The organism is Microbulbifer mixtoriginis (SeqCode) (genome assembly GCF_052466715.1).
Map to the genome: position 1 here is coordinate 2,767,928 of NZ_CP174288.1, position 359,573 is coordinate 3,127,500.

The 359,573-nt window shown below is 49.1% G+C and carries 295 protein-coding genes, 5 tRNA genes, 2 rRNA genes, 6 pseudogenes and 1 riboswitch (2 of these 309 running past the window's edge); of the genes and pseudogenes, 111 read left to right on the top strand and 197 right to left on the bottom strand.

What is annotated here, in order from left to right:
* Positions 1-824 carry the 3' portion of an EamA family transporter gene (locus ACJJH9_RS12285; RefSeq protein ID WP_444925223.1) on the top strand. It extends 16 nt beyond the left edge of the window, so the window shows 824 of its 840 coding nt (coding positions 17-840); the start codon falls outside the window, past its left edge; its stop codon occupies positions 822-824.
* Positions 825-867: 43 nt separating this feature from the next.
* Here the strand turns inward: ACJJH9_RS12285 and ACJJH9_RS12290 are convergent, their stop codons facing one another.
* The 3 genes from ACJJH9_RS12290 to ACJJH9_RS12300 all read right to left on the bottom strand — a co-directional run bounded on the left by ACJJH9_RS12290 (position 868) and on the right by ACJJH9_RS12300 (position 3,840).
* Entirely contained in the window at positions 868-2,904 is a 2,037-nt protein-coding gene (locus ACJJH9_RS12290) for an acyl-CoA synthetase (protein ID WP_444922948.1), read from the bottom strand.
* An 80-nt stretch (positions 2,905-2,984) separates the two neighbouring features.
* Positions 2,985-3,365: a hypothetical protein gene (locus tag ACJJH9_RS12295; protein ID WP_444922949.1), complete on the bottom strand. Its 381-nt coding sequence runs from the start codon at positions 3,363-3,365 to the stop codon at positions 2,985-2,987.
* Between the two features lie 10 nt (positions 3,366-3,375).
* Positions 3,376-3,840, bottom strand: a complete 465-nt coding sequence (locus tag ACJJH9_RS12300) for a hypothetical protein (protein WP_444922950.1) — start codon at positions 3,838-3,840, stop codon at positions 3,376-3,378.
* A gap of 193 nt (positions 3,841-4,033) precedes the next feature.
* On the opposite strand from ACJJH9_RS12300, the gene ACJJH9_RS12305 reads away from it, so the two are divergent.
* Positions 4,034-4,465: a winged helix-turn-helix transcriptional regulator gene (locus ACJJH9_RS12305; protein ID WP_444922951.1), complete on the top strand. Its 432-nt coding sequence runs from the start codon at positions 4,034-4,036 to the stop codon at positions 4,463-4,465.
* 477 nt (positions 4,466-4,942) lie between these two features.
* Here the strand turns inward: ACJJH9_RS12305 and ACJJH9_RS12310 are convergent, their stop codons facing one another.
* The gene (locus ACJJH9_RS12310) at positions 4,943-6,196 is read right to left on the bottom strand and encodes a Y-family DNA polymerase (protein ID WP_444922952.1); all 1,254 of its coding nucleotides are present in this window, start codon (positions 6,194-6,196) and stop codon (positions 4,943-4,945) included.
* Positions 6,197-6,586 carry a LexA family protein gene (locus ACJJH9_RS12315; protein ID WP_252082261.1) on the bottom strand — a complete coding sequence of 130 codons (390 nt, stop codon included), beginning with the start codon at positions 6,584-6,586 and terminating at the stop codon, positions 6,197-6,199. It abuts the gene before it with no gap.
* 390 nt (positions 6,587-6,976) lie between these two features.
* On the opposite strand from ACJJH9_RS12315, the gene ACJJH9_RS12320 reads away from it, so the two are divergent.
* The 5 genes from ACJJH9_RS12320 to ACJJH9_RS12340 all read left to right on the top strand — a co-directional run bounded on the left by ACJJH9_RS12320 (position 6,977) and on the right by ACJJH9_RS12340 (position 10,923).
* The gene (locus ACJJH9_RS12320; RefSeq protein ID WP_444886635.1) at positions 6,977-7,510 is read left to right on the top strand and encodes a mechanosensitive ion channel family protein; all 534 of its coding nucleotides are present in this window, start codon (positions 6,977-6,979) and stop codon (positions 7,508-7,510) included.
* A 273-nt stretch (positions 7,511-7,783) separates the two neighbouring features.
* Positions 7,784-8,059 (top strand): hypothetical protein, encoded by a 276-nt coding sequence (locus ACJJH9_RS12325; RefSeq protein ID WP_252082264.1) that lies wholly within the window; start codon positions 7,784-7,786, stop codon positions 8,057-8,059.
* Positions 8,059-8,601, top strand: coding sequence for a hypothetical protein (locus tag ACJJH9_RS12330; protein WP_444900346.1), 543 nt, complete (start codon positions 8,059-8,061; stop codon positions 8,599-8,601). The genes ACJJH9_RS12325 and ACJJH9_RS12330 overlap by 1 nt, the downstream gene beginning before the upstream one ends.
* A 156-nt stretch (positions 8,602-8,757) precedes the next feature.
* The gene (locus ACJJH9_RS12335; protein ID WP_444922953.1) at positions 8,758-9,621 is read left to right on the top strand and encodes an AraC family transcriptional regulator; all 864 of its coding nucleotides are present in this window, start codon (positions 8,758-8,760) and stop codon (positions 9,619-9,621) included.
* 135 nt (positions 9,622-9,756) lie between these two features.
* Positions 9,757-10,923 (top strand): patatin-like phospholipase family protein, encoded by a 1,167-nt coding sequence (locus ACJJH9_RS12340; RefSeq protein WP_444922954.1) that lies wholly within the window; start codon positions 9,757-9,759, stop codon positions 10,921-10,923.
* Positions 10,924-11,430: 507 nt separating this feature from the next.
* On the opposite strand, the gene ACJJH9_RS12345 is transcribed toward ACJJH9_RS12340, so the two are convergent.
* The 3 genes from ACJJH9_RS12345 to ACJJH9_RS12355 form a co-directional block, all read right to left on the bottom strand.
* Positions 11,431-12,015 carry a hypothetical protein gene (locus tag ACJJH9_RS12345; RefSeq protein ID WP_444922955.1) on the bottom strand — a complete coding sequence of 195 codons (585 nt, stop codon included), beginning with the start codon at positions 12,013-12,015 and terminating at the stop codon, positions 11,431-11,433.
* Between the two features lie 212 nt (positions 12,016-12,227).
* Entirely contained in the window at positions 12,228-12,818 is a 591-nt protein-coding gene (locus tag ACJJH9_RS12350; RefSeq protein WP_444900343.1) for a hypothetical protein, read from the bottom strand.
* Between the two features lie 649 nt (positions 12,819-13,467).
* A complete protein-coding gene (locus tag ACJJH9_RS12355) occupies positions 13,468-13,770 on the bottom strand; it encodes a DUF1330 domain-containing protein (protein WP_444922956.1) in 303 nt (100 codons plus the stop codon).
* A gap of 1,264 nt (positions 13,771-15,034) precedes the next feature.
* Here ACJJH9_RS12355 and ACJJH9_RS12360 point away from each other — a divergent pair.
* A complete protein-coding gene (locus ACJJH9_RS12360; protein WP_444900341.1) occupies positions 15,035-15,418 on the top strand; it encodes a helix-turn-helix transcriptional regulator in 384 nt (127 codons plus the stop codon).
* A complete protein-coding gene (locus tag ACJJH9_RS12365; protein ID WP_444922957.1) occupies positions 15,412-16,710 on the top strand; it encodes a type II toxin-antitoxin system HipA family toxin in 1,299 nt (432 codons plus the stop codon). Before ACJJH9_RS12360 ends, ACJJH9_RS12365 begins: the two co-directional genes overlap by 7 nt.
* Positions 16,711-16,918: 208 nt before the next feature.
* On the opposite strand, the gene ACJJH9_RS12370 is transcribed toward ACJJH9_RS12365, so the two are convergent.
* The 9 genes from ACJJH9_RS12370 to ACJJH9_RS12410 all read right to left on the bottom strand — a co-directional run bounded on the left by ACJJH9_RS12370 (position 16,919) and on the right by ACJJH9_RS12410 (position 28,166).
* Positions 16,919-20,443 carry an amino acid adenylation domain-containing protein gene (locus ACJJH9_RS12370; protein ID WP_444922958.1) on the bottom strand — a complete coding sequence of 1,175 codons (3,525 nt, stop codon included), beginning with the start codon at positions 20,441-20,443 and terminating at the stop codon, positions 16,919-16,921.
* Positions 20,444-21,225: 782 nt separating this feature from the next.
* The gene (ahr, locus tag ACJJH9_RS12375) at positions 21,226-22,242 is read right to left on the bottom strand and encodes an NADPH-dependent aldehyde reductase Ahr (protein ID WP_444902678.1); all 1,017 of its coding nucleotides are present in this window, start codon (positions 22,240-22,242) and stop codon (positions 21,226-21,228) included.
* Between the two features lie 174 nt (positions 22,243-22,416).
* Positions 22,417-22,812: a YMGG-like glycine zipper-containing protein gene (locus tag ACJJH9_RS12380; RefSeq protein ID WP_252082282.1), complete on the bottom strand. Its 396-nt coding sequence runs from the start codon at positions 22,810-22,812 to the stop codon at positions 22,417-22,419.
* Positions 22,813-23,116: 304 nt separating this feature from the next.
* Positions 23,117-23,623 carry a DUF2878 domain-containing protein gene (locus tag ACJJH9_RS12385; protein WP_444884339.1) on the bottom strand — a complete coding sequence of 169 codons (507 nt, stop codon included), beginning with the start codon at positions 23,621-23,623 and terminating at the stop codon, positions 23,117-23,119.
* Position 23,624: 1 nt separating this feature from the next.
* Positions 23,625-24,878 carry a class I SAM-dependent methyltransferase gene (locus tag ACJJH9_RS12390; RefSeq protein ID WP_444922959.1) on the bottom strand — a complete coding sequence of 418 codons (1,254 nt, stop codon included), beginning with the start codon at positions 24,876-24,878 and terminating at the stop codon, positions 23,625-23,627.
* Positions 24,875-25,705, bottom strand: coding sequence for a DUF1365 domain-containing protein (locus ACJJH9_RS12395; protein ID WP_444922960.1), 831 nt, complete (start codon positions 25,703-25,705; stop codon positions 24,875-24,877). The genes ACJJH9_RS12390 and ACJJH9_RS12395 overlap by 4 nt, the downstream gene beginning before the upstream one ends.
* Entirely contained in the window at positions 25,702-26,955 is a 1,254-nt protein-coding gene (locus ACJJH9_RS12400; RefSeq protein ID WP_444922961.1) for an NAD(P)/FAD-dependent oxidoreductase, read from the bottom strand. Before ACJJH9_RS12400 ends, ACJJH9_RS12395 begins: the two co-directional genes overlap by 4 nt.
* The gene (locus ACJJH9_RS12405) at positions 26,955-27,731 is read right to left on the bottom strand and encodes an SDR family NAD(P)-dependent oxidoreductase (protein ID WP_444922962.1); all 777 of its coding nucleotides are present in this window, start codon (positions 27,729-27,731) and stop codon (positions 26,955-26,957) included. The genes ACJJH9_RS12400 and ACJJH9_RS12405 overlap by 1 nt, the downstream gene beginning before the upstream one ends.
* Before the next feature lie 3 nt (positions 27,732-27,734).
* A complete protein-coding gene (locus tag ACJJH9_RS12410) occupies positions 27,735-28,166 on the bottom strand; it encodes a nuclear transport factor 2 family protein (RefSeq protein WP_252082292.1) in 432 nt (143 codons plus the stop codon).
* A gap of 147 nt (positions 28,167-28,313) precedes the next feature.
* Here ACJJH9_RS12410 and ACJJH9_RS12415 point away from each other — a divergent pair, with 147 nt between their 5' ends.
* Both ACJJH9_RS12415 and ACJJH9_RS12420 read left to right on the top strand, forming a co-directional pair.
* Complete coding sequence (locus tag ACJJH9_RS12415) at positions 28,314-28,931, top strand: sigma-70 family RNA polymerase sigma factor (protein WP_252082293.1); 618 nt, start codon at positions 28,314-28,316, stop codon at positions 28,929-28,931.
* 7 nt (positions 28,932-28,938) lie between these two features.
* Positions 28,939-29,622 carry a ChrR family anti-sigma-E factor gene (locus ACJJH9_RS12420; RefSeq protein WP_444922963.1) on the top strand — a complete coding sequence of 228 codons (684 nt, stop codon included), beginning with the start codon at positions 28,939-28,941 and terminating at the stop codon, positions 29,620-29,622.
* A gap of 112 nt (positions 29,623-29,734) precedes the next feature.
* On the opposite strand, the gene ACJJH9_RS12425 is transcribed toward ACJJH9_RS12420, so the two are convergent.
* On the bottom strand, positions 29,735-33,247 hold the full coding sequence (locus ACJJH9_RS12425; RefSeq protein WP_444922964.1) for an indolepyruvate ferredoxin oxidoreductase family protein: 3,513 nt from the start codon (positions 33,245-33,247) through the stop codon (positions 29,735-29,737).
* Positions 33,248-33,816: 569 nt separating this feature from the next.
* On the opposite strand from ACJJH9_RS12425, the gene ACJJH9_RS12430 reads away from it, so the two are divergent.
* From ACJJH9_RS12430 to ACJJH9_RS12440, 3 genes are all read left to right on the top strand, one after another.
* A complete protein-coding gene (locus ACJJH9_RS12430; RefSeq protein ID WP_152456185.1) occupies positions 33,817-34,299 on the top strand; it encodes an Lrp/AsnC family transcriptional regulator in 483 nt (160 codons plus the stop codon).
* 253 nt (positions 34,300-34,552) lie between these two features.
* Positions 34,553-34,993 (top strand): hypothetical protein, encoded by a 441-nt coding sequence (locus ACJJH9_RS12435; RefSeq protein ID WP_444886655.1) that lies wholly within the window; start codon positions 34,553-34,555, stop codon positions 34,991-34,993.
* 126 nt (positions 34,994-35,119) lie between these two features.
* A complete protein-coding gene (locus ACJJH9_RS12440) occupies positions 35,120-35,902 on the top strand; it encodes an alpha/beta fold hydrolase (RefSeq protein WP_444902686.1) in 783 nt (260 codons plus the stop codon).
* 65 nt (positions 35,903-35,967) lie between these two features.
* Here ACJJH9_RS12440 and ACJJH9_RS12445 read toward each other — a convergent pair whose 3' ends face one another.
* From ACJJH9_RS12445 to ACJJH9_RS12465, 5 genes are all read right to left on the bottom strand, one after another.
* Positions 35,968-37,629, bottom strand: coding sequence for a D-arabinono-1,4-lactone oxidase (locus ACJJH9_RS12445; protein WP_252082302.1), 1,662 nt, complete (start codon positions 37,627-37,629; stop codon positions 35,968-35,970).
* A 57-nt stretch (positions 37,630-37,686) separates the two neighbouring features.
* Entirely contained in the window at positions 37,687-39,555 is a 1,869-nt protein-coding gene (locus tag ACJJH9_RS12450) for a carotenoid oxygenase family protein (protein ID WP_444922965.1), read from the bottom strand.
* 780 nt (positions 39,556-40,335) lie between these two features.
* On the bottom strand, positions 40,336-40,800 hold the full coding sequence (locus ACJJH9_RS12455) for a GNAT family N-acetyltransferase (RefSeq protein ID WP_444900330.1): 465 nt from the start codon (positions 40,798-40,800) through the stop codon (positions 40,336-40,338).
* Positions 40,801-41,196: 396 nt separating this feature from the next.
* Positions 41,197-41,970 carry a hypothetical protein gene (locus ACJJH9_RS12460; RefSeq protein ID WP_444922966.1) on the bottom strand — a complete coding sequence of 258 codons (774 nt, stop codon included), beginning with the start codon at positions 41,968-41,970 and terminating at the stop codon, positions 41,197-41,199.
* Between the two features lie 197 nt (positions 41,971-42,167).
* Complete coding sequence (locus ACJJH9_RS12465) at positions 42,168-43,556, bottom strand: aminotransferase-like domain-containing protein (RefSeq protein ID WP_444922967.1); 1,389 nt, start codon at positions 43,554-43,556, stop codon at positions 42,168-42,170.
* Between the two features lie 88 nt (positions 43,557-43,644).
* Here ACJJH9_RS12465 and ACJJH9_RS12470 point away from each other — a divergent pair, with 88 nt between their 5' ends.
* Positions 43,645-44,616, top strand: a complete 972-nt coding sequence (locus ACJJH9_RS12470) for an EamA family transporter (RefSeq protein ID WP_444922968.1) — start codon at positions 43,645-43,647, stop codon at positions 44,614-44,616.
* A gap of 53 nt (positions 44,617-44,669) precedes the next feature.
* Here ACJJH9_RS12470 and ACJJH9_RS12475 read toward each other — a convergent pair whose 3' ends face one another.
* Positions 44,670-46,523: a jacalin-like lectin gene (locus ACJJH9_RS12475; protein ID WP_444922969.1), complete on the bottom strand. Its 1,854-nt coding sequence runs from the start codon at positions 46,521-46,523 to the stop codon at positions 44,670-44,672.
* A gap of 39 nt (positions 46,524-46,562) precedes the next feature.
* Positions 46,563-46,844: a hypothetical protein gene (locus ACJJH9_RS12480; protein WP_444922970.1), complete on the bottom strand. Its 282-nt coding sequence runs from the start codon at positions 46,842-46,844 to the stop codon at positions 46,563-46,565.
* A gap of 435 nt (positions 46,845-47,279) precedes the next feature.
* Here ACJJH9_RS12480 and ACJJH9_RS12485 point away from each other — a divergent pair, with 435 nt between their 5' ends.
* Positions 47,280-48,323: an alpha/beta hydrolase gene (locus ACJJH9_RS12485; RefSeq protein WP_444922971.1), complete on the top strand. Its 1,044-nt coding sequence runs from the start codon at positions 47,280-47,282 to the stop codon at positions 48,321-48,323.
* A gap of 33 nt (positions 48,324-48,356) precedes the next feature.
* Here ACJJH9_RS12485 and ACJJH9_RS12490 read toward each other — a convergent pair whose 3' ends face one another.
* Together ACJJH9_RS12490 and ACJJH9_RS12495 are read right to left on the bottom strand one after the other, a co-directional pair.
* Complete coding sequence (locus ACJJH9_RS12490; RefSeq protein ID WP_444922972.1) at positions 48,357-48,683, bottom strand: cupin domain-containing protein; 327 nt, start codon at positions 48,681-48,683, stop codon at positions 48,357-48,359.
* Positions 48,684-48,926: 243 nt separating this feature from the next.
* Complete coding sequence (locus ACJJH9_RS12495) at positions 48,927-49,409, bottom strand: hypothetical protein (RefSeq protein WP_444922973.1); 483 nt, start codon at positions 49,407-49,409, stop codon at positions 48,927-48,929.
* A gap of 462 nt (positions 49,410-49,871) precedes the next feature.
* Between ACJJH9_RS12495 and ACJJH9_RS12500 the strand changes: the two genes are divergently transcribed.
* A complete protein-coding gene (locus ACJJH9_RS12500) occupies positions 49,872-51,032 on the top strand; it encodes a patatin-like phospholipase family protein (protein WP_444922974.1) in 1,161 nt (386 codons plus the stop codon).
* Between the two features lie 88 nt (positions 51,033-51,120).
* On the opposite strand, the gene ACJJH9_RS12505 is transcribed toward ACJJH9_RS12500, so the two are convergent.
* The 3 genes from ACJJH9_RS12505 to ACJJH9_RS12515 form a co-directional block, all read right to left on the bottom strand.
* Complete coding sequence (locus tag ACJJH9_RS12505) at positions 51,121-51,345, bottom strand: GDCCVxC domain-containing (seleno)protein (protein WP_444922975.1); 225 nt, start codon at positions 51,343-51,345, stop codon at positions 51,121-51,123.
* 78 nt (positions 51,346-51,423) lie between these two features.
* Entirely contained in the window at positions 51,424-52,131 is a 708-nt protein-coding gene (locus ACJJH9_RS12510) for an alpha/beta fold hydrolase (RefSeq protein WP_444902699.1), read from the bottom strand.
* Positions 52,132-52,300: 169 nt separating this feature from the next.
* A complete protein-coding gene (locus ACJJH9_RS12515) occupies positions 52,301-53,710 on the bottom strand; it encodes a lytic polysaccharide monooxygenase (protein ID WP_444922976.1) in 1,410 nt (469 codons plus the stop codon).
* 923 nt (positions 53,711-54,633) lie between these two features.
* Here ACJJH9_RS12515 and ACJJH9_RS12520 point away from each other — a divergent pair.
* On the top strand, positions 54,634-55,233 hold the full coding sequence (locus ACJJH9_RS12520) for a hypothetical protein (protein ID WP_444902701.1): 600 nt from the start codon (positions 54,634-54,636) through the stop codon (positions 55,231-55,233).
* Between the two features lie 104 nt (positions 55,234-55,337).
* On the opposite strand, the gene ACJJH9_RS12525 is transcribed toward ACJJH9_RS12520, so the two are convergent.
* On the bottom strand, positions 55,338-56,825 hold the full coding sequence (locus ACJJH9_RS12525) for an APC family permease (RefSeq protein ID WP_444922977.1): 1,488 nt from the start codon (positions 56,823-56,825) through the stop codon (positions 55,338-55,340).
* Positions 56,826-58,892: 2,067 nt separating this feature from the next.
* Between ACJJH9_RS12525 and ACJJH9_RS12530 the strand changes: the two genes are divergently transcribed.
* Complete coding sequence (locus ACJJH9_RS12530; protein ID WP_444922978.1) at positions 58,893-60,047, top strand: hypothetical protein; 1,155 nt, start codon at positions 58,893-58,895, stop codon at positions 60,045-60,047.
* A gap of 133 nt (positions 60,048-60,180) precedes the next feature.
* Here the strand turns inward: ACJJH9_RS12530 and ACJJH9_RS12535 are convergent, their stop codons facing one another.
* The 4 genes and pseudogenes from ACJJH9_RS12535 to ACJJH9_RS12550 form a co-directional block, all read right to left on the bottom strand.
* Positions 60,181-61,047, bottom strand: coding sequence for a glycosyltransferase family 2 protein (locus ACJJH9_RS12535; RefSeq protein ID WP_444922979.1), 867 nt, complete (start codon positions 61,045-61,047; stop codon positions 60,181-60,183).
* 1,161 nt (positions 61,048-62,208) lie between these two features.
* Positions 62,209-62,640 (bottom strand): annotated as a pseudogene (locus ACJJH9_RS12540) (IS5 family transposase); the annotation flags it as partial.
* On the bottom strand, positions 62,538-63,005 hold the full coding sequence (locus tag ACJJH9_RS12545; RefSeq protein ID WP_353505443.1) for a transposase: 468 nt from the start codon (positions 63,003-63,005) through the stop codon (positions 62,538-62,540). The pseudogene ACJJH9_RS12540 and the gene ACJJH9_RS12545, both read right to left, overlap by 103 nt.
* A 694-nt stretch (positions 63,006-63,699) precedes the next feature.
* Complete coding sequence (locus ACJJH9_RS12550; protein ID WP_444922980.1) at positions 63,700-64,983, bottom strand: hypothetical protein; 1,284 nt, start codon at positions 64,981-64,983, stop codon at positions 63,700-63,702.
* A 664-nt stretch (positions 64,984-65,647) separates the two neighbouring features.
* On the opposite strand from ACJJH9_RS12550, the gene ACJJH9_RS12555 reads away from it, so the two are divergent.
* Positions 65,648-67,225, top strand: coding sequence for a phytoene desaturase family protein (locus tag ACJJH9_RS12555; protein WP_444922981.1), 1,578 nt, complete (start codon positions 65,648-65,650; stop codon positions 67,223-67,225).
* Positions 67,226-67,398: 173 nt separating this feature from the next.
* On the opposite strand, the gene ACJJH9_RS12560 is transcribed toward ACJJH9_RS12555, so the two are convergent.
* Complete coding sequence (locus tag ACJJH9_RS12560; RefSeq protein ID WP_444922982.1) at positions 67,399-69,216, bottom strand: DUF885 domain-containing protein; 1,818 nt, start codon at positions 69,214-69,216, stop codon at positions 67,399-67,401.
* Between the two features lie 825 nt (positions 69,217-70,041).
* Between ACJJH9_RS12560 and ACJJH9_RS12565 the strand changes: the two genes are divergently transcribed.
* Positions 70,042-70,437 carry a DUF1801 domain-containing protein gene (locus ACJJH9_RS12565; protein WP_444922983.1) on the top strand — a complete coding sequence of 132 codons (396 nt, stop codon included), beginning with the start codon at positions 70,042-70,044 and terminating at the stop codon, positions 70,435-70,437.
* A 644-nt stretch (positions 70,438-71,081) separates the two neighbouring features.
* Here the strand turns inward: ACJJH9_RS12565 and ACJJH9_RS12570 are convergent.
* On the bottom strand, positions 71,082-72,209 hold the full coding sequence (locus ACJJH9_RS12570) for a manganese-dependent inorganic pyrophosphatase (protein WP_444922984.1): 1,128 nt from the start codon (positions 72,207-72,209) through the stop codon (positions 71,082-71,084).
* Between the two features lie 1,270 nt (positions 72,210-73,479).
* Here ACJJH9_RS12570 and ACJJH9_RS12575 point away from each other — a divergent pair.
* From ACJJH9_RS12575 to ACJJH9_RS12585, 3 genes and pseudogenes are all read left to right on the top strand, one after another.
* Positions 73,480-74,067 carry a hypothetical protein gene (locus ACJJH9_RS12575; protein ID WP_252082349.1) on the top strand — a complete coding sequence of 196 codons (588 nt, stop codon included), beginning with the start codon at positions 73,480-73,482 and terminating at the stop codon, positions 74,065-74,067.
* 1,415 nt (positions 74,068-75,482) lie between these two features.
* On the top strand, positions 75,483-75,938 hold the full coding sequence (locus ACJJH9_RS12580) for a nuclear transport factor 2 family protein (RefSeq protein WP_444922985.1): 456 nt from the start codon (positions 75,483-75,485) through the stop codon (positions 75,936-75,938).
* Positions 75,939-76,430: 492 nt separating this feature from the next.
* Positions 76,431-76,598: pseudogene (locus tag ACJJH9_RS12585) on the top strand (hypothetical protein); the annotation flags it as partial.
* 21 nt (positions 76,599-76,619) lie between these two features.
* Here the strand turns inward: ACJJH9_RS12585 and tnpA are convergent.
* The 4 genes and pseudogenes from tnpA to ACJJH9_RS12605 form a co-directional block, all read right to left on the bottom strand.
* Positions 76,620-76,763: pseudogene (gene tnpA, locus ACJJH9_RS12590) on the bottom strand (IS66 family insertion sequence element accessory protein TnpA); the annotation flags it as partial.
* Between the two features lie 441 nt (positions 76,764-77,204).
* Positions 77,205-77,384: a carbon storage regulator CsrA gene (gene csrA, locus ACJJH9_RS12595; RefSeq protein ID WP_444922986.1), complete on the bottom strand. Its 180-nt coding sequence runs from the start codon at positions 77,382-77,384 to the stop codon at positions 77,205-77,207.
* A gap of 1,250 nt (positions 77,385-78,634) precedes the next feature.
* Entirely contained in the window at positions 78,635-79,273 is a 639-nt protein-coding gene (locus tag ACJJH9_RS12600) for an AbiU2 domain-containing protein (protein WP_444922987.1), read from the bottom strand.
* A 194-nt stretch (positions 79,274-79,467) separates the two neighbouring features.
* Positions 79,468-79,632 (bottom strand): hypothetical protein, encoded by a 165-nt coding sequence (locus ACJJH9_RS12605; protein ID WP_444922988.1) that lies wholly within the window; start codon positions 79,630-79,632, stop codon positions 79,468-79,470.
* Positions 79,633-80,284: 652 nt separating this feature from the next.
* Here ACJJH9_RS12605 and ACJJH9_RS12610 point away from each other — a divergent pair.
* Positions 80,285-80,557: a site-specific integrase gene (locus ACJJH9_RS12610; protein ID WP_444922989.1), complete on the top strand. Its 273-nt coding sequence runs from the start codon at positions 80,285-80,287 to the stop codon at positions 80,555-80,557.
* A 156-nt stretch (positions 80,558-80,713) separates the two neighbouring features.
* Here the strand turns inward: ACJJH9_RS12610 and ACJJH9_RS12615 are convergent.
* The 11 genes from ACJJH9_RS12615 to uvrB form a co-directional block, all read right to left on the bottom strand.
* Positions 80,714-80,790, bottom strand: a tRNA-Pro gene (locus ACJJH9_RS12615).
* A gap of 114 nt (positions 80,791-80,904) precedes the next feature.
* A complete protein-coding gene (locus tag ACJJH9_RS12620; protein ID WP_152452791.1) occupies positions 80,905-81,273 on the bottom strand; it encodes a MerR family transcriptional regulator in 369 nt (122 codons plus the stop codon).
* On the bottom strand, positions 81,254-81,559 hold the full coding sequence (ihfA, locus tag ACJJH9_RS12625) for an integration host factor subunit alpha (protein WP_108733837.1): 306 nt from the start codon (positions 81,557-81,559) through the stop codon (positions 81,254-81,256). Before ihfA ends, ACJJH9_RS12620 begins: the two co-directional genes overlap by 20 nt.
* Before the next feature lie 130 nt (positions 81,560-81,689).
* Complete coding sequence (gene pheT / locus ACJJH9_RS12630) at positions 81,690-84,065, bottom strand: phenylalanine--tRNA ligase subunit beta (RefSeq protein WP_444922990.1); 2,376 nt, start codon at positions 84,063-84,065, stop codon at positions 81,690-81,692.
* 131 nt (positions 84,066-84,196) lie between these two features.
* Positions 84,197-85,210 (bottom strand): phenylalanine--tRNA ligase subunit alpha, encoded by a 1,014-nt coding sequence (gene pheS, locus ACJJH9_RS12635; protein ID WP_444922991.1) that lies wholly within the window; start codon positions 85,208-85,210, stop codon positions 84,197-84,199.
* 204 nt (positions 85,211-85,414) lie between these two features.
* Positions 85,415-85,774 (bottom strand): 50S ribosomal protein L20, encoded by a 360-nt coding sequence (rplT, locus tag ACJJH9_RS12640; protein ID WP_252082363.1) that lies wholly within the window; start codon positions 85,772-85,774, stop codon positions 85,415-85,417.
* A 36-nt stretch (positions 85,775-85,810) separates the two neighbouring features.
* Positions 85,811-86,005: a 50S ribosomal protein L35 gene (gene rpmI, locus ACJJH9_RS12645; RefSeq protein ID WP_020413351.1), complete on the bottom strand. Its 195-nt coding sequence runs from the start codon at positions 86,003-86,005 to the stop codon at positions 85,811-85,813.
* 146 nt (positions 86,006-86,151) lie between these two features.
* Positions 86,152-86,697 (bottom strand): translation initiation factor IF-3, encoded by a 546-nt coding sequence (gene infC / locus ACJJH9_RS12650; RefSeq protein ID WP_435583647.1) that lies wholly within the window; start codon positions 86,695-86,697, stop codon positions 86,152-86,154.
* Between the two features lie 21 nt (positions 86,698-86,718).
* On the bottom strand, positions 86,719-88,647 hold the full coding sequence (gene thrS / locus ACJJH9_RS12655) for a threonine--tRNA ligase (protein WP_252082365.1): 1,929 nt from the start codon (positions 88,645-88,647) through the stop codon (positions 86,719-86,721).
* A 107-nt stretch (positions 88,648-88,754) separates the two neighbouring features.
* Positions 88,755-88,831 (bottom strand) — tRNA-Val (locus ACJJH9_RS12660).
* 150 nt (positions 88,832-88,981) lie between these two features.
* On the bottom strand, positions 88,982-90,988 hold the full coding sequence (gene uvrB / locus ACJJH9_RS12665) for an excinuclease ABC subunit UvrB (RefSeq protein WP_444922992.1): 2,007 nt from the start codon (positions 90,986-90,988) through the stop codon (positions 88,982-88,984).
* Positions 90,989-91,229: 241 nt separating this feature from the next.
* On the opposite strand from uvrB, the gene ACJJH9_RS12670 reads away from it, so the two are divergent.
* A tRNA-Asn gene (locus tag ACJJH9_RS12670) sits at positions 91,230-91,305 on the top strand.
* A gap of 46 nt (positions 91,306-91,351) precedes the next feature.
* Positions 91,352-91,427: transfer RNA gene (locus tag ACJJH9_RS12675), tRNA-Asn, on the top strand.
* 167 nt (positions 91,428-91,594) lie between these two features.
* Here ACJJH9_RS12675 and ACJJH9_RS12680 read toward each other — a convergent pair.
* The 13 genes from ACJJH9_RS12680 to gyrA all read right to left on the bottom strand — a co-directional run bounded on the left by ACJJH9_RS12680 (position 91,595) and on the right by gyrA (position 107,752).
* The gene (locus tag ACJJH9_RS12680; RefSeq protein ID WP_444922993.1) at positions 91,595-93,544 is read right to left on the bottom strand and encodes a polysaccharide biosynthesis protein; all 1,950 of its coding nucleotides are present in this window, start codon (positions 93,542-93,544) and stop codon (positions 91,595-91,597) included.
* A 65-nt stretch (positions 93,545-93,609) separates the two neighbouring features.
* Positions 93,610-94,488 (bottom strand): MraY family glycosyltransferase, encoded by an 879-nt coding sequence (locus ACJJH9_RS12685; RefSeq protein ID WP_444925224.1) that lies wholly within the window; start codon positions 94,486-94,488, stop codon positions 93,610-93,612.
* A 204-nt stretch (positions 94,489-94,692) separates the two neighbouring features.
* A complete protein-coding gene (locus ACJJH9_RS12690) occupies positions 94,693-94,995 on the bottom strand; it encodes a ComEA family DNA-binding protein (RefSeq protein ID WP_252082368.1) in 303 nt (100 codons plus the stop codon).
* A gap of 141 nt (positions 94,996-95,136) precedes the next feature.
* Positions 95,137-95,847: an orotidine-5'-phosphate decarboxylase gene (pyrF, locus tag ACJJH9_RS12695; RefSeq protein WP_444922994.1), complete on the bottom strand. Its 711-nt coding sequence runs from the start codon at positions 95,845-95,847 to the stop codon at positions 95,137-95,139.
* Positions 95,848-95,894: 47 nt separating this feature from the next.
* A complete protein-coding gene (gene lapB, locus ACJJH9_RS12700; RefSeq protein ID WP_444922995.1) occupies positions 95,895-97,085 on the bottom strand; it encodes a lipopolysaccharide assembly protein LapB in 1,191 nt (396 codons plus the stop codon).
* A gap of 1 nt (position 97,086) precedes the next feature.
* Complete coding sequence (locus tag ACJJH9_RS12705; protein WP_444922996.1) at positions 97,087-97,395, bottom strand: lipopolysaccharide assembly protein LapA domain-containing protein; 309 nt, start codon at positions 97,393-97,395, stop codon at positions 97,087-97,089.
* Positions 97,396-97,510: 115 nt separating this feature from the next.
* The gene (gene ihfB / locus ACJJH9_RS12710) at positions 97,511-97,819 is read right to left on the bottom strand and encodes an integration host factor subunit beta (protein ID WP_252082375.1); all 309 of its coding nucleotides are present in this window, start codon (positions 97,817-97,819) and stop codon (positions 97,511-97,513) included.
* Positions 97,820-97,959: 140 nt separating this feature from the next.
* On the bottom strand, positions 97,960-99,639 hold the full coding sequence (gene rpsA / locus ACJJH9_RS12715) for a 30S ribosomal protein S1 (RefSeq protein WP_252082377.1): 1,680 nt from the start codon (positions 99,637-99,639) through the stop codon (positions 97,960-97,962).
* A gap of 173 nt (positions 99,640-99,812) precedes the next feature.
* Positions 99,813-100,502 carry a (d)CMP kinase gene (cmk, locus tag ACJJH9_RS12720; protein WP_444922997.1) on the bottom strand — a complete coding sequence of 230 codons (690 nt, stop codon included), beginning with the start codon at positions 100,500-100,502 and terminating at the stop codon, positions 99,813-99,815.
* A gap of 66 nt (positions 100,503-100,568) precedes the next feature.
* Positions 100,569-102,800, bottom strand: a complete 2,232-nt coding sequence (locus ACJJH9_RS12725; protein ID WP_444922998.1) for a bifunctional prephenate dehydrogenase/3-phosphoshikimate 1-carboxyvinyltransferase — start codon at positions 102,798-102,800, stop codon at positions 100,569-100,571.
* Positions 102,800-103,903 (bottom strand): prephenate dehydratase, encoded by a 1,104-nt coding sequence (gene pheA, locus ACJJH9_RS12730; protein ID WP_252082383.1) that lies wholly within the window; start codon positions 103,901-103,903, stop codon positions 102,800-102,802. Before pheA ends, ACJJH9_RS12725 begins: the two co-directional genes overlap by 1 nt.
* 41 nt (positions 103,904-103,944) lie before the next feature.
* Complete coding sequence (gene serC / locus ACJJH9_RS12735; protein ID WP_444884293.1) at positions 103,945-105,024, bottom strand: 3-phosphoserine/phosphohydroxythreonine transaminase; 1,080 nt, start codon at positions 105,022-105,024, stop codon at positions 103,945-103,947.
* Between the two features lie 166 nt (positions 105,025-105,190).
* Complete coding sequence (gene gyrA / locus ACJJH9_RS12740) at positions 105,191-107,752, bottom strand: DNA gyrase subunit A (RefSeq protein ID WP_444922999.1); 2,562 nt, start codon at positions 107,750-107,752, stop codon at positions 105,191-105,193.
* 187 nt (positions 107,753-107,939) lie between these two features.
* On the opposite strand from gyrA, the gene ACJJH9_RS12745 reads away from it, so the two are divergent.
* From ACJJH9_RS12745 to ACJJH9_RS12760, 4 genes are all read left to right on the top strand, one after another.
* Positions 107,940-109,265, top strand: a complete 1,326-nt coding sequence (locus ACJJH9_RS12745) for a TRZ/ATZ family hydrolase (RefSeq protein WP_444925225.1) — start codon at positions 107,940-107,942, stop codon at positions 109,263-109,265.
* 240 nt (positions 109,266-109,505) lie between these two features.
* Positions 109,506-110,207 (top strand): bifunctional 2-polyprenyl-6-hydroxyphenol methylase/3-demethylubiquinol 3-O-methyltransferase UbiG, encoded by a 702-nt coding sequence (ubiG, locus tag ACJJH9_RS12750; RefSeq protein ID WP_444923000.1) that lies wholly within the window; start codon positions 109,506-109,508, stop codon positions 110,205-110,207.
* A gap of 12 nt (positions 110,208-110,219) precedes the next feature.
* A complete protein-coding gene (locus tag ACJJH9_RS12755; RefSeq protein ID WP_444923001.1) occupies positions 110,220-110,879 on the top strand; it encodes an HAD family hydrolase in 660 nt (219 codons plus the stop codon).
* Positions 110,880-110,930: 51 nt separating this feature from the next.
* Entirely contained in the window at positions 110,931-111,689 is a 759-nt protein-coding gene (locus tag ACJJH9_RS12760; RefSeq protein ID WP_444889836.1) for a YciK family oxidoreductase, read from the top strand.
* Positions 111,690-111,761: 72 nt separating this feature from the next.
* Here the strand turns inward: ACJJH9_RS12760 and ACJJH9_RS12765 are convergent, their stop codons facing one another.
* Positions 111,762-112,070: a hypothetical protein gene (locus ACJJH9_RS12765; protein ID WP_444923002.1), complete on the bottom strand. Its 309-nt coding sequence runs from the start codon at positions 112,068-112,070 to the stop codon at positions 111,762-111,764.
* A gap of 259 nt (positions 112,071-112,329) precedes the next feature.
* Between ACJJH9_RS12765 and ACJJH9_RS12770 the strand changes: the two genes are divergently transcribed.
* From ACJJH9_RS12770 to ACJJH9_RS12780, 3 genes are all read left to right on the top strand, one after another.
* The gene (locus ACJJH9_RS12770; protein WP_444923003.1) at positions 112,330-112,749 is read left to right on the top strand and encodes a hypothetical protein; all 420 of its coding nucleotides are present in this window, start codon (positions 112,330-112,332) and stop codon (positions 112,747-112,749) included.
* 171 nt (positions 112,750-112,920) lie between these two features.
* Entirely contained in the window at positions 112,921-114,069 is a 1,149-nt protein-coding gene (locus ACJJH9_RS12775) for a sigma-70 family RNA polymerase sigma factor (protein ID WP_252082396.1), read from the top strand.
* A 147-nt stretch (positions 114,070-114,216) separates the two neighbouring features.
* A complete protein-coding gene (locus tag ACJJH9_RS12780) occupies positions 114,217-114,801 on the top strand; it encodes an acyloxyacyl hydrolase (RefSeq protein ID WP_444923004.1) in 585 nt (194 codons plus the stop codon).
* 11 nt (positions 114,802-114,812) lie between these two features.
* On the opposite strand, the gene ACJJH9_RS12785 is transcribed toward ACJJH9_RS12780, so the two are convergent.
* Complete coding sequence (locus ACJJH9_RS12785) at positions 114,813-115,919, bottom strand: glycosyltransferase (RefSeq protein WP_444923005.1); 1,107 nt, start codon at positions 115,917-115,919, stop codon at positions 114,813-114,815.
* Positions 115,920-116,105: 186 nt separating this feature from the next.
* Here ACJJH9_RS12785 and ACJJH9_RS12790 point away from each other — a divergent pair, with 186 nt between their 5' ends.
* Together ACJJH9_RS12790 and ACJJH9_RS12795 are read left to right on the top strand one after the other, a co-directional pair.
* Positions 116,106-116,996, top strand: a complete 891-nt coding sequence (locus tag ACJJH9_RS12790) for a TraB/GumN family protein (protein ID WP_444923006.1) — start codon at positions 116,106-116,108, stop codon at positions 116,994-116,996.
* A 250-nt stretch (positions 116,997-117,246) separates the two neighbouring features.
* Complete coding sequence (locus ACJJH9_RS12795; protein ID WP_444923007.1) at positions 117,247-118,557, top strand: OprO/OprP family phosphate-selective porin; 1,311 nt, start codon at positions 117,247-117,249, stop codon at positions 118,555-118,557.
* Between the two features lie 50 nt (positions 118,558-118,607).
* Here ACJJH9_RS12795 and ACJJH9_RS12800 read toward each other — a convergent pair whose 3' ends face one another.
* Positions 118,608-122,165: an indolepyruvate ferredoxin oxidoreductase family protein gene (locus ACJJH9_RS12800; RefSeq protein WP_444923008.1), complete on the bottom strand. Its 3,558-nt coding sequence runs from the start codon at positions 122,163-122,165 to the stop codon at positions 118,608-118,610.
* A 277-nt stretch (positions 122,166-122,442) separates the two neighbouring features.
* Between ACJJH9_RS12800 and ACJJH9_RS12805 the strand changes: the two genes are divergently transcribed.
* On the top strand, positions 122,443-122,913 hold the full coding sequence (locus ACJJH9_RS12805; protein ID WP_152452743.1) for an Lrp/AsnC family transcriptional regulator: 471 nt from the start codon (positions 122,443-122,445) through the stop codon (positions 122,911-122,913).
* A gap of 72 nt (positions 122,914-122,985) precedes the next feature.
* Here ACJJH9_RS12805 and ACJJH9_RS12810 read toward each other — a convergent pair whose 3' ends face one another.
* Both ACJJH9_RS12810 and ACJJH9_RS12815 read right to left on the bottom strand, forming a co-directional pair.
* A complete protein-coding gene (locus tag ACJJH9_RS12810; protein WP_444923009.1) occupies positions 122,986-123,498 on the bottom strand; it encodes a shikimate kinase in 513 nt (170 codons plus the stop codon).
* A gap of 44 nt (positions 123,499-123,542) precedes the next feature.
* Entirely contained in the window at positions 123,543-124,265 is a 723-nt protein-coding gene (locus tag ACJJH9_RS12815) for an acyltransferase (protein WP_444884281.1), read from the bottom strand.
* 107 nt (positions 124,266-124,372) lie between these two features.
* Here ACJJH9_RS12815 and ACJJH9_RS12820 point away from each other — a divergent pair, with 107 nt between their 5' ends.
* A complete protein-coding gene (locus tag ACJJH9_RS12820) occupies positions 124,373-124,990 on the top strand; it encodes a class I SAM-dependent methyltransferase (RefSeq protein WP_252082408.1) in 618 nt (205 codons plus the stop codon).
* On the opposite strand, the gene ACJJH9_RS12825 is transcribed toward ACJJH9_RS12820, so the two are convergent.
* The 8 genes from ACJJH9_RS12825 to ACJJH9_RS12860 form a co-directional block, all read right to left on the bottom strand.
* Positions 124,925-126,034 (bottom strand): prenyltransferase/squalene oxidase repeat-containing protein, encoded by a 1,110-nt coding sequence (locus tag ACJJH9_RS12825; protein ID WP_444923010.1) that lies wholly within the window; start codon positions 126,032-126,034, stop codon positions 124,925-124,927. The two genes, ACJJH9_RS12820 and ACJJH9_RS12825, sit on opposite strands and share 66 nt — an antisense overlap.
* Positions 126,031-126,783, bottom strand: coding sequence for a class I SAM-dependent methyltransferase (locus ACJJH9_RS12830; RefSeq protein WP_444923011.1), 753 nt, complete (start codon positions 126,781-126,783; stop codon positions 126,031-126,033). Before ACJJH9_RS12830 ends, ACJJH9_RS12825 begins: the two co-directional genes overlap by 4 nt.
* Positions 126,783-128,126 (bottom strand): glycosyltransferase family 4 protein, encoded by a 1,344-nt coding sequence (locus ACJJH9_RS12835; RefSeq protein WP_444884277.1) that lies wholly within the window; start codon positions 128,124-128,126, stop codon positions 126,783-126,785. The genes ACJJH9_RS12830 and ACJJH9_RS12835 overlap by 1 nt, the downstream gene beginning before the upstream one ends.
* A 600-nt stretch (positions 128,127-128,726) precedes the next feature.
* Complete coding sequence (locus ACJJH9_RS12840) at positions 128,727-130,112, bottom strand: glutamine synthetase family protein (protein ID WP_252082416.1); 1,386 nt, start codon at positions 130,110-130,112, stop codon at positions 128,727-128,729.
* Between the two features lie 123 nt (positions 130,113-130,235).
* Positions 130,236-131,642, bottom strand: coding sequence for an aspartate aminotransferase family protein (locus ACJJH9_RS12845; protein WP_444923012.1), 1,407 nt, complete (start codon positions 131,640-131,642; stop codon positions 130,236-130,238).
* 340 nt (positions 131,643-131,982) lie between these two features.
* The gene (locus ACJJH9_RS12850; RefSeq protein ID WP_444900282.1) at positions 131,983-132,654 is read right to left on the bottom strand and encodes a GntR family transcriptional regulator; all 672 of its coding nucleotides are present in this window, start codon (positions 132,652-132,654) and stop codon (positions 131,983-131,985) included.
* Positions 132,651-133,757, bottom strand: coding sequence for a hypothetical protein (locus ACJJH9_RS12855; RefSeq protein WP_444889820.1), 1,107 nt, complete (start codon positions 133,755-133,757; stop codon positions 132,651-132,653). Before ACJJH9_RS12855 ends, ACJJH9_RS12850 begins: the two co-directional genes overlap by 4 nt.
* Before the next feature lie 60 nt (positions 133,758-133,817).
* Positions 133,818-134,258: a VOC family protein gene (locus ACJJH9_RS12860; protein WP_444923013.1), complete on the bottom strand. Its 441-nt coding sequence runs from the start codon at positions 134,256-134,258 to the stop codon at positions 133,818-133,820.
* A 75-nt stretch (positions 134,259-134,333) separates the two neighbouring features.
* Here ACJJH9_RS12860 and ACJJH9_RS12865 point away from each other — a divergent pair, with 75 nt between their 5' ends.
* The 3 genes from ACJJH9_RS12865 to ACJJH9_RS12875 all read left to right on the top strand — a co-directional run bounded on the left by ACJJH9_RS12865 (position 134,334) and on the right by ACJJH9_RS12875 (position 137,489).
* Positions 134,334-135,530: a hypothetical protein gene (locus ACJJH9_RS12865; protein ID WP_444923014.1), complete on the top strand. Its 1,197-nt coding sequence runs from the start codon at positions 134,334-134,336 to the stop codon at positions 135,528-135,530.
* A gap of 100 nt (positions 135,531-135,630) precedes the next feature.
* Positions 135,631-136,377, top strand: a complete 747-nt coding sequence (locus ACJJH9_RS12870) for an aspartate/glutamate racemase family protein (protein WP_444909144.1) — start codon at positions 135,631-135,633, stop codon at positions 136,375-136,377.
* Between the two features lie 401 nt (positions 136,378-136,778).
* The gene (locus tag ACJJH9_RS12875; protein WP_444884270.1) at positions 136,779-137,489 is read left to right on the top strand and encodes an SIMPL domain-containing protein; all 711 of its coding nucleotides are present in this window, start codon (positions 136,779-136,781) and stop codon (positions 137,487-137,489) included.
* A gap of 60 nt (positions 137,490-137,549) precedes the next feature.
* Here ACJJH9_RS12875 and ACJJH9_RS12880 read toward each other — a convergent pair whose 3' ends face one another.
* Positions 137,550-138,911, bottom strand: coding sequence for a metal-dependent hydrolase family protein (locus ACJJH9_RS12880; protein WP_444923015.1), 1,362 nt, complete (start codon positions 138,909-138,911; stop codon positions 137,550-137,552).
* Positions 138,912-139,001: 90 nt separating this feature from the next.
* Here ACJJH9_RS12880 and ACJJH9_RS12885 point away from each other — a divergent pair, with 90 nt between their 5' ends.
* On the top strand, positions 139,002-139,613 hold the full coding sequence (locus ACJJH9_RS12885; protein ID WP_252082433.1) for a glutathione S-transferase family protein: 612 nt from the start codon (positions 139,002-139,004) through the stop codon (positions 139,611-139,613).
* Positions 139,614-139,748: 135 nt separating this feature from the next.
* Here ACJJH9_RS12885 and ACJJH9_RS12890 read toward each other — a convergent pair whose 3' ends face one another.
* Complete coding sequence (locus ACJJH9_RS12890) at positions 139,749-142,568, bottom strand: M16 family metallopeptidase (protein WP_444923016.1); 2,820 nt, start codon at positions 142,566-142,568, stop codon at positions 139,749-139,751.
* 250 nt (positions 142,569-142,818) lie between these two features.
* Complete coding sequence (locus ACJJH9_RS12895; protein ID WP_444886761.1) at positions 142,819-143,907, bottom strand: Glu/Leu/Phe/Val dehydrogenase dimerization domain-containing protein; 1,089 nt, start codon at positions 143,905-143,907, stop codon at positions 142,819-142,821.
* Between the two features lie 350 nt (positions 143,908-144,257).
* On the opposite strand from ACJJH9_RS12895, the gene ACJJH9_RS12900 reads away from it, so the two are divergent.
* The 4 genes from ACJJH9_RS12900 (at position 144,258) to ACJJH9_RS12915 (ending at position 148,972) form a co-directional block, all read left to right on the top strand.
* Positions 144,258-146,225 (top strand): VacB/RNase II family 3'-5' exoribonuclease, encoded by a 1,968-nt coding sequence (locus ACJJH9_RS12900; RefSeq protein ID WP_444923017.1) that lies wholly within the window; start codon positions 144,258-144,260, stop codon positions 146,223-146,225.
* Positions 146,226-146,342: 117 nt separating this feature from the next.
* Positions 146,343-147,815, top strand: coding sequence for an aminoacyl-histidine dipeptidase (locus ACJJH9_RS12905; protein WP_444923018.1), 1,473 nt, complete (start codon positions 146,343-146,345; stop codon positions 147,813-147,815).
* A 286-nt stretch (positions 147,816-148,101) separates the two neighbouring features.
* Complete coding sequence (locus ACJJH9_RS12910) at positions 148,102-148,311, top strand: hypothetical protein (protein ID WP_444923019.1); 210 nt, start codon at positions 148,102-148,104, stop codon at positions 148,309-148,311.
* 334 nt (positions 148,312-148,645) lie between these two features.
* On the top strand, positions 148,646-148,972 hold the full coding sequence (locus tag ACJJH9_RS12915; RefSeq protein WP_444884263.1) for a YceK/YidQ family lipoprotein: 327 nt from the start codon (positions 148,646-148,648) through the stop codon (positions 148,970-148,972).
* 147 nt (positions 148,973-149,119) lie between these two features.
* Here ACJJH9_RS12915 and ACJJH9_RS12920 read toward each other — a convergent pair whose 3' ends face one another.
* The 3 genes from ACJJH9_RS12920 to ACJJH9_RS12930 all read right to left on the bottom strand — a co-directional run bounded on the left by ACJJH9_RS12920 (position 149,120) and on the right by ACJJH9_RS12930 (position 152,036).
* Positions 149,120-150,022 carry a polysaccharide deacetylase family protein gene (locus ACJJH9_RS12920; RefSeq protein WP_444923020.1) on the bottom strand — a complete coding sequence of 301 codons (903 nt, stop codon included), beginning with the start codon at positions 150,020-150,022 and terminating at the stop codon, positions 149,120-149,122.
* A 5-nt stretch (positions 150,023-150,027) separates the two neighbouring features.
* The gene (locus ACJJH9_RS12925; RefSeq protein ID WP_444923021.1) at positions 150,028-150,900 is read right to left on the bottom strand and encodes a GNAT family N-acetyltransferase; all 873 of its coding nucleotides are present in this window, start codon (positions 150,898-150,900) and stop codon (positions 150,028-150,030) included.
* A gap of 74 nt (positions 150,901-150,974) precedes the next feature.
* Complete coding sequence (locus ACJJH9_RS12930; protein ID WP_444923022.1) at positions 150,975-152,036, bottom strand: bile salt hydrolase; 1,062 nt, start codon at positions 152,034-152,036, stop codon at positions 150,975-150,977.
* A gap of 463 nt (positions 152,037-152,499) precedes the next feature.
* Here ACJJH9_RS12930 and ACJJH9_RS12935 point away from each other — a divergent pair, with 463 nt between their 5' ends.
* From ACJJH9_RS12935 to rdgC, 5 genes are all read left to right on the top strand, one after another.
* The gene (locus ACJJH9_RS12935; RefSeq protein WP_444900271.1) at positions 152,500-152,898 is read left to right on the top strand and encodes a VOC family protein; all 399 of its coding nucleotides are present in this window, start codon (positions 152,500-152,502) and stop codon (positions 152,896-152,898) included.
* A 423-nt stretch (positions 152,899-153,321) separates the two neighbouring features.
* The gene (locus ACJJH9_RS12940; RefSeq protein ID WP_444884259.1) at positions 153,322-154,422 is read left to right on the top strand and encodes an alpha/beta hydrolase family protein; all 1,101 of its coding nucleotides are present in this window, start codon (positions 153,322-153,324) and stop codon (positions 154,420-154,422) included.
* Between the two features lie 90 nt (positions 154,423-154,512).
* A complete protein-coding gene (locus ACJJH9_RS12945) occupies positions 154,513-155,016 on the top strand; it encodes a hypothetical protein (protein WP_444923023.1) in 504 nt (167 codons plus the stop codon).
* Positions 155,017-155,026: 10 nt separating this feature from the next.
* On the top strand, positions 155,027-155,365 hold the full coding sequence (locus ACJJH9_RS12950) for a hypothetical protein (protein ID WP_252082473.1): 339 nt from the start codon (positions 155,027-155,029) through the stop codon (positions 155,363-155,365).
* A 695-nt stretch (positions 155,366-156,060) separates the two neighbouring features.
* Positions 156,061-157,053: a recombination-associated protein RdgC gene (rdgC, locus tag ACJJH9_RS12955; RefSeq protein WP_444923024.1), complete on the top strand. Its 993-nt coding sequence runs from the start codon at positions 156,061-156,063 to the stop codon at positions 157,051-157,053.
* A 104-nt stretch (positions 157,054-157,157) separates the two neighbouring features.
* Here the strand turns inward: rdgC and gnd are convergent, their stop codons facing one another.
* Entirely contained in the window at positions 157,158-158,678 is a 1,521-nt protein-coding gene (gene gnd, locus ACJJH9_RS12960) for an NADP-dependent phosphogluconate dehydrogenase (protein WP_252082477.1), read from the bottom strand.
* 1,136 nt (positions 158,679-159,814) lie between these two features.
* Here gnd and ACJJH9_RS12965 point away from each other — a divergent pair.
* The gene (locus ACJJH9_RS12965; RefSeq protein WP_252082480.1) at positions 159,815-160,297 is read left to right on the top strand and encodes a PraA/PraB family alkane oxidation protein activator; all 483 of its coding nucleotides are present in this window, start codon (positions 159,815-159,817) and stop codon (positions 160,295-160,297) included.
* A gap of 317 nt (positions 160,298-160,614) precedes the next feature.
* Here ACJJH9_RS12965 and ACJJH9_RS12970 read toward each other — a convergent pair whose 3' ends face one another.
* Together ACJJH9_RS12970 and ACJJH9_RS12975 are read right to left on the bottom strand one after the other, a co-directional pair.
* A complete protein-coding gene (locus ACJJH9_RS12970) occupies positions 160,615-163,626 on the bottom strand; it encodes a TonB-dependent receptor (protein WP_444884254.1) in 3,012 nt (1,003 codons plus the stop codon).
* Positions 163,627-164,234: 608 nt separating this feature from the next.
* Positions 164,235-164,750, bottom strand: a complete 516-nt coding sequence (locus ACJJH9_RS12975; RefSeq protein WP_252082484.1) for an RNA polymerase sigma factor — start codon at positions 164,748-164,750, stop codon at positions 164,235-164,237.
* Between the two features lie 786 nt (positions 164,751-165,536).
* Here ACJJH9_RS12975 and ACJJH9_RS12980 point away from each other — a divergent pair.
* The 6 genes from ACJJH9_RS12980 to ACJJH9_RS13005 all read left to right on the top strand — a co-directional run bounded on the left by ACJJH9_RS12980 (position 165,537) and on the right by ACJJH9_RS13005 (position 170,837).
* A complete protein-coding gene (locus ACJJH9_RS12980; protein ID WP_444923025.1) occupies positions 165,537-167,009 on the top strand; it encodes an alpha/beta hydrolase in 1,473 nt (490 codons plus the stop codon).
* A gap of 119 nt (positions 167,010-167,128) precedes the next feature.
* Entirely contained in the window at positions 167,129-168,223 is a 1,095-nt protein-coding gene (locus tag ACJJH9_RS12985) for a PaaI family thioesterase (RefSeq protein WP_252082487.1), read from the top strand.
* 144 nt (positions 168,224-168,367) lie between these two features.
* The gene (locus ACJJH9_RS12990) at positions 168,368-168,901 is read left to right on the top strand and encodes a DUF2058 domain-containing protein (protein WP_252082489.1); all 534 of its coding nucleotides are present in this window, start codon (positions 168,368-168,370) and stop codon (positions 168,899-168,901) included.
* Positions 168,902-168,909: 8 nt separating this feature from the next.
* Positions 168,910-169,467, top strand: a complete 558-nt coding sequence (locus ACJJH9_RS12995) for a DUF1415 domain-containing protein (protein ID WP_444900264.1) — start codon at positions 168,910-168,912, stop codon at positions 169,465-169,467.
* A gap of 3 nt (positions 169,468-169,470) precedes the next feature.
* Positions 169,471-170,058 (top strand): endonuclease dU, encoded by a 588-nt coding sequence (locus tag ACJJH9_RS13000; protein WP_444884251.1) that lies wholly within the window; start codon positions 169,471-169,473, stop codon positions 170,056-170,058.
* A gap of 269 nt (positions 170,059-170,327) precedes the next feature.
* Positions 170,328-170,837 carry a 6-carboxytetrahydropterin synthase gene (locus tag ACJJH9_RS13005; RefSeq protein ID WP_444889798.1) on the top strand — a complete coding sequence of 170 codons (510 nt, stop codon included), beginning with the start codon at positions 170,328-170,330 and terminating at the stop codon, positions 170,835-170,837.
* Between the two features lie 123 nt (positions 170,838-170,960).
* Here the strand turns inward: ACJJH9_RS13005 and ACJJH9_RS13010 are convergent, their stop codons facing one another.
* Both ACJJH9_RS13010 and ACJJH9_RS13015 read right to left on the bottom strand, forming a co-directional pair.
* Positions 170,961-171,443: a hypothetical protein gene (locus tag ACJJH9_RS13010; RefSeq protein WP_444900262.1), complete on the bottom strand. Its 483-nt coding sequence runs from the start codon at positions 171,441-171,443 to the stop codon at positions 170,961-170,963.
* 257 nt (positions 171,444-171,700) lie between these two features.
* Positions 171,701-172,186, bottom strand: a complete 486-nt coding sequence (locus tag ACJJH9_RS13015) for a hotdog fold domain-containing protein (protein WP_444886779.1) — start codon at positions 172,184-172,186, stop codon at positions 171,701-171,703.
* A 493-nt stretch (positions 172,187-172,679) separates the two neighbouring features.
* On the opposite strand from ACJJH9_RS13015, the gene ACJJH9_RS13020 reads away from it, so the two are divergent.
* Positions 172,680-173,597, top strand: coding sequence for a haloalkane dehalogenase (locus tag ACJJH9_RS13020; RefSeq protein ID WP_444900261.1), 918 nt, complete (start codon positions 172,680-172,682; stop codon positions 173,595-173,597).
* Positions 173,598-173,686: 89 nt separating this feature from the next.
* On the opposite strand, the gene ACJJH9_RS13025 is transcribed toward ACJJH9_RS13020, so the two are convergent.
* The gene (locus tag ACJJH9_RS13025) at positions 173,687-175,771 is read right to left on the bottom strand and encodes a neutral/alkaline ceramidase (RefSeq protein ID WP_444900260.1); all 2,085 of its coding nucleotides are present in this window, start codon (positions 175,769-175,771) and stop codon (positions 173,687-173,689) included.
* A 767-nt stretch (positions 175,772-176,538) separates the two neighbouring features.
* Here ACJJH9_RS13025 and ACJJH9_RS13030 point away from each other — a divergent pair.
* The gene (locus ACJJH9_RS13030) at positions 176,539-179,655 is read left to right on the top strand and encodes a cellulose binding domain-containing protein (protein WP_444923026.1); all 3,117 of its coding nucleotides are present in this window, start codon (positions 176,539-176,541) and stop codon (positions 179,653-179,655) included.
* 56 nt (positions 179,656-179,711) lie between these two features.
* Here the strand turns inward: ACJJH9_RS13030 and ACJJH9_RS13035 are convergent, their stop codons facing one another.
* The 3 genes from ACJJH9_RS13035 to ACJJH9_RS13045 form a co-directional block, all read right to left on the bottom strand.
* Positions 179,712-180,128 carry a nuclear transport factor 2 family protein gene (locus tag ACJJH9_RS13035; RefSeq protein ID WP_444923027.1) on the bottom strand — a complete coding sequence of 139 codons (417 nt, stop codon included), beginning with the start codon at positions 180,126-180,128 and terminating at the stop codon, positions 179,712-179,714.
* Positions 180,125-181,474, bottom strand: a complete 1,350-nt coding sequence (gene pcaB / locus ACJJH9_RS13040; protein ID WP_444923028.1) for a 3-carboxy-cis,cis-muconate cycloisomerase — start codon at positions 181,472-181,474, stop codon at positions 180,125-180,127. The genes ACJJH9_RS13035 and pcaB overlap by 4 nt, the downstream gene beginning before the upstream one ends.
* A 235-nt stretch (positions 181,475-181,709) precedes the next feature.
* A complete protein-coding gene (locus ACJJH9_RS13045) occupies positions 181,710-181,952 on the bottom strand; it encodes a hypothetical protein (RefSeq protein ID WP_444923029.1) in 243 nt (80 codons plus the stop codon).
* A 988-nt stretch (positions 181,953-182,940) separates the two neighbouring features.
* Here ACJJH9_RS13045 and ACJJH9_RS13050 point away from each other — a divergent pair.
* From ACJJH9_RS13050 to ACJJH9_RS13060, 3 genes are read left to right on the top strand one after another with little or no spacing between them, the layout of a single operon-like run.
* Complete coding sequence (locus ACJJH9_RS13050) at positions 182,941-183,639, top strand: iron-containing redox enzyme family protein (RefSeq protein ID WP_444923030.1); 699 nt, start codon at positions 182,941-182,943, stop codon at positions 183,637-183,639.
* Entirely contained in the window at positions 183,617-184,387 is a 771-nt protein-coding gene (locus ACJJH9_RS13055) for a class I SAM-dependent methyltransferase (protein ID WP_444923031.1), read from the top strand. The genes ACJJH9_RS13050 and ACJJH9_RS13055 overlap by 23 nt, the downstream gene beginning before the upstream one ends.
* The gene (locus tag ACJJH9_RS13060) at positions 184,380-185,315 is read left to right on the top strand and encodes a TauD/TfdA family dioxygenase (RefSeq protein ID WP_252082514.1); all 936 of its coding nucleotides are present in this window, start codon (positions 184,380-184,382) and stop codon (positions 185,313-185,315) included. The genes ACJJH9_RS13055 and ACJJH9_RS13060 overlap by 8 nt, the downstream gene beginning before the upstream one ends.
* A 91-nt stretch (positions 185,316-185,406) precedes the next feature.
* On the opposite strand, the gene ACJJH9_RS13065 is transcribed toward ACJJH9_RS13060, so the two are convergent.
* Together ACJJH9_RS13065 and ACJJH9_RS13070 are read right to left on the bottom strand one after the other, a co-directional pair.
* The gene (locus tag ACJJH9_RS13065; protein ID WP_444923032.1) at positions 185,407-186,366 is read right to left on the bottom strand and encodes a DUF2279 domain-containing protein; all 960 of its coding nucleotides are present in this window, start codon (positions 186,364-186,366) and stop codon (positions 185,407-185,409) included.
* Positions 186,367-186,792: 426 nt separating this feature from the next.
* Positions 186,793-187,551 carry a thiaminase II/PqqC family protein gene (locus tag ACJJH9_RS13070; RefSeq protein WP_444923033.1) on the bottom strand — a complete coding sequence of 253 codons (759 nt, stop codon included), beginning with the start codon at positions 187,549-187,551 and terminating at the stop codon, positions 186,793-186,795.
* 883 nt (positions 187,552-188,434) lie between these two features.
* Here ACJJH9_RS13070 and ACJJH9_RS13075 point away from each other — a divergent pair.
* The 3 genes from ACJJH9_RS13075 (at position 188,435) to ACJJH9_RS13085 (ending at position 190,361) form a co-directional block, all read left to right on the top strand.
* Positions 188,435-188,791, top strand: coding sequence for a hypothetical protein (locus ACJJH9_RS13075; RefSeq protein ID WP_444889784.1), 357 nt, complete (start codon positions 188,435-188,437; stop codon positions 188,789-188,791).
* Between the two features lie 606 nt (positions 188,792-189,397).
* The gene (locus tag ACJJH9_RS13080) at positions 189,398-189,733 is read left to right on the top strand and encodes a hypothetical protein (protein WP_444923034.1); all 336 of its coding nucleotides are present in this window, start codon (positions 189,398-189,400) and stop codon (positions 189,731-189,733) included.
* A gap of 268 nt (positions 189,734-190,001) precedes the next feature.
* The gene (locus tag ACJJH9_RS13085; protein WP_444923035.1) at positions 190,002-190,361 is read left to right on the top strand and encodes a hypothetical protein; all 360 of its coding nucleotides are present in this window, start codon (positions 190,002-190,004) and stop codon (positions 190,359-190,361) included.
* A gap of 389 nt (positions 190,362-190,750) precedes the next feature.
* On the opposite strand, the gene ACJJH9_RS13090 is transcribed toward ACJJH9_RS13085, so the two are convergent.
* From ACJJH9_RS13090 to cysM, 14 genes are all read right to left on the bottom strand, one after another.
* Positions 190,751-191,095, bottom strand: a complete 345-nt coding sequence (locus ACJJH9_RS13090; RefSeq protein ID WP_444923036.1) for a hypothetical protein — start codon at positions 191,093-191,095, stop codon at positions 190,751-190,753.
* 196 nt (positions 191,096-191,291) lie between these two features.
* Positions 191,292-191,624, bottom strand: a complete 333-nt coding sequence (locus ACJJH9_RS13095) for a hypothetical protein (RefSeq protein ID WP_444923037.1) — start codon at positions 191,622-191,624, stop codon at positions 191,292-191,294.
* 749 nt (positions 191,625-192,373) lie between these two features.
* The gene (locus ACJJH9_RS13100; RefSeq protein ID WP_444923038.1) at positions 192,374-192,985 is read right to left on the bottom strand and encodes a DUF416 family protein; all 612 of its coding nucleotides are present in this window, start codon (positions 192,983-192,985) and stop codon (positions 192,374-192,376) included.
* A 21-nt stretch (positions 192,986-193,006) separates the two neighbouring features.
* Positions 193,007-200,551, bottom strand: coding sequence for an FG-GAP-like repeat-containing protein (locus tag ACJJH9_RS13105; protein WP_444923039.1), 7,545 nt, complete (start codon positions 200,549-200,551; stop codon positions 193,007-193,009).
* A gap of 911 nt (positions 200,552-201,462) precedes the next feature.
* Entirely contained in the window at positions 201,463-202,605 is a 1,143-nt protein-coding gene (locus ACJJH9_RS13110; RefSeq protein ID WP_444923040.1) for a tRNA-queuosine alpha-mannosyltransferase domain-containing protein, read from the bottom strand.
* Positions 202,606-202,689: 84 nt separating this feature from the next.
* Positions 202,690-203,571, bottom strand: a complete 882-nt coding sequence (locus ACJJH9_RS13115; protein WP_444923041.1) for an NAD(P)-dependent oxidoreductase — start codon at positions 203,569-203,571, stop codon at positions 202,690-202,692.
* Positions 203,572-203,576: 5 nt separating this feature from the next.
* On the bottom strand, positions 203,577-204,374 hold the full coding sequence (locus ACJJH9_RS13120) for an undecaprenyl-diphosphate phosphatase (RefSeq protein ID WP_444884234.1): 798 nt from the start codon (positions 204,372-204,374) through the stop codon (positions 203,577-203,579).
* A 6-nt stretch (positions 204,375-204,380) separates the two neighbouring features.
* Entirely contained in the window at positions 204,381-205,079 is a 699-nt protein-coding gene (gene tsaB, locus ACJJH9_RS13125) for a tRNA (adenosine(37)-N6)-threonylcarbamoyltransferase complex dimerization subunit type 1 TsaB (protein ID WP_444923042.1), read from the bottom strand.
* A 165-nt stretch (positions 205,080-205,244) separates the two neighbouring features.
* The gene (locus tag ACJJH9_RS13130) at positions 205,245-206,051 is read right to left on the bottom strand and encodes a hypothetical protein (protein WP_444923043.1); all 807 of its coding nucleotides are present in this window, start codon (positions 206,049-206,051) and stop codon (positions 205,245-205,247) included.
* Positions 206,052-206,313: 262 nt separating this feature from the next.
* A complete protein-coding gene (gene hemH / locus ACJJH9_RS13135) occupies positions 206,314-207,312 on the bottom strand; it encodes a ferrochelatase (protein ID WP_444884232.1) in 999 nt (332 codons plus the stop codon).
* 167 nt (positions 207,313-207,479) lie between these two features.
* Complete coding sequence (gene adk / locus ACJJH9_RS13140; RefSeq protein ID WP_444884231.1) at positions 207,480-208,133, bottom strand: adenylate kinase; 654 nt, start codon at positions 208,131-208,133, stop codon at positions 207,480-207,482.
* 143 nt (positions 208,134-208,276) lie between these two features.
* Positions 208,277-209,104, bottom strand: a complete 828-nt coding sequence (gene mazG / locus ACJJH9_RS13145; protein ID WP_444923044.1) for a nucleoside triphosphate pyrophosphohydrolase — start codon at positions 209,102-209,104, stop codon at positions 208,277-208,279.
* A gap of 9 nt (positions 209,105-209,113) precedes the next feature.
* Complete coding sequence (gene relA / locus ACJJH9_RS13150; RefSeq protein WP_444923045.1) at positions 209,114-211,360, bottom strand: GTP diphosphokinase; 2,247 nt, start codon at positions 211,358-211,360, stop codon at positions 209,114-209,116.
* 667 nt (positions 211,361-212,027) lie between these two features.
* Positions 212,028-212,918, bottom strand: a complete 891-nt coding sequence (cysM, locus tag ACJJH9_RS13155) for a cysteine synthase CysM (protein WP_444923046.1) — start codon at positions 212,916-212,918, stop codon at positions 212,028-212,030.
* A 288-nt stretch (positions 212,919-213,206) separates the two neighbouring features.
* On the opposite strand from cysM, the gene ACJJH9_RS13160 reads away from it, so the two are divergent.
* Positions 213,207-215,972: a response regulator gene (locus ACJJH9_RS13160; protein ID WP_444923047.1), complete on the top strand. Its 2,766-nt coding sequence runs from the start codon at positions 213,207-213,209 to the stop codon at positions 215,970-215,972.
* 35 nt (positions 215,973-216,007) lie between these two features.
* Here ACJJH9_RS13160 and acpS read toward each other — a convergent pair whose 3' ends face one another.
* The 8 genes from acpS to ACJJH9_RS13200 all read right to left on the bottom strand — a co-directional run bounded on the left by acpS (position 216,008) and on the right by ACJJH9_RS13200 (position 223,487).
* Positions 216,008-216,397, bottom strand: a complete 390-nt coding sequence (gene acpS, locus ACJJH9_RS13165; protein WP_444923048.1) for a holo-ACP synthase — start codon at positions 216,395-216,397, stop codon at positions 216,008-216,010.
* The gene (recO, locus tag ACJJH9_RS13170; protein WP_444923049.1) at positions 216,394-217,143 is read right to left on the bottom strand and encodes a DNA repair protein RecO; all 750 of its coding nucleotides are present in this window, start codon (positions 217,141-217,143) and stop codon (positions 216,394-216,396) included. The genes acpS and recO overlap by 4 nt, the downstream gene beginning before the upstream one ends.
* Positions 217,144-217,167: 24 nt before the next feature.
* Positions 217,168-218,067 carry a GTPase Era gene (era, locus tag ACJJH9_RS13175; RefSeq protein ID WP_444889771.1) on the bottom strand — a complete coding sequence of 300 codons (900 nt, stop codon included), beginning with the start codon at positions 218,065-218,067 and terminating at the stop codon, positions 217,168-217,170.
* Positions 218,068-218,180: 113 nt separating this feature from the next.
* Positions 218,181-218,861, bottom strand: a complete 681-nt coding sequence (gene rnc, locus ACJJH9_RS13180) for a ribonuclease III (protein WP_444923050.1) — start codon at positions 218,859-218,861, stop codon at positions 218,181-218,183.
* Positions 218,854-219,294, bottom strand: a complete 441-nt coding sequence (locus tag ACJJH9_RS13185) for a DUF4845 domain-containing protein (RefSeq protein ID WP_444923051.1) — start codon at positions 219,292-219,294, stop codon at positions 218,854-218,856. The genes rnc and ACJJH9_RS13185 overlap by 8 nt, the downstream gene beginning before the upstream one ends.
* Positions 219,295-219,342: 48 nt before the next feature.
* Positions 219,343-220,110 (bottom strand): signal peptidase I, encoded by a 768-nt coding sequence (gene lepB, locus ACJJH9_RS13190; protein WP_252082555.1) that lies wholly within the window; start codon positions 220,108-220,110, stop codon positions 219,343-219,345.
* 43 nt (positions 220,111-220,153) lie between these two features.
* Positions 220,154-221,959, bottom strand: a complete 1,806-nt coding sequence (gene lepA / locus ACJJH9_RS13195) for a translation elongation factor 4 (RefSeq protein WP_252082557.1) — start codon at positions 221,957-221,959, stop codon at positions 220,154-220,156.
* A gap of 133 nt (positions 221,960-222,092) precedes the next feature.
* A complete protein-coding gene (locus ACJJH9_RS13200; RefSeq protein ID WP_444923052.1) occupies positions 222,093-223,487 on the bottom strand; it encodes a Do family serine endopeptidase in 1,395 nt (464 codons plus the stop codon).
* A 175-nt stretch (positions 223,488-223,662) separates the two neighbouring features.
* Between ACJJH9_RS13200 and mpaA the strand changes: the two genes are divergently transcribed.
* On the top strand, positions 223,663-224,367 hold the full coding sequence (gene mpaA, locus ACJJH9_RS13205; protein ID WP_444923053.1) for a murein tripeptide amidase MpaA: 705 nt from the start codon (positions 223,663-223,665) through the stop codon (positions 224,365-224,367).
* On the opposite strand, the gene ycjG is transcribed toward mpaA, so the two are convergent.
* From ycjG to rpoE, 5 genes are all read right to left on the bottom strand, one after another.
* Complete coding sequence (gene ycjG / locus ACJJH9_RS13210) at positions 224,355-225,302, bottom strand: L-Ala-D/L-Glu epimerase (RefSeq protein WP_444923054.1); 948 nt, start codon at positions 225,300-225,302, stop codon at positions 224,355-224,357. The two genes, mpaA and ycjG, sit on opposite strands and share 13 nt — an antisense overlap.
* Before the next feature lie 44 nt (positions 225,303-225,346).
* Positions 225,347-225,799, bottom strand: a complete 453-nt coding sequence (locus tag ACJJH9_RS13215) for a SoxR reducing system RseC family protein (RefSeq protein WP_444923055.1) — start codon at positions 225,797-225,799, stop codon at positions 225,347-225,349.
* A 5-nt stretch (positions 225,800-225,804) separates the two neighbouring features.
* Positions 225,805-226,980 carry a MucB/RseB family sigma factor regulatory protein gene (locus ACJJH9_RS13220; protein ID WP_444923056.1) on the bottom strand — a complete coding sequence of 392 codons (1,176 nt, stop codon included), beginning with the start codon at positions 226,978-226,980 and terminating at the stop codon, positions 225,805-225,807.
* A gap of 1 nt (position 226,981) precedes the next feature.
* Positions 226,982-227,686 carry a sigma-E factor negative regulatory protein gene (locus ACJJH9_RS13225; RefSeq protein ID WP_252082571.1) on the bottom strand — a complete coding sequence of 235 codons (705 nt, stop codon included), beginning with the start codon at positions 227,684-227,686 and terminating at the stop codon, positions 226,982-226,984.
* Between the two features lie 117 nt (positions 227,687-227,803).
* On the bottom strand, positions 227,804-228,418 hold the full coding sequence (rpoE, locus tag ACJJH9_RS13230) for an RNA polymerase sigma factor RpoE (protein ID WP_226647383.1): 615 nt from the start codon (positions 228,416-228,418) through the stop codon (positions 227,804-227,806).
* 178 nt (positions 228,419-228,596) lie between these two features.
* On the opposite strand from rpoE, the gene nadB reads away from it, so the two are divergent.
* The gene (nadB, locus tag ACJJH9_RS13235; protein WP_444923057.1) at positions 228,597-230,204 is read left to right on the top strand and encodes an L-aspartate oxidase; all 1,608 of its coding nucleotides are present in this window, start codon (positions 228,597-228,599) and stop codon (positions 230,202-230,204) included.
* Positions 230,205-230,234: 30 nt separating this feature from the next.
* Here the strand turns inward: nadB and ACJJH9_RS13240 are convergent, their stop codons facing one another.
* Together ACJJH9_RS13240 and ACJJH9_RS13245 are read right to left on the bottom strand one after the other, a co-directional pair.
* A complete protein-coding gene (locus ACJJH9_RS13240) occupies positions 230,235-230,687 on the bottom strand; it encodes a protein YgfX (RefSeq protein ID WP_444902781.1) in 453 nt (150 codons plus the stop codon).
* A complete protein-coding gene (locus tag ACJJH9_RS13245; RefSeq protein ID WP_252082577.1) occupies positions 230,662-230,907 on the bottom strand; it encodes an FAD assembly factor SdhE in 246 nt (81 codons plus the stop codon). Before ACJJH9_RS13245 ends, ACJJH9_RS13240 begins: the two co-directional genes overlap by 26 nt.
* A gap of 114 nt (positions 230,908-231,021) precedes the next feature.
* On the opposite strand from ACJJH9_RS13245, the gene ygfZ reads away from it, so the two are divergent.
* The 3 genes from ygfZ to ACJJH9_RS13260 all read left to right on the top strand — a co-directional run bounded on the left by ygfZ (position 231,022) and on the right by ACJJH9_RS13260 (position 233,769).
* The gene (gene ygfZ, locus ACJJH9_RS13250) at positions 231,022-232,062 is read left to right on the top strand and encodes a CAF17-like 4Fe-4S cluster assembly/insertion protein YgfZ (protein ID WP_444923058.1); all 1,041 of its coding nucleotides are present in this window, start codon (positions 231,022-231,024) and stop codon (positions 232,060-232,062) included.
* Between the two features lie 347 nt (positions 232,063-232,409).
* Positions 232,410-232,958, top strand: a complete 549-nt coding sequence (locus ACJJH9_RS13255; protein WP_444902783.1) for a hypothetical protein — start codon at positions 232,410-232,412, stop codon at positions 232,956-232,958.
* A gap of 247 nt (positions 232,959-233,205) precedes the next feature.
* Positions 233,206-233,769, top strand: coding sequence for a hypothetical protein (locus ACJJH9_RS13260; protein WP_444902784.1), 564 nt, complete (start codon positions 233,206-233,208; stop codon positions 233,767-233,769).
* A 176-nt stretch (positions 233,770-233,945) separates the two neighbouring features.
* Here ACJJH9_RS13260 and ACJJH9_RS13265 read toward each other — a convergent pair whose 3' ends face one another.
* A complete protein-coding gene (locus ACJJH9_RS13265; RefSeq protein ID WP_444923059.1) occupies positions 233,946-234,683 on the bottom strand; it encodes an SDR family oxidoreductase in 738 nt (245 codons plus the stop codon).
* An 84-nt stretch (positions 234,684-234,767) separates the two neighbouring features.
* Between ACJJH9_RS13265 and ACJJH9_RS13270 the strand changes: the two genes are divergently transcribed.
* A complete protein-coding gene (locus ACJJH9_RS13270) occupies positions 234,768-235,688 on the top strand; it encodes a LysR family transcriptional regulator (RefSeq protein ID WP_444909096.1) in 921 nt (306 codons plus the stop codon).
* Between the two features lie 260 nt (positions 235,689-235,948).
* Here the strand turns inward: ACJJH9_RS13270 and ACJJH9_RS13275 are convergent, their stop codons facing one another.
* The 7 genes from ACJJH9_RS13275 to ACJJH9_RS13305 all read right to left on the bottom strand — a co-directional run bounded on the left by ACJJH9_RS13275 (position 235,949) and on the right by ACJJH9_RS13305 (position 241,655).
* Complete coding sequence (locus ACJJH9_RS13275; RefSeq protein ID WP_444902786.1) at positions 235,949-236,749, bottom strand: hypothetical protein; 801 nt, start codon at positions 236,747-236,749, stop codon at positions 235,949-235,951.
* A gap of 320 nt (positions 236,750-237,069) precedes the next feature.
* The gene (ung, locus tag ACJJH9_RS13280; protein WP_444902787.1) at positions 237,070-237,792 is read right to left on the bottom strand and encodes a uracil-DNA glycosylase; all 723 of its coding nucleotides are present in this window, start codon (positions 237,790-237,792) and stop codon (positions 237,070-237,072) included.
* 2 nt (positions 237,793-237,794) lie between these two features.
* Positions 237,795-238,385 carry a uracil-DNA glycosylase family protein gene (locus ACJJH9_RS13285; RefSeq protein ID WP_444923060.1) on the bottom strand — a complete coding sequence of 197 codons (591 nt, stop codon included), beginning with the start codon at positions 238,383-238,385 and terminating at the stop codon, positions 237,795-237,797.
* Positions 238,386-239,321: a hypothetical protein gene (locus ACJJH9_RS13290; protein WP_444923061.1), complete on the bottom strand. Its 936-nt coding sequence runs from the start codon at positions 239,319-239,321 to the stop codon at positions 238,386-238,388. It lies immediately after the preceding gene.
* Positions 239,322-239,674: 353 nt separating this feature from the next.
* Positions 239,675-240,610: an esterase-like activity of phytase family protein gene (locus ACJJH9_RS13295; protein ID WP_444884207.1), complete on the bottom strand. Its 936-nt coding sequence runs from the start codon at positions 240,608-240,610 to the stop codon at positions 239,675-239,677.
* A gap of 11 nt (positions 240,611-240,621) precedes the next feature.
* Positions 240,622-241,104 carry a YajQ family cyclic di-GMP-binding protein gene (locus tag ACJJH9_RS13300; protein WP_252082598.1) on the bottom strand — a complete coding sequence of 161 codons (483 nt, stop codon included), beginning with the start codon at positions 241,102-241,104 and terminating at the stop codon, positions 240,622-240,624.
* Between the two features lie 14 nt (positions 241,105-241,118).
* Positions 241,119-241,655: a YaeQ family protein gene (locus ACJJH9_RS13305; protein WP_252082600.1), complete on the bottom strand. Its 537-nt coding sequence runs from the start codon at positions 241,653-241,655 to the stop codon at positions 241,119-241,121.
* A gap of 86 nt (positions 241,656-241,741) precedes the next feature.
* On the opposite strand from ACJJH9_RS13305, the gene ACJJH9_RS13310 reads away from it, so the two are divergent.
* From ACJJH9_RS13310 to ACJJH9_RS13330, 5 genes are all read left to right on the top strand, one after another.
* Positions 241,742-242,353: a LemA family protein gene (locus ACJJH9_RS13310; protein ID WP_444923062.1), complete on the top strand. Its 612-nt coding sequence runs from the start codon at positions 241,742-241,744 to the stop codon at positions 242,351-242,353.
* A gap of 20 nt (positions 242,354-242,373) precedes the next feature.
* Complete coding sequence (locus ACJJH9_RS13315) at positions 242,374-243,135, top strand: TPM domain-containing protein (RefSeq protein WP_444923063.1); 762 nt, start codon at positions 242,374-242,376, stop codon at positions 243,133-243,135.
* A complete protein-coding gene (locus tag ACJJH9_RS13320; protein ID WP_252082606.1) occupies positions 243,135-243,746 on the top strand; it encodes a TPM domain-containing protein in 612 nt (203 codons plus the stop codon). Before ACJJH9_RS13315 ends, ACJJH9_RS13320 begins: the two co-directional genes overlap by 1 nt.
* A 364-nt stretch (positions 243,747-244,110) precedes the next feature.
* Positions 244,111-245,862 carry a hypothetical protein gene (locus ACJJH9_RS13325; RefSeq protein ID WP_444923064.1) on the top strand — a complete coding sequence of 584 codons (1,752 nt, stop codon included), beginning with the start codon at positions 244,111-244,113 and terminating at the stop codon, positions 245,860-245,862.
* Positions 245,863-245,892: 30 nt separating this feature from the next.
* Positions 245,893-247,245 carry a HupE/UreJ family protein gene (locus tag ACJJH9_RS13330; RefSeq protein ID WP_444923065.1) on the top strand — a complete coding sequence of 451 codons (1,353 nt, stop codon included), beginning with the start codon at positions 245,893-245,895 and terminating at the stop codon, positions 247,243-247,245.
* Between the two features lie 832 nt (positions 247,246-248,077).
* On the opposite strand, the pseudogene ACJJH9_RS13335 reads toward ACJJH9_RS13330, so the two are convergent.
* From ACJJH9_RS13335 to ACJJH9_RS13400, 14 genes and pseudogenes are all read right to left on the bottom strand, one after another.
* A pseudogene (locus tag ACJJH9_RS13335) lies at positions 248,078-248,509 on the bottom strand (IS5 family transposase); the annotation flags it as partial.
* Positions 248,407-248,874, bottom strand: coding sequence for a transposase (locus ACJJH9_RS13340; protein ID WP_353505443.1), 468 nt, complete (start codon positions 248,872-248,874; stop codon positions 248,407-248,409). The gene ACJJH9_RS13340 and the pseudogene ACJJH9_RS13335, both read right to left, overlap by 103 nt.
* A 265-nt stretch (positions 248,875-249,139) precedes the next feature.
* Positions 249,140-249,568, bottom strand: coding sequence for an MAPEG family protein (locus ACJJH9_RS13345; RefSeq protein WP_444923066.1), 429 nt, complete (start codon positions 249,566-249,568; stop codon positions 249,140-249,142).
* A gap of 686 nt (positions 249,569-250,254) precedes the next feature.
* Positions 250,255-250,461 (bottom strand): hypothetical protein, encoded by a 207-nt coding sequence (locus ACJJH9_RS13350; protein ID WP_444923067.1) that lies wholly within the window; start codon positions 250,459-250,461, stop codon positions 250,255-250,257.
* A gap of 290 nt (positions 250,462-250,751) precedes the next feature.
* Positions 250,752-251,618 (bottom strand): hypothetical protein, encoded by an 867-nt coding sequence (locus ACJJH9_RS13355; RefSeq protein ID WP_444923068.1) that lies wholly within the window; start codon positions 251,616-251,618, stop codon positions 250,752-250,754.
* Positions 251,619-251,787: 169 nt separating this feature from the next.
* A complete protein-coding gene (gene lysS / locus ACJJH9_RS13360) occupies positions 251,788-253,272 on the bottom strand; it encodes a lysine--tRNA ligase (RefSeq protein ID WP_444923069.1) in 1,485 nt (494 codons plus the stop codon).
* An 84-nt stretch (positions 253,273-253,356) separates the two neighbouring features.
* A protein-coding gene (gene prfB / locus ACJJH9_RS13365; RefSeq protein WP_157533496.1) for a peptide chain release factor 2 occupies positions 253,357-254,452 on the bottom strand; the annotation gives its coding sequence in 2 pieces (ribosomal slippage) (positions 253,357-254,379 and positions 254,381-254,452; 1,095 coding nt in all).
* 100 nt (positions 254,453-254,552) lie between these two features.
* On the bottom strand, positions 254,553-254,948 hold the full coding sequence (locus ACJJH9_RS13370; protein ID WP_444923070.1) for a MerR family transcriptional regulator: 396 nt from the start codon (positions 254,946-254,948) through the stop codon (positions 254,553-254,555).
* A gap of 37 nt (positions 254,949-254,985) precedes the next feature.
* On the bottom strand, positions 254,986-255,438 hold the full coding sequence (locus tag ACJJH9_RS13375; RefSeq protein ID WP_444923071.1) for a hypothetical protein: 453 nt from the start codon (positions 255,436-255,438) through the stop codon (positions 254,986-254,988).
* Between the two features lie 30 nt (positions 255,439-255,468).
* Positions 255,469-256,089: a LysE family translocator gene (locus ACJJH9_RS13380; RefSeq protein WP_444889752.1), complete on the bottom strand. Its 621-nt coding sequence runs from the start codon at positions 256,087-256,089 to the stop codon at positions 255,469-255,471.
* 9 nt (positions 256,090-256,098) lie between these two features.
* Positions 256,099-257,010 (bottom strand): DMT family transporter, encoded by a 912-nt coding sequence (locus tag ACJJH9_RS13385; RefSeq protein WP_444923072.1) that lies wholly within the window; start codon positions 257,008-257,010, stop codon positions 256,099-256,101.
* A 77-nt stretch (positions 257,011-257,087) separates the two neighbouring features.
* The gene (recJ, locus tag ACJJH9_RS13390) at positions 257,088-258,815 is read right to left on the bottom strand and encodes a single-stranded-DNA-specific exonuclease RecJ (RefSeq protein ID WP_444923073.1); all 1,728 of its coding nucleotides are present in this window, start codon (positions 258,813-258,815) and stop codon (positions 257,088-257,090) included.
* Between the two features lie 52 nt (positions 258,816-258,867).
* The gene (gene thrC / locus ACJJH9_RS13395; RefSeq protein WP_444923074.1) at positions 258,868-260,280 is read right to left on the bottom strand and encodes a threonine synthase; all 1,413 of its coding nucleotides are present in this window, start codon (positions 260,278-260,280) and stop codon (positions 258,868-258,870) included.
* Positions 260,281-260,371: 91 nt separating this feature from the next.
* Positions 260,372-261,694, bottom strand: coding sequence for a homoserine dehydrogenase (locus ACJJH9_RS13400; protein ID WP_444925226.1), 1,323 nt, complete (start codon positions 261,692-261,694; stop codon positions 260,372-260,374).
* 384 nt (positions 261,695-262,078) lie between these two features.
* Between ACJJH9_RS13400 and ACJJH9_RS13405 the strand changes: the two genes are divergently transcribed.
* The 4 genes from ACJJH9_RS13405 (at position 262,079) to aspA (ending at position 265,655) form a co-directional block, all read left to right on the top strand.
* Positions 262,079-263,086, top strand: a complete 1,008-nt coding sequence (locus ACJJH9_RS13405) for an asparaginase (RefSeq protein WP_252082632.1) — start codon at positions 262,079-262,081, stop codon at positions 263,084-263,086.
* 19 nt (positions 263,087-263,105) lie between these two features.
* A complete protein-coding gene (locus ACJJH9_RS13410) occupies positions 263,106-263,258 on the top strand; it encodes a hypothetical protein (RefSeq protein ID WP_444923075.1) in 153 nt (50 codons plus the stop codon).
* Positions 263,248-264,060 carry a helix-turn-helix domain-containing protein gene (locus ACJJH9_RS13415; protein ID WP_252082633.1) on the top strand — a complete coding sequence of 271 codons (813 nt, stop codon included), beginning with the start codon at positions 263,248-263,250 and terminating at the stop codon, positions 264,058-264,060. The genes ACJJH9_RS13410 and ACJJH9_RS13415 overlap by 11 nt, the downstream gene beginning before the upstream one ends.
* A gap of 128 nt (positions 264,061-264,188) precedes the next feature.
* Positions 264,189-265,655: an aspartate ammonia-lyase gene (gene aspA, locus ACJJH9_RS13420; RefSeq protein WP_252082635.1), complete on the top strand. Its 1,467-nt coding sequence runs from the start codon at positions 264,189-264,191 to the stop codon at positions 265,653-265,655.
* A 45-nt stretch (positions 265,656-265,700) separates the two neighbouring features.
* Here the strand turns inward: aspA and ACJJH9_RS13425 are convergent, their stop codons facing one another.
* From ACJJH9_RS13425 to ffh, 6 genes are all read right to left on the bottom strand, one after another.
* A complete protein-coding gene (locus tag ACJJH9_RS13425; RefSeq protein ID WP_252082637.1) occupies positions 265,701-266,453 on the bottom strand; it encodes a DsbC family protein in 753 nt (250 codons plus the stop codon).
* A gap of 350 nt (positions 266,454-266,803) precedes the next feature.
* A complete protein-coding gene (gene rplS / locus ACJJH9_RS13430) occupies positions 266,804-267,160 on the bottom strand; it encodes a 50S ribosomal protein L19 (RefSeq protein WP_286037023.1) in 357 nt (118 codons plus the stop codon).
* Positions 267,161-267,234: 74 nt separating this feature from the next.
* Positions 267,235-267,999 (bottom strand): tRNA (guanosine(37)-N1)-methyltransferase TrmD, encoded by a 765-nt coding sequence (gene trmD, locus ACJJH9_RS13435; RefSeq protein ID WP_252082639.1) that lies wholly within the window; start codon positions 267,997-267,999, stop codon positions 267,235-267,237.
* 11 nt (positions 268,000-268,010) lie between these two features.
* Positions 268,011-268,550, bottom strand: a complete 540-nt coding sequence (gene rimM, locus ACJJH9_RS13440; protein ID WP_444886821.1) for a ribosome maturation factor RimM — start codon at positions 268,548-268,550, stop codon at positions 268,011-268,013.
* A gap of 22 nt (positions 268,551-268,572) precedes the next feature.
* Positions 268,573-268,812, bottom strand: a complete 240-nt coding sequence (rpsP, locus tag ACJJH9_RS13445; protein WP_226648429.1) for a 30S ribosomal protein S16 — start codon at positions 268,810-268,812, stop codon at positions 268,573-268,575.
* A 155-nt stretch (positions 268,813-268,967) separates the two neighbouring features.
* Complete coding sequence (ffh, locus tag ACJJH9_RS13450) at positions 268,968-270,386, bottom strand: signal recognition particle protein (RefSeq protein WP_252082643.1); 1,419 nt, start codon at positions 270,384-270,386, stop codon at positions 268,968-268,970.
* A gap of 205 nt (positions 270,387-270,591) precedes the next feature.
* Between ffh and ACJJH9_RS13455 the strand changes: the two genes are divergently transcribed.
* The gene (locus ACJJH9_RS13455; protein WP_444884187.1) at positions 270,592-271,392 is read left to right on the top strand and encodes a cytochrome C assembly family protein; all 801 of its coding nucleotides are present in this window, start codon (positions 270,592-270,594) and stop codon (positions 271,390-271,392) included.
* A gap of 219 nt (positions 271,393-271,611) precedes the next feature.
* The gene (locus ACJJH9_RS13460) at positions 271,612-272,886 is read left to right on the top strand and encodes an HlyC/CorC family transporter (protein WP_444884186.1); all 1,275 of its coding nucleotides are present in this window, start codon (positions 271,612-271,614) and stop codon (positions 272,884-272,886) included.
* A gap of 23 nt (positions 272,887-272,909) precedes the next feature.
* Here the strand turns inward: ACJJH9_RS13460 and rnhB are convergent, their stop codons facing one another.
* The 16 genes and pseudogenes from rnhB to rpsB all read right to left on the bottom strand — a co-directional run bounded on the left by rnhB (position 272,910) and on the right by rpsB (position 289,497).
* Positions 272,910-273,527 (bottom strand): ribonuclease HII, encoded by a 618-nt coding sequence (gene rnhB / locus ACJJH9_RS13465; protein ID WP_444923076.1) that lies wholly within the window; start codon positions 273,525-273,527, stop codon positions 272,910-272,912.
* 16 nt (positions 273,528-273,543) lie between these two features.
* Positions 273,544-274,692 carry a lipid-A-disaccharide synthase gene (lpxB, locus tag ACJJH9_RS13470; protein ID WP_252082646.1) on the bottom strand — a complete coding sequence of 383 codons (1,149 nt, stop codon included), beginning with the start codon at positions 274,690-274,692 and terminating at the stop codon, positions 273,544-273,546.
* Positions 274,693-274,806: 114 nt separating this feature from the next.
* Positions 274,807-275,586, bottom strand: a complete 780-nt coding sequence (lpxA, locus tag ACJJH9_RS13475) for an acyl-ACP--UDP-N-acetylglucosamine O-acyltransferase (protein WP_444884183.1) — start codon at positions 275,584-275,586, stop codon at positions 274,807-274,809.
* A gap of 115 nt (positions 275,587-275,701) precedes the next feature.
* Positions 275,702-276,139 carry a 3-hydroxyacyl-ACP dehydratase FabZ gene (gene fabZ / locus ACJJH9_RS13480; RefSeq protein ID WP_444923077.1) on the bottom strand — a complete coding sequence of 146 codons (438 nt, stop codon included), beginning with the start codon at positions 276,137-276,139 and terminating at the stop codon, positions 275,702-275,704.
* Positions 276,140-276,224: 85 nt separating this feature from the next.
* Positions 276,225-277,280: a UDP-3-O-(3-hydroxymyristoyl)glucosamine N-acyltransferase gene (lpxD, locus tag ACJJH9_RS13485; protein ID WP_444923078.1), complete on the bottom strand. Its 1,056-nt coding sequence runs from the start codon at positions 277,278-277,280 to the stop codon at positions 276,225-276,227.
* A 12-nt stretch (positions 277,281-277,292) separates the two neighbouring features.
* Entirely contained in the window at positions 277,293-277,808 is a 516-nt protein-coding gene (locus ACJJH9_RS13490) for an OmpH/Skp family outer membrane protein (RefSeq protein ID WP_444889739.1), read from the bottom strand.
* Positions 277,809-277,878: 70 nt separating this feature from the next.
* Complete coding sequence (gene bamA / locus ACJJH9_RS13495) at positions 277,879-280,431, bottom strand: outer membrane protein assembly factor BamA (protein WP_444923079.1); 2,553 nt, start codon at positions 280,429-280,431, stop codon at positions 277,879-277,881.
* Positions 280,432-280,494: 63 nt separating this feature from the next.
* Positions 280,495-281,772 (bottom strand): annotated as a pseudogene (gene bamA, locus ACJJH9_RS13500) (outer membrane protein assembly factor BamA); the annotation flags it as partial.
* Between the two features lie 112 nt (positions 281,773-281,884).
* Positions 281,885-283,240: an RIP metalloprotease RseP gene (rseP, locus tag ACJJH9_RS13505; protein WP_444923080.1), complete on the bottom strand. Its 1,356-nt coding sequence runs from the start codon at positions 283,238-283,240 to the stop codon at positions 281,885-281,887.
* Positions 283,241-283,298: 58 nt separating this feature from the next.
* Positions 283,299-284,483, bottom strand: a complete 1,185-nt coding sequence (gene ispC / locus ACJJH9_RS13510) for a 1-deoxy-D-xylulose-5-phosphate reductoisomerase (protein WP_444923081.1) — start codon at positions 284,481-284,483, stop codon at positions 283,299-283,301.
* A 108-nt stretch (positions 284,484-284,591) separates the two neighbouring features.
* Positions 284,592-285,437 (bottom strand): phosphatidate cytidylyltransferase, encoded by an 846-nt coding sequence (locus tag ACJJH9_RS13515; protein ID WP_444923082.1) that lies wholly within the window; start codon positions 285,435-285,437, stop codon positions 284,592-284,594.
* A 127-nt stretch (positions 285,438-285,564) separates the two neighbouring features.
* Positions 285,565-286,320, bottom strand: a complete 756-nt coding sequence (gene uppS / locus ACJJH9_RS13520; protein ID WP_444923083.1) for a polyprenyl diphosphate synthase — start codon at positions 286,318-286,320, stop codon at positions 285,565-285,567.
* Positions 286,320-286,877, bottom strand: a complete 558-nt coding sequence (gene frr / locus ACJJH9_RS13525) for a ribosome recycling factor (protein WP_444886827.1) — start codon at positions 286,875-286,877, stop codon at positions 286,320-286,322. Before frr ends, uppS begins: the two co-directional genes overlap by 1 nt.
* Complete coding sequence (gene pyrH / locus ACJJH9_RS13530) at positions 286,874-287,611, bottom strand: UMP kinase (RefSeq protein ID WP_152452478.1); 738 nt, start codon at positions 287,609-287,611, stop codon at positions 286,874-286,876. Before pyrH ends, frr begins: the two co-directional genes overlap by 4 nt.
* Before the next feature lie 162 nt (positions 287,612-287,773).
* Positions 287,774-288,637, bottom strand: coding sequence for a translation elongation factor Ts (gene tsf / locus ACJJH9_RS13535; protein WP_444900197.1), 864 nt, complete (start codon positions 288,635-288,637; stop codon positions 287,774-287,776).
* 113 nt (positions 288,638-288,750) lie between these two features.
* Complete coding sequence (gene rpsB, locus ACJJH9_RS13540; RefSeq protein ID WP_252082670.1) at positions 288,751-289,497, bottom strand: 30S ribosomal protein S2; 747 nt, start codon at positions 289,495-289,497, stop codon at positions 288,751-288,753.
* Positions 289,498-289,784: 287 nt separating this feature from the next.
* Between rpsB and map the strand changes: the two genes are divergently transcribed.
* The 8 genes from map to ACJJH9_RS13580 all read left to right on the top strand — a co-directional run bounded on the left by map (position 289,785) and on the right by ACJJH9_RS13580 (position 300,097).
* Positions 289,785-290,555 (top strand): type I methionyl aminopeptidase, encoded by a 771-nt coding sequence (map, locus tag ACJJH9_RS13545; protein WP_444923084.1) that lies wholly within the window; start codon positions 289,785-289,787, stop codon positions 290,553-290,555.
* Between the two features lie 79 nt (positions 290,556-290,634).
* Entirely contained in the window at positions 290,635-293,340 is a 2,706-nt protein-coding gene (locus tag ACJJH9_RS13550) for a [protein-PII] uridylyltransferase (RefSeq protein WP_444923085.1), read from the top strand.
* Between the two features lie 30 nt (positions 293,341-293,370).
* Entirely contained in the window at positions 293,371-294,549 is a 1,179-nt protein-coding gene (gene dapC / locus ACJJH9_RS13555; protein WP_444923086.1) for a succinyldiaminopimelate transaminase, read from the top strand.
* A 59-nt stretch (positions 294,550-294,608) separates the two neighbouring features.
* The gene (gene nth, locus ACJJH9_RS13560) at positions 294,609-295,277 is read left to right on the top strand and encodes an endonuclease III (RefSeq protein ID WP_444923087.1); all 669 of its coding nucleotides are present in this window, start codon (positions 294,609-294,611) and stop codon (positions 295,275-295,277) included.
* A 2-nt stretch (positions 295,278-295,279) separates the two neighbouring features.
* Positions 295,280-295,633, top strand: coding sequence for an ArsC family reductase (locus tag ACJJH9_RS13565; RefSeq protein WP_444900193.1), 354 nt, complete (start codon positions 295,280-295,282; stop codon positions 295,631-295,633).
* Between the two features lie 9 nt (positions 295,634-295,642).
* Positions 295,643-296,674 (top strand): 2,3,4,5-tetrahydropyridine-2,6-dicarboxylate N-succinyltransferase, encoded by a 1,032-nt coding sequence (gene dapD, locus ACJJH9_RS13570; protein ID WP_444923088.1) that lies wholly within the window; start codon positions 295,643-295,645, stop codon positions 296,672-296,674.
* A 90-nt stretch (positions 296,675-296,764) separates the two neighbouring features.
* The gene (dapE, locus tag ACJJH9_RS13575; protein ID WP_444923089.1) at positions 296,765-297,898 is read left to right on the top strand and encodes a succinyl-diaminopimelate desuccinylase; all 1,134 of its coding nucleotides are present in this window, start codon (positions 296,765-296,767) and stop codon (positions 297,896-297,898) included.
* Between the two features lie 138 nt (positions 297,899-298,036).
* Positions 298,037-300,097, top strand: a complete 2,061-nt coding sequence (locus tag ACJJH9_RS13580; protein WP_444923090.1) for an alpha/beta hydrolase family protein — start codon at positions 298,037-298,039, stop codon at positions 300,095-300,097.
* 80 nt (positions 300,098-300,177) lie between these two features.
* Here ACJJH9_RS13580 and ACJJH9_RS13585 read toward each other — a convergent pair whose 3' ends face one another.
* From ACJJH9_RS13585 to ACJJH9_RS13600, 4 genes are all read right to left on the bottom strand, one after another.
* Positions 300,178-301,971: a hypothetical protein gene (locus ACJJH9_RS13585; protein WP_444923091.1), complete on the bottom strand. Its 1,794-nt coding sequence runs from the start codon at positions 301,969-301,971 to the stop codon at positions 300,178-300,180.
* A 388-nt stretch (positions 301,972-302,359) separates the two neighbouring features.
* Entirely contained in the window at positions 302,360-302,737 is a 378-nt protein-coding gene (locus ACJJH9_RS13590) for a hypothetical protein (RefSeq protein ID WP_444923092.1), read from the bottom strand.
* 6 nt (positions 302,738-302,743) lie between these two features.
* Positions 302,744-303,295: a flavodoxin gene (locus tag ACJJH9_RS13595; RefSeq protein ID WP_444905258.1), complete on the bottom strand. Its 552-nt coding sequence runs from the start codon at positions 303,293-303,295 to the stop codon at positions 302,744-302,746.
* Between the two features lie 215 nt (positions 303,296-303,510).
* Entirely contained in the window at positions 303,511-303,978 is a 468-nt protein-coding gene (locus ACJJH9_RS13600; RefSeq protein ID WP_444923093.1) for a Spy/CpxP family protein refolding chaperone, read from the bottom strand.
* A 168-nt stretch (positions 303,979-304,146) separates the two neighbouring features.
* Between ACJJH9_RS13600 and ACJJH9_RS13605 the strand changes: the two genes are divergently transcribed.
* From ACJJH9_RS13605 to ACJJH9_RS13615, 3 genes are all read left to right on the top strand, one after another.
* Positions 304,147-304,851: a response regulator gene (locus tag ACJJH9_RS13605; RefSeq protein WP_444923094.1), complete on the top strand. Its 705-nt coding sequence runs from the start codon at positions 304,147-304,149 to the stop codon at positions 304,849-304,851.
* Between the two features lie 11 nt (positions 304,852-304,862).
* Complete coding sequence (locus tag ACJJH9_RS13610) at positions 304,863-306,239, top strand: ATP-binding protein (RefSeq protein ID WP_444923095.1); 1,377 nt, start codon at positions 304,863-304,865, stop codon at positions 306,237-306,239.
* Positions 306,240-306,329: 90 nt separating this feature from the next.
* Entirely contained in the window at positions 306,330-307,037 is a 708-nt protein-coding gene (locus ACJJH9_RS13615; RefSeq protein ID WP_444923096.1) for an SRPBCC family protein, read from the top strand.
* A gap of 70 nt (positions 307,038-307,107) precedes the next feature.
* Here ACJJH9_RS13615 and rluB read toward each other — a convergent pair whose 3' ends face one another.
* From rluB to ACJJH9_RS13640, 5 genes and pseudogenes are all read right to left on the bottom strand, one after another.
* On the bottom strand, positions 307,108-307,965 hold the full coding sequence (rluB, locus tag ACJJH9_RS13620; RefSeq protein WP_252082694.1) for a 23S rRNA pseudouridine(2605) synthase RluB: 858 nt from the start codon (positions 307,963-307,965) through the stop codon (positions 307,108-307,110).
* The gene (gene scpB, locus ACJJH9_RS13625) at positions 307,962-309,140 is read right to left on the bottom strand and encodes an SMC-Scp complex subunit ScpB (protein WP_444923097.1); all 1,179 of its coding nucleotides are present in this window, start codon (positions 309,138-309,140) and stop codon (positions 307,962-307,964) included. The genes rluB and scpB overlap by 4 nt, the downstream gene beginning before the upstream one ends.
* Positions 309,141-309,318: 178 nt before the next feature.
* A pseudogene (locus ACJJH9_RS13630) lies at positions 309,319-310,200 on the bottom strand (segregation and condensation protein A); the annotation flags it as partial.
* 72 nt (positions 310,201-310,272) lie between these two features.
* Positions 310,273-310,896, bottom strand: coding sequence for an L-threonylcarbamoyladenylate synthase (locus ACJJH9_RS13635; protein ID WP_444923098.1), 624 nt, complete (start codon positions 310,894-310,896; stop codon positions 310,273-310,275).
* Between the two features lie 116 nt (positions 310,897-311,012).
* Positions 311,013-311,927 (bottom strand): PHP domain-containing protein, encoded by a 915-nt coding sequence (locus ACJJH9_RS13640; RefSeq protein ID WP_444923099.1) that lies wholly within the window; start codon positions 311,925-311,927, stop codon positions 311,013-311,015.
* Positions 311,928-312,177: 250 nt separating this feature from the next.
* Between ACJJH9_RS13640 and ACJJH9_RS13645 the strand changes: the two genes are divergently transcribed.
* The 7 genes from ACJJH9_RS13645 to rlmB all read left to right on the top strand — a co-directional run bounded on the left by ACJJH9_RS13645 (position 312,178) and on the right by rlmB (position 317,065).
* Entirely contained in the window at positions 312,178-312,903 is a 726-nt protein-coding gene (locus ACJJH9_RS13645) for a VC0807 family protein (protein WP_444923100.1), read from the top strand.
* A gap of 38 nt (positions 312,904-312,941) precedes the next feature.
* On the top strand, positions 312,942-313,241 hold the full coding sequence (locus ACJJH9_RS13650) for a YciI family protein (RefSeq protein ID WP_444923101.1): 300 nt from the start codon (positions 312,942-312,944) through the stop codon (positions 313,239-313,241).
* Positions 313,242-313,267: 26 nt separating this feature from the next.
* Positions 313,268-313,948, top strand: coding sequence for a TIGR04211 family SH3 domain-containing protein (locus ACJJH9_RS13655; protein ID WP_252082703.1), 681 nt, complete (start codon positions 313,268-313,270; stop codon positions 313,946-313,948).
* A 128-nt stretch (positions 313,949-314,076) separates the two neighbouring features.
* Positions 314,077-314,667 carry a peptidylprolyl isomerase gene (locus ACJJH9_RS13660; RefSeq protein ID WP_444884163.1) on the top strand — a complete coding sequence of 197 codons (591 nt, stop codon included), beginning with the start codon at positions 314,077-314,079 and terminating at the stop codon, positions 314,665-314,667.
* Between the two features lie 3 nt (positions 314,668-314,670).
* Complete coding sequence (locus tag ACJJH9_RS13665; protein ID WP_444900180.1) at positions 314,671-315,429, top strand: pyridoxine 5'-phosphate synthase; 759 nt, start codon at positions 314,671-314,673, stop codon at positions 315,427-315,429.
* The gene (locus tag ACJJH9_RS13670) at positions 315,429-316,298 is read left to right on the top strand and encodes a Rossmann-like and DUF2520 domain-containing protein (RefSeq protein WP_444900179.1); all 870 of its coding nucleotides are present in this window, start codon (positions 315,429-315,431) and stop codon (positions 316,296-316,298) included. The genes ACJJH9_RS13665 and ACJJH9_RS13670 overlap by 1 nt, the downstream gene beginning before the upstream one ends.
* The gene (gene rlmB / locus ACJJH9_RS13675; protein WP_444923102.1) at positions 316,295-317,065 is read left to right on the top strand and encodes a 23S rRNA (guanosine(2251)-2'-O)-methyltransferase RlmB; all 771 of its coding nucleotides are present in this window, start codon (positions 316,295-316,297) and stop codon (positions 317,063-317,065) included. Before ACJJH9_RS13670 ends, rlmB begins: the two co-directional genes overlap by 4 nt.
* Positions 317,066-317,435: 370 nt before the next feature.
* Here rlmB and guaA read toward each other — a convergent pair whose 3' ends face one another.
* Positions 317,436-319,013 (bottom strand): glutamine-hydrolyzing GMP synthase, encoded by a 1,578-nt coding sequence (gene guaA / locus ACJJH9_RS13680; RefSeq protein ID WP_444923103.1) that lies wholly within the window; start codon positions 319,011-319,013, stop codon positions 317,436-317,438.
* Between the two features lie 87 nt (positions 319,014-319,100).
* The gene (gene guaB, locus ACJJH9_RS13685; protein WP_444886843.1) at positions 319,101-320,588 is read right to left on the bottom strand and encodes an IMP dehydrogenase; all 1,488 of its coding nucleotides are present in this window, start codon (positions 320,586-320,588) and stop codon (positions 319,101-319,103) included.
* Between the two features lie 172 nt (positions 320,589-320,760).
* Here guaB and xseA point away from each other — a divergent pair, with 172 nt between their 5' ends.
* Positions 320,761-322,113: an exodeoxyribonuclease VII large subunit gene (gene xseA / locus ACJJH9_RS13690; RefSeq protein ID WP_444923104.1), complete on the top strand. Its 1,353-nt coding sequence runs from the start codon at positions 320,761-320,763 to the stop codon at positions 322,111-322,113.
* Between the two features lie 66 nt (positions 322,114-322,179).
* Positions 322,180-324,495, top strand: a complete 2,316-nt coding sequence (locus ACJJH9_RS13695) for a transporter substrate-binding domain-containing protein (RefSeq protein WP_444923105.1) — start codon at positions 322,180-322,182, stop codon at positions 324,493-324,495.
* A gap of 25 nt (positions 324,496-324,520) precedes the next feature.
* Here ACJJH9_RS13695 and ACJJH9_RS13700 read toward each other — a convergent pair whose 3' ends face one another.
* The 3 genes from ACJJH9_RS13700 to ftsH form a co-directional block, all read right to left on the bottom strand.
* Positions 324,521-325,498: an NAD(P)H-quinone oxidoreductase gene (locus ACJJH9_RS13700; protein ID WP_444923106.1), complete on the bottom strand. Its 978-nt coding sequence runs from the start codon at positions 325,496-325,498 to the stop codon at positions 324,521-324,523.
* A gap of 245 nt (positions 325,499-325,743) precedes the next feature.
* The gene (locus ACJJH9_RS13705) at positions 325,744-328,032 is read right to left on the bottom strand and encodes a TonB-dependent receptor (protein ID WP_444923107.1); all 2,289 of its coding nucleotides are present in this window, start codon (positions 328,030-328,032) and stop codon (positions 325,744-325,746) included.
* A 786-nt stretch (positions 328,033-328,818) separates the two neighbouring features.
* On the bottom strand, positions 328,819-330,777 hold the full coding sequence (gene ftsH, locus ACJJH9_RS13710) for an ATP-dependent zinc metalloprotease FtsH (RefSeq protein WP_252082722.1): 1,959 nt from the start codon (positions 330,775-330,777) through the stop codon (positions 328,819-328,821).
* A gap of 368 nt (positions 330,778-331,145) precedes the next feature.
* Between ftsH and ACJJH9_RS13715 the strand changes: the two genes are divergently transcribed.
* Positions 331,146-331,222: transfer RNA gene (locus tag ACJJH9_RS13715), tRNA-Arg, on the top strand.
* Positions 331,223-331,418: 196 nt separating this feature from the next.
* Here the strand turns inward: ACJJH9_RS13715 and ACJJH9_RS13720 are convergent.
* The gene (locus ACJJH9_RS13720; RefSeq protein WP_444923108.1) at positions 331,419-332,183 is read right to left on the bottom strand and encodes a substrate-binding periplasmic protein; all 765 of its coding nucleotides are present in this window, start codon (positions 332,181-332,183) and stop codon (positions 331,419-331,421) included.
* A gap of 747 nt (positions 332,184-332,930) precedes the next feature.
* Between ACJJH9_RS13720 and ACJJH9_RS13725 the strand changes: the two genes are divergently transcribed.
* The 3 genes from ACJJH9_RS13725 to ACJJH9_RS13735 all read left to right on the top strand — a co-directional run bounded on the left by ACJJH9_RS13725 (position 332,931) and on the right by ACJJH9_RS13735 (position 335,427).
* A complete protein-coding gene (locus ACJJH9_RS13725; protein WP_444923109.1) occupies positions 332,931-333,788 on the top strand; it encodes a M90 family metallopeptidase in 858 nt (285 codons plus the stop codon).
* Between the two features lie 106 nt (positions 333,789-333,894).
* Positions 333,895-334,473, top strand: coding sequence for an HD domain-containing protein (locus ACJJH9_RS13730; protein ID WP_444923110.1), 579 nt, complete (start codon positions 333,895-333,897; stop codon positions 334,471-334,473).
* 351 nt (positions 334,474-334,824) lie between these two features.
* Positions 334,825-335,427, top strand: coding sequence for a hypothetical protein (locus tag ACJJH9_RS13735; protein ID WP_444923111.1), 603 nt, complete (start codon positions 334,825-334,827; stop codon positions 335,425-335,427).
* A gap of 232 nt (positions 335,428-335,659) precedes the next feature.
* Here the strand turns inward: ACJJH9_RS13735 and ACJJH9_RS13740 are convergent, their stop codons facing one another.
* From ACJJH9_RS13740 to ACJJH9_RS13755, 4 genes are all read right to left on the bottom strand, one after another.
* Positions 335,660-339,688, bottom strand: coding sequence for a translocation/assembly module TamB domain-containing protein (locus ACJJH9_RS13740; RefSeq protein WP_444923112.1), 4,029 nt, complete (start codon positions 339,686-339,688; stop codon positions 335,660-335,662).
* On the bottom strand, positions 339,688-341,523 hold the full coding sequence (locus ACJJH9_RS13745; protein WP_444923113.1) for an autotransporter assembly complex protein TamA: 1,836 nt from the start codon (positions 341,521-341,523) through the stop codon (positions 339,688-339,690). The genes ACJJH9_RS13740 and ACJJH9_RS13745 overlap by 1 nt, the downstream gene beginning before the upstream one ends.
* Positions 341,524-341,653: 130 nt before the next feature.
* Positions 341,654-342,034 carry a hypothetical protein gene (locus tag ACJJH9_RS13750; RefSeq protein WP_252082736.1) on the bottom strand — a complete coding sequence of 127 codons (381 nt, stop codon included), beginning with the start codon at positions 342,032-342,034 and terminating at the stop codon, positions 341,654-341,656.
* 109 nt (positions 342,035-342,143) lie between these two features.
* Entirely contained in the window at positions 342,144-344,123 is a 1,980-nt protein-coding gene (locus tag ACJJH9_RS13755; protein WP_444902830.1) for an acetoacetate--CoA ligase, read from the bottom strand.
* 158 nt (positions 344,124-344,281) lie between these two features.
* Between ACJJH9_RS13755 and ACJJH9_RS13760 the strand changes: the two genes are divergently transcribed.
* Entirely contained in the window at positions 344,282-345,163 is an 882-nt protein-coding gene (locus ACJJH9_RS13760) for a LysR family transcriptional regulator (RefSeq protein WP_444884145.1), read from the top strand.
* A 37-nt stretch (positions 345,164-345,200) separates the two neighbouring features.
* Here ACJJH9_RS13760 and ACJJH9_RS13765 read toward each other — a convergent pair whose 3' ends face one another.
* From ACJJH9_RS13765 to thiC, 7 genes are all read right to left on the bottom strand, one after another.
* Positions 345,201-345,674, bottom strand: a complete 474-nt coding sequence (locus ACJJH9_RS13765; RefSeq protein WP_444902831.1) for a Dps family protein — start codon at positions 345,672-345,674, stop codon at positions 345,201-345,203.
* A gap of 342 nt (positions 345,675-346,016) precedes the next feature.
* Positions 346,017-346,766, bottom strand: coding sequence for a HesA/MoeB/ThiF family protein (locus ACJJH9_RS13770; protein ID WP_444923114.1), 750 nt, complete (start codon positions 346,764-346,766; stop codon positions 346,017-346,019).
* Positions 346,760-348,313 carry a thiamine phosphate synthase gene (gene thiE / locus ACJJH9_RS13775; protein ID WP_444923115.1) on the bottom strand — a complete coding sequence of 518 codons (1,554 nt, stop codon included), beginning with the start codon at positions 348,311-348,313 and terminating at the stop codon, positions 346,760-346,762. The genes ACJJH9_RS13770 and thiE overlap by 7 nt, the downstream gene beginning before the upstream one ends.
* Before the next feature lie 8 nt (positions 348,314-348,321).
* Positions 348,322-349,128 carry a thiazole synthase gene (locus ACJJH9_RS13780; protein WP_444923116.1) on the bottom strand — a complete coding sequence of 269 codons (807 nt, stop codon included), beginning with the start codon at positions 349,126-349,128 and terminating at the stop codon, positions 348,322-348,324.
* Positions 349,129-349,130: 2 nt separating this feature from the next.
* Positions 349,131-349,331, bottom strand: coding sequence for a sulfur carrier protein ThiS (thiS, locus tag ACJJH9_RS13785; RefSeq protein ID WP_444923117.1), 201 nt, complete (start codon positions 349,329-349,331; stop codon positions 349,131-349,133).
* Positions 349,331-350,407 carry a glycine oxidase ThiO gene (gene thiO / locus ACJJH9_RS13790; RefSeq protein WP_444923118.1) on the bottom strand — a complete coding sequence of 359 codons (1,077 nt, stop codon included), beginning with the start codon at positions 350,405-350,407 and terminating at the stop codon, positions 349,331-349,333. The genes thiS and thiO overlap by 1 nt, the downstream gene beginning before the upstream one ends.
* 106 nt (positions 350,408-350,513) lie before the next feature.
* Positions 350,514-352,424 (bottom strand): phosphomethylpyrimidine synthase ThiC, encoded by a 1,911-nt coding sequence (gene thiC / locus ACJJH9_RS13795; protein ID WP_444923119.1) that lies wholly within the window; start codon positions 352,422-352,424, stop codon positions 350,514-350,516.
* A gap of 85 nt (positions 352,425-352,509) precedes the next feature.
* Positions 352,510-352,608, bottom strand: a riboswitch (TPP riboswitch).
* A gap of 272 nt (positions 352,609-352,880) precedes the next feature.
* Between thiC and ACJJH9_RS13800 the strand changes: the two genes are divergently transcribed.
* Entirely contained in the window at positions 352,881-353,807 is a 927-nt protein-coding gene (locus ACJJH9_RS13800; RefSeq protein ID WP_152452378.1) for an SGNH/GDSL hydrolase family protein, read from the top strand.
* Positions 353,808-353,900: 93 nt separating this feature from the next.
* Here ACJJH9_RS13800 and ACJJH9_RS13805 read toward each other — a convergent pair whose 3' ends face one another.
* On the bottom strand, positions 353,901-355,451 hold the full coding sequence (locus tag ACJJH9_RS13805; protein WP_444923120.1) for a thioredoxin domain-containing protein: 1,551 nt from the start codon (positions 355,449-355,451) through the stop codon (positions 353,901-353,903).
* 245 nt (positions 355,452-355,696) lie between these two features.
* Between ACJJH9_RS13805 and ACJJH9_RS13810 the strand changes: the two genes are divergently transcribed.
* Complete coding sequence (locus ACJJH9_RS13810; RefSeq protein ID WP_444923121.1) at positions 355,697-357,355, top strand: acetolactate synthase large subunit; 1,659 nt, start codon at positions 355,697-355,699, stop codon at positions 357,353-357,355.
* A gap of 547 nt (positions 357,356-357,902) precedes the next feature.
* Here ACJJH9_RS13810 and rrf read toward each other — a convergent pair.
* Positions 357,903-358,018: ribosomal RNA gene (rrf, locus tag ACJJH9_RS13815) — 5S ribosomal RNA — on the bottom strand.
* Between the two features lie 204 nt (positions 358,019-358,222).
* Positions 358,223-359,573, bottom strand: a 23S ribosomal RNA gene (locus ACJJH9_RS13820) (it continues 1,530 nt past the right edge of the window).

Sequence of the window (359,573 nt, forward strand, 5' to 3'; positions counted from 1 at the left end):
AAGAGCTGCCACCTATCCTGCTCTCTGCGCTTCGATTCCTTCTGGTTACGATTCCAGCCGTATTTTTTATCCCTTTCCCCAAAACCTCCCCGTGGAACCTACTGGGCGTTGGTATTTTTCTAGGGGTATTCAGATTTGGGCTGCTCTTCTTCGCCATGAACGCCAATGCCTCTGCGGGTGTCTCTTCGTTGATCTTCCAGGTCCAGGCCTTCTTTACTATCTTACTCAGCGCACTCCTTTTTAAAGAGGCAATAGAGCGATTCCAGCTATTCGGTTTATGTATCGCACTGGCCGGATTTTCTCTGCTTCTTTTCAGCGATGAGGGCAGCGCGACTTCTTTCGGTTTAACTCTATTATTGCTAGCGGCATTCTTTTGGGCGCTGTCGAACTTGATTATGAAACGTATCCAGGGCGTCAATCTGCTGCACTTTATGATCTGGGTCTGCCTGGTACCTCCCATACCACTTTTTGTTCTCTCCTATTTCCTGGAGAGCCAAGACCCGTTAACTCTAATTATTAGTACCAATCAGAAAACCTGGCTATCCCTTGCCTTTGTCAGTTACATCTCCACCCTAATTGCTTTCGCAATTTGGGGCAGGCTCCTTAGATCACATCCCGCTGCAGTGGTTACCCCTTTTGCTCTATTGATTCCAGTAGTAGGTATTATCATTTCTAGTATTATCCTGGACGAAAAGTTACAGGCCATAGAAATTATAGGCTTTGCGCTGATTATGGCTGGGCTTATATGCAACTCCTTATATGGTAGATTATTAGGGCTGGAAAAGCCCCTGGGCAAACCGTTCAGGCTTCCAAAGATTGAGTAGACTTGATCTCGATGCTCTCAAAGAGAGCACCCTCAGAGAAAGATTAAACAATTTCATATTTAAAGGTGTAGGGCGAAAGCTGTTCCGCAAGGGCGCCCTCCAAGCTAGGGTTCCCTCCTGTGGTAACCCTGGCAATAGTGCCAAGTACCTTATCCTGCTCTACCTTTACCTGGTTGCTGGCAGTGGCCATGTCTGTTCCCCTCACCAACTGATCAATAATCCCCTGAACACACAAACGGATCTCTTCCATTTCTAAAGCGGGCTTGAAAATCTTGCCAACCGCTGTAGTAGGGAGTTCAGCACGGAGCACAATTCTTCTGGGAATGGCCGCTCGCTCAGTAATATTTTCTTTGGCATAGGTAGTAATTGCTTCAAGCAGGGCTTTGGCCAAATCATCCATTACAACCTCATGCCCTTTGATTATCAGGGGACTAATCGCTTCCTCTGATAACTTGACGTAGGCGACAGGAACCTCTCCCGCGTGGGCATCTGGTGTACCTACCGCTGCGGCCATAGCAACGGAAGGATGCTGGCAAAGCACCTCTTCTATCAATTTGGGCTCAATATTATGCCCTCCACGTACTATCAACTCTTTTTTTCGGCCAGTGAGCCAAAAATAGCCATCTTCATCCTGCCTGCCCAAATCCCCGGTGTTAAACCAGCGCCGTCCTTGAGCATCTTCTACCCATATCCCCTGGTTATGCTCAGGGTTAAGGTAACCATTAAATACATTATTCCCATGAATCAGCAGATTACCGATTTCATTGGCCTGGCTATACCGAATGAAGTTGCCTTGCTCATCCAGCTGGGCACTTCTCATCTCTTGCAGCGGTAAACGCAGTCCGATAGAACCCACCTTCTTCACGCCATGTGGTGGCGTGAGACTACTAGCGCAAGTGCCTTCCGTTAAACCATATCCCTCTACGATTTGCACACCGGTTATACGCTCAAAAGCATTAAAAACCTCAACCGGCATAGGCGCCGCGCCGCACAAAGCCATTTGTAGGGAGGAGATATCGCACTGATTTACTGGCTGCTGCAGCAAAGTGGAATACACTGTGGGCACAGCGCTGAAGCTGTTCACGCGGTAGAACTCAATAATTTTCCAGAAATTACTGAAAACACCCTCACCTCGGTAACCTTGAGGGGTCATTAATACCACTTCGCAACCATTAATAAAGGCTGCTAGCCCCGTCACAATTGCCGCATTCACATGAAAAAGTGGCAGGCCACACAAGATAACTTTTCCTGGCCCCATAATGTCGCCAGCTACCAGACCTATACTTTTTGCATTAGCCAGTTCATTCCCGTGTGTATGGGTAGCAATTTTTGGTAGGCCTGTTGTGCCCCCGGTACAAAATAGAGAGGCGGTATCATCACTGTGGATGCTGCGTTTGAAATTCAAGTGGCTAGATGGTTGCTGCTTAAGTGCCGACTGGTAGGCTATCCGCTTTTTACCTTGCAGCGGGGGTAGCCGTCTGCGATATTGATACTGTATCGCACTAGCCGCAATACCTTTAAAACCACCTGCATGATAAGCTGGGTCCACATGGAAGATATTTTTAACCTCAGGCAAATTTGGCAAGATGCTTTCAATTTTTTCACAGATATCGGTACCAGGGAAAGGGCTCAAGGTAACGATAGCCTTTGTTTGGCTATGCCGAATCAGCTCTTCTATCTGCCTGGCCTCCAGTAGCGGATTAATGGCCAATACTTTAGCGGCCGCCTCTGCACCCCACAGTATATAGTGCGTTTCTGGTAAATTTGGCAACACAAACGCAACCGTATCATGTTCTTGAATGCCAACACTATTCAATAAATTAGCAGTTTGAATAATACGTTCAGCCAGTGTTTGATAGCTGATCTTTACTGGTTTTCTATGATCTTTGCCCGAGAGAAAAAAAGAAATCGCTGTTTGCTGGGAGTAACACTTGCACGCAGCCATTATTGCTTCAAAAGTATTGCCGCTGAACTTTTCAGTAAGCGCTTTAAGGTTGGAGAAATCTTCCCCCTCTGGTTGCTTGCCCGTTAGCAAGTAATTTTCCAAAGCCTCAATATCTTTCAAAGTTGAAGTGGACATAATATTACTCCCTGATAGCCAATCAGAATGTGGCTGTATTAAATTATTTTTTATTTTGATATATAGAAAGCAAAGCGAACCTAGCTGGATTGCTGTACGAGCCACTCCTGCTCGTCTCCGGGCTCCGGCATAACTGCCCCGCCCTCAATCACCCAACTGGCAGGAACATCAATAAGATCCACCTCACAACGAGCTGATGAACAACCCAAAAGCTGAGAGGCCATTTTGATAAAGCTATTAGCTAGAGCTGACTTGATTTTATCGCTACGGCCTGAGCGAATGGAACCCAGAATATGAAGACTACTCTTTGAACGCAAATGAATGCCTCGACTAAATACAACCTGTACAAATTGCGCGGGCGCGCCAGTTATTGTGCAGTGAGCTTCAGTGACCCCGGAGACAAGAGCTTGCTGCTCGGAGCCGGATAGTGGGCGCTGGGTGGAAATCATGTAAAGCGGCATTTGCGGCCTCTTATAAATTGATATGAGTGTTGAAGTGCCCCGTGGTGCTTTTGGATCTCACTAAACGCACCAGTGTTTTGGCTATGTAGGCAATTTGCCGCAGCGGCGGCATACGCTTGCGATTTGCACTTAGAAATTTCCTGCTGAGAGACTGGTCAGGTGCAGTAATAACGACCTCGTTTTTATTGATCCCAGTGGTGACACACCACTGCTCCAGCAGTTCGTATAAAAACAGGTGCCGCAGTTTGTTTGATGTCCCATCAGGCACGGGAGCCATCAGAGTAGCCACCGAAGATTTCTCTCCCTTCATAAAGGCCTGATCTGGCGGAACCTCCATCCACACCACCCTGGGAGTGACTGGCTGGTCCAGGTGCCCCCGGTAAGCCCGCCGTATCACCTGCTCCAACGCAGCCTTGCAGAAACTTGCTTGCGAGTCCTCGACCAGGGCGCATAACACGATAGGTTTAAAATGCATTTCGCCTCCAAATAAGTTTCATTTCGGAACTAATTTAATGCCATTAAGTTCCAAAATACAACTAAAATTGACAGGCTATCGGCCGATCTCTCAATAACCTATGGCAATATGACGGCCCGAAGCGGCTTCCAGGAAGTTTTGTTTTGGAACTGGCTTGTGAGACCATGGCGCCTTGAGCAACCCTGGGACTGCTATGAGTGAGAGTAAACCCGCTGTTCAATGTGGGATCGAAGAGGCACTTTCTGTAATCGGCGACCGCTGGAGTCTGCTCGTTGTCCGCGATGTACTGAGAGGCGTTAATCGGTTCGACTCACTTCAGGACAGCTTGCAGATATCCCGAAATATCCTCACACAAAGACTCTCCAACCTGGAAGAAGCCGGCATTCTGGTTAAGGCGCCCATTAAGCCCGGAGCACGGCGTATGCTGTACAGCCCTACCCCAAAATGCCTCGCGCTCGTTCCCGTTTTGGTTTCTCTGATTGACTGGAGTGCACACTGGTCTGAGAAAGCCAATGTGCGCTGGTCCCGTGTGATTGATAAAAGAACCGGGGAGCCTGTTCAGATAGATTTGGTGAATAAAGATGGTAAGCCGGTATCCCTGCTGGATCTGGATTTGAAATACTAAAGGGCAGCGGGTTAAGGCCCACCGAGGGGCCTGCTCTCTCCACATTTACTTATCTCGTTACCCTCCCTCGCTCCCTTCCTCGCTCCCTCCCCTCGCTCACGGCTTATAGCTAGACTGGTTTTTATCGATCGGTAACTAATCCTAACCACCCAATGCAACTTTATTGTGATCATTGCGGCCAACTCTGGAATATCGAGGATTCAGCGCTTATTTCAATACAGGAAATCTTCCGCGCTTTTCCCGATAGCAGAATTAGCGCAAAGCTGATCAAAACTTTAAAACCTGCCATTGGCCTACCCATGATGGCGGTGAAGCAATTCGCAGGCCACAAGACCTTAAAGAGCGGCCACTGTTTCTTTTGCAATGCTCAGCTGGACAATATTCCAATTCTCTTCAAAAACTGCGGCAGCTGCGGAGCGCTAAATCTCGATATTCCGAAGCAGGGCCAGCGAGCCTCTTATTAAAAAACACACCTTCTTAAACATGTACTAATGGCAGGGCCTCCCAGCGTGTGGTGTAGGCGGGTGAGCGATAGGCTTGGCGCATCTTCCAGTGCTTATGCACCCCCTCAGCCCCTAGAAAAAGAGTGCCGCGGCCAAAGCGTTGGTTGACTCTATCGAGGGCCTGCATCATCTCCGCGGCACGGGCCGGCTGGCCGGCGGTAAACATATCCCCCTGCCCCAGGGAGCTGGGCACCAGCTCCACCAGGCCCACACCGGCTTTCATAAAACGATGACCAGGGCGGTAAAGCTCGGTTATGGCCCCCTTGGCCAGGCTCGCAATCAAGCGGGTGTCATTAGTGGCATAGGGGCACTGTACCAGCGTACTGCGACTGTAATAGTGGGGCTCGTGGGGCGAGGTGTGCAGAAAGACATGTATCGAAGCCACCAAGCACTCCTGGCCGCGCAGCTTTTCTGCCGCCCGGCTGGCATAGAGACTAACTGCCTGCAGAATGGGCTGTAGTTCGCTCAATTTCTCGCCAAAAGAGCGCGTGCAATAAATCTGTTTTTTTGCCGGCGGCTGCTCCTCCAGACTCAGGCATGACACCCCATTTAATTCCTCAATGGTTCGTTCAATATTGATATTGGTGTGTCGGCGCAAGATTTTAGGATTGGCCTGGGCCAGGTCATAGGCGGTCTCTATGCCCAAGCGCCCCAAGCGCTTGGCAAGACGCCTGCCGACTCCCCAGACTTTATCGGCCGCCATGCGTTTCTGCAGCCATTGCCATTTCTGCGGAGTATCCAGGGCACAAACCCCGTTGCACTTGGCAATTTTTTTCGCTGCCCGATTGGCGAGCTTGGCCAGGGTCTTACTCGGAGCAATCCCCACACTCACCGGCATACGCACATCGCGCCACAGAGTTGTGCGAATCCGTTGGCCATAATCCAACCACTCCTCTTGTAAACCATACAGATTCAGAAACATCTCATCGATACTGTACACCTCCACCTCTGGGCTAAAGCCCTTCAGGGTCTCCATAACCCGGTGGGAAATATCGCCGTACAGTGGATAGTTACTGGAGAAGATGGCCACATTGTGCCGCCGCAACAGATGTTCAATCTTGAAGAAGGGCTGCAAATCCCCAATCCCCAGCGCCTTGGCCTCATTTGAGCGCGCCACCACAAAACCATCATTATTAGAAAGCACCACCACCGGCCTCCCCCTTAAGTCGGGCCGGAATATCTGTTCACAGCTTGCGTAGCAGCTGTTGCAATCCACCAGTGCCAGCATTCAGAGAGGGCGGTGATAACGAATGGAGGCTTTAACCACCCCTTCAACAATCAATTCCTGCCCTTCCCAAACCGGTATCGGCGGGTAACGATCGTTGGCCGACAGCAACCGCCCATGATGTCGATCCAGTACTTTGCAGGTGAGTTGACCATCCAAAGCCACCACCACCACATCGCCGTGTACTGGCGTTAGTGAACGGTCAACAACCAAAAGGTCGCGGTCGAAGATCCCCAAGCCCTGCATGGAATCGCCATTGGCACGAGCCATAAACGTGGCAGCCGGATGAGTGATCAAATGCTGATCGAGGCTGAGGCTTTTCTCTTTGTGGTCATCCGCCGGGGATGGAAAGCCCGCGGCCACACCGTGACTGTAGAGAGTCGCTAGTTTCATAGGATTTCACTCGATACTGTATATATATACAGTTTAGGGGGAATTTGCCAATTCCGGCAAGAACGATGGCTGACCAGCGAGCCGCCAGCCGTGCTCGCTACAGGCCCATAGCAAGGCTGCAAAAGCACAGCACACACTAAAACGGGTACCCTGTAGCAGGGACCCGCAAGGTGTAAATACCTTCTACGAGCTATTCGAATATGTTGTGAACCCAGTGCACTCTTGGGTAAAGCCAGGCAATGGACCACAATCTCCCTCCAAGTGGCCGCTTGGCAGCATAGCTGCCTGGGATTATGATCCGCGCAACAGGCGGGTAATGATCGATGACAAGGCCTGCCCTAAAAAGGCAACAGCCCCCCGGGCAAACACAGTACGGAGACGAGACAAAAAATGAATTTGGCTATAGCGGCACTGATCGTGGCCTCCTATTTTATCTGCATGAGGCTTAGCTCCTCCGCTATCAACCGGTTCGGGCAGGCCAGGGCGGTGAAGCCCTATCGCCTCAAATATATCTCCAAGACCATCAGTATTGCCGTCTTGGTATTCCATCTGGTGCTGCTGATCAGTGCCCTGGGGTTTGAATACACCCAGGTTTCCATTTTTCTCTCCTCCGTGTTCGCAGTAATTGGCGTAGCACTTTTTGCTCAGTGGTCGATACTGAGTAATATTACCGCCAGCCTGATTATTTTCTTTGGCTTTCCCTACCGGGTTGGCGACCAGATTCGGGTGATAGATAAAGACGATGATATCTCCGGCACTATTGAGGAGATCACACTATTCCATGTTCTCATCAGGCGCGGCGAAGAATTAATTACTTACCCAAACACTTTAATTCTGCAAAAAGGCGTAATCAAAAACCCCAGCAAGCAGCCGACTGAAGCACCTGCAAAGCTGCCGGAAGCCGGCCAGACTGAAGCGCAATAGCTCTCTACCTTCCCGCCCTCAATTCAGGGCGGGAAACCTGAAAGCGACAAGTCCTCTCTGGAACTTTTGTACCAACGCGCCCTTCTCTTCCATACAGAAAACCATGCCATCTGGCTGGCTACACCTAAATAACAAAAAACAGGCCCACAAAATCTCTACAAAAGGCACAAAAAAAGTTCTTACCACTTCCCATCTCCAGCGAAGTAATTTGCTTCAACCGTCTCAATAGTTAAAAATGCGCAAGATTCAATGAAATTGGCTTTAAGGGACTGCATGACCGATACCCTCAAAGATATACTCCACTTCGTACAGGAAATGGGCCTGAAAAATGGCTTGTTTGTCATTTTTTTCATCTTTGCACACTATTTATTGTTCTGGATGTACAGTGGGCGATTGAAAGATCGTCAAGTTGAAATTGATCGACTAGCGGCAGATAATAAGGAGTATCGGGATAGGTTCCTCAAGCTGATGGATAATGCCTTTTCCTATTCTCCGCCCACCAGAAAAGTGGCCCCAAAAAAGCCAGTTAATGAAAAGGAGTTTGAGTAGTGCTCTCCATATTGCTCGCGATCGCTCTTCTCTTCATTGCAATTCAGTTATACCGGCTTCATGAGATAAGAAAGCACGACCAACACCTGTTCGAGTTTTGTCAGCTGCGGAGAGATACGATCGCGTATCTCTCTAATTCCTATGAGAATCTCTCCAGAACAGATTATATTGCCCTCAGGAAGATCAATGATGCGCTGAGCAGCATCATAGCCGGCTACAAAGAACACAGAACCGTTGTCTTTAACTACCGCCTGTTTATCGAGTACCTGGATGAACTCAAAGCCTTTGAGAAAAAAGCCGAGAAGATATCCACCGGCAACAAAGATATTCAAGACCTGCTCAAAAGAATCCACTGCTCCATTTTCAAAGCCTTCCTGGCATTTACTCCCCACCTGAAATCAGAACTTGCATTTTCCCTCATGATGAAACTGATTTCCCTTGGCGTTAAGGCGGGGGTTAAATCTCTAAAAGACTACTTATTACGCCTCAAAGAAGCAAAGGTTATGGTGAACACCTTCAAAGGGTCTTCTACCCCCTGTTAGCCCCTAGTAGCAAATTTGGGGGCCTATGCCCCCGCCATCGCGTCCACTCCCCGCACTCAAACCCAACAGTCCCTCCTGAGGCGATATCCAGCAATTTTGGTCAAGTGCCAGACACACACAAGTCCTAGAATACTTTCATAAGAAGAGGTGACAGCTATGGCAAAGTATAGGGATAGGTTTGTGCAGGTACTGCACTATATTGAGGAAAACCTCGACTCCGAACTCGATATCGACAAACTCTGCCAATACAGCAACTTGTCTAAATATCATTTTCACCGGCAATGCTCCGCCTTTTTTGGAATACCGGTAATAGCCGTAATCAGGCGATTGAGATTAAAAAGGGCGGCCTATCAACTCACCTATAGAGACAAAAAGGTAGTGGATATCGCCCTGGAGAGTGGCTACGACAGCCACGAGGCCTTTACACGAGCCTTTAAGAAACTCTTTGGCAAGAGCCCCTCAGAATTTCGCCGCGCCCCAGACTGGGAGGTTTGGCATAAGCGCTATGAACCAATTACAGCACTTAGGAGTCACTTAATGGGAAATACAGCGAAATACGAAGTAACCATTGTTGAGTTCCCCGAGACTCAACTCGCCGCCATGGAACATAGAGGCCCAGCCCACCACCTGGGTACTACCATCAAACAGTTTATCCAGTGGCGGAAGGCTCAAGGGCTTTCACCACGTAATAGCAGAACTTTCAACCTGGTTTATGATGACCCAGTAACCACGCCCCCTGATCAATACAGATTTGATGTCTGCTGTACCGTGCAATACCCCATTGATGCCAGTGAAAGGAATATAGTCAACAAAGTAATTCCGGCAGGGAAATGCGCAGTCATAAGGCACTTAGGCAGTGACGATACCATTGGAGCGGCTGTTCAGCATCTATACTTTCATTGGTTGGATCATTCAACTTTTGCAGTTCGTGATTTCCCGATCTTTTTTGAGCGGATAAATTTTTTTCCCGAAGTACCTGAGAGTAAAATCATTACAGATATATTTCTTCCCATAGAATAAAATATCTAACAGCAAGGGTTGAGAAAATACAATAAATATGCAACTAAGAAGCGTTCCATAAATCACTCAAAATAATAAAACTAATCCTACCACCTGCACTCTCTATGATATGGATTAAAGAGCACAGGTCGCCCCATGAAAACCAGCCACATATCGACCATCCTGGTCGTTGTTATCATTGCTTTTGTGGGGCTATTTTATTTCTACAATTATCGCCTAACCCAGAGCATTAAATTTAACGCTTACCCGGTTACAGACGAGTTTATTAATAGCAATGACTCTCTCAAAGACAAAGATACTATTAAAATTCTGATTATAGACGGAGGGGGTATACGTGGATTAATACCACTCTATGTTATCCAATTTATAGAACAACAGACTGGCAAGCCTATTGATGAACTATTTGATGTTTTTAGCGGAGTATCAACTGGCGCCATCATTGCCACAGGGCTCAATGTCACCCAGATACCAAATCAAGAAGGTATCCCAGAAAAAATAGACTCAAGAACTAAAACTGAGAAAGTAATCGATATTTATAAAAATGAAAGCAGATACCTATTTTCATCACCCTGGTATCACAAATTAATGAGCGGGAATGGTTTTTTCTCGCCTCGCTTTAGCGGAGAGCGCCTACGCAACACCATCGAGAAACACTATACCGATGAAATAAATTTCACTGATCTAAAAAATTACATCATTATACCTTCTTTCAATATACATACAGGCCAGTTACATCTGTTCAAAAACCGTGGCGAAACGGTTAACAAACTGCCAACGGACACACTGTATCAACTGGTCACCGCCGCAGCTAGTGCAGAGACCCTATACCCTCCTGTCGATTTTATAACTACTGGGCGGGATATTCGTCACCGCTATTACGCTGATGCCGCTATATACGCAAACAACCCCACCAGTATTATATTACGCGATATCATTAAAGAATTTCCGGGGAAAAACTACTATGTGTTGATTCTCGGATCCGGCACATCACCATTGGCCACAATGGAGACCAATTACAGGAACCTAAAAAGTTGGGGGAAAATTAACTGGCTTCAAGATCTTATATCCGGTGTGCAAAGGTCCATGGATGACCAACAACTATATACTCTGGAGATTGCAAGCTCTCTAAGTCCTAAAGGAAGAATCAGTTATAACTATTTAAACGTGGAAATTATCGACCCATATGTCGATCCATTTGACTACAAATCAATCGATAAACTAAAAATTCTTGCCGATAGACTGATCAGTGAAAACCAAGTAGAGATTGATCAGGTAATCAGTAACCTCAAGCAGAATGGGTAATTATTACTCTAAAACACCTTCCACACAGGTATAGTTTGCTTTTCATCACGGTAAACATTACTGTTTCCCGGTGAGACATTCACAGGTGCGGCAATCAGTATGGCAACTGGAAAATTGACGCTGGTAATATGCATACTCCTAGTGTTTTTAGGAGCCTCCTCACTCTCCTTGGCGAGGAGCCTCAATGAGCAGGAGGCCCGCAAAAGATGCCTGAGAACCTGCAAGCATGTTTACTATCGGTGCCTTAAAAATAACCGGGAGATTCCAGCCGACTGTGTTAGCGATAAGAGATTCTGTGATTTTATTTGCTATGACGATGATCTCTATTATCGCGAGCGGGACTACCTAAAGCGACTCCATAGGCGCAACCGCTGGTATTAATAGTTGATTCTGGGGCAGACCTCAAGACATAGAGATAAGAGGGATTAAATAGAGAAATTAAAGAACCAACATTCTCAAACCCCTGATGCCTTAAACTGCCCTTGCACACCCAGGCAATAAACCACTTTAAAATTGCAATATTCCAATCAGTTCTCCTGAAGCATTTTTAGAGTTCAACTTTTGGACAGAGCGCACAAAGTAACCAGAGTGACTTTCTAACACATTAAGCCTTATAGTATCTCCCGTCTCAACCGAGTCAAAAAAACGTTGATTTACACATGTAGAGTAAGGCTGACCATAATCAATACTATAGCAAGTATGTCCCAAGCGACCTGTCCTCACCCCTTTACGGGTAACAACCTGCTCAAAGCTAGCCTCTTCGCCAAACGTATTTGTATAGTATGCGGGGATAGCATAATACACCGTTCCCCAAGTCAGCCCATAAGAAATTAAATACCACAGAACCCAGTAAATACCCCGAATAACAATATTCGAGCGGATTATCTTGTTTGAGGGGTGCTTATCCAGGAGAGCAGGTAGAACCCAAATCGCAGCCAAAAGCCCAACAATTACACCACCATAGCCTGGATTCTCATAGAACTGGTATCTACCAACGCTGGCAGAACCCATCAATAAAAGCACTATCGTCATGGATACCAGGGTATAAACTTTTTCTTTGCCACTGGCCCCCTCACGAAAAAGAAAACTCACAAGCTAAACCTCATCAAGAAGCAATAAAAAATATAATCGGCAATCAAGACTACCTGCCCAACCCAACAAACTGGCCGCAAGGAAAGCAATTTTTACAGCGCTATTAGTGCAGATATAAGAGAAAGAATACAACTCTATTTTTAACAGCGGAACGGTAGAAAAATATAAAGCCGGGAAGCTAATAATTAAACATCAGCCTCCCTAAAAACGCTCTAAGCATCCAGAAAGCTATTAATGGCTGTAATACCTTTATAAGCCATAACCCCCGCCTGGCGTATAATCGTCTCTTTGTACTTGCTGAAGGTGGCACTTTCAGCCAAGCGATGATCTATACAGCTCATCATATTAATAACCTTAGCCGTGTGGCTCTTGTAGATCAGGGGACCCTGAACCACAGAATAACCGAAACTTTTCAGTCCGATTAGCTCTCTACCGGTCACCCTAAAAATACGATCCAGAGGGTCACCACTCTTAAAGTCTTTATTAGCGATAGTCGAGGAAGTCGGCCGGGAAACCAGCTCCACCTCAGCTTTGGCGTGTACGGCTCCCAATATCCATGCGTCATTCAAAATAATTGACCAGGTTTTTGTTCTCAACACTGAGCCGTTATCTCTTGAATTGGTTGGCCCAAAAACCTTTAATGCCTCATGCAAATCTTCAATACTACCAGCGACGATCTTTCCATCCTTAGTGGTGGCAGCATTATTGTAAACCTGCCAGCAAGCTTCGATATGTTGCGCGGTACGATCGGCCGGATTCAAAAGCCCCTCGATCTCTTTTTTGAAATCACTTTCGATATACATATATAGTCCTTTAAATCTATAAGGGAAAAATTCCAGATAGTGCGGCCACCTTATGTATTAAATGCCGAGGCCAATAGTTTCCCGCCCCACAAGAGCCCATTCCTTTCATATGGGTTCTGCCACAAGAACCTGAACACCAGTACCAAATAATATTGCCCTGACCAATCACCAAACCAGTAGCTTTTGTGAAGAGCTAGGTATAGCCACAACATGTCAGAATTGACAAATGTAACCTTTTTCGAGATTACTTGCTTACCTTTGAATGTCAACATCCTTAATGATTTTTATTAGGGCAACTAGAAGAGGCTCACACTTTTTTCTATTGAACCCCTTCTCCCCCTAAAGCCTGCCATGTGGATTTTGATAAAATTCATGATCAGGTAAATCTCAGAAGCACAAACCAAAATCCTCAAGTACCATTTGTCTATGCAACACAAATAGCACAAGGATACCAAGTGGAAAATTGCTAACGAATATAGCCCCGCATCACTAATGACATTGGATCATAAAGTGGGCCCAGACCCTAAAAATTTATCGGCTGACATACAGGGAATATAAACTGAAAATGTAAAAGAAGCCCAGAAAAGCTGGGGACCAAAAATCTGAACCCTGGCAGGAATTAACAATGCACCCCATACTTCACACTCCACTAAGTATGCTTTTCATAGCCAGCTATAATCGTTGTACTAAGAACCGACAACTCAAAATACTTTTTCTTTACAGCCGTATATTTAGGACTGGAGAAAAAGTCATTCATTATCTGCTCAGATGGACACCTGATTGTAAACACACGATTTATTTTAAAATTACTCTCAGATTTCAACACCTCTGACACCCTAAAATCATAGCCAAACGAACCACCATAAGACTCCAATATAGGCCTCATAGCGTCACGATATACTTGGTAGACATCATCATTACTGACATCCAAACCTACTAGCATCTCATACATTTCAGCACTCCAAATCCAACCTTCGATTACTCTCTGGGTGATACATTTCTGCCTAGGAACTTGGCTAATTGATAACTAGTCTCTCCCCTAAACCAAAATCATAAACGTTTCGCTTTACACCAAGCATAATAGGATTTCGCATTGCGTCCCAAATACATACTGCTGCACCAACAAGCCAGAAAGCCCCCAGGAATTAATAAGAGGGTGGTATTCCCTTCCTGAGAACCCAGATATAGTAAAAACACTATACTAGCCAGCACAGAGAGAAGTGATACAGCTCTATACAAAGGATTATCAAAAGCCAGTAATAAAGCGGCCGCTAAATAACTAGCAGGTATGCCAATGAGCACCCAATGCTCCCACGAGGCCGCATAAAAATACACCATAGCGCTCCCGAGTACGGCAAGTAAGAACTGCAAAAACTCCCAAGCTACTAAATATTTCGGCTTCCGTATCAGCTCACCGGGTATATTTTTAATCCAGGGATACTGATCCTCTCCACGATTAAAATTTCGAAATCGGATTTTCATCAGTGTTGTGTGTCAAAAATGCCAGTGGCTGGTTATACATAACATTCTTACAATAGTATCCAAATAGCGAGTTACAAATATGCCGCGCAATAAACTCAACTCAGAAACTCATCCTTTTACCTCCTATAGCCTCCTGCCAACCCTAAGCGCTACTTCTATTCTTCTGCAGATATAGAAGCTTCTATCCAATCCATAAAATAAGAAATACGAGCATTGTTTTACCCACCGTATAATCCCTCCATGATAGCTGAGCAAATCCCTTCCACTGGTATCCCAGCCACCAAACATCAATTCTTGTTTTTCATTGATATGAACCAAGCCCACACCCTCTCCATTGCCCGTCACCCCCACAAGTGGAGCCATGATTTTGTGGGATCAAAAGTGTAGGAGATACAACATCTGTCAACACTGGAAAGCTCTATGTAAAGAAATGCGATGTGAGCTATTAGGTTTCGCCTCTCTTTACCATTGTCGGTAACTCTCTTCCCGGCCAACTGGATATCCCTACCTACCCATCTCATCCCTGCCATGAGGGAGAGGTATCCGCTTCACAGTTTAATTAGCGACTCCCTGCACTACTCTAAAAGATGCTTTTACACCTAAAAAAAGGTTAGACTAAGCTTAAAAGGTATAAATGCACCTATTAATGACATGTTATCCAATCTTGCTATAATAGACAAAAAATCACCTATTAAAGTAGATTTTCACTCATAAAAGATTGAAAAACAGCTATTATGAACTTCCATGGACAATCCGATAAGCAGATACTTGCGACACTGGGCGACCGGCTTAGAGAGTATCGCTTGCGCATGAATCTCACCCAGGATGATATGGCTGAACGCGCCGGCTTATCCACCTCCACCATCAAAGGTTTAGAGGCTGGTCGCGGCAGGCTAGACAGCTTGGTCGCCGCACTGAGAGTCCTACGCCGGTTGGACGCACTGGAAGCTTTTCTCCCGGCTCCAACAGTCAGCCCTATGCAACTTGCTCTTCACGGCAAACAGCGAAAAAGAGCCAGAGCCTCTAACGCTGAGAAAGCACTTAAAGAGACCTCTGCAGAAAGCCCCCCCAAGACACGCACAAGCAAAAATAAAAAGAGAGGTAAACCAGAATGGTAAGCCAAACAAATACAGCAGTGGTGCAATTATGGGGAGAGATAGTTGGAGCCGTCCACTGGGATAGTACTGGGTATGGAGCCTTTGAGTACGCACCGGAATTTCTGCAGAGTGGATTGGATATTGCTCCAATTACCATGCCTATCGAAGCTTCAAAGGAGCCCTATACGTTCCGCACTCTCAGCCGGGACACCTTTAAGGGCTTACCGGGGCTCCTTGCAGACTGCCTGCCGGACAAATTCGGTAATGCCGTTATTGATGCCTGGCTCGCCCGGCAGGGGAGAACTCCGGAAAGCTTTAACCCTATTGAACGACTTTGCTATACCGGTACCCGTGGAATGGGCGCACTGGAATTTCAGCCTGCAGTAGATGGTAGTTTTAGGGATTCCGTCGATCTCAATATTGAAGAGCTGGTAAAACTAGCAGCAACAATCACTCATAAGCAGACGGACCTTAACGCCCAACTTGGCAACAGCGATGCGGAGAAATCCGGTGCACTGCTGGACATATTAAGAGTGGGCACTAGCGCTGGGGGCGCCAGAGCAAAAGCAGTTATTGCCATCAATAACAAAGGAGATATACGTTCAGGCCAAGTTCCCGCATCCCGTGATTACGATTATTGGCTACTAAAATTCGATGGTGCCGGAGACCTTGAGTTCGGTACAACCGATGGGTATGGACGCATTGAATATGCTTATCATCTGATGGCCATCGAAGCCGGTATTAACATGGCAGACTGCCAGCTCTTGCAAGAAAATGGCAGAGCGCACTTTATGACGCGGCGCTTCGATCGGGTGAATGGCAAGAAACTACATATGCAGTCTCTCTGCGGCATCGCGCACCTGGATTTCAACATGGCTGGTGCCCATTCATACGAACAAGCCTTTAGCGTTATGCGTGAACTTTACCTGCCCAAGAATGAGGCGATTCAGCAATATCGCCGAATGGTATTCAATGTTTTAGCCAGAAACCAGGATGATCATACAAAGAATATCGCGTTCCTGATGAACCCCGAAGGCGAATGGTCTCTATCGCCGGCATTCGATGTAACCTATGCCCACAATCCGGGCGGCGCCTGGACCAGCCAGCATCAGATGAGTATCAACGGCAAACGCGACCACTTCCAACTTGAGGATTTGCTTGCCGCGGGAAGAGCAATCAGTATTAAACGGCCCATGGATATTATTGAAGAGGTAGCAGCAGCTGTGAAGCAATGGCAGGGCTTTGCTGAACGCGCTGGGCTTTCTGAAAGCTGGACAGTCGAAATCAGTCAAAACCACCGACAACTCTACTGATAGATAATCAAAATAGTAAAGCCTGTAAGGAGCGCGGCTCCACTAAGTAGAAGCGCAACAGTAGGAACACTGTAACCCCTCTGCTTCTGTAGATACTCTTATCACAGCTTCCCAGCTGCCATCTTAATTTGGATAGAGGCCCCGCAGCATTTACCTAGGGGCCAAACATCTAGAGCCTTTTTGGCGCTAAGTTATTTCTTCACCTCAACTAGCAAACGGCTTGCTCGCGGCGCAACTCACTGCGCGTCGACTCTTTAGAGCCTCGCCGCAGATCAACCATGCGCGCGATAAACCAAATAAACACTTCCAATTGGCCATTTAACACACAGCATCCTTCGCAGATACTCTTAAGCAGACTTTGTACATCGGAGGAGTGCAAGGCGGAAACAGCACCGCTGCTTTTAAGAAGTATTGAACACCTGGGCAGACCGGTAATTTCATGATCGCTCAAAGTGATATTGCCGTCGTAATACAAAATTCTTACTGGCTCTGACTGGTCAGAAACACGAATGGATAAAGACAAGTTTGGCGTTGGACCAGAGCGCTTGGCCAGTGATCGTTTAAGATAGCTGGAAAAACTATGAGCCCAATCTTCTACTTCGGACTGTGCAGAGTTTGAATCCATCGATTGCTCTTTACTAGCCATCAATGAGCCATCAACTTCCCGCTCCGCCTCAATCAAAGCTTCAACAGTTTTATCGACATCCTCTTTCGTGTGGGCTGCCGAGCAAATAAGTCGGAGTCGGCCACGCCCACTCTCCACTATGGGATAGGTAACCGCTGATGTCTGAACACCGCGTTTATATAATTCCTGTACTATCGCAAACAGCTTGTCTTTGTTACTAAAGTGCGGCGTGACAATAGGCCCATCCCCTGTTCCCAAATCATAGCCAGCTTGTTCGAAGCGCTGCCGCATATAGCGTGTCGTATCCCAGAGCCGCTCCCGTAAACCATCATCAGTACTGAGCCTGCGCAAAGCAGTCAATGCCGCGGCAATATCTGCAGGACTGATCGAAGCCTGGAAAATGTAAGCTCTGGATGATGATCTCAAAAGATCTACATATTCTTCCTTCGCCGCAATAACGCCACCGAGGCTACCAAGTGCCTTACTGAGCGTTGTCATAATAAAGTCTACTTGATCGGTAACTCCCTGAGCGGCACAAATGCCCGCGCCACTTTCACCATAAAAACCGAAAGAATGTGCCTCATCTACCAAGACAAGCGCGTCATATTTCTTGGCCGCGCGGACAATTTTGTCTACCGGTGCGGCGCCCTCTCCCATGCTGTATACGCCCTCCAGAACAACCAGGGCCGTTCGGTATGGGGATACCTCCGACTCAAGCACAGACTCCAGGTCGGCAACATCATTATGTTTAAAGGTCCTTATCGTGGCACCACAAAGACGAGCACCATCCACAATAGATGCATGACAAAGCTGGTCGATAACCACTACATCGTCTTTACCAAGAAGCCCTGCAACCACTCCAACATTAGCGGTATAACCTGTTGGGAACAGGCAAGCGCTCGGCTTTCCGACCAGCTGTGCAAACTCGGTCTCGAACTCCAGGTGAAGATCTGTAAGGCCTGATGCTGCCGCAGAGGTCCCCATACCAGTACCAAATTTCGCTACTGCGGAAGCGGCCTCCTGCATAACTTTCTTATCTCGGTTCAGGCCAAGATATAGATTGGTGGTCCAGATTATTGCTTCCTGTTCTTCATCGTTGTAAACATCACTCACCGTGCCATGAGTGGCGCTACCTGTTCGCAAGACTTTACTGTAAGGATTTCTGCGCTGGTCGTTCACCATATACATGACTTCCTGCACCAGCTTACTCTTATCCAGTGCAGACCAGGACGGCGCTTTTGCAGCCTGGAATGTAGGATGGCTGGACTGGATATGCGATTGGAAGCTGGCAAGTGAATCCGATGCAGTGCGGTTCACTTTTTCATCCGAACCCTTGGCTTCGCCATCACTCAAAGTACCGAGGATGTAGTTCGCTAGGGCATTAGGAGTGGCGTAATTAATAATCGCCTGGGAAGCAACCGAGCGACCCAAGTTGTTGCTCAAACGTCTGGCCAATTCCAGAGTTGTGAGGGAATCGAGGCCGAGACCAGAGAAGGACTGTTCTGGAGATACTTCTTTCGGATCAGGAAAATTCAGGAGAACGGCCACCTCTCTTTGAATAATCGATAATAAGATGGTTTGCTGCTCTGAGCTGGAACCAATCAGGCGCTGCATCAAGTCACTGGAATTACTCACTGTATCAACACTTGATTCCAAACCAGCATAGCCCTCCTCTAGCTCCATAAGCTTTTTGCGATCGAGCTTATCGTTGGGGAGCATAGGTAATACCTCTAGGTGCCTCACAATTTGCGGGACCATATATTTTGGAAGTCGCTGTGCCAGGAACTCTTTAACGCCTGTATCTGTTACCGTTTTATCCTGGTTAACAATATAGACCGCGAGCATTTTCTGGCCAATACCACCATCTACAGCGGCCGCTGCAGCAGCATCAATACCCGGCATAGTCTCAAGCGTCGACTCTATCTCCCCAAGCTCAATGCGGAACCCCCTGACCTTAACCTGCTGGTCGATTCGGCCAAGAAATTCGATCTCTCCATTTTCCGCCCACTGACACAGGTCCCCAGTTTTATATAAGCGGCTATCTTGGATAAGGTCACTAGATTCTATTTCGATGAAACGTTCTATAGTGAGGGCTTCGTCATATAAATAACCTCTTGCCAGCTTACCTCCTGCAAGATACAACTCACCGGCTTCTCCTGAAGAAACGGGTTGCATGGACTCATTTAAAATATAGGCACTGGAGCCTGGTACTGATTTTCCAATTGTGATCGACTTAGTGCCAGGCTTAATTTCGGCAATGGTCGAGTACACGGTATCTTCGGTAGGACCATAGGCGTTAAACAACCGCAGCCCTGGCCTCAAGGTATAAACTTGATCAACCAGAGACCGCTTTAATGCCTCTCCACCAAATACAAGACACTGAAGTCCAGCTGGCAACTTCTCGGAAGCTAATAATGTCTGCATTGCGGAGGCGACAGATACGCAAGTTCTGACTTGATCTGCTGCCGGGTGGTTTGGTAATTCCAGAATATTCTTACCCAGTATTACTGTGCCCCCAAGTGACAAGGTACCGAAGATTTCCATTACAGAAGTATCGAAACAGATTGAGGCCCCAGCAAAGACCCCCCGGAGTTCTTCCTCACTGAACAATTCATCCATAGAGTGGCACATGGCCACAATACACCGATGCTCAACCGCAACACCTTTTGGCTTGCCGGTAGAACCAGAGGTATAGATCACATAGGCCAGGTCACTGGCTGATGGTCCCGCAGAATCAGCTGAAAATTCTTTGTCTTGATCACTCACTCTGTTGAGCCAGATTAATTCGCCCGCTTCGCGACATAGGTCCGCAGAGCTATCACTATCCACGATAGCTGCCACAGCACCTGAATGTTCCAGCATGTAACCCACACGATCTTGAGGGTAAGCTGGGTCCAAAGGTACATAGGCACACCCTGCTCGCATTACGCCAATTAAAGTTGCCACAAGCTCCCAGGAGCGCTTCATACATACCCCCACCAAGGCGCCGGGTTGAATATCCCGGCGCTCAAGCTCCGCCGCAATCGCGCCGGCCCGCTGCAGCAGGCACTCGTAGCTCACTCTGACCTCCCCATCAATAATCGCTATGCGATGAGGAGCTGCTTTCATTTGCTGTGCAATCAAGTGGCAGATTGAAATATTGAACTGGGATCTTATTTTGGAGTTTTTAACTGGACTACTCACAGAATCTTACCTTTTATCTTTATTAAAGATCTGGAAATTAACTTTCAATGCAAATTAATGTATTTCAAACTTGGTCAAGTTTCTTACTTTTTAGAGCTCCTCTAAATTTAAAACCAAACACACAAGTACAAATATTTATTTGACCCTTACAAAAAGTGTAACACTCAAACTGATACTAAACTCTCTATTTAGAGAAGTTTTTAGCTTACACCAAAGCTTCATCTTTTAAATAAGTACCTCCAAGAACTCTAAACCAACAAACAAACGCTACGCAGACAAAAGCTCTAGCAAGTAAATTGTTGAGTTATCTTTCAGGGAAAAACTTGATAAACAAGCACCTAAAACCCTTCCCTCGCAACCCTGCAGCTCAACCTTAATATAACCATCTTATATTTATTTTTTATTGCCAAAGAAATCTATACGACTGCACCCACAGTTAAAAATTCACAAAAAAATGATTCCCTCTCATTGAGCATCCAAATAAATGGTACATGCATGCCTACCTGCATTTCGAAAATGTTCACAGAGAGGGATAACAACCATAAAAAAGGCACCTTAAGTGCCATCAAGATTAAGCGGCTTATTTACAACTTACTAAGAACAGATAAAGAAAATAAAGTCAGACCCTGCATATCGAAAAGTTTGAGAAGATCGCCATTGACCGCAATACCCTGCTGTTGACCCTAATAGCACCCCAATCCCTCCTATTACTCCCTGGACAGCACGATACGATACTTCGGATTGCCCGATTTCAAATGCTTAAAAGCTTCTTCTATCTGGCTCATAGGATAAATTTCCACCTGCGGCCTGATCTGATGGTGTGCGACAAAGTCGAGCATCGTTTCAATGGCTGCAGGGCTACCCACTGGAGAAGCGGAGATATCACGCTGGCCAAATATCATGGGGAAGAGGGTAAACTGGATTGGATCCACAACAGCACCGACAAAATGCAGGCGCCCTTTTGGTTTTAAAGCCTGAATATATAAATCCCAATCCAGATTGACATTGACCGTGGAGATTATGAAATCGAAACTCATGGAGGCTGATTTAATTTCCTCCGGATCACGTGAATTCAATGTCTTGTGAGCACCGAGAGACAAAGCTTCGGTGCGCTTATGCTCACTGGAAGTAAATGCCGTTACCTCACAACCCCAGGCATTCAAAAACATCAAGGCCAAATGCCCCAGGCCTCCTATACCAATCACCCCCACTTTAGCCGTCGGTTGAATATCAAACTGTATCAGAGGGTTAAATACCGTAATGCCGCCACACAGGAGAGGCCCAGCCGAAACTAGGTCTACTCCCTCTGGAATAACCACCAAGCTACCCATATCTGCACGAACTTTATCGGCAAAGCCCCCGCCGGTAAGAGTGGTAAAGCGAGCTTCGGCACACAAATTTTGATCGCCCCGCCGGCAGTAGTGGCAGGTCTCACAATAGCCGGAATTCCAACCCAGGCCGACAACCGTACCGGGCTTAAAGTGCCCGGCCTGCTCTCCCGCAGCCAACACCCGTCCAATCACTTCATGACCCGCAACTATGGGGAACTTGGACACCCCCCACTCATCCTCAATCATGCTGAGATCACTGTGGCAAATACCACAGTAGAGCACCTCCAACTCCACCTCTGTTGCTCCCAGATCCCCCACTTCTATCTGATACGGTTTAAAGGGCCCGCCGGCTTGCATAACCCCATAGGCATTGATGGTAGTCCCACTGGTCATAACCTACTCCCGTGGTATTCACTGAAGATCAACCCTGTGCATTCGGCCTAAAAAGCCGCGGCTAAGAAGAGTGAAAAAAAAGAGCCGGGGGTTTCCCGGCCCAAGCCAAGTCCTGTGAGGTTGCCGAATATCAGAGGACCCACGAGAAAACCTGGCTAACTCCTGTGAGGGGAATTAATTGAGCACGCGATATCCGCGCCCGCGCAGACAGTTCTTGATAATCTGCTGGGCTTCTGCACCGGCACTGCCAGCACCAGAGAGGCCACCCACCAGAGCGCCCGCTCCAGCACCTGCCGCCGCTGCGCGACTGCTATCACCAACAATAGCGCCCAGCGCGCCGCCCACTACAGCTCCGCCCGCAGCACCGGTTAACCCCCGGCGCCCCTGGTCGCTGTAGGTGGAATAAGCAATCCCCTTACACTCAGAGAGGTCGATTTGATACTGGTTCATATTGACGCCCCAGGTATCAATCACAATGCCACCGGCACCAGGTACCTGTTCCGGTTGAGCAGCACAGCCAGCTAATAGAGCTATGCAAAATCCTGCAGTTGCGCTAATACCAGTTTTCATCGGTCACCTCTTACAGCCTGAGCCTAGAGATTGCGTATATGTCACGCTTTTCATCTTTAGGTTTAGCTGTTGGTTGAAGATGGCGCCAGTCGACAGTGAGAAAAAGCGAAGAAAAGAGTGACCAAATAGCCTAACAATCGGAATTTGATATGGCTTTCGAACCTGCCAAAGCCATTGTGATTGCCTGGAGGAAAAAGTTAAGAGGTCTTTAGGGAGTCTTCAAGGAAAGGGGCCTACCTGCCAAGCAAAAGCTTAAAAACAAGCTTTCACATAAAAATTCACCCGTGAACAGAGATAAAACTCTTTACCGATAAGCGGGATTAATAGCGCGAGCCAAGTAACTAAATCCCGGCAATATCAATGCCCAAATTAGAGACAGGATCATCAGTGATTGCCACAGGGGCTGACCCAGCTCTACGGTGCCATTCAGAAAAGCGCCGGTGTAATAGCTAAAAGGACCAAAAAAACCACCCAGCAACACTGCCAACCACAAATTACGCTGCAAAAACACCAAGCTGTAACGCAATGTCATCGCAAAGTTCAACCATAAACACACCAGCCAGATGGGTGGCCAAGAAATACCGCTGAGATTTTGCAAGACACCTAAATGGAATAGAATGGAATCCACCCCCACACCAAATAGAAAAACCCCCCCCAACCACAAAGGCTCCCTACGCAGGTTTGCCACAAAAGTTAAGTGGATGAACAAATTGATCAAGGTAAAGGGCACTACAATCCAGGGGCGTGCGACAATCACACAGAGAGGCCAGGCAATATCAAATAATAAAGCGTTGACTATCAACCGCCACATATCAGCCGATAAGAGCGCGCGGCTTGGCGAAGACGAACTGAGCAGTACTAATCACCCGCTGCATAAAGCCACCCTCGCAGTAACACAAATAGAATTCCCACATGCGGATAAAGCGATCGTCAAAGCCCAAATTGCGCACTTGCGGCAGCTGATTCAAAAATGCTTTGCGCCAATGTTGCAAGGTACGCGCATAGTCTGCAGTAATATCCTCTAACCCCACAATCTGCATATCGGTAGCAGTGGCAATCTGCTGAGCAATCACTTGATTGGATGGCAGACAGCCGCCGGGAAAAATATAGTGCTGGATAAAATCAATATCTTTGCGATATTGATGGTAGCGTTGATCCGAAATGGTAATGGCCTGCATCAACATCAGGCCATCCTCTTTAAGCAGGCGCCCACAAATTGAGAAAAATTTGTGGTGGTATTCGTGCCCTACTGCCTCAACCATTTCAATAGAGACCAGTTTATCAAAGCGTCCCTCTAAATCCCGGTAGTCCTGTAGCAGCACGTGTACTTTATCTTGCAGTCCTTCACGCTCCACCCATTGGCGAGCGTATTGATATTGTTTTTCAGAAATAGTCGCAGTGGTTACCTGGCAGCCGTAGTGTTTTGCCGCATAAATGGCCATGCCCCCCCAACCAGTGCCTATTTCCAGCAAGTGGTCGCCGGGCTTTAATTGCAGTTTTTGGCAAATATGCTCCATTTTATGGATGGAAGCCTGGTACAAGGTTGTCTGCTCTGAGGGAAATATCGCCGAGGAGTAGAGCATGGTTTTATCGAGGAATAACTGAAAAAAATCATTTCCCTGATCGTAATGTGCAGCAATGTTTTTGCGTGAGCCACTGCGGTTGTTACTGTTGAGACAATGCAGGACACGCAGCAGCACACGGGGCAATTTACTCCAGCGGCTATCCATACTTTCAATCAGGGACATATTGTCAACCATCAGGCGAATGACATCCAATAAGCACGGGGAGTCCCAAACCTTTTCCATATAGGCTTCACCGGAACCAATAGTGCCGTTTAACAATACCTGTACATAGGCAATGGGATCCCGCACACGAATATGCGCCCGAACTTTTGCCTGTTCAATTGGTTGACCAAAACGGTAATGGCTATCCCCTTCTTCAATCAATAGATGGCCGCGCTCTATCACTTGCATCTTGCCCAAAACCAGCTTGCGGGCGAGCCTGATCAACCAGGACTGGCTCTCTCCTTCGACAATAACCTGTGAAGATTCTTTTGCATTCATAAACGCTTCTCCCCTCCCTGGACTTCACCCCTGCCACCGGGATGGGCATAGACAGGTGTGCGCTTGAACCATAATTTCAGCGCCTGCCAATAAATTGTGGCAATCACTTTTACGGTCATAAATGGATACTGGATCAGGATACGATTTAGCAGGTCACCACTCAGCTCACTGCGGCGCAGACTGAGAATGGCATCAAATAAGGGGCGCTCTTCCTGCTCCTCATCGCTTAAATCAAAATTCTGTAAATAAGCGGTTAGGCGATCGCCGGGAGTAATACTTCTCCAGCGATATCCCTGGGAAATCGGCATAAATGGGGAGACGTGAAAAGTCTTTGCAAAAGCTACTTTCTGTACACGAGCCCCAGAGCGGCAATCGAGTACATAGCTATGACGCTCCTTCCAGGGAGTATTATGAACATCCAGTAATAGCCAATGCACTTCCCTGCCCTCGGCATCAAAACAGTAATAAATACTGATGGGATTCATGTTATAGCCAAAGTAGCGCCAATTAGCGAGCACGCGTATGGGCCCTTGCGGGCGCTCTCCTGCAACCCGCTCAACCCTGAGACATACAGCCTCTTCGACACTGAGTTCTGGATCGCCAAAAAAATCCTCGCGACGAAATCGAGCCGGTGCCCAGGGCTTTTTGGACCACCAGCGCGATAACGAGCAAAAATCATCCAGCTCCGCCAAGTCTAAATAAACCATAAACACTTTGTAGCGGAACTGATTTTGGCTTGGTGCAAAACGACGATGCTGAACCCAGCCAGTATAAATAGCGCTCTTCATGGCCGCGCCCGCAACGATAGCCTTTGGCTTTTCCTTCACCAATCAACCCCAAGCCCTTTGGCAACCCGCAGCGCGCTACATACCCCATCTTCATGAAAGCCGTTGGCCCAGTAAGCGCCACAAAACCAGGTACGATTCACTCCGTTTATCCTCTCCCACTGCTGTTGGGCACGATTACCCGCCACAGAAAACTGGGGATGCGCGTATTCAAAGCGAGCGAGAATTTTTTTGGGGTTGATACGCTCCTCAGCATTCAGGGTGACACAATAGGTTTTATCCGTTGCCAATCCCTGCAGGATATTCATGTTGTAAGTGAGTACCGGCAGCTCATCGCTTTCGGCACGCAAGCGGTAATTCCAGCTGGACCAACTGCGCCTGTGCTGTGGTAATAAAGTGGAATCGGTATGTAGAGCCACACTATTACACGCGTAAGGGATGGCACTGAGCAGTTGTCGCTCCAGATTAGAGGTATCTTTAAGGCATTCCAGCGCTTGATCCGAGTGGCAGGCAAGGATTACCTGATCAAACGTCAGCTGCTCCCCCTTACTGGTCACTAGCTCTACGCTTTGCTCCTTGCGCCAGAGGGATTTCACTTTAGTGGAGAGCCGAATCCTGTCGGCATAGGGCGCACTCAGCGCAGGAATATAAGAGCGAGAGCCCCCTTTAATCACGCGCCACTGTGGCCGCCGCAGCAGATTGAGCAGCCCGTGATTGAAAAAGAAGCGCACAAAAAAGCTCACCGAGAATTCCAGCATCTGCGACACACTGGCCGACCAAATTGCCGAACCCATGGGCACCAGATAACGGTTGGCAAATTCGGCCGAATAGCCATTTGCCGGTAAATACTCACCCAGGGTCAGGCCCTCGTGAAGACGCCCCTCGCGCCAATCTCGCATAGCAGTGCGATTAAACCGCACTATATCCCATAACATGCGCCAGTGGCCGGCACTGAGAAGATTGGAGCGCTGGGAAAATAATGTATTGAGATTGTTGCCGGCATACTCATAGCCCTCCCGATCACAGCGCACACTGAAACCCATAGAGGTTGGCTGGGATTCGACACCCAGCTCATTGAGTAAACGAATAAAGTTCGGGTAGGTCCAGTCGTTATACACGATAAAGCCGGTATCAATAGCCAGGGTTCGTTTGCCTTCTTCCTCTACATCAATAGTCGCAGTATGTCCCCCCAGGCGGTCCTGTGATTCAAACAAGGTAATCTCATGCTTGCGACTCAAAAGATAAGCCGCCGTCATGCCGGCAATTCCACTCCCGACGATGGCAATACGCATCAACTCTTCCTTAAGGTACGAATCCTACTTATTTTTGGTGTGCAAAAACGAAACCAAAGAGAACGGAAAAATCCGAGAAAACGCAGTGGCAGGCTCAAGCGCAAAGGAAAATCGATTATGGATTTTCTGCGAGCCAACCCCACCTCAATATACTCCGCTGCTTGCTCCGCGCTAATCAAAAAAGGCATGTCAAAGTCGTTCTGTGCGGTAAGCGGGGTGTCGACAAAACCAGGGCGGATCAACACGACCTTGAGGTTGGTATGACAGACATCCCCACGTACCGATGCCAGAAAATAATCCAGCGCGGCTTTGGAGCTGCCATAAGCCTCTGCCCTGGGAAATGGCACTAGCGAAGATAAGCTGCCCAATGCGGCAAAAACCGGAGAAGCACTGACAGCCAGCAGCGGTAAAGCACAATGCAATGTATTCACTACACCAAAGAAATTGGCATCAAAAACCCGCCGGTACATTGTGGTTTCAAGCTGTAAATCATCGTCGTACTCACAAGTGCCAGCACACGCAATTACCGTATCCAGATGATCGGTTAAATCCTTTAGGCGCTCGAAGGTAGAGGCCATACCGCTGTCGTCGGCCACATCGCAGTCGAGTATGCGAATATGTGTGGGAGCGAGCTGTTGCAGCTCTTCTAGCGCTTCACGCCGGCGCCCACTGGCAATTACAAAGTTATTATGCTCGGCAAGGCGCAAGACCAGGGCGCGGCCAATGCCGGAACTGGCTCCAGTAACCCATAGTGTCCTGTTGCGAATCTCCGTCACCAGTCAGCCCCGCTCCAGACGCAACTTAATCCTGCGCAACAGGGAGCCCAGCAGGGGCACCTGCTCGTACACCATTGCCCCCATGTCATAGAAATCTTCGTGATAAAACACTTTGTCGGAAAAGCGCACCAAACTACAACCGCGTAAACGCAGCGGCCGGCCGCCCTTCAAAGACTGGTGTGCATAGTGCATATACCAGGGCAGGCAGGCACTATCACGGGTAATGGAAGCCTCCTCAAAGCGAAAGCGACACTGGGTAAGGCCGTGGCTCATATCAGAGAAATAGGCCTTGAGGGCGGGGAGCCCCTCGATTCGGTGCAGAGGATCGCGAAACACAATTTTGTCACTGTACATATTTGACAGTTCCGCCGGATCTCTAACCAAAAAATCCCGATAATAAGACTGGACTTCTTTTACCAATGTGCGGCTGCTCATTTTCCCTTCCACTGTATTCCGCGGCGCTACCCCTCTGATTTACGTTAGCCTGCCAATGGCAGATCACAGCGCCAAAATAAAAATAACCCAATCCATTTAGTGCGCAGATGCGTAGTAAGGATCGACACAACATTAGAGAGCGCTAATATGGCGCATAGGCAAAGACAAAACGGCAATGGAATTGCGGTGAAAGCTTCCCAGGACTACAAGGATGACTGGAGCAGGCTGCTAACGCAGGTTGGCGCTCAGCGCGACCGCCAAGCGTTTGAGCGTGTTTTCCGACATTTTGCCCCGCTCATTAAGGGCTTCCACCACAGCCGCAGTACCCAGGCCCTCAACGCCGAAGCGGCCGATGAACTGGTGCAGGAAGTTATGCTCAAGGTATGGCACAAAGCCCCCCGCTTTGACCAGGGCAAGGCCTCGGCCAGCACTTGGATATTCACTATTATGCGCAATTGCCGTATTGACATGCTGCGCCGCAACCAGCGCCATCAAAATCGCGACAACGATGTTGATGTGGCCGATATTTGGGATGAGAACCTGGAAAGCCAGCCGCTGCTGTTCTTACAACACAAGCGCAACGAGCGCGATATTGCCGATGGCCTCAGCGCCCTACCCGCTGAGCAGTGCCACATTTTGGAAAAGGCTTATATGGAAGGAAAATCCCACAGCGAGATCTCCGAAGAATTACGCCTCCCCTTGGGCACGGTCAAATCCAGGGTGCGCCTGGCCATGAAGAAATTGCAAGCTCGGTTCGTCAGGTAAACGTCCAATGATTCGCCATCACCCGGATGAAAACCTTCTGTTGGAATACGCCTCAGGCAGCTTGGCCAGGGGCCCCAGCCTGGTTGTTGCAGCCCATGTGCAGATGTGTGCTGATTGCCGATCCCAGTTGCATACCCTGAACAATCTCGGTGGCTCCCTCCTAAATGGGAGCCCGGCGCAGCCATTGCAAGCCAACGCCTTCGAGCGCCTGATGGAACGCATCAGCCAGATTCCGGAGAAAATCCTCCACAAAAGTGAAGAAAGCTCCACCCCGGCCCCAGTCAGCAGGGAACCGGCTATGGACCACTTACCCAAAGTGTTAAATAAATTATTGGCCAGCAATCCAAACAGGCGCTGGAAGACCCTGACTCGCAACCTACAAATATGCCGGCTCAAGTCTGGACAGAGAAAGTATGAAGTGGCTTTTCACAGCCTGCGCAGCGGCAGCGGACTACCGAAACACGATCACCGCGGGCGGGAATTCGCCCTGGTACTGCACGGCAGCTTTTCCGATCACAACGGTATCTATGGGCGGGGGGATTTCGTCCTGCGCGAGCCGGGGCAGGTACACAGGCCCATCGCCACTCAGGACATGGACTGCCTGTGTTTTTCCGCAGTAGAAGCTCCGGTTTCACTCACTGGAGTCCGCGGTCTGTTTCTCAACCCGCTGATCCCCTTTCGGCCGGGTTAGACCCGATAGATTTTGCCTCCAGGTACACGGTAAGAAATATCACTGGCGTCCCTGCCATACATCCATTCCTTACTTATTTCCGATGCACTCTTTCCGTTGCTTACCCAGGGGCTCAGGAAACCGCCACCGGCGCCTGCTCCTTGTTCCCCGCGGTAAACTGGGTGAATAACTGCTGCCAGCGCTCCTGTACCTGGGCAAATTTCTGCTCACGCACATGCCCGTAACCGCGCACTTGCATAGGAGTTGCCAGCAATTCCTGGGCTTCGGCAAGATTGTCAGCGCTTAGCTGAGCCGCCACCGACTTCACCGCCTGTGCCACCTGGCGCGCCCAGTCCCGTTCGGCGCGGCGCTCTTCGGTGTAGCCAAACACATCCAGCACGGAACCACGCAACGCTTTACCACGCGCCAACAATGGCATTAAGCGGCCCATCCAAGGGCCAAACTGCATCTTGCGCACCCGGCCACTGGCATCGGGGCGTGCCAGCAATGGCGGGGCCATATGGAACTTGAGGGAATAATCACCGCTAAAAGTCTCGCGCAACTGACGCTGGAAATCCTCGCCGCTGTACAGGCGCGCTACCTCGTACTCATCCTTATAGGCCATGGCTTTGAACAAGCTGTTGGCTGCAGTGCGGGTCAATTCCCCCGTCGTGCCGGCAAGAGCCAGCTCCGCTCGGTATAAATGCTCGATACCCTGTGTGAACTGGTGAGCGTAAGCGGCATTTTGATATTCAACCAGCTCGCGGCTCAAACGCGCGATCAATTGCTCCACAGATTCCTGCGGCTCGATCATTTTTACGAGCTGCGCCGGTACCGCCAGCTTTTCTATCGCCCTCGGATCCGTCGCCAACAAGCGCCCTGCACGGAATGCGCGAAGGTTATTTTCCACCGCCACACCATTCAGTTCGATGGCCCGCTCCAGTGCCGCCTCACCAATTGGCAGCAGTCCCTTCTGACAGGCGAAGCCCATAATCATCAGGTTGCTGGCAACCGTATCGCCAAACAGTGCCTGTGCGTACTTATTCGCATCGAAGGCGAAATACTCGGCACAAAGGGACTCAATACTCTGTTGGGTGGCATCCGCCGGGAAAGCTAGTTCGTTGTCTCGCACAAAGGCCGCCACCGGCACCTCGGCCGTATTCACCAGCGCACGCATTTTGCCCGTGGCAAATTTCGGGCGCTGGCCCGCAGCGGTGACCATATCGCAACCGAGCAGCAGCTCAGCGGCGCCATCGCGGATACGCGCAGTAGTAATGGCTTCCGGGCGTGCACCCACTTTTACGTGGGCGACCACCGCACCATTTTTCTGTGATAGGCCGGTGAAATACAGCGTGGTACTGCCCTTGTCTTCCAGGTGCGCGGCCATACCCAAAAGTGCCGCCACAGTGAGTACACCGCTGCCGCCGATGCCGGCCACCAAGATGCTAATAGGTTGTTCCAGGGCTGCCACCGGCGCTGGCGGCAAATCGACAATGGCAGAATCCAGGGACTCGGCCAGAGACTGAACCGGCGGTTTTTTCAGCTCACCACCCTCGATGGTGACAAAACTGGGACAGAAGCCATCGGCACAGCGCATATCTTTGTTACAGCTGGACTGATTGATCTGACGCTTGCGGCCATAGGGGGTTTCCAGGGGCTCCACGGCGATACAGCTCGACTGCACACTACAATCACCACAACCCTCGCACACGCGCTGGTTAATCAGCAGGCGCTTGGGCGGATCCACCATCAGTTTTTTCTTGCGGCGCCGGCGTTTTTCTGCGGCGCACACCTGCTCGTAAATAATGGCGGTGACACCCGGCGTTTCACGCAGACGGCGCTGGACGGCATCCAGCTCTGAGCGGTCTAACACTTCCACTTTCGCCGGCAACTGGCCGCGGTGCTGATGCCAGTGATCGGGGTTTTCACTGAGCAGAACCACCACCCCAACGCCTTCTGCCAGCAGCTGCGCGGCCAGACTTGGAGCGTTTACCTCGCCATCGGCAGGCTGGCCACCGGTCATAGCCACCGCATCGTTGAGAAGGATTTTGTAAGTGATATTGACCTTACTGGCGACTGCCTGGCGAATCGCCAATAAACCGGAGTGGTTATAGGTACCATCTCCCATATTTTGGAAAATATGCTCGGCATTCGAGAAGCGGTGCAACCCCACCCAATGGGCGCCTTCACCGCCCATATGGGAGTAAGTATCGGTGCGCAGCCCCTTGCCCAGCGCCATGATATGACAGCCAATGCCGGCGCTGCCGAGGCTGCCCTCCGGCAGTTTGGTGGAAGTATTGTGGGGGCAGCCAGCGCAGAAAATTGGCTCCCGCGCCAACAGGCCTTGTGCTCGCTGAGGTACATTGCCTCCCAATTTTTCTGCCAGGGGGATCAAACGCTGTGCGAGGTCAGTATCTGCCAGCCAGCGGGTAATCGCCTTGGCCACCTGATCTGGTCCAAAACCCCAGATCGCCGGCAGCAGATCTTCACCATTGAGGTCCTTCTTACCGACCACTTTCGGGCGGCGGTTGTCCTCCCAGCCATACAGTAGGTTCTTCAACTGGTCTTCCACCAGCGGGCGTTTTTCCTCCACCACCAGCAGCCGTTCCATACCGTCGGCAAACTCACTGATACCGCGAGGCTCCAGGGGCCATGACATCGCCACCTTATAAATGGCAATGCCCGCCTGGCGCAGATCTTCCTCGCTCAGGTTGAGCAGTTGTAACGCTTCCAGCAGGTCCCCATGGGCCTTGCCCACAGTCACGATTCCAAAGCGCTTGCGCTCGCTTTCATGCGTTGTTTTATCCAGGCGATTGACATAGGCAAAGGCCTGCGCCGCCGGCAAGCGCTCCTCCAGCATACGGCGCTCGTACTCCAGGCGCTCAGCGGGCCAATTCAGGTGCGGGTCATAATTCAAGCCATGGGCAGGAATGGGGAAGTCCGCCGGAATAGTGAACTGTGGCAAGCTTGGAACCACCAGAGAGGCACCGGCCTCTACCGTTTCGGTAATGGCCTTGAACCCTACCCACAGACCGGAAAAGCGCGACAGTGCAATACCAGCGAGACCGAGAGTGAGATACTCGTCGATACTGGCGGGAAACAGCAACGGCATCATTACCGATTCAAAAATCTGATCGGTGTTGTGGGAAAACATGGAGGACTCAGCGGTGTGGTCATCGCCACACAATGCCAGCACACCGCCGAGTTTGGCGGTGCCCTGGATATTCGCCTGGCGAAATACATCTGCGGTGCGATCCACCCCATGGCCCTTGCCATACCAAATGGAAAAGACCCCATCGCGGGTGGCCTGCTCTCGGTAGTGATCGACTAGCTGGGTACCCCAAATGTTGGTGGCCCCAAGGTCTTCGTTAATACCCGGTTCAAAGTGGATATCGTGCCCAGCGAGTAGCTTCTTATGACGCCAGAGCGCTTGGTCGTAACCGCCGAGAGGGGAGCCCCGATAGCCGGAAATAAAGCCCGCAGTATTCAGGCCAGCCAGCTCATCCATACGTTTCTGCATGAGCGGCAGGCGCACCAGCGCATCAATACCAGTCAGAAAGACTCGGCCAGAATCACGGGTAAATGCGGCTTTGAGAGAATACTCGGTATCAAAGCCCAGTTCCTGATCGCCTTCGACCATTGCCATGGGTACCACCTATTAATTCATTATTGCTTTTCTTTTGCCCGGTTTGATGACGATAGCCACGGTGCCACATTTCTCTCGGCACCTACTGAAACAGCTCAAAGCCAAACCGAAGCATCTGCTTACTAGCCGCTAAAATTAACACCGCCCGGCCGGGCAGGTCATACCAAAATAAGCCTGGCTAGGGCATAATACGGACACAACTCGCTAAAGATCACAAACTACCAGCAACAATTCACTCAAAAAGTCAGTTTTTTAGGGATTCATCGAATAGGCCCTACACGGGGGCGCCACTGTAAGAGACGCAGAATCTACCCCTACACGTAGCCACCTTCCTAGTTTGCAAGTCGGTTACAGGAAAGCTGAGTGAACGAGTAGGTGGTGGCTGGTCACTCAGCACAGATCTAGTGAGCGGATATTGATAACAAAGAATAAACGGTTTCACGGCGCAGTCATAAAACAGGATAATTGCCCAGAAAGGACTCAACCGGGATGTTTTGTCATACCGGCATGGCAGTGAAGCAGCCGGATAATCCGGTGTTCGTTCAGAGAGAAGAGATACGGAAAAAACCATGGCCTATTTACTGGATGCCATCGATAAAAAAATCCTGGAGATCCTCCAGGAGGATGCCACTATTCCCAATATTGAGCTGGCAGAAAAAGTCTGCCTTTCCCCCTCGCCATGCTCGCGGCGGGTCAAAAATCTCAATGAACAGGGATTTATCAAGCGCGCCGTGACCCTTTTGGAGCCCGAAAAAGTAGGCCTTCCAGTTAGTGTCTTTATTCAGGTAACCCTAAACCACCAAGTGAAAAAAGAGCTACAGGATTTTGAATCTGTTATCGGCCAATGGCCGGAGGTTATGGAATGTTACTTAATGACCGGTGACTTCGACTACCTGCTCCGCGTGGTTGTTCCCAACCTACAGGCCTACCAGGAATTTCTCGATAAAAAACTGACGGAGTTACCGGGTATTGATCATATTAAGAGTAGCTTTTCCCTAAAACAGGTACGTTACCGCACTGAATTACCGTTGGATCAGTTGTTGGAAAAATAAATTAGACAGAAATACCCTCCTGCCACTGTCCTGATAAATTTTTAAGGCAATCCTCCAGTTTAAAGCGCCTGAGTTATACCCGGGCGCTCTCGCGATGCAGATCGTTTATTAATCTTGCTCTTGTTAATGGGGCCGATCAGGCTAACTCATTGAGAGACAGACTCTCATAGATCATTGAATTATCAATATACTTGGTCTGGGAAAAGCTATCCGCAAAAAAGAATATGAATAACTGGTGTTTTAAGGGAAGTCATTGAAAGCAATAATCAGAAAGATCTTACTGGCCACGTCAATTGCAGGCGGCTCAATTGGAAGCATTATGGTTGCAGCAGATACCATGATTTCACGAGAATTAACATTCAATAAAGCAATTGGTAGCAGCCTAGTATTTGCCTTTTTTGTATACTCAGTATACGCGGGCATAAAATTTTTGAGATTCCCTTCAAACATTAAGCACCTTGAGCGGGTTTTTATTGCACAGATCCCCTGGATCACATCTCCTATTCTGAGTTTTAAACTTGCCACCGGAGTAGGCGCATCCTTTTTATTGATATATCCACCCTTCAGTGATACATATCGCCTGAGTATCGGTGCTGAATACTCACTCTCCCCATTAAGTGAACAAACTTGGGGGATTGGAGTAAACTTGGCCGCTATCAGCTTCTTGGCCCTTATCAGACTTTACAAAGAGTAAAACCTTAAGGCATAGAAGCGCAAACCCAAGCTATTAGCGCTCTCTAATTCAGAGAGTGAAAAGTTAGAAATAGAAATAAAGTTAGAAATAAAGTTAGAAATAAATAATAAAGCTTATATACCAAAGATGAAGCACTCACTAGAAAAACCTAAAGAAACTGTCCTCTTTCTTCATGGTGCACTTGCCGATGAAAGAATGTGGGAACCACACCATCGTATACTCGCAAAAGAATACAGGGTTGTTTCTCTCACCCAAAGACATTTTGGTGTTGACAATAAAGGCTCGAGTGGAAGTTTTGGCATTGAAACTCATGCCGATGATTTAATTAGTTTCTCAGCCACGCTTGGCGATGGCCCCATTCACTTGATCGCCTGGTCTTATGGTGCTGATGTTGCCTTAAGCGCAGCAATAAAAGCCCCCAAATTGTTCAAAAGCTTATTTATCTATGAGCCTGGCTATCCAGGACATCTGGATGCCAAGAAAATGGAGGCGTTTATGCAGGATGCCGAAGCCATGTTTGGCAAGGTATTCGAAGCGGTTGACAATGGTAAGCTTGAGGAGGCTGTGGCGTTTCTTATTGATGGTTCCGGGAACAGAGCTGGCTATTTCTCTTCACAAGCACCAGTACTTCGGGCCCAGCAACTGGAGAATGCTCACACCCTGCCCTTACAACTCTCTCAAACTGAAAAGCCCTGCCTGGATAAAGAGCACCTGTCGAAAATCCAAATCCCCACTACGATTGGATACGGCAGTAATACCAGAAATCTCTTTCAGATAGTATCCAAATCTGCTGCCAGTCACACTCCTTCATCTAAATTATTGCAAGCGGCTTCAGAAAATCACATGTTGCCAATAGAAAATCCAGAAAAGTTTTGCCTGTATATTAAAGAGCACCTTTCAAAGAATTAACACTCAATCATCAATAAAATAAAAAGGAGTGGTGAAACCACCACTCCTTTTGTATCAATACAAGCCTAATCTTTCTTACATATCCGCGCCTCGGAATACCAATTACCTGCTTGGCAAGTTGCCCCTTGCTCACAATGTGCATCGGTTCTGCAATAGCACTGCCCGTCAGCATTACATTGGGGCGTTAGGTAATTCTCAAGAGGGTCTTGGCCACTAACCCGCTGCCAGAATGGATTGGTAAAGACATTCTCAGGATCCAATTCCGCCTTGGCATCAAGGAACTGAGACCATTTCGGGAAGCGCGAGGGCATATCCTCAAAAATAGCCACCGAATTCTTACCCCAGTGCGGTCTGGCGCCATATTTGCGTAGCGACATCTGCTCAATTTCCAGGTTTACAAAGTAGTTTTTAGGCACCGCCTCACCGCGCTGGCGCAGAGTATACTCAATACCTACAAAAGCGGTGTCGCGCCCAGCACTCATTCCCAGATAGCTATCGGAGGCCTTACCAAAGCGGAAGTAAATACCGTTCAAGGGGAAGCAGGTGCGCTCACTGTGGGCAATAATCTGGCGCACATCGGCAATCCAGTTGGGCAGCTCCTCAAAAGGTATGGCCACTTCCTGCAAGGCAATCGGCAACTTATCCCAGACACAATTGTTCGGCTCTTTACAGACAAAATGCTGCATCAGATCCGCGTGCCCCGTGGGCTTAATGAATTTCTTTAGACCGGTATTTACATCGCGGAAATAAGAACTGGAGCGGGCCGTATAGCGCAGAGATGCGGCAAAGCACTGCAGGGCAGCACTGTCGGCTTCATGCAAGCTATCAAAAATCAGGCCAAAGAGATATTCGGAAAAATCCGAGACATCAGCTTGAGCGTTATAAGCATTGCCCCGGGTGTCCAAAGGAACCTTATTATAAGTAGTAACCGTATAGCGGCCGAGACCTGGGAACCAGGCAATATTTGCGGAGTGGTTATCCCGAGCCAAGCCCAAAATGACATTCTCCAGATCGCTGTCATCCCGGTGTCCCTTCACTTTGGCTTGTACCTTGTAGCCGGGTTCGGCTTCAATAGTCACTTCAACCACAACCCCCAAAACACCAAGGTTAACCCGCGCAGCATTGAGTAGTTCACCAGTGATTACACGCAGATTCCCCTTGCCATCAACGAGCTTTATCTCGGTGACATAGTCAGAAATCATATTGCTTTTCTGAGTAAAGGTGGATCCATGAGTGCCGCTGCCGAGCATCCCGCCAATCGAGAAGATCGCCAGCTCAGTAACCATCGGTACACTGAGTTCATGCTCACGCAAATAGGCTGCTAGATCATTAAAACGCATACCAGCTTGAACAGTTACCAAGCGGTTTTCTTTATCCAGGCTAACCACCTGGTTCATATTTTCCAGAGTGATTTGCACTTCGCCGTTGCCCGCACAAGCCGCGTCTATCTGGCTGTTAAAGCGCCGGGTACCGGTCATGACCTTACGCCCCTGAGCGGCAGCATCGCGCACTATCGACTGTACCTCAGCGATTGTTGAAGGGTCATGAATAACACCGGGAAAACAATCCTGGGTGTCCTGATAGTTTTTCAAAACCTCAGGTACATCAATGGGGGGAGGTAACTGCTCCGCCGAAGCCCCCGCAGCAAAAAACAAACCTGCCGCACACAAGAAATTGGTAGCCCGGCGCAACAAATGACTTCGCCCGGAGAGAAGTGGATGGTACATGCCTTTGCTTCCTTGTTGTTGCATTATTGAGTTGTTGTATTTCAATTAATGGAAAAATTAACCAAATCTAGGTAATAGCTCCCGATCGATTATTTCCTGAACATTGCGACTGTGATCAGGCGCTTTACTGCGCAGGAAATCCCCGTATCCAGAACGGTAAGCCATAGCTGGACGGCGACCGATAGAGGGCACCCACAGGGCATGGTTGGTGGTAGCAAATTCCAAAGACTCACTGGCGAGGATACAGAGTGGCCCCCGGCTGAGTGCGGCAGCATCAAATATCCAGAACTCTTTACCGTTGGATTGCGCACTACTCGGATTTTTCCGAACAACCGCAGCAATTAGATAACCATCATTCTGCGCAGTGGATCCAGACCGCGCCATAAACTGCGGTGTCCGCATCACACAGTCATCGGGGAACTGATAAGCATCGGCAATTTGCATGCGGGTGCAATCCATATGCACCAAAGCAGATGGCTTACTTTGCTCGGGCATATCCCAATAACTATAAAAACGTTCTGGGTAATTGCGGTATGCCCAGGAAACGCGCATAGAAACCAAATCTGGGCGGTAGCCCACCGCAGCCCAATACAGATGCTCAAATGTCTCTGGAAACTGAAAGTGCCCCCGATAAGCTGGGTCATTCATATCCCAAAGGAGGTTTTCATCGCGGATAACCCGGTAATCGTCTTTGATCTCCCGTGCAAAGTCAGACGTTACCTGAATTCTAGCCCGCACCAGACCTCCAACATCCACAGGCGCCGCCGGATAGCCGGACAACCACTTGGGCACTAGCCCACCCTCTTGGAATATTTCATAGCGGAACAGCTGTTCAGACTTGTCCATGGCTCCCATATACTGGCCATAGAGAGTGATTTCACCGGCACTGTCGTCATAGTTGCAAACAATATCGGAGGTATCAAAGCCCAGCTCCAGGTAGTCAGCAATAATATCCTCACGCCCAGGTACCATATCCGACTTACGTATCACCCAACAGCGAGTTTTGTGTTCCTGTGGCAGCACAATATGGGTACCGAGAATACGAGTGGATTCGACCCTCGCTGCGGTCTCAAAAATAATGACATGGTTACGAGTAACCCCCAGGGAGTGGGAACTGGCCGCGATATAAGCGTTATTTCCCTGGCGATCACGAATATTCCAGCTTTTGAAAGCCCCCCGCTGATCCCAGGAAATCAAGCGAATAAAGCCCGAGCGACCGGAGTCACCCATATTGCCACCATAATTGATGGTAATGCACTCACCGGACGCCAAATCAAAGAAGGGGTGACCAGTAGTGCGAATTTGTGGGAACAACCACTTCTTTGGCGTTAGGTTATCCAACAGAGGAGGAAGACTGGATTCCCACTCTCCCACCTCACCAATAGGGGTTATCATTTCCAGAGTGGTAGCATCGAACTCATAGGGCACCCCACCCTCATAGCTCATCGCAAAGCGATTTTCCCCCATATAATTGGGGGCCGTATTGCAATAATTCATAAAGCCAAGATTTGGGCTGGAATAGATAGTTCCCCCCAGCAAATTAAACTTATCGAAACCACTCAAATCTTGCTCCTGCATAATTGCAGAGGCGGTTCTGATCATTTTTCGCGTATAAGCCACACTGCCATTACTGGCTCTACCACTGAAATCCAACCGGGTAAGCGCACCTTTTCCATTTGGAGTCAAATGGTTAGGAGCGAGAGGAATCCCCTCGGCCATCAACAAATGGCCGGTAACATCATCAGGCAAGTTACCTTGAACCACCTTAAGGAAACCGGAAGAATCCTGCAGGCTGCCATGCATAATTGACTTTGGGAAGGTGGAATCCTCTAGGCGATTACTTGCCTGAGCTGTAGAACTGGTCATACCAGCCAGTGGCAGTGTCGATAGAGCACCTGCGGCTTTCAGAAGATCGCGACGTTTCATTATTTTCCTTGTAATAAAAACGGCCGACTGCTTTAACTGACCTTATGTTTATAAATTTAGTGCAATGTATTCATATTTGATTTTTAACACCCTTTTCACCATGCGATATATATTTATTATTTCCCAGCTTGGCGAGCACACCAAAGGTGAAAATATTTAAACCCGAGCGGCAGTTAATTATATTAAACCGCAAAAATCAAGAACGAGATGATGACACTGTTAACCAGTTTTTCCGTAAAGCATAAGCGCCCTACAGAACTAAACAGTCAGGCAAAATAATATCAATAAAACATCCACTAAATCATATCTCCAAGCATTAACTCAGACGGAAATGAGAATCTTTTTCAGTACTTATTGTAATTCCGAACATCTAGGCTAGAAAATCTCAAAGAGCCAAACTCAATTTTTATTACAACCACCGCAACCCCCTAAATATTCACCACTAAAAAATCGTGCAACTTAATGACGCCACAACGATTCATTCAGCCTTAAAGGCTAAAACAGGGAGTTTTTCACCACCAAACAAATATTTACATTAATCGGCATAGCATATATTTCCCGTCCACTCTCAACGCTCAATGTTATAGAAGTATTATTTGGAGAAAGCTTGTTGAGGCACCCTTACAAAGTCCTAAATTTAAACGATGAGAGCGAATTAATATAAGCTTTCCCACCTTAATACACACTGATTTCTCAGCCTATATAGGGCCCGATACAATCAATAAAAACTGCAAGGAAAATAGACATACAGAAGGTACCGAACCTTATAGAAAAATAAGGCTATAATTCCAGCTTCAACCTCTCCCCATTAGAGTTATCTGAAAATCCTTCCCGACGATAAAAATCTGCTGTCCTGCTCCACTCGTCTTTCTCTGGTGTACTCACCTCCAAACGTGGCCACCCCTGCTCTCTTGCAAACTGAACCACTCGGTCCAGCATTTTTTTACCAATCGACTGACTTCGGCATTCAGGTTCTACGTAAAACTCTTCAATAACGCCATAATACCCTCCAGCATAAATAGCTGCAGACCTGGAAACGGTAATAACAGCAACAATCTCACCCTCAACTCTATAAAGAAAAGCATTATAAGCACTCTCCCTTACCAGCAGCTTGTTACTTGCCTCAATGAGTTGATCAGGTTTGATTTCACGCTTATGCCCCACCAAAGCCATTAATAGCTTGGCAACTAGATGCGCTACTATATCGGCATGCCTTGGCGTGGCAGTTATTATTTCACCCTGCATACTTCTACTCCCTGAATTTATGTACCAAAAAAATAAGAACCTTCAAAAGTCTAAAAATGTGATCACATTTTCAGGCTATCAGCCTAAAGCACTTATAGCAAGGGGAAACAAAATACTGTCCCTAAAATCAATATTCAGTAAAAGGAGTATTTTTCAGAACAAGGGGAGAGGCGGTAGCCAAAGCTTCTCAGGAATTACCTTCATACTGAGCAGCTGAAACCAGTTGTTTATTCCCTCAGCTTAAAAAGTTAGAGAATACTTTGAAATGGGACCAGGGACAGTCAAGTGTATTAGCGAAAAACAAGCCTATCTTATTGGGCCAAGGAAAACAGGGAAATATCACAAAGACACAAAAAAAGCTCCCTCTTGAGGAGCTTTCACAACCTTCAACACTTATCAGTCCCAGCGATTAAATACCACATGCATTCCGTGGTTGTCATCACTAACAAATACGAAATAACCTGCATTGGTGTGCCTGGAAGCACATATTTTAGTACCGCCAGAGGTCTCGGAACACTCCATTTTATTGGCTTCAATACCTATCGTTTCATAGGCACATTGATTAGATTGTCCAGCCAGATTTTGCACCAGATCACGTGTAGTTCTAGCCAACACAAATCGGAAATCACCAAAGTAACGGTAATTATAGGCATCCAGGTAATACGCCTGGGAATCCACACCAGACTTTAGAAGGTCGGAGTAACACTTCGCAGGATTGGCCATCCACAGCATGTCCATGTCATTAGAGGTGTGAACTGCAGGCCAGTTTTGCTGGTCATGCTTGGAAAGGACTACATTGGTGGAATCAACGTAGTCTTTTACAACAACATAGTCACCTTCATCACTTTCTATACGGCAAACTGGCGCACCGCCGATAAAATCATCACACTGTACATCATCTAATGTGATTTGAGTGGTGGAAGTGATACAGCTAGAGGCAAAGTTTTTTGCCCAGTTTTTCACCGCGGTAACGGCATACTCGCGCTTATCTTCAATTTCATAGTAGAAATCTGAAAAAATGCGATACACCTCACGGTCATTTGTATTGCTCTGAGTCGCAGCATCGGAGCATTGGCTAAAATTCGGCAAATCAAACGTTGTGTTGGCCTGTGCAGGAATAGCAGCAGCAACAGCCATAGCTACTACAGATAAGGATGCAATGGTTTTCATTCGAAATCCTCCATGAACTTACTCTCTCAAAATCGTCGCGGATTCTAGCAAAGGGAAGCCATCGAATGAAACATTTTTGTAATATGGTGACAGAGCAGCCATTGCTAACTAAAGTTGATCCCTCTGAAGTCAGTAGCTACTTGGTGCAGGCACATAACAATAAACTTACGGATGCCTTCCGGACTAAGCTGTATAGCTTATGCAGCAACACTTCGATTGATCAGTTCGACCAACTGCTCCAGCTGTTTTTTTGCCTGGGAATACTCACCATTATTATCCCTCAGTGGAAAACCACAATTAATCCTCAAGCAGTCTTTATAGTAATTCAAGGTACTAAAGCATACTCCGGTTCGGATATCCAAGAGTTGCCTCTTTAAAAGAATCGCGAATTCATCCTCATTTAACCCGGGAACTTGAAGCCATAAAACCAATCCTCCTGTTGGCATGCTAATCCGCACCTTTGGGATGAGATGGTCGGTCAGGAAATTACGATACTGATCAACTTGCTCCCGCAACAGGGGTCTCAATGTCGCCAGGTGCTTAGCATATTGCCCACTACTGATAAAATCAGCCAAGCTCAATTGGAGTGGTGAATTTACCCCCAAGCTCTCGAGTTGACGTTGCTGCCTGTAATCATTTAAATATCGTCCAGGCAAACACCAACCCAGTCGATAACCAGCACTCAGTGTTTTTGATATAGATCCACACCATAATAAGTATCCCCCGGTATCCCAATGGTATGCAGGGAGTGGAGGGGCTCCCCGGTGATCTAACTCATGGTAGACGTCGTCCTCGATAATCGGGATTCGGTATTTATTCGCTAACCCAGCCAGCTGCTGTTTCTGTTCGACACTGAGACTAATACCGGTTGGGTTCATATGGCTAGAGGTAAAAAGCCCAGCCCGAACACCGCCTTTTTGCATCTGTAACTCCATCTGTCGCAAATCTAAACCATCCATTGTGGATGGTATCTCTACGACAGTCCGCCCCATTCCCCCGAGGAGCTGAAGTAAACCGCTATAGCAAGGAGAGCTGACCGCTACTGCATCCCCAGGTTTTGTCGTTACTTCCAGTGCTGTACGTACAGCATCAAGACAGCCATTGGTTATCACCAGATCAAAAGCTTGGAAATGGAAACCCGAAGCGCCAAAGTGCTCACTGAGAGAACGACGCAAAGGCAATTCTCCTTGCACATTAGGATAAAGACACACCCGGCTCCCCTGACTACGTGAAGCGCGACGTAAGCTTCGCTCTAACTTAGAAACAGGCTGCAACTCTACAGATAGCTGAGTTATTCCCAGTGGGCCTGGCTCCTCCGAATGAAAGAAATGATCCGCAATCGGTGTCGTAGTCTGGCAAGAAAAAGCGGGCATCTCAGGAGGCCCAGAAACATCCAAAGGTTTTCTTACATAAAAACCTGACTGCGGTAAAGCCTGAATCCATCCCGTCTCCTCCAGATGACGATAACAATTCAATGCGGTAGTCAGGCTAACCTCATTCACCCTAGCAAGCTGACGTAGAGAAGGAAGCTTTTGTCCTGGCTGCACCTTTCCCTGGCGAATATCTTCCACTAAATGATCAGCCATTTTCTTGTACCGCATCATACTCCCTAAACTCAATTAACCTTCCAGCCCCTTATTGGGCAGAAAGTAACAAACTGTATACTTTTTTTAATTGAAATCTGTATCTGTCCCTAACCTCAGAATGCATAGAAACTATCCCGATATCAATGGGACAGTAGTTATGAGATACAAAGATTTGAGCCTTGGAATTTTCGTGATGGCTATTTGGGGAGTCAACTTTATTGCCATTAAAGTGAGTACGACAAATCTCAATCCACTACTAGTTACCGCGCTGCGCTTCACTCTTGCAGCAATACCGGCCATTTTCTTTATTCCCAAGCCGCCCGTTGCCTGGCGCTATATCCTCAGCTATAGCTTGGTCTTTGGCACAGGTATCTGGGGACTTGCTACTTGCTCGCTTACTGCTGGGCTCTCTCCAGGTATGGCATCACTGCTGCTCCAGCTCAATGCAGCAATTAGCGTATTACTTGGCTGGCTGATCCTTAAAGAGACGGTCAGTACACAAAAAATATTGGGAGCCAGCCTGGCAATCTTAGGATTATGGATTGCTTTCCTTATTGAAGATGGCAGTGTCAGCCCCCTCGGTGTGGTGCTAGTGATTCTGGCAGCAACTTGCTGGAGTATCAGTGGGCTGATTGTCAAAGCGGCCAATACCAAGGAGGTTTTCGCTTTTATTGTCTGGAGCCTTCTGTTTGCTCCCATCCCTTTACTGGTTCTTGCGTTGGCTCTGGAAGGTAAAGAGGTTTTAAACAACCTTATTGAAATTGATAAGCTTACCCTAGCCTCAATTCTATTTCAGGCTTGGCCCACCACCTTACTAGGCTATTGGATTTGGAATCGTTTGGTTGTCACTTACCCTTTATCAACTATCGCTCCTCTTACCTTACTGGTACCAATTTTTGGTCTCCTAGCTAGCTGGCTTGTTTATCAAGAGCCTCTGGGGATAGTGAAAATCTGTTCAAGCTTATTGATCATTTCTGGGCTCATTGCGGGAGTCATAAAGTGGGATAAAGTGAGATTGAGCAAAAAGAAGCAAGCAAATGTGCCCATAAATATTCAATAAGGTTTTAGAGTAAGTGCGGATTGGGCCTCCCAACCCGCCCTCACCTCCGCCACCTAGGGCAAACAAGAAGGCGTAGTAAAGAAGTATTTTACCTCGTAATCACTACAATTCTCTGTTGCACAGAAGAAACGATAATTAGAACCGAGATTCCCCACTAATATACTCTCTCCTGTAAACCTGTAATCCAGTTTGGAATCAGCCAAGCGACCAACAACATTTACGACATCTTTTACTTCACAGGTATTGGAGATATTACCTGCCGCTTTGTGTTCATTAAAACTTTCGTAGTCAATGCCACCAGAGGAGGGGTTGTCATTATTAAGCCATTCCGTTGCGTAATAGCCAGCATTGATCAAAGAACTGGAAAGCTTGTGCACACCCAAAGCAATAACTTCATCCCCTTGGCGCCCATGGAAAGCAAATATCTGCTGGGTAGAGGTAGAAGAATAGCTCTTACAGGAACCCTGCTGCATGCCACCTGAAACTGTCTCCCCTGTACTGGAAGTCAGTTTTAAATAATAAATACTACCGGAACTGTACTTTTCATCATCCCAGCAGATTTTAACATCATCGAGATATTCACCACTGGCGGAGTCAAAACTAAGGACAGAGCCCATTGAGCCACCATCTCCGTCACCATACTCAATGCAAAGTTCACGATCACTCGCATTTGCATGGCTAACAGCCTGCTGGAATTCATAACAAGCCTTTAACCCATCAATACGACCTCCAGTACGAATTTGTACCGATTTCAAATTCATAGTGCCGCTACCAAGCAGTTTACGCTTGATTAAATCGATGGAATCAAATGCAGCACCACCAGTGTCACCAATCGCATCCTTTTTGAGGTAACCATAATCAGAGTAAGCATCCTGGCTGGCAAGCCAAAAATCCTCAAATACCTTATAATAATTTACCCAAACCGAAGTTGTTATGCCCTTAGTATTTCTTTCAGCATAGAGTTCAGTACTTTCAAGGGCATTATAAGGCATACCGTATTGATAGCCCTCTGCAGCACAAGCGCTATAGCCATCAATCCAGGCACCGGTGGACTCACTGATGTGCCAATTTCTATTAGCATCTACACACGCAAATACACGGATCGTAGAGCAATCATAATCTCTAATCTCCCCATCATTAGTTAGCCAACTACAACTGTGCTCGGTACCCGGTGAGTCATCTCGCCAAGACCAAAGGAAATCTTCAATTTGTGGAGCTTTGGATGCTCCAATGGTTGTTGCATTGGCTTCAACTAAAGCCAACTCTATCAGCTGGTAACCTGCCTGTGCTTTTTCTTGGACGGTATCACCATAAATTTTGATATCGTTCTTACTGTACTCCGTAGTCGCATCCAGTACGACACTGAAATTTCCATTTTTATAGTGGGTGGTAGCGCTGCTATTACCATCAGAATCCGCTGTCAACTGGCTGGAATTTTGAGCCAAAGGTTCATTGGAGGTTAGATTGCCAGCAGCATCCATTTCATCTACGCCAATCCAGACATTCCTTAAATACTTGCTTGTTTTGGATTCATCATGATAATCGCAAAGATTATTATCCCCTGTGTGCGGATACTCTCTAGGTACCTGAGTAAAAAGAATAATGTTTCGCCCTGTATCCAGCACATCTTGCTTGCTTAAAGTTTGCACTGGCAATGAAGCGCAATCCCCTTCCGCGTAACCCCAGTCAGTTGGCTTGAAAACATAGTCCCCCAGGCGACTCTCAATCTTTTCACCAATTTTGTTCCTAAAATTCTGATGATAATCTGAATCATAAGCTTCTAATTTTATAAATAACACTTCATCCTGATTATCCTCAAGAAAATCTGTGATCTCATCAAAGCCATCCCCGAGAGTTGCCGCTGTGCCTACCATGTATATGCACATAGTGGCCTCTTCAAGTCCCATATGACACATGTGTGGAGTAGAACTAAACGTGGATGAAGGCTAGGTATCGTACTCCACTAAGCGGATACCACGATGGAACAGCTTCTCAGGGGCATACCATTGATTAACATCGGTATATACTCCTTGATCCCACTGGAAAGAAGCATAGGCATTATGTGCCCCTGCCCATAACGTTTTTGACAACGGTGCCCTAGTATCAATTTGTCCCTGCAAATCCAACCGATGCACCTTTGCATCCCCTGAATCAATTTCTCCAGCAGCCATCATCGATGCTGAAATTCCCAGTAAAAAAATAGATAATGAGTTAATTATTCTTAGCATTATTTATCCCTGACAGATCGTTTGTTAGTGAAAACACAAAATACAGAGTGTCTCTCCAGTTTTTCGGGGGTTTACTAGCGCTGGCGATTCAATAGGAAAATTACCCTAAAAGACCGCAGTAAAAGTGAATCCTTAACGTTACTTAACCATTCCATAATGCGTACACATTTTTGGATAGGAGGGTTGAGACGTAATTTGAAAATTATTACTCTGGATCTTTCTTATTTTTTAACTATTACTTCACACACCTAGTAGCTGCTCACAGTCAATCTATAAAGCTATTTTTCATAAAATTTCACAATAGGCACAAATGAATTAGCGCTGAACGCTGTCATTTAGGTATGATTGTATAGTTTCACTTTTACTTCTGAACATCCCACCTGGATGAATGTTACCCCCCGAGGCAACATTGGATTCAGGCAGCATTTCCAACACATGGATGAAAAAATAGACGAAGCTATAAGCGTCCAACTTTTTCCAATAGAAATACCCTACCATCAGTACCAAGCCATAAGATACGGAAAAATCATGGCCTATACCCTTGACAGCCAATTCAGCCAAGCAATCGAGCAATTTAGGGCTTTACTGGAATCCATAGAGCCAATAGCAGTAGGTGATGTGGCCACAAGACGTGAGGTTGGTGAGCATGTTCTCAGAGAGGTATTTCAAACCCATCCCATGCCAACCGATGTATCAATAGAAGATTTTCTGGTAAAGCTGCCCGATGAATCCAGCATCATATTGCGATGGTACTGTAAACAAAACTCAACGCCGGGGTCAGCGGTACTCTACTTACATGGTGGGGGCTTGATCTTCAATGATGTAGGAATATACGACCGATTAGTCGCAAACTATGTCTCAAAGAGTGGGGTGCCATTTCTCTCAGTGGATTACCGCAAAGCGCCAGAATATCCTTATCCAACCCCAATTGAGGATTGTTACTCGGCATTGTGCTGGCTCCATAAGAATGCCAAGTTGCTGCAAGTAGACCCCAACAGGTTAGCTGTTATGGGCGATAGCGCTGGCGGAGGGCTGTCTGCGGCACTGACCATCTTAGCAAGGGACAGGAATGGCCCTTCTTTAGCAAAACAAATTCTTATATATCCAATGCTTGATGACCGGAATACTGTTGAGGACCCAAAGCTGGCTCCCTATGTACTTTGGACCAATGATGACAACCTTACCGCTTGGCAGGCTTATCTCGGAGAAACAATGGGTACAAATAAAGTAACCGCTGTTGCCGCTCCAGCTCACTTAAAAAACGCGGAAGGATTGCCCTCCGCATATATTGAAATTGGGGAATTGGACATTTTTCGCAATGAAAATATTGAATATGCACGCTTACTCGCCAATGACGAGGTAAGTACAGAATTCCACTTGCGTCCAGGCGTTAATCACGCTTGGGAGGTATTTGCACCTACAATCCCAATCTCCATTAGAGCCATGGATGACCGTATTCGGGTTATTCAATCCTTTTGAATTTAATAGATTTTACTGAGGAATTTAAAGGCTTTACTCTTTATCTTTATCTTTAGCTTGAAACCAAAACTCGATTTCATCTGTATCCTCTTCAAATGAGGCAGCATGTTCAGTATTTGCCGGAACATGGTACCAATCGCCAATTCCAAAGCGCTGAACAGCACCATTTATACTTAGTATCAACTCGCCTTTCGTAATCACCCCATAATTATCAGTCGCATGCGTATGATCTAGAATAACTGTGCCCGCCGGATATGATGCAAAAAGGACATCACCTCCTTTTGCCTCCAACTTGTAGGCATCAAACCGACCATCATAAAGAGGTAGCTGCTTAATTCTATCTGGATAACTTCCTGACATTCTGGATACACTCCTTGTATTAAACTTTGAGCCCCGTTCCCGCAAATAAAATATTAGACCAGGAAGATAAAGAGCGCACTATCCGAAATAAAATAACACAAGACATTAGCGGCTGCATCTAACCCATAGAGAAAAAATAGTTAATCAAAGAGAGGCAAAACTCAAACAGACACTGAAGAACAAATTATATTGATATATTACAGCAACCACCTTAGATGCAGCGAATTTCCTTTCTATTTTATTCTATCGTGTTTTAATTTCTATTGAGAATTCCACCCCCTCCAACGACTGAAGGTAATCAGGATTTTCAGGATCGTTTATTAGCTTACCACTAAAAGAGACATTCTCAGCCTTTTGCTGCGTATCAAAAAGATTAGGCAATATGCTTTTTCTGGAGAAATCATACTTCTCAACTGAAGATACGCCCTTCTCGAAAGCTGCACTGATATCTATCGGCCTAGAGCTTTTTTCAGTGGCGAGAGCGCTTTGAGGGCCATGTTGGTTATCAGGAGTTTCAGTGTGATCTTCTACACTTGAAATATCATCTTTAGATAGCTCAGTGGAACTAACAAAGTCCTGCAATTGTTTTTCCTGCTCCAGCGTCCCCTCAACGACCTCTTCAGTACCAAGCCTAGCTTCCCCCCCAGATTCAACTGAAAGTGACTCGGGCCTACCACATGAAGCCAAAATCAACAACAAAAGGGCCACAAAAAAATATTTAAACATAATTATTAGCCTAGAGCTCACAGCTTAGAATTCTTTACAAAACCAGTGGGTCTATATCTAGGGTTCGGTACACATCTATAATGACTCTATCTTAGCATAAGTCATAATTCGATCAGCAGAATACAGTGAGTCTAGGAGGTTATCCTAAATATCATCTTTTTGAAAGGTAGTTGTTCTCAATACCTGTGCAAAACGTTAACAGACAGTCAGAATATTGACTATGTAGATATCACAAGACCAACCAGATTATATACTCTTCTGCAATATATGCATTTCGATAGAATTCCAGAGGGAATAGCCATCTCAGCCACTCCGATCAAAACACTAACAACCCTACCAACAATATAATTTATGAATAATAAAAATAAAAATTAAATCAAAAACTTCACTAAAAGCCACTTGGAAATAAATATTATTGCTTAAATTATGCCTGAATTGTCGGCAGGCTACTTGGGTGACACAATGAAGACCTGGCAACTTACACTCTTTACACTTCTATTGTTAGCCACAATTGGCATCACAATTTATATCTACAATCATCGCTTTACTGAAAAAACTAAGTTCCATAGGATACCGGTTACTGAAGAAGCCATTATCTATGAAGCCCCCCTCAAGGATAAAGAAACCATCAACATCCTAATTTTGGATGGTGGAGGGGTTCGAGGTCTTATCCCACTATATGTTCTTCAATATATTGAACGTCAAGTAGGCAAGCCTATAAATGAAATATTTGATGTTTTCAGTGGAGTATCCACCGGAGCTATTATTGCTACAGGAATCAACATTCCCATGAAACAACTACGTGAACAATATGGTGACTACGGCTCAAAAATAGACCTACTGATAAAACTTTACAAATCTGAAAGTAAATATTTATTCTCAACACCCTGGTATCATAAAATATTGACTGGAGCTGGAATGCTTTCACCGAGATTCATGGGAGATCGACTCCATCAAGTTTTAAAATTTCATTATTCAGAAAGCTTAAAATTTACTGATTTAGAAAAACCAGTCATAGTGCCTTCTCTTGACATCTACACTGGAAGGGTACATCTTTTTAAAAATTATGGTGAAGAAATTGCTGAGCTCCCTTCAAACAGTGTCTATCAGCTAGTGGTTGCTGCATCCAGCGCGGAAGGGGTATTCCCTCCTGTAGATTTTATAACATCAAGCAGGGACCTCAGTCATCGATATTTTGCAGATGCCGCGGTATCAGAAAATGATCCGACCAGCATGATATTACTGGACATTGTTGAAAAATACCCAAATAAAAATTATTACATACTTATAATGGGATCGGGCACCCCGCCTCTGCGTAGCGCAAAGGATAGTTATCAAGATATAAAAAACTGGGGACGACTGCAGTGGTTTCCTGATATTATCACAGATGTACAACGATCTATGGATACGCAGCAGCTCTACGCTCTAAGAATTGCAAAATTATTATCTCCAAAAGGGAGGATAGAATTTGACTACTTAAACGTAAAAGTAAACAATCCCAAAGTCGGAATTTTTGACTACGAATCAATCAATTCATTAAAAATTCATGCAGATAGATTAATAGAAGAAAATAAGCCGGAAATTGATCAAGCCATTGAACACCTAAAGGAGAGATCAGAATAGAATGGGCTAAACGCCTATACATTCGATCCCGCTTGAACCAACAGCCTACCTGTTTATACTTTCTTACCACTAAAATTATGGCTGCCCCTTACGAGGAGCAACAAGATTTTCCATCTTTTTGAACCGGTGGGCACGCAACCGTTCCATAAGAGCAAAATACACAGCAATCGCCTTTCTTGGGACTTAATAGCTCTCCACAATTCTTACATTGATAGAACCATTGGCAGGCATCAATCGGCATAGTTTCCGTATGATCATGACCACATAAAGGGCAGGTGATCCTGGAAGTTAAAACCTGCGCACTCTTTGTCATATCAATCCCTTTAACATTTGTGACTTAGGCTATAAAGACAAGTCCTGAGTTTCTCAAGCAGCAATCTGATAAGAATATTTAAATAGAGGCTATTAGTATCTGCGTTAATTCCTCAGGCTTATCAATCATTACATCATGTCCACATTGAATAGAGTTGGACTGCCATCCGCTATCCCGCTGTACCATTTCATAAAATGGCTTACCAATTCCCGGAGTCCACCCTGTTGCATAGATATAAATGCGATCAGGAATTAGTTTCCAAGCCCCCTCCAAAAAGATTGGTTGCTCAAAGGTCTTGAGGGGCTGGTCTACACAGCGCCTATTAACCCAGGCCTGATCATGAATATTTACTCCAAAGTTTTTAGCCTGATCTGGGGCTACCAGAAAGCCTTTATCTGTAGACCTAGCACTTTCAAGCAAGGTAGAGCCTATTTCCTTAGGTAAGAGTTCTAAAGTGCATAGCCCGCTCTCCGGCACCAAAGCATCAAGATAAACAAGGGTGCGGACATTACTGGGTACCTTATCAGCAACACCGGTAATGACCATTCCCCCATAGCTATGACCACATAAAATGATGTTAGAGAGCTCTTCCGATTCAATGACACCAAGAACATCCTGAATATGTGTGTCCAGGTCAATCTTATCATTTAAAAGATGAACTCTCTCTCCTAGACCTGTTAATGTGGGAGCAAATACTAAATGGCCAAAATTACGCAAGCGATCCGCAACCCGCCGCCAACACCAACCTCCCTGCCAAGCGCCATGTACCAAAACGAAGGTTGCCATCCGTTGCCACCTTTATGTACGTAATGAATTTATATGTAATAACCGACCAAAGAGGCTGGTAAGAAATGACTTGAAAAGTAGCATTTCACGCTGTCAATACTAAGGAAATGGGTCACCTATATTCAACCGCCTCCCTCTCATTATATGGAAGCGGTTGAGAATGTTTAAGTTACTCACATGAGCTCTGCTCCCAGTACTGGGGTGCAGCAGTGGGAGACCACCAGTTTGGCCCGTAGGTGGAAGTATATACCTGGCCCTCAAAAGTTACACGATCACCAGACTGATAGGCCTCATCGCCTGCGTAGGGCTGCTGAAATTCCGGGCAGGAAGCTGCCGAGTCGCCCTCTGTACTGGTATTGTCATCAGAATTGTTATTAGAGGTATTACCTGATCCCGTATCAGAATCGCTGTTTGATTCACCCCCTGCCGTTTCACAAGTGGTTTCAATCCAAAGTGATGGCGCCGAGCTTGGAGACCACCAATTGGGCTCGTGTTTGGATTCGTAAGCGATACCATCGAAAATAACGATATCCCCAATCGCGTAACCCGGATCACCAGCGTAGGGCTGCTCAAATACTGCACAAGAGGTAGTCCCACCACTACCCTCGGTGTTTCCAGTATCATCTGAATCATTGTCATTGGTATCTGAAGTACCATCCCCCTGATCAGCACTAAGTTCGTACCCAATCTCAACGTTTCTCAGGCCACTATTTTCTAGCAGATAAATACTATTAATACCGTACAACGGTTCAAAGCTGCTGCTACCATCATAATCACCAGCTCTAATACTGGTTTGCTCTCGGTTAATCAATTCAGCCAAGTCGTGAGACCAATTTTCTGCGATCCCTTGCTCACTTGACGCAATCTCCAGAAGTGTAGAATAAGAGCTATTTTCACCGGAGCTATCAAACACACGGGTATATACCTTGTCTCCAATATTTAAGTCTTGTGTTGGATTAATTGTGCCTACAGCACTCCACGCAGTATTGGTAACATTATCACCATCAAACTCAACATCGATAACGTTATAAAAAGCATTCACTGTATCACCAACATCCCAAACAGCGAGTATGACATGGTAACCCTCACGATCTGGAACCTGACACTCATGTGTCATATTTGTTGGAGGTTGCTCATAGTTTCCATCCACTTCACAGAAGGGATCAAGATCAAACTGATCACGGGTTAAGGACGCGTTAGGGTTCCAGTTTTCTTTGGTAATATAGTATTTCCAATCTCTGCTTACATGGTTCGCAGTGAAGTGCCATTTAAAGGTTTGCCAACCAGAACTGATATAATTCTTAACCCAGCGATCAGAAGACTGTTCATTTAGCTCTGACCAAGAGCCATTCCCCGCACTGGCAATCTGCCCATCAGCGGGTCCACTTTCCGGGAAGCCTTCATTACCCTCTACACTTTGTGGTTCCCACTGAACTGCACCGCAGTTTATATTCATCTCTCCAGAGTCGAGAGGATATTTACATAGTGTCCCACGTGCGGATGCAACCCCGCCATCAGCAGCTTCTACATAACCATGGCCAAGTACATTAGCGCTAATTCCAGTTAAAACTACAGCCATTAATGTATGACTAAAAAAAGGTTGTTTAAATACAGAAGCTAATTTGGTTTTTCGGTAAATCATATCTTTGCCTGTTATTCAATCTTGTCCGATGTCCTTCCCCAGTTAAGCTAGATCCTTCACTTACCGAAGCAGGTTTTACTTCAGAAGTAGCGTTAGCGACAAAGCTATGGACCGCCACTGATTAACACGGTTCCTAGAAACCAAGCAAAAAACCATTTAGATGGAAAATAGAACCCTGCTCTCACTAAAATTCAGTAAAAGCAATATAAAACCACTTAAAAAAGCCAAGAGAGCATAAAAAACTGAAATTATGATTCGAATTCACAATGCCTTGATAAAATTAATGAACACCAACGACAATTACGGCCAGATTTTTGGCGCAAAAAAACAAGCCAATAAAAAACAAGGAGCAGTAGCCATGTTTTCCATATTTCCTGCACAATTACGCTGTAAAATGTCCAATTGTGGAAGCCCATCTATAGTTACCTTCTACCCGCAAGCACAATAAATCCTAGTGACTGACAAGCAAACCGCGCACAAAAAGATATTGCACAATTCTACTTTGATCCAATTCTAACCGGGATATAAATAAAATCTGAGCGAGCGCATCTATGTATAGTTGAAAGTCTGCAAGTGTAAATAAATAGAGCTATATAACGTCAATTGCACTCTGAAAACTCTGCCTTCTAAGTGAAGGACCCAAAACCACTAACCGAAACCACACGCCTATACTTTCGAACAGGAAGGACATTATCTCCACCTTAAAAAACTGAAAGAACTCACCGATAAAATCCCAAGCTATATTTCTCTTTCAATTTGTAATTAACTGATATTGATCAAGGTCTCTGCGTGATGTACGGTTATATTGACAGTGACCAAATAGTCACATAATTGATAATTATCCGATAAGGAGGCAATGTATGGCAGTTCAGCTAGGTGGGAATTATGCTGCTTATCGATTCAGACCGGAATGTACCTGGGTGACAGGCACCAATGCAGGAGAGCTGCGTTCTGATGGTTATGGTTCCTGTGTGGGGCTAGTACTCTATAGCGGCGCCCCTAGAAAGATTGGTGTAGTCGCTCATTTTTCAGGATCAATGCAAGCTCCGCAGGTAAGAAATGATGCTCTTGAGATAATGGCAGCAGTCTGCCCTATTGCACCGGGAAGAAAGTGGCGGGGATGGGTTTTTGGTGGCGTATCACTCAATGGTAGCTCTTCACATCAGACCATGCTTGGAAATGGATCTAGCTTGACACACACACGAGCGTTAGTTGATACCGTACGTGGCGTGTTGGAATTTAATCGCATGTTTGATGTTAATTTTAACATTACGAATATGGAAAGATTTAATTTCACTACCCAGGGAGTTTTCACTGAGATGACTTTACGTCAAGGTGGAAATTATGTTGGACATCAGGGTGTTAAGTTAGATCTTGCCAGCGGAAGAGTAACCTGGGATGATCTCAATCATGGTTCAGGCAACTCGAAAGCCAACAAGATGATTAATTCTATGTTTTGACCTTCAAAACTTGACCTGGCAGATATCTCACCACTGCTGTCAGGTCAAACCTTTCAGACCTAATTTTTATGAAGATGCCCACTTTATGAGAGCATCTTTTACCCTTAATCTCTTGCCTTATAACTTTTGCAGAATTCAACGTAATAACGCGAAGATATCAACAGATAAAAAGCTGCAGATGCGCTTATTATCAACCAAATATTTGATATAAAGTACAAGCTCCATAAGTATGCCAAAAATGGAAAAGTAAATATAATTAGCTTATGAAATCCAGCTTTTGTTATATGAAGCCCTGCATATATAGAGACCAAAACTGATAAAGACACACATACTAAAAGCAGCGAAGAAGACTGTAATGTCTGCATTAATAAACCCAGTAGGATAAAAACTATCAGCCCAAACCAACGGGTGTTAGGCTCAAGCGCTCCCATACTGATAGGCGCAGCCATATAACTAACAATATGGTATCCTGTCACTATTACCATAAGTGCTGCCCAACTATCCGCATTAGCCAAAACAATAGCTGCCAATATCCAGTTAACTAGAATGGATCGTCTGGAAATATTGTGCACTGGATCTAGCACCGCTAGCCAGCGAGGCATTTGCCCTACCTTGGCCATCGCAAATAAAATCCTTGATGAAGCTCCAAGGTACGTATATCCAGAAGCTGAGGGGCTAGTGATACTATCTGCAAGTAATATTAACGCCAAAAAGTGCAGGCCAAGCAGAGTAGCTAGATCTAATAGTGGTGAAGCAAAGTTCAACCCCTGCCAACCACCATTCTCTATCAACACCTGATGTGGAACGGCCTCCATAAAAGCAAATTGCAATGACAAATAAACCAAAGTAATGATTACTATCGATAGTGTTATCGCCAAAGGGATATTGCGTTTAGGATTTTTGATTTCACTAGCAAAAGCAACACTTACTTGAAATCCATTGTAGGAATAGATCAAACCTGCACCAATGATGGCTGAAAAGGCACTATGGAACTCAAATTCCTGACTGGAAGGAAGAGAAAAATTTGAACCTATGTGATTTCGGGTAAAAACTACAATGAGTAATACTGTCAGAGCAAATAGTGGAGTAAAAATCTTGAGTACAGTTACAATATTATTGATTTTAGTTAGCCAACGAATACCATAAAAATTAATCAGTAGATATAGCGCTAAGATGCTAAGGGCAAGTAACTTTCCCCAAATGGTAAGACTATGACTTTCAATCAATAAAGAAGAGCCAATAGCAGAAGAAAGGTATTGTGTAGTAGCCTGAGCCTCCGTTGCAACTACCATTAGAATGCCAAACCAATTGGCAAAGGAAAAAGGCATACCAAAAATACTGTTATAAGAAAAAGCACAGGCTTGAGCTAGTGCACCTCGGACCGGATAAATCGACACGACACGCGTAAGACACAAACCTACCATCAAAACTAAAACTGCTGCGAGTATCCATGCTACAAATGCCCAGTTACCCGCATATCTAGCCGTTAATTGGGCGCTAAACAGCCAGCCCGAGCCTATCATGCAAGTTGCACTGAGCAATGTTGCGCTTAGCAGCGTCGCTTTTTTCTTACCACCCTTCTTATGATGCATGTTTGGTAGATTTTTATAATTTATATTTTGGGTAGATCACCATTTTACCAATCGAAGCATATCAATAATTCTAATTCACCTGCCTGACTAAAAAACACACATAAGCTTTTGCAACTACTTATCTACAGTTAGCAGCATCCAATAGTTTTTTTTCGAACTTATATAAAATTTCCAGATTCATAACCTCTAAGAAGTTTTGAAGCCTAATGTTTAACTATTGATCCTAGATATTCTGTGGTTAACAAATTCAATACCGATCAATTGAAGCACCTAGTATACTGTTTAACTATCAACCGACATCAAATAAGAATCATTCGTCGTGTAATGCCTCTAAAAGGCATAGAATTCGTCATTTTATCTACTGATATATCTATATTTTCTATCTGCCTTTAGCCCACCCAAAAAGAAAAATATATTTGATTAATCTATCTATACCAGTACGAACATATTGCAAGCGCATTAGAGTAACAATTGATAGCAAATAGCTTTTGGGGAACTCACCTGTATTGTCTAACGTTGGATTCAAGGCTTTAAGTAAGCATCAGAAAAATAAAGCCATCATCTTACTAGTTATAAAACTATAAAAACTGGCAGCTCATATAGCAATGTAATACTATTTCCTTAACTAACTGAAATTGTTTCAATAGATAGGCATGCAAGTTTAACTTTCGTTTTAAAAAACTGTGCGATCACTGCCTTGAATTGATTATGCATAACAGTAAAGTATTGTAAGGTTTCCCCAGAAAATTATTAAGTTATTTCTCAACCAATTAATATCAATCAAGGATTGATTCAACTTCCATTCAGACATCCTCCCTAGCTTAATACTTCAAGTAAATTAAATACCTATACATACAAGCTCAAAAACATAACCCCCTACTTTTGTTGAGTATTAGATTTCAAATACTGTTAAAAAAATCTAAAACTACAGCCATCGATAAATTCATTAAGATAAATGAGTGTGCCAACAAATAATTATGCAAAATCTTGAACAGAAGCAGTACATTTAATTGCTATATGGCATACCTCCAAAAAATATTGGAGAAGAAAAGAATCTCCTATCAAAAGCCTAAACACGATACAGCCAACCAACAGATAGACTTGGAAGCTATCTAATAACTTCTGAGCTTTTCAGCATCCTGTCTTGATCTGTTTCCTATTCCTCCTCTGCCGGTAGGTGAGATCCAATCCATGACTCACCAAATAATCTCGTCGAAAGTTATGGTCAGTCACTTTAAAATTGACAAAGCGACCAATTTCTGTACTTCAATGCATAATATGAATTATTGGATGCAATAAATTTACTTCAGCTAATGAGGTAACGGTAACCCGTAATAAAATGTCTTCGCAGCCGACTACTACCATCTACTTTGTACCCTAACTCTGAATAGTTTCCCAACTTCAGCCCTCATTTTCTTGCTGTAGAAAAACTGTAATCGGAAATGATGCCCCATTTCAAACAGAAACCTTTGATGAAGTTGTCCCAGAAACTTTCATCGACCCCCTTAACAAGTACCTTGCTCTTCCTATAGTTAGTACCTTTTCCAGCAAGTGCTCGATGGGGATAGTATAAAAGAAGACGTTTCCATTGGGCTCAGGAGGGAAAAATTCATAACATGCTTTCTAGCCGATCAGTGGGCTTTGTGCCTCTTTTAAGCGCAGAAAGGCAAGGTTTGATCATTGCCAATGATCACCTGTTAATCTTGACATGAATCGGCTCTCAATTGTCGGTCTTATTTTTTGTGACTACGTAAGACCAACCAATTTCAAATTATATAATAGCTCTCAATAATCAAAGATATCATTATAAATAACTAAAAAGAGATTTAAGAAGCGTGGAAATAGCTTTTTGGAATAAATGTTATCGACACCTATTTAAACACAACATCAGACACACAGCCTAAATAAAATACTCAATGAAATTTTTTCCACATTGAATGTTATAAATTTAATAATGATCTATAAGGAGAACTCCAATTCTTCTAATGACAAACTAAGCTTATTTAGAGCTTTAAAATATGGTTTTCTTATAACTGAGATATTAGCTCGCACTCGCAGAGAGATCTAATGCAAATTTTTACCAAAATATTGATCAATGTATTTACTCCAGTAAAAACTCCTAAAAGTTTTGTGCAGCAGTTTTTAAAAGAGAATGATACTGTAACAACATTAATGGTTTATCGCTTTAAAAAATATGGAAGGGAAGAAATTACGAGTTGCTTGAGCATACTTTATGATTTGGTAGAGCTAACTTCTGCTCCTCACTCTAAGCCTTATTATCTTTCTCAAATAAAAGGATTGCAAAATCAGGCAACCAAAAATTCAAGTAGAAATTTTGTTTATAGAAACCTAGAAAAGATGAGGATTCCAATTTACATTCATTTCAGCGAGGACAGTACCTACTTCATTATTAATCACGAATTCTTCTCAGGATATACGGGACTGCTGGTTGTTAAATGTGCAAAATATATATTGCAAGGAGAAAAAGCTAGATCCGAAAAATATTATTTAAAGTTAAAAAGGCTCTACCATGGGAGTAGAAATCGCTCACTTTTGAAGTACTCAATAGATTTTCTCAAGGCCTTATTTCTCATTGCTGGACTAATTTTGTACAACAGGAGGGATTCTAAAAAAAATCCTTTTCATTTGAAGGGGTATAGAAATACAAAAGGAGACGTTGACGATATTGTAATGATATCGGCTAAAGTGAGAGCTGAAGAACCTTCTCTTGAGGATATCACCGAAAAGTTACTCGTTTTTTTTACAAAATTTATGGGCAGAAAAAAAGCAAACATACTAATAACACAGGAATTTACACAAAATTTACCTAAACAACACATCATTCAGAAAAGAATCGGTAATACTGCTTGCGGATTTAACTTTTCCTTCAGCACACTAAGTAAATCTGCTCGCCTGCAGATTCGTCTATTGCAGAAGTATGATATAGCCTACTACGGAATGGTTTTACTTGATGCTCTAGGGGTGGAAAAAAAATCTGACCGGCTGATTAAAGAAGACTTTATGCTGAGTTACTTACCCATTGGGGATGATGAGTGCATCGCAGTCTATGCAATTGCAAGAGATACTTTGAATTTTACTATAAGTAAGCATCGCAAGGGCTATTGGATATACACCACTGCCAATAAAGCGGCTTTTGACATAAAAAAGATAACTTTTTTCTTAAGAAAATTTTCAGTTGAATGCAATGTAACGGGCATCTAATGGCTGAAGTCTCATTGCTTCACGAATATTGTAAATCATATCTTGTTAAAAAATACTAAATTACCATTTAGATATAGTGCCACGCTCCAATATAAATAAAAAATCTCAAGCGAATTTGAGCAGCTTCAGTCAATTAAAAACCTGTTAAACCAAAACGCCTGAACTCACGAGCACTAAATTCATAGTATCCGTTAATTTTCTTGCAAATGTACTGATAGTTTGGGTTATTTAGCTTTTCAGTCTTTGAGACTGACTTGTCAATTTTCTCAGCCGATGCAACCTCATCTTGATGATAAACAACGGCTTTATCTGCAAAAATTGGTTCAACCTTTAATTCACTGATAACCCTGTAAGCCATATCAATATCATCATACCCCCATGTACCATCATAAAATTCGTCAAACATTCCCACTTTGATAATATCTTCTTTTTTATAGATCATATTACAACCATAGAAATGACCCCAGGGTTGCTCCGTATCAGGTAAGTCTTCTATCTTACCGATCCTTCTATCTTTTGTTAACCCATAATTCGATGGGCTGTTAAATCTGGGACAGGAACTTAGATGTGTATCAGTGCCGTCGATCATATCAACCTCAACATCCTTGAAGTGAATGAACTCCCTCAACCCTGTCATACAGATGTTCTTCCCCTTGTTATTAATTATATTATTAATCAGCATTAGGTAATTGGAGGATGGAATGCAGTCGCTATCTGTAAAAACACACCAGTCATATTTAGAAATCTTTACTCCTAAATTTCGAGCAGAATTAAGGGCAAAAGGATTATCTAAGATCTGGCGATAAAGTAAGGTTAAATTCAACTTGTCTTTGTATTCCTTATAACAAGAATAAATACCTGAATCACTTGAATTGTTATCGACAACAATAACTTCGAAATCTTCTTTTGGATAATTTTGGACAGAAAACCCTTTCAGCATGTTGCGCAAGAGACCCGAATTATTATAACAAGGGGCGATTATGCTAAATCTAGACTTCATAATATCAATCGTTCCCTTGTTACCATTAAGTTCACTTTCACTACATAATGTTCAATAAAATATTTAAGCAAATTTAACTTCCTCCCTGTGGCTGTAATTCAGAGATTTACCTTATGGGTAAGCTCCCATTCTCGCCTATCATCCGTGTACGCATAATGATTATCAAGGTGCCAAATTCTTAAACAATATTATTCATTGGGATCTTACTTGTGCAGTAGTATAAACATAATATTTGCCTACTCAAGATGAAATTCATGCAGCTTGACAGCTAGCGATCTACAATAGAGTCGGGCTTGTACACAGATCAATTCAGATCACAACCTATAGATATTCACTAGTGTTATATCCATGAATACAGAAACCAACATTTCGCCTTTCAACTATAGATTGCATCTCAAGAATTTAGGGGTTCACATTCTTACCCCTTAAAGGACAATCCGGCATATACCAAGAGGATGTTGATTTTTTATATCACAATTATTATGAAATATTAAGTAATCATGATCAAACTTGCCCTAATACACAAAGGGAGTCTAAGGCCACAGTTATTATTAGTAATGAAACCCATATTTAACATTAGCATTCATACCAATGATTCGAGAATACCTATGAGTAGTCGCCCACTAAATAAGTGTTAAACTTCACGCAATAAAGAGCCTACATTTCATTAGCCGAAACCAGGCTTTAACATGTATTTCCCTCTTTTGTATTGTACAAAATCTACTTTTAGGGAAAGTGACTAACACCATGGACTGTAGACTTTCCACAATCAATAAGCTGACAAACAGAATATATACATGCGCTCAGTATTTTTTAATGACGAAATAAATTCTTACTATGGTGCCAACATTCCCCCCTTATCCTGCCCACCCTACACGACTTTACTTACGCTTAAAGCGCCCTGATTTCTTTACTGTGTTCCACTTCACTTCTGTAGATTCTAATTCATCATGTTTTTCTACACAGGTAGAATCAGAACATGCCTAGTCAGGGATTACCTGCTCATACTGAAATTTAAATCTCGTACTTATTGGCAGCTATTGTATCGGCGCTATGTGTTAGCCCGCCAGAATCCTATAAATCAACATCCAACTTTACTTCAATATACCTGATTTTTTTTGTATTACGTTATTCAGGATCACGCTTCTTCTAGAAACTGTTTCATAACTTCTTTAGCGTAATTAACATGCAGGCAATATAGAAAAAAGCTCTGTATGAAGATAAGTAGCGATCCCACCTGACGACTAAACGGCGGTAGTTCCCTAGCCATGCAAAAGTTCGCTCAACTTTCCAGCGTCGCACATATCTCCTAAGCTTTCTGCCATCTTGTTTCGAAGGTTTTCTTCTATTCCTGCGGTGAGGGCAAATTAGGTCAATTTCACGGCGGGCCAAACTATGGCGTAGTGGATCAGAATCTGCAGCCTTGTCGTACACCAGTCGTCGAATTTTTGTATTTTCATAGGTAACATCGAGTAGTGGATGTAATAAATTTACTTCTGCTGGTGAGGCCGAAGTAACGGTGCCTCCCAATGGAATACCTTCGCCATCGACCACCACCATCCACTTTGTACCCTTGCCTCGCTTAGTTTTTCCGACTTCTGCTCCCCTTTTTTTGCTGAAGCAAAGCTACCATCCGAAAAGACTTCTTCCCAATTGAGCAGGGATCTTTGATCGAGCTGTCCGAGAAATTTTCTCCAAGCCTCCAACCAAGCGCCTTGCTCTTCCCAAAACTGGAGCCTTCTCCAGCAAGTACTCGGCGAAGGGTAAGATGGGGGGAGATCCTTCCATCGTGCTCCTGATCGCAAAATCCACAAGATACCTTCAAAACATGCACGGTTATCAATGGGTTTGGGACCTCCTTTTCCACGTTTTAGCTGGGGAAGGCAAGGCTCAATCAATTTCCACTGAGCGTCGGTTAATTCTGACTTAAATCTACTCACACTTACTGGTCTTATCATTCCATGAGGTCGCAAGAATAACTGATTTCAAGTTATGAAACAGCTTCTACTTACTCTGTGGAAGAGGATACCAATAAGTCGAACCCCTAACATTTTAAAAAATGCATTCAATGCCAATACAACTCTCAGTGGATACACAAGTAGTGTCTCTCTGGCCCGGTCGTTAATAAGTAAACACTCAAATTTCAGCTCCTTCTATAAAGGGGGAACATTCAACTGAGAAAGAAAGTTCCCCCACGAGTTTTAACTTATACTATGATTCGCCAAATCTGACTTAATGTATAAGTCATACATACCCCAGCAGGAAGACAAACAATACCCCATCAGAATAAAATTATTCAAAAAACCCAAGTAGAGGTTCGAGCAGATTGAAAAATATTCTAGGGGTTGTAAGGGTACATAGGTTATAGGCAGCATTTCACGAATGGCCACAACCCTTCGAAAAATCTTTAATACCGGAATTATGCCGTTCGGAGTTTGTTACACCGATTTTTCAGGATGATTCGTATACACCATTATGAATTTAAAGACTTAGATAGCCCTGCAAAGCCATACCTTGGTTACAAATTATTATTAGAGACAGAAATCTAAATAAAGCAACCAGACTTCCTCAAAATTACTTTACATGTAAAATATAATGTGATCTATCCAATCAGAGCTCTTTCAGTTGAGTAGGTTGTAGAATATGATTTATTCAAGTGTTCTTGACAAGATCCCTAAGTGTATTGATAAATTTTTCCGCGAAGTTTAAAACATTATCTTTCTTAGTAAGGGGAGAACAGTAAGAGAAAATAAATACTGAGTTCCTAACCGTTGAATAGGTTAACAGTGATATTGGGTGAGCACCATGTGTCTGGAAAGGAATAGCTGTTACAATTTCAAAAGATTTCATGTGCGTGCCCAAAGCTTTCATGCTTCCAACATTTGAAATACATAACCCTTCAGAGAAAACTGGTTTATTATTTTCATATTCTTGAGCCCAACCGATAATATCCCCTAGGATATAATCTTTAGGAAAGGCGAACTTACATGATTCTCCCTCCGCGGCTTGGCGATCAAGCTCAACTTGCAAGTATCTTGCTAGCTGCCAAATATTACTAGTATCAATATTAGGTATTACTTCTAAAGTGGTTACTGCTGAAAATGCACCCACTGCGCTTAAACCGATTTCTGATCCACATAAATCTCGAACATCTAAAGGTAAGAGGATTTTAATCCAGTCCCTATGATTAGGTAAAATTTTTGAGGCCTTAATAGCAACAGCACAAAAAAGTGCACTAGGCCTAACTTTGTAGCTCTTCCCCTGCTTTACAATACTTGAAAGATCCTCCATAGGAAATTGTCTATAAATAGCGTGCCCCTCACGCTCTGCAGCAAAGGCTGACTCTTCAACTGGCCATTTAAATAAATCATCTTTAGCGTTACATGACTCCTGTCTTGCGAAGTATTTGGAGGAGCTAAAGTAGCTCTCAACCGCTTCATACAAGGGCTGCCTTCCTAATCTAAATGTCTCAGGCTCCCTAAAATATATATCTAGAACACAAAAAAGAGTCATTACTGACCGGCCATCCAGGGCTGCATGGCTGCTTACCAGGGATATCCAGTCAACTTTATTCTGGGAATTTATATAGAACGAGAGCGTATAAGTACATTTTTCAACATCAAGTCCAACCTCGCCTCTACGCGTAAACTCCTCTTCAAAATCAAGAGGACCATCTAATTTCACAGCTTCGAAAGGGATAGAATCAAATGACACATCACAACGCCAACGAAGTTGCTCTCCAGACTCCACACGTGCTTGTAATAGAGGATAAATTTTATGAATAGATGCAAACCCAGACTTTAATTGCTCAACGCTTAGTGGTGTAAGAACTTTAATGAAGGAAATAACTAAAGTACCTCCACAGGTCCTCCTGGCTAATTCTGTGAATATTGCTTCTTGAGCACCTAACACTCTGGAAAGGTTTTCACTGGACACAAAATATCATCTCCATAAGGCATATCTATGCTAACTAAAGTAATTCCTAGAGGAGGTAATAACAAAGAAAATTTAGTATTGAAGAGTGATTTTTTTCATACATTTCACACTTAATAGCTGCATTATTTTTTTACTTTTTAGCATCAACCAGGAAATTAATCTACGAAACTGAACTTATACTTCTCGTGTATTGAGTTAAACTCAACTTGGCTTCAGCCTACTAAAAGGACAGGGCAATTTAAAAACCCGATGTAAAACTTCGTTATAGATAGTTGCCAATACGCCTCCCAGAATATCTGCGTACATGACGGCAGTACACAAATTAATTTCAGAGAAAATCTAATAAGAAGTGATATAGATTAACGCTTCACCAATAATACTACGGATGCTCCCCATTAGGCTCCTTGAGCTCAGTATATTTAACTGGACAGTTTTTTTGAAGCCGCATAGTTTTAATCAAGGATGCAGTAAACACTAATTTTGCACTAAAGCGGAAATAATATAGAGTTTTGTACAAGCATTTCTCCCACCTTAATTTATCTTTAAAACTTTAGATCTAGCAATAGACAAAATGGTATCGATAATAATCTGATTTTGGACTCTTTATTTTTCTGCGGTTTTTGACGACAATTGATCCTAACCTTTTCCTACTCAGAGAATAATAATGAAGGATTTTTTGATTATAGGCGGTGGCCATAATGGCCTTGTCTGTGCCTGCTATTTGGCTAAAGCTGGAAAAAATGTAACGATTCTTGAGCGCCGGTCGATTGTTGGTGGTGCTGCGGTTACTGAAGAATTCTACCCAGGCTTCCAAAACTCTGTGGCAAGCTACACCGTGAGTCTGCTTAACCCCAAGATCATCGAAGACCTCCATCTACGAGAGCATGGCTTGGAAATCAAATTACGGCCGCAATCAAACTTCTTCCCACTTTCAGAAGCCAATAGTCTTTCCTTCCATAAGAATCTTGTAGATACACAGGCAGAGGTAGCACGTTTCTCTGAGAGAGACGCAGCTACCTTACCTGACTTTTATGCCATGCTGGAAACCGTTGCGGATATTTTACGCGAAGAGCTACTGCGCGCTCCTCCCAACGTGGGTGGTGGCCTTATAGACCTGGTTCGCGCTGGTGGATTTGGGCTTAGAGCGAAAAAGTTAAGCATGGCATCACGCCGAGACGCTCTGGACCTGTTCACCAAGAGTGCTACCAACGTGCTGGATGCCTGGTTCGAAAATGACCATGTAAAAGCTGCGTTCGCCTTTGACTCTATTGTCGGCAACTATGCCGCTCCAAGCACTCCCGGTTCCGCCTATGTGCTCTTGCACCATGTGTTTGGCGAGGTAAACGGTGAGAAAGGCGCTTGGGGCCATGCTATGGGTGGTATGGGTGCTATCACTCAGGCCATGCGTAGAGAGGCAGAGCAGCTCGGGGTCACTATTCGTACAGACGCTGAAGTTAAAGAGGTGCTTATCGATGGTGGTCGCGCTACCGGAGCACGGCTAAGTAGCGGGGAAACTATTGCAGCTAGTAAAGTAATCGCTAATGTCGGCCCTAAACTTCTCTATTCCCAGATGATTGACGAACAACATCTGGAGCCGGAATTTCACCGCAGGGTACGTGGTTTTAGAGTGGGGTCCGGCACCTTCCGTATGAATGTCGCACTGTCTGAACTGCCAGACTTTGCATGTAAACCCGGTACTCACGTACAACCGCACCACAAGTCGGGAATCGTCATTGGCCCTACCATCGATTACCTGGAGCAGGCCTATATAGATGCGGCTCAATACGGCTGGTCAAAGCAACCCATAGTAGAGATATTGATCCCCTCCACCATCGATCCCTCCCTAGCCCCCGAGGGCCAACATGTGGCCAGCCTATTCTGCCAACAATTTGCTCCAGAACTGCCGGAGGGTAAGAGCTGGGACAACTACCGTGAGCAGGCAGCTCAAACCATTATCAATACCGTCAACAACTATGCACCCAATTTCCGTGATTCCATCATCGCCCAACAAATCCACTCACCGCTGGATTTAGAGCGCAAGTTTGGCTTGATGGGTGGCGATATCTTCCATGGTGCCTTAGGCCTGGACCAACTGTGGAGCAACCGCCCTTTTATGGGCTTTGCGGATTACCGCACGCCGATTCAGGGCCTGTATCTCTGCGGTTCCGGTAGTCACCCGGGAGGTGGCGTTACTGGAGTGCCTGGGCATAATGCTGCGATGGAGATTTTAAGGGATAAATAAAAAATGACCCGCAGAAAGCAGGCCATTATCTGTTTGGATTCAGTAGTGGGGTATGAGTCGAACTCAACCCCCTTTCAGGCGCTACAATGAACTTGTTGATCGCTATTACAATTAACGCGAGCTCACTCTAAATAGCAAATGATACTGCTTGAAATGCCTTTTTATTAACTCTCTTAGACTTTCTTAGTAGCAATCCAGCGGTCAACAAGTTGCTCTAACACCATCAGCGGTACGGCACCATTAGTTAGCACTACATCATGGAATTCACGTATATCAAATTTACTCCCTAACTTTTGACGAGCACGTTCTCGCAACTCCAATATCTTTAACATACCAGTTTTATAAGCTACAGCCTGACCCGGCATCACAAAGTAGCGCTCAACCTCAGTGGTGACTTCAGTTCTCGGAAAACCGGTCGTTTTCACCATATATTCAATTGCCTCTTCTCGACTCCAGCGCTTGTGATGTATACCGGTATCTACCACTAAACGAACAGCACGAAGCATTTCATCTTGTAATCGCCCAAGATCATCATAGGGATCATCTTGAAAACCAATCTCCTTGGCTAGCTTCTCTGTATAAAGAGCCCAGCCGTCCGCATAAGCTGTATTTGATACGGCTTTAAGAAAAGTAGGCAATCCCTCTAAATCTTTTGCAATTGCCTCTTGAAAATGGTGCCCTGGAATTGCCTCATGATAAGCTAAAGTTCGCATGGTAAATTTCTTTGTTTCATGGACATCGCGCAGGTTTACATAAAACACCCCTCCGCGAGACCCATCAATTGCAGGGTGCATATAGTATGCTTTCGGTGCGCCTTGTTCTTTGAACCCTGCAATTCGCTTAACTTCAACGCCCGCAGTTGGTTTTATGTTGAAATAATCGTCAATACCTGCGTTAATCTCATCGATAATCAATTGATAGTCTTTGATAATTTGCTCACGGCCCTTATCTGAATTTTCATAAAGAAACCGAGGATCATTATTTATAGCGGAGAAACGGGAGTTAATGCTTCCCGTATCAAGACCTACAGAAGCAAAGATCTGTTTCATTTCGTCTTCTATACGTTCTACTTCCATCAAGCCCGTATTGTGCAGTTCATCGGGAGTCAGATTTGTAGTGGTATGAATACGTATTTGATATGCATAAAATTCATCACCTTCCGGGAGGGCCCAAACGCCATTATTCTCTGAAACCTTATACTGTAATTCTTGATAGTAAGCGATCAAGCTTGCGTACGCAGGATAGACATTTGTTTCAATTAATATTTTTCCTCTATCAAGGATACGTGTACGCTCTTGATCTGGTAAAATTTCAAGAGTATCCAAGCGATTTTCCAGAGAGGTATAAAGTATGTTTTCATGCGCCGGAACGTTAATAAACCCTTGCATTTCGCTTAACACACGATCAATTACAAAGCGTGGAGGCAGGATCTTTTTCTGTTCCCGAATTTTCAACCCATCCAATACTTGAGAAAATTTTCTATCTACTTCACTTAAGCGGGAGAGATAATAATCCGCTTCTTTGACATTGTTAATTTGATGCAACTCAACAAGAAACTCCGGAAGAGTATTTTGCACACCAAACATTTGATTGAGAGGGTAATTATGATGCCTCCAGCGCTCCCCTTCTACTAGACTTTCCAGGTAGTACTCCAGAATATCATAGGAAATTGCCTGCCGGTCATTGAGACTAGATCTGTCATAGCTCCTTAAAGTAGATAGTTCATCCTTAACTATCTGTATCTCATGTTGCTTCATCTTTTCAGAAACATCATCAAGATGAGCATTATGGCCATCAATCCCAAATCGTTCCAGTATGCGAAAAATTGAGAGTGTTTCCGGGCTGGTACTTTGAATTTTTATAAAGGCTCGCTCAAAATATACATTGATAGACCATGGTTTAAAATAAATTGCATTGACGGCAAAGACCGAGATTGCAACCATCCCAAGCAATAGTATCCCGCCAACCCACTTGGCTGTTGTTTTTATCATTATTAGATCCTCCTAATTTGTGCCACTATTTTCACTATGCCCTTAAACAAAGCACAACCATTAGCTCTAGATAATGCGTCAAACAAACCGAATAAAGCGATAAGATGCACATTGTAGATAGATCATGACAGAACAATGGCTTTCAGAGAGGCCTGAAGACCAAAGTAGCTCAAATATTACCAAGTAAGGATCTTCCACCATCCTTTCGATTCCAGCTGCGAAAACCACCATATCACCACGCTATTCTGCTAACAAATCACTCAAGAACTGCTGGAGGTCAAAAACTAGAGAACTATCGTGATTGGTCAGCGAAAACTATTACTGGTACCATCATTAACTACAATTCGAATATTCGTAATGCCATCATCGCCCAGAAAATTCACTCTCCCCGGATTTAGAACATAGGTTTTATTTGATCTATTGTGATATCTACCTTAATACTTTGGGGTTGTATCAAGCGTGGAGTAACCGGCTCTTTATTTACTTTGCGGATTGGCGCATCCTGTCCAAGACCTGTATATTTGTGGCTCCGGTAATCTCGATAAGTGTAGCGATCTGTTTTGGGACTTAAGACACCAAGAATCAGGTGATACAAGGGCCGAATAATTTTACCCTTGACAGATGATAGATAACGACTGTTCAACCTTGCTTCAGATTTAACCCTCTAAACCAAGTTCTAGATGCTAGAATTGACGCTTAAGGATGATGCCATCAAACATATTTTTTAATATGTATATACCACTTATAAAAAATAACTCAACACCGCCACTCTAGACATACCTGAAACTGGCGTTAAAGCTCGACGAGGCTGAAAGATTGATAACCATGAAATATGAAACGATCGATGATTTTAATTCAGCACAGGTCGGTAAAGAGCTGCTGATATGCGATACTTTACGACAGCTAATTGATAAAGGCCTGACAAAAGCTGAAAGTAAGATCTGGCATGGCCACCCTGTATGGTTTTTAGAGGGCAATCCAATTGTAGGGTACAGTAAACTAAAAGACTGCATTCGCCTGATGTTCTGGAGCGGTATAGACTTTGACGAGCCTAAGCTCGAACCAGGGACAGGAAAATTTAAAGATGCTTCTATTCGTTATACAGACGCAGTGCAGATAAAAACATCTGATATAAAACGCTGGCTAAAAAAATCAAAGGTAATTCAGTGGGATTACAAGAATATTGTCAAACGAAAAGGGAAGTTGTTGCGTATAATATGAGCAAGGGTACGCATGTTGCTAAATTTAGTATAGCTCGGGATTAATGCTCGGCTTTATGAATTTATTGCCATCTTGAAATTACAACGTGTAAAAACACCGGAGCTCAACCCCAGCCTTTTGGGCTTAAACTGAATAATTGCCTACTAAAGAAAACCAAAATTATTTAACAATTTTTATTTACTCTTGCAGCTTTTGAACAATGGAGATAACGCTCGGATAGTATCCACATAGAATCTCACCTTTACTTTTACGAATGATTTATAAAACAAGTTCTCAATGACGTAATGGGGATGATTATCCTGAGGTAAGTAAAAATTTATTAACACTTTAAACTTTTCATTAGTCTTACCCTCCACCCCTTTATTTAAAAGCGAAACGGTAAAAATTCATTGCAATATTAAATCAGCTGTAACATTTCAATCACGATCATCGTTGATGATCAAGTCATCGTTTCGTCAGTGAAATCAAAGGCGTTCCATTATTTGAATCGTAGTAAAGCCTCACATCTGGTATAGGACAGCTTTACTCCAACTTTCTTGGTATCTGTTTTTCTTGATAATGATTACACTTAATTTGTTCCTCGCCCAAAATGGGCATCGCAGGAATATAATCTTTTCAGAGAACTCAATAAATCAGTCAATCTTTCAATTCTCTAAAGCTCTTTGAATTGCTGGGCCAATTTGGCGTTTTCGCGAGATCACCCCTTTAGCAACAACCATGTCATCTACTACCTGGTCCCCAAAAGCGGAGATAATAAGATCTTTGTCTGAGGTGTCACTCCAAAGTAGATAAGATTTATTTTCACGAGTGTCGACAATTGCGAAGATCAAGTGATTGATACCTTTCTCTTTTTTTATCTCGCCCATGGCAGACTTAAGTTCATACCTTCTGTTGATTAACTGCTGAGCTGTCAGCGTTTCAGCAACACCAATGCCAACTTTTTTTCCTCCGAACTCAAAATCTTTAAAATCAAGTAAAACAATATCCTTGGCGGAAAACCCACCCAGATCTGATTTCTCTAGCAACATCCGCTCTGCAAACTTATCTACATCATCTATACCAGCTCTCTTTGCCAATTTTTTTACATAGACTTTGTCGTACTCGGTTGTGGTAGGTGATGTCAGGTTAACCGTATCCGAAAGAATTGCAGCCAACCCCATACACGCCAGATGAACTGGTAATTCAATAGCAAACTTCTGAGCATGATCAGTTAAAATTGTCGCGCTCGATCCCCATGGCCTAGTCTCTATACTGATTACATTTGGAATATTAATTGGCGATCCACCAATCGCATGATGGTCGATTATTGCTACGATTAAGTCTGGATCAACGCCAGTTGGCAATTGAGTGCCTTGATTAAAATCCACCAATCCAACAGTCTTTCCTGAGAAATTCTCAATTATTTCGGGCTCCTCAGCACCACATTGTTCAATGGCGAAGCGAGTCTCCGGATTGATTTTACTGGGAATTGCTGGCTTACCACCATAAATGAAGGCTGAGAGCAAGCTCCCACTAACGGAATCAGTATCGGGTATTTTATGCCCGGTCCAAACCAAATTCTGGGTGCCTTTTAACTCTTTCCTCAGATAGTCAGCAGCAACTTCTCGGGTAGACGTATCTTGTCCCAGGTCTGAGGAACTGATTTCCTGCGCACCTAATGAAGCGCCTACAACCAAACTGAGTGAAAAAAACAAGGCTCTCGAAAGCAGACCGGGGAAGTCTATTGGGCGGTGATCACCTAATATTGACAGGCATGAGATTAGAAATCTCACCAGCATCCTCCACAGTCATTTGCTAACAGATTAATAGAAACCTTAAAATAACCGATGGCATGACTAACATCCGTCCATCACATTCATTCACTCATTGTATCTTAAGCGGATCGATAAACTATCAAAGATCTCTGAGTAAAGAGGTAAGCAGCTCGTACTATAGACAAGGTATAGTCACTTAGCGGACAAACCAACTACAGCATAACTTTACTGGCTCTATTTGTCGCATGTGGATACAAATAAACGTATTCCCTCGAAATTCTTGCTACTTCACCCACTTTCAGTATTGACACCAAATAACCTAAGGACACTTCTCAACACTCACCAAATATAAAGCCTAAACCGCCAACCCTACTGACGAAATTTAATAAAACACCTGCTATTTATCCATACCAATATGAATAACCAAGGACTCGGCCCAGAATCATCCAAATATTTCTTGGTGTAACCCCCTCATATCAGTGCATTTACCCCTACGCCTAATACCAGTGAATTGAAACGCCTATGAATAGGTTGGCATCAGATTTTACACTTAGTAACGTAGCCTATACCGTAATGAGTAATCATTACGATATCGTACTTTATATCGGCAAAAAGGCTGATCTGACCAGATATCGAAGTGATTCTTCACTATCTGGAGCTATTTAAGGCCTCGAACTTGGCACAACGATAACCCAGGGCAGCGTACTCGATCAGTGTGAATCGCTAAAGCTACAAAGCGTTGTCCTTCTATGGCAGAAAATTTAATCAGTGTCAGCTGTTTTATACATCTCTTAAATGAATCCCAGCTAATCCAGAAGACAGCGTTACAGGCCACTTATTTAAATCCTGGGCTTTATTGGATAAAAGCGTTAACGCAGCCAGTATGGGCTATGTAGACCTAAACACAGTCAGGGCCAATACCACAAATACGCCTAAACACCCTGATTACACTTTGATTCAACTATGCATTCGTGCAGCAAGCTCAATAAACATAGGGTACATGGCTTGATCCACCATCGGAGTTTCCTCTTTGCTAATTTAACCCTGCTCCAATCTATCAACACTACGATTTCTGACTTATTACCACAAAGTGAAGTTTTCCAAAGCCTAAATACAAGTTCTTAACATTTCACCTATCCTTATTTCCAATTCAGATTTGAATAGCCACCAGAACCGATGCTTGTCGCAAAACTGAGACTTTTCTCCAATTTTTGGGTGCCCTGAATAATTCACCCTGCAAGGCTTGGTGTTATAATTTTGACATTGTAATAATAACAAGGTGTAAAAAATGGCAAAGTACATTTACCTCCCGGTAAACAGTGATGAAATGCTAGAGTTCGCGGAGAATATGGCGAGTGCGTGGGATATTCCGAAGAATCAAATTCTTGCCAACAAGGTAACATCTGGTATTGGTAAGTCTATGTACCGCTGGATAGACAAGTGTCTCAGTAGCCTCAAATCTGGTGACACTCTTTATATTGTTGCTCATGGTACCGGCGGTGGCGATGGCAAGCAAATTGGTGCACAACGCAATAGTGGCAAGAATAAACAAGCAAAAGTTTTCGATAGAGGGGTAGAGTCGTGGCAGGGCGGAGTATGGAAAACCTATACTCCCACGCAGCTAGCGGGCACGCTGGTTAAAGAGGGTTTGCCTGGCAATTTTGTCGATCTGCACCTCTGCGCTTGTGGGTCAGGTTATGATGGTGAGAAGTTAAGGCCCTGGGCCCAGCGTTTACGTGAGGCGATGGCCACTACCCATAAAAGCCTGGAGGTTACCGGGTACCTCGGCTGGTTTGATGCTACCGGTAGCTCTGTAAAGATTAAGGTTAATACTCAGTATTATGATTTAAATGAGCGTGCAGTCACCTTCTCTTAATCGTTATCGACTAAAAAGTGAAGTGGGCATCTGCAAGGATGTTCAAAACTCTGTGTGAGCTAGTCAGCTATAGGCAGATTATTTCTCTCGGCGATCTGGAGAACAGATCGCCAGCTGTAATAGTGCCGGATTCCGGCTTTGAATTGGGCACACCTAGCATTAGGCAGTTTTAGTTGTATTAATTCAGGACAAATCTGACTCATCTTATTTTAATTGAGAGCTGTAATGCGGACCACAATTACTAATTTCATGAATCAAATTCTCCCTAAAAGAATCATACTTTGAAGAATATTGCTTATCACAAGAATAAACCTCCAGCCCCATTTTCAATCAAGACTCGCAATTTAAAAAAACTACTCACCCAAATTTTATTTTTGAAATTAAGTTCATCACTATTACGTGCCTCTAGAATGGCCTACAATTTTTGATAAGATTCAGCTTCAATCAATTAATCAACCGGCAAAGATATTAGTTCTACGTTATGCTTCCCCAGGACTGGCCCTATGGAGCCCATCCAAATCCATTGTGGTCAGACGGCTTACAGAGGCAAACGAACCAAACATTCCCACTCAAGGAAAACCAAGAGCTATTACTTCTACGTATCAATTCACAATACGGCAGTGCTCTAGATTTAAACCGACAAACAGAGACCTACCTCCTTGTGAGTTCAAGTAGTGCCGGGCTATACGCTCCTTTAGTTTACAGTGCCCCAGCATATCAATACCAAGTTACCCGCTTTGTGAAGTGCACCTTGGAATGGAAGTGATGCCAATGCTCCGGAATAGGTTGCCAATTTACTTAATGAAATCCACAGCCTCCCTGAAATTGATGCCCACTTGGATATATCCTTTAAAGCTGAACATTATTGGAGCTCAATTAATGAGCAAGCAGATTTCTACCCCACACTAGTACAGCTTTATCAAACGATTTCTTCCCATGTTGTTGCCGCGGAACAGCTAGGTAGTAGCTTCTTTCTTTGCCATAATGATTTTAAGCACTGGAAATCTCATCACTGAAAAGGCCGGGCGGCTTTATGCCATTGATTGGGAGTACGCGGCTATGGGCGTCGCTTCTATGATCTCGCCGCAATCATTGAGGTACATCAGCTCAACAGAACTCAGCAACAATCCTTACTCTAGCTGTATCTTAGGTGTAATCCAGCCGGAGAACATTGGCGCAGAGTGTACAAATATCTAAACTTACTCTGGTATGCGTATAGTGGGGCTCTGAGATCCCAAAAACAAATTTTTTGCTTAAAAAATAGACAGCATCAGCGAAAACCTGCTCCGACCGGAGCTCGCCTAACATTTATAGCTTCCCTCACTTTAAGCAGCTTAGACACTTGATGAAGTAAATGTTGTAAAATCAACACTCCCGTTACTAATAATTAATCTCTAAAACCAGGAAAATAACTTATGCGAAATATTGTTTTTACATTGATGTTGTTTGTTTTGACAATCGGTAACGCACAGGCACAAGAGAAGCCTGAAGCATTCAAAACTATCGAGAATCTTCTAAATTACCTATCCGACGTAGACCATGAGCATATGAGAGGCACCGTAACTGAATCTTTTCTCTTGCTCGAACATGGTGAAGTATGGACGATTGAAGATCTAATTAAGGTAGCAAAGCCATCAGATACTGTTAGAACCAATTACTTTAGCATTATTGACTTTGATGAGAAGCCAGACCTAGTCACAATCAACTATTGGAATAAGGCCAATTTTGCTAAAAAGAATGAGAGCCAAGATGTTTATTGGCTCGAAAGCGCTATTCTAAAGAAAGTGAAAGGAAAGTGGCTCATCTCACAATTGCACTCTACAAGACTGCCATCTGGAAAAGTGCCAGAAAATGTGGTGTTTAAGCCATAAGGCCACCTTAATTACCAATAAGTAAGAGCCAAAAGGGATTTTGGTCTTATACTTCAGCGCTAATGACGCATTGATATATCCTAATTGACTCAATCAATAGCCCCCTCCTCTCAAGTCAAATTCCTACTGTAAGTCATTTCCTAAGTATCAAACTCTATTGTTTACCAATATTAAGTAACTTAACTAAAAACTGAAAGTATATCTCTCTGGAAAAATACACTCTGACTGTAGAGCCCAGATAATCGAAGGTTGCAATAAGTAGTGACTGGAAATCTCTTTCTTCTTTGCGGTGACCAATCACGATGCGAGTGATACAGCTGGCTATGGTCCTGGCATGGAAGCTAACTCCTTCTGTCGAGATCATAAGTCTGCCTAGGTCAACGGGATACAGATTAAACACCACATTGAAAATTGTGGCCTGGCTATTATTCTCTTTGGTGAAAATATAATAAATGGAATGCAGTATTCGATGCTGGATGCTGCGTAGCGCTTGGTAAATCCTATATCACTCTGCATGATCAATCCCTGGTACATGCGTTAAAAGAGGTTGATGGGCCGCTCAAACCTGGGCACAAACACCTGACCAGGTTGACTCACTACACGGGTATCAACTTCAGCTTTATGCCATTAGAGAATCCAATATACCCAGATTTCCCGTAATGACTATGGGGAACTTGATATTCACGGGAACAAAGTCAGGGTATTAGTCACCGAAGTTTGTTCAGATAGCTTGCGGTACCAATAGAGGAACTGGCTGTAGCTTAGATTGTGATTACGAACATTGGCGCACTTGGATTGAGAGCTTTTCTCGTAGACCCCGATATAGCTTTGCCACTGCTACTGATTCATGGCGCTTTTCTCCGAAGTTGATGGAGGGGGCATCGTGCCAGTCTGCCAGGGCAAATTAAATACTGTGGCTCATGTACCGCTTACATAGTGACAACTCCTTGCAAATCAAGCTCACCAAATTTGATGAGGAAATATAGACTGCCTGCGATGCGTTCAGGATCACCTATCACTAACTTAATCTTTCATTGTGGAAATCTAATATCTCAAACAAGCGTACGCAGTAGCACGTTGGATCGCTTTGACTTTTTCTACTGGGTTCATCGGCTATTGTTGTCTGGTAATCTGGGATCCAATTTGGCTACTAGTTCACTCCGCTAAATAACAAGAGACGATTGCCGGTATAACTCCTCTAGTCTTTTCAACACGGGCACACCGGAGAGGCAAGATTATCTCTCCCGGCTGCCGCTTTAAGCGCTTTCAGGCCTTCAATTTAAGCTGCTTTTGGATCCGCACATAGATTTCTTCACGGTGGATGGGCAGTGACCTGGGTGCACTTATGCCTACCTTCACTTGATTACCTTTAACCTCCAGCACTGTGACGGAGACATCTGCTCCAATCCTTAAGTTTTCACCGATCCGTCGCTTTAAGATCAACATACTTATTTCCTTCGATGGTCAAAGTCTGGGTACTTCTGGGGTTGGGAAGCTTGGGCTTAACGTTTGGAGGAAATGTGGGGTGGTGCGCGGGGGCGGTAGGCAGAGAAGAGGAAAAGGCGGGCGCTAGGCTTCCAGAGCTTGGGAATAGGCCCCAAGCCGCTGAATGTACTCCACTTTATTGAAGACGAGCGGGTTTCTAGCGTATTATCCATATAGCCATCTTGATACTTATCCTATCAATTTGGTCAGCTGGCCCCGGGTGTTCCTAGCACCTTGGGTCAGCGCCTTTTACTTACTCTTATGTCACGCTACCGTTCTCCTTTGAGGGGATGGGTCTTTTAAAAGCTCTTGGCTCTTTTGAAGCTTTCAAAAATTTTCAAGCCTCTAAGGCCTTTTTAATCGGCTCGCTCAATTGCGACTTAAACACCAAAAATATCTATCGATTTTACGTAGCTTTGACATTGAAACAAACTGAATAAATTTCAATAAGATTATTTTCGCGCCTATATTTTTTATATTTCCGCCCGGGGAAACTTTAGTCAATAATTGCAAGTTTCAATTTATATGGGAATTTCCTACGTACTTTTCCGAAAAGATTAAAGATCTAATTCTGTTTGTCGGCGGTGAGTGTTTGAATATGCCGAAAGGGCTACCCTTTCAGCTAGATCACCATTTGGAGCTGGCGGACTGGAGTGGCGGGCATTTTGATTCCAGAAAGCGAAGTTGTATTTCCGAAAACACGCTTCCTTTCCTAGAGCGGCTTGGTATCCCATCCATGCACTGGCTATATTCCAACCAGAAATTTAAGGGTCGCCTAAAGGCTTGGTGGGAGCAGTACAATAAGCTTGTAGCCAGCTCAATAAACGTTGGGTACGACATAGGCAACTGCCGGCGCTTCCTCTCAGGTGCCTCCTGCTAACCTAACTCCAAATACTCTACGCCACAATTGTCGATTTTCTATCCGAAATAAAATTTCCAAATCCTGAACACAAATTCTCAGAATTTCATGTCCCTTACCTATAAACCAGAGATATAGAGCCATCAGAGCTGATGCTTGTCGTGTAACTGACACGCCGCTCCAATCTTTGGGTGCCCAGAATCGGTGTCTTTACTTTCAAATAACTGCAAGTTAAAAAATCAGAGGGTTCTCAAAGTGACCTATAAGTTTTTTAACTGTGAGTTTTGCGTTCATGTTAGCGTCTGTATTTGAGGCTGATTTGGTGTGCAGCGGAAAACCAGTCCGGCAACTATTAAATGTTTCTCAGCTTCTTTAACAATTCCTTACCGCCAGCACTCATCGGCATCTCCATATTCCTGTGCAAAAACTGATCTTTGTCTGGCCCTTCATACAATTGCCCAGCAAGATATAAAATTGAAATCATCTTATTGAGTATATTAGCCAGTGATGAATCGTCGATTTCAATGTTCAGTTGCTTTTTTCCAGTGGAGTAGGTTACATCAAGATGAGCCCCTAGCTTGTTTCGATAGTTTTTGATGTTTGTACTTTTATACAGATAATGCAACTCGATGATCTGCTCCTCAAAGTCCCTAAAAATCTTATATTTTTTTGCTATCTCTTCATGAAGATTTCCATCTTCACACTCAAGCAAAAAATAGCTTTTAGATTCACTTCTCAATGTCTCGTCAAAACGAGCATGTAATCTATCAAATGTTAGGTTATCTGATCCCATCGTTTTTGCTGGATCAAGTAACGAAGCAATTCTCATAACTATCTCATACTGCAGAGAGCTTTTAATTAGCCCAAATGATTGAGGGGCAGTACGCTTAATCTCTCTAATTGAGTCTTCGCACCCGTATAGCTCTTCAAAAAGAACAACCAAACTTCTCAAACGATCAACTAGCGACCCGATTCTATGAATCTCTACCATAGCCTCTTACCGTATAACAGTTTATTAAATAGCCAGCAGCTCAAGTGTCTGCCCCCCCCATTCTTAAACTCATTTTACCCACAATTAAATCAATAAGTTAGAGGCAGCTGTCTTTGAATTTAAGCTATGACTCTATACTTCTAGTTTTTACGCCTGTGATAAGCCCACCACTCTCTGCAGGAAAAAGGTTAATATTATCCACTAGGAATCGTCATCTCTATAATTGAGATATGAACAGCCAGGCGATTGACCACCTCAACAATACAACTCGCCACTAAATCAATAGCGTGACTAGTGACGCTTACTGACTGTCCTGCATCAGCCTGCAGTGTTTTGGTGGTTACACAAACGCTAGACACTAGAACTCCTACTCCACAGGCCTGTACATTGTTCTGATTGTCGATTACGGCAATGGTGCAATTAAGTACTGCAGCAGCTTGAATATCGCTATTTGTTGGCTCTGTCGTTAGTGCCGGCTCTGTGATCATCTTCGATGATGTAGGCAAAGAGAAGTAGCTGTGGGACACTTTAAAGCTTTATCAACTATTTAATGCTGGAAAGCGATATACCCAACCCGACATTTAATCCATTCAATACCAGTGCCGAAGCTCCCAAATTAATTCTGCGCCATCCTAAAGTTCGACAGAGATTAACTATTAGTGAGTTTTAACTAACCTATATTACAGCCGGAGAATTGGGTTATAAGTACTTGCGACTAGTGATGTAGCTTTCTCCACTAGCCAATATGAGACGCGGATATGTGGCCCTTTACTTAATGAGCATATTACTGAAGTTGGTATTTGTAAGTGGACAGAAAAACCTATCAATCAGCGGAGTGAAGAGCGCAAGGTTTATTTACGGTTTACCTACTCAAAATATCCAGGGCTACGACAAATAATAAATCAAACTAGGGAGCTACCACTTAAAAATTACCGCTGTTCGCTTGCAGTTTCGTTTCAACCGAAGAAGAGACAGCCCAGAGCGAAGTAAGATGAGCATTGGTATCGACTGATGCCTGCAAGGCTATCAGACCAGTTTAAAGAAGCTCGCTATGCCGCTGGAGTTCGCCAGGACTTACCCAGCAGCGCCAGGCCGACATTTCACGAGGTGCGCGCACTAGCCTCTCACCTGCTCAAGAAATCCGGTCACAGCCCGGAAGAGATTGCAGAAATATGCGCCCATACGGATACGGAAATTACTGAGAAGTTTTATCTCGGAGGGCATGAGCGGGAATACAAAGAAGTGGGTATCAGCATCGACCCGAAATTACTGGTCCGGAAGTGATTGAGAGTTTTTGTACGGGGTTTTTGTACGGGGTTTTTGTACGCTTGGGAATTGGTTTTTGTACGCTTGGGAATTGGTTTTTGTACGCTTGGGAATTGGTTTTTGTACGCTCAACCTGGAAAATTGGCTGAAAGCCGCATGAGATATAAAGAAAGATGGTCGGAGCGGCCGGATTTGAACCGACGACCACCACACCCCCAGTGTGGTGCGCTACCAGGCTGCGCTACGCTCCGATTTTGAAAAATCGCTCACTTCTCTAAGTGATTGATTTTTAAAGACATCGTGTCTCGATGTGGCGTGAATCATACCTGAGTGCGGCTGGATTGCAAGCCCAGGTTTACAGTTTTTTAGAAATTCTTTCTCCCATCCAGCAGGGCCACTACATCTTTGAGTTCCGCGATCACTTCCGGCAGTACCTGCTGTAACTGCACCACTTCTGCCCTTTCGCTACCGGTCTCTATCTGCTGGCGGGCTCCTCCAATGGTATAGCCCTCTTCATAGAGTAGCGCACGAATCTGGCGCACCATAATAACGTCCTGGTGCTGGTAGTAACGGCGGTTGCCGCGGCGTTTAACGGGTTTCAGCTGTGGGAATTCCTGCTCCCAGTAGCGCAGTACATGGGGCTTCACGGCACACAGCTCGCTCACTTCACCAATGGTGAAATAGCGCTTACCGGGGATTGCAGGTAGCTGAGCATTATTGCTCGGTTCCAGCATGTTCCTCTACTCGTGTCTTGAGTTTTTGCCCTGGTTTGAAGGTGACTACCCTGCGGGCTGAGATGGGGATTTCCTCGCCGGTCTTGGGGTTGCGACCGGGACGCTGGCTTTTGTCGCGCAAGTCGAAATTGCCAAAGCCCGAGAGCTTGACCTGCTCGTTGCTTTCCAGCGCATTGCGGATTTCCTCGAAGAAATACTCGACGATCTCTTTTGCTTCGCGCTTATTAAAGCCCAGCTCCTCGTACAACTTCTCGGCGAGCCCGGCCTTGGTCAGTGCCTCTGTCATTGGATCCTACCAATTGATTCAGAGGCGTCGACTCCAGATCGGAAGCGGCCCAAACCGCGGCGGCTTTCAACCCGGAAGCAGACGCTCTCGGGGTGCAATTCAGTCTGCACACCGAGAGCATCATGCCCTGTTAGCGCAGACTAGCGTTATATTTTTCTTCTAATTTACCGACCACCGCATCTACAGCGGCATTGATTTCTTCGTCATTAAGGGTGCGCGACGAATGCTGAAACGTCAACCCCAAAGCGACACTTTTTCTATTTAAATCAATACCTTTGCCCTGGTAGACGTCAAATATCTTGAGGTCAGTCAAGGTTTCACCGGCGGCCTCGGTGGCGGCCTCTACCAGATTGGCGGCGGGAACATCCGCGTCGATCAGCAGGGCCAGGTCTCTGCGCACTTCCGGGAACTTGGACAGTGGGCGGAATGCGGGGGCTTTACCCTGGCCGATCGCTTCCAGGCTGAGTTCGAATACGAACGCCGGTTTGGCCAGATCCAGCTTCTTCTGCAGCTGCGGGTGCAGGGCACCGATAACCCCTACTTCGCGGTCGCCACGCAGTATTTTGGCGGTTTGACCGGGGTGCAGGGCGGAGTGTTGGCCGGCGACAAAGCGGAATTCATCGGCGACGCCGGTGCGGGCCAGCAGGGCTTCCACGTCGGCTTTCACATCGAAGAAATCCACGCTGTCTTTGCTACCAGTCCAGTTTTCCGCAAAGCGATTACCGTAGGCGAGACCAGCGATCATCTGTTCCTGGTGTAGCTCCGCACCGGGTACAAAGCGCAGACCGGTTTCAAACAGGCGCACGCGGTTTTGTTGGCGATTGAGGTTGTACTGTAAGGCTTTGCACAGGCCTGGCAATAAGGTGGTACGCATCACCGCCAGCTCTGCGCTGATCGGGTTTTGCAGAGCCACCGGGTCGGCTTCCGGGTCAAACAGCGCGGCGCTGTCGCTATCGATAAAGCTGAAAGTGATCGCTTCGTAGTAGCCTCGGCTCAGTAGGGTCTGCTCCAGATTGTCCTGGGCAATGGTGCTCTCCGGGCGCGGAGCAATTTCCAGCTCGGCGGTAAAGCTTTCGCTAGGGATACGGTTGTAACCGTAAACACGGGCCAGCTCTTCCAGCAGATCGGCTTCGATGGCGATATCGAAACGGAAGCTGGGGGCGAGGAAGGTCCAACCTTCGTCATTCTGGTCGATTTTTTCCAGACCCAGGCGGGTAAGAATATCGACGATTTCGTCATCGGCCAGCTTGATACCCAGGCCCAACTCTACCTTGGCACGGCGCAGGGTAATATGGCGCTCAGCGGGCATGGTTTCAGTCAGCTCGCGCACGTGTACCGGGCCTGGCTCACCGCCAACGATATCCAGCAGCAGTTGAGTAGCACGCTCAACCGCTTTCTCTTGCAGGTGGTAGTCTACGCCGCGCTCAAAGCGGTGAGAGGAATCGGTGTGAAGGCCGTAGGATCGGGCTTTACCGGCTATCGCCAGCGGGCTGAAGAAGGCGCTCTCCAGGAAGATATGTTGGGTGCCTTCGGTAACGGATGAATCCAAGCCACCCATAATACCGGCCATGGCCAGTGGCTTTTCTTCGTCGGCAATCACCAGGGTGCCTTCCTGTAGCTTCACTGCCTGGCCGTCCAGCAGGGTCAGCTCTTCACCGGCTTCGGCCATACGCACCTTGATACCGCCGGAGAGTTTCTCCAGGTCGAAGGCATGCATGGGCTGGCCCAGCTCCAATAGGACGTAGTTGGTCACGTCTACCACCGGATCGATACTGCGCAGGCCGCTGCGGCGCAGGCGCTCTTGCATCCACAGAGGTGTCACCGCTTTGATATCGATATTGCGAATGACACGACCTACGTAGCGCGGGCAGGCGGCTTCGGCTAGCAGGGATACGGGCAGGCTCTCGTCGATTTGCTGGGGCACCGGGGCAACTTCCGGGCCTTGTACGGCGCAGCGATTCAGTACGCCCACTTCGCGAGCGATACCGGCAACACCGAGGCAGTCGGAACGGTTCGGGGTGAGATCCACTTCGATGGTTTCATCATCGAGCTGCAGGTATTCGCGCAGATCGGTACCGGTGGGTGCGTCTTCTGGCAGTTCCCAGATACCGTCATTGTCTTCGCCCAGTTCCAATTCGGTCTGTGCGCAGAGCATACCGAAGCTCTCTACACCACGGAGCTTGGCTTTTTTGATTTTAAAATCGCCCGGCAATTTGGCGCCTACCAGGGCAAAAGGAATTTTGATTCCGATGCGCGCGTTGGGAGCACCGCACACCACTTGCATTTCACCGTCGGGGTGGCCGGCCACTTTACACACACGCAGTTTGTCGGCATCCGGGTGCTGTTCACAGGCGACAATCTCACCCACAACCACTCCGGAAAATTCACCCGCTACTTTTTCTATGCCATCCACTTCCAGACCGGCCATGGTGATTTGATCGGCCAGTTCCTGTGTGGTGAGTTTCGGGTTTACCCATTCCCGCAACCAGGAGTTGCTGATTTTCATAGTTGATCTCTTTCTGTATTCCGTCAGCGCAACTTGGTGCGCATTTCGCCCGGGGTATTTATTTCGCCACCCGGGCCTCCACAATTCGATTGCTAATGCGAACCGCCTCAGCCATTCGCGCTCTCACTGGGCTAGAACTGTTTCAAGAAGCGCAGATCGTTATCGAAGAACAAGCGCAGATCGTTAACGCCGTAACGCAGCATGGCGAGGCGCTCGATACCAATACCAAAGGCAAAGCCGGAGTATTTTTCACTATCGATATCACAGGCGGCAAACACGTTCGGGTGCACCATGCCGCAGCCGAGAATTTCCAGCCAGCCGGTGCCGGAACATACGCGGCAACCTTCACCACCACAGGCGGTGCACTGGATATCCGCTTCTGCAGACGGCTCGGTGAAAGGGAAATAAGACGGACGGAAACGCACCGGCACTTCCGCTTCGAAGAAAGCACGCAGGAATTGGTCGATGGTGCCTTTCAGGTGCGCAAAGCTGATGTTCTCGCCGATTACCAGGCCTTCTACCTGGTGGAACATGGGCGAGTGGGTCACATCGGAGTCGCAACGGTATACGCGGCCGGGGCAGATAATGCGCAGCGGCGGAGACTTTTTCTCCATGGTGCGGATCTGCACGGAAGAGGTGTGTGTTCTCAGTACTGTGGTGGGGTCCACGTAGAAAGTGTCGTGCATCGCGCGCGCTGGGTGGTGCGCGGGAATATTCAGGGCTTCGAAGTTGTAATAGTCCTGCTCGACTTCCGGGCCGTTCTCAACTGTAAATCCGATGCCCGTAAAGAAATCTTCTACACGCTTTAACGTGCGGGTGATGGGGTGAGCATTGCCTTGCTCTTCACCACGCCCTGGCAGGGTGACATCAATGGTCTCTTCAGCCAGCTTGGCATTGATGGCGGCCTGCTCCAGCATAGTGCGGCGCGCATTAATTTTTTCCTGCACCTGCTGCTTGGCTTCATTGATCTTGGCACCCGCAGCCGGGCGCTCCTCAGCAGACAGCTTGCCCAGGCCTTTCAGCAGTGCCGTCAGCTGGCCCTTTTTGCCCAGGTAATCAACACGCACCTGATCCAGTGCGGCGAGGCCATCGGCCTTCTCCACCAGCTCCATTGCCTGCTCGGTGAGGGACTGCAAATCTTGCATCGAACTGTTCCCGTTTGAATCCAACTTCGATTGAGGCCGATTGGCCCTAGTTTTGTGCTTGTTTTAACCGGTGCATTTGCACCGCGGGGGCTCCCCTGGCACCGCCACCGGTAAAAAATAGCGGAAACCCCATAAAAAAATAGGGAAGGGCCGCTACAGCCCTTCCCTATTTTAAGTATTCAGTTTTACAACTGAAGTGACAGCTTACGCTGCCAGGGCTGCCTTAGCTTTTTCAACTACGGCAGCAAAAGCGGCTTTATCGTAAACAGCCAGATCAGCCAGTACACGGCGATCCAGTGCGATTTCCGCTTTCTTAAGACCTGCGATCAGGCGGCTGTAGCTCAGGCCTTCTGCACGGGACTGGGCGTTAATACGGGTAATCCACAGAGCGCGGAAGTTACGCTTCTTAACGCGACGGTCACGGTATGCGTACTGACCAGCTTTAATAACTGCCTGCTTGGCAACGCGGAATACGCGTGAACGCGCACCGTAGTAACCTTTAGCCTGCTTCAGAATCTTCTTGTGACGACGACGCGCCTCTACACCACGTTTTACACGGGCCATAACTCTATCCTCTTAAACCTTTGCGATTTGGGCCAATTACTTGGCGCGCAGCATACGATCAACCAGACCGGCATCAGACTTGTTCATAGTCTGGGTGCCACGCAGCTGACGCTTACGCTTGGTGGTCATCTTGGTGAGGATGTGGCTCTTGTTAGCGTGCTTGTGCTTATAGCCCGCAGCCGTCTTCTTGAAGCGCTTGGCAGCGCCACTGTGAGTCTTTGCTTTCGGCATTTTGTACTCCAAAGTGAATATTCGCCTGCATAACAGGCACCTTTAGTATCTGCCGACAACCTGAGCCATCGGCACTGTGAGAGTGAGGAGGCAGCCGTCGCCCAATCACTTCTCAAAGGAGGTTCCGGGAATCGCTTCCCCAAACCTCACTTTTTCTTTTTGCTGGGAGCGAGAACCATCAGCATCTGGCGACCTTCCATCTTTGGTCGCTGCTCTACAATGGCCAGCTCTTCCAGGTCTTTTTCGATGCGCTGCATCATTTCCATACCCAGCTCCTGGTGAGCCATTTCACGACCACGGAAGCGCAGGGATACTTTGGCCTTGTCACCCGCCTCCAGGAAGCGGATGAGGTTGCGCAGCTTGATCTGGTAGTCACCGATATCGGTGCCCGGGCGGAATTTCATTTCCTTGATCTGCTGCTGCTTCTGCTTCTTCTTGGCGGCATTCTTAGCTTTCTTAGCTTCGAATACGTGCTTGCCGTAGTCCATGATCTTACAGACTATCGGCGTGGAGTCCGGGGCAATTTCAACGAGATCCAAGCTAGCCTGCTGTGCAGCTTCCAGCGCTTCATTCAGGGAGACAATGCCTACCTGTTCGCCATCAGCGCCAATCAGGCGGATTTCTGACGCTTCAATCTGATCGTTTATGCGGGCCTTTTTGGACCGTCCCTTAGTGTCTCGTTTAATAGCTATGGTCTCCCAGTTGCCAAGTTGTTATGCATTATCTTCGGACAAACGGCCGCGGCGACTGACGTCCTGCTCGAGAATCTCAAGGAAAGACTCATAAGTCATGCTTCCCAGATCCTCACCGCTGCGGGTGCGCACGGCAACCGTCTGGCTCTCCACTTCCTTATCGCCAATGACCAGCAGATAAGGGACACGCTGGAGCGTGTGCTCGCGGATTTTAAAGCCGATCTTCTCGTTTCTCAAGTCAGCACTGGCGCGGTATTGCAGCGAACCAAGGCGGGCCTCCAAGTCACGACAGTAATCGGCCTGACGATCGGTAATATTCATGATCGCCACCTGCTGTGGTGCCAGCCAGGTGGGGAACGCGCCTTCGTAATGCTCGATCAGAATTCCGATAAAGCGCTCGAAGGAACCCAGGGCTGCGCGGTGCAACATCACCGGGGACTGACGCGAACCATCTTCGGCGACATATTGCGCATCCAGACGGCCCGGCATAGAGAAGTCCACCTGAATGGTACCGCACTGCCATACCCGGCCGAGACAGTCTTTCAGGGAGAATTCGATCTTGGGTCCGTAGAAGGCGCCTTCACCTGGCAACTCTTCCCACGGCAGGCCCGCGGCATCCAGCGCATCGGCCAGGGCTTTCTCTGCCTTGTCCCAGCTCTCATCAGAACCTACACGCTTCTCCGGGCGAGTGGAGAGACGGTAAATAACATCATTAAAGCCGAAGTCTTTGTACACGGAGTGCAGCAGATCCATAAAGTCAGAAACCTCTGACTGGATCTGATCTTCACTACAGAAGATATGGCCATCATCCTGTACGAAGCCGCGCACGCGCATCAGACCGTGCAGGGAACCGGAAGGTTCACTACGGTGGCAGGAGCCAAACTCCGCCAAACGCAGCGGCAGGTCGCGATAACTGCGCAAACCTTGATTGAACACCTGCACGTGACAGGGGCAGTTCATAGGTTTGATGGCAAACTGGCGCTCTTCACTGGTGAGCGTAAACATGTCATCGGCAAACTTATCCGCATGACCAGACTTCTGCCACAGACTGAAATCCACCAGCTGTGGGGTTTTGATTTCTTTGTAACCAAACTCGCGCTGACGGCGGCGCATGTACTGCTCGACAGTACTGTAAATAGTCCAGCCATTTGGGTGCCAGAACACCATGCCGGGCGCCTCTTCCTGGATATGGAAGAGATCGTATTTCTTGGCCAGCTTGCGGTGGTCACGCTTCTCTGCCTCTTCAATACGACGCAGGTAAGCTTTTAATTCTTTCTTGTTGGCCCAGGCGGTGCCGTAAACACGGGTCAACATCTCGTTGCTGGAATCACCGCGCCAGTAAGCACCAGCCACCTTGGTCAGCTTGAACGCCTTCAGTCTGCCAGTGGAGGGCACGTGGGGGCCGCGACACAGATCTTCGAAATCGCCCTGGCGGTACAAAGAAATATCTTCGTCGCTGGGGATGCTATCGATAATCTCGGCCTTGTACTCTTCGCCCATATCGCGGAAGTACTGCACCGCTTCTTTACGGGGCATTAGCCGGCGGCTGACTGTAATATCTTCCTTGGCCAGCACTTCCATGCGCTCTTCGATCTTCTCGAGATCTTCCGGCGTAAACTGACGCTCGTAAGCAAAGTCGTAGTAGAAGCCATCTTCGATAACCGGGCCAATAGTGACCTGGGCCGTCGGGTACAGCTGCTTAACTGCTTGCGCCAGTAAGTGTGCAGCGGAGTGGCGAATGACTTCCAGGCCTTCGGGCTGACGGTCGGTGATGATGGCCAGATTGACATCGCGATCGATGACATAGCTGGTATCAACCTCTTTGCCGTCGACTACGCCTGCAAGTGCAGCCTTGGCCAAGCCAGGACCGATATCTGCGGCTACGTCATGCACGGAAACCGGAGCGGAAAATTCTCGACGAGAACCATCGGGGAGAGTAACAACGAGCATTGTTTGTCCTTTCTCTCAGTGGCGATCCCTACCAAAGACCGCATGAAACTATCCATGAAGTGATTCATGGAACTATTGATTCAGATGGGTAACCATCCTTTTGAAGATGGTAGACCCGAGCGGATTTGAACCGCTGACCTCTGCCATGTCAAGGCAGCGCTCTAACCAACTGAGCTACGGGTCTAGAACTCTGCAGCGGGGGAACCCAGTGCTGCGAAGAGCGCGAACTTTAGCACCGCTTTTCAGTGTTTTCAACAACTTACTGAACTTTTTACAGAGTTTCTTTAAGTTGCCGTGGCGGTGAGGGCAGCCGAAAAAGCCGCCCCCAACTAAACTATTCCACCTCCTTCAGGTGGGCAATCTCATCTCGCAGCTTCGCTGCAGATTCAAACTCCAGGTTTTTGGCGTGCTCATACATCTGGTTCTCCAGCTCAGCAACTCGCGCCCAGCGCTGCTTATCGGACATCGGTTTGTCATCAACCTTATAGGTACCCTTCCCTTCTGCCACCTTACGCTTACTTTTGGGCACACCGGGCGCCACAGCGCCCTCAAGAATATCCGCAACGCTTTTGCGAATCCCTTTCGGTGTAATGCCATGCTCTTTATTGAAAGCAATTTGTTTTTCCCGGCGTCGACGGGTCTCTTCAAGCGCGCGCTCCATGGAGCCGGTTACTTTGTCCGCATATAAAATAGCCCGCCCCTCAAGGTTGCGCGCCGCACGCCCAATAGTCTGGATCAGGGAGCGATCAGAGCGCAGGAAACCCTCCTTGTCAGCATCGAAGATCGCCACCAGAGACACCTCAGGCATATCCAGCCCTTCTCGCAGCAAGTTAATACCCACCAACACATCAAACTCACCAATACGAAGATCACGGATAATCTCCACCCGCTCAACGGTATCAATATCGGAATGCAGGTAGCGTACACGCACCCCATTCTCCGCCAGATACTCAGTCAGGTCCTCTGCCATCCGCTTTGTCAACACGGTAATCAGCACTCGCTGATCCGCTTCCGCGCAGCGGTGAATTTCAGAGAGCGCATCGTCAACCTGGGTCTGAGCCGGGCGGATTTCTACTTCCGGATCAACAAGTCCTGTGGGCCGCACCACCTGCTCCACCACCTGCCCCGCATGATCGGCTTCATAAGGCCCTGGCGTTGCCGAAACAAATACCGTTTGCGGGGCCAGGTGCTCCCACTCCTCAAACTTGAGGGGGCGATTATCCAGGGCAGAAGGCAGGCGAAAACCATACTCCACCAGAGTTTCTTTGCGCGATCTATCCCCGCGGTACATGCCGCCGATTTGTGGCACGGTTACGTGGCTTTCATCGATAAACAGCAGTGCATCGTTTGGCAGGTAGTCGAATAGCGTGGGCGGTGGCTGACCAGCATTGCGGCCGGAGAGATAGCGGGAATAGTTCTCCACACCATTGCAGTATCCTAACTCCTGCATCATTTCCAGGTCGTAGCGGGTGCGCTGCTCCAACCTTTGCGCCTCCAATAACTTGTTATTACCGCGCAACTGCTCCAGACGTACTCGCAGCTCATCTTTGATTTCATCAATAGCGCTGACAATGGTCTCACGTGGGGTAACGTAGTGGCTCTTGGGGAAGATGGTAACCCGGGGAACTTTCTTAAACTGCTCACCAGTAAGCGGGTCAAACAGGGTGATCTCTTCAATCTCTTCATCAAACAGAGACAGGCGTACCGCCTCCAAATCGGAGTCGGCCGGGTAGATATCAATAATATCGCCGCGCACACGATAAGTTGCGCGGCGGAAATCAGCATCATTGCGCGTGTATTGCAACTCCGCCAACCTGCGTAAAATTGTGCGCTGATCCACCAGGTCGCCGCGATCCAAGTGCAATACCATTTTTAGGTATTTATCAGGATCACCCAGACCGTAAATAGCCGATACCGTGGCAACGACCACAACATCACGCCGCTCTATCAGTGCCTTGGTGGCGGAAAGGCGCATCTGTTCAATGTGCTCATTTACCGATGCATCTTTCTCAATAAAAGTATCCGAGGAGGGAACATAGGCCTCGGGCTGATAGTAGTCATAATAAGAAACAAAGTATTCGACGGCATTCTTGGGGAAAAACTCTTTGAACTCTCCATAGAGCTGAGCTGCCAACGTTTTGTTGTGAGCCATCACTATCGCCGGGCGCTGCAAGCGCTCGATAATATTCGCCATCGTGAAGGTCTTACCTGAGCCGGTAACCCCTAGCAGTGTTTGATGACTCAAGCCGTCATCTATGCCCTCGGATAACTGCTCGATCGCCAGCGGCTGATCCCCGGCCGGCTGATACTTAGATTCCACCTTAAAAGGTCGCGACTCCATACACTTCCCTCAACCACTCAATCGTTCATGCAACAGCGGATTGTAGGCTGTCGTCATACCACCCTCAAATACAAGAGAATAGCGTCCTACCCCGCCCCACCCAGACCTGAGGCATTTTGCGCACAGGCCAAATAAATAATTTCCTGACAAATCAATTAGTTAAAGATCAAAAAAGGGGTTGACCTCGCCAGGAGTGCTCTATAATATACGCGCCATCTCAACGGCACAGCCGAAAAGATATTCCGCCTTAGCTCAGTTGGTAGAGCAAATGACTGTTAATCATTGGGTCGCTGGTTCGAGCCCAGCAGGCGGAGCCAAATTTCAAAGCGCAGCTTAATTTGCGCTCTATAAGTTAGATTAAATTCCGCCTTAGCTCAGTTGGTAGAGCAAATGACTGTTAATCATTGGGTCGCTGGTTCGAGCCCAGCAGGCGGAGCCAAACAAAAACCCCGCATAGCATGCTATGCGGGGTTTTTTCTTATTCACTTTCTTCATACTTCACCGCACTTCCCTCACCCCATGGGCAGAATGGCCTTTACCTATATTCCACCCTAGGACTTACAAGCCCCCAAAATCAGGAGCTCATCTAACAGCTTACCTGGCAAGCTAGTGCAAGCCGCCCTCACTGGTAACAGGAAGACGCTCCACCGTGGCCATTTTTATCTGGGGCTTCACAGTGCGAGACCGGGACCAAACAGCATCGACCAAACCTTGCTTTGAGGTGTAACCACTTACCGCCTCAGACAAAATCTGATGAACCCTTTCACAATGATGTTCTACGCAAGCCTGCCTCAACCCTGCAATCAATCGCTGCAAGACCCCAGGCTCCAAAAACTCTTCTTCCGCACGCATTATCATCGAGTGATCAGTGCCCAATACATTGTCACCGAGTAGCAGCTCTTCATAGAGCTTTTCCCCAGGACGCAAACCTGTCACTTGAATCTCAATATCCCCATCAGGATTTTTATCATCCTTCACAGAGTGTCCCATAACCCTAATTAGCCGCTCAGCAAGGTCATATATAAGGACTGGTTCCCCCATATCCAGAACGAATACATCGCCATTGCGCCCCATATTGCCTGCCTGCAATACAAGCTGAGCTGCTTCAGGAATGGTCATAAAGTAACGCGTCACTTTTGGATGGGTTACAGTGACAGGACCGCCCGCATTAATCTGATCCGTAAACAGGGGTATCACCGAACCCGAAGACCCCAACACATTACCAAAGCGCACCATGCAAACCCGCATTTGAGTAGAGCGACGCCCATAATCCTGGCACACCAACTCCGCGAAACGCTTGGTAGCCCCCATTACGTTCGTAGGGCGTACAGCCTTATCGGTGGAGATCAGCACAAACTGCTCCACCTTAGAGCCCTCCGTAGCCTCCAGAACCGACAACGTGCCCAGCACATTATTGTCCGCCCCCAGAACAACATTTTGCTCAACCAGGGGAACATGCTTATAAGCAGCGGCATGATAAATGGTATTAACCGAGAAACCCTTGATAATATCCGCCATCCGGACTCTATCCCGAACATCACCAAGCAGCGCGGTCACCCGAAGTTGATACCCCTCATCCTGCTGCTGCTGACGAAGCTCGCGCTCCATTTGATAAAGCGCATACTCTGAAGATTCCACCAGCACCAAATGAGCCGGGCCCCACTGGGCAATCTGTCGGCAAAGCTCCGATCCAATAGAGCCGCCAGCGCCCGTCACCAGCACTACTTTGCCGCTAATGGAACCAGCTATCAGAGCCTTCTCAGGCTCCACCGGAGCCCTGCCCAATACATTCTCATAGGTTTGGGACATATCTTCGGTACGGCCTGCCGCATCAACCAGCTCCTCCACACCAGGAATAGCTTTGACTACCAATCCCTGATCACGAAGCCCTCTCGCTATTTCTCGGCGCCGGCGCTTAGGAACACCTGGCATCGCCAGCAGCACCTCAGCAATATCAAGCTCAGCGACCACATCAAGTATGCTTGAAGGGGAGTAGACCATAACACCATCTATCAGGGTCTTTTGCTTTGAGGTGTTATCATCAAAAAAGGCAACCGGCTTGTAGACCTCACCGTGAAGTAGGGCCTTGTAAACTTGTAGGCCAGCAGTACCAGCCCCATAAATTGCCACTCGCGTTTTATGAATTTCCAACGCCATTTGATAGTAAATTCGGACGAGCCACCGAGACCCCCCTACTGCTATCAACGCGAAACACCAGTAAATTACGGGAACCGAGCGGGGGACACCTGCGGTCGTCAAATAAGAGGCAACCGCAAGCAGAATTGAGGATGCGGTAACTCCCTGGAGCACAGCAATAACCGCTTTCTGCCCCATATAGCGGATAACTGTGCGGTAAAGGCCAAGCTTTAGAAATATTAAACTGCTAGAGCAGATCGTAATAATCAAGCAACCCAGCATTGGGAGTGTTACGGCTTCAGCTAATCCATTCAATCGAATTGCCATCGCCATAAAAAAGGCAGCACTCAGCATTGCCAAGTCAAACAGCAACATCAAAACCGGCTTCCTAGCCCTCTCCAGCTTTCGCCAAATTCCCATCACAGGATTACCCCATACATAAAAATCAACCAATCCGTGGCGCCAATTAAAAGCGACCGTTGAAATCAAGTTGCCGCGAAAGCAGAAAAAGTGAACGCCAGGACAGAGGCTGCGATCATCAGAATCAGCTGCAGGTAGAGCGCTTTTGCCACCCCGATACGAATAGCCAAGCGTTGATAAAAATGTTCTCGATGCGCCTCCCACCAACGCTGCCCGCTAGCCATTCGCCACAACAATGTAATGCTGGCATCCACCCAAAAAGGGCTAAAAACAATGATTGGAAACCATAACTCAAAGGCCCCTCTCTGCCATCCAAATAAGCTTAAGGTAAACGCCGCCAAGCCAATGCACGTCGACCCTGCATCTCCCAAGAAAATTTGCGCAGGAGGCCAGTTAAAGCGCAAGAAAATTAATGCGCACACAACGAATAAGACACACACCCCTGCCAACTCCCAGTCTTCCACTAAGAGGAATGCCAGACAAAGAGATGAGAAGCCGATCACGGTCATACTGCCAGCAAATCCATCTATACCATCCATAAAGTTGTATAGATTGATCATCCAGGCCCCGCCCAACACAAAAAGGGGAAGCCACCACCACTCCAGCCCTACAGGTAGCGCAAGGACAACCATCAAAGCAGCAATCAGCTGAAAAGCCAAACGTACCTTCGCCGCCACATGCCTAATATCATCCATGGCAGATACGGCAAGGAGCAACACAAAAGACATATAAACAGGTAACGGGAGGGAAGCAGGCCCTACAGCTATGCCCAGTCCGCAGCCCGCCAACAGTGCCCATCCGCCTGTGCGCGGAATTGGAGCGCTGTGCATTGAACGGTGATTAGGAACATCTAAAGCCAAATTTCGCATGCGCAACAGCAAGACAAGCGTCACGCCATAACTCAGAGCCCCTCCAACTAGCAAGGGAAGCCACCAAGCTGACATCGGATCCACTAAACCTCTCTCCTCAATGCTCTACGATTGGCGTGAGATAGCGCCAACACTAAAAACTCAAATAAGTGCTGACGCCAAATTCACAGCAGAGGGGGTGATAGAACCCTCTCTCTAACCCGATTAAGCAAATAGGTAGACATAGACCCCTTACCCACTCAGCAAAGAAGACCTTAATCCACCGCTAGTCAGAAGCAGCTACAACCGAATGCGCTCACGATTCTTATCCAGGGTGGCCGCCCCAATCCCTTTGACATTTAGAAGCTGATCCAAGGATGTAAAGGGTCCATATTGTTCCCGATACTCGATAATCAACTGCGCCTTAGCCTCACCAACTCCAAGAAGCTTGCCAGCAAGCTCCTCAGCAGATGCACTGTTTACATTGACCTCAAAGGCAACTTGCTGCTCACTCTCAGCCCCATCGGCAAATACTACCGATGAGGAAAGAAATGAAAGTGCAATAGCTAACAGCAAAGAAAGTAATGAATGAGTTTTAATCATGTTCGACTCCCAGTGAAAGTGTTCTAGTTTCACATTGGGACAGCTCTACCTCCCCAAGCCGGGACATGATACCAATAGGCCAAACAACACTTTGCCCGAGGGCTATTACACTACATCACACCCGGTCTAGGCAAACAAACCTTAATTTCCTGCAATTTCAGTCAATATATCTTGAAGAGCGAGCATGGGATTCTTTGCTGCAGTAATAGGTCGACCTATCACCAAGAGGTCAGCACCTTGATCCAGCGCCTCAGAAGGGGTGAGAGTCCGTCGCTGATCGCCGGCATCACTGCCCGCAGGACGAATTCCTGGGGTCACCAGCTCAAAGTCGGGGCCGCAAGCCGCTTTTAACGCTTCAGCCTCACGGGCAGAGCAGACCACACCATCGAGACCACAAGACTGTGCTTGTGTTGCCAGATTTATCACCTGCTCCTGAAGCGGTTTAGCAACCCCAGTGGCAGCCAGCTCCTCCGGGGTGGTACTGGTCAATACAGTAACTCCAATCAACAATGGCTTTCGAGCACCAAATTCACTCAGAGCATCTACAGCCGCTCTCATCATCCGCTCTCCACCACTAGCATGCACATTCACCATCCAGACCCCCATGCGCGCAGCCGCCTTAACCGCCGCAGCGACAGTGTTGGGAATATCATGAAATTTCAGGTCTAGAAACACCTCAAACCCGCGGTCCACAAGGGCACGAACCAGATCGGGCCCAGCAATAGTGAAAAGCTCCTTGCCAACCTTTACCCGACAAAGCAACGGGTCTAACTGGTCAGCCATGGAGAGCGCGGCATCAGCGCTGTCATAGTCAAGAGCAACAATAACTGGGGAGGAGACTTGAGACTGCAAAGAAATACCTCTTAAGGATTAGGTTATACGGTGGCCGAGGGAGCTGATCACTCACCCTCGATCCCTTTGACTGACCGGACAGAATCCCAGTGCTTACAACTGGGGCACAACCAATGCAACTGGTTACCAGAAAAACCACAGTTGCTACACCGGTAGTGTGGGCGGCTAGCGATCAACTGATCGATAAGCGCTTTCAGCAGGGAGAGATTTTCCCTCGATCTACCCTGCGCAGTACCTATATATAAGTCCAGAAAGCGGCCAAGCCCTCGCAAAGAAGGACGCAGAGCAAGCTGCTTTCCCATAAAAGCTGCAGCGGCAGCTTCGCTATCCTGCTCCTGAATCCTGCTAGTCAGGGCAATCAGCACACTATTTGAAGGATGCTCCTTGAGAAGCGACTCAAGATAGCGGTCCAACCCCTTCCCATCATTAAGCTCCACGTAACAGGTGACTAACAGCTCTAGAATCTCTGGGATATAGTCTGGACTTTGCTTGGGGATCCGCTGCAATACTTTAATGGCATCTCGCTGCTTGCCGAGCAAATATTCGAGTCGCGCCCACAACAGGCAAGCCCTGACCGAACTTCGATCATACCCTAAAGCCGCGTCGAGATGCTTTCGCGCACTCAAGTAGTCTTTGCCGGTAATAGCCTCCTCAGCCAACTCACAGCAAAAGTGTGCCTGCACAGGAGCCCAGTCCGCTGACAGCCGCTTAAAGCGGCGGCCATGCAGTAAATTTACTGCATGAATAGCCTTAGCCCACTCTCTCTCATCCCTATAAACTTCTATCAAGTGCTCGAGGCTGGTTGCACGCAGCTCCTGTGAAGTCTCAACCAGCTCTTGTAATAGTCGCTCGGCTCTATCCAACCAACCAGCAGCAATATAGTCGCAAGCCAGCTCAAATTGGGCCTTGTGTTGGCTCTGCCTTGATAGACTAGGGCGCGCCAGCAGGTTCTGATGCACCCTAATAGCCTGGTCGTACTCCCCTCGCCTACGCAAGAGGTTCCCCAAGGCCAGGTGTGTATCGAAAGTGACCGGGCTTACCTCAAGAGAATCAATAAACTTCTCAATAGTGTCATCGGGATGCTCGCTGAGTAAATAGTTGAGCCCCTGAGCATAGGAGCGGGCGAGGGATTGCTCCTGCTCACTAAAGTCAGGTTTTTTCCTGGCACTGCCTCGACCCAGCACCCAACCGATTGCAACGGCAGCCAGTAAAAAGAAGAAATAGGCTAAGTCCAGCAAGTCAGTCTCCGGTAGCCTTATGATGAACAGCCTGGAGTTCGCGCTCCATCTTTTTCAGCTGCCTGTTAAGACCTCGCACGCGGCGACGCTGGGAAAAAATTGGCAAAAGGCTGGCGAGAAATCCGAGCAGGACACCCAGCAGCAACATGCAGATAAGCCAAACACCAACGCTGCCTGACTGCAATGAGTAGCCTGCAATAACCGGGGAGATTACCTGGGAGTTTTCCACCGCGAAATAGATTCCGAGAGCAACGCACACCAGGGCCAGAAGACCGAAAATAAAGTGCATCAGCCAGCGCAGAAATGACAAGGGAACCTCCACGTTCCACTAAAGGGTGACTCTAACAGCCAATAGAATTTTCTGGCGAACGGTACTGCCACTCGAGGAGCCCTGCCCCTCTGATCCCGCAAGCCCTAAGATGCAATCATACTTCGATCCCAACCACATCATGCATACTGCGATTGACTCTGTCGCGCAACTCTTTCCCCGGTTTGAAATGGGGTACATACTTACCCGCTAACGCCACAGCATCCCCCGTCTTGGGGTTACGCCCAGTGCGCGGCGCTCGGTAGTGTAGGGAAAAGCTACCAAAACCACGTATCTCAATACGCTCACCCTGCGACAGGGAGTCAGACATAGTATCCAACATCACCTTCACCGCCAGCTCTACATCCTTAACTGGCAGCTGATCCAACCTCAACGCAATCCTTTCGATCAGTTCGGACTTGGTCATGCGCTCCGCAACCTTTGTAAGTCATTGATTTTCTGGAGTAGAGCGCCAATCATCTAATAGAAAGCCGGACTGGGCAACCCCAGTCCGGCTTTCGGGTCACTCCAAGCACTAAACTTGGAGCAATGAACACTTAAAGACTATTAATCTTTGTTGCTCATCTGTGCCTTGATCAGGTCACCGATAGTAGCGGGCTGAACCTGCTCAGACTGCTTCTTGCTGTGATCCTTGATGGCTTGCTTCTCGTCGTCCTGATCTTTGGCTTTGATAGACAGGCTGATCACGCGGTTCTTGCGATCCACGCTGGTGATCTTAGCTTCTACTTCTTCGCCTTCTTTCAGAACGTTGCGAGCGTCTTCAACCTTGTCGCGGCTGATTTCAGAAGCACGCAGAATGCCTTCAACTTCATCCGCCAGGGTGATTACCGCTTGCTTAGCGTCTACTTCCTTCACGATACCATTGACGATGCTGCCGCGATCGCTAGTGGATACGTAGTCGGAGAACGGATCGGACTCCAGTTGCTTGATACCCAGAGAGATGCGCTCGCGCTCGGAATCGATGCCCAGGATAACAGTCTCGATTTCGTCGCCTTTCTTGAACTTGCGAACAGCTTCTTCGCCAGCTTCGTTCCAGGAAATATCGGACAGGTGAACCAGACCGTCGATGCTGCCGTCGAGACCGATGAAGATACCGAAGTCAGTGATGGACTTGATCTTACCGGAGATCTTGTCGCCCTTAGCGAATTTACGCGCGAAGGCATCCCACGGATTTTCCTGGCACTGCTTGATACCCAGGGAGATACGACGACGCTCTTCGTCGATATCCAGGATCATCACCTCTACCTCGTCGCCAACCTGGACAACTTTGGACGGGTGGATGTTCTTGTTGGTCCAATCCATTTCGGAAACGTGTACCAGACCCTCGACACCTTCTTCCAGCTCAGCGAAGCAGCCGTAGTCGGTCAGGTTGGTTACAACCGCCTTCACGCGGCTGTTCTCTGGGTAACGCTGCTTGATGGATACCCAAGGATCTTCGCCCAGTTGCTTCAGGCCCAGGGATACACGGCTGCGCTCGCGGTCGAACTTCAGTACTTTTACTTCGATCTCGTCGCCAACGTTCACGATCTCGCTTGGGTGCTTGATGCGCTTCCAAGCCATATCGGTGATGTGCAGCAGGCCGTCGATACCGCCCAGATCTACGAAAGCACCGTAGTCGGTCAGGTTCTTAACGATACCCTTAATGCTCATGCCTTCTTGCAGGCTTTCCAGCAGCGCTTCACGCTCTTCAGAGGTTGCAGCTTCCATCACAGCGCGACGGGAAACCACTACGTTATTACGCTTGGCATCCAGCTTGATAACCTTGAACTCGAGCTCTTTACCTTCCAGGTGCGCAGTGTCGCGAACCGGGCGAACATCGACCAGAGAGCCGGGCAGGAATGCGCGGATATTGGCAACGTCGACAGTAAAGCCACCCTTAACCTTGCCGCTGATAACACCTTTAACCACTTCGTCAGCTGCGTGAGCTGCGTCGAGGATTTTCCAGGCTTCAGCACGCTTGGCTTTTTCACGGGACAGACGGGTTTCACCGAAACCGTCTTCTACAGCTTCCAGGGCAACCTGTACTTCGTCGCCCACCTGCAGCTCAACTTCGCCTTTATCGTTGGCGAACTGAGCAGCAGGGATAACGCCTTCAGACTTCAGGCCCGCGTGAACGGTTACCCAGTCTTTGTCTACGTCAATTACAACACCAGTAACAATAGCGCCCGGTGCCATTTCAACGCTTTTCAGGCTCTCTTCAAATAGATCAGCAAAGCTCTCGCTCATTACATTACCTATAGTGCTGGGTCCAGCCGTTGGTAACTGTTGAGTTTAGTCAACCGCCAGCCAAGACCCCAACCGCGATGCCAGAACGCGGGTCGGATTACAACAACGGCCGGGCAATTCTGGCAAAACCCGGCCGTTATCGTTAAAAACTCTCTGCTACTGACTTCTGTGGTTCAGGGCGCGATTCGCTTCTGCACCAGTGCCAGTACTTCGTTGAGAACCTCTTCAATCGTCACCCCAGTACTATCGAGCTCTACCGCATCTTTCGCAGGAGCCAGGGGGGACGCTTTTCGGTTCATATCCTGTGCATCACGGGCACGGATGTCCTCCAGCAGGTCGCGGAGGCTAACAGAAACCCCCTTCTCCCGCAACTGAGCCTCGCGCCTTCTGGCGCGCTCTTCTGCACTGGCGGTCAAATAGACTTTGACTGGAGCATCGGGAAATACGGTCGTGCCCATATCGCGGCCATCAGCAACCAATCCAGGCTGTAGTCGAAAATCACGCTGGCGCTGCAACAATGCGGCGCGTACCCCAGGAATGGCAGCGACAGTAGAGGCCGTCATACTCACCCGCTCCATACGAATTTCATGGCTGACTTCGCGCCCCTCCAGCAGGACCTGCAAACAACCATCACTGATCAGAAAGCGAACATCCAGATCTCTGGCAACCTCGGTCAGCGAATCCTCATCGGCCAGATCCACCTCTTTTTCCAGGGCCGCCAAAGCTGCAGCCCGATAGAGAGCACCAGAATCCAAAAGAACAAAGCCCAGCCTATCCGCCAGCAACTTTGCGATAGTTCCCTTACCAGAACCACTGGGGCCATCGATTGTGACGACCGGTGGCAGCTTGTTCGTTTCATTCATATTTTTGTACAACTCAACTTCATTGTAAGCCGCGCAAACCGGCCCCTCCTTAACTCATGCCTTAGGTCATGCCAACTGCAGCTTTAGACCTGCACCGATGGCCAGCTCGGCAAAATTTGGAAAGGAGGTCGCCACATTAGCGCAGTGGAGGATGCGAATTGTATCCTTTGCGCGCAACGATGCCACCGCAAAAGCCATCGCAATACGATGATCCCCCAAGCTATCCACAGTGCCGCCTGAAAATACAGCATCTTCAGGAGAACCATCGATTACAATTCCATCCACGGTAGGCTCCGCGCTCACCCCTAAGGCAGAAAGGCCGTTAGCCATCGCCTGGATACGATCACTCTCCTTCACACGCAACTCTTCGGCGCCGGTCAATACCGTCTGTCCCTGGGCACAAGCGGCAGCAATAAAAAGCGCGGGAAATTCATCGATAGCCAGTGGCACCTGATCCTCTGGAATGGCAATCCCCTTTAAAGGTGCATAGCGAACCCGAATATCCGCAACCGGCTCCCCCCCTACAGTACGCTTATTTAAAAGCTCTATATCGCCACCCATGGCCCGCAAGATATTGATAATCCCGTCGCGGGTGGGATTGATGCCCACATGCTCCAGCATCACATTGGCTCCCGGGGAAATAGACGCAGCCACCATAAAGAAAGCCGCAGAGGAAATATCCGCCGGCACATCAATACGGCAAGCCTTAAGCCCCCCGCTACCACGCAAGGTCGCACAGGCGCCATTTCGCTCTACCGCATAACCAAAGCCCTGCAGCATACGCTCGGTATGATCTCGAGTGGGGGCCGGCTCTTCGGTACTGGTCTTACCTTCTGCATAAAGGCCTGCAAGTAGTACCGCAGACTTCACCTGGGCACTTGCCATTGGCAACCGGTAATTGATCCCTGACAGAGGCTTGCCGCCTTTGATTAATAACGGCGGACGACCCTCAGGACCAGTCTCAATAGCCGCGCCCATCTCTCGCAATGGGTTGGCAACTCGATTCATAGGGCGCTTAGAGAGGGACTCATCGCCGGTCAGGGTAACGTCGAAGCCCTGCCCCGCCAGCAAACCAGCAAGCAGGCGCATGGAGGTTCCGGAGTTGCCCAGATACAGGGGGCCAGGCGGTGCCTTTAAGCCATGAAGTCCCACCCCGTGTATTGTCACTCGCCCCTTGTCCGGCCCCTCAATCACCACCCCCATATCGCGGAAAGCCTGCAGAGTAGCGAGGGCATCTTCCCCCTCGAGGAATCCCTCCACCTCTGTCACACCTTCAGCCAGGGAGCCCAGCATAATTGAACGGTGAGACATGGATTTATCTCCAGGAACACGGAGTTTGCCACTCACTGTGCCACCCGGCTGGGCAATAAAAGTTACTTCCTTAGCTTGCATAGGTTCTGAATACGCTTGTTTTGCCAACATTTTTGTAAAGTGATCCCGCGCCGCTTTAGCGCGGGTAAAAACCCCCATCAGCGCCGAGCTATCACCGGAGGCAATGGCACTGCGCAGGGAGGAGAGGTTGAGACTGTAGAGGTCGATCGCCTGTAAAATGGCATCCCGGTTGGCCAACATAATGTCCCGCCACATCACCGGGTCGCTGGAGGCAATACGGGTAAAATCGCGAAAACCTCCAGCAGCATAGCGAAAGATATTTTCATTCTCGGCGTCGTGGGCCAAGGTATCCACTAGGCTGAAGGCGATTACATGAGGTAGATGACTGGTTGCAGCCAGCACCTCATCATGCTCTTCTACCGACATTGTCAGCACCTCAGATCCTGCAGCCTGCCAAGCCTGAGCCACCAAGCGCAGGCGATCGACATCGGTATCAGGAGCTGGAGTGAGGATGACACGGTGATCGCGATAAAGGTCATCTCGTGCGGCACTAACCCCGCTCTTCTCAGAGCCAGCAATCGGGTGCCCCAGCACCAGGAAGTTCGGCACCCTGCCCCAGACCTTTTCCGCCGAGCGTTGCACACTACCCTTAACACTGGCAGCATCGGTAACCGTTACACCTTCGGGCAGATTGTCCTTCAACTGCGCAAACACCGACTCCACCGCCAAGGTTGGCACAGCGATAAAAACCAGGTCTCCCTCCTCCAACAAGTCGAGCGCTTCCGGCAGACTGGTATAGGCACGATCGACCACGCCCAGCTTCTTTGCCTCTTCACAGACTTCCTCTTGGAGTGCGACACCGACCACCTCACGGCAGGCACCCGCCGCCTTTAGGGACAATGCGAAGCTACCACCAATAAGGCCGACACCAACCACCAATAAGCGACCTATATGAGACTTCTCCATCACAGAACACCGCGCGGGTAGGACCCGAGCACTTTCAGGTCCGAGGCACAGGCGCCAACCTCTTTGAGTGCCTCTGCAATATCATCTGTATTCCGGTGCCCTTTGAAATCTACGAAAAATACATAGGTCCAATTTCCAGACTGGGATGGGCGGGTTTCCACCCTGGTGAGATCGATTCCATAACGGCGAAATGGCTCTAGCAAATCGTGCAGCGCACCCGGCTCATTGCGCATAGAGACCATCAGGGAGGTTTTGTCATCACCGCTGGCGGGCACCCGCTGGGTACCAATGATTAAGAAGCGCGTAGAGTTATCCGGACGGTCCTCGATTTTCTCTGAGAGCACTTTGAGACCATATAATTCGGCAGCCATATCGCCAGCGATTGCTGCAGCGTTCCACTCCCCTTTAACACGCCTGGCCGCATCCGCATTACTGGAAACCGCCACCCTCTCCACGTTGGGGTAATGTGCATCCAGCCATTTTCGGCACTGGGCCAGACTCTGGGCATGGGAGTAAATCCGCGTGATCGATTCAGGGCGGGTCACGTCAGAAATCATTAGGTGATGGTGAATTCGCAGCTCCACCTCACCACAGATACTGAGGTTGGAGTTCATAAAGTTGTCCAGGGTATGATTAATCACACCCTCGGTGGAATTTTCCACGGGCACTACACCGTAATTTACAGCGCCGGCCTCCACCTCGCGAAAGACCTCATCAATCGCCGCCAGCGGACGACTCTGCGCAGAATTGCCAAAATGCTTCAGGGCCGCCTGCTGGGTAAAGGTACCTTCTGGCCCAAGATAAGCCACTTTAACCGGCTCCTCCAAAGCAAGGCAGGCAGACATAATCTCACGAAACAGCCTTGCCATTTCTTCATCCGTCAGGGGGCCGTCATTGCGCTCCATAGCGCGACGCAGTACCTGCGCCTCACGCTCAGGACGATAGTAGAGCGCATCCTCACCTGTCGCTTTCTTTACTTCAGCCACTTCCAGTGCACAACTGGCTCGCTCGCTGATCAATCGCGCGATCTCTGAATCAATACTATCAATACGATTGCGCAGCTCCAGCAGGCGCTGGTCGCCTCCCACGGTTTCCTCTGTCATCCGCTTTCTACTTTCTCCTGAAGTTAATAATTGTCTACTCTCTAGCCTTTGCGGGCTTCAAAGTCTGCCATAAAGGCCACTAACGCCTTCACCGCCTCAAAAGGCACCGCGTTGTAAAGGGATGCGCGCATGCCACCCACAGAGCGATGCCCCTTCAAACTCAACAGCCCAGCTGCTTCAGCCTCTTGTAAAAACGGTTTATCGAGGCGCTCATCGGCCAGCACAAATGGGACATTCATCCGCGAGCGACTGGACTTTTCTACCGGACTGGAAAAGAAATCGCTGCCATCGAGAAACTCATAGAGTAACGAGGATTTTTTAGCGGCCTGTTGGGCCATAGCTTCAACCCCGCCCTGCGCCTTAAGCCACTGGAAAACCAGGCCGGAAAGGTACCAGGCAAATGTGGGCGGGGTGTTATCCATTGAACCGGCATCGGCTGCCACTTTCCAGCTCAAACTGCGCGGAATATCTTTCATCGCCCGATCCAGGAGGTCATCGCGCACTAAGGCGACCGCAATTCCCGAGGGCCCGATATTTTTTTGCGCGCCGGCATAAATTACACCGAACTTCTCCACGTCGATCGGGCAGGAAAGGATATTTGATGACATATCCGCAACCAGAGGGCAGTCCACTTCTGGAACATAATCAAACTCGATACCGCCAATAGTCTCGTTGGGCGTGTAATGAAGATAGGCCGCTCCCTCGCTCTGCTGCCAGCTATTCTGCGCTGGCACATAACTGAAATTGCGGTCCTCGCTAGTGGCGACCACATTCACATCACCATAGCGCCGGGCCTCTTTAATCGCTTTTGCGGCCCATTGTCCCGAGTGGATAAAATCTGCCTGCTTAGAGCCGGCACCAAACAAGTTCCAGGGTATCGCGCTAAATTGCCCGGTAGCGCCCCCCTGCAGAAACAGCACCTTATAGTTATCCGGCACCTGGAGCAGATCGCGCAAGTCCTGCTCCGCGCGCTCAGCCACCTCAACAAATTCCGGCGAACGGTGGCTAACTTCCATTACTGAACAACCCAGACCCCGCCAGTCCATCAGCTCCAACTGTGCCTGCTGTAAGACCGGTTCCGGCAGAGCCGCTGGACCAGCGCAGAAATTGTATTTCCTCATGACCTGATTTCCACAAACTAAAAATGGTTTCAAATTCAACTAGATATGCCGACGCACAAAACACCATCTTGGGAGATGGATATCACGCTTTTAAGCATTTCTTAGGGTGCCAGAGGCAAGAAAGGCCGCGATAATCGCAGCCTTTCTGTTGGTAGTTTGGGGTGGGTCACTCGGCCCCACCGTTATCTTCACCCTCTTCTTCCGTCTCCTCGATGCGCCCGAGGCCCACGAGTTTTTCAGCGCTCTTGAGTCGAATGACACGCACACCCTGGGTATTGCGCCCCAGCACCGAAACCTCATCGACTCGGGTGCGCACCAGAGTACCCTGATCGGAAATTAACATCATTTCCTCACCCGGGTGGACCTGACAGGCTCCGACCAGAGCGCCGTTACGCTCGCTTTCGGCGATTGCGATAACCCCCTGGGTACCTCGACCTTTCGTGGGGAACTCGCTGATCGCGGTGCGCTTACCGTAGCCGTTTTCAGTCGCCATCATCACGGAGCCTCCCTCTTCAGGGATTACCATGGCGATCACTTCCTGCCCCTCCTGCATGCGGATACCACGCACACCGCGAGACACGCGCCCCATAGAGCGCACATTGGCTTCGGAGAAGCGGGCTGCTTTACCAGCACTAGTGAGCAGCAACACATCGCGCTCACCATCGGTTACCGCTGTAGCGACGAGACGATCGCCCTCCTCCAACTCAATTGCGCGCAAACCAACGCTGCGCGGACGGGCAAAGGCCGTCAGTGGAGTCTTCTTCACGGTGCCATTGGCGGTAGTGAAGAAAATAAAGTGATCCTCATCGTATTCAGACACTGGCATCAGACTACTAATGCGCTCACCCTCTTCGAGGGGCAGCATATTGACCACCGGGCGGCCACGGGAGGCGCGGCCAGCAGTCGGCACTTCATAGACCTTGAGCCAATACACCTTGCCCTTGTTAGAGAAGCACAAAATAGTGTCATGGGAGTTGGCGATCAGCAGGTGCTCGACGAAGTCTTCATCTTTCACCTGGGTGGCCGACTTACCCATACCACCACGACGCTGGGCTTGGTAATCGGTCAGAGGCTGGCTCTTGGCATAGCCACCGTGGGAAATGGTCACCACCTTGTCTTCCGGGGTGATCAGATCTTCTACGGTCAAATCCTGACGGGAGGCAACAATATCGGTGCGACGCTCATCACCAAAGTCTTTTGACAGCTGCTCCAGCTCCTCGCGAATCACTTCCATCAAGCGCTCAAAACTGCCGAGGATATGCAGATACTCGGCGATCTGCTCCAATCGGTCCTGGTATTCCGCCAGCAGTTTATCGTGCTCCATACCAGTGAGGCGGTGCAAGCGCAGTTCGAGAATGGCCTGAGCCTGAGCCGGGGACAGATAGTAGGCGTTATCGCGCAGGCCAAATTCTTTAGGCAGGTCATCTGGGCGGCAGGCATCGGCGCCAGCGCGCTCCAGGAACTGCTGCACATTGCCCACCGGCCAACCTTTGGCCAGCAGCGCCTCACGGGCTTCCGCCGGCGTTGCGGAGGATTTAATCAGTTCAATGACCGGATCAATATTGGCGATAGCAATTGCCAGGCCTTCCAGAATGTGGCCGCGCTCGCGTGCTTTACGCAGCAGGTAAACCGTACGGCGGGTAACCACTTCCTGGCGGTGACGTACAAAGTGCTCAAGCAACTCTTTCAGGTTCAGCACCTTGGGCTGGCCATCAACCAGAGCTACCATATTGATGCCGAACACGCTCTCCAGCTGGGTCTGGGAATAGAGGTTATTCAGGACCACATCACCCAGCTCACCGCGCTTAAGCTCAATCACTACACGCAAGCCGTCTTTATCGGATTCATCGCGCAGCTCAGAGATACCCTCAATCTTCTTCTCTTTCACCAGCTCGGCAATTCGCTCAATCAGGCGCGCTTTGTTCAGCTGGAAGGGAATCTCAGTAATGATGATCGTTTCGCGATTGCTCTTGTCATCGCGAACAACGTCCGCCTTGGCGCGCACATAGATGCGTCCGCGACCAGTGCGGTAGGCTAGCAAGATACCGGCACGGCCATTAATGGTTGCGCCAGTGGGGAAGTCCGGCCCGGGAATATGCTCCATCAAGTCATCGACAGACAGCTCGGGATTAGCGATCAGCGCCAGGCAGGCATTAACAACTTCCCCCAAATTGTGAGGAGGAATATTGGTGGCCATGCCCACGGCAATACCGGAGGAACCGTTTACCAGCAGGTTCGGTACTCGGGAAGGCAACACCTCCGGCATCTGCTCGGAGCCATCGTAGTTGTCGACAAAATTGACTGTTTCTTTATCGAGGTCGGATAGCAGCTCGTGGGCCAGCTTATCCATGCGAATTTCGGTATAACGCATGGCGGCCGGGCTATCACCGTCGATAGAACCGAAGTTACCCTGGCCATCCACCAGTGTGTAGCGCATAGAGAACGGCTGAGCCATACGCACAATGGTGTCGTAGACCGCAGTATCTCCGTGCGGGTGATATTTACCAATCACATCGCCAACGACACGCGCTGACTTTTTATAAGGTTTGTTCCAGTCGTTTTTAAGCTCGCTCATAGCGAAGAGCACACGACGGTGTACCGGCTTGAGGCCATCGCGTACATCCGGCAGTGCGCGCCCGACGATCACGCTCATGGCGTAGTCGAGATAAGACTGCTTTAGTTCTTCTTCGATATTAATCGGAGAGATTTCTTTGGCTAATTCGCCCATGGCTTACGGCGTTCCTTTTATAGCGCGGGCATGGATACTGAGCCCGGATAAGCGGGCGATTCTAGCACAGTTTGACGCCTTTGGATGGCAGTCCCCACGCACTTCCGAGCCTTGCCTACAGCTGTTGCCGCGGGCAGACTCTGCCGCTAAAGTAAATCCCTATCTTAACCGTCGCCACTTACCTCCCATGCCCCAAGCAATAGATACCCTGATTCATGCGCGCTGGATTATTCCGGTAGTCCCCGCACAAAAAGTGTACGAGAACTGCTCACTCGCTGTTGAAGGCGGAAAAATTACCGCTCTGCTGCCATCGGCAGAAGCCAAGATACGCTTTAAGGCAAAGCGGGAAGTAGAGTTAGGACATCACGCCCTGATTCCCGGACTGATCAATACTCACAATCACGCGCCCATGACACTATTGCGGGGTTATGCTGACGACCGCCCCCTCAAGGAGTGGCTGGAGAAACATATCTGGCCAGCGGAACAACGCTGGGTGGGGCCGGAGTTTGTCGCAGATGGCAGCCGCCACGCTATTGCTGAAATGTTGCGCTCGGGCACTACCACCTTCTCAGATCAGTACTTCTACCCAGAGGCCGTAGCAATCGCCGCTCGGGAAACCGGCATCCGCGCTCATATCGCCTTCCCGATATTAGACGCACCCACCCCCTGGAGCCGCCACGCCGAAGAGGCCTTGCACAAAGGCTTGGCACTGCGCGACGACTACCGCGCCCATGAACGCATTGAAGTGATGTTTGCACCACACGCCCCTTATACAGTTGGCGATCAGACCCTGGAAAAAATCGCCGTGTGTTCCGCCGAGGCGCAAATTCCCGTGCAGATCCATCTGCATGAGACTTACCAAGAAGTGGAAACTGCGTTGAAACAAAATGGTGAACGCCCCACCGAACGACTACAGCGGCTAGGCCTAATGAGCCCACAAACGCTCTGTGTGCACATGGTAGCAACCAATGAACGGGACATAGAGTTGTTAAAAACCAGTGGTGCGCATGTGGCCCATTGCCCATCCTCCAACCTCAAACTGGCCTCCGGCTTCTGCCCCACGGTCGAGATGCTCGACGCCGGTATCAATGTATCACTGGGCACCGATGGAGCCGCGAGTAACAATAGTCAGGACCTTTTTGCCGAGGCCAGTACCGCCGCCCTGCTCGCCAAAGCCGTAAGCGGCAAGGCCACTGCGCTTCCCGCTCACCAGGCACTGGCGATGGCCACCATCAATGGTGCCCGCGCCCTGGGAATTGAAGAGAAGACTGGCAGCCTGGAAATCGGCAAGAGCGCCGATATTGCCGCGATCGATCTATCCGGCCTCGAACAGCAACCAGTGCACGACCCTGTATCACAGTTAATTTATGCCAGCGGTGGACACAATGTCAGCGATGTCTGGGTTGCCGGCAAACAACTGCTGGAGGATCGTCAGCTGTTAACCTTGAATGAGGCAGAGGTAATCCAGCGGGCGCAATTATGGCGTGATAGAATCGCCGGCCATTCACGCTAGGCGTTATTGGTTACGGTAATTCAACTGCAATAAGCTGCCAGCAATTGACGATTAACCGGGCAATTAAATTGACTCTCTTCGTCATTTATTGCCGCCCGTGAAGTACGGAAGTAGTCTTTCGACCCTCCTCGTATTCGCGGACTAGGACCGGCTTATAGCCGGCGACAGCACCTCAGTGCTGAACTAACCCGGCACAAATTTATTTGCGGGTTGATAGCGACGGAGTATGCAGAGAATTTCATGAGTAATGTAGATCCCGCGGAAATCGCCAAATTCGAACAACTCGCCAGCCGCTGGTGGGACAAAGAAGGTGAATTTAAACCCCTTCACGAAATTAACCCATTGCGTGCTAATTATATCGATAGATACGCCTCGGTGGCTGGGAAAAAACTGTTGGATGTCGGTTGTGGCGGTGGCATTCTAGCCGAGGCAATGGCTCAGCGAGGCGCGACGGTAACCGGTATTGATATGGGCGAAGCCCCTCTCAATGTCGCCAAGCTACACGCCCTGGAAAGTGGCGTATCGGTAGATTATCGACGTATTACAGTGGAAGCACTTGCCGAGGAAGCCCCTGAAAGTTACGACGTTGTCACCTGCCTGGAAATGCTCGAGCATGTACCCGATCCTGCCTCGGTAATCCGCGCCTGTGCCAACTTAGTCAAACCCGGCGGGCACCTGTTTTTTTCGACGATCAACCGCACCCCTAAAGGCTGGCTTTTCGGGGTGGTGGGAGCGGAATATATCCTACGCTTACTACCCAAAGGCACCCACGAATACAGCAAATTTATCCGACCTTCGGAAATGGGTGCCTGGCTGCGCGAGGCGGATCTGGAGTTACGCGACATCACCGGCATGACCTATAACCCGGTAACCCGCACCTATAAACTGAACCCCCGCGACGTCGACGTCAATTACCTGATGTATGCCAGCAAACCCGAATAAGCGAACCATAGAATGAAAGCAGTTTTATTTGATCTGGATGGCACACTCCTCGACACCGCACCAGACTTTATTGTCGTGCTCAATCAGTTGCGCCACCAGGAGCAACTCCCTCCCCTGCCCGATCAGGTTATCCGTGGCACCGTCTCTAGCGGCTCGCGAGCACTGGTCACCCTGGGGTTTGGCAAGCAGGAAGGCGATCCTGAATTTTCCAGCCTTTTGCAGCGCCTACTGGATCTTTACCTGGCACACCTCGCAGAGCAGACCGTACCTTTTCCCGGCATAGAGCCATTACTTGATACGCTGGCACAAAATGAAATCCCCTGGGGTATCGTTACCAACAAGCCCGAAGCGTTTACTGCGCCCCTTATGCGAGCATTCGAACACCTGCCGCCAGCCTCCACTGTGATTTGCCCGGATCATGTGAGCAAGTCCAAGCCGGACCCTGAAGCCATACTGCTCGCCTGCAGCAAAATAGGCTGCACTCCAGCGGATGCCGTTTATATAGGGGATCATCAGCGAGATATCATTGCTGGCCAGCGTGCGGGCATGCCCACCATTGCTTGCGCATACGGATATATTGATGCCTCCGACGATCCCGCTAACTGGGGTGCCGATCACCTGGTCAGCTCAGTGGATGAAATCTGGCCCCTACTCCAGCAACATTATATTTAACCCTCGAAACCATGCCCGGCCCGATGCTGGGCGCCAGCATCAGGATGTTTCATGTCTGAATATGCCGGCGACTATGTCGCTCCATCAAACCTACTAAAAGATAAAATCATACTTGTTACCGGCGCTGGTGACGGTATTGGCAAAGTTGCAGCAAAGACTTTCGCCGCACACGGAGCCACTGTAATCTTACTGGGACGCACCACTCCAAAACTCGAAATGGTCTATGACGAGATTGAGGCCGCAGGAGGACCGCAGCCGGCCATTTTCCCAATGGACCTCAATGAAGCCAAAATAGAGCACTTTGAAAGTTTTGCCGAGGCCATTGAACAGGAGTTTGGCCGTCTCGATGGGCTACTTCACAATGCCAGCCTCCTCGGGCAGCGCACCCCTCTGGCAAATTACAATTTCTCCGCCTGGCAACAGGTTATGCAGGTCAATGTTAATGCCGTATTTGGACTCACTAAAACACTACTGCCATTACTAGAAAAATCCGAAGCCGGATCAGTGGTATTCACCAGTTCCAGCGTAGGCCTAAAGGGAAGGGCTTATTGGGGTGCCTACTCTGTATCAAAGTTCGCAACGGAAGGCCTTATGCAGGTGTTGGCCGATGAATTAGATGGTGTATCCAATGTACGGGTGAATAGCCTCAACCCAGGTGCAACTCGCACCCCAATGCGCGCAACAGCCTATCCGGCAGAAAACCCCAAGTCTGTGGCGGCACCAGAAGAAATTATGCCTACCTACCTCTACTTAATGGGCGATGACAGCCGCAGTCAAAGTGGCAAACACTTTAGCGCTCAAAAACGCTGAGCCTATGTAAGCAGTAAAAAACCGGGTAAAACCCGGTTTTTTAATAAGACAGCAACAAAGGATACCGTTGAGTCATTTACTTGGGGATTTCTCTCCCAATGAATCTCTCTGCCCGACACCCTTGTCGGTTGCCGCATTCTCGGGCACATCCGCAAAGATATCCCCTTCAAATTCCAACATCTCACTGCCATCAAGCATTTCGCTCTTCTGAGCACCATTTCCAGAAAAGTTTTGCTCTGTGTTTTTACCCTGCTGTTCCTGAGACAGAGTAACCACGCTCGTCGCGGCAAAGGCCTCCCCTGCAAAAGAGAGTCGCAACCCCTCCAAACTGAGACAGCCTAGTGTGGCCAATAAAACTGCGGGAGTGATAAGACTTTTCATTTTTCCGCCCCTTGATAGTTTTTGCCTATATTTTTAACCCAGCTAATAGCTAAGCACTCGAAAATCCCCTAAGACAAGGCTGCTATTACAGACGAGCCCACCTAAACACTGAAGAGCGTCAGGATGGCCCGTCTTAATCGAGGGTATTTTTCCATGTAGGTTCCACTAAAAGCGTGCTGAGACGCACAAATCCAATTGTCCATCGTCAACTGCTCCGGCAAAATAAAGCCAACAACCAGCAAAAACGTAATAAATAGTCATGACTCGAATTTTTATAATCTCCCTTCTAGCGATCCTTACCCCCAGTGTTTATGCAGATTCACTAGGAAAGCAGCTCAAGCACTGCTCTAAAGTGACGTCCAATACAGACCGATTGGCCTGCTACGATAAGCTCAGCAGCTCCCTGGAGAAGCTAGCCGAACAAGATTTTGGTCAGGAGTTGAAGCAAATCGCAGAAGCTCCTGAAACTATTGAGGCAATAATCGCAGACATCCAGGACAATGCCTACGGCAAGAAGATTGTAACGCTGGAGAATGGTCAGATCTGGAAGCAAAATGATACTGGGCGTATATCATGGCAAGCTGGAGAGCTCGTTATTTTGGAGCGTGCAATGTTTGGCTCCTTTTTTATGAAGCCCTCCCACGGTGGGAAAAAAATGCGGGTCAAGCGTATGAAATAACTTGCCTTTAAATAATCGGGCGCATACTCCGCCCTCTGCCCCAGATAAGACTTACTAGTCATCTTTTACGAGGCGCAAAATTCAACTTTCATCTATGGTTAAGGTGGAAAGGGCGCCAAGAGCGCCTGAACAAAGTATATCGTTCACGCAGTCAACAGAAGGTTTAAGCACTTGTCCCGAGAAAACTTTTACTCAAGGGATGAAGACTGGCTGAAGGATACAGACAACGCCCTCTCCGATTCCTGCTCCAATGCGGAAAATCGCGGTCAGGCAGAAGATGCCGAACCCGATATCGAAGAGATCCATTCAGTTGGGGAATCGCTCAGCGAAAGTGGCAGCACCCCAATGCAAAGCTACCTCAAGCACCTGTACAGACTTGAGCTGCTTACCCCCGAGGAGGAACACAGCACCACCTGCCTACTACGGGATCTCGAAGATACCCTGATTGAGAAATTACAGCAGTGCGGGACCGAGCTTGTGCAATTGCGTAGTGAAGGCGTGGAGCAGCGGGGCAGTACCGGTGCCTATGACCACGGCCTGATTATTGCCCGCACAGAGATGTTACTGTCACTCGAAGAACTCACCCGACGGGAAAGAAGCAAACTCGGTGGGCTTCTGAGACGCTTTCAGGAACAAAGAAAAAAGCTGATTCAGTGCAATTTACGCCTGGTAATCGCTATTGCCAAGCGCTTTCGCAATCCCTCGGTCCCTTTTATTGATCTGATTCAGGAGGGGAACGTCGGCTTAATGAAGGCCATAGAGCGCTTCAAGCCGCAAATGGGCTACCGATTTTCAACCTACGCCTACTGGTGGATTCAGCAGGAAATACAACTGGCTATGCGGCGCAATGAAGATTTGGTTCGCCAGCCAGCCAATGTGCAGGATGACTTACGCACAATTTACCGTGCCATCGGCGAGGTACGCGCATTAGGCCAGCCCGCATCCGATGAAAATCTGGCCAGGCACACGGGGCTTGACCTGGAGCGAATTCAAAGCTTGCTCAAGCTACCCGGCCCAACAGGCTCACTGGACGACCCTGTCGCAGACGACCAGAGCAGTACCCGCTTGGATTACGCTCCCGCCGACGAACTTTACAATACCGATGAATTGGTCACCAACCAAGAGCTGGCAGAGCGACTACGCGAAGCTGTCGACCGCCTGCCAGCTAGGCAAAGGACGGTATTGAACCTGCGCTATGGACTGATTTCAGACAAGGATTGCTCTTTCAGAGTTATCGGCGAACAGCTTGGGCTCAGTCAGGAGCGCGCCCGCCAACTGCACTCCGATGCCATTCGTCAACTGAAACGTCAGTGGCGATAACCGTCCAAAAACTCCGCGGCCTGGGGCTGATCTCAGCCCCAGCCAAACTTGAGGAAGCCGGTGGCGGTCGATAGGTAGCGTGCTTGCCTTCAATCACTTTCCCACTAGTCTTAGTTACAGCTCTTGCAACTATGATCCTCACAACTCATGCGTAAATATTCCAAAAATGGTGTAAGCGGCAACACAGCATTGGGCTGTACACTTTTGCTCGCCTGGATTCTCCCCGGAGCCCCTGCCACTATCGCCGAGCAGGAAATTATTATCAGCGCAGGAAAAGGGCTAGGAAATGTCCTAATGCAGAGAGGCTCGATTTCAGCCGCCAAAGTAGGCGGTATCAACTATTCCTACCTGTTCACCTCTTTCAACAATGCCAATAATTCCTGGCAGTGGTGGGGACAAGGCAGTTATTCCTATATCCGCCTGGAACACCTCAATAAAACCCAACAGCAAAATATTCTAGAAATCAAACCGGTGCTGCGTTGGTATCCGCGCAGTGAACCCCTCGGTAGCTTTGGTGAGGCGGGTGTCGGGGCTTCTTATTTAAGCCAGCAGGAATTTGGCGATATTCGACTCAGCACCAAGGTAAATTTTGCCTTACATTTTGCTCTGGGCTATCGCTTCAGTAGCGGCCATACACTATCGCTGCGCTATAGCCACTTTTCCAATGCCTATACGAATATCCCCAATCCCGGTTTCGATTTTGCCTCATTTAATGGGCACTTTAATTTTTAATCAGCCTCTGCCTAGCTGGAAGAGCCAACTAAATCCCGATAGATATTTATGGTTTTTTTAACGATTTCTTCATGAAAAAAATCATTTAACTCCACTTTATCCCGCCGCTCCATTAAAGCCAGCCCCACATCACATAAAGCTTGTGAATCTCCCCGCTCAACGACTCCCCTGGGGAAGCAGCCCTCCAACACCTCTCCAGCACAAGTATCTTTATAGGCAACCACAGAGCACCCCATCGCCAAAGCCTGCATAGCACTTTGGCCGCTAGGCTCACCAGGGCTGGCCAAACTGAAAGTCAATTGCGAGGAGGCATAGAGCTCCCGTAAATCCTTTCTCTCTCCCAGAAAAAGTACTTTCCCTTCCAGCCCCAACTCTTGAGCCAGTTGCTCCAACTTGCGGATATGGTGTAAATCACCACCCTTTGATGCCCCTACCACCAACCCCAATAAATCCTCCCGGCTAGTTACGGCCCGCGCCAGAGCGTGCAAAAACACCTTCAGCTCACCCTTTTCAGACAAGGGGCCCGAATACAGCCACCAATTTTTTCCCTCCAGTTGCGGATAGCTGTTCAGGAAACGCAGATGCCATTGGCCTGATACAGGTTTACTGCGATCGAACTCCCGAGAACTAATGCCCCAGTGCACGATATGGGTAGGATTAACCAATTTTTCCCCAAGATGCGCTTTCAGGTGGCTGGCAATTCCATCGGATGATGCGATCACACATGGCCCGGAAACCAACCCTACATCCCTTCGACTGGGCGAATAATAACCATCGACATGAGTGACCAAACTGGGGCGTGTATTGACATCCATACCATCCCAAGCTCTCCAGACCATCTGGGCGGTTAAACGCCCATGGACATGGATCACATCGGCATTTAAATTCTGTAGGACACTGCGTAAGCGGCGCACAAGAGCCATAGCCCAAAAAGGCTTCTTGTTCAAAGGCAATCGGATATGTTGGACATCATGCAGTTCGAGGCGCGCCACCAAGGCCCCCCCGGCTGAGATCACAATTGGTTTTGCGTCCTGCCGAGCCAACTCCTGAATGAAATCCAGCGCAGCCTTGCCTCTATCTCCAGGCTCCAATTCAGGCCAGATTTGTACAATTCTCAAAACATCTACCGCAAAAGTGGAACAAAGAGAGTATTTTGACCCTCACAGAAGTAATTTCCCAGTAGATTCCACACAGATTTGCAACAAACCCCTCTAGCACGGCCAATTTACCTGCGCAGTCACTTGGTATCAGACGGGCTTCTCGAGTGCTAACATAATTCGCCTCAACACATTCAGGGAAAAGTAATGTTCCAACGCTACTTCACACGGTCAATCGCTCTTGTTCTTATATTATTTGTTGGCACAGCCTCTGCAGCCGAAACAGATCAAGGTATTTTCTGGAAAGCCACCAAGGAGGATAAAACTGTCTACCTGCTGGGATCTATCCACCTGGCCACAGAAGACTATTACCCAATGCGCTCCCAGATAGAGCGTGCCTATGCCCAAAGTGATGCCGTTGCTGTTGAAGCTGATATCCTCGCCGCCGAAAGCGATATGTTGATACAGCAGAAAATTATGATGGAGTCTGTTTATCAGGGAGAACGCAGCCTGCGTGATGACCTCCCCGCAGATTTGTACAAGAAATTACAAGCCTGGATGCACAAACGCAACATGCCGGAGGCTATGTTTATTCGCCAGCGCCCAGCCATCGCCATGATTTCCATGAGTATGATCGAAATGCAGGCCCAGGGTCTCAACCCGGAACTGGGTATCGATCGCCACTTCCTAAGTAAGGCTAAAAAGGACGGCAAACCGGTATTGGAGCTGGAGGGGATCCTGCAGCAATTCCAGCTATTAAATGGCCTGGATAATCCCGCCCTTTTACTCCAGCAGACGCTTGAGCAGCTGGAAGATATCTCTACCTTTTTGCCAAAGCTCACCAGTGCATGGAAAGCCGGAGACGACAAAGCTCTCAATCACCTGATTATTCTCGATGGCCTTGAAGAAAGTCCCGAGTATCAGCCGCTTTATGAAAAATTGTTTTTTCAGCGCAACGAGAAAATGGCGAACAAAATAATCTTAAAAGCGCCGAAGTATCGCAAACTCTTTGTGGTTGTCGGCGCCGGCCATTTAGTCGGCCAAGGCAGCATTGCTGAGCTGATGAAGCAAAAAGGCTATAAGCTGGAGCGTATCTAAACTTTCACTTATCAGGAAAACAATTGAGCTACAACCAGCTTCATTTCCACCCAAGAAACACTTGTAGAAGTATACACAGCTGCAGGTGTTTCACGGGCTTACTTAATAACACCCATCCCTGACTCGGCCATACCCCAAGACCTTCTCTTTATAAGTAAACCCTACCCCAGAAAACCGAAAAATCATCAAACCTACTTGCTAAACTGCAACAATACGCAGCTAAAGATACAGCCGCCTCTAAGGACACTGCATGAAATACTACGCCCTGTATTTCGCCCTAACCTGTGTACTTTTATCTCCCTTCGCCACTGCTGATAAGGCCAAAACTGAAGGGGGACTAAAAATTACGTCCAAGGATGAAAATTTTTCTGCAGAACTCGGCGGCCGCATTCACTTTGACACATATTTTTTTGACAAAGATAAAAACTACTATGACACCATCTTGTTTGATACAGAACTTGAAGAACCCGTAAACACTACAGATTTTCGTCGAGTACGACTAAAAATGCGGGGAAAATTGTGGAAATGGGAATACGAACTGGAAAGAGACTTTGCCTCCTCTGGAACTGGAGGATTAAGGACTGTATACCTGGGCACTAAAGTCTTTGATGGAAGCCTCCGCATAGGAAATTTTAAACCCAGCCGCTCGATGAACCAACTCACTTCCTCCAATCAAATCACCATGATGGAGAGATCCTTTGCCTCATCCGCTGGTATTTACGACAACCGCGGCAGGCAACAGGGAATTGGCTGGCATACCCATTGGTGCTGTCATACCTATGGGGTCACCCTTTTTAATCTGCGCAACCCCGGTGATCCACGCAACGAGGGTATTGGTGCCGCCACCCGATTTACCTGGGCCCCAATCAGTAACTTCGACAGTACTGTACATCTGGGCGCTTCATTCAGCTATGAAGACGCCAATGAAGACACGCCACCGCGCGAGGCGCTAGTCGAATACGCAGGGCGTCGCGGCCCAGAGCAACTGGTTGCACTGAGCCCCGGTGGTGGTGAATTTTTCTTCGGCGATTTTGGCGATGATGAATTTTATCAGGGTGACCCCGGTGGAGATGTGTGGATTCTGGGATTAGAACTCGCTGGCGCCTATGGGCCTTTCTACGCCCAGTCTGAATACGCTTTTGGGAGTTTTTCCGGAGATTTCTATTTGTCCGAATTTACATTTTTCGAGTTCTTTGGTGCGCCGCCTCGTTTTTTTTGTGACCCATATACCGGTTGTTTTATCGGAGACCAAGATGTACGCACTTGGTATATCGTGGGAAGTTGGGCGATCACTGGTCAGCACAAACCCTATGATGAGAAAAGTGGAGTTTTCAGATCTATCAAACCTACTCCACCAGAGAGCGCCTTCGAGATTACCGCACGCTACGATACCATCGAAAACCGGGATATTCCCGGCATGAAGGTGAGCAATTTTGTTTTTGGGTTTAATTATTATTTTAATCCCAAAGTGCGCCTGATGCTAAACGTGACTCTCGGGGATGATAAATTTACCGGCGATCAAACCAAGCAGCTTGCTATTCGCATGCAGGGATTCTGGTAAGCAGAACAACCCCGGTGAAAACCCACCGGGGCTTTATTAGGAGCGGAGCGTTAACCCACTTGCTGAGCTTTAGTGGGGTCGAAAATTTCAACCTCTCTAGCTTGGCCGGTTTTACCAACAGGATTCTCAAAACGACTTAGCGCCTGCTCTCTCTGGCGTTGCGCCTCCAATACATTAGCCTCTTTGATGTGCCCGTAACCTTTAATAACCTCAGGATAACTGAGCAATTCAATAGCCGCCTGGTGGTTTTGTTCGTTCAACTGCCCCACCACTTTCTCAACCAATTGCTCATACTCAGTGATTAAAGACCGCTCCATACGTCGCTCAGCGGTATAGCCGAAAATATCCAGAGCAGTACCGCGCAAGAACTTTAATTTGGCCAAGGCTCCGAATGCTTTGTGCATCCAACCACCAAACTTCATTTTGCGAGGACGCCCCAACACTTTGTCGAAACGGGCCAGTAATGGCGGCGCCAAGTTGAATTCGAGGACAAAGTCTCCGTTAAAATTCTCCTGCAAGGATTGAGTAAAGCGCCCATCAGTGTAGAGGCGCGCAACCTCATACTCATCCTTGTAAGCAAGTAGCTTGGCATAATTTTGCGCCACCACCTCGGCGACCGCTTGGCGCCCGGGTACCTTAAGGGTTTCCGCCGCTTTAACTTTATCCACCAAAACTTGGTAGCGCTTAGCCAACTCTACATTTTGATAGCCAGTCAGATGCTCAACCCGGTGGGCAACAATTTCATCCAGACCTTTGGGTAGCTGTACAGGCGCTCGATCGTGAGCAAGCAACCGGTTTAGAGCTTTGCGGTCTGCGGCAGCAAGACGCCCGGCAGCAAAGCCCTGCAGATTGCCCTCCACTGCCACGCCATTCAGCTCAATTGCCTGCAACAACGACGCCTGGGAAAGTGGCAATAGGCCTTTTTGCCAAGCAAAGCCCAACATAAATATATTGGCCGCCAGAGTATCTCCAAGTGCAGATTTGGTCAGACGGTGGGCCTCAACAGAATCCAGCGCGTTAACCGCGTTACTTAGGGTATCGAGAACGGCTTGTGGAGAGTGAGCATCCTCACGCCCCAAAACGGTGGCAGCGGTGGGGCTCAGGTGGGTATTCACCACCGCACGACTATGGGTTTCATCCAGTTTGGCCAAACAGGCGGCGAGATTTCCCGCAGCGATCAAATCACAGGCCATCAATGCATCGGCGCGACCATCGGAGATTCTCACTGCTTGCAATGCTTCTGGGTAAGCTGCAAAACGAATATGGGAATACACCGCGCCGCCTTTTTGCGCGAGACCGGTCTGATCCAGGGTACTGCAGGCTTTGCCTTCTATATGGGCCGCCATTGCCAACAGAGCACCAATAGTCACCACCCCGGTACCACCCACTCCTGTCACCAGGAAGTTAAAGGGTTCATCCAGACCCGGCAGTTGTGGTGCAGGCAGCTTTTCTGCTTCTGTGCGCAAGATATCGCCAACGCCCGCACCTTTGGCCAAGCGCCCACCTTTTACCGTCACAAACGAGGGACAGAAGCCATTGATACAGGAGAGATCCTGATTACAACCGGTCTGGTTAACACGGCGCTTGTCCCCCAAAGCTGTAGAAACCTTTTCCACGGCAATACAGCTGGATTGCTGCACACAGTCGCCACAGCCTTCACACACCAACTCATTAATAAAGGGGCGCCCCTCAGCTTGAGGTAGTAAGCCGCGCTTGCGCTTACGGCGCAATTCAGTAGCACAGGTCTGGTCGTAAATAATGACCGTACACCCTTCCACCTCACGCAACTCCTCCATGACCGCCGGCATATAATCCCGATGGCGAATCTCTACCTCGGAAGGGAAACTCAGGGCGCCCTGATATTTGTCTGGGTTATCCATCACCAGAACAACCTTCTGCACACCCTCGGCCAGCACTTGGCGGCAAATCATATCCGGCGCCAACTCTCCATCATGGGGCTGGCCACCTGTCATGGCGACGGCATCGTTGAACAGGATTTTGTAGGTGATATTTACCTTAGCGGCGACAGAAGCGCGAATTGCGAGGACCCCCGAGTGGAAATAAGTACCATCCCCCAGGTTCACAAATACATGCTTTTCATCGGTGAAAGGCGCCTGTCCCACCCAGTTGACCCCTTCGGCGCCCATCTGGGTAAAGGTGAACGTCTCGCGGTCCAGCCACTGGGCCATATAGTGGCAGCCGATTCCGGCAAGGGCGCGACTGCCCTCAGGCACTTTGGTGGAACGATTGTGCGGGCAGCCGGCACAAAACATGGGTAGGCGAGAAACATTGGAACCCGCTTGTTGCGCGATGCGCTGGGCCAGGGCATTAAGGCGCATCAAGCGATGTCGCCCGCGCTCACCCAGCTTATCCTGATCCAAAATCAGACCAAGCACCTGGGAAATAATGGCCGGAGATAGCTCACCATAGGCGGGCATCAGCGGTTGATCGTGTTCATCTACTTTCCCGAGAATACGCGGGAAATTGGGGTCTTTGAGGTGGACGTTGTACAGCTCCTCTTTCAGCTGCACCTCCATCAGACTACGCTTCTCCTCCAGCACCAGTAGAGTATCTAAGCCGCGGGCAAACTCCTGAATTCCAGGTACATCGAGGGGGTAGGTCATCCCCACTTTGAGGATACGAATGCCCAATTGCCGGGCTTTTTCCTCATTAATCCCCATGTCCTCGAAGGCCTGCATCAAGTCCAGGTGAGCCTTACCGGTAGTGACGATACCAAGAGTGGCATTGGAGTTTTCCAGCACTACCTTATTCAGCTTGTTCGCCCGAGCAAATGCCAGAGCCGCCGGGCGCTTATAGCGCCACAGACGCTCTTCCTGTTCGAGGGGGTTATCCTGCTTGCGGATATTCAGGCCACCTGCGGGGCGCTCGATCTCAGGATAATTGAACTGCACCCGCTGGGGATCGACTTCCACGGTAGCAGAACTATCCATATTCTCTGCCAGAGTGATCATTGCCACCCAGCAGCCACTGAAACGGGACAACTCCAGGCCATAGTGGCCGTAATCCAAGACCTCCTGCACAGTTGCAGGATTCAAGACTGGAAGATGCATATCCACGAAAGCAAATTCCGACTGCCCCGGGTAGGAAGAGGACTTACAGCCGTGATCATCCCCAGCGACAATAAGAGCACCACCCTTTGGCGAGGAACCCGCAGCATTGGCGTGACGGAAGGCATCACATGAGCGATCCACGCCCGGAGTCTTGCCATACCAGATACCACAAACGCCATCGACTTGAGCGCCATCGAATAGGCCAACCTGCTGGGAGCCCCACACGGCAGTCGCGGCCAGCTCCTCATTCACGCCGGGCTGGAATCGAATATTGTGCTGATCCAGTAACTTTTTGGCCCTTGAGAGCTGCAAGTCATACCCACCGAGGGGAGAGCCGCGGTAACCGGAGATAAAAGTTGCGGTATTTAAACCGCGAGCTTGGTCCATCCGCATCTGGTCAATGGGCAGACGCACCAGCGCCTGGATCCCCGAAAGAAGCACACGGCCTTTGAGGGTGGTAAAGCGATCATCCAGTGAGATTTGTTTTTTCCCCTGGGAGTCCACCGCGCGCTGGGGACTGGCTACTTTTTCAGTCATACACCTAGTTTCCGGTCATTTATTCTTCTCGAAACCCAGTTCGAGCTATAAGTCATTATTCTTCCGAATTGCTCCGTCTCGGTAGTTAGCTGATCAATTTTTCGGCACCCTGCAAAACTCTCTGGCGGGTAATCACAAAAAGCGCTCAGGCTGAAACGGATTGGTCAGGTCATACTAGTGCGTTAAGCGCAACAGAGCATTGCTTTATTTACGTAAATGTGCGTAAATTTGTGATGAAAATCTCGATCGAGCAATTTTTTATAGGATAGGAGTCTTTATGAAGCGTTCGACAGACCTGGATGATTTCGACCGCAAGATTCTGCGAGCGCTGCAGGAGAACGCCGATTATTCCATGGCGGAGCTCGGAGACAAAGTCGGTCTTTCCCACACCCCCTGCTGGCGCCGTATCAAAAGGCTGGAGGCGGAGGGTATTATTCGCGGCCGAGTCACCCTGCTGGACCCGCGTAAATTGGACCTGGGAGTCACAGTATATTGTTACGTGACCATCCACAACCACGATGAAGAGTCCCTGAATAATTTCGAGACTGCGGTACAGGATGTTCAGGAAGTGGTCGAATGCTATTCAACCAGTGGCGACAAGGACTATGTTCTGCGTGTAGTAGTGGACAGTGTTGAACATTACGAGCAACTGTTAAAACGCTCACTGGTGCACCTGCCCAATGTAGCCTCGGTGAATTCCACCTTCGCCCTTAAACAAGTGAAATATACCACTCAGTTGCCGCTCTAGCAGAATAAGAGGCTGAGGCAATACCAGAGCCTCATGAATGAGCCCCAAAGTTTGTGGGGCTCAAAAAACCTATCAAGCCAACGCCCGCAGCTTTTGCATTAATTGATCCAAAGCCTGTTGCAGATTCAAACCATCACAGCGCAAAGTAATATCCGCATATTTGCGGTAGAGGATCTGGCGCTCCTCAAATAAACTTTCAAAACTTTGCTCCGGTGCTTTGGCTATCCCACGACTTTCATAATTGTGGATTCTCTGGCGAAGTTCATCTGCGGAACATTCCAAAAACACGACAGTGCCCTGCGCACGCAGATTAGCCATTCCTTCAGCACTGTAGACCGCGCTCCCCCCAGTGGAAACCACATGCTTGGGCAGCTGCGCTGCGGCTATGACCTCCCCCTCTATAGCCCGTAAATTGAGGTAGTCACTCTCCGCCATAATTTCCTGTAGTGTTTTCCCCTCCCGCGCCTGAATCAAAACATCTGTATCAACAAAATCCAGGGCCAGCTCTTTGGCCAGCAACACACCCAAAGTACTTTTACCTGCACCCGGCATGCCAATCAGAACAATACTTTTTCTTTTTTTCATCTTTTTACCTGTTCGCAAAAATCAGAGCGAAGCAGTGATCAACGTTAATCGCCGCGGCGAGGGAAAAATACAGCGCGCAGCCAGCCAAATAGGCTATTACCTTGCAGCATATATTTATCCAGCTCATCCATATTGTGAGCCTGGCGGAAAGCATCGGCAAAAAGCGCCTCGCGGGTAATCATTCTCCGTTTGGGGTTAATGGTTTTTATCGGCTTGGCTGGATTCCCTGCTACCACTGTATTGGCTGGCACATCCTTGGTGACCACACTACCCGCGCCGACAACGGAATTATCACCAATGCTTACGCCTTTACAAATAGTCGCACTATCGCCAATCCAAACATTATTCCCAAGACGCACCGGCGCAGTGCAACGAAAAGGCCTGGTACGATTATAGAGGCCATGCCAATCGGAATCAGAAATATAAACATTAGCGGCGATCATACAGGCATCGCCAATTTCTATGGACTGCGCAGCCGATATCCGCACTCCGGGAGAAATCAGCACATAGTTCCCAATGGTAATAAAAGCCTCGCGCCCCTTGTGCCCAAAGGTAGTAAAGCGAATGCACTTTTCCGCATTAGAAATTAAATGGGGATAATTACCCAGGCGAACATTCCCTCCAAAAACATGTACTGAAGAAGGGTCCATCACCTCAGGGTCAACACCTACCGCATCAAATTGAGGAAGTAAAAAATAGTGCGTGCGCCAATTGCGCCAACGCAACTGCAGGCGCTTTAACCAATAAGGCCTATGATCCTTGCGCATAATTAAATATCTACTTGATGGGGCAAACTGCCCACAAAAAATCGCAATTGCTTTTGTGCAAGCGCCGGTTTAGTGTTTGGGCCAAGTAAAATAGCAAGCAGTAAAATATGTCCATTCATTTGCCCATCGATATCCGAGCCATCAAGGGGTTCCTCGCTGCCCACGAGGGCGAAGCGCTCTATCATCTTGCCGCTGAGACCAGCAGCCTCGGCCCCTGCCTCGAAGTAGGCAGCTACTGCGGTAAGTCCACAATCTACTTAGCCTCAGCCTGCAAACTAACCGACAGTGTCGTGTTTGCCGTGGATCACCACCGCGGCTCCGAGGAGCATCAACCGGGTGAGGAATACCACGATCCCGATTTGTTTGACCAAAAAGCCAACCTAATGGACAGCTTCCGAACCTTTCGAGCCAATATGAGAGCGGCCGAACTGGAAGACTGGGTTGTGCCCGTGGTAGCTCCCTCCTCCGTGGCCGCGCGCCACTGGAATACCCCACTGGGCCTGGTATTTATCGACGGAGGCCACTCCCTTGAAGCGGCACTGACCGACTACCGCAGCTGGTCCAGGCATATTGTGCCAGGCGGCTACCTGGCCATTCACGATATATTCCCCGACCCCGCCGATGGCGGCCAAGCCCCCTATGACATTTACAAGCTCGCTCTAGCTTCCGCTCAATTCGAGCTGGTCGAAACTGTCGACACCCTGGGCATCCTGCGCCGTATCTGAAGGCAGGCATACCGAGGTAAACAAACCGCTTGCCGGCGTCAGGTCGGCGAGTGCATCTGCCGCAAGCAACATCGCACCCACGGTCCAGGTGGTTTTCTCCTCGGGCCAAACCGCCTGGTCTCGATAGACATACCCTGTCCAGTAGCCACCATCGCTGTCCTGCCAGCGGTGCAGGCCTCGATAAATGATCTCCGCACGTGCCCGCTGCCCCGAGGCCAATAGGGCCATAGTCAACTCGCAGGATTCCGCCACGGTCACCCAGGGCTCATCATTGACACAACGGCAACCCAAACCGGCCACCACAAACTCATCCCAGCGCTGCTGTAGCCGAGCACGCGCAGCTTCGCCTGTAAATGCGCCAGTGAGCACAGGGTAAAACCAATCCATGGAAAAACGCGCCTTGCTCTCCCAGGTACGGTCAAAACGCTCGGGTTTACTCTGTAGAGCCTCACCTAATGCCGTGCGTCCCCGCACCCATTCCGGTCGAGCCACCCCCAACACACTGGCAATATTGATCGCGCACTCAAGGCTTTTAAAAACTGAGGCACAGCCGGTAATCAGGGCATCCTCTTTGGGCTGTCCCCCGGCATCCACGGCCCAGTGAATTTCACCGTGTTCGGTCTGAAGACCCAGGACAAAATCGATAGCGCACTCAACCATCGACCAGTACTGCTGTAGAAAACCTTTGTCACCACTGATCAGGAAATAGTGCCAGACCCCAGTGGCTACGTAGGCGACAAAATTCGTCTCCCGACGCTCACCGTTATCGATCTCTCCATCTCTGTAAGCCGCCCACCAGCTGCCATCCGGCAATTGAATATCCGCCAACCAGCGATAGGCTTTCTCCGCGGCACCAAATTCTCCGGCGATAGCCAATCCCATGGCCGCCTCAACATGATCCCAAGGATCGGCATAGTGCCCTTTAAACCAGGGGATTGAGCCATCGGGTAATTGCTGGGAAAGGATATAGGCTGCGCTATCACGCACAAAACCTACGGGGAAAAGGCTTGTACTCTTTTTGGGGGGCAATACCGTTTCACTCATGGGTTCACCTCCCCTGCCAAACCCAGGGGCTCAGGCGCCCGCTGCTCCGCTTTCACAAAATAGAGCGCGACACTTTTCCCCAAAAGAGGATTCAACAGCTTTTCAGCCACACGTGTGAGTGCGGGGCGCTTCATCAAGTCCCACACTAACAAGCGATGGTAAGCTTTCACCAAGCGGTTATCTGGTTTATCCCAAAACAGACATTTCAACCACCAATAGGGCGCGTGCAGTGCGTGCGCCTTGTGCCGAGCGAAATGGCGATGTCCCAGGGCTTCAATACTCTGACGCAGCTCCCGCTCACGGAAAATACGGATATGTCCCCCCTCCACCTGATGATACGCATCGCTAAGCTGCCAGCAGACCCACTCGGGAAAATACGCCGGCACAGTAGCGGCAAAGATACCTGAGGGCTTCAATACACGGTCAATTTCTGCGAGAACCGCTTTGTACTCATGAATGTGCTCCAATACCTCGGAGCAGATCACCACATCGAATGTGGCGTCGGCAAACGGCAGCTGCAAACCATTGGCAACCCCAAGTAACAGGCGCCCTTTGGCGTGCTCAGAATTATTCAAAGGCTCTGCCCGCTTATTGGCGGTACACACATCATCTAGGCACAGATCGATGCCGTATACATCCACCTCATCAGTGATCATTAAATGAATGGAGTGACGCCCCTCGCCACAGCCCAGGTCCAAAACTTTTTGTCCCAGGCGAAGGTTCAAGTGTTGCGGATCTACAGTAATCATTAAGCAGCCTCCGCACCGCTAACATCTGTATCGACTAAGCCCGTTTCATTCTGCTGTTGCACGACAGACTCGCCAAGTATTTCCCGGTAGTAAGCCACCAGGTTCGATGCCGCCAAACTCCAACAGAACTTATTTTCAATACGCGCCCTGCCTTGAGCGCCCATATCCGCTTGCAAAGATTTATCCGCCAGAACACGACCAAGGGCCTCCGCCAGCGCATTACTGTCACCGGCCGGGACGACGATGCCGGCGTCGCCGACAACTTCTGGCAGCGCGCCTCCATCACTGGAAACCACCGGGGCCCCACAGGCCATCGCTTCACCCGCAGGCAAACCAAACCCTTCATACAGTGATGGGCAGGCCACTACTGTTGCACTGCGGTAGTGGTTCACCAATTCTTCATTGGAAATCCCAGACACAAACTGCACAGCATCTTGCAGGTTCAACTTCTGCAACAGCTTTTCGGTAGCGCCACCTTTGCGCAAACGGCCAACCACCAATAGCTCCAGCTCAGGAAAGCGCTCACGCAATCCGGCCATAGCCTGCAGTAAGACTCCAAGCCCTTTGAGCGGCTGGTCCGCCGAAGAGGTCGTCATAATGCGCAAGGGTTGGCGTTGCACCTTGTTATCGGGGCTGAAGATCTCTGTGTCGATACCGTTATAAATCAGGTGTATTTGCTCCGGCGCCACCCCAAATTGTTCGATGATGTCCCGCTCTGACTGGCGCGATACCGTGACAATATGGCGCAGCTTCCTCGAAACCTTGATTTGCATATTCAGGAAGTTGTGCCAGCGTCGCACCAACAAACGAAAGCGCCAGTCGGGCGCCGCATCCAGGGCTAGCTGGCGATCGCGGGTAATGGGATGGTGAATAGTGGCAACAACTGGGAGGCCGCTGCGCTCGATATCCAACAGCCCATAGCAAAGCGATTGGTTATCGTGAACTATGTCGTATTGGTGACCATGCTGACGTAAGTATTTACGCACGCGACGACCAAAAGTATATGGCTCGGCAAAACCGCCGGTCAGTTTACTCAGCCATTCAAAGAAGTCTGCCCAAGAGAGCAGATGTTTTGGTCTAAGGGCACGGCTGGGTTTTTCTACTTCATAGAGATTGAGTCCGGGCATCTTGATCAAGTTCACCCGCTCATCCAGCTCTGGGTAGGGCTGGCCGGATATCACATCGACCGAATGGCCGGCATCAACCAGAGCCTTACTCAAGTAACGGAGATAAATTCCCTGGCCACCACTGTGCGGATGACTGCGATATCCCAGTAGACATATTTTTAGTGGCCGTGTCTCACTAGCCATTGGACCGTCTGCACAATTTCCCAAGGCGGTCATAGATTCCCCATCTGCTTGTTCTGAGACCCACACTCATTAATCAAAAAGGCAGCGCCCTGCTGTGAAGCCTGGCTATAGCAATCGACCAATCCGGGGCTCTACGCTGATAAAGCGGAAGAATACACTGGCGGGGAAATGACTGCTAGGCAGAAATAATCCACTCTCTTGGCCAGTCTGCCCTTCCGCGTGGCTTCTGAAGCCAAATAAAGTACGCGGCGAACTTCTATCAAATACATTATCGGCCGATGAACTACACCAGATCTCTGCGCTGCACATACCCCATTTAAAAATATTTTTGCCTGCGCCAGGTTTACTCTCAGCCCGTCATCAGAGGCAGGATGAATAGAAAGAAAAGTGTGACAAGAGTTTTTTGGCAAAAGAGCTGAGAAAATAGCCTATGTATTTATTTTTGACCGGCAAAAAAATGCCCGCCAAAAGGCGGGCCAGGTTTCTCGAACACACTTTCAGGAGGAGAGTTTCAAGTACGTTACGCACTTAAATTTAGGTATAGCAGAGTATCGATCTCTCCTGTATTCCTGCCGGCATTCCTGTCGTAAAAGCCGTTCAGTATTTATGCCGCCGGTACACGAGAAACCGTGATTAAACCCGATGCAAATAACTTTGGTATTCCACATCGGTAACTCGAGCGCCAATCTCCGCCATCTCCTGACGCTTCAGCATAAGGAAAAGTTCGACAAACCGAGGATCGAGATATTCTCTCCACAACGCACTCTTATCAAAGCGCTTCAGTGCCCCACTCCAGGTATTAATCAGTTGCTCGCTTTGCACCTGATAGGCATCGCCTTCAACTGGATCGGGAGCCTGTAACTGGTTCTCAATTCCGTGGCAAACACCGGCCAAAATACCCGCCAAGACCAAGTAGGGATTCACATCGGCACCGGCAATGCGGTGTTCGATACGACGAGCCTCGGGATTACTGGCTGGTACTCGCAAAGTGGTGGTGCGGTTGTCGTAGCCCCAGCACAAATTCAGCGGCGCGTGAGAACTCTCTTGGAAGCGGCGGTAGGAATTGCTGTGTGGCGCAAAGAAAGCCATCGCATCATTGGCGGTTGCCAACATACCTGCCGCTGCCTGACGCAGCAGCTCGGAGCCCTCTTCACTGCCATCATCAAAAACATTTTTACCATGGCTATCAATCAAACTCATATGCACGTGCATACCGTTGCCAGCCTGATCCCCAAAGGGTTTAGCCATAGTGCTTACACGGAAGCCGTGGCTGCGCGCCACGCCTTTCAGAAGGCGCTTAAATAACAGAGTTTGATCCGCCACCTTGACAGGATCGGCACTGTGCAAAAGGTTAATTTCAAACTGACCGGGCGCACACTCTGAAAGCACTGAATCAGCTGGAATACCCTGCTCTTCACAAGCGGCACGCACATCGGCAAAAAAGTGACGCTGCGCGTTCAGCTCAGACAAATCATATACATCGGTAGAGGGCACCAGTTCGGCATCGTTGTCGCTGACTGGGCGCGGGCGCGCCAAGTGATCAACGTCATCGCGCAACAAATAGAATTCCAATTCGGTGGCACAGACTGCGGTATAACCGAGCTTCTGCAGGCGATCCACCACCCGCTGCAGCTGGGCACGTGGATCGGCATAGAGCGAAGAGCCATCCGCCTCGTGCAACTGCATATGCAGCTGTGCTGTTACCTCCCGGTGCCAGGGCGCCAGACTGATCGGCGATACCGGCAGACAAACGCCATCACTGTCACCACTGGCAAACACCAGAGGGCTATCTTCAATATCCCGCCCCCAGATATCCAGGCTGACAGCGCTACGAGGCATTTGCAGGCTTCCCTTCAGCAGCTTCTCCGCCGCTTCTGCTGGTAGCCATTTGCCACGGGGGACACCATTGATATCGAACATAAAGCCTTCAATCCACTTTAGGTCCGTGTGTTCTGCCAGGAATTTGCGCGACTGCTCCAACAGTTCTGGTTGGGCAGTAAATTCTTTTTCTTGTGACATAAGTTGCCTGAGGTAATCCTGTCAAACCGCAGAAGCGGCCCAGGGCGGTCACCTGCATTCTCCGTTGACGGATAGTGGGTGACAGCCTTGCGCCGCTTCCAAAAAAGGGGCTAGACCCCGAGTTTACGCTAGAGCTTTAGCGGTGTCGTCAAGCGCGCGATGCGCTTTTTCCACAAGCTCATCCACCTGCTCAGTGGTAATAATCAGTGGCGGCGCAATCACCATGGCATCACCCACGGCACGCATGACCAAACCGTGCTTGATACTCAGATCACGACATACGCCACCGGCAGTGCAGTCATCATCAAAGCGGGCGCGGCTGGCCTTGTCTTTCACCAGCTCCAAAGCGCCGACCATACCCAGGCTGCGCGCCTCACCAACGATGGGGTGCTCTGCCAACTCTGCCCAACGTTTGGCAAGGTAAGGGCCAGTCACATCGCGCACATTCTCGATAATCTTCTCATTGCGCAGGATATTAATAGTGGCCAGGCCTGCCATACAGGCCGCGGGGTGCGCAGAGTAGGTGTAGCCGTGAGTAAATTCCCCGCCCTTGCTCTTGATCACATCAGCAACGCGATCACCTACCATGGTACCGCCGAGAGGGAAATAACCATTGGTCACCGCTTTGGCGAAAGTCATCAGGTCCGGCTTGAGGCCGTAATAATCTGCACCAAACCATTCACCAGTGCGCCCAAAGCCGAATATCACCTCATCCATCACCAACAGAATGTCGTATTGATCCAATACTTTCTTCACTTCTGGCCAGTAGGATTCCGGCGGAATGACCACACCACCTGCACCCTGGATAGGTTCGGCAATAAAGGCGGCCACTTTCTCAGGGCCCAGCTCCTGGATTTTTTCGTCGAGGCTGCGCGCGGCTTGAATACCGAACTCCTCTGGGGACATTTCCCCGCCCTCAGCAAACCAGTAAGGCTGCTGTACGTGTTCAATGTAATCCAGCGGCTGGAACTGCTTGTGCATACCGCTCATACCACCCAGGCTGGCACCGGCGATGGTGGAGCCGTGATAACCATTTTTGCGGGAAATCACAATGCGCTTCTCGGGCTTGTCCTGCAGATCCCAGAAACGGCGAATCAGGCGCAAATTGGTGTCATTCGCCTCAGAACCGGAGCCGGTGAAGAACACATTGCTCATACTGGCGGGAGTTACTTCTGCCAGGGCATCTGCCAGCTCGATAGATGGCACGGTAGTGCACTGGAAGAAACTGTTATAGAACGGCAGGGTATTCAGCTGCTCATAGATTGCATCGCTAATTTCCTTACGGCTATAACCCAGGTTGCAGCACCACAAACCAGACATGCCATCCAGTAGACGATTACCATCGATATCGGTGATATAAGCGCCTTCAGCACTGGTGATCACCCGGGTGCCCTGTTGCCCCAAGTCATTGAAGTCAGTAAAGGGGTGCAGCAGGTGCTCGCGGTCGTGTTGTTGCAGCTCACTTTTGTTCATATTTCGCTCCTGGCTTTGCTCTGGGGGCTCTCCACAGCACCGGACGAGAGCCCGCATGCATCGAATGAGTCATCCCGCAATTGATCACCTACCCTCCGGAGCCCATTAACGTGCCTTGCCGGACAGGGTATTGCTTCCAAAATTTGTGATCACATTCTAGTGGCGAGACTGACGGAAGCGCAAGATCTATCTATGCCTCAGGGTAACAATAGGGTCCAGAACCGCAGTTACCCTTAGCTTGTAGAAAATCCTGACCTGAAATTGCGGCAACAAGAACCCTTACAACAGGGATACGTGAAGACTCTCACAGTGACCTATCAAGATGGCTAAAAAGGTCGGGCTTGTTGGGCTGGGCTGGGCTCCTATGAATATGATTGTAAAAGCGCTGGCCCAAGCCCTAGAGTAATTCTTCGGCGGGAATTGAGCCGAGCCCCTCCTCAATATCCTGACGAATAGCAAGGCGCACTCGCGCCACATCGCCATCGGCAATCGCACCAAGCAGGTCCTCGTGACGGTCCGGCAACTCTTGTACACCGAAGCGCTGGAACACCAGGTGCTGCAGGGGAGCTGTTTGCAGCCATAGGCTCTCTATCAGCGAGAGGATGATATGGGGATGCCCCAGGCGATAGAGGGTAAAGTGGAAATCGAGATTGGCCGTTACATACTCCTCGATATCCTTCTCTCTGAGCGCTTTAGTGACTCGAGCATCTAGCTGTCGTAACCGCTCAAGAGCCCCCTGCCCTACAAAGGGCAGCGCCTGCTCTGCGGCCTGACACTCCAGCGCAACCCGTGCCGCACAAATCTCTGCGAGCTTTTCTGGCGTCATAGTGGGCACAGTGACACGGCGGGTATCAGACAGCTCTAGTGCTCGCTCCGAGGTCAGGCGCCGCAAGGCCTCACGAACAGGCATCGGGCTGCAATTCAAGTCCGCCGCCAAACCCCGGATAGTGACCGGGTGCCCCGGCAAAAACTTGCCGCGTAAAATGGCATCTCGCACCTGAAAGTACACTCGTTCCTGGGTAGTGCGAAACTCCTCCTGCGGAGGGCTAAATTCCGGTGCCATCTTCATGCGGCCCCAACCTGTTGCAACTTGTGGGGCAAATCATCGGAACCCACTTCGATAAGATGATCTGCTACCCGGCCGGTCTGCCAGATTTCATAAAAGTCGTCTGCCACCTGCCGGCTCATTTCCACCACTTTTTTCCAATAGCGCACACGCTCATCCGAGGGCATCTTATAAAAGTCGTTGCGATCCGGGATCTTGCCAAATGGTAACCGCTCCACAAACCCCGGCGACGGTGCGATCAGTAGTGTCGACATCATGGCATCGCCACGCACACGTCGCCAGGACAACCCCTTGTCGAACCAACCGGGCACCATAAACGGGAAGAAATGCGGGTAGAGCACTAATCCACGTGGATGACTGAAGCGCAAATCAAAGTGGTAGTCTGTAATCCCGCCATCGCGATAATTTCCCAAGGGTGCGCCAGCCGGGTTGCGCACACCCGCCATTACCAGTGGTATAGAGCCACTGGCGAGCACCACCTCACGGACATTCTCCGGAGTGAGGGGGGCATTCGCCGTACTCAGATTGCCAAACTTCACAGTGGCCTGGGCCCGGGAGTGAAACACTACGCGCTCCCAGAAGGCTTTAAGGCTATGTCTGGAAACCGCATTGACCAACGCAGACGTAAAGAGCGCCGGGGCCAGAATGGCTCGCTTTTCACTTGCCAGGGGGCCACGCCCACGCGCTGTCACGAAGTGACTCTGCCACAAGGGATTCTCCACCACCTCGCGCGCACCACTTTCCCCTAACACTTCCTGTAGAATCGCGCCACCCGTCGCCGTAATCTCAGCCGGGGTAGGCTTGGTATCGCCGTAGCTCTGGTGAATATATCCATATTCCAGACGTTCCAGCGCCGCCAAAGGATTCTCCATGGCGTAGCACATATTGCGAAAACTGCCGATTGATGAACCCAGCGTCGCAATAGGCTCACTGCGACCTTTGAAAAAAGCCCCCATAAGAACCCGATCCAGCTGACTGATAACCAGCCACTTGGGGCCCCCAGAAGCTCCCACTAAGGTTGAGAACTGCCCTTGATGTAATCCCTCCTCGCGAACCCTACGCGCCGCTTTGGCGCCGGCCAGTAAAATGCAACTGCGGTTCTTCACATAAATTCCTTATCAATTTACCTAAAAGCCAAAGTCAAATGAGAGCCTTGCCAGGGCCAATTACCACTCGCCGCTGTTCTCCATCGACTTCCAGGGTTCCCTCGGTTCCAGGGGCTCGCCATTTTGTAACAGTTCAATTGAGATACCGTCCGGCGAACGGAAAAAGGCCATATGGCCATCGCGAGGGGGACGATTGATCGTAACCCCCGCATCCATCATTCTCTGGCAGACGGCGTAGATATCATTCACTCCATAAGCCAGGTGGCCGAAGTTTCGCCCGCCACTATAGGACTCCGAATCCCAGTTGTAAGTGAGTTCCAGCGTGGGCGCTTTATGCTGGCGAGCACTATCGACATCCTCAGGGGCCGCAAGATATACCAGGGTGAAACTCCCTTTGTCATAATCTTTGCGATGCACCAATTGCAAGCCCAACTTCTCACAGTAAAACTTTAAGGATTCTTCCAGGTTGGCCACGCGGACCATTGTGTGCAGGTATCTCACCCTCTACTCCTTCCTGTTGCCAGGATCTACAATCGCGGAATAATAAATAATTCAGCTTCGCCTGGCGAAAAGCAAATGTATAAAAAATTCTATCGTGCATTTTCTCAAGCACCCAGCGGCAGCCCATCCTCCATGCTGCACATGGCCTGTCACTCCCATCATTACTGGCCCGATGTGACATTGGAGGCAGTCCAACAATACTGGCAGGATGCGGCACTGCTCGCCGATGACAAGTGGGGACCTATTTTCCAGGAAAAAATACCCGCCTGGCAAAGTGCCGTCGCGCGAACACTAAACCTCCCCGACGCTTCTCAAATAGCTATTGCCCCCAATACCCACGAGCTTGTCTACCGGCTACTTAGTGCCTTTCCCATCACTGAACCCCTGCATATCCTCACTACAGATGGAGAATTTTACAGCTTCACCCGCCAGCTGCAGCGGCTGGAAGAATTGCCCAACATACAAGTAACCCGTATACCCAAACACCCCTTCTCCACCCTGGCTGAGCGCTTTGAGCAGGAACTGCATACGGGAGACTACCAACTGGCTTATGCCAGCCTGGTGTTTTTCGATTCTGGCGTGGTATTCCCCGACCTATTGCGAATCGTCGAGCAGAAGCCAATCCAAACCCAGTTTGTAGTCGACGGTTATCATGGATTTTTTGCCCGCCCAATCGACCTGAGTGATATTGCTGACAAAGCATTTTTTACTGCCGGCTCATATAAGTACCTGGGTGCCGGCGAAGGGCTGTGTTTTATGAGCATTCCTCGCGGCTGCTCCCTACGACCACTAAATACCGGCTGGTTTGCCGAAATTGCGGAGCCTGAAAATCGCCGTGGCCATGTCAGCTATGCGGACAACTGGCTGAGATTTGCCGGGGCAACTATGGATTATTCCTGCCTGTACAAGGGTCTTTCCATTTTCGATCTATTCCGACGCGAAGGTATCACCGTAGATAAAATCCACCGCTATGTCCTCAATGCCCAAAGCCGCTTCCTGAACACAATGGACAAAAACAGCCACCCGCTACTCAACCGGGAGCGCCTAATTCACCACGACCTGAAGGAGGGCCATGGCCACTTTTTCACGTTCGATTGCGGCACAACAGAAAACTCAGAAAAGCTACAAAAGGAGCTTAAAGCCCGAGCAGTCCTTTGCGACAGGCGCCAACAGCTGCTGCGCCTGGGCTTTGCTATCTACCATGATGAAAATGAAACTTATCAGCAGGTTTTTGGCTCTCCCCAAATAAATTCGGAGGCGCCGTTATGCTGATTAACAGGCTAAGCCAGCCGGCAGCCTCTATTGATCAATACTTTGATCCATACTTTTGCGGACGATGTAACCTTAAAAACTGGAGAGCCCGGACCTAATCATGAAGCTGCTTCTCCTCAACCCAAATACCACAGAATCTATGACGTCACTAATGGCGGGCGCCGCACAAAGGGTTGCATCTCCGCGCACCAAAATCGTAGCGACCACCGCCAAGATCGGCTTTCCTTATATTTCAAGCCGGGTCGAGGCCGAAATTATCGCTAGTGATATCCTCGAGACAATTGCTGAACACCACACACAGGTAGACGCAGTCATCATCTCTGCATTCGGGGACCCAGGCCTCATTGGTGCGCGTCAGTTATTCGACATTCCCGTGATCGGTGTTGCCGAGGCGGCAATGCTGACCGCTTGTGCACTTGGCCAGCGCTTCTCGATAGTCACATTTAGCGATAGTTTGGCGGACTGGTTTCGTGATGGTGTGCTGCGTGCCGGTCTCGAAAATCGCTTCACCGGCATTCGCCTACCTAGCGAGCGTTTCCAATCAATCGAAACTGTACAGGAAGAGCTTAGCGAGAGCTTGGTTCAGCTCGTAGAAGAAGCTGCATATACTGACCGGGCAGATGTCGCCATCCTCGCTGGAGGACCGCTCGCCGGTCTTGCCACAAAGATTTCTGGCAGACTGCCGATTCCTGTGGTCGATCCAGTCCCTGCCGCTGTCGTGCAGGCAGAGGGTCTTGTACGGCTCAACCCAGGTATTGCCCGCGCAGGTGGTTTCGCCCGTCCGCCCGCTAAAGACACATTGGGCCTCCCCGATAGCCTCTCCAGGCGAATAGAGCACACTGACTGAGCTTCTTCCAAGACTTCCTTATAATCTCTACTCTCCCGATAGCTCTGGCTCAAAGAATTACGGAGGTTGGATTTAGCCAGCCAGATACAGCCTGTGATTAAGCATCCTAAAAAACGAATGCAGCCACGTGTTTCTAACAGACGTCGATACCTTCTTCTCCTGAGTTTTGTTTTCTACCAAGAAAGATGAAACTTATCAGAAGAAATTTAGCTCTGATTAAGTTGGCAGCACTTTCTCGGCCAAGTGGCAAGCCAATATTGCCAAGCAGCTTGTCTACAGCTCCCCGATGATCCGTTATGCTGACCTTCTTGCTCAGCTACGGTTCAGAAAGGCACTGATAGTATTTGGCGCCTAATGCATCGGAGTGATGCCAAATCCATAGCGATTGATAAGGAAAAATCATGAAGTTAGTAAAATTCTCGACAATCACAGTACTTACTCTGCTTATCGCCGCTTGCGGAAATGGGCAGGCTCCCTCCGAACGGGGAACCCTGGTCTCTATTGCGGCCCAAGGTGAGGCACGCCAGGCTCCCGATGTTGCCAATTTGTCTGTAGGCGTGGTAACCGAGGCAGACGACAGTAAGCAAGCCATGCAAGATAATGCCGAACAAATGGCTACGCTAATGAAAGCGATTAAGAAAGCCGGTATTGCCAAGAAAGATATTCAAACCAGCGGCGTCAGTCTTTCTCCCCGCTACCATTACCAGAGAGATCAGAAGCCCAAAATCGTCGGCTATACTGCGCGAAATACCCTCAACATCAAAGTGCGCAAATTGGGTGAGCTGGGAGGTGTACTGGACGACCTCACCGCCGCCGGGGCCAACCAAATTAACGGTCCCAGCTTTGAGATTGGCGAGCCAGAACCAGTAAAAGCTGAGGCTCGCGAAAAAGCCCTACTGGATGCCCAGGAGCGCGCGACTATTTACGCTAAAGCACTGGGTATGAAGGTTCGTCGAATCGTGAGTATTTCTGAACAGGGTAGCGGCGGTATGCCCCGCCCTATGATGTTAAGGGGCCAGATGGAGTCAATGAAAGACAGTGCTTCAACCCCTATTGCCCCCGGTGAGACTACCGTAGCTGTCAATTTGGACCTGGTCTTCGAGCTGAAATAATCAATTATTTCTATACCGGCCCCGCAATTCTATGCGGTGCCGGTATTCTACTCACAGCTATCAACCATTCTCCTCATGCTCCAGAAATACCTCTACTGCCGGCTCGCTGGGGTATTTGAAAACCTTGCCTTCCTTCATGACAAACTGCACCCGTTGCAATTCGGAGATATCCTCCAGAGGGTTTCCTGCAACCGCAATGATGTCCGCGAGTTTGCCCTCGCTGATACTGCCAAGCTCGTCTTGAATCTGCAGTAATTGTGCGGCATTCCAGGTTGCAGAGCGGATGGCGTCGGCAGGAGTCATTCCCCCCTGTACCATCAAGACAAATTCCCGCGCATTCTCTCCATGCCGGGTCACACCGGTATCGGTCCCAAAGGCAATTTTAACTCCGCGTTTATATGCCTTGGAAAAAGTCTCTTGCATTAGAGGCCCCATAGTGGCGGCCTTAGGACGAACAATTTCGGGCAAAAAACCATCAATCGCAGATTTCTCAGTTACCCACTCTCCGGCCATCAAAGTCGGAACAAACCAAGTGTTGTTCCTACGCATGAGATCCATCACCTCTTCATCCATGTAAGTGCCGTGCTCAATGGAGTTCACACCGGCGCGAATAGCTCGAATCATGCCTTCCTTGCCATGGGCATGCACCGCCACGGTAAAGCCATAATCTTTGGCAGTGGCAACAATTGCCTCCAACTCATCCTGCATAAATTGTGGATTTTGCCCACTTTTGGCAACGCTCAGCACCCCGCCAGTAGCAGTGATTTTGATGAGGTCTGCACCATCCTTATAGCGCTGACGAATCGCCTTGCGCGCGGAAATAGGCCCATCCACAACACCATCGGCCGGACTGGGATTCCCTACTAAGTCATGGCGGCGACCATTCGTGGGATCAGCGTGACCACCGGTGGTTGCGATAGATTTTCCCGCAGTGTAAATCCTCGGTCCCTCAATAGTGCCTGCTTCAATCGCTCGCCGCAGACTGACGGTAACATTATCGTGATCACCCAGATTGCGGATGGTGGTAAAGCCCGCCTGCAAGGTACGGCTGGCCGCATCGACACCGCGCAGAGTGAAATCTGCCGGATTCCAGGTATAAGATTCCGTATAAGCACGAGGACCAAACTCATAAGTGAGGTGGCTGTGCATATCCATCAACCCTGGAAGCACAGTGTAATCGCGCAAGTCGACAAGAATTTCCCGCTCCCGCTTGGCAAACCCTTTTTGTACGGATTCAATACGGCCATCCACAATATGAATGGTGCGATTCTCTAACAGTTTTCCATTACTGCTATTGAAGAATTTCCCCGCATAAATAGCGAGTTCTTCAGCAGTAGCCTGCTGGCAAAACAGACCGGCAAAAACAGCCAGCGCCGTGACTGTGCGGCGAAAGAAGCAGCCTCTCTTGGAACTTGTGGTCATTGTCGTCACCAGTAAGTCTCTTTTAGATTTGTAATGTTTTTATGGACAGCTGCTCAATTTAACGCAATCGCCGAGGCGAGAGGAAGCCCTATGAAGATCTATGAGTTTGCAAGCGCCCCCAATTGTCGTCGAGTTCGCATGTATCTTGCGGAAAAAGGCATCGAAGTTGAATTTACCCATGTAGATATTACCAAGGGCGAAAACCTCAGCCCCGAATATCGCAGTAAAGATATCAACAAGAAAGTTCCCGTATTGGAACTGGATGATGGCGCTTATATCTCTGAGTCCGTAGCGATTCAACGATACTTCGAAGAACTACACCCGGAGCCGGCACTCTTTGGCCGCGATGCAAAAGAAAAAGCCCTAGTGGAAATGTGGAATCGCCGTGCCGACTTCAACTTAATGTTTCCAGTAGGAATGTGCTTCCAACACGTTTCTGGCTTTTTCAAGGACCGCATGAACGTCTATCCTGAATTCGGCGAGGATTCGGGCAAACGCGCGATAAAATTTATGGGGGCCCTAAACGACCACCTCTCTGATCATGAATTTCTGGTTGGAAATTATTTCTCAGTAGCCGATATCAGCATGGTGTGCAGTCTCGATTTTGGCAAAGTACAGAATCTGCGTCCGGATGCCGAAAAACACCCCCACCTGATCCGCTGGCGCGAGCAGCTCAAGCAGCGCCCAAGCTTCAAGGCCTGAGGTAAATTTCTGAAAAACTATTCGGAATAGCCTGCCCAGTGGAGGGCATCAGGTTTTGAAAAAAACCACTAAACGCCCATAAAAAACGCCCCGGTTTATAAGAAACCGGGGCGTTTTTAGTATGACATCAATTTTTTATTGATCTTTTGCGGGTAGTACCTCTACAGGACCAATATCCAGGGCTTCAACCTCTCCCTTAATCTTTTCCAGATCGCCAACAATGACCCAGGTAAATTGATCTGGTGCAAGAAACTCTTGCGCAGAGGACTCTACCTGCTCCTTATTCAAAGCGGCCACCCTTTGGGGATAATCGGCAATGTAATCTTCCGGCAAGCCTTTTTCCACCTGCCAGTTGATACTGGACAATAACTGCCCTTTGGTTTGGAAGCGTGCGCTCTGTTTTAGCACTTCATCGTTTCGATAGTCCTCCAACTCCTTCTCGGTAATGGGGCGGTCAGTCAAATACTCCTGATATTCTTTGATTAATTCCTTGATGGCCGGGGCTGTTTTATCGGTCTGCACTGGGGCAAACAGAATGTAGGGCCGCTGACCTTCCGTATCCATGGAAACCGCTCGGGCGCCGTAAGACCAATGCTTGTCTTCACGCAGGTTCATATTAACCCGCGAGGTAAACTTGCCAGCGATCGTATTGGCCATCGCATCAAAAGCTTCAGCACCCTGCGGCTGCCAAGGCGGCATCACCAATCCAGCCATGATGAAACTTTGCTGGGCACCTGGACGATCCAGGAGGTAAACCCTGGCCTTTTCCGGACGCGCCACCTTGGCCACATCAATTTGTGGCAACTCCTCTTTAGGCGCTTTCCAGTCACCCAGAGTTTCTTTCAGGAGCGGTTCGATCTCTTTTTCTGTTACATCACCAACAATGGTGAGAGTGGCGTTATCGGGACGCACCCAGGTATTCTGGAAGTTCACCAGATCTTCGCGAGTGATCGACTTAATGCCTTCAGGTGTGCCAGAGCCGGTCAAGGGGGCGCCATAGGGATGCTCGTTACCAAAGAGCAGTGGCGGTAACTCACGCAGTGCCAATCCCTGGGGTTGTGCCTTTTCCTGGGCGATGGCATCCAGGCGATTGGACTTTACCCGCTCGAGATCAGACTCGGGGAAACGGGGCTCGGTTACTACCTTGGAAAATAACTCCAGTGAGGGTTTCAACTGTGACTTAAGGGCACTCATACTGATGGAGTTGTAATCCAAACCACTGCCACCACCAATACTTACCCCTAGCTCCTCTGCTCTGGCACTAAACTCCAAGCTATCGAGATTGCCGGCGCCCTCATTCAACATTTGTGCCGCGACTGAAGCGAGCCCGGGTTTACTTTTGTCTGCTGAGGCGCCACTGCGAAATTGCAGATTCATCAACACAACCGGCGTATCGTGGCGCTCAGCCAAAACAACCCGAAGACCATTTTTCAGGGTAAAGTTCTGCTGCTTAGGTAATTCCAGCTCTACATTTTTATCCACCTCCGGCAGCTTACTGCGGTCTGCCCCCTCGGTGGCTGCGGTGAACTGCTGCTGAGGTTGGATAATCAAAGTGTAAGAGTCATCTTTCAGCCACTGCTCTGCAACATCCTGCACCTCACGAACGGAAACCTTGGCATACTCTTCAACACCTTTCAGAAGTGCGCCGGGATCGTCATAGTAAAATTCCGAGCGGGCGAGGATATCGCTCTTACCACCAAAGCCACCGGTTTTTTCCAATCCTTTTACCAGGCTGGCGAATTCACCCTGCTTAACCCGGCGCAACTCTTCTGCGCTGACGCCGTTTTTAGCAAACTGCTGCAACTCCTTATCTAAGAGTTTTTCCACTTTATCGACAGGCTGCCCCGGCTTTACATCCACCACAATAATCAGCTGACCTGCCAACTGGCGACCGTAATAAAAAGCACTCACACTGGTCGCTACTTTTTCATCCCGAACCAATCGACGATATAAAAGGGAGTTTTTACGATTTGCCAGCAGCGAAGTCATCAGCTCCAGGGCATGCTCTTCCTCACTACCAATGGCGGGGACATTCCAAACCTTGTAAATACGGGTTTGCGGTACTTGGTCGTGAACAACTTCGCGCTTTTTCACCTGGGTGGGTAACTCCCAGTTTTTGATTCGAGGTTGCACTTTAGTACTGGGAATATCAGCAAAATATTTGCGCGCCTTGGCCATCGCCTCATCAACACTGATATCACCGGCAATAACCAGGGTAGCGTTGGCGGGTTGATAGTGATCTGCAAACCACTTCTTTACATCTTCAAGGCTGGCATTATCCAGGTCTTCCATGGAACCTATAGGTGTCCATGAATAGGGGTGATCCGCAGGGAAGGTACTTTTGGCAATAATGTCAAAAGCCTTGCCGTAGGGCGCATTCTCTCCCTGGCGCTTCTCGTTTTTAACCACTCCGCGCTGCTCATCCAGCACCTCCTGGGTAATAGCGCCTTGGAAGTGGCCCATCCGGTCAGACTCCATCCACAGAGCCATATCCAGAGCCCCCTTGGGAACTGTGGCAAAGTAATTGGTGCGATCGTTACTCGTGGTGCCGTTCATATCGGTAGCACCGGAGCGCTGAAAGGGTTCAAAGTATTCGCCGGGAAAGTTCTCACTGCCATTGAACATAAGGTGTTCAAATAAGTGCGCAAAGCCGGTTTTACCCTTCGGCTCATCCTTGGAGCCCACCTTGTACCAGATGTTGGTAGAGACAACCGGGGCCTTGCGATCCTCGTGCACAATAACGGTCAGTCCGTTAGGCAAAACTTCCTTGTGAAAGGGAATATCCAGTTGAGGAGGCGGTACGAATGCTTTCTGATCCGTAGCCGCATCTTTACTGCTGGCTGCGGCTTCCTTGTCCACGGAAAGAGCGTGGGGGGTATCATCGGTAGACTGATTACAGCCGGCAAGACCGGCAGTAGCGATAACGACACTGAAGAACACTGGACGCAAGTCCATATTGTCACTCCCTAGTAATAACCGCGGATTCAGGATGGCAAGTTTAGGCCAGTATCCAATCCATTTACCGGCTCGCCCTCCGCAGTAACGAACCAAAAACCTGACACCAGAATGAGGCACCAGGTCACTACATCAATCTTGAGACAAAAAAATGGGCACTAAAGTGCCCAAATAAATACATCACAGAGAGAAGCGATGATGCCAATCGCCAGGGATCAGGTCATCGGCACATCTCCCGTGCCGAATTAGGTTATGCTGCCACGGTGCCGGATTTGTTCTCCGTATCACCGGTCACAGAGTGGTGTCCGAAGCGTTCTTCAGCAATACGGTCGGCCACATGCGCTGTGGTCTCGCCAGTCTCGTCTGCACGCACAAACACTTCTTTCATGGTGCTGCCGATTTCTTCGATATGGGCCTTCACCTCTGCGGCGTCGTAGTCACCTTTTTGCTGGTAGTAAACATCAATAATGCCGCCGGCGTTGATCACATAGTCTGGCGCATACAGAATGCCTTTCTCGCGCAGAGCCGCTGCATGGCGCTCCTCGGCCAGCTGGTTATTGGCTGCACCGGCCACAGCACCCACCTTCAGGCGGGAAATGGTGTCATCATTGAGGATGGCACCCATAGCGCAGGGAGCAAACAGATCCACATCCAGATCAAAGATCTCATCTGCGGTCACGGCAATAGCACCCAGCTCAGTTACCGCACGGTCGATATTGTCCTGGAAGATATCGGTCACAAACAGTTCTGCACCGGCGTCTTTCAGTAGTTTACCCAGGCGGAAGCCCACGTTGCCCACCCCCTGAACAGAGACCTTCAGACCCGTAAGGTCGGTTTTGCCCCAGCGGTGTTCGACAGCAGCCTTAAGGCCGACAAACACTCCATATGCAGTGGAGGGAGAGGGGTCACCGCCGAATTCAGAACCCGCGAACAGACCGGACACATACTCGGTGGTCTCGCCAATTACGCTCATGTCGGCAACACTGGTGCCGGAATCCTCTGCGGTAATATAGCGGCCGCCCAGGGTATTGATGAACTCACCCATGGCGCGCAGCAGCTCGGGAGTCTTTTCCTTACGCGGATCGCCAATAATGACGGATTTGCCGCCACCCAGCTTCAAGCCAGCCATAGCAGACTTGTAGGTCATGCCTCGTGAAAGACGCAGAACATCATTCAGAGCCTCGCCGTCATCGGCGTATGGCCACATGCGGCAGCCTCCCAGGGAGGGACCTAAATTCGTATTGTGTACCGCGATAATTGCTTTGAGACCACTCTTAGCATCTTGGTAAAACGCCACTTGTTCGTGCTTATCGTAGGCGGAATGGGAAAAAATACTCATTAACTGTTCCTCTCCGGAAGGCCGGTTCTACAGCTGGGGAACAACCACAGCCCTTATCTGTTTTTATTTAGGGGTAAGATTATATCTAGCTTCGGCAGATAAAGTTTGCATATTTTGCACAGAACAGCGCTGTAATAGCTAAATCCTCACACGAATTATTTTTTTTTAGGACAGCGGCCCCTACGGAAATATACTGGGCCATACAGTCATCGATCTTGACTGCCCCTTCAACCCGGCATCTTTGCGCTTAATCAAACGGATATGATTTCTCCTTCTTTAGCCCCCTGTTACCCGCTTCATTCTGGTCTGGTAGAATCCGCGCCTAAATCGACCCCCGAGAGATCAACTCGATGCTGAATGCCGACGCTCTGAAACAACTTTCACAACTGAAAACAGATATTCGCTCCAGTAAGGAGTTTGCCGAGGGCCGGGTTCGCGGCAGCAACGGCAAATTTGGCTTTGTGGAGCTAGAAGATGGACGCGAGGCTTTTTTACCTCCCAATGAGATGGAACGGGTTTTCCCTGGTGATCGTGTCCGAGTCAGCCTCACGGAAGAGAAAAAAGGCAAGCTCAGCGCTGAGCTGGATACCCTGATCGAAAGCCAACTCGACTATCTGGTTGGGCAATATGTGCAGCGGGGCCAGGGGCACTTTATCCAGCCCAGCCAGAACGGCTTGTCGCGCTGGATTTTCCTGCCTCCCAAGGCCCGCGGTAAAGCACAGCCCGGAGAGTTTATCGCCTGTAAAATCAATCGACACCCGTTCAAAGATGGCCGCGCCCAGGCAAAAGTGGAAACGGTCATTGGCAAGCCCGATATCCCCGGTATTGAGCATGCTTATGTAGTAGCGCAATTCAAATTGCCTGAGCAGTTTGGCCAGCCTGCGCAGGCCCAGGCGCAAGAAATCAGCGCTCAACTCGCCGAAGTGATCTCCGAGCGCCAGGATCTGTCTGAACTGGGCTTTGCCACAATCGATGCGGAAAGTACCCGCGATATGGACGACGCCCTCGCCGTCACCACCCGCAACGAAGGCTGGACCCTGCATATCGCCATAGCCGACCCCTCCAGTGTGATAGAAACCGGCAGCCCCCTGGACAAAGAGGCGTTCGAGCGCGCTCACAGCCAATACCTGCCTGGTGAAACCCTACCCATGCTGCCGCGAAACCTGTGTGAAAATCTGTTCTCCCTGGTACCCGGAGAACTGCGCCCGGCCCTGGTGGTTCATATTGATATCAACACTGATGGCAGCCTGGGCGAGAGCCGCTATGAATTTGCTGCGATTCGCTCCCAGCACAAGCTGAGCTACATCCAAGTGAGCCAGTTCATTGAGGGCGACGAATCCGCCGTACCAGAAGAGCAAAAACAGAGTCTGCGCAACCTGGCTGCCGTTTTTGAAGCTCGCTCTGCCTATCGCGCAAATCACTCCCTGGCGATGGAAGACCGCCCCGATTACGAGATTCACCTCGACGACAAGCGCAAGATCGCTCGTATCGAAAAGCAGGAGCGCAATATTGCTCAGCGCATGGTGGAAGAAGCCATGCTCGCCACAAATATTAGCATTGGCGGCAAACTGGCTGAGCTGCAACAGGGCTGCTTCTCGGTACACCTGGGTTTTCGCGAGGAGCGCATGGGTGAGGTACGCAGCCTACTCAAAGAGTTACTACCGGAGCATGCAGAGCAAGACCTCGGCGAATTGCCACATTACCTAGCCCTGGTTAAGTATCTGGAAAGCCATGGCGATGCACAGATGCAAAACCTGTTGTCGGTTCTGAAGCGCATGCTGCGCCCCGGCCAACTCGACAACAAAGCGGGAGCGCACCTAGGTCTGGGCCTTGAAGCCTACGCCACTGCGACCTCCCCCATTCGTAAATACAACGACCTGCATAACCATCGGGTACTGCGTGCCGCCCAACAAGACGGCCCTGCTGCGGCGCTTAGTGACGAGCAGATCGAAGCCCTTCAGGACAGCCTGACCCGCGGCCGCCAGGCCAATCGTGCACTCGAGCAATGGCTTTATGCCCAATTTATGCAGGACAAGGTTGGACAGGCGTTCAGCGGCAAGATCACCCTGGTCAATGGCGCCGGTCTCGGTGTGCGCCTGGACGAATTTGGCATCGATGGATTTGTTCGCCTAAATGGGGATAAAAAGAACCTGCCGAATTTTGACGGCAAGCACCTTACCCTTACCTACAACGAACAGAGCTACCAGCTGGAACAAACTATCAGCGTTAAAGTTTCCTCTGTAGATGTCGATAAACGCCGCATCTCCCTGGAGCTCTTACCTGAAACTTCAGCAAACGAAATAGCTATAGAGAAATAAGCCAAGCAGAACCCCAAAGAGCCCGGCACCCGCCGGGCTCTTTACTGTTATGCCCTAGCTGCACCAATTTAAATGCAGAGCATAAAACCAACCCATAACAATGACCCGAGGCCACCAATGAGCAATATTGCTGAGCTGAACCCTAAACCGCTATGGCAACACTTCGCCAAACTCTGTGAAATTCCCCGCCCATCCAAGCATGAAGACCGCGTTGTCGAACACATTGTGGAATTTGCCAAGAATCGCGGCTTAGAAGTTCAGCTCGACGAAATTGGCAATGTCATTCTCAAGAAGCCGGCTACTCCCGGCATGGAAAACCGCCAGACACTGGCACTGCAAAGCCATGTGGATATGGTGCCGCAGAAAAACGCCAATACCGATCACGATTTTCTGACGGACTCCATCAAACCCTATATCGATGGTGAGTGGGTAACCGCAGAAGGCACCACCCTGGGGGCTGATAACGGCATCGGTGTAGCTGCCATCCTCGCTCTAATGGAATCTACAGATATCCCGCATCCAGCCCTGGAAGCACTGCTGACTATTGATGAAGAAGCGGGTATGACCGGAGCGAAAAACCTTAAGCCAGGTTATTTCGAAGCAGACCTGCTGTTAAATCTCGATACCGAAGATGAGGGTGAACTCTACATCGGCTGTGCCGGTGGAGTGGACGTTAATGCCGCCCTACCCTACACCGCCGAGCCTCTGATGGCTGACGCTCAGGCTTTCAAACTCACCGTACGCGGTCTACGCGGTGGGCACTCCGGCCTGGACATTGACAAAGGTCGCGGTAACGCCAATAAAATTGCCAATCGTGTTATTGATACCGCTCAGCGAAGCATTCCCCAATTGCGCATTGCCAGTCTCGATGGTGGCAGCTTGCGCAATGCCATCCCTCGGGAATCTTTCAGCACTCTGGTTGTACCGAATAACGCACAGAAACAGTTACAGGAAATTGTTGAGCAAGAGAGCGCGCAAATTGCACGCGAATTCGACAATGAAGCAGCGCTGGAGATTTGCTTGGAAGCAGCCGAAGCACCGAGCAGCGTTATGGATGAAGCGAGCCAGTTAAAATTAATCCGTGCTATTCGCGCCTGCCCCAACGGTGTAGAACGCATGAGCACCGCACTGGATGGCATTGCCGATACATCCAACAACTTGGCTCGTGTGGTAACTGTTGAAGAAAACGGCCAGCATCAAGTAAAGATGCAATGCCTGGTACGCAGCCTCTCCGACAGTGCCCGAGACCACCATGGACTCGACGTAGCCGCCATATTCGAGCTGACCGGTGCAAAAACCAAGCTGGGCAATGCCTATCCCGGCTGGACGCCAAACCCTACATCACCACTTCTTGCCATGATGCGGGAAGTGTACAAGGAAATGACTGGAGAACATGCAGAAGTAAAAGTCATCCACGCCGGCCTGGAATGCGGTCTTTTAGCCAAGCCATACCCCAACTGGGACATGGTCTCATTCGGCCCCACTATCCGACGCGCCCACTCACCCGAAGAGCGAGTGCATATTCAGAGTGTGGCTAACTTCTGGGATTATTTTATTAAAGTTGTGCAGGCCATTCCTGCCCGTAGCTAGCTTAACGATCAACCTATAGAGCTATCTTTAGCAGTATCATCCTTTTTATTGCCTGCCCACTACAAATCATCTGAGTGGGCAGGCGCCCCCCAACAAGTAAAAATCAAATCAGCAGTCTTCTTTCTCAATCTGATTTACTTTTTTGTCTCATCAGTTAATAAAATATTTTTTATTTTCCAAAGAGTGCTCAGCGCCTTTATAAAAATTCTTACTCTAGAAACCACTACGGAACTTCCCTTGAATGCATTAGGTCAATAGAATCGCTTTAACACAACATGGAAGAACTATGAAAAGTGTGATTTTTACCTGTATTCTTTTTCCTTCCTTCGCATTCGCCTCTGCAAATCTGAATAACCACCTTAGCTTTGGTGTAGGTACACAATATGGAGGCCTTTTAGGTATCAAGTACTCAAACACCTATGGGGCTGACGCTTTTTATATCGGAGGAGGGCTGGCCGACAATCTTGATGAAGAGTATGGAATAACCCTTGGGTGAGAAAGAAGCTTGAACCCGAAACACTCCCTCGGCTTACTCATAAGAACAAAAGAGCTAGATTGGGAACATTATATTTATGAAAATTCAAACCTTCTCAGTGCATCGCCGAACAATAAGTCATTATCTGAATTCAAATATAAAGGACGTTATGAAAGCTTTATCGCAGGATCTTACACTTACTTCTCCAATAGATATGACGAGGCCAGCCTCTTAGGTGGTATCAGTTTGGGAAAATCCTACCTAAAAACTAATAAAGATGGCTCATTCAGAGATGGGACCGAGCTAAAACTACATTTCGGCTATCAATTCTAAACATTCACAGGGAACGATATTAATGAAAACTATCAGCCTAGCAATTTGCTCTCTTATGTTAACGGGCTGTGGGACTTTCACCACCCTCTCCAGCACAGACCGTGAAATTTCTGCAAATTTAAAACGGCAAAAATCCAACTGTGAATCCATCCCGAGAGTCTACAGCGGTCTTTCCTACAATATATGTAAAATGCATTCAGACAGTGAATCAATAAATGTCGACTTACTTCTCGGCGTGTATCTCGTAGACAGCCTCTTTTCCACCGCAACTGACACAATAGTGCTTCCATTTACCATGATTGAGCAGAGGAAGAACGGAAATATTTCAGTCTCCAGCAGTCAGTATTAGCAATGGTATTTAAGTAAAAACAGAGAATAAAAGCCGCTGGCAGTCCCATGAAGTATCAATAGCTGCCAGCCTCTTATAAATCAACAACATTTCCTATGACAGTTGAAAAATCCTATTGACCTCGACAACACAATGAGCTTAATAAGGTTAACTACTTCCCCCCGCTGAGGGATGCTGAGAAATCCAATGTTTGGCAATATCTGACCTTCTACAAATCCAAACTTTTTCATGATTTTGGATATAGTCAATAAATTGGAGTAAAGCCATTGCACGAGCGGGGTGGCCACTGATTCGGCCATGTAAACCAACCGTTAACATTTTCGCCTGACTCTCCCCTTCTAGCCAGAGAAGATCAAAAGCATCTTTTAAAATTTGAAAAAAATCTTCTGCCGAAGCGCAGCCATTTGGGAAAAGATATCGAACATCATTATTCACAAGGCTATAGGGAATGATTAGCCTAGGCTTTGGGGTGTAACTCCAGTATGGCAAGTCATCGCTGTAGGAGTCAGAACTATAGAGGACCTGGGAAACTTCCCCTAGAAGTTTGCGGGTATTAGCACTAGTGCGACCAATATACCAACCAACTTCTCTCTCTCCAGTTAGTCTTTCAATGCATTTATGGGTTGTTCGTATATGCTCTCGCTCAACGGCTTCATCAATATGGCGATAATCTAACCAGCGATATCCATGCCCTGCTATTTCATGACCTGCGGCTACCAATGCCTGTGCCACACTTGGGTTCAATTCCAGTGCCAACCCACAGGCGAAGGCCGTTAGTGGGAGTTTGTTCGAGTTGAAGATATTGAGGATACGCCACACGCCAGCCCGGCTACCATACTCATACATACTCTCAACACTGAGGTCTCTTTCCCCTAAACGCGGCTCCCTACCAAAGAGTTCATGTAAGTAAGCTTCCGATTGATCATCCCCGTTTAAAACACAAGATTCAGCGCCTTCCTCTATATTCAGTACAAATTGAACGGCTATCCTGGCCCCATTCGGCCATTTTGGATCCGGAGGCTGCCCTGCATAGCCTTCTAAGTCACGCACAATCATCAACCCAGCTCAAAGGTTGTTACACCGAAAATACGCTCATGAGCAATATTGGGCTTAGAGCCTAGGTACATACGCGCACAACCAAATACCTCTTTCATATTATATTTTTTAACTAAAGCCATGGCTTCTTGATTATTTTCCGGCACATCCAAAAATACAGCCCCTCCTGAAGAAAACTTTGTCAATTCAATCAATAGCCCTTCAGCCAACTGACCGTTATTGGCAAATAAAGGGCCCACTTTACAACCTTCACCACAGCGGCGAATTACCCCATAACCTTTCAACGTTCCCGATTGCAATACCCCCAAAGCCTGAGCCCCTTCTTGATCCAGCCAAGTACGCAAGAATTTTTCCCTTCCTGCAGGGAAGCAGGTCATGTCATATTGAAGAAGCTGATCGAAAGGAATCTCTGCAAGAGGTAATATTTCAAAATTTCCATTACCATTTGATGCCACTTTTAAAGGCACGGCCATACTAAAACGCAAGTTGCGATGAGAGAATTTAAAGCCGCCTTCCCCATAGAAATCCTGCATCTGGAATGCAGCATCCAGCCCTACTGAAGCTCCTGGGCTTAACCTTTCAAGCATTCGTTGACGACGGAAATACCAAAGTTTACGACCAAGCCCCAATCCTCGGTACTCTGGCTTCACAATAAAGAAGCCCATAAAGCCATATATTCCCTCATACGAGGTAATAGCACCACCACCTATCATTTTGTCCTGAACCAGTGCAGCGATAAATGCTTTAGAGTCCGTTTGCCAAAAAGTTTCAGCATCATGCAATCCTGGATTCCAGCCCTCTTGAGCTGCCCAATGTACCAAGACATCGACTTCAGGGCGCTGCATATTACGTATAGTCATTGTATCTTTCATATCCCCCCCTATTTATAAAGAGACTGAGATCAACTCCATTTATAATCTAGTTAAATGTGACTTTTTAACTCCGGTTAACTCTTTGGTGCAAGAAATTTAAAGGGAGTTGCCGGCTTAAGCTGCGAAGATATTTCACCACCAATATCACTCGGGGTATCCAGCTTCATAGATAAAACCTTCGCCCCACTTTTAAAATCTAAATTACTAAAATCCAACCAAACCACCGAAGGATTTATCACGGAGTCAAAGTAATATCGCATTCTCTTTTGATCTATCACTGAACGCCACAGGGTCGAGGCAATATTAGGTTTCCCTGGATCACTCATCCCCAGTGGCACACTCACAGCGCGTATTTGTGAGAAGACTGAGGCAATTGCCTTTCGATGATCTTTAAAATTTGGTGATGACTCAAGGGCAAAACTAGCACGGACAAAACGATCTGCTGCAGTTATGGTACCTGGCAGAAAATTCTCACCACCAATCTGGCTCCAATAAGCATTAATCGCCAGTTGTTGGCTATATATCGGAGAATTGGTCATGACCTTATATTGTTTGCCATGATGGACCTGTAGTGCTCCATTGATATACTCGAATATCGCCGAATCCCCGCTGGGATCGGAGATCGAAATATGCGCAGTAGCGGGCTTACCATCAGGCAAATCAGCTCCTATCACAGTAAATGGATCTGCCTCCATCGCAGTAACCACTTCATCAACACTTGCATAATTGTCCAGCATATATTGAAGCCAGGCTCCCACTGAAATGGTCGGTTTTCCGCGCTTTTGAGGGTTCCCATACTCAGCCTCGGCCAGATAAAGTAGATTCCCAGCCAAGCCCGCCTCATTAAGGCCATCAGAAGTTGCCGCCTCATAAATACTTATTACTACCGAACCGTACTTCGAAGTCCAAGTTATCGACTGTTGACCGACACCTCCATTTCTCTGCATCCCTTTTGGGAACAACCAAAAGTCCATTGCAGCGGTGGTATCACTCCAGTCCATACTTCTCCCTGTAATATAAGAACCATCACCAGCCTCATAAAAAATTCTAGTGCAGGCACTGGCATTGCTTTGGCTCAACCCAACAAACAAGATCAGAGCTGTACCAAGTAAACCGCGAACAAATTTATTGTCCATCATCTTTTCCCTGATATACATGCCATTAATTTCCTTTTAAATTTTTAAAGCCACACCGATCAACCACTAATCAACCCTATTTCAATAACGATCAATTCATCTTTAATGGCCAAGTCTAGCTTTAGCTGCCAGCAATAAACGACAACATGTGGAAAGAGACGAAAGCGATTTAACTGAATATTTCCACTTAACCCTGATCTCATAAAAAGACGCTTAAAAATTCATTATGAAGATCGTCCATAAGCCTTAAAGCGATCCTGAATCTCACTATCTGATAACGTGAACAACAACCGTTTGATACATCTAATTAGAATCCCTTGTATTTAGGCACGATAGGAGTATTTCTGTCATATAATTCTACGCTGTGATTTAATCAAATTCTGACTGCAGTATTATTCAGTACAATAAAGCTAGTTAATATCAAGCCCTTCTATCAACATTCAATCAGCAAAGACGGGATTTTATGAACACTATAGGAAGATTGGTTATTCTTGTTCGTGACTACGAAGAAGCTATTAATTTTTACCGCGACAAACTTGGTTTCGAAGTTTTTATTGATTCAGAGGCTCCGCCATTAAGATTCGTTCACCTTCGCCTACCCGAACAGAAAGACATGGGCATTTGGCTCTTACAAGCCTCCTCCAATAGTCAATTGGATCAGGTTGGCAGGCAGACGGCGGGTCAACCCTGTGCAGTTATTTATACAGAGGATTTTGATAATGAATATAAGCGCCTAATAAATAATGGAGTAAAATTTACTAAGCCTAGGACCTCAGATTCCAACGCCGAGTTTGCCCATTTTGAAGACCTGTATGGCAATGAGTTTATACTTGTCCAGCTGCAAACAGAAGTGGTTGATTAAACTGCTTTTTCTACCAAACTTGCCACTGCTAGCACCCAACTACGGTGGCAGGGGTTCAATTTAAATCTCTCCGAACTCACTATCTGCGCCTCATTCATTCGTTAGTATAGAAGCCATACTATTACAAAACTTACTGTTTACTTCTCTTTCTCTATCACATATAAATCGGGCAAGACTCGCTCTACATGTACCAAGTCCCATACTTTTATACCTCTTGATCTAACCCGAGCTAATTACAGGTCAAATTTTCAGCATCGGAGTGTGCATAACCAGTCCAAAACTGGTGCGCCAAAGAATAAAAGGAAGTTTGTTTCTTAACATAATAACACTCAAAACATATTGGCCCCTTCAGGCCACTGAACTACGGGCACTAACTCAAAGAATGAAGCAGCCCAAGGCTCAACGCTATCATTTGGAAGTACCATGAAAAGAAACTTGATAATGCTGGTACCAGGACTTACCCGTGTCACCAGTACTGCACAATTGTCCGAGTTTACAGAGGGGCTTATTGCCGCGAGTGAACGTATACCACTCACCCCCATAGCGGCGCCCACTATTCCCCCGGGCGTTCAGCGTTTACGAGCTACCTCCGCAGGGCAGGAGATGGAACTAGACCTGGTTGAAGCTTATTGGAACGATCTGGTACCCAGTATTACCCAACAGACATTAAAAACTCGCCTCGCCAGGGGCTTTTCACTTATCTGGTTCTGGCTCGCTAATTTACATATTTGGAAAGGAGTACTGCGGCGCAAATACCTCACCTTTGGGCTAACCCTGTCAGCACTAGCCTTTATAGTTTGGTACCTAGGTACCATTATACTATTTGTTGAAGCTATTGAACCTGCCGCTGATAACCCATTCTTCCCTCTGGTAGAGGAATTGAAAAGATCTGTTGAATATATTGGTGGCTGGCGTATTTGGGCAGTGGCAACAGCGATTGTCGCTCTCATGCCCGTATCACTACTGGTTGATATCTCAGATTTTTGTAAGCGCTATCTAACTAATGAGCCCGCGGCCAGAGGTAAACCCGCTGTGCGCTTTGAGATTATCAGACGTGTGCGCGAGCAACTGCAAAGCAGCCTAGCCTTAGAAAACTATGAATCAGTTACAATAGTCGGGCATAGCTTTGGTAGCGTAGTTACTGTGGATCTCTTTGCAGACCTTCCCTCCTTTGGCACGCCAGTGCGAATTCTAACCATGGGCTCATTAATCGAAGTTCTGGGTAAACAGGCCCCATGGCTACAAAACGAAGTTCTAGAGTTATCCCAGCGCGATGATCTGATTGAATGGATTGATATCAAATCCCACTCCGACTGGTTTGCCAGCGGCTCAGCCGTACCTGAAGCTCATAATTGCTATGAGAGGGTAATCGGTTCTTATGGCACTTTTCCAGATAAAATCGCGGCTAAAGTACATTCCCGCTATTTCGACAATCAGGAAGCAGTCAGATTTCTATTGTCATATTTTGAACGGCAGGACTCCGCTAAAGTTTGTAAAAATGAAGTAGCCTTAGAACCAGCTTAACGAAAGTTGAGCGATAGTAGCCATCCAACTATCGCTTACTTGAAGTAACAATCAGAATATCCATAAACGTCAACAGCAAGGAGAGTACAGATGTTGTCCACCCCACCCAAGGTAGCATTCGCTCTGTTATACATAGTTCTGGCACTAGCCATCAGCAGTTGCTCCCAGCTAGCTCCAAGATATGATGCGGAACTCTATTCAGATCTCACTGAGGTAAATGCAGAACTCATGCAGTTCTTTTCCTCAGTTTCTCATGGTACAGATAAAGACTCCTATGCTAAAAGAGACCAAAACTACCATGCATTAATTGGCAGGATTGACGCCTTGGCGATGCAATCCAACACCCGGCCAATGCCCAATAAAGATACACTCAAGAAAATCAACAACTATTTTAGTTCTACAGGAGCAGATATCGTTTTCAATGAGCAGCCACCCAGTGTCAATTCACTAAAAAAAATCTCTAGCAGCCTTAATCGAATGCGCAAAGAAGACGAAGACAAGGGGCTTCGCTCTACCATTGTGGCGCTTTTCAAGAATGAAGTTGTAATCTCTATGGACCAGGCTTTAACTTACGAATCCTTCTTAAACCGCTGAGGACTTTGCCATGTCACTGGACGTAACCCAATTGATCTCAGATATTAAAGATGCAGCCTCTACCGTTATTGAGCATGACATCACAGAAATCCGTGGTTTCTCAGAGCGCCAGTTATCCGCTCTAGCCCTTCAGGCAAAATTGATTGCCAAAGCCATCGCGGAAAACGAAATTGGTGAGGACTTGAGAGATTACTTTCTTGATTCTATCGAGGATATGGCTTTGAATTTTGCCAGAACCCTCCGCGGCCTTCTTGCTGTAACCATAGAAAAAATCTGGAATGCCGTCGTGGGAGTAATTTGGACCGCATTGGAAGCCTGCACAGGCATTTCATTAAAAATCGCTTCCTGAGCATTCAGTAATAATATAGCCCCACAAATGTCACGGACTGACTGTGGGGAATGCCATGGTGTAATTGTTTTTATATTTCAGGCGGTTTTACGGAAATAGCATTCTTCATTACCGCCACACTGCCCCTCTAAATCAGCTTCAGATTCCGCGAACAATTCAAGTAGCCATCCGGGAAATATCGAAGTAATCCTTTGCTAAAGATAAGTCAATCCGCTTACTTCTTCCTCTTCAAGGTTAATATCGATAAGCGCCCAGCGGCTTAAAGACACATTACCAAACAGAGAATAATAATTGGCCTTGCTGAAATATGGGGTTAAGGTTGGACTACTGGCGTGGTGTGGCCGGCTCAGATAAATCTGGCCAGCAGCCCTGCCCCCTACTTTTAAACGGTTAGGGGAGTTCTCCGATGGCCCTACCCTTTAACAGAACCAGGTGTCTGCGACTGCACTCAAACTATTGCAGCTCAGCCACAAAGGCTTTCACAGAGAAAACGGCCCCGTTACAACCATCCTGCTGAAAGAACAATAACCTACAATCTCTGCAGGCATTGATGATGCACATTCTATCCTGCCCCGCCAAATTTTCGGACAAAAAACAACCAATTCGTCATTTGGAAACAGCTCACTAGCTGCCGCGCCCCAGTTTCCGCATAATTAACGTCCGCACACGCAACTGAACACCAAATGGCCTGATGTATGTGGTTTAAGAACCTTCGTATTTACCGCTTAACCAAAGAATTCTCTCTGGGTGCCGAAAAACTAAACGAGCTACTGGAAGCCCAGGCATTTGTGCCTTGCGGTAGCCAGGACAGTGTCCGCTACGGTTGGGTCTCCCCCCTAGGCAGACACGGCAGTCAATTGGTACATGCCACCAATGGCTACCTGATGGTCTGCGCCAAGAAGCAAGAAAAAGTTCTACCAGCAGCCGTTATCAATGAGAAAGTAGAAGAACTGGCCCAGGCCATTTCAGAAAAAGAGGCCCGACAGGTGGGCCGCAAGGAACGTCAAAACCTCAAAGATGAGGTACTGCTGGAAATGCGCCCCAAGGCTTTTGCCAAGTCCCGCTTGCACTTTGCTTATATCGCCCCGCAGGAGGGCTGGGTAGTGGTTGATGCTTCCTCTGCCTCCGCCGCTGAAGAGTTATTGGAAAATCTGCGTGAAGCCATTAGCAGCCTCGCGGTAGTCCCTCTATCAGCCAAAAACCTGCCACAACAAACAATGACCCACTGGCTCACCGCTCCCGAGGCCCCCGCTCAATTTGATTTCGGACACGAATGCGAACTGCGCGACCCAAAGGACAGCGGCAGTGTGATCCGCTGCAAAAACCAAGACCTATGCGCCGAGGAAATTCACAACCACTTGGTTGCTGGCCTGCAGGTACACAAGTTGGGGCTGGTTTGGCGCGGCGGGGTCGATTTCCTGGTGGACGACCAACTCTCCGTGAAACGGGTAAAGTTCAGCGATGAGTTGCTGGAAAAGGCAGATAACACCGATGCCGAAAGTGCGGCGCAGCGCTTCGATGCAGATTTCGCAGTAATGGCACTGGAAATTTCAGCCCTAATCAAGGATCTACTCAATGCCTTTGGTGGCGTTAATATCGAATCTGCCAGCGTAGAGGAGATGGTCGCTAAAGCCTCCCGCTCTGAAGCTGAAGAGCTGGCGCGAGAAGTAGAAGAAGTGGTCTTCTGATAGCCCTGTTTTACTGCAAAAGAAATGAATGGAGCAGTGAACAATAACCTGACCCTGAGCGGGACGAAAGCCCCACCCAAGGTCAAAGTGTCGCTTTCTGAAGCTCAGATCTCCACGACTGGTCGGCCCGGCTCACCCCACAACACATGGTATTTGCGCTGCTCGGGCTGATCTACCCGTGAAAAGGTGTGCGCACCGAAGAAGTCCCGCTGCCCTTGCAGCAAGTTGGCTGGTAGGGACTCTGAACGGAAAGCGTCGTAATAGCTCAGAGCTGAAGACAGCGCCGGTACCGGAATGCCATTGAGAGTTGCACTCGCCACTGCCTGGCGCCAGTTTGCCTGGTGATCGGCGATCTGCTGTGTAAAGAAGTCATCTAATAACAAATTAGAGAGTTTGGAGTCTCGATCGTAGGCGTCACTAATCGATTGCAGGAATACCGCACGGATTATGCAGCCGGCACGCCAGATTCTCGCAATTTCCGAGAAGTTCAGCTGCCAGCCCTGCTCCCGCGCAGCCAGTTTCATCAGGTCAAAACCTTGGGCATAAACACAGATCTTGGCGCAGTAAAGGGCATCGTGCAGCTGCTGGATCACTTCCTCACGCTGCTCTGCCGCTACCTGGGTGAGAACTGGGCCCTTGAGTTTCTGCGCGGCGCGGGTGCGCAAAATTTTGCGGGTAGATAGGGAGCGGGCGTAAACCGCTTCGGCAATGCTCGGCGCAGGGCAGCCTACTTCAAGACTGCTGATAGCCGTCCAAAGGCCGGTCCCCTTCTGACCTGCACGATCCAAAATCACATCCACCAGCGGTTGTTCGGTAACAGAATCCAGGGTGGACAGCACTTCAGCACTGATATTAATCAGGTAGCTGTTTAACGGACCTCGATTCCACTCACGGAACACTTCGGCAATCTCCGCCGGTGACATCGCCAAGGCACTGCGCATCACATGGTAAGCCTCGCAGATCATTTGCATATCCGCGTACTCGATGCCGTTATGCACCATTTTTACATAGTGCCCAGAACCAATAGGGCCGATATAAGCCGCGCAGGGCTCACCCTCTTTCACCGGATTACCCGGCTCAAAGCGCTCTATAGGCTGGCCACTGGCCTTGTCCACTTTGGCCGAGATCGCGTGCCAAACGGGCTCGATACGGCTCCAGGCGTAGCGATCGCCACTGGGCATCAGAGACGGCCCAAATCGCGCACCAACCTCACCACCGGATACTGCCGTTGTAAAGAAGATCAGCTTACCTTCATAGCGCTTGGCACGCTCTACGGAGTCAGTCCAAAGGCTGTTACCCGTGTCCACAACAATATCATCAGCCTTGAGGCCAGCATCCAACAGTTTGCAACAAACATCATCTACTGGCGCCCCTGCAGGTACAGAAAGAATGATCAAGTGTGGCGCTTTGACCTTAGCCAATAACTCAGTGTATGAATTACAGGTTTCCACGCGCGCAGGCCGATCACCACGCTCCTTTTTATCCTGTTCTAGCAGTGCATTGAGCCGGTTGTGATCCAAATCGAAGGCACAGACCCGATAGCCATTATCAGCCAAGTTCAAGATCAGGTTCTTACCCATCACACCAGCGCCAATAAAGCCAATGTCGCACTGTGAATCAGACATCAAATTCTCCGTCATAAGATAGGGGGGCTTTCAAGGGCGCGGAGTATAACAATATGAGTCCAGGGCAGGGAGAGCAAAAACCAAACAAAACCGTCCCCAGTCACAGTAAAAACGGCTTGTGAAGTAGAAACTGGTACAGATTATCCCTTCGCCAAGGACTTTCTCAAATTAGCCAGTAACGTGATAGCTTTTATCCTTTAATGCCAAATACACGCTCAATAAGCCCCACAAAAGCCTGCCCGAGTTAATTTAGATATTTAAAGCTTTACAAAAGACTTATACAAAATTACACGCTGTCGGTTTATGCTAATTCAATCCACAACAAAACATTTACTGGAAGCCTCACGCTATTCATCGGACTTCTAACTATTTAGATATGTTTAAATATATTTCCTTTAATTCCCAGCTCAAGTGAAAATTAGACTAACGATAGTCTATAAATAGTCGATATTGCCTAAACTGCTCAGGATTGGAAATACACCGGTAGCTTAAATCGACCCAATGGAAAAATTACAATCAATAAAACCTTCCCAGAACTAGGGACCCAGCCACCGATGGTGATTTGTTATTAGCAGTCATAACACTCCCGAGGAACCATCTCATAAAAAACCATGAAATAAGAATTGAAATAAAGTTAAGAAGACTGACAAACCAAAAGCTATATAAGCACTTTTAACTCGTTGAATTTAATGAGAGAACAAATCCTAAATTCCTATATCTTTGCACAACTCAAAACACATCAGAAATCTTAATAAAGATCCCCAGAACAAAAATAATATAAATCTGCGAATGTCAGCATCAACAATATAAAAATTTTTTATATGTAACGCTGAGCTACCCCCGTGCCCATCATAAATAAAACCAACCTATTAATAGACTGGATTTGAGGATAGAAAATACGCCCCACAAATAAATCTGCGTCTATTTGGGCTAGACATCCCCCCAACGGTCGTCCCAACTCGTCTTTATAAATGGGAGGGGATGGAACTGGGTCGGCTCCTATTATTGAGGTCAACTAAGTTTCATCACTTTCCAGCGATGATGAACGCTTCAAAAGGTAGCGCATATAAATTGACCAAGCATCAAGTAATGTGCCTGCATTAATAATTAACAGAAATATTAGGAACACCATTATTATGAAAAAGATTCTTACCGCTGCTTCTATCTGTTTAGCCTCTTTTGGGATAGCCGGGCTGGCGAATGCAGAAACCTGGTCTCCCCCAGGTGCAATCGCCCTAGCGAGTGATGGTAACCTCGAAGTAGAGAAAGGTATCCTGCTTCAATGTAAACTTTCTGGAAGTGTCGACTCTACAGGAGCAGATGCCTCAGTTGGAAGCCTGGCCCTCTCGGGAGGTTTCCTTAACATTTGCGGCACTATTTCTTTTAGCGGGCTACCATATGCCCTTGTAGGACATGCAAACAATACTGTAACCCTAAAAAATGTAAACGTAGCAGCTGTATCAGGTAATTGCGCGGGAGACTTGAATGGTAGTTTCGACCAGTCAACAGGCAAAATTACCTTTAATGATGCCCAAATACCTAGTACTGGATCAGGATCTCCTTGCGTTATAAATGGCGTTGTATCTACCAATCCACAATCATCATTCACTGTACCCTAGATAGCCCCCTATAATTTAGACGCACGGGGTACTATCAGCAATCATGATGGTGCCCCTTATACAATTAATTGACTTATAGCAAAACACCCACCTAACCTAACTACCCTCAACTCACCCATCACCAACCAAAGAACCTAAGCTTTAGCAATCGGCTAAAAATTCATAAAGAAATATTCAAAAAACTGGCAAATTATCAAATAGCAAGTTTACATTTAAAAACGCACCTCAATTTGTCAGAAGAACCTATCCAACAGATCAAGGTGCTCTTAAAGAGGCAATTAACATTTAAACCTGTCAATCAGCCATAATCTCAGAGTTTAAAACCCTTTACTTATACTGAACCCAACAATACGAGGTTCTAAAGTAAATACATTTGTGGTGAGACCTGAGTCATCACTATTAGTAAACATGTCTGTGATCGGTGCATCATCAAATATATTCTTCACATAGAGCTGCATATACAATTCTGAGTTAGGATGACTCAAACTGACTGAAGCATTGAGGTTACTCCAGGCCTTTAAACGGTCATACTCTGTATTGTAAACCCTTGCGTAACTCTCTGATTGACGATAATAGTCAGTTCGCAAAGTTAGGTCCCAATCTTCGATAGGAATTGTATGCTCCACTCCCAAATTTACTGTGAACCGTGGGGCATTTGGCAGTTCATTGCCACTTAAATCGGCGGCAAAGCCTCTCGCTCCATTCGGTGCATCAGTGAGCGGGTTATAGGGGTCGATATTTAGCCACTCATGGAAATACTGGCTAGACTCTATTTCCGGTGTGAAAGAACCCCATCTACCCGTAGTATCACATAAAGCCCAAAGCATTAATGGGTATGGTATTGCAAATGTCGCCTCCACTACATCTTTCGGCGCAACACAGTTAGAAGGAACTTGAAGACTTGGACGAACCACTAACCAATCCTCATGTCCTTGAGTACGGTTCATTACATCAATAGACTCTTCACCATCTGCAATACGGGTCTTTAGGTAACCCATATTCATATCTAGCCGAGTGTTATCTGTAAGCTGCCATGCTAGTTCCAGCTCAATCCCCATACTCTCTGCATCAAAGTTTTCGTTTAACGAAATACGGTCAACAATTTGGGAAACTTGATAGTCGCTATAGTCATAGTAAAAAGCATTAGCGTTGAGAGTTAAGCTGCCATCAAGTAAAACATTCTTTGTTCCAATTTCAATTGCATTAACAAATTCAGGCTTAAAAGTTTCATCTAAAGGTTGGTATTGCACAACGTTGGGATCAATATCTGCGCGAGGGGGATTGGTGCCGCCCCCTTTGTAACCATGGGCAAAGGAGAGATAAAGCATAGTTTCATCGGTAAAGGGCGTATCTGTACGCCAGTCTAGTACAGCGCGCCCAGTGTACTCCTTCCAGCTTTGAGTAACGGCATCACCCTCCGGATACCCTTTATAAACCAGCCCTCCAGAGGCAGGGCCAGGAACGATCTCACCGGTATCATTATCAGTTTCAGTTCCCAGTAATAACTGACTGGGCACCGGTGTGGAACGCTTGCGATCATTCGTGTAGCGTAGACCAGTGGTAAGCTTTACATCATTATTAATTTGCCAGTAGGTTTCACCAAAAATAGCCCAGGATCGTGTTTCCACTAGATTTCGACTGAGGAAATAATTATGACCTTCCTCATCAATATTCTCTAATGAGTTGTAATCCACATACATACAATCTTGAAAACCCTCAATGTTCTGAGGATCCGTGCAATTCTCTGTACCCAAACCAGCCTCAGGATCATCAACGCCATTGTATACATGCTCGGCAATCAGGGAGAACATATTATTAAATACAAAATAATCATCCTGAGTCTTAAAATCTAGGTAATTAGCTCCCACAACAAAATTCCAAGGGCCATCAAAGGATGTTTGCAATCTGAATTCTTGACTCCACTGTTTGTTATCAGATCGGCTGATATCCACTGCCAAGACGCCATCCGAAGGACCTAACTGTGGATCGGTATAGATCCCACCGGGCGTAGGGCCTGGATCCAATCCATATTCAGTAGAATCACTAAAAATCGAGTCTGACACATACCGGTTGTAATCTTGGGAAGAGTAATAGTCGTCCTTGGCATAAGTCGACTGGGAATAAAATGTAAGAGTATCACTCATTTCCCATGCAAAATTTAACTGTACCAAGTCATTCTCAGCGCGAAACACAGGATCAAAACTGGTAGCAATTTCACGCAAATCCCTGGACTGCTCAGCATTGGCATAAGGATTTGGAAGAAATTCCTTCATTACCGGATAATAGCCTTGAAGAAGTGCTTGTGGAGCAACAACAAATGCAAGCCCCTTAGCATTGGTTGTACCATATGCTTCATCACTATAGATTGAGCCGGGTAAACAACCTTGACTAAAAAAACCTGTGAAATTTTCTGGTACTTCAACATCTCCAATCATTGAAACGCCTGGATCTGTCGTGCAGAGCTGCTTCCCTGTACGTGAACGCTTATCATCCTCCTCAAAATGCTGCCAAATTAGATTGGCGCTAAATGTTTCTGAAGGCTCCCACTCAAAAATTGCCCGAGTGGAATAAAGATCACGATCATTAACGTCATTGTCTGTATAGGTATTAGTATCAAATCCATCGCGCTTGGTCATAGCACCGGAGAGGCGTAACCCCATGGTCTCCCCAATGGGTAAATTAAACATACCGCTAGTACGCTTCGAATTATAACTACCTATCTCCGCTTTAATTTCAGAGGAAAATTCATCCTCTGGCATAACCGGCAACATATTAACCACACCAGCTGTGGCATTACGACCATACAATGTGCCTTGTGGTCCGCGTAGCACTTCCACCCGCTCAACATCAAAAAACTCCTGCTCAAACAACCTGTTACGAATCAATGGAGCATTATTAAAACTCACTGCCACTGCAGGATCTGTGGCGGCAGAAACGGCCTTGGTGCCAACGCCGCGAATGGAAAAGTTATAGGTACTAAAATTTGATTTGGAGAAATTTACATTCGGTATCGCCCGTAGTAGTTCCTCACCACGTTCGATCTTCAAGGCATCCATACTATCCCCAGAGAGTGCCGAAACTGCAATAGGAACATCTTGGATACTCTCCTCAATTTTCTGGGCCGTTACCGTCACTTCCTCGATCGGCTGTTTGGAGCGGCTACTTCTTTCCGTATCCTGTTCCTCCTGGGCTAGGGCCGCAGTGGAAACGGTAGACATCACCAGGCAGGCTATTGCAGCGCTGTACCAGGGCGTTGTTTGATTGAGCGGATTGGTGGCACGAATCGCTTGTGCAATCAAATTTTTTTGCTTACGCAGGCTCATCATCATTCTGATTCTCTCTATTATATTTTCTCTGTTTTTCTGTCAGCCAAACACCACCTTATCTCAGGCCTAACTAGGTTTAAGACGCATTTACAGCACAGTCGGGGGGATCTAACCCCAGATTTTCAGATCCACATTTACTAAATATTCGCCCCCAGAAATCAAGGAGATTAAATAAAACAACAATTAACACAACCAAACAATAGCGGTGACCAAAAGTTACAAAATCCGTCTTCTCAGAGTTACACTCACTAAAAAGGGTAACTTATTTCAAGCAGGAAGCTCTCACCTTTCACAAATAAAAAAGACTAGCCTCCAAAAGGTCTTTTCGAGTGTAGTTCAAGTAAGTGCAAGCGGATTTACAATTGGGGATAAATATAGCTTTTTAGAAAATCTTTAAATCTGCAAAAACCATCTGAAGATGAAGGAGACTATAAAAGTAGAGAAGTTTTCTATTTGAGAGGCAAACATCAATATGCTTAGGTGAATAGGCGTAAATTCAAGTACTAGATTCTAAAATTTGCACAGATAGACTTAACCTGCAATTTAAAATACTTGTACTTAACCAATCTTTAATTGGATGATAGCCTGATTAAATATCCAAGAAAAACAGGTTATGAAACCTCCTCCACTGCCCGCCTAACCCTAATTAATGCGCGCTGGATAAGTTCCTTTACAGATTCCTTGGAGATCCCCATGCGTTCGGCAATATCCTGGTAAGTCAACCCCTCAAAACGGTGAAATTTAAATGCCGCCCCTGCACGTGGTGGCAGCCCCAGAATTGCTTTTAAGACGCACCGACAATCCTGCATACCTATTACTGTACGCTCCGGTGTAATAACATCGGGAATTTCATAATCAAGGGAAAGTGACTCATGGAAGGCTCGACATCGAGACTTGTGGTACCGACTGTGACTAACCAACAGATTTTTAGCTACCGTATAGATATAGTTTCTTGGATTTTCTATCTCTATATCGGACTGATTAAGGTGCCAGTGTAATTGAGCAAAAACCTCTTGCACTAAGTCATCAACATCAGCTGAAGCTACTCGAGAAGAAAAGTATCGTTTTAATCCTGGGCGATACTTATCCACCCAAGCTGAAATATCTTTTTGATAAAAATTATCCATAGTGAAACACACATGTGATTCAAATGATATTTAGTGCTCCCCAGACACAGAAAAGATTAGACAAACAACCAATGCAAAATCCACGAAATCCAGAAATTTATTCTTGTTATTTATCTGTAACAACTCCCCCCTAAAAATCAGGCCAAGCAAAACATAAAAACTACTTGGTCACAGCGAAAGAAGATTATAAACAACCACGTTAAGGAGAGTTAACAGAATAACCTCACAAAATTTTTTGATAAATGCTTGAAAGGACTATTTGAGCAAAATGAAACGCCTTTTTATAACTGAGAGCAAAAAATCAAACAATCTCCAAAACTATTTTCCCACTTCTCACCCTCAAGCTGAGTATCAACGAAATTAATCGAATTTAATCTACCAATCGAGGACCTTTCAAGCAAACTGTGCCGCCCCCACCTTGTTCCAACGATAGATTCCCAATGCTCATCAACTCAGAATTGCCAATCATTCTATGCAAAGCCGTCCTCACATATAGATAGTGCCAACCAAACAAATCACAAGATGGTACAAATGCATACCCTTCGGAGAGTAAAGAGTTATGAAATCAAGCCATAGGACCATCGATTGAAGTAAGAGGTTGAATTGAATGACAATTCATAATCTCAATAACATTCAAGACTGAAAGCTCCAAGCTTACGAATATGAAAGGGTTTCAATTATTTCAGCAAAGGTAAGAGACTCACCTCTTTTACCATCAGCTGGCTCAATCAAGATTTTTCAAGTATAAAAATACAAAAAATTCACTCTAGGGAAGGATTGTAGTCAATGAGTTTTATTTTCAATTTCCATTTTTTAAAGGTCTTTCTACTTTTAAGTCTCCTTGTTGGTACAACAACCACCCATGCCAAATCTCCTGTTAATGAAGAGGCGTTTACTTTCACGACTTGGAATAAGCAGACTGCAGACGGCTATAAGGGCTTCTTTGAGGCAATAGAGAATCGTAATAATCCAGAAAGCCGCTCGCTGAAACTTCACTATGTACGCTTTCCGGCAACCGGAAAAAAGTCGGGCCCGCCGATTATTTATCTTGCCGGTGGCCCTGGTGGATCGGGCATCATGGCCGTCAACTATCGTTTTGATATGTTTATGGCTTTGCGGGAGTACGGCGATGTGATCGCCCTGGACCAGCGTGGCACCGGCCGCTCCAACGATCTGCCTCACTGTGAATCTCGGCAGGTTGTTCCCGCCCTGAAAAAAACAACTGATAGCCAATACATCGAATATCATCGCGAAGCTCTGCGTGAATGCCTAGCATTCTGGCATCAAAAGGGGGTCGATCTAGCCGGTTACAACACCCTGGAAAACGCTCGCGACCTGGAGGCGCTGAAACAACATCTGGGGGTAGAGAAGATTGTGTTATGGGGCACTTCTTACGGCAGCCACCTTGCTCTAGCGGCAATAAGTGAGATAGAAGACTCCATAGACAGAGTGATCCTTTCCAGTGCTGAAGGCCTGGATCAAACTGTTAAATTACCCGCGCGAACGGGTTCTTATTTAGATCGACTGCAACTCGCCCTGGACCAGCAACCCGCAGCCAAAGTGGCCTACCCTGACATCAAGGTTCTTATCGATAGAGTGCACACAAAGCTGGAGCGAGCCCCAGTCAAAATCCAGATCCCTCAGCGGGAAGGCCACACTCTGGAGTACCTGCTTCAGCGTAGAGACATGCAACAAATTGCCTCCGCTTTTATTGCCGACCCCAAAAGTGTCGCCCACTTGTTAGGCTTCTATCGAGCTCTTGATTTGGGGCATGTTCCGGCTTTCGATCGAGTTCCCAGACGCTACTTTCCCGATGGATTCTTGAGTCCAGGCTCTCCAATTTCCCTGAGTGCCATGCCAACGGCAATAGATATAGCCTCAGGTATAAGCACACAGCGAAAGTCTGAAGTGAAGGAGCAAGCAAAAACCGCCCTGTTAAGTGACTATCTCAACTTTTCCTATCACTACGATGGCTTGGCTGAGCAGCTGGACCTGGGTGATGCTTTTCGCAGCAACCCCCATAGCAATATTCCCATTTTGCTATTCAGTGGCACTCTTGATGGCAGAACGTACATAGAGAGCCAGCATGAGGCAATGGCAGGACTTAGTAATGCCACACTGGTAACAGTAGAAAATGCCGGTCACAATTTATTTATGGCATCCCCAGCGATACAAGACACCATCAACTCGTTCATGGAGGGGCGCCCAATCGAAAAAACCACTCTTACGGTGGATTTACCAGATTTTTCACCACAATAAGGCTTGCCCACCCAGATAGCGGCAGGTCAATAGTGCCTGCTGCCATATCCAGCCCACATTCCCTCGTTTACCCAGCCCTTGCACATTAATCTTTCAATAGATGAAATTGGAGGCGGGGGATGACCAATATCACCGACGAAGTTCATCGTGGTGCCATCTGCGACCTGCGAGCGTTGCAACAACCCGGTCTACAGACTTTCAAACGATATATTCGTGGAAGCTTGCCGGGACCGCCCTTTTGGCGGCTCACAGGTATGCAGCCAACGGAAGCAGGGTTGGGCAAAGCCACTTACTCAATGCCCATCACTCCCTGGCTGGCAGACGGCACCGGGGTCTACTGGGGTGGTATTTACGCGATGTTCGCCGACGCGCCCCTCGCCTCTGCAATTTGGACGACTCTCCCGGCCGGTAAAGTACTTAGCACTTCTGAGTTGAATATGTGTTTTATCCGGCCAATTACCAGTAATACTCAGAATATTGTTGGCCGGGCCACGACTGTGCATTCCGGTAGCCAGGTGGGGCTCTCCAGCATTCAGATCAACGATCAAGATGGCAGAACCCTCGCCTATGGAAGTACCCGCTGCCTAATTGCAGACTTCCCAGTCAATCCCGATCAGGAGCTACCTCTGCCAGACCTGGGACCAACCGATCCCCCAGACCCCTATCTCAGACCGCCACCTAAGCCCTATTTCTGTGATATGGGGCATCTGCCGGAACAGGTACCTATTGAGCTTCAGCGAACTACCATCAATGAGGGCCGCATTCACCCCGTATGGTTGCTCACCGGTTACCGCGCCATCGAAATCGAGAACGGCCGCTGTATTTCTACCATGCCCTCATCCCCCTGGTTCTCTAACGGCACCCTGTCTATCTACGGAGGACTGCTGGCCTGGGCGGCGGACTTCACTATGGGGGCGGCCGTATATTCCACCTTACCGGCGGGCAGTATATTTGCCACCTTAGATATGCATATCCGCTTTGCCAGACCGGCCAAGCTCAACAGTGGGGACCTGATCCTCGAGGCGCAAGTTCTTCACCGCGGCCGCCAGCTACGGGTTTCCTCTTGTAATATCGATACCCCCAGCGGCAAACGCGTGGCAATTGCCACGGGCTCAGCACTAATGATTCCAGGGGGTGCACAAATGTTGAGCGATGGTAAAGAGCCCGATGAGATCATTGCTACCGCTACCTCTGGTAAGCCCTGGACCCCTTAAATCAAATTCCCTGCCAGCACCGCGGCTATCTTCAGGTAAAATGCCCCACATCTATGAAAGGGGTAAGCCCCCAATTACACTTTGACCAAGTAGCCACCAAACTTACTGGTGGCACAATCCAATTACTATTGCAGGAAACATACTATGGCCTCACTGCAAGACCAGCTGTTACAAGCAGGACTCGTCGACAAGAAAAAAGCCAAACAGATCGGTAAGGAAAAGCGCAAGCAACAGAAAGTTGCAAAGAAATCTTCACAACCACAGGTAGATGAAACAAAGTTAGCCGCGCAGCAAGCGCGTGCGGATAAGGCTGCACGGGATCGCGCCCTGAATGCCGAACGTGACGCTGCGGCTCAACAGAAGGCCATCGCAGCACAAATCAAGCAACTGGTGAACAACAACCGCCAGCCCTACTCAGGTGAAACCGCCTATAACTTTACCTTTGATAAAAAAATCAAAACTATCTATGTCAGTGAAATCCTGCGGGATCATCTCATTGCCGGCCGGTTGGTGATTGTCGCCCAGGGTGAACAGTTTGAACTGGTACCCAGAGTGATCGCCGACAAAATTGCCGAGCGCAATACCGAAATCATTGTCAAACCTACCGAAACTTCGACCTCGGTGGACGAAGACGACCCCTACGCCGACTTCCAGATCCCCGACGACCTGATGTGGTAAGCCGGTACATGGAGCAACAAGTTACACAGACAGTGGAACAATGGCTCACCGATGTTGTGGTGGGCCTAAACCTCTGCCCTTTTGCGCGCAAACCACTACGCGCAGGCCAGATTCGTTATAAGGTCTGTAAGGCAAACAACGAGGATGCTTTACTGGCAGACCTCCTTGCTGAGCTTCAACGACTCGACAGTACGCCGGAAAACGAACTCCTGACTACCCTGCTGATTATTCCAAATTACCTAAAGGATTTTGCTGACTACAATCAATTCCTCGATCAGGCCGAATGGCTACTGAAGCGCAACCATTACGAAGGTATCTATCAGATGGCCAGCTTCCACCCGGAGTATCAATTCGCAGGTACTGCCCCAGAGGATGCCGAGAACCTCACCAATCGGGCACCCTACCCGATTTTGCACCTGCTGCGGGAAGAAAACCTAGCCAAAATGATTGATCTTTACCCAAACCCGGAAGCTATTCCGGAAAATAATATCCAACGGGTAGAGTCTCTTACTCAGGAGGAGAAGCTAAAACTCTTTCCTTACCTTTTCCAGCAGCTGAAAAAATAAACGATGAAGCCCATCGCAGAACTTCTTCGCCTAAAGAAGAAACTCCGCATTATTGGCTTTGACGATGCCCCTTTCCAAAAAGAGCGGGGCTCACCTGTAAACATCAGCGGGATAATATGTACCGATACCCGCTTTGAAGGCATGCTCTGGGGTGAGGTACAAAAAGACGGCATGGATGCTACTGAAGTTATCACGCAAATATTGCAAAGCAGCAAGTTTTACCCCCAGATTAACGTGGTACTGATTGATGGCGTCGCCGTTGGAGGCTTTAATATCATAGATCTCCCCAAACTGGCTGAATCCTTGAAGCGCCCCTGTATCGCGGTAATGCGTAAACCACCGGATATGTCAGCCATTAATAAAGCCCTGAAAAACTTCCCTGATTATTCACTACGCAGGGAGATTCTACTTAAAGCAGGCAAGGTTTATTCTCACCGTAATTTTTACTTTCAGGTACAGGGCTGTGTCCCGAACATTGCCGCCCAGATACTTGAGCAAGCTACTGATAACGGCAATGTGCCTGAAGCCCTGCGTTTAGCGCATATGATAGGCGCAGCAGTAATGACTGGACAAAGTGGGAACAGAGCCTGAAACATCTCTTTAATGTATTTTCTTATCCTTGGCACCTTTGAATTTATTCTTTCCACAATCCAATTAAGGCTAAGAGTGAGGACATCTTTCATTGGATACCAAACTATTATCGGCGACCTGTATCTCAAAATAGGCTGTTAGGAATTCTTTTATCGATCTTTCTGCTCAGCTCTTCTCCCCCATATCAATCAACCCTCCCAAGATATCTCAAAATATCTATTATACTCAGCAGCAAGCAATAGTAATCTGAGTAAATCAGGATCACTCCAATGCCTCAATACTTCAATATCACCTACTGCCTTGACCTCAATATCACCAAGAAAGTAAATTACGCCTATATAGAGGATAATAAGCTGGAAGAAGGCTTTGTTGGTTACAGGTATCGAGTGGAATGTACATGCAGAGCAAAATACCAAGATCCTCCCACCGACATGTCATTCCTGAAAAAAATATTTAAAGCTGAGATTCAGGATCTCTGCGATCATGCTACGATTATTGATTATCAAGACCCCTTTTTAAAGGAAATTATTAACTCCATAGAATACATGGGCATAATCTATCAACAACAAAAAAAGGCACAATTTATTCAAGCGAACTCCAAAATTGGGAAATTGTGTATAACACCCTTTAAACCAAGCTCCGAAAACCTCGCTAAAGCTTGGCATGGTGCCATTCATCAAAGAGTTGCCGCCAATAGCTCAGACCTAGATATTAATTTCGAAAAGATCAAAGTCTGGGAAACCAACAATTGGTATACAGAGTTCTCTGTAGATCTGTAATTAAAATAGTGGATAGTAATAGCAAAACAAGTTTCACTTAGAGTGGACCACTCGGGTACATTTCAAGGCTATTTTCACTGGTTTTTAATGAAAGTAGCCCTGAATATTAAAAGGTACTGCAATCTACAGAATAACAGCGCTATCCCTCGAGCCAGAGGTGAAAAGAGCGACTAAAGAAAACTGGCTAAACCCTTGATCCGTTGAAAGAAACTCCTTGCACCAAAAGTGTAAATCTTCAGAAAATGCAGCTATAGCGGATTGTTTGTCGTCATCAGTTTTAAACTGAGATTCTTGAAATTGCTTTTCCAGCGCAGTGAAGTGACAGCGAACAACAGCCTGGGCATCATTCTTTCTTTGGTCATCCGTGACGGTCAGGGTTAATTGCGAGCTGATGGGTTCCCACTGAATAAGGAAGTAACGAGAACTATCATTTACATTTTTACTTAGCTTGGAAATAGCCAGCTCAAGGCTTTCGGCAAGATCCTGATAAATACCCTCACTGCTTAATGCCTGACTTTCCGCATTATATATTTCATACTCAGTATTATCCCCCTCTACCGCTTCAAAGGCGGATATCGAATGACTCATATCCCAAATTAAACCCATAACTCCTCCAGCCAGTCGATCGATTACTCTTACAAGTGAACTATTTTACGACGTTCACGGCCTCCGTACATCCACTTACGAGGTTCAATTGACTGTATAAATTATAAGCAGTAATCTAGGCCAAGACTGTTATATTTCAGATACTCAGAAAAGGACTATGAGGACTACCTGCCCTCAATTTCGGTCAATTTCCGCGACTTGTGACAGTCTAAAAACCTAACCCCATTTGCCAACCGCAGCCGGAACCTAACCCGCCTTTACTTGTTTGTGGGGCGCTGAGATACACGCATGGTGATGTCCGCGTGAAACACTTCCTCACCGTTAGCATCGAAGACACCCACGGGCATAACCACATCACCAACCTGAATAGATGCAAAATCTGGATACTCACAAACCGCACGCAGGTTGGTTTTTGCCATTTTCAGGTACTTAACTTCCATCCCCACGGGTATCCAACGAAAGCGGCGATCCAGAGAAACATCCAAGCAGACCCCGCCGGCTAGTTCGGCAGCATTACACATCGCAATCGCATGCACTGTGCCTATATGGTTTGTCACTCCCCAACGTTTCTTCAGCAATACTTCTACACGCCCCGGTGATACCTCAGCAAAGCAGGGCTTAATAGACCTAAAGTAAGGTGCTTTGAAAGCGACCACCTTCGAAACTGTCCAACGCCCAAACGCCGAACCACCAAACTTCTTCCAAAGCTGCAAAACTGCACTCTTCGAGGACTGATACTCCATCTTGTCTCACTACCTTAACCGTTTACTGATAAGCCCTTTGCTAAGGGGCTTGTTAACGAGGGCACTATACAACATCTCTTCTCTAAATCAGGTAATCAGAACTATCAGGGTAATTGACCCTCAAGTGCGCCTAGGGGTTGCCCAAAGACAAAGGAAGCGGAAGATGACCTGTACTCAAGCCTGTGTAGGCTCTCATCCACAGTTTAACCATGCATGCCAACCCTGCACTGAAATTAGCATTTAAATAGAAAGTAAAAGTCGAAAATCTAAAAACACATTTACCGGAGCTTAAATATCTATCTATGGCTTGTGAATTGTGAGAACCATTCCTTATCGACAATATGTAATACTTGAAGAAATTTTACCTATAAATCTACAGCAAAATCAAAAAAACCTAAAAACCACCTTTAACTTGTATACTGGTTATTGTTTAATTTCGTAAGTTAAAATCATAAAAGTCTAAATACTAACATTTAATAAAAGAGGCTTACCAATGCCTATTGAGCGATTAAGAACTCCCGAAGAGCGCTTTTCCCTTCTGCCAGGCTTTCCCTATCAACCAAAATACATCGATACTCTGGATGGATACGATTCAATGCGTATGGCCTACATTGATGAAGGCACCTCTGATGCAGAAACAACATTTCTTTGCCTACATGGGGAACCAACCTGGAGCTATCTGTACCGAAAAATGATTCCAGTATTCATAGAAGCTGGGCACCGGGTTATTGCTCCTGATCTCTTTGGTTTTGGTCGTTCCGATAAACCAACAGATGACAATACTTACACCTTTAATTTTCATCGCAACAGCCTGATACAACTTATTGAACACCTAGACCTAAAAAATATCACTTTGGTATGCCAGGACTGGGGTGGACTTCTAGGCCTCACTCTGCCAATGGATATGCCGGAAAGATTTACACGATTACTGGTAATGAATACTGCGATTGCAGCGGGGGATGGCGCTTCGGAAGGTTTTTATCAATGGAGAAATTTTTCTGTCAGTGTTCCAGAGATACCGGTAGGCGGCTTAATTGCCACTGATGCCAGATCGGAAATCAATCTATTTGATATAGTGGCTTATGATGCTCCCTTTCCCGATAACCGCTATAAGGCCGGTGTTCGTCGCTTCCCCTCAATTGTTCCCGTTGATCCCGACATGGAGGGTGTAGAACTGGGGCTAGAGGCCAGAAATTTCTGGTCCAAGACCTGGGAAGGCGATAGCTTTATGGCAATTGGAATGAGGGATGCCGTACTCGGTGAAAAAGTAATGGAAATGCTTAGGGGGACTATCAAAAATTGTCCTCCGCCTCTCAAGCTTGAAGAGGCTGGTCACTTCGTACAGGAATATGGCAAGGAAATTGCTGAAAAAGCCCTATCTCATTTTCAGCTACAAAAACCTGCCCAATAGATAAGAGTTAAAAAATTAGTGTTCATTGCATCTAAATCAGGCCGAATTAACGGCCTGATTTACTAGTCGAATAATTTGATCAACACAACTCAGTTATTGACAGTAAAACTGCTCGACTTGCCTGAGTAGCTGCTAACCTTCCCTGTCCAGCCACTTTTCCAGTTTCCCTTGTGTTTTATGCGATAAGTACCCGCAGGAGTATCCTCACCAATTACCCACTGCCCTTCAGCAAAGGAGCAGGCCAGGCAGTCTACCGCAGTATCCCTTGTCCAGATAAAGCGAGTATCCAAGTCATTGTCAGTAAGATAGGTTTCCCAGTTGCCATTTACCTTACGTTGAATCTCTATAAAGGTATCTCCCGTTCTGAAATCGTTACGGGGATGACCGGAGCGAAAACTCGCGGAGACAGTATCACCAACAGAATAGTTGCTACGTACATCATTCCAAACCTGGCCGAAGGATTCCCATAGGCGCTTATCATCGTAGACGACACCAATGACATGAATAATTTGGTCATTCGATAAATCTGTTGGTGTCGGCCCTGCATCCACCGCCAGATTATTATTCATGGCGTTGGCCATATCTGTATAAATCTGTTGATAAGCCGCCAAGGTATTGGGCCCATAGATCGTGTGCCCCCCCTCATAGTGTTGTCTGTCAAATTCTTCATGAGTGGTCACATAACCGGTATAAGCATTGGCCAAACCGGCAATAACTACCCTGGTAACACCGTGCCCCTGCATTGAGGCCAATACCTTTTCTTCCAGGCGGCGACCAGCCATAGTGGTCATTTCACTCGGCGCGGCCACTAGGACCAGGGACCCAATGCGAAACATCTGAAATGGCAGATAAGGGGTATACAGCTGCTGCCCTACTACTTTACGCTCAACAAAAGTGGGTTTGGGATATTGGCAAGGATCATCCTGTGTATCCTTATAAACGGCAGCCGCAGAGAAAGCGTTCATTAACCCAAAGAGCGGGAAACCTCTGATCACTGATTCGAATAGGCTTTCGCTGCGATCCCACTCAATGCCTTCGTTTTCAACTGACATCCCCTCGAAAATACCATCAATCCCACTGGGACCATCCCAGGAAGAGCCAGCTGTGAATGACCAGCCCACGGCACCTTCGCAAATATTTTGCTGCCCTTCGCCAGTATATTCCCCGGCTACGGTATAACCGGGGAAATATATGTATTGATGGCGATAATCAAGATTGTTCAATAATTTATTGTTCGAGGTACTGTAAAGAGACTTCGCTTTGTTTGCCTGTTTTTCTGCAGCCAACTCAAGACTCTCATATTCACTGGAGCCACAACCATTCCCTGGGCCACAAATATTGGGAGAAGCGTCACCTAGATTGCTATTGGCAAAGGCCGCAACAAGATTTCCTGTCGAATCTGTCTGATTTGAAGCCCATTGCTCAAATAAATAACTGGCAGCCCCCTTGTGATCACTACTCAACTGACGTTGACCGGTACCGAGTGAAACATTGTGTAGCGCAAACCAGTTAATAATACCCAATGCTTTATTATTCGCATTAACCAGCTTGAGCTGCGTCATAGTTTTGTTGGTATCGTATTGGTAATTGCCCGTATCCGGATTTTGCGCGTAGGGCTCCGGGTTGCGGTTGACACTCGTGTTGAGCAAGGTACCTTGCTCCAGGTAAATGTCGCCCTCTGCCAAACTGCTATTTGCCATAACAATAGATTGGTAGATACCTTCTACGATCGCGTTATAGTTATCTTCCGCATAACCCAGTGCACTCATATTGAGCATCACATAGTGATCATAACCTCCAGGGCCTACGTGGGTGTGGGTGGCCGTGAGCATCACATTTTCATCTGTAAAGCGGTCGTTGCCATACCTACTCTTGAGCTTGGCAACCACACCCTGTTTAACACCTTGGGTAATACTCTGTAAATCGGCGGAAACAAATACCAGACGCTGACTATCATGAGGATTGGCAATTACAAAAGCACGGGACCACAAGCGGCTATGAATTCCTTTGGTTGTCTGACTGGTTTCTCCATAACCAACCATACCAACATCGGCGGCTGGCCCAGTGATATCGTATTTACCCGTACCTAACAGCCACTCTGCACTGAGAGCCAGGGGGGAGAATCCAAGCAGTATAAAAAATGTGGTATACCATCGAATTATTTTTGTCTTCATTTTTTCTCCATAATTTTTATACGAAAAGTCCTTTCAAAGGCCCTCTATCCTTGATTTCAAGGCGCCAAGAAACCAGTCCCTTCCGAAAAAATCAGCTTGATATTGTGTGATAAAAACTGGCCGAACCAGTGGATGCCTGTGAGTAATTACCAACTACTCACAACGGTTTTCTATTCCTGATACCGCTGCCTTAGCACTCTAGAAACTGCGAAGAATGATCGGCAGGGTCGATGTCCTTGATCGCACCAGGCGTTTATTATTCTGTAAAGGCACGCGGGTGCCAGCATACTCTAATTATCCCAGTCAGTGTGGTTAACAGAACTCAACGGCCGCCAAAATAAATCTGACATGATAAATTTCAAAGTAATACCAACCCAATAAAAAACAGAAATAACAATTAATTATTTCTGTTTGCGCCAACTGACAGCACTATTCATCTTATAAAGCACAACAATAAAAAGATGACTCGCGCGTTCTAACAAACACCTGATCAGCCGCTCATCTACCATGGCGATAAAGGACGTAATGAAAAAAAAGACCGATAAAACTCATAGGCTTCCAGTAAACAATCACTGAGGAATGCTGGGAAGGGGATCAAAGTATGGCCAGGTCTTTTCCGGATAAAATGACCTACAAATGGGATAAAATAGAGAAAAATATACCTTGGCTATTTAGTCATGAAAATCCCGATATTCCAGAAAGAAACTTTATTGCTCAGAAAGGGCCCTAAGATGAGTTGCAAATAATGAATAAGCAGTGGTTAGCAAATGCGTATTAAATTACTCAAAGCGGGTTTCACCTCCCTATTCTTACTCGGCATCACACCTCTCTCCATGGCCGCAACCAACTGTAAGGTCAATATGGTTGTCCAAAGTCAATGGGATAAGGGCTATATGGCCTCTGTAGTGGTCCGTAATACTGGCACAGAGCCTATTAATGGCTGGAACCTTGATTGGCAATGGCCCGGAGACCAGGTAATTGACGGCTCCTGGAATGCCAAAATTTCCCAAAATGGCAATACTGCAACAGCGGAAGGTACAGGTGACTTTGCCAATATTCCTGTGGGTGAGGCTCGCTCTTTTGGCTTTAATATCGCCTACTCTGGAGGAACACAAGTCCCCTCCAAAATCAATGCCAGTTGTCAGAATCAGCAAACCCCTCCACCGACAACATCAGAGCCACCGAAAACCAGCCCGCCCTTATCAGCAATAGAGAGCTACAACTATATTTTGGGCACCCAGACTATCAGCCCTAAGTACAGTTTCACAGGCGAAGGCTCTCTAGTGGAATCCGCTAAAGCCATCCGCGCAATGGGGTCCAACCTACTTAAGATCGCCCTGTCTACCGGCTTGTACGATGAGCTTAACGGCTTGGGCCTTGACTACCAGTTCAAACGGATGCTGGAAGAAGTACCCGCTTACCGAGAGGTGCTTGATATGGACTTCTCCCACTATATGTTCTGGGTGGAGGACTCCGGATCTTGGATGGACAATAAAGGCATGTCTCAGGAAGAGCTCACCTGGCAGTACGATAAGATTTATGCGATGGCCGAGTATCTGTTAACGAAATACAGCGGCTCAGGTAAAACGTTTATGATCGGTCATTGGGAGGGCGACTGGAACCTCGTGCAAAAAGCCGATGGAACACGGGACGACAACCAAGTGAAGATTGATCCGCTGCGTATTCAGGGATTGATCGACTGGCTCAATATTCGCCAAAAAGCCATTGAAGATGCCAAGGCCAATATTCCCCACTCCAACGTCAACTTGTATCACTATGTAGAGGTGAATCGGGTTGAATCCGCAATGCAGGGTAAAGAGCGCATCACCAACGCCGTGTTACCACACACCAATGTCGACCTCGTTTCCTACTCAGCCTATGATCTGACTACCAAAGAGAAACATTCTGATTTTGCCACCCTACACGCCGAGCTAACCAAAGCACTGGACTTTATTGAGTCAAAACTGCCGCAAAAAACTGGCCTGCCCTTCGAAAAGCGGGTGTTTATCGGTGAATACGGTTACGGTGAATCTTGGTTTAAAGACTGGGGCACCCGCTCTGGTGAAGCGCAAGATATGTTGTCTCGCAATGTAATTAAAACCTCTCTTGAGTGGGGCTCTCCCTTTATTCTTTACTGGCAGATGTACGGGAACGAATACGATAGCTGGATTAAAGAATTTGTCGGTTACTGGTTGATTGATAACAATGGCAATAAAAAGGAGATTTATCAAACCCACAAGAATTTTTACACTGATGCCAAGAGCTATCTAAATAACTATCACACCAAGCAGGGGGCTTTACCCTCAGAGTCTGAATTCCGCGCTTTTGCCCTAAAATGGTTTGAATCCTCTACTGCTACTAAACCTGACAACACCACTGAGCCCACATCAGGTACGAACACTGGGAACGGCACTAATACTGGAACTGAGCCAACACCCGCAACACCCACAGAGCAACCCCAAGCCTCAGGTCAATGTACGGTGGAATACGCCATTCAAAATGACTGGGGTAATGGATTTATGGCCAATGTTGTTATACGCAATACCGGGGATCAGCCACTGGATGCTTGGCAAATAAAATGGCAATGGCCGGGCAACCAAAAAGTAACCCATTTTTGGAATGCTGAGGTGGTTGACCACTCTGGCTCAGTAACCGCTAGCGGCCAGGATGTTATTCCACCAGGAGAGGCACGTGCCTTTGGATTTAATGGCGAGTATAGCGGAACCAATAGTCAGCCAACTCTTACTGCCACCTGCCAAGCCAGCGGTTCATCCCAGGTTGGCACCGGCAATCAAGCAACTCCCCCCGTAGCCGGAAACCAACCCGACGATCGCGGAAGCTCCTCTCAGGATGGTGCCGGTAAAATCAAACTTTGGTTTATCGGGGATTCAATCACCTATGGTATGACCACCCTGCCCTACAACTCAATGGGGTTCCGCTCACAAATCTGGCAGCAAATCGTCGAGGCCTCTGATGGGAAATCCAGCTTTCCCCTAAGCAGTAGCGATAATAACGGCAGCCTGACCATTAGCTATAATGGTCAGCCCGTAGAAACTATTGGTACTGTGAGTGGCCCAACCGGACCCGATGGAGTAGAGAAGAAGACTGGAAATTACTGGCATACCGGAATTCCTGGAGCAAGTACGAGCGATATGCAGTGCTTTCTTAATCCTACAGGCCATCAAATCCCAGCAGGTTATAGCTCTGCCAGCTGCGCAGATGCTATTGCCTACTTTAATTCTGTCGTTACTGAAATGTGTCGTGAAAGTGGTAACAGCGCAGGGTGGTTAGACAACCAAACCTGCCCATTAAACCTAAATCTGGCGGCATCAGATGCTATTATTGTGCCTATCCAGCTGGGCACAAACGATATCACCCATCTCAACCGGAATGGTGCTACCCAATGTAGTGCGGCTCCGAAGGCTGGGAGTCTAACGGCCAAGCGCCTAGACGAAGTAGTGGAAAGCATTATCTCTAGCAATAATACTCGAGATAAAACAACGTTGGTGGGCAAAATATACAGCCACCTAAGTGCAATGGGTATACCGGATAATAAAATTGCCTTTGTAATTTCCACCATTCCCCGTAGAACGAACTTGGATGGTCAGGATCCTTCCAACCATTGTACGGACTATTACAACATGAAAATCAAGAGTACTATTGCTAGTATCACTCCTCCGGTAAAGATTCTTCTTGTTGATCAGGGCAATATTGTACCGACAGGTGATTCTGTACACCCAACAACAGCCGGACATAAAGTTATGGCCTGCAACTTGCTGTATGGCTATAACTATGGGCACTCAGAAAAATTTAACTGTCCTACCCCCAATAGCACACCAAAAACTGGTTTACTGCAAGCTTTTGCTACTGTATCAGTAAAATAGCCTCTATTAGAAAGGAGTTCTAAAAATTCCAGCATCTATTAAAAAATAGAAGTGATTTATTGCGGAGCATTTTTGCAAGATGTAAAGTCCCCATGAATTGGTGCGGTATCATAAATAATTGTTACAGCCATAAAAGTACTGAAATCTTCCGTTAAATCGAAGAGGTCTACCACATCAATTGTGGCCGGACCTCTTCCTTCTACTGACCGGGTATAGCTAAGATGTAATGCAACTTGGTTAGTCTTTAACACACCCGAAAATATATTGTTCAGTTTCATAGCACGATCACTAATTGACTGAAAAATATAGGAATAAAAACTCTCTACTGAGCATTTCCCAAAAATTGGCGAATAGACCAAAGCATGTTCTGTAAACAGTGAAAGAAGTGTATCCAAGTCCCCCCGCTCCAAGGCAGATAGATATTGGTAACAGAGCTGCTCGGTCTCTTTAGTATCTACAGATTTCTTCATCATTTATCTTGCCTAGCCAAAGTTCGATCCACCATCTCACCACAAAGCCCAAGGTAATTATTGGGATCAAGCAGCTTATCCACTTCATTATCGGTTAAGGCCTTAGAAACCTCATTATTCTCCTTTAATAGATCCGCAAATGGTCGATCAGTTTCCATTGCTTGACAGCAAATTTTGTAAACAAGATCGTGAGCTTTCTCACGGCCAATCTTTGGGCCTAGCCCCATCATCACCGCTTCAGAAGAAACCAAACCTCCAGTCATCTGTAAATTTCGCATCATATTATCTGGGTGTACATTGAGACCCCGCAACGCGAACTTCGCCTGTGCCAATGCCGCAGCGGATAAACAAAAGATTTCAGGAAGAACCACCCACTCAATCTCCCAGGTTCCCGTCGCACGCTCGTGGTCTTCCTCCATAGCATTGAGTAACGCCGCCACCTGTTGTCGCACAATGGGCACTATTCCACTCATATATACTGAGGAAACTGGATTGTGCTTTTGCGGCATAGTGCTAGAAGCACCGCGCCCCGCAGTGAAGGGCTCCGTTACCTCCCCGACTTCTGTCTGTGCCATCAGTTTGATATCTAGGGCTATCTTACTCAGAGTGCCGGTGATTAGCCCCAATAGGCAGGCGACTTCAGCTATCCGATCACGCATGGTATGCCAGGCGATAACAGGCATAGCGAGATTAAGCTCCTTCATAAGTCCAGCCTGCACCTCTAGGCCTTGATCTCCCAAGGAGGCTAGGTTTCCCGCAGCACCACCAAATTCCCCGACTAGGACTCGTTTCTTAATTTCTGCAAGCCGTTGCTGGTGCCGATGAAAACCCGCTAACCACACAGCTGCTTTATAGCCAAAGGTTATTGGTACAGCTTGTTGAAGGTTACTTCTCGCAACCATTGGCGTATCCCGGTAATCTTCGGCTAGAGAGGCCAGCGCACCGGCGATTTCATCTACTTCCGTCTCCACAAGCTTTAATGCTGCACGAATCTGCAATACAGTAGCGGTGTCGGTAATGTCCTGAGTTGTTGTGCCCCAGTGGCACCACTGCCCTAGATCACCTTTACAACGCTCAACTAACTGCTGTACAACTCCAAATACCGGGTAGCCAATTAACTCTGTCTGGGATCTCAACTGCTCAAGGTCAATATCTTCAGCACGACAATGTTGGCAAATCTCATCTGCTGCCTCTTTGGGAATGATATCAAGTCTCGCCTGTACCCTGGCCAAGGCAGCCTCTACATCCAAGTAGTACTGAACTCTTTGCCGATCAGAAAAGATCTCACTCATGGCAGGAGTGCTAAAGAGACCAGAAAAGACCTGCGAGTCTATAAGAGTTGCAGCCATTGTTAACCTCCCAAATAACAGGTAACAGCAGCGCTTTAAAGCAAAGTGTAATAATCAAGAAGAGCATAAAATGAGGCAAATACAAGCATCAGTGTGCATATGCCACATTTTCTTTAAAGAGTAGACAATAGTCCCAACTTTCAGAGACATTGGTATGATCCATAGCTGGTAAACTTAACCGGGTCAAATTAAGAAACTATGTAATCAAATTGAAGCAAAGTTGAGATATTCGGCGCTAACCAGCACCTAGGCCAAATGCTAAGTATCCGGTAATAGCCAACAGGAGCAGAAGCCCAATTAATCCCGCCCGACCAGGTAATTCTGTAGGTGATGACTGTATGTTTTTTTCACGTACATAGGTGTTAACAATTATTCTTGCTTCTTTAAGATTAATATTCTTGTATTCACGCAGAAGCTTCATAGCTTGAATCATTTGGCCACTTTCAATTGCATCAACTACATCTTCTTCCAATTTCATCATTGGTCCAATTACCGCTCAAGGAACTATAATTTTGGCATATAAAATATGAAAATTCATGGAATCTACTATAGTTATGTCGAACCATTCCTATTAGTGTAATTGGTTCTATAAGAACATCTCCTCAAGAACCTGACTACAAACACCCACAAATTCTTAAATAATCTTTAATGTTACTGACTGAAAAAATAAACTATGTACTCTATAACCACCTAGGGCAAGCCGCCACTAAATCCTTTTTTGGAAACCCTAAAGACAACAACGTTAAAGCACCTAGATCACACAAAAATATTACCAGTGAGACTTACAAGTGCGACAACTATACCCTTTTCATACATCGACCAACACAAGAGCAACCCCCTTTAACCCAATAAGATATTGAAATCATTGATTTAGATCAATAACCCGCATCTCAATACAGGAAACCAAAAAATATAAAACATCAAAAAATGAAGCCATTAACAACCAGAAAGCCTACAACTGCATCAATCAAAAACGATAAAATACAAAATAAAAAGGATACTCTTGAAATATTTTTGAGCACAAAAAAATCATTCACCATTCAAAAGAAAACAAAACAAACACTAAACCTGCATCAACTCTCTCTTAAAAAAAGCAAATACCCCGAAATAGGTATAGAGATCTAACCACCAAGAATCACAGCTAACAAAAAACCATAAAATAAGAAGCGTCCATGGGAAATCAATTACAATTTAACAATTGCCAATAAAAATCCAACTTCGTATACTGAAATTCTATCAAAAAACAATAAATTTAAAGCTAGTGGGCACAGGATGTGCATTGACAACCTGAAAAGCAAACAAGCTATACCGTCAACATCTAGAAAAGGAATTTTAACATTAAAACGAGCAACACAAGCCGAGTTTGGCTGGAAGATCTATCCGAGGAAGTACTTAACCATAGGGCTGTAAATCATACCTATTTAATACAGTTTAGTGAGGCATCCCTGCCAAACTTTCCTTATGTTGTGGCTGATTTTGCACAACAATACAACCTATACACATCCCGATTTATTAACTTATTAAGTGCAGCCATCTCCAAGCTGACCATTCCGGAGCACCGAAATATACTCTTGGAAAACCTGAACGAAGAATCTGGTAATTATGAGGAGGATGAACTCCGAATACTAAATCACCATGGAATAGATCCAAGGTGGATAAAAAATATCCCCCATGCTGATCTTTTTACTCGCTTTAAAGAAAAGGTCACATGGGGTAAACAAGAAACACCTCTTTCGGATGATGCAATTATCTGGTATGACATGCTTTCAATGGTATTACTTTATGGCTCTACCGAGGAAGCAATAGGAGCTTTAGGGATAGGAACAGAGCATGTAGTAAGTACAATTTATCCATATATAGAAAAGGGGTTGAAGCATTTACCTGAAATTCAGCCCAAGGACTACTGCTTCTTTTCCGTTCACACTCTAATCGACGATGATCATGCTGAGAGTCTCAACCAGATCGCATTAACTTTTGCCGAGACAGAGGAAGGAAGGAGGCGTCTTCGCCAGGGTGCAACTAAGGCTCTGAATTTAAGAGCTGCTTTTTGGGATGGCATGCTTGCACGAGCATACAACATTACAAAAATCATCAACAACAATTATAACTCGACAACCACACAAGTATCAGGAGTGGCTCAGGATGAACCAACCTATATCAACTGAATCAATTTATAATGCACAAGCCACAAATTGGCTTAGATCAGAAAAAATACTGTTGAGCGACTTCACGGCAAGACCTCGTGTTTTAGAGGCTCTGGGCAAAATCAAAGAGCAAGATATCCTAGACTTTGGCTGTGGAGAGGGCTATGTATCACGCATGCTGATAGAGGCTGGTGTCAAGTCAATTTTTGGAGTTGACTCTTCTGCTGAAATGATAGCTCAAGCACAATCGATGGCTAAGGAACTCAAGCTATCTAATGCAACTTATACCGTAGGCAATGCAGTTTCATTTAATCAATTTCCACAAACCAGATTCGACAAGGCCATTGCCGTATTCCTTTTCAATTACCTGACTATCGAAGAAATGACTCAGGTAATGAGTAAAGTACGCTCTTTGCTGGTAGCAGGTGGTACTTTTGTCTTTACCGTACCCCATCCATGCCTCCCCTTTATGAGGGAAGAAAGCCCACCGTTTTACTTTGAACATGGTGAAAAATCTTATCTCGACGGTATAAATAAGACCTTTGAGGGGAAAATCTGGCGTAGAGATGGTGTCCCGGTCTCTGTTCGCTGTGTACATAAAACCTTTGCACACTACTTCGAAGCCCTTGCTAAAGCCGGCTTTAACAGCCTACCCGAAGTCAAAGAATTAGCTGTAACAGATGAACATCTAGCATTTGACCCTGAATTTTTTGGTCCACTAAAAGGCTATCCACTGCATGTGTTATTTAAGGTGAAAGTAAATGATTGATATAGCACCTGACGAGACTATCCGTGCGCAGGCATGGACAGCCGCAGAGTTGGAAGCTAAACCCAACTGGAAATTTAATTGGCCTAATGACTGGCCAAATGAAATCAAAGCCCTGCAAGAATGGTCTAAAGAGCAGGACAACCCTATTCGGGCTTTGCAAGCAGATTCTGTTGCCACTCCTCAGTTTGATCAGCTCGCCCAAAAAATCAAAAGTGAAATCCATGAAGGCAATGGTGTTACTTGGATTCGAGGAGTAAAAGGCTTTGATCAAACAACACTAAATCTTCTGTTTCTCAAAATCAGCCTGGCAATGGGGCAGACTATTGATACCTACGGTAGACTCTACGGCATTTTAGATACGGGCAAAAGCTATAAAGACGAAGCCATTCCTGTTTCACAAACTAACGCAGCAACTGGTGTACATACAGATAGCTCACAACGAGCCATACAACCAAATATTTTAGGGCTCTGCTGTATTACCCCCGCGATTCAAGGTGGTAAATCTAAAGTAGTTTCTGCAGCCCAGGTACATCAAAATCTCAAGAAACAGGCACCTAAAAAGCTAGAGCTGCTCTACAAGAATTACATTCGAGATCTTGTCACACCAGGGAGCGATAAAGATATCCAGAATATTCTGAACAATCATTTCCCGATTTTCAGCTATGCCAATGGCAAAATTTCTATCCGCTATATGCGCTACTGGATAGAGAAAGGCCATCAACGAGTCAATAATCCCTTAACCGCAGAGGTACTTCAAGCACTGGATCTTCTTGATGGAGAACTAAATAACAAAGAAAATGTTGTTAGCTTTTATATGAATTCTGGCGATATGATTTTTATTGACAATACTAGAGTCTTGCACGATCGCGATGAATTTATAGACACACCCGAGCAAAAACGAATATATACAAGGGTGTGGATAGATTAAGTGCTTACAGGCTCCAGGAGAATCTTCTCCGGGGGCCTGACAATTAGGTGCATTAGTCTACTGGGTAAGTAATTATAATGTCGGATCCGATTTAATCATTCTCACTAGCAACATAAGTATGAGGAAGCTGAATATATTCAAAAAACTTTCGCCCAAATCGGCCTCCAGTACTCTCTCTAACTCCAGGCCTGCCAAAAAGCAGCTCCCCTATATTCACCCCAACCCCAACATAGAGCTCTCTACGCAAAGGGTCGTCTCGTTCTTTTTCTTTCAAAGTGAAACCCCGAGCAAAGTAACCCCCATGTAACTCCAGATAATTAAGAGGATTTCTCCGTGATAAGCCAAAGCCACTTAACTTTAAGGCCAGTAGATATTTTTGCCCCGAGTAATCTGAGTGTGGCTTAAAGCCAGAGCGATTACCCGATGGAAGATATTCTAGACGAAAATCCAGCTTTTCCCTAAGCCCGGGGATATTCCGTCTCAGGTAAGAGATTCCTACCCCCGCAGTATTGGCAACAACATCCTCCCAGGCAAAGCCATGCTCCTTAGAGTAACCATCGCCCAACTCCACAAATAACATACTCAGCCAAGCTAGAGTAACTGCACTAGCCTCCGCCCCTACAGCATTATCAGCCTTGCAGTGAATGGCATCTGTAAAGAATTCACTGAGAAGATAGCTCCCATAGACATGACCGAGCTTATCCATACCACCATTGGCAGTATCATCCTCAAAGAAACCCTCACTAGTTGTACCAAAACTACTAGATCCCCAGTCCCAATCCACTAAACCAATCGCTAAAGTGGAAACAGCTACCCCTGCAGCCTCAAATGGAATGGTAGAAAGATGCTGCTTGAATTTAGGCAGTTTAAAGCCATGCCATCTAGAATCAGCCACCGGATACTGCTGTACACAACCAAATCTTTGTGATTCTTCTAAAGACACTGAATAAAGGTCTACAGGGCTGGTCACCTCTTTAGCTAACCCCTCAAAGCTCCACATAGCAAAAAGCATGACCAAAGAAATTCTCTGAGCTATTACACGATTCATCATTTCCATTTATTCCTTTAATAGGAAAATCCGACTTAAACTTTTATCACACTCAAGGGTAAGTGTTGTATGACAAAGCAAGCTACCTTAGCAATAAAGCCAAACTTGATAGCTCAACCTTCCTTATTATCTCTACATATACCAATCATTAAGCATAGAAATAAATATAGACAAGGTCCAGAAACAGACCTAAAGGTGATTATTGCGCCAAAAAAGTGGGGCGGAGCATATTGAATCAACTGATTTTATTACTGGAACAACTCATTTCAAGACAATGCATCAGCATATAAACACCGCCCCATGAGGGTAAGGCATCTATAAAGGTAATGTAATTTATTTAATATGAATAATCGACTAACCGTCAAGTATTGGCGCTTTAAATTAAAGATTAGCAAAAATCAACGTCAAACAACATTACATAATAAAAATTTACTGTCTATCAATACTTGAAAGTGCACTCCAAAAATTACTCTCATAGGCTTGAATAAGCCTTACGCGAGTTTCAATATCCGACTCACTTACTCCGGAAGCCAAGCCTTGTGCCACTATAGCTATAGCCTGCTCTCTAAAATCAGAAGGTAAAGTGCTAAAATTGATTAAGAACTCCAACTGACTATCAGACAATCCCTTATGTTGTTTAAGTGCTTTTGCCATACGGCCGACATTTTTACCAAAACTTTGAAAGTTGATTAAAAGAGCTGCCGCAATCTCTGCAGGTTGCGCATAATTTGCCAGCCATGTTGTATAAGCTGGATACGCCTGTGCTCCAGCTAGTGGACGATACCTGGCAATTTGACTTTCCGAGATATTAAGCGCCTGAATGAGAGCCGGTAATTGCTCACTGGCTGACATTTCATTAACCACTAAACGATAAAAGAATTTGTTAGTCACTTTACTTGAAGAATCACCGAATCGATGCAATGAGAGTGCGTTACTGCGAAGGTCAGATTGAATAATCAAACGCTGTTCCAATGCAAAAGCGTTTATAACTGACATTGACAACTCATTCTTCTCTAGCTTCTGGAGAATGACAGGAACTTCATTACTAAGATATTTCTTTTCAAGCCGCTGAATTAACTCCTCGGCCTTATTTCGCTCTTCCTTAACAGCCTCAGCTACAGAATCCGCCATAGCCATTACAAAGAAAGTCACAATAACCACCATCCTGGCAAAAAATTCTAAAGTCACCTTATGGCATCCCCGCAATTAAAACATTAAGTGTAGCACCCTTTAGGAGGTTTAATTAAGCCGCCTCAAGAAACCTCAAAAGATAATGTAGATAAATTACCATCAGAGGAGATATCATTCATTTAAAATTAACAAGAGACATAAATCGCTACCAGCAAGACGAAACTGCTTTCATTAAAAATGAATAAATTTTCCTTACACAAAAACGTTCAAAACTGATATTTAGCCGGCCCCACATATTCACCTCAATAAACAACACAGTTTATATTAAGTACGCAGGAAAACCCTCTACTAAACCTTGAATTTAACTTTAATTTACCGATCACAGGATAAAGAGATCGGTGATCTCAACCTCAACTAGGTCAAGCCGCGAAAATTACCATTGGAGTTTAATTGGAAACTAGCTTTACCAGAATAAAAACTTGTACGGAAGGGTCAGAACCCACAGATGATTTCCAACATTCATAAAGTAAAGTTAACACTGCCTCACTTTCTCTAACTGTTGTCATAATCATTAAGTAAATTTTATCACCACCCCTAACGGCATCTGAGCCTTTCTATTAGGACACAGTTTAATAACCACACTCTATCACTGGACTATCAGTTAAAAACTACTTAATCCTCCCTAACCTTCAAAATATTTATCTCAAGCCTCGTCACTCATACAATAAAAATTTGTGAAATAAAAAAGAAAGTCATTTGAAATGGCATATAAAAATATATTTCACTATGATAATATAACAAAAGCTATTGATGATAACTTTATAGCTCAGTTATCTTCAGTGGATTCAAAGGGTCTAAGAAGCTTTCTTTCTGACTTCTTGGGCGAACCACAAATATTGAGTGAATTTTATACCCTTATATAGGTACGGTAAATTAACTAATGAGAATTAAGATTTTATTTTTGGCCCTCTCAATCTTTTCTTTATTACCATTGAAATCCCTCGCAGGGCATTCCGGTGAGGCTGGGGGAAGCGTTCAAAACATTATGGTTCACCGTACTATGGATGTTCCAGTTCTGATGTTTTCTACGAACCCTTACTTTGATGCACCGATTTGTCCCGAATCAAATAAACCTGCAATACAATGGACAGTTAAACTGGATGAGTTTGGAAAATCTGTTTACTCTCTTGTGCTATCGGCACAAGCACAAGGGAAGAAGGTCAAAGTAACTGGTTCTCATCAATGTTCAGACTGGCCAGATAGAGAGTCTATTTTCTATATTGAATTAGTAGACTAATCTAAAGCAGCAGCCATTTACAATTGAGCTCCATGTCTTCGAGTTAAATGATATGGGGCTACTGCCTATTGTATATGCACAATTTCACTGACCGCTTTAAACATCAAATTTAATAACTCTCGTTAAGATGATCATTACCATATCTACCCCACCTAAATCAATACCAGTCTGTTTGCCTTTTAATCAAAGTTAACAACCAAGGGATAAACCTTAAACTATTACTCTTGCTATACCTTCAAGATCCAATGGCAACTCTAAACAATTACAAAGTGGCTATAACAACACTAATATTTAGCACCCTAGAAATTATTGTTAGAAGGGAAAATGAGCAATAAAACTTTTAATTTAAATTACTTGTATTACCTACCATACTCACCTACAGCAGATATTAATAAAAAGTACATCTAAAAGTTCAACAACTTTTTATCAGCAGGCGCTAGAAGTAAGCTTCTTTTGCAGAAAAGTACTAGTATTTATTAGCATCTAAAGGTTTTCACAGGGATTCAAATACGTAATAATAGAAAGCTAACAGTGGCATCAAAAGACAAATTTCCTGGGCGATCCGCCGTGAATCATACGAAAATAGTTTCTATGGAGAATTAGGATATGAAATTAAAATCCGCCATATTTGCTTTAGCTTCCTTTTTGTTTACCTATGATGCCTTTGCTGGCAGCATCACTAGTACAGTTCGGAAAGTCGGCTGTCACATTGACCACAATCACTGCTTTGTCTACTTGAATGAAACAATTGAAGATAAAGCAAATTGCGGGAATAATTCCTCCCTAAGGTGGGATGGTTCAGGAAACACCTCACAGAATGTCCAAGCAGCTTTATCAATTTTACTTACAGCCAAAACTACGGGACAAGCTGTTGAATTTGGATCTGCCGGTGAAACCTGTTTTGGAGGATACACCAGCTTTACTTCGCTAGAATTACACTGAACAGCATAGAAACATTAGACTAATCCTTTATCTTCTTGCCCCACAGTACTCGGTATATTTGGCGATAGTGTAGGGGCTTGTTGACTGGAGGATTTCCGCATTAATAGGCCTAAAATCTTATTGCCCCCACACATAAATACCTATAGGTCAAAGCAAATCCTAACCATAAATAAAAATTGATACACCCCCCCTTCAACTGTACAATTATTGAATAGTTATTACACTTTTACATTATAAGATTTGCATAAAACCTTTTATAGAAAACAACATGAGAAATATTGTTAAAGCTGGATCCGCAATTTCATTGCTTTTTAGTTCAAGTATCACTGGGGCAGCCACCTCAACTGCAGCTGGTTGCACAGGCACGGTTTCTAAAGTATGGGTAGAAGCCAATGATTACCTGTACTATGAGATAGAGCCATCGAGTTCAAGCTCATGCACCTGTAACTTTAATATAGGTAACGCGAAAGGTTTTATAGTTCCCTCAAGCCAGCCGAATAAAGATGAACAGTATACAGCCCTATTAGCCGCATTTATGGCTGACAAGAAAGTTATGGTCTGGTATGACTGGGACGGCGCAGATGGCAATAATAGATGTAAGGGCTACAATATATCGCTTTCCAAATAAGCTCTAGATTTCCACATCACCTTATTCGATGCCGATAAAGCAAAGAGGCAGCCATCCAATCTAAAATTGGCTAGCTGCCTAACTAATAAGCTAGGCATACTATAAGGATTGATATATAACCGTCATCCTTGAAAAATACCAAACCACGCCTTTAGCAGAAATTTATCAATAGAAACTCTAACTATTACCCTAGGCATCAACCAGTTCTTTGCGTTCAAACCTGCTCACCTCAAAAGCAAAGAAATCCTGAATACATCCCCCCGATTAGTTAGCAATTACTGACTCAAGATGAGACTTTTACAATAAACTCAACTAGACGCTAATATATAATTTAACCAATCATTAAATTTCGCTACGTTCATATTATATTTAGCGACCAGTAAAATTAATTAGCGCATACGTAGTCTGGTGAATTCAGCCGCACTACCAATACATGAGGCTTCGCTAATCTGAAAATCAATTGTTCGGTTAGATGCCTGGGCAGCCAGGGCAATAGAGAGCGCATGCGAGCAAAAAGAGTTGTTCGCTGTTGAACAAGCAATAATCGTCTCATATTTTGAACAACTTGACTTTTTACTAGTAGGCTCTTTTAGGTGTACATAAATCATGTCGCCACTAAGGGCTTCCACCAAGCGAATTTCCTTACCCTCATCATCCAGCGCAAGAGCAGCGCTGGAAGTGAGAGAGAGCAGTAACAAGCAGGATATTTTTTTAAACAACACTCTAAAAGACATTTTCTCTTCTTTCTTTATAAATACTCGACATTAACCAACGTGAAAAAGATGCATACTTATTGGCGAGCTCAGCACGATATCAAAAGAAAGATCCTAAGAATTTAGGACTTGTACTTTCATTTCACGCTTAAGATCAACCTAAGAAATCAGTTTCTTCAATTACAGAACATATTCACCCTAAATAAGCAAAGGCAGTTTACTTTTTCAGCGTAACACGATTCGCCTTGCAGCTGCCATTAAGCGCCATGGAAGGCTTAAACTGTACCGCCACTTTTTTATCAGCACTCAAGGCCGTTAACACGGCGCTGTAGGTTACATCTTTGTTTTTTGCCTCCAGTGGAATATAAAAACCATCCGGGCAAACGCTATGCGCCTGGGTAGTTGGAGAAAACTTTATCCCCCAGTCATCAGTGGCACTACTCGGCCAAATATCAATTGAAACTACTGTATCGGTGTGAGTGATCCACTCTTCCGCCAACCCCATTACTGGAACAAAATAAGCCAATGATGCCACCAATATTTTTTTCATATACACCTCTTAAAATAATTCGAAAAATCACCAATTTACTAAGAATACAGCGACAATTTAAGACAAAAGATGCCGCTGAATTTTAAATATTTGTTAACGAACCTTATATTATTTAACAATATTAACCCCAAATTCCCCCCTTGCCTACAAGGTTCTTTTCCTCCTCACCATAATAATTAGCAGGGGTAGATTTTCCGTATTCTCAATACTGCACGACTGTATCTCAGATCTATAATATCTACTTAACGATACGAATCATTGAGGTAGCGTCATACAACCCTAAACAAGTCTCACCATCTACACGTATCTGCACATCTTTTACCAAACTAAAAGCTGTCAATGCCGTGCATACATGGCTTCGCCTTTACCTTCCTGCAAAGGCCATGCAATCCATCCTCCATTTTCACATTTATTATATGAGACATAGTTACTGCAGCTTTTAATAAACGCCTCACTATTGGTTGCCTAAATTTGGCAAATTTCAAAAGTGAAATCTGCGCTGAGTGCGGGTGCTGACAAAAACAGCGTTGATATCAAAGTCTTTAAACGCATAAACAACTCTTTTCTTTTCATATACGATACGTCCACCAACAGGCAATCAGCATTTATGCACAATAAGTTAACTTGATATATAGCCAAGCCATAAATTCTCCCTTAAATTTATGACCGCTAAAAATAAGAGCTAGTCTCTGTATAAATTTAATTGGCCTCATCATTCTACATTGACCTCGACCTTCTTATTTTCTACATTATTGAGTTAACTTTGCAATCGACCACTTATTGTCTAATGCAGCCGCTCTGAGTAACCTCAACGCACCCACACTTAATTTTGATGGGGAGCTTATGAAGGCGATAACTTCTTCTTGAAAGTGTATTTCTTTCTTCATCAGCTCTGTATTAATCAAATATTCCTCGAACTCGCTCTCACCGTCAGAACCCACATCAAGGTATCCTGTTTTTTTATAGCATATTGCCATTTTAATAGGTTCAAACACATATTCAACGAGACTAGGCACTGGCTTTCCGGAGAAAGCCCTCAAGGATGCATCAACACTAATACATAAGCTCTGAGCAAATGTCGCCTCAAGGTTATCATACTTATCAGTATCAGGTAGTTGGGCGTTCACTTTCTCAGCGAGATCACGGTAGCTTAACAAACCTTCCGAATCCCATTGAGTCCACAAAGAGTTAATAATATCGCGGAGTAAATTTGCATCTCCCCAGCTGTTTTTTAGAGAAAACTCCTCAAACAGAGGGAATAATCGCTCTGCACAACTTAAAAAGAAAATCCCCACCATCGGACTTGGAAGCTTGTCCAATTGATTATTTATACCCTCAATAACTCGCTCTAAAGGATACATAATTCTAGTTACCTCATATAGTTAGAGATTGTCAACTTCTATTCCACGTTTTAATAACTGTGCTGCGCAATTATGCTCACTAGCACCACACGGGGATCTTTTAGAGGTACCAACTTTTTTAAGCCCATTTACATAATGCATTAAATCTTCTTCAGCGTGGGTACCTCTTCGCGAAGGAACTCTTTTAATTCCCAATGCGTCTGCAGCAGCACGCTGTCCAGCATCAAAGCCATTGCTCGACCCGGCAAATAAATTCCCATTTACGTCCTCACCAACAGCAATAGTTCGATTATTGCGAGGCGCAGCATGATTTCCTGAACTCCGAATTTCTTCAGCTAGCCCTTGAAGTCTTCCATTTGTAGCATCAAGAAGTTTATCCCCAATCTTTAATGGCTTAACCAAAACCATCCCTGCACCAACAGCTGCAGCACCATACTGTCCACTGGATAAATCACCAACAGCCGTAACAGCATCCTCAGCACCGATTACTGAAGTAAAAAAGGCCCCGGCAGGGTTATGCTGATAGGCCCCTTTAACAGCATCACTAACAATCGAATACCAGTTATCTACAAAGACCCTCGCCATCACTGACACAGCCTCGGCAGAGCTTAATCGACTATTGCTATTATTTCCTACCGCAGACGCGCCCCCACTTAAATGTTCGGTTGTATCGTGAGCAATCTCACTATCATAACCACCTCCATTCAACGGAGTACCTTGAATAGTAATTCGATCCAGGAAGCTCTCTTCTTCTTTTTCAGAGGAGCCACCAAATGCGCCAGGCACTGATCCTTCAGGAGTAGAAGCGCCCCCCATTCCGGGCTGAGCCCAAAAGTTTGCAGCACTGACGCTTGTGGTAGTCCCACCCGGCCCATAAGTGACGCCGATTTCGAAGGAGCCTCCCAAGCCACCCAACACATCATCCAAAATCTCATTGGCATCATCAAAAAAGTCATTGATGCCATAGTAGCCAGTGGGATCTGTCAGGGTGAGCGGATTACCTTTTACATAGCTATAGCGGTTATAGCCCTGGGTGTCCTCCACACCGTCGATCATGGGGTCGGCCTGTAGGAAGCGGCCCAGGTTCGGATCGTAGATACGGCCGTTCATATGGATAATGCCTAAAGCATCCACCATCTCATGGCCGGTAAAGCCACGGGTAGTAACGTCGTTCAAGCTATCCAACAGCAGGTAATCGCTACCGACCAGATCACTGATTTCCAGGGATTTCCAGTTTGTATCGCGGCGCTTACCCCAGGGGTCAAAAGCCATACTCTGGCTTTGCAGAATATTACCGTTCGCATCCAGCACCACATCGGTTGAGCCGATATGGTCAGTAAGCAGATAGCGCTCCGTCAGGGACTCTTGCTTATAAGCGGCATCCGTCACATAAGTAAACACAGCACCACCGGGCAAATAGCGCTTCCAGCGGTACTTGCCATCAGATTTATGATGGATACGCTCAACGCCGCCCAGGTACACGGTGGTTAGCACTTCACCATCGGATCGATTATCCACACGCTTATAGCGTGCTCTCTCTGGACCATAAGTGAAGGCAGTGCTATCACCTGATTGCTTGTTATTGATCAGGGATGGTTTATCAAAAGTCGTGTAGTTAAATACCCGGCCGGTACCATCTGAAGTCAGGTTCCCGTTTTTGTCGTTATAAGCGTAATCAACCGCACCAGCACTGGTTACCGCATGGGGCTTGGTACTCTCATACAGGTAGGCCACACCATCTTTACTGAGGATGTTACCGATGCTGTCGTACTGATATTGGGTAACAGTGGCATTGGGATTACAGCTTGCGGTACTGGTAGTTCCGGAGTTGACTCGCAACAGGCGGTTTAGGTGGTCGTAACAGAAAGACTCCTTCTTGCCGCTGCGCTGGTTATTGCGGCTAACCAGGTTGCCTACGGAATCCCAGGTATAAGCCATTTGCTGCACTGTGGAAGCTTGTGCAGAGTTATCCGCTTTCTGAGACAGCAGGCGTCCAGTGGCTGCATCGTAGCCGTTCTTTACACGCACCTTACCGCTATTGATATCGAAGTCCGTTACCTGGCTGCGGCTGTTGCTGCCGATCACTCGGTACACTTCGCGCCCGGTATTGAGGTCTGATACAAATTCCAGGGCACCGGTATTGGTGTAGTGTTCTCGGATTCCGCTGGTTATCTTATTTGAATCATTCAGTACTTCACCGTTTAAGGCATCGTATTGGTATTCGGGACGGCCGAATCGATCGTATCCGGTGGAACTGAAGAATGACTCTTCACTACCCACAGCACCTACGGCAACACCAACAGAGGTTTGCAAACCCGCAACATGCTTATACTCATAAACGGCACAGTAATGTGTTGAACCCGCGTAGCATTGCTCATCATTCGCGCTGGCTGACATAACAACCGCAGTCGCCTTACCCAAGGCATTAGCTACAGTTTGACCGGCGGAGTCCTTATCATCGTAATACCAGCGGGTGTGACCTTCCTCCTTGCCGGAAGAGAGGTAATCGGTGCGGCGTAAGGGGCGTGCATAGCGGTCATACTGCGTAACCACTCTTTGACCTTTGCCATCTTCCTGCACAAGCAGGTCACCAAAGGCGTTATAAGAATAAATCCAGTCGCCTTTGTCTGGGTCAGACATAAAAATCTTACGGCCACGCGCATCGTATTTGGCGGAGATAGTAATACCCAGGTTCTCCCCTGAGCGGCCATGGCTTACGACGTCCTTAACATTACCCACCGCATCGTAGCGATACTCCACCGTGCCTTGGTAGTGATCCTGCACATAGACAGTTTCCCCGAGCACATTAGTTTTCTCTGTACGTTTCTGGCCGCCAGGATTGGTTCCGGTACTCACCACTAAATTGCTTGCCAGTACTGGCTCGCTGTGCACAACCTTTTTGTCATCAGGCAGCTTTACGGAAGTCACCCTGGAGTTAATATCGTACTGATTTACCGTCCAGTATTGCGCTGTGGAGCCCTTAATATAGGGTTCACTCTGGCGCTCTACACGGCCCATATCATCGTACTCTGTATCAGTTACGATGATTTGATTTTGGGTCAAACCTGTAGACTCTTGACGCAGTTGGCGGCCCTGCATATCGAAATACACAGTGCTGTGAGCGCCGGTTTCACTGGTAGTCACTACATAAGTTTTAGCTGCTCCGAGGCTGCAACTACTTGAGGTACAGGTTTTATACTCAGTGCGCACCCAGGGGGCGCTATCTGAAACCCGGTAAATCTCGCGGCCAAGGGCATCGTACTCAATACGGGTGGTTACATAGCTTGCCCCGTAAGCATCCAAATAGGCGCGGGTTTCCGTCGGCAAGCCCATATTATTACGGCTGATCACCTCACTGAGCAGACGATTATCCGCATCCCTTACCTTATTGATATAGCGCTTTTGAGCGTCGTACTCAGAGCGCGTAATACGCGTGGGCTCACCGGCAGCGGTCTTGGTAGTGGTCAAACGATTGGCATAATCGTCATAAGTATGGACGGTAGTTAACTTGATTGCATCGGCATCCGAGCCACTATAATTGGGTTCGATATGTTCCGCTTTCAACAGGCCGTATTTACTGCCTGAGTCGTAGTATTCAAAAGAGACTTCCCTCGTTTCCACATCATTACCACGCGTTGTGGTAATTTTGGTATTGGTGACCCGGCCCTTCTCCCGATACCAACTCTGCCCATCAAAACCATTCTCCTGTTTGACGGTTTGCACCACTTGGCCCGATGCATTTTTAGTGGTTACCGTAGATTCCTTCAGGTTTCCATAATCATCATAATCACTTTCGGTAACGACGGTTTTATAACGGGCACCAGCGGAGGCGCCATTGTCTTTTAACAGGTAAAAGTTTGTGGTGGAGGTCTCTACGTAGGGCCAGTATGGAGCACTGGTACCGCCGCGTTTATTCAGCTTGTTATCCTGGCTATAAAGAAGCTTACCTTGGGGGCTGTACTTCCTTACGTTTAGCGGCATGCCCGTATAGGGGAATTCCTGTGCAAATGTGGTAACGGAGTAACCCGTTCGGCTATCGGTAGTGGTTATCTTCTCAAAGCCCAGGTTACCACGGCCACCACCTTGGACACGCAAGCCTTCGTATTTATAAGTAGTGCGTTCTGTATTATTGGCATTGGCTGAGGTAGGCAGAGAGAATTTATGCTCAGAAACCACATAGGCCGAACCTGTGATATCAAATACCGGAAGCCCCCAATTGAACTTGCCACCATTCTGGCGCTTGATATAGACACTCGTATCGGTTAAGGGCTTATAGGTAAATTCACTTTCTTCCCCATAACCATGGGTAATTTTTTTGATGACGTTATTGCCTGATACGCTAGCCAAGGGCGAATAATATCTCATATTATGATTATTATCCCCATCATGTATAGCAATATACTCAAGATATCCATCACCATCTAAGTCAGCAAATTCTCTAAAGTCCTTACTACTACTGTATCCAGGTAAAGTTGTTTTAATAGGAGCATCGAACCCGGTGCCGTTCCACAACATTACCGTCAAGTTCCCATCTGCCCATACTAAATCCAAGTACCCATCAAAGTTGAAATCAACAAGGTCGACGGTGTCATTATTAATTTCAGGTAAAGGAATACTATCCAGTTCAGAACCAACCCCCCGAATAAAATAAAACCAATTATCTTCATGATTTTGAAAAACCATATCCGAAAGGCCATCCTGGTTAAAATCGGCAGGCAAATAATTATATTTCAGATAATCATTTACATTGTCCCCTCCCAAACCGAATGGATGAGCAAAAAGTTTATTTGTGGTGACCTGTCTAGAAGTTCGAAACCATGCTAAATAAGAAGTTCTATTTGTTTCCCTACCTGCAAAAATAATCTCGGCTACACCATCCCCTGTAGTATCCTGAAGCCTATAAGACTTTAAACTCTCAATCTCATACTTTGATTCCCATAAAGAAAAATCAAAAACTAAAGCAACCTCATCAGGGTTAGAGGAATATGTAACGCCGCCCGTGGGCTTAGGTTTCGCATAATAAATATGCAACTCTTTCTTATTGCTCGAACGGGCAACAAAATCCGCCAAACCATCACCTGTGATATCCAAGTGAAGTGATTGCTCAGGATTATCTACAGCAGTTTCGAGATTGATTGTACCGCCGGAAAAGCCCACCCCATCAAAGAGCTGAACGCGCCACCCATTCTCAGTAGCGTGAATCAAGTCCAACTGACTATCGCCATCATAGTCCATTAAACTCCACATATTGCGCGCAGTAGAGTGCGCATGCAGTGCAAAATTTTGAGTGACCCATCGAGTTCCATCAGAAAGAGACACCTTAAAGAACTTATCATCATCTCCATTCTTATAGATCCAAACATAGTCGGCTTTACCGTCAGCATTTACATCTGCTACACGTCCACGACGAAACTTGTTTGCATTTTCAACAAAATCCTTAACATACAAGTAGTTCGCTGAATAACCTAGTCCACTTTCAATATTCCACTCGAATTCTGTAGGCTCGAGACAATATGAACTGACACACTCTTGAATATTAGCTACACGACTAAAAGCAGCTTCATAAGAATATTTGGAACGTTTATTATAATTAACATAGTATGATCGATATTCTTCGTTATCATTAAAAACCTGAATACGAGATATACGACGCTTAAGCTCTTTTTCCCCTAAAGAGAGTCTTGAAGGAGTAACATCAGGGCGACCGGCATAGTGAAACTGAATATACGCACCGGCTTTAGAGTTAGAGCCAAAAGCGTACTGAATTTTATCTATACGATATCCATAACTATCATTCTCAATATAGGAATAAACTATCTTATTATTCCCTGAACTATCCACTACTTCTGTCAGAAAATAAGATTCGTCTGTCTTCTTAATATAAGTAGAAATTTTGCCATCTTTCGATTCCACACGAAAAGAGCTGGGATTCGCCCCATCGCCACCCACTGCAACAACTCTCCGGAAGGAATCTATCTCTGTGTGATAGGCGGCTCCAGCCTCCCCGTAAGTATAACCATCAACCACCATAAGTCGCTGGCCATCCAGGCAAAATTTATTCTTATTTTTATTCGCTACTTTAATATTGTCACGGGCTATAGAACTCATACATTTTTGAATTGATGATAAGCCAGACAAGGTCCACCCCTTGCCCAAGAGCCCATTACCGCCCTGACTAGAATAACTAAGTGCTAACTGAGGTGTATGCCCACCCGAGCCCTGCGGGACTTCAATTGGTATAGTGTAAGAGGCCGCACCAGAGGGTGTTACACCAGACTTTCCATTCATGCGCCCAGCCAGATTTACAGGCTTGGTTTCTGGCTCAATTAACTCCCGCTCGGTTTTTGGCATTCCAGCCACAGAGAGATAAGCAGAATCGGCAATAAAAGAGTTCCCTGATTTAACAACTAAGTCATCTGAACCATTATTATCGATACGATCTATATAGATGGTATTACTTCGATCATTGATAAGTTTAGTAAGCTCTGCATCTACTGGAAAACTATCAACTTCGGCTGGATAACTAAATTGGTTAACTCCATGAACAATAAATGGCCTTTCACCCGCCATTTGCCCCCGAAAAAGAAAGTCGACTTTTCCATCTCCATCAAAATCACCAACGAAATAATCAACACCTTCTATTAGTTGGGCAGCATCACTCAATGCTATATTAGAAACACTCTCATGGCGTAAAAGATGGAACGGAGAAAAAACTCCGTTATCCCAATGATATATACTAAAGGCAGGATTCGGAGAAAGGGTGATTGGGGTAGCAATATCACCATGCAGAATTAACAATCTTTCCCGACTGTAAAAATGATAATCTTGCAAACCATCATTATTAAAATCGCCACTAAAAACAGCGTATCCGTACCGATCTATAGGGAAATCTACGGAATGACTGCCACTACCACTGCCCTCCGATACAACTACCTCATCCGTTACCTGTCCACCACTACATGCATATTTACCGGTGCCATATGGACTAAATCTACAAGCCTTAACCTGATATTCTACCCTACCTATATATTGCAACTCATTCTCAAGTTCATTCGGCTCACCAATATCAACTTCGGCCAGATCTTGCCAAGGACCAGCATTAACGCGAAACTCTACATCATAATAATCGGCATTTGATACACCAGCCCAAATCAACTTAATCTTGTTGCCCAAGTTACCATTTGTTTGACTGATGGTAACGCTAGTCGGAGAGGAGGGAGGCCGAAGTACCTCAACTACATCATGATCGGTAACAGGCCAATCTAAATTAGATTCGTTACTAAGATATACTGATGTCTCATATGTATAAATACCGTCGCTGTACCTTTTGGCCTCCACATGATTACCGTGAGTTAACTCTAATTTCCTAAGCAGGCCAACACCTTTCTTATATTCCTTTATTTGAGCTTTATCAATATGGGTCCAATCTACTTTAAGAGTGTAGGTTCCACTTGCAGACTGATCTGGCCCATTCAGATATTCGTTTGCATGAGCCACGACCACATTTAACAGGAAAAGTAATGCAATCAAATATTTTACAATTCCGTAAACCTTAAAATTACCCAAAAAAATAACTCCCAAATTAAAAGGATAGGTGAAAATCAAACGCCCCAGCCTCTTCATATGCAGAAAAAACGAAATTCTAAGAAACTTGCTAGTTATTTTATCAGTTTTCAGAAAAATATTGAATTAGAATATTTAACCTATGGAGCAAAAAAATCCAGCCAAGAAAAGTCCACAGGCATCTTTGTCGCCAAAAGGAAAATGCAAAAACACTGACACCCAAATTAACCTTATGGCCACCCGCACCTTTAGAATTAACAATTGCAGGGTGCGCGCACCATCCCACATTTTCTTTGAAAAAGCAGAATGCCATATCTTTTCATGCCGGCAAAATGTTTACTGTCGCCGCACTGAGAACTCTATGAATGTAACTAAGTGAGGCTAAATTATGACATTCGAATTTAAGCTCCAACGGCGAAAACATTATCAAGCAACCGTATCTAATCCTGCTTCAGCTAATGTCAAGCATTAACAATAAGAGGAAAAATGATTCTTAGGATTTCAACGGCAAGATAGTCAGAATTTCCTTATTCTTATCTATAGCCATCAGGAACTTTGCAATAGCTTAATAAACTAAGAGCACCCCTAAAAGTCACATTTTTTCTTTCCCTATAGCCCTTGTGAACCGGTGATTAAGGGCACAATAAATGTAATTTATAGCGGTGCTTATAAATCACTTCAGCTGATATAAACCATAAATGGCAATATGGTTTATATACGTAATCTATGAATAAATCCCTGGTTTCTCAGCGGGACCTAAAGAAAAAGATATTAATTACAACCTTTCACTCGCTTATAATTAAATCTATTTTGCTTCAGAATGGGTTAACTGATCTCATCAGCAGCGGTAGTGCTTGCAAAACCCACAAAGTACCAGAAAGCGCAGCGACTCTTAATCGCTCAGTTATCAGGTGTTAATGGCTGATAATATCGGTAGCGGGACAATTTAAAGCACAATAATATTTACTCCTATTGCTTCTCCATGAAATAGTTTGAAAATCTACCTTTACTAATCTTGCTCCACAATGAATCTTGTTAGCCATAGTTTCGAGCCTTGCAACCGCATTACTCACCTCCAGATAACGCAACCCTTCAGGATAAAATTCCGGATAACACTGCTCATCCGGCACTAATGGCGTACAACCTGCTACGGCGGCCTCCATTACCGCCAATCCCTGAAATTCGTGGTATGCAGTAGATAGAAATACATGGCTGTTATGCAAGGTTTGTCGGTATAGAGATTCACTCTCCACGTACCCCACCACCAGCAAATTCTCACTAAACTCCCGTTGTATCTGCTCAAACTCTTTTGGGCTATTACGAAAGGATTGCCCCATCAGGTTGAGTAAGAATTTTACCTTTTTCTCTTTTAGGCCCCGAAGGATTTGCAGCAGACGGTCAGCGCCTTTGTCATATTCCCAGCGGGCGGCCCAACTGATGATTAGCGTATCCTCGCTTACTTCACCCTGATAACCCTGCCCCCAGCGGTGATCCCAGCAAAAATCAGCTTGTGTGCACTCTTGAGTAAAGAGTGCATCCTCTAGTGGTACTGGCAGCACCTTCGACTTACTTGTAATTTCTTCACAAATTCCCACCGGCACACAGTCCGGGAAGCGCTTTAAAAGCTTGGCTGCGCCTTCAATCAGGGTGCGGCGGTTATATTCCGAATTAAACAGCAACAGGTCACCGGCTAGCGCGGTATAGATATTGAGTAGCTGTGGCTCTATAGAGTGAAACGCACCTGAACTTACTGGATAGGCAAACTGATTCTCGTGAAAGTAGACCACTGTGGGCACCCCCACTATCTCGGGCACTAAGCCGCGCAACGCACTGAGATCGGTCATAGACGTGGCAACAATTAGGTCCCACTGTTGCTTTAGTATTTGTGCCGTCTCCCCCCTGGCCCAAGAAAGGCTGTTGCCACGTATACGCCAGCTGAAATAGCGCGGGGGCAGTGTCAAGACTGTCCACTGCCACTCGGGAAAGGCAGCAACCAGGCCTTTACGCCAACGCTTGTGACTGTCGGCATCATAGGCCGAGAGCAATAAAACTTTCATGGGAATCTAAAACAACAAGGAACGGAAATACAGAGCTGGAAACAGAAGTATCCAGCTCCGTTATAGGCTTGAGAGGAGGTAAAGTCAGTCGAAAGAGCGCACATTCATCAGGCGAGCAAACAGACTAGAGGTATCCCAGCGAGAACCGCCGATCGCCTGCACCTCACTATAAAATTGATCCACCAGTGCCGTCACCGGTAACAGGGCGCCATTATGCTGGGCTTCCTGTAAAACGATGGCCAAATCCTTCCGCATCCAGTCCACGGCAAAGCCGTGATCATATTCACCGGCCAGCATTGTTTTTGAGCGGTTTTCCATCTGCCAGCTTTGTGCCGCGCCCTTGGAAATTACATCCACGACCTGTTCGCCATCCAGCCCTGCCGCTTTAGCAAAATGCAGCCCCTCTGCCAGCCCTTGCACCACACCGGCAATGCAGATTTGGTTGACCATTTTACAAAGCTGGCCACTGCCCACCGGGCCCAATAAGGTAACAGCACGGGCAAAAGTGTCTATCAACGGCTTTACACGTTCAAAATCTGTCTCTTCACCACCAACCATTACGGTGAGAACCCCATTTTCCGCACCGGCCTGGCCACCAGATACTGGAGCATCGAGAAAGCCGATACCTTTCTTTTTGCCAATTCCTGCCAGTTCACGGGCAACATCCGCCGAGGCGGTGGTGTGATCCACAAACAGTGAGCCCTCTTCCATAGTGGCGAAGGCGCCCTGCTCTCCAGCAACCACCTGGCGCAAATCGTTATCATTACCCACACAGGCAAACACCACCTCTGCACCTTTTGCGGCCTCAGCAGGTGTTTCGAAGCTCTCCCCCTCATACTCGCCCAGCCATTTTTCTGCACGGCTGGCGGTGCGGTTATATACCCGCACTGAGTGACCCGCTTTTGCCAGGTAACCCGCCATTGGATAACCCATTACACCCAAGCCAATAAACGCTACCGTTGCCATATTGATTACCCCCATATCATCCAAATAAGAGCCGCCCCTAAAATCAGGCGGTAAATCGCAAATGGCGCCATGCCGATGCGACTAATAAATTGCAGGAAAAAATGAATACATAGATAGGCACTAATAAAAGAAAGCAAAGTACCCAATAAAATATCCCCCCAGGGTACCGACTCTAGGGCGAGTAAATCATAGGTCAGTAACATGGCCGGCAGGGCTATGGCCGGTATGGATAACAAGAAAGAAAAGCGCGCAGCAGCTTCGCGCTTCATTCCGAGCATCAGCCCTGCGGTCATGGTGATACCCGAGCGGGAAGTACCTGGAATAAGCGCCAATACTTGCGCACCACCAATAACTAGGGCTTTTTTCCAGTTAAGTTGCGCTAGGGTTTGCACCCTGGCACCACGCACATCAGCCCACCAAAGCAACAGACCAAAACCGATTGTAGTGGCCGCTATAACTGCTGCTGAGCGTAAATGCGTTTCTATATAGCCTTTAAAAATTAATCCTACCAAACCGACAGGAATCGTAGCCAGCACAATCAGCCAAGCCAAACGCCCTTCGTCGCTAAATTGCCTCGATTTAAGTCCCCCTAAACCATCGCGCAGGAGTAGCCAAATATCTTTTCGAAAATAGGTGACTACCGCGATCAGTGATCCAAAATGTACAGCCACATCGAAAGCAAGCCCTTGATCCTGCCACCCTAAAACTTCTGCAGGCAAGATCAGGTGTGCCGAGCTTGAAATAGGGAGAAATTCAGTCAAGCCCTGGATCAGGGCCAGTACAACAATCTGAAATATTTCCATGAATTATCAGGGTCGAATTTTTTGACGTTTTTGCCAGGTAACTTCATTGCGAAGATAAACGGGCTCCAAAGCTTCAGCAGATACCATTGCACCAGCTCGATAGAGAGGAACCGCTAGCTCAGCAATATCCCGTGCATGGATTAAGGCATTCAGATCCAGCTCTGCCGCTCGAGCCTTGCCTAATGCCTCATAGTGCCAACCGGGACCGGCACCGTAATATGTGTTTGTCAGCTTGGCCTCACTCAATGACAGTAGAACCTGCTCTGGATTCTGTACTGCCTCAGGTATCAAGCTGTCATTAGGCATCTCGGTGCCGTAAATACCCCAGTACACCTGCTGCATACGAGCGTCGAGCAGAGCGACAATAGGATCTCCTCCCCACTGCGGGTGCGCCCTTCTGGCCCCCAAGGCCAAAGCGGCAAGGCTGGAAACCGGCACTACTGGCTTATCGGCGGAAAAGGCCAGCCCCTGTACACAACTGATAGCGATACGCAGACCCGTAAATGAGCCGGGCCCCCTGCTTACAGCAAGGGCATCCAGGTCGGGAAGGCTCAACTGGGCCTCAGCCAATACCTCATCCACCATTGGTAGCAGGCGCCGTGTATGGTCTCGCTCTGCTTGCACAAAGCGTTCGGTAATCTGGCCATTACTATAAAGTGCCACTGAGCAGGCACCAGACGTGGTATCCAGGGCAAGAATCTTCACAACTATTTCAAACCGGGTTATCGAAGGGAGTGAATTGTGGCACGGTCACAAGGTCTAGTCATGTAGATTAGCGATATTGAGGAAAGAGAAAACCCCGGTATTAACCGGGGTTGATGAAGAGTGAGCCATGCCACTAAGGCATGCTGTGAACTAGAGGAGGTTTAATTAAGCCGCACTCTTGGGTGGTCGACCACGGCGAGCGGTACCGGCCTTAGGTGGGCGCCCTCGACGAGTTGGCGTTTTCTTGGCCGCCTCCGCTTTGCTAGCAGACTTCTTCGGACGCCCTACTCTTTTCGCTGGCTTTGCTGCGGAGGTGGCCTTCTTGGGGCGCCCTACACGCTTGGTGGCTTTAGTTTCAGAAGCAGCCTTTTTGGGGCGGCCTACTTTCTTGGCCGTAATAGTCTTTTTAGTCGCCGCCTTTTTAGCTTTTTGAGCATCAGCTTTTAGCTTCGCAGCTGCTTTCTTCTCTAGCTCCTTGGCTTTTGTCGCAGCCTTCTTTGCTGCAGCTTTTATCTTAGCCTCAGCTTTTTTCTCGGCGGCTTTGATCTTCTTGGCATGAGCCTTAACACGAGACTTCATCCAGCGCGCTTCGAACGCCTTCAATGCCGCTGCCAGGTCTTTATCTGCCTTGGCAGAAAGGCTTTCAGAAAGGGTGGCCACCTTCTCCTTAGCCGCTTCTTCTGCATGACGCACGGCATCCATGGTCTTGGCCTTGGCAAGCTCCATTTTTGCCATCGCCAGCTTGGCGCGTAAATCTTTTGCTTTACCATTGGCGCTGGTCAAGGAAGCCTTGGCCGCTGCCGTACTACTTTTTTGTGCCCGCGCTTTTGCTTTTGCCACACGATCCATTTGTGCATCCAGCGACTTACTTGCTGCATCCACGGCTTTCTGTGCTTTTACGACTACCGGCGACGCTTTGGTCGATGTAGTTGCCTTTTTAGCACGTGTACTCTTTTTTACTACTCTTGCCATCCCTTGTCTCCTCATTAAAAAGAAGAAGTACTTCCAAAAGTGTGCTGGCAACGCGGCCTGTTAGCTATCGAATAAAACCCGGGGGTTATTTTATTGCTTATACAGAGCGGTGCGCTGCCTATTTCAATACAACTTTATCAAAGTTAATAAAAATACACGGCATTGCAAGTAAAAAAGCGAAAAATGAGAAATTTTTCAGCAAATAAGTCTCTTTTCCTTAACAAATTGCCTTTTGAAGAGGCAAAACACCTAAAAGTAAAAATTATTTTGGGCCTGGCAACTTATCTTCAACAACCGCAGCAAGAGCTTCGATATGATCCGCACGTAAATTTAGCGCGGGAATATAATGGTATTCACTTCCACCCGCTTCGATAAAATTAGCGCGATTCTCTACCGAAATTTCTTCCAATGTCTCTAAACAATCGGCCGAAAATGCTGGGCAAATCACATCAACACTCTTGATACCGCCTTTGCCCCATTCAATCAGAGTTTTATCGGTATAAGGTTGCAACCACTCAGCCTTACCAAAGCGTGACTGAAAAGTAACTTGCCAACGCTCCGGGGAAATTTGTAATTCTTCCGCAAGCAGCCTCGCGGTTTCCTGACAATGGCGTAAATAGGGGTCCCCTTTATCAACATTTGCTTTGGGGATGCCATGAAAAGAAAGCATTAATTTTTCAGCCTGACCGTGTTTCTGCCAGTGCTCCCTGACAGAGTTGGCGAGAGATTTAATATATAAAGGGTTGTGGTAATAATCACGAACCAGGGAAATATCCGGAATATCACGACTCTTTCGGAAAATTTGCGCCACTTGATCATATATTGCAGCAGTAGTGGTAGCCGAATACTGCGGATATAAAGGGAAAACAACAAAGGACTCATAGCCTTTTGATCGCAAGCTTTCAATAACTTTATCGAGGCGCGGTTCACCGTAAGTCATGGCATACTCTACCGCGATATCCCGCCCTTTATCCTTTAAATGCTTTTGCAGTAGCTGCGCTTGATGGCGGGTATAGTAGAGAAGTGGTGAACCTTCAACTTGCGCATCGTCCGCGCTGCAATTCCAGATTTCCGCATAAGCCGGAGCAATTCTCTTGGGGCGAAAAGGTAATATCAAACCGTTTAGTATTGTAAGCCACAGTGGTCGGGGTATTTCCACTACCCTGGGGTCGGAGAGAAAGTCTCGCAAGAAATCTCTTACGGCGGACGGCGTGGGCTGCGCAGGGGTACCCAGATTCATCAAAACTATCGCTGTGGACATACAAAGACCCGTCTGAAATACAATTTTGCCAGGAATAACCTGCCGGCCATCTTAATGATTGGTCAGTCAACTACAAGGTAAGCGCTTGCGAAACTAAAAAGGAAACCATCGGAGAAGATACAAAAAAGCCCCCAAACGGGGGCTTTTTTTAACAATGTTCAGTGCGATCAGCTCAATGCTTCGATGACCTTATCGCGGATCTCATCCATGCTGCCAACTCCCATCACTTTACTGTATTTCGGAGCTGCCTCAGGGGAGCGCACTTCCAGCTCTCGGTAGAAGCCAACCAGCGGCGCTGTCTGCTCGTGATAAACCGCCAAACGCTTGCGCACGGTCTCTTCAGTATCATCACTGCGCTGTACCAGTGCCTCACCAGTCACATCATCCACACCTTCGCTCTTGGGCGGGTTGTACACAACGTGATAGACGCGGCCTGAACCCTCGTGCACGCGACGCCCAGACAAGCGCTTGACGATTTCTTCATCGTCCACAGCAATTTCCAGCACATGATCGATATGCACATCGGCATCCAGCAGTGCTTGCGCTTGGGGAATAGTGCGGGGGAAACCATCGAAAAGGAATCCATTTGCACAATCTGCCTCAGCGATGCGCTCTTTCACCAGGGCAATAATCAGGTCGTCGGAAACCAGCTTGCCGGCCTCCATGATGTCTTTTGCCTGCAAGCCGAGAGGTGTGCCCGCTTTCACCGCAGCGCGAAGCATATCGCCGGTGGAGATCTGCGGAATGCCGAACTTCTCTGTTATGAATTGTGCCTGAGTGCCTTTACCGGCCCCCGGTGCCCCCAAGAGAATAATTCGCATGTTCAGTAAGCCTCCAAAACTATCGACGCACTAAGAGCCGCCGCGCCAAAAGAGCGCTACCTTACACGTCCACCCCAAATTGGGCAAGATTATGACTGTGGTACCGCCATTACCGCAGAATAAACTGCGGCCAATACGGCTACTTATCTGTCTGAATCCTGTCTTTCTATGTCTTTCGCGCGTTCCCAGAGTCGATCAAGCTCTTGCAGGCTGGCATCTTCTGGCCCACGTCCATCTGTCCTGAGCGCTGCCTCAACAGCGCCAAAACGACGCTCGAACTTACGATTACACTGTCGCAGTGCAGACTCAGGATCAACTTTCAAATGCCTGGCCGCGTTTACACAGGAGAACAACAGGTCGCCGAGCTCCTCCCCAGCATGCTCACGATCACCGGTTGCAATAGCCTCGCGCAATTCGGCTACCTCTTCCTCTATTTTGTCCAGCACACCGGTAATATCTGGCCAATCAAAACCCACCTGTGAGGCACGCTTTTGCAATTTGGCCGCACGCGTCAACGCGGGTAAGCCCGCGGTAACACCAGCCAGGACTCCACTCTCACCCTTTGCGTTGCGCTCTTCAGCTTTAATGGCTTCCCAGTTTTGCTTTACTTGCGCTTCATCCATTGCAGAGGAGCCATTCTCGCCATAGAGCTCTCCGCTGGGGAATACATGAGGATGGCGTCGCACCAACTTGCGTACCAGGGTGTCCACAATACGGGAAAAATCGAAATGCCCCTGCTCACGGCCGAGCTGGGAATAGAAGATCACCTGGAACAATAAGTCCCCAAGCTCTTCATGTAGATGTTCGAAATCTTCAAGCTCAATTGCCTCGGCCACTTCATAGGCCTCTTCAATCGTTGAAGGAACAATACTGGAAAATGTCTGTTTCAGATCCCAGGGGCAACCACCGTTTGGGTTGCGCAACTGGGACATTAGGTGGAGTAAGTCCTCCACCGAGTATTGGTCTTGCAAGGATCCCCCTCAGCGCAGCATACGCCGCTTCGCCGATGCGACATTGGGCAGGCGATTAATGCGGTGCAACACGTAACTCAACTCTTCAAAATTATGAATCTCGGCGGTAAGTACCATCTCTACAGTATGCTTATGCTTATTACTGTGCGTCTGCATCGCCGTAATATTGATTTTCTGACTATCGAGCATAGCGGTGACATCGCGCAACAGCCCCAGGCGATCATAGGCTTCGATAACGATTTCCACCGCATAGAGTTCCCTCGGTTTTGCCGCCCAATTAACTTCTAGTACTCGCTCAGACTCCTCTGCCTGCATACGCAGCATATTCGTGCAGTCTTTACGATGTATCGATACCCCGCGACCAAGAGTGATGTAACCCATAATTTCATCACCGGGAACAGGGTTACAACAACCCGCAATATGCGTCAGTAAATTGCCAACCCCTTCGATATAAACATCGGCTTTGCCCGCCCCTGTGGCCACCGGGGCAGTAAGTGAAGGCACACGCTCCGCGTTGTCGACCTTTACCATACGCTGGGCGGTGTTCAGCACCTGCCCCACACCGATATCCCCAGCTCCCACTGCCGCATAGAGATCATCCAACGAGTGCATATTCAGCTTGGCAGCAAGCTGTTCAAAATTAAAATCACTCAGAGCAAGCTGTTTGAACTCACCATCTAAAATACTGCGACCATCGGCAATATTTTGATCTCGGGCCTGCTGCTTAAACCAGTGGATAATCTTGGCCCGCGCCCGCGAGGTTGTTATATAGCCCATACCGGACGAAAGCCAATCGCGACTGGGGGCTTCACGTTTACCAGTGAGAATCTCCACCTGATTGGCGGTTTCCAGTTCGTGGTTTAATGGCACTATGCGGCCATCCACCTTAGCGCCGCGACAGCGATGACCAATCTCGGTGTGGATTTTATAGGCGAAATCCAGCGGTGTGGCTCCGCGGGGCAAATCGACTACATGGCCATCGGGAGTAAAAACATAGATACGGGAGTCCCCTTCCCCGGTCTGAAGATCTTCTTGTAAGGGATTACCACCCACTTCTTCATGCCAGTCGAGCACTTGCCGCAGCCAGGAGATCTTTTGCTCATAGCTATCTTGGCTCTCTGTTTTCAGGTCAGTGCCCTTATACCGCCAGTGTGCACAGACCCCATATTCAGCCTCCTCGTGCATGGCAAAAGTACGGATTTGCACTTCCAGCACCTTGCGTTCGGGGCCGATCACCGCAGTGTGCAGGGAGCGGTAGCCATTCTCCTTCGGAGAGGCAATATAGTCATCAAACTCGTTGGGAATATTGCGCCAGAGGTTATGTACAATCCCCAACACCGCGTAACAATCCCGCACGGTAGGCACCAGAATGCGTACAGCACGAATGTCATAAACCTGAGAGAAGCCGATATTCTTGCGGCGCATCTTGCGCCAGATACTGTAGATATGCTTTGCGCGGCCATAGACATCACCCTCTATATCCGCCCGCGCCAGTTCTGTGCGAAGAAGCTCCAGCACCTCATCGATATATTCTTGTCGCGCCATCCGCTTTTCATCTAAAAGGCGCGCTATCTGTTTGTAGTCTTCAGGCTCGAGGTAACGGAAGGACAAGTCCTCCAACTCCCACTTGATATGCCCTATACCGAGGCGATGCGCCAGTGGTGCATAGACATCGGCCACCTCGCGAGCGACCCGCTGGCGCTTTGTGGGCTCAGCATTCTTGGCCGCACGAATTGCACAGGTCCGCTCGGCAAGTTTGATCAGCGCAACGCGAACATCATCAACGAGCGCCACCAACATACGGCGAATATTTTCCGAGTGTTCCTCTACCGCACCGCTTTTGCTTTCCTCACCAGTATCGGCACTGCGACTGCGAATCGCCGCCATCCGCAGCACCCCGCGAATAAGCTTGGCTACAACCGCCCCAAACTCCTCTTCAACGCTTTTTAGCGCGAGGCGCTTCTCTCGTACTGCTCGGTAGAGCACTGCAGCCACTAGTGCTTCAGAATCAATTTGCAAGTCCGCCAGGATTTCCGCCATTTCAAGGCCGGTGGCAAAACTGCTGGCACCCTCTGCCCAAATATTTTCCGCAGCAATAGCCTGTTGTTCAGCTTCAGCACTTACTTCTGCTGCACGGCGCAAGGTCACTATGGCAGCCCCATCCAGCCCAGCCAGTTTTTGCACATGGCGCAACCAGGCTTCCAGGTCGTGCTCTCTCTCACCTCCAAAGGAATGATGTTTTCTGACTTGAACCATGTTTTAACCGGGCCGAAACAGGAATTTGTAAGCTTACTAGCATTGCTCAGTGGCTTGCATGATGGCAAAACCAAGCAAAAAGAATAACTTCCCAAATTAGGGACGCTTCTATCATAGGTTTGGTCAGACTAAAGTCCACGATTTTCTTTATGTTTTCAACAAGCTGCGTGAAATTTAGCGATAACTCACCCCAGTGGATATGGCTTGATACTGGAAACTGCAAACGACAATACCAATTGGTCAATTACATTGAGTAGCGAGAATTTTTACCGAGGAGAATGCGACTAAAGGAAGGCTTGCCGGGTTGAAAGGCTTTTACAAAGAGACCCGCTCATTTTCGACATCTCTGCGGTGACACTGGAAAACTGAGAAAATCAGCTTCTATTACAGCCTTTTTAGTGAAAGCCTATTCATTAGCCACATAAAGAGAGTTTTAAGCCCTCACCTGCCGCCCACAGCTAAGTAATGGTCTTTGTTTTAATAAAACAATCTACGCACTGACAATCTTAAACTGAGGACACGCTTAAAATCAGAGCATCAAAAAAATAAAAGTCGGAGAGAGAAAATATCAAATATACGCAGATAGATTGGCAGGCATATAAAAATTCACACTAAAGTCGGGGGCAACAAAAAATCTGCACACCCGACTGTGCCTTTTTTCCCAGCCTTACTGATTGAACAATCCCGAGGATAAATAGCGATCACCGCGGTCACAGATGATTGCCACAATTATCGCATTCTCCACTTGACTGGAAAGGCGCAGTGCTCCGGCAACCGCTCCGCCGGAAGAAACACCACAGAAGATGCCCTCTTCACGCGCCAGCCTACGTGTCATTTCCTCCGCTTCCCGCTGATCCATATCGATAACGAGATCCACTTCCTCTGGGACAAAAATTTTTGGTAGGTAAGCCTGTGGCCATCGGCGAATTCCGGGAATACTGGAACCATCGGTTGGCTGCAGACCCACAATCTGAATCTCCGGCTTCTGCTCTTTCAGAAAGCGGCCGCAGCCCATTATGGTACCTGTGGTCCCCATAGAAGAGACAAAATGAGTAATTTCCCCAGCGGTCTGCTGCCAAATTTCGGGCCCGGTACCCTCGTAATGGGCCAGAGGATTATCCGTATTGGCAAATTGATTGAGCACAAGGCCACGACCTTCGGTCTGCATTTGAAGAGCCAGATCCCGAGCACCTTCCATTCCCTCCTCCGCGCTGACCAAAATCAGCTCGGCACCGTATGCTGTCATAGAGGCCTTACGTTCTGCGGTAGCACTGTCCGGCATAATCAGGATCATACGATAACCTTTAATGGCAGCTGCCATTGCCAGTGCGATACCCGTATTGCCGCTGGTAGCTTCTATCAAGGTATCCCCTGGTTTAATCTGCCCTCTTGCCTCGGCGCGGTTGATCATTGATAGCGCCGGGCGATCTTTTACAGAACCGGCCGGATTATTACCTTCCAGCTTGAGCAAAATCGTATTGCTGGTATCACCGGGGAGGCGTTGCAGCTTGATCAGTGGCGTATTACCTACGCAGTCAGCAATCGTTGGGTAATCCATAGTACCTTGAGTCCAGACATATTGCGGCCGCACAGTGTACCCGATGCACCCTCTCGGGCTAAATACCGACTATTTTGGTGGACTATATAGTCGAGTTATTACAAATATCAAAAAAATCGCAAAGCAGAAACTTTTACCCAGAGCAGCCCGTATAGGAGTGCGCCTCCTCTCGCATAGGGGTAAAATGGGGAAAAAATAATCGCACAAGACCCTTGATTTCTCATGGCCCCAAATAATACAGACCCTTCCATGCCGGCTCCTTCAGAGCTCCGCTCGTTGCGTTCAACTATGTTTCGCTTCACGGTTGCGCCAGCGCTGATTTTGGCCATGACTCTAGCCCTAGTGTTCACACTGCAACAAATGCATGATCGCCGTCAGCTCTTACTCAGCCACGGACGGGCAAGTGCCGAGCAACTGGCCGAGTTAATTGAAATGAGTGGCGGCCACCCTTTCGATCTGCGTATGGAATGGTTACGCAAGAGCCTTCTGGCACTGATGTTGGAAAAGGACATGGTGCGCTCGGTGCATATTTATTCCACTGAGGAAAGTAAAAAAATCTCACTGGATAGATCCACTGGGCTGGGGCTTCTGGCCAGTGTGGGCCCACGACCACGCACTCCGCTTACAAACCACCAACTCAATCAGCGCGAAGCTTTTATTTTTGAAGATGATGAAACCCTACAGGTATTACAGCCATTAAAGGGGGACATCACCACCTGCTGGATTAGTATCGAGCTACACCGACCCTATTTTCTTGTGGGCACCTATCAAGTATTACTCGTGGGCTTGGTGGGCTTAATTATTTGCACCTTGGCCGCCCTAGCTTGGTCGGTGATTTTATCTGAGCGTTTTGCTCACAGCCTGGTACGCATGGGACAGGTGTTACAAGCCATGGGGCGCGGTGAGTTTGACCGCCGCATTCACGAGATAGAGAACCGCGAACTCGCACAACTGGCCAATCAGATTAACGAGATGGGTGAGAGTCTTGCCAATTACCAGCGGGACTATAAATCGAACATGCTGCAGAGCATGGACGATCTACGCCAGTCTCTCGACAGTATGGAAGAGCAAAATATCGAATTGGACCTGGCACGCAAAAGGGCCCAGGAGGCGAGCCGTATCAAGTCGACCTTCCTTGCCAATACCAGCCATGAAATCCGCACACCATTAAACGGCATTATCGGGTTTACTAATTTATTGCTTAAAACCGAGATCGATGAGCTACAACAGGACTACCTGCAAACCATTCTGCGCTCCTCAGAAAACCTGCTCACCACAATTAACGATATCCTGGATTTTTCTCGAATCGAGTCCGGCAATTTGGTGCTCGACCATATCCCTATGGACCTGGGGCAGCTGCTTGAGGAGACCCTGCAAATCCTTGCCCCTTATGCCTATGAGCATCACCTGGAACTGGTGCCACTGATTGACCCACAATTGCCTGCCACCCTGGTGGGCGATCCTCTACGTACAAAGCAAATATTTACCAACTTGCTCGGTAACGCCGTGCGCAGTTCCGAGAATGGTAATATCCCGGTACGCCTCATTGTACAGAGTAATAAGGACTCTGAACTGGTATTGCGAATCAGTGTTACCGACCTGGGAAATCGCATTGATGAGCCCGGCCGCCGCGAGCTGGAACAAATTCTCAACGCTAAAACACCACAACATTCGCAGCAGATCAGCGCCAACGGACTCGGTATCTCTATCGCTCGCAGCCTCGTCGAGCGCATGCGCGGTTGCACGGGTATGGAAGTAGCTGCGAATGGTGCCAGCACCTGCTGGGTGGAGCTGACCCTGGTGCCGGAACGCAACCGCGGCATTCCGCCACGGGTGCTTTTCCCAGACTGCCGCATACTGATTGCTGACCCCAATGAATTGACCCGCTCCCAGGTTGCTCAACTGCTCAAACAGTGGCAGGTTGAACCCATTGAACTTGCCGATACCGATACTCTGCATCCAGCAATTGAACAAATGTGGCGGCACGATGCGCTGCCAGATGCGGTGATTATCGATACCGCCATCGCCAAGGGAGACTTCGATAGCTTCAGCATGAAGGTACAGTCCCTGGTCGATGCCTATCAATGCCGGGTAATCGTACTCGGTGCCCCAGCAGAGCTGCGCCGCTGCTATGAGCAGCTGCGCACCCGCACCTTAACTTTCCTTGGCAAGCCGGTAACCCGCGAGAACCTGCTTCGCGCACTGAAAAGAGCCGTCCCCCAACAGAGCCAGCCTCGCCCCAGTAATGGTGCCGTACCCGCCCTCCCCTGGCCCGCGCCACCGCGTGTCCTGGCCGTGGATGATCACGCCGCTAACCGGCGCCTGGTCGGCGAGTTACTGCGCGCCCAGGGTGTAGAAGTGGTGATCGCCGCCAGTGGAGAGGAAGCCTTACTACATTGGCAGCAAAGCACGTTCGACTTGGTCTTCATGGATATCCAGATGCCCGGTATGGACGGTATTGAAGTCACCCGCTGTATCCGCGAACGAGAGACCGGCCGCCGCACGCCCATTATTGCACTCACTGCCCATGTGGGAGCCGAGGAGAAGGCGAGGCTACTGTCCGCAGGGCTAGACGACTACCTGAGCAAACCAGTGAGCGAAGCCCAGTTGTCCCATATGATCAAGCGCTGGCTCAAAATTATCACTCCACAAGTGGTAGAAAAATTGAGCCCAAACCAGATGCGCCTGGTGGATATCGGCGAGAGTCTAAACCTGGCAAATGGCGATGCAAAACTGGCCAGGGATATGCTGCAAATGCTCGTGGATGGGTTGATAACCGATGAACGGGAACTGGAGCGACTACAGGGTCTAGGTGACATAAAAGGTATGTTTGAGTTGACCCACCGCATGCACGGCGGCTGCTGTTATTGTGGCGTATCACGCCTACGAGAGGCCACTTGTGTGTTACAGGAGGAGTTACGCATTCAGCAAAATCAGGAAAATCCCCAGCTCGATCGCCGCAAATTGGATAGGGCACTCAGGGAAATTCGCGCCCTGCGAGAATGGGCCTCGGAGCAGGATCTCGACACACTGTTTGGGTTGGAGGTTGCCTGACTCACAGTGAATTAAGGCCGGGGAGATGCTCCGGCCTAACTGCAGGCTTCAAAAATCACGAACGCCAGGGCTGCATCCTTTTCATCGGAAAGGGAGAGGTGTATCACCTCCACTCCCATCGCCTGAGCCCGCCTCTGCGCTCCACCCCGCAGCAGCACCTGCGGAGCTGCACCCTGGCGCCGGCGCACTTCAATATCCTGCCAGGAAACACCTTCTCCAATACCAGTACCTAGAGCTTTACCCACCGCTTCTTTAGCAGCAAAGCGCTTGCACAAATAGGCCGCTCTATTGGGCTCGGCAAGATCGGCAAAATCACAGCGTTCGCCACCACTCAATATACGCTCAACGAAACGATCACCATGGCGGCGCCAAACTGACTCGATACGGCTGTAATTGCAAATGTCGGTACCGATGCTAACAATCATTTCCCGTAAACCTGTTTAAATAACTCGCGGCTCTGCAAGGGCTTCTCCCCCAGTAATGTGCGCAACAAAATACGGGTTAAACGCTTTGCCGGGCCCAATACTTCTGCCGGCCACTTGCCAGACTCTTTAGCCCGCAGTATCCCCAGCAGCTCTGAACCAAAAAACTCCCACTCACGCAGAGCAGTGGCACCCTGCCTGTGCACCGGCACAAAGCCCACCTCCAATTCCAACCTGTAGCTGCCGGCCTCACTCACAACGCCCTGACTCTGCACACAATAATCCAACGGTGGGCAACTACCCAACTCCGCGAGCAGCTGTAATTCGAAACTGCGCAGTGGTCCTTCCAACTCTGCACTGTCCGTACCGCCCAGATCTGATAGCTCCTGCAGTAGACGCTGATAGGTGGCAAACAGACCTATGTGCGCCTCACCCTCCGGTAACAAGCGCACCATCAACTCATTGGCGTAGAGCCCGCCATAGACAGCACGCCCCTTAAGCCAGAGTGGAACTCCAACATTCTCCACGGGCCCGAGGGTTTTCAGGGATCCAGCACCGAGCAGAGTAACTAATAGAGGCGTAAAAGGTTGCAGCGCCTGCTGGCGCCGCTGCTTGTCCCTCCGCGCACCGCGGGCAACACAACCAATACGGCCATGGTTTGGAGTAAATAACTCAAGAATCAGGCTGGAGTCGCGATAGGGCCGGGCGTGGAGAATGTACGCCGGCTGCGCCGGCGGTGGTGTATTCATGGCGGACGAGTCAGGGGAAGAGGGTTACTCGTCCCGATAGCCGAGACTGCGTAGGGCACGCTCGTCATCAGACCAGCCGGACTTCACCTTAACCCACAAATTCAGCATTATCTTGCTATCGAACAGGCGCTCCATATCTTCACGAGCCTGGCTGCCAATCTGCTTGATACGTTCACCCTTGTTGCCGATGATAATGCGCTTCTGCCCCGATCTCTCCACCAGGATCGCCGCGCTGATATGCAGAATCTTCCCTTCCTGTTTGAACTCCTCAACCTCAACAGTGACCTGGTAGGGCACTTCCGCACCCAGCTGACGCATAATTTTTTCACGCACAATCTCTGCGGCGAGGAAGCGTGAACTGCGATCAGTAACTTGATCCTCTGGGAAGAAGTGTTGCCCCTCTGGCAAATGCTTGAGGATTACCTCTTCTAAGGAATCGAGGTTGACGTTGCGCAGTGCCGAGATCGGCACAATTTCAGCCTTAGGGTGCTGTTCCGCCAAAGCCTGCAGCTGAGGCAGCAGATCACTCTTATCCTCCAGCTGATCGACTTTATTGACGGCGATAATCAACGGACACTTGAGACCGCGCAACTTATCGGCCACCAGCTGGTCTCCCTCACTCCAGCGGGTGCGCTCCACGACAAACACCACCACATCTACATCCCGCGCCGCACTGGAAGCCGCACGGTTCATATAGCGGTTGATGGCCTTTTCCTGATCCGAATGCAGGCCGGGTGTGTCCACAAAAATAACCTGATTGGGGCCATCGGTTTTAATACCGAGCATGTTGTGGCGGGTTGTCTGGGGCTTGCGTGAAGTAATCGCCAGCTTCTGGCCCAGCAAATGGTTAAGCAGCGTGGACTTTCCCACATTGGGGCGGCCGACGATCGCTACATAGCCGCAGCGAGAGGGTTGTTCACTCAAGAAGTTTCTCCGAAAGGGTTGAAGTGCCCAGCGAAACCGGGCTCTGCTCGCCCCCGCACACAGGGGCTATCTGTCCGAGCCGGGCGATAAACCGCTGCGCTCTAATTGTAAGGTTAGTCCTGCCCAGTGAGGCGCTTATAAGCCTCTATCGCAGCAGTTTTCTCTGCGGCGCGGCGACTATTGGCCTCGCCGCGAACCGGCTGGGCCAAACCACTAACCCGGCATTCTACGATAAAGTGCTGGGCGTGCTCAGCACCGGACACATCCACGACTGAATACTCAGGCAGTGGCTTTTTACGGGCCTGCAGCCATTCCTGCAAGCGGGTTTTGGGGTCTTTCACCGTCTCCAGTGACAGTTCCTGCAGCCGTGGTGCAAACCATGCCAGCACTCTAGCGCGCGCTGCCTCCAGACCGGCATCAAGATAGATAGCACCGATCAGGGCCTCCACCGCATCAGCCAGGATAGAGGCACGGCGAAAGCCGCCGCTTTTCATCTCACCCTCGCCCAGGCGTAAGCAGTCGCCAATATCCAGCTCTCGCGCCAGCTTGGCTAGGGTTTCACCACTGACCAGTTGCGCGCGCAAACGGCTCAGCTGGCCCTCGCGACCCTGGGGAAATTGCTCATAGAGTGCGGCACCAATAGTAAAGCCGAGAATGGAATCGCCGAGAAATTCCAAACGCTCGTTGTTACGGCTGCCGTGGGATCGGTGTGTAAGCGCCAACTCCAAAAGAGTGCCTTGTTCAAATTTGTGGCCAAGGCGCTGGCAGAGGCGCTCCAGTAAAAGGTCAGTCACGTTTGCGGAATTGCTCCAGATCTATAAAAGGATCACAACAAAGCTCAGGCTTGGCCGTATTGAGCTGTTTGTTAAATTTCATCACGACATCCACGTTATAAATCAGCGGCTGACGCAACTCGTAATTAATACTGACCACAGTACTTTTCGCGCCACGCACCACCTGCAATGCTTTAGTGGGCTCTCCGCGCACATTATTGATCAGAAAGAAACGGCCCAGCTCTTTCTTGATCTGGCCGGTCGACATATTTTCCAGCTCCGGGTTCTCACCCAGAGTTCTCAGTGCCTCACTCACATAACGCGCATCCACGTAGGCTGGGGCCATTTTAGAAACACAGGTAAGGGCAAAGCCCAACACCGCAATAACCAACAACCAACCCCAGTAACTCATGCCGCGCTGACGCTTTAGTGAAACCCGGATAACACTACTCATTACCTTTGCCCTCAATCCATATCGCCGGCACAACGCCGGCCATTTTCGTTATTGGATAGAGCCTACACGTTTAAAGCTGGGCAAACTGAGCCAGTTGTCCCAGTGCATCCAAATAGCAAAGGCTTTACCCACTACGTCACGCTCAGGGACAAAGCCCCATGCACGGCTGTCGAGGCTGTTATCGCGGTTGTCACCCATCATAAAGTAATGGCCTTCCGGAACTACACCACTAAAGTTACCGTACTGACTGGCAGGGATATTTTTTTGCATTAAATGGCGCTTGCCATAGAGATTTTCCCACAATATTTCCTGTCTCGGATTTACCGGGGGCATCGCCTGAATCAGCTCCTGAGGCGCCAGCTCACCGTTGACATAGAGCACATTGTTTTTCAGCTCAATTTTGTCACCGGGAAGGCCAATAACCCGCTTGATAAAGTAGGTATCATTCATGTGCGGTGGGAAAAACACCATCACGTCGCCGCGCTGAGGTTCGCCGATATCTACTACTTTTTTACGGGAGACCGGCAAGCGCAAGCCGTACTCATACTTATTGACCAGAATAAAATCACCAACCTGAAGGGTTGGGATCATGGAGCCAGAGGGAATCTGGAAAGGCTCGACAATAAAAGAACGCAACACAAAAACGATTGCCAGGATTGGGAAGAACGACTTTGCGTACTCCACAACCACTGGATCCTCTTGCTTGCCCCCACCTTCTTTTTTGCGGCGACGGGCAAAAAACAGGCTGTCTACCAGCCAGATACCGCCACTGATAACGACTAACCAGAGCAGAATCAGAGGTAAATTAATATCCATTATGTATCTCTATTTTCCTTGAAGCCAATAGCGGACCTAGCCGCTATTGATCCACCTTCAGCACGGCCAGGAAGGCCTCTTGTGGCACTTCCACTCGACCGAGCTGTTTCATACGGCGCTTACCCGCTTTCTGCTTTTCAAGCAGTTTTTTCTTACGAGTGACATCGCCACCATAACATTTTGCAGTCACATTCTTGCGCAGAGCCTTTACGGTGGTACGGGCCACCACTTGGCCACCAATAGCCGCCTGAATTGCCACATCGAACATCTGCCGGGGAATCAATTCTTTCATTTTTTCCGCCATGGCACGCCCCTTCTGCTGGGCATTCTCACGGTGCACGATCAGCGCCAGGGCATCGACTCGATCCCCGTTAATGAGGATATCCAGACGCACCAGTTTTGCCGCTTCGAAGCGCACAAAGCTGTAATCCAGGGAAGCAAAGCCACGGCTCACCGACTTGAGGCGGTCGAAGAAATCCATCACCACTTCACTCATGGGTAGCTCATAGCGCAGGGATACTTGGGAACCCACGTACTGCATATCTTTCTGAATACCGCGCTTCTCCACGCAGAGAGTAATCACGTTGCCCAGATATTCCTGCGGTACCAGGATATTCACCTCGGCAATAGGCTCACGCATCTCCTCAATGTTACCCACATCCGGCAGGCGCGATGGGTTATCCACCATCACCACTTCGCCGTCGGTCTGCTCAACCTCATACACCACAGTTGGCGCGGTGGTGATCAAGTCGAGATCATACTCGCGCTCCAAACGCTCCTGGATAATCTCCATGTGCAGCATACCGAGGAAGCCGCAGCGGAAACCAAAGCCGAGCGCATCAGAGGTCTCAGGCTCATAGAACAAAGAGGCATCGTTAAGAGAAAGCTTCTCCAGCGCATCGCGGAAGCCTTCGTAGTCGTCGGAGCTAACCGGGAACAAACCCGCGTAAACCTGTGGTTTGACCTTCTGGAAGCCCGGCAGCATTTCGATTTCATCGGCGCCTTTGGCGTGGGTCAGGGTATCGCCCACTGGCGCGCCATGGATATCCTTGATGCCAGCCACAACAAAACCCACTTCACCGGCACGCAGCACACCAGTTTCTTTGCGCTTGGGGGTAAAGATACCGACGTTGTCCACCACATGGGGGCGACCAATCGACTTGGTGACAATCTTGTCTTTGGTTTTTAGGGTGCCCTGCACCACTCGTACCAGGGACACAACGCCCAAATAGCTATCGAACCAAGAGTCGATGATTAGGGCCTGTAGCGGAGCATCCACATCACCCTCGGGTGGTGGAACCTGACGCACCAGATCCTCAAGGACATCCTCTACACCCAGACCGGACTTGGCGCTGCAACGGGTCGCATCAGCTGCATCGATGCCGATGATTTCCTCAATTTCCTCAGCGACTTTATCCGGGTCCGCTTGGGGCAAGTCCATCTTGTTTAGTACCGGGATAACCTCCAGGCCCTGCTCAATCGCCGTATAACAGTTGGCCACTGACTGGGCCTCGACACCTTGTGCGGCATCCACTACCAACAGCGCCCCTTCACAGGCTGCCAGGGAGCGGGATACCTCGTAGGAGAAGTCCACGTGTCCCGGGGTATCGATAAAGTTCAACTGATAGGTCTTACCATCCCGCGCTTTGTAGTCGAGCGTTACACTCTGCGCCTTGATGGTAATACCGCGCTCGCGCTCCAACTCCATGCTGTCGAGCACCTGGGCTTCCATTTCGCGGTCTGAGAGCCCACCGCAATCCTGAATAAAGCGGTCCGCCAGGGTAGATTTCCCGTGGTCGATATGGGCAATAATGGAGAAATTGCGGATATGTGAGAGATCTGTGGCCACTGCGGAATAAAAACCCTTGAAAAATCAAATGATTAGCTGACGGAGCTGCCAGCTGTGTGGCGCAAGTCTAACAGAACTCCCGAGCAGAGGTGAGAGGCAGGTGACCCAATGGGCCACCATTTGCCTCTTGTACTTAGCTTTCGATCTTAATTGTGCGGAAAGTTGACTGGCCAGCTCGGAAAAAGCGGATCGGCAATAGCTCATCTTTGGGGAGGTCATCGACCACCGTTTCGTAATCGCTGATATCAGTCACTTCCTCAAAGCCCAGCTGGGCGATGATATCACCGCTACGCAGACCCGCCTTTGCACCTGGCTTGCCGGGAATAACCTGGCGTACAAGCACTCCAGTATCTACATTCCAACGCTGCTTCATACCCTCCGGGATTTCCTCGACAACCACACCGAGGGGGCCACCCATTCTGGATGCCGGCTGATTGGACGCCTGGCTGGGCTCTTCATCAGAACCCGGAAGAGAACCGACAACCACCTGTAGCTTTTCGGTTCTGCCCTTGCGCATCAGCTCCACGGGAACCTCGGTGCCGGGGCGAACCTGACCTACTACATGTGGCAGGTCTCCATGTACACCAATCTTGCGACCATCAAAACGGATAATTACATCTCCAGGTTTAATACCGGCCTCAGCCGCAGGAGTACCTGGACTCACCTGCTCCACTAGCGCACCAGAAGGTTTACCGAGCCCCATGGCTTCAGCCATATCACGGTCCACGTTACGGATACCAACGCCGAGCCAGCCGCGATCCACACGGCCCTTCTCTTTCAACTGGGCAACCACATCCTGGGCCAGGCTCGCCGGGATAGCGAAAGACAAGCCTATGGATCCGCCGCTACGGGTATAAATCTGGGAGTTGATCCCCACTACCCGCCCATCGAGATTAAACAACGGCCCACCGGAGTTGCCAGGGTTGATGGCTACATCGGTCTGAATGAATGGCACATAGTTTTCGCGGCTTTCATTGGGGATACTGCGCCCCATAGCACTCACGATACCGGCACTGGCGGAGTAATCGAGGCCGAATGGAGAGCCGATCGCGACCACCCATTCACCTACCTGCAACTCCTCTGAGTCCCCCCAGCGCACTGCCGAAAGGTCATCGGCTTCGATCTTGAGCAGGGCAAGATCCGAGCGCTCATCGGTGCCTATCACCTTCGCCTCGTATTCGCGGCGATCGGTTAGCGTAACTCTCACCTCATCTGCACCATCGACCACATGGTTGTTGGTCACGATATAACCATCTTCAGAAATGATGAAACCTGAGCCCATGCTGGCCACTGGGCGCTGACGACGGCGTGGCTCGATCAGGTGACGGAAAATATCGGGGATTTCCTGCTGATACTGCGGCGAGTTGTTGCCGCGAGCCACCCGGCTGCGATCCACCGTGTTGATCTTAACCACCGCAGGAGAGTTTTCCTCTATCAATTCGGTAAGTTCTGGCAGTCCGCGCGCACTAGCAGCGCCGGAAACCAAGAGACAGAGTACCAAGAGATATTGTGTACAGCGTTTAACCATAGGTTTGTTACCCCTAGTGTTCCCTTCTAATATGAAACCATTGGAATTTGAATCCCTTCCAGGGCATGCCTCGACGGAATGGCTCCGGCCCCTTTAGGGACATTCAGTAACGATTTAGTGGCTGTATAGCCACGAAAGTTCTGCCGCCTAATGTAAATCTGTGTAAAGGCCAGCGATGTCCAAACTGCGCCCACGCCCACAGCGAGGCCAATTCCACCTCCCCAAAGAACTGTACGGATACAGTGCCCTGGGCGCACCACTTTTTTATTTTCCCGCTCAATCCGGCCACAAACCGGGCCTGGTGATGGCCGGCACCCACGGCGATGAAGTCGCAGCAGTGGTAGCACTCTCTTGTGCATTGCGCTCACTGGCGACGAACCAGCTCAAACACCATGTGATACTGGCGGTAAATCCCGATGGTTGCCAGTTGGGTACCCGCTGCAATGCAAACGGCGTGGATCTGAACCGCAACTTTGCCACAGAGAACTGGGACGGCGGCGGCAATGTTTACCGCTGGAATAGCGCAGCAGATGCCCGTGATGTCCAACTCGGTACCGGCAACAGGCCCGCCTCCGAGAGCGAAACCTCCGCGTTATCCCAGTTGATTACCAAACTGGCGCCCCCTTGGACGGTATCCATCCACGAGCCCCTGGGCTGCGTGGAAGACCCCGACAAAACTGCACTGGGAGCCTGGTTGGCCGAAGGTATGCAGCTGCCACTGGTCGAACAACTAGGCTACCAAACACCGGGTTCTTTCGGTACCTGGTGCGCCGAGCGCGCCCTGCCCTGTATCACCGTGGAGTTTCCACCAATCTCCGCCGATGCAGCCAGTGAAGAATATCTGGATATACTGATCGGCCTGATTACTTACGACCAATAAACCCTGCCAGCAGTAAAGCGCAGTGGGGGCTCGGCATCTCTCGCCAGCCAGGTGGGGCCATCCAAATCCAGGTAGCGCGCCTTTGACCCCAGAGGCCAAGCTGCACGTATTGCCCGCGAGGTACACAACATACAACCGAGCATCAGCTCAAAACCCTGCGCGGATGCCTCCTTCGCCAGAGCCTCAGCCTCACGAATCCCCCCGGTCTTATCGAGCTTAATATTGACCATCTCATAGCGCCCCTTCAGGCGCGGCAGGTCAGCTCGGGTATGGCAGCTCTCATCGGCACAGATAGGAAGTGGATGGGGAAATGTGGAGAGAAATTCATCGTCGTCCGCAGGCAAGGGTTGCTCCAGCATGGCAACCCCCAACTCCGCCAACTGCTGACAGCGTTCGATCAGAGTGATGCTCTGCCAGGCTTCATTGGCATCAATCACCATCTGGGCACTGGGCGCAGCGGCACGTACGGCCGCCACCCGCTCACAGACCAGATGATCATCCAGCTTGAGCTTTAACACTTGTACTCCATGGGATACCGCATTGTCCGCGGCCATAGCCATGGCCTCCGGGCTGTCGATCACCAAAGTCTGTACGGTGGGCAGGGAATCGGGGCCGGCAAAGGGCACATTATTGTACTTCGCCTCCCAGTCAGCCAGCGCGCAGTCGAGGGCATTGCGCGCGGCGCCAGCGGGCAATCGCGATGCCAAAGCACTTCGCTTCAAACCGGCAGCCAGCTCGGAAAGCAAGGGTTCCAGCTGCTGCACAACCGATTCAGGGCTTTCGCCATAGCGGGCATAAGGGGTGCACTCTCCAATACCCACGCGGCCTTCCAGCTTTACCTCTACAACGACGACTTCTGCTTCAGTGCGAGCTCCGCGGGAGATAACAAAGGCCGTGCGCAGGGGCCAGCGCTCTATATAGCAGCGGGCCAACATGGAAAGACTCCGATTAAACCTTGGAGTTATCAGTTTAGGTTCTGTTATGAATGCCCGCTGCTGGGCTCTATGCGCAATAGCACCGGGGTATAAGTGGGATTGGCAGCTTGGCGGCGACTGTACCAACGCACGCCGAGAGCACCGCCCAGCAGGCCCAGTAGCGCGCCTATAACGGCGCCAGCCTCAGCGAAAAGATAGTCCCCCAATAGTGCGACAAGCACCAGGGAAACCAGGGGTAGCAAATAAACCAGCAGGGTACTGCTGGTAAGGGCACTCTCAGTAATGACGATTACGGCGGTATCATTCAGGGAAATTTTATCGGCCGGGTAGCCGTTAAGAACTGCTCTCACTCGCGTAGAAGAAGAAAAAAAGTCACCAAGTAGACCAGTACCGCAGCCAGACTTGGCCTCACAATTATTGCAGGCGCTGCGCTGGATTGTTTCAACCCAGACAGCGTCGGATTCTATGGCGACAATACGGCCGCGCTCTTCAAGCACGGCTCTCAGCCTTTTTCAGCAATAGAACTGGCTACTCTGCGCGCCGTGGCATCGGGGATTTCCCCAACGACAGTAACGGTATAAGCGACGCCATTGACTTCCATTCGGTCCATATAGGCCACTGTCGCACCGCGTATGGCTCTGCCTTTAAAATCCTTTAGCTCAGGTCCAAGGCGTTGCACAAACACGGTAAATACGCCTAACCCATCACTAAAGACCATCATATCGCCATCGGAAAGGGGTTTCACCGATACCACCTTGAAACCTTCCGGCAGCCAGCGCACTTGCCAGCGACTCTGGGAGGATTCGCAGCTAGTTCGATTATCAACCCGTCGCGCATTATTGGAGACCGCCTCCAGGGCACCATCCTCTACCGGCGACAAGTCTAGCTGAACAAACTGGTAGCGCTCCAACACTCGGCCCTGTGTGCTCACCAACATAGTTTTAAGGGGCAGGCCGGTTTCCCGGTCTAAGCTGACCACCAGCCCGAGCCGGTAGCGATCCCGCGGCCTGGCCTCGATCACTACTGCATCGCGGTCGGCAATACGCTCCTCGCCACGCAAAATAAACTGGTAGGCGCGCTGAACTTGTTGCTGTCCCACCGCATTCCATAGGGTAGCCCGAGCACTGGGCGAAACACCGTAGTCACAATTGCTGCTGCTACCGTGGCTGATCAATTCTCGCGGCTCGCCACTGAGGTAGCGCACACGCTCTACCTGTTCTCCGTCGCGGACCGCGTGTACCACCTGCAGGGTTTCAAGCATGCCGGCGTGCTCAAAGGTGACCAGCCCGCTGTATTCCAGCTCGGCAACCGCCTTGGCAAGCTTGGCCAGCCACTGTTCTACCTCATTACCGGCAACCGCTACAGACACAGCACCAGGACTGGTCAGAGCTTCCGCAGAGAGCACTGTGGGGTCGACAGCCGGAGGTTCCGGGTTGGCGGTAGTCTGGGCATCCTGTTCACTGCTCGGGTTTGTCACCTCAACAGCAGAAGCTGCCGCCTGGGTGCTGGCCATATCGAGGTTTACGATACTGGGCGCACTGGGTTGGATAGCATTATCGGTGCTGGCTGTCTCCTGGGCGATCACCAGTGGCGCCAGCAGTGAGGTGGCCAGTAAGAGGTTACTGGCCCTGCGAATTCCAATACGGATAAGACTCCCCCTGAAAACGGCTTTCGTCACGCTACATACCAACTTGTTCGCCGTAGGTCGCGCGGGCAAAAGGCACCATGCCCTGGCTGCCGACATGCGCGGCCTGTTCTGAGTGTTGCATCATTACGCGGTTCAGATGGCGCATCAGCTCCGGTGTTGGCACCTGCTGAATCACCTGCTGGCCAACCACACCGCGCTGCTCGGGTACAAAGCTCGGAGTGGCTGTGCTCACTGAACGGGTAGATGGTGCCGGCACATAAAAACCGGACGGCTGCGGGGCAGATTGCACTACCGGCTGTGCCGGGCGCTCAACCTCTGCCATCAATTCCACACCCTGACCCTGCACAGGACTCTGCTGTGTATCGGTAATCTGTTGAACCCCAAGAATTGCAGCAAATGCTACAGTGGCCGCTACCGCACCGCGTGAAAGCGGACGCCACCAACGGTTATTAATCAACCCATTGGCCGCCACGGCACCACCACTCCCCGTTTGCGACAAGGGTTCTTCGAGATCAATTGCCGCAGAGATGTTTGCAGCGAGACTGCTGTTCACAGGGGCAACCTGTTCGCGGCGCATTACACTCGCCGCAAGTTGGTAGCGTGACCAGCGCTCACCCAACTCTTCAGAAGCCGAAGAGGCTTTTAACAGCCGCTGCAACTCCAACTCGCTGACTTCGCCATCCATAAGCGCCGAGAGCGACTCGTTGAGACGTTCCTGATGATTCCCGTGGGACATAGGGGTTAACCCTCTTGTGCAATCATTTATTCGGTGCCCACACGCACCATAGTTGGTATGAGATAAGACCGGGCTCTCGGCGGTTGGTTTCCCCAGTTGGGAAAATTTTCCGCAATTTTAACCCCGGTCACCCAGTGTTTCCGGCTCACCGGCCATCACGGCCTGGACTGTCCGGTCAATAGCTTCCCGTGCACGAAAAATTCTCGAACGCACTGTGCCTACCGGGCATCCCATTACCTCGGCGATCTCCTCATAGCTCAGTCCCTCAAGCTCTCTCAGCGTAACCGCTGAACGCAGATCCTCTGGCAGTGCGCGAATGGCGCGATGCACCGCAGATTCAAGCTGGTCACGAAACATCTGGTTCTCAGGTGTTTCGTTATCCCGCAACAGATCGGCGCCGGAGTAGAACTCGGCATCCTCAAGATCCACATCGGAAGACGGGGGCCTGCGGCTACGGGAAACCAAATGATTTTTAGCGGTATTAATCGCAATCCGGTACATCCATGTGTAAAAAGCGCTGTCGCCACGGAAATTGGCGAGCGCCCTGTAGGCCTTAATAAAAGCCTCCTGAGTGACATCCTGTACCTCACTGTGGTCCTTGATGAATCTGCTGACCACAGCAACAATTTTGTGTTGATACTTGAGTACTAACAGGTCAAAAGCGCGTTTATCTCCCTTTTGAACCCGCTCCACCAGCTCACGGTCACTCGTTGACGCCTGATGCGCTGTCATCCCCAACTCCCATATCCAGCCACACTGCGGGCACCACAACGATTTACTGAGGGGCTGCCGGCGCAGGCGTTTCTTTTACTGTGTTGAAGACACTGACAATAGGACATAAGTTCCACGTCAAATCGACGAATAATCAGGAGGCGCTATACTACGCGACCCTTAAAGATAAATGAAATCTATGAATGCCCCGGTAAACTACGACGTTCTCGTCATCGGCAGCGGCGCCGCTGGCCTCACCCTGGCCCTGCATCTCTCCGCCAAATACCGCGTAGCCTTGCTTTCCAAGCAGCGTCTGCAGGACGGTTCCACCTGGTTCGCCCAGGGGGGCATCGCGGCAGTGTTAGACGATATGGATTCGGTGGAGTCACATATTGCAGACACATTAGACGCGGGTGCCGGACTCTGCCACCCATCGTCTGTCCACTTCACGGTAGAAGAGAGCACCGCAGCCATTCGCTGGCTGATTGACCAGGGCGTGAGTTTCACCCGCGAGGGCGAGGACTACCACCTGACAAAAGAAGGTGGGCACAGCCATCGCCGTATCATTCACAGCGCCGACTCCACGGGCAAAGCCGTACATAGCACCTTGCTGGTGAAAGTGCTCAACAGCCCCAATATTGACTGCTTTGAACATCACGTCGCCATTGATTTAATACGCCAACCGGACCCCGAGAAAGGGCGTTTTCGCTGTGCTGGCGCCTATGTGCTGAATAAAAATACTGAAGAAGTCGAGCTATTGCAGGCCAAGGCGGTGATCCTCGCCACCGGTGGTGCCAGCAAGGCCTATCTGTATACCAGTAATCCAGATGGTGCCAGCGGCGACGGCATTGCCATGGCTTGGCGCGCCGGCTGCCGGGTGGCTAATATGGAATTCAACCAATTCCACCCCACCTGCCTCTACCACCCCAAGGCTAAAGCCCTGCTGGTTACAGAAGCCCTGCGCGGCGAGGGAGCACAGTTGAAACTGCCCGATGGCGGCCGCTTTATGGAACGCTTTGATAAACGCGGTGAACTAGCCCCCAGGGACATCGTCGCCCGTGCCATTGACCATGAAATGAAACGCCTTGGTGCCGACTGCCTCTATTTGGATATCTCCCACAAAGATTCCACCTTTGTACGTGAGCACTTCCCCACCGTGTATAGCAACTGCCTGAAATACGGCATAGATATCACCAAAGAGCCCATCCCGGTGGTGCCTGCCGCCCACTATACCTGCGGTGGAATTATGGTAGATCAACACGGTTGCACCGACCTGGACCAACTCTATGCCATCGGGGAAACCACTTTTACCGGCCTTCATGGCGCCAATCGCCTAGCTAGTAACTCCCTATTGGAATGCCTGGTATACGCCCGTTCTGCGGCCTTACACATCGACGAACATCTTGACTCGGTGCAAGCACCGCGCAAGGCGCCGGAGTGGGACGCCTCGCGAGTTACGGACTCTGATGAAGACGTTGTGATATCCCACAACTGGGATGAGCTGCGGCGCTTTATGTGGGACTACGTGGGAATCGTGCGCACCCGCAAGCGCCTGTTGCGCGCTCAGCACAGAGTAAAACTCCTGCAGCGGGAAATTCGCGAGTTTTATGCCAATTACCGCATCACGAATGATCTAGTGGAACTACGCAATCTGGCCTTGGTTTCCGATTTGATCATCCGCTCGGCTCTGGACCGCCGCGAGAGTCGGGGCCTGCACTACTCTCTCGATTATCCAGATCTCAGAGAGCTGGCCATGGATACGGTGCTGGTACCGGAAAACTACGCCAATCAGAGGCAATTTATCTGAACACAGGGGTATGGGTGGGCAGAGCCCACCCTAGCGCGAATAGCGCAAAGCCACCTGCAATCTGCGCCAGTCGTCCCGATTGAGCGCGTCCCGCGCCAAAACCAAGCAAAGAGAGGCGCCCATCTGATCACGCCCACGGATTACCAGCAACCACTGCCACACTACCAGCTCACCACAAAACTCAAATTCTCGTTCCACTCCACTTTCAGTACGCCAAAACCAGCGGCGGTCTCGGGTTGATAAGATCCCGCTCATCCGCTCCAGACGACGTTTTTCAACAAAGGCATAGAGGCACACAAGCAGCAGTGCCGACCAGAAAAGCCAGGAAGGGAGGTCACTCAACCACAGCAGCAATACCGTCTGCCCTGTGGCAAGCAATAAAAAGAGAAGAAGGAGAGGCGATCGCGCAACCACGCAGCTCAAGCGTGCGCTGCGCTCAAAAATTTGAGACGGCGGTCTACTGCTGTAAACCGGTGTTGTCACGGATGATCTGTACTATGCGCAATAGCTCCGGGTCGGCCGGATCTTCACGGCGCATGAACCAGGCAAATAGATCCTGGTCCTGCTCGTCCATCAGTCGCACATAACGCTGTTGATCTTCGGGCTCCAGGGTCTCGTAGATATTGTCCAGAAACGGCAGCAGCACCAGATCTAACTCCAACATGCCGCGGCGGCTGGCCCAAAACAGGCGGTTGCGATCCATACTTCATTTCCAACCAGATTAAAGTGCGCAGTATACCTGCTAGCTGAGCAAACTTGAAAAGGGGCGCTGTAATCCCCAATTAATGCCACCAAGACAACCGGAGGTGGCAACACTATGGACCAGCAACAGTGGCAGGATTTTCTCAGTAGCGAAGGCGCCATTTGGGAAGGCGGCAGAGCCCACTTCCCCCTTACCAGCAATGATGACCGCCAGGGCTTACATCTTATCGACCTCGGCCCCGTGGGCGCCGTTTCAATAGTAGGCCCCGATAGTCAGAAGTTTCTGCAAGGCCAGCTCACTTGCGACCTTGTAAATCTTCCCGACGGGCACAGCACACTGGGTGCTCACTGCAACCCCAAGGGACGCATGATCAGTGCCTTTAGTGCCCTTAAACTCTCCCAGAGCGAATTTATACTCCGCCTACCCCGCAATCTCGCCCCAATCGCCCAGCAGGCGCTGGCGAAGTATGCCGTATTTTTCAAGGCGGAACTTAGCGACACTAGCGATAACTCCCATTGGCTAGGCCTACAGGGAGAGGGTGTTGCGGAGCAGGCGGCACAACTACTGGGCTTCGAGGCCCCTTCTCCAGGCCAGGTAGTGACTTTCGATTTCAGTGGCGAGCGCTGTATCGCCCAATCGGTCAATGAGTTCCAATTGGCTCTGCTTAGCCCCAGCGATAAAACACAACAACTCTGGCAAAAACTCTCTCCCCATAGTGAAGCCACAGGTTACGACCAGTGGCAAAAGGGGCAGATCGAAGCCGGCATCCCCCAGGTTGATGCCACCACTTCTGAGATGTTTATCCCACAGATGACTAACCTGCACCTACTTGGCGGTGTGAGTTTTAAAAAGGGATGTTATACCGGCCAGGAAGTTGTTGCCCGCATGCAGTTCCGTGGTGCCGCCAAGCGTCGCCTGTACCGTGCAAAATGTGAGGGTGGTGATCTTCCAGCCAGTGGACTGGAAATTTTTGCCGACGGACAACAAAGCATCGGCAATCTGGTTGAAGCCTGCCACAGCGAAGAAGGCATAGAATTGCTCGCCGTACTAACAATCGCCAAAATTGCCGCTGGCGAAACCTTAAAGTTGAAAGATGGCCGCACCCTGGAACTTCAGGATTTACCCTACGATGCTGATGCCGACCCCTTAGCATAAGGGTAATTAACCGGCTGATTCACTTTTGGCAGATAGACCGGTATACAGTTCATACCGGTCTCAGGCGGAAAACACCTTTCCACACGGCCTTTAGTCAATGTTTATAACCATTGCCTCCATAGACCTGATAATCCACTCAGATATTAGGCAAAATACTCACAAAGTGACATTCCCCGTCGCCACTTTCACATTCAGACCATTAATAAACCAGCACCTACCTAATGCGACCAAAAGCTTTTCACTTAAAATAAGGTAATTACTGCTAATCCCATTAAAACACTTTATCTTCTTTCCACTAGTCTTACCCTGCTATATCCCATGTAAATACAGGGAAAGGGGTGACTCCATTGAAAGAGATGAATCAAATTATTGTTGCGCTAGAGTCCTGCATCGTATTAGCTGGCTTTGCCGCCATCGTAGGCACCCTCCAACCCAAGAAAAACAGGAAGATCACTAAAGGAAGAATTGTTTCCCTTGCAATGATAATTTATATCGGCTTGGTCAACGCACTCCTCGCCGCATTCACCTTAACACTTGCAAATTTTGGAATTAGTGATCAAACCCTATGGTCCACAAGTAGCTTTGCCATGTTCTTGGCCACAACCTTCTCAATAAGTTACTTATGGATAAAAAAGCGTCTAAAAACGGTTTCCAAAGCGGCAAAAATTATCTACTTTTCACTCTTTGGAGGCGCTGGGACCATGGCTTTTATCAATCTTTTGAACGCCTTTGGAATTGGCTTTAACAGAGAATATGGGCCTTACTTCCTATCCTTCGTTTTTAACCTATTTGTTGTTGGCTTTGCCTTCTCACGGCTACTTATGCGCCCCCTATGGGAAGTGGTGAGAGAAAACGAACTGCAACGCGCACGAAAACAACAAATTAATACGCAATGAAAAGCCTAAATTTCACACCACAACATATAAACCGTCGAAACATGTAAAAACACAACCAAAATAAAAAGTGCCATCAAAGAATAAAACGCCCACGCCTCAATAAAGATTTTGCACTAAAAATTTCGACGTTTTCAAAAGAAAACTGAAACCCCAAAAAGACAGCAAGTCACTAAAAAACATAAACTATCCTTTACACACCGATAAACCTCTCACAACATAACATCTCTGCCCAGGGCGCCAGCGGAAGATGGATACACTGCCGGGACAAATTGAACAACTGCTACATATTATCGAAGTATCCATTATTCTGGCGGGCTTTGCCGCTATGGTTGCGACATTTCAGTCAAGAAAGATGGAAAGTATCTCCAGAGGGCATGTCGTCTCTCTCGCCATGATTGTCTATATCAGCTTGTGTAGCGCCCTACTTTCTGCATTCTCTCTTGCACTGTTAAATTTTCATGTCGAGGCACGATATGTCTGGTCTATCAGTAGCAGCATAATGGGAATTGCTACTATGGGTTTTATTGTCTACCTATGGAAAAAAAGACATTTTAAATTTGTTTCTCCCGTAATGAAATTCACCTATTACGGTCTCTTTGCTATAGCTTCCTCCATTGTTATCATAAGCACCCTAAACGCAACCGGGATAATTTTCAAAAGAGGGTTTGGGCCGTATTTTCTTGCTTACATATGTAATTTGTTTTTTGTCGGCTTCGCCTTTGCCAGGCTCTTAATGCGACCTTTATGGAAGTCCGTTGAAAAGAAAGAATCCAGCCAGCTTCATAGCGCGCGCCTAAGAAAGCGCCGTTAACCACACAGAGAAGCCTCTGGATAATTCATGAAAAGTTATTTTCTAGTAGATCCAAGACCTAAAAAATCTGCTGCACAGTAAAATCAACAGTTATTCAAAAACCAAAGACCCCATACCTATTTTTCAAATAATAGATACGGGGTCTCTGAAAACTACCCAGCTGTAACTTCAACTATTTACCAGGGCTGTTCTTCACCAAGGTGAATAAATTGACCGTTAGGACCGTCACTATCAATCAAGGCAAGTTCCACAACAGTTCTCGCCCCTTCGGTCACATCCATTGGCGCCGCGCTGGTACCCAAATCGGTTTTAACCCAACCTGGGTGTGCGCTGTTTACCTTAATACCAGTATCTGCAAGACTTTGGCTCAAAGAAACTGTAAACATATTAAGCGCAGCCTTTGACGCATTGTAAGCGAAGGGCTTCACTGCACTCCAACCAGAGTTCTGGTCAGCATTCACAGCTAAAGAACCCAGAATACTACTCACGTTCACGATACGGCCAGCTTTACTCTTCTTTAGCAGTGGCAGAAGATCTTGCGTTAGACCAATTTGAGCGAATACGTTAATACTAAAAGTGGTGTTCAGATCCTCCTGCGAAACTGTTTCACTATTGTTCTGGCCCCACTCCCCCTCAACGATAACACCGGCATTATTCACCAGAATATCCAGCCGGCCATATTGCTCCGCAATCTTTTGAGCAGCTCGTGCCCTATCTTCAGCTTTGGTAATATCCAGCTCAATAATATCAATTGGTGCCACCTCACCATTCCAAGTAGCTTGAACGGCCTCCAATTTCGCTTTATCTCGACCAGACAGGATTACTTTGACTCCTTGGTCAGAAAGCTGCTTGGCAGCCTCCAGACCAATTCCTCGATTTGAACCGGTGATCAATGCAATTCGATCGTTAGACATGGTAAATCTCCTGTGAGTTAGGTTGCTTCAAACACAGGAGCATTCTATTATTCGAGAAAATAGAAACAATTATATAAAAAGAAAATGAATGTTCGCGAACTGGAAACAATCAGCCTTAGAACTTTATCTGTTTTTGTCCATGTCTGTAGGACATTAAACCTATCGCTGGCTGCAGATCAGCTAGAACTTCCTAAGTCAACAGTTAGTAAGGAGGTTTCAAGACTGGAATCCCACCTGAAAGCCAAACTATTGGATCGTACCACCCGGCGTGTTGCACTGACAGAAGTGGGGGCTATTGCCTATGACCGGGCTCTGCATTTGATAGAAGACTTTAAAACCATGCAAAATGATGTGCTGGTAATGGATCAGCAGGTCCAAGGCTTATTGCGAATCTCAGCCCCGCCAGCCCTGGGTGAATTTCTCTCCAAGAGAGTTTTACCCACTTTTTTGAAGCGCTGGCCAAAAATTACCGTCTCCCTAAACCTCACTTACGACTTTGAAGACCTCTTCTCCCAAGGCATTGACCTCGCGTTTCGTGTTGGCGACATACATGATGAGCGCCTGATTTCCAGAAAGCTTGGCAGTTCAACGCGAATTCTCGTAGCCAGCCCTGAATATCTCACCACACAGGGAAAACCACAGCAGCCCAGCGACCTAATAAGCCATAACTGCCTGAGATTTCAATTTAACCCTGGAGATACCGAGTGGGCGCTAACCTCTAAACAATCGACAGTGACTTTACCCGTTAATGGGAATTTCTTTTGTGCTAATATTTCAGCCCTGAAAAATGCGGCAGTCAATGGGCTGGGAATTGCGCAATTACCAATCAACAATATTATGGAAGAGTTAGGCAAAGGCTCACTCGTTAATATTCTTCCAGACTGGCATGTTCCACCAATGGACATTCATGCCGTTTACCGCCAGGGGCTCAATAAGCCCAAGAAACTCGCTGCATTATTAGACTTTCTTAAAGAGGAAAAAAATTTATTTAATTGGAGTATCTAGCAGGATGAATAGAAACCTATACAGTCAACCGCCAATCGCCCCTCACCTTTATCGCCACCAGAGTATTCCTTAAGAGTATTTGGGGCTGAATTTTTAACCTTATCTTAAGTAACATTACAACAACAAAAGCTCTCAAAGGGCTCCGCTCAAAATCATAATCCCAATAGGCAAAATTCTTTGCATTTAGAACCTCTCAGGAAAACACCCAGAAAGCCTACTCTTCTAACAACAAGCATCGAAATCAACTAAATACCAAGCTCTTAGATTTGACAGGAAGACTCTATTCTTCTCACTTTTTCCACAGAAGGAAACCCTGTTACCATCCCCCTTACAGTAGACTTTGTGACAGCAAACAGAGACTTGTTTAACTTGAGGCTTTCAGCCAACTCTGGCAGATGCGTCCCTTTGCCGCACAAAGCTTGAATTGCCGAATAAGTCCCATGTGACCATATCCCAAAAACCAAGCATATAAAACTGTCTTTATGGTAGGGGTTTTCCGAAAAAAATATAAACCCATAATCTTCTGTAATTGAATCTCCTAAAACACTCGACTTATAAACACTATCATCAACCTCATCAATCGCATAGCGGCCTAAAAAATCCATTTTGAACTTTTCATCTATTCTTCTAGTTAGCAATAAATCACGGCTCACAACATTTATAGCGGGCCCACCGACACAGATAAAGGTCTTGTGATCATCTACAAAATTATGAGAATCATGAAAAATTACTTTTCTTTTCGGATACACCCTCTCAATCCGATCCTTTAACAACTGTATTCCAAGAGACTCATCGTAGGGCATAAACAGCACATTATCAGGAATTCGACTTTGTGTTCTAGTAATCTCGGAAAACAGTGTTCTTTGCTTTATCAAAGGAAGCACCACGTGAATATCAGAGTCAGAATCACCAAAGAATTTATCCCACAGAGCCTTATAATCTTTTGCATCAAATTTTTTCTTTAAAATTGCTGCAGAACCAATAAAGCTAGCAGTAAGAAAAGCCTCCACAAATGGGGCCGAAAGGAAATCCAAAAGAAAATCTGCAAATGTTAGCACCATTTCCACCCCTAGTCAGGCCACCAGACACCCTAAAAATTTTATACAATGAAAATCTGTCAAATAAGGGGCAAACCTAGAAAACCCTTATTAAAGGTTGCAGAAATTTAAACTACAACCATTGTAGACAAATTGTAAATTCCATCAGTACGTGAATTTTTTTCTGGCGCTGAAATACATAAATGGAGAAGTGTTATTAAAAAGATTTCAAACAACTAAAAATCTTCCGACTTAGCAGATAAAAGATGCCCAGCATACTCACAAAAGCCGGAAGCTGGGCAAAGATATTATTAAGTAGACATCTACCGCACTGATAAGTGCTATTACACTTCCACAGCAACTCTTTCCAACAGATGCGCTTCCGGCAACGCCCACTCAATGGGCTTTTCACCTCGCTGCTGCAACCAGTGGTTAGCTTGAGAGAACGGCTTGGTGCCAAAAAAACCGCGGTGCGCTGAAAGGGGGGATGGGTGAGGGGCGCGTAGTACCAAGTGTTTATTGCGATCAATAAAACCGCCTTTCTTCTGTGCGTAACTACCCCAGAGTATAAACACTAGACCTTCACGCTGCTCGGCCAGCTTATGGATAGCGGCATCGGTAAACTGCTCCCAACCGCGTCCCTGATGGGCACCAGCTTTACTGTCCTCTACAGTGAGGGTGGCATTGAGTAGCAGCACTCCTTGTTCTGCCCAGGGTTGTAGGCAGCCGTGGTGCGCTGGAAGTATCCCCATATCAGAGTGCAATTCTTTGTAAATATTTTGTAACGATGGCGGGATTCGTACGCCGGGCATCACAGAAAAGCATAAACCGTGCGCCTGGCCTATCCCGTGATAAGGGTCCTGCCCCAAAATCACCACTTTCACCTGATCAAATGGGGTGGAGTTGAAAGCATTAAAGATCTGCCCACCAGGTGGATAGATGCGCTTACCAGCCTCTTTTTCTCCCCGCAGAAACTGACGTAGTTCCGCCATATAAGGCTTTTTGAATTCCTCGCTCAGCACATCGTACCAGGAGGGGTGAATCTTAACTTTTTCCGGAACCGGCATTATCAAACCTTCAGAATCTTTTTTACGTACTTTTGCAACTCGGGCACCACAGCCTCTTCAAACCAAGGTCTTCGCCGCAGCCAAAGTGTGTTGCGCGGACTCGGGTGGGGCAAAGGGAAATACCCTGCGGGCAGGGCATCACGGTAGTGGCGCACATTCTCTGTAATATTGCCATACCAATGCGGCAGGTAGTGTCGCTGGGCGTATTGTCCCACCAACAGCGTGAGTTGCAAGTGAGGTAGCTGTTGCAGCAAGCGCTTATGCCAGGTGACAGCACACTCCGGGCGCGGTGGCAAATCACCTCCTTTACCTCGCCCCGGATAACAGAAGCCCATGGGAATAATGGCAATCTGGGATTCATCGTAAAAGATATCCCTATCGATCGACAGCCACTCGCGCAGACGATCACCAGAGGGGTCATTCCATGGGATACTGGTGGCATGAACCTTAGTTCCCGGCGCCTGACCAATGATCAACAAACGAGCAGATTCTGCCGCTCGCAGCACCGGATTGGCTCCCAATGGCAGGTGGTCCTCACATAGACGACAAGCGCGTATCTCCACCAATAAGGTTGGTAACTTCTCGACGACCACCTATTGCGCCCCTTCGGGATAAGCTAGGTGTAACAGAAGCGCCCTGCGATCTTGAGGGTCATGTATACGGCTGATATTGTCGTTGTCAAACACTATAAAAATGCCCGTATCGCCCACTGCCAGCCCATCGCCTTTGCCCCCAGTGCGGGATACTTCATAGCCCAATTCAGAGGAGTTCTCTTGCTCCCAATAATCCAAGCACCACTGCGCCTTCAAGCTAGGTAATTCTCTCCGACATACCGCAGACGCATTGGGCTCCAAAGTAAACAGCGCGCCATCATAATAGGACAAACCCGCCAGGTTCTCTGATTGTCCGCGAAAATTTAGCCCCTCTACAGCCGGCGGTGTAAAAATTTGCACTCCCCCCTTGGGACCCAACTTAACTAAAGCACGGGGATCGCGCTCTAGCACCATCCAAAAATCATCGCCAACTTTCTGTAAGCCTACGCCTGAGAGGTTGTACCCCTGCATATAGCCCTGAGCTTTGGCTGTGGTCGACCACATATTTTCCAGCCAACGGCCCTGCCCCTGCATATCAACTTCGGCAATGCGGTTATAGCGCTCGCTCAACAAATACAAATTATTACCTACACAGCTGATTGCTTCAAAATCCATTGCCGCTGCCGGTCGGGTAAGATCCAATAAAAAGTACCATACGTTTGTCGGCCGATCTTTCTTTGGAACATTCAAACCAGAGAGTGTGACAAAGGGCTCCAGCTTGGCGTGAACACCCTTTAAAACGATCTGATAAACTTTCTCTGACTTTTTATCTGAAATAGTAAGAAGTCTGCCATCACAAAAAGTTAAACCAGAGAGGCTCAACCCTGCGCTGGCATTTACCCAATAATGCTGTACTTTTTTAGCGGGAATAATGTCAGCAGCCATCGCTGAAGGCACCAACAAACTGATAAAGAAAAATAAAATTCGCTTGATCACGATTTTTCCAATCCATCGAGAAATGAATGAACTAAAAGGATAATTAGTGATTTGGCGCATTCTTAGATCTTCTAATTCACCGTTTACCTTTCAGAGAAATGGAAAAGTCTCTCTCCATAAAGCCGCTGCCAACATACTCTAGATCGCTAATCACTAGGAAATAGCATAGCCACCATAATACCCATCGACAATTTTTGCGCTACAAGGAGGATAATACGATACCCGATTTAGGAGGCAGACTAAACCCAAGCCAAAAGTTGGCAAATAAAAGGAGAGGAAATGAAAAGAGTTCGACGCCGAGCGCAATAAACGTGACGCCGAAATTTATCGGCATAGTGCCAATAGAGCTGCAATTAATTTGCCATTTCCGGCATTGCAAGGTGTAGCAGTAACGCGCGCTTATCTTCAGGCTCTTGCGCACGGCCAACATTGTTATTGTCCAGCACCACAAAAATGCCCTTCTCGCCCACAGCCAATCCCTCACCTTTTCCATAGCGGGTTTCCTCATAAACACGCTCTGGAGACTCTTCAAGCGAGCGATAATCCAGACACCACTCCGCCCGTAGACTGGGCAATACTCTGCGACAAACTGCGTGCGCATTGCGCTCCAAGGTATAGAGGGCGCCGTTAAAGAAGTCCAGGCCGGCTAAATCCTCAGAGCGATCAGCAAAATTTAAACCCTCTACCTGTGGCAAAGTGAATGCGCTGGCTTCTCCATCTGAGTCCAGCTTCAACAGGCCCCTTGGCTCACGCTCCATCGCCACCCAGAAAGTATCGCCAGCTTTTACCAGGCCCTCACTGGAAGCGTTGCTCTTTTGTAAGAAACCTTGAGATTTGGCTTCACCCGACCAGATATGCTCTTGCCAGCGCGCATTCCCCTCTGGGTCCACCACGGCAATGCGATTGTAATGCTCACTAACCAGAAAGATCTGATTCTCACCACAACTAACGCCCTCAAAGTCCAGATCTTCTGCGGGGCGGAAAAACGCTTTAAAGCTCTCCCAGACATTAACAGGCTCGTCACGTTCCGGCACTCCTAGACCACTCAAACGCAAAAAGGACACCAGATCGGCGGAACCTTCGCTGAGCTCTAATGAGTAAACCTCTCTAGAATTCTTATCGGAAACTGCCAGCAACTTGCCAGCACAAAAGCTTAGGCCAGAAATATCCAGACCTTCGCTATTATCCACCCAATAGCTGGCTTGCAGCTTGGCGGGGGAAATCTCCACTGCCGCCAGCAAGGGGGAGAACAGCACGATAGCAATGCCAGAGAGATAATTTTTGATCACTGTGTAACCATTTAATCGCGGAAGTTATTAAATTGCAGTGGCTGTTCCAGTTCCTTACCACGAAGTAAGGCAATTACCTGTTGCAGATCATCGCGCTTTTTCCCGGTAACCCGCACCTGCTCACCCTGAATAGCCGCTTGCACCTTGAGCTTTTCATCTTTGATCAGCTTAACGATTTTTTTTGACAATTCTTTGTCCAGGCCATTCTTTAGGGTCACTCCCACTTTAACCAGCTTACCAGACTGCTCTTTTTCACCTACATCCATCGCCAGCGGATCGATATCACACTTAATCAGGGCACCGCGCAGCATATCCACCATTTGGTCTACTTGCATATCCACCTCGGCACGCACTACCAGAGAGAAATCGCTCATCTCCACTTCCGCATCCACGCCTTTAAAGTCAAAGCGATTGGTAACAGTGCGGTTTACCTGATCCACTGCGTTAGTCAGCTGGTGCTTGTCTACTTCAGATACAATGTCAAAAGAAGGCATTAAATTCTCGGCTCCTATTTCCAGATTTGCGGAGTAATCTCCGTATTGTGATCGTTATCGGCCAACCAAATATGGCCGTCTTGAATGGTGATACTGAAATCCATATTGCGCTCAACCATCTGTGCCAATTGCTCAGTCGTGTCCGCAGCGAGATTGTAAATTCTAAGGTTGTCAAAACGTTCGAGCTGATTCTCCAGCTTTTGCCACCAGATCGGTGCGGCACGACGCCCGTAACTGTATACCAAAACCCGCCCGGCACGGTTACAGGCCTTGCGCAAGCGCTCCTCAGCTGGAAGACCCACTTCTATCCATAGGTCGATTTCTCCACTGAGGCTCTTTTGCCATAAATCCGCCTCCTCATCAGATGAGAGGCCTCGGGTAAACTCCAATAAATCGGATGCATTGTGTGCAAACGCCAATAAGCGCACCATCATACGCTCATCTGTTTCTGAAGGGTGGCGCGCCAAGGTCAGCTGGTGTTCCGCGTAGTAGTCACGGTCCATATCGGCTATTTGCACCTTGGCTTTGAAAATTGTTGCTTTTAGTGCCATTTCGGCTCCATCTCTACGCCACCTTCAGCACTACAACTGAGGCGGACTATTCTTGGTTGGTTTACGGAAGAATAAGGATATTCCGCATGACCTCTGCTACCGGCAACAGCCTGCCAATTTGGCGCTGCACCATGCTGTGTCTGATGGCAAGTCTCATCAGTGGCTGCGGCGTAAACAATATCCCCACCTATGACGAACAGGTAAAAGCCACCTGGGCTCAGGTGGAAAACCAGTACCAGCGTCGCGCAGACCTAGTGCCTAACCTGGTGAAAACCGTTCAAGCCTATGCCGGGCATGAGCGGGAAACCCTTCAGGCCGTCACCGAGGCGCGCGCCAAGGTGAACTCACTTCAGCTGGACAGCAACCTACTCAACGATCCGGCCAAATTACAACAGTTCGAAGCCGCACAGGCACAACTCTCCAGCGCCTTGTCACGGCTGCTGCTTGTGGTCGAGCGCTACCCCAACCTCAAAGCCAATCAAAACTTTCTCAGCTTGCAATCCCAGTTAGAAGGCACCGAAAACCGCATCAGCGTCTCGCGCCGGGATTATATCCAGGCAGTGCAACGCTACAACCGTGAGATTCGCACTTTTCCCGGTCGTATTTGGCACGCCCTCCTATATCGAGATATGTCTTTGAGGGAGACCTTCCAGGCGACCAGCGAAGAGGCCGAGAAGGCTCCGGAAGTCAATTTCTAGTAGGCCGCCGGGAAACCCTTATGACACGCTCCCTTCTGACCTTGTTGACGCTCATTACAGCATTACTGGCTTTGGCTCTATGGGCCGAGGTACAGCTCCCTCCTCTATCCGGGAGGGTGGTGGATAAAGCTGAGCTACTAACCGCCGAAGAGAGATACAAACTTACAGAATTGATTCAGCAATACGAATCTGAGAGCAGTAACCAACTGGTGGTGGCCACCCTCCCAGAGCTCCAGGGTATCACCATAGAGGAATACGCCAATCAACTGGCAAGAGAGTGGAAGCTGGGCCACAAGAAGAAAAACAATGGGATTCTCTTCTTGATAGCTCCCAAAGAGCGCAAGCTCCGAATTGAGGTTGGCTACGGCCTCGAAGGTGCCCTCACCGATGCGCTATCTGCCAATATTATTCAAACCAAGGTTCTGCCGGAATTCCAGAAAGGAAGTTATGCCGGTGGAATTAATGCCGGCGTGAACTCAATTATTGCCGCCACCAAGAACGAATATGTGGCCGAACCGATCGAGACCAAGGAGGGCCGACGCCTGGCCTTTGTAGTTGGGCTATTTCTCTTACTGGTAATGCTGCATCTGTTTGGTAGCTCGGTCCTCAGCTCACCAATTCATGGGCGTAATTATAAACGCGGTCGCTTTGGCGGCTACTATGGTAGCGGAGGCTTTGGCGCGGGGCACCCTAGAGGAGGCTTATCCGGGACTGGTACAGGCGGTGGATTAAGTGGAGGAGGTGGCGGATTTGGCGGAGGAGGTGCTTCGGGAGGATGGTAATGCTTAGTAATAGCTATCAACGCCAGGTGGCGGAGGCCATCAAAGAAGTGGAGACCCAAACCGACGCGGAGTTGGTAGCTATTGTCGCGCGGGAAGCCGATAACTATTTGTATATCTCCACCCTTTGGGCTGCCTTCTTGACCCTGCTGTTATCGCCACTATTCCAATTCCTACCCTGGTGGCTCAGCTTTCAGCAAGCCTTTCTGCTACAGTGGGTTCTCTTTATCGCGCTGGCAGTACTGTTTCGCTGGCGGCCGATAACCATGCGCCTTGTACCCAAAAAGATCAAATACTGGCGCGCCTCTAACCTAGCCCGCCGTCAATTTCTTGAACAAGAGCTGCATAGCACCAAAGATCGACTGGGTCTGTTGATTTTTATTTGTGAAGCGGAGCACTATGTAGAAATTCTGGCAGATCGCGGCTTGGCTCAGCATGTATCCAACGACAACTGGCAGGTTATTATCGAGCAATTTGTACGGGAAATTAAGCGCGGTAAGGCTGGGGAAGCACTGTTACTCTGTATTTCCCAATGTGGAGACTTATTAAAAGATGCAGCCCCCTGTAGTGCTGTGAAAGATGAGTTGCCCAACCACCTGATTCTAATTAACTAACCTAATTTACTGCCCTACTTACCCTTCAGGCGTGATTTTAACGCCACAATACTTCTATACCTACGCTTTAACAACTCCTTCTACTAAGCTGCTGTAAAGGAGCAATAATCCCCATGAAAAATTAAAGCTTATGGTAATTATGCACTTATAAAAACCATTAAAAGTAAAAACTAAATCAGATAAAAGCAAAGTCAGCCACGCCAATTTAACAGTGCTTGGCAATTAATATTAAGATTAAAAAAATGTCAAATAAAAGCCTCAATATCCGTATGAAAGAATCCAGCTCACAAAAAAGTCCAGCGCCAAATACCAGTTACGCCTGCAACTACGGTGATCGCTCGCAACCAAAAAATTAGAAAATCCAATGAGAAAGATCTTAATTACAATTTGGCTATTTATATCGGCTTCACTGTCCTCCACTATCTGCGCCGATTATATCAATCTCACCGGTGCGGAGACTGCACCAAATATTGCAGAAATAGAGATACTCAATAACAATCTTTATATCAGCCTAGAGGTTTCTGCAGCTGATGCGAACGCGTTCTGGCCGGGAATACCACCCACAAAGAGTATTTATGAAATAGCTAGACTTGCTCTTGCACAAAAAGAGATCGCCATTGAGGTGCACTCCCCAGAGGGTAAAATTGAGCCGACTATAACCTCTGTCAGAATTGCCGAGAGAAAACCGAGAAACTCACCTTTTGCGGGAAGAATAGATCCAAGGACAGGCCTGCTAAGGCCGAATTTTCCAGCCGACAAAACCATACTGTTGGCAGATATCGAGTTTCCAATAAAAGGCTTGAGCAATCTGGAAATACGTCCACCACTGGATTCCGATGGGGCTGTCTTAGCCACAATAGGATTTACTAGTCAACACGGCCACACATCAGTAAGCAGTTTTCAATATTTGTCTCAAATAGAAAAGCTGAAAATTGATTGGGGAGATCCTTGGAATACTCGCTTTGAAAACCAAGCTATAAATCGGCACAATCGCTATCCCCTTAGATCTTTCCTCTACGTGGAACCTCGTCAGGTTCGCCACGAAATTTTATTGCGTCCAAGAGATTTATTACAATGGACCGACCAACCCTTTGATGCCTGGAAGCCCCTTACAGCCAAGCGAAGAAAAGAGTTAAGAGTAACTACAGAGAAATTCCTACAGAAAAAAAATCCCACTAGCATCAACCAAACTCTGGTTGAACCTATCAGCACGGAAACAATTTTTCTCAAGGCAAACGATACAGGCTTTACCACAATAGGAGAGCATGAGCGGATCGAGATAGGTTCATTACTGATCGGTTACCGGGAAAAATATCATGTTAAGGAGCTACCACAAAGTGTTACTATCGACTGGAACCTCTTTACAGAATCTATCAAATCAGTTCCCACACTCATACAAGATCCGGCTGGTCCTTTCCCAACACATGTTATGCCGGACTTTCCCGACATTCAATGGCGCAATTATTTATATGATTACCGTGCTCCCAATAGTGATCCAATCCCTATTGAGAATACCATAGCGGCCATACCCATGGCGGTGCTTTTCTCCTTCTGCTTTGCAGTATTTTTCATTCTCACCCTGCGTAGCAAAAAGGTTGAGACAAAAAACAAACATCCGATACTCTTTTACGGCATTGTGATTATTTGTGCCGTACCCATTTATTACACCCTTCCAAGTGAACTGCGCATCCCCCTGCCCGGCACCATAAACAAGCAAGAAATAAAAGAAATTACCGAGACAATACTTGATCGCCTTTCCGCTGCCTATGAAGAACCTCAAAGTGAAAAATTAAACGACCAGCTTGCCAACCTAGTAAGCAGCGAAAAATTTGATTTTACCGTCGCAAACTTGTCACAAGTTTACCAACCTCTAACCAACAGCGGCAATAAGGGTTCTATTAGATCTATCCGTGACCTGGAAATTGAGCACGCAGATCAAATGATCCTGAACGGAAATAAAACTTTCAGAATTATTGGAAAGTGGCATTCAATGATTGAAGATTACAGCTGGGGACATATGGAGCAATTACCGCGAGAAACTCGTGCAAGTATAGAAATAACCCAATCAGACAAGTATTGGAAGATATCCGCCTTTACACCACTATCTATACGATAAGCTTGCCACTAGAGTTGGTAACCAAGTGCCATGAAAAAAAATATCTCAAATTTAATTAACCTCCTTTCTTTTGCTCTGGCTCTCCACCTATCTGTAATATCTCAAATCACTGAAGCCCACTTTTCACTAAACCTAAATATAAGAATTCTACATATTGAGCACACCGTCAATGGAGCCAGCCTCTATATGAGACTGCCTCTTTCCTATTTACTGGCGGATAAGGCGCAACATGGTATTGATCCCTACTCGGGGAAAATTCCATATCAAGTACCATATACTCGCAACAGTTTGGAGAATGATCGGCTGGTTCACTATGTGGATGTCGAACAATTCACGATCGACCCTGAGGGGGTGGGCAATATTGTCGCAGCAGCAACACATATCCTCTCTGCCAATCAGGAGCTTAAAGGGTATGTAAAATCAGTACGTCTTTATCCTATTGGCAACGAGCCAGCTTTTGCCACGCTTGCAGAGGCAAAACGAGCCCTTTCTAATAACTTTGCACAGATGGCACTTAACAACTCACTCCATGTCAGTGACACACTGGTTGATATCCACATCCATTACCCTACTCAGCAACAGCTGGAAGAATATCAACTCTTTAGTTCCCTGAATCCAGGGCTTCCCGATCAAGAAAATACTGCAAATTTAATCCTCAGTTATAACCCTGGGAAAATCCAGGTTTTCCGCTCTAGGGGGCTAATGCGAGAGCCTGTTCAAATCCGTTATTCCAGTATAGATGCCATCAATACCTTTCTAAAGGAGGGCATGGTACATATTATTCAGGGGCTAGATCATGTGCTTTTTGTACTTTGTCTTAGTCTTGGTGCCCTCGCTCTCCCCTTATTATTCTGGCGTGTCACGGCCTTCACTATCGGCCACAGTATTGCCCTATCCGTAGGTTTCTTTGGTTTTATTCCTAGCACTGTCTGGTTTGTCCCACTGATTGAAACCGGAATCGCCATTTCCATAATCTATATTACTTGGCTTTCAATGAGACAAAAATCGATCGCCTCTATATCCACCGAGCGTACAATTCTTTTAACTTGCTTGATGTTGGGCTTACTGCATGGACTAGGATTTTCCTTTGTATTACACGAAATACTCAACATCAACTCACCTAATATTTGGCAGAGCTTGTTAGCATTTAATCTCGGCGTAGAGGCTGGTCAAATTTTAATAATTTTAGCAATCTGGCCTCTGCTTTATTTGGCCAGACGTCAACAGAAAAACTGGGAATCTAACCTACGCTACACAATTGCCACTACATGCTGCGCCATTGCCTTACTCTGGACTTTTGAGAGGGGTTATGAATTGGTGAACGTAATACAGCAAGAAAACCAACCCAGAACCAATATTACAATCAGCAACAGTAAAATCTAATTCATGATTTTACCAGAGAGGAAGTTATAAGCCTCATTATATCGAACAATAAATCTAACGATTTAAAGTTGAAGACAGCCACAAATCAAGTAGCACTCTATTTACTGGATTTGTAACCAAGAACCGAAAAGGTAATCTCCCCTATAGACTCAATGGAACAGGCCAACAACAAGGTATTATTTTTTATAACCATCGCTATTCGCCCCCAAGGGATCTTATTAAACTCACCAGCAGAGTGCATTCTGCACGCCATTACCCACTTCCCCCCTGCCTCATAACCAAAAACAAATTCGACCACACCCTACTTAGAGCTGAATGAAAATAGCATCCATATAACATATGGACATCTCAGAACGAATGGTATCTTTTAGCCTAAAGGAGAAAGTCACCGATATCATCATAAATTAAAAACCTACCATTAATAACTTAGTGTGTTTTCGAGACAGATTGCATTTACTTAATTGAATCAGGGGTTCTACATGGACGTCTAAATGCCCTCCAACACTGGAAACACTTACAGACTTTTATGTATTTTGCACTGAATAAGCCGGGATAAATAAATCCACTTCGCTACAGCCCCACTGGAGGCCTCTCAGTATGCATGACTACCAAATCTACACCCTAGAAGAGCCGTTCCTTGTATTATTTGCCCACCCTTTAATCGGCAATACTATTTCCATTAAATGGGCTAAAATCGAACAACAGGAAACTTACACAGAAAAAATGGGGATGCTACCCCCTAGTTACCAAGAATTAAAACCACCTACCCCACAAACAAGAGGGCCTGCTCTTAGGCTAGGTCAATCTAGAACAAATACTAATAGAAACTGTTTCATAACTTCTTTAGCGTAATTAACATGCAGGCAATATAGAAAAAAGCTCTGTATGAAGATAAGTAGCGATCCCACCTGACGACTAAACGGCGGTAGTTCCCTAGCCATGCAAAAGTTCGCTCAACTTTCCAGCGTCGCACATATCTCCTAAGCTTTCTGCCATCTTGTTTCGAAGGTTTTCTTCTATTCCTGCGGTGAGGGCAAATTAGGTCAATTTCACGGCGGGCCAAACTATGGCGTAGTGGATCAGAATCTGCAGCCTTGTCGTACACCAGTCGTCGAATTTTTGTATTTTCATAGGTAACATCGAGTAGTGGATGTAATAAATTTACTTCTGCTGGTGAGGCCGAAGTAACGGTGCCTCCCAATGGAATACCTTCGCCATCGACCACCACCATCCACTTTGTACCCTTGCCTCGCTTAGTTTTTCCGACTTCTGCTCCCCTTTTTTTGCTGAAGCAAAGCTACCATCCGAAAAGACTTCTTCCCAATTGAGCAGGGATCTTTGATCGAGCTGTCCGAGAAATTTTCTCCAAGCCTCCAACCAAGCGCCTTGCTCTTCCCAAAACTGGAGCCTTCTCCAGCAAGTACTCGGCGAAGGGTAAGATGGGGGGAGATCCTTCCATCGTGCTCCTGATCGCAAAATCCACAAGATACCTTCAAAACATGCACGGTTATCAATGGGTTTGGGACCTCCTTTTCCACGTTTTAGCTGGGGAAGGCAAGGCTCAATCAATTTCCACTGAGCGTCGGTTAATTCTGACTTAAATCTACTCACACTTACTGGTCTTATCATTCCATGAGGTCGCAAGAATAACTGATTTCAAGTTATGAAACAGCTTCTAGCCAAAAAGATGCTTCCCTCCATTTAAAACTTACAAACATTCAATCTCGGGGGACATGATGATCCTTAGCAGATAGGTTGGTAAAGTACTCTTTCTACGACAGCAAAACTGGGCCAGTGGCCACACACCAAATCAGATTATCCTCGCCAGGGCAATACCACCTCAATCAATAACAAGCACCAAAACATAACGAATAGCCTTGCTTTTACTTAACCACTATTTAAAGGCTTGAATCGCTGCTTTACATATTAGTATTACCAAGGGAATATTGGATAAAGCGAAGACAACAAAGCGAAATTCTATTTTATTCACCAAAGCTTGAACAAGGCTATGAATCACTCTTAAACCCACATATGCCCAAGCAGTATAAACGATAAACTCCGTGGCTGCGCCTAGAAAAGCCAATGAGAAAACTGCTGCGTAAAATAGAGTAGGCTGCTCCATTAAATGATTATAATTATCCGCCTTCCATCTAACCCTTGCCGGAAGCTGTGACATCTGGACTCCGGATGGCACTTTAGAATCCAACTTCATTTTCATAGATGCAATCGCCGGCAATCTTGTTGCATACATCCAAAACCACATAACCATTGACCAAACCAGCAAAGCCACCACCGGTTGAATTAATTGAACCGTTGAATTCATCTTATTTCCAATAGTTAAATTTTTATTTCCAATAATGCACTGGACCATTAGGGAAGCAAAATTACGAAGCTTAAGTTACATCACCTCACCCACCAACTCATAGCTATAAAACTTAATCTAACTCAACATGCAAAAGCAGGTACGGATTCCCTCAACCATCCAACTGCAATTCAACAACAGTAACGTCTAACTTTCTTAAAAACCCAGGAATTGACCTCTAAATTCATCGATATTTTTCTGTTACGCCTAACTTTTATCAAATATCTAGCACAGCAAGGGTACCGGCCTCAGACCCTATCAACTCAAGCGCAACAAGCAACATTTCAACAATCCTATCATTCACCCTACAGAAACCAAACCCCCAACTCCATTTATCACGTACAGCAAATCAACTTTATAAAAATATTTCTGCATAATAAAAACTTACATTTAAAAAACACCTATATTTATTTGATATTTGTTACCATACACTCATAAAATTCTGGAGCTTCAGAGGACTCAAGCTTACTGGCTTTTGCTACATTAATTTTGAAAAAACACCCCAAAAACTAAAGTGCAAAAGTATCCCCCAAATAGATTGCGTCACATACCACTAACCATTTTACTTACCACCCCTTGATTGCGATATTTTGGAAGAATAAAGATATCAGGCATTTACATACCAACAATTTCGGCTTGCTCTATAGTTACAAAACCAGCAATCTTATCTTCACCAGAATAATATATCCATCACATTCTTCATTGCCAGATATCACATCACTTAAATGCTCTTCATCTATATTGTACCGACCTCTACTATCAACAACTTCCAAATTAAAGGATCTCTGATAATATTGATAGAACTGCCACAACATAAAAAACGCGTCTGCATCACCTCTAATAGCCTTACGCACTATAATTCCATATATCTTTGCAGACTCATAAAGTGATAACTTCAACCATCATTATCATAACTGCCATTTAAAATGGAAATTTGCTCCTAACTTAAACTTTCCAGCAAGTCAATCAACCACAAGAATAGAAAATTAGAACCAAATAGAATCATTTGTTATATTTTCACCCCTTATCAGCGCCCACTTTAAAAAATTGATCACAGAAAAATTTTTTAACAGATTTTAATTACTAATAAGATGTATTTATAAAGGGAAACCAAGCTCAGCGCAGAAACAAAAAACTATTCCATTTACCAGCGCCAAGTCACCGCTAGATAAGGTCCATGCTGGGTAATATCATAGGCAAAGCGACCATCAGAAAGTCGATCAGAATAATTAATACTGTAATATTGGTAGCCCAGGCGCAATGAGGTGGTTTTCCAGGCGCGCCAGTCTAATCCTGCCAATAGATTCCACTGCAAATCATCACCGCCAGCTCCAAAACCGCCGATTTCGGTACGCGCCCCCAGGGTCAGGCAGTCATTCACGGCAAAGCCCACACGGGTACCAATAGTCGGCTCCCACCAACTTTTGCGGCCGCCCAAACGATTTTGGATTTCTGGCATTCTGCCGATATCAATACCCACGCGGGCTTTCACTTCCTGCCTCAGGCGATTCCAACGTACACCCACGCCTATATCCCAAAAATAGCGCTGCTCGCTTTCACCAAAATAGCCTTGCAGTACCCGGTAAGCGCCAAATGCAGCCACCCACGCCTGATGAACATCCACATTCACATCGATATCAACATCTATATCCAACTGGGGATTTCGGGGTGGCGCAATCGTTGTGCCCTCATTTAAATTGAGGTGTACATAATAGAGGTCAGAAACTAGGCCAAAGCGTCCTCTCCAAGCTTCCAGACGTACAGAAAAAGCCGCATTAAGGAGCTCTAGGGTTTTTCTTAAGTTCAGATCCACATCCACAGTGGTATCCGCCACTGTGGCCTTTCCTTTGGTGCGAAGTGGCAGAAAAATGTAGGGGGTGGCCGCAAAGCGCCAGTCATCTACGGTTGTCGCAGGGGGGCGGCTCTGAGGCGCATATTGGGCTGAAATTGCACACGAAAAAAAAAGCGCTATTAACCCAGAAATAATTACCACCGCCCTTATTACTGACAAGAGCATCTCCATTTAATGGTTTTACCGAGGTTCAATCTCAATAAGCATCCATTAAGAATAGATAGCGATAGCCAGGCGGGGAATTAACCAAAGGGAAAGCACCGCGCCGGAAATGGCGCGGTGGTTGTAGGCACTTGGGATAGTGCGCAGGGTTTACGTTTTTGCTCGCTTAGTCGTTCACTTCAGGGCGCATATGCGGGAACAGAAGTACGTCGCGGATCGATGGAGAGTTGGTAAACAGCATTACCAGACGGTCGATGCCAATGCCCTCACCAGCGGTGGGCGGCAGGCCGTATTCCAGCGCGCGGATATAGTCGGCGTCGTAGTGCATGGCTTCGTCGTCACCGGCATCTTTCTCCGCAACCTGGGCTTTAAAGCGTTCGGCCTGATCCTCCGCGTCGTTCAACTCGGAGAAACCATTGGCAATCTCGCGGCCGCCAACGAAGAATTCAAAACGGTCGGTGACAAACGGGTTGTCATCGTTGCGGCGAGCCAGCGGAGACACCTCGGTTGGGTACTCAGTGATAAAGGTCGGCTGGTCGAGGCGGTGCTCTACAGTCTTCTCGAAAATCTCGATCTGTACCTTACCCAGGCCCCAGCTGCCTTTCAGCGGGATTTCCAGCTTCTCGGCAACGGCGCGGGCGGATTCGATATTGTCGATATCGGCCGCAGTCAGTTCCGGGTTGTAGTGCAGGATGGAGTCGAATACAGACAAACGCGCGAACGGCTTGGAGAAGTCGTAGCTGCTGTCCTGGTATTCCACAGTGGTGGAGCCCAGTACATCTTCACAGATTCCGCGCAGCATCTTCTCGGTGAGGTCCATCAGGTCGTTGTAGTCCGCATACGCCTGGTAGAACTCAAGCATGGTGAATTCGGGGTTGTGGCGCGTGGACAGGCCCTCGTTGCGGAAGTTGCGGTTGATCTCGTAAACCCGCTCAAAACCACCCACGACAAGACGCTTCAGGTACAGCTCCGGGGCAATACGCAGGTACATATCGATATCCAGCGCATTGTGGTGGGTAACGAACGGACGCGCGCTGGCACCACCGGGAATAACTTGCAGCATGGGTGTTTCCACTTCCATAAACTGCTGGGCGTTGAGGAAGTCGCGGATGTACTCGATCACTTTAGAGCGCACTCGGAACACTTCGCGGGCTTCCGGCGTGGCGATCAGGTCCACGTAGCGCTGGCGATAACGCATTTCCTGGTCGGCGATGCCGTGGAATTTTTCCGGCAGCGGGCGCAGCGCTTTGGTCAGCAGGCTGTACTCTTCACAATTGACGTAGAGGTCGCCCTTGCCGGATTTGTGCAGAGTGCCTTTTACGCCGACGATATCGCCGATATCCCAGGCACCAAAGCGCTCTTTAATATCTTTCTGTGCCGCTTTATCGGCATAGAGCTGGATGCGGTCAGACACATCCTGGATCACCATAAAGGGTCCGCGTTTAGCCAGGATTCGCCCCGCTACGCACGCCCGTTTACCCAGTTCTTCCAGCTCCTCTTTCTGTTTATCGCCGAACTCAGCTTGCAGGTCGGCAGCGAGGTTCTCGCGGCGAAAACTGTTGGGGAAAGCATTGCCCTTCTCGCGCAGAGCGGAAAGCTTGGTGCGGCGCTCGGCGATCAGTTTGTTTTCGTCTTGCTGGATATCAGTCATGGTGATCTATCAGTTTTGTGAGTGATATTACCCCTCGTCCCATTAGTGAGAGACGAGGGGCGCGGTGAGAGTGGAGTCTTTAAATCAGAGGCCGGCTTTGAGGCTGGCTTCGATAAACTGGTCCAGGTCTCCATCCAGTACTGCCTGGCAGTTGCTGGTCTGGACACTGGTGCGCAGGTCCTTGATACGCTGGTCGTCCAACACGTAGGAGCGGATCTGGCTGCCCCAACCGATGTCGGCCTTGCTGTCTTCCATGGCCTGCTTCTCTGCGTTGCGCTTGAGCATTTCCTGCTCGTACATTTTTGCGCGCAGCATTTTCCAGGCTTTATCGCGGTTCTGGTGCTGGGAGCGCTCGCTCTGGCACTGCACGACGATACCGGATTCTGTGTGGGTCAAACGCACCGCAGAATCGGTTTTGTTCACGTGCTGACCACCGGCGCCGGACGCGCGGTAGGTGTCTTCACGCACCTGGGACTTGTCGATTTCAATCTCGATATTGTCATCGATTTCCGGTGACACAAATACCGAGCTGAAAGAAGTGTGACGACGGTTGCCGGAATCAAACGGCGATTTGCGCACCAGGCGGTGTACACCGGTTTCTGTGCGCAGCCATCCGAAGGCATGGTCGCCGGCGAAATGCACAGTGGCACTCTTGATACCGGCCACTTCCCCCGCGGAGACCTCTTCCAGGGTGGTCTTGAAGCCGTGGGCTTCACCCCAGCGCAGGTACATACGCAGGATCATTTCCGCCCAGTCCTGGGCCTCGGTACCGCCGGAGCCAGCCTGAATATCCAGGTAGGCATTGTTCTCATCATTCTCGCCGGAGAACATACGGCGGAATTCCAGAATCCCCAGCTGCTGCTGGAGACCTTCGATCTCAGTGGAGACCTCCCCTACGGAGTCCTCATCATTTTCCTCGACTGCCATTTCCAACAGTTCGCGGCAATCGGCGATGCCGGAGTCGAGGTTTTCGATGGTATTAACCACCGTTTCCAGGGAAGAGCGCTCGCGCCCCAGTTCCTGTGCGCGGTTGGGGTCGTCCCAAACGCTCGGCTCAGCCAGCTCCAGCTCTACTTCGGTGAGACGTTCTTTCTTGCTGGCGTAGTCAAAGATACCCCCTAAGAACGTCAGTGCGCTCTTCGAGGTCTTTTAATTGATTGAGGAGGGGATTGATTTCCATGAACTTTAGGTGTCCGGACAAAATAAAAAGCGGCGCGCATTCTACCGCAGCGCGCGGGGGTCCTTCCAGTCAGCCAGCCGCTGTAAATTGCGCAAAATCCCTATTTGCCAAACTGGCCGGATAACTGCTGCAAAATCGCGCAGTCCGGTGAGTCATCACCGGCACAACTATCGATAAACGAATGTAGGGTTTCACGCATTGCCAACATATCGCGCAACTGGGTTTCCAGCATGGAGAGTTTTTCGTGCACCAACTGCTTGGTTTCGCGGCTGTGTCGCTCGGGATTACCCTTAAGCCCCAACAGAGTGCGTACCTCCTCTATGGAGAAGCCGCAGGCGCGAGCGCGCTGGATAAAGCGCAAGGTCTCCAGATTGTCCTCGGTGTAATGGCGGTAGCCATTGGCCTTGCGCGCGGGAGACACCAAACCGATCGATTCATAGTGGCGCAGGGCCTTACTACTGAGCCCCGAATGCTGTGCCGCCTGAGAAATATTCACTGCCAACTCCCAACCTATTGACCACTAGAGTTTCCCCTTAAGCGCTGTTATCCCGGCACTGGGAAAATTGATACTGCATCTTTTCGGCAGGGTCGTAACCCAGCTCCAGGGCGGCATCCAGAGCGTCCATACTGATCAAGTGCAACAATATATCCCCTGTGGGCGCACCACAGACAGCCGGAAACATTCGATCTGTGCGCACACCGCAGCGGGATTCCTGCACCATCAAACCATTTTCCCGTAACTTGGCCTGACTCTGCTGTAAAGTCATGCCACCGCCCTCACACTGCTTGCGGCCACTCTTGCGATAGACCCAAACCAGTTCACCCGACCTAGTTGCGGGAAGGTTGGACGTCACCTCTGGCTGACTGGAGCCCGGGGTATTCTCTACCTGATTTTCCATAACCTTTTCCTCCTTGGCTCCACCGCAGGCCGCCATAGCCAGTAAAGTCAGCACCAACAGAGCAGACAATTTTATTTTCACCATCACACTTCCTCCATAAAGCAATGGCCACCCAGCTTAAGACAGCGCCAGCCAGGCTCCCACCAATAACAACAAAGTACCGGAAATACGGTTAATTAAACGTACATTTTCAGCGCGTTCCAGCAGGCGACTGAGGGCCTGACCACCCCCAGCGTAAATCAGCAAACACAAGGTTTCCAGCAACAGTATGGTGGCGATCAACACAGAGAGCTGCGGTGCCAAGGGCTTGCTTTGGTTGATAAAGGGCGGTAACAGAGCAATAAAGAAGGCCCACCCCTTAGGATTTGCAACCGCAGTAATAAACCCCTGAACAATCAGCGCTTTTGCGGAGGGCCGGGCGCGCCCCTGTGCCGCATCAAGAGAAGCCAGCTGCCCCCGGGAACGCCACATCTGTATGCCCATCCAGGCGAGGTAGGCACCGCCGCAGTATTTAAATAGCTGAAATACAGTGGGATACTGCACCATTACCACCGCCGCACCGAGCACCGTAGCCAAGGCTACTAGCGCTACTCCTACCAGCTCGCCAACCATCATCCACAGGGTGTGGCGCACCCCCACCGTAATACCAAGGCTTAGGGCCAGCATCATGCACAGTCCCGGGGTTACCGAGGCAAAAAAGCTGGCAGGGACAAAAAGCGCGAGTACAGACAATTCCATTGCATTTTCCTAGTGATGGGTACCACTGTGGTTCCCATAATGGCTTACCAGCATCCCAGCCAGCATCAGGCCACAGCCAATCAATTCAGTGGTGTTAAGCATTTCATTAAGGAATAACCAGCCTGCCGCTAGAGCAAACACCGCCTCCAGGCTCATAATCACCGTGGCGTGGGATGGTGCCGCATGGCGCTGAGCCAATAACTGGAAAGTAAATGCCAGCGCAGTGGAGAAAATCATCATGTAGGCGATCGGCCAGGCCGCATCCATAGCGGACTGTATCGTTGCCTGCTCGGTGAAGAGGGATGCCAGGGCCGACAACAGACCACAGACCAGAAACTGAATACAGGCCAGACGCAGTGCATCGTAGCGTTTCACCAAGCGATCCGCAGAGAGCACCTGAATGGCGAAGACAAAAGCACTGGCAAACACCATCAAGTCGCCAACTAACTGAGATTCTTCACTGAAGTCCGCCAGCCAGTAGAGGCCAAATAAAGCCAGACCAATACCGCCCCAAGTCCAGCGATTGGTTTTATGCCCTAGGGACAAACCGATAACCGGCACCAACAAGAGGTAAAACCCGGTGATAAAACCAGCGCGGCCAGCAGTGGTGTAGAGCAGACTGATCTGTTGCAGCGCCGCACCTAGGAACAACCAAAAACCGAGTAGAGCACCGCCGGGTAAACAGGCTCTCCAGCGGTGGCTAACAGTATGTCCATTCGTCTCGCCAGGTTGGGCATCCCTGCGCGAAGATAGCCAATAAACGATGGGCACCAAAATCAGGCCGCCGAGGATAAAGCGCCAGGCATTGAACGCCAACGGCTCAATATCTGCCATGGCGATCTTTTGTGGCACAAAGGCGACGCCCCAGAAAAGAGCGGCTAATAACAGCAGGACTTCGGCCTGGACTTGTTTACGTTTCACTACTTTTTACTTCCAACCACGTTTTATTACTGCTGTGAACAAGCTCCAAGCAATTCACAACTTTCCGAAAGGTGCTCCTATATAGCCTCCAGCAGGCTCACCATTAATTGTAGGGATTCGCGCCCACGAAATTCATTGACGTCTAACTTGTAAGCCAGGCGCACTCGCTCGGTGGGCTGCGGCCACTGATCTGTATCTATATTAAAAGCAATGGCATCAAGGGCCAGCTGTGGCGCCTGCGGCGGAGCGACCACCATTTTCAGGTGCCGCTCGCCGACAATGCGTTGCTGAAGCAATAGAAACTCGCCATCGAAGACCGGCTCGGGAAACGCCTGTCCCCAGGGGGCACAGGCACGCAACAGGGCCGCGGTTTGCAGGGTGTAGTCTGCAATATCCAATTCACCATCGGAATCGATCACGGCCTGCAATTGATTCTCATCCAGGCGCTTGCGCACCACTCGTTCAAACTCCGCCCGGAAAGCATCGAGGTTTTGTGCAGGCAGACTCAACCCTGCGGCCATGGCATGACCGCCGAATTTACTGATCAGCTCAGGATTGGCTGCGGCCACATCGCTCAGGGCATCGCGGATATGCAAGCCGGGTATGGAACGCGCCGAGCCTTTTACCAGGTCGTTATCCCCTTCGGCAAAGGCAATTACCGGGCGGTGGAATTTCTCCTTGATACGACTGGCAAGAATACCCACCACCCCTTGGTGCCAATTGGCATCGTAGAGACACAGGCTCCAGGGAATTTCCCCCTCCAGCTGCAGTTCTTCCAACGCCGCTAGAGCTTCCCGCTGCATACCCTGCTCTATGGCCTTGCGGTCCCGGTTGAGCATATCCAGCTCCCCCGCCAACTCACGGGCTTCACTGGGATCGCGGGTCAGGAGGCAGCGGATGCCTGTGCCAATATCATCCAGGCGCCCGGCCGCATTGATACGCGGTCCTAGGATAAAACCAATATCGGTGGTGGAAAGCCTGCGTTGGTCTCGCCCGGCCACCTCTAATAAAGCGGAAATACCGGGTCGGCAGCGCCCGGAACGAATACGGGCGATACCCTGGTGCACCAGAATGCGGTTGTTGTGATCCAGCGGCACCAGGTCAGCGACAGTGCCGAGCGCCACCAAATCGAGATATTCAGCCATATTCGGCGGAGCGATACCGCTCTGCGCAAACCAACCGCATTCCTGCAGGGCACTGCGTAGACGACTCAACAGGTAAAAGATAACTCCCACACCAGCGAGATTCTTACTGGGGAAATCACAGTTCGGCTGGTTCGGGTTCACAATGGCATCGGCATCCGGCAGCTCACTGCCGGGCAGGTGGTGATCGGTTACGATCACTGTCATGCCTGCGGCCTTGGCCGCCGCCACCCCATCAATGCTGCTGATGCCGTTATCCACGGTGATCAGCATATCCGGGGCGTAATCCTTGGCCACCTCTACGATTTCCGGGGTGAGGCCGTAACCAAAATCAAAGCGGTTCGGCACCAGGAAGTCCACGCCCGGCGCACCCATGGCCCCCAGTGCCAGCACGGCGAGCGTGCTGCTGGTGGCACCATCGGCATCGAAGTCACCGACGATCAAGATCTTCTGTTGCGCCCGCACGGCTTCCACCAGCAGTGTCACCGCTGTATCCAGCCCCCGCATCGACTGTGGTTGTTGCAGCTTGGCGAGGCTGTGGTCCAGGGCTTCCTCGCTGACGATACCGCGACCAAGCAGTACCCTCTGCAAAATTTTGGGGGTTTCAGAAGCAAAACGGCCAGTGGAAAAATCCACTGGCCGCCGCTGAATTGTTGTATTCATTCTCTCTCAGCTATTTTTTTTGATCCGGCCGCCAAGTCCCTCGCTGCGCCAGCTAGTGCCCTTCGGACAGCATGGTCGCCATATAGTCGTGCACCTGGGACAAGTCGTTGGGCAGCACCTTGAATCGCTCTTCGCGTTGCCAGAGGTCCTGCATATGGGCCGGCAGGGGAATTTCGGTTTGTGGCAGTGCCTGCGCCACAGCATCGGGGAATTTTGCCGGGTGTGCGGTGGATAAGCAAACCATTGGCTGCTCGGCGGAGCGGCGCACCCTTCTTGCGGCCTCGACACCAATAGCGGTATGGGGATCGAGCAGATAGCCGGTCGCCAGGTACTGCTCACGAATCACCTCAATAGTACGCGCATCGTCGACCCTATAGCTGGAAAATGTCTTTTGGGCCTGCGCCAGGGCCGATTCGCTCAAGTGCATAGGTACACTGCGATCTGCCAGCAACTCCGCCACTGCGGCACCATCGCGGCCGTAGAGATCAAACAGCAGGCGCTCAAAATTGCTCGACACCATGATATCCATGCTGGGCGACAGGCTGTGTATCAGCGGTTTGGGCGTGTGATCGTTATCGCTGATGCAGCGGTGCAGGATGTCGTTGGCATTGGTAGCGATCACCAACTGGTCGATTGGCAAACCCATCTGCTTCGCCAGGTAACCGGCAAAAATATCGCCGAAGTTGCCGGTGGGCACGGAGAAATTTACTGTCTTATCTGGTGCGCCCAGGCGCAAGGCCGCGTAAAAGTAGTAGACAATCTGCGCCATAATGCGCGCCCAATTAATGGAGTTCACCGCCACTAAACGGCGCCCATCGGGTAAAAAAGACTGGTTGGCGAAGCTGGCCTTCACCATATTCTGGCAATCGTCGAAATTACCTTCCATGGCAATATTGAACACATTGTCCGACAACACTGTGGTCATCTGCCGGCGCTGTACTTCTGAGACCCGATTGTGGGGATGCAAAATAAAAATATCGATATTGTCGCAGTGGCGGCAGCCTTCAATCGCCGCCGAACCGGTATCCCCGGAAGTCGCCCCCATCACCACCACGCGCTCACCACGCTTTTTCAGCAGGTGGTCAAACAACTGACCGAGAAACTGCAGGGCAAAATCTTTAAAGGCCAGAGTCGGGCCGTGGAAAAGCTCCAGAATCCACTCGTTGGTATCGGTCTGCACCAAAGGCGCTACCGCCCTGTGACGAAACTGCCCCTGCCCCAAACCATAAGAGCGCTCGATAATATTGCGCAGCTCCCGCTCACTGAGATCCTCTCCCACAAACGGCCGGATAATTTCAAAAGCCAACCGCTGGTAATCCATACCCGCCATAGCCGCAATATCCACTCGGGAAAATTGCGGCAGTGACTCGGGCACATAGAGACCGCCATCGCTGGCGAGCCCGGTGAGGACAGTATCGGCAAAAGAGAGAGACGGCGCGCGGCCGCGGGTGCTGACAAATTTCACGGTGTTGTTTCGCTCTTGGATCTCGTAGGCAATAAAGAAAACTGGCGCCTATTCATAGAGAAAGGCGCCATCTAGCAATAGGGGAGAGGGCTTAACCGAGGCTCTCCACGCGAATACGCACCACTTTCCCTTCAACCGTATCCAGGGCCTCAATTTGTGTAACCGCTTCGCGCAGGCAAGCCTCCCTAGCACGGCTGGTGAGAATCACCACTGGGACCAACTCTTCCCCATCGACCGGCTCGTGCTGGATCAGGGCCTCAATGCTGATACCCTGATCGCTACAAATAGTTGCCACTTTGGACATAACTCCGGGCTTATCATGAGCGGAAATACGCAGGTAATAGCTGGTGACCACCTCTTCCTCCGGCAACACCAGGGTATCGCCCTGCTCTGCCAAGGCCACCCCGGCAGCCGGTACCCGCTGATCCGGCTTGGCATCCAGGGTGCGCGCTACATCGACAATATCGGCAATCACTGCCGAGGCTGTAGCTTCGGCACCGGCGCCTGCGCCGTAATACAGCGTTGGGCCCACCGCGTCGCCGTTGACCAGCACCGCATTCATCACACCATTTACATTAGCGATCAGGCGGCGCTGTGGAATCAGGGTTGGATGTACCCGCAGTTCCACCCCCTGCTCTGTGCGGCGCGCGATGCCCAGATGTTTAATGCGATAGCCGAGTTCATCGGCATAGCGGATATCCTCCGGACAAATGCGGCTGATACCCTCGGTATATACCTTGTCGAAGGCAAGCGGGATAGTGAAAGCCAAGGAAGCCATAATTACCAGCTTGTGCGCAGCATCGATGCCTTCTACATCGAAGGTCGGGTCTGCTTCTGCATATCCCAAAGCCTGCGCCTGAACCAGAGCCTCATCAAATCTACGCCCCTTCTCGCGCATTTCAGTGAGGATATAATTTCCTGTGCCATTAATAATACCGGCGAGCCATTCGATACGGTTGCCCACCAGGCCTTCGCGCAGGGATTTAATAATAGGAATGCCACCGGCCACGGCCGCTTCATAGGCAATGGTGACCCCCTTTTGTGCGGCTAGTTCAAACAGCTCATTACCGTGCTCGGCGATCAGTGCCTTGTTGGCGGTCACCACATGCTTGCCGTTTTCAATTGCCACCAAGACCAGCTCGCGCGCTACCGTGGTGCCGCCAATCAGCTCCACCAAAATGTCGACATTGGGGTTGTTGGCGACATCGAAGATATCGCGGGTAACATCCAGCTCACTGGTATCGCAATCGGGGTTGTCGCGGCGGGCCCCGACCTGCTCAATCACTACCGAACGGCCACAACGCGCGGCCACTTCGTTTCCATTGCGCGCCAGGACATTGATTGTTCCACTGCCCACCGTGCCCAAACCGCAAACACCGATACGCACTGCACGCTGCGGCTCTACCGCAGGCATCTGATCCGCCGCCTCTGCGACGTCTTCAATTGTTGCGCTCACAAATTCCCTCCGCGCGTAGGCCCCCGGCAATGCACCCCAACCTAAAATGCCACACCAGGAGAAGACGCAATAAAAACAAATAAAATTAACAAAATATCGACAACCTTACCGAGCTGAAAGCAAAAAAGTCAATAAAGTTGCGCCAGCCAGACTCCACCCTCAACGATGGGGTAAACGAAACTTTTGTCACCCAAAAGAACTCCTTGAAATAGGAGCCATCCTCAGTAGATGCTATAAGTGCATCTACTAGCATCAGGTACCAGCAACCTGCGAAATTGCATCCACCGCGCCTTTTCCAAAAAATGGGCGCACTGAAAAACGGACTCAGATAGCGGTCGAGTGATGAAAAAAACCCTTATCCTTTATACTGGCGGAACCCTGGGAATGCGCCGCAGTGAATCCGGCTATGTGCCGGACGCCGATCTTGAAGGTGCCCTGCAGCGCCTGCTACAGGATGTGATCGGCCAACTACCGAGCTATGACTTCCAGGCCCTCGACCCGCTCCTCGACAGCGCCAATATGCAACCCCAGGACTGGTACCGCATCGCCGCCCTGATACGCGACAACTATAGCCACTACACAGGCTTTGTTGTGCTGCACGGCACCGATACTATGGCTTATACCGCCTCTGCGCTGTCCTTCGCCCTGCAGGGACTGGCCAAACCGGTAGTGGTAACCGGCTCTCAGATCCCCTTGCGGGAAATGCGCAGCGACGCCTATAACAATTTAATCGCCGCCTTGCTGTTGAGCGGTTCAGATAGTATCGGTGAGGTCTGCCTCTACTTTAACGGCAAGCTGTTGCGCGGCAACCGTGCGGTAAAAGTTAGCTCCGGCTCACTGGATGCCTTCTCCAGCCCCAATTATCCGAGCCTCGGCGAAGTGGGCATCCAGGTGCATATCGATCCTAATGCTTTATTGATGCACGGAGACACACCGCAGTTTGAAATCCCCGATAACGCCGATGGCAGCGTTGTATTGGTGAAACTATTCCCCGGAATTACTCCGCTGTTTCTCAGTAAAGTTATTGAAGCACGCCCACGCGGTATAGTGATTGAAACCTACGGTACCGGCAATGCCCCCACCGACAATCAGGCATTTACCGAGCAGCTTACCAGAGCTACAGAGCTGGGAATTATTTGTGTGGCGGTATCACAATGCCTGGAAAACCATGTGGATCTCGGCAAGTACGCTGCCGGCTCCGCACTACTGCGCGCCGGTGTGATCGGTGGCCTGGATATGACCAGCGAAGCCTGCTATGCCAAATTGAATCACCTTTTAGCCATGAACTACACAAACAGTGAAGTTAAAGACTTAATGGAAACCCCGCTATGCGGGGAATGCACCCCCTAACAAAATCAAACGGGATTTATTGAGCAATGCGCAGAAAAAATTCTGCCAGCTTATCGTTGCAGATATAAATCCCGACGGCTTTTTATCGGGCGACCAAATGTGGCCAGGTATTGGTTTAGAGGAAAATACTGGGCATTTAGACCAGAAGCAGATACTCCTTGATGAGCAATAATTTTTCACAAAACTTACGCCTGCTGTGCAGTTTCTATCGCTCCATCGCCGAAGTGTGTCGGCGCATGGGTGTGAACCGAGCACAATTTAACAAATACCTCAGCGGCAATACTCAGCCCTCACAGTACACTCTCAGTAAAATCTGCCACTTCTTTGGTGTTGAACCCCATGAAATTTTGATGCCCGCCGAACAGTTTGAGCAAATTGTTCGGGTACGCCGCACCGCTACGACTGTCGAATCCTCCCGCCCCTACTCTATGGATATTGACTTGCTAATGCGGGAGTCACAGGGGCGCGCAGATAAATACCTGGGCTTTTACTTTGAATATCACTACTCGATGACTTTTCCCGATCATATTATTCGCAGCCTGCTGCATATCGAGTCCGATGGGGAAGGATATTACTTCCAGCGCTTCGAGCGCATGCGCTATCCAGATAGGGAGGAGTGGTACAAGTCCCGCTACAAAGGCATGCTGCTTTTTCTCTCGGAGCGTATATTTTTGATTGGCTACGAAGCGCTGACACGCAACGAAATCGCCCAGACAATCCTCTATCCCACCTATAAAAGCCGAGTGAGTTATTTATCCGGCCTCAAGCTGGGCGCCTCTGCCAGTGACCGGCGCGAACCCGTATGTACAAAAGTATTGCTGGAATCTCTTGGACGTAATATCAGCATCAAAAACGCATTAAAACTGTGCGGGGTATTTGGCCCGGATTCCGATGAGATCAATCGCAGTATTCGCGAAAATATCCGAGCCTCAAACACTGAAGGTCCACAGAGTTTTTTTGCCACTCCACTTTAAGCATGAATTTCTATTAAGGCCCAACCAAGAGGCCCAAATGATAACAACCACGGGCACCCCGTAACCCAGGTTAATCCTGGTTATTGGTGCACTTGCCCCTATGCAGATGAAGAGAAAGCAGAAGTACCATGACAAACGATTTCCACACCCTAAAACCCATGCCGGTATTCACTACCAGTAGTGAATACCGCATCGAAAAAGATTTGCTCGGAGAGCGCGAAGTACCGGCCGATGTCTATTTTGGCATTCAAACCCTGCGCGCCCTGGAAAACTTCCAAATTACTGGTATCACCCTCAACCACTTCCCTAACTTGGTCAAAGCGCTGGCCATGGTGAAGAAGGCTGCGGCTCATGCCAACTGCGAACTCGGCTACTTAGAAAAGAACCTGGAAGCGGCAATTGCCAAAGCCTGCGATGAAATTATTGAAGGCAAGCTGCACGATCAATTCCTGGTGGACATGATTCAAGGCGGTGCCGGCACCTCCACCAATATGAACGCCAATGAAGTAATTGCCAATCGCGCGCTGGAATTGCTCGGCCACAATAAGGGTGAATACAAAAACGCTCACCCCAACAACCATGTAAACCTATCGCAATCCACCAACGATGTTTACCCCTCCTCCATCAACCTAGCAGTCCTGCTCAGCTACAACGACCTGGTGCAGTCTATGGAGGAGCTGTGTATCGAATTTGATGGCAAAGCCAAGGAATTTGCACAGGTAATTAAAATGGGCCGCACCCAGCTACAGGATGCAGTACCCATGACCCTGGGGCAGGAGTTTGCCGCTTTTGCTGCAACCATTCGTGAAGATGTCGCTCGGGTTAAAGAGCTAGTAGCCCTGTTTAAAGAAATCAATATGGGCGGCACCGCAATCGGTACAGGTATTAATACCGACCCGCAATATCGTCAACTGGTTGTATCGGCACTGTCTGAAATTTCCAGCATCGACTTTGTCTGCGCGGAAAATCTAGTAGAGGCCACTTCTGATATGGGTGCCTTCGTCATGTTTTCCGGGGTAATGAAACGTATCGCAGTAAAAATTTCAAAGATCTGCAGCGACCTACGCCTTCTCTCCAGCGGCCCTCGCGCAGGTCTCAATGAAATCAATCTGCCACCGATGCAGCCAGGCTCCTCCATTATGCCCGGTAAGGTAAATCCAGTAATTCCCGAGGTGGTCAACCAGGTGGCCTACCAAGTAATCGGTAACGACCTGACAATCACCTTGGCAGCGGAATCGGGCCAGCTGCAGTTAAATGTCATGGAACCAGTTATCGCCTTCAACTTGCTACAGTCTATGCGCTTAATGACCCAAGCCATGCATACCTTGGCTCAACGCTGTGTCAATGGCATCAGCGCGAATGAAGAGCATTGCCGGCAGTTGGTAGAAAACAGTATCGGCCTGATCACCGCGGTAAATCCGTTTATCGGCTACGAAAATGCCACTCGTATTGCCCAGCAAGCATTGATGACGGGCGCGAGCGTCAAGCAGTTGATTTTGGATGAGGGGTTACTAAGTGAGGAGGAGTTAAATGATATTCTCGCTCCAGAGAATATGACTCAGCCACGTAAAGTAGCATTGAAGAGCCCGACTTAGATAAAAAAGCGGCCGCTTTAGAGAGGCCGCTTTCTTCCGCTGATCTTAAATACCCAGCTCTTTAATTAGAGTGGCTGGAGGCAGATAACCGGGCACAACCCTGCCATCCTCCATCACAATAGTGGGCGTGCCGCGCACATCGATCACCTCGTTACCCAATTTATATTGGGCGGCAACCGGGTTGTTATTGCAAACCTGCAAAGGCACGTTTTCGCGGTTCTTCAATGCGGTGAGCGTTTTATTGGTGTCATCGGCACACCAAGCAGTAGCGAGCTTGCGATAACCCAGAGATTGCAGGCCGCCGCGCGGGAATGCCAAATATCTTACTTCGATTCCGCGCTTATTCAGCTCAGGAACATCCTGGTGCAACTTGCGGCAATAGCCACAGTCGACATCGGTGAAAACATAGATACGCGCTTTGGTCTCGCCTTTGGGCGAGAAGACGATCATATCGTCGATGCTTTGGGTTTCCATCACCTTGGCCCGGCGAGTTGCTCGGCGCCCTTCAGAGAGGTTCGCAAAGCCTCCGCCAGTCTTAGCCTGGAACAGGTCCCCCAGAATAAAATGGTTGCCATCGGCTGAGACGAACAGAGTACTGCTGCCACCGTCAAGCTCTACTTCGTAGAGCCCTTCAATCGGGGTCTCACGCACTTCACCATAGGTAGGCTTGGGGTTACTTGCCTCAAGGCGGGCTTTGATTGTCTTCGCAACGTTTGCGTCGACCTCTGCAAGGGCCGCTGGGCCAAGCAGACCGAGCAGCACTCCAGCGAGCGCCAGCGGCTTCTTGATAAGCATCATTACCGATTGCTCCTTAAATTCTCAATGAGGTTCGACTCAAACGTCGGCCTTCAGTTCCAGCCAGTATGGCAGCTATATGCCATTTCAGATCCACATGGCGCGTTTTAACATATTCAGGCACTGGACACTACGTACAAACTCCCAAGTTGTGCGCTGATCTAAAGGATACAGGGGTAGATAGCGTAACTGTCGGGGACAAGGGGAGAAGCGTGAGGCCAGAAGTTCAAATACACTTCCATGAGCGATTCAGCCTTTCGGGCTTGGCACATGACTGGCCATAAAGGGAAGACTACGGATACAAAAAAGCCGGAGAATAACCCCGGCTTTTCTGCGAGCTGTATGAGAGGTGCTTAGTTAAGCTTCTCTTTAATACGTGCGGCTTTACCAGTCAGGCTGCGCAGGTAGTAGAGTTTAGCCTGGCGTACGTCACCACGACGCTTAACCTTGATGCTGTCAACCAGCGGGCTGTGAGTCTGGAAAGTACGCTCAACACCAACACCGTGGGAGATTTTACGCACGGTAAAGGAGGAGTTCAGGCCGCGGTTGCGCTTGCCGATTACCACACCTTCGAACGCCTGCAGACGCTCGCGGTTACCTTCTTTTACTTTCACTTGAACGATTACAGTGTCGCCCGGCGCGAAGGGAGGTACTTCGCTCTTCAGCTGTTCCTGCTCCAGCTGCTGGATAATTTTGTTAGTCATTTGGATTTGCTCCCAAATAGAGTTTATGTAGCTTCTCAGCTAGTTCACCGAACTACTCCCGCCTCCCGGCGAATCCGGCATCAAGTTTTATCGGATTTCCGCTCCTGTTGAATTTCTTCCAACAGTTGCTTCTGCTCCTTGTTCAGCTCCAGCCCATCCAAAAGGTCGGGTCGACGCTGCTGTGTGCGCGCCAGTGCCTGCTTCAGGCGCCAGCGGCGTATTCTTTCATGGTTGCCCGAGAGCAACACTTCCGGTACCGCCACACCCCGGTACTGTTCGGGCCGGGTATAGTGGGGACAGTCGAGCAAACCCGAGGAGAATGAATCCTCAACCGCCGACTGGTCGTGCCCTAGCGCGCCGGGAATCAGCCGTGTAATGGTATCCACCAACACCATAGCAGCCAGTTCACCACCACTTAGGACATAGTCACCAATGGACCACTCCTCGTCGATCATTGATTCGACGATACGCTCATCTACCCCTTCGTAGCGCCCGGCCAGCAAAACCAGATTGCCAGCGCCAGAGAGGTTTTCGACCCCGCGCTGATCCAGTTGCTGTCCCTGCGGAGACAGGTAGATAGTGCGTACAGCTTCGCCCTCTTCCCCAGCCCAGGCGCGCGCGGCCTGCAGGGACTGATAAAGGGGTTCAGCCATCATCACCATTCCGGGACCACCGCCATAAGGGCGATCATCCACAGTGCGATGCTTGTCACTGGTGAAATCCCGAGGGTTCCAGCAGCGTACTTCCAACAGGCCATCTTTGACGGCCCGACCGCTGACACCATACTCGGTCAATGCAGCAAACATCTCCGGAAAAATGCTTACCAGAGCGATTTTTTTAGTCATCGCTCAGCGCCTTAAAAAGCTGGGTCCCAGTCGACGGTTATTACACCGGCTTCCAGGTCAATATTGGTTATAAACTGATCCGGCAGATAGGGAATCAAGCGCTCGCGCTTATCCGCTCCACCGCGCACCACCATTACATCGTTGGCGCCAGTTTCCATCATGCGAGCGACGATACCAAAGTCGTGATCTTCGCCATCGAAATGGCTGACAACCTTTAATCCCTCGAGCTGGTGCCAGTAATACTCACCCCGCTCAAGCTCAGGCATCAGTTCACGAGCTACAGCTATATCGCGCTGGCAAAGTCGAGCCGCCAAATCGCGGTCATCAATGCCTTTCACATGTACTATTAAGCCCTTACCGTGACGCTTACCAGCGTCAATTTCGAGAGCTTCCCAACCTTTCGGCCCCTGCAAGCGCCAATTAGGGAACTGCAGGATGTTGTCCATCGGCTCGGTATAGGAGTGAACCTTGACCCAGCCGCGCACACCATAAACGGTAGTAACGCGCCCAACCGTGACCAACTCTTCGGAAGGTTTTCCGTTATCTGTCACAGGAGCACCACTTACGCGCAAATTAAGCAGATTCTTTCAGCAGCTTGCTGACGCGATCAGAAACCTGAGCACCGTGACCCAGCCAGTAGTCAACACGCTCACGATCAATGCGCAGACGCTCTTCCTGGCCACGGGCAACCGGGTTGAAGAAGCCAACACGCTCAATGAATCGACCGTCGCGAGACTTGCGGCTGTCGGTTACGGTCAGGTGATAGAACGGGCGTTTTTTAGCACCGCCACGAGCCAAACGAATGGTTACCATGTAACTTTCCTGTATTTTTTAACACTTGGCGACAGCAATAAGCTGTCACCCAAACATCTCTGCCGGCAGCTCACCCGGCTGAAAGGCGGCGTATTCTAATGTACCGCCAGAGATTTGTATAGCGATTCCTAGGACCCTCAGAGCCCCGAAAACCCTCACTTTTTCTTGAATCCGGGGGGCAGGCCACCGGGCATACCGCCCATTCCACCGAGACCTCCGGGCAGACCACCACCCCCGGTCATTCCACCGAGGCCGCGCATCATCTTGCCCATGCCGCCGCCCTTGAGCTTCTTCATCATCTTGCCCATCTGCTTGTGCTGCTTGAGCAGGCGATTCAAGTCTTGCAGCTGGGTGCCGGAGCCGGCGACGATACGGCGCTTGCGCGAACCGTTAAGAAGGTCAGGATTGCGGCGTTCGGCCGGCGTCATGGAGGAAATCAGGGCGTCCATACGCTTAAATTCTTTACCCATGTCGGCCTGTTGTGCGGCCTGCGCCACACCACCCATGCCGGGCATTTTCTCCAACAGGGAGCCAAAGCCACCCATGTTTTGCATTTGCTGCAACTGATCGCGCAAATCTTCCAGGTCAAAGCCTTTACCCTTCTGGACCTTTTTAACCAGCTTTTCGGCTTTCTCTTTATCGATCTTCTGCTCTGCTTCTTCAATCAGAGACAGAATGTCGCCCATACCCAGGATACGGGAGGCGATACGATCCGGGTGGAAGGTTTCCAGGGCATCGGTCTTTTCACCAACACCGATAAACTTGATCGGCTTGCCAGTAACATGGCGTACAGAGAGTGCCGCACCACCGCGTGCATCACCATCTGCCTTAGTCAGAATAACCCCAGTCAGTGGCAGGGCCTCATTGAAGGCGCTGGCGGTATTTACCGCATCCTGGCCAATCATTGCGTCGATAACAAACAGGGTTTCTGCAGGATCCAACTCACTGTGCAGCTCGCGGATTTCATCCATCAGCTGGCTGTCGATATGCAGACGACCCGCGGTATCGACAATCAGTACATCGGCAAATTGCTTGCGCGCCGCATCCACTGCACCCTTGGCAATATCCAGGGGCTTCTGATCAGGAGTTGAAGCATGGAACAGCGCGCCCACTTCACCTGCCAGAGTTTCCAGCTGCTTGATGGCTGCGGGGCGATACACGTCCGCACTCACCACCATAACTTTCTTCTTTTCCCGCTCCTGCAAGTATTTGGCTAGCTTGGCAACACTGGTGGTTTTACCGGCCCCCTGAAGGCCCGCCATCAAAATCACAGCGGGGGGCTGAACTGCAAGGTTGAGCGGCTCTGCAGCAGCACCCATCACCTTAACCAGCTCATCCTGAACAATCTTGACGAACTGCTGCCCTGGGTTCAGGGCCTTGCTAACCTTCTGCCCAACAGCGGCTGTGCGCACTTGCTGCACAAAGGCCTTCACGACAGGCAGAGCGACATCCGCCTCAAGCAGCGCTTTGCGCACTTCACGCAGGGTATCGCGGATATTGTCATCGGTCAGGCGGGCCTTGCCGGTGACTTTTTTTAGGGCCGCCGATAAGCGGTCACTCAGGTTATCGAACATAAATTCGTCTCGATTTCTCCGATTGCGGACAGGACCCCGGTGCGGAGGGCCGCGAAATTTTTTTGGGGAGTATCTCCAACTCCCACTCTGAGGCGCGGCAGTATAGCTCAGGTCCCGTCACAGCCGAAATATCACCAGATCTTCCCTGTTAAAGCGTGCTGTGACACACTCCTCCTCCACTGCTTAGAAGATACGGATCTAACCAATGGCGGCATTCGCCCACTGGACGGCCATCGCGCTATATATAGCTACCACCATTGTCGCGGCCAGGGCCCTTGCCCGCGCCCAACAGCCCGATCGTAAACTGCTCCTGGGCCTGCTCGCCGGAGCCCTGGCCACCCACGCAATATCCCTTGCGCAGACACTGTTTTCCTCAGCAGGCTATCGCTTTGATCTGTTAGCAATGCTGTCATTAATCACCTGGGTGGTGAACTTATTGCTGCTTATCCTAGCGGTGAATCGACCACTAACCTTGTTGATACTGATTTTTGCCCCGTTAGGAGCACTCACCGAACTGACCGCGTCCCACACCTGGGGAGGCGTTGCACCACACCAACAGTTATCTTCTGGGATTGCCATACACGCGCTGCTATCAATCTCCGCCTACTCCCTACTTACTCTTGCAACCCTACAGGCCATCTACCTTTATTACCTGAACCAGCAGCTACACAACCATCGGCCAGTGGGTGCCATGCGCCTGCTCCCCCCCCTGCAAAGCATGGAGTCATTACTCTTTGGGTTAATTGCTTTCGGCCAATTACTGTTAACTGCCTCCCTGATTACCGGATTTATCTTTGTGGGTAACCTTTTTGAGCAGGGCCCCCTACACAAGACAGTGCTCTCCCTGCTCGCCTGGGTGCTTTACAGTATTCTTCTTTGGGGGCATTGGCAGTGGGGTTGGCGCGGTAACACTGCCGTGCGTTGGACTCTGTGTGCCTTTGCTGCACTAATGCTGGCCTACTTTGGTAGTAAGTTGGTTATTGAGGTTATCCTTCAGCGCGGCTAAGAATACTAAAGAGGAGCCGTTTAAAGTCGAGTATAAGCAAACGGCACTGACATTCGCTCTCAGGTGCCATTTTCAGGAAGGAGACCAAACACCCCTTGATCTCCTCAACCGCCCCTATAGCCTTTACCGGGTTTATTTAGGTTTATAAGTGACCGGAAAACTTGCGGAGGTAGCCGTTCTGTTTCAATATCTCCGCTCAGAAATAAAAAGAGTTCTCCCTTGAACGAGATGCCCCCGGGCCTGCTGTTTAGCCTGCTTGCCCTGCTGATTGTGATATCGGCTTTCTTTTCCAGCTCCGAAACCAGCATGATGGCGCTGAACCGCTACCGCCTGCGCCACCAGGCCAAGAGCGGTCACCGCGGCGCCAAGCGGGCCATGGAACTGCTTGCCCGGCCGGACAAGCTGATCGGCGTTATCCTGATTGGCAATAATCTGGTCAATATCCTGGCCTCAGTAATTGCCGGTGCTGTCTTTACTCAACTGTACGGCGATGCCGGCCTCTTCTACGCTACCGGCGCTCTCACAATCGTTATTCTTATTTTTGCGGAAGTCACCCCAAAAACCATTGCCGCTCTTCACCCGGAGAGAGTGGCATTTCCTGCATCGCTAATTTTACGCCCACTGCAATGGCTTCTGACACCGTTTGTATTACTCGTCGGCAGCATATCCAATGGACTTGCGCGCCTGGTAGGCGTTGAAGCAACTGCTGGCAACGAGGCAGAACACCTAGCGCCCGAGGAACTTAGAACAGTGGTGTTCGAATCTGGCGCCCTGCTTCCCAGCAAGCACAAAGGCATGCTTCTCAATGTGCTGGACCTGGACCAGGCCACAGTGGAAGACATTATGATCCCGCGCAACGAGGTCATGGGAATCGACCTGGAAAACAGCGCCGATCAGATTCTCCAACAACTGGCAGAGAGTACTTACACCCGCCTGCCGGTATACCGGGGAGATATCAATCAGGTAGTGGGTATTTTACACCTGCGTCGCGCCGCACAGATACTGCGAGACGGCCCAGACAAACTCACAGCTGAACGTCTCAAGTCCTTTACCGGTGAACCTTACTTTGTACCCGAGGCCACCCCACTGCCCACCCTGCTAATGAACTTCCAGAAAACCAAGCGCCGCATGGGCTTGGTTGTGGATGAATATGGGGAGGTGATGGGGATAGTAACTCTAGAAGATCTACTGGAGGAAATTGTCGGCGACTTCACCGCGAGCCCAGTTCCCAGCGACGATGAGGAAATTGTCGCCATGGAAAGCGGCTGGTATATGATCGAGGGTGGAACCTCTATCCGGGATATCAACCGCACGCTAAATTGGGACCTGACCACCGACGGCCCAAAGACCTTCAACGGTCTCCTTATGGAGCACCTTGAAAGCATCCCAGATGGTAATATCAGTTTATTTATCCTCAATAACTACCAAGTGGAAATTGAAGAAGTTTCCGACAAAATGATTATCAGAGCCAGGATCAAAAAAATTGAGCGCTAGTCAAGCGCTCTACAACCTTGAGCTTAAGCAATATCCTCTAAGAGTTTCCTTACCGGGGCAAAACTCACCCGGTGCAGTGGGCTGGGGCCCAATTCTTCCAGGGCCTGCATATGAGCTTTAGTGGGATAACCTTTGTGGCCGGCCAGTCCATAACCTGGATAGCGTGCATCCAACTCCACCATCTCTCGATCACGGGTCACTTTGGCCAAAATTGAGGCCGCAGCAATGGCGGCAACGCGACCATCCCCCTTAATCACAGTATCGCAGGGATAAGACCAGTCCGGTCTTTTATTACCATCTACTAACACAAACTCAGGCTGTAGTGGCAACTGCTCCACTGCACGGCGCATTGCCAATAAACTCGCCTGCAGAATATTGATCTGATCAATTTCTTCGACGGTTGCACGGGCAATAGAAAAACTCAGCGCACACTCACAAATTTCCTCAAAGAGCGACTCTCGTTTTTTCTCACTAAGTTTTTTGGAGTCGGCCAGCCCCAAAATGGGCTCTGCTGGATCGAGAATTACTGCAGCCGCCACTACATCTCCAGCCAGTGGGCCACGGCCAACTTCATCGACTCCAGCGAAAAGATCACCTTTATAAGGACAGATGTACGGAGGTAATTCTTTTTTAACACTCATGGTTTATAAAACCCGATTACTTCAAAAGAGCACAGATAGCATCGGCTGCCCGCTCAGAGGCATTCCGACGCAATTGCTGGTGAAGATCATCAAATTCGCGCTGCAGCTGATCACCCAGTAGTGGATCTTCAAAATAGCGCATCAACGCCGCTCCGAGATTCTCCGGGGTCGCATCACTCTGCAGGATTTCCGGCACCAACTCCCTTTGTGCCAGCAAGTTGGGCAGAGAAACCCAGGGAGTGTGCAGCATACGAGAGACGATAGCGTAAGTAATTTTGCCCAGTTTATAGGCAACCACCATAGGCTTTTTCAGTAGCATGGTTTCTAACGTTGCCGTTCCTGAAGCTATTAACACAGCATCCGACACACTGAGCGCCTTGTGTGAATCTCCCTCCAATATCGTGACAGGCAGTTCCGGAAAATCCTTTAGCTGCTCCCGCAATTCGGCTAAACGCTGCTCATTTGCTGCCGGCAATACAAATTTGAGATCGGGATGGCGCTGGTAACACCAGCGAGCCGTCTGCAAAAATAGTGGCCCAAGCAAACGCACCTCCCCACCTCGGCTACCCGGTAACAGCGCAATAACACGGTCATCAACTGTGAGACCCAGCTCTTTGCGCTCTGCAACATTGCTAACCTGCAGAGGAATATCATCCGCTAACGGATGCCCAACAAAAGTCACCGGCACATGGTTTTCACGATAAAAAGCAGCCTCAAAAGGCAGCAAGGTGAGCATATGGTCAATAGCACGAGCAATCTTTTTTATTCGCCCCTGCCGCCACGCCCACACTGAAGGGCTGACATAATGCACAGTGCGAACCCCTTCGGCCTTGAGGGACTCCTCCAAAGACAAGTTAAAATCTGGTGAGTCGATACCGATAAAAAGGTCCGGCGGATTTTCAGTGAAGTGCTCGCGCAGAGTGCGGCGAATTTTTAATAATTCTGGCAGTCGTTTTAGCGGCTCAACCAATCCCATCACCGAGAGGCGCTCCATTGGAAAAAGGGATTTCGCCCCCAAAGCCTGCATACGCGGACCAGCAATCCCTTCAAACTGAATTCCCGGGAGGCGCTTTTGCAGGGAGTCAATAAGACCTGCACCGAGGATATCTCCAGAGGCCTCACCGACAACAATACCAATACGAACCGGCTTATTATTTTCTGACACGCCTAACAATTCCCCCAGAGTGGAAATGGCTCAATTTTCATAGATACCGATTAAGATATGAAAAGACTAAATCAGGAAGTGCACAATAACAGCACTTCCCGCAAATGGTTGTGCTTAGCGGACAATTCCGCGAGAGGAGGTCTGCAGGGAATCAATCCAAGGCTGAATTACAGGGGACTGCTCACGCAGTTCCGTAAGGGCCTGGACAGCCTCTTGCAGAGTGAGGCCACGCCGATAGACCGTTTTGTATGCCTTGTTGATTAAAGAGATATCCTCGCGGGAAAAACCTCTACGACGCAACCCCTCCGCATTAATAGTCTTGGCCTCTGCCGGATTCCCAGCCACCATGACATAAGCCGGCACATCTTTGCCGATCGCTGCGCCCATCCCTAGGAAAGCGTGCTCACCAATGGTGCAATGCTGATGTACAAGACTGTACCCGCTGAGGATTGCCCAATCTTTTACTATTACGTGGCCGGCGAGCCCCACATTATTAACGAGAATGGTGTGATTACCGACAACACTGTCATGACCAATGTGGGCATAGGCCATAATCAGGTTATCACTGCCGATAGTGGTTTCCCCACGATCCTGCACAGTGCCCCGGTGGATGGTAACGCCCTCACGAATAACATTGTTATCGCCGATTACCAGGGTGGTCTGCTCGCCTTGATATTTTTTGTCCGGCGTATCTTGACCTATCGAGGCAAACTGGTAAATACGGTTATTTTTTCCGAGCTTAGTGGGCCCACTCAATACAACATGTGAAGCAATTTCACAGCCATCACCGAGTTCCACATCGGCGCCAACTATGGAATAGGCTCCGATACTCACCCCGGAACCGATAACCGCCGTCGGATCGATAATAGCTGTGGGGTGGATATTTGTCTGCATTCTGGAATCTACTCCTCAGGTAGCGACACTTCGGACACTACAACTTCAAATAAACAACAACTGGAAGAGTTATCAAAAGCACCTTAGCAGCCACGTCAAGTGACGAATAAGCGCTTTAAACCTGCTTCACCGCACACAGAAGATCTGCAGAGGCCGCAAGCTCACCATCGACACTGGCTTTACAGGAAAACTTCCAGATATTACGGCGCACTGAAACTGCTTCGGACATCAGGTCCAGCCTGTCCCCAGGGACCACCTGACGCTTAAAGCGCGCCTTGTCGACACCGCCAAACAGGTACAGGTAGCCATCCTCAGGCTTCTTGCCAAATGTTTTGAAGCCAAGAATTCCTGAAACCTGGGCCAGAGCCTCAACGATCATAACACCGGGGAAAATCGGCATCTGTGGAAAGTGACCGTTAAACAGCTCCTCATTAATAGAGATATTTTTATACCCCTTAATAAACTTCCCTTCCTCGAGTTCAACGACACGATCGATCAATAAAAACGGATAGCGATGTGGCAGGTACTCGCGAATCTCAGTTACATCCATCATTCCAAATGCCCCCAGAAACCACTTCGGGGCGTTAAACGCCCCGAAAACATCAAATCAAAATTGTTTTTCTTAAAGCAGCTGTGAGCTATTTATCCCGATCGAGGGACAGGGCTTTAAGTTGCTTCTCCAAATCTTTCACCCTTCGTGCCACCTTATCCAACTGCCCGAAGCGCACCGCGTTGCGACGCCAGGACTGACTATCGGCAAAGGGTAAAGCGCCGGAGTAAATTCCCGGCTTGTCGATGGATTTGGTCACAAAAGTATTAGCGGTAACTTGGCAGCCATCGGCAATGGTTACATGCCCGGCAATACGGGAGCTGCCACCCAAAGCACAGTGCTTACCGATTACTGCGCTACCCGCAATTCCTGTGCATGCAGCAATGGCTGAGTAGTCACCAATCTGCACATTGTGCGCGATTTGGACCAAATTGTCGATCTTGACACCACGACCAATCACAGTGTCACCAAGTGCCCCACGATCCACACAAGTATTGGCGCCTATTTCAACCTCATCGCCAACCAGCACGCCACCCAGCTGGTAAATCTTAATCCATTCACGCTGATGCAGCGCAAAACCAAAGCCGTCTGCACCAATAACCGCATGACTGTGGATGATAACATCGCGCCCGACCTGACAACCGTGATGCAGTATTGCACCCGCATAAAGGCAGCTCCCTTCACCCAGGGTACTGCCCTCTCCCACAAAGCAGTTGGCGCCAACCGATGCCCGAGGTCCAATTTTCGCAAACGCCTCTATCACCGCACCAGCTGCAATAGAGGCACTAGAGGCCACTTCTGCGTCCGGATGAACTACAGCGCTCGGGTGAATACCCGCCTCAATCGTTGGAGCCGTATTGAACAAAGCACTCGCCCTGGCAAAAGCCAAGTAAGGGTTATCCACACAAAGTGCGCTAACAGGTGTCTCCTCAACAAACTCGGCAGTCACCAATACAGCGCCCGCTGACGTGGTCTTGAGGAAGCGGCGATAATTAGGGTTTGCCAGGAAGGTCAACTGCTCGGGCCCAGCATCTTGCAAAGTGCTAAGACCAGAAATTACATATTCTGCGTCTACCCCGGGGGCCAGACGCAGCTCAGCACCCAGAGCATTTGCAAGCTGGGTTAACGACAAATTGTCACTCATACAGGCTATCGATTACTTATCAGCATTCATACGCTTTACGACAGCCTCAGTCAGATTGACCGAAGGATTTGCAAAGTAAGCGGTAGAGGCATCCAACACTAAGTCCAGGTTTTGCTCTTTAATGATTGCTTCCAGTGCTGTTTTAGCCTTGGGCCCCAGAGAAGTTTGAATTTCCTGGCCTACCTGGGCCTCCATTGCACGCAGTTTTTTAACGGTAGTTTCAAAGTCTGAACGCTTGAAGTTCATCTTACGCTGATATTCTGTTTTCTGCTCATCGGACCAGGTAACGCTATTTTTCTGCGCATCTTCTGCCATTTTTTGTAGTTCTGAACGAATAGACTCGGCACTACTTTGCAGCTTGGAGTACTCGGAACTGGTCTTCAATGAATTGACCTTGGTCTTGGCCACATCGGTGCTCATAATCGCAGCCTGCAGGTTAAATACTGCAACCTTGGTCTGCGCCAGGGCGGCACCAGACAGGGTTATACCAGCCAGCAGGATTGCGAAAATCTTTACATTCTTAAGCACTTTAGTCTCTCCAATTGGTTTTATTTTTTATGCGCAGCAGCTGCACTCAATCCATTTATGTTCGATAAAGTTAAAAGCTATTACCCAGGGTAAACTGGAACACTTCCGTCTCATCATCCTCGTTTTCCTTCAGGGCTTTAGCCAAACTGAAAGTCAATGGTCCAAAACCGGTAACCCATGTCAAGCCAATGCCCGCGGAAACATTCATTTTACCGAAGTCCACATCGTAACAGTTGATCTGGGTTTCATCACAACTAGTATCAAAGACGTTACCCGCATCAACAAAGAAGGCAGACTGCAGGGAGCGCTGATCCTTGATAAACGGCAGCGGGAAAATAACTTCGGCACTACCTTCTACTAAAATATTGCCTCCAAAGGGGTCAGCCTCACCAGGTAAAGTTGTAACTAAATCGCCATTATTATCCACTTGATAACATTCTTGTGTAATAACCCCATCTACTGTTGCGCAATCTCGAGGAATATAATTTATCGCCGGGGTAGAACGAGGACCCAGAGTATTACGCTTGAAGCCACGCACAGAACCAAAACCGCCCGCATAAAAATTCTCGAAGAAGGGCAACTGGTCGAGGTCTCCGTATCCATCCCCATAACCCAACCGCGTACGCAGACGTAGCGTTAGGCTCTTGGTTAAAGGACGAAAATACTGGCCTGTATAAATAAATTTATAATATTCAAGATCACTACCAGGAACAGTAAATTCCGCAGAAAAATTCTGGGATGCCCCGCGAGTAGCCAGGATACCGCGGTTCAAAGTTGAACGAGCGTAAGAAGCAGTCAAGGCCAAATTGTTAAACGCATCACCATAGCGGTCAATAAAGCCATCAGCACTGGTATTAAATTGGCTAGTATCTATAGCTTCCGCTAGGTTAAGAGTTTCATCATTAAATTCAGCTACAACAATTTTTTGGTAATTATCAAGAGTTATCCCATCCAAAGACACCCCATCCAATAGGCTTGGGCTGGATTTGATTTCCTGTACAGAACCACTAGAGGCCGAAAGCTCCAAATGATTGAAATTAACATTCAGTCCCACACGGGAAATTTCTGAAACCGGGTAGCCGAAGCTAACACCACCACCATAACTAGTCGTGTTGTAGTCCGACAGGTTGACCTCAGAGTAGTCATTTTCCCTATAAAAAACGTTAAACCCGCGGCTCACACCGTCAGGCGTAAAGTAAGGGTCAAGATAGGAAAAGTTCAGTGCAGTCTGGTAGGTAGACACGTTTAAACCTATACCTACCTGCTTGCCGGTACCCAGCCAGTTATTTTCCTGGATATTACCGCCGAGCACCAAGCCGCTACTCTGTGCCCAGCCGATAGTGCCACCAATAGAGCCTGAAGGTTGCTCCTCTACGGTATACTCCACATCGATCTGGTCGGAAGTACCAGGCACCTCTGCAGTTTCTACTTCCACCTCTTTAAAGTAACCGAGGCGTTCCAGGCGCACCTTGGATTGCTCAATCCTTGCGGAGGAGGCCGAGGCAGATTCCATCTGACGCATTTCACGGCGCAACACCTCATCGGCAGTACGAGTGTTACCACGGAAATTGATTCGGCGCACATAGGCGCGCTTACCCGGGTTGATAAAGAAGGTAATTTTTACCGTATTCTCTTCTTTATTGGGTTCGGGAATGCCATTCACCTCGGCAAAGGTATAACCTTCATTGCCCAGACGCTTGGTAATATAGTCAGACGTGGTGGTCATCCGAATCTGGGAGAAAGTCTGCCCTTCACGCACCAACAGTAAGCGCTTGATTTCCTCTTCCGAAACCACCGGGTCGCCGGCGAGATCCACCTCACTGACGGTGTAAACATTCCCCTCTCTCACATTGACTGTGATAAAAACACTCTGTTTGTCTGGGCTCAGGGAAACCTGAGTGGATTCTATTTGAAAATCCAGATAGCCGCGGTCGAGATAGTAAGACTCTAGGCGCTCCAGGTCACCAGTGAGTTTCTCACGGGAATATTTGTCATCGCTGCGCAGCCAGGACAACCAACCTGTGGTCTGCAGCTCGAAAATTTCTGCCAATTCTTCGTCGGAAAATGCCTCGTTACCCACAACATTGATGTGCTTGATTGCCGCAACCGAGCCCTCGTCGACGATAACCCGCAGCTCGACCTGGTTGCGTGGCAATTCTTTCACTTCGGTCTTAACACTTGCACCATAGCGCCCCTGTGCCACATATTGGCGCTCAAGCTCCTGGGCGAGCCCCTCCAGAGTTGCACGTTTAAAGATCTGCCCCTCGGATAAACCGTTATCCTTCATGCCCTTGAGCAAATCTTCAGTGGCGATGGCCTTATTACCGCTGATCTCAATCTTGGAAATTGCTGGACGCTCGCGAACAGTGACCACCAGAACACCATTTTCACGGCCGATTTGGATATCCTCAAAGTAGCCGGTGCGGAACAGTGCCCGGGTAGCGCTCTGGATTTCCACGGATTCAATTTCATCACCCACTCGCACGGGAAGGGCAGAGAAGACTGTACCGGCAGAGACGCGTTGCAATCCTTCCACGCGGATATCATTGACCACGAACGACTGCGCTATTGCACTTAAAGGCAACATCAGGCCGAGGGAGGCCGCTTTGAGGAAATCTTTCATCTACTAATTCCGAGTGTTTTTATTCGCAATCCAGGAGTTACAGCGCTTTATTCAGCGCCCAGCTCCCCCGGAACCTGAGGGTTGCCCCTCTACCTTGTAATCGACATCAACCCGTTCTGAGTTCCCGGGTACCTTGACCGTTTCAACTTTCACCACCTTCAAGTAACCAAGTCGCTCAAGGCGAACTTTAGATTGCTCAATAAGAGCCGAAGAAGCTAAAGCGGACTCCATTTGGCGCAACTCTCGCCGCAAGACTTCATCTGCCGTGCGAGTGTTTCCACGAAAAGTAATACGCCTAACGTAAGTGCGCTTGCCAGGGTCAATAAAGAAAGTGATTTTTACCGTGTTCTCTTCTTTATTGGCTTCTGGAATACCTTTTACTTCGGCAAAAGCGTAACCCTTGTTGCCCAAACGCTTGGAAATATAGTCTGAAGTCGTTGTCATCCTGACCTGGGAAAACGTCTGCCCTTCACGCACTAGCAGCAAGCGCTTAATTTCTTCCTCTGTAACGACTGGGTCTCCAGCAAGTTCCACTTGACTAACAGTGTAAACATCACCCTCAATCACGTTAACAGTGATGAAAACACTCTTCTTGTCCGGCCCAAGAGATACTTGGGTAGAGTCGATCTGGAAGTCGAGATATCCGCGATCAAGATAATAAGATTCCAGGCGCTCCAGATCACCAGTGAGCTTCTCACGGGAGTACTTATCATCACTGCGCAACCAAGAGAGCCAACCAGTGGTTTTAAGCTCAAAAATTTCTCCGAGTTCTTGATCTGAAAAGACGCGATTCCCTACGATATTGATATGTTTAATCGCAGCAACGGTCCCTTCCTCGACAATAACTTTCAATTCAACCTGATTGCGCGGTAACTCTTTAACTTCTGCTTGGACGCTAGCGCCATAGCGCCCCTGTGCCACATACTGGCGCTCAAACTCCCGGGTCAACCCTTTGAGGGTCGAGCGCTTTAAAATCTGTCCCTCGGCCAGACCGTAATCCTTCAGCGCCTTCAGCAGGTCTTCCGAGGCAATCGCCTTGTTTCCTGATATATCTATCTTAGATATGGCTGGCCGCTCTCTCACGTTAACAACTAAAACGCTACTTTCACGACCGATCTGAATATCCTCAAAATAACCGGTTCGAAACAGCTCTCGGGTCGCCCCCTGAATATCCGCAAGCTCAATTTCATCGCCAACCCGCACCGGAAGAGCTGAAAAAACGGTGCCTGCAGAAACACGCTGCAAACCTTCTACACGAATATCGCTGAGAACGAATGACTGAGCTAAAGCGCTGAGAGGCAGCACCAAGCCCAGGGATATCGCTAACAGCCAATATTTCATACTAATTCCGAACCGCTTCTGATAAGAGCAGAGGTTCCCAAGGTAACCGGCACCGCGCTCACTCTAAAAATCTATTCACTCCCAGTGCCATAGGAAAATGCACTCCAGGAGGCTACAAACGTAAGATATCGTTATAAAGCGCCAACCCCATAATACAAAGCACTAAGGCCATACCTACTTGCAAACCGATCACCTGCACTCTCTCAGACACAGGAGAACCCTTGACCGCCTCAATACCGTAGTAGAGAAGGTGACCACCATCGAGTACCGGAATGGGTAACAGATTGAGTACACCGAGACTGATACTTAGCAGAGCTAAAAGCGACAGGAAAGACTGCCACCCCCTCTCTGCGGAAGTACCCGCCACTTTAGCAATGGTGATGGGGCCACTCAAGTTTTTGGTCGAAAGTTGACCAAAAATCAATTTCTTCAAGCTGTTCAGAGTGAACAGGGTTTTATCCCAAGTCTCTTGCACCCCCTGAGAAAGAGCGCCAGCTACACCGTAGTGGAAAACTCGTACGCGATCCTCGGGCCAGCGCTCGGTCACAGGCTGTACGCCGATCTGGCCGACACGCTCACCACTGTCGAGCGTCACCTGCGCCGGCGTAACCGGCAGGGTCAACCGTTGCCCCTGCCGTTCAACTTCCACCTGAAGGGGCTCACCTGCACGAGCGCGCACATACTGGCTCCACTCTTCCCAACCGGAAAAAACTCGCCCGTCGGTAGCCACAATCTTATCGCCCGCACGCAGCCCCGCTGCACTGGCAGGGCTACCCTCCACAACCTTATGCAACGTCATACTAATGGGCGGCGTCCAGAGACCGAGACCAATCTCCCCCAATGGATCAGGGACTTCCTGCCCTGCGAGCCAACGGTCGATATCAGCCGCCATATGATATTCGAGGTTAGAGTCCGGGTAGCGCACTGAGAATTCTATAGAGCCACTGTCCCCCAAACGGTTAGCCAAGCGCCAGTTGAGAGCTTGCCAAGTGGGTGTGGCTTCGCCATCCACCGCGATAATTTCCTGCCCGGACTCCAATCCCGCAGCTTCAGCAACACTTCCAGGCTTGACGGAATCTACGACAGGCACCGGACCCGCCGTGCCCCCCATAAAGACAATCCAAAACAGTACAATTGCCAACAGGAAGTTAGCTGCGGGACCCGCTGCAGCAATCGCCATACGCGCCCAAACACTCTTTCGGTTAAATGCCTGATTCAGCTCATGAGCGGCGACAGGTCCCTCCCGCTCATCTAGCATTTTGACATAGCCACCAAGGGGAATTGCTGAAATAGCAAACTCAGTGCCGTGCCGGTCATAGCGAGAGAAAAGGCGGCGGCCAAAGCCGACAGAAAAGCGCAGCACCTTGACCCCACAGAGCCGTGCTACGAGAAAGTGTCCAAACTCGTGGAAGGAAACCAGTATACCGAGGGCTACCAAGGCCCAGATTACCGTCTGAATCAGATCCATACTCAGTTACAGTCTCTTTTCATGCGCAAACACCGGCATTATATGCCCAGCAGCAAAATTAAAGGGCTCCAACAGCTTGTTGGGCCAGCTCCCGCGCATTGAGATCAATGGCTTCGACTACGTCCAGCCCTGTCAGTTCAACGGTGGGAGTGCTATTCATTACTTTTTCTATAGCCGCAGCAATACTAGTAAATGCCAACCGTCCTTGTAAAAACGCCTCTACAGCCACCTCATTGGCCGCATTCAATACCGTGGGAGCACTGCCGCCGGCATTCATAGCTTCGCGTGCCAGACGCAGGCAGGGGAATCGCTGATAATTTGGCGCTTCAAAATCCAGGCGGCCCTGCGCTATCAGGTCGAGTGCAGGAACCCCAGCATCTATGCGGGTGGGAAAGGCCAGTGCGTGAGCGATGGGGGTGCGCATATCTGGATTACCCATCTGCGCCAACAGGGAGCCATCCCGATATTGCACCATGGAATGCACAATACTCTGTGGGTGCACGACCACTTCAATTTGCTCTGGGCTGGCGCTGAACAAATAACAGGCCTCAATAAACTCCAACCCCTTATTCATCATGGTGGCCGAATCTACTGAAATTTTCCGTCCCATCGACCAATTGGGGTGTGCGCAAGCTTCCTCGGGGGTCACTCGATGTAAATCACCGGCTAGGCGTGTGCGGAAAGGGCCGCCGGAACCGGTTAGCAAGATTTTTTCCACTCCCGCCCCCTCCAAGCTGCCAAACGGCTGGGGCAGACACTGGAAAATGGCATTGTGCTCGCTGTCAATTGGCAATAATTGTGCACCTCCTGCACGCAAAGCTTGCAGGAAAACTGGGCCGGCCATCACCAGAGCCTCTTTATTCGCGAGCAACACTTTCTTCCCAGTTTCAACTGCTGCTAAAGTTGGACGCAGCCCAGCTGCACCGACAATTGCCGCCATAACCACATCCACTTCATTCGCAGAGGCAACTTGGCATAGCCCTTCCAAACCCCAAAGGACTTCAGTAGAAACTTCCTCCCCCAGCATACTGCGCAATTGATCGGCCCCCTCTTCACCAGCCACCACCGCAAAGCGAGGGTTATATTGACGACACTGCTGGGCCAGCTCAGCGATACGCTCGCGGGCTGTCAGGGCGTAGATCGTATAGTGCTGGGGGTGGCGGGCAAGCACATCGAGAGTGCTTACACCAATAGAGCCCGTAGAACCTAGGACAGTGACGACTTGTGGAGATTGCCTTTGCATAAGTGCTCGACTTACCTACGAAACTTCTTGTACCTCGACCAAAGCACCGACAGACAATGGCGGCGCTGGTCACAAGCACTGGATATAAATTGAAGTGTGGCGTACCCGTTATAAGTACTTAGGCAGCTCACTAGCGAGGGCCGCCATGGTGAAAACTGGCAAAGCCGCAGTGAGACTATCCAGCCGATCCATAACACCGCCATGCCCTGGCAGAATATGACTACTGTCTTTGATACCCCGGTGTCGCTTGAACATACTCTCCAGCAGGTCGCCAATGACTGAGGCAAGCGCAGTTACCAGTACACCAAAAGAGAACAGCACAGTATTTTTCAGAGGAAGATCAAACAGGTAGGAAGTAACCAATGCGAGTATCAAGCAGGCTCCCAAACCGCCAAAAAAACCCTCCCAGGATTTGCCGGGACTCACTTCGCGGGCCAACTTGTGCTTCCCGAACTTACGTCCGACAAAATAAGCGCCCACATCGGCAGCGACAACAATAGCGACGACATACAATACCAGCCAGGCCCCGTGGTCGAGCCCACGCAAAACCACCAACGACAACCAGCTGGGCACCAGAACCACTAGCCCAATCAGGCCACGTACCCAACGATTGCCCCACAGCGAGGCACTGGCGGGGTAGCTCTGGACCCAGTGAAAAGCGAGCGCCCACCAACCGCAGGCTACTGCTAGGATTTGACGAGCCCGATCAATATCCGGGGATCCGAAATTCATGGAAAAAACATATTCCGCGGTGAATACCAGGGTTCCGCCCAGTGCGGCGAGAAAGACAAAACGCAGTGCGCGATTGAGGTTGGAAAGATTGGCCCACTCCCAACCACCGAGCAAAATCACCGCTACGAAAATCAGTGTGTACCATTGAATGGGTAGCAGGAACAAAACTCCAGCGAAAAGTACCAGCAATACCAGCGCAGTAATTATTCTTTGTTTAAGCACCGAAAACCCCTTTCATCTGGACCTACACTCAGCCTACTATCGCACAGCAAGCCTGAACGCCCCGGTGTAATATTCCTAAAAATTATTCGCGGACAAAAAAATGGCCGCGCATTTGGCCCGATCCCTGTCAGGCCTGCACAGCCGTGCCATCACCTTCAGCGCGCCCACCGAATCGCCGGTCGCGCTTTTGAAATGCTTTTATCGCCTCATCAAGGGCGCTTTCATCAAAATCCGGCCAGAGCGTATCGGTAAAAAATAACTCGCTATAGGCGGCCTGCCAGAGAATAAAGTTACTAATACGCTGCTCGCCACTGGATCTTATCAATAGATCCACCGATGGCAAATCCGCGAGCTGTATATGGCTTTCAACCGCATCCTCATCAATGGAGTCGAGGGACCGCTGGCCATTGACCACCTCTTCGGCAAGCTGCTTTGCCGCCTGGGCAATATCCCAGCGACCTCCATAGTCCGCAGCAATAACCAGGTCGCCCTGAGTACAGCCCCGGGTAATCTCTTCCGCTTCCGCAATGGCGCGCTGCAAGCGAGGCGAAAAACGATCCCTGCGCCCTACCACTCTCAGGCGCACGCCTTCATCACGCATACGCCTAGCTTCTTTGCGCAGATAGGAGTGAAACAGCGTCATTAGCAGCTCCACTTCCTTAGGAGGGCGTTGCCAATTTTCGCTGGAAAAAGCGAACAATGTCAGCACCTCTACACCGCGACTCCTACACGCAGACAGGAGATCGCGTATGCGCTCAACTCCAGCCTTGTGCCCAGCCGAGGGCGAGAGCCCTCTGCGGGCGGCCCAGCGCCCATTACCATCCATAATAATGGCGATATGTCGGGGGACTGGGGAGCTCAAGCTGGTACCACTATTACCCATTAAATTTCCATCAGATCTTTTTCTTTAGCTGTGAGCGCCTTATCGACATCCGCTACAAACTGATCTGTAATTTTCTGAACATCATCACCTGCACGACGCTCATCGTCCTCGGAGATCTCCTTGTCCTTGACCAAAGATTTCACCTCAGCCAGCGCATCGCGACGAATATTTCGGATAGACACACGCGCAGTCTCAGCCTCACCGCGAGCCTGACGAATAAAGTTCTTGCGAGTCTCTTCGGTCAGCATAGGCATCGGTATACGAATAACCGCACCCGCTGTGCTTGGGTTGAGGCCCAGATCCGATTTCATAATCGCCTTTTCGATGTCTGGAACCAGGTTTTTCTCCCAGGGAGTCACCGATAAGGTGCGCGCATCCTCAACTGTGACATTGGCAACCTGAGATAGTGGAGTATCTGAACCGTAATAGGAAACATGAATACCGTCGAGAATACTCGGATGCGCACGGCCGGTGCGAATTTTATTGAAATTATTGGCCAGTGCGTCGAGCGCCTTGCTCATGCGAGTCTTAGCGTCTTTTTTGATATCTTCAATCACGATTTCACTTCCTCTTCGATTAGCGTGCCTTCCTCGCCGCCCACGACAATATTGAGCAGCGCACCGGTTTTATCCATACGGAACACCCGAACGGGCATATTGTGCTCGCGGCAGAGGCAGATCGCAGTCAAATCCATCACGCCAAGTTTTTTATCGAGCACTTCGTCATAAGTCAGCTGGTCATAGCGGGTTGCGGTAGGGTCCAGTACCGGATCAGCCGAGTAAACACCGTCTACCTTGGTGGCTTTTAGCACCAACTCAGCCTCAATTTCAATACCGCGCAGGCAGGCTGCAGAATCTGTGGTAAAAAATGGGTTGCCGGTACCCGCGGCAAAAATCAGTACCTCACCGCGCTCCAAGTAGCGAATGGCCGCGCGGCGGTCATAGTGGTCCACAATTCCGCTCATCTGAATAGAGGACATGACCCGCGAGGAGATATTGGACCTTTCCAGCGCATCTCGCAGGGCCAGGGCATTCATTACCGTAGCCAGCATTCCCATATGATCGCCGGTCACGCGATCGAGTCCAGCTGCACTCAGGGCCGCGCCGCGAAACAAATTGCCGCCGCCCACAACTAATCCAACCTGAACGCCGATACCTACCAGCTGGCCAATCTCCAGGGCCATTTTGTCCAGCACTTTAGGGCTGATACCAAAACCCTGATCACCCATCAGCTCTTCGCCGCTGAGTTTCAACAGAATTCTTTTATATTTGCGGTCTTTAATACCGGGCATTCTTCGGTCCTCTCAAATGTACCTGTTTAGTGGCCAAGTATTGCCGCCGAACATTACAACACTTTCAGTCATTTACACAGAGGGGTGCCCCGCTGTAAGCACATAGGCTCCAGCGAAGGCACCCCACCGCGAGTGAGCGCACAGGGCACCCACTATTATCAATTAAGAAGAGGACTTAACCTGTGCAGCTACTTCTGCAGCGAAGTCCACCTCTTCTTTCTCGATACCTTCGCCCACTTCAAAACGAACGAAAGAAGTTACGTCAGCGCCGGCATCTTTAACCAGCTTGCCAATACTCACGTCAGGATTCTTAACGAAAGGCTGCTCTACCAAGCTGTTCTCTTTCAGGAACTTCTTGATACGGCCACCCATCATTTTCTCAACGATCTCAGCGGGTTTGCCTTCCATATCCGGCTGCGCCTTGATGATGTCCTTCTCTTTTTCCAGAACATCAGCAGGCATATCTTCAGGCTTATTCACCTGGGGGTTTACCGCGGTTACGTGCATAGCAACGTCTTTCGCCAACTCAACCTCACCAGCGCTCAGAGCTACCAGGGCGGCGATACGATTATTGGAGTGTACGTAGGCACCTACAACCGGAGCCTCAACCAGCTGGATTCGACGCACACCGATGTTCTCACCGATTTTCTGAACCAGTGCTTCGCGAGCAGTTTCCAGATCACCTTCCATCAGGGCGGCTACGTCCTGCTGACGCTCAGCAAATGCCTTATCGACCACCTTGGCAACAAAAGCCTGGAAGTTTTCATCGCGGGCAACGAAGTCAGTCTCAGAGTTCACTTCAACCAACACACCGTAGCTGCCGTCCTCGGCTACTTTTGCAGCGACAACGCCGTCTGCAGCGGTGCGGCCAGCTTTTTTAGCAGCCTTCAGGCCGGAGGCTTTGCGCAGGTCTTCGATCGCTTTCTCGATATCGCCATCCGCTGCGGTAAGTGCTTTCTTACACTCCATCATCGGCAGGCCAGTACGCTCGCGCAGTTCTTTTACCATTGACGCGGTAATCGCCATGATTTTTTCCTCGGGGTTCTGTCACTAAAAATTAGAAAAAAGGGGCCGTAATTCGGGCCCCTTTTTAAGTTCGCAATGTAACGCTACTCCGTTACACCACTTAGCCCTGCAAATTACTCTGCAGCAGCTTCGTCATCGCTAGCTTCGACGTACTCGTCTTTGTTCACCGCACTGCCAGCTTCCGCTGCACCGGCGAGCACCGCGTCAGCAGCAACAGTGGTGTACAGCTTGATTGCACGGATAGCGTCGTCGTTACCGGGAATTACATAGTCAACACCAGCGGGATCGCTATTGGTATCGACAACACCGATTACCGGAATACCAAGCTTGTTAGCTTCCTGGATGGCGATGCGCTCGTGCTCAACGTCGATTACGAAAATCGCGTCGGGCAGGCCGCCCATGTCTTTGATACCACCGATGGAGCGGTCAAGCTTTTCCATCATGCGGGTGCGCATCAGAGCTTCTTTTTTGGTCAGCTTTTCGAAAGTGCCATCTTGAGACTGGGCTTCCAGCTCACGGAAACGCTTGATGGACGCGCGGATGGTTTTGTAGTTGGTGAGCATACCGCCCAGCCAGCGGTTGCTGACGAAGGGCTGGCCACAGCGCTCAGCCTGCTCTTTGATAGATTTCTGTGCAGCACGCTTGGTGCCAACGAACAGAATCTTTTTCTTTTGAGCAGCCATCCCCTTGATCACCTGCAGGGCTTCGTTGAAGGCCGGTACAGTGTGCTCCAGGTTGATGATGTGAATCTTGTTGCGGGCACCAAAGATGAATTGACCCATCTTCGGGTTCCAGTAGCGGGTCTGGTGGCCAAAGTGAACACCAGCCTGCAGCATATCGCGCATGCTTACTTGCGGCATAATAAACCTCTATATATACGGGTTAGTCCTCCACACATCCCATGCGTCAACCCCTATCGAGGCACCCAGACACATGTGTCGATGCGTGTGCGGCATTTTTACCCCGGAAGCATTCCGGAGCGGCGCGCTTTATACCACAATCGCACAGCTGAGTGAAGGACGCGGACAAATATGGTGCGAATGAGTGCGCCGATTCGCTCGCTGAATAGTGTCAAGCCCTGACGCTATGCCCCACCACCGGCAATCCGCTACAATGCCCGCCTTCACAGATAGACTTAAGGACACGCATGACCTCAGCCATAAAGACGCCGGAACAAATTGCCAAAATGCGCACCGCGGGCCGCCTCGCCGCAGAGGTCCTGGAAATGATTGGCGAATATGTGGTCCCTGGTGTCACAACGGAAGAACTGGACCGCCGCTGCCACGACCATATTGTCAATGTGCAGAAAGCCATTCCCGCCTGCCTCGGCTATCGAGGCTTCCCAAAGTCCATTTGCACCTCGGTCAATGAAGTGGTCTGCCACGGAATACCCTCTGAAAGCAAAGTACTCAAAAAAGGCGACATCATTAATATTGACGTCACCGTGATCAAGGATGGATGGTACGGCGACACCAGCAAGATGTTCTTCGTCGGCAAGCCCGCTGCACACGCCGAGCGACTGGTGCGCATAACCCAAGAATGCATGTACAAGGCTATTGAGATAGTGCGCCCGGGTACCAGCCTCGGTGATATTGGCCATGTGATCCAGCAGCATGCCGAAAAGAATTACTACTCCGTCGTACGCGACTTCTGCGGTCACGGTATCGGCGATGTCTTCCACGAAGAACCTCAGATATTGCACTACGGCCAGCCCGGAACTGGCGAAGTTTTGCAGGAGGGCATGACCTTCACTATTGAGCCGATGATCAATGCCGGCAAAGCCGCAACCCGCGTTCTCGGCGACGGCTGGACGGCAGTCACCAAGGACCGCCGCCTATCGGCGCAGTGGGAGCACACCATGGTGGTCACCAGCAACGGGGTTGAGGTACTGACCGCACGCGGTGAGGAAAAGTTTTAATCGCAAACTCTCCCCGCTCCAATTAAAGATGCACAGTCCCGCTGCCGCGCGGCGGGACACTGCCAAACGGACTTCAGTCATGCAGCCGGCCAATATCCCTTACTTCGAGCGCCCCCTGTTCTTCTTCGATCAAACCCGCTTTCGCCGGGACTTGGCTTCCCGTGAAAAACCGCCCTTGCAAGTATTTAAAGATGCGATTGGCGCTGCCGAGCACCAGATGGCTGAACGTTTTCGCGAGGGTGAAGATGTGGCCACCCTCGTTCATGAGCGCGCCTTATTCATCGACTGCCTGTTGCACTACGCCTGGCATCAGTACAGCTGGAGACCAGGCGCCAGCTTGCTGGCCGTCGGAGGCTATGGGCGCGGGGAGCTACACCCCCATTCCGATATCGACCTGCTGATCCTCACCGAAGAACGGGCCAATGATGAAACAGTCGACAACATAGAGCGCCTCATTACTTTCCTCTGGGATTTGGGCTTGGAGATCGGTCACTCAGTGCGCAACGTAAAAGAGTGCCTGGCGCTGGCCGCCGAGGACATCACCGTCATCACCAATCTCACCGAGTCCCGTACTGTGGTGGGTGATAGCAAACCCGGCGAACGGCTTGCGGCCGGGATGGAGGGGGGCAAGCTCTGGTCCACCGAGGACTTCTTCAAAGCCAAGCTGGCGGAACAGGATGAGCGCCACAACCGCCAGCAGGCGGCAGAGTACATTCTCGAACCCAATATCAAAAACGCACCCGGCGGGCTGCGCGATATCCAGACTATCTCTTGGGTAGCGAAGTACTTCTTCCGGGTGCGCACACTCAGACAGTTGCAGGGCAAAGCCTTTTTCACTGAGGAAGAATTCGCCATCCTGCAGTCCGGCGAAAGCTTCCTTTGGCGTGTGCGCTACGGCCTTCACCTGCTTGCCGGACGCGCCGAGGAGCGACTGCTGTTCGACTACCAGAGGGAGCTAGCCAAACAATTTGGCTATGAAGACAGCGACACCCAACTGGCAGTTGAGCAATTTATGCACAACTACTATCGCATCGTAATGGCCCTACGCGAGCTTAACGATGTACTGCTGCAGTATTTGGGCGAGGTGATCCAACAAGGGGGTGAACAGGCTGTCACCCCCATCAATGAGCGCTTCCAACTGCGCGGCGGTGCGATTGAAGCCGCCTATCCGCAGGTGTTTAATCAGCACCCCTCTGCACTATTGGAAATCTTTGTGCTGATGGCCAGGCACCCGCAGATTACCCGGGTGCGCGCCTCAACTATCCGCCTTATTCGGGAGCACCGCCACTTGATCGACGAGCGCTTTCGCGCGGACTCCGCCAACAGCGAGCTGTTTATGGAACTGCTGCGTTCTGCGCGCGGACTCTCCACACAGCTGTCGCGCATGACCCGCTACGGTATTCTCGGGCGCTACCTGCCAGAATTCGGCCGCGTTACCGGGCAAATGCAGCACGATCTCTTCCATATCTACACTGTGGACGCCCACACCCTGCAGGTGGTACGCAATATGCGCAGTTTTCGCGGCCCCGAAGCACGGGAGAAATTCCCGATCGCCGCGGAGATCCTCGAGCGGTTGCGCCAGCCGGAGCTGCTGTATATTGCCGGTCTCTACCACGATATCGCAAAAGGTCGCGGCGGCGACCACTCGAAGCTGGGCGTGGTGGACGCCGCCGAATTCTGCCAGCGCCACCAACTGCCGGCACGCGACCGCCGCCTGGTGTGCTGGCTGGTGGAAAAGCATCTATTGATGAGCCAGGTATCTCAAAAACAGGACATCAGCGACCCGGAGGTGGTGCATGCCTTCGCCCGCGAGGTGGGCGACCGCGAACACCTGGATTACCTCTACGCCCTCACAGTAGCCGATATCAACGCCACCAACCCAGAGCTTTGGAACAGCTGGCGCGCCAGCCTGATGCGCCAACTCTACCAGGCCACCCAACACGCCCTGCGCCGCGGTTTGGAGAATCCCGTCGATCGGGAGGAAATCATCGAGGAGACCCGCAGCCTGGCACTGGAAAAGCTGAACACCCTCGGTCTACCAGAGGCCTCCATAGAAAATATCTGGGCGCAAATGGGCGAGGACTACTTTGTACGCGAGAGCGCCGACAACATCGTTTGGCACACCGCGGCCATCCATGAGCTGCACAGCAACAGCCCGCTGCTGCCGAGCGACACCCTGGTACTAACGCGCAACTCGGGCCCCGGTGAGCACGATGGCGCCACCCAGGTTTTCGTCTATACCCCCGACCGCGCCAATGTGTTCGCCGCCGCAGTCACCGGACTCGATATGCTCAACCTGAACGTGCACGACGCGCGCCTTTACAGTTCGGCTTCAGGTTACACCCTGGATACTTTTTATGTACTGGATGAATCTGGACAGCCCCTGCTCGACGAACCCCAGCGCCTGCAGCAAATTCGCGAAACCCTACAAGAGGAGCTGGAACTGGTGGAGGATTACTCCAAGGTGATCCAACGTCGCACCCCGAGGCGCCTAAAGATGTTTTCGCTGGAGAGCCGCGCGCACCTATCCACAGAACCGGGAGATCAGTACAGCACGCTGGAAATCACCAGTGCTGATAGACCGGGCCTGCTGGCCCTGATTGCACGTACCTTTGTCACACACGATCTGCGCCTGCACAATGCCAAGATCTCCACTCTCGGGGAGCGCGTGGAGGATATTTTCCATATCACCGACGCCGAGGGGCGCGCGCTCTGCAATGCCGAGACCAACCACGCTCTGGAGCAGGCCATTTGCCGGGAGCTGGATGACCACACAGCGCCGTAATATCACCAATGACGAGCAGATAAGAACGCCATGAATCCAAACCTGGACAAGCTGCAGCCCTACCCTTTTTCCAAGTTACAGGCACTGAAAGCGGGCCTGCAGCCGGCGAACAAACCCCATATCGCCCTCTCCATCGGCGAACCGAAACACGAGCCGCCCAAATTCGTACAGAGAGCGCTGGTCGCGCACCTGGATAAGATCTCCGCCTACCCGCTCACCATAGGCCTCGAACCCCTGCGCCAGGCGATTGCCGACTGGCTGTGCGCCCGCTTCCAACTCAAACAGGTGAGTGCCGATTCCCAGGTGCTGCCAGTAAACGGCACCCGCGAAGCGTTATTCGCCTTCGCTCAGGCCACGGTCACGCCGGGCAGTAAAGTACTGATGCCCAACCCCTTCTACCAGATTTACGAGGGGGCGGCCCTGCTCGCCGGCGCCGAGCCGCACTTTATCAACTGCCTCGCCGACAATAGTTTTAAACCAGACTTCGGCTCGGTGCCCGAATCGGTGTGGCAGCAGTGTGAACTGCTCTACCTGTGCTCACCGGGCAATCCCACAGGCGCCCTGCTAGGGATCGACGATTTGCAATCACTCATCGAGCTTGCAGACCGCTTCAACTTCTCCATCGCCTCAGATGAGTGCTACTCGGAACTCTATTTCGACGAGAGCGAACCACCGGCCGGGCTGCTGCAAGCCTGCAAGCAAATGGGCCGCAGCAACTATCACCGCTGCGTGGTTTTTCACAGCCTGTCGAAGCGCTCCAATTTGGCGGGACTGCGCTCCGGGTTTGTCGCCGGCGACGCTCAGCTGCTGGAGCAATTCCTCCTCTATCGCACCTACCACGGCTGCGCAATGCCACAGCCCAACCAATACGCCTCTATTGCCGCCTGGCAGGATGAAGAGCACGTACGCAAAAATCGCGCACTCTACCGACAAAAGTTCGACGCGGTGCTCGATATTCTCGATGGCTGCTTAGAAGTACAAAAACCGCAGGCCAGCTTTTACCTGTGGCCGCGAGTCGGCAACGGGGAGGAGTTCGCCAGAGAGCTATACCGACAGCAAAATATCACGGTTTTGCCGGGCTCTTTCCTCGCCCGCAATAGCGAGGGAGTAAATCCAGGCAGCGAGTATGTACGCATGGCCCTGGTGGCCACATTGGAAGAATGCATAGAGGCCGCAGAGCGCATCAAGGAATTTTGCCGGCAAACCTGACAGGCGAACCAATCCAACAGACACCGTAACCCAGGAGCCCCACCCAGGCACAGACGAGAATGGCAGTAAAAAATTTACTCAAGCAAGAGCGCGTGGATTTTATTCTACAGCGCCTGGAAGAACTCTATCCGCAGACCCCGATTCCGCTCGATCACAAAGACTCCTACACCTTGTTAGTCGCCGTACTACTCTCGGCGCAGTGTACCGATGAGCGCGTAAACCAGATCACCCCCGCCCTCTGGCATTTGGCCGACAACCCGGAGGATATGGCTCTAGTACCCGTGGAGGAAATTCAAGCGGTTATCCGCCCCTGCGGTTTATCACCGCAAAAATCCAAAGCCATCAGCAAGCTGTCACAAATTCTCGTCAACGAATACCACAGTAAAGTGCCGGAAAATATGGCCGCCCTGGAAACCCTGCCCGGCGTCGGCCACAAGACCGCAAGTGTGGTAATGTCCCAGGCATTTGGTCACCCGGCCTTCCCTGTGGACACCCATATTCACCGCCTGGCGCAGCGCTGGGGACTCACCAGCGGTAAAAATGTCACCCAGACCGAGAAAGATCTAAAAAGGCTATTCCCCAGAGAAAAGTGGAATAAATTGCACCTGCAGATTATTTTTTATGGCCGCGAGTACTGCTCGGCACGCGGCTGCGACGGCACAGTCTGCGAAATCTGCACCACCTGCTATCCCAACCGCAAAAACCCCAAGAAAACCAAAAAGGCGTAACTGTGATTACTCTGTACGGCATTAAAAACTGCGACACCGTAAAAAAAGCCCGCAAATGGCTGGAAAAGAATGGGGTCGACTATCAGTTTCACGATTTCCGTGAAGACGGCATGGACAATGTGCCCCTAAAAGCCTGGCTGAATAAATTTGGCTGGCAGGAAGTGCTGAATCGCCGCTCCACCAGTTGGCGCGCCCTGAGCGAGGCACAGAAAAACACAATGGACAACGCCAGCGCTTTGACCCTGGCCATCGAGACCCCCACCCTGATCAAGCGCCCAGTGACCACCTCAGGCGGTACTACCCACTTCGGTTTTAAAGAGCAAGAGTTCGCCGCACTTACCGGCCAAGCCAACTAGGAGAAAAATATGAGCGATATCTACAGCATTGGATTCGGCGTTGGTACCTGTAATAGCAAGGGCGACTGGCTGGAAGTCTTCTATCCAAAACCGCTGTTGAAACCCAGTACAGAAATAGCCAAAGCGGTAACCGAGACCCTACATATCGAAAGCGGCAACCACAGCCTGCCTCTCGACGCGACCCTGCTCCACAGCCTCACTGAAAAACTGCACAGCGCCGGGGCGGGCGAACAGGCGGAGATCCTACAGCAGTTCGCAAACAGCCACCGACCTCTGGTAGTGGCCGTACTTTCCAGCGACGAGGCGCCACAGACAGTACCTGAAGCGTATTTAAAATTACATTTGCTTTCCCACCGGCTGGTGAAACCCCACGAAACGAATCTCGAAGGTATCTTCGGCAAACTGGTCAATGTGGCCTGGACCAATCAGGGCGCAATCGACTTGGAAGAACTGCCACAGCGCCAACTGGAAGCGCGCCTGAATGGAGAGCACCTGGAAGTTGCCTGTGTCGACAAATTTCCCAAGATGACCAACTACGTGGTGCCCACGGGCGTTCGTATCGCCCACACCGCGCGTGTGCGTCTCGGCGCCTATCTCGGTGAGGGCACCACGATCATGCACGAGGGCTTCGTCAACTTTAACGCGGGCACCGAGGGACCAGGCATGATCGAAGGCCGCATCTCGGCCGGCGTTTTTGTCGGTGCTGGCTCCGATCTGGGTGGCAGCAGCTCTACCATGGGTACCCTCTCCGGCGGCGGAAACATAGTGATTTCCGTGGGCGACAACTGCCTGCTGGGTGCCAACGCCGGTATCGGCATCCCCCTGGGGGATCGCTGCACCGTGGAAGCGGGTTTATATATCACTGCTGGGACCAAAGTGGCCCTACTGGACGACAGCGGCAAACTGGTCGAATACATCAAAGCACGCGAATTGGCCGGAAAATCTGACCTCCTGTTCCGCAGAAATTCCACCAATGGCGCCGTTGAATGTTTAACGAATAAGAGTGCCATTGAGTTGAATGCAGCTCTGCACAGTAATTAAAACTTGACCCTGCGGGGCCCCGGCCCCGCCCACTCTCCATCTGCATAAATTCCGATAACAACGCACCTGATCAACTAAAAGGATTATTCCGTGACCCCCACACTGCAACTGGCCTTTGACCTTATCCGCCGTCGCTCCGTAACCCCCGAGGACGCAGGCTGTATGGATCAGATGATTGAGCGGCTGGAAAAAATTGGGTTCAAGGTGACAAAGTTGCGCCGTGGCGATACCGATAATTTTTGGGCGGTGCGCAACGGGCAAAGCAAAGGCCCTCTGCTTGCCTTTGCCGGTCACACCGATGTCGTGCCGAGCGGGCCGGAGGAAAACTGGAGCAGCCCACCCTTTGAACCCGAAATCCGCGATGGCTTTCTGTATGGTCGCGGCGCGGCCGATATGAAGGGTTCACTGGCAGCAATGGTGGTGGCCTGCGAGGAATTTATCCAGCAACACTCTGATCACAGCGGTCGCATCGCCTTTTTGATCACCAGCGACGAAGAGGGGCCGGCAATCAACGGCACAGTCAAAGTCGTTGAGTGGCTTGAGAAGCAGGGAGAAAAAATAGACTGCTGTATTGTCGGTGAGCCCTCCAGCAGCGAGCGCGTCGGCGATATTATCAAGAATGGAAGACGCGGCTCCCTGGGCCTTGAATTAAAAATCTTCGGTGTACAGGGACATGTGGCCTATCCACATCTGGCGGAAAACCCAATTCATAATTTGGCCCCAGCTCTCGCTGAACTGGCCGTAGAAGAGTGGGATCAGGGCAACCAATTTTTCCCAGCCACCAGCTTCCAAGTTTCCAACATCAACGGAGGTACAGGAGCAACCAATGTGATTCCCGGTGAGGTGGATCTGCTCTGTAACTGGCGCTTTTCTACAGAATCCACCGCCGAAGAACTGGAGGCCCGTGCCCGAGCAATCCTGGATAAGTACAACTTAAAATATGAAGCGAACTTTAATTTGTCCGGGCACCCCTTCCTCACTGCCGAGGGTCCACTGGTCCACGCTGTAGAGCAAGCGATTCAAAAAATCACAGGAAAGGAAACAGAATTATCGACGGCCGGGGGCACTTCCGATGGCCGCTTTATCGCTCCAACAGGAGCGCAAGTAGTGGAACTAGGGCCGGTCAATGCCACTATTCACAAAGTTGATGAGAGAGTCAAAGCCGACGATTTGGATATACTTAAGGAAATCTATCGGGAAGTACTTAGGGAGCTTCTAACCTGAGCTTACTGCCCCAGACGATAATTATTTATTAATTGCACGGACTATCCCACTAAATACACGGATCGGCTTATTCGCCTCCTAACCAACTGCCTCTGCGGTATGCTCCTTCCGATAACAAAATGGAGGAGCCCGCAGATCATGAACAGACTATTGAAAATAGCCGCGGCGATATTAATCGCCAGTCCTGCCCTCGCTGAAGAGCAACCCACTAACTTCAGCTATGAGGATGTATTCAATCTCGAGTATGCCAGCGACCCTCAGTTCAGTAACGACGGAAAGAGTATTTACTACGTCCGCAACTCCATGAACAAAATGGCGGACAACAAGCGGGCAAACCTGTGGCGCATCAGTGCCGACGGCAAGGACCACCGCCCACTGACCTCAGGAGATTACTCTGATTATTCGCCGCGCCTATCCCCGGACGGTAAAACAATTGCCTTTATCAGTTCCCGCAGCGGCAGCCCCCAGATACACCTATTGTGGCTCGACAACGGCCAAAATCTGCAGATCTCCCACCTGCCAAAATCCCCTTCAAATATTCAGTGGTCACGAGACAGCAAACAAATTGCCTTCACCATGTTTGTGCCCGAGAGCAAACCGCTCCCGGTTGAACTACCCGGTGCCCCCGAGGGCGCCGAGTGGGCAAAACCACCCCAGTTTATCGACCGCAGTATTTATCGAGCGGACGGCATGGGTTATCTCAAGCAGGGGCACACCCAGGTATTTGTCATCCCCCGTGAGGGCGGCACGCCGCGTCAGCTTACCAGCGGTGAGTTCGATCACGGCAGTAGTCTCGCCTGGAGTAAAAACAACGACGCTATTTACTTTTCTGCAAACCGCCACCCCGATCACGAAATCGAATTGATGAACTCTGAAATTTATAGAGTCAATCTCAAGGATCGCGACATCGAGCAGATCACCGAAAGATTCGGGCCCGATCACCATCCACAGATTTCCCCCGATGGTAAAAAGCTTGCCTACCTGGGGTTCGAGGATCAACGGCTCGGGTACCAACAACACAGCCTGCGCATCATCGATCTCGACAGCGGCAAGTCCCGCAAAGTCCAAACCGCTAAAGACCGCAGCATCTCAAGCTTCGACTGGCTCGGCGACAGCAAACGTATCGCTTACAGCTACGACGATCAGGGCTCCACAAAAATTGCCATTAAAAAAATTGGTGGCAGTGACACCGTAGTCGCCAGTGATGCTGGCGGTCTATCGCTGGGGCGGCCCTACTCGGGCACTCACTTTGCCACATCCAAACGCGGAGCTATTGCTTACACGAAAACTAATCCGCAACATCCGGCAGAGCTGGCTTTGGCCCACAACGGCAAAGTAAAAGCGCTGACCAGCCTCAATAACGATGTGATGCCGTTGCGCAATATGGCCCGCGTGGAGGAGATCAATTACAAGTCCAGTTTTGATGGCCGCGATATACAAGGCTGGGTCGCCTACCCGCCCAATTTCGACCCGAAGAAAAAATATCCCCTGCTGTTGGAAATTCACGGCGGGCCCTTCTCTAACTATGGCCCCCGGTTTGCCGCCGAGGTGCAACTTTTTGCCGCCGCCGGCTATGTAGTTCTCTACACAAACCCACGGGGCTCCACCAGCTACGGGCATGAATTTGCCAACCTGATTCATCACAATTACCCGAGCCAGGATTACGACGATTTAATGGCCGGCGTCGATGCAGTAATCGACCAAGGTTATATCGATGAGGGGCAATTATTCGTTACCGGCGGCAGCGGCGGCGGCACCCTAACGGCCTGGATTATAGGAAAAACTGACCGATTCCGCGCAGCAGTAGTTGCCAAACCGGTAATCAACTGGGAGAGCTTCGTTTTAACTGCAGATTACTCCAGGTTCTTTACCAAATACTGGTTCTCAGGCATGCCCTGGGAAAAGCCGGAGGAATATCGTCGCCGCTCACCGCTGACTTATGTGGGCAATGTCACTACGCCAACCATGCTGCTTACCGGAGAGGAGGACTACCGCACACCGATGTCCGAAACAGAGCAGTTTTACCAGGCACTGAAGTTGAACGATGTGGAAGCTGCAATGGTACGAATTCCAGGCGCCTCTCACAGTATTGCCACAAGACCCAGCCAGATGATTGCGAAAGTGGCTTCTATTTTGTACTGGTTTGATCAGCATAAGTCGGATAGAGAAAGAGTAAATGAGAACTTAGCTAGTAAATAGCCAATAATCTTAAAATAAAAGTGTGGGCAAAAAGCCCACACTTTTCCTACCAATGCATCTAATACAAAATTAAGGGTGAATCAAAGTTGCCTATTAGCCACCCCTGAGTCTACAATTTTATTCCCCTCTGCATAAAGGCGGCATTTTCCATAAACCTTATAACGCTGCCGAGATTTCTCGCAGAGATTAAGGGCATCATCATTTGCAGATTCCTGATTAACATTCTTCTCAGAAAAGCCCACAACAAAAGCCCCCCTAAAATCTAAAGCCAACGCGAAGGCTTTTTCCCCTGACATACCCTGGTATTTAGTAATGCCTTCTCCCAGACCTTCTTTCACAGGTTTAGCGGATAAACGAGGGCTGCTAACATTTTCAATTTCCCTGCGCATTGAACTTAGGCGAGCCTCCCTTTCCAAATTGGATAGCTGTACCATTAGGGGGCTGACAACCTGAGAGAAATATTCTTTCTCACGGCTAATATAAAGCTCATGGGCATACCACCATGCTATACCTGTGTGCCTTGGCGCACGTAAATAAGCCTGCTCCAGCATTTCTAGATAACTTTCTCTTGGATACCCTAGTACCTGCATTGCAATTGCAAGTTCATACCAATAAACAGGCACATCATCATGGGAATTAACAAGCTTAATATACTCATCTCGAATATCGGCTACTACGCTTAAATTGAGACTCTCTGCTTTCGGGAGTTCTTCAGCTAGCCTTATGCGTGTCTGAACTTCCAGGAACCATTTTTCATCGTGAAATTCAGCGGGAATAGAACTTAACCACTCTCTTGCCCGAAGATAATCTCCACTCTGAAACTCTGCAGAAGCCATCGCTGAATTTAACTGATAACTATGAACACCCTGCTCTTTGGCAAAATCAATGAATTCTTTTAATTTGTTAGACTTCTGCCCTGAAACCGCCATAAATTGCGCAATCTCTAAAATTGCATCTTCTTGGGAAAGCTGCCTTACGCTCTTAGCAAAATTAGCCATATTCATTTTAGGCATGCGCATTGTATAGTATCCAAAATCAGACTTTGATAACCGCAGATATTGGGATTCTAACTCTTCAAAACTCATACCCAACTCATCCCAAAGTGGTCGCGCTTCATCTGAGCTCTTACTATATCCTTCTAAATACCTCTGCAAAGCTTTAACACGATGCGGATCAAAAAGCAGCCAATGCGCCAACATCCAACCGTTAGCATATAAGGCTTCTCTCTCATTATTATTTAAAGAGCCATTCTTTGCTGTAAGGAGTTCCTTTAAAGATAACTCATCCAAATGTCTTAAAGTAATTGCTCGACTTACTGGTATCATCCCCAGCTCATATTCTTCCCCATGAAAACTAACAGTTGAAAAGACTTCCGCCACACCCTCACTAAACCAATAAGGAAGATTGGATGAGTTACGCCCATAAGTAAGAAAATGTATATATTCGTGAAATAAAATCTGGCGTGCCGGGTTACCAGGGTAATATTGGTTTCCAGATAGGTTCACTAAAGCAAAGCTACCATGAGAGGTATTTTGAAATAAACCTACAACTCTCCGGGTATCATCCCTACCAGTAACTCCTTTAAAACTCAATCTATCTGAAAGAGCATATACAGTTAACTTTTGCTGATCTGGAATAAAATTAATATGCTTTGTAGCTGCTACTCTAAGTCTTTCAAGATCATCAGCCAACTTCTCTACCTTGTCCGGCTTCCCATTGGTGACAATGCGAAAATGCTCGGTCTCCACCTCATACCAATTCGAACTTATTAATTTTTGAGAAGCGGAACACCCTCCAAAAAAGAAAACAAGAAAGAAAAGAAATGCAGGAAAAGGTTTAAAAAATAAGAACTTGTGAAATATTTTGGCGCTCATTTAGATCCCTTAAAGGCCTTATTAAAGTTAAATAAAATTTAAAATTACCCATTAGACGACCCACCAAGAAGCAACCTCAAGAGGTCGGGGGCCTCGAATAAACTTGAAGACTCACTCTCCGATTTAAACTTGGTACCACTTGAGAGAAAAGAAAAGCTAGAAAAACCTTATTTCCGCTTATAATAACAAGGCCATAGCTTTTACATTGAGGAGAAGAATATGAAACCTTATACAGATCTTTTAGCCTTTATTTATTAGCATATTGGTGTTGGGTCAGTAGAAAAACACCCAACTGTAAACCTGTAATAAGTTAATACCACTCCGGTCTCCTTAGTACCAGTTGATTTATCAACTGGTACTTCAAATCCAAGATCAGATAAACGATCTTTTAATGGAGCTGCCCTGAAGTTTCTGAGAGTTCCTCGACTGAACTCACAGGCTCATCTAAACCATGTGACAATACAAAATAATAAATGACCTGCATCTGGCCATGGATTTCTGTCACCAGGTCGAAATTATACTCACCTCTTTCCCCTGGACCCACTTGTACAGAAGCAATATGTGAGGGCTCGATAAAAAATTCCGCTACCGGGCGTTTGCCGCGCATCACTTGTACAAGCAGTGTGCGGGTATCCTCCTCTGCAAAGCGCCAGTAGTAGTCATCATCATCGTAAACGACGCTTTCTGGAGTACCGGCCCGGAGAATGCAGTTGGGATGCTCGGCCAACCAGGGCCAGAAATCTTTAAAGGGGATCGTCTGTGGCATGAAGAGTTAGTCATCCAGCTCGACGACACTGGCTGCACCGCCAGCGAGAGTGAACTCATCAGCGATTTGTTTGCACCAGAGGTTGAGACGCTCAGCAGTCATTTCTTCCTGCTGGTCTTCATCGATTGCGAGCCCCATAAATTTGCCCTCGCCCTCGATCTCCGCTTTAGAGGCCTCAAACTCATAGCCTTCGGTCGACCACAAACCAACAATGGCCGCCCCTCGACCGACAATCACATCATGCAGCATGCCCATCGCATCCAGGAAGTAATCGCCGTAACCGAACTGGTCGCCCAGGCCAAACAGGGCCACCGTCTTGCCGCTGAAGTCGATTTCCTGAACATCCTCCCAGAACTCCTCCCAGTCGGATTGTATCTGGCCGAAATCCCAGGTGGGAATACCAAAAATCAGCTGCTCGTAGTTGGCAATGTCCAACTGTGTGACATCGGCTATATCAAACAGGTCCACCCGCTCCTCACCCAGGCGGGCGCGGATGCGCAGGGCTACAGATTCGGTATTGCCTTCGTCACTGCCATAAAACAAGCCGATTTTGCTCACAGTCATTCCTCTTCGCCCAATCCGGGCCACACTAGATACCTATTTGCGGGGCGGCGTATTCTCCCAGCAAAGGCGGGGCACGGCAAGCTGGCCAAGGCTGTACCTCGACACAAAAAAGCCCCCATAATTGTGGGGGCAAAGGGTTATGAACCGACCGGGCCTCTGGGGAAGGGTGCGCCCGGTGGATCGCACAAGGAGTCTGCGATTTGGGGATATCAGCTCTCTGTAGCGCGGCGCTCAAGGCGCTCTTCACGCCACTTCATGCGGCGCTCTTTGCGTTGCTCTTTCATCTCTTCAAATTTTGCTTTCTGCTCATCCGTGAGGATCGCTTCGAACTGCTGGCGCAGTTGGAAGTGGTTCTGCATTTTTTGCACCTGCAACTTGCCCAATTCGGTCCCGAGCTGGTCTAGGGTGGCTTGGTCTGCACCAGCCTCCAGGGCGGTATGGATTTGCTTGCGCAGCTCTTGTAACTGCTGGCGCTGGGCATTCCTGCTTTCGCTATTGCTATCTCTGTTAGCCTTCAACTGCGCTTTCTGGCCCTCAGTCAGTTCCAACTTGCGCGCCATATGTTCAAATCCGCGCTTGTGATGGCCGTCCTCAGCGCCAAACGCCATAGTAGCTACAGGGGCAGCCATTACTCCGGCCAGGGCCAGGCTACTCAGCACCAGTTTCCAGTTTTTCATCACTCCGTCCTCACGTTTGTATTCAGTGATTTCATAGTAAGTCGGGCCTGTGTAAACAGGGGCAAACCGCAGTAAACATTTGTTAAGAACGGTAAAAAGCCTGCAGAGCTGTGATAACTAGCGCCAACGCTTTGCATATAATGGCCCCACAGCAATTGAGAGAGCATCATGAGCCGCATCCTTCTAATCGACGACGACACAGAATTAACTGATCTGCTGAAGGAGTACCTCACCGGAGAGGGCTTTGAAGTAACTGCCGCCAACGACGGTGGCCGCGGATTGGAATTGGCCCAGAGCCAGCCCTTTGATGCCCTGGTGTTAGATGTGATGCTACCGGTGCACAATGGCTTTGATGTACTGCGCAAGCTGCGCGAGGAGGCCTCTCCCACCAGCCGCTCCCTGCCGGTTATTATGCTGACCGCCAAAGGGGACACCGTAGACCGAATCGTGGGCCTGGAAATGGGTGCCGACGACTACTTACCCAAACCCTGTAATCCCCGCGAGTTGGCGGCGCGCCTGCGCGCAATCTTGCGTCGCGGTCGGGTTGAGGTAGAAAATAACGACGACAGCCTTAGCAGCGGCCCGTTACGCCTGCTACCAACCGAGCATCAGGCCTATTGGAGTGACCAGGCCCTATCCCTGACAGGGGCCGAATTTTCTGTGCTCAAGGTGTTAGTACAAAGCGCTGGGGATGTAGTGGGCAAAGAGGTACTCACCGAGAATGCCCTGGGGCGCAAACTGATGCCCTACGACCGCTCCATCGATGTACATGTCAGCAACATTCGCAAGAAACTCGCGGACAAAGGCGCCAGCCGCGACCTGATTATCAATATCCGCGGCGCCGGTTATATGCTCACCCAGGCCAAGCAGTAGGTAGTATCAAAATGCGCAGCCTCTTCTGGAAAATGTTTTTTGGCGCATGGATCACCGCCATGGTGATGGTGGTTGCCGCCATTTACATTACCCATTTTGGCGAATTTGGTGACCCCCGCCAGGAGGAGCGCTGGGAGGGGCCCGCACTGTTTCGAGAAGTCATGCGCAATATGCGTATCGCCCGCCGCCATGGGCCCGAGCAGTTTCAGCACTGGCTGGAGCGCGCACCCAAAAAGGTCAAGCGGCGGGTGTACGCAATAGATAGCGAAGGCAACGACCTGCTGGGGAGACCACTGCCACAGAACATGGCACCGCTGATCAATAGCCTCGACTACCGCAATCGCGAGGCCCATATGCTAGTGGATAACAAACCTACCGTTGGCTTCTTCCTGCCACTGCGCACAGGAGACCCTCTGCGTATTGCCCTGGTTGCCGGAGATAGTAAAGAGGGGCTGCTACTGCGATTCCTTTGGCGCAACTTCTGGCCCATGCTGCTGCTCTCTATGATTGCCTCGGGCGTCGCCTGTTACTGGCTGGCCAGCTACCTGAGCCGACCTTTAGAACAACTGCGCGCCGCCACCAAGCGTGTCGCCGCCGGAGGATTGGATTACCGGGTCGCCCCCAGCCTGCGCACCCGCAACGATGAATTGACCGACTTGGCACTGGACTTCGACTCCATGACCGCCCAGCTTCAGGAGTCCATGTCCGAACAGCGTCGCCTGATTAAAGATGTGTCCCACGAATTGCGCTCGCCCCTGGCGCGACTGCAGGTAGCCCTCGCGATCGCCCGCCAGAAGCAAGTTGTAGGGCTCGATACTGAACTGGATAAAATCGGCAAAGCGGCGGACTATCTCGAAGATATTATCGCCGACGTTCTCTCCTTGCCGGTCAGCAACCAGGAGCAACGCCCACTGGATGACGTAGTAGAGCTCAAAAGTTTACTCTCAGCGCTGATCGACGACCTGCAGATCGAAGCGACGGATAAACATCTCAGCTTTGATATGAGCGTCAGTGGTGAAGAGCTGCTTGTCGCTACTCGCGGCAGCTCCCTGACCGCAGCGCTGGAGAATATCTTGCGCAATGCGATCAAATACAGCCCCAGCCACGGACTGGTGCGGGTACTGGTGCAGGAGTCCACAGACAATTGCAGCATCTCTGTAATCGACTCTGGCTCCGGCGTGGAAGAATCCGACCTGGAAGCCATTTTCCGCCCCTTCTACCGCACAGATAGTGCCCGCACTCGCGAGAGTGGTGGTTTTGGCCTGGGGCTGGCTATCGCCCAGCGCACGATATTGCACCACGGTGGCAGCATTACCGCGCGCAATCACCCCGATGCCGGCCTCTGTGTCGAGATCAAGCTGCCACTTATCCATCTCAGCGACGATTAAACCGCAGAGGAACTGCTATAACCTTGACTAGTGCCGGCTATTCGCCGGCAACCGGGGTCAACGATCCCGAAAATAGCAAAGGGCCCCGCTATGCGCTGGATACTCTATATCTTCGTATTTCTGATACTACTACTCCTAGCCGGTTATCTGTTTCCCCGAGAAGTCTCCTTGGAGCGCAGTATCTACATCGACAAACCACCCCAAACCATATTCCCCTACGTCAACGACTATCGAAAATTCAACAGCTGGTCCCCCTGGCGGCATATAGATCCCGCCATGGAATATAAATACAGCGGCCCAGAAACGGGGGTGGGGGCAACCATGAGTTGGCATGGCGAAAACTCCAATGAGGGCAGCGGAACCCAGACCATCATCGCCAGCACGCCGGACTCAACAGTACTCAACAAGCTTAATTTTGGTGACGGCAGTGAAGCCTCCGCGGAGTTCAGGTTAATGCCCCAAAACGGCGGTACCCAGGTTGTCTGGAGCTTTAATACCGATACCGGTGGCGGCCCAAGGGAGCGCTGGATGGGGCTGGCCATCAAGAAAATGGTGGGGGAGTCCTACGAACAAGGACTGGCAAAGCTCAAGCAACTGATGGAGTCCAGTACCAAAACCGAGGGAGCCAATAAGGAGGAGACTAATGACACCAGTAATTCGGTGTCCGATATTCCCTCCGATGTCGACGACGCCATGGGTGGTGGCCCGCAGGGCGTACAGTCTGAGATACAGAATCAACAGCAGGAAGAGGCTGGAGAAACTCCTGAAAATGAAGAGCAAAAAGAGAACCAGCCGTAGGCTAAAGCTAGCACCCAAGCACGAAAAAGCCCGCAGAATGCGGGCTTTTTCGTAAAAAAACGTAACCGTATCAGGACTTATTACGACGCTGCGCCGGTACCGGTGACTTACGCAGTTTGCGCCTCTGGCGTTCCAGGTTCTGTTTTTCCCCCTGGGTTAGCGGTCGCTGGCCCAGCTTGGGCAGACCGGCGGTGATACACAGGTCGTCAATTTCCCTGGGCTCCATCTCAATCCACTGGCCCACACGCACATGGGATGGAATAAATACACTACCATAGCGCACCCGCTTGAGGCGGCTCACGCGCACCCCCTGGGACTCCCACAAACGGCGCACCTCACGATTGCGCCCCTCCATCACCACGCAGTAAAACCAGCGGTTTCTACCCTCGCCGCCGCTTTCGACAATATCGGTAAAGCGCGCGGAGCCGTCATCCAATAGCACCCCTTTAAGCAGGCGTCGCTTCATCTCCTCATCCACATCTCCCTGGATGCGCACAAGGTATTCGCGATCGATCACCGATGAGGGGTGCATCAACTTGTTGGCCAGCTCGCCACTATTGGTAAACAGCAGCAGACCACTGGTATTGAAATCCAGGCGGCCAACGGATATCCAGCGGCCGGTTTTCAGCCGGGGCAGGCGGTCGTAAACCGTGGGGCGCCCTTCCGGATCGTGGCGCGAGCAGATTTCGCCGACAGGTTTGTTGTATAGGATTACCCGGCAGCGGTTTTCCCCGCTGGAGGGCAAGCCCTGGCCATCAAATTCAATATGATCCGCACCGGTCACCCGTTCGCCGAGTTCCGCTACTTTTCCGTTAACGGTCACGCGACCCGCATCGATCGCGCGCTCCATCTCACGCCGCGACCCCAGGCCGCTGCGCGCTAATACTTTTTGCAATTTTTCGCCTGCTGGCGAGGTGCCATCACTCATGGGGTGGTGTTTTCCGCTTGCACTACTTCTTGGGAATCTTCATCGACATCGCTACTTCCCGGCTCCTCTTGATCGATTGCAGCCTCATTGTCGATATCACCAAACAGGCTGCTTTTCGGCAGTGTTGCCGCGATAGGGGCTTGTGGCTCCCTAACGTCGTCGTCCTGTTCAATTTCGCTTTCATGTTCTTTTTCCGGAGTTGACTCCTCCTCGGCGTCAACACTCAAAGGCTCACAAGCCTCTGGGCTTTCAGACTGCGTCTGCGCCAACTCCCATTCATCTTCCGGCGCCGCATCCCTGATCTCTTCTTGCGCCTCTGTGGATAACTCAGCTACTGCCACATCATCACTTTCGGCAGCTTCGGTCTCTATCTCGGGCTGCTCGCCATCGGTCTCTAGCTGTATATTGGCCTCCGCAGCGATTTCCTCAAGCGCTACAGCGACCCGAGCGTCCTCCTCAGCATCGGTATCCGTTTCCGCATCTTCAGATTCCTCCTGCTCCTCACTTTCCAGTGCGCCGGCCTCCTCTTCCGTTTCCACACTCGCCTGCTCGCCCTCTGAAAGCTCCTCTCCCTCAGCGGCGAGTGCAGCCGCGATTTCCTCGGGGGGGAGCCCCTCTGATTCGAGAATCTTATTCAAGCTCTCGATATCACGGATTTCAGCCAAAGTGGGCAAGTCATCCAGGGAGGACAGATTGAAATAATCTAGGAAATCCCTGGTAGTCGCGTAGAGGGAGGGCTTGCCGGGCACATCGCGGTGACCAACCACCTTGATCCAACCTCTATCCAACAGGGTTCTCACTATCTGAGAGCTGACCGCAACCCCGCGGATCTCCTCAATATCCCCACGGGTGACCGGCTGACGGTAGGCAATAATCGCCAATGTTTCCAGAGTTGCGCGGGAATACCTTTGCGCTTTTTCCTCCCATAGGCGGTTCACCCAGGGGGCCAGATCTTCCGGCACCTGGAAGCGCCAACCACTGGCAACTTTTTTCAGCTCAAAACCGCGCCCAGCACAACTCTCGGCAATCTCACCGAGCACATCCCGTAGGGTTGTGGCGGAGGGGCGCTCCTCCTCGTCCAACAAGGACAACAATTTTTCCTCACTGAGGGGCTGAGCCGAAGCTAACAAGGCACCCTCCAGGATTCTGCGCAGTAATTCCGGAGCGATTGTCATCTTATTGTTCCAACTCTTCTTCTCTGGGCTCCACCTGCCCTTCAGAATGTGACTCCTGATCACTCAAGTCTTGACTCAAGGTACTCTCGGCATCGGAAAACTGGGGTGTTTCCCCCGGCTCTTCTGCGTAGGAGTCATCTGTACTTTCGTCAAGTTCATCATCACCGGCTTCATTGCCCTGGCTAGCTGCGCGCACATGAATGGGCCCAAAAGCTTCATTTTGTACCAGCTCGACCAGAGACTCTTTGACCAACTCCATCACCGCCAGGAAAGTCACCACCACGCCAAGGCGCCCCTCTTCTGCGGTGAACAGACTCACGAATGGCACAAACTGGCCGTGGCGGATCTGATCCAGCACCTGAGTCATACGCTCGCGGGTAGAGAGCTTTTCGCGTTCCACTTGGTGGCTCTCAAACATATCGGCGCGGCGCAACACATCCGCCAGCGCAACCAATACCTCCTTGAGATCCACCTCTGGGTCGGGCCGGGTAATATTACGGTCCGGTCCTTCGGCACTGGCCTGATGGATATCGCGGCCCATGCGCGGTATTTCATCGAGATCCTCGGCGGCAGTTTTGAAGCGCTCGTATTCCTGCAGGCGGCGAATCAGTGCAGCGCGAGGGTCCTCACCCTCTTCTTCTTCCGCTGCTGGCGGGCGCGGCAACAGCATGCGCGACTTGATCTCGGCGAGCATTGCCGCCATCACCAAGTATTCCGCCGCCAACTCAAAGCGCATCGACGTCATCATCTCCACATAAGCCATATACTGGCGAGTGATGTCCGAGACGTTAATTTCCAAAATATCCAGGTTCTGGCGGCGGATTAAGTAAAGCAGCAGATCCAGTGGGCCTTCGAAGGCTTCCAGGATAACTTCCAGAGCATCTGGTGGAATAAAGAGATCTGGGGGCAGGTCGGTAAATGCCTCCCCCAACACGAGTGCGAGAGGGCCTTCGCCCTCTTCGCTCTCCTCGGTGAGCGGGTTTTCCGTGGGCGAATCAGCAGGGGCGGCAGATTCGGTAGCTGCAACATCGGCGAGTACCTGTTCCTCCACCTCGGCTATTAGTTCTTCACTGGACACCCTGCCCCACCCTCAAAATCGCAAACGGCCGATTATACACCAGTGAGGCGCTAATCAGCCCAGTATTTCATCTGTGGCGCCACAGCCCTGGCGAATTAGCTCGGGCTCATCGCCTGTCAGGTCAATTACCGTAGTCGCTTCCATTCCACAAAAGCCACCATCGATCACCAGCTCCACCTGGTGCTCGAGGGTGTCGCGAATATCATAGGGGTCGGTCAGCGGCTGCGTATCGCCAGGCATAATCAGGCTGCAGCTCATCAACGGCTCACCCACCGCCTCAATCAACTCCAAAGCAATGGGGTTGTCGGGCACGCGAATACCAATGGTTTTGCGCTTGGGGTGGATTAGACGGCGAGGCACCTCTGCGGTGGCCGGCATAATAAAGGTATAGGAGCCCGGGGTGTGGTTCTTTAGCAGGCGGAACATCTGGTTATCCACCTTGGCGTAAGTGGCTAACTCGGAAAGATCGCGACACATCAGAGTAAAGTTGTGATTTTTATCCAGCTGACGCAGGGCGCGAATCCGCTCAACCGCTAGCTTCTCCCCTAATCGGCAGCCTATCGCGTAGGCAGAATCAGTGGGATAAATAATCACCCCCCCACTAGTCACTATATCTGCGGCCTGACTGATCAGCCGCCCTTGAGGATTGTCCGGATGAATTTGAAAGAACTGCGCCACAAAGCCCCCAAGCTTTAATCAATTGAAACCTCTTGCGGCGGGCTCTGATACCCGCCGGGGATTAGGGTTCGACCAATGCCGACTCCCCCTCTGGTGTGATGTGAAAATTCACACCGTCAGGCAGATACTGCTTCCCCGGGTCGATCCCGGTGCAGAGTGTGCCACAGATTCCACACCGGCTCGACGTCTTCGGGTAAACGCACACAGCCCAGTTCCCTCCAGGGCTGCTCCGGCTGGTGGAAATCACTCCCCAAAGAGCTCAACAATGGAGCTTTGCAGGAATCGCCTACGGCCAACGCCATGAGGGTGCGCAGTTCTCTGGTCTGCGTGGGGTTCTGCCGGCCGCAGAGCAGCTCTACAGCATTCCCGCCACTGCGGTAGAACTCTGTCAGCAAACGCAGTAATTGGATTCGAGTGAGACTGTACTTGAGAGGGTGTGCCAACACTGCCGCACCACCAGCAGACTGAATGGTTTCTACAGTCTCTTGCAATTGTGGCCACTCCACGCGCACATCGCCGATCTTGCCGGCGCCCAGATAACGTTTGAATGCCCGCGCTGTGTCCTCAACGTGCCCGGCTTGCACCAGCCAACGGGCGAAGTGCGGCCGCCCCAGTACGGAATCACCGGCAATCGCACGTCCCCCCTGCAAAGCGCCTTGAAAACCGCGCTTCTCTAAACGTTCGGCAATCCGCTCGGCGCGCTCTTGGCGCAATCGCTCGCGCAGGGCAATTGCCTGCCGCAAGCACTCGGCTGCCGGGTCAACATTCAATCCAACTACATGGACGGAGCGCCGCCCCCAAAGGCTGGAGAATTCGATCCCCGTCATCACGGTGATGCCTAATTGGTCACCAACCGCCTGTGCCTCAGCTGCACCATCCACCGTATCGTGGTCAGTGAGTGCCATCAGTGTCACACCTTGAGATTTCGCCCTCGACACCAGCTCAGCAGGACTTAAAATACCGTCGGAAGCGGTACTGTGGCAGTGAAGGTCTACAAGGTCTGTATTCAGATCTTCTGGCAGGAAACTCAACAGCAGGCTCTCACTCTCTCTAGGGGTTAAAAGTCGCAGTATCTATTATTTGGAACAATCATCCGGTGGCGCTGTCCTACTCGCAACCGGTGTTTTCAAGGATAGGGCCCGGACCATAGGTCTCCCTTGGTGGCCACGAGGAACCGGAGTCTGACAGCAGTATTGTCAGTGGGGAAGCGATTTTCCTTGAGGGCCATTGCAATATGACCTCTCAACCAGCTTCCCGCGGGCATTATCACCGGAATTGAGTATGACCGAAACGAATTCGACCACCCCAGTAGCCCAACAGAAGCCCAAGAAGAAAGAGGGCCTTCTCGGCAACCTGCTTCTCAACATCGTTATCCCCACCCTGGTCCTGACCAAACTCTCCGGGGACGACTGGCTCGGCACCAAATGGGCCCTAGTGGTCGCACTGGCGTTCCCTCTCGGCTACGGACTGCGCGACCTCATTCGCTCTGGCAAGGTCAACTTCTTCTCCGCCCTGGGAACTATCAGCATCCTGCTCACCGGTGGCATCAGCCTGCTGGAGTTGGATCCGCAGTATATCGCCATTAAAGAAGCCGCCATCCCAGGCCTGCTGGGTATCGCCACCGTTGCCTCCCTCTACACCCGCTGGCCGCTGGTAAAGACGCTTTTGTACAACGACCAGATACTGGATACCGCCAAGATCACCCAGAGTCTCGCCAACAAAGGCAACCAGGGTGCCTTTGACCGCACCTTGCAACAGGCGTCCTGGATGATCGCCGCCTCTTTTTTCCTCTCCTCAGTACTCAACTACGTACTGGCGAAAGTTATTTTACAGAGCCCTCCGGGTACGGAAGCCTTCAATGAGGAACTGGGTAAAATGACCGCACTCAGCTATCCGGTAATCGCCCTGCCGGCCACCATTATTTTAATGCTGGTTCTCTTTTTCCTCTTTTCCCGTATCGGCAAGCTTACCGGGCTGAAGCTGGAAGAAGTCATGGTTGCCCAATAACAAAATTTCCTGATCAACTAACAAGAGCAAAATTCACAATGTGGTACGCAATCATCAGTGAAGATGTTAGCGATAGTCTCCCTTTGCGCAAAAAAGCGCGTCCAGACCATTTAGCCCGACTCAACCGACTTAAAGACGAGGGGCGCCTGCTGGTTGCAGGCCCGCACCCTGCCGTTGATAGCGAAGAACCCGGTGAGGCTGGCTTTAGCGGCAGCCTAGTGGTTGCCGAATTTCCCTCGTTTGAGGAGGCTCAGGCCTGGGCCGACAGCGATCCCTATATGGCAGCTGGCGTCTACGCTTCAACTTCTGTCAAGCCATTCAAATTAGTACTGCCCTAATAACAACAAGCACAAGCTGTATCGCAATGAAGAAATTATTGTGCGGCCTGATCGCCGCCACACTGCTCAACGCAGTCCCGGCAACTGCCGCCGCCGAAACTCGCTATATCACCGACCAGCTACATGTGCCCATGCGCGCCGGTAAAGGCAATGGATTTCGTATCCTGCACCGCGGCTTGCCCAGCGGCACCCAGCTCAGTGTTCTCGAAGATGCCCCGCAAGAGGGGTGGACCCGTGTGCGCACCCAGGGTGGCACAGAGGGGTGGGTGAGGCGCCAATACCTGGTCTCCGACCCAGTGGCCAAACTCAAGCTGGAACAAGCGGAAGCGAACCTGGCACGCTTTGAGAAAATGGAAGGCAACCTCGGTGGGGAAGTCCGCCGCCTGGAGGAAGAAAATAGCAAGCTGAGTAGCTCCCTGGAGTCCGCCCAGCAACAGAGCCAGACGCTCGCAGCCGAGCTGAAAACCCTAAAGGCGTTATCGGCAGATGCCCTGGCACTCAATGAGCGCCACCAGAAGCTCCTGCACCAGCACGAACTACTCAAGCAGGAGAAGACCATGGCAGAAGCGGAAATTCAGCGCTTATCCGGCAGTGAAAGCCACAAGTGGTATATGTATGGCGCTCTGTCTGTACTACTGGGCGCCCTCCTTGCAATGATTGCCCCGCACCTACGCCCGCGCAAGCGCCACTCAGAGTGGGCGAACTGATTTCGCCCACTCTCGTCGAAATCGCATACTATTGAGCCCCGGGGGAAGTGATATCCCCCCAGGCCCTACATCCAACTCAAAAGCGGCTGTGTCGAAACACTGCCGTAAAACCTAAAGGACTTAGGATGATGCGTAAACTATTTGCAATGCTACTCTGTGCAACCCTTGCCCTTCCCGCATTGGCCAAAAACCCGCGCGTGGAACTTAAAACCGACTTGGGCATTATTCAGATCGAACTCTTCGCCAAAGAAGCTCCGGTCACCGTACAGAACTTCCTTACTTATACCGATAACGGCTTTTACAATGGGATCATCTTCCACCGGATAGTGCCGGGCTTCGTTGTTCAGGGTGGTGGATTTACTTTCGATTTCCAGAGAAAGGAAACCCAAGACCCCATCGTCAACGAATCTGCCAACGGCCTGCAAAACCTGCGCGGCACTCTCTCCATGGCAAGAACCAACGACCCAGATAGTGCTACCTCTCAGTTTTTTATCAATTTGGTCGATAACACCAGGCTCGACGCCCAAGAAGACAAGCCCGGCTACGCTGTTTTTGGCCGGGTGATTGCCGGCATGGATATTGTGGAAAAGATGGTAGAACAGCCAAGGGGCCTTTATCGACAGCACCCAAGTGCCCCCAACACGCCCATCCGCATCCTTGAGGCCAAACGTATAGACACCGGTGACAACGCCGTCGCCACCAACAGCAAGGGAGAATAAGCTGTGATCGCTCTCAGTGTTAATCTCAACAAGATCGCCCTGATCCGCAATTCCCGCGAGGGTAACTTCCCCGATGTCACTGCCCACGGTCGGATATGCCTAGATGCTGGTGCGCAGGGTATCACCGTACACCCACGCCCAGATCAACGCCATATCCGCCCCAATGACGTGCGCGAATTGGCTGCACTGTGCCGCGATCGCCAGGGTATTGAGTTCAATATTGAGGGCAATCCCTTTGCCCTGCACCAGGGGGACTATCCCGGCCTGATGCCGTTAGTACTGGAAACCCAACCAGACCAGTGCACCCTGGTCCCCGACAGCAACGACCAGCTAACCTCCGATCACGGCTTCAACCTCAAGCTCGATGGCCCGCGCCTGGTCCCCCTGATCGCTAGACTCAAGGGCGCCGGTGTCCGAGTTAGCTTGTTTATGGATCCGGATCTAGAGCAGATCAGCCTGGCCAAAGATGTGGGTGCTGATCGCATTGAGCTGTATACAGGCCCCTATGCAGATGCAGCCGCAAAACAGAGCGCGGAGCTGGAAGAAATCTTCAGCGCTCACTGCGCCGCCGCCGAGCATGCACGCCAATTGGGACTGGGGGTCAATGCGGGCCACGACCTGAACCTGGTCAACCTGCCCCGCTACCGCACCCTGCCAGGATTACAGGAAGTCTCAATCGGCCACGCCCTCACCGTAGACGCCATCGGTATGGGGCTGGAGAATGCTGTTAAAGCTTACCTGGACTGCCTCGCCGGCAACTAATGAAGACACTCAACATTATTGGTGCCGGGCGCCTGGGGAAAACTCTCGGGCGCTTGTGGCAACAGACCGGTTTTTTTCAAGTTCAAGCGATTTTTAACCGCGGTCTAGATAGCGCACAGGCTGCCGCCGAGTTTATCGGCGCCGGGCACGCAGTAGCCGCGCTGGAGTTAATGAAGCCCGCAGACTTCTGGCTAATCGCCTGCAGCGATAGCGAGATTGCCGCAACAGCTGAACGCCTCGCCAACCACCTAGGCGAACGCGAAAACATAGCTGCCTTCCACTGCAGTGGCGCCCTGAGCTCACAAGTGCTCGAAGTGCTACGCCCTGCCGCTATCGCCAGCGCCCACCCGGTGCACAGCTTTGCCGATCCGCTGCGCTCCCTCAACAGTTTCGCCGGCAGTAGCGTCGCCCTAGAGGGCGAAAGCTCTGCAACAAAGGCTTTAGCAGAAGCTTTCACTGCCATAGGCTGTGAAATACTCAACATCGAAGCCCAGCACAAGTCTCTATACCATGCCGGTTCGGTGATCGCGTGCAACTATCTCACCGTACTCATAGATCTCAGCCTGAGCAGTTTCGCTGCGGCGGGTATCGACCGCGATAGTGCCCTCAAGTTACTGGAGCCGATTGTTCTGCAGACTGCACATAACAATATAGCTCTGGGGCCGGAGAATTCTCTCACCGGCCCGATCGCCCGGGGCGACCTGGAAACGGTAGCCAACCAGCTGAAAGACTTAACCTCCACAGCCCCGGAACTCGCGCACCACTATCGCCAACTGGGCCTCGCCTGTGTAGAGTTGGCGCGGCGGGGCCAGCTATCCGATGAGAGCGCGGCCAAATTGATCGAACTACTGAGCGAGCCAATGCGGTGAAAGACTCCTCTGAATACCTAAAAAAAAGGGCCTTTTTCGACAGCCTACTAACTATTTATGGGCGCAAGCCGGTGCTCGAGGCGCTGGAAGACCCAGAACTTCCGGTACACAAGCTGCACCTGGCTAGCAGCAACCGACGCGACCAGCTGATCAGTCGAATGGAGTCTCTGGCCGAGGAGCGCCAGATAGAAATCTCCTACTTGGACCGGAAAGAACTCTCCCGCATCTCGAAAAATTCTCGCCAGGATCAGGGTGTAGCGCTGGATCTGGCCCTACCCAACTACGGCAACTACAAAGCCTTCCTGCTCAAGAATGAGGCTAAGACCTACGAACTTTTAGCGCTGGACGGTATTACTAATCCACAAAATCTCGGCATGATTATCCGATCAGCCTGTGCCGGCGGTGTGGATGGTATTCTCCTGCCGAGAAAGGGCTGCGCACAGATTGACCCGCTGGTGATCAAAGCCAGCACCGGCACTCTGTTTAAAACCCAGATACTACGGTGCAACACCCTGGCCGATGCACTAAGCGATTTTCGCGATTCCGGCGCACGTATCTGTGGCCTGTCCTCCCATGCCTCAATGACCCTTGCAGAGGTTCCCGGTAACAAACCAACTATTTTTGTTCTGGGCAATGAAACCCGCGGGGTTAGCGATGCGGTCACCAAGCAGTGTAACGAGCTAGTGCGTATCCCCATGCAAAATGGTGTGGAGAGCCTCAACGTAGCGGTTACTGCGGCACTGATCAGCTTCCGGCGCCAACTTTAATCCGCCCAGGGCATCTCTGTGCAAAAGGTGCCCCTTCTTTCTCTTTCAACCCCCTAATTACCAACTACCCCCCCTCTCGAAGAGTGGCTACCCACAGATTCTGTGGATATCTCTGAGGATAACTATTCTTTCCCTGTCGCAAAGGCCCATGGTTGCGCCAATGTGACAATCTGAAGAAAAAATGACCAGCTTTTGAAACGCCCAAAAAATCAACGAGTTACAGTGAATTACAAGATAAAAGCGAGAGACGTGCGCACCAGTTAAGCGCCATTTGAAGTAAAGAGCTCAGCTGTGGAAAGTGGCACGCTTGGCGGGGGAAATAGAGAAATGGGGCGCCAAGCGCCCCATTTAAAGAAGTGAGATTAAGCGCTTACTCCCACTCGATGGTAGCCGGTGGCTTGCTCGATACGTCGTAAGCCACACGGGAGATATGCTCTATCTCATTAATAATGCGATTGGAGACCTTCTCAATCAGCTCATAGGGCAAATGCGCCCAACGTGCCGTCATAAAGTCCACGGTTTCCACGGCTCGAAGCGCCACTACATATTCATAGCGGCGGCCATCGCCCACCACACCAACCGATTTCACCGGCAGGAATACCACAAATGCCTGACTGGTTTTGTGGTACCAATCAGCCTTGTGCAACTCCTCGATAAAGATGGCGTCTGCCTCGCGTAAGATATCGGCGTACTCTCTCTTTACCTCGCCGAGAATGCGAACGCCCAGGCCCGGTCCCGGGAAGGGGTGGCGGTAAACCATATCGTAAGGCAGGCCCAACTCCAGGCCGATTTTGCGCACTTCATCTTTAAACAGCTCACGCAGTGGTTCCACCAGTTCAAACTGCATATCTTCCGGCAAGCCGCCCACGTTGTGGTGAGACTTGATTACATGGGCTTTGCCCGTTTTGGCGGCGGCAGATTCGATCACATCTGGATAAATAGTACCCTGAGCCAGGAACCTCACATCCTGCAATTTGGACGCTTCTCGATCGAAAATCTCGATAAAGGTATTGCCGATAATTTTGCGCTTGGCTTCAGGCTCATCCACACCTGCCAGACGTGAGAGGAAATCCTCTTCCGCATCGGCGCGAACAACCCGCACGCCCATATTGTCGGCAAACATTTGCATCACCTGATCGCCCTCATTTTTGCGCAACAAGCCGTTGTCCACAAAAACACAGGTCAGCTGATCGCCAATAGCCTTGTGCAGCAGTGCCGCCACCACAGAGCTGTCGACACCCCCGGAGAGACCCAGCAATACCTTGCCATCACCCACCTGTTCGCGCACTTTAGCAATGGAGTCCTCGATAATATTGGCCGGGGTCCAGAGCTTTTCACAACCGCAGATGTCGATGACAAAGTGTTCATAGATGCGCATACCCTGCAGGGTATGTGTCACTTCCGGATGGAACTGTACCCCAAAGAAGTTCTTGTCGGCGGAGTACATACCAGCAATGGGGCAGGAATCGGTGGAGGCCATCAGCTCAAAGCCTTCTGGCATTTGCACGACTTTGTCGCCGTGGCTCATCCATACATCCAGCAGCGCCTCACCTTCATCGTTGAGGTGATCTTTGATATCGCGCAGCAGATTGGAAGTGCCCTCTACTTTTACCTGGGCGTAGCCAAACTCGCGGACGTTACTTCCCTGTACGGCACCACTTAGCTGGTGTGCCATGGTCTGCATACCATAGCAAATCCCCAGAACAGGCACGCCTAAGCTGTAAACCACTTCTGGCGCGCGGGGAGAGCCCTCTTCCGGTACAGATTCGGGCCCACCGGCCAGGATAATACCTTTCGGGTTATATTCGCGGATCTCTTCTTCGCTCATGTCGAAGGCGCGAATTTCGGAAAAAACACCCAGCTCGCGCACACGGCGGGCGATCAATTGGGTGTACTGGGACCCAAAGTCGAGGATCAGAATTCGGCTGGAGTGGATATCTTGGCTCATGATTGACTCATTAACAGAATAAATAACGGCAAACGGACCTGAAAGGTCCGTTTGCGGCTTGGTACTGAAAGTTGTTCACCGAGAGGCTTAGCGTCCGCCCACCGGGTAGTTGGGCGCCTCTTTGGTAATCTGCACATCGTGTACATGGGACTCACCCATGCCGGCGGCAGTTACCCGCACAAATTCTGGACGGGTGCGCATGGTTTCAATATCCACACTACCGGTATACCCCATAGCAGAGCGCAGGCCACCGAGCATCTGGTGCACAATGGCAGACAGAGGGCCTTTATAAGGGACGCGCCCTTCAATACCTTCCGGGACCAGTTTTTCAGCGCCCTTGCTGGCATCCTGGAAGTAGCGATCGGAGGAGCCCTGAGTGCGCGCCATGGCACCGAGGGAGCCCATACCGCGATAGGACTTGTAAGTACGCCCCTGGTATAGCTCCACCTCACCCGGCGCCTCTTCGGTACCGGCAAACATAGAGCCCATCATTACGGAAGATGCACCCGCAACAATTGCCTTGGAAATATCACCGGAGTAGCGGATACCACCATCGGCGATCATAGGTACCCCTGTTCCTTTAAGCGCAGTGGAAACCTCAGCAATTGCCGTTACCTGGGGCACACCGATACCCGTCACGATTCGGGTGGTGCAAATAGAGCCGGGGCCAATACCTACCTTCACCGCATCCGCACCAGCTTCAACCAATGCGCGCGCGGCGTCGCCAGTGGCAATATTGCCGCCAATTACATCCACTTGAGGATGCATTTCCTTAATGCGACGCACGCGATCAATTACGTTGCGGGAATGGCCGTGGGCAGTATCCACAACCAACACATCCACACCGGCCTCTACCAGAGCCGCTACGCGGTCATCGGTGTCAGGACTGGTGCCCACTGATGCGCCAACACGCAGGCGGCCATCGGAATCTTTACAGGAGTTCGGGTACTGCTCTGCCTTATTAAAGTCTTTAACGGTAATCAGGCCGCGCAACTCAAAATCATCGTTCACAACGAGTACTTTCTCGATGCGGTGCTTGTGCAGCAATTCGCGCACATGATCAGAAGAAGCATCTTCGTGTGCAGTTACCAGGCGCTCCTTTGGCGTCATGACACTGGCAACACTCACATCCAGGTCGGTAAGGAAGCGAACATCGCGGCTGGTAACAATACCCACCAGATCTCCTTTATCCATTACCGGAACACCGGAAATATTGTGATGGGTTGTCAGGGCAATCAATTCACGCACGGTGGCATCCGACTCGATCGTAATCGGGTCTTTTACCACACCGGCTTCAAATTTCTTCACCGCACGCACCGCAAGAGCCTGCTCTTCAATGGACATGCTCTTGTGGATAATGCCGATACCACCTTCCTGCGCCAGGGCAATTGCCAGGCGCGCTTCCGTTACTGTATCCATAGCAGCGGAGACAATGGGAATATTCAGGGTGATATTGCGGGACAGCTGGGTTTTAAGGCTGACATCCTTGGCGGTCACCTCGGAATAACCGGGCACAAGTAGGACGTCGTCGAAAGTGAGGGCTTCGCGCGCGATGCGCAGATTGGATTCAGACATTGTTGACACTCAAACCTCGAATAGGCGGGATTGGGTATCGGCGCGATTATACCTCTCAGGAATAAAAGCGCAAATGGCATTTCATAGAAAATCGGATTTAACGAGTAAAGCACTTTACCTATAAAGGGGATACTGCAATATTGCTCCGCCAGTTTTCACTTGAGAGGCACAGATGCAATCCAGCCCAGCAACTCCCAACAGCAAACGCAGTGTCCTGTCGGTAAGCGATTTGAACCGGGAGGTGAAACAGCTGCTGGAGGGCAGCATTCCACTACTGTGGATCAGCGGGGAAATCTCCAATTTTACTGTGCCCAGCTCCGGCCACTGGTATTTTAGCTTGAAAGATGCCCGCGCCCAGGTGCGCTGTGCCATGTTTCGCGGGCGCAACCGCAGTGTGGCTTTTCGCCCACAAAACGGCCGCGAAGTGCTGATCCGCGCACGGGTTAGCCTCTATGAGGGCCGCGGTGAATTCCAGTTAATCGTGGAACATATGGAGGAAGCCGGCTTCGGCGCCCTGATGCGCCAACTGGAACAACTCAAAGCCAAATTACAGGCCGAAGGGCTATTCGACAGCGCCCGAAAACGCGCCCTGCCCTATTTGCCCACCAATATTGGCATTATCACTTCCCCGACTGGTGCCGCGATTCGCGATATGATCCATGTATTGGGTCGACGCCACCCTGGAGCGCAAATTGAACTCTGGCCAGTGGCTGTACAAGGCCAGGGAGCGGCGCAACAAATCGCCAACGCTATTGAAAAAGCTGGGCGTAGCGGTCGCCACGACCTTCTTATCGTGGGGCGTGGCGGCGGCTCTTTGGAGGATCTCTGGCCTTTCAATGAGGAGGTTGTTGCGCGAGCCCTGGCCACCTGCCCCATTCCCACAATTTCTGCGGTAGGCCACGAAACAGACACGACCGTTTCCGATCTGGCTGCCGATCTACGCGCACCCACCCCCTCAGCAGCAGCGGAAATTGCCAGTGCAAATGCCGCTGAGTTATATCAACGGCTGGAAAATAGCAGGCTTCGATTATATAGGGCCATACAGCAGCAGGTTCGCCACTTACAGCAGAAAATTATGTTGAGCCGTAATCGTTTACGCCACCCGCGCGAACAACTGCAAAACCGCTCGCAACGCCTGGACCACCTGGAGATGCGCCTATTGGCCGCAGGCCAGCAGCAAATTCAGCAGCGCCGCAACCAATTGGCAGCAGCTCAGCGGGCCTTTACCCACTACCAACCCCAGAGGCAATTACAGAAAAAAGGAGAACAGCTGAAATTTGTGCAAAGCACTTTGCAACGCGCGGCTGAGCGCCTTTTGCAGCAAAAAGCGGACAGGCTCAACCACCAAGCGCAGTTACTTCACAATGTGAGCCCACTGGCTGTTTTACAGCGCGGCTATGCTATTGCCAAGGATTCCCAAGGTAAACCTCTAAAAGACAGCCGCACGCTCGAAATAAACCAGGAAATTGAAGTTCAATTGGCCCAGGGTCACTTTTCCGCCAAGGTAGAGAACATCAGTCACTAAAACCAGAAAATGGGCTGAAGAGGCACGACACTATAATCCACACATAGAGAGCTTTTGGAGCTATCTATGAGGTGCCGTTATAAAGCTATCAGCCCCTATTGCTGTGTTTTTTTATACTTTTTTATACTAATTCTCGCACTTGCCGGATGCTCCCCAAAAGCACCCGAAGATTCAGAGAAGTCAGGTACTTTACAACCTACGACCTCTTCAGAAAGTAGCCCTCAGGCAAATACCCCAACCGAGGAGAAAAAAAGTCCTACTGTTATTCCTGCAAAAGAACAACAGGTCAATTACATTGAAACCGGGGACCTCAAGGAAATAAAAAAACACGGCACCATCCGCTTCGTGAACTTGACCGGAGCAGCGGAAAACCTATTACCTAGAGACGGAGTAGTCAGCCTACGTCACTTTGAGCTGGGAAATAAACTCGCCGACCAATTAAAGCTGGAGGCCAAGTGGATTAAGGCCCCAACCCCCGACAAAGCAGTAGAAATGCTAATTGCCGGTGAAGCTGATGTCATTGCCTATAACCTAACAGTGACCGATGCGCGCAAGAAAATCATTGACTTCAGCGTACCCATGCGCCAATCCCGCCTGCAGCTAGTTACTGGCCCTTCCGGTCCAGATATTAGCGACCCGAGCAAACTTAACGATGTTGAATTAATTGTTCCGCAGGGCTCTGCCAATATAGAAGCTGCGCAACAATTAATTGCCAAATATCCTGATGCGAAACTTTCTGTGCGTGAATTTGTTATTCACGGTAATCGCGATGGTTTGATTGATATGCTCAATATGAAAAATAATCGGGTCGCGATTCTCGAAAACTTTTCTGCGGAGGATTTACGCAACTACAGAGACGACTTACGCCTAGGGGCTTATGTTAGCGAGATGCAGAATATCGCCTGGGGAATGCGTAAAGACACCAAACGACTCAATTCCACCGTGGATAACTTTATTACTCGCAATCTGGTGAAGGCCCAGGAAGAGCGCATCACCGACTGGAAGGGCATTAAAAAATCTGGCGTTATTCGCTTGCTTACTTATAACGGCCCCACGACCTACTTTATTTGGAAAGGTCTGCTAATGGGCTTTGACTATGAATTGGCAAAAGCCTTCGCAGACAAACACAAACTGCAGCTACAAATTATTGTGGTGCCGTATGAAGAGAGCTTAGCGGACTGGCTCAGGGCTGGACGCGGGGATTTTGCCGGATCAGAACTCAATATCACCCCATCCTATGAGCCACAAGGGATGGTATTCACCAAACCTTATGTAGAGTCGGCAGAGCAAATCATAAGTAGCAAAAATAAACCCCCAATCGAAAAAATTCAGGACTTGAGCGGCCGAAAACTCACTCTACGTGCCTACTCTTCTTTTATTGACACAGCTAAAACTCTGCGCGACGCAGGTATTGACGTAGAAGTTCAGGTTGCACCGCCGGATATGTCCCAATCACAAATTTTCTCTTTGATCTCGGACGGTCTAATCGATGCCACCATTTCAAATTCTGGGCGCGCAAAAATTGAGGCTTCAGTACAGCCCAATTTGGTACTAGGTACATTACTCGGAGACCCCCAGCCCCAAGGCTGGCTGGTTCTACGCCAGAACTGGCATCTACTGAAGAACCTCAATAAATTTATCGAGGGCTATAGAAAAACTACGAAGTATAAAAAACAGTATGCAGCCTACTTTGAGCCCAACAAACGCTTTATGCAGAGGGTTAGCACCCGAATAATCCCTGGAGAAAATCTCTCCCCCTATGATGACCTGGTGAAAGAGTCGGCTTATAAATATGATTTTGACTGGCGCATGATCGTTGCACAGATGTGGCAGGAAAGTAATTTCAATCCGAAAGCGGTTTCACCGGTCGGCGCACAAGGTTTGATGCAGGTAATGCCGGCAACCGCAGAGGAAATGGGCTTTCCACCCCCGCTGTTTGAACCTGAGCGCGCCATTAAAGCCGGTGTAAAATATATGGACTGGGTCAGAGACCGGTTTAACCCCTCCCTGCCCACGGTAAACAAACTCTGGTTCACTCTAGCCTCATACAATGCTGGTTATGGCCACCTTCTCGATGCACAGCGCCTCGCCAAACAGTTGGGCCTAGACCCCAACGTCTGGTTCGACAATGTAGAAGTAGCGATGTTAAAGCTGGCCCAGCCCCAGTATTTCAAGCGTGCGCGTTATGGCTATGTAAGGGGATCGGAGCCCGTGCAATATGTGCGCAATATCAGCAATCTCTACAAGGCCTATGTAGAAATGATGAGCGACGATGCCAGTGTGGCTGTGCCCCTACAGAAAGCGCCGGGTATCAGCTATTGCTCACCACTCCACACCCCAGAGGGGGTTATCCAGCAGATACCCAATTACTCCGCTCCATAAGCTGATAACGTAGATTCTCCAAAGATCACAAGGTGAGCACAATTTTCCCAACGATCTTGCCAGACTCAAGAAGCCGATGTGCTTCGGCAACCTCCTCCAAAGGGAAGCGCGCAGCAATCTGAGGGTGAATTTTACCAGTTTCTATTAATGGCCAAACTTGTGATTCCAAAGAGTGTGCAATACTGGCCTTAACCTGTGTGGATCTTGGCCTTAAGGTCGAGCCGGTAAGGGAAAGCCGCTTTAACATCACCGGTAACATATTCACTTCAACTCTGGCTCCCTGCAGATAGGCGATATTCACGATACGGCCATCATTCGCAGCCGCTTGAATATTACGATCAATATAGCTACCACCCACCATATCCAGAATCACATCCGCTCCATGTCCTGAAGTAGCTTCTTTTACTGCCTGTACAAAATCTTCTTCCCGGTAATTTATTGCTTGCTCGGCGCCGAGTTGCACACAAGCCACACATTTTTCTGCGGAACCGGCTGTGGCGAAAACCCTAGCACCCAGCTGATGTGCCAACTGAATAGCGGTAGTGCCAATACCCGAGCTACCGCCATGTACCAAGAAGATCTCTCCACTTTTCAAACGAGCCCGATCAAATACATTGGCCCAAACCGTGAAGAAAGTCTCCGGTAATGTCGCAGCCTCCACCATAGACAAAGAACCGGGTATTGGTAGGCACTGCCCTTCTGGAACCGTCACAAAATCCGCATATCCGCCGCCATTAGTTAGGGCACAGATCTTATCGCCAACTTGCCAGCGTTCAACGCCTTCACCCACAGCGGCCACCCGACCGGAAACTTCAAGCCCAAGAATAGGTGAGGCACCTGGAGGCGGTGGGTAATGACCATTGCGCTGAACAATATCGGGACGATTGACACCAGCGGCAGCTACCTCAACCAACACTTCACCTGGGGCGACCTCCGGTCTGGGCAGGTCCGCCAACTGCATGACCTCGGGGCCTCCATACTCCGGTAAATCAATAGCACGCATTATTCGCTCCTTTATCCTTTAAATTCTTCACGACCCGATTCAGTGATGGCGACAAACCCTGAAACCATCAGAGAGATATTGAGCACTACTGTACCGCTAATAGGAGGGAATTACAGGAGGGTAAAAGCAATGTGGCCGGGAACACTTGCACAAATCACCGAAAGATCCTGTATGCAAGTGGCCCGGCCAAGAAATGCATTAACTGAGAGCCAATATCTCAATTAATTCCAAAAGTGAGTTGCGATTTAAAGCTCGTATAAGAACTCCACTCCCATCACACGGCCTTTATTCAGTGGTGTGAAACTGGCGCCAATTCCTCCCATAACAGGAGGTAACTGGGTATTGTTACCCTCCGCCATTTCATCCAGCATATTCTTGCCGAACAACGAAACCGTATAGCTTCCATTATCCGGTGTATAGCCGATGCTGAAATCCAGCATATCCACTTCTGACAACATGCCGCGATTGTCATCGGTGTAAGGAGCTTCATCTCTATGATTAAAATTCACACGAGAAGTCAGGGTGCCGAAGGCGCCTAACTGCAAGTCGTGGATAAAGCCCATGCCGTAGGTCCAGGGGGCCAGACGCGGAATCTCAAGACCGAGATCGGTACTATCTACAAGTCCATCGCCATTTAGATCACCCAGCACCTTATCGTAGTCACCGTCAACATAGCCAACATTAAAGGTAAACAGCAGATTTTCACTAAGGGCCGCCATAGCCTCCAACTCGGCCCCGCGGATGGTGGCATCGGCAGTATTGCGGATGATTTGTGCAACCCCTGTTACCGCATCAGGAAGGTTTTCCTCACGCTGCATATCATCGATAGTATTGTGGAATACCGCCATATTGGTGCGTAGACGCCCATCCAGCCAATCCACTTTGGCGCCAATCTCGAAGCTGCTCTGCTCCTCTTGATCGGTAACCTGTGGAGAATAGGGCCTTTCAGTTAAAGGATTAATTCCTGCATTGCGGAAATTGTAACCGCCGCTGCGGAAGCCCTTGGTCCAGAAGGTATACAACTGAGTATCATCGGAGACGGACCACTGCAGGCCCACCTTGGGCGTAAAGGCATTCCAACTCTCGCTATCTTTATAGTCGTAGCCTGCACAGCCGTCTAAAGAGCAGAGGTTCAGGGGAATAGAGGCTATCTTGGCATCTTTTTTCTCACTGGAGTAGCGCCCCCCCAGGGTCAAAACCCAAGCTTCACTTAAGTCAATATCCGCCTGGGCAAATACGCCATAAGTGCTGTGATCCTGTTCGCCGCCTCCCGTCCAGTCAATTGTCCCGAAACTTAAAAGACGATTTTCCAAGTAGGTGACATCCTGGCTAAACCAGTAAACACCAGTAGTCAGAGCTGTGCGACCAAAACGGCCAGAGTAGCGCAGCTCATTACTAAGCTGGCTCTGATCCACACTGGAATCAGCATGGAACAGCGTAACCGGTAGAGAGTCGATATCACCCAGCCCGTGAGCCTCATATTCCCTCCAGGCGAGAATATTGGTGATGGTGCCATCACCAAAGGCAACATCTTTATTGAACTCGGTAATAATCTGGCTCCACTCATCTTTCTGGTAGCCTTCCTCATTTTGTGCCACCTCAAAAGAATCTCTGCCGTTATCCCAATCATCAATGCCAATTGACGCAGCGATCAGTGGGGCACTTGGAGCAAATTGCAAACCTTCCCTAGTCTGAACATAAGTCGATTCATAACCGCGGTTCTGCGCCACCACACCATCAGAATCCATGCGGCCGTGCTCCATACGCACCAATAGCTCCGCTGTATCGCTCAGCTGGATACTAAAGCTTGGCCGAATAAACCAGCTGTCGGAAGCGCCGGCATTGTCGTTGTTAGTGGCAACGTTTTCGAACCATCCGCGGTCATCGTTGTAATAAACCGTTAAACGGCCGTTGACCGTATCGGAAATGGCGCCGTTAATGGAGCCGGCTGCGACAGTATCGAGATTGTCGGTGGTGGATATTTTAAAGCGTGTAGAAAATTCATCCGTGGGGCGGGCAGTCTTTATGACCACTGCACCACCAGTTACATTGCGGCCAAATAGCAGGCCCTGTGGACCCCGCAAGACTTCAACACCTTCCAGGTCGAACAGGTCGGTCACCACACCGGCGTTCACACCCAGATACATACCGTCCACAAACACACCGACGGTAGGATCAATAGAGGGAATAGAACTATTGATACCCAGGCCGCGTACTGTGAAGTTTGCGGTATTTTTTACCGTGCCCACATCTTCCAATTGAACATTGGGCATTTTGAAGGAAAGGCTTTGCAGATCCTTGGTGTGCAGAGCCTCTAACTGATCGCCAGAATAGGCGGTGGCCGCTACGGGAACCTCCTGCAGGATTTCTGCATCGGCGCGTTTGCGGGCGGTGACTTGCACCTCCTCCATTAGAGTACCTACCGAACCCTCAGCGGCAAAGCTGGGGGTCGCACCACTGGCCAACCAAAGAGTCGCTACAGAACAGGCGGAAAGCAGAGCGGAGTGCTGCTTAAGTTTTGACGGACTTCCCATGTTTTCTCTCCATTGTTTTATTGTTTTTATCTACAACAACGGACTTATCGCAATCGGTACTGCCTTATCCCGCCGCTCTACTCTCTCTGTGGAGATTCCGACTTTGCGGGATTCCGATCCAAGACCGCGCTGATAAAGAGGCACAGAATTCGCATGTTTTCTGTGACTCAAACAGATTACAGGCTAGCCACGCCCGGTGGAAGTCTATTTATCGTGGATAACGATAAAAATAACTCAATTAGTCTGGAAAGTTCGTTGGAAGAGGGAAAACTAAATCCTGACTAAAAAAATAGAACTGAACATGCACTATTTAAGTGCGAACTTTTTCCTCGCCCACACCCCAAATTCCTCTTAAAAAGTAAGGAATCAAAATTTATTTTTGTTAAGAGCAGCCAAGGCGTGAGTTAAATCTAGCTTGATGAATTTAAAAAATGCAGTAACGGCGAAATACAGGCTCAAACTTCGTTATCTTCAACATAAAAGACCTAGCAGTCAGCAAAATTACTCGGTTAATAGACTAGATTTTTCTGGGTGTGGATACTGAGAAATGGTACTTTTGAATATTCTGTTAAAAAAGTGTGACACTAATTACAAATTTCTCCACTTTATAAAAAAGTGAATTTGACCATTAAGTCCGGCCACTTTATTGCCAGAAGTAACAAATTATTTTCACCTTATTAGTAGATCGCAAACGACCCACTGGTAAGCTAGCCGAGCAATGCCCTATCAATTCGTCAACTGCAAATGCAGCGCTAGGATGCACCCAGTCCCTTAACCGCTTGCAGATCAAGAGTCTGCTTTGCCCCCAAGTGTGATTACTTGATGCATCTCAGAAGCATCGAGGGTTTCTTTTTCTAGTAGCGCTTGTGCCAGGGCATCAAGCTCCTTGCGATGGCCCTGTAGAAGATTCTGGACTTCCGCCTCTATTGCGCTGACCAGGGCAATGACTTCGTCATCTATAATCTCAGAAGTATGCTCACTGAAATCTTTTTGCTGCGCCATTTCCTTACCAAGAAAGATATGCTCCTCCCCGCGCCGAAAGGCCACGGGTCCAAGTTTCTGACTCATACCCCAGTGCGTCACCATATGCTGGGCCAAGCGGGTGGCCTGCTTCAAATCGGACTCTGCCCCACTGCTGACTTCATTAAACACGACCTGCTCAGCCACCCTACCCCCCAACATCACACCGATGCGATCACGCAGGTAGCTCACTTTCATGTTGTGGTGATTTTCTAGTGGAATCTGTTCTGTTGCCCCGAGGCTGTGTCCCCTGGGAATAATAGTGGCTTTCTCCAACGGATCGGCATGGGGTAGTAGCATCGCAGTGAGGGCGTGGCCAGCCTCGTGATAGGCAACCGTCTTTCGATCTTCCTCCCCCATTATCACTTCCCGCTCGCCACCAAGTACTACTTTGTCCCTGGCCTGTAGCAGACAATCCATATCCACGGCTGTCCTGTTTTGCCTGCCCGCCAACAACGCGGCTTCATTAATCAGGTTTTCCAAGTCCGCCCCGGCGAAACCCGCCGTTAAGGCAGCCAGGCGCTCCAGGTCGACCTCCCCATGTAGTGGGACATTCTTAGTGTGAATACTTAGGATGTCCCTTCGAGCAGGCCTATCCGGTAAATCCAGGGTGATCTTGCGATCAAAGCGTCCAGGGCGAAGCAGTGCCGCATCCAACACATCGGGACGGTTGGTTGCCGCTATCACAACCACCGCCTCCTGGGGATCAAAGCCGTCCATCTCGCCGAGAATCTGATTCAGGGTTTGCTCACGCTCATCGTGTCCCCCTCCCAGACCCGTGCCCCGCGCCCGCCCTACTGAATCAATTTCATCGATAAAAATGATCGCTGGAGCCTCTTTCTTGGCTTCAGCAAACATATCCCGCACCCGCGATGCCCCGACACCGACAAACATCTCTATAAACTCCGAACCACTGATACTGAAGAAGGGAGCATCACTCTCTCCTGCCAAAGCCTTGGCCATCAATGTTTTGCCTGTGCCTGGGGGGCCCATCAGCAAAATACCGCGAGGAATCTTTGCCCCGAGTTTGCGGTAGTGTTCAGGGTCTTTTAGGTAGCCGGCTATTTCTTGCAAGTCCCTCTTGGCATTGGCAAGGCCAGCCACATCAGCAAAAGTCACTTCGGATTCACTGCGTTCATAGCGTTTGGCCGGTGACCGGGCAAAACTGAATGGGTTGCCTGGGGTCATGGCACCCATTCGGGCCTGCATCCGACGCCCCAACCAAACCAGCAAGGCAATTATCAAAACCCACGGCAACAGCAAGATCGCCATCCTTTGCCAAAATCCGCCCTGGGATGATTCCGCTTCAATTATTACCTGCTGCTTTTCCAGTAAGGGCATTAACTCTGGGTCCTGCACCGGGGGTATGGTCGTCTCAAAGCGTTTTTCTTCTGGCTTCTGGGCTTTATCTTTAGTCTCACTCTTTCCCTCGGGCTGCTTACTGGCTACTTGTTTGAAGACTCCGGTGATACGTTGTCCTTCAAAAAGTACACTGGCAATTTCCCCCTTGCTTAGCGCACTCTTAAAGTCACTGTAAGATAAAACCTCTCTTTCTGAACCAAACTGCCCATTCGAACAGTATTGAAGAGTGAGGATCACCAGGAAAAGGAGTACGACATACTGCAGCCAACCAAGTGGACTCTGCTGAGACTGGCCAGAGAGAGGGGAACCTGGCTCCTCGGCAGGTAACTTCTTCCCTTTCTCATCTTCATCCGCCATTGCCATAAGATCTCACTGATATTGGGGTAGCCTACTATCCAAAAATTGAAGCGCAGTCCCTTTATGCTGGAACAATCAGTATAGTTCTCCGCCAACTATGCTGAGCCGGCATATGTATAGGCCCATAAAGCCTCGGGCTAACGAATGAGGGCGGCGCTCAGCGGTCCCAATCAACCCCACCTAAAGGCCTGTAACAACTATTGTTAAAAAGAACTTGCAAACTCTCGTTCCACGCGGCAAAATTCGCGCCCTGTCGAACTCTCTGGCCTTGCGCCAAGAGGCGAAAAAGTTCGATAAGTTGCGGATTTTTAAAGGATTTTCCTTAAAAGCAGTTGACTTAAGCAAATCAACTGACTATAGTTCGCACCCATAACGCGCTCGTAGCTCAGCTGGATAGAGTACCTGGCTACGAACCAGGCGGTCGGAGGTTCGAATCCTCCCGAGCGCGCCATACAAAAAGGGCCTGTAACGCAAGTTACAGGCCCTTTTTATTTTTCTGACTTTTTACCTACCTTATAGCTAACAACCTTCAGCTAAGTTAGCTGGCAAGATAGCCGAGCTTGGCTAGTCCCTGAAAAATTGAAAGGGCCTTGATAACAACCGAGGCCCCTTCACTCGCCGTACAATACGGAGATTCTCACACCTGCTTACTTGCAGGTGTTCTCCTTCTGTACAACATCATATTTCTTCAACAACTCCTGATAGCGGCCACTGCTGCACAGCTTGGCAAGCCCACTATTGAAATCATCGCGCACCTTCTGATCACGGAACCCTACACGGAAATCGGTCATTGGAACGAAGATCGGGAAAAGATTAACCTGATCCATTTTATGTCCCATTTTATCACTCAAATGCTTAAACAGCTCCATATCTACAACCGCCACCACGTCTTTCATTTTCCAAAATTGAGCGACAAGATCGGGGGCTGTTGGAGCCTGAATAATATTCTGGCGCTGCGTACCATTGGGTCCATACATCTTTTCAAATTCCGACCCTAAATCCATAGGCCCTCCCTGCCAAGTAATCACCTTCTTACCGGCCAAATCAGCAATGCTATCAATTTTCATTTTATCGGTAGCTTTGGTAATCGCGTAATTGGCAAAACTGATCATGTTATTAGAGTAAAAAAGACCATCATCTTTCTTCATCACATTAACAGCTGCCTGTACTTTACCCTGCTCAAGGGCTGGGGCTGTCTCTGCAAAACCCATCTGTTCAAACTGCACCGAATACCCAGGCAGCGCTTCCCGTACAATATCGACCTCCAGGCCACTGGTAGCATTGTTGATCACATAGGGGGGAGCATCGCCAGCTATTGCCACCTTTAAGGGTGTGCCGCCCGATTGGGCAGCCGCCTGAACAAGAACACCGAACATCAACCCGAGAAAAACAACAACGGAGCGCATACGCATAACCATCTCCAAAGCGACAGAAAAATCACCCAGACGCCCTAAGTGTTGACACCGAATAGCTATTTATCAAGTCGCATCTTTCTACCATAGAAACAGACTTATACTCAGCCACCCCCTATGCCAGACATATTTTCTAGCCAAAGAACTTGAAAACGGCACGTAATCCCCCCAACTCAGAAAATAGTAAAGCGGTATGGCTATAGACCCCTATTGGAAAACTCTCAACATCAATCTTTTTCCTGAGAACTGCGAAGTCAAACTTGTATTTTGCTCAACCAGGTTTATACCCCCCGCTAGAATCCCAAAGAGACTGAAGCAAAGGCCAGCCAGTATGGTATCGATTCAGAAACAACTCACTAAACATAAAAGAACTCTACACAATACAGATGATCGCAATAATCTGACAATCCTAGACTCACTATTGAACACTGAGTTTCGAGAAGTAAGAAAGCCTGGTCGCAGCTTTAATGTTAAATCGATAGCCTCAATGGTACAGATGGAGAAAAACTGCAAGTGGATAGCTCACAGTCAAGATCATAAATACATAACACTCTCTGAACCATTTCGGTTACGTCTTTATCGGACCGCACACAACGATCGGCAGGAAAATTTCTATGAGTTCTGCAAGCCACCCTCTATTTGGGTATTCAATAAACGGCAGAAACAAATAAAGTACCACCAAGGTACGACCTGTGAAACTTTTTCAATAGACGAGAATAATTCAGCCAAACAGCAGACACATAATCTATGAGCGCTTTTATTGCAATTATCCTGCTCGCCTTGGCAATTTGGTTAATACCGATTCTTTATCGCCGCTGGCGCATCAACTATCGACGTGCACAAGTACTGACTCAGGAGCAGTTACAGCTCCTCAAGGAAGCGCTTCCTCTATATCACGATCTAAATAGTGGCCAGCAGAAAGAACTACGTGGGAATATCGCACTTTTTCTTCACGACAAAGAATTTGTCGGCTGTGAAGGCTTACAAGTGAATGAAAAAATGAAAGTCACGATCGCCGCCCATGCATGCCTTCTACTGCTGGGTCGTAAAAACGAGTGTTACCCCAACCTCTACACCTTACTACTCTATCCTGACACTTACGTTGCCCAGGAAACTCACAGAGAGGGTTATATAGAGACCCATAAGCACAGCGCACGGGAAGGCGAGGCACACTATCGCGGCCCCGTAGTGCTCTCCTGGGGTGATTTGGAGGAAGATTTAGAGTTCCCTCAGCGAGGACACAATGTCGCTTTACATGAATTTGCCCATAAAGTGGATGAGGAAGATGGCTACTTTGATGGCCGCCCACTCTTTGAGAAGTCCAACGATGGCGACAACTGGGCTGCAGTGATGAGCCAGGAATTCCATCGTTTGCGCCAAAAAGCTGAATTTGGCCAGCTCCCCGGTGACAGTCCTTCCGTGCTGGATTTATATGGAGCCCAATCGCCCGCTGAATTTTTTGCTGTAGCCACTGAGAGCTTTTACACCATCCCCATTGCTATGCGCTCCCTACACCCAGAGCTCTACAGGGAATTGAGCCGCTTCTATCGACTGGACCCAGCAACACTGGTCGGAGGAAAAGCAGATAGTTCTCCAGGGCTATAACTCTTTCTCGTTAAATTTAACATAGAAATACAATAAGCTAGTGGCAGCTTATAAAAGAAAAATGATATCGAGCATAATTCCAGAAAACTAATGCCAGGAAGTATCAATGGAAGCAATTGAGAAAGCGCTTAGCTTTATTATCGAAATAGAGAAGCTCAAAGACGTTCAACGGAAAACAAAACCAGTGGGATTGAATCGCTTCGAAAATTCCGCAGAGCACAGCTGGCATGTCTGTCTATGCGCACTAATTTTGAAAGACTATTCAAATGACCCAATTGATATAAGCCGGGTTTTAAAAATGCTACTAATACATGATCTTGGGGAAATTGATGCAGGGGATACCATAATCTACTCAAGTGAAACAAACGAGGCAAAGACTAAAGAAAAGAAAGGGTTAGAACGACTATTATCATTATTACCTGGAAATATGAATATAGAATTGATGAAATTATGGGAGGAATTCGAGTCTGGAGAAACGGCTGACGCCCGATTTGCCAAGGCCATTGACCGAATCCCTCCCCTACTACATAACATTTATGGTGAGGGACACAGTTGGAAACAATACGGCATCACCAAGGATCAAATATTTTCTTTAAACGCACGTATTGGAAAGGGTAGTGAAAAACTTTGGTCTGAGATTAGTAGCATGCTAGAGGGGGCAATCAAAGATGGCATCCTCAAGTAAGGGCCTACCTGAATAGGATCAAGCATATAAATTTGAGCCATGGGCTTCCCACAGGGTAATGCTCAACTACCTTAGCCTGTTCTACAATCAATACCATTCTTGTATAGCTTCCCCTGATTGCTACCAATATCTGAATAGTTTCCAACTCCTTCTGGAATAAAAATCGTGCCAAAAGTAGCCCTGCCAATCCTCGGAGCCTTTATTCTTTTTTTGCTCCACACCGCATCAGCCAATTCGCCTATTAAGTGCCAACCCTTATTTAACCATCAGGATGATAAGGTTGCTCAATACAATAGGTGCACCCAAATTGACTTCCAACCCAGTAGTATCGACGGATCGGCAAAGATCATAATGCGGCGCAATAGCAAGGGGGCTTGTGCCTATACCACAGCTGTCCAATGTGGCAATAAAAACATACAGATGGAGGAAATTGCTGCGATAGATTTCAAGATCTCTATTCCTGCGGGCAAATGTAACCCAACCGAGTGGATTGCTGTATACATGTTCCCCTGGTGTGGAGAATCAGGGGGATGTTGGAGCGGCGGGGAACGAGAAGTGGACTTTGTAGAAACAATGGGCCCCAATGGCCCCGGTGACCTAGCCTCCAATTGGGGAGGTCGCCCCAAGCAGGCAGAGTGGATCAACCAACATGGCGCCATCAGAGTCGATAGTGGCACTAACCAGCATATCACTTTTACTTCCAGCCAAGTTCTCTCAGGACCCAAAAGCGGCACTTATCAATGGGACATTCGAGTGTGTGCCCCTTCGGCGACAAAGTGTGAAAACACTAATCAACTCTGGCATGCTTACCGTGAGAAAGGCCCGACTATTTTTGATGAGTCGATGATGATCGTTATTGACAACTGGGGAATTAATCACCCACCAAGAGAGGGCTGCACTTTAGAGGTTACAAATATGCTAATCACTAAACACTTGAGGTCATCTAAAGAGTAGGCAAAATTCTGAACATCCTTACCATTTTCCAAAAAAAGGGAGTAATTCAGCCATTTACCTATATATAGTCTTTGAGAATATCAAAAACTCAAAAAACTGATTAAATAATTGAATCATTCTATGATCCAGCCAAAAGTTCTTTTTACGAAAAGACTTAAATAAAGCGAGTTATCAGCCGCTAAGTCGAAAGCAAGCCCTTTCATTCTTATTGATAACTTTTAACCGTCGCAAATTAATAATCCTTCTTCCACTGCAATTCCACACTACCAGAACCACTATCGCCCTCGTCCGCTGTTTTAAACTCCAGATTAAGGTCTTCGCCTATCTCTATCTGCATTTCTGCTTGCCAGGGGCTTAGGGGATCGGTACTACGTTGCAACTCTACATAGATACGGTTGGTAATATATTTTCCCAGGCTCAGAGCATACTCATCCCCCTCATCACCTTCCTCTTGCTCAATATTCAGAGTATCCAGCCGCAACAATTCCCGGGTTTTGGCTACCGGGTCTAACACAGCGCGTCCGGTTTGCAAGCTGCGAACCACACTCACTAAACGCACCGCCTGCAGCGGAGAAATATCTGACAAGGACTTACCAAACAACAGCTGAGCTAAGATTTCATCCTGGGAAGCTGAGGGATCAGAGCTGAAAGTAATATCCATATCTGTTGCAGAACCAGAAATATTTGCAGTGATTTCACCGTCGCTATATTTGTAAACACCCTCGACAAATACAGCCACTTCGTTATTTTCAAAGCGTACCTCCCCTTCCTGCAAATTAAATTTCTTACCTAGTAGATCAAAGCTACCTCTCACAATGGTCAGTTTTCCTGAAGCCTCGGGTTTGGCCGCAGTTCCACGAATATCCACCTGACCACGTAGTTGGGAGTTAAGCCCCAGACCACGCACATAAGATTGCTGGTCTAAAACCACTTCCACTCCCAGGTTAATCTTACTAAGTAGCGGTGGAGCGCGCTCCACTTGCGGGCCATCCACCTGGACTTCTACCACCTGGATTTCCGGAACACTGCTACCGATCCACTGTTCAATCTGTACCGCTAATGGACGTAAAGTAAAGCGCCCGGTAATTTCCGCATCCTGGCTGGAGCCGGACAGAATTGCCTCTCCCGAGATGGCACCGCGCACCCCCGGAGTATTTAACAAGTGTGCTCTATTCAGGTTTAAACTGAGGCTCATCTGTGGCGGTGACTGCTCAGGAAAGAACACCGCTCCTCCCAGGTTAATCGTACCGCCATCCACAACAGTGGCACTGCCACGCTCAATACGCCATTCCTCTGGTGTAAGGCGCATATAAAAATCGATATCGGCAATGCGCGTGTGACTGGGCCGGTGCTCATAGCTGGCCCCGCTGAGTTCTATCGCACCATTGAGCCGGGGCTCGCCAAGTGTGCCTGCACCATCAGCAGAGAAACTCAACAGGCCCCGCATAACATTCACCCTCGGGTCCATAAACTCCGCAACCACAGACAAGTCTGCAGTACCATCACTGACCAACTGCAGGGGAACATCACTTATTGGTCCAGATGGGTTATCTGCGAACAATCGCTCCATTATGGGTGTAATAAGCAGACTTGCGCTGCTATCTACTGCGCGTCGATTGCCATGATCAGCTACCAGAGACACTTGCAACTCACCGCCCTCGGTATACCACTCCAGGGCCATAGAGAGCGGCTGTACCTGAACCCGCCCTTTTTCCCTGCCTGGCATATAGCCGCTGAGACGCAGATCGCCCTCAAGCTGTGGTTGACGTGGGCTACCGGTGATACTCGCATGCAGGGAGATATCCCCTTGATCGGGGATATTAAATGCTACCTCACGGGAGAGATCTTCCAGAGAAGCCCTACCTAAAACTTGCAGGTCCAGACATTGTTCATTTAGGCTGCCATGGACCGACAATTGGTTACGTCCCGCCCACAAAAACTCCAGCCCCTCAACAATCAAACTCTTATCGGCATAATCCAGAGCGCCCTGCAGCACCCAGGGCTCATAGCGGTAACCGCCCTGCGCCAGCACACTGGCCCTTACCTCCGGGTTAGTAAGCAACCCACTAATTTCTCCATCCAGGCTCAGCTCACCCTCCATAGTACTGGGCAATACTGCTCCAAACACTTCCACCAAGCTCAAGGGTAAGTTACGCACATTCACTCCCACCTGGAGCTGGTCCCGTTTAGGCTCAATTACTCCCTGCGCCTCCACCAATACGACGCCCTGCTTCCCCAGACGCTGTGCTTCCTCGGCCAGGGCTGTCAGACGACTCGCGCTCTGCTCAGGCTGTACCGCGCCCTTGGCGATACCTGGGATAATCACTGGCGATTGCGGGCCCTGAAACTGTCGTGAACCAAAGTAGTTCATGGTGCCGTTGGCAAAGAGTTCCAGTCGCAAGCCTTGCAGGTCAATTTTTTCCAGGTTTCCGCTGGCATCACCTTTCAGGTTATAGCGGTATTCTTGAACCAGACCATCGGATTCCAGGCTGGCATTCAAGTAGGGATTAGACCAAGGGCCCTCGACACCCAGCAGCCCCTTTAAACCCAGGCTAACCCCCTGTGCAGAGACAAATCCGAGATCTTCATAAGGGCTGAGGTTGCGAATATCCAAATGCAGCTGCAAATTCAGTGTTTTTGCCTCGATATCCACCGAGCCGCCACCGAATACATTCAGCTTTTCCCCCACCAAGCTCAGATCAGTAATTGTCAGCCCCTGTAAATTACCCTTCACCTTGCCCGTCAACTCATTTTGTAGGCCTCGGTAAGCGGTAACAGCACTCACATCCCCATCAAAAACCGGCTTGTCCCATGGCCCTTTTATCTGTAGCTGAAGTTGATGCAGGGTCCCAGAGAAGTCATCGGGGATTTTTAGTGCTTCTGTTTGCGGTAAAGCAGATAGCAATCGACGAATCTCTTCAACCCCCAGCTCTTGCGCCGCTACATTGATGTCCAGGGACTTGTTGTCGGTATCAATAGCGCCCGCCGTACGAATTTGCGCACCGGCAAACGCCAGTCGAAGTGACTCCAACAGAATAACCCCCTGATCAGTATTCACCTCACCCAGCAGACTCAGTGGCTGCTCCCGATAGTGACTATTCAGCTCAATCTGACCAGAGATACTGGGTAGTGGCAGTGTACCGGATAGGGTTAAATCAGCACTAAACCAGCCGCTGTGTAATACATCTTGCCAAGGGCGAGAGAGGGTAATTGGCAGGCGGTTGAGGTGAAGCTCAGCACTGATCTCATTTGCACCAATACTGCCTGAAACAGTGCTGCGCCGCCCATCCACCTGCAACCAAATACCTTCGGAGTGAATACGCCAGGGAAAAAGGTCAATTAGCAGGCTACCGGTCAATGCCAATTGATGCTGGGAAAGTGGAATGGAAATAGACTCTATATCGATCTGTACCTGCTCATCGCGACGGCGCAGAGCAATTTTGCCACGTGCATCCAACGCCTGCCCTTTCGGCAGGTGTAGCTGGCGACCCACAAAGCCCTGAGCTGTTTCACTGGCCGAAAAGTCCAGAACAAACCGCCCCGGCTGCTGCTCCCGCCCCTCGGCAATAAACTGCAGATCACCACCTTTTAACTCGCGAACTTCCAGCTGCAACTGAGTGGGCTGCCCCTCCCAGCGATACAAGCTATTAGCGGATACAGAGAGCGCTGGAATATCGCTGACTTTGCTGCTAATTAACTGCAATCGCTCAAGCTTTAACTCTCCTAAGCGAAAACTCGGCAACAGGGCTTCCCAGCTGGAAGTTTTTACTGTGTCCGTCTCATCCTCTACTACTTGTGCAGTTTCTTGCTCTGCTTCAGTCAAGGATTTAAGTAATTCATCCAGCACATCTAGATTCAGCAGAAAATCTTTGGCAGCGATACGCTCAATATTGACTGGATTACTGGAAAAACTCTGTAGCTGAAACTCCAGCTGGCTTCCCTCTGCCAGGGTATTGCTCTCAAAATCGACCCGAAGACGTTCGAAAAACCAGGCCCCGAGGCGCTCGCTGCCAATCCCTTCAGCTTCAATCGTAAGGCCGTCGATTACCTGTTCTGCACCGTAAAAAGCCGTGCGGGTCAAATTAACCCGCCCCTGCTCTGTGCCTAGAAAGTAAATTAATGAAAGCAGAGTAAATAGCAACAGACCCGTGATCAGGTAGCCCCCGGCTCCGAGGGAACGCCACAACCCCCGCAGAAAGCCTCGCAAAAAACCTAGCAGTGCGCCAGCAAAGCCCAGAGCCAATACACTCCATCTGGACATCAAAATGCCTGCCCCAGGCTGACATAGACTTGGTAGTGATCATCTACTCCGTCGCGCCTATCCAGAGGAAAGGCTAAGTCAAAGCGGATAGGAGCGAAGGAGGTATTGTAGCGAACACCAAATCCCGCCCCCCAGAAGAGGTTAGAGAAGTTAGGGCGTGGATTCTCATAGGCATTTCCTCCATCGAGAAACAGGACTCCGCCCCAAGTTTTACTAAAGCGGAAACGCCCTTCGATTGATATTTCGCTGAGGCCGCGCCCACCGATCGCATCGGACAGGGATTCCTGACCGTCCTCATTAATTTCAACAATACGTGGACCCAACTCCTGGTACCCATAGCCTCGCACTGAACCACCCCCACCTGCATAAAAGCGTTCATCCGCCGGCAGTTCCAAATTGGGTGCGCCAGTAATGGCGCCGGCCTTGATACGCAATGCTAAAGTTGGTTCGTAGCGCGCCGATTGCGCCGTTTTATAAGCGGTCAACTGCAGGATATTTTTGACAAATGAAGTACTGTTATTTTTGAGATCCACATAGGGCTTAATCTCCAGTGCTGTGGTGGCGCCGCGGCGGGCATCCAGAGGCTTATCTGTAGTGTTTAACTTAAATCCCAACGGGAACGCCAATAAATGATAATTCTCATCCGGGTCCCCATCCTCCACAGCACCATCTACTTTTTCATCCACACGGCTGAACTTCAGTTCAGCCCCGCCACTGATGGTACGGTGCTTACTCAGCTTGCGCGATACCAGCCCCTTAAGGGTCAAGGCCTTGGAACTGTAGGAGTCTACATCCTCACCGGTTAAGGCCACACTCGCAGTAAAGCGCTGTTTATCTCTAAAAAAACGCGGTATGGTCAACTTACTCTCTAGAGTTTGCTTGACCTTATTCACTTTACTCTCCACTTCCAGCTTTTCGCCACGGTGAAAAATATTGCGATGTTCCCAACTGGCAGATACACCGGGGCCCTCATCAGAGGTGTACCCCACCCCCAAAGTAATAGTCCGGTGGTTGCGCTCCTGCACAATAAAGATGACATCAACCAGACCGTTATAGGGCTCTGATATCTGGTGAGTTACATTGGAAATTAAATTAGTGCGCAATAAGCGCAATTGAGCCGCATCCAGCTTACTGCGACTGAAACAATCCCCAGGGTTAATATTCAACTTACTGCGCAAATAGTCATCTTCAACAGAAGTGGCACCAAGGATTTCCACCTCACCCACCAACACCTCTGGACTGGGTGCCACACGGTACACCAATCGTGCAGCTGCCTCCTGGTGAATCACTGTAGCTTGATAGGTAACATCGACATTGAGCAGACAGACATTTTCATTAAGGTATCTGGTGATGGTCTGCACACCTTCGAGTACCTCATCTGCCTGTAATGGATCGCCGATAGAAATAGGCAAGCCGGGAAAGCCCGCCCGCAGATTCGCGGGCATTTCAATATCCAGGCTCTTTATCAAATACTGAGGACCGGGAATTACTTGGTAAATAATTTCACTACCCTGCACCGATTCCCGTACAGTAGCATCGTAATACCCCTCAGCGCGCAGTAATTTTTCCAGATTTCCACGCTCATAATGAGCGATATCCCGCAGGTTTTCATAACTCTCAAGGGCGCTACTATTCTTACGCAACTCATTGAGCTCTTTAGTCAATTTTTCCTGCAATTGCGGGTCGCCCTGCACATACAGTGAAAAAGCGGGAAGTTTGGAAAAAAAAGGAATGGCTACTGCCTGCTGGAAGGGCAGTAATACAAAACCGATAAGCAGGAAGGCAAAGAGAACTCGCAAAATATTAATCCGTTGACTACGGCGGCTAGTCCGCATACTCCCGGGTATCCATCCCTTCACACCTGATAATGACCCGGTACAGATATTGCCCGGGTAGAGTTTGCCGACGAGAGACGAAATAGCTAATAGTCCCGTTTTAATCGCCGGCGGAGAGAAAGCAAATGGTTTATGGCTGGCTGCTAGTGCTCGGGCTGCCAAGTAACGGATTACAGTCTTTGATAATCACCCGCCCCTCGAGAATATTGCCCTTGGAGTATTCAGTAAAAATACATTGATTGGTTTTGGGGTCGTAGTTCTCGATCCAGAGGTTATCCTCTTTCCAGGTGGCGCCAATATGCCGGTAACCGTCAGGTACAGAAATACGCATCACACCACCGAAGCGTTTTACAAAGACCTGTTCATAGTGGAAGTAATAAGCCAGCCAGCCTGCAAAGAAGAAAACTGCAGCCACAATGGCGCCAATTTTCAAGCTGCCCATGCGGCTGCCAGCAAAGAGGGAGAGAATAACCAGAGCGATAACCGCTGCCCAGTAGAGATAGGTAACCATACTTGCTCTTCTGCCTTGAATTTATTGGTATTACTACAGGGCAAGGGTAGCGCAGAACCGAGTCAAACAAAATGACGCCCGTCTACGCGCCCTCCCCCCCTTAATCTCTTTAGTCTTCCGCCAAGGCTGGCAAATTTTCATAGAGTGCCAGAGCCTCTGGGTTGGCGAGGGCTTCTTTATTCTTAACCGCCTTACCATGCACGACATTGCGAACCGCCAACTCAACAATTTTTCCACTAATAGTACGCGGAACATCGGCCACCTGAATCACCTTGGCGGGTACGTGGCGCGGGGTCGTATTAGCGCGAATGGTGGAGCGGATTCTCTGCACCAGATCATCATTCAGCTCTACGCCCTCGCGCAACACCACAAACAGTACAACCCGTACATCGTCTTGCCACTGCTGACCGATACAGATGCTATCAAGCACCTCCTCAACTTTCTCTACCTGGCGATAGATCTCGGCAGTACCAATACGCACGCCACCGGGATTCAGTACCGCATCGGAACGACCGTAAATAATCACTCCTCCATGGGTAGTAATTTCTGCATAGTCGCCGTGTGCCCAAACTCCCGGCCAATTTTCGAAGTAGGCGCTGTTATATTTCGCCCCATCGGGATCATTCCAGAAACCGATCGGCATACAAGGGAAAGATTTGGCACACACGAGCTCCCCCTTCTCTGAAGTTACCGGCTTGCCATCGTCATTCCAGACTTCCACAGCCATGCCCAATCCTCGACACTGAAGTTCTCCCGCATAAACTGGCAACGCAGGGTTACCCAAGGCAAAGCAGGAAATAATATCCGTGCCTCCAGAAATAGAAGACAGGCACAGATCCTCCTTTATATCTCGGTAGACATATAGAAAGCCTTCATGAGCCAGTGGCGAGCCTGTAGACAGTACCGCGCGCAGCTTCTCCAATTTGTGGCTTTCGCGGGGCTTACAGCCGCTCTTTTCCAAGGCGGCGATATACTTGGCACTGGTGCCAAATACGCTGATGCCCTCCTCATCCGCCATATCCCACAAGCCCCTAGCCTCTGGATAGAAGGGAGAGCCATCGAACAGCACCAGGGTTGCACCACAAGCCAAGCCACTTACCAGCCAGTTCCACATCATCCAGCCACAGGTGGTGAAGTAGAATAGGGAATCCTCACGACGCAAGTCGCAATGCAGGCGATGCTCCTTCAGGTGTTGAAGCAAGGTGCCACCCACCCCGTGCACAATGCACTTCGGCACCCCAGTAGTTCCTGAGGAATACATGATGTATAGGGGGTGATCGAAAGCGGTCTGAACAAAGGTAAGCTCGCGCTCAGGTGCTGTGGCTTCGAACTCCTGTAGCAACACCGCTTTATCCAGCGGCTCTGCTGCTAGTACCTGAGCCGCTTTTTCCTGCGAGCGGGCAACAGGCACCACTACCAGCTTCTCAATGGAGTCGATACGGGCCACTATCTCGCGCAATCGCGGCAGGGAATCGATCACTTTGCCGTTGTAGAAGTAACCTTCGCAGGCGATCAGCACCTTCGGTTCTACCTGGCCGAAACGATCAAACACGCCATTGATACCAAAATCCGGCGAACAGGAAGTCCATATAGCGCCAAGACTGGTGGTTGCCAGCATCGCCACTACGGTATCCATCACATTCGGCATAAAGCCAGCTACACGATCCCCTTCGGATATGCCCTGATTCGCCAGGGCCGAAGCCAAGCGTTCTACCCGACCGTATAGCTGCGCGTAGCTGAGCTGGCGGCGGCTGCCATTCTCCAGGCGCTCAACCAAAGCCGTCTTATCGTCGCGGTAGCGCAGCAGGTTTTCGGCAAAATTGAGTCGTGCATCGGGGAACCACTCAGCACCCGGCATGTTATCGCGGCCCAAGATCTCTTCTCCACGCGCACTGGCCTGCACTTCACAGAAATCCCATAAGTCGCTCCAGAAGACCTCACGCTCTTCTACAGACCACTGGTAAAGCGCACTGTAGTCTTCAAGCTGCAGCTGGTGTTTCACATTAACCAGGCGACGAAACTCATCCATTTGGGTGGCGGCTACGGCCTTGGGGCTCGGTTGCCAAAGGGCTTGTGCGTTGTCCTTCATCTCAGCAGACCTTGTAGATTCATTATTCTTGGTGATTGTTTGACCTTCGCCAGGGCGAAAGCGGCAATCATGCCTTGCCCGACAACTTTAAACTATTTTAATCTTTCGATGGTTTATTAAATAAAACTTAACATTCATAGAATGTATCCGGAGCCATAGTGAGCGCCACCATTAAACAGCTTCGCGCCTTCGTTGTTGTAGCCCGCAGCCACAGTCTGGCGCAGGCCAGTGCCCAGTTACACACTTCCCAGCCGGCGCTCTCCGTGGCTATCCGCAATCTGGAAGAGGCCGCTGGAGGGCCTCTATTTAGTCGCGATAGCCGCCAACTGGTCTTGACCCCAGAAGGGCGTGAGTTCCTGGTTCGTGCGGAGCAACTACTTAACAGCTGGGATCAATCACTGGATGCTATACAGCAGCGCTTCCGCCTGGAACGTGGACAACTGCAACTGGCAGTTATCCCCGCTTTCGCCTTAAACCGAGTACCCGCTCTATTAGCTAACTTTCACCTGACATATCCACAAATCAATATTGTGCTGGAAGATGTGGTTATGGAGCGGGTTGTAGAATCTGTACAGGAGGGACGCGCGGAGCTGGGCATTAGCTTTCGCCCGGACGAACTAGGTGGCATGGAGTTCGCACCCATTGAACACGACCGTTTTATCGCAATAATGCCAGAAGACCACATATTGGCGGAAAAGAAGGCCGTACGCTGGCGCGACTTGGCCGCTCATCCTTTTATATCGATGAACCGTGGATCGGCAGTGCGACGCTGGACGGATACTGCCTTTGACCAGTGTGGACAAGCTGCTCAATATATTTGTGAAGCTAACCAGCTTAGTACTATCGGGCAGCTGGTCAGAGCGGGCTTGGGAATCAGTGCTGTACCAAGCCTTTGTGAGGCACAAATGCGAGAGTACGGTTTAATCTGCTTGCCTCTTACCGCGCCGGCGGTAATGCAAGAAGTTGGCGCACTATTTAAAAGCCGCGGTAACCTCTCTGCACCCGCCAGCGCTTTCCTGGAATTACTCACCGGGCAATAGCCACTACAGAATAGTAATTTACCCAGAGTGCCAGTAACTATTTACTACTGGTAGCGCGCAGCATCCAGGCAGTTTTTTCATGCACACGCATACGGTCAGATACCAGGGCAATAGTCGATTCATCCTCGCCCTTTTGCGCGGCCTTTAATACATCGCGACAAGTTTTTATTACCTGCTCATGGCCCTTGGTGAGAATTTTCACCATATCTTCTGCTGCGGGAACTTCTACAATTTCTTCAATAGAACTCAGCTGTCCAAAAGCCTGATAGGTGCCCGGTGCAGAAACACCCAAAGTGCGAATTCGCTCTGCAATGTCATCTACCGCCGTAGCCAGTTCGTTGTACTGCTCCTCAAACATCAGGTGTAGTTCACGAAAAAATGGCCCGGTAACATTCCAATGGAAGTTGTGCGTTTGCAGGTATAGAGTGTAGCTATCCGCCAGCAAGTGCTTGAGGCCGCCAGCAATCTTTTCCCTATCCTTTTCACTAATACCAATATCAATTTTTTTCATTAAACAAATCCCTCTTCCAAGACTTTGCCACCGAAATGGTTACACTGCCATTCTGATAGTTTTATGGTTTTACCACAAGCTATCGGGTTGATAGCTTATCTATATAGCCGAGCCAAGTTTATAAGACACTAAAAAGACAAACATATTTATCCTGGCAACTAACTCGGAACATGCCTTGAATCTAGCGGTATCCTGCCCTGGAACAACTGTGTGTCCAAACTGAAAAGTTAATTAATCCGCCAAAAAGAAAAAATAAATAAAACATGTTGGTTATGCATACACTTATAGTGCTAGCACTATATCAATCTACAGAAAGAAAAATTTAAGAGAAAACAAAGTTAGCTAGGTATTACAAACCGGGCAATTACTATGACTCGGCAGCTGCAAAGTTTGCAGAGCTAAGGTTTCCGTCTCGATTAAGTGCAATTTATTCAAGCTCGATACCGGCAAATCCATCAGGTACTTCATGGCCTCCAGAGCCTGCATACTGCCAACGACCCCCAATGCAGGACCGATCACCCCTGCTGTAGCGCAGTTCTGGACTTCAGCCTGCTCCTGGGGCGGAAACAGGCAGGCATAACAGGGGCCGCTTCCTTCAGAAAAATCAAAACTAATCAGCTGGCCGGAAAACCCCTGCACTGATGCCATTACCACCGGACACCCGGCCTGATAACAAACCCGGTTGATCGTATGGCGGATTTCCAGGTTATCAGTGCAGTCCAACACCAGATCCACCTGTTTAACCTGCTCACGCAACCAGGATTCATTCGCCATTTGGCTGTGGGGATGAATGCGAATAGTTGGATTGGCAGCGGCCAATTGTTGTGCAGCCACCATGGCTTTGGATTTTCCCTGATGATTGGTTTTGTACAAAACCTGGCGCTGTAAATTGGAGAGATCGATATGATCACCATCCACCAGGTGCAGCTCTCCAATACCGGCTGCGGCCAGATACATCGCTGCCGGGCTTCCGAGCCCACCTAAGCCAACAATCATAATTCGAGCAGAAGACAGCTTTTTCTGTCCCTCCTCACCCACTTGGGGCAACATTATCTGGCGACTGTAACGCTGTAATTCCTTACTACTTAACATGGCTCTACTTCCGCATGCTTTCCTTTCAACAGGACATTAAAATCGGCAACCGCCTGCTTGTAATCTTCCGCTTTAGAAATAGCGCTGACCACGGCGATACTGCCAACACCGCTAGCGATAACCTCACTGGCCCGTTGCATATTAATACCACCAATTGCCACGAGTGGATAATCGGGCAATAGTGCTGCCATTCGCGCGAGTTTCTGCACGCCCTGCAACTGATCCGACATATCCTTGGTGTTGGTCGCATAAATTGCACCAATCGCCAAGTAGCTGGGGCGATAACGGTAGGCCAACAGTAATTCATAGAAGCCGTGGGTACTGATACCCAGTTTTAATCCTGCCGCTTGAATTGCCCTCAGATCAGCAGACTGCAAATCCTCCTGCCCCAAATGCACACCGTAGGCGCCGCACTCAATCGCCAACTGCCAGTAATCATTGATAAACAGGCGCAGGTTATACGTCCTGCCAATAGCCACTGCACGCTCAATCTGTGCGCGCAGATCCCCACCAGGATTCTTTATTCGCAACTGTAAAGTACGCACCCCCAGCTCAGCCAGGCGCTGCAACCACTCCACTGTATCCACTACCGGATATAAACCCAATGCTTGAGAGTCTGTTTGGGCAAACCCTTGAACAAGAGGTCGGACAGTATCAAAGCCATAATCCGACGCACGCTCTTCTCCGGGCAGTAGAATCTCCGGGAAGTCGATTAAATCCAGGGGCCAGCCACAGTGGCCTACAGGTCCAGCACCAGCGCCGATATGTGCATTATTTCCCCGGCGCAAGCCCCGCTGTACATAGGCTTTACCCACAACGCAGGCATCTCGCAACGGGTAGCCCAAAGCGCGGCAAGCGGCAATAGCGGAGGAGAGGGTGCAGCCAGTGCCATGTGTGCCTGTACTGGACACTTCCCGGCCAATAAACCAATCGGCTTTTTCACCATCCCACAGTAAGTCGGCAACTTCTCCCGCACGCAATTGCGTATGGCCGCCGGTAACTAAAATTGCGGTACCGCCGTGAGCGTGCAACTGACGCGCAGCCTGCACTATAGATTCCGCACCCGTGACACTGGCTCCGGTAAGCCATTCCAATTCATGTAAATTGGGAGTGACCAGATCACACTGTGGCATCAACTGAGCCAACACTGTTGCGGTAATATTCCCTTCAGTGAGCCCGGCTCCGTTGGTAGCAACAGCAACCGGGTCGTAAATAACCGGAACCGGCTGCACCGCTTGCAGCTGGCGCAAGAAATCTTCCACCGCAACAACTTGTTCAGCATTCGCTAGCAGACCAATTTTAATTGCGGCAGGAAATAGATCCCGCTGTAAGGCCCGCAATTGTGAAACTAAGACCTCTAGGGAAACTGCATTAATTGCAGTTACTTCTACCGTACTCTGTGCGGTATTGGCCGTGATAGCACTGCAACCATGGCAGCCGAGATCTGCAAAAGTCAGCAGGTCCGCCTGAATGCCGGCGCCACCGCCGGAGTCACTGCCGGCAATGGTCCAGACAATTGGCTTTTTCAATTGGAGTTGATCGCGCATAAAAAATACTAATCCTGCAATATGCTCTCTGCCTGCTGCCAGAAAGGCATATCCAGGGTGGGGGTGCTGGGGCTGGCAGTTTGACGCCTGAGCATCAAGCCGGCATTAAAGGCGGCGCGCCCGGATTCCACAGCCAGTTTAAAAGCATTAGCCATCAGTACCGGATCCTGGGCTTTTGCAATCGCGGTATTCAATAACACCGCATCAAAGCCCATCTCCAGTGCTTCTGCCGCCTGTGATGGCGCACCGATTCCGGCGTCAATAATAAGCGGTACATCACTCAGGCGCTCACGCAGTGTTTGTAGGTTATATTTATTGAGCAGCCCCTGCCCGGTACCGATGGGAGCCCCCCAGGGCATTAATACCTCGCAACCCACATCCAAAAGTTTTCGACACAACACCAGGTCATCCGTGCAATAAGGCAAAACCTTGAAGCCTAACTGAATTAATTCCCGCGCAGCTTCTACCAAACCAAAGGGGTCTGGCTGCAAATTGTAATCATCGCCAATCACTTCCAGCTTGAGCCAATCGGTCTGGAAAATTTCCTGGGACATTTTTGCCAGCTCCACCGCTTCACGAGGCGATTTACAACCGGCAGTATTGGGCAACAGCTGACAGCCGGACTCGCGAATATAATCCCAAAATCGATTGTCCTGCTGCTGTGCCGGATTTTGCCGGCGCAAAGACAAAGTAATAATTTCTGAAGCTGAGGCTTGCACGGATTCGCGCATAATCGCTGGGGAGGGATACAGGGCGGTGCCCACCAAAAGCCGACTGTTAAATGTTTTTCCGCAAAGTGTTAATAGATCGCTCACCTTTACCCCCCCACTACCGGAGCAACAATATCCAGGCTATCGCCGTTATTTATCTGTGTATTGCTATATTCCGTACGGGGAATAAATCCACCGTTGATCGCAACGGCAAATGTTTCTCCGCGATAGCCGAGCTGCTGTAAAAGCCCAGAGAGCTTAAGCGGGGATTCAAGGCTCTGTGTTTCCCCATTAATTAGTACCTGCATCAAGCCACCTGTAACAGTTGTTGTGCCACTTGATTCTCCACTTGCTCCACTACTGCCGGCGCTAAAAGATAACCGTGACGGTAAAGGCCATTCACCCTAATCAGCCCATCCTCGCTGTGGATATAAGGCATATTGTCCATAGTAGCGGGGCGACAATTTACGCGGGTCTCAACAATACGAGCCTCGGCAAAAGCCGGGTTGAGGGAGTAAAGCGCGGAAGACAATTCCATACTGGAGCGCACGGAAATGGGCGACTGGTCTTCGCTCTCAATTTCCGTAGCACCAATTACAGTGCGTCCATCGCTACGGGGTACAGCGTAGAGCTTATAGCGTGGGTGGAGCAGGCGCACTGGACGCTGCAAAACCACTTCCCGGGATTCCACCACCATCACCTCACCACGGACGCCGCGCAAGCCTTCAATCTGTCCCTTGGCACCGAGACCACGGCAGTCAATCACGCAATCAAATTGTTCGCGCTCCGAGTTCACAGAGATATACCCGGCTTCGCAATTTACCTTGCTGTGCTCTCGCAGAGTGACTGCACCTCGGCGCAATACGCTGAGTAACGCAGTCAATAAGCGGTGATTATTGATATCCGCCTCACCCCGCAGGTAAAGCCCCTGTTCAAAGCCGTGTAAGGAGGGCTCTAATTTCGCTAAAGTATTGCAATCGAGGGGCTGCACCTGCTCCCTGGCAGACTCGCCAAGCTTACCCTGTAGTTCCCGCAGGTATTGCAGCAGCTCACTTTTATCCTTGCCATGAGCAACCAGCACTGAGCCCGCTCGGCGGTATTCCACGTCCTGCCCGCTCTGCTCCTTCAGCTGCCGGGCCCACTCAGACCAAAGCTCAAGGCTTTTCAGTCCCAGGTTATAAACCTGTTTATTGCTGTGTACCAGCTCCGATAAAGGCGAGATCATTCCCGCAGCTGTCCAACAGGCTCCACCTTTTGATTCCGATAAATTACCGGCCTCAAACAGAGTAATATCTACATCAAGCTGACAGAGCCTCCAGGCGAGTAATCGCCCCAACAGGCCGCCACCGGCAATAGCCACTTTGGCTTTGGTTTCGTTTGACACAGCTTACCTATCTTCACAATTCCAATTGGATACCAGCGACAGCAAGCTCCTTTTACATCACTGTATTTCTAATATGTTGGGGGAGTTACCCTCCCCCAACACCCGATCAGCCCTTGTGATAAATCTCGCTGCCCATATCCTTAAATTTAACTGCCATCTCTTCCATCCCGCGTTCCGCCTCCTGTTTGGCTGCGTAATCACGCACGTCCTGAGTAATCTTCATAGAACAGAATTTAGGCCCACACATGGAGCAGAAATGCGCTACCTTGCCGGATTCCTTCGGCAGGGTTTCATCGTGATAAGAGCGCGCGCGCTCCGGGTCCAGACCAAGATTGAATTGGTCTTCCCAACGAAATTCAAAGCGGGCTTTTGACAGAGCGTCATCGCGCTTCTGTGCCCATGGATGCCCCTTAGCCAGGTCTGCGGCATGGGCCGCAATCTTATAGGCCATCAGACCTTCTTTAACATCCTCTTTATTGGGTAGGCCCAGGTGCTCTTTCGGTGTCACATAGCAGAGCATGGCACAACCATAAGTGCCGATAAGTGCTGCACCGATGCCGGAAGTGATGTGGTCGTAACCGGGAGCAATATCTGTCGTTAATGGGCCAAGAGTATAGAAGGGGGCACCGTGGCAGTGCTTCAACTGCTCATCCATATTTTCTTTGATCTTATGGATAGCCACATGGCCAGGGCCTTCAATCATGGTCTGTATATCGTGCTTCCAGGCAACTTCGGTTAATTCACCCAGCGTATGCAGCTCACCGAACTGAGCTTCATCATTGGCATCGGCGATGGAGCCCGGACGCAGGCCATCACCAAGACTAAAGCTCACATCATAAGCTTTCATAATCTCGCAGATTTCCTCAAAGTGGGTATAGAGGAAATTCTCCTTGTGATGAGCGAGACACCATTTCGCCATGATGGAACCACCACGAGACACTATCCCGGTCATTCTCTTGGCTGTGAGTGGTACATAGCGCAAGAGCACGCCGGCATGAATAGTGAAATAATCCACTCCCTGTTCCGCTTGCTCAATCAAGGTATCTCGGAAAACATCCCAGTTGAGGTCTTCAGCAATTCCATTTACTTTTTCCAATGCTTGGTAAATGGGTACGGTACCAATGGGGACTGGTGAGTTGCGCAGAATCCACTCGCGAGTTTCGTGGATATTGGCTCCGGTAGACAGATCCATTACCGTATCTGCCCCCCACTTGGTAGACCAAACCAGTTTTTCCACTTCCTCTTCAATGGAAGAGGTCACAGCGGAATTGCCGATATTTGCATTCACCTTACACAGAAAGTTGCGCCCGATAATCATCGGCTCCACTTCCGGGTGATTGATATTCGCTGGGATAATTGCGCGTCCTTCTGCAACTTCCCTACGAACAAATTCCGGCGTGATTTGTTCCGGGATGTAAATACCATCACGTGCTTTTTGGTATTCACTCTCACTCATCTCCGCCGCTAACTTTACGCGTCCCATATTTTCGCGGACTGCGACAAACTCCATCTCCGGCGTGATAACGCCACGGCGGGCATAGTGCATTTGCGATACATTACTTCCCTGCTTGGCTCGGAGCGGACTGGGAAGCTTTTCGAAGCGAATGTGATCCAGTCCCTGGGCCGCCATACGCTGCTGACTGTAGGCCGCCTGGCGGGAGTCCAGCTGTTCAGTATCTCCTCGTGTCTCTATCCAGCCTTTGCGTAGCTTGGGCAGACCTTGGCGTACATCGACTTTAAAATTGGGCTCTGAATATGGCCCGGAGGTATCGTATACGGTGAGAGCCGCGTTGGGTTCTAGAATAGGATTATCGGCATCCCCACCTACCACACTATCCCCAAGACAAATCTGGCGAGCGCCAACCTGGATACCAGGGGTTTCACCAGGCAAAAACACCTTGCGCGAATTGGGAAAAGACTGAACCGTGAGATTCTCAAGAAATTCTTTAGCGGAATCGCGACTGGCAGCGCGGGAGGACTTTCCGGCTTTACCGGATTGTTCAATGATCTCAGACATGCGTAACCTTAAAACTTGGGAATTTAAAGGTCGCAGCATCCAGGGCACATACAAAGAGAAAAGACGCCAAAATGTAAAAAAACAGGCGACTTCAGATCTTGTTCCCTACGCGGGGGTTACCCCGATCAGGTTCAACGGATCTCGCAACAGCGATCTCAGCCCACAGGCACTCCGACAAGTAGAGCGCAGTATAGTGGAAGCTCTCGAATATGAACAGGTGGTCGATCTCAACTTTCAACAGACTCTAAATAACCCTCTCCATGGTGCTACAACCAAAAAATCTCGATGCTCTAGGCGACAAAAATTCAACACGCTTCAACTTATTTGAAACTGACCCAGCGGTCGATATCATTCCCACCGGCACTCATTCCACCTCAACCTAAACTGCACAGGTTCACCGATCCAGTTTTAAAACAATAATGAACTACGACGAAAGTCGGTGTGGGAGAAAATACAATGTGGAATAGATATGGAGTTATAACAGCACTCGTTTTAAGTGTTATGTCGATACCGACAGCTTTAGCTGCCCCTTCTAAATCCGTTGCTGCTGGTGACAGTATTACCATGGCATTCGGAGCAGACTGTACCCGTAACAAGTATTTCTGGGATTTGTTTTGTCTCCTTGGTGGAGACCAACCGGAACACTCCTGGTTTGATGGTGATAAAAACTCCGTTGAGAGTATTTACGATAAGTACAAGATCATTTCACCCAACATGGCTGCGAATAAAAAAGCTGCTGAATCAGGGGCAGAAATGCGTGGAGGAAAGAAGAACTTTGCTGTTCAGGCTGATCGAATTTTATCCCAATCAAATATCGCCGACCACGTCGAAGTTGTTCTTGGAGGAAACGATATTTGTAACCGGGATTGTACCGATCCCAATAACTGTGATGATCCTCTATACACAGAAAGTGAGTGGCGCTCAGCAATTCAAGCAGGCTTAGATAAACTCGTCGATGGTCTTCCCAATGGATCTACCATTCTTTTAGGCTCAGTACCAAGGGTGCAGGATCTGCGAGCAGCCGGCTTAGCCAAGCAGTCAAGCAACTCCCGGGTAAATTGTGAACATGTTTGGTCAACCTTTGGGATTTGCAAAATAGCCACTAATGGCGGCAGTTTAAATGGAGAAGACTTTGCCACTCGCTACAACGCAATTACTGCAGCTCAACGTCGCTACAATGAAATTCTCGTTGAGGAAGCGGAGAGCTATAACGGCACCAACGGTGTTGAAGTGATAGCCGAGTATACTGGGGAAGGTGAGGTAAATGCTGGTACCTTCCAGTTTGGCAAAGATGACATTGGTGGTGGAGACTGCTTCCACCCCAGTATTCAGGGCCAAAACATCGTTGCCGATCTACTTTGGCAGGGCAATCCAGATAAATAACTAGCTGTCCATTCGGTGAACATTGGGCCCTCCTGAAAACTTCCTCAGTGGGCCCATAACTATTTACCTTTCTTTACCTCTCTTAAGCTATCTTCAATCTTTCTCAAAATAGCCCTGCTCTTCAACAACATATTGTATTCGCTGGGGCAACCCCTTTCGCATAAAAGCTACATCGATAATCTGACCGCTGGTAAGAGCATCCCATAGGTTATTTTGACCACTATGTACCCAGCTATCATTAACTCTCATTAGGACATCATTCTCTTGAAAACCCAGGGCGGTGAAGAACTCATTATTTGTGATACCTTCGAGTCGCATCAGGTGATGTCCCTCAACCTCCAATTCGGCCTCGATAAATTTGGCTTTCAGAACTTCCCGTTGCTCCAACTGCTTACTCAGCCAAGACTGCCCTAAGGTAAGAACTCCTGAAGAAGCTATCAGCTGGCGGCTCCCGGGCCCCAAAGGCTGCTCAATGCGCCGCTTTAATTCAGCATTCTGTTCATAGGAATGCGTCTGTAAAACATCAGTGCCCCCCTTCCCTTTCAAAGGTAACTTCTCCAGACCTGCTTTGCTTTCAATAACTGCATAACTAGAGTGAAGACGGAGCAAGGAGGCACCAGCTATCAATTCTTGCCCTACATTAAAATATTTAGCCGCAGCTTCCTTTACTTGGATCAACGCCTTTGATTTGCTCTTTACACTGGATTCACTAACCCCCAGTAAAGTAAGTGACAAACCGGTGATTGGTAAATCTCGATCATCAATAGTCTCATCATCTTTCCAAACATAGGTTTCTTTTGGATTTATGCCCATAGACCGTAGCTCTTTTTCTATCCAATAGGCATATTGCTCAAATTTACGCGGCCCTTTTAGATATAAGCCATTAATAAAGACAACAGGTACATTTTTAAGCCCTAGACCTAGTGCCCAGTCCCTATTTTCAAGTACAGATGCTTTGGGGGTATCACTGGATAAACACATTTCAAACTTCTGAGCATCTAATTGTAACTGCCCGATTAGTTGGGAATAGGTATCCCCATTAATTTCTGGTGTTAATACATATAATGCATCGTGGTACTCCCAAAATCTGCCTTGATCAGCTGCACAGCGTGCTGCCGTGCCAGCCCGGAGACCTTCTCTGTGAAACTTAAGTGGAAAATCAAAGTATACCTGGCTTACCCACCCCTTATAGGTCGACATAAGGCGACGTATAACCGGTTGTATAGCTTTACAGTGTGGGGACTGAAAGGAGCAGAAAACGGCTAAAGTAACAGGGGCTTCCCTACTACCACGAAGATTCTGATTAGCAGTGGGTAAAGTAATTCTCGGTGGCTCAGGGGCAGTCAGAAGAATCTCAATTTTTTTACCGGATGCATTGTTGCCGTCTTTTTTATCTATCCAAGCATTGAGTTTATTCAAGCGTAATTCATATTCCTGCTCTGCTATATCATACAAAGCCAACTCTAAAGTGCTATCTAGCTCCTGAAGAGTAATTACCCGGCCATCAATGCGTGCAGCCGCCTCATAAGAAGAGCTTTGCATTTGCTTAGATGTTATTTCCTCTCCCTTTTCCATACACCCAACGGCGACACAACCAAGAGAAAACAAAATTATTAGTCTCAATAGAAGCTTTAACTGCCACATGAATTAAACTCTCTTTTTCTTTTTATAGCGATCCTAACAAGCGATTAGCAGGCAACCTAACAAATAAAGAATAAGCGCCAAAATCCCTCTAAAATTGTGATCCTATTTTGGTATTCTGACAGTAATTTCATTAAAAAGGAGCGGCTTAACAAAACAAATGAATTACCACCTATTCTTGGTAACGCCTTCGACTAAAGTCTCCGCTTATTTGATAGATAGTCGAATTTCATGCCAAGGAAATATCTATGAATAACACTCTAACAAATGTTTCAGAACTGGTGGTTTCCTGCCTTGAGAATGAAGGGGTTGAATTTATATTTGGAATTCCCGGAGAAGAAAATATTCTCTTTATCGATGCCATAAATGGCTCCCGCTTACGATTTATCCTTGCCCGCTCGGAACAGGCTGCCGCTTTTATGGCAGATATGTATGGCCGGGTTACAGGCAAAGCTGGCGTGTGTTGTGCAACCCTTGGTCCGGGAGCCATCAATCTCCTACTGGGAGTGGCCGATGCCAATGCCGATAGCACTCCCCTCGTAGCAATTAGTGCCCAGGCAGGTATCGATAGGCTTTATAAAGAAACCCATCAGTATATTGATCTAGTAAAGATGTTTGAGCCTGTCACTAAGTCATCAAAGATGATCATAAATCCAGAGTCCACCTCCGAACTGGTACGTGCAGCATTCAAGATCTCTCAAGAGGAGCGACCCGGAGCCTGTTACTTATGTGTTCCAGAAGACATAGCGGCTATAGAAGTTTCCACTAATAAACATCCACTGCCGGTTAACACCATGCAGAACCCCGCTCCATCTATGGAGAAAATCAAGAGTGCGGCAAAAATATTAAACCAATCGCAAAGACCTATTGTTCTTGTTGGTCATGGGGCGGCCCGAGCTAATGCTCAGGAGGCTTTGGTTCAATTCTCTGAGGCTTTAAATGTAGCAGTAGCCAGCACATTTCATGGAAAGGGTACCATGCCAGAGAATCACCCAAACTCGCTGGGTGTGATGGGTTTTATGGTCCACGACTATGCCAATTTTGGCTTTGATACCGCCGACGTTGTTGTCTGTATAGGCTATGAACTCCAGGAGATGCCACCAGCACGTATAAATCCAAGGGCGGACAAAAAAATCATCTACATTCATAATTTTCCAGCGGAAGTCGATGCCAATTTCAATATCGCACAAGGTATAGAAGGAGATATAACCCTTTCCCTAAAAGAATTAACCAAACATGTAAAAGCCAAGCCAAATCTGACTAGCGAAGATTTCAAAATACAAAAACTACTCAGCAAAGAGATTGACAACGGTAAGGCGTCTAATGCCTGCCCAATGAAACCCCAAAGGGTTGTTGCAGATATTCGGGAAGCTATGGAGACAGATGATATCGTGCTCACCGATACCGGTGCAGTGAAGATGTGGATGGCACGTCTGTATCCAGCATACAAGCCCAATACCTGTCTGATATCCAACGGGCTCGCCACCATGGCCTTTGCTCTACCCGGCGCCATTGGTGTCAAGCTCGCCAATCCAGAGCGCAAGGTGCTCGCGGTGATGGGTGACGGCAGCTTTATGATGAACTCTCAAGAAATTGAAACCGCAATCCGTGAGAGTATTCCCATTGTTATTTTAATTTTTGTTGATAGCAGCTATGGGCTCATCAAATGGAAAATGGATCTAGAGCTCAAGCATCACAGCCATGTCGACTTCCAGAACCCAGATTTTGTTAAATATGCCGAAAGTTTTGGCGCAACAGCTTATTTAATCGAAGAGAGCGATCAACTCTTGCCAACACTAAAGCAAGCCCTAGCAGCCCATACAGTCTCCGTGATTGCCTGCCCTGTAGATTATTCTGAGAATGACAAGCTAACGGATCACCTGGGAGAACTTGTGGAGTATTTTTGAGTACAAGCCCTCTATCCACTTTCCACAGGCTGACTTTACTAACAGAAAGTCTGGATAGACTTGTGCATAACTGCGGTATATCCGCGTCAGGGCCCGTGGTTGTTCAGGCTCACCAAAACGTGCAAAAAATCACCGGATTTTTTATTGGTATTTCTGTGTCAGTTTTTCAGCGCAATGACTTTTTTGTACTGGAAATTAATTTTTAATTTCGGATTATTTTTTTGAGGTATATGAGATACAGATTAAATAACGCGGCGTGTTTTTCTGCATTTTCTATTTTTACCTAACGGAAATGCTGAGAAAAATACCTTGTTTAAAGGGTCGGAAGCCGTTCCAATTTTTACGGTGGCTCTCTATTTCTCCGGCCTTTTTAGCGAGCTGGATTTTTCGGCGGAAGTATTGCGAGTAAAAATTCGGCTGGGGTTTGGCCGGAATTTTATTTTTCTCTAGAGCGGATTTTTCTTCCGACTCTTTTATTATTTTTATTAACTATTTTTTCACACATAAAAAAAGGGCCACCCTATTGGGTGGCCCTTTCGGATTAGAAGCCTGACGATGACCTACTCTCACATGGGGAAGCCCCACACTACCATCGGCGATGTTGCGTTTCACTTCTGAGTTCGGCAAGGGATCAGGTGGTTCCACAACTCTATTGTCGTCAGGCAAACTGGCTTGGGTTGGCGTTGGTCTTATAAGCAATTTTGCTTGGCCTGCCGTGTTATCGCTGTTTGCCTCGGTCTGTTGACCGGCGATAACCCCAAATAAGTCGGTAAAACAATCTGTAGTAATACACCGCAAGCGATCATTGTGTGTCTTTCATTCCACAATCCGCTAGCTTAGCTAGTCGTTAGTAACCATCTCTGTTGTATGGTCAAGCCGCACGGGCAATTAGTACTGGTTAGCTCAACGCCTCACAACGCTTCCACACCCAGCCTATCAACGTGGTAGTCTTCCACGGCCCTTTAGGACTCTCAAGGAGTCAGGGAAATCTAATCTTGAAGGAGGCTTCCCGCTTAGATGCTTTCAGCGGTTATCCCGTCCGAACATAGCTACCGGGCAATGCCACTGGCGTGACAACCCGAACACCAGAGGTTCGTTCACTCCGGTCCTCTCGTACTAGGAGCAACTCTTCTCAAATTTCCAACGCCCACGGCAGATAGGGACCGAACTGTCTCACGACGTTCTAAACCCAGCTCGCGTACCACTTTAAATGGCGAACAGCCATACCCTTGGGACCGGCTTCAGCCCCAGGATGTGATGAGCCGACATCGAGGTGCCAAACACCGCCGTCGATGTGAACTCTTGGGCGGTATCAGCCTGTTATCCCCGGAGTACCTTTTATCCGTTGAGCGATGGCCCTTCCATACAGAACCACCGGATCACTATGACCTACTTTCGTACCTGCTCGACATGTCTGTCTCGCAGTCAAGCGCACTTATACCATTATGCTCATTGCATGATTTCCGACCATGCTGAGTGCACCTTCGTACTCCTCCGTTACTCTTTGGGAGGAGACCGCCCCAGTCAAACTACCCACCATACACTGTCCTCGATCCGGATAACGGACCAGAGTTAGAACCTCAAACATACCAGGGTGGTATTTCAAGGACGGCTCCACAGTAACTAGCGTTACTGCTTCAAAGCCTCCCACCTATCCTACACAAGTAGGCTCAAAGTTCAGTGCAAAGCTGTAGTAAAGGTTCACGGGGTCTTTCCGTCTAGCCGCGGGTACACTGCATCTTAACAGCGATTTCAATTTCACTGAGTCTCTGGTGGAGACAGCGTGGCCATCGTTACGCCATTCGTGCAGGTCGGAACTTACCCGACAAGGAATTTCGCTACCTTAGGACCGTTATAGTTACGGCCGCCGTTTACCGGGGCTTCGATCAAGAGCTTCGCCGAAGCTAACCCCATCAATTAACCTTCCGGCACCGGGCAGGCGTCACACCCTATACGTCCTCTTACGAGTTTGCAGAGTGCTATGTTTTTAATAAACAGTCGCAGCCACCTGGTCACTTCGACCGGCCTCAGCTTAGGGAGCAAGTCCCATCACCAAAACCGGCGTACCTTCTCCCGAAGTTACGGTACCATTTTGCCTAGTTCCTTCACCAGAGTTCTCTCAAGCGCCTTGGTATTCTCTACCTGACCACCTGTGTCGGTTTAGAGTACGATTCACTATTGCCTGAAGCTTAGAAGTTTTTCCTGGAAGCAGGGCATC

Excerpts from the sequence above, each read along its gene's own strand:
- ACJJH9_RS12770 (WP_444923003.1), top strand. The coding sequence starts at position 112,330 with ATGACTCGAATTTTTATAATCTCCCTTCTAGCGATCCTTACCCCCAGT.
- ACJJH9_RS12370 (WP_444922958.1), bottom strand. The coding sequence starts at position 20,443 with ATGAAAGCAGCTCCTCATCGCATAGCGATTATTGATGGGGAGGTCAGA.
- ACJJH9_RS12680 (WP_444922993.1), bottom strand. The coding sequence starts at position 93,544 with ATGGGAATTTGGCGAAAGCTGGAGAGGGCTAGGAAGCCGGTTTTGATG.
- scpB (WP_444923097.1), bottom strand. The coding sequence starts at position 309,140 with ATGACAATCGCTCCGGAATTACTGCGCAGAATCCTGGAGGGTGCCTTG.
- ACJJH9_RS12310 (WP_444922952.1), bottom strand. The coding sequence starts at position 6,196 with ATGCTGGCACTGGTGGATTGCAACAGCTGCTACGCAAGCTGTGAACAG.
- ACJJH9_RS12745 (WP_444925225.1), top strand. The coding sequence starts at position 107,940 with ATGCCCCAAGCAATAGATACCCTGATTCATGCGCGCTGGATTATTCCG.
- ACJJH9_RS13645 (WP_444923100.1), top strand. The coding sequence starts at position 312,178 with ATGACCGAAACGAATTCGACCACCCCAGTAGCCCAACAGAAGCCCAAG.
- mpaA (WP_444923053.1), top strand. The coding sequence starts at position 223,663 with ATGTCCAAACTGCGCCCACGCCCACAGCGAGGCCAATTCCACCTCCCC.
- ACJJH9_RS12325 (WP_252082264.1), top strand. The coding sequence starts at position 7,784 with ATGACCGATACCCTCAAAGATATACTCCACTTCGTACAGGAAATGGGC.
- ACJJH9_RS12530 (WP_444922978.1), top strand. The coding sequence starts at position 58,893 with ATGCAAATTTTTACCAAAATATTGATCAATGTATTTACTCCAGTAAAA.
- ACJJH9_RS13075 (WP_444889784.1), top strand. The coding sequence starts at position 188,435 with ATGAGAATTAAGATTTTATTTTTGGCCCTCTCAATCTTTTCTTTATTA.
- ACJJH9_RS12390 (WP_444922959.1), bottom strand. The coding sequence starts at position 24,878 with ATGAATGCAAAAGAATCTTCACAGGTTATTGTCGAAGGAGAGAGCCAG.
- ACJJH9_RS13115 (WP_444923041.1), bottom strand. The coding sequence starts at position 203,571 with ATGGCAACGGTAGCGTTTATTGGCTTGGGTGTAATGGGTTATCCAATG.
- ACJJH9_RS12995 (WP_444900264.1), top strand. The coding sequence starts at position 168,910 with ATGGAGCAACAAGTTACACAGACAGTGGAACAATGGCTCACCGATGTT.
- ACJJH9_RS12610 (WP_444922989.1), top strand. The coding sequence starts at position 80,285 with ATGCCTGCAAGGCTATCAGACCAGTTTAAAGAAGCTCGCTATGCCGCT.
- ACJJH9_RS12935 (WP_444900271.1), top strand. The coding sequence starts at position 152,500 with ATGAACACTATAGGAAGATTGGTTATTCTTGTTCGTGACTACGAAGAA.
- ACJJH9_RS12925 (WP_444923021.1), bottom strand. The coding sequence starts at position 150,900 with ATGAAAGATACAATGACTATACGTAATATGCAGCGCCCTGAAGTCGAT.
- hemH (WP_444884232.1), bottom strand. The coding sequence starts at position 207,312 with ATGTCCACAGCGATAGTTTTGATGAATCTGGGTACCCCTGCGCAGCCC.
- cysM (WP_444923046.1), bottom strand. The coding sequence starts at position 212,918 with ATGGATTACCCAACGATTGCTGACTGCGTAGGTAATACGCCACTGATC.
- ACJJH9_RS13055 (WP_444923031.1), top strand. The coding sequence starts at position 183,617 with ATGAACCAACCTATATCAACTGAATCAATTTATAATGCACAAGCCACA.
- fabZ (WP_444923077.1), bottom strand. The coding sequence starts at position 276,139 with ATGATGGATGTAACTGAGATTCGCGAGTACCTGCCACATCGCTATCCG.
- ACJJH9_RS13185 (WP_444923051.1), bottom strand. The coding sequence starts at position 219,294 with ATGAGTAGTGTTATCCGGGTTTCACTAAAGCGTCAGCGCGGCATGAGT.
- ACJJH9_RS13010 (WP_444900262.1), bottom strand. The coding sequence starts at position 171,443 with ATGGGTTTAATTTGGGATATGAGTCATTCGATATCCGCCTTTGAAGCG.
- thiS (WP_444923117.1), bottom strand. The coding sequence starts at position 349,331 with ATGCAGGTACTAATTAATGGGGAAACACAGAGCCTTGAATCCCCGCTT.
- ACJJH9_RS13405 (WP_252082632.1), top strand. The coding sequence starts at position 262,079 with ATGAAAAAAACCCTTATCCTTTATACTGGCGGAACCCTGGGAATGCGC.
- ACJJH9_RS12455 (WP_444900330.1), bottom strand. The coding sequence starts at position 40,800 with ATGCAGGGTGAAATAATAACTGCCACGCCAAGGCATGCCGATATAGTA.
- ACJJH9_RS12450 (WP_444922965.1), bottom strand. The coding sequence starts at position 39,555 with ATGAAACGTCGCGATCTTCTGAAAGCCGCAGGTGCTCTATCGACACTG.
- adk (WP_444884231.1), bottom strand. The coding sequence starts at position 208,133 with ATGCGAATTATTCTCTTGGGGGCACCGGGGGCCGGTAAAGGCACTCAG.
- ACJJH9_RS12835 (WP_444884277.1), bottom strand. The coding sequence starts at position 128,126 with ATGACCGCCTTGGGAAATTGTGCAGACGGTCCAATGGCTAGTGAGACA.
- ACJJH9_RS12535 (WP_444922979.1), bottom strand. The coding sequence starts at position 61,047 with ATGAAGTCTAGATTTAGCATAATCGCCCCTTGTTATAATAATTCGGGT.
- ispC (WP_444923081.1), bottom strand. The coding sequence starts at position 284,483 with ATGCAAAGGCAATCTCCACAAGTCGTCACTGTCCTAGGTTCTACGGGC.
- ACJJH9_RS12295 (WP_444922949.1), bottom strand. The coding sequence starts at position 3,365 with ATGCCGCTTTACATGATTTCCACCCAGCGCCCACTATCCGGCTCCGAG.
- ACJJH9_RS12805 (WP_152452743.1), top strand. The coding sequence starts at position 122,443 with ATGAAGCGTTCGACAGACCTGGATGATTTCGACCGCAAGATTCTGCGA.
- ACJJH9_RS12400 (WP_444922961.1), bottom strand. The coding sequence starts at position 26,955 with ATGCGTATTGCCATCGTCGGGAGTGGAATTGCCGGCATGACGGCGGCT.
- ACJJH9_RS12360 (WP_444900341.1), top strand. The coding sequence starts at position 15,035 with ATGAACTTCCATGGACAATCCGATAAGCAGATACTTGCGACACTGGGC.
- recJ (WP_444923073.1), bottom strand. The coding sequence starts at position 258,815 with ATGAATACAACAATTCAGCGGCGGCCAGTGGATTTTTCCACTGGCCGT.
- ACJJH9_RS12780 (WP_444923004.1), top strand. The coding sequence starts at position 114,217 with ATGCGTAAATATTCCAAAAATGGTGTAAGCGGCAACACAGCATTGGGC.
- ACJJH9_RS12985 (WP_252082487.1), top strand. The coding sequence starts at position 167,129 with ATGACCAATATCACCGACGAAGTTCATCGTGGTGCCATCTGCGACCTG.
- ACJJH9_RS13200 (WP_444923052.1), bottom strand. The coding sequence starts at position 223,487 with ATGGTTAAACGCTGTACACAATATCTCTTGGTACTCTGTCTCTTGGTT.
- ACJJH9_RS13100 (WP_444923038.1), bottom strand. The coding sequence starts at position 192,985 with ATGTATCCTTTAGAGCGAGTTATTGAGGGTATAAATAATCAATTGGAC.
- ACJJH9_RS12475 (WP_444922969.1), bottom strand. The coding sequence starts at position 46,523 with ATGGGACTTGAAGAGGCCACTATGTGCATATACATGGTAGGCACAGCG.
- ACJJH9_RS13590 (WP_444923092.1), bottom strand. The coding sequence starts at position 302,737 with ATGCCACAGACGATCCCCTTTAAAGATTTCTGGCCCTGGTTGGCCGAG.
- dapD (WP_444923088.1), top strand. The coding sequence starts at position 295,643 with ATGAGCGATATCTACAGCATTGGATTCGGCGTTGGTACCTGTAATAGC.
- rpsA (WP_252082377.1), bottom strand. The coding sequence starts at position 99,639 with ATGAGCGAGAGCTTTGCTGATCTATTTGAAGAGAGCCTGAAAAGCGTT.
- rplT (WP_252082363.1), bottom strand. The coding sequence starts at position 85,774 with ATGGCCCGTGTAAAACGTGGTGTAGAGGCGCGTCGTCGTCACAAGAAG.
- ACJJH9_RS12315 (WP_252082261.1), bottom strand. The coding sequence starts at position 6,586 with ATGAAACTAGCGACTCTCTACAGTCACGGTGTGGCCGCGGGCTTTCCA.
- ACJJH9_RS12870 (WP_444909144.1), top strand. The coding sequence starts at position 135,631 with ATGAAGCTGCTTCTCCTCAACCCAAATACCACAGAATCTATGACGTCA.
- ACJJH9_RS13065 (WP_444923032.1), bottom strand. The coding sequence starts at position 186,366 with ATGATGAATCGTGTAATAGCTCAGAGAATTTCTTTGGTCATGCTTTTT.
- ACJJH9_RS12850 (WP_444900282.1), bottom strand. The coding sequence starts at position 132,654 with ATGAAGATGGCACCGGAATTTAGCCCTCCGCAGGAGGAGTTTCGCACT.
- ACJJH9_RS12930 (WP_444923022.1), bottom strand. The coding sequence starts at position 152,036 with ATGGACAATAAATTTGTTCGCGGTTTACTTGGTACAGCTCTGATCTTG.
- ung (WP_444902787.1), bottom strand. The coding sequence starts at position 237,792 with ATGCCGGTTCCGGAAAAAGTTAAGATTCACCCCTCCTGGTACGATGTG.
- lpxA (WP_444884183.1), bottom strand. The coding sequence starts at position 275,586 with ATGCAGACAAATATCCACCCCACAGCTATTATCGATCCGACGGCGGTT.
- ACJJH9_RS13025 (WP_444900260.1), bottom strand. The coding sequence starts at position 175,771 with ATGAAGACAAAAATAATTCGATGGTATACCACATTTTTTATACTGCTT.
- guaB (WP_444886843.1), bottom strand. The coding sequence starts at position 320,588 with ATGTCTGAATCCAATCTGCGCATCGCGCGCGAAGCCCTCACTTTCGAC.
- ACJJH9_RS12480 (WP_444922970.1), bottom strand. The coding sequence starts at position 46,844 with ATGCTAAGAATAATTAACTCATTATCTATTTTTTTACTGGGAATTTCA.
- ACJJH9_RS13330 (WP_444923065.1), top strand. The coding sequence starts at position 245,893 with ATGAAAAAAAATATCTCAAATTTAATTAACCTCCTTTCTTTTGCTCTG.
- rpmI (WP_020413351.1), bottom strand. The coding sequence starts at position 86,005 with ATGCCGAAAGCAAAGACTCACAGTGGCGCTGCCAAGCGCTTCAAGAAG.
- ACJJH9_RS12845 (WP_444923012.1), bottom strand. The coding sequence starts at position 131,642 with ATGCGGGCTCTCGTCCGGTGCTGTGGAGAGCCCCCAGAGCAAAGCCAG.
- ACJJH9_RS12940 (WP_444884259.1), top strand. The coding sequence starts at position 153,322 with ATGAAAAGAAACTTGATAATGCTGGTACCAGGACTTACCCGTGTCACC.
- ACJJH9_RS12415 (WP_252082293.1), top strand. The coding sequence starts at position 28,314 with ATGGCGCATAGGCAAAGACAAAACGGCAATGGAATTGCGGTGAAAGCT.
- ACJJH9_RS12945 (WP_444923023.1), top strand. The coding sequence starts at position 154,513 with ATGTTGTCCACCCCACCCAAGGTAGCATTCGCTCTGTTATACATAGTT.
- ACJJH9_RS13080 (WP_444923034.1), top strand. The coding sequence starts at position 189,398 with ATGAAATTAAAATCCGCCATATTTGCTTTAGCTTCCTTTTTGTTTACC.
- nadB (WP_444923057.1), top strand. The coding sequence starts at position 228,597 with ATGAATGCCCCGGTAAACTACGACGTTCTCGTCATCGGCAGCGGCGCC.
- trmD (WP_252082639.1), bottom strand. The coding sequence starts at position 267,999 with ATGACTAAAAAAATCGCTCTGGTAAGCATTTTTCCGGAGATGTTTGCT.
- ACJJH9_RS12340 (WP_444922954.1), top strand. The coding sequence starts at position 9,757 with ATGAAAACCAGCCACATATCGACCATCCTGGTCGTTGTTATCATTGCT.
- ACJJH9_RS13130 (WP_444923043.1), bottom strand. The coding sequence starts at position 206,051 with ATGGCAAGAGTAGTAAAAAAGAGTACACGTGCTAAAAAGGCAACTACA.
- ACJJH9_RS12825 (WP_444923010.1), bottom strand. The coding sequence starts at position 126,034 with ATGAGTGAAACGGTATTGCCCCCCAAAAAGAGTACAAGCCTTTTCCCC.
- uppS (WP_444923083.1), bottom strand. The coding sequence starts at position 286,320 with ATGGGTAATAGTGGTACCAGCTTGAGCTCCCCAGTCCCCCGACATATC.
- ACJJH9_RS13745 (WP_444923113.1), bottom strand. The coding sequence starts at position 341,523 with ATGCGGACTAGCCGCCGTAGTCAACGGATTAATATTTTGCGAGTTCTC.
- rdgC (WP_444923024.1), top strand. The coding sequence starts at position 156,061 with ATGTGGTTTAAGAACCTTCGTATTTACCGCTTAACCAAAGAATTCTCT.
- ACJJH9_RS12485 (WP_444922971.1), top strand. The coding sequence starts at position 47,280 with ATGGATGAAAAAATAGACGAAGCTATAAGCGTCCAACTTTTTCCAATA.
- ACJJH9_RS12830 (WP_444923011.1), bottom strand. The coding sequence starts at position 126,783 with ATGATTACTGTAGATCCGCAACACTTGAACCTTCGCCTGGGACAAAAA.
- ACJJH9_RS13095 (WP_444923037.1), bottom strand. The coding sequence starts at position 191,624 with ATGAAAAAAATATTGGTGGCATCATTGGCTTATTTTGTTCCAGTAATG.
- ACJJH9_RS13245 (WP_252082577.1), bottom strand. The coding sequence starts at position 230,907 with ATGGATCGCAACCGCCTGTTTTGGGCCAGCCGCCGCGGCATGTTGGAG.
- ihfB (WP_252082375.1), bottom strand. The coding sequence starts at position 97,819 with ATGACCAAGTCCGAACTGATCGAAAGGATTGCGTTGAGGTTGGATCAG.
- ACJJH9_RS13705 (WP_444923107.1), bottom strand. The coding sequence starts at position 328,032 with ATGGGAAGTCCGTCAAAACTTAAGCAGCACTCCGCTCTGCTTTCCGCC.
- ACJJH9_RS12600 (WP_444922987.1), bottom strand. The coding sequence starts at position 79,273 with ATGGTAGAGATTCATAGAATCGGGTCGCTAGTTGATCGTTTGAGAAGT.
- ACJJH9_RS12290 (WP_444922948.1), bottom strand. The coding sequence starts at position 2,904 with ATGTCCACTTCAACTTTGAAAGATATTGAGGCTTTGGAAAATTACTTG.
- ACJJH9_RS12320 (WP_444886635.1), top strand. The coding sequence starts at position 6,977 with ATGAATTTGGCTATAGCGGCACTGATCGTGGCCTCCTATTTTATCTGC.
- ACJJH9_RS13415 (WP_252082633.1), top strand. The coding sequence starts at position 263,248 with ATGAGCAATAATTTTTCACAAAACTTACGCCTGCTGTGCAGTTTCTAT.
- ACJJH9_RS12560 (WP_444922982.1), bottom strand. The coding sequence starts at position 69,216 with ATGATAAAAACAACAGCCAAGTGGGTTGGCGGGATACTATTGCTTGGG.
- ACJJH9_RS13275 (WP_444902786.1), bottom strand. The coding sequence starts at position 236,749 with ATGGTGCTAACATTTGCAGATTTTCTTTTGGATTTCCTTTCGGCCCCA.
- ACJJH9_RS13660 (WP_444884163.1), top strand. The coding sequence starts at position 314,077 with ATGCGTAAACTATTTGCAATGCTACTCTGTGCAACCCTTGCCCTTCCC.
- tsf (WP_444900197.1), bottom strand. The coding sequence starts at position 288,637 with ATGGCGATTACCGCGTCAATGGTAAAAGAACTGCGCGAGCGTACTGGC.
- ACJJH9_RS12430 (WP_152456185.1), top strand. The coding sequence starts at position 33,817 with ATGGCCTATTTACTGGATGCCATCGATAAAAAAATCCTGGAGATCCTC.
- ACJJH9_RS13015 (WP_444886779.1), bottom strand. The coding sequence starts at position 172,186 with ATGGAGTATCAGTCCTCGAAGAGTGCAGTTTTGCAGCTTTGGAAGAAG.
- ACJJH9_RS12690 (WP_252082368.1), bottom strand. The coding sequence starts at position 94,995 with ATGATTAAAACTCATTCATTACTTTCTTTGCTGTTAGCTATTGCACTT.
- ACJJH9_RS13400 (WP_444925226.1), bottom strand. The coding sequence starts at position 261,694 with ATGCCTGCGGTAGAGCCGCAGCGTGCAGTGCGTATCGGTGTTTGCGGT.
- ACJJH9_RS13810 (WP_444923121.1), top strand. The coding sequence starts at position 355,697 with ATGAATAACACTCTAACAAATGTTTCAGAACTGGTGGTTTCCTGCCTT.
- lepB (WP_252082555.1), bottom strand. The coding sequence starts at position 220,110 with ATGGATATTAATTTACCTCTGATTCTGCTCTGGTTAGTCGTTATCAGT.
- ACJJH9_RS13550 (WP_444923085.1), top strand. The coding sequence starts at position 290,635 with ATGCAGCCGGCCAATATCCCTTACTTCGAGCGCCCCCTGTTCTTCTTC.
- ACJJH9_RS13605 (WP_444923094.1), top strand. The coding sequence starts at position 304,147 with ATGAGCCGCATCCTTCTAATCGACGACGACACAGAATTAACTGATCTG.
- ygfZ (WP_444923058.1), top strand. The coding sequence starts at position 231,022 with ATGGACCAGCAACAGTGGCAGGATTTTCTCAGTAGCGAAGGCGCCATT.
- ACJJH9_RS13750 (WP_252082736.1), bottom strand. The coding sequence starts at position 342,034 with ATGGTTACCTATCTCTACTGGGCAGCGGTTATCGCTCTGGTTATTCTC.
- ACJJH9_RS13695 (WP_444923105.1), top strand. The coding sequence starts at position 322,180 with ATGAGGTGCCGTTATAAAGCTATCAGCCCCTATTGCTGTGTTTTTTTA.
- ACJJH9_RS12800 (WP_444923008.1), bottom strand. The coding sequence starts at position 122,165 with ATGACTGAAAAAGTAGCCAGTCCCCAGCGCGCGGTGGACTCCCAGGGG.
- pcaB (WP_444923028.1), bottom strand. The coding sequence starts at position 181,474 with ATGGCTGCAACTCTTATAGACTCGCAGGTCTTTTCTGGTCTCTTTAGC.
- ACJJH9_RS12815 (WP_444884281.1), bottom strand. The coding sequence starts at position 124,265 with ATGCGCAAGGATCATAGGCCTTATTGGTTAAAGCGCCTGCAGTTGCGT.
- ACJJH9_RS13740 (WP_444923112.1), bottom strand. The coding sequence starts at position 339,688 with ATGTCCAGATGGAGTGTATTGGCTCTGGGCTTTGCTGGCGCACTGCTA.
- ACJJH9_RS12685 (WP_444925224.1), bottom strand. The coding sequence starts at position 94,488 with ATGTCAGCTTGGTGGCTTCCCTTGCTAGTTGGAGGGGCTCTGAGTTAT.
- ACJJH9_RS13315 (WP_444923063.1), top strand. The coding sequence starts at position 242,374 with ATGACACGCTCCCTTCTGACCTTGTTGACGCTCATTACAGCATTACTG.
- rpoE (WP_226647383.1), bottom strand. The coding sequence starts at position 228,418 with ATGACAGCGCATCAGGCGTCAACGAGTGACCGTGAGCTGGTGGAGCGG.
- ACJJH9_RS12965 (WP_252082480.1), top strand. The coding sequence starts at position 159,815 with ATGAAAAAGATTCTTACCGCTGCTTCTATCTGTTTAGCCTCTTTTGGG.
- thrS (WP_252082365.1), bottom strand. The coding sequence starts at position 88,647 with ATGCTCGTTGTTACTCTCCCCGATGGTTCTCGTCGAGAATTTTCCGCT.
- ACJJH9_RS13060 (WP_252082514.1), top strand. The coding sequence starts at position 184,380 with ATGATTGATATAGCACCTGACGAGACTATCCGTGCGCAGGCATGGACA.
- ACJJH9_RS12380 (WP_252082282.1), bottom strand. The coding sequence starts at position 22,812 with ATGAAAACTGGTATTAGCGCAACTGCAGGATTTTGCATAGCTCTATTA.
- ACJJH9_RS12900 (WP_444923017.1), top strand. The coding sequence starts at position 144,258 with ATGCTGAATGCCGACGCTCTGAAACAACTTTCACAACTGAAAACAGAT.
- ACJJH9_RS13735 (WP_444923111.1), top strand. The coding sequence starts at position 334,825 with ATGCGGCGCAATAGCAAGGGGGCTTGTGCCTATACCACAGCTGTCCAA.
- ACJJH9_RS13700 (WP_444923106.1), bottom strand. The coding sequence starts at position 325,498 with ATGCGTGCTATTGATTTACCGGAGTATGGAGGCCCCGAGGTCATGCAG.
- gnd (WP_252082477.1), bottom strand. The coding sequence starts at position 158,678 with ATGTCTGATTCACAGTGCGACATTGGCTTTATTGGCGCTGGTGTGATG.
- ACJJH9_RS12765 (WP_444923002.1), bottom strand. The coding sequence starts at position 112,070 with ATGAAAAGTCTTATCACTCCCGCAGTTTTATTGGCCACACTAGGCTGT.
- ACJJH9_RS12305 (WP_444922951.1), top strand. The coding sequence starts at position 4,034 with ATGAGTGAGAGTAAACCCGCTGTTCAATGTGGGATCGAAGAGGCACTT.
- pyrH (WP_152452478.1), bottom strand. The coding sequence starts at position 287,611 with ATGCCCGGTATTAAAGACCGCAAATATAAAAGAATTCTGTTGAAACTC.
- pheS (WP_444922991.1), bottom strand. The coding sequence starts at position 85,210 with ATGCAAGATTTGCAGTCCCTCACCGAGCAGGCAATGGAGCTGGTGGAG.
- ACJJH9_RS12505 (WP_444922975.1), bottom strand. The coding sequence starts at position 51,345 with ATGACAAAGAGTGCGCAGGTTTTAACTTCCAGGATCACCTGCCCTTTA.
- ACJJH9_RS12500 (WP_444922974.1), top strand. The coding sequence starts at position 49,872 with ATGAAGACCTGGCAACTTACACTCTTTACACTTCTATTGTTAGCCACA.
- xseA (WP_444923104.1), top strand. The coding sequence starts at position 320,761 with ATGCAATCCAGCCCAGCAACTCCCAACAGCAAACGCAGTGTCCTGTCG.
- ACJJH9_RS13320 (WP_252082606.1), top strand. The coding sequence starts at position 243,135 with ATGCTTAGTAATAGCTATCAACGCCAGGTGGCGGAGGCCATCAAAGAA.
- ACJJH9_RS12420 (WP_444922963.1), top strand. The coding sequence starts at position 28,939 with ATGATTCGCCATCACCCGGATGAAAACCTTCTGTTGGAATACGCCTCA.
- ACJJH9_RS12365 (WP_444922957.1), top strand. The coding sequence starts at position 15,412 with ATGGTAAGCCAAACAAATACAGCAGTGGTGCAATTATGGGGAGAGATA.
- ACJJH9_RS13805 (WP_444923120.1), bottom strand. The coding sequence starts at position 355,451 with ATGTGGCAGTTAAAGCTTCTATTGAGACTAATAATTTTGTTTTCTCTT.
- ACJJH9_RS13260 (WP_444902784.1), top strand. The coding sequence starts at position 233,206 with ATGGATACACTGCCGGGACAAATTGAACAACTGCTACATATTATCGAA.
- ACJJH9_RS12385 (WP_444884339.1), bottom strand. The coding sequence starts at position 23,623 with ATGTGGCGGTTGATAGTCAACGCTTTATTATTTGATATTGCCTGGCCT.
- rseP (WP_444923080.1), bottom strand. The coding sequence starts at position 283,240 with ATGGATCTGATTCAGACGGTAATCTGGGCCTTGGTAGCCCTCGGTATA.
- ACJJH9_RS13340 (WP_353505443.1), bottom strand. The coding sequence starts at position 248,874 with ATGATAAGACCAGTAAGTGTGAGTAGATTTAAGTCAGAATTAACCGAC.
- ACJJH9_RS13090 (WP_444923036.1), bottom strand. The coding sequence starts at position 191,095 with ATGTCTTTTAGAGTGTTGTTTAAAAAAATATCCTGCTTGTTACTGCTC.
- bamA (WP_444923079.1), bottom strand. The coding sequence starts at position 280,431 with ATGAAAGATTTCCTCAAAGCGGCCTCCCTCGGCCTGATGTTGCCTTTA.
- ACJJH9_RS12725 (WP_444922998.1), bottom strand. The coding sequence starts at position 102,800 with ATGGAGAAGTCTCATATAGGTCGCTTATTGGTGGTTGGTGTCGGCCTT.
- ACJJH9_RS13770 (WP_444923114.1), bottom strand. The coding sequence starts at position 346,766 with ATGTTAAGTAGTAAGGAATTACAGCGTTACAGTCGCCAGATAATGTTG.
- ACJJH9_RS12545 (WP_353505443.1), bottom strand. The coding sequence starts at position 63,005 with ATGATAAGACCAGTAAGTGTGAGTAGATTTAAGTCAGAATTAACCGAC.
- ACJJH9_RS12410 (WP_252082292.1), bottom strand. The coding sequence starts at position 28,166 with ATGAGCAGCCGCACATTGGTAAAAGAAGTCCAGTCTTATTATCGGGAT.
- ACJJH9_RS12355 (WP_444922956.1), bottom strand. The coding sequence starts at position 13,770 with ATGTATGAGATGCTAGTAGGTTTGGATGTCAGTAATGATGATGTCTAC.
- ihfA (WP_108733837.1), bottom strand. The coding sequence starts at position 81,559 with ATGACAGAGGCACTGACCAAGGCCGGGCTCGCCGAGAAGTTGTACGAG.
- ACJJH9_RS12895 (WP_444886761.1), bottom strand. The coding sequence starts at position 143,907 with ATGAGTATTTTTTCCCATTCCGCCTACGATAAGCACGAACAAGTGGCG.
- ACJJH9_RS12525 (WP_444922977.1), bottom strand. The coding sequence starts at position 56,825 with ATGCATCATAAGAAGGGTGGTAAGAAAAAAGCGACGCTGCTAAGCGCA.
- ACJJH9_RS13585 (WP_444923091.1), bottom strand. The coding sequence starts at position 301,971 with ATGAGCGCCAAAATATTTCACAAGTTCTTATTTTTTAAACCTTTTCCT.
- ACJJH9_RS12820 (WP_252082408.1), top strand. The coding sequence starts at position 124,373 with ATGTCCATTCATTTGCCCATCGATATCCGAGCCATCAAGGGGTTCCTC.
- ACJJH9_RS13265 (WP_444923059.1), bottom strand. The coding sequence starts at position 234,683 with ATGTCTAACGATCGAATTGCATTGATCACCGGTTCAAATCGAGGAATT.
- ACJJH9_RS13765 (WP_444902831.1), bottom strand. The coding sequence starts at position 345,674 with ATGAAAAAAATTGATATTGGTATTAGTGAAAAGGATAGGGAAAAGATT.
- recO (WP_444923049.1), bottom strand. The coding sequence starts at position 217,143 with ATGAATACACCACCGCCGGCGCAGCCGGCGTACATTCTCCACGCCCGG.
- lysS (WP_444923069.1), bottom strand. The coding sequence starts at position 253,272 with ATGACTGATATCCAGCAAGACGAAAACAAACTGATCGCCGAGCGCCGC.
- ACJJH9_RS13670 (WP_444900179.1), top strand. The coding sequence starts at position 315,429 with ATGAAGACACTCAACATTATTGGTGCCGGGCGCCTGGGGAAAACTCTC.
- ACJJH9_RS13310 (WP_444923062.1), top strand. The coding sequence starts at position 241,742 with ATGACCTCTGCTACCGGCAACAGCCTGCCAATTTGGCGCTGCACCATG.
- ACJJH9_RS13755 (WP_444902830.1), bottom strand. The coding sequence starts at position 344,123 with ATGAAGGACAACGCACAAGCCCTTTGGCAACCGAGCCCCAAGGCCGTA.
- ACJJH9_RS12910 (WP_444923019.1), top strand. The coding sequence starts at position 148,102 with ATGAAAAGTGTGATTTTTACCTGTATTCTTTTTCCTTCCTTCGCATTC.
- ACJJH9_RS13725 (WP_444923109.1), top strand. The coding sequence starts at position 332,931 with ATGAGCGCTTTTATTGCAATTATCCTGCTCGCCTTGGCAATTTGGTTA.
- acpS (WP_444923048.1), bottom strand. The coding sequence starts at position 216,397 with ATGATTGTTAGCATCGGTACCGACATTTGCAATTACAGCCGTATCGAG.
- map (WP_444923084.1), top strand. The coding sequence starts at position 289,785 with ATGACCTCAGCCATAAAGACGCCGGAACAAATTGCCAAAATGCGCACC.
- pheA (WP_252082383.1), bottom strand. The coding sequence starts at position 103,903 with ATGACAGAGGAAACCGTGGGAGGCGACCAGCGCCTGCTGGAGCTGCGC.
- ACJJH9_RS12580 (WP_444922985.1), top strand. The coding sequence starts at position 75,483 with ATGCGAAATATTGTTTTTACATTGATGTTGTTTGTTTTGACAATCGGT.
- ACJJH9_RS12555 (WP_444922981.1), top strand. The coding sequence starts at position 65,648 with ATGAAGGATTTTTTGATTATAGGCGGTGGCCATAATGGCCTTGTCTGT.
- ACJJH9_RS12880 (WP_444923015.1), bottom strand. The coding sequence starts at position 138,911 with ATGACCACAAGTTCCAAGAGAGGCTGCTTCTTTCGCCGCACAGTCACG.
- ubiG (WP_444923000.1), top strand. The coding sequence starts at position 109,506 with ATGAGTAATGTAGATCCCGCGGAAATCGCCAAATTCGAACAACTCGCC.
- ACJJH9_RS13380 (WP_444889752.1), bottom strand. The coding sequence starts at position 256,089 with ATGGAATTGTCTGTACTCGCGCTTTTTGTCCCTGCCAGCTTTTTTGCC.
- guaA (WP_444923103.1), bottom strand. The coding sequence starts at position 319,013 with ATGAGCCAAGATATCCACTCCAGCCGAATTCTGATCCTCGACTTTGGG.
- rpsB (WP_252082670.1), bottom strand. The coding sequence starts at position 289,497 with ATGCCGCAAGTAAGCATGCGCGATATGCTGCAGGCTGGTGTTCACTTT.
- ACJJH9_RS13270 (WP_444909096.1), top strand. The coding sequence starts at position 234,768 with ATGAATGTTCGCGAACTGGAAACAATCAGCCTTAGAACTTTATCTGTT.
- ACJJH9_RS12790 (WP_444923006.1), top strand. The coding sequence starts at position 116,106 with ATGTTCCAACGCTACTTCACACGGTCAATCGCTCTTGTTCTTATATTA.
- ACJJH9_RS12515 (WP_444922976.1), bottom strand. The coding sequence starts at position 53,710 with ATGGCTGTAGTTTTAACTGGAATTAGCGCTAATGTACTTGGCCATGGT.
- ACJJH9_RS13005 (WP_444889798.1), top strand. The coding sequence starts at position 170,328 with ATGCCTCAATACTTCAATATCACCTACTGCCTTGACCTCAATATCACC.
- ACJJH9_RS13800 (WP_152452378.1), top strand. The coding sequence starts at position 352,881 with ATGTGGAATAGATATGGAGTTATAACAGCACTCGTTTTAAGTGTTATG.
- ACJJH9_RS12810 (WP_444923009.1), bottom strand. The coding sequence starts at position 123,498 with ATGAAAAAAAGAAAAAGTATTGTTCTGATTGGCATGCCGGGTGCAGGT.
- ACJJH9_RS12510 (WP_444902699.1), bottom strand. The coding sequence starts at position 52,131 with ATGGCAACCTTCGTTTTGGTACATGGCGCTTGGCAGGGAGGTTGGTGT.
- ACJJH9_RS13610 (WP_444923095.1), top strand. The coding sequence starts at position 304,863 with ATGCGCAGCCTCTTCTGGAAAATGTTTTTTGGCGCATGGATCACCGCC.
- lpxD (WP_444923078.1), bottom strand. The coding sequence starts at position 277,280 with ATGAGTGACAATTTGTCGTTAACCCAGCTTGCAAATGCTCTGGGTGCT.
- aspA (WP_252082635.1), top strand. The coding sequence starts at position 264,189 with ATGACAAACGATTTCCACACCCTAAAACCCATGCCGGTATTCACTACC.
- nth (WP_444923087.1), top strand. The coding sequence starts at position 294,609 with ATGGCAGTAAAAAATTTACTCAAGCAAGAGCGCGTGGATTTTATTCTA.
- ACJJH9_RS12840 (WP_252082416.1), bottom strand. The coding sequence starts at position 130,112 with ATGTCACAAGAAAAAGAATTTACTGCCCAACCAGAACTGTTGGAGCAG.
- pheT (WP_444922990.1), bottom strand. The coding sequence starts at position 84,065 with ATGAAAATCAGCAACTCCTGGTTGCGGGAATGGGTAAACCCGAAACTC.
- serC (WP_444884293.1), bottom strand. The coding sequence starts at position 105,024 with ATGAGGAAATACAATTTCTGCGCTGGTCCAGCGGCTCTGCCGGAACCG.
- ACJJH9_RS13655 (WP_252082703.1), top strand. The coding sequence starts at position 313,268 with ATGAAGAAATTATTGTGCGGCCTGATCGCCGCCACACTGCTCAACGCA.
- ACJJH9_RS12460 (WP_444922966.1), bottom strand. The coding sequence starts at position 41,970 with ATGAAAACCATTGCATCCTTATCTGTAGTAGCTATGGCTGTTGCTGCT.
- ACJJH9_RS12950 (WP_252082473.1), top strand. The coding sequence starts at position 155,027 with ATGTCACTGGACGTAACCCAATTGATCTCAGATATTAAAGATGCAGCC.
- ACJJH9_RS13720 (WP_444923108.1), bottom strand. The coding sequence starts at position 332,183 with ATGCGTATGCGCTCCGTTGTTGTTTTTCTCGGGTTGATGTTCGGTGTT.
- ACJJH9_RS12465 (WP_444922967.1), bottom strand. The coding sequence starts at position 43,556 with ATGGCTGATCATTTAGTGGAAGATATTCGCCAGGGAAAGGTGCAGCCA.
- ACJJH9_RS12980 (WP_444923025.1), top strand. The coding sequence starts at position 165,537 with ATGAGTTTTATTTTCAATTTCCATTTTTTAAAGGTCTTTCTACTTTTA.
- ACJJH9_RS13305 (WP_252082600.1), bottom strand. The coding sequence starts at position 241,655 with ATGGCACTAAAAGCAACAATTTTCAAAGCCAAGGTGCAAATAGCCGAT.
- ACJJH9_RS12990 (WP_252082489.1), top strand. The coding sequence starts at position 168,368 with ATGGCCTCACTGCAAGACCAGCTGTTACAAGCAGGACTCGTCGACAAG.
- ACJJH9_RS12905 (WP_444923018.1), top strand. The coding sequence starts at position 146,343 with ATGAGCAATATTGCTGAGCTGAACCCTAAACCGCTATGGCAACACTTC.
- ACJJH9_RS12970 (WP_444884254.1), bottom strand. The coding sequence starts at position 163,626 with ATGATGATGAGCCTGCGTAAGCAAAAAAATTTGATTGCACAAGCGATT.
- ACJJH9_RS13225 (WP_252082571.1), bottom strand. The coding sequence starts at position 227,686 with ATGTCCCACGGGAATCATCAGGAACGTCTCAACGAGTCGCTCTCGGCG.
- ACJJH9_RS12440 (WP_444902686.1), top strand. The coding sequence starts at position 35,120 with ATGAAGCACTCACTAGAAAAACCTAAAGAAACTGTCCTCTTTCTTCAT.
- uvrB (WP_444922992.1), bottom strand. The coding sequence starts at position 90,988 with ATGGAGTCGCGACCTTTTAAGGTGGAATCTAAGTATCAGCCGGCCGGG.
- rnhB (WP_444923076.1), bottom strand. The coding sequence starts at position 273,527 with ATGAGTGTTAAAAAAGAATTACCTCCGTACATCTGTCCTTATAAAGGT.
- ACJJH9_RS13455 (WP_444884187.1), top strand. The coding sequence starts at position 270,592 with ATGGCGGCATTCGCCCACTGGACGGCCATCGCGCTATATATAGCTACC.
- ffh (WP_252082643.1), bottom strand. The coding sequence starts at position 270,386 with ATGTTCGATAACCTGAGTGACCGCTTATCGGCGGCCCTAAAAAAAGTC.
- cmk (WP_444922997.1), bottom strand. The coding sequence starts at position 100,502 with ATGAATGAAACGAACAAGCTGCCACCGGTCGTCACAATCGATGGCCCC.
- ACJJH9_RS13580 (WP_444923090.1), top strand. The coding sequence starts at position 298,037 with ATGAACAGACTATTGAAAATAGCCGCGGCGATATTAATCGCCAGTCCT.
- dapC (WP_444923086.1), top strand. The coding sequence starts at position 293,371 with ATGAATCCAAACCTGGACAAGCTGCAGCCCTACCCTTTTTCCAAGTTA.
- relA (WP_444923045.1), bottom strand. The coding sequence starts at position 211,360 with ATGGTTCAAGTCAGAAAACATCATTCCTTTGGAGGTGAGAGAGAGCAC.
- ACJJH9_RS13030 (WP_444923026.1), top strand. The coding sequence starts at position 176,539 with ATGCGTATTAAATTACTCAAAGCGGGTTTCACCTCCCTATTCTTACTC.
- ACJJH9_RS12755 (WP_444923001.1), top strand. The coding sequence starts at position 110,220 with ATGAAAGCAGTTTTATTTGATCTGGATGGCACACTCCTCGACACCGCA.
- ACJJH9_RS12890 (WP_444923016.1), bottom strand. The coding sequence starts at position 142,568 with ATGGACTTGCGTCCAGTGTTCTTCAGTGTCGTTATCGCTACTGCCGGT.
- ACJJH9_RS12495 (WP_444922973.1), bottom strand. The coding sequence starts at position 49,409 with ATGTTTAAATATTTTTTTGTGGCCCTTTTGTTGTTGATTTTGGCTTCA.
- ACJJH9_RS12335 (WP_444922953.1), top strand. The coding sequence starts at position 8,758 with ATGGCAAAGTATAGGGATAGGTTTGTGCAGGTACTGCACTATATTGAG.
- ACJJH9_RS13345 (WP_444923066.1), bottom strand. The coding sequence starts at position 249,568 with ATGAATTCAACGGTTCAATTAATTCAACCGGTGGTGGCTTTGCTGGTT.
- gyrA (WP_444922999.1), bottom strand. The coding sequence starts at position 107,752 with ATGGGCGAATTAGCCAAAGAAATCTCTCCGATTAATATCGAAGAAGAA.
- rluB (WP_252082694.1), bottom strand. The coding sequence starts at position 307,965 with ATGAGTGATGGCACCTCGCCAGCAGGCGAAAAATTGCAAAAAGTATTA.
- ACJJH9_RS12875 (WP_444884270.1), top strand. The coding sequence starts at position 136,779 with ATGAAGTTAGTAAAATTCTCGACAATCACAGTACTTACTCTGCTTATC.
- ACJJH9_RS13615 (WP_444923096.1), top strand. The coding sequence starts at position 306,330 with ATGCGCTGGATACTCTATATCTTCGTATTTCTGATACTACTACTCCTA.
- ACJJH9_RS13325 (WP_444923064.1), top strand. The coding sequence starts at position 244,111 with ATGAGAAAGATCTTAATTACAATTTGGCTATTTATATCGGCTTCACTG.
- thiC (WP_444923119.1), bottom strand. The coding sequence starts at position 352,424 with ATGTCTGAGATCATTGAACAATCCGGTAAAGCCGGAAAGTCCTCCCGC.
- csrA (WP_444922986.1), bottom strand. The coding sequence starts at position 77,384 with ATGTTGATCTTAAAGCGACGGATCGGTGAAAACTTAAGGATTGGAGCA.
- thiE (WP_444923115.1), bottom strand. The coding sequence starts at position 348,313 with ATGCGCGATCAACTCCAATTGAAAAAGCCAATTGTCTGGACCATTGCC.
- ACJJH9_RS13160 (WP_444923047.1), top strand. The coding sequence starts at position 213,207 with ATGTTTCGCTTCACGGTTGCGCCAGCGCTGATTTTGGCCATGACTCTA.
- ACJJH9_RS13000 (WP_444884251.1), top strand. The coding sequence starts at position 169,471 with ATGAAGCCCATCGCAGAACTTCTTCGCCTAAAGAAGAAACTCCGCATT.
- ACJJH9_RS12520 (WP_444902701.1), top strand. The coding sequence starts at position 54,634 with ATGGCAGTTCAGCTAGGTGGGAATTATGCTGCTTATCGATTCAGACCG.
- ACJJH9_RS12425 (WP_444922964.1), bottom strand. The coding sequence starts at position 33,247 with ATGGCAATGGTCGAAGGCGATCAGGAACTGGGCTTTGATACCGAGTAT.
- ACJJH9_RS12865 (WP_444923014.1), top strand. The coding sequence starts at position 134,334 with ATGTATAAAAAATTCTATCGTGCATTTTCTCAAGCACCCAGCGGCAGC.
- ACJJH9_RS13300 (WP_252082598.1), bottom strand. The coding sequence starts at position 241,104 with ATGCCTTCTTTTGACATTGTATCTGAAGTAGACAAGCACCAGCTGACT.
- ftsH (WP_252082722.1), bottom strand. The coding sequence starts at position 330,777 with ATGGCAATGGCGGATGAAGATGAGAAAGGGAAGAAGTTACCTGCCGAG.
- ACJJH9_RS13020 (WP_444900261.1), top strand. The coding sequence starts at position 172,680 with ATGCCTATTGAGCGATTAAGAACTCCCGAAGAGCGCTTTTCCCTTCTG.
- ACJJH9_RS13730 (WP_444923110.1), top strand. The coding sequence starts at position 333,895 with ATGGAAGCAATTGAGAAAGCGCTTAGCTTTATTATCGAAATAGAGAAG.
- ACJJH9_RS12350 (WP_444900343.1), bottom strand. The coding sequence starts at position 12,818 with ATGTATATCGAAAGTGATTTCAAAAAAGAGATCGAGGGGCTTTTGAAT.
- ACJJH9_RS13045 (WP_444923029.1), bottom strand. The coding sequence starts at position 181,952 with ATGAAATTGGAAGAAGATGTAGTTGATGCAATTGAAAGTGGCCAAATG.
- ACJJH9_RS12300 (WP_444922950.1), bottom strand. The coding sequence starts at position 3,840 with ATGCATTTTAAACCTATCGTGTTATGCGCCCTGGTCGAGGACTCGCAA.
- ycjG (WP_444923054.1), bottom strand. The coding sequence starts at position 225,302 with ATGTTGGCCCGCTGCTATATAGAGCGCTGGCCCCTGCGCACGGCCTTT.
- ACJJH9_RS12575 (WP_252082349.1), top strand. The coding sequence starts at position 73,480 with ATGGCAAAGTACATTTACCTCCCGGTAAACAGTGATGAAATGCTAGAG.
- ACJJH9_RS12915 (WP_444884263.1), top strand. The coding sequence starts at position 148,646 with ATGAAAACTATCAGCCTAGCAATTTGCTCTCTTATGTTAACGGGCTGT.
- ACJJH9_RS12885 (WP_252082433.1), top strand. The coding sequence starts at position 139,002 with ATGAAGATCTATGAGTTTGCAAGCGCCCCCAATTGTCGTCGAGTTCGC.
- ACJJH9_RS13650 (WP_444923101.1), top strand. The coding sequence starts at position 312,942 with ATGTGGTACGCAATCATCAGTGAAGATGTTAGCGATAGTCTCCCTTTG.
- ACJJH9_RS13120 (WP_444884234.1), bottom strand. The coding sequence starts at position 204,374 with ATGGAAATATTTCAGATTGTTGTACTGGCCCTGATCCAGGGCTTGACT.
- ahr (WP_444902678.1), bottom strand. The coding sequence starts at position 22,242 with ATGACCAGTGGGACTACCATCAATGCCTATGGGGTTATGCAAGCCGGC.
- ACJJH9_RS12445 (WP_252082302.1), bottom strand. The coding sequence starts at position 37,629 with ATGTACCATCCACTTCTCTCCGGGCGAAGTCATTTGTTGCGCCGGGCT.
- ACJJH9_RS12795 (WP_444923007.1), top strand. The coding sequence starts at position 117,247 with ATGAAATACTACGCCCTGTATTTCGCCCTAACCTGTGTACTTTTATCT.
- ACJJH9_RS13110 (WP_444923040.1), bottom strand. The coding sequence starts at position 202,605 with ATGAAAGTTTTATTGCTCTCGGCCTATGATGCCGACAGTCACAAGCGT.
- ACJJH9_RS13085 (WP_444923035.1), top strand. The coding sequence starts at position 190,002 with ATGAGAAATATTGTTAAAGCTGGATCCGCAATTTCATTGCTTTTTAGT.
- ACJJH9_RS13425 (WP_252082637.1), bottom strand. The coding sequence starts at position 266,453 with ATGATGCTTATCAAGAAGCCGCTGGCGCTCGCTGGAGTGCTGCTCGGT.
- ACJJH9_RS12565 (WP_444922983.1), top strand. The coding sequence starts at position 70,042 with ATGAAATATGAAACGATCGATGATTTTAATTCAGCACAGGTCGGTAAA.
- ACJJH9_RS12760 (WP_444889836.1), top strand. The coding sequence starts at position 110,931 with ATGTCTGAATATGCCGGCGACTATGTCGCTCCATCAAACCTACTAAAA.
- ACJJH9_RS12620 (WP_152452791.1), bottom strand. The coding sequence starts at position 81,273 with ATGCTGGAACCGAGCAATAATGCTCAGCTACCTGCAATCCCCGGTAAG.
- ACJJH9_RS13035 (WP_444923027.1), bottom strand. The coding sequence starts at position 180,128 with ATGATGAAGAAATCTGTAGATACTAAAGAGACCGAGCAGCTCTGTTAC.
- rpsP (WP_226648429.1), bottom strand. The coding sequence starts at position 268,812 with ATGGTAACCATTCGTTTGGCTCGTGGCGGTGCTAAAAAACGCCCGTTC.
- ACJJH9_RS13600 (WP_444923093.1), bottom strand. The coding sequence starts at position 303,978 with ATGAAAAACTGGAAACTGGTGCTGAGTAGCCTGGCCCTGGCCGGAGTA.
- ACJJH9_RS12975 (WP_252082484.1), bottom strand. The coding sequence starts at position 164,750 with ATGGATAATTTTTATCAAAAAGATATTTCAGCTTGGGTGGATAAGTAT.
- ACJJH9_RS12490 (WP_444922972.1), bottom strand. The coding sequence starts at position 48,683 with ATGTCAGGAAGTTATCCAGATAGAATTAAGCAGCTACCTCTTTATGAT.